This window comes from Anaerocolumna sedimenticola (assembly GCF_009931695.1).
Taxonomy (GTDB): domain Bacteria; phylum Bacillota; class Clostridia; order Lachnospirales; family Lachnospiraceae; genus Anaerocolumna; species Anaerocolumna sedimenticola.
Map to the genome: position 1 here is coordinate 57,672 of NZ_CP048000.1, position 461,373 is coordinate 519,044.

General features: G+C 37.1%; 379 protein-coding genes, 1 other RNA gene, 17 pseudogenes, 1 riboswitch and 3 other annotated features (2 of these 401 running past the window's edge). Of the genes and pseudogenes, 55 read left to right on the plus strand and 342 right to left on the minus strand.

The genetic code is table 11. The features are described 5' to 3' along the window. The 13 genes and pseudogenes from Ana3638_RS00210 to Ana3638_RS00260 form a co-directional block, all read right to left on the minus strand. A protein-coding gene (locus Ana3638_RS00210; RefSeq protein WP_161835978.1) for a glycosylhydrolase-like jelly roll fold domain-containing protein crosses the window boundary here: on the minus strand, nucleotides 1–528 show its 5' portion. 582 nt of this gene lie to the left of the window's left edge; 528 of the gene's 1,110 nt are visible here — the first part of the coding sequence; its start codon is at nucleotides 526–528; the stop codon falls past the left edge of the window. Further along, nucleotides 513–635: a hypothetical protein gene (locus Ana3638_RS25625; RefSeq protein ID WP_281352860.1), complete on the minus strand. Its 123-nt coding sequence runs from the start codon at nucleotides 633–635 to the stop codon at nucleotides 513–515. The genes Ana3638_RS00210 and Ana3638_RS25625 overlap by 16 nt, the downstream gene beginning before the upstream one ends. A gap of 360 nt (nucleotides 636–995) precedes the next feature. Further along, nucleotides 996–1,607 (minus strand): rhamnogalacturonan acetylesterase, encoded by a 612-nt coding sequence (locus Ana3638_RS00215; protein ID WP_246240622.1) that lies wholly within the window; start codon nucleotides 1,605–1,607, stop codon nucleotides 996–998. Between the two features lie 481 nt (nucleotides 1,608–2,088). After that, a complete protein-coding gene (locus Ana3638_RS00220; RefSeq protein WP_161835980.1) occupies nucleotides 2,089–3,078 on the minus strand; it encodes a discoidin domain-containing protein in 990 nt (329 codons plus the stop codon). A 23-nt stretch (nucleotides 3,079–3,101) separates the two neighbouring features. Then, nucleotides 3,102–5,435 (minus strand): glycoside hydrolase family 2 TIM barrel-domain containing protein, encoded by a 2,334-nt coding sequence (locus Ana3638_RS00225; RefSeq protein ID WP_161835982.1) that lies wholly within the window; start codon nucleotides 5,433–5,435, stop codon nucleotides 3,102–3,104. Between the two features lie 47 nt (nucleotides 5,436–5,482). After that, the gene (locus Ana3638_RS00230) at nucleotides 5,483–7,864 is read right to left on the minus strand and encodes an exo-rhamnogalacturonan lyase family protein (protein ID WP_281352861.1); all 2,382 of its coding nucleotides are present in this window, start codon (nucleotides 7,862–7,864) and stop codon (nucleotides 5,483–5,485) included. A gap of 56 nt (nucleotides 7,865–7,920) precedes the next feature. After that, complete coding sequence (locus tag Ana3638_RS25630) at nucleotides 7,921–8,154, minus strand: RIFT barrel domain-containing protein (RefSeq protein ID WP_281352862.1); 234 nt, start codon at nucleotides 8,152–8,154, stop codon at nucleotides 7,921–7,923. Between the two features lie 102 nt (nucleotides 8,155–8,256). Next, nucleotides 8,257–9,858 carry an extracellular solute-binding protein gene (locus Ana3638_RS00235; protein WP_161835984.1) on the minus strand — a complete coding sequence of 534 codons (1,602 nt, stop codon included), beginning with the start codon at nucleotides 9,856–9,858 and terminating at the stop codon, nucleotides 8,257–8,259. Nucleotides 9,859–9,886: 28 nt separating this feature from the next. After that, a complete protein-coding gene (locus Ana3638_RS00240) occupies nucleotides 9,887–10,795 on the minus strand; it encodes a carbohydrate ABC transporter permease (RefSeq protein WP_161835986.1) in 909 nt (302 codons plus the stop codon). A gap of 17 nt (nucleotides 10,796–10,812) precedes the next feature. Further along, nucleotides 10,813–11,775, minus strand: a complete 963-nt coding sequence (locus tag Ana3638_RS00245) for an ABC transporter permease (RefSeq protein WP_161835988.1) — start codon at nucleotides 11,773–11,775, stop codon at nucleotides 10,813–10,815. 250 nt (nucleotides 11,776–12,025) lie between these two features. Next, on the minus strand, nucleotides 12,026–14,233 hold the full coding sequence (locus Ana3638_RS00250) for a helix-turn-helix transcriptional regulator (protein ID WP_161835990.1): 2,208 nt from the start codon (nucleotides 14,231–14,233) through the stop codon (nucleotides 12,026–12,028). Nucleotides 14,234–14,270: 37 nt separating this feature from the next. Beyond that, nucleotides 14,271–14,591, minus strand: coding sequence for a DUF1961 family protein (locus Ana3638_RS00255; protein ID WP_161835992.1), 321 nt, complete (start codon nucleotides 14,589–14,591; stop codon nucleotides 14,271–14,273). A gap of 477 nt (nucleotides 14,592–15,068) precedes the next feature. Further along, nucleotides 15,069–16,465, minus strand: a pseudogene (locus tag Ana3638_RS00260) (family 4 glycosyl hydrolase). A gap of 487 nt (nucleotides 16,466–16,952) precedes the next feature. Here Ana3638_RS00260 and Ana3638_RS00265 point away from each other — a divergent pair. Further along, nucleotides 16,953–17,864 (plus strand): AraC family transcriptional regulator, encoded by a 912-nt coding sequence (locus tag Ana3638_RS00265; protein ID WP_161835994.1) that lies wholly within the window; start codon nucleotides 16,953–16,955, stop codon nucleotides 17,862–17,864. A gap of 78 nt (nucleotides 17,865–17,942) precedes the next feature. On the opposite strand, the gene Ana3638_RS00270 is transcribed toward Ana3638_RS00265, so the two are convergent. The 12 genes and pseudogenes from Ana3638_RS00270 to Ana3638_RS00325 all read right to left on the minus strand — a co-directional run bounded on the left by Ana3638_RS00270 (nucleotide 17,943) and on the right by Ana3638_RS00325 (nucleotide 33,581). After that, on the minus strand, nucleotides 17,943–19,502 hold the full coding sequence (locus tag Ana3638_RS00270) for a glycoside hydrolase family 43 protein (protein WP_161835996.1): 1,560 nt from the start codon (nucleotides 19,500–19,502) through the stop codon (nucleotides 17,943–17,945). A gap of 90 nt (nucleotides 19,503–19,592) precedes the next feature. Beyond that, entirely contained in the window at nucleotides 19,593–20,441 is an 849-nt protein-coding gene (locus tag Ana3638_RS00275; RefSeq protein WP_161835998.1) for a carbohydrate ABC transporter permease, read from the minus strand. A gap of 15 nt (nucleotides 20,442–20,456) precedes the next feature. After that, nucleotides 20,457–21,365 (minus strand): carbohydrate ABC transporter permease, encoded by a 909-nt coding sequence (locus tag Ana3638_RS00280; RefSeq protein WP_161836000.1) that lies wholly within the window; start codon nucleotides 21,363–21,365, stop codon nucleotides 20,457–20,459. A 153-nt stretch (nucleotides 21,366–21,518) separates the two neighbouring features. Continuing rightward, nucleotides 21,519–22,850, minus strand: a complete 1,332-nt coding sequence (locus Ana3638_RS00285) for an ABC transporter substrate-binding protein (RefSeq protein ID WP_161836002.1) — start codon at nucleotides 22,848–22,850, stop codon at nucleotides 21,519–21,521. A gap of 307 nt (nucleotides 22,851–23,157) precedes the next feature. Continuing rightward, nucleotides 23,158–23,796 carry a sialate O-acetylesterase gene (locus Ana3638_RS00290; protein WP_246240625.1) on the minus strand — a complete coding sequence of 213 codons (639 nt, stop codon included), beginning with the start codon at nucleotides 23,794–23,796 and terminating at the stop codon, nucleotides 23,158–23,160. Beyond that, a complete protein-coding gene (locus Ana3638_RS00295) occupies nucleotides 23,730–25,037 on the minus strand; it encodes a sialate O-acetylesterase (protein WP_161836004.1) in 1,308 nt (435 codons plus the stop codon). Before Ana3638_RS00295 ends, Ana3638_RS00290 begins: the two co-directional genes overlap by 67 nt. Before the next feature lie 162 nt (nucleotides 25,038–25,199). Then, entirely contained in the window at nucleotides 25,200–27,287 is a 2,088-nt protein-coding gene (locus Ana3638_RS00300) for a glycosyl hydrolase family 95 catalytic domain-containing protein (RefSeq protein WP_161836006.1), read from the minus strand. A gap of 370 nt (nucleotides 27,288–27,657) precedes the next feature. Next, nucleotides 27,658–28,431, minus strand: coding sequence for an ABC transporter ATP-binding protein (locus Ana3638_RS00305; RefSeq protein ID WP_161836008.1), 774 nt, complete (start codon nucleotides 28,429–28,431; stop codon nucleotides 27,658–27,660). Continuing rightward, nucleotides 28,424–29,307 (minus strand): annotated as a pseudogene (locus Ana3638_RS00310) (ABC transporter permease). The gene Ana3638_RS00305 and the pseudogene Ana3638_RS00310 overlap by 8 nt, the downstream one beginning before the upstream one ends. 200 nt (nucleotides 29,308–29,507) lie before the next feature. Next, nucleotides 29,508–30,503, minus strand: a complete 996-nt coding sequence (locus tag Ana3638_RS00315; RefSeq protein ID WP_161836010.1) for an ABC transporter substrate-binding protein — start codon at nucleotides 30,501–30,503, stop codon at nucleotides 29,508–29,510. Nucleotides 30,504–30,804: 301 nt separating this feature from the next. Next, nucleotides 30,805–31,032, minus strand: a binding site (T-box leader). A 351-nt stretch (nucleotides 31,033–31,383) separates the two neighbouring features. Continuing rightward, a complete protein-coding gene (locus Ana3638_RS00320; protein ID WP_161836012.1) occupies nucleotides 31,384–32,487 on the minus strand; it encodes a phosphodiester glycosidase family protein in 1,104 nt (367 codons plus the stop codon). After that, nucleotides 32,484–33,581, minus strand: coding sequence for a bifunctional glycosyltransferase family 2/GtrA family protein (locus Ana3638_RS00325; RefSeq protein ID WP_161836014.1), 1,098 nt, complete (start codon nucleotides 33,579–33,581; stop codon nucleotides 32,484–32,486). The genes Ana3638_RS00320 and Ana3638_RS00325 overlap by 4 nt, the downstream gene beginning before the upstream one ends. 366 nt (nucleotides 33,582–33,947) lie before the next feature. Here Ana3638_RS00325 and Ana3638_RS00330 point away from each other — a divergent pair, with 366 nt between their 5' ends. From Ana3638_RS00330 to Ana3638_RS24790, 3 genes and pseudogenes are all read left to right on the plus strand, one after another. Next, nucleotides 33,948–34,310, plus strand: coding sequence for a VOC family protein (locus Ana3638_RS00330; RefSeq protein ID WP_161836016.1), 363 nt, complete (start codon nucleotides 33,948–33,950; stop codon nucleotides 34,308–34,310). 499 nt (nucleotides 34,311–34,809) lie between these two features. Continuing rightward, nucleotides 34,810–35,732 (plus strand): annotated as a pseudogene (locus Ana3638_RS24785) (ClC family H(+)/Cl(-) exchange transporter); the annotation flags it as partial. Next, nucleotides 35,724–36,113, plus strand: a complete 390-nt coding sequence (locus tag Ana3638_RS24790) for a TrkA C-terminal domain-containing protein (RefSeq protein WP_246241044.1) — start codon at nucleotides 35,724–35,726, stop codon at nucleotides 36,111–36,113. The pseudogene Ana3638_RS24785 and the gene Ana3638_RS24790, both read left to right, overlap by 9 nt. Nucleotides 36,114–36,174: 61 nt before the next feature. Here Ana3638_RS24790 and Ana3638_RS00340 read toward each other — a convergent pair whose 3' ends face one another. The 5 genes from Ana3638_RS00340 to Ana3638_RS00360 form a co-directional block, all read right to left on the minus strand. Next, on the minus strand, nucleotides 36,175–37,071 hold the full coding sequence (locus Ana3638_RS00340) for an SPL family radical SAM protein (protein WP_161836018.1): 897 nt from the start codon (nucleotides 37,069–37,071) through the stop codon (nucleotides 36,175–36,177). A 146-nt stretch (nucleotides 37,072–37,217) separates the two neighbouring features. After that, on the minus strand, nucleotides 37,218–38,117 hold the full coding sequence (locus tag Ana3638_RS00345; protein WP_161836020.1) for a helix-turn-helix transcriptional regulator: 900 nt from the start codon (nucleotides 38,115–38,117) through the stop codon (nucleotides 37,218–37,220). A 149-nt stretch (nucleotides 38,118–38,266) separates the two neighbouring features. Beyond that, nucleotides 38,267–39,067 carry a metal ABC transporter permease gene (locus Ana3638_RS00350; protein ID WP_161836022.1) on the minus strand — a complete coding sequence of 267 codons (801 nt, stop codon included), beginning with the start codon at nucleotides 39,065–39,067 and terminating at the stop codon, nucleotides 38,267–38,269. A gap of 16 nt (nucleotides 39,068–39,083) precedes the next feature. Then, nucleotides 39,084–39,740 (minus strand): metal ABC transporter ATP-binding protein, encoded by a 657-nt coding sequence (locus Ana3638_RS00355; RefSeq protein ID WP_161836024.1) that lies wholly within the window; start codon nucleotides 39,738–39,740, stop codon nucleotides 39,084–39,086. A gap of 29 nt (nucleotides 39,741–39,769) precedes the next feature. Further along, nucleotides 39,770–40,747, minus strand: coding sequence for a metal ABC transporter substrate-binding protein (locus tag Ana3638_RS00360; protein ID WP_161836026.1), 978 nt, complete (start codon nucleotides 40,745–40,747; stop codon nucleotides 39,770–39,772). Between the two features lie 371 nt (nucleotides 40,748–41,118). Here Ana3638_RS00360 and Ana3638_RS00365 point away from each other — a divergent pair, with 371 nt between their 5' ends. Beyond that, a complete protein-coding gene (locus Ana3638_RS00365; RefSeq protein ID WP_161836027.1) occupies nucleotides 41,119–41,541 on the plus strand; it encodes a Fur family transcriptional regulator in 423 nt (140 codons plus the stop codon). Nucleotides 41,542–41,872: 331 nt separating this feature from the next. On the opposite strand, the gene Ana3638_RS00370 is transcribed toward Ana3638_RS00365, so the two are convergent. From Ana3638_RS00370 to trxA (Ana3638_RS00385), 4 genes are all read right to left on the minus strand, one after another. Next, complete coding sequence (locus tag Ana3638_RS00370; RefSeq protein WP_161836029.1) at nucleotides 41,873–42,133, minus strand: hypothetical protein; 261 nt, start codon at nucleotides 42,131–42,133, stop codon at nucleotides 41,873–41,875. 75 nt (nucleotides 42,134–42,208) lie between these two features. Continuing rightward, nucleotides 42,209–42,841: a cytochrome b5 domain-containing protein gene (locus tag Ana3638_RS00375; RefSeq protein WP_246240629.1), complete on the minus strand. Its 633-nt coding sequence runs from the start codon at nucleotides 42,839–42,841 to the stop codon at nucleotides 42,209–42,211. A 93-nt stretch (nucleotides 42,842–42,934) separates the two neighbouring features. Next, entirely contained in the window at nucleotides 42,935–43,402 is a 468-nt protein-coding gene (locus Ana3638_RS00380) for a hydrogenase maturation protease (RefSeq protein WP_161836031.1), read from the minus strand. A gap of 372 nt (nucleotides 43,403–43,774) precedes the next feature. Next, nucleotides 43,775–44,092 carry a thioredoxin gene (gene trxA, locus Ana3638_RS00385; protein WP_161836033.1) on the minus strand — a complete coding sequence of 106 codons (318 nt, stop codon included), beginning with the start codon at nucleotides 44,090–44,092 and terminating at the stop codon, nucleotides 43,775–43,777. Between the two features lie 232 nt (nucleotides 44,093–44,324). Between trxA (Ana3638_RS00385) and Ana3638_RS00390 the strand changes: the two genes are divergently transcribed. Beyond that, nucleotides 44,325–44,642, plus strand: a complete 318-nt coding sequence (locus tag Ana3638_RS00390; protein WP_161836035.1) for a hypothetical protein — start codon at nucleotides 44,325–44,327, stop codon at nucleotides 44,640–44,642. 17 nt (nucleotides 44,643–44,659) lie between these two features. Then, nucleotides 44,660–45,013, plus strand: coding sequence for a hypothetical protein (locus Ana3638_RS00395; protein WP_161836037.1), 354 nt, complete (start codon nucleotides 44,660–44,662; stop codon nucleotides 45,011–45,013). Nucleotides 45,014–45,162: 149 nt separating this feature from the next. On the opposite strand, the gene Ana3638_RS24795 is transcribed toward Ana3638_RS00395, so the two are convergent. The 3 genes from Ana3638_RS24795 to Ana3638_RS00405 all read right to left on the minus strand — a co-directional run bounded on the left by Ana3638_RS24795 (nucleotide 45,163) and on the right by Ana3638_RS00405 (nucleotide 47,450). Then, the gene (locus tag Ana3638_RS24795) at nucleotides 45,163–45,513 is read right to left on the minus strand and encodes a hypothetical protein (protein ID WP_246240632.1); all 351 of its coding nucleotides are present in this window, start codon (nucleotides 45,511–45,513) and stop codon (nucleotides 45,163–45,165) included. Between the two features lie 17 nt (nucleotides 45,514–45,530). Next, entirely contained in the window at nucleotides 45,531–46,946 is a 1,416-nt protein-coding gene (locus tag Ana3638_RS00400; protein WP_246240635.1) for a methyl-accepting chemotaxis protein, read from the minus strand. 312 nt (nucleotides 46,947–47,258) lie between these two features. After that, complete coding sequence (locus Ana3638_RS00405) at nucleotides 47,259–47,450, minus strand: hypothetical protein (protein WP_161836039.1); 192 nt, start codon at nucleotides 47,448–47,450, stop codon at nucleotides 47,259–47,261. Nucleotides 47,451–47,599: 149 nt separating this feature from the next. Between Ana3638_RS00405 and Ana3638_RS00410 the strand changes: the two genes are divergently transcribed. Continuing rightward, the gene (locus Ana3638_RS00410) at nucleotides 47,600–47,800 is read left to right on the plus strand and encodes a hypothetical protein (RefSeq protein WP_161836041.1); all 201 of its coding nucleotides are present in this window, start codon (nucleotides 47,600–47,602) and stop codon (nucleotides 47,798–47,800) included. A gap of 40 nt (nucleotides 47,801–47,840) precedes the next feature. Next, the gene (locus Ana3638_RS00415; RefSeq protein ID WP_161836043.1) at nucleotides 47,841–48,005 is read left to right on the plus strand and encodes a hypothetical protein; all 165 of its coding nucleotides are present in this window, start codon (nucleotides 47,841–47,843) and stop codon (nucleotides 48,003–48,005) included. A 281-nt stretch (nucleotides 48,006–48,286) separates the two neighbouring features. On the opposite strand, the gene Ana3638_RS00420 is transcribed toward Ana3638_RS00415, so the two are convergent. From Ana3638_RS00420 to Ana3638_RS00450, 7 genes and pseudogenes are all read right to left on the minus strand, one after another. Beyond that, complete coding sequence (locus Ana3638_RS00420; RefSeq protein ID WP_161836045.1) at nucleotides 48,287–49,060, minus strand: response regulator transcription factor; 774 nt, start codon at nucleotides 49,058–49,060, stop codon at nucleotides 48,287–48,289. A gap of 165 nt (nucleotides 49,061–49,225) precedes the next feature. Then, nucleotides 49,226–50,077, minus strand: coding sequence for a carbohydrate ABC transporter permease (locus tag Ana3638_RS00425; protein ID WP_161836047.1), 852 nt, complete (start codon nucleotides 50,075–50,077; stop codon nucleotides 49,226–49,228). A 13-nt stretch (nucleotides 50,078–50,090) separates the two neighbouring features. Further along, complete coding sequence (locus Ana3638_RS00430) at nucleotides 50,091–50,972, minus strand: carbohydrate ABC transporter permease (protein ID WP_161836049.1); 882 nt, start codon at nucleotides 50,970–50,972, stop codon at nucleotides 50,091–50,093. Nucleotides 50,973–51,264: 292 nt separating this feature from the next. After that, nucleotides 51,265–52,644, minus strand: a complete 1,380-nt coding sequence (locus Ana3638_RS00435; RefSeq protein ID WP_161836051.1) for an ABC transporter substrate-binding protein — start codon at nucleotides 52,642–52,644, stop codon at nucleotides 51,265–51,267. A 349-nt stretch (nucleotides 52,645–52,993) separates the two neighbouring features. Next, nucleotides 52,994–54,862 (minus strand): sensor histidine kinase, encoded by a 1,869-nt coding sequence (locus Ana3638_RS00440; RefSeq protein ID WP_161836053.1) that lies wholly within the window; start codon nucleotides 54,860–54,862, stop codon nucleotides 52,994–52,996. 421 nt (nucleotides 54,863–55,283) lie between these two features. Further along, nucleotides 55,284–56,744: a phosphoglucomutase/phosphomannomutase family protein gene (locus tag Ana3638_RS00445; protein WP_161836055.1), complete on the minus strand. Its 1,461-nt coding sequence runs from the start codon at nucleotides 56,742–56,744 to the stop codon at nucleotides 55,284–55,286. 27 nt (nucleotides 56,745–56,771) lie between these two features. Then, nucleotides 56,772–59,161: pseudogene (locus Ana3638_RS00450) on the minus strand (GH36-type glycosyl hydrolase domain-containing protein). A gap of 308 nt (nucleotides 59,162–59,469) precedes the next feature. Here Ana3638_RS00450 and Ana3638_RS00455 point away from each other — a divergent pair. Both Ana3638_RS00455 and Ana3638_RS00460 read left to right on the plus strand, forming a co-directional pair. After that, entirely contained in the window at nucleotides 59,470–59,874 is a 405-nt protein-coding gene (locus Ana3638_RS00455) for a BlaI/MecI/CopY family transcriptional regulator (RefSeq protein WP_281352922.1), read from the plus strand. Between the two features lies 1 nt (nucleotide 59,875). After that, nucleotides 59,876–61,675, plus strand: a complete 1,800-nt coding sequence (locus tag Ana3638_RS00460) for a BlaR1 family beta-lactam sensor/signal transducer (RefSeq protein ID WP_161836059.1) — start codon at nucleotides 59,876–59,878, stop codon at nucleotides 61,673–61,675. Nucleotides 61,676–62,013: 338 nt separating this feature from the next. Here the strand turns inward: Ana3638_RS00460 and Ana3638_RS00465 are convergent, their stop codons facing one another. The 7 genes and pseudogenes from Ana3638_RS00465 to Ana3638_RS00500 all read right to left on the minus strand — a co-directional run bounded on the left by Ana3638_RS00465 (nucleotide 62,014) and on the right by Ana3638_RS00500 (nucleotide 70,863). Next, nucleotides 62,014–62,610: a helix-turn-helix domain-containing protein gene (locus tag Ana3638_RS00465; protein ID WP_161836061.1), complete on the minus strand. Its 597-nt coding sequence runs from the start codon at nucleotides 62,608–62,610 to the stop codon at nucleotides 62,014–62,016. A 195-nt stretch (nucleotides 62,611–62,805) separates the two neighbouring features. Continuing rightward, a complete protein-coding gene (locus Ana3638_RS00470) occupies nucleotides 62,806–64,854 on the minus strand; it encodes an AAA family ATPase (RefSeq protein ID WP_161836063.1) in 2,049 nt (682 codons plus the stop codon). Between the two features lie 2 nt (nucleotides 64,855–64,856). Beyond that, nucleotides 64,857–65,321 carry a DUF6530 family protein gene (locus tag Ana3638_RS00475; protein WP_161836065.1) on the minus strand — a complete coding sequence of 155 codons (465 nt, stop codon included), beginning with the start codon at nucleotides 65,319–65,321 and terminating at the stop codon, nucleotides 64,857–64,859. Beyond that, on the minus strand, nucleotides 65,318–65,662 hold the full coding sequence (locus Ana3638_RS00480) for a GIY-YIG nuclease family protein (RefSeq protein ID WP_161836067.1): 345 nt from the start codon (nucleotides 65,660–65,662) through the stop codon (nucleotides 65,318–65,320). Before Ana3638_RS00480 ends, Ana3638_RS00475 begins: the two co-directional genes overlap by 4 nt. Nucleotides 65,663–65,850: 188 nt before the next feature. Continuing rightward, nucleotides 65,851–68,501, minus strand: a pseudogene (locus Ana3638_RS00490) (penicillin-binding transpeptidase domain-containing protein). After that, on the minus strand, nucleotides 68,471–68,701 hold the full coding sequence (locus Ana3638_RS00495) for a hypothetical protein (RefSeq protein WP_161836069.1): 231 nt from the start codon (nucleotides 68,699–68,701) through the stop codon (nucleotides 68,471–68,473). The pseudogene Ana3638_RS00490 and the gene Ana3638_RS00495 overlap by 31 nt, the downstream one beginning before the upstream one ends. 92 nt (nucleotides 68,702–68,793) lie before the next feature. Continuing rightward, nucleotides 68,794–70,863 carry a penicillin-binding transpeptidase domain-containing protein gene (locus Ana3638_RS00500; protein WP_246240643.1) on the minus strand — a complete coding sequence of 690 codons (2,070 nt, stop codon included), beginning with the start codon at nucleotides 70,861–70,863 and terminating at the stop codon, nucleotides 68,794–68,796. Between the two features lie 537 nt (nucleotides 70,864–71,400). On the opposite strand from Ana3638_RS00500, the gene Ana3638_RS00505 reads away from it, so the two are divergent. After that, nucleotides 71,401–72,033 carry a histidine phosphatase family protein gene (locus Ana3638_RS00505; RefSeq protein WP_161836073.1) on the plus strand — a complete coding sequence of 211 codons (633 nt, stop codon included), beginning with the start codon at nucleotides 71,401–71,403 and terminating at the stop codon, nucleotides 72,031–72,033. A gap of 223 nt (nucleotides 72,034–72,256) precedes the next feature. Here Ana3638_RS00505 and Ana3638_RS00510 read toward each other — a convergent pair whose 3' ends face one another. The 13 genes from Ana3638_RS00510 to Ana3638_RS00565 all read right to left on the minus strand — a co-directional run bounded on the left by Ana3638_RS00510 (nucleotide 72,257) and on the right by Ana3638_RS00565 (nucleotide 85,653). Beyond that, on the minus strand, nucleotides 72,257–73,102 hold the full coding sequence (locus Ana3638_RS00510) for a hypothetical protein (RefSeq protein WP_161836075.1): 846 nt from the start codon (nucleotides 73,100–73,102) through the stop codon (nucleotides 72,257–72,259). A gap of 49 nt (nucleotides 73,103–73,151) precedes the next feature. Then, nucleotides 73,152–73,730: a nitroreductase family protein gene (locus tag Ana3638_RS00515; RefSeq protein ID WP_161836077.1), complete on the minus strand. Its 579-nt coding sequence runs from the start codon at nucleotides 73,728–73,730 to the stop codon at nucleotides 73,152–73,154. 197 nt (nucleotides 73,731–73,927) lie between these two features. Continuing rightward, nucleotides 73,928–74,458, minus strand: a complete 531-nt coding sequence (locus Ana3638_RS00520; protein WP_161836079.1) for a hypothetical protein — start codon at nucleotides 74,456–74,458, stop codon at nucleotides 73,928–73,930. A 48-nt stretch (nucleotides 74,459–74,506) separates the two neighbouring features. After that, a complete protein-coding gene (locus tag Ana3638_RS00525) occupies nucleotides 74,507–75,547 on the minus strand; it encodes a lactonase family protein (protein WP_161836081.1) in 1,041 nt (346 codons plus the stop codon). 561 nt (nucleotides 75,548–76,108) lie between these two features. Then, on the minus strand, nucleotides 76,109–77,194 hold the full coding sequence (ptsP, locus tag Ana3638_RS24800; protein ID WP_330588004.1) for a phosphoenolpyruvate--protein phosphotransferase: 1,086 nt from the start codon (nucleotides 77,192–77,194) through the stop codon (nucleotides 76,109–76,111). After that, the gene (locus Ana3638_RS24805) at nucleotides 77,188–77,796 is read right to left on the minus strand and encodes a phosphoenolpyruvate-utilizing N-terminal domain-containing protein (RefSeq protein ID WP_246240646.1); all 609 of its coding nucleotides are present in this window, start codon (nucleotides 77,794–77,796) and stop codon (nucleotides 77,188–77,190) included. The genes ptsP and Ana3638_RS24805 overlap by 7 nt, the downstream gene beginning before the upstream one ends. 34 nt (nucleotides 77,797–77,830) lie before the next feature. Further along, on the minus strand, nucleotides 77,831–78,094 hold the full coding sequence (locus tag Ana3638_RS00535) for an HPr family phosphocarrier protein (RefSeq protein WP_161836083.1): 264 nt from the start codon (nucleotides 78,092–78,094) through the stop codon (nucleotides 77,831–77,833). Nucleotides 78,095–78,275: 181 nt separating this feature from the next. Beyond that, nucleotides 78,276–79,535: a zinc-binding dehydrogenase gene (locus Ana3638_RS00540; protein ID WP_161836085.1), complete on the minus strand. Its 1,260-nt coding sequence runs from the start codon at nucleotides 79,533–79,535 to the stop codon at nucleotides 78,276–78,278. A 176-nt stretch (nucleotides 79,536–79,711) separates the two neighbouring features. Further along, the gene (pfkB, locus tag Ana3638_RS00545) at nucleotides 79,712–80,641 is read right to left on the minus strand and encodes a 1-phosphofructokinase (protein WP_161836087.1); all 930 of its coding nucleotides are present in this window, start codon (nucleotides 80,639–80,641) and stop codon (nucleotides 79,712–79,714) included. Between the two features lie 4 nt (nucleotides 80,642–80,645). Continuing rightward, nucleotides 80,646–81,071 carry a PTS sugar transporter subunit IIA gene (locus tag Ana3638_RS00550; RefSeq protein ID WP_161836089.1) on the minus strand — a complete coding sequence of 142 codons (426 nt, stop codon included), beginning with the start codon at nucleotides 81,069–81,071 and terminating at the stop codon, nucleotides 80,646–80,648. Between the two features lie 272 nt (nucleotides 81,072–81,343). Continuing rightward, nucleotides 81,344–83,440, minus strand: coding sequence for a BglG family transcription antiterminator (locus Ana3638_RS00555; RefSeq protein ID WP_161836091.1), 2,097 nt, complete (start codon nucleotides 83,438–83,440; stop codon nucleotides 81,344–81,346). Nucleotides 83,441–83,623: 183 nt separating this feature from the next. After that, nucleotides 83,624–85,006 (minus strand): PTS mannitol transporter subunit IICB, encoded by a 1,383-nt coding sequence (locus Ana3638_RS00560; protein ID WP_161836093.1) that lies wholly within the window; start codon nucleotides 85,004–85,006, stop codon nucleotides 83,624–83,626. A gap of 296 nt (nucleotides 85,007–85,302) precedes the next feature. After that, complete coding sequence (locus tag Ana3638_RS00565; protein WP_161836095.1) at nucleotides 85,303–85,653, minus strand: hypothetical protein; 351 nt, start codon at nucleotides 85,651–85,653, stop codon at nucleotides 85,303–85,305. Between the two features lie 642 nt (nucleotides 85,654–86,295). Between Ana3638_RS00565 and crcB (Ana3638_RS00570) the strand changes: the two genes are divergently transcribed. Further along, nucleotides 86,296–86,730 carry a fluoride efflux transporter CrcB gene (gene crcB, locus Ana3638_RS00570; RefSeq protein ID WP_161836097.1) on the plus strand — a complete coding sequence of 145 codons (435 nt, stop codon included), beginning with the start codon at nucleotides 86,296–86,298 and terminating at the stop codon, nucleotides 86,728–86,730. Between the two features lies 1 nt (nucleotide 86,731). Then, the gene (gene crcB / locus Ana3638_RS00575; protein ID WP_161836099.1) at nucleotides 86,732–87,079 is read left to right on the plus strand and encodes a fluoride efflux transporter CrcB; all 348 of its coding nucleotides are present in this window, start codon (nucleotides 86,732–86,734) and stop codon (nucleotides 87,077–87,079) included. 307 nt (nucleotides 87,080–87,386) lie between these two features. On the opposite strand, the gene Ana3638_RS00580 is transcribed toward crcB (Ana3638_RS00575), so the two are convergent. The 7 genes and pseudogenes from Ana3638_RS00580 to Ana3638_RS26685 form a co-directional block, all read right to left on the minus strand. Further along, nucleotides 87,387–87,878, minus strand: a complete 492-nt coding sequence (locus Ana3638_RS00580; RefSeq protein ID WP_161836100.1) for an HD domain-containing protein — start codon at nucleotides 87,876–87,878, stop codon at nucleotides 87,387–87,389. Between the two features lie 72 nt (nucleotides 87,879–87,950). After that, a complete protein-coding gene (locus tag Ana3638_RS00585; protein WP_246240649.1) occupies nucleotides 87,951–88,742 on the minus strand; it encodes a lytic transglycosylase domain-containing protein in 792 nt (263 codons plus the stop codon). Nucleotides 88,743–89,019: 277 nt separating this feature from the next. Continuing rightward, a complete protein-coding gene (locus Ana3638_RS00590) occupies nucleotides 89,020–90,249 on the minus strand; it encodes an MFS transporter (RefSeq protein ID WP_161836102.1) in 1,230 nt (409 codons plus the stop codon). 416 nt (nucleotides 90,250–90,665) lie between these two features. Next, the gene (locus Ana3638_RS00595) at nucleotides 90,666–92,756 is read right to left on the minus strand and encodes a methyl-accepting chemotaxis protein (protein WP_161836103.1); all 2,091 of its coding nucleotides are present in this window, start codon (nucleotides 92,754–92,756) and stop codon (nucleotides 90,666–90,668) included. A 148-nt stretch (nucleotides 92,757–92,904) separates the two neighbouring features. Continuing rightward, a pseudogene (locus Ana3638_RS00600) lies at nucleotides 92,905–94,355 on the minus strand (lactate racemase domain-containing protein). A gap of 85 nt (nucleotides 94,356–94,440) precedes the next feature. Further along, nucleotides 94,441–95,277, minus strand: a complete 837-nt coding sequence (locus Ana3638_RS00605) for a triose-phosphate isomerase family protein (RefSeq protein ID WP_161836104.1) — start codon at nucleotides 95,275–95,277, stop codon at nucleotides 94,441–94,443. 89 nt (nucleotides 95,278–95,366) lie between these two features. Continuing rightward, a pseudogene (locus tag Ana3638_RS26685) lies at nucleotides 95,367–96,547 on the minus strand (diphosphate--fructose-6-phosphate 1-phosphotransferase). Between the two features lie 202 nt (nucleotides 96,548–96,749). On the opposite strand from Ana3638_RS26685, the gene Ana3638_RS00615 reads away from it, so the two are divergent. Together Ana3638_RS00615 and larC are read left to right on the plus strand one after the other, a co-directional pair. Then, on the plus strand, nucleotides 96,750–97,796 hold the full coding sequence (locus Ana3638_RS00615; RefSeq protein WP_161836105.1) for a LacI family DNA-binding transcriptional regulator: 1,047 nt from the start codon (nucleotides 96,750–96,752) through the stop codon (nucleotides 97,794–97,796). A 35-nt stretch (nucleotides 97,797–97,831) separates the two neighbouring features. Continuing rightward, nucleotides 97,832–98,641, plus strand: a complete 810-nt coding sequence (gene larC, locus Ana3638_RS00620; RefSeq protein ID WP_161836106.1) for a nickel pincer cofactor biosynthesis protein LarC — start codon at nucleotides 97,832–97,834, stop codon at nucleotides 98,639–98,641. A gap of 352 nt (nucleotides 98,642–98,993) precedes the next feature. Here the strand turns inward: larC and Ana3638_RS00625 are convergent, their stop codons facing one another. Further along, a complete protein-coding gene (locus Ana3638_RS00625) occupies nucleotides 98,994–99,779 on the minus strand; it encodes a sulfite exporter TauE/SafE family protein (protein WP_161836107.1) in 786 nt (261 codons plus the stop codon). Between the two features lie 291 nt (nucleotides 99,780–100,070). Here Ana3638_RS00625 and Ana3638_RS00630 point away from each other — a divergent pair, with 291 nt between their 5' ends. Beyond that, a complete protein-coding gene (locus tag Ana3638_RS00630) occupies nucleotides 100,071–100,682 on the plus strand; it encodes a carbohydrate-binding family 9-like protein (protein ID WP_161836108.1) in 612 nt (203 codons plus the stop codon). A 266-nt stretch (nucleotides 100,683–100,948) separates the two neighbouring features. Here the strand turns inward: Ana3638_RS00630 and Ana3638_RS00635 are convergent, their stop codons facing one another. The 15 genes from Ana3638_RS00635 to Ana3638_RS00700 all read right to left on the minus strand — a co-directional run bounded on the left by Ana3638_RS00635 (nucleotide 100,949) and on the right by Ana3638_RS00700 (nucleotide 120,464). Further along, entirely contained in the window at nucleotides 100,949–102,295 is a 1,347-nt protein-coding gene (locus Ana3638_RS00635) for an L-fucose/L-arabinose isomerase family protein (RefSeq protein ID WP_161836109.1), read from the minus strand. A 206-nt stretch (nucleotides 102,296–102,501) separates the two neighbouring features. Further along, on the minus strand, nucleotides 102,502–103,356 hold the full coding sequence (locus Ana3638_RS00640; RefSeq protein ID WP_161836110.1) for a class II fructose-bisphosphate aldolase: 855 nt from the start codon (nucleotides 103,354–103,356) through the stop codon (nucleotides 102,502–102,504). Nucleotides 103,357–103,548: 192 nt separating this feature from the next. Then, a complete protein-coding gene (locus Ana3638_RS00645; RefSeq protein WP_161836111.1) occupies nucleotides 103,549–104,388 on the minus strand; it encodes a carbohydrate ABC transporter permease in 840 nt (279 codons plus the stop codon). Between the two features lie 13 nt (nucleotides 104,389–104,401). Further along, complete coding sequence (locus tag Ana3638_RS00650; RefSeq protein ID WP_161836112.1) at nucleotides 104,402–105,352, minus strand: carbohydrate ABC transporter permease; 951 nt, start codon at nucleotides 105,350–105,352, stop codon at nucleotides 104,402–104,404. 134 nt (nucleotides 105,353–105,486) lie between these two features. Next, on the minus strand, nucleotides 105,487–106,875 hold the full coding sequence (locus Ana3638_RS00655) for an ABC transporter substrate-binding protein (protein WP_246240652.1): 1,389 nt from the start codon (nucleotides 106,873–106,875) through the stop codon (nucleotides 105,487–105,489). A 300-nt stretch (nucleotides 106,876–107,175) separates the two neighbouring features. Continuing rightward, nucleotides 107,176–108,195: a LacI family DNA-binding transcriptional regulator gene (locus Ana3638_RS00660; protein ID WP_161836113.1), complete on the minus strand. Its 1,020-nt coding sequence runs from the start codon at nucleotides 108,193–108,195 to the stop codon at nucleotides 107,176–107,178. A 330-nt stretch (nucleotides 108,196–108,525) separates the two neighbouring features. Further along, nucleotides 108,526–108,864, minus strand: a complete 339-nt coding sequence (locus Ana3638_RS00665; RefSeq protein ID WP_161836114.1) for a P-II family nitrogen regulator — start codon at nucleotides 108,862–108,864, stop codon at nucleotides 108,526–108,528. Nucleotides 108,865–108,993: 129 nt separating this feature from the next. Beyond that, the gene (locus Ana3638_RS00670) at nucleotides 108,994–110,565 is read right to left on the minus strand and encodes an ammonium transporter (protein WP_161836115.1); all 1,572 of its coding nucleotides are present in this window, start codon (nucleotides 110,563–110,565) and stop codon (nucleotides 108,994–108,996) included. A gap of 49 nt (nucleotides 110,566–110,614) precedes the next feature. Next, the gene (locus tag Ana3638_RS00675; protein ID WP_161836117.1) at nucleotides 110,615–110,908 is read right to left on the minus strand and encodes a hypothetical protein; all 294 of its coding nucleotides are present in this window, start codon (nucleotides 110,906–110,908) and stop codon (nucleotides 110,615–110,617) included. Between the two features lie 264 nt (nucleotides 110,909–111,172). Next, complete coding sequence (locus tag Ana3638_RS00680) at nucleotides 111,173–112,501, minus strand: glycoside hydrolase family 30 protein (RefSeq protein WP_161836119.1); 1,329 nt, start codon at nucleotides 112,499–112,501, stop codon at nucleotides 111,173–111,175. A 217-nt stretch (nucleotides 112,502–112,718) separates the two neighbouring features. Next, complete coding sequence (locus Ana3638_RS24540; protein WP_202621545.1) at nucleotides 112,719–114,545, minus strand: hypothetical protein; 1,827 nt, start codon at nucleotides 114,543–114,545, stop codon at nucleotides 112,719–112,721. Between the two features lie 11 nt (nucleotides 114,546–114,556). Beyond that, nucleotides 114,557–115,930: a hypothetical protein gene (locus tag Ana3638_RS24545; RefSeq protein WP_202621546.1), complete on the minus strand. Its 1,374-nt coding sequence runs from the start codon at nucleotides 115,928–115,930 to the stop codon at nucleotides 114,557–114,559. A gap of 65 nt (nucleotides 115,931–115,995) precedes the next feature. Next, the gene (locus Ana3638_RS00690) at nucleotides 115,996–116,994 is read right to left on the minus strand and encodes a LacI family DNA-binding transcriptional regulator (RefSeq protein WP_161836121.1); all 999 of its coding nucleotides are present in this window, start codon (nucleotides 116,992–116,994) and stop codon (nucleotides 115,996–115,998) included. Between the two features lie 509 nt (nucleotides 116,995–117,503). Then, entirely contained in the window at nucleotides 117,504–118,952 is a 1,449-nt protein-coding gene (locus Ana3638_RS00695; protein ID WP_202621547.1) for an amidase family protein, read from the minus strand. 288 nt (nucleotides 118,953–119,240) lie between these two features. Beyond that, the gene (locus tag Ana3638_RS00700) at nucleotides 119,241–120,464 is read right to left on the minus strand and encodes an FprA family A-type flavoprotein (RefSeq protein ID WP_161836123.1); all 1,224 of its coding nucleotides are present in this window, start codon (nucleotides 120,462–120,464) and stop codon (nucleotides 119,241–119,243) included. A 300-nt stretch (nucleotides 120,465–120,764) separates the two neighbouring features. Here Ana3638_RS00700 and Ana3638_RS00705 point away from each other — a divergent pair, with 300 nt between their 5' ends. Together Ana3638_RS00705 and trxA (Ana3638_RS00710) are read left to right on the plus strand one after the other, a co-directional pair. Then, nucleotides 120,765–121,025: a glutaredoxin family protein gene (locus Ana3638_RS00705; protein WP_161836125.1), complete on the plus strand. Its 261-nt coding sequence runs from the start codon at nucleotides 120,765–120,767 to the stop codon at nucleotides 121,023–121,025. 72 nt (nucleotides 121,026–121,097) lie between these two features. Beyond that, entirely contained in the window at nucleotides 121,098–121,406 is a 309-nt protein-coding gene (trxA, locus tag Ana3638_RS00710) for a thioredoxin (protein WP_161836127.1), read from the plus strand. 169 nt (nucleotides 121,407–121,575) lie between these two features. Here the strand turns inward: trxA (Ana3638_RS00710) and Ana3638_RS00715 are convergent, their stop codons facing one another. The 4 genes from Ana3638_RS00715 to Ana3638_RS00730 all read right to left on the minus strand — a co-directional run bounded on the left by Ana3638_RS00715 (nucleotide 121,576) and on the right by Ana3638_RS00730 (nucleotide 123,895). Continuing rightward, nucleotides 121,576–122,172 carry a Crp/Fnr family transcriptional regulator gene (locus tag Ana3638_RS00715; protein ID WP_330588006.1) on the minus strand — a complete coding sequence of 199 codons (597 nt, stop codon included), beginning with the start codon at nucleotides 122,170–122,172 and terminating at the stop codon, nucleotides 121,576–121,578. A gap of 274 nt (nucleotides 122,173–122,446) precedes the next feature. Beyond that, nucleotides 122,447–122,986, minus strand: coding sequence for a rubrerythrin (gene rbr, locus Ana3638_RS00720; protein ID WP_161836129.1), 540 nt, complete (start codon nucleotides 122,984–122,986; stop codon nucleotides 122,447–122,449). A gap of 75 nt (nucleotides 122,987–123,061) precedes the next feature. Next, nucleotides 123,062–123,217 carry a rubredoxin gene (gene rd / locus Ana3638_RS00725; protein WP_161836131.1) on the minus strand — a complete coding sequence of 52 codons (156 nt, stop codon included), beginning with the start codon at nucleotides 123,215–123,217 and terminating at the stop codon, nucleotides 123,062–123,064. Between the two features lie 192 nt (nucleotides 123,218–123,409). Beyond that, nucleotides 123,410–123,895 carry a methylglyoxal synthase gene (locus tag Ana3638_RS00730; RefSeq protein WP_161836133.1) on the minus strand — a complete coding sequence of 162 codons (486 nt, stop codon included), beginning with the start codon at nucleotides 123,893–123,895 and terminating at the stop codon, nucleotides 123,410–123,412. Between the two features lie 538 nt (nucleotides 123,896–124,433). Here Ana3638_RS00730 and Ana3638_RS00735 point away from each other — a divergent pair. Then, on the plus strand, nucleotides 124,434–125,798 hold the full coding sequence (locus Ana3638_RS00735) for a citrate/2-methylcitrate synthase (RefSeq protein ID WP_161836135.1): 1,365 nt from the start codon (nucleotides 124,434–124,436) through the stop codon (nucleotides 125,796–125,798). Nucleotides 125,799–126,145: 347 nt separating this feature from the next. Here Ana3638_RS00735 and Ana3638_RS00740 read toward each other — a convergent pair whose 3' ends face one another. The 9 genes from Ana3638_RS00740 to Ana3638_RS00780 form a co-directional block, all read right to left on the minus strand. Next, entirely contained in the window at nucleotides 126,146–127,366 is a 1,221-nt protein-coding gene (locus tag Ana3638_RS00740) for a leucine-rich repeat protein (RefSeq protein ID WP_161836137.1), read from the minus strand. A 340-nt stretch (nucleotides 127,367–127,706) separates the two neighbouring features. Further along, nucleotides 127,707–128,918 carry a leucine-rich repeat protein gene (locus Ana3638_RS00745; protein WP_161836139.1) on the minus strand — a complete coding sequence of 404 codons (1,212 nt, stop codon included), beginning with the start codon at nucleotides 128,916–128,918 and terminating at the stop codon, nucleotides 127,707–127,709. 143 nt (nucleotides 128,919–129,061) lie between these two features. Continuing rightward, nucleotides 129,062–130,126, minus strand: coding sequence for a S8 family serine peptidase (locus tag Ana3638_RS25635; RefSeq protein ID WP_161836141.1), 1,065 nt, complete (start codon nucleotides 130,124–130,126; stop codon nucleotides 129,062–129,064). Beyond that, on the minus strand, nucleotides 130,012–131,154 hold the full coding sequence (locus Ana3638_RS25640; RefSeq protein WP_161836143.1) for a S8 family serine peptidase: 1,143 nt from the start codon (nucleotides 131,152–131,154) through the stop codon (nucleotides 130,012–130,014). The genes Ana3638_RS25635 and Ana3638_RS25640 overlap by 115 nt, the downstream gene beginning before the upstream one ends. 224 nt (nucleotides 131,155–131,378) lie before the next feature. Beyond that, a complete protein-coding gene (locus tag Ana3638_RS26690; protein ID WP_334297123.1) occupies nucleotides 131,379–131,474 on the minus strand; it encodes a cyclic lactone autoinducer peptide in 96 nt (31 codons plus the stop codon). A gap of 216 nt (nucleotides 131,475–131,690) precedes the next feature. Further along, nucleotides 131,691–132,992 carry a sensor histidine kinase gene (locus Ana3638_RS00765; protein ID WP_161836145.1) on the minus strand — a complete coding sequence of 434 codons (1,302 nt, stop codon included), beginning with the start codon at nucleotides 132,990–132,992 and terminating at the stop codon, nucleotides 131,691–131,693. After that, a complete protein-coding gene (locus tag Ana3638_RS00770; RefSeq protein WP_161836147.1) occupies nucleotides 132,973–133,692 on the minus strand; it encodes a LytR/AlgR family response regulator transcription factor in 720 nt (239 codons plus the stop codon). The genes Ana3638_RS00765 and Ana3638_RS00770 overlap by 20 nt, the downstream gene beginning before the upstream one ends. 363 nt (nucleotides 133,693–134,055) lie before the next feature. Then, a complete protein-coding gene (locus Ana3638_RS00775) occupies nucleotides 134,056–135,027 on the minus strand; it encodes an acyltransferase family protein (RefSeq protein ID WP_161836149.1) in 972 nt (323 codons plus the stop codon). Nucleotides 135,028–135,343: 316 nt separating this feature from the next. Then, nucleotides 135,344–136,705, minus strand: a complete 1,362-nt coding sequence (locus Ana3638_RS00780) for an MATE family efflux transporter (RefSeq protein WP_161836151.1) — start codon at nucleotides 136,703–136,705, stop codon at nucleotides 135,344–135,346. 269 nt (nucleotides 136,706–136,974) lie between these two features. Between Ana3638_RS00780 and Ana3638_RS00785 the strand changes: the two genes are divergently transcribed. After that, entirely contained in the window at nucleotides 136,975–138,279 is a 1,305-nt protein-coding gene (locus tag Ana3638_RS00785; protein ID WP_161836153.1) for a YcxB family protein, read from the plus strand. Between the two features lie 126 nt (nucleotides 138,280–138,405). Here the strand turns inward: Ana3638_RS00785 and Ana3638_RS00790 are convergent, their stop codons facing one another. Both Ana3638_RS00790 and Ana3638_RS00795 read right to left on the minus strand, forming a co-directional pair. Next, nucleotides 138,406–139,281, minus strand: a complete 876-nt coding sequence (locus Ana3638_RS00790; protein ID WP_161836155.1) for an aldose 1-epimerase family protein — start codon at nucleotides 139,279–139,281, stop codon at nucleotides 138,406–138,408. A gap of 259 nt (nucleotides 139,282–139,540) precedes the next feature. Next, a pseudogene (locus Ana3638_RS00795) lies at nucleotides 139,541–140,847 on the minus strand (alpha-L-fucosidase). A 188-nt stretch (nucleotides 140,848–141,035) separates the two neighbouring features. Here Ana3638_RS00795 and Ana3638_RS00800 point away from each other — a divergent pair. Next, complete coding sequence (locus Ana3638_RS00800; RefSeq protein WP_161836157.1) at nucleotides 141,036–141,851, plus strand: AraC family transcriptional regulator; 816 nt, start codon at nucleotides 141,036–141,038, stop codon at nucleotides 141,849–141,851. 79 nt (nucleotides 141,852–141,930) lie between these two features. Here Ana3638_RS00800 and Ana3638_RS26975 read toward each other — a convergent pair. The 12 genes and pseudogenes from Ana3638_RS26975 to Ana3638_RS00865 all read right to left on the minus strand — a co-directional run bounded on the left by Ana3638_RS26975 (nucleotide 141,931) and on the right by Ana3638_RS00865 (nucleotide 153,222). Then, a pseudogene (locus Ana3638_RS26975) lies at nucleotides 141,931–143,663 on the minus strand (acetyl-CoA carboxylase carboxyltransferase subunit alpha). Continuing rightward, nucleotides 143,664–145,016: an acetyl-CoA carboxylase biotin carboxylase subunit gene (locus Ana3638_RS00815; RefSeq protein ID WP_161836160.1), complete on the minus strand. Its 1,353-nt coding sequence runs from the start codon at nucleotides 145,014–145,016 to the stop codon at nucleotides 143,664–143,666. Nucleotides 145,017–145,181: 165 nt separating this feature from the next. Then, the gene (gene fabZ / locus Ana3638_RS00820) at nucleotides 145,182–145,604 is read right to left on the minus strand and encodes a 3-hydroxyacyl-ACP dehydratase FabZ (RefSeq protein ID WP_161836162.1); all 423 of its coding nucleotides are present in this window, start codon (nucleotides 145,602–145,604) and stop codon (nucleotides 145,182–145,184) included. Between the two features lie 54 nt (nucleotides 145,605–145,658). Beyond that, a complete protein-coding gene (accB, locus tag Ana3638_RS00825; protein WP_161836164.1) occupies nucleotides 145,659–146,093 on the minus strand; it encodes an acetyl-CoA carboxylase biotin carboxyl carrier protein in 435 nt (144 codons plus the stop codon). A 12-nt stretch (nucleotides 146,094–146,105) separates the two neighbouring features. After that, nucleotides 146,106–147,341 (minus strand): beta-ketoacyl-ACP synthase II, encoded by a 1,236-nt coding sequence (gene fabF, locus Ana3638_RS00830; RefSeq protein ID WP_161836166.1) that lies wholly within the window; start codon nucleotides 147,339–147,341, stop codon nucleotides 146,106–146,108. 95 nt (nucleotides 147,342–147,436) lie between these two features. Next, nucleotides 147,437–148,177, minus strand: coding sequence for a 3-oxoacyl-[acyl-carrier-protein] reductase (fabG, locus tag Ana3638_RS00835; protein ID WP_161836168.1), 741 nt, complete (start codon nucleotides 148,175–148,177; stop codon nucleotides 147,437–147,439). Between the two features lies 1 nt (nucleotide 148,178). Next, nucleotides 148,179–149,096 (minus strand): ACP S-malonyltransferase, encoded by a 918-nt coding sequence (gene fabD / locus Ana3638_RS00840; RefSeq protein ID WP_161836170.1) that lies wholly within the window; start codon nucleotides 149,094–149,096, stop codon nucleotides 148,179–148,181. Nucleotides 149,097–149,118: 22 nt separating this feature from the next. Next, entirely contained in the window at nucleotides 149,119–150,051 is a 933-nt protein-coding gene (fabK, locus tag Ana3638_RS00845) for an enoyl-[acyl-carrier-protein] reductase FabK (RefSeq protein WP_161836172.1), read from the minus strand. A 21-nt stretch (nucleotides 150,052–150,072) separates the two neighbouring features. Beyond that, a complete protein-coding gene (acpP, locus tag Ana3638_RS00850; RefSeq protein WP_161836174.1) occupies nucleotides 150,073–150,303 on the minus strand; it encodes an acyl carrier protein in 231 nt (76 codons plus the stop codon). 164 nt (nucleotides 150,304–150,467) lie between these two features. Then, nucleotides 150,468–150,914, minus strand: a complete 447-nt coding sequence (locus Ana3638_RS00855) for a hypothetical protein (RefSeq protein ID WP_161836176.1) — start codon at nucleotides 150,912–150,914, stop codon at nucleotides 150,468–150,470. Continuing rightward, nucleotides 150,911–151,495, minus strand: a complete 585-nt coding sequence (locus Ana3638_RS00860; RefSeq protein WP_161836178.1) for an RNA polymerase sigma factor — start codon at nucleotides 151,493–151,495, stop codon at nucleotides 150,911–150,913. Before Ana3638_RS00860 ends, Ana3638_RS00855 begins: the two co-directional genes overlap by 4 nt. Before the next feature lie 260 nt (nucleotides 151,496–151,755). Next, nucleotides 151,756–153,222 carry a putative glycoside hydrolase gene (locus Ana3638_RS00865; RefSeq protein WP_161836180.1) on the minus strand — a complete coding sequence of 489 codons (1,467 nt, stop codon included), beginning with the start codon at nucleotides 153,220–153,222 and terminating at the stop codon, nucleotides 151,756–151,758. Nucleotides 153,223–153,470: 248 nt separating this feature from the next. Here Ana3638_RS00865 and Ana3638_RS00870 point away from each other — a divergent pair, with 248 nt between their 5' ends. Continuing rightward, nucleotides 153,471–153,857, plus strand: coding sequence for a helix-turn-helix domain-containing protein (locus Ana3638_RS00870; RefSeq protein ID WP_161836182.1), 387 nt, complete (start codon nucleotides 153,471–153,473; stop codon nucleotides 153,855–153,857). A 289-nt stretch (nucleotides 153,858–154,146) separates the two neighbouring features. Here the strand turns inward: Ana3638_RS00870 and Ana3638_RS00875 are convergent, their stop codons facing one another. The 5 genes from Ana3638_RS00875 to Ana3638_RS00895 all read right to left on the minus strand — a co-directional run bounded on the left by Ana3638_RS00875 (nucleotide 154,147) and on the right by Ana3638_RS00895 (nucleotide 162,943). Next, on the minus strand, nucleotides 154,147–154,653 hold the full coding sequence (locus Ana3638_RS00875; protein WP_202621548.1) for an SEC-C metal-binding domain-containing protein: 507 nt from the start codon (nucleotides 154,651–154,653) through the stop codon (nucleotides 154,147–154,149). A gap of 1,093 nt (nucleotides 154,654–155,746) precedes the next feature. Then, nucleotides 155,747–156,523, minus strand: a complete 777-nt coding sequence (locus Ana3638_RS00880; protein WP_161836186.1) for an InlB B-repeat-containing protein — start codon at nucleotides 156,521–156,523, stop codon at nucleotides 155,747–155,749. A gap of 117 nt (nucleotides 156,524–156,640) precedes the next feature. After that, complete coding sequence (locus Ana3638_RS00885) at nucleotides 156,641–158,014, minus strand: glycine--tRNA ligase (RefSeq protein ID WP_161836188.1); 1,374 nt, start codon at nucleotides 158,012–158,014, stop codon at nucleotides 156,641–156,643. A gap of 243 nt (nucleotides 158,015–158,257) precedes the next feature. After that, nucleotides 158,258–158,502, minus strand: a binding site (T-box leader). Between the two features lie 132 nt (nucleotides 158,503–158,634). Further along, on the minus strand, nucleotides 158,635–160,968 hold the full coding sequence (locus Ana3638_RS00890) for a glycoside hydrolase family 95 protein (protein ID WP_161836190.1): 2,334 nt from the start codon (nucleotides 160,966–160,968) through the stop codon (nucleotides 158,635–158,637). Nucleotides 160,969–161,116: 148 nt separating this feature from the next. Then, nucleotides 161,117–162,943: a glycosyl hydrolase family 28-related protein gene (locus Ana3638_RS00895; RefSeq protein WP_161836192.1), complete on the minus strand. Its 1,827-nt coding sequence runs from the start codon at nucleotides 162,941–162,943 to the stop codon at nucleotides 161,117–161,119. A 205-nt stretch (nucleotides 162,944–163,148) separates the two neighbouring features. Between Ana3638_RS00895 and Ana3638_RS00900 the strand changes: the two genes are divergently transcribed. Then, complete coding sequence (locus Ana3638_RS00900) at nucleotides 163,149–163,367, plus strand: hypothetical protein (RefSeq protein ID WP_161836194.1); 219 nt, start codon at nucleotides 163,149–163,151, stop codon at nucleotides 163,365–163,367. 167 nt (nucleotides 163,368–163,534) lie between these two features. On the opposite strand, the pseudogene Ana3638_RS00905 reads toward Ana3638_RS00900, so the two are convergent. Beyond that, nucleotides 163,535–164,862, minus strand: a pseudogene (locus Ana3638_RS00905) (replication-associated recombination protein A). 192 nt (nucleotides 164,863–165,054) lie between these two features. Here Ana3638_RS00905 and Ana3638_RS00910 point away from each other — a divergent pair. Together Ana3638_RS00910 and Ana3638_RS00915 are read left to right on the plus strand one after the other, a co-directional pair. Beyond that, nucleotides 165,055–165,231, plus strand: a complete 177-nt coding sequence (locus Ana3638_RS00910; RefSeq protein ID WP_161836196.1) for a DUF4250 domain-containing protein — start codon at nucleotides 165,055–165,057, stop codon at nucleotides 165,229–165,231. Nucleotides 165,232–165,241: 10 nt separating this feature from the next. Further along, nucleotides 165,242–165,892 (plus strand): YigZ family protein, encoded by a 651-nt coding sequence (locus tag Ana3638_RS00915; RefSeq protein ID WP_202621549.1) that lies wholly within the window; start codon nucleotides 165,242–165,244, stop codon nucleotides 165,890–165,892. 212 nt (nucleotides 165,893–166,104) lie between these two features. Here the strand turns inward: Ana3638_RS00915 and Ana3638_RS00920 are convergent, their stop codons facing one another. Beyond that, entirely contained in the window at nucleotides 166,105–166,395 is a 291-nt protein-coding gene (locus Ana3638_RS00920; RefSeq protein ID WP_161836200.1) for a DUF6514 family protein, read from the minus strand. 352 nt (nucleotides 166,396–166,747) lie between these two features. Between Ana3638_RS00920 and Ana3638_RS25645 the strand changes: the two genes are divergently transcribed. Further along, on the plus strand, nucleotides 166,748–168,430 hold the full coding sequence (locus Ana3638_RS25645) for a transglycosylase domain-containing protein (protein WP_281352866.1): 1,683 nt from the start codon (nucleotides 166,748–166,750) through the stop codon (nucleotides 168,428–168,430). Continuing rightward, nucleotides 168,412–169,533 (plus strand): penicillin-binding transpeptidase domain-containing protein, encoded by a 1,122-nt coding sequence (locus Ana3638_RS25650; RefSeq protein WP_281352923.1) that lies wholly within the window; start codon nucleotides 168,412–168,414, stop codon nucleotides 169,531–169,533. The genes Ana3638_RS25645 and Ana3638_RS25650 overlap by 19 nt, the downstream gene beginning before the upstream one ends. A 297-nt stretch (nucleotides 169,534–169,830) precedes the next feature. On the opposite strand, the gene Ana3638_RS00930 is transcribed toward Ana3638_RS25650, so the two are convergent. The 17 genes and pseudogenes from Ana3638_RS00930 to Ana3638_RS01005 all read right to left on the minus strand — a co-directional run bounded on the left by Ana3638_RS00930 (nucleotide 169,831) and on the right by Ana3638_RS01005 (nucleotide 188,271). Then, a complete protein-coding gene (locus Ana3638_RS00930; protein ID WP_161836202.1) occupies nucleotides 169,831–170,187 on the minus strand; it encodes a SpoVA/SpoVAEb family sporulation membrane protein in 357 nt (118 codons plus the stop codon). Between the two features lie 49 nt (nucleotides 170,188–170,236). After that, complete coding sequence (spoVAD, locus tag Ana3638_RS00935; RefSeq protein WP_246240655.1) at nucleotides 170,237–171,319, minus strand: stage V sporulation protein AD; 1,083 nt, start codon at nucleotides 171,317–171,319, stop codon at nucleotides 170,237–170,239. Between the two features lie 270 nt (nucleotides 171,320–171,589). Continuing rightward, nucleotides 171,590–172,095 (minus strand): annotated as a pseudogene (spoVAC, locus tag Ana3638_RS26695) (stage V sporulation protein AC). 230 nt (nucleotides 172,096–172,325) lie between these two features. After that, nucleotides 172,326–172,742, minus strand: coding sequence for a stage V sporulation protein AB (locus tag Ana3638_RS00945; protein ID WP_161836204.1), 417 nt, complete (start codon nucleotides 172,740–172,742; stop codon nucleotides 172,326–172,328). Further along, entirely contained in the window at nucleotides 172,732–173,358 is a 627-nt protein-coding gene (locus Ana3638_RS00950; protein WP_161836206.1) for a stage V sporulation protein AA, read from the minus strand. Before Ana3638_RS00950 ends, Ana3638_RS00945 begins: the two co-directional genes overlap by 11 nt. 1 nt (nucleotide 173,359) lies before the next feature. Further along, a complete protein-coding gene (locus tag Ana3638_RS00955; RefSeq protein WP_161836208.1) occupies nucleotides 173,360–173,509 on the minus strand; it encodes a hypothetical protein in 150 nt (49 codons plus the stop codon). Between the two features lie 166 nt (nucleotides 173,510–173,675). Then, the gene (gene sigF / locus Ana3638_RS00960) at nucleotides 173,676–174,389 is read right to left on the minus strand and encodes an RNA polymerase sporulation sigma factor SigF (RefSeq protein WP_161836210.1); all 714 of its coding nucleotides are present in this window, start codon (nucleotides 174,387–174,389) and stop codon (nucleotides 173,676–173,678) included. A gap of 100 nt (nucleotides 174,390–174,489) precedes the next feature. Further along, nucleotides 174,490–174,912 carry an anti-sigma F factor gene (spoIIAB, locus tag Ana3638_RS00965; protein ID WP_161836212.1) on the minus strand — a complete coding sequence of 141 codons (423 nt, stop codon included), beginning with the start codon at nucleotides 174,910–174,912 and terminating at the stop codon, nucleotides 174,490–174,492. 63 nt (nucleotides 174,913–174,975) lie between these two features. Then, a complete protein-coding gene (spoIIAA, locus tag Ana3638_RS00970) occupies nucleotides 174,976–175,377 on the minus strand; it encodes an anti-sigma F factor antagonist (protein ID WP_246240657.1) in 402 nt (133 codons plus the stop codon). Between the two features lie 321 nt (nucleotides 175,378–175,698). Continuing rightward, nucleotides 175,699–177,105 (minus strand): tetratricopeptide repeat protein, encoded by a 1,407-nt coding sequence (locus Ana3638_RS00975; RefSeq protein WP_161836214.1) that lies wholly within the window; start codon nucleotides 177,103–177,105, stop codon nucleotides 175,699–175,701. Between the two features lie 160 nt (nucleotides 177,106–177,265). Further along, nucleotides 177,266–177,454 carry a hypothetical protein gene (locus tag Ana3638_RS24550; RefSeq protein ID WP_202621671.1) on the minus strand — a complete coding sequence of 63 codons (189 nt, stop codon included), beginning with the start codon at nucleotides 177,452–177,454 and terminating at the stop codon, nucleotides 177,266–177,268. Between the two features lie 302 nt (nucleotides 177,455–177,756). Further along, on the minus strand, nucleotides 177,757–177,924 hold the full coding sequence (locus Ana3638_RS00980; protein WP_161836216.1) for a hypothetical protein: 168 nt from the start codon (nucleotides 177,922–177,924) through the stop codon (nucleotides 177,757–177,759). Between the two features lie 45 nt (nucleotides 177,925–177,969). After that, a complete protein-coding gene (locus tag Ana3638_RS00985; protein ID WP_161836218.1) occupies nucleotides 177,970–180,633 on the minus strand; it encodes a valine--tRNA ligase in 2,664 nt (887 codons plus the stop codon). Between the two features lie 93 nt (nucleotides 180,634–180,726). Beyond that, nucleotides 180,727–180,972: a binding site (T-box leader), on the minus strand. A 78-nt stretch (nucleotides 180,973–181,050) separates the two neighbouring features. Then, the gene (locus Ana3638_RS00990) at nucleotides 181,051–182,277 is read right to left on the minus strand and encodes a hypothetical protein (protein WP_161836220.1); all 1,227 of its coding nucleotides are present in this window, start codon (nucleotides 182,275–182,277) and stop codon (nucleotides 181,051–181,053) included. A 17-nt stretch (nucleotides 182,278–182,294) separates the two neighbouring features. Next, complete coding sequence (locus tag Ana3638_RS00995) at nucleotides 182,295–183,131, minus strand: hypothetical protein (RefSeq protein ID WP_161836222.1); 837 nt, start codon at nucleotides 183,129–183,131, stop codon at nucleotides 182,295–182,297. An 18-nt stretch (nucleotides 183,132–183,149) separates the two neighbouring features. Further along, nucleotides 183,150–184,418: a DUF5716 family protein gene (locus Ana3638_RS01000; RefSeq protein ID WP_161836224.1), complete on the minus strand. Its 1,269-nt coding sequence runs from the start codon at nucleotides 184,416–184,418 to the stop codon at nucleotides 183,150–183,152. A 289-nt stretch (nucleotides 184,419–184,707) separates the two neighbouring features. Next, nucleotides 184,708–188,271, minus strand: coding sequence for a DUF5717 family protein (locus tag Ana3638_RS01005; RefSeq protein ID WP_161836226.1), 3,564 nt, complete (start codon nucleotides 188,269–188,271; stop codon nucleotides 184,708–184,710). 411 nt (nucleotides 188,272–188,682) lie between these two features. Between Ana3638_RS01005 and Ana3638_RS01010 the strand changes: the two genes are divergently transcribed. Continuing rightward, nucleotides 188,683–189,780 carry a pyridoxal phosphate-dependent aminotransferase gene (locus Ana3638_RS01010; RefSeq protein WP_161836228.1) on the plus strand — a complete coding sequence of 366 codons (1,098 nt, stop codon included), beginning with the start codon at nucleotides 188,683–188,685 and terminating at the stop codon, nucleotides 189,778–189,780. Nucleotides 189,781–190,034: 254 nt separating this feature from the next. Here Ana3638_RS01010 and Ana3638_RS01015 read toward each other — a convergent pair whose 3' ends face one another. The 46 genes from Ana3638_RS01015 to Ana3638_RS01240 all read right to left on the minus strand — a co-directional run bounded on the left by Ana3638_RS01015 (nucleotide 190,035) and on the right by Ana3638_RS01240 (nucleotide 236,609). Next, on the minus strand, nucleotides 190,035–190,922 hold the full coding sequence (locus tag Ana3638_RS01015; protein ID WP_161836230.1) for an ArsR/SmtB family transcription factor: 888 nt from the start codon (nucleotides 190,920–190,922) through the stop codon (nucleotides 190,035–190,037). Nucleotides 190,923–191,039: 117 nt separating this feature from the next. Then, complete coding sequence (locus tag Ana3638_RS01020; RefSeq protein WP_161836232.1) at nucleotides 191,040–191,876, minus strand: carbohydrate ABC transporter permease; 837 nt, start codon at nucleotides 191,874–191,876, stop codon at nucleotides 191,040–191,042. Between the two features lie 3 nt (nucleotides 191,877–191,879). After that, nucleotides 191,880–192,785: a carbohydrate ABC transporter permease gene (locus Ana3638_RS01025; RefSeq protein WP_246240660.1), complete on the minus strand. Its 906-nt coding sequence runs from the start codon at nucleotides 192,783–192,785 to the stop codon at nucleotides 191,880–191,882. 275 nt (nucleotides 192,786–193,060) lie between these two features. Continuing rightward, nucleotides 193,061–194,515: an ABC transporter substrate-binding protein gene (locus Ana3638_RS01030; protein ID WP_161836234.1), complete on the minus strand. Its 1,455-nt coding sequence runs from the start codon at nucleotides 194,513–194,515 to the stop codon at nucleotides 193,061–193,063. Nucleotides 194,516–194,977: 462 nt separating this feature from the next. Further along, a complete protein-coding gene (locus tag Ana3638_RS01035; RefSeq protein ID WP_161836236.1) occupies nucleotides 194,978–196,294 on the minus strand; it encodes a S41 family peptidase in 1,317 nt (438 codons plus the stop codon). Nucleotides 196,295–196,372: 78 nt separating this feature from the next. Continuing rightward, a complete protein-coding gene (locus tag Ana3638_RS01040) occupies nucleotides 196,373–197,140 on the minus strand; it encodes a GNAT family N-acetyltransferase (protein WP_161836238.1) in 768 nt (255 codons plus the stop codon). 24 nt (nucleotides 197,141–197,164) lie between these two features. Beyond that, on the minus strand, nucleotides 197,165–197,671 hold the full coding sequence (locus tag Ana3638_RS01045; protein WP_161836240.1) for a kinase: 507 nt from the start codon (nucleotides 197,669–197,671) through the stop codon (nucleotides 197,165–197,167). Nucleotides 197,672–197,769: 98 nt separating this feature from the next. After that, nucleotides 197,770–198,198, minus strand: a complete 429-nt coding sequence (locus Ana3638_RS01050) for a helix-turn-helix domain-containing protein (protein ID WP_161836242.1) — start codon at nucleotides 198,196–198,198, stop codon at nucleotides 197,770–197,772. Between the two features lie 119 nt (nucleotides 198,199–198,317). Next, the gene (locus Ana3638_RS01055) at nucleotides 198,318–198,881 is read right to left on the minus strand and encodes a nitroreductase family protein (protein ID WP_161836244.1); all 564 of its coding nucleotides are present in this window, start codon (nucleotides 198,879–198,881) and stop codon (nucleotides 198,318–198,320) included. A gap of 119 nt (nucleotides 198,882–199,000) precedes the next feature. After that, the gene (locus Ana3638_RS01060) at nucleotides 199,001–199,879 is read right to left on the minus strand and encodes a carbon-nitrogen hydrolase family protein (protein ID WP_161836246.1); all 879 of its coding nucleotides are present in this window, start codon (nucleotides 199,877–199,879) and stop codon (nucleotides 199,001–199,003) included. Between the two features lie 59 nt (nucleotides 199,880–199,938). Continuing rightward, nucleotides 199,939–200,745, minus strand: coding sequence for a YdcF family protein (locus Ana3638_RS01065; RefSeq protein WP_161836248.1), 807 nt, complete (start codon nucleotides 200,743–200,745; stop codon nucleotides 199,939–199,941). 18 nt (nucleotides 200,746–200,763) lie between these two features. After that, nucleotides 200,764–201,582: an RIO1 family regulatory kinase/ATPase domain-containing protein gene (locus tag Ana3638_RS01070; RefSeq protein WP_161836250.1), complete on the minus strand. Its 819-nt coding sequence runs from the start codon at nucleotides 201,580–201,582 to the stop codon at nucleotides 200,764–200,766. Between the two features lie 70 nt (nucleotides 201,583–201,652). Then, nucleotides 201,653–202,429 carry an ABC transporter permease gene (locus tag Ana3638_RS01075; protein ID WP_161836252.1) on the minus strand — a complete coding sequence of 259 codons (777 nt, stop codon included), beginning with the start codon at nucleotides 202,427–202,429 and terminating at the stop codon, nucleotides 201,653–201,655. Between the two features lie 220 nt (nucleotides 202,430–202,649). Then, nucleotides 202,650–203,453, minus strand: coding sequence for an ABC transporter permease (locus Ana3638_RS01080; protein WP_161836254.1), 804 nt, complete (start codon nucleotides 203,451–203,453; stop codon nucleotides 202,650–202,652). 64 nt (nucleotides 203,454–203,517) lie between these two features. Continuing rightward, entirely contained in the window at nucleotides 203,518–204,072 is a 555-nt protein-coding gene (locus tag Ana3638_RS01085; RefSeq protein WP_161836256.1) for a GNAT family N-acetyltransferase, read from the minus strand. A 186-nt stretch (nucleotides 204,073–204,258) separates the two neighbouring features. Further along, nucleotides 204,259–205,116, minus strand: a complete 858-nt coding sequence (locus tag Ana3638_RS01090; protein ID WP_161836258.1) for an AAA family ATPase — start codon at nucleotides 205,114–205,116, stop codon at nucleotides 204,259–204,261. A 69-nt stretch (nucleotides 205,117–205,185) separates the two neighbouring features. Continuing rightward, nucleotides 205,186–205,779: an HD domain-containing protein gene (locus tag Ana3638_RS01095; RefSeq protein WP_161836260.1), complete on the minus strand. Its 594-nt coding sequence runs from the start codon at nucleotides 205,777–205,779 to the stop codon at nucleotides 205,186–205,188. Nucleotides 205,780–205,981: 202 nt separating this feature from the next. Next, entirely contained in the window at nucleotides 205,982–206,911 is a 930-nt protein-coding gene (locus Ana3638_RS01100; protein ID WP_161836262.1) for a GNAT family N-acetyltransferase, read from the minus strand. Between the two features lie 327 nt (nucleotides 206,912–207,238). Then, nucleotides 207,239–208,168 (minus strand): hypothetical protein, encoded by a 930-nt coding sequence (locus Ana3638_RS01105; protein ID WP_161836264.1) that lies wholly within the window; start codon nucleotides 208,166–208,168, stop codon nucleotides 207,239–207,241. 28 nt (nucleotides 208,169–208,196) lie between these two features. Continuing rightward, a complete protein-coding gene (locus tag Ana3638_RS01110; protein WP_161836266.1) occupies nucleotides 208,197–208,712 on the minus strand; it encodes a GrpB family protein in 516 nt (171 codons plus the stop codon). Nucleotides 208,713–208,810: 98 nt separating this feature from the next. After that, nucleotides 208,811–209,338: a CHAP domain-containing protein gene (locus Ana3638_RS01115; protein ID WP_161836268.1), complete on the minus strand. Its 528-nt coding sequence runs from the start codon at nucleotides 209,336–209,338 to the stop codon at nucleotides 208,811–208,813. A gap of 119 nt (nucleotides 209,339–209,457) precedes the next feature. Further along, the gene (locus Ana3638_RS01120; RefSeq protein WP_161836270.1) at nucleotides 209,458–210,420 is read right to left on the minus strand and encodes a linear amide C-N hydrolase; all 963 of its coding nucleotides are present in this window, start codon (nucleotides 210,418–210,420) and stop codon (nucleotides 209,458–209,460) included. Between the two features lie 60 nt (nucleotides 210,421–210,480). Next, nucleotides 210,481–211,008, minus strand: coding sequence for a GNAT family N-acetyltransferase (locus Ana3638_RS01125; RefSeq protein WP_161836272.1), 528 nt, complete (start codon nucleotides 211,006–211,008; stop codon nucleotides 210,481–210,483). A gap of 94 nt (nucleotides 211,009–211,102) precedes the next feature. Continuing rightward, nucleotides 211,103–211,660: an NUDIX hydrolase gene (locus Ana3638_RS01130; RefSeq protein WP_161836274.1), complete on the minus strand. Its 558-nt coding sequence runs from the start codon at nucleotides 211,658–211,660 to the stop codon at nucleotides 211,103–211,105. A 170-nt stretch (nucleotides 211,661–211,830) separates the two neighbouring features. Continuing rightward, a complete protein-coding gene (locus Ana3638_RS01135) occupies nucleotides 211,831–212,577 on the minus strand; it encodes an EFR1 family ferrodoxin (protein ID WP_161836276.1) in 747 nt (248 codons plus the stop codon). Between the two features lie 98 nt (nucleotides 212,578–212,675). After that, nucleotides 212,676–213,023: a non-canonical purine NTP pyrophosphatase gene (locus Ana3638_RS01140; RefSeq protein WP_330588007.1), complete on the minus strand. Its 348-nt coding sequence runs from the start codon at nucleotides 213,021–213,023 to the stop codon at nucleotides 212,676–212,678. 6 nt (nucleotides 213,024–213,029) lie between these two features. Further along, a complete protein-coding gene (locus tag Ana3638_RS01145) occupies nucleotides 213,030–213,482 on the minus strand; it encodes a GNAT family N-acetyltransferase (protein ID WP_161840386.1) in 453 nt (150 codons plus the stop codon). 7 nt (nucleotides 213,483–213,489) lie between these two features. Further along, nucleotides 213,490–214,431: a phosphotransferase family protein gene (locus Ana3638_RS01150; protein WP_161836280.1), complete on the minus strand. Its 942-nt coding sequence runs from the start codon at nucleotides 214,429–214,431 to the stop codon at nucleotides 213,490–213,492. A 214-nt stretch (nucleotides 214,432–214,645) separates the two neighbouring features. After that, on the minus strand, nucleotides 214,646–215,092 hold the full coding sequence (locus tag Ana3638_RS01155; protein WP_161836282.1) for a MarR family winged helix-turn-helix transcriptional regulator: 447 nt from the start codon (nucleotides 215,090–215,092) through the stop codon (nucleotides 214,646–214,648). 29 nt (nucleotides 215,093–215,121) lie between these two features. Continuing rightward, a complete protein-coding gene (locus Ana3638_RS01160; protein WP_161836284.1) occupies nucleotides 215,122–216,981 on the minus strand; it encodes an ABC transporter ATP-binding protein in 1,860 nt (619 codons plus the stop codon). After that, nucleotides 216,981–218,741 carry an ABC transporter ATP-binding protein gene (locus tag Ana3638_RS01165; protein WP_161836286.1) on the minus strand — a complete coding sequence of 587 codons (1,761 nt, stop codon included), beginning with the start codon at nucleotides 218,739–218,741 and terminating at the stop codon, nucleotides 216,981–216,983. Before Ana3638_RS01165 ends, Ana3638_RS01160 begins: the two co-directional genes overlap by 1 nt. A 155-nt stretch (nucleotides 218,742–218,896) precedes the next feature. Then, nucleotides 218,897–220,621 (minus strand): DUF4179 domain-containing protein, encoded by a 1,725-nt coding sequence (locus Ana3638_RS01170; RefSeq protein ID WP_161836288.1) that lies wholly within the window; start codon nucleotides 220,619–220,621, stop codon nucleotides 218,897–218,899. Then, a complete protein-coding gene (locus Ana3638_RS01175) occupies nucleotides 220,599–221,129 on the minus strand; it encodes an RNA polymerase sigma factor (protein WP_246240667.1) in 531 nt (176 codons plus the stop codon). The genes Ana3638_RS01170 and Ana3638_RS01175 overlap by 23 nt, the downstream gene beginning before the upstream one ends. A gap of 236 nt (nucleotides 221,130–221,365) precedes the next feature. Continuing rightward, nucleotides 221,366–223,033, minus strand: a complete 1,668-nt coding sequence (locus Ana3638_RS01180; RefSeq protein WP_161836290.1) for a helix-turn-helix transcriptional regulator — start codon at nucleotides 223,031–223,033, stop codon at nucleotides 221,366–221,368. 272 nt (nucleotides 223,034–223,305) lie between these two features. After that, a complete protein-coding gene (gene sstT, locus Ana3638_RS01185) occupies nucleotides 223,306–224,535 on the minus strand; it encodes a serine/threonine transporter SstT (protein ID WP_161836292.1) in 1,230 nt (409 codons plus the stop codon). Between the two features lie 80 nt (nucleotides 224,536–224,615). Continuing rightward, the gene (gene sdaAA / locus Ana3638_RS01190) at nucleotides 224,616–225,488 is read right to left on the minus strand and encodes an L-serine ammonia-lyase, iron-sulfur-dependent, subunit alpha (RefSeq protein WP_161836294.1); all 873 of its coding nucleotides are present in this window, start codon (nucleotides 225,486–225,488) and stop codon (nucleotides 224,616–224,618) included. Nucleotides 225,489–225,522: 34 nt separating this feature from the next. Further along, entirely contained in the window at nucleotides 225,523–226,185 is a 663-nt protein-coding gene (sdaAB, locus tag Ana3638_RS01195) for an L-serine ammonia-lyase, iron-sulfur-dependent subunit beta (RefSeq protein ID WP_161836296.1), read from the minus strand. Nucleotides 226,186–226,511: 326 nt separating this feature from the next. Further along, nucleotides 226,512–227,447: a carbohydrate kinase family protein gene (locus Ana3638_RS01200; protein WP_161836298.1), complete on the minus strand. Its 936-nt coding sequence runs from the start codon at nucleotides 227,445–227,447 to the stop codon at nucleotides 226,512–226,514. A 1-nt stretch (nucleotide 227,448) separates the two neighbouring features. Next, nucleotides 227,449–228,816, minus strand: a complete 1,368-nt coding sequence (locus Ana3638_RS01205; RefSeq protein ID WP_161836300.1) for a family 4 glycosyl hydrolase — start codon at nucleotides 228,814–228,816, stop codon at nucleotides 227,449–227,451. Between the two features lie 68 nt (nucleotides 228,817–228,884). Then, nucleotides 228,885–229,757, minus strand: coding sequence for a carbohydrate ABC transporter permease (locus tag Ana3638_RS01210; protein WP_161836302.1), 873 nt, complete (start codon nucleotides 229,755–229,757; stop codon nucleotides 228,885–228,887). Nucleotides 229,758–229,874: 117 nt separating this feature from the next. Beyond that, on the minus strand, nucleotides 229,875–231,233 hold the full coding sequence (locus Ana3638_RS01215; RefSeq protein ID WP_161836304.1) for an ABC transporter substrate-binding protein: 1,359 nt from the start codon (nucleotides 231,231–231,233) through the stop codon (nucleotides 229,875–229,877). A 55-nt stretch (nucleotides 231,234–231,288) separates the two neighbouring features. Then, on the minus strand, nucleotides 231,289–231,852 hold the full coding sequence (locus tag Ana3638_RS01220) for a carbohydrate ABC transporter permease (protein WP_408609513.1): 564 nt from the start codon (nucleotides 231,850–231,852) through the stop codon (nucleotides 231,289–231,291). Nucleotides 231,853–232,108: 256 nt separating this feature from the next. Further along, nucleotides 232,109–233,119 carry a LacI family DNA-binding transcriptional regulator gene (locus Ana3638_RS01225; protein WP_161836306.1) on the minus strand — a complete coding sequence of 337 codons (1,011 nt, stop codon included), beginning with the start codon at nucleotides 233,117–233,119 and terminating at the stop codon, nucleotides 232,109–232,111. Between the two features lie 419 nt (nucleotides 233,120–233,538). Next, nucleotides 233,539–234,813, minus strand: a complete 1,275-nt coding sequence (locus tag Ana3638_RS01230) for an adenylosuccinate synthase (protein WP_161836308.1) — start codon at nucleotides 234,811–234,813, stop codon at nucleotides 233,539–233,541. 283 nt (nucleotides 234,814–235,096) lie between these two features. Further along, nucleotides 235,097–235,942: a DUF4362 domain-containing protein gene (locus Ana3638_RS01235; RefSeq protein ID WP_161836310.1), complete on the minus strand. Its 846-nt coding sequence runs from the start codon at nucleotides 235,940–235,942 to the stop codon at nucleotides 235,097–235,099. A gap of 250 nt (nucleotides 235,943–236,192) precedes the next feature. Then, complete coding sequence (locus tag Ana3638_RS01240) at nucleotides 236,193–236,609, minus strand: DUF523 domain-containing protein (RefSeq protein WP_161836312.1); 417 nt, start codon at nucleotides 236,607–236,609, stop codon at nucleotides 236,193–236,195. Nucleotides 236,610–236,871: 262 nt separating this feature from the next. Between Ana3638_RS01240 and Ana3638_RS01245 the strand changes: the two genes are divergently transcribed. Continuing rightward, entirely contained in the window at nucleotides 236,872–238,173 is a 1,302-nt protein-coding gene (locus Ana3638_RS01245) for a LysM peptidoglycan-binding domain-containing protein (protein WP_161836314.1), read from the plus strand. Nucleotides 238,174–238,291: 118 nt separating this feature from the next. On the opposite strand, the gene Ana3638_RS01250 is transcribed toward Ana3638_RS01245, so the two are convergent. Beyond that, nucleotides 238,292–240,361: a glycoside hydrolase family 31 protein gene (locus Ana3638_RS01250; RefSeq protein WP_161836316.1), complete on the minus strand. Its 2,070-nt coding sequence runs from the start codon at nucleotides 240,359–240,361 to the stop codon at nucleotides 238,292–238,294. A gap of 55 nt (nucleotides 240,362–240,416) precedes the next feature. Continuing rightward, nucleotides 240,417–242,528: a glycoside hydrolase family 36 protein gene (locus Ana3638_RS01255; RefSeq protein WP_161836318.1), complete on the minus strand. Its 2,112-nt coding sequence runs from the start codon at nucleotides 242,526–242,528 to the stop codon at nucleotides 240,417–240,419. 608 nt (nucleotides 242,529–243,136) lie between these two features. On the opposite strand from Ana3638_RS01255, the gene Ana3638_RS01260 reads away from it, so the two are divergent. Further along, nucleotides 243,137–244,045, plus strand: coding sequence for a helix-turn-helix transcriptional regulator (locus Ana3638_RS01260; protein WP_161836320.1), 909 nt, complete (start codon nucleotides 243,137–243,139; stop codon nucleotides 244,043–244,045). Nucleotides 244,046–244,263: 218 nt separating this feature from the next. On the opposite strand, the gene Ana3638_RS01265 is transcribed toward Ana3638_RS01260, so the two are convergent. Beyond that, nucleotides 244,264–246,276 carry a beta-galactosidase gene (locus Ana3638_RS01265; protein WP_161836322.1) on the minus strand — a complete coding sequence of 671 codons (2,013 nt, stop codon included), beginning with the start codon at nucleotides 246,274–246,276 and terminating at the stop codon, nucleotides 244,264–244,266. Nucleotides 246,277–246,612: 336 nt separating this feature from the next. On the opposite strand from Ana3638_RS01265, the gene Ana3638_RS01270 reads away from it, so the two are divergent. Continuing rightward, nucleotides 246,613–247,422 carry an AraC family transcriptional regulator gene (locus tag Ana3638_RS01270; RefSeq protein ID WP_161836324.1) on the plus strand — a complete coding sequence of 270 codons (810 nt, stop codon included), beginning with the start codon at nucleotides 246,613–246,615 and terminating at the stop codon, nucleotides 247,420–247,422. Nucleotides 247,423–247,510: 88 nt separating this feature from the next. On the opposite strand, the gene Ana3638_RS01275 is transcribed toward Ana3638_RS01270, so the two are convergent. The 23 genes from Ana3638_RS01275 to Ana3638_RS01380 all read right to left on the minus strand — a co-directional run bounded on the left by Ana3638_RS01275 (nucleotide 247,511) and on the right by Ana3638_RS01380 (nucleotide 269,462). Then, nucleotides 247,511–247,663, minus strand: a complete 153-nt coding sequence (locus Ana3638_RS01275; RefSeq protein ID WP_161836326.1) for a hypothetical protein — start codon at nucleotides 247,661–247,663, stop codon at nucleotides 247,511–247,513. A 13-nt stretch (nucleotides 247,664–247,676) separates the two neighbouring features. After that, on the minus strand, nucleotides 247,677–248,108 hold the full coding sequence (locus Ana3638_RS01280) for an OsmC family protein (protein ID WP_161836328.1): 432 nt from the start codon (nucleotides 248,106–248,108) through the stop codon (nucleotides 247,677–247,679). Between the two features lie 22 nt (nucleotides 248,109–248,130). Continuing rightward, entirely contained in the window at nucleotides 248,131–248,676 is a 546-nt protein-coding gene (locus Ana3638_RS01285) for a TetR/AcrR family transcriptional regulator (protein ID WP_161840389.1), read from the minus strand. 683 nt (nucleotides 248,677–249,359) lie between these two features. Continuing rightward, nucleotides 249,360–249,872 carry a dCTP deaminase/dUTPase family protein gene (locus tag Ana3638_RS01290; RefSeq protein ID WP_161836330.1) on the minus strand — a complete coding sequence of 171 codons (513 nt, stop codon included), beginning with the start codon at nucleotides 249,870–249,872 and terminating at the stop codon, nucleotides 249,360–249,362. A 294-nt stretch (nucleotides 249,873–250,166) separates the two neighbouring features. Then, nucleotides 250,167–251,048 (minus strand): LysR family transcriptional regulator, encoded by an 882-nt coding sequence (locus Ana3638_RS01295; protein WP_161836332.1) that lies wholly within the window; start codon nucleotides 251,046–251,048, stop codon nucleotides 250,167–250,169. A gap of 3 nt (nucleotides 251,049–251,051) precedes the next feature. Further along, the gene (locus Ana3638_RS01300) at nucleotides 251,052–251,393 is read right to left on the minus strand and encodes an arsenate reductase family protein (RefSeq protein WP_161836334.1); all 342 of its coding nucleotides are present in this window, start codon (nucleotides 251,391–251,393) and stop codon (nucleotides 251,052–251,054) included. 34 nt (nucleotides 251,394–251,427) lie between these two features. Further along, nucleotides 251,428–251,718, minus strand: coding sequence for a GNAT family N-acetyltransferase (locus Ana3638_RS01305; RefSeq protein WP_246240676.1), 291 nt, complete (start codon nucleotides 251,716–251,718; stop codon nucleotides 251,428–251,430). A 176-nt stretch (nucleotides 251,719–251,894) separates the two neighbouring features. Then, a complete protein-coding gene (locus Ana3638_RS01310; protein ID WP_161836336.1) occupies nucleotides 251,895–253,331 on the minus strand; it encodes an aldehyde dehydrogenase in 1,437 nt (478 codons plus the stop codon). 369 nt (nucleotides 253,332–253,700) lie between these two features. Continuing rightward, nucleotides 253,701–254,543, minus strand: coding sequence for an SAM hydrolase/SAM-dependent halogenase family protein (locus Ana3638_RS01315; protein WP_161836338.1), 843 nt, complete (start codon nucleotides 254,541–254,543; stop codon nucleotides 253,701–253,703). Between the two features lie 88 nt (nucleotides 254,544–254,631). Further along, nucleotides 254,632–256,053: a Sapep family Mn(2+)-dependent dipeptidase gene (locus Ana3638_RS01320; protein WP_161836340.1), complete on the minus strand. Its 1,422-nt coding sequence runs from the start codon at nucleotides 256,051–256,053 to the stop codon at nucleotides 254,632–254,634. Between the two features lie 55 nt (nucleotides 256,054–256,108). Continuing rightward, on the minus strand, nucleotides 256,109–256,963 hold the full coding sequence (locus Ana3638_RS01325; protein WP_161836342.1) for an energy-coupling factor transporter transmembrane component T family protein: 855 nt from the start codon (nucleotides 256,961–256,963) through the stop codon (nucleotides 256,109–256,111). Continuing rightward, a complete protein-coding gene (locus Ana3638_RS01330; RefSeq protein WP_330587789.1) occupies nucleotides 256,941–258,104 on the minus strand; it encodes an ABC transporter ATP-binding protein in 1,164 nt (387 codons plus the stop codon). Before Ana3638_RS01330 ends, Ana3638_RS01325 begins: the two co-directional genes overlap by 23 nt. After that, nucleotides 258,101–258,661, minus strand: a complete 561-nt coding sequence (locus Ana3638_RS25945; RefSeq protein ID WP_330587791.1) for an ABC transporter ATP-binding protein — start codon at nucleotides 258,659–258,661, stop codon at nucleotides 258,101–258,103. Before Ana3638_RS25945 ends, Ana3638_RS01330 begins: the two co-directional genes overlap by 4 nt. A 9-nt stretch (nucleotides 258,662–258,670) precedes the next feature. Next, complete coding sequence (locus Ana3638_RS01335; RefSeq protein WP_161836344.1) at nucleotides 258,671–259,258, minus strand: ECF-type riboflavin transporter substrate-binding protein; 588 nt, start codon at nucleotides 259,256–259,258, stop codon at nucleotides 258,671–258,673. Nucleotides 259,259–259,592: 334 nt separating this feature from the next. Beyond that, nucleotides 259,593–261,638 carry a hypothetical protein gene (locus tag Ana3638_RS01340; RefSeq protein WP_161836346.1) on the minus strand — a complete coding sequence of 682 codons (2,046 nt, stop codon included), beginning with the start codon at nucleotides 261,636–261,638 and terminating at the stop codon, nucleotides 259,593–259,595. A 104-nt stretch (nucleotides 261,639–261,742) separates the two neighbouring features. Next, nucleotides 261,743–263,794 (minus strand): family 10 glycosylhydrolase, encoded by a 2,052-nt coding sequence (locus tag Ana3638_RS01345; RefSeq protein ID WP_161836348.1) that lies wholly within the window; start codon nucleotides 263,792–263,794, stop codon nucleotides 261,743–261,745. Between the two features lie 237 nt (nucleotides 263,795–264,031). Beyond that, the gene (locus Ana3638_RS01350) at nucleotides 264,032–264,889 is read right to left on the minus strand and encodes a carbohydrate ABC transporter permease (protein WP_161836350.1); all 858 of its coding nucleotides are present in this window, start codon (nucleotides 264,887–264,889) and stop codon (nucleotides 264,032–264,034) included. Beyond that, nucleotides 264,873–265,757, minus strand: coding sequence for a carbohydrate ABC transporter permease (locus tag Ana3638_RS01355; protein ID WP_161836352.1), 885 nt, complete (start codon nucleotides 265,755–265,757; stop codon nucleotides 264,873–264,875). Before Ana3638_RS01355 ends, Ana3638_RS01350 begins: the two co-directional genes overlap by 17 nt. Before the next feature lie 82 nt (nucleotides 265,758–265,839). Beyond that, a complete protein-coding gene (locus tag Ana3638_RS01360; RefSeq protein ID WP_161836354.1) occupies nucleotides 265,840–267,231 on the minus strand; it encodes an ABC transporter substrate-binding protein in 1,392 nt (463 codons plus the stop codon). 177 nt (nucleotides 267,232–267,408) lie between these two features. Continuing rightward, on the minus strand, nucleotides 267,409–267,582 hold the full coding sequence (locus Ana3638_RS26980; protein ID WP_330587793.1) for an NAD(P)-dependent oxidoreductase: 174 nt from the start codon (nucleotides 267,580–267,582) through the stop codon (nucleotides 267,409–267,411). Between the two features lie 14 nt (nucleotides 267,583–267,596). Further along, on the minus strand, nucleotides 267,597–267,758 hold the full coding sequence (locus Ana3638_RS26985; RefSeq protein WP_330587795.1) for a hypothetical protein: 162 nt from the start codon (nucleotides 267,756–267,758) through the stop codon (nucleotides 267,597–267,599). A gap of 296 nt (nucleotides 267,759–268,054) precedes the next feature. Beyond that, on the minus strand, nucleotides 268,055–269,191 hold the full coding sequence (locus Ana3638_RS01375; protein ID WP_161836356.1) for a CdaR family transcriptional regulator: 1,137 nt from the start codon (nucleotides 269,189–269,191) through the stop codon (nucleotides 268,055–268,057). 52 nt (nucleotides 269,192–269,243) lie between these two features. Then, nucleotides 269,244–269,462 carry a helix-turn-helix transcriptional regulator gene (locus Ana3638_RS01380; RefSeq protein WP_161836358.1) on the minus strand — a complete coding sequence of 73 codons (219 nt, stop codon included), beginning with the start codon at nucleotides 269,460–269,462 and terminating at the stop codon, nucleotides 269,244–269,246. Nucleotides 269,463–269,698: 236 nt separating this feature from the next. Between Ana3638_RS01380 and Ana3638_RS01385 the strand changes: the two genes are divergently transcribed. Further along, entirely contained in the window at nucleotides 269,699–270,136 is a 438-nt protein-coding gene (locus Ana3638_RS01385) for a helix-turn-helix domain-containing protein (protein ID WP_161836360.1), read from the plus strand. A gap of 290 nt (nucleotides 270,137–270,426) precedes the next feature. Here the strand turns inward: Ana3638_RS01385 and Ana3638_RS01390 are convergent, their stop codons facing one another. The 11 genes from Ana3638_RS01390 to Ana3638_RS01440 form a co-directional block, all read right to left on the minus strand. After that, nucleotides 270,427–270,636 (minus strand): VOC family protein, encoded by a 210-nt coding sequence (locus tag Ana3638_RS01390; RefSeq protein ID WP_161836362.1) that lies wholly within the window; start codon nucleotides 270,634–270,636, stop codon nucleotides 270,427–270,429. A gap of 166 nt (nucleotides 270,637–270,802) precedes the next feature. Continuing rightward, entirely contained in the window at nucleotides 270,803–271,645 is an 843-nt protein-coding gene (locus tag Ana3638_RS01395) for an SAM hydrolase/SAM-dependent halogenase family protein (RefSeq protein ID WP_161836364.1), read from the minus strand. Nucleotides 271,646–271,943: 298 nt separating this feature from the next. Next, nucleotides 271,944–272,867: a glycoside hydrolase family 43 protein gene (locus tag Ana3638_RS01400; RefSeq protein ID WP_161836366.1), complete on the minus strand. Its 924-nt coding sequence runs from the start codon at nucleotides 272,865–272,867 to the stop codon at nucleotides 271,944–271,946. Between the two features lie 225 nt (nucleotides 272,868–273,092). Next, entirely contained in the window at nucleotides 273,093–274,031 is a 939-nt protein-coding gene (locus Ana3638_RS01405; RefSeq protein ID WP_161836368.1) for an ArsR/SmtB family transcription factor, read from the minus strand. Between the two features lie 222 nt (nucleotides 274,032–274,253). Continuing rightward, on the minus strand, nucleotides 274,254–276,143 hold the full coding sequence (locus tag Ana3638_RS01410; RefSeq protein WP_161836370.1) for a glycoside hydrolase family 2 protein: 1,890 nt from the start codon (nucleotides 276,141–276,143) through the stop codon (nucleotides 274,254–274,256). 78 nt (nucleotides 276,144–276,221) lie between these two features. Then, nucleotides 276,222–278,993 carry a glycoside hydrolase family 2 protein gene (locus Ana3638_RS01415; RefSeq protein WP_161836372.1) on the minus strand — a complete coding sequence of 924 codons (2,772 nt, stop codon included), beginning with the start codon at nucleotides 278,991–278,993 and terminating at the stop codon, nucleotides 276,222–276,224. 2 nt (nucleotides 278,994–278,995) lie between these two features. Then, nucleotides 278,996–279,385: a hypothetical protein gene (locus Ana3638_RS01420; RefSeq protein ID WP_161836374.1), complete on the minus strand. Its 390-nt coding sequence runs from the start codon at nucleotides 279,383–279,385 to the stop codon at nucleotides 278,996–278,998. 185 nt (nucleotides 279,386–279,570) lie between these two features. Then, the gene (locus tag Ana3638_RS01425) at nucleotides 279,571–280,398 is read right to left on the minus strand and encodes a carbohydrate ABC transporter permease (RefSeq protein ID WP_161836376.1); all 828 of its coding nucleotides are present in this window, start codon (nucleotides 280,396–280,398) and stop codon (nucleotides 279,571–279,573) included. Then, nucleotides 280,391–281,323, minus strand: coding sequence for a carbohydrate ABC transporter permease (locus Ana3638_RS01430; RefSeq protein ID WP_161836378.1), 933 nt, complete (start codon nucleotides 281,321–281,323; stop codon nucleotides 280,391–280,393). Before Ana3638_RS01430 ends, Ana3638_RS01425 begins: the two co-directional genes overlap by 8 nt. A gap of 116 nt (nucleotides 281,324–281,439) precedes the next feature. After that, entirely contained in the window at nucleotides 281,440–282,813 is a 1,374-nt protein-coding gene (locus Ana3638_RS01435) for an ABC transporter substrate-binding protein (RefSeq protein WP_161836380.1), read from the minus strand. A gap of 299 nt (nucleotides 282,814–283,112) precedes the next feature. Next, complete coding sequence (locus tag Ana3638_RS01440) at nucleotides 283,113–284,042, minus strand: AraC family transcriptional regulator (protein WP_246240678.1); 930 nt, start codon at nucleotides 284,040–284,042, stop codon at nucleotides 283,113–283,115. A 270-nt stretch (nucleotides 284,043–284,312) separates the two neighbouring features. Here Ana3638_RS01440 and Ana3638_RS01445 point away from each other — a divergent pair, with 270 nt between their 5' ends. Further along, a complete protein-coding gene (locus tag Ana3638_RS01445; RefSeq protein WP_202621551.1) occupies nucleotides 284,313–287,582 on the plus strand; it encodes a DUF5107 domain-containing protein in 3,270 nt (1,089 codons plus the stop codon). 160 nt (nucleotides 287,583–287,742) lie between these two features. Here Ana3638_RS01445 and Ana3638_RS01450 read toward each other — a convergent pair whose 3' ends face one another. From Ana3638_RS01450 to Ana3638_RS01505, 13 genes and pseudogenes are all read right to left on the minus strand, one after another. Next, entirely contained in the window at nucleotides 287,743–288,819 is a 1,077-nt protein-coding gene (locus Ana3638_RS01450; protein WP_161836382.1) for a Gfo/Idh/MocA family protein, read from the minus strand. A 261-nt stretch (nucleotides 288,820–289,080) separates the two neighbouring features. Continuing rightward, a complete protein-coding gene (locus Ana3638_RS25960; RefSeq protein ID WP_456298144.1) occupies nucleotides 289,081–289,686 on the minus strand; it encodes a hypothetical protein in 606 nt (201 codons plus the stop codon). A gap of 93 nt (nucleotides 289,687–289,779) precedes the next feature. Further along, nucleotides 289,780–290,348 (minus strand): annotated as a pseudogene (locus tag Ana3638_RS25965) (lactate racemase domain-containing protein); the annotation flags it as partial. Nucleotides 290,349–290,397: 49 nt separating this feature from the next. Further along, nucleotides 290,398–291,783 carry an FAD-dependent oxidoreductase gene (locus tag Ana3638_RS01460; RefSeq protein ID WP_246240681.1) on the minus strand — a complete coding sequence of 462 codons (1,386 nt, stop codon included), beginning with the start codon at nucleotides 291,781–291,783 and terminating at the stop codon, nucleotides 290,398–290,400. A gap of 354 nt (nucleotides 291,784–292,137) precedes the next feature. Further along, a complete protein-coding gene (locus tag Ana3638_RS01465) occupies nucleotides 292,138–293,511 on the minus strand; it encodes an FAD-dependent oxidoreductase (RefSeq protein WP_161836384.1) in 1,374 nt (457 codons plus the stop codon). Nucleotides 293,512–293,752: 241 nt separating this feature from the next. Then, nucleotides 293,753–296,323 (minus strand): hypothetical protein, encoded by a 2,571-nt coding sequence (locus tag Ana3638_RS01470; protein ID WP_161836386.1) that lies wholly within the window; start codon nucleotides 296,321–296,323, stop codon nucleotides 293,753–293,755. Between the two features lie 60 nt (nucleotides 296,324–296,383). Then, a complete protein-coding gene (locus Ana3638_RS01475; RefSeq protein ID WP_161836388.1) occupies nucleotides 296,384–297,220 on the minus strand; it encodes a carbohydrate ABC transporter permease in 837 nt (278 codons plus the stop codon). A gap of 38 nt (nucleotides 297,221–297,258) precedes the next feature. Further along, nucleotides 297,259–298,140, minus strand: coding sequence for a carbohydrate ABC transporter permease (locus tag Ana3638_RS01480; RefSeq protein ID WP_161836390.1), 882 nt, complete (start codon nucleotides 298,138–298,140; stop codon nucleotides 297,259–297,261). 144 nt (nucleotides 298,141–298,284) lie between these two features. After that, nucleotides 298,285–299,733: an ABC transporter substrate-binding protein gene (locus Ana3638_RS01485; protein WP_161836392.1), complete on the minus strand. Its 1,449-nt coding sequence runs from the start codon at nucleotides 299,731–299,733 to the stop codon at nucleotides 298,285–298,287. 143 nt (nucleotides 299,734–299,876) lie between these two features. After that, nucleotides 299,877–301,121 carry a glycerate kinase type-2 family protein gene (locus Ana3638_RS01490; protein WP_246240684.1) on the minus strand — a complete coding sequence of 415 codons (1,245 nt, stop codon included), beginning with the start codon at nucleotides 301,119–301,121 and terminating at the stop codon, nucleotides 299,877–299,879. 274 nt (nucleotides 301,122–301,395) lie between these two features. Beyond that, entirely contained in the window at nucleotides 301,396–302,547 is a 1,152-nt protein-coding gene (locus tag Ana3638_RS01495) for a CdaR family transcriptional regulator (protein ID WP_161836394.1), read from the minus strand. A 225-nt stretch (nucleotides 302,548–302,772) separates the two neighbouring features. Then, nucleotides 302,773–303,729 carry a D-2-hydroxyacid dehydrogenase gene (locus Ana3638_RS01500; protein ID WP_161836396.1) on the minus strand — a complete coding sequence of 319 codons (957 nt, stop codon included), beginning with the start codon at nucleotides 303,727–303,729 and terminating at the stop codon, nucleotides 302,773–302,775. A gap of 64 nt (nucleotides 303,730–303,793) precedes the next feature. Next, entirely contained in the window at nucleotides 303,794–304,696 is a 903-nt protein-coding gene (locus Ana3638_RS01505) for a sugar phosphate isomerase/epimerase family protein (RefSeq protein ID WP_161836398.1), read from the minus strand. A gap of 227 nt (nucleotides 304,697–304,923) precedes the next feature. Here Ana3638_RS01505 and Ana3638_RS01510 point away from each other — a divergent pair, with 227 nt between their 5' ends. The 3 genes from Ana3638_RS01510 to Ana3638_RS01520 all read left to right on the plus strand — a co-directional run bounded on the left by Ana3638_RS01510 (nucleotide 304,924) and on the right by Ana3638_RS01520 (nucleotide 308,398). Beyond that, the gene (locus Ana3638_RS01510) at nucleotides 304,924–305,718 is read left to right on the plus strand and encodes an IclR family transcriptional regulator (protein WP_161836400.1); all 795 of its coding nucleotides are present in this window, start codon (nucleotides 304,924–304,926) and stop codon (nucleotides 305,716–305,718) included. Between the two features lie 236 nt (nucleotides 305,719–305,954). Beyond that, nucleotides 305,955–306,122 carry a hypothetical protein gene (locus tag Ana3638_RS01515; RefSeq protein WP_161836401.1) on the plus strand — a complete coding sequence of 56 codons (168 nt, stop codon included), beginning with the start codon at nucleotides 305,955–305,957 and terminating at the stop codon, nucleotides 306,120–306,122. A gap of 596 nt (nucleotides 306,123–306,718) precedes the next feature. After that, nucleotides 306,719–308,398, plus strand: a complete 1,680-nt coding sequence (locus Ana3638_RS01520) for a thiamine pyrophosphate-dependent enzyme (protein WP_161836402.1) — start codon at nucleotides 306,719–306,721, stop codon at nucleotides 308,396–308,398. Between the two features lie 414 nt (nucleotides 308,399–308,812). On the opposite strand, the gene malQ is transcribed toward Ana3638_RS01520, so the two are convergent. From malQ to xylA, 17 genes and pseudogenes are all read right to left on the minus strand, one after another. Beyond that, nucleotides 308,813–312,667, minus strand: coding sequence for a 4-alpha-glucanotransferase (gene malQ / locus Ana3638_RS25970; RefSeq protein ID WP_330587801.1), 3,855 nt, complete (start codon nucleotides 312,665–312,667; stop codon nucleotides 308,813–308,815). Nucleotides 312,668–313,379: 712 nt separating this feature from the next. Next, the gene (locus tag Ana3638_RS24835) at nucleotides 313,380–313,628 is read right to left on the minus strand and encodes a type 1 periplasmic-binding domain-containing protein (RefSeq protein ID WP_246240687.1); all 249 of its coding nucleotides are present in this window, start codon (nucleotides 313,626–313,628) and stop codon (nucleotides 313,380–313,382) included. 125 nt (nucleotides 313,629–313,753) lie between these two features. After that, the gene (locus Ana3638_RS24840) at nucleotides 313,754–314,374 is read right to left on the minus strand and encodes a LacI family DNA-binding transcriptional regulator (protein ID WP_246240690.1); all 621 of its coding nucleotides are present in this window, start codon (nucleotides 314,372–314,374) and stop codon (nucleotides 313,754–313,756) included. Between the two features lie 193 nt (nucleotides 314,375–314,567). After that, entirely contained in the window at nucleotides 314,568–315,074 is a 507-nt protein-coding gene (locus Ana3638_RS01535; RefSeq protein WP_161836403.1) for a hypothetical protein, read from the minus strand. A gap of 48 nt (nucleotides 315,075–315,122) precedes the next feature. Further along, nucleotides 315,123–316,037 carry a helix-turn-helix transcriptional regulator gene (locus Ana3638_RS01540; RefSeq protein ID WP_161836404.1) on the minus strand — a complete coding sequence of 305 codons (915 nt, stop codon included), beginning with the start codon at nucleotides 316,035–316,037 and terminating at the stop codon, nucleotides 315,123–315,125. 361 nt (nucleotides 316,038–316,398) lie between these two features. Further along, a pseudogene (locus Ana3638_RS01545) lies at nucleotides 316,399–316,572 on the minus strand (RpiB/LacA/LacB family sugar-phosphate isomerase); the annotation flags it as partial. A 74-nt stretch (nucleotides 316,573–316,646) separates the two neighbouring features. Next, nucleotides 316,647–318,080: an adenylosuccinate lyase gene (gene purB, locus Ana3638_RS01550; protein ID WP_161836406.1), complete on the minus strand. Its 1,434-nt coding sequence runs from the start codon at nucleotides 318,078–318,080 to the stop codon at nucleotides 316,647–316,649. 358 nt (nucleotides 318,081–318,438) lie between these two features. Further along, entirely contained in the window at nucleotides 318,439–319,881 is a 1,443-nt protein-coding gene (gene purF / locus Ana3638_RS01555) for an amidophosphoribosyltransferase (protein WP_161836407.1), read from the minus strand. Nucleotides 319,882–320,205: 324 nt separating this feature from the next. Beyond that, on the minus strand, nucleotides 320,206–320,916 hold the full coding sequence (gene purC, locus Ana3638_RS01560) for a phosphoribosylaminoimidazolesuccinocarboxamide synthase (RefSeq protein ID WP_161836408.1): 711 nt from the start codon (nucleotides 320,914–320,916) through the stop codon (nucleotides 320,206–320,208). A 318-nt stretch (nucleotides 320,917–321,234) separates the two neighbouring features. Then, complete coding sequence (locus Ana3638_RS01565; RefSeq protein WP_161836410.1) at nucleotides 321,235–322,212, minus strand: methyl-accepting chemotaxis protein; 978 nt, start codon at nucleotides 322,210–322,212, stop codon at nucleotides 321,235–321,237. 14 nt (nucleotides 322,213–322,226) lie between these two features. Next, nucleotides 322,227–323,327 (minus strand): FIST signal transduction protein, encoded by a 1,101-nt coding sequence (locus tag Ana3638_RS01570; protein ID WP_161836412.1) that lies wholly within the window; start codon nucleotides 323,325–323,327, stop codon nucleotides 322,227–322,229. 405 nt (nucleotides 323,328–323,732) lie between these two features. Then, the gene (hslO, locus tag Ana3638_RS01575) at nucleotides 323,733–324,611 is read right to left on the minus strand and encodes an Hsp33 family molecular chaperone HslO (protein WP_161836414.1); all 879 of its coding nucleotides are present in this window, start codon (nucleotides 324,609–324,611) and stop codon (nucleotides 323,733–323,735) included. A gap of 49 nt (nucleotides 324,612–324,660) precedes the next feature. Further along, nucleotides 324,661–325,644 carry a class I SAM-dependent DNA methyltransferase gene (locus Ana3638_RS01580; RefSeq protein WP_161840396.1) on the minus strand — a complete coding sequence of 328 codons (984 nt, stop codon included), beginning with the start codon at nucleotides 325,642–325,644 and terminating at the stop codon, nucleotides 324,661–324,663. After that, nucleotides 325,644–326,447, minus strand: coding sequence for a phosphoribosylformimino-5-aminoimidazole carboxamide ribotide isomerase (gene hisA, locus Ana3638_RS01585; RefSeq protein WP_161836416.1), 804 nt, complete (start codon nucleotides 326,445–326,447; stop codon nucleotides 325,644–325,646). Before hisA ends, Ana3638_RS01580 begins: the two co-directional genes overlap by 1 nt. A gap of 188 nt (nucleotides 326,448–326,635) precedes the next feature. Further along, on the minus strand, nucleotides 326,636–327,391 hold the full coding sequence (locus tag Ana3638_RS01590; RefSeq protein WP_161836418.1) for a hypothetical protein: 756 nt from the start codon (nucleotides 327,389–327,391) through the stop codon (nucleotides 326,636–326,638). A gap of 434 nt (nucleotides 327,392–327,825) precedes the next feature. After that, a complete protein-coding gene (gene xylB, locus Ana3638_RS01595; RefSeq protein WP_161836420.1) occupies nucleotides 327,826–329,298 on the minus strand; it encodes a xylulokinase in 1,473 nt (490 codons plus the stop codon). A gap of 170 nt (nucleotides 329,299–329,468) precedes the next feature. Then, nucleotides 329,469–330,788: a xylose isomerase gene (xylA, locus tag Ana3638_RS01600; RefSeq protein WP_161836422.1), complete on the minus strand. Its 1,320-nt coding sequence runs from the start codon at nucleotides 330,786–330,788 to the stop codon at nucleotides 329,469–329,471. Nucleotides 330,789–331,240: 452 nt separating this feature from the next. Between xylA and Ana3638_RS01605 the strand changes: the two genes are divergently transcribed. Next, complete coding sequence (locus Ana3638_RS01605) at nucleotides 331,241–332,401, plus strand: ROK family transcriptional regulator (protein ID WP_161836424.1); 1,161 nt, start codon at nucleotides 331,241–331,243, stop codon at nucleotides 332,399–332,401. Between the two features lie 146 nt (nucleotides 332,402–332,547). Here Ana3638_RS01605 and Ana3638_RS01610 read toward each other — a convergent pair whose 3' ends face one another. The 12 genes from Ana3638_RS01610 to Ana3638_RS01665 all read right to left on the minus strand — a co-directional run bounded on the left by Ana3638_RS01610 (nucleotide 332,548) and on the right by Ana3638_RS01665 (nucleotide 352,019). After that, a complete protein-coding gene (locus tag Ana3638_RS01610) occupies nucleotides 332,548–333,456 on the minus strand; it encodes a diacylglycerol/lipid kinase family protein (protein WP_246240693.1) in 909 nt (302 codons plus the stop codon). Beyond that, on the minus strand, nucleotides 333,456–333,671 hold the full coding sequence (locus Ana3638_RS01615) for a small, acid-soluble spore protein, alpha/beta type (RefSeq protein ID WP_161836426.1): 216 nt from the start codon (nucleotides 333,669–333,671) through the stop codon (nucleotides 333,456–333,458). The genes Ana3638_RS01610 and Ana3638_RS01615 overlap by 1 nt, the downstream gene beginning before the upstream one ends. A 141-nt stretch (nucleotides 333,672–333,812) precedes the next feature. Further along, the gene (locus Ana3638_RS01620) at nucleotides 333,813–336,044 is read right to left on the minus strand and encodes a methyl-accepting chemotaxis protein (protein WP_161836428.1); all 2,232 of its coding nucleotides are present in this window, start codon (nucleotides 336,042–336,044) and stop codon (nucleotides 333,813–333,815) included. 273 nt (nucleotides 336,045–336,317) lie between these two features. Next, complete coding sequence (gene addA / locus Ana3638_RS01625; protein WP_161836430.1) at nucleotides 336,318–340,055, minus strand: helicase-exonuclease AddAB subunit AddA; 3,738 nt, start codon at nucleotides 340,053–340,055, stop codon at nucleotides 336,318–336,320. After that, nucleotides 340,039–343,509, minus strand: coding sequence for a helicase-exonuclease AddAB subunit AddB (gene addB / locus Ana3638_RS01630; protein WP_161836431.1), 3,471 nt, complete (start codon nucleotides 343,507–343,509; stop codon nucleotides 340,039–340,041). Before addB ends, addA begins: the two co-directional genes overlap by 17 nt. A gap of 487 nt (nucleotides 343,510–343,996) precedes the next feature. Further along, the gene (gene fabG / locus Ana3638_RS01635) at nucleotides 343,997–344,734 is read right to left on the minus strand and encodes a 3-oxoacyl-ACP reductase FabG (RefSeq protein ID WP_161836433.1); all 738 of its coding nucleotides are present in this window, start codon (nucleotides 344,732–344,734) and stop codon (nucleotides 343,997–343,999) included. Between the two features lie 186 nt (nucleotides 344,735–344,920). After that, entirely contained in the window at nucleotides 344,921–346,348 is a 1,428-nt protein-coding gene (locus tag Ana3638_RS01640; protein WP_161836435.1) for a four-carbon acid sugar kinase family protein, read from the minus strand. 132 nt (nucleotides 346,349–346,480) lie between these two features. Then, a complete protein-coding gene (locus Ana3638_RS01645) occupies nucleotides 346,481–347,671 on the minus strand; it encodes a thiolase family protein (protein WP_161836437.1) in 1,191 nt (396 codons plus the stop codon). Nucleotides 347,672–347,794: 123 nt separating this feature from the next. Beyond that, nucleotides 347,795–348,730 carry a BKACE family enzyme gene (locus Ana3638_RS01650; RefSeq protein WP_161836439.1) on the minus strand — a complete coding sequence of 312 codons (936 nt, stop codon included), beginning with the start codon at nucleotides 348,728–348,730 and terminating at the stop codon, nucleotides 347,795–347,797. Nucleotides 348,731–348,936: 206 nt separating this feature from the next. Continuing rightward, nucleotides 348,937–349,737 carry a sugar phosphate isomerase/epimerase family protein gene (locus Ana3638_RS01655; RefSeq protein WP_161836441.1) on the minus strand — a complete coding sequence of 267 codons (801 nt, stop codon included), beginning with the start codon at nucleotides 349,735–349,737 and terminating at the stop codon, nucleotides 348,937–348,939. A gap of 110 nt (nucleotides 349,738–349,847) precedes the next feature. Then, entirely contained in the window at nucleotides 349,848–351,242 is a 1,395-nt protein-coding gene (locus Ana3638_RS01660; protein ID WP_161836443.1) for an ABC transporter substrate-binding protein, read from the minus strand. Nucleotides 351,243–351,320: 78 nt separating this feature from the next. Continuing rightward, nucleotides 351,321–352,019, minus strand: coding sequence for an RraA family protein (locus Ana3638_RS01665; RefSeq protein WP_161836445.1), 699 nt, complete (start codon nucleotides 352,017–352,019; stop codon nucleotides 351,321–351,323). Between the two features lie 630 nt (nucleotides 352,020–352,649). On the opposite strand from Ana3638_RS01665, the gene Ana3638_RS01670 reads away from it, so the two are divergent. Both Ana3638_RS01670 and Ana3638_RS01675 read left to right on the plus strand, forming a co-directional pair. Then, nucleotides 352,650–353,672, plus strand: coding sequence for a LacI family DNA-binding transcriptional regulator (locus Ana3638_RS01670; protein WP_161836447.1), 1,023 nt, complete (start codon nucleotides 352,650–352,652; stop codon nucleotides 353,670–353,672). A gap of 125 nt (nucleotides 353,673–353,797) precedes the next feature. Then, nucleotides 353,798–354,226, plus strand: coding sequence for a PPC domain-containing DNA-binding protein (locus tag Ana3638_RS01675; protein ID WP_161836449.1), 429 nt, complete (start codon nucleotides 353,798–353,800; stop codon nucleotides 354,224–354,226). Between the two features lie 322 nt (nucleotides 354,227–354,548). Here the strand turns inward: Ana3638_RS01675 and Ana3638_RS01680 are convergent, their stop codons facing one another. The 3 genes from Ana3638_RS01680 to Ana3638_RS01690 form a co-directional block, all read right to left on the minus strand. Then, nucleotides 354,549–355,388 (minus strand): carbohydrate ABC transporter permease, encoded by an 840-nt coding sequence (locus tag Ana3638_RS01680; RefSeq protein ID WP_161836451.1) that lies wholly within the window; start codon nucleotides 355,386–355,388, stop codon nucleotides 354,549–354,551. A gap of 17 nt (nucleotides 355,389–355,405) precedes the next feature. After that, on the minus strand, nucleotides 355,406–356,296 hold the full coding sequence (locus Ana3638_RS01685; RefSeq protein ID WP_246241056.1) for a carbohydrate ABC transporter permease: 891 nt from the start codon (nucleotides 356,294–356,296) through the stop codon (nucleotides 355,406–355,408). Nucleotides 356,297–356,467: 171 nt separating this feature from the next. After that, the gene (locus Ana3638_RS01690; RefSeq protein ID WP_161836453.1) at nucleotides 356,468–357,304 is read right to left on the minus strand and encodes a helix-turn-helix domain-containing protein; all 837 of its coding nucleotides are present in this window, start codon (nucleotides 357,302–357,304) and stop codon (nucleotides 356,468–356,470) included. Between the two features lie 431 nt (nucleotides 357,305–357,735). Between Ana3638_RS01690 and Ana3638_RS01695 the strand changes: the two genes are divergently transcribed. Further along, complete coding sequence (locus tag Ana3638_RS01695; RefSeq protein ID WP_161836455.1) at nucleotides 357,736–358,182, plus strand: hypothetical protein; 447 nt, start codon at nucleotides 357,736–357,738, stop codon at nucleotides 358,180–358,182. A gap of 207 nt (nucleotides 358,183–358,389) precedes the next feature. On the opposite strand, the pseudogene Ana3638_RS26990 reads toward Ana3638_RS01695, so the two are convergent. From Ana3638_RS26990 to Ana3638_RS01730, 6 genes and pseudogenes are all read right to left on the minus strand, one after another. After that, nucleotides 358,390–359,261: pseudogene (locus tag Ana3638_RS26990) on the minus strand (DegV family protein). Nucleotides 359,262–359,303: 42 nt separating this feature from the next. Beyond that, a complete protein-coding gene (locus Ana3638_RS01705; protein ID WP_161836457.1) occupies nucleotides 359,304–361,229 on the minus strand; it encodes an NAD(+) synthase in 1,926 nt (641 codons plus the stop codon). A 112-nt stretch (nucleotides 361,230–361,341) separates the two neighbouring features. Beyond that, nucleotides 361,342–361,521: non-coding RNA, 6S RNA (gene ssrS / locus Ana3638_RS01710), on the minus strand. Nucleotides 361,522–361,583: 62 nt separating this feature from the next. Then, nucleotides 361,584–362,668: pseudogene (locus Ana3638_RS01720) on the minus strand (sensor histidine kinase). An 89-nt stretch (nucleotides 362,669–362,757) separates the two neighbouring features. Continuing rightward, nucleotides 362,758–363,069 carry a hypothetical protein gene (locus Ana3638_RS01725; protein ID WP_161836461.1) on the minus strand — a complete coding sequence of 104 codons (312 nt, stop codon included), beginning with the start codon at nucleotides 363,067–363,069 and terminating at the stop codon, nucleotides 362,758–362,760. A gap of 146 nt (nucleotides 363,070–363,215) precedes the next feature. Beyond that, complete coding sequence (locus Ana3638_RS01730) at nucleotides 363,216–363,908, minus strand: response regulator transcription factor (protein ID WP_161836463.1); 693 nt, start codon at nucleotides 363,906–363,908, stop codon at nucleotides 363,216–363,218. Between the two features lie 304 nt (nucleotides 363,909–364,212). On the opposite strand from Ana3638_RS01730, the gene Ana3638_RS01735 reads away from it, so the two are divergent. Beyond that, nucleotides 364,213–364,857, plus strand: coding sequence for an Ig-like domain-containing protein (locus Ana3638_RS01735; protein ID WP_161836465.1), 645 nt, complete (start codon nucleotides 364,213–364,215; stop codon nucleotides 364,855–364,857). A gap of 109 nt (nucleotides 364,858–364,966) precedes the next feature. Here Ana3638_RS01735 and Ana3638_RS01740 read toward each other — a convergent pair whose 3' ends face one another. After that, complete coding sequence (locus Ana3638_RS01740; protein ID WP_161836467.1) at nucleotides 364,967–366,562, minus strand: flotillin family protein; 1,596 nt, start codon at nucleotides 366,560–366,562, stop codon at nucleotides 364,967–364,969. A 38-nt stretch (nucleotides 366,563–366,600) separates the two neighbouring features. Beyond that, nucleotides 366,601–367,158, minus strand: a complete 558-nt coding sequence (locus Ana3638_RS01745) for a hypothetical protein (protein WP_161836469.1) — start codon at nucleotides 367,156–367,158, stop codon at nucleotides 366,601–366,603. A 444-nt stretch (nucleotides 367,159–367,602) separates the two neighbouring features. Here Ana3638_RS01745 and Ana3638_RS01750 point away from each other — a divergent pair, with 444 nt between their 5' ends. Beyond that, complete coding sequence (locus tag Ana3638_RS01750) at nucleotides 367,603–367,803, plus strand: cold-shock protein (protein ID WP_161836471.1); 201 nt, start codon at nucleotides 367,603–367,605, stop codon at nucleotides 367,801–367,803. A 255-nt stretch (nucleotides 367,804–368,058) separates the two neighbouring features. Here the strand turns inward: Ana3638_RS01750 and purH are convergent, their stop codons facing one another. Further along, nucleotides 368,059–369,612, minus strand: a complete 1,554-nt coding sequence (purH, locus tag Ana3638_RS01755; RefSeq protein ID WP_202621552.1) for a bifunctional phosphoribosylaminoimidazolecarboxamide formyltransferase/IMP cyclohydrolase — start codon at nucleotides 369,610–369,612, stop codon at nucleotides 368,059–368,061. A 143-nt stretch (nucleotides 369,613–369,755) separates the two neighbouring features. Next, nucleotides 369,756–369,841: riboswitch (ZMP/ZTP riboswitch) on the minus strand. A gap of 299 nt (nucleotides 369,842–370,140) precedes the next feature. Between purH and Ana3638_RS01760 the strand changes: the two genes are divergently transcribed. Beyond that, nucleotides 370,141–370,812, plus strand: coding sequence for a TIGR01906 family membrane protein (locus tag Ana3638_RS01760; protein WP_161836474.1), 672 nt, complete (start codon nucleotides 370,141–370,143; stop codon nucleotides 370,810–370,812). 197 nt (nucleotides 370,813–371,009) lie between these two features. On the opposite strand, the gene Ana3638_RS01765 is transcribed toward Ana3638_RS01760, so the two are convergent. From Ana3638_RS01765 to Ana3638_RS01795, 7 genes are all read right to left on the minus strand, one after another. After that, nucleotides 371,010–372,758, minus strand: a complete 1,749-nt coding sequence (locus tag Ana3638_RS01765; protein WP_161836476.1) for a HAMP domain-containing sensor histidine kinase — start codon at nucleotides 372,756–372,758, stop codon at nucleotides 371,010–371,012. A 14-nt stretch (nucleotides 372,759–372,772) separates the two neighbouring features. Continuing rightward, nucleotides 372,773–373,471, minus strand: a complete 699-nt coding sequence (locus tag Ana3638_RS01770) for a response regulator transcription factor (RefSeq protein WP_161836478.1) — start codon at nucleotides 373,469–373,471, stop codon at nucleotides 372,773–372,775. Nucleotides 373,472–373,595: 124 nt separating this feature from the next. Beyond that, the gene (gene phoU / locus Ana3638_RS01775; RefSeq protein ID WP_161836480.1) at nucleotides 373,596–374,243 is read right to left on the minus strand and encodes a phosphate signaling complex protein PhoU; all 648 of its coding nucleotides are present in this window, start codon (nucleotides 374,241–374,243) and stop codon (nucleotides 373,596–373,598) included. 176 nt (nucleotides 374,244–374,419) lie between these two features. After that, nucleotides 374,420–375,178 (minus strand): phosphate ABC transporter ATP-binding protein PstB, encoded by a 759-nt coding sequence (gene pstB, locus Ana3638_RS01780; protein ID WP_161836482.1) that lies wholly within the window; start codon nucleotides 375,176–375,178, stop codon nucleotides 374,420–374,422. A 25-nt stretch (nucleotides 375,179–375,203) separates the two neighbouring features. After that, a complete protein-coding gene (pstA, locus tag Ana3638_RS01785) occupies nucleotides 375,204–376,358 on the minus strand; it encodes a phosphate ABC transporter permease PstA (RefSeq protein ID WP_161836484.1) in 1,155 nt (384 codons plus the stop codon). 22 nt (nucleotides 376,359–376,380) lie between these two features. Further along, complete coding sequence (gene pstC, locus Ana3638_RS01790) at nucleotides 376,381–377,301, minus strand: phosphate ABC transporter permease subunit PstC (protein WP_161836486.1); 921 nt, start codon at nucleotides 377,299–377,301, stop codon at nucleotides 376,381–376,383. Further along, on the minus strand, nucleotides 377,301–378,218 hold the full coding sequence (locus Ana3638_RS01795; RefSeq protein WP_246240700.1) for a phosphate ABC transporter substrate-binding protein: 918 nt from the start codon (nucleotides 378,216–378,218) through the stop codon (nucleotides 377,301–377,303). The genes pstC and Ana3638_RS01795 overlap by 1 nt, the downstream gene beginning before the upstream one ends. Nucleotides 378,219–378,503: 285 nt before the next feature. Here Ana3638_RS01795 and Ana3638_RS01800 point away from each other — a divergent pair, with 285 nt between their 5' ends. Beyond that, entirely contained in the window at nucleotides 378,504–378,983 is a 480-nt protein-coding gene (locus Ana3638_RS01800) for a deoxycytidylate deaminase (RefSeq protein WP_161836488.1), read from the plus strand. A 307-nt stretch (nucleotides 378,984–379,290) separates the two neighbouring features. Continuing rightward, nucleotides 379,291–379,935 carry a peptidoglycan recognition protein family protein gene (locus Ana3638_RS01805; protein WP_161840401.1) on the plus strand — a complete coding sequence of 215 codons (645 nt, stop codon included), beginning with the start codon at nucleotides 379,291–379,293 and terminating at the stop codon, nucleotides 379,933–379,935. Between the two features lie 139 nt (nucleotides 379,936–380,074). Here Ana3638_RS01805 and guaB read toward each other — a convergent pair whose 3' ends face one another. The 4 genes from guaB to Ana3638_RS01825 all read right to left on the minus strand — a co-directional run bounded on the left by guaB (nucleotide 380,075) and on the right by Ana3638_RS01825 (nucleotide 384,758). Then, the gene (gene guaB, locus Ana3638_RS01810; protein ID WP_161836490.1) at nucleotides 380,075–381,529 is read right to left on the minus strand and encodes an IMP dehydrogenase; all 1,455 of its coding nucleotides are present in this window, start codon (nucleotides 381,527–381,529) and stop codon (nucleotides 380,075–380,077) included. A 421-nt stretch (nucleotides 381,530–381,950) separates the two neighbouring features. Next, entirely contained in the window at nucleotides 381,951–382,448 is a 498-nt protein-coding gene (locus Ana3638_RS01815; protein ID WP_161836492.1) for a DUF6106 family protein, read from the minus strand. Nucleotides 382,449–382,813: 365 nt separating this feature from the next. Further along, nucleotides 382,814–384,436, minus strand: a complete 1,623-nt coding sequence (gene groL / locus Ana3638_RS01820) for a chaperonin GroEL (protein ID WP_161836494.1) — start codon at nucleotides 384,434–384,436, stop codon at nucleotides 382,814–382,816. A gap of 34 nt (nucleotides 384,437–384,470) precedes the next feature. Then, on the minus strand, nucleotides 384,471–384,758 hold the full coding sequence (locus Ana3638_RS01825; protein WP_161836496.1) for a co-chaperone GroES: 288 nt from the start codon (nucleotides 384,756–384,758) through the stop codon (nucleotides 384,471–384,473). Between the two features lie 589 nt (nucleotides 384,759–385,347). Between Ana3638_RS01825 and Ana3638_RS01830 the strand changes: the two genes are divergently transcribed. Further along, nucleotides 385,348–386,094: a DUF6062 family protein gene (locus tag Ana3638_RS01830; protein WP_161836498.1), complete on the plus strand. Its 747-nt coding sequence runs from the start codon at nucleotides 385,348–385,350 to the stop codon at nucleotides 386,092–386,094. Between the two features lie 178 nt (nucleotides 386,095–386,272). Here the strand turns inward: Ana3638_RS01830 and Ana3638_RS01835 are convergent, their stop codons facing one another. The 5 genes from Ana3638_RS01835 to Ana3638_RS01855 all read right to left on the minus strand — a co-directional run bounded on the left by Ana3638_RS01835 (nucleotide 386,273) and on the right by Ana3638_RS01855 (nucleotide 392,455). Next, nucleotides 386,273–387,121: a DUF2225 domain-containing protein gene (locus Ana3638_RS01835; protein WP_161836500.1), complete on the minus strand. Its 849-nt coding sequence runs from the start codon at nucleotides 387,119–387,121 to the stop codon at nucleotides 386,273–386,275. 13 nt (nucleotides 387,122–387,134) lie between these two features. Beyond that, complete coding sequence (locus Ana3638_RS01840; protein WP_161836502.1) at nucleotides 387,135–388,859, minus strand: glutamine--tRNA ligase/YqeY domain fusion protein; 1,725 nt, start codon at nucleotides 388,857–388,859, stop codon at nucleotides 387,135–387,137. 235 nt (nucleotides 388,860–389,094) lie between these two features. Beyond that, a complete protein-coding gene (locus Ana3638_RS01845) occupies nucleotides 389,095–389,679 on the minus strand; it encodes a cell wall hydrolase (RefSeq protein ID WP_161836504.1) in 585 nt (194 codons plus the stop codon). A 412-nt stretch (nucleotides 389,680–390,091) separates the two neighbouring features. After that, nucleotides 390,092–391,153, minus strand: a complete 1,062-nt coding sequence (hisC, locus tag Ana3638_RS01850; protein ID WP_161836506.1) for a histidinol-phosphate transaminase — start codon at nucleotides 391,151–391,153, stop codon at nucleotides 390,092–390,094. Between the two features lie 111 nt (nucleotides 391,154–391,264). Next, a complete protein-coding gene (locus Ana3638_RS01855; RefSeq protein WP_161836508.1) occupies nucleotides 391,265–392,455 on the minus strand; it encodes a pyridoxal phosphate-dependent aminotransferase in 1,191 nt (396 codons plus the stop codon). A 338-nt stretch (nucleotides 392,456–392,793) separates the two neighbouring features. Between Ana3638_RS01855 and Ana3638_RS01860 the strand changes: the two genes are divergently transcribed. Then, on the plus strand, nucleotides 392,794–393,303 hold the full coding sequence (locus tag Ana3638_RS01860) for a GNAT family N-acetyltransferase (protein ID WP_161836510.1): 510 nt from the start codon (nucleotides 392,794–392,796) through the stop codon (nucleotides 393,301–393,303). 123 nt (nucleotides 393,304–393,426) lie between these two features. On the opposite strand, the gene Ana3638_RS01865 is transcribed toward Ana3638_RS01860, so the two are convergent. The 11 genes and pseudogenes from Ana3638_RS01865 to Ana3638_RS01915 form a co-directional block, all read right to left on the minus strand. After that, entirely contained in the window at nucleotides 393,427–394,050 is a 624-nt protein-coding gene (locus Ana3638_RS01865) for a cytidylate kinase-like family protein (RefSeq protein WP_161836512.1), read from the minus strand. A gap of 53 nt (nucleotides 394,051–394,103) precedes the next feature. Further along, nucleotides 394,104–394,814: an ABC transporter ATP-binding protein gene (locus Ana3638_RS01870; protein ID WP_161836514.1), complete on the minus strand. Its 711-nt coding sequence runs from the start codon at nucleotides 394,812–394,814 to the stop codon at nucleotides 394,104–394,106. Between the two features lie 28 nt (nucleotides 394,815–394,842). After that, complete coding sequence (locus tag Ana3638_RS01875; RefSeq protein WP_161836516.1) at nucleotides 394,843–395,601, minus strand: ABC transporter ATP-binding protein; 759 nt, start codon at nucleotides 395,599–395,601, stop codon at nucleotides 394,843–394,845. Nucleotides 395,602–395,619: 18 nt separating this feature from the next. After that, complete coding sequence (locus Ana3638_RS01880; protein ID WP_161836518.1) at nucleotides 395,620–396,615, minus strand: branched-chain amino acid ABC transporter permease; 996 nt, start codon at nucleotides 396,613–396,615, stop codon at nucleotides 395,620–395,622. Nucleotides 396,616–396,622: 7 nt separating this feature from the next. Further along, a complete protein-coding gene (locus Ana3638_RS01885) occupies nucleotides 396,623–397,501 on the minus strand; it encodes a branched-chain amino acid ABC transporter permease (protein ID WP_161836520.1) in 879 nt (292 codons plus the stop codon). A 355-nt stretch (nucleotides 397,502–397,856) separates the two neighbouring features. Then, entirely contained in the window at nucleotides 397,857–399,005 is a 1,149-nt protein-coding gene (locus tag Ana3638_RS01890) for an ABC transporter substrate-binding protein (RefSeq protein ID WP_246240706.1), read from the minus strand. Between the two features lie 322 nt (nucleotides 399,006–399,327). Beyond that, nucleotides 399,328–399,567 carry a hypothetical protein gene (locus tag Ana3638_RS01895; protein WP_161836522.1) on the minus strand — a complete coding sequence of 80 codons (240 nt, stop codon included), beginning with the start codon at nucleotides 399,565–399,567 and terminating at the stop codon, nucleotides 399,328–399,330. A gap of 60 nt (nucleotides 399,568–399,627) precedes the next feature. Continuing rightward, nucleotides 399,628–400,305, minus strand: coding sequence for a hydrolase (locus Ana3638_RS01900; protein ID WP_161836524.1), 678 nt, complete (start codon nucleotides 400,303–400,305; stop codon nucleotides 399,628–399,630). 327 nt (nucleotides 400,306–400,632) lie between these two features. Continuing rightward, nucleotides 400,633–402,074 (minus strand): annotated as a pseudogene (gene clpX / locus Ana3638_RS01905) (ATP-dependent Clp protease ATP-binding subunit ClpX). 465 nt (nucleotides 402,075–402,539) lie between these two features. Further along, nucleotides 402,540–403,496 carry a S1C family serine protease gene (locus Ana3638_RS01910; protein ID WP_161836526.1) on the minus strand — a complete coding sequence of 319 codons (957 nt, stop codon included), beginning with the start codon at nucleotides 403,494–403,496 and terminating at the stop codon, nucleotides 402,540–402,542. Nucleotides 403,497–403,564: 68 nt separating this feature from the next. Then, nucleotides 403,565–404,137: a hypothetical protein gene (locus Ana3638_RS01915; protein ID WP_161836528.1), complete on the minus strand. Its 573-nt coding sequence runs from the start codon at nucleotides 404,135–404,137 to the stop codon at nucleotides 403,565–403,567. Nucleotides 404,138–404,457: 320 nt separating this feature from the next. On the opposite strand from Ana3638_RS01915, the gene Ana3638_RS01920 reads away from it, so the two are divergent. The 3 genes and pseudogenes from Ana3638_RS01920 to Ana3638_RS27220 form a co-directional block, all read left to right on the plus strand. Further along, on the plus strand, nucleotides 404,458–405,876 hold the full coding sequence (locus tag Ana3638_RS01920; protein WP_161836530.1) for an undecaprenyl-phosphate glucose phosphotransferase: 1,419 nt from the start codon (nucleotides 404,458–404,460) through the stop codon (nucleotides 405,874–405,876). 199 nt (nucleotides 405,877–406,075) lie between these two features. Further along, nucleotides 406,076–407,101, plus strand: a complete 1,026-nt coding sequence (locus Ana3638_RS01925) for an LCP family protein (RefSeq protein ID WP_161836532.1) — start codon at nucleotides 406,076–406,078, stop codon at nucleotides 407,099–407,101. 434 nt (nucleotides 407,102–407,535) lie between these two features. Further along, nucleotides 407,536–407,719 (plus strand): annotated as a pseudogene (locus Ana3638_RS27220) (IS5/IS1182 family transposase); the annotation flags it as partial. A 154-nt stretch (nucleotides 407,720–407,873) separates the two neighbouring features. Here the strand turns inward: Ana3638_RS27220 and Ana3638_RS01930 are convergent. The 18 genes from Ana3638_RS01930 to greA form a co-directional block, all read right to left on the minus strand. After that, on the minus strand, nucleotides 407,874–409,064 hold the full coding sequence (locus Ana3638_RS01930) for a CDP-glycerol glycerophosphotransferase family protein (protein WP_161836534.1): 1,191 nt from the start codon (nucleotides 409,062–409,064) through the stop codon (nucleotides 407,874–407,876). Nucleotides 409,065–409,193: 129 nt separating this feature from the next. Continuing rightward, on the minus strand, nucleotides 409,194–410,363 hold the full coding sequence (locus Ana3638_RS01935) for a glycosyltransferase family protein (protein ID WP_246240709.1): 1,170 nt from the start codon (nucleotides 410,361–410,363) through the stop codon (nucleotides 409,194–409,196). A gap of 33 nt (nucleotides 410,364–410,396) precedes the next feature. Next, nucleotides 410,397–411,653: a CDP-glycerol glycerophosphotransferase family protein gene (locus tag Ana3638_RS01940; protein ID WP_161836536.1), complete on the minus strand. Its 1,257-nt coding sequence runs from the start codon at nucleotides 411,651–411,653 to the stop codon at nucleotides 410,397–410,399. Between the two features lie 15 nt (nucleotides 411,654–411,668). After that, nucleotides 411,669–412,064, minus strand: a complete 396-nt coding sequence (tagD, locus tag Ana3638_RS01945; RefSeq protein WP_161836538.1) for a glycerol-3-phosphate cytidylyltransferase — start codon at nucleotides 412,062–412,064, stop codon at nucleotides 411,669–411,671. 396 nt (nucleotides 412,065–412,460) lie between these two features. After that, complete coding sequence (leuA, locus tag Ana3638_RS01950; protein ID WP_161836540.1) at nucleotides 412,461–414,140, minus strand: 2-isopropylmalate synthase; 1,680 nt, start codon at nucleotides 414,138–414,140, stop codon at nucleotides 412,461–412,463. Nucleotides 414,141–414,396: 256 nt separating this feature from the next. Beyond that, complete coding sequence (locus Ana3638_RS01955; protein WP_161836542.1) at nucleotides 414,397–414,672, minus strand: HPr family phosphocarrier protein; 276 nt, start codon at nucleotides 414,670–414,672, stop codon at nucleotides 414,397–414,399. Nucleotides 414,673–414,741: 69 nt separating this feature from the next. Further along, a complete protein-coding gene (locus Ana3638_RS01960; RefSeq protein ID WP_161836544.1) occupies nucleotides 414,742–415,968 on the minus strand; it encodes a CdaR family protein in 1,227 nt (408 codons plus the stop codon). Then, nucleotides 415,949–416,827, minus strand: coding sequence for a diadenylate cyclase CdaA (cdaA, locus tag Ana3638_RS01965; protein WP_161836546.1), 879 nt, complete (start codon nucleotides 416,825–416,827; stop codon nucleotides 415,949–415,951). The genes Ana3638_RS01960 and cdaA overlap by 20 nt, the downstream gene beginning before the upstream one ends. A 35-nt stretch (nucleotides 416,828–416,862) precedes the next feature. Next, the gene (locus Ana3638_RS01970) at nucleotides 416,863–417,918 is read right to left on the minus strand and encodes a hypothetical protein (protein ID WP_161836548.1); all 1,056 of its coding nucleotides are present in this window, start codon (nucleotides 417,916–417,918) and stop codon (nucleotides 416,863–416,865) included. Nucleotides 417,919–417,934: 16 nt separating this feature from the next. Beyond that, the gene (locus tag Ana3638_RS01975; RefSeq protein ID WP_161836550.1) at nucleotides 417,935–418,336 is read right to left on the minus strand and encodes a hypothetical protein; all 402 of its coding nucleotides are present in this window, start codon (nucleotides 418,334–418,336) and stop codon (nucleotides 417,935–417,937) included. A 372-nt stretch (nucleotides 418,337–418,708) separates the two neighbouring features. Beyond that, nucleotides 418,709–420,721: a right-handed parallel beta-helix repeat-containing protein gene (locus Ana3638_RS01980; RefSeq protein WP_161836552.1), complete on the minus strand. Its 2,013-nt coding sequence runs from the start codon at nucleotides 420,719–420,721 to the stop codon at nucleotides 418,709–418,711. 186 nt (nucleotides 420,722–420,907) lie between these two features. Further along, complete coding sequence (locus Ana3638_RS01985) at nucleotides 420,908–421,795, minus strand: glycoside hydrolase family protein (protein ID WP_161836554.1); 888 nt, start codon at nucleotides 421,793–421,795, stop codon at nucleotides 420,908–420,910. Between the two features lie 118 nt (nucleotides 421,796–421,913). Next, the gene (locus tag Ana3638_RS01990; protein WP_161836555.1) at nucleotides 421,914–423,509 is read right to left on the minus strand and encodes an extracellular solute-binding protein; all 1,596 of its coding nucleotides are present in this window, start codon (nucleotides 423,507–423,509) and stop codon (nucleotides 421,914–421,916) included. Nucleotides 423,510–423,605: 96 nt separating this feature from the next. Further along, nucleotides 423,606–424,475, minus strand: a complete 870-nt coding sequence (locus tag Ana3638_RS01995; RefSeq protein WP_161836556.1) for a carbohydrate ABC transporter permease — start codon at nucleotides 424,473–424,475, stop codon at nucleotides 423,606–423,608. 115 nt (nucleotides 424,476–424,590) lie between these two features. Then, nucleotides 424,591–425,541, minus strand: a complete 951-nt coding sequence (locus tag Ana3638_RS24855) for an ABC transporter permease (RefSeq protein WP_246240713.1) — start codon at nucleotides 425,539–425,541, stop codon at nucleotides 424,591–424,593. Between the two features lie 312 nt (nucleotides 425,542–425,853). Then, complete coding sequence (locus Ana3638_RS02005; RefSeq protein ID WP_161836557.1) at nucleotides 425,854–428,163, minus strand: AraC family transcriptional regulator; 2,310 nt, start codon at nucleotides 428,161–428,163, stop codon at nucleotides 425,854–425,856. Nucleotides 428,164–428,835: 672 nt separating this feature from the next. Continuing rightward, entirely contained in the window at nucleotides 428,836–430,326 is a 1,491-nt protein-coding gene (gene lysS / locus Ana3638_RS02010; RefSeq protein WP_161836558.1) for a lysine--tRNA ligase, read from the minus strand. A gap of 211 nt (nucleotides 430,327–430,537) precedes the next feature. Then, on the minus strand, nucleotides 430,538–431,020 hold the full coding sequence (greA, locus tag Ana3638_RS02015) for a transcription elongation factor GreA (RefSeq protein WP_161836559.1): 483 nt from the start codon (nucleotides 431,018–431,020) through the stop codon (nucleotides 430,538–430,540). Between the two features lie 438 nt (nucleotides 431,021–431,458). Between greA and nifJ the strand changes: the two genes are divergently transcribed. Beyond that, nucleotides 431,459–434,989 (plus strand): pyruvate:ferredoxin (flavodoxin) oxidoreductase, encoded by a 3,531-nt coding sequence (gene nifJ / locus Ana3638_RS02020; RefSeq protein WP_161836560.1) that lies wholly within the window; start codon nucleotides 431,459–431,461, stop codon nucleotides 434,987–434,989. Nucleotides 434,990–435,324: 335 nt separating this feature from the next. On the opposite strand, the gene Ana3638_RS02025 is transcribed toward nifJ, so the two are convergent. Beyond that, nucleotides 435,325–436,248: an AEC family transporter gene (locus Ana3638_RS02025; RefSeq protein WP_161836561.1), complete on the minus strand. Its 924-nt coding sequence runs from the start codon at nucleotides 436,246–436,248 to the stop codon at nucleotides 435,325–435,327. A 55-nt stretch (nucleotides 436,249–436,303) separates the two neighbouring features. Beyond that, nucleotides 436,304–437,533, minus strand: a complete 1,230-nt coding sequence (locus Ana3638_RS02030) for an O-antigen ligase family protein (RefSeq protein ID WP_161836562.1) — start codon at nucleotides 437,531–437,533, stop codon at nucleotides 436,304–436,306. A 289-nt stretch (nucleotides 437,534–437,822) separates the two neighbouring features. Here Ana3638_RS02030 and Ana3638_RS02035 point away from each other — a divergent pair, with 289 nt between their 5' ends. Next, a complete protein-coding gene (locus Ana3638_RS02035; protein ID WP_161836563.1) occupies nucleotides 437,823–438,227 on the plus strand; it encodes a L,D-transpeptidase in 405 nt (134 codons plus the stop codon). Between the two features lie 49 nt (nucleotides 438,228–438,276). Here the strand turns inward: Ana3638_RS02035 and hypE are convergent, their stop codons facing one another. From hypE to Ana3638_RS02110, 15 genes are all read right to left on the minus strand, one after another. Beyond that, nucleotides 438,277–439,254 (minus strand): hydrogenase expression/formation protein HypE, encoded by a 978-nt coding sequence (hypE, locus tag Ana3638_RS02040; RefSeq protein ID WP_161836564.1) that lies wholly within the window; start codon nucleotides 439,252–439,254, stop codon nucleotides 438,277–438,279. Nucleotides 439,255–439,270: 16 nt separating this feature from the next. Continuing rightward, a complete protein-coding gene (gene hypD / locus Ana3638_RS02045) occupies nucleotides 439,271–440,341 on the minus strand; it encodes a hydrogenase formation protein HypD (RefSeq protein WP_161836565.1) in 1,071 nt (356 codons plus the stop codon). Beyond that, complete coding sequence (locus Ana3638_RS02050) at nucleotides 440,313–440,555, minus strand: HypC/HybG/HupF family hydrogenase formation chaperone (protein ID WP_161836566.1); 243 nt, start codon at nucleotides 440,553–440,555, stop codon at nucleotides 440,313–440,315. Before Ana3638_RS02050 ends, hypD begins: the two co-directional genes overlap by 29 nt. Before the next feature lie 224 nt (nucleotides 440,556–440,779). Beyond that, nucleotides 440,780–443,035, minus strand: a complete 2,256-nt coding sequence (gene hypF, locus Ana3638_RS02055; protein ID WP_161836567.1) for a carbamoyltransferase HypF — start codon at nucleotides 443,033–443,035, stop codon at nucleotides 440,780–440,782. Further along, entirely contained in the window at nucleotides 443,014–443,661 is a 648-nt protein-coding gene (gene hypB, locus Ana3638_RS02060) for a hydrogenase nickel incorporation protein HypB (RefSeq protein ID WP_161836568.1), read from the minus strand. The genes hypF and hypB overlap by 22 nt, the downstream gene beginning before the upstream one ends. A 108-nt stretch (nucleotides 443,662–443,769) precedes the next feature. Continuing rightward, entirely contained in the window at nucleotides 443,770–444,108 is a 339-nt protein-coding gene (gene hypA, locus Ana3638_RS02065; protein ID WP_161836569.1) for a hydrogenase maturation nickel metallochaperone HypA, read from the minus strand. After that, the gene (locus Ana3638_RS02070) at nucleotides 444,074–444,439 is read right to left on the minus strand and encodes a 4Fe-4S binding protein (protein ID WP_161836570.1); all 366 of its coding nucleotides are present in this window, start codon (nucleotides 444,437–444,439) and stop codon (nucleotides 444,074–444,076) included. Before Ana3638_RS02070 ends, hypA begins: the two co-directional genes overlap by 35 nt. Nucleotides 444,440–444,456: 17 nt before the next feature. Then, on the minus strand, nucleotides 444,457–445,536 hold the full coding sequence (locus Ana3638_RS02075) for a hydrogenase large subunit (RefSeq protein WP_161836571.1): 1,080 nt from the start codon (nucleotides 445,534–445,536) through the stop codon (nucleotides 444,457–444,459). A gap of 98 nt (nucleotides 445,537–445,634) precedes the next feature. Continuing rightward, entirely contained in the window at nucleotides 445,635–445,985 is a 351-nt protein-coding gene (locus tag Ana3638_RS02080) for an NADH-quinone oxidoreductase subunit C (protein WP_161836572.1), read from the minus strand. Next, complete coding sequence (locus Ana3638_RS02085) at nucleotides 445,969–446,427, minus strand: NADH-quinone oxidoreductase subunit B family protein (RefSeq protein ID WP_161836573.1); 459 nt, start codon at nucleotides 446,425–446,427, stop codon at nucleotides 445,969–445,971. The genes Ana3638_RS02080 and Ana3638_RS02085 overlap by 17 nt, the downstream gene beginning before the upstream one ends. A gap of 39 nt (nucleotides 446,428–446,466) precedes the next feature. Continuing rightward, on the minus strand, nucleotides 446,467–447,330 hold the full coding sequence (locus Ana3638_RS02090; protein ID WP_330587810.1) for a respiratory chain complex I subunit 1 family protein: 864 nt from the start codon (nucleotides 447,328–447,330) through the stop codon (nucleotides 446,467–446,469). Next, nucleotides 447,327–449,237, minus strand: a complete 1,911-nt coding sequence (locus tag Ana3638_RS02095) for an NADH-quinone oxidoreductase subunit 5 family protein (RefSeq protein ID WP_161836574.1) — start codon at nucleotides 449,235–449,237, stop codon at nucleotides 447,327–447,329. Before Ana3638_RS02095 ends, Ana3638_RS02090 begins: the two co-directional genes overlap by 4 nt. A 507-nt stretch (nucleotides 449,238–449,744) precedes the next feature. Next, nucleotides 449,745–450,464 (minus strand): sugar phosphate isomerase/epimerase family protein, encoded by a 720-nt coding sequence (locus Ana3638_RS02100; RefSeq protein ID WP_161836575.1) that lies wholly within the window; start codon nucleotides 450,462–450,464, stop codon nucleotides 449,745–449,747. Between the two features lie 77 nt (nucleotides 450,465–450,541). Next, complete coding sequence (locus Ana3638_RS02105) at nucleotides 450,542–451,507, minus strand: Gfo/Idh/MocA family protein (RefSeq protein ID WP_161836576.1); 966 nt, start codon at nucleotides 451,505–451,507, stop codon at nucleotides 450,542–450,544. A 156-nt stretch (nucleotides 451,508–451,663) separates the two neighbouring features. Next, entirely contained in the window at nucleotides 451,664–452,746 is a 1,083-nt protein-coding gene (locus Ana3638_RS02110) for a Gfo/Idh/MocA family protein (protein ID WP_161836577.1), read from the minus strand. 166 nt (nucleotides 452,747–452,912) lie between these two features. Here Ana3638_RS02110 and Ana3638_RS02115 point away from each other — a divergent pair, with 166 nt between their 5' ends. After that, a complete protein-coding gene (locus Ana3638_RS02115) occupies nucleotides 452,913–453,818 on the plus strand; it encodes an AraC family transcriptional regulator (RefSeq protein WP_161836578.1) in 906 nt (301 codons plus the stop codon). Between the two features lie 473 nt (nucleotides 453,819–454,291). Here Ana3638_RS02115 and Ana3638_RS02120 read toward each other — a convergent pair whose 3' ends face one another. From Ana3638_RS02120 to Ana3638_RS02135, 4 genes are all read right to left on the minus strand, one after another. Next, a complete protein-coding gene (locus tag Ana3638_RS02120; RefSeq protein WP_161836579.1) occupies nucleotides 454,292–455,161 on the minus strand; it encodes a polysaccharide deacetylase family protein in 870 nt (289 codons plus the stop codon). A 226-nt stretch (nucleotides 455,162–455,387) separates the two neighbouring features. Next, on the minus strand, nucleotides 455,388–456,386 hold the full coding sequence (locus tag Ana3638_RS02125; RefSeq protein WP_161836580.1) for a BadF/BadG/BcrA/BcrD ATPase family protein: 999 nt from the start codon (nucleotides 456,384–456,386) through the stop codon (nucleotides 455,388–455,390). Nucleotides 456,387–456,492: 106 nt separating this feature from the next. Next, a complete protein-coding gene (locus tag Ana3638_RS02130; protein ID WP_161836581.1) occupies nucleotides 456,493–457,776 on the minus strand; it encodes a 6-phospho-beta-glucosidase in 1,284 nt (427 codons plus the stop codon). Nucleotides 457,777–458,159: 383 nt separating this feature from the next. Continuing rightward, nucleotides 458,160–459,164: a LacI family DNA-binding transcriptional regulator gene (locus tag Ana3638_RS02135; protein ID WP_161836582.1), complete on the minus strand. Its 1,005-nt coding sequence runs from the start codon at nucleotides 459,162–459,164 to the stop codon at nucleotides 458,160–458,162. Nucleotides 459,165–459,368: 204 nt separating this feature from the next. Here Ana3638_RS02135 and Ana3638_RS02140 point away from each other — a divergent pair, with 204 nt between their 5' ends. Continuing rightward, entirely contained in the window at nucleotides 459,369–460,688 is a 1,320-nt protein-coding gene (locus Ana3638_RS02140) for a glycoside-pentoside-hexuronide (GPH):cation symporter (RefSeq protein ID WP_161836583.1), read from the plus strand. Between the two features lie 142 nt (nucleotides 460,689–460,830). Here Ana3638_RS02140 and Ana3638_RS02145 read toward each other — a convergent pair whose 3' ends face one another. Further along, nucleotides 460,831–461,373, minus strand: partial view of a GH1 family beta-glucosidase gene (locus Ana3638_RS02145; RefSeq protein ID WP_161836584.1) — the 3' portion only. The gene runs 813 nt beyond the window's last position; the window shows 543 of its 1,356 coding nt (coding positions 814–1,356); the start codon falls outside the window, past its right edge; it ends in the stop codon at nucleotides 460,831–460,833.

Here is a 461,373-nt window from a genome sequence, read left to right on the forward strand (position 1 = left end):
GCTCCGGCGGTCTCTCCCAATTCTTCCGGGACCGTCGATGGAATAGAAAAAAGCATGGGGATAAAGCAGATTAACTCCCCTTACAAACAGCCAATCCATATACCATTTCATATCATCCGCAGAAAAGGCCCATTCTACATTGTTTCTTCCGCAGCAGGCAAAACATTCATTTCCATTTCTCCTCTTTCCTCTGTGCCTGGCACTGTCCGCTGTACATTTTGCCATAGTACTGTGCTGCCCCTTAAGAGCCAGCCCATTTTCCGGTGCTACCCATCTCCAGACTATATCCTGGGCGGGTATATGGAAATATTTCAGGAAGCCGATATCATCACTTTCATGGGGATGTCCTGTTAATGATATATTATGCTTACCGCACCATTCATAGACAGGTTTATAGTAGGTTTCTTCCATTCTTTTATTTACAGTTTCCTGGTACCTTTTTCTTATATAGTCTGAGATTTGAAAGGCTTCAAACCATAACAACGGTAAGTCGTTCTCCGTATTCCCCTGCTTTATGTAATATTCCAAAAAGCCCCTGTCCAGGGGATCAGACCTTGCTCAAACCCTCTGCCCATAATATCCGGTTCATCCGTAAAGATACCTGTGACAGTGGTTCCGAAATATTTTTTTAACACTTCATAATACCTTTCATGGATAAGTTTTATAAATTCTTCCACTGCTGATAGGTTTAACAGCCGATGGATTTAAAAATCCGGTTTTTAATGATTCCAACATAATTTTCTCCTATTGCAAGGGCTATTGTCAATCAGGTTCATTCTAACTGACATGTATTTGTAATTTGATTCTATTTTACATCAAAATAAGTATTGTAAAATATACAATTCTTGTCTGTTTTTTGATAATTGAACAAATTTTGTTATTTATATCGACCCATCGGTTTTACAAGCCTGATAACTCTAAAGTTTTATCATACAGCAGCAGTTCTTTATACCTGCCTCCAAGTTTATCAAGCCCACTGGCTATTAAGCCGGCCATTACCACAGCCCCTCATATTTCAGGTGGGTATTATCCGCTAATCCATCCGGATAGTTTTTATATTCTCCCGGTTTTAAATGCATGAACCATTTTTTGCTTGGTTCATCTCCCATCTTTGCCAGCAGATTTTTACTGCTTTCACATAAATCAATACAGGGTACATTAAGTTCATCCGCCAGCTCTTTCATGGCATCGGGATAAGCACCATGTACCTTATCCTGGATCAATCCCCTGCTGTCAAATAAATGCTGGTATAAAGGTGTAAGCAGAACAGGGTAAGCACCGCGTTTTTCGGCGGTTGTAATAAACTGCTTCAAATTCTTCTGATAATCACCGTAGGCATCCGTATGTCTGGTTATATCCTCATTTTCATCATTATGTCCAAACTGTATGAACAGAAAATCCTGTTTTCCTATCTCTGTATCTATTTGATCCAGCCGTCCCTCCTCTATGAAAGTCTTGGTACTGCGGCCATTTTCCGCATAATTATATACTTTAACGTCAGGCTGTAAGTATAGGTACATAACCTGACCGATACCGGTCTGGGGAAAAGTCTCTATGGTATTTTTTTTCACAATAGAGTCCCCTGCCCAAAAAATATTTCTTATCATAAATCTCTTCCTTTCTTTTTATAACTTAATAATAGGATTGGAGTGTCAAAAGCCATCCAAATAGTCTACATTCGTCAATTTGCACATCTACACCTCTACATCATCGGGATGCTGAATATAATTCGATGAGCAACTGTATGAAGTCGTTGGTACTTAGGTCCTGTATTTTAGGACCTTATGTACCACTACGTACTTCATCCAAGCGAGAGCGTGTTGCGAATGAATTATATTCTGTATCACGTGGTCAAGAAATAAAATTGTGCAAATTGACGAACCATAATTTAAAATTGGCTTTTGACACTCGAATCGTAATAGGTAATTGCGAAACTCACATATTGTATCTATATGCCATGCAATTAATACAATTTCAGAGCTGAATCTTGCCCAGAGGGCAACTGAAGCTATGAAATTCGTAACAATTGTGTGGTATATTCAAAAAACTATATAGTTTCGCAATTACTTATATAACTTAATAATTTTATTAATATTCGATTTCCCTGGTGGCACTTTTCTCCTGTGACGGTTCCATATCTTTATCTTCACCGTACGGCACATTTTTCGTTAAATCCCTGATATAATCTAATGGATTTCCCGCAGGAATAAACAGTAATTCTGCTATGGCGGCTGAAGTATCCTCATAATCCAGGGTCTGCAAAAACCATCCTTCCTGTGTTTCAGAATAATCAGCCACTCCTTTGGCAGAAAATCCGTACAGTGCCGTAAAGCGTACTCTTTTTGTGATTACAACTTCAGAGAAAAGTATTTCTTTCGGTTCGTAAGAGGAAACCAGTTCTCCGTCATATACGGTTTTCCATCCGCCGTTTATATAAACCCGGACCCTGCATCCTTTTATATCCCCTTTGTGCTCCCTCTCATTTTGCCTGGGCATGTAAATGAGACCTTTCACGGGTATTTCTTTTTCCGCATCCATTTCCACGGTAAAGGGGTACTTAAGACGCTCCGATGTATAAAAGGTATTGGGGTTTCCATCCAGAATAGAGGAATAATCCTCCGGATTTGCATCCGGGATATCCTTTAAAAGCTTAATTCCAACCTTATAATCTATCATAATTTTTCTGGGGAAAAAGGCATTTATAAGCACTTCTTTGCTTACCTGTACTTTGGGAGAGAACTTCTCTGACGCGGCATAGGTAAATAAGGATTTTTTTAATAACCCTGCGACCGGTCTTTTCTCTAAATCCTGATCCAGGTCAGCCGTAACAATCAGCAGGGAACCCTTTAAAACCTTACATTCTAAAATCATACCCAATCTGTAATTACGGGTATAATCGTCAATGGGCTGGACAATGGGCGTAAGTTCTTCCGGAAATCCTGAGAGATTAAGCCCATAAGCTCCATGAATAATTTCTTCCCATTGCCACTCCTGATAGGCCCTGGTCGGAAACAATGCAAGAGCCGGATGGTTAGCCTCTATCGCTAAACCCATACCCCGGCTGTAAGTCGGACCCATCTGTGAATTCCAGAAAGACGGTCTTATGGAAAGGGCGGTGAATCCAGCCTGTGATGTTCCGCAGGAGGTGAATAAATCACTTTTCCGCCCAAGGTTAAAACCTCTAAGGCTTTTCCCAGGGAGTGGGTATATAAAACTTCCTTGGTATGGAATTCTTTTTCCTCTGTATTATATAACCAGAAAGGCCAGCTGTTCTTTATGGAAGTATTCCTGATTCCGATTACAATTTCATAATCCGCCGGAGCAGTAAGATCTTTTAAATCTGCTTTAAGCCTTCCAATTTCTATATTCTTTTTTAAAGGCAGATCTATGGGCGGAAATTCTCCTGTTTCAACCGCCTCCCCTTTATGATTTAGAATTATCCAGTAAATAATTGCCTTTATCATTTCCTTCCTGCCAAAATGGCAGAATTCCACCGGGCAGTCCAATACTTCATCCGTTGTATATACCCTTTTCTTAATACGCAGTAAAGGTACGGTTTCATTGCAGAAAGCTCTATATTCCTCCGGTTTTACAAACCCCTTTTCTTCCCAGAAAGGATTGAGAAGCCCTACCAACGCAGTTCCCTGTCCAAGGTAATCATGGAGATCCAGCAGTTCAAATCCATATAAATGGGGTGTTCTAAAGTTTGCTTCAATTTCTTCCTTATACAGCTGTACCTTTAATTTACCGGAAAGATAAGCAAACTCTCTGGCTTTCCGTAAAACACCATGTTTTCCGGCACTCTCCCTGAATGTTTTATAATTACCGGGCTTTAAATATCCCTTAAATTTATCAATTACATCATAATCCGGGTAGGAGCACCATTGCCCTAATTCATGGGATATTACCGGATATTGGATTCCCTTAAGGGATAAACGGTAATCCTTTCCATGCCAACCCATATCACCGCGAATCGTTCCGCCGGGTTGTATACCATAACCCGAACGGTGAAAATATACATAATCCGTTCCTTCTATTTGGGCGGGCTCCACCGGATAAGGCCAGCCGGATTGTGCCGTATAAATATGCCTGTTATCAATTTCCCTGCATTTTTTCACCCAGTCCGTAAGCGGCTTATACCATTCCCCTCCCGGTTCGTTACTTGGGGATAACATAACAAAGGACGGATGATTTCCATAGGTTATGAGTATCTTTTTGGTTTCTTCCCATAATATATCATTCATTTCGCAGTTTTCATAAAACTTATTCCACATACCGCATTCTACCTGAAGATAGATACCCTCTTCATCAGCAGCGATAAAAGCAGCTTCCGGCGGACAATAGGAATGAAAACGTATAAAATTAAGCCCCCACGCCTTACAGGTTCCAAGGATTTTCTTCCAGTCGGAAACCTTAACGGAGGGATACCCGGTTAAAGGAAAATCTCCGCCGAAATGGGTCCCGCGAAAATAAACCGGGCGGTTATTTATATAAAATCCTCCTTCTTTTACTTCAATTTTCCGAAAACCAAAAGTAACGGTTTTCTCTTCTGTCCGGTTATGAAAGGTAAGTTCCGCATACACTTTATGCAAACCGTTTGTATATTCATCCCATTCATCAGCCGCCTCAGGATAAGATATCTCAAAGGTAACGGTCTGTAATTCCTCCCTTATATCAACTGACTTTATAATACCATTTACCTGAATCTGGGCTTTCTGATTCACCCCCGTATGATTCCTTATTATAACTGACACGGAGGCTGTTTTGGTTTCCAATTCAGGAAACACAGTGATATTTTCCATATGTACGGCAGGAACTGCTTTAATAAAGACTTTTCCTGCCATACCGTTCCAGGAAGCACCTAAGGCATCCGATACCATATGTCCGTCAGGCCTGTAAGGGTATTGATAATGATTATCCGCACATACCGTGATACTATGTTCTCCTTCCATTAATTCACCAAGACAGTATATGTGTGGTGTACAAAGGCCTGTTACTGTTCCGATAAGCTGTGAATCCAGCCAAAGGGAAGTCTTCCATTTTACACATTCCATCTCAAAATAAAAGATACAGTCCTCCAAACCTTTCGGTATATCAAAAGTCCTTTGATACCAGGCTTTGCCGGTATAATGTTTCGGCGGCTGACTTAAAAAGGGTATATTTATTTCGTCCTCGGCCATTTTGTATTCTTCTCTCTGATACCAGAGCTTATCATGGAGACCGGATACCCATGGTGTAGTTTCCTTTATGTCTTCTCCGTAACCCTGGGCCTGAAGGATACCGGGAATTTTTATCTTATCCTTAAAAACCGTCTCCTCAAATTCCTGTTTATTTCCCACATTTATTTCTTCCGTGTATGTTATCTGCACATCTCTGGTTTGTGTGTCTCCTAATCGGAAATTCCAGATACCATGCAGCGAATACTCCCATACCATTTCTATATCTCCTTCCTGCATTTAAGGCTGCTAATCAGGCATTCCGGTTATGCCTTTCTGAATTCTTCTTTTATCATCACTTCCACGAATTTATCTGTTTCTTTAAGGGTATCCGGAAGATAGTCCCGGACAAATTCAAGTACAACAATTATATTCAAACACCACTGGGCCGTAAAATTAGTGGAGATCCACGGAATTTCCATTAATTCTTCCTGATTCCCCTTATTAACAACCTTAACTGTTTTAAATCCGTCATGGTTTCCCTCATGGATTAATGTATGCAGGAGATGCCGCCACGTATTCTCCGCCAGTCTTTCGTCCTTTAGATACCAGGCTCCATAAGCACCCATAGCAGCTGCCATAAATGGCAGGCTAAATTCCCGCTCTCCTATGATTCCGCCAGATTCTTTAAGCTGCTGCTCCCTCGGCAAAAAATAAAACCTTCCGTAATCAGCCATCATCTTTTTCCACTCTTCATCCTCAATAAGATCCGAAAGCTCCATCCACACTTCCGGTGCGCCCATACAGATCTGAAGATGGGTTCCCCCCGCAGCTCTCTCTCCGATATACCTTAGATGGACACTTACCGGATCAAATTCAAAATCCGGCCCGGAAACCAGCTTAAGCGGTGCTTTTTTGATATCTTCAATACCGGTGATTATCTTATCCCTGTATTTCTTATCATTAAAGCGCTCCCATCCGGTCATCCAGTTTGCGCAAAGAGAAGACCAGTCAGGACCGCTTCTGGCATGGCTTGGATAAACCATTTTCTCTTTCTCATAAAAATCAGCCAGCGGGTCCTTATTCAGGAAAGTCATTTCGTTGTCTTTAAGTTCCTCAAATATATCCTCCATCCTCCGGTCTCCGGTCAGATAGTAATAAAAGCGGTGATGGGCTGCCATTGCAATCCTCGCTTCCTTACACGGGCACCCCCAGTGCCTGACATTATGGCGGGAACCCAGGCCCTTGTACCTGCCCATATGGTAAACATCCACCTCTGAAGTATGTCTTGACAGCTTTTCGGCGAGAATAAAGATATCTTCCCTGCCGGTTCTCATAAATGCATACCATAGCCATAAGGTAGGAACCAGTTCCGTATTGTCCCAGGCATAACCACCCATATCATACCGCCACTGGTGGCGTTCTTTATCATAGGTATGCATAAAATCCCCGTAATTAAACATTCCATACCAGTTTCTCTGCCTGACTTCTGTCGTATAAAATTCCACCGCACGGTCAAGCTGGTCTTCCAGCCAGTTTTCCATCTGGGTTTTACGTTCCGGCAATGACCAGTACCCAAAGGCTTTCAGCTTATGGTAATACTCTGCGGTTCCCGCATATTGTACCGGGCGTTTTACAACCTCCGCAAATTCCCTGATTTCCTCATCTTCCGGTATCATTTTCTCTGAGAGCATTACCGAACATTCACTGGTACAGGCGATTCCATATGGTGTTGCTCCTTTATAATCATACCCCTCATAATAGACCTGATTATAACCCCGATTGGCGTAATGGCGGAAATCCATGGCTTCTGCTTTCGGGGACCACATCCACATCACGGCCTCGGCACATTCTCCGTCCAGATTCCGGAAAGTATAACCGGAGGGATATTTCTCCCAGAAGTCACGGATTGAAAGCAGGACAGATCCGTATTCCGAACCGAACGCAGCGCCTCCCTCCGTCCGGTTTCCATGGAGACAGTCTAAATAACAGCAGTTCTCATCCTTTATTTTCTTCCTGATTGAAAAATGGTTCACACTATCCTGGCATAAATCATATTCACTCCAAAAAGGCATATCCTCTAAAATCCCGTCTATTAGCTCCTTGTCCTCTCTTTTCAAATGAAGCATCTGCCCCCGGATCTGACCCTCATAAATTTCATCCGGTACCCTGGGTCTCCAGGAGAGGAGCTGTGCCATACTTTCATGAAAAACACCGTGATCTCCCATAAATTTTACATGACGGTTATAAATCTTTCCTGTTAATGGTGACCGGAAACTGATTCCAAGCCCTTTTAAGAAATCCCTGTCTTCATCACCATCATAAAGAAACGTGTGGACAAAATCCAGCCGTGGGCTGTTAAGTCCAACTTTCATACGGATAATAAAGGGCATTTTCCGCTCTCCCTCAGCCAGTTCATGATACCCCGTATATTTTATAATTACCTGAAGTTCCCCCTCTTCCTCAATACTGACCTCCGTTATTCCCTGCCGGTATTTTTTTTCAATCCTGACCGGGTTTCCTTCCCATAACGCCGGTTCTTCCAGAAGAAGCACGGATTCCCCATCCGTCAGATAGACTTTTCCGGCATAAGAGACTGAATCAAAGAGCTTTCTGCCCTCTTGTTCTATTTCAATGTCCATGCTGCCGGCATGGATTTTCAGTTTACCTCCATCTCTTCGGATAATAATTTTCTCCCTGTTATCCATGATATTTTCTCCTGGAAAGCCTTTTGATTCCATCCCGGCAGAGTTTTTAATTTCATCTATGGGAGGACTTCTATTTCATCCTTAAGAAGTGCCGCATCTGCCGTATGGGCAGTCCATTTTACGGAACCGTCCGGCCAGAATGCCGTTATCCGTGTCTGTTTAAGCACCTCTCCCCCACTCTTATTTTTTAATATATATTCCGTCTCTTTTGTACACCTTCCCTTTTCCCATATGCAGCCAAAGGTGGTATATCCGGTTTTCTTCCTGTTCCCCAGATTATGCAGTTTCATTCATTTACCTCCGTTATTTTCAGATTGAAAAGATTGTCAAAGGCAGCCCTTGCAAAAGGCTCCAACCGCTTTGACACGTTTGAAGCCCTAATTCCTTATTTCTTATTTTGCTGTGTCATTCGTATAAAGTTCATTGATTTCCTGAACCAGTCTGTCACCGCCGCGCTCCAACCACTGCTTCGCCGCCGCATCAAGACCGGTTTCATCAATTTGTCCGCAGATATACTGGGTCCTTGCGTCTTCAATAATCTGCTCTATATCCGTACCGACTTCCGCATTCACTTCAGAATTTGCCAGATATCCAAGAGCCGGGTTAAAGACAGCTACCTTTTCGTTTACTGCATATGCCGCATCCTGTGCCATCATTGGTTCCGTTTTTACCATTGTGGGTGAAGTGCTGGCCGGATTAGGTATATAACATATCGACTGGTTTAGGCCTGAGGATGGGGTATACTGAGGCTCCAAACCTCCTTTTTGTACGATATTACCATCTGCATTAAGGTCATAAGTAATTCCTTCCAGTCCATAGTCTGCTAATACCAGCATCTCATTATCATTCATCTTATCCAGGAAATGCAGGCAGTTTTTAACATCCTCTTCCGTTTTGGCTCCGGATTTTGTAATCAGGAAATATCCGTTAAAACCACTGGTTGCCAGAGTTGCTCCGTTTATCGGTCCTACCATGGTCATAGAGGCGTTCTCGGAAGGATTTGTTACGGATTTCACATCATTATCTATAAAATACTCCCATATTCTCTTACCGCTGTCCATTACATCAATGAATACTCCGGCCTCTCCCTTTTTACAGCCTTCGCTCCACGTTCCTGAATCAACGGTCGCCCAATCCCTACGTACCAGACCTTCATCATAAATCTTCTTCATCCATTTCAAGGCTTCTTTGTATTCTGCCGTTTGATGAACCGGAACCAGTTTACCGTCCTGTTCCACCCATTCATTGCCGCAGCCAAACCAGGTCTGGATAATATCAATTGGTCCCGTATATTTGGTCATTTCCATCCCATAGGTATCATCTTTTCCATCCCCGTCGGGATCCTCATATGTAAACTTATACAGCATGTTGTAAACATCTTCAATCGTCTTCGGTTCCTCCGTAATACCTACAGCTTGTGCCCAGTCCGTACGGTAGGAAAATCCGTAACGTCCGATTACCCTTGCACGGTAAATGCCGATGATCTGATCATCCACCGTCAGGGCTTTTAATACATTTTCATTTGCCTTGGACAGGTTGGGATAGCTGTTGGAATCTTTCAAATAAGGTGTCAAATCCCAGAAAGCTCCTTTTTTTGCCGCATCTACCACATTAGCCGTTAAATTACCGCTGGCAGTCAGAACCATAGGCATGTTATCCTTATCCATCAGGGTAAGACCCATCTTCTCACTATAGGTATCATTGGATTCCCACTGCCACTCCACATGGGTTCCCGTATATTCCTCATACTTTGCGATTACTTCATCCGAATGTTCATTCTTCAAATCGGTTCCATAAAAAGAAGGGACCATAAAGGTAATTACCGGTTTTTCCCCTGAAGCGGTTTCTTCTCCGGATGCCGCAGAATCAGAGGAGCTTACGGAATTGGATGAATTTCCAGTGGGACTGCTCTGCCCTCCTCCACATGCAGACAATGACAAAATCATTACACCGGTAAGTATTACGGATAAAACTTTTTTACATTTCTTTTTCATATACACATCTCCTTTTTTATATTTATATTTAACCTTTAACAGAGCCAACCATAACTCCCTGGGTAAAATATTTCTGAATATATGGATAAACCAGCAAAATAGGCACCGTAGCCACCACGGTAGTTGCCATCTTAACGGCTTTCTCCGGCGGCATACCAAAGGCTCCCCAATCAAATCCGCTTTCCGTTGCCACGGCAGATGTCAAAAAGATAATCCTGCGCAGCACAATCTGAATAACTTCCTTATTCCTGTCCGAAATATACATCATAGCATTAAAATAAGAATTCCAGTGAGAGACTGCATAAAACAGGGAAACACTGGCCAGAACCGGTTTGGACAATGGAAGGATAATCTTTAAGAAAATCTGTCCGTCGTTACATCCGTCCATTCTGGAGGCCTCTTCCAGCTCCGAGGGTATCCCCTGAAAATAGTTCTTTATAATGATCATATTAAAAGGATTAATAGCCCCCGGGAGCCATAAAGCCCAGAAAGTATCCTTAAGATGGAGTACATTGGCAACCAGCATATAAGACGGTACCATTCCGCCGCTGAACAGCATCGTAATAATGACCATATTGGTAAAAAACGTCCTGCCCCGGAAATAATGCCGTGACAGCGGATAAGCCAGAGTACAGGAAAAAACCATATTGATTACCACTCCAACACTGGTTACAATGACAGAATTCATCAGACCCCTGTAAGTTTCTCCTGTTTTTAGAATGTATTGGTACGCATTCAGTGATATGGTGTGGGGAAACAAAAAGAATGCACGTTCCGTCAATTCCCGTTCCGTTGCAAAGGAACCTGCCACGATGTATACGAATGGCAGCAGTGCAATCAGGGCGAATCCTCCCACAAACAGGTAAATCAGTACCTGAACAAATTGGTCACCAGGGCTTCTTTTTATTTTTGTTGATTTTATCTTAGTCTTAACCATACTACCTTCTCCTTTATTTAATAAAATCCTGACTCACCGAAAGCTTTGGCAAGACGGTTTGCCCCCAGTACCATAATCATACTTACCACAGACTTAAACATACCTGCTGCCGTTGCCAGGGAATAGTTTCCGTTTACAACACCTTTCGTGTAGATATAGGTATCAAATACATCGGAAACCGTGCGGTTCATGGAATTCTGCATCAGGAAAATCTGTTCATAACCCGTATTCAGGATATTTCCGACTTTCAGAATCAGCATAATTACTATGGTAGAGCGGATAGCAGGAAGGGTAATGTGCCACATCTTCTTCCACCGGTTAGCACCATCCACTTCCGCTGCTTCATAGAGCTGGACATCCACTCCGGAGAGAGCTGCTAAAAAGATGATCGTTCCATATCCTGTCTCTTTCCACATACTTTGACCGATTAGCATAGGTACAAACAAATTAGGATCAGACATAATATCCGGTGCATTTTGCCGGCCAAATATCTGTTCAAATATGTGATAGACCAAACCATCTGTGGTGCTAAAAAGCTGCGCGGTCAATGCGGCTACGATTACCATGGATATAAAGTGGGGTATATATACCATGGTCTGGGTAACACGTTTAAAGAGTAAACTTCGGATTTCATTTAAAAAAAGTGCCAGTATAATGGGAGCCGGGAAATAAAAAATCAAACTGGCTATTGATATGGACAACGTATTTTTTAGTATCCTTATAAAATCAGGTCCTGTAAAAAATTTCTTAAATATATCCCCTCCCACAAAAGGGCTATGGATAAAGGCTCCGAGAGCGGAATCTCCATTATATGGGCTGAAATCCTGGAATGCCATAATCAAACCGCCCATTGGCAGGTAATTAAAAATCAGCATGTAAAGTACGCCGGGGATAATCATCAGATAAAGCCACTTATGTCTCATAAAAACAATCTTCCAGCTTTCAGGTCTTGCTTTGGGTCTTATTTGTTCTTTTTCCATATTATGTTTTCTTCTCCTTGCTATAATTTTAAAATATGTTTGTTTGATTTTCTTACAGGACGTCAAGAGTTCGTCATTTTGTCTAACTTTTTAGGTTCCATCTCTGACTTTGTAAGCACATTGTATATTCATCTATTAATATTTGTAAATAATCATTTTCTAACCTGTTTTTTCATAATAAAAACCCCCATATCCCGCTTTATATTGCGGTTTTATGGAGGTCTCGAATTAAACTTATCATTTTATTCCATTATCTGTGGTGCTCTTTGCGAAAAGCTGCAGGGGTAAATCCTACATGATTTTTGAAAAAGCGTATGAAATTTTGTACATTATTATATTGCAGCTTTTCCGAGATTTCCGCCACGGAATGTTCCGTAGTCAAAAGCATATACTTGGCCTGCTTTAATTTTTCTTCGTTTGCCATATCGGTATATGTAATACCTTTTTCACGTTTTAAAACCTTGCTTAAATAATTAGGATGATAACATAACCGGTCTGCACATTCATTCAGGGTGATGTTCCCTTTGCTGTCTTTTAAAAGCTTCATTACCTGTTTTAAAATCTCAGATTTTTCTCCCTCCTGCCTTTTTTCCGACAGCTTACGAATAATTGGGCATATAATTTCCTGTCCGATGGTTTTTACTGCTTCCTGCTTTCCATAGATCTGGGTAATACGGTTCAAAATATTATACTGCTCACTGTCAAATACATCAGAAAGTGCGACTCCTGCCGATCCGGGTATACTTAGCATTGCCGTCAAAAGCCTGGTAAGATAAAAATTACGTTCAATGCCCACCACACTTTTCATCTCCAAACGGTCAATAGTTAATTCCAGAAGACGTCCGGCTTCTTCTTCCTTACAGCTATCTATAGCATGGATTAATTCATTTTCTATAATCATATCGTAAACATTGTCACCTGAATTCATTGCTAAATAATCATCAAACAGGGCCAGCGAGGAACTTTCCATGTCCTCTTTATTTGCCTTATTATAGAGGGCTTGCGCACATTCACAATAAGCTCTTCTTATATGGTGGAGCTTATGGAATGCCTGGCTTATTCCTGAGGCCGTCACCAAAGCGAAGCAATCTTCCATATAATCCTTAATCTCTTTATAAAGAGTTACCGTTTTATTATCCGCCTCCATGTTATTTTCCGCTCCAACCAAGAAAATCAGCTTATCCTCATAATAGACAGGAGTAATGAATATCCGGCTCTTAAGTTCTTCCGAAAGCCCGTTAAAGATTAATCCGTACTTTTCTTTTAATTCATTGTCTCCTCTCTTACAAGCCATGGCAATCATCCGGTATGCCGGGTAAGGTGTAATCCCATACTTTTTATAGTTACTTTCTATCCTTTCGGCATTCAGTTCTCCTTTCAGCAGATTGGATACAAACAATTCTTTGATCTGTGTATTCTGATCATCCACGAATTTCTGCAGCATCAGCAGCGGCTTTGATAATGCCATTGCCGTAAGGCGTATAATTACCAGGAGAAACGCAAAGACGGCGATTACCACAAAGGAAGCCAAAACAAAAGACCAGGCATCTTTTTTTACTTTTGACGTATCATACCCTACCACAAAGGTCAGTCCGGCAGTATCCTGCTTCCTTATATTAATGTTATACTTTTTCCCGCTGTCAAACCTGTATGTTCCGGAACTTTTAACCCGTTCTGACAGATAATTTTCTGTCATCTCTCTATTGGTTTCCAGTAAGACCTTGTCATTTCCAAAAATCGTGACATCATATCCCAGTTTATCGTAACTGTCGGCCATGGTTCTGAGCACTCTTTCATCAATCTGTATCAGTATGATCCAGGATATTCCATTAGCCCCATTTTCTTTTTTCAACACGAAAAGCAAGCCGGAAGTATCAACGGAAGAACTGAGCCGGATATTACCGGCCTTTGGAGTACTTTTGTCCTCCCTGTTCAACCAGTAAACAGAGCGCTGCGTCTTTTTCTGTTCATTCAGAAAATCATCCGCCTCTTCCCGGTTCTCAGTTTCTTCATAGGAAAACAGACCGTAGTCATTAAACACCCAGCCGGAAGTGACATTGATAAATTCATAATTACTTATGTACTTTTCCATAAAATAGTTGCCTTTCAGTAATCTTTGCACCTGTTTCATATTACTGTACTGGGAATATGGAATTTCATTCTGGCGTACCAGCCATTTAAAAGTATCGCCGTTTGTCGCATCAATATAATATTCCTTAAGGGTTGAAAGAATATCTTCATATTCCCTTACTATTTCATCACTATAGGCACTGAGTACAAGGTTTCTCTTTCCTGATTCCGATCTGATATAAATATTGCAGGAGACAATTCCCATAATAATTAAAGGAATCGTAACCAGCATCAATAGTTTTACAAACATCTTTTTTTCATAGGTTAAAGAATCCAGAATCTTCTTAACCATATTCCTGTTTCTCTTCCCTTTCATTTTTATCCCCATACCAAACTTCTTCTCCTTCCCGATATATCAGGTTAACTCATATACCATCAGGTTCCTGTATTCCGCTGCTAATGGAGCCAGCTGCCGCAAAGAACAGGATACAAAGCCCCACATCCGTCACCGGTTTGAATTCCCACGTAATTTTCACGTTCTCCGGAAACACCTCGGGGCACCATAGAACATAATTTGCTTTCTGCCCCATATCGTTATCCAAGGCATTTCTAAGACGCATGCTATTATTTTCAAAGTTAATATCCGCCTGTCCTTCCAAAATAAATCCATCCATATCCGCTGGCTTTTCCAGCCGGTTCTGATATATTAATCTTTCCTGTAACACCGCCGAATCAAATTTTTTCATCTTTTCTCCAATCCTAAGCAAAATTTTCTATACACCTGAAATATATTCTGAAGATTTTGCAGGTACAATTATCCCAAGTGAAAAGAGAAATCATACCAGCTTATAAACTAATTGTATATCCGTTCTCTTTTTTTTGTAAATTATCATTTTCTATCCTGTTCTAATCAGATAAAAGCTCCGCACTATGCAGAATACAATGATTTTACAGAAATATATAATCAAAATTATCATCTTATTCCATCCTAAGCGGCAGCCGGCGGGTTATTTTGATAATATAAAACGGCGAGCAGAATCCGCCCTGATTGTATTTATTTTACAAAACAGACTTTTCTATAAGGATTCAAGGAGTTTGGAAAATTGCCTAAAATAAAAATATGGCTCAAAACATTAACATACACTAACAGTTTTGAACCATACTTTTGCAAAATTATTTAGTTTTACTTTTTATTTATTTTATCATTTACTTATATACAATCATTATTTCGTCCATCCCTCCGGCAGATACGTAATTGTATTATGTATCATATCATCTACAAGTTTCGCAACCTCTTTTTCGGATGCCCTGCCCTTTACTAAAGGATCATTTAAAAAGGCCTTTATCACCAGAGATTTATCACAGGTTAGGGCTGCTTTTAATACTGCCTCATGATTTTCAACATGGGTTTTATCAGATTTAATACAGCTTCCGGCAGAGTCCCTGCAATAATCGGGCGAATAGAATCCCGTTCAAAGACTGCATTTGTCTCTACAATATCATTACTGTTAAGATTTGTTATCTGCTGATCTTTGTTCGGTATGTTTACATTACTGATTACCCGTTCCAAACCGCATAAGGCTTTAATTAAGAGTATTCCCTCTTCACCGGACGGTTTTAATTCCACTTCTTCCCCGTTCACAAGCCTCTGGCTCTTAGCCAGTCGGTTTTGTAAATCCTCTTTTCTCCAAGCCACCGTAGTTAAAGCAAATTTCCATTCCTTTACCGTCCCCGGATCCTTAAGATATTCCTCACCGGGCATAAATTCTGCCAAATGACGGTCACCGGCGGCTGCAATTAAACCATATTTACGGAACAAATCAAATTTAACCCTGTGATAGCAATCAAACATACTGTTTGCCCAATTATTATCATTTTCGTGATAACCTTCTTCAAAATGGCTGTCGATGTAATCACGGTATACGGGAATAAGATCTATTCCCTTATAAGAAGCATGATCAAACCAGGTAAAATGGTTAATACCTAAAACGTTAACATAAATATCTTCCCGTTTAATATCTTTTATTCCCAAAGATTCCTCTGTAATATGTTTCAGTAATTTCTGGGTACCGAATACTTCATGGCAGCATCCAAAGGCTTTAATCTCAGGAAATACATGATATAAAGTCTTTACACACAAGGACATTGGATTGGTATAGTTAATAACCCATGCTTTCGGGGCATACTCTTTGATTGCTTCCGCTATTTTGGTAAACATAGGAATGGTCCTGAGCGCACGGACAATTCCGCCAGGGCCGGCCGTATCACCTACGGACTGATAAATTCCAAGGCGTTCCGGAAGATGAACATCGCTTTCCATTTCATCAAAAGTTCCCGGCAAGATAGAGATAATAATAAAGTCAGCACCTGTCATCGCTTCCTTTAAATCAGATGCTACAGTATATTTCCATTTGCCGCAGACCTCTTTCCGGTTTTGCAAACGGTTTCCGATTATTTCATTATTTTTTGCAGCGTGTTTATCCAAATCATACAGGCAGATTGTTCCGCTTAAAGCCGGTTCTAATGCCAGATCCGTCATGAAAGTCCATGCCCAGCCTCTGGAACCGCCCCCGATATAGGATATTTTTAAATCTTTTACTTTATTATTCTGATATTCCATTTTTGTTCCTCTCCTTTACTCCCTTATGTGCTATAAAAACACTTGTATCAGGAGGTGTGAATCTAGTTACTATTCATCCTTACGGCTTTATAGCAACATTTTATGCACAGAAATTATGCATCAGCATAATTTCTGGCCTGTCAATCTCGGGTTTTCTGTGACTTCCGCTTTACTTCACTCACAAAAAACTCCTCGTGGTGTCTATGGCCGGACTGTAACTAAATCTATCACCAAATTTATGTTTATGCTAGACATTATAATATAATATGGTATAATAATCTTATATAATATTGCTTATTTTTATTGTTTTTTCAACTATATTGACTATATTCAACAATAAAGGTAATCACGAAACATCATCCCTGTACTTATCAAGTATATGATTAATACAATTTCATCGCTAATCTTGCCCTAAAGGCAGCTGGAGCAATGAAATCCGTATTAATTATAAGGTAGATTTAAAAAACTATAACAAGGAGGTATTCACATGAGACGAATTGTTTTTGAAGAAACCATGGACGGAATCTGCATTGACCGTATTATACGTGACTACGAATATAACATGCCTACGAAGCATGTTCACGACGAATATGAAATCTATTATTTATTGGAAGGAGAACGCTATTATTTCATTGAAAATCAAACTTATCTTGTAAAAGAGGGAAGTATTGTTTTTATAAATAAAGGTCAGATACATAAAACCGGTGTCGCCGGTAAGTCTTACCACGACCGTATCTTAATTGAATTAAAAGCAGAACCCTTTCAAACCTTTCTCTTATCCTCCTGCGGTATTTCCTTATCTGACTTTTTTTCATCCAATTATGGGGTAATTAAACTGGACAATAACGGACAGCATTATGTGAAATCCCTGCTTTTGGGCATGGCTGATGAGCTGCATCAAAAACAGCCTCATTACACTGCTATGGCTATGATGAAACTCTGTTCTCTTTTAGTTTATGCATTAAGGAGAACTACGCATGATAATACCGAACAGGTCTCAAATCTTGCCAAAACTGCAAAACATAAGAAAGTCAGTGAAGTAGCATCCTTTATCATGGCTAATTCAACGGAAGTCAAATCCCTGGATGATCTCGCAAAACGTTTCTTTATCAGTAAATGCTATCTCAGCCGAATCTTTAAAGAAGTTACCAGTTTTACGGTCAGTGAGTACATTAATATAAACCGCATCCAGAAAGCACAGCAAATGCTATTGGAAACTGATTTAAGCATTACTGAAATTTCCGCTTCCTTAGGGTATGAAAGTATTACTTATTTTGAAAAGGTGTTTTCAAATTTTACGGAAACTTCACCTTTAAAATATCGTAAGAAATACAAGAAAACAAATCAGCCCATGCGGGATAAAAAAACGGAACCAGAGGGAGTTGCCACTAAATCATAAATTTACTAATCTTGAAGCTTAAGTAGGCTTATAAACTTATAATCCACAAAAATTTTGCTATTTCACCTTTTATGCGTTCTATTCTGTTACCTGCAGATTCTCATATTCAAAATAATCGAAATCTGCAAACACTTCTCCTCCCGTCATATCATGGCAGTACATTCCAAAATGTGCTCCGGTAAAACCACGGCAGTGTTCATCCGTTAAGATATCCGACCGGAAACCCGAACCAGCCTCATTCCAGTTCAAGGAATTTTCGGAATAGAAAAAGTGAGCCATATCCCCGACTTCATTGGTCATGATCTTAAGATATAAGGCACTGTCTGGTTTTAAAGGAATTGGAGTTATCTCATCGGTAATAACACCTGTATCACTTTTAAGAAGGACCAGTACTTCCTGTCCTGACTCGTCCACTGTTTTACCGAATATATAAAAGTTCATAACATCATAAAAATAAGTAAGTCCTGCCAGCTGTTCCGGGTGTGTCGGGTAAAATTCCAAAGAAGTTTCAACACGAACCTGGTATTCACTTTGTTTTAATGCAACCAGTGTAACCCTGTGCAGGGAGTTCATGGATTCCTGTCCATATAGGCGCAGATAACCCTTTCTTTCCATCAGACTTGCCTTATCACCTAAAGGGATTCGGGGTGATACATAAGTTAAATCAAGTTTCTCATTATCAAAATTATCCCTAATTGGTCTTACCGGGAAAGTATATTCTTTCGTATCAGCTGGTTCTTCTACATATTCCGCTGCACGATTACCGCCATGTGACAATCTCAACCACCCGTCCTGACTCCAGTAAACTTTCTGAATAGCCGTTTCTCTTCCTAAAAGGCAGGATGTACTCCCTTTGGGAGGTCTTGCACAAAGATGCACCATATACCATTCGCCGTACGGGGTATCTGTAAAATCCGCATGCCCGCATTTTTTAAGAATTCCTTCTTCTTCTGTTTTAGAAGAAAGCATCGGATTTTCAGGATCCACTTCATATGGCCCCCAGATGTTCCTTGATCTAGCCTGGGTGACGCAGTGGCCGTATCCTGTTCCGCCTTCTGCAACAATCAGATAATACCACTCCCCTATTCGGTATAGGTGGGGTCCCTCCGTAAATCCGGCTTCCGTACCGGGAAAGATATTTTGAATTTCTCCCACCAGTTTGCGGTTCACCGGATCATATTCCTGAACTAAAATTCCCTTAAAACCGTTTCTCATATTAACCAGATATTTCTTCCCGTCCCTGTCATGGAAAAGGGAGGGATCAAACCCGGTACTGTTTAAATAAACCGGCTCGGACCATTCTCCCCTGATATCCTCCGTCTGTATCATGTAATTATGATTATTATAGTAACGGCCTTTTTTCGTTTTAACATCGGTATAAACCAGATAAAAAACACCCTTATCATAACTAAGGCATGGCGCCCAGATACCGCCCGAAGTCGGATCTCCTATCATATTTAACTGGCTCATTCGGTTAAGGGGCGACGGAAGCTGCTCCCAATGCTTTAGGTCTCTGGAATGAAATAATTTAACACCTGGCCACCACTCAAAGGTAGAGGTGGCTATATAATAATCTTCACCTACCCGGATGATGCTTGGGTCCGGACAAAATCCTCTCAAAATGGGGTTATGAATCATAATTACCTCTCGTTCTTCCGCGCTGCGGCATAAAATCTGATAAAATAACTATTTTTTTCTGTTTTTAATAGAAAAAGTTTTTATGTTTCATTATCCTTTTAACCCGCTGGTACTGATACCCTCTGTTAAATAGCGGTTAAAGAATAAAAAGATTAAAAATACCGGAATTAAGGATAGTGTTGACATGGCAAACATGGAACCGTAATCAGTACGGGAAGAGGAATCCGCAAAAAGCTTTAAGGCAATGGATACGGTATAGGACTCAGGTTTGCTTAAGTAAACCAACGGACCTTGGAAATCATCCCACTTCCAGTAAAATTGAATAATAACCGTTGTTATAACCGCAGGTTTTAATAATGGCAAAATTACATAAGAAAAGATACCATATTTACTGCAGCCGTCTACAAAAGCTGCTTCATCCAGTTCTCTTGGTATCCCTGCCATAAACTGCATCATCTGGTAGATAAAAAACGCCTGGCCTAAAAAGTGGGGCAGGATAAGCGGAATAATTGACGGAACCAACCCCATCCTATTGTACATAACATATTGGGGAATTAAGAGCACCTGTCCGGGTAATAATAAGGTCATGATCATAAGGGTAAATAATAACTTTCTTCCCGGATATTTCAGTCTTGAAAAAGAATAGGCAATACAGGCTGAACTAACGACCGTAGCTGCCGTAGCGATTCCGGTTATAATAATTGAATTGGTAAAGAAGGTACGAAAGCTTGTTCCTCCAAATCCTTTCCATCCTCTTGCGAAATTTTCCCATCTCCAGTTCGGAGGAATTATATTGAGGGAACCATTGAGAATTTCCGCATTATTCTTTAAGGATCCGCTGATCATCCATAAAACCGGATAAACCATAATGAATCCTGCTATCAGAACTAAAACATGATATATGTATTGATTAAGTACTTTCTTGGTTTTCAAATTCATTGCAGCATCCTCCTATTAATTTCCTGCTTCACTGAACACCCAGCTCTTAGAGGTCTTGAAAATTACCAGAGTAATTACACTCATGATGATTAACATAACCCAGGACATTGCACTGGCATAACCCATGTCATAATATTTAAAGGCATTATCATACATGTAAAGAGCATAAAAGTTCGTTGCATCGTTGGGACCGCCTTTGGTTATAACAAAAGCCTGTGTAAATGACATAAAAGCGGAAATCGTCTGCATAATCAGATTATAAAGGATTACCGGGGATAACACCGGTATTGTAATATGCAGAAAGGATTTCAATCGGTTAGCGCCGTCAATTTTAGCTGCTTCATAATAAGTAGTGGGGATTTCTTTTAATCCTGCGGCAAATATAATCATACTGGATCCAAATTGCCAGACTGTCATAAGTATTAACGGGATAATCGCCATCTTTTGGTCACCAAACCAGGAAATAGGCTTTATATCCACGATTCCGATCATTTGATTTATTAAACCATTTCTGGAAAATAGCTCTTTCCAAACCAGAGCAACCGCAATACTGCCGCCGATCAGGGATGGAACATAAAATAATGACCTGTAGAACCCGGTCAGTTTTGATTTTCTAATTAAAACAATTGCAACTAATAACGCAAAGCACAATTTAGATGGAACAGAAATTAAAACATATTTCATTGTTACTTTAAGAGACATCCAAAATCTTTCATCCTGAAACAGGCGTCCATAATTGCTTAATCCAATCCAGGATTCTTTTTTTATTAAGTTATAATCAGTAAAAGAATAATACAGAGAAGAAATTATTGGTATAAGCGTAAATCCTAAAAAGCCTATAATAAACGGCAATGCAAATACATACCCTACCGTTTTCTCTTTGTATATAAACTTTCTAAAAGCGCTCTTATTATCTTTATTCATTTAGGAGCCTCCTTATAGTCCTTAAAAGTATCATTTTAGTTAAATCGGAAATACAGGTCCGCTTTGCTACATGCTAAATCAGATAAGTTAATTAGAACTCTTACACTATTAAATTCATAGTAAAGAGTTCTAACTAACAATCATTACATGGATTTATTTAAACTGTGATTTTGCATAGTCATAAAATTCTTTCGCTCCCTTATCCGCTGTTAGTTCACCATAGATAACCTTTTGAATCGTTAAGTTAAAATTATCGGTGATAGCCTGATAAGGTTCCGGGCTGATCGGATTTGATTCACCAACTTCAAAGGTGCCTACTAAATTTACGAAATCATTAGCAGTAACCTGTTCCGGTGTAAAATCAGGAGCCTGTGCTTCTGTTACATTTGAAAATATGGACATACCGCGTTCTCCGGCTAAAACCTTGTTTGCTTCTTCATTCGTCCAGAAGTAATTTAAGAATTTTGCTGCTTCTTCCGGATATTCGGAATCTTTTGAAATACAGAACATCTGTGATGACTGAAGAGCCGCACCCGCAGGACCATCTGCTGTTTTTCTTGGTATAGGAGCAAGTTTTAATTCCCTGCCTGCTGCCTGATACAAGGTCGGGAACTGATTACTTGCTACCCAAGTCATAGCAGCTTCACCTGTTACAAGGTAATCGCCTTCAATATCTTTAATTTCCGCTATAGCACCCGGATCCGGATAAGCGCCTGATTTTGTAAGGTCTGCTCTCATTTGAATATAATCAGTTAATAAATTGTAGTCATCAAAACCAAGTCCATCATTCGTTAAAGCATAGAAGTTTAATTTTATGTCGGACTGAGGAATACCTGATCCGCAGGCTGCTGCGAAATCATCAAACTTAGAACTTCCGTAAATTCCTAGTTTTTCATGAATTGTATTACTTGCTTTAGCATAATCATCCCAAGTCCAGTTTTCGGTAGGTTCAGCAACACCAGCTTCTTTAAACATAGCGGGATCATATGCAATACCATAAGTATTAACACCATTTGAAATACCAATTTGCTTGCCTTCATACTGAGTTGTTTTTAGGAATGCATCGGTAGTCTTGGAGGTATCAATCGTACCTGCTTTAATATAATCATCCAAAGGTACGATTGTACTTAAGTAAGTAGGAAAATTACCGCCTAACTGGAACATATCCCATACCTTATCGGAAGCCACCAACGTATTGAGTTTTGTAAAGTAACCATCAGAATCATAAAATTCATATTCAATATCTACATTCGGATGTTCTTTCTCATACATTTCGATTACTTGAATTGTTTTATCGTGACGAGCCTGTGAGCCCCACCAACCCATACGTAAAACTACCTTATCACCGGAAGTTGTTTCAGCTGCGGAACTGGTGCCGGTCTGATCAGCACTTGCATCTGTGTTGGTATCTTTTCCTTTACAGGCAACTAAAGATACTGTAGTCAAAATAGCTAAAAATAGAACTAATACTCTTTTGAGTTTCATAAAAAATGCCTCCTCATAATTTTTATGTAATATTACAGTAAAAACAATACAACCAAACCCACCTTTAGTCAATATATAACGATTATTTCCATAAAAAATTTTGATTATATTGATTTTTATAACTATATTTACTTTTTTGTATTTCAATTTATTTAGAATTCTTAAATATTTTACTTAAAAATGCCAATCTGGGATTGCTAATTTTTAACAAAAATCAATTTCGAAATTATACTTTTTTGTACAATATATAACAACAAATTTTACATGTACTTTGCTTTCTGTTATAAGTATTTTCTTTCCAAAAATACTAAGTTTCTGTGGAAAACGGTGCTGCGGGCAGGCCATCCAGATTATACAAATTGGCCTCTTCCGGATTGTCGGACCAGGCGTACCTTACATTCACAGGTTTTGTTATCCCTTTACCAGATACAATTACCGTATTCCCCTCAATAGTGGCCTCGGCTTCAGTGTATTTTCCATCTTCACCGCAGATTGTAAATGCTCTCAAGCTGCTGCCTTTGGCCTTAAGACCGCTTTCACCATGGGTAAAATACAGTTTGATTTTATCATTGTCCGTTTCTTTATGATGATACAGCGGACCGCTATATACCACATTCTCCTTATAAACCAGCTTTAAGGCTAGTAATGCAAGTCGGTTTCCTACCGTCCTCTTATCCCGGGGATGAATATCGTTATATTCTCCTGCATCATAAGTAACTGCCATTCCCGTTCCCGGGATTTCCAAAGCTTTTCTTTGTGCTTCCCTGATCTCCGCCCATTTACTCACAGCAGGTTCCATTCTCCACGGACAATAATTAGCTAATTGTACATAAAGGAACGGAAATTCCCCCAGATTCCAGGTGGATCTCCAGTCCTTAATCACTGCCTCAAATAAACCTCTGTAATCCTTCGTATAATCCGTATTGGATTCTCCCTGATACCACAACGTACCCGAATGGCATATTTCCTTAAGGGATAAATCATACTGTTGTATACTCCGGTGGGCATAAACTGAAATGTAGTTGTCGGTGCCAGAGGTTCCATTACAGCTCCAACCTTATATCTCCATATTCCTCCCAGAGGTATCCGCTTGTTAGTAAGTTTCAGAAAATAAGGCATGTCTGTAACAAATGCACCCATATGCCTTGTAATTATGACACGTACAGCCAGTGTGTTTTTACCTTTTTTCAGCAAGCCTTCCGGTATCTCATATCTTCTTCTGGCAAATAAAGAATCGTTACCCCCAATTTTTACACCATTGATATACGTATCGTCACCGTTAATAATCGTACCCAGTACAAGTTTTGCTTGTCCGACCTCTGTTTCTTCAGCTATAACAAATTCCTTGCGAAACCAGACAGAACCTTTTAAATCCTCCAAATCGGTACCCAAAAAGCTTTTCGGAAGAAGCATTTCACTCCAGCCGTGATCATCATAGCCGGTGTTAAACCAGGGGGTTTTCTCAAGCAGTCCCCTGTCCTTCCCGTCCAGCTTTTTATGCCAGTCTTGAATATACCTTTCATCGCTTTCCTTTACACCGTCTACATAATTATCATTCTTGCACAGGGTTAATTTATGTTGAAAACGTTCAAAACCCATTAAAGATTTTTCACTCATCCAGGCTTCGGCCGGTGTTCCGCCGACTGCCGTATGGATTAGACCAATGGGTATCTTACATTTTTCATATAATTTTTTAGCAAAAAAATAACCGGCCGCACTGAAATCAAGTACCGATTTGGGGGTAACTAAAACCCAATTACCGCCGTTTAATTCCTCCTGCGGTTTTTGGAAATTATAAGCTTCCGGTACGGAAAATTTCCGGATAAACGGGTAATCTGCCAGCGCTACTTCATCTTCAAAGATGTCCAGGGCTCTTTCAAAAGGCATCTCCATATTGGACTGCCCTCCCAGTACCCAGACTTCACCTACTAATATATCCTTTACTACTATTTTGTTATCAGTACATTCCACTGTCATTTCATAAGGACCGCCGGTTTTTAAATCATTTATAAGGACTTCCCACTTACCATCTTCGCCTGTAATAGTTGAAAATTGTTTCTCACAAATTGAGAGGAATAGTTGTTCCTTAGGTGCTGCTTCTCCCCAGATCTTTATCCGGCTGTTACGTTGTAATACCATACCATCACTGATAATATATGGTAACCTTATTTCATTTCTATTAATCATTTTTTAATTACTCCTTATATTCGCCCGGCAAAAGCCCTTTAGATTGGGCTTGCCGGATGAGCAGAGCTTCAGTTGCCCTAGGAACAAGATTCAGCTCTGAAATTGTATCATTTACGTGGTATATAGATGCAATAATTGTGTTTGGCAATTATCCAGTATTCTTTAATAAGGGAAAGGAGAGATGGATTCATATTCCACCGTCCATGTTCCATCTTTGGGAAAACCGGGAAACTCCTCCCAACATCCCGGATATCCCGCTATCATGATAGGTATTGCTAGTAAGAGAGACCCATTACCCGGTAGATATAACGGTAAATCCGTACGTAATTTTTGAAAATTATTACCGCTTGTGACATAACAGTTTTTCGGAGTATCCTTAAGTAAAATATTTATCGCCGTATCTGCATCCCCCAAACGTACGGCTGTCATAGCCATCATTGCAAAATCCCAGCCCCACATAGTGGAATAATCCCAACAATCCAGTACTGTCTTTAATGTTTTCTCCATTTTTGCCTTTGATACGCGGTCACTTGGAATTAGACCGTAAGCCCCCAGCATGGAGGGGTGATCCCGGTTGAATTTTTCAAAGGTATCAGGGCAGTTTTCATGTGCAAGATAAAGTTCGTCTTTAGCAGGAAGTTCTGCCATATTAGCAGAAATCTTGGCCCAGTTGGTTCCATCTTTCCCCAACCGTTCTGCCCAACGGGCAGCAATATCTAAAGTAAATCTCCAATATTCTACTTCAAACGCCGGGTTTACTGTTATTCTCGGATCATGCTCTTCCTGTGCCGGAATAATGGGGGACGTCAGATCATATTTCCCTTTTTCAGGATTCCATACGGCATAATCGGCCATAAAATCAGCTGTTTCTTCTACTACTTTCCAATATTCCTCTAAAAAAACCTTATCCTGTTTATTTTGATATGCCAGTTCCAGCATATAGATAATATGAGGCTGCTGCCATATTAACAAAGTAGCGATGGTAGATGGACTATCAATAGCATCATATGCTACCATTTTGGGCCACCTAGCCCCTTTATATCCGTTCCTGCGTGCATTTTCCCTGGCTGCATCCAGATGATTCCGGTACCAGGGCAGACTTCGTTCCAAATAATCTGACCGGTTCCATAAAGGTAAATATGCACAGTGCCACAAATACATTTCCAAATGAAATTTGCCATACCAGCTGTTGCAGGTTAACCCGGTTTCCTGGGGCGGCATGGAACCACAGGATTGTATTGCCAATAAATACTGGGATAATACAATTCTCCTTTCTAATTCCAACGCCCGGGAATCTTTTGATTTATGTAAATCCACCATACCGCCTTTTTCCCAGAAACTTTTCCATCCTGAACGGCTGCTGTTAAATACATCTTTAATCTTTATGACAGATTCACTTACCTGCTTAGTAAATGTTACAGTTAATGCAAGCTGATTTTTAGTTGTGGTAAGAATAAATTGATGTGTGATGTCATTATGGTCATGCAACTCTCCATTACTGTTTACATTTACGTAATAACCGTCCCCATCTAATTTTCTTTCTATAATAGTCGTATGTTCATCCTGTTTCATAATCTTGCTGTTGTGAAGCTCAGGGCAGCCAAAATCCGACGCAGTGATATCCGGAGACCCATAGGGAAATATTAGCGCAATTTGAAGACTTCCATCCGTTAGGGCTTCTGATTCTACGGACACTCCCAGGGTACAGCTGCTGCTATGGCAGACTGTCCGCACAAAACACTTCTTTTCGTGAATTCTGAAACTGCTTTCTATAACCCCCTCATACAGTTTTAATTCCTGATGGATTTCAGATAATTCATCCGCTTTAATTTCCTTTCCCTGATAAAGAAAGCCTAACCTGCCGAGGTTCAGTCTATGGGGATTCTGTCTAAGCCAGTCATATACCTCTTCATTACCTGGCTTTTTCTCAACAGCATAAGAAACTTTACGTCCTGCAAAATCATACTCCGTTTTAATGAGGTCATCCATACTGTAGGAATACCTCTCCTGATCTTTATCCCCGGTCGCAGCTTTGCTGCTTCGACTGACAGGGGTAGTATGCCATCCCCATTGACTCATGGTACACAGAGGAACATGATTTTCTTTGTAATCTTCATATAAAGTCTGTAACCCTGTCACATCAACGGTAAAAGCAAACTCTCCGTTACCAACCGATAGCGGGGAATCCAAGTCAACTTTCTCCAATACCGGATTATGTCTCGTTACTAATTCAAATCGATTTATAGCCATGATATTTTCCCTCTTTTTTAAATAGAATAGCCCCATTGCTCACACTTTGCATGGGGCCTTACTTGTAAGGTTAAATTACCTGTAAATTATAGAGTAAATAATTAGAACCGTCAATAAATATGGTAAACTTCCATAAAATCCGAGTAAAAATAGTGTTTTTTATACTATATTGACTGAGCAATAAGAGGATCGATTAAAATAAAGGCTTGCTTGAATTAGTTAACCGCTGAAACCATATACTTTTATTGAAGTTTAAAAAAGGGGCTGTCGCACTAAAAGGAAGCTGCCGCCTCACGATTTTTCAATCGTTAAAGCGACAGCCCCTTAATAGCTATAATACCATCTAAATATGTCAAATTGACCTGACTAATTAATTACCGCATTCAATACTGATTTCATTAAATTTATCCAATATATTTTCAATCATTAAACTTGCTTTCTCTGCTCCGGATTTATCAATTACAATTTCGCCCCGGTGCATCATGATTAGCCGGTTGCCGTATTCTACCGCATAGCGGAGGTTATGGGTAACCATAATCGTGGTAAGATGTTTTTCCTTAACGATTTTATCCGTTAATTCCATAATTAAATCCGCAGTTTTGGGATCCAACGCCGCAGTATGTTCATCCAGAATTAAAAATTCAATAGGTGTCATGGTGGACATTAATAAAGCCATTGCCTGTCTTTGCCCTCCGGACAAAGAACCAACCGGAATCTGCAGCTTATCTTCCAGTCCCAGATTTAATGTTTTCAGACTTTCACGATAATAGTCAATCCGTTCCTTATTGGTACCCCATTTCAGATTAAAGAATTTTCCTTTATTATCCGCTAAGGACATGTTTTCCAAAATCGTCATATTTGGGCAGGTACCCATGGCAGGATTCTGATAGACACGGCCGATTCGCTTCAGCCGTTTGAATTCCGGTATTCCTGTAATATCCGCACTATTAATGGATATGCTGCCATTATCCACCGGAATACTGCCGCAGATAATATTTAGCATGGAAGTTTTGCCGGAACCGTTGCTTCCTACAACAGAGACAAATTCCTGATCTTTTACGGTAAAGTTAAAGCGGTCAAACAAGCACATTTCATTTACCGTTCCGGGATTATAATATTTATTGATATTTTTTAATTCAAGCATTTGTCTTCACCTTCCTTTTGCGGTCATAACCTAAAATCAATATTAATAAGAACAGGATTGAGGTTATAAGCTTTAAATCAGAGGCGGCCAGTCCAAGTGAGAGTGCAAAAGATACACATGCTTTATAAATTACAGATCCTATAATAACAGCAGTGGTTGCTTTTACTGCAGAAAATCTCTTGAATAAATTAGTACCTATAATAACACTGGCAAGACCGATTACAATGGTACCGGTTCCCAGGGAATTTTCAAAAAAACCGCTCTTCTGCGTATAAATGGATCCTGCCAATGCTACAAATGCATTGGCAATGGCAAGACCGATGATTTTAACCGTACCTTTATCTTTTGCCAGGGAAGTTACCAGTGTATCATTATCACCTACGGAACGGAGCAGATAACCTGATCTGGTTTTTAAATACAAGTCTAATAACAACTTCATAATTACTACTATGATCAATAAGATAATAGTATCTGTAAAGGGCTGAAGTCCTGTGGGTATGGTATTGGTAAGAAACGTATTTTCAAATATTGTTTCCTTTGAAAAAATCGGCAGGTTTGTTTTCCCGGCAATTCGAAGGTTAATGGAATATAATGCCGTCATCATAATGATTCCGGATAATAAATCCCTTACCTTAAATTTAACGTGGATTATTCCTGTTATCATACCTGCAAATCCACCGACGATAAAAGAAATCAATAAGGTTAATAAAGGATTTACCCCTGCTATAATCAGCACTGCCGTTATAGCTCCGCCAAGAGGAAAAGTACCGTCCACGGACAGATCCGGAAAATCCAGAATTTTATAAGTTATATATACACCAAGGCCATAATGGCATAAGCCAAACCCTCAACCAGTACCCCCAACAGAATTGTCATATTCTTAAACCTTCGCCTTTCTATATCAAGTCTTATTAGGTAATTGCGAAACTATATCGTTTTCTGAATATACCATACAATTAATACAAATTTCATAACTTCAGTTGCCTTATGGGCAAGATTCAGCTCTGAAATTGTATTAATTGCATAGTATATAAGTACAATAATCTTGTATCGTAATTACCTATCTAATCTAATCTTTATTTTGCTTCAATTTCTTTGAACATTTCTTTTGCAGAGCTTACCAAATCCTCCGGAAGTGTAATTCCAAGATTATCTGCTACTGCGGTATTGCCGTAAAAAGCTGCTTCCTCAATAACTTCAAAATTCATTTCACTTGCCTTTTTCTCACCTTTTAAAACCTTAGCAGCCATTTTACCGGTTTGCACTCCTAAATCATAATAATCAAGGCCAACCGCAGCCAGGCAGCCAATCTTAACCTGCTCTACTTCACTTCCGAATACGGGGATTTTCTTTGCTGCAGCCTTATTTAATATAACCGGCAGGGAACTTACCACGGTATTATCCGTTAAATTCGTAATACAATCCACTTTTTCCAACAGGTTATCGGCAGCTAACGGAATATCAGCACCTGTGGAAATACCGCTGTCTACAATTTCAAATCCGTAAGTACCGGCTGCTGCTTTATATTCTTTAATTGCAGATACGGAATTTATTTCACTGGTACTATATAAAATACCGATGGTTTTTGCATCCGGTAAAACCTTACGGATCATTTCCAATTGTTTTTCAACCGGAAGTTTATCACTGGTTCCGGTAATATTTCCATTTGGAGATTTATCTGCTTTGGCTAACTCAGCCAGTACCGGATCGGTAACTGCTGTAAAGATAACAGGTATCTTCGTATCCTTTGCCGCACCGTAAGCACTTTGTGCCATAGGTGTTGCAATGGCACAGATTAAATCAACTTTTTTTGATACAAAATCATTTGCAATCTGTGCTGCAGTTCCGCCGTCAGCCTGGGCATTATCAAATGAAACTTTCAGATTCTCACCCTCTTTATAACCCTCTTCCGCCAATCCGGCTAAAAAACCATCCTTACAATTGTCTAAGGATGCATGTTCTGCGAACTGACCGATTCCGATTGTAACCTGACCGTCTTTTTTTCCGCTGCAGCCTGCTAACAAGCTTATTACCAGTGTTAACACAATAAATACCGAAATTTTCTTTTTCATAAATACTCCTTCTTTCCGGGAGATTCTCTCCCTTGACTTGTAAGAGAATATTCTTATTTGCTACAGTTTACTCAGTTGATTAACTGAACCTGAAAAAACTTCCTGACTGCAGAAGAGTTTAGAATATTTCCTCTTATGGATAATTGGTTAAAATAATAAGTTTTATACCGTCCGCTCCATTTAACCACATATCGTTTGCCAAATAAGGAAAGCTCATGTCCATCCTGCCCGGAGTATATTTATTGAAATGGCGAGTTCAGAGACCTTTCCAACTCAATAAAAAAAGTCTCAAGTAATATATACTTGAGACGAATATAATCCGCGGTACCACTCAATTTGACAAAGTCCACTTTTTCATATACTAACATATATGCCATACTAGTAACGGTTATGGTTACCGTCAACGCCTACTATTAATTCGGGTTGCCCTCAAAAGCCCATTCAGCTTAAAACTACATATCGCATTCCACCAACTGCGACTCTCTGTTAAGTCGTATAAAAGCTTACTTTTCTTTCTCAACGGTTTTCTCTTATTAGTAAATCTATCATAATATGAATTTTTTGTTTTGTCAATATGGAAATTTTAAATCTATTTTTCCAAAAGGAATTCAATTGCCAAATTGATACTAGTTTAATTGTTATGTTCTTCCTTATCGTTAAGCCCGTCTGTATATTTTTTTTCCATTTTCTCCGGTCAATAATTATGGTAATAATTGAATTTAGAACAGATAAAATACAAAAAAACCAGAATAATTTCCTGGATACGGAATTATTAATAAAGTTCATGGTCGGATTATAATTATCCAATATTAATAGTGTTATAAAAATACCAGATAAAATGATAATTATATGGGGCAGTATGCTTCTAAGAATGTTCATGTTACTTAACCTCCTTTATCATAATACAGTCGCTTACTTCTCTTCCGCCCTCCGCAGGCCGGTTTACTAATGTGTCATGAAATGACATTTCCGAGGATTTTCCTCCATCCAGATTATAGGCAGTCTTACATCCAAGATTCTCAAATAAATCCGAAAGTTCAGAAAGTGTCATTCCATAGGAATACCCGCTTTGACGCCCGTCTACAACGACAAAGGCATAATGACCGGATTCGTAATAACCAATTGCAGTTCTTGGATTCTCCTCCTTAATATGCCGGCTTGCGGTAAACTCCGTTATGCTTCTGCCTGCCTTATCCAGTAATTCCGGTCCGAAGCACCATGCCTGATATGCTCCGTCTGTTATAGCCCGATTAACATCAAATTCATCTGCCGAGTATGTCTTCATCGTACCGTCATAATATAACACACAAACATCCGAATCACTGCTGGTTTTCCGGTATACTTCTCCGTTGCGGATTACCACTCCATCACCGCCATTGCCATAATAATCGCCGTTGATTGCCAATATGGCATTAAAAGATTCATCCATACTCAGTAAATCCTCAGCATAACCGATTCCATAGGTGTCTTTTGCAAAACCACTGGCCAGACAGGTTATATCCGCTATATAAATATCAGCTACATAATAGGTTACAATATTCCCATCCGAACCCTCCGTATATTTGTTAACTTGGATAGAAATATCCCTGCTGGTATAAGAATTGTCCGTAGACACTACCGTATCAGAAAAATGCTGTGCAAACTTTGTCCGCAGATTCCCTGTGGCAGTCGAATTATCTGTTGTTTTGGGTGGAGTTGTTTCATCTGAAGCAGCCGATTGATTTGCACCAACTGTTTCATCTATAATATTTTCATTTGCAGTATCTGTTTCATTACCCCCGGCTGCAGATTCGACATCGTTGAAATTCATACTACTATTACTTAAACTGTCCTGCCTTTCCTGGTTTGTCTTTACACCGGCACTTTCCAGCTGTCTCGGATTTAAATAATAGGAATAATAGAAACCCAGGATATACACAGCAATGAGTGCCGAGTCAATTAATACCAAAAGCCAGGCCGGCAGAAGTTTTTTATTATGTTTCATACATGCGGTCCTCCTTTTTTTGAAATCTTATTAAAAATAATAAACTTCTGGACTGTAAAACTGATAACAAACAGCATGAATTCTGTCAATAATTTTGCTATGGCTTTATTTAATCCTATATAGTCATACAGAACATATAAAATTGCTGTATTTAAAAATAAAATGATACAAGCTAACATGATATAACTGACTATGGATTTATACCTGTTTTCCTTACAACGGAATATAAATGTACTGTTCAGATAATAATTAAAAGCCCCACTGATTATCCTGGCACTGATATTGGCTGCCACGATGGAAGACTCTTTTGGAAAAGTGAAATTAAACACCTGAGCCAATAAGAAAAAAAGTATATAATCCAACAGGAAACTTATAAATGAAGTGCCGGAAAATGCGAGCAGATTACCATATATCCTCACAGAATCTCTTATTGCGCGAAAATGGGAACAGGAATTATTTTTATCATGGTAAATGGTGGTAATCGGTACTTCCGTTATTTTAATATGCTGCTTTGCGCAGGTTACTAAGACATTCATTTCATACTCATACCGTTCTCCGTTTACCTTAAGAAACATGGAAACCAGATCTTTCGAAAATGCACGCAGCCCTGTCTGGGTATCGGTAACCCATATACCACTGATAATACGAAAAACATATTTCGTCACTGTGTTTCCAAAAAGAGATTTAACAGGTATATCACCCTTAAATTTTCTGACACCAAGTACCAGCCCGGAATCTTTTTGATGAACCGCATCCAGTAAACGCATTGCGTCTTCGGGACGATGCTGTCCGTCCGCATCCAATAAAACGATACCCTGTATTTCGTGAAAATGATTATCTTTATTATAATTTCTTATATACTTTAACGCTGTCTTAATTGCCGAACCTTTTCCTCGGTTTATTTCATGAGAAAGTAATATGACAGAATCTTCAATTGCTCGAAATATATGTGATAAACGTTCATCGCTTCCATCATTTACTACAATAATATTTTCAATTCCTAAGGCCCGTAATTGAGATACCAGTTTCGGCAGCTGCTCATCCGGATTATAAGCAGGAATAATAGCTACATCCATACAATACTTGAGGGGCATTTGAAAAATCCCCTTCTCTCCTTTCTTAATGATTAGTATGATAGGTAATTGCGAAACTCACATATTGTATCTATATACCATGCAATTAATACAATTTCAGAGCTGAATTTTGCCCATAGGGCAACTGAAGCTCTGAAATTCGTATCAATTGTATGGTATAATCAGAAAATTATATAGTTTCGCAATTGCCTATGATTAGTATGAGTAAATATTAAAGGGTCAAGTTTAAATTAACATTAAATAAGATAAGAATTTTTATCTTATTACCAAAGATAGAATGAAACCTTCTTGTACCGGTAAAAATATTGTGATATATTTATTGCATAATACAGGAAAATATTTAATGAAAATCAAGGAGGATTTAAAATGAAATTTAATTGGTGTACCATTCAGGTTAATAACATGGAAGAGTCTGTTAAGTTCTATCGGGATATCGTTGGACTTACGCTAGACCGCAGTTTTCAGGCCGGGCCGGATACAGAAATTACTTTTTTGGGTGAAGGAGAAACAAAGCTTGAATTAATCCATAATAAAAATAATTCATCCGTTAATATAGGTGCTGACATTTCTCTTGGATTTGAAGTTAAGTCCCTGGAGAAAATGACTACATTCCTGAAAGAAAATAATATTTCCATTCATAGCGGTCCTTTTAGCCCTAACCCACATATAAAATTTATCTATGTGCTGGATCCTAACGGGTTAAAGATACAATTTGCAGAAAATATGTAGTTATTAACAATGGGGGTTATCGCAAAATAATATGATCTATTTTTTCTTTAATCATAATTATTATCTTGCGATAACCCCTGCTTTATACTTTAATATAATTTTTATAAGCCGATAAATTTTATTTTAAATTAACTTGAAACCATCTTAATAAAGGTCTATAATTTACACCTGTGTACAAAAAGAGAAGAATTAAGCTTCTATGTGTTATATTACATAAATCATAGGATAACGCAGGTGTTTAAAAATGAAAATTAAAAATAACTACAAATCCGCTATAAACTCAGATGCAAATCGATTACATGTTATAGTAAACAGTGTTCTGGTGGGATTGCTGGCAGGTTTGGCAACCACACTCTACCGGTTAATCCTCGGAAAAGCCGAAGAAATTTGTTTTCATATATATTCCTATTTTAGAATACATCTTTCCTTACTTCCGGTAATGTTTTTATTACTCGCTGTGTCAGGTTATGTTACAGGTCTGCTTGTAAATAAATTCAAAATGATAAGCGGAAGCGGTATTCCCCAGGTAAAGGGTATTATAATGGGGTATTTTAATAATAACTGGATCGGGACTTTAATTGGTAAATTCCTAGGTGGTACCCTATCCATTGCGGCAGGACTTTCTCTGGGACGGGAAGGCCCCTCCATCCAGATTGGAGCCAGTGTTGCGGAAGGACTTGGTAATAAAATAGCTTCTACCAGGCAAGAAAAGAAAATACTAATTGCCAGCGGAGCAAGTGCAGGTCTTGCTGCTGCATTTAATGCCCCATTAGCCGGAGCAATGTTTGCAATGGAAGAAATATTTAAGTATTTTTCTCCTGTTATTTTGTTATCTACCATGATTTCTGCCGTAACAGCAGATTATGTATCCAAGTTAGTTTTTGGAATGAATCCTGTTTTTCATTTTTCCTTAAGTACCAGTATCCCCTTAGACGGATACTGGCTATTAATTCTCCTCGGGGCAGTTCTCGGTGCCGCAGGTGCTTTCTATAACCATATTCTTCTCTTATCACAGAAGTTATATAAAAAATGCAGCTGGCTAAATACCAAAACCAGGATAATAATACCTTTTCTGCTTGCCGGAATATTAGGCTTGGTATTTCCAATTGTTTTAGGAGGCGGTCATGAAATACTAGGTGTAATCAAAATATCCCAGCCGATTATATTTATACTTCTGGTATTGATCGTAAAATTTGTCTTCTCGATGATCAGCTTCGGTTCCGGTGCACCCGGTGGTATATTTTTTCCGCTTCTCATTATGGGGCTTCCATTGGAGCAATCTATGGAAATATTGTTGTTAACTTACTGGGATATAATGAAAATTTGTTTTATAATTTTGTTATTCTATCCATGGTGGGTTTTTTTACTTCCATCGTAAGAGCACCTATTACCGGGGTAATCTTACTGATTGAAATGACAGGTTCCTTTACTCATCTGCTGCCACTTACAATCGTATCCATATTGTCCTATGTGGTTGCTGATTTATTAAAAAGTGAACCCGTCTATGATTCTTTACTGGAAAATCAGTTAAAAGAAAAAGGAATCCATACGGATTCCTTAGATTCTGATAAAAAAATAACTATTGAAACTATTGTTCATCATGGTTCTCTGGCAGAAAATAAACTGGTTAAAGATATTGATCTTCCTGATAACTGCCTGCTTATTGCTCTTAAGCGAAACCAGCACGAGTTTATCCCAAAAGGAAATACAAAAATATTAGCCGGAGATTATCTCATTTTACTTACGGATATTAATTCGGAAGCAACCTTAAGAGTAAGGCTTACCGAAGTGGTGACATCTTAGGTAATTGGGAAACTCTTTCGTTATGCGAATATACCAAACGATTGAAACGAATTCCAGAGTTTCAGTCACCTATAAAGTTAAAGAGGGATAATTGATTATATCCATATCCTGATTTATAACTGGCTATAATGTCTTTCATATGATATAATATATGATTTTTCTCACACTCATGAGCAAACAGCCGATACAATTCCCTTGCATTAGGACTGGTACATTGATATCTGTCACCATAACGGCTGATATATTTGGTTTTTAACCCGGGAAAAGCTTCATCCAGTTTCTCATAAAAATATTCCCTCTGGTTATTTCGAAGTGTCACGCCAAATGCGGGATAGATAAACCTGGCTCCGTTTTCTTTAGCAAGCTGCACCATATTTATAACATTCTCTTTGTTATCATTAATGAATGGAAGAACCGGCATAAACAGTATTCCGGCAAAAATTCCCGCTTCCGACAGTTTGCGGATTGCCTCAAACCTCTTAGAGGAGGAATCTGTATTAGGTTCTATTAATCCGGATACGGCATCATCCGTATTAGTTATTGTTATTTTACAGATAACCGGAGAATGCTCTTTCATTGTCTGCAGAATATCAATATCCCGGGTTATCAAAGAACTTTTTGTTGCAATAGCAATACCAAACTGAAAAGCATCCGCTAATTCCAGGGCATGTCTGGTTAAATTAAGCTCTTTCTCAAAAGGATTATAAGGATCACTCATGGACCCTGTACCAATAACTCCTGTCTTAATCTTACGCCTGAGTTCATCCCGAATAATTTCCAGGGCATTTTCTTTTGCCCTAACCGTATCAAAATGATCTACCCGGTAGCAGTCACTCCTGCTGTCACAATAGATACAGCCATGGCAGCATCCTTTATAGATATTCATATTGTAATCCGTTCCGAACCAGGAAGTATTCTTTGTCTTGGTAACAATCGTTTTTGCAGGAATATATTGCATAAGATACCTCTTCTTACTGCTAAAATCTATTATTTCATTGCGAGACAGGACACAAAAGCCCTTTCCTCTTCACTTATCAATCAAGGCTTTATATGTTCTGCCTTCTAATCATTCTATCATGCCAAACATGACATCAGCGTGTCATATTAATCGTACGAATGTAATGTTTCTTTCAACTTATTTTTTATTATTTCCCTGACCCTGATTGGTTCCAATACTTTGGCATAATTTCCATAAGATAAAATTAGTCCGTATACCCAATCATCCTCCGGATAAGTCATGGTAATAATAAAACCACCGTCCTTTTCTTTTTCTATTTGATCTTCATCAAATTCATCATAAATACGGTAAGCCTGTGAAGAAGAAATTCTAAGTTTGATCGCTTCCTGCGGTATTTGAGGTATATTCTCCTGAATCGATACGATATCCTGAGATAAGTCTCTTGTAAATTGCTCATTCAAGATGCTCAATTCTTTTATTCTATTTAATTTAAAGGTTCTTATATCGTTTTTAGTCCTGCAGTAAGCTTTTAAATACCAGCTTTTATTTTTAAACCATAATTGAAGGGGTTCCACTTCTCTGCTTCCTTTTTCCCCATAGCTGTTATAATATTGAAATTTTAAAATTTTTTTTTGTAAAACCGCTGTTTTAATCAGATTAAATTTATTTTTCTGCGTATTACTCCAGTCGGAATAATCAACTTCTATCCAATTATTTTGTTTGGTTCCAAACAGATTACTTAACTTATTCAGTACCTTATCTAAATCCGGATAATTAGTAGCACTTAATCCCTGGAGTGCAGACAGGATATCTTCCTGCTCCCCTTTTGACAATACGGATTTATTCAGCACAAAATTATCCAGTAATCCGATACCTCCGCCCTTACCCTTACTGGTATAAATAGGAATCCCTGATTGACACAATACATCAATATCCCTATATATGGTTCGTACGGAGACTTCAAAATGTTCAGCCAGTTCTTTGGCCGTTATATAATTTTTATTTAACAGAATATATACTATTTCAAATAATCGATTTACCTGCATATTCATCACCCAAGCTCATTGAAACATTATCCTGTGACAATATGATGTCAAATTTTTTACTATTCTATTTTTTATGGTATTTTTTCTAACGATTATCTTAACTATTTATAAAGTGTTGTTTTCTATAGGTTCAATTATAAAACGTTTAATTATTTTTTCTTACTTTTAAAAGGAAATGTTAATATCAGAAAAACTACCCCCGTCAGTACTATGGTGGCACCCGGTTTTAGTCCTTTGTAAAAGGATAGGGTTAAACCTGTTACGGTAAAGATTACTGCAAATGAGATGGAATATAATAAGGTCTGTTTAAAACTTTTACCGAACTGCATTCCGCAGGTAACAGGTATTACCATTAAAGATGAAATAATAAGTGCTCCTACTGTTCTTGAGGCAACGGATACGGTCAGGGCGGTTAATATGGTAAATACAATATTAATCGTCCGGACAGGTACTCCGGACAATTGGGCAGCCGATTCATCAAATGCCATATAGAGAAGTTCCTTATACAGCATAAGAAAAACAGTAATGACCAATAAACTGATTCCGATAACCAACCACAATTCAAAATCAGTAATAGCAACAATACTGCCAAATAAAAAACTATTAAAATTAGAGGTATTGCTTACAAATCCGGAAAGTACCCCGGCTAAACCTACCCCTGCAGACATTACAACGGCAATAGATATTTCCGAATATTTGGGGAACCTTTTACGTATAAACTCTATGCCAAAGGCAGCAAAGATGCAGGCTATGGAGGCACCTAATACCGGATTCATACCCATAATAAGTCCCAGGGCTACACCCGCTAAGGATGTATGACTTAGGGCATCCCCTGTCATGGATAACCGCCTTAATACTACAATAATACCAATACAGGGTACGATAACAGCAAGAAGAATACCTACTATAAATGCTTTCCGCATAAAATCGTACTGCAATAACATATCCATAATAAAGTTTTCCCCCTTACTGATTACTTTCTGCCTGTATTAAATGTAACTTTTTATCTTTAATTTCATAGATCTTATTCATAGCATTTCTGACATCCTGAATGCTGTGAGTCACCATAATTATGGTGATTCCGTTTTCCCTGTTTAGTTGGTACAGCAATTGGTAAATATTTTTCTCATTTTCCGAATCAATGCCGGCTATCGGTTCATCCAAAATCAATATCTCAGGATTATTAGCCAGGGATTTTGCTATTAAAACCCTTTGCTGCTGCCCTCCGGATAACTTGCTGATTAATCTGTCTTTATATTCTGACATACCGACTATGGCTAAAGCCTTATCTGCCATATCATAATGCTTTTTTTTCGGCCTTTTAAATAAACCGATACTGCTGTATAAATTAAGCATTACAACTTCCATTACCGTTGCAGGAAAATCACCTTTAACCGATAACCCGACCTGGGGAACATAACCTATATTCTTGACAGTTCTGTTTATAGTACCGTTTCTGGTTTGCAGTAATCCTAACATTAATTTAATCAAGGTACTTTTCCCGGTTCCGTTGGAACCTATAATTCCTACATAATCCCCTTTTTCAACTTTTAAATTAATATCATCCAGGATTAATCCATCCTCATAACCAAAACTAAGGTTTTTCATTTCAATACTATACATGGCTGCCTCCTGCCCCTTTGTTTCCTGATTTATTTCAGCGCATTTACTAAAGCTTCCAGATTTCTGTCCATTATAGATAAATAATCTTCACCTGCATTTATCTGTTCCTGAGTCAGGCCCTCCAACGGATTTAAAACATCGGTTTTTGCTCCGATTTCCGATGCGATGGTTTCCGCCACTTTGGGACTTACTAATTCTTCAAAAAAAATGGTTTTGATATTCCTGCTTTTTGCAAAGTCAACAATTTCTGCCATTCTTTTTGCATCCGGTTCGGAATCTGCTGCAAGTCCTTCTATAGCTATCTGATTCAAACCATAATCTGTACATAAATAAGCAAATGCCTGATGGGCAACTACAATATCTTTATTTGCTAAAACCGATAATTCATTTGTAAATTTTGAATCCAAAATATCAAAATCGGCTGCATATTTATTAAAATTCTGTTCATAATAAGCAGCGTTATCCGGATCTGCTTTTACAAATGCATTTTTGATTGTTTCCATTTCCTTTTTTGCATTTTTAATACTTAACCAGACATGGGGATCCGAGGCCGTCTCTTCGCCGCTTTCGCTTTCCCCTTCTTCCTCTTCTCTCTCTAACAAGGTAAGTCCCTGGGATGCTTCCACTAATATGAGGCTGTCATTTTCAAGAGAGGAGGTAACCTGATCAATCCAGTGTTCCATACCGACACCATTATATATCAGTATATCCCCTTTCTCAAGGCTTAAAATATCCGTTGTCGCAGGTTCCCAGTCATGAGGTTCCGTACCTGCCGGAACAAGATTTGTTATATGAACTTTATCACCGCCGACTTTCACAGCAAAGTCATATAAGGGATAAAAACTGGTATATACCTCAAGTTTCTTATCTTTTGAATCATTCTTCTTATCCAGGTTTTCAGTCACTACTTCCGTGCTTTTTATTGAATTTTCCTTTGGCTGCTTACTGCAGGCGGTAAAGGAAAAGATTGCTATCAGAAAAACCAATATCTTTAAATATTTTTTCATTATAAATCACCGTATCTTTCTTTAATAAAATAAAAATTTCTTATAGTTGCGTTCCGGAAACAAACGCAAATGCAAATCATTTGCATTTAATATACTACGATATTTACTTACTGTCAAGGATGAAAATTTATTACATCCTTTTTAACATATTAAATAAGGATATATAGTAAACTGAATAAACTTATTTTCCGGTTTATACTTAATATATTCTTATCAAAAAACGATAAATAATTTCTTCTTCTTGACAATTGCCAAACTCTATTCTATGATTTTAAGAGAATAAACATAGATTACCACCTCAGACTAAGTATCCGTTAATAATTAAAACTTTACACTGAGTACCCTATGTTAGTTTAAAGGAGTGAACTACCTTGGATAATAATACATTAAAATCTGCCGACCTAAAACAAACCAAAAAGCGTATTCTTATATTATCTGTTTTAGAAACTGCAGCTACTGCCCTAACTGCAGAAGAAATCGACGAGCTGACCTCAAAAGATATGAAGATGAGTATATCTACCATATACCGCGCTTTAAATGCTTTAGCGGATAAAAATGTAATTAAGAAGGCGCTTCACCAGGATGGCAAAACTTATTATGAAATAAATAATCATACCCACAGGCATTCCCTTTTATGTACGTTATGCAATGAAAGAATACCCATTGATGCTTGTCCCCTTGAAAGTCTGGAGAATTACCTGGCGTCTGAAACCGGTTATGTTATTACAGGTCATAACTTGGAGTTTTTTGGTATATGTCCGAAATGCGCTGCTAAAAAAGCCAAAACAAAATAAATAACCATAGCAGAAGTTGATTCTGGAAAAATTGCCATAGGATTTTAAGAAGATATAAAATGTATTATACTATTAAAACACTTACCATAATAATAAATAGAAATAATTATGTATAAAACCGGAAGAAACAGACTTTGCGAGTTTCTCCGGTTCGCATGTGCGTTCGAATGATTGCAAGCAAGCTTGCTAATTCACACTTTGCTTTCGCGGAAATTATTTAAGGGAAGTTAAAATTAACTTCCCTTAAAATATGTAATAATCCATTGAATAAGCTACAATCTTTCGCCTATAATTTTAACTTTTTGTGCTGCTATGCCCTTTTCAACTCAATTTATTTTGTAGATTTTTCTCCCTCTATACTTTTTAGTATGGCTACCTGGTCAGGTATATCATCCCGTTCTATTCTGATTTTTGTCCATAAACCAAATAATTTTTTATTTGCATGATGAAGATAGTCGTATAGGTTATCCTCATTTACATGACTAATGGGATTTAAACAGATTAATAAATTATTTACCTTATTGAAATGATTTGTTTTACTTAAAAGTTCTACTTCTTCTGTGATTTTATTTAATAAAATTATATCATGCATTTGTTAATCCTCCATATTTTCGTCTGAAATTCCTTAACACGAACCGGCTTGTCATTCTTTTAAACAATATTAATCCTATACTAATATTCCAACCACCGGAAGCTGTTCTATAACAGCCCTTACTCCCCCATGGCATGCCATAAATTGACCGGATAAATCATTTCCGGAGACTAAACCAAAATGGGTTCCTCCTGCCCAGGGTATTCTCTGGCTCACATCATATACAACTCCATTAACGGCTACATAAGCAGGACGGCCGTTTTCCCCGTTATAATTCTTTAACTCCTCCAATGTAAAAGTCTTTTGTTCCGCAGGTGTCTCCGGCTGTGGTAAATTCTCTGGTGGAACTGTTTCCGGTACGGTCTCTGGTGTTTCGGAAACCGGCGCGGCCTCGGGTGCTTCGGGCAGAGGAAAATCCACTGTTTCCGGCTCCTGCTCCGGTATTTCTAATGGCGGTGGTGCAACAAAAGGAGGCAGCTGCGAAACTGTTTCGGGTACATACTCAGGAAACTGCTGCATTACAGGGTTTCCAGTTTTAGACAAATTGCGTTCCAGCTGTATAATTAATTCTTCCGTGCGCTCTTTTATCAGGTTCTGATGATAATTCTTCTCATAGGGGGTTACCCCAAGTGCTTCCATCTTGCTGTAATAACTGATCTCTTTTGCGAACTGGTTAATCATATCTTTTAATTCGTACTCACCTTTCATCTTATCACCTATTGCATAACACATCAGCAGACAGATGTGTTACAGCCACTAAAAAAGGTTGAAGGAATCTGTATGTGGCATCCTTTCTAATCTTTATTTTCTTTCAACCTGCGCCCTTCTTTCTTCCTGCAATAAATCCAGATAATGCTGAACCTCTTTTATTATATCTTTTTTCTTCTTTTGTAATTCCTGTGTTAAACCAAATCCAAAGGTTATCTCTTTTACTTCTACAGCCAGAATATCACCTTCCAGGTTAGGATAATAAAGCTTTAAAATATCCAACAAATTATAACTATGCTGGGTATATCCACTGTATTCGGAGGTATATTGATTAAGCGGTATCATGGATATTTCACCCGGACTTTTCCCATAACTTGCCGCATCCAGAATTATTACCGTATCAAAATCATTTACCTTGGAAATACAATATCCAAAATCTGTCTCCCCGTATATAACTTCTACTCCTTTTACTTTAAGTTCTTCTTCCATTGCTTTTGCTATAAAGATACCTATGCCGTCATCTTTCATCAGTACGTTTCCCATTGCGATCAATTTTAGCATCCTACTTCTCCTTCAAACAATTGCAAAATTACTTAAAATTTGAACATACCATACAATTTAATACCAATTTTCAACAACTGCAGCGGCCTTTCAAAACAGATAGATTTTTTATAAAATATGTTACTAACGAATCCATACCATCCGGGAAACACCACTGTGCGCATCCAATACAAAAGGAGTTGTTTCCAACCGGCCAGTAGGATATATCTTTATTCATTTATATTAGTACAGGTTGTAGAATAATACTGTTTTCTTTAAAAATAAGATAAAAAACAGACCGGAAGAAACACGCTTTGCGAGTTTCTTCCGGTCTGTATGAAAATACTCTGAATTATAGCTTACTATCAGGGTTATATTATCAAATTCACATCTTTATTCCTCTGTGATTAAAGAAAGGATTGCTTTCTTGGGTTTCACTCCTACTGAACTTTCCACTACTTTACCGTCTTTTACTACTACTAAAGTAGGTATACTCATAATACGGAATGCCTCTGCTAATTCTCCCTCTTCGTCGATATTAATCTTCCCTACTTTTACTACCTCTTTCGTTTCTTCTGCAACTTCATCAATAATAGGAGCTACCATTTTACATGGACCGCACCAGGAAGCCCAAAAATCTAATAATACAGGTTTATCTGAATGTAATACTTCTTTTTCAAAATTATGTTTTGTTATTTTTAATACACCCATAGTTAATTCTCCTTTTTCTTTTTATTGATTCTATAATCTTATTATAACCATATAAAAATTATTATCTGTGATGGAGTCACAGTATGATAATTACTGATAAATAAAAAAAATTATACTATTATGTTTTATTTTGTCACAATAATATATTTAGAGTCATAATATATTGTAGAGTTACCAATACCTTGAAAACAAGGTTAAGGAAACCTTGAGTAATCTTAAAGGAGGATTCAATATGACAAGTGGATTTAGTGGAAATGAATTTTTTATAAATCATATCCGTAAATTTATAGGCGAGACAGTAACAATTTTTACTACCAGTGGCGGTGAATCCGGCTCTGGATTTACCGGAGTTGTATTGGCGGTTAATTGTGATTTCGTTCGTTTGGTTATACAAAGGGGTTCTGCTCCCAGTAACCCGTTAGGAATGAGGAATAATAATGACGAATGCAATAATGGCAGAAAAAAGGATAGGGACTGCTGCAATCGTGTAGGCGCTGTAGTGGATATTCCGATTGATAGGATAGCATCCTTTGTTCATAATGATATTTAAATAAGGAGGATTTAACTATGTCATTTAATAGTGGTTTTAATAATGAAGGCTTTATCAGACACATCTCACGTTTTATTGGAGAAACAGTAATTATATTTACCGCCAGCGGTGGTGAATCCGGTTCCGGCTTCACAGGTGTTATATTAGCAGTTAACTGTGATTTCGTTCGCCTGGTAACCGATCAGGGATCTGCTCCTACCTCTCCGTTTGAACCTTCTGATGAATGCGAAAACGGTAATGGCTTTGAAGGCCAGAATTTTGGTCAGAATTTTGGTCAGAATTTTGAACGTCACCACTGCTGCCATAATGTTGGTTCCGTAACAGATATTCCTATTGATAAAATTGTTGCTTTTGTTCATAATGCCGTATAAGGTAAAGTAATTATATCAAGTTAAAATAACTTATGTTCGCTGCTAAATAAGATCTCCTATATAAAAGCTGGGGCTATGAAAAATAGTCCCAGCTTTATAACTATTAGCCAAAGCGAAGCTTCATAAAAACCTCAATGTTACTTAAAAGGTTAAATCGTAAAACCTGCAATTTCTTTATGCAGTCTCACCGAACTGCCCCGTGTAATATCCACCTGACCGGTTATTTCACTTGACATAGCGGTTATATTTGCCACCTTCTCAGCTATTTCTCCGGTACCGATTGCTCCCTCCGATGCTGCTTTAGCAACTTCATGAATAGAAAGAATAACATTGCCGATAGAAGCTAATAATTCTTCCGATGCGGCACTAAAATCCGTAATAAGAGCATCTACATAAACTGCATCTTCGCTGTAGGCATTTGCAACCTCTAAAAATTTCTCAAAACTTTCCTCTATATCTTTTGAGACAAAATCCAATAGGCTGTTGGAACTATCTGACAAGTTATTCACTGCTAAAATTACTTCACCTGTAACCCCTGAATCTGTTCTACCATATTTTTAGACTGTTCCGCCAAGTTACGAATTTCTTCCGCAACGACTGCAAAACCTCTTCCGGCTTCCCCTGCTCTGGCTGCTTCGATAGCCGCATTTAATGCAAGCAGGTTTGTCTGTGAAGTAATACCCATAATAGCTTCGGATAACACATTAATCTGAGTTACTACCTGGGATTGCTTAAGAGCTTGTTCTAATTTACCCTGAATTTCTTTGCGGACTCTTTTAATTAATTCCTGGGAGTGTTTAACCTCCTGTCTGGTGTTCTCTGCACGTTTGCTGATTTTAACTGCCTGTTCGGCTCCCTCTCCCGCTTTCTCCGCCATATTTCTGGTTGCCTCTTCAATTTCCATGGAAGAGGAGGTCATTTCCTGGGCTGATGCCGCAGTTTCTTCCATACTGGCTGCTAATTCTTCTGTTGTCGCAGAGACATCTTCGATGTTACTGTTTAAATCTTTCATATTTTCATTTACATTACCGACTACATGAATAATTTGATCTGCTTCTATTTTTGTGCTTCCAATTAGACCGGCAACAGAATCTTTCATTATCTCTAAATCTTTCGCTAATATACCAAAATCATCTTTTCTGTTTTTAAAGATATCCGGTATTTCTTCTTTAAAATTACCTTTTGCCAGAATCTCCAGGTATTTTCTAATGGCAGTAAATGAGTTATTTAGATTTCTGGACATGTAAAGTGAAAAAAGTATGGATACTACCATAGATATGAAAAATATCGTTACAAACTGTATAATATCACCATTGGATTTCGTTCTTTCTGCCTTGGTAGTATCTTTCACCTGTTTATCTATGTAATCAATGTAATTACCTGTTCCGATTACCCATTCAAAAGGTTCATAGGCAATACTATAGCTTCTTTTAGGTGATGGTACCGTTTCTCCTTCTTTTGGGAACCAATATTCTGAAAATCCGCCCCCCTCTTTTCTTCCATTAGTTATGATATCCTTCATATACGAATTTCCTTTATTATCAACCGCATCCATACGGTTCGTACCTTCGGTATCTTTCCCCAATAAAACGATATTAACACCCTCATAGGTATCTGCCCAAAAATATCCGCCGTTTCCGTATTTTAATCCTCTTATAAGGTCAGCTGCTATCTTTTTTGCTTCATCCAAAGTATAATCCCCAGCTTCATACTTTGCATAAATACCATCCAATAAGGAAATAACATTTTCTACCTGATTTTTAAGGTTATTGTCATAATCCTGTCTAATCGTTTTATCCAGTGACTGCATATTAATCTGAATTGATTTTTCCTGGTCAATAATTGCGATTGCACCCATTAAAACAGAAACCATTAACAAAAACCCAGCTAAAAATAAAACTTTTGTCCTTACCTTTAAATTGTTTAATCTCATAAAACCTCCTCATTAGTCAATACTACTGTAGAAATTTGTCTATAATTAATCATTATTCATTGCTGTATATAAAAACACTACAATATTCTACACAAAAAGACAATATAATATTTTAATTTTTTGTATAATTTTTAAGACAATTGTTAATTATCGGGTATTCCAACTTCGTGGTGGATGGCTTAATCTTGGAAGAATAAACCACCCACATTATTTCCGCGAAAGCAAAGTGAGAATTAGCAAGCTTGCTTGCAATAATTCCAACGCGCACGCGAACCGAAGAAACTCGCAAAGCGTGTTTCTTCCGGTTAAGTACTAAACATTCCGTTTTTGAAGCTCATTTTTTTCTTTTTTTTCTGTCGCTAAAGCCTCTAGCCCTGCCTCAACGAGAGTACGAATCATGTCAGATTGAGTTCTGTTATAGAAGAAATCCTTTTTGAATCCATCCAACAATGGTTCCATTTCAGGGGTTACAACAAATGTCATTCGTTTGAGTTCGGTTGCCATACTTATCACTCCTTTCTGTTGGGTCTGAACTTATGAACCTGACCATATTATAGTTCATAGGTTCTGAACCTGTCAAGACCTATTTTATATCTTTTTCCTGTTGACAGAACGTATGAACTTGTGCATAATATGAACTGGGGGTGATGAAAATGCCAACAGAGAAGCCAAGATACACTATCATTGTAGACGATGAACTACTAAAAAAGATTGATGACTTTCGCTTCGAAAACCGATATCCAAGTCGTTCGGCTGCTACTTTGGAGTTAATACGTATTGGTATGGAAGCGTTACAAAAGGAACATGATGACGCACAAAAAGATAAACCTAATCAGGACGTGGAGACAAAATAATGAGTGACACACCAATGTCATCCTAAAAAGGTTGAAGTAGGTGTTACTTACTGTCGATAGGAAGATTGAAACTCCTAAGCCAGATTTTACCCGTATGACAATGATGGTTCCTAAATACGGGACATCGTTTGATGGCAGGAACAGGGATTATGGTATTCCATTTGATGCTATTATTCAGGCATCAAAAAGTGGTGTGTATAAGTAACTAACATATCTTATCCACCACTAACTTGGAATAGCCATTTAAGTAGTAATTATCAGATTAAACTACTATATTTTGCATTATTATGGTGCTTTTTCTGTCTAATATTTGCAACATTAATACAAATATACAGTTTTGTATATACTATTTCCGATTTATTACATATAATAACAGAAAAAAACCAGTTAATAAATGATATGAAATCACTTTTTAACCGGTTTTTTGTATTCGTCTCCATTATGCCATATTATGATCTTATGCATATAGATTCATTTTTTTATCATTTATTCCTTAGAAATAACCTTATTTCGGTATTCATTAGCGGAAGTCCCCAGATTTTTCTTAAAAACCCTTGAGAAATGAGCCATATCTACGAATCCCACCATCTCCGCAATATCTCCGATACGCAGAGATGGGTCTTTTAATAATTTTTGTGCTTCCTTTATCCTGATGTGGTTCAGTATTTCTGAAAAATTCTGTCCCATATGGCGGTTAAGTAATTTACTTAAATGCCACTGACTAATATAGGTTTTCTCCGCCACTTCAGAGAGAGTAAGTTTATGGGCATAATTTAATTCTATATATTTAATTGCATTATTTACGATGAAACTGCTCGCAGCATTATTATCTGCTTTCTCTTCTTCCTCCGGTTCTCCCTCCGTAGGTTCCGCTATTATATGTTTTGCCATAAGATTCCTGACCATGGCTTCAATAGCTTCGTTGATTTCATCCATACTGGAGGGTTTTAAAAGGTATCTAGTCACCCCCAGGCGTATTGCACGCTGCGCAAAATCAAAGTCACGGTATCCCGTTAATATACTGATTTCCGTATTAGGAAATTCTGATTTTAGTCCCGCTACCATACTTAATCCATCTAATCCCGGCATCGCGATATCAGAAAACAGAATATTTGGCTTCTGCTCTCTTATTATTTCCGTTCCTTCAATACCGTCATTTGCCGTTGCAACAATCTGACAGCCAAATTTATCCCAGGGTATCATACGGGATATTCCTTCTACTATAATAGGCTCATCATCAATAATAACGACTTTATACATATTTCCCCTTTTCTGAGGTTATTGCAAATTTTAATAATTACTGTACTTAGAATATGGTATCATATTCTCCCATATGTCTATATTATGAATTTGCAACAGCCCCTTAATACATATCCACAATTTAACTAATAACATTCCCCATAATTAAGCATCCTAGGCATAATTCTACCCTTTGATTGCGCCGGCTGTCAATCCTTTAATAATGTTCTTTTGTAAAAATATATAAACAATTAAAACCGGTATAACAATCAGTGTTACCGATGCTGCCATTAGTCCGTAGTCCGTTCCGTATTTGGAACTGATTTCATTTAGCAGGGTACTGATGGGATATTTTGTCCTTTTTCTAATCATGATCAACTGTGTAAATAAATCATTATATGACCACAAAAAGCAAAATATTGCTACGGTCGCCATTGACGGTCTGGATAAAGGTACAATTATCCCGGTAAATACCTTACTGACTCCGGCTCCTTCCATATAAGCTGCTTCCTCCATCTCAAGAGGCAGTCCTCTTAAAAATCCCATCATTACAATGGTTGCAAAACTTAAATTTCCCGCAACCTGGGGCAGTATAACACTTAAGGGTTTATTTAAGAGTTCCATACCCGTCATCATTTTAAACACCGGAATAATGGTTGAGAAGGCCGGAAACATAAGGCTCGATACAATTAAGGAATTAATCAGTGTTTTTCCCTTAAAATTATAACGTGTCATGGCAAAAGCCATCATAGTGGATAATATCATTACGGCGATTGTAACACTGCCGGAAATAATTAAGCTGTTTTCATAAGAAACTAATATATTTTGTTTACCGAAAGCATTGGTATAGTTATCAAAAGTAAATTCCTTAGGAAGTGAAAATGTACTGTTAACAACCTCTCTTGAGGGTTTAAATGAATTATTTAAAACCCATACAAAGGGAAATACCGTTGTAACTGCCCAAAAGATTAGAATGAAATAGATTAACACATGGGCAATGGAAAACTGTTTCTTTCTTTTTGTTTTAACCTGAGACAATTGTTACACCTCCTTACAGATTTGCATCCGGTTTTAATATTTTTGACGTTATCTGTGCAACAACAAGCCCAAATATTACGATTACCAGTGCTATGGTTGAACCATAATCAATATTGCTGATGGTAAAAGTCTGTTCATACATATAGGTACCAAGAAAATGAGTTAACCCCTGAGGAGCACCCTTCGGTACGATAACCCATGGCAAATCAAATACTTTTAAGGCGCCTGTTACGCCTAAAGTGATACAAGTGCAGATAACTCCCCGAAGAAGAGGAATCGTAATATAAAACACCTGTTTAAACTTGGAACAACCGTCAATGGAGGCTGCTTCATATACATCGTCGGAAATATCGCTTAGCCCTGTCAGCATAATTACAAAATAAAAACCTACATAACTCCACAAAGTAGGTATGGAAACCATAATAAAAGCGGTACTGGGAGCCAGCCAGTTAACCGGTTTCATAGCCAGTGCTTTTAGCAATTGGTTTAACATGCCGCCGTTGTAGGCGTAAAATAACTTAAAAATAAGTCCGATTGCCGTTGCGGAAATTACAATTGGAAAAAAATAAACAGTACGGAAAAATTGTTGTCCGCGTTTTATGTTACTTACAAGAACAGCAAGTATAAATGCGATGCCAACCTGGAATATTATGGTCAAACCCATCATTTTAAAGGAATTAATAATTGCTATCCTGATTTTTAGGTCAGTAAACAGTTTTTTAAAATTATCCAGCCCAATGAATTTCCATTCCTGGCCCGGCATCCTTACGAAAGTGGTCATATCATAAAAGCTGTTGATAATATTTTCTATAAAGGGTTCATATAAAAATACCAGCATCAAAATAAATCCAGGCAATAAAAATGCGAGTAGGGGTAATTTCTTCTTATATAGCATTGATAACCTGCCTTTCGTCTACCTATTGCTAACTGGAAGAAACACGCTTTGCGAGTTTCTTCGGTTCCCGTGCACGTTGGAATAATTGCAAGCAAGCTTGCTAATTCTCACTTTGCTTTCGAGGAAATAACAGACAATTGCGAAACTATTTAGTTTTTTTATAACAGTGAGGTTTCGCAATTTCTAATTGTAAAAATCTTAAAAAGTGGCTGCTGCAAAATCCTGATGATACTTACCTGCATATTCACATCCGTAAGTTTATACTCAAAGAATTTTGCAACAGCCGGTTTACTTATTTTTTACTTGCATTTACGGATAGAACTTCATTTAATAAATCAGCAGGATCAACATCTCCTGTGGATACACCTACAATACCGGATATTAAGGTATTATATGCTTCCTGGGAAATTCTTGAATCAGTCGGTGCACTGATACTGGTAGCCGCACTGCTGTAATCCAGACCGGAAATTCCAAGGGAAGTCATGTTAGCAATCGGTTCTACGGCACAAGCTGCCTGGCCATTGCCGCCCCAGTATTTTGTTACGGATTCCTTATTGGTGTGTGCCATTACAAATTTAACAGCAGCATCTTTCTTATCCGGATCTTCCCAAGCTTTTTTGGTAATGTAGAAACCGGAGGAAATACCGCCTACCATAGCACCGGCTGGCGCTTTGCCCCCAGGTATTGTAGGAAATGCTACTACGACGGTCTTATCCTGATCCGGTATACCGCCTGCATACCAGGAACCATCTAACTGCATTGCTGCCTGTTTATTTTTAAATAACTCACCTGCCAAATCATTATCAATGGTGTCGGTATCTTCAGGAAAAGCTCCCATATCTCTTAAAGTTTTAAACATGGAAAGACCTTTTACCCAATCCTCAGGAGCTTCTGTGGGAACCGTAGCATAACCTTCCGGACCAGCTGCTGAAAGCATTAAGAACTCTACCCAATAATGGGGTACATTGTTTAAAGAAACTGCAATGGGAACGATGCCGTTTGCTTTAAAAGTTTCGATCGCTTTTGTCATCTTATCCCAATCAGTCGGAAGTTCAAGACTATATTGATCAAATAAATCTTTGTTGCAGAATAAACCTTCCCAGTAACCGGTAGTCGGCACTGCTCTTTGAACTCCATCCGGATTTGATGCTGCCTGCAGGGCCGTATCCAGAGTGTCTTTTGCATAATCAGGATAAGCTGCTTTAATTTCTTCAATCGTAACAAATTTGTCTGCGGCTAATACGTCACTTGCATTGGCATCCGTGAAATATTGGATAACATCCGGTTCATTGCCTACTGCAAAGTCAGCTGCTATTTTTGTCTTCCAGTCCTGGTCAGATGATTGGGAATCATCTTCTAATGTTATGTAAGAATAGTCTTTCATAAACTGATCGTTAATTGCCTGATAGTTACCTGCATTGGGATCCGTACCGCCGAACATGGACACTGTTGTTAAGGTCACCGGATTTGGTGCAGCTGCTTCTTGTGTAGCAGCCGGTTCTGAACTGGTATCCGCTGCGGCAGTATCTTCAGAAGTGCTTTGGGTTGTTTCCTGCGCCGTTTCCTGCGCCGTTTCTTTTACTGCCGGCTTTTTACCACATGCTGTCATAAGTGAAGCCATTAATACGACTGTCAAAAGAATGGATAGGTATTTTTTAACATTCTTCTTCATAAATATTCCTCCCGATTGAAATATAGTTTCTACAACTATGAGAGTAAACCCTCATTGGTATAACTGTATTATACTAACAATTCCCACAAAATACATTTGTTCATCTTGACATTATTTGTTCATTCTTGCTATATTGAACATAATATGCAAAACTCCTATTTTCATTATAATTTAAGCTCTCAAATCATACTTTTTTCAACATTTTCTGAGTGTGAACGGGAATAAGCGGGATCAAATAATTTAATGATTTACCCGGCAAAATCCTTATACTATATTTAATGTATAAATATATATAAGCTCGTATTCATTCATCAGATAAAATTGGGGTATGGCGAATAAATCATTTACTCTATTTATAATTGGGATTGTTCAGCATATTATTCAGCAATTTTCCCTTTTCCGAATCCAAAGGCATCTCATAAGGTATGGTAATGGTTGAAACCGTATCCGACTCATCAAAGGGAAGTATGGTGAGTCCATATTCTTCTCCGTAAATCAGTTTTATCCTTTCATTCACATTACGTATACCAAGGGAAATATGCTTTCCTTTACTATTTGCAATACTTCCTGCTTTTCCTTCAAGAATCTCTTTCACTCTCCAAACATCTTCTTCGGTCATCCTCTTACCGGAATTAATGACCTGAAGTATCACTTTTCCGTTTTCCGTATATACTTTTAATTTGATCGTTCCAGATTTTACTGCCTCTATTCCGTGTACCACAGCGTTTTCCAAAATAGGCTGAAGAATCAGCTGTGGTATGGGAAGCTGTAAAAGTGTCTGGTCTACTTCTTTCTCGACCCGCAGCCTTTGCCCGAACCGCATGGATATAATATAAAAGTAAGCATCTGCACATCTTAATTCTTCTGCAAGATTTATGAGTCTTTTATTGGTACGGTCCATACTGTAATCCAATAAGGTTCCCAATGCTTCAATCATTTTTGATACGGCGACGTCACCTGCCATTCTTGCCTGCCAATTCATCATTTCCAGGGTATTATTAAGAAAATGGGGGTTTATCTGGGATTGCAGGGCAATAATCTTGGCTTCTTTTCTGGCTAACTTTTCGTTATAAGCATAATCAAATAAATATTTTACTTCACTGGACATTCGGTTAAAGGAATCCGAAAGATACGCAAACTCTGCATTGGGCATGGGTTCTCCTTCAATCTGCATGCCTATTTTACCTTGTTCCATCTCCTTGGAGGCTTCAATCATCCGCCCCATAGGAGCTGTTATATGCCTGGCAATAAAGTATAACATATAGATAAATACCGGGATTATTATGAGAAAAATAAGAATCATGATATAATTTAATGCAATCAGCTCGGAATAAATGGTATTTTTATTGGCAATCAAAACGGCTCCCAGATGGTAATCATCAAACTTCTGCTGATAAATCAAAGCCGTATATATGCTATCATCCACCTTATTAATTCTGCGGTTTTTCAGTACAGAATACTTTGATTTTAATTTATCCAGAATGGGGGTAAAAGATTCAATTTCGGAATTTGCATCATAAAGAACCATGGAATCCGAGTCATTAATAAAAAAGCCAAGTTCATAATCTTTATTTAAAGAAATACCCTCAAATAATTTGCTGGTATTTAACTCCACTACCAATGTACCGAATTTGGTATAATTTGTTGTAGTATAAAGATTCCGGATAATATAGATTTTCCCGTTAATGATTTTTATGTGGGCGTCTGAAGTATCCTCGTCCGTAATTTTATTTGCTTCTTGTTTTACTTCTTCCTTATATGTATTAATGTAACTGGTTGGTTTTCTAGAAGTATAATAGAGACGGTCCGGATGATCGGACAGATAAAAAACGGATATGATAAATCGGGTATCATTATAATATTTGCTTTTTAAATTACCGATAACTTCTTTATAAAAATCTGCATCGGATATATTCCCGGCCTTGTATCGTTTCCAGGCTTTTTCAATGACTAATTCATAGGATGTTTTCTTTGATATGGTAATTGCTTCATCTATTTTCTGAGAATGGAAAGTGGTAAAATTCTTAAGGCTTTCTTCCATCAACGTCTCGGTTTTATCCATAATGCTTTTTCGATAATACAAGCTCATAAATAAAAATATGATTAAAACAGGTACAATCCAACAGATTACTACTAAAAACAGAAGCCTTCTTCTTAAGGATATGGGTTTTCTTAATAAATTACTTCTGTGTAATAGATTCCTTTTACTGATTAACATTGTTAAGTTACCTCCCAAAATCATATAATAGAGTCTCTTGAATTTAATTTTAACTTATGCAACTGTCCCCAACTGATGGGCTTTTACTTTAGAAATATAAGAGATGGGCTATCCAATAGAACAGCCCATCGATACGTCATCATATTATAATTTTAGCAAGCTTCTAATTACTAATTCGCTTTCATTATATCATGAACCAAAAAGCTTGTTCCTGAATCTTGCTGCTCCGCTCCTCACTACGTTTTCATTCTATCACATTTTTGTAAAATATTCCACCCATACAATATCAGCTGATGAAATTGATTCATTCTCTGCTGCAAATGCAGCAGAACTCCTAATAAGACTATTTGGTTGCATCAATTTTACAGTTTTGTATTATTTGGTACAAATAAGTGGGCTACAAAAAATAGCCCATTCATCATTATTTATGATTCAATACCAATTTCTTTTGTTCCAGTGTTTTTTTATTATTCAAACCTAAAAAGTCTTCATAAGTCTCACAAAGTTTAATGGCATCTTCTGCCTCCGGCATCTCGCAAAAGATTCGAAGAAGCGGTTCGGTACCGGAGAACCTGGCGATAATCCATCCGCCGTTTTTAAAGTATACTTTGCAGCCATCCAGATATGAGATTTTATCCACCTCAAAGGGTATATCCGGTAAGCATTTATCCACAAGGAGGGTCATAAAGATTTCTTCTTTTTTCTCCTGAGTAAATTTATAATCTCTTTCTTCCATATAAATAGCCCCGTTTTCCTCTTCGATCTCACGGATAATCTGTGATAAATTCTTTCCCGTAACGGCTATCATCTCGATTAAGAGAGCTGCCGCATAGATACCGTCTTTCCCGTTTATATGGCCTCTGACGGTTAATCCTCCGGAAGATTCCCCGCCGATAATCGCATTGGTCTCCTGCATTTTAGCAGAGATGTATTTAAATCCCACCGGTACCTCATAACATTTCTCTCCAAAGCTTTCAGCTACCTTATCAAGCATGTGGGTTGTTGCAATATTTCTTACTACTGCTCCATGCCAGCCTTTATATTTTACCAGATAATAATATAGTACCACTAAAAGATCATTGGGATGTAAAAATCTCCCCGTGTCATCAATAACTCCAATACGGTCCGCATCCCCATCTGTTGCAATTCCTATATCCATATAATGATCCGCCACATAATTTTTAAGGCTTCTTAAGGTCTGGGCAGATGGGGATGGCAGTTTACCGCCAAATAGAGTATCATGCCTGTCATGAATGGTATTCACTTCACATCTGGCTGTTAACAGTATGGTTTTTAAGGAAGTTTCACTTACTCCGTACATGGGATCTAAAGCAATCCGTAACCCTCTGTTTTTAATCGCCTGCATATCTATGGCGTTAATGATATTGTCAAGATATTCATTCAAAGGATTAATCTCTATAATCAGCTGAGCTTCCACAGCTTTTTCATATTCCATCCCCAGAACTTCTTCCTCTTTCACATCCATGATATAATTTTCGATATCCTGGGTCTGGATTTCGTCCGCATCCCGGCCTCCATAGGTAAATACTTTGATTCCGTTATAAATAGCCGGATTATGGCTGGCTGTAATCATCATTCCATAATGCAATTCGTGTTTCATAACATAATACATGATTAATGGTGTTGGTGAAGAACGGTTAATTAAATAGGCTGTTATTCCTTCCGCGGCAAATATTTCCCCAGCCCATCTCATTGCTTCCTTGGATAGAAATCTTCTGTCATATCCGATGACGATACCATTCTCCGTAACACCTTCATTCATCATTTTTACAGCCAGGGCTTTTGATAATTTTTGTATGTTTGATTTGGTAAAATCTTCTCCTATTATAGCCCTCCAGCCGCCTGTACCAAACTTTACCATCTTAAAGCCTCCTTAGTTTGCAAAATTTTAACCCATTATAACGATAATTTTATTTATTTCCGTGTTATTAATAAATTTAATTTCATTAACTTCTTCTCCGTTTAAGGTGATGGATTTAACTCCTTTCATAACACCCTCCGGATTGAGAATGGTGATATCATAACTTACACCTCTCCATTCCCTGGTTACATGAAACTCTTTCCATTCAGACGGTATGCAGGGATCAATCGTCAGAGTATCAAATCCCGGCTGTATTCCTAATATGTATCTGGTAACTGCAAAATAAGCCCAGCCGCCTGTGCCCGTCATAAAGGGATGTCTTGCTCTGCCAAAACCCGTATGGTCCCTGCCCATAATGAACTGGCAGTAGGAATACGGTTCTGCTTCCCGGATTTCAATCATATCGTTCTGATTATAAGGGCATAGGGCATTATAAAATTTCATCGCCCGGTCTCCCCGTCCTAATATACATTCCGCAGCCCAGGCCCAGGGATTGGGATGACTGAAGATTGCACCGTTTTCTTTTAATCCCGGATATACTCTGGTTACGAAACCAATATCCTCATCCGGAACCGTATAAGAGGGTCCGTTTAACATAATTCCGTAAGGGGTGGCGAGGTATTTATCAATACTGTCCATAGCTTTAATCCCTTTTTCATAAGGTGCAGCACCGGATAATACCGCCCAGGCATTGGATTCCAGATGAATTTTACCCTCTTTGTCTTCACTGGTTCCGATTTTCCTGCCGTTTTTTGTAACGCCCCGGATATACCATTCCTTATCCCATAGTTCCCTGTCACAGACTTCTTTTACTTTCTCTCTCATGGCAGTGTATTTCTTCATATCCTCCGTCTTACCTAAATACTCTGCAACTTCTAAGAAATTACCCAATGCCCAGTAATGTAAAAAGGTTACCAGTGCACTTTCGCCTCCTCCAAGATTCAGGCAGTCATTCCAGTCCGCCCGAAGACCTTTGCAGATGCCTCTTTGTCCCACCTGCTCATAAGAAAAATCCAGGATTTTGGTCATATGCTCATATACAGTGCCACTGCCTATGTCTGCGTATGTTAATTCTTCCATTAAAAAGGAGAATTCCCCGGTTTCTTTCACATATTCTACAATAGAACTGACCAGCCAGAGAGCATCGTCGGAGCAGGCATCTTTTATCCCATGTATGATATCATCTCTATTAGGTGTGGGAATTACCGTAGGAGATTTAAAGGGTTTTACTTCCGTGTCCGGATCAAACCATTCCGGTTGGAATAAATGGAGTCCGTAACCGGTTGATACAAGACCTCTTAAGAGTTCAACCAGCCTCTGACGGCATTTGGATGGATTGGAGTGTGGTATGGTCATGGCATCCTGTGCCGTATCCCTGTAACCTAATCCGGTTCTTCCTCCTACCTCGATAAAGGAAGCGAAGCGGGAAAACATGATATTAATCTCTGATTGATATAGATTCCAGATATTTATTAAGGTATTCATTCCTTCATTTGGAGTCCGTATCTGTAATTTATTTAATTTTCTATTCCAAAATAAAGCTAATTGCTTAAAAGCTTCATCCACATTCCTTATATTCGAATATTTTTCACGTATCCTGTAACCGGCTTCCCTGCCTCCTTCTCCTAACATAAATACAAGCCGCGCCTCTTCCCCTGGCATTAATGAAATCTTTTTATGCAGGGAACCGCAGTGATTATTTCCTTTTTCAAAGCTGCCGCTGCAAATCCCATTTTCCACGGCAATAGGATTACTTTCCGTACGGTATAAACCTATGAATTTATCCCTGAGACAATCAAAACTGTCCGGCTCAAAATTGGACGTAAAATACTGATATCCAAACTCTTCATAAAATAAATCATGTTCAATTACACCATTTTCATAGGAAGAACCGGCAGCATAATTACTCATCTGAAAGTTTCGGTTATCCATATCAATGTGGTGATAGGAAAACTCGCAATAGGAAAATACACTTAAATGCCTGGGTTTTGATTCATTGTTTTTAATCTTTACATCCCAAAGCTCTACCGTATCCTCCATGGGTATAAATAAGGTCTGTTCCGCCTGAATCCCTTTATATTCACAGGAATATCTGGAATAGGATAAACCATGGCGGCATTCATATGTTGCCTCCTCCAGGGATTTGCCTACCGGCTGCCAGGATATGCTGAAATATTCCCCTGTCTCATCATCCCTTACATAAACATAATGCCCAGGCCGGTCCATTGGTATACTGTTGGCGCGAAAACGTGTGATGCGGTGATATTCCGGTGATTTATAAAACAGATATCCCCGGCCGTATGGTTTACAACCGCACACATATCTTTCACACCTAAATAATTGGTCCAGGAAGTGGGTAAATCCACCCGCTCGATTACGTATTCTCTGTTTTCATTATCAAAATATCCATATTTCATAGATAACTAAACCCTCCCATATCATGATAACCTTATTATAATCATTGGATATTTTAAAGGGTATTGCTGAGGGTGCGAATATTTGTATATAATTGTCCAGAATAAAGAGAGATAAACAAAGATAGGTTGGAAGTCTTTTGCTTCTGCATAAAATAGAAGTCAAGTACAAGGTAGACAGAAAGCAGTTATAAAAAAGTAGTATAAGATAAATCATAATCGATTATTTAGAATATTGGTAAATGATAAAACACTCTCATATTGACAATCCATTCCTGTAATATTATAATTAGTTTTATTACAAATGTAAGATTTTTGGAGGGTGTTCTGATGAAAAATTACCGCAAATTTCCGAAGCGGAATATGAAGTTATGAAAATTGTATGGAACTATGCACCGATCAACACAAATGAAGTCACGGATATGCTTGTCAAAACAACGGACTGGAGTCCCAAAACCATACAGACCATGTTAAAACGCCTGGTTCAAAAAGGTGCTCTGACTTATGAGAAAAACAGCCGGGTTTTTGTATATACTCCCCTGGTAAAAAAGGATGAATATCTTGATCAGGAAAACAATTCTTTTTTAAAGCGCTACTATGACGGTAATATAGCCTCCATGCTTACTAATTATCTGGAAAAGGATACTTTATCGGAAGAAGAAATCAAAGATCTGCAGAATATACTTTCCACCCGTAAAAGGAAAGGAGGCAATTAATATGCTGCCTTCTTTTGGGATACATTTTATTATAACCAATATAACGATTTCTCTCCTGATACTTGCAATTATACTCATAAAAAAGGGGCTGAAAAAACATATCTCAATCCGGGTTCATTATAATATCTGGTTCCTTTTTCTGATTATGCTGGTTATTCCCTTGATTCCTGTAAAATCAACGGGGTTATCTCATATTGGTGCTTTGCTTTCCTATTTGGATACTGCAAATAGTCAAGGAAACAGTCCTATTATACCCGAAGGCGTACCAACAGATACCGCTGCGGGTGTAAACTGGTTTCGGGATTTATCTGTTTCCGTAGACCGGACATCTCCATCTTTATTTAATACCTGTCTGATTGTTTTTTGGTTGACTGGCTGCTGTATCATGCTCTTTTTCACCATTCGGTCCAGCCTGCGAATCAGGAAGCTGATTCATTCCTCTCTTCCGGTACAGAATCAGCGGGTAAAATTATTGTTGAGGGAATGTAAAGAGAAAGCGGAAATAAAGAAAGATATTCCTGTTTTAAGCAGTGCATTTTTAAAATCACCTATTTCCATAGGAATATTTCATCCAAAAATTATTTTACCGATCCATCTCATATCGGATTTTAATGAAACAGAGATTCGCTATATTCTATTACATGAACTTCAGCATTACAGGCATAAAGATATTCCCATCAATTATATTATGTGTTTTGCCAGAATTTTTTACTGGTATCAGCCTTTTGTATGGTACGCATTGAAAGAAATGCGGAATGACCGTGAATTAGCCTGTGATACCTCTGTGTTGTATCTGCTGGATGAAGAAAGTTATGTGGATTATGGAACTACCCTGATTCGTTTTGCGGGAAAAGTATCCTGTCCCTCTTTTCCTTTTGCAACAGGCCTTGGCGGTACAAAGAAGCAGATAACAAAACGAATCATAAATATCACATCTTTTAATCCGGAATCCGGATGGCTAAAAGTGAAAAGTATACTGATTTTTGCCATAACATGTTCCATAATATTGGTATGTACTCCAATCCTGTCAATCAATGCAGCCCCTGATACTACCTATGGTTTTTCAGAAACTAATATTGATTATGAAGATCTGAGTTCGTATTTTAAACAGTATAACGGCAGTTTCGTCCTATATAACCTGAATTCGGATAATTGGACAATATATAATGAATCTAAAAGTTTAAAACGTATCTCACCGGATTCCACCTATAAAATATACAGCGCCTTATTCGGCCTGGAAAACGGTACCATCACCCCGGAAGCATCCGTATTACCCTGGGATAAAATAAATTATCCATATGAATCCTGGAATAAGGAGCAGAACCTGGATTCTGCCATAAAGAACTCAGTTAATTGGTACTTTCAGGCTTTGGACCAAAAAACCGGAAAGCAGGCACTTCAAAAGTATATAAACCAAATTAATTATGGTAATGAAAATCTCTCAGGAGGAATATCCCGGTTCTGGTTGGAATCCTCACTAAAAATTTCACCTGTGGAACAAGTAGAATTACTGACGAAATTCTATCAAAATGACTTTCATTTTAAAGACAGCAATATAAAGGCGGTAAAGAACGCACTATTGATTTCCCAAAGTTCGGGTAATGTCCTTTATGGCAAAACAGGTACCGGAAATATTGAGAATAACAATGTAAACGGATGGTTTGTCGGTTTTATTGAAAAAAGCGGTAATACCTATTTCTTTGCAACGAATATACAAGGGGAAGATAATACGGACGGAACCAATGCCCGTAATATAACTCTGGAGATTCTAAAGGCAAAACAGCTTTATCAGACGGAATAGAATATTTTATACCGGAAATCAAAAGTCATCATGGGGCTGTCGCACTAAATGCGGCGCCCTTTTTCATTTCCGCGAAAGCAAAGTGAGAATTAGCAAGCTTGCTTGCAATAATTCGAACGCGCACGCGAACCGAAGAAACTCGCAAAGCGTGTTTCTTCCGGTTAGAGATGTTTATCACATTTTAGGGTATCAAAATAGCGTGTGATTATTATCCAACAGAGACACGCTCTCACTCGGTTGCCGCACATAGCGGTACATAAGGTTTTAAAAGGAAGCTGCCGCCTCACGATTTCTCAATCGTTAAAGCGACAGCCCCATGATTATGGTAATGGAGTTTGTTATTTCAGGAAAGAAGGATACTTTTGCAGCCCATGTTTCGTACAATACAGATACAGAATTCCTCCACCTCTCATAATAGGCAAACGAAAAGCAGGGCTCTGCTCCGGATACAATCTGTTTAGCAGCATAAGATCATCATACACATAGGCCGCAAAAAAGATATAATGATCTTTCCTCATTTCATGGTTCAATGTAATATAGTAATCGGTATCAACTTCTTCTACGTACAATTCATGTCCTACCATTGGTGCAATTGGTGTCAACGGATGTAATCGGCGCCCACAACAGGAAATTGTTGTTTTTCCCGTACTTGTAAGAATATTTCCGCAGGTAGGACATACATAAAATTGTATTCTGTCAATTTTCCCGACATCAGGCCGGTTGGGCTCTAATTCTCCTTGCAGCAATTTGAGAATATCAGCACCCAGTATAGCAGAAAGCTCCTCCCAAAGTGTAACATCCGGACACCCTAAGCCACACTCCCACTTTGAAACAGTCTTATTACTGATATTTAATTGATCCGCAATTTGCTTTTGGGTCAATCCTTTTTCTTTGCGCAATTGTAATATCAACTTGCCGACTTTTGCACAATCCATCTGCTTTCCTCCATTCCAGTTAGTTTCTTATATAGGCAATTGCGAAACACTAAAATTTTCTGAGTATTCAATACAATTAATACGAATTTCATAGCTTCAGGTGCCTTTAGGGCAAAATTCAGCCCTGATATGTATTAATTGCATGTCATATAAATACAATAATCTAGTTTCGCAATTCCCTATAGTTTCTTACACTTACAGATACCTTGCAATTACTTGGACCAATCGCATGGGCAGCTGATTCAAGTCAGTGATATCGATAAAACATTCCTGCCCATAAATATCGCAGATGGTTTCCTTATCCTGTCCGATTGCTGCGGCCAGAAAGAGGATTCCCTTGCGCCTGTACTCGGTGATGACACGCCGCATATCGTCCAAGGCTGCGGTGCCGGTATAATCCGGCATCGCCTTTGGTTGTCCGTCACTCAGGCTGATAAGCAGTTTGGTTGTTTGGGGTGCTTTTACCATTTTTTCGGCTAAAATCCGCAGTGCCATCCCATCCCTGTTATTGCTGATGCTTTGAATTGCCATCAGCGAATATTTGTCATTCAGCTTTGCTTCCTCCCAGTCGATATAGGAGTACAGCGACATCTTTTCCTTGGGGGAACGGTCGGCGGTATCTCCATAAATCATCACCGGGATGCCGCACCTTTCGCAGAATTCATAGACCGCAACGGCCGTTTGTTTTGCCGCTTTAAGCCGGCCAAAGGCGTTCATGGAAGCCGACTGGTCAATTCGCAGGGCAACTGCCAGCGAAGGTTCTTCTTCAGGAGTGCGTTTTTTGGAAAAATACCGAAAGTCAGGAGTCGCTACTTTTTCAGCGTGAAACCTTGTGCCATATACACGGTTTTTGTCATATTCCGCGGAGATTTCAAACTCCAACAGCGGTTGGGTTTTTCGTGCCAGTTCCTGAATGACCGGCATAAGGGCAGAAGCAATTTGCCGGTACTCCTGTTTCTGTTCCGGGGTGGATTCCGGGCGATGAACGATCATACCCACCTTTTCATGTATAGAGCCTTTGACCGCTTCCCTGGCCTCATGGTTCAGATGCTTGCGATAGGAATCCCTTTCTTCCTTCCGATCAGCTTGTTCTTCCGGCTTCAATTCATGATACACCGGTGTACCATTCTCACCGGTGTCCATGCTTTGTGTTTCCGTGGTGGTTTCAGACTGGCTGTCTGTTTGTCCCTCGCTGTCAGGGGATTTCCTCAAGGCAGCCGACGGAGGTGTATCGGAATCGGATATGGACAAATCCACTTCAAAAGATCCATCCGAACGAATCTCTAAAACCTCCCCATTACATTCACCGTGATGGTATCTCACCTCCTCCAGTGCTGTCCGTATATCTTGCCGGGTTAACACCTGTTTTAAGATAGTAATTTCATCCGGATCGGTGGTAATTTTATAGATAACCTTGTGATACATTGCTTCCATTACGTCTGTTCCCTGCAAAACTGCGTCTACCCAAAAAAAGTAGGAACGCATACCGGCCACGCCTTTGATCGCATTAGCCTTGGCGGTTCTATCAAGTAAAATAATGACCTGTGCGAATGTACGCAGTAAATCCTTATCCTGACAACCTGTTTTTGCCGCCGCCCGTTCCATCATCACCTCTACTGGGGGTAAATCCATTTTCTCCGTGTGCTGTACCCGGTCTCGCAGGGCTTCGTTAAGTGGATGGCATCCGTTATATCCCCGGTTGGTAGTGATAACAGCTATAAAATCCGGATGGCGGTGGACAATGCGGGTAGGCAGATTGATACTGCCGTCCGGCTCCAGAGCCGAATTAAGAGCCATCAGTACCGCCGCATCCCTGATTACCGTAGGTTCCTGAATTTCCAGAAGCCAGCCGTTTTCATAGGCACGTAAGATTTCAGACGGGTAATACTGATATGTCACGCCAATATTTTGTCCATCATTTTGTACCCCCTCCTCCGGGAGCACCGGGAGGATAGCTCCCAGCACGTCGGATTTATCCATATCTGCAAAGCAGGTCACTTTTGTATAAGGCAAACCAAAGTCGGCGGAGAGAGCCTTGGCAAGCTGGGTTTTACCGGAACCGGCATCGCCCTCCAATAGGATCGCAGTAATTTTCATTTCGTCCCGTTCCCATCCCCGTTTGACCGCTTCGCAAATACGCCGCTCCGCATCACTTTCAATATGTGAGGAGGGCTTTTTCCAGACGAGTCTTTGTTCTTCTTCTGTCAACCGTCTGGCTGCTGACAAAAACCATTTATTTTCCACTATTAGTAAATCTCCAGTTCTTCAATGATTCGGGTAAGCGTCCGAAGCCGCTCCCCAGTCAGTTCTCCCAAGTCATTTAATGCCTGTGAAAACTCTTTTATGTCACTCTTAATATTCGGGTTTTCTGTACAGACTGCCACAGGCAGGACACCACCTTGAATCCCCACACGTTCCACCGTGGGATTTTCAGGATCATACAGCAGGGGCATTCGGTAAGCCTCTTTAAAATACAGAAGGGTACGGCCCAGAAAAATCATCAGATCAAATACTTGATGAATCGGTAGTTCGGTATGGACTTCCAGTGTTCCATCCTTACTCTCTTTCCAAAGCTGTGCCGCAATCTGCATATTCTTGTTTTCTTTCATAACAGGCTCACCCAAAGTCAACCTCTTGATATCAGAATAATAAGCGTTACGACCATCAATGCGGTCATACTCATCCGCAGTTATTACTATTTTTTCATTCATTTCCAAATCCTCCTTGCCTGCGGGTCATCTGCAAAACATAATTCCCGCAGAGTCTTTAGTTCATCCGTATGATCTTCCTGCGGGTCCTCATATTTTAAGACTTTCAATACAATAAATTCAAACCCTTCCTCACCGTACTGCTGCCAGAGTTCCTGCATTCTTTTGTTCGGATGGTTGCCGGTCAATAACTTAAAGCGGTTGCTGTTATAATCCGATTTTGTATCTTTGGAAATTCCCAAAAAAGATTCGCCGTTTGATTTGCAGCGGAATGAAATCACACCCATCTCCGGGCGGCGGTTTTTCCACTCCTCTATAAGTTCTTTTTTCTTTTTCATATCCATAGTTTTCACCTCGGTTTTTAGTTTACCCTAAAAAGTCTACGGAAACAATCCACGCTCCGTAGACTTTTTTAATTTAATTTTTTCTTGGCAACCAGGCGAATACCGGCAAACCAGACGGCAACAAATACAATTTTATTCCGTACCCAAACACGGTAAACTTATTATGCTGTAAACTCTATTTCAATTCATTAATCCGTTCTCACATTATAGGCTTTAGACGCCTTTCCGTTTACAATATCCTCTTCTTTTTCCAGCCCAAAATAATAATTTAATATATCCTTCCCAACCCCCACCGCATTTCCCGAGGCGTATCCGTTGGCGATTCGGACGGCAATCGTTATCTTAGGATTGTCCGCCGGCGCATAACACACAAATAGTGCATGGTCCGGCCGCACTTTCGATTCCTGCGCAGTTCCCGTTTTTCCCGCAATATCTATCCTCAAATCCTTTAACACCTCATTACTGTCAGCAAATTGCTGCATTCCCTGATTCACTACATTCCAGATATCATCCGAAAGCTTTATATGGTTCTGTATTTCAATTTCTTTTTTTACGACATCGGTAGAATTTGAATTTTTTATTTCCTCGATCAAAGAGAGTTTATAACTGAACCCTTTTGCAGCCAAGGTATTCACGTATCTTGCTAACTGCACGGTAGTATAGTTATGGGTACCCTGTCCGATTGCAGACGGAATTGCATATCTGTCCGAAATAGCGGGTTCACTTTCAGTTATTTCAATACCCGATTTTGTGTCCAGTCCAAATAAGCTTGCATATTCCTTAAGAAAGTCCAGTGCCTGCGGATCGGAAAAATTCATTCTTCCTTTCATTCCTAACCTGTATGATATATCACACAAATAATCATTGCAGGAGTTCTTAATTGCTGCTGCCGGATTTACTATCTCCTGGTGCCCAAAACGTTTCCAGCACCTTAAGGGAGGTATCACTTTGTCGAAGATTCCGTCACAGAAAATTGACGTATATGGGTTATCACCTGCTCTTTCAGACCCGCTATGATGGTAATTGGCTTAAACGTGGACCCCGGAGCCGTAAGCTGCTGCGTTGCACGGTTGTAAAACGGCATGGATAAATCCTTATAAAGCTTATTATAATACCCGGTATCCATCTGATTAGCCAGACGGTTATTATCATAACCCGGATAAGTAACACAGGCTAATACCTTTCCCGTACCTGCCTCTACAACAACAGCCGAACCGGAATAAGGATCCAGAGCAAGCTGGTTTGGTGTTATTTCAAGATTTCTTATTTTCTCTAACAGGAAAGAATAAGCACTGAGGTGATTATTTATCAGCTCATCATAATCCTTATCCTTTTTGGATAGTACGTCCTGTTCATATAAAAGTCTGCAGATATCCTGACCGGATATCACATCCCTTAGCAGTAAGTATTTAATAACTATTTTGTCAAATTCCGTATTCTGTTTTGACTCTTTCTTAATCTCTTCAGCAATCACATGGTATGTTTCTTCCATGGTAAAATACTTGCCGCTTGAAGATAGTTTCTCTGTATCAATCCAGCCTGATTCAAGGGCATGGGCGAAAAACTCTTTCATGGTAATGTCCTTTTTCTCGGCCCAGGATATATAAACGGTATCTTTTTTATCAACAACGGTATCATTTATTATATCAAGTTTGCTTGTGATAAATTTTTCATATTCCTGCAATTCCGGTGATAAATCTTTAAGTGGAAGTTTCCCTTCCGTAAATTCCTTGGTAATAAGATTCATTACCGTTTCTTTTTCTTTAAGCAGTTTTTTATATATATTTTTCTCAAACTCTGTGGCTGTTTTAGAATTTAGGTGCTTTAAATCAATAATCTCATTGTTCACCAGAGCAAAATATACATCATAAATCGGTATTTTAATATCCGAAGCGTCTTTCACGCTCTTTTTATCAAATTCTTTGGCATTAATGATGTTACCGAGTAAGATCCCCGCAATGTGCTGTTCCAGTATTTTATATACAACTGTTTGCAGCTCCATATCAATGCTTAAATAAACATCCTTTCCAGGAACCGGTTTTTCGCTGTCCTCTGCCTTTTTTGTAAACTTTCCCGAATCATTTACGTAACCATTAGAAATCCCGTCTTTCCCCTTTAGAGTATCTTCCATATATTGTTCAATCCCGGTTTTACCTACCACTGACTCCATAGTGTAATCCGAATCTTTATCTTTTAAACGATCCAGTTCCTCCGATGAAATCTTCCCTGTATATCCCAAAATATGCGCAAACGCTTCCCCTCCGTCATAGATACGTAACCACTCCTGGCCAATATCGGCTCCCGGCAGCTCGCTGCTGTTTTCCTTTACATAAACTACTGTTTTTTCAGAAACATCTTTCGAAGCAGTGATCGGTAAATACTTTTGAAAAGTGTTTAGTGATAACATATATCGTAACCCTAAGATTCCCAATGTTTCTTCTTTACTGTAATGTTTTTTTAAACCATATCTACTTAATTCCTCCTGAGTATATTCTATTGCTTTCTCACCATATAGAGAAAATTTGTTATCACTTTCCAGATATTTTATCATATCCTCCGCAGTTGCAGCCTTTTCTGCCTCGGTTAAATCTTCTGTTTTCGCTTTTCCGTATACATCTGCTTTAAACCGGTTTAACCTAACACCCTCCACAGTAAATTCATAGTTTCCATCTGCATTAAGGCTAATTATTAAGTCATTATTCAGTTCCTCTTTGTTTATCTTCAGTATTGTTATAAGCTTATAGGCTACACTATTCAGGGTAAGCTGCCGTATCCGGTTTGTTTTGTAATCACCTGTATCTTTTAAGGTTACCGTATAAGCCAACCGGTTATATGCCAATGGTTTTCCGTTACGGTCATAAATATTTCCTCTGGTGCTTTTTCTATAATCTGCTTTTCGGTTTTCAGGACAGGACTATCCGCATCGTTTGTTCCATTCAGTATTTGCAGCTGATACAATCTCCCGATCAAAATCAGAAACATAACCGCCATAACCCCGGTCACTACACTTAATCTTATTATTCCGATATTATGTTTCACTTAAATAACCATGCCTTTCTCACAACCTGCAAACTTTGAACCGCAGGCGTAAATGTTGCCCACTGCCATTCCTTTTTAGTCCTTTGCAAGAATTATTCTTTATCTGAAAAATACTCTTCAAGTACCGCCGTATCTTTTTTAACCACAAAAGAACTTCCGCCCCGGTTTTTAACGTCTTCCACCATACTCATAAGCAGGATTGGGTTACCTGCCCCCGCATCCTCCGTAAATATGCCAAACCATCCAAGTTCTGTTCCGTTGGTATCTTCCTTGGAGGTTTTAATCTCTGCGGTTCCGGTTTTTCCGGCTAACTTCACATCATTTTGATGAGCGGCATATCCGGTACCATTCGTACTATTGATTACTTTGTCCATAGCATTTTTTACTCTGTTTGCCACTTCCGTTGAAAATACCTGCTTTAGCCAGATTTCCGGTTCCGGATTCTCTTTATATCTTAGATAGGGTTTGATAACATTTCCCTCATTGGCAAAAACCGTATACAAAGCCGCCAGATGGAGAGGATTGATTAAAATCTGTCCCTGTCCGTAACCGCTGTCTGCAAGCTGTATTTCTGTTTCTATCTTTTGACTGTTGGAATAACTGGATTGTGACATGGATATTTCAAACGGCAGCTTCTGATTAAATCCCAGCCGATCCAGTCCCTTTTCCAGATTATCCGCTCCGATCTTTAGCGCGGCTTTTGCAAAGTAGATATTGTCAGAATGGATTAAAGCATTCTCGAAAATAACAGGCGCATAGGTATGAAGCGTGGTTACATAATAACCTCCCCAGCTTTTATCTTTCTGCCAGCTGTCTCCTACGTTGCCATAATCTTCACCCGGGTCAATTGCGCCTGTGGATAACCCGATGGCCCCAATTAAGGGCTTAAAGGTAGAGCCCGGACACCAGGTCTGCCGAAATCGGTTGTATAACGGTTTTTTCTTATTCTTGTTAAGCTGATTCCACTGCTTCGTTGACATTCCCAGAATAAAATCATTATTGTCAAAGGCAGGCGTACTGACCAAAGCCAATACTTCCCCCGTAAAAGGATTTATTGCTACAGAACAGCTTTTGTCCTCTTTAAACCTTTCATACAGGTTTTTCTGTAAATTGCCATCTATGGTAAGGGTAATATCCAAACCATCCTTTTTCGGTTGGGAAACCAGAATCTCCTTTACTTCTCCCCCAGAACCCAGAATATCAATTTCATATCCGTTCTGTCCTTTTAATTCTTTTTCATAAAGACTTTCCACTCCGCTTCTGCCGATCAGACTGTTGCTGTTATAACCTTCCTCCTTATGTTTTTCCAGATCCTCTGCTGTAACTTTCTGAACATAACCGGTTAAATGGGCTGCTGCGTTGGAAAGAGGATAGACTCTAACTTCCGTATCTGTTATCATAACTCCGGGTATTTCCAGTAGTTCATCCTGCAATTCTTTTTTTTCCAAAGTTTCTTTACTTGGATTATTCGTCAGTAATTCTGCCTCATCCAATTTCTCCATTGTATTTATGGGAACCAAAGAATCTTTCTTTACCCATTTTGCACTTAGACTTTTATTGATGCTTTCTTTTGTAATATTCAATAGGGAAGCTAATTTACTAATATCCTTACCGGTATCCTGATTCATCTTACCCGGAACCAATCCAACTAAGGAAGCTGTTCCCGGTCCTGCTAATACTTTTTTATTCCGGTCTAAAATGTTCCCTCTTTTAGCCGGATGTAAAGATACCCTAACCTTATCGTTAGATGTAAGTGCTGGAAAAATCAAACTGTCATCCCAGGAAAGCGCATAATCGGATTCTTTTTCTTTTGTAAATACCGCTTGGTTTTCAAATTCTATTTTACCGGCGATACTGTCTAAACTCATGTGGTAGGATATCATTGTCTCATTATTTTGGTCTTTATTCCTGTCCGTTATTTTTATTTTAATATTTTTTGCTTCAATCCCCTCATATATCTTTTGATTTCTGCTTACAAAGCTTTCAAGGGAATTATTCATTTTACTTTGCTCATTTAACATGGAATACATTTTTTCATACTCTTTTCTTTCAATACAAGATATGTATTGCATAAATAAAGCATCTGGCAGAAGTTGTTTCTCAGTCTTCTGTCCTATCCGAATATTTCCTATTTTCAAATCTGTTGAATTGTACAATATCATGATGATTAAAAACATCCCTCCGGCTGTTATAGCCAATACCAAACTGCAAATAAAATATAATATATATTTTTTATTCTTTTATTTTTTTCTTTCTTTTCATAAAACTGCCTCCTTAATCTTACGCTTGTAGGATTTTAATCCAAAAAAATAATAGCTATCTGCAAATTCATTTCCTTTGTTTAAGATGATTTTTATTATCTTACACCTGTAAGAATTAAAAGTCAAGTATATAAATACAGCTCTTAATTTACTCTTGTAATTGGATTGTCAATCAGTATAATAAATTATATACAATTGAGAAAGAATTTAAGAAATAGTCTCGCTAAGAACATGCGAGCCAAAACCTCGGATACGGGGCTTGAGAAGAATAGCAATAGCAGCTATTCTTCTTGATTTATGCCCAAAGGGCATGGTGTTAGTTGAAAAAAATCAAAAAAATAGAAAGGGTGCCACATAATAACCTTTGAAACATGTTTCACAGGTTATTATGTGGCTGTAATATATCTGCCTGCAGATGTATTATGCGAGGGTTTTAGAATGACAACAGAAATATATTTAGTCAGACATGGTGAGACAGATTGGAACAAAGAAGGAAAATTTCAGGGATGCACCGATATAAATTTATCGAAAGAAGGAACTCAACAGGCTCATCTCTTAAAAGAGGTATTCAACAATAATTTTGATTACATCTATACCAGCCCTTTAAGCAGAGCGGTACAAACGGCTGAAATTCTTTGTGAAAACCATAAGGAGATAAATCCGGTAATCGTACCGGATTTAAGGGAAATTAATTTTGGAGCCTGGGAAGGCCTTACAATCAAACAAATCAGGGAGCAATACCCTGCAGAATATCAGGCATGGAGAACAGATGAAGAATATGCCAATCTGATCGGCGGAGATTTAACTTTACGCAATGCCAGTAACAGAGCGAAAGACGCTATCTTAAAACTGGCGGATAAACATACCGGTAAAAAAACAGTATTTGTTGCCCATGGCGGTATTTTAAAAGCTGCATTAATCGGGATCTTTGACTGGAAAATGACGATGTATCACCGCTTCTTCCTGGGTAATACTTCTGTAACTAAGATTTCTATTGGGAACAGTCAGGTACCTATACTGATTAAATTAAATGATACAAGCCATTTACCTGACGAATATTATCCGGCTTAGCCTATGATGTTTCATATAGTTCATTCGTAACGCGCTCTCGCTTGGATGAAGTACGTAATGGTACATAAGGCTCTAAAATACAGGCCCTAAGTACCAACGACTTCATACATTTACTCATTAAACTATATGAAACATCATGCTAATGAATAGTTATAGATGTACAAATAGACGAAAGTAAATGATTCCTATGGCTTTTGCCGGGCGAATTATATTATTAATTGTTTTAGGCCCACAACAACAGGAATATCCCTGCCAGGAAGCTTAATAGATTTGCAGTAAACGCATATAAAGCCCGTCTGGTCTTACTGTATTCCTTTAAAAGGAGTGAAAAAGCCAGCATTTCAACTAAAAAGATGATTATTTCAACAGGTATAAGAATAAAGTAACCGGATAAATGGCCCTCTTTTTGTATCATCTGCCCCACTGATGCTGTAAGTAAAATCTGGGTTAATACATTAATTATGAGGAACGGCTTTAAATTTTTCCTGAGACTGAAACCAAATAATAAGAGAACAAATCCTTCAATAAGAAGTGTAGGTAAACAGGTTAATAAGAATTCTCTGATATAAGAAAATGTAATTTTCTCTGTAGTTATCTCTCCGGTATTATAATCAAAATATACCTTATAATTAAACATATCTCTATGTATTTCCTGGGAGACCATGGAATGATTATCTGGTGTAATTATTATGATTTTAAAATCATCCGGTACACCCACATAACTGAAAGTATGGATCATGACGTCTGATTCCTTGTCTCCGGTTAATTTACCATGCATAGGGATTCTGGTGCCCTGTGTTAACCCGGGATGCCATCCATCGACATCATAGGATTCCAAAAGGGCAAGCTTATTCTGATCGAAGCTTGCCCTATCCATATCAAGATTATCATAAGAACGTTCCTCTTTAACTAATAAATCCAGATAATATTCCTTATTCGGCGGATTTTTTACAATTACCGTTATCTGTGGTTTAGGTCCCATATCTGCTTTTGCCGTTAATGGGAATACCATAAAGAATAATAAAAAAAACGCTATAAAATAAATGCTTCTACTTTTAAGAACCGCCATACTTATTCCCCCTCAATTGATAAATATGACATAAAAACAGCTGCTTTTATCAACTGATTTCTTCTATAATTACCTGTTCCAGGGTACGTTTAGGAACATGGTGTACCTGGTTTTCATCTCTCCAATACTTTATATCTCCGTTTTCATTAATATCTTCAATCACTACTTCTTCATTCGGATATCCTAAAGCAATGACTAAGGCTATTTCAAAATCTTCGCTTATCTTGAGTAATGTTTTTAACTGCTCCCTTTTAAAATTGCCGATATAGCAGCCTCCAAGTCCCATCTCGGCCGCTCCAAGGAAAATACTCTGAGCAGCAATACCCTCATCCATTGTCAGGGCTTTATTAATAGAATTATCTCTAAGCATTATAATATAACCGGCAGGCCGTTCCGTTTCTTCCGGGCCGTCCCAATCTTTTAAATAACCTGCCCATCCTAAATTTTCATATACTTTTTCATTCATTTCTTTCGAGTTAATTAATATATATTTCAATGGCTGGCGGTTAGCACCGCTGGGAGATAATCTGCCAAGGTCGGCAAGTTCTCTTAACTGTTCCATCGTTATCTCTTTATCACCATAAAAACGTCTGTAAGAACGGCTTCGTTTTACTATATCTTTGAACATAATCTGCTCTCCTTATTATCAAATATTACTTAGGTAATTGCGAAACTATATAGTTTTCTGAATATACCATACAATTATTACGAATTTCATAGCTTCGTTGCCTTTAGGGCAAGATTCAGCTCTGAAATTGTATTAATTGCATGACATATAAATACAATATTCTGGTTTCGCAATTACCTAAAATATTACTATAGAAATTAATTACATAACAATTCACATTCGGCAGCCAATTTCTCATATCTTCCTTTTGTTTCACTGTCCTTAAAGAATACCGGAAACGTCAGATTATAATTTCCCCATACTGTACAGGGAAACCTGGTAAAATAAAAAGAACAAAACAACAATTCGTCCATGGTTATATCCAACAGGAAATCTAACAATTCTGAATTCAACCCAATATAAATCTTATCCGGCCAATTATATTTTTTAAAGATATCTAAATTTTCCTTTGACAGAGCTTTAAGAAAACCGTTTCTTTGTTCTATGGACAGATTAGGATAATAAAAATCTGCATATACCTCTGCCTCACCATTCCGATTTAAGGCTTTATGCATAAATGCCTTAAAACCTTTCCTATCTCCTTTTAAAATAAAATACTCTCTGTTTGCAAATCCCTCTTCTACATTTTTTAGCAATACGGCATTCTTATTCAACAGCTCTTTTTCTGTGATGGAAAGGATTTGTATTCCGGATATAATATTTTTATTGTTGTTGGGTGACATTACCATAAACTTAATCTCCGTTACAAATTTATTTATCTGTTAACGTTATCGTTTTTATAATTCTTCTATGTAAGCCGGTGCATGGAAAGATTGTCTTGCTATTATATCTGACAGCATTCCGTTATATTCATCCACCCTTAGAATAACTACTTCATTGGATTCCTGATTGGCGATGAAAAGCCCGGTATCATCCTTAGTCAGTGCTATATGTCTCGGGCATTTTCCGCCACAGCTGATATCCTGAATTTTATTTAACGTACCGTCTGTATTTATGTCATATACGGCAATGGTATCAGCACCGCGGTTAGCAGCATATAAAAATCTTCCGTCTTTAGAGATATCCAGCCCGGAGCCGGAACTTTCACCGGTAAATCCATCAGGAAGTGTACTAATCTTCTGAAGCATGGTAAGTTTTGGATTACCATTCTCTTTTTCATATAAAAATGTATATATTTCGTTGGAATATTCCGTAATAAGATAGAGATAATTTAGCAAAGGATGAAATTTGATATGCCTTGGACCTATCCCTTTATCCAATTGCACATATTCACAGTTTGTATTTGGTTTTAAGGCACCGTCCACCGTGTCATAAATATAAATCCGGTCTAAGGCTATATTAGTAATAAATACCCGGGAGCCATCCGGTTCCAATACGGAGCAATGGGCTCTTGTAAGCTCCCCTGGTTTTTCCGGCTGTATTTGAAAGAAATTCAGAACTTTAGTAAAATGATAATTGTCTACTTTAATTGCGGCAACATGTCCGGTTTCATAAAATGAAGCATATAAAACCTGGCCCGCCGGTTGATAGGAGATATGGCAAAGGGCTCCGCCCTCTAAATTCAGTACATCCCGCAGTATGTATTTCTCATCCTGTCTTTGGTAGCATAATACGGAGCCGCTGACGCCTTCTTCCCGGATGCCAAAACAAATATCATGATATGTACATAAAAAAGATGGAGCAGTAACGGTATCTTCCCACAATACCTTATTAAATTCCAGCTGGTTAGTCATTTCATATAATGCGATTGATGCTTCCTGTAAATTGCCAGGTCCATATCCAGAGATTAATAATTCTCTTGTCTTATTATCTTTCATCTTGATCCTCCATTCAAAGCTGATATACACATTCACGCTGGTTATTTTTTTAACCTTTCTCTTTTCGCAGCACGCAAAAATTGCCTGCTTAAATAACCGTAAACGATGACTTGTCCCTATAATCACAATATTATAGTTATCTGCTTTCTTTGTTTTATTATCTAGTGTACCGATCCGTTGATGTCTGTATCAATTGACCAAATGATTTTTCAGTCTGCAAGGCGGAGGAGGGAGCTGTAGCGGTGGCTACTTTGACCGGCGACAACGAAGCGGATGAAAATTCAGGCAAGCAATTGGAGTGGATATCAGCTTGCCGGCAACACTACTTTATAATCTCTGATAATTATTTCAGGATAAGTCTCTATTACCTATTTTAACTCTCAATTCCTATATTGGCAATCTTTTACTTCATGAAAATAGAAATATTTCCACCATTTTTATAATAAGGTATCAAGCAAAAGAATTAATTTGTATTAGGGTTCCATAATAATACATTATATGACAAATAAAGCAAAAAAGACTGTTACAAAATTTGCAACAGCCTTTTAATTACTGCACTCATTATGATAAAATACTCAAAACTTCATATACCTCTTTCAAGGTACTTTTTTTACTGACATTCTCAGCCAAAGTAATTGCATTCTCATATGATGAGTTTCTGATTATATATTTTATATTAGGTATTTCTTTCCCTGCCATACTGAATTCATCCAGTCCTAATCCAAGCAATAATAATACTGCTTTTTCATCACTGGCAAACTCCCCGCACATTCCTGCTTTAATGTGGTTATCATGAGCTGCTTTAATAACTTTTTTTATACTTCGGATGACTGATGGGTGAAAGGAATTATACATCCCTGAAATTTTTTTATTCCCTCTGTCAACTGCAAGCATATACTGGGTTAAATCATTCGTCCCAATACTAAAGAAGTCTACTTCTTTTGCAAAATCCTCCGCTAACAATACAGATGCAGGGGTCTCAATCATCATTCCAACTTCTATCTTATGATCCCAGGTTATATTAAGATTATTTAGTTCCTCCTGGCATTCCTTTAATATTTCTTTTGCCATACGCAGTTCTTCTAAGGATATGATCATCGGAAACATAATACGGATATTTCCATACGTACTGGCCCGCAAAATTGCCCGTAACTGAGTCTTAAACATATCTTTTAATTCCAGGGAAATACGAATGGCCCGCCAGCCTAAGAATGGATTATCTTCTTTCTCGAACTGGTAATAAGATAAATTTTTATCTCCGCCGATATCAAGGGTTCTAATGGTCAGTTCTTTACCGCAAAGCAAAGCTGCCTCTTTATATACCAGAAACTGTTCTTCCTCCGTAGGAAAATGTGTATTTTCCATATAAAGAAATTCACTTCGGAATAGACCGACGCCATCTATATGATATTGGACAGCATTTTTAATATCCTGTAAATTACCGGCATTGGCACATAGGATAACACTTTTACCATCTTTCGTTTTTGCAGGAAAGTTACCTTGTTTCGTTAATTCCATCTGCCTTTTCTCATATTCCAAACTAAGATTATGATATTTATTTATGGTATCGGAATCCGGATCGATTATAATAACTCCGTTTCCTGCGTCTAAGATAACCCTATCCCCCGCTTTTACTTCTTTTAATATATCCCCGCTCCCACTAAAGCCGGGATCCCAAGTCCTTTAGCCATTATGGATACATGGCTGGTAACTCCGCCGTCCCTTGTAATAAAACCAAGAATATATTTTAGATTAAGTTTCGCTGTATCAGAGGGAGATAAATCTTCGGCTACTAATATAACCGGTTCATTAATCTTTTCAAATGGATTTGAGATACTTCCCTGAAGGGAACTTAACAGCCGATTTCGTATATCTTTCAGATCGGCAGCCCGCTCGCGCATATATTCATCTTCCAAAGCTTCAAACATCTGAATAAACTCTTCTGCGGCTGTTTCTAAAGCAAACTCTGCGTTATACTTATCTTCTTTGATTTTTGATGTAATACTGTCATAAAGGGTAATATCTTTTACCATTTCCAGATGTGCGCCAAAAATTGGATTGGTTTTGGCTAACGGGATAAGTTCTTCTTTTACCTTGGTAACTGCGGCTTCCAACCGGACTATTTCTTTCTGGACATCTTCCTCCGTAATGGAAGCAGTATTAACCTTAAATTCTTTTTTTTGAACGAGATATACTTTCCCTATGACAATACCTTTCGAAGCAGTTTTATCAACTTTTAAAACTTTCATGTCCGCCCTCCCTTACACCAAAACATTTATTTCCTTACTCTCCCAGTCCGCTGTGTATAGCGTCCAGAATTTTCTTTAAATCCTCTTCCTCCGTTTCACCGTTACATTCTACCGTAATCTCCGTACCGCAGCGGATTGCAGCGGCCATTAACATCAATATGCTTTTGGGATTAACTCTTTTTTCCCCCACCTGAATCACAACATCGGATGAACACTTAGAAGCTACCTGTACCAGCTCACCTGCGGGCCTGGCGTGAATCCCTGATTTATTTGTCACCGTAATTTTCTGACTTACCATACTGTTCTCCTCGCTATAAAACTATATTCCAGATAATTGTGAAAATCTACTATTGTATCTATATACCATACAATGAATACAATTTCAGAGCTGAATCTTGCCCAGAGGGCAACTGAAGCTATGGAATTCGTATATTTGTATAATATATTGAATAAATAAATAGTTTTGCAATTACCTTAAACTACACTCCAAAATGTTCAAATAAAATCTTTTCAGCCTCAATATTCCATAATCCCTTATGGGCTTTGCAGGAATCGGATAACTTCTTATATAGAGGATCCGTTTTTCCTAACTCTTCAAAATCATCCAAAGCAGTTAGAGGCATATTAAACTGAGTATAAGTTAATTTTTTGCCTCCCGGAATTTTAGGAAGGTTCATCGTTGCTTCTGCTATGCTGTCTATACCACCTACGTGGGTAACCATAACCGCCGGTTCAATCAATCCTTTTGATGCCAAATCAATCGCTTCCACCAGATCGTCCGTATTTCCTCCGGTGGTACCCAGTAAATGGGTACTGGTATAATGAGTATTATATAAATTAATTTCAGCCTTAAACTGGTTATCTGTCGGTCCTGCAAAGAAATTCATACAACCGTCAAATGCCAACAGGGCATCTCCCATTTCCGCAACCTCTTTTATGGGTACGTAGACAAATACATCATCATACCCATGGTCCTCAGTTAGTTCCATTAATTCCTCTATGGGATTTTCCATAGCTGCCGTATTGGCATATATTAATTCAATTCCTTTTTCTGCTGCTGTTTCCTCAGAGATGACTTCCCTGGCTCTTTTAATTCTGTCATCACTGATATCTGTTACCACGATACGTTTTGGTTTATTGTCTATATATAAGCCATAACTTACCGCACCAAGCCCCATCGGACCGCAGCCGCCCATAATTAAGATATTTCCGCCTGCTTTGGTTCCCATAGCATGATTATAATTTTGTTTATTGGTGTGGTAATTGGCATGATAGCCACCAATAATACAGCTCATCGGTTCACCTAAGGACGCTTCAAAATAACTTTCCCCGTCATAATTTAACAGACAGCCAAGCTCCATAACCTCCTGGGGTATTATGCAATAGGTACATGCACCGCCGAAAAATTCGTAAGAATATCCCGGGGAAGCCAAACTTCCTTTATAATTAAGCGCCGGCTGAAGGGCGAATTTCTGACCCGGTTTAAACTGGTTCTGCCATTTTGCACCCACCTTTACAATATCACCACCGAATTCATGTCCGATGATAATAGGGTTCGTGTCAATGTTTTGCGGAGCTCTCTTATGCTTCTTTCCCTGTTTTACTAATTTATAGGTAGACATACAGATACTGTCACTGATTACTTTTACTAATATTTCATCCTCTTTAATTTCCGGTAGTTCAAATTCTTCTAATCTTAAATCATCCATTCCATACATTCTGACTGCTTTTGATTTCATATTTTCCTCTCATTCTGCCGTAGGCTGTGGAATAAAATTCTTTCCCTTTCTGATTTTGGGTATAAAAATTAAAGGGTGAGAATTTTACATTTTTTACTCTCGTCCGACTGTTATTTCATATTTACTAATTGAGTTTTAACTTTGACTTTAATCTTACTGTTTTAACAAGCCTAAAATCATAACTCTATTACTTCAACCTTTTTCATTAACTCATCCACTAGTTCTCTTTTCGGTGGTTTAGTGCCTTTGGTTGTTACTGCCCCCGCCGAAGTAGCCAATCCTAATTTGGAACATTCTGCTAAGTCAAGTCCCTGATCTAATCCGTAAGCAAGTGCCGCAACCATGGCATCCCCTGCTCCGACGGTGGAATGGGCTTCCACTTTTAATCCCGGGCATTTTATTACCTTATCAGCTGTTAAAAATAATGCGCCCATCTGTCCAAGGGAAATGGCAGCCATTCGGATACCTTTCTCAATCAACTGCTTTCCCATCTTAACAAGTTCTTTTTCATCAGCACGGTAATCCATATGAAAATACTCTTCCAACTCAGCTCTGTTTGGTTTTATATAATCAGGGCTTGCTTCTAACGAATGTATGAATAGCTCTCCGTCAGCATCTAAAAATACCTTTGCACCTTTTGCTTTCACCTTTTGAATCAGGTCATGGTATACTGTCTTACTGACTCCATTAGGTATGCTTCCTGCCATAATGAACAGGGTATTCTCGTTCGCATAACTGATTAGCTTCTGTGTTAATTGCTCCAATTCCTCTTCACTGACCACAGGACCCGGTTCATTCAACTCCGTAACAAAACCATTTGATTCTAATACTTTCATATTCGTTCTGATTTCATTTTTAATTTCAACAAAATCAAATTTAATTCCCTGTTCTCTTAAGGCTTTTTCGATAAGGCTTCCTCCGCTTCCGCCTATAAAACCGGTTGCTATGGAGTCACCGCCAAGCTCTTTAATGGTTTTGGATACATTGATACCCTTTCCACCCACATCCATAATAACATTTTTCAATCGGTTTAAGCTGCCCCGTTCCAATTGTTCTAACTCAACAGTCTTATCAATCGCCGGATTCATTGTCACCGTTATAATCATGAAATCACTCCTTACCGGTAAATAAATTGTAGATTTCATCTACACTGCTTGTTCTTAAGTTATCTACTGCTTCGGGAGCGGATAATATATCCGCTATGTTAGCTAACACTTCCAGATGTTCATCCCCAACCCCTGCAATACCGATTACTACATATACCATTTCATCTTTCCACATGGTACCTTCCGGAAATATCATAACAGCAATGCCGGATTTTTTAATATCCTTTTTTGCTTCCTCCACACCATGAGGCAATGCGATTCCATTCCCGATATTGGTAGAGAACGATAACTCTCTTTTTAACATGGCATCTATATAATTTTCATCTACATAACCGCTTTCATATAATAAGCGGCCGACTTCACGTATCACATCTTCTTTGGGTTTTGCTTTACAACCTAGTACTATATTTGTTTTTTGTAATAATTCCATTTTATCTATGTCCTTTCTATTAAACCTGTCAACTGGCTGCTATACGGCTGCCCATGGCTGCCGTTAATGGCGCATGTAACTCCGGAGAAATATGATAATAAAACTCCTCTGGCTTTATAATCCTATTTCAAAACTGCTTTGCAGTTTCTTTTTCATACTTCTATTATAATCTTACTTACCTTCAAATTTCAATTTATACAAAAATGAGTTTGACACTATCAGTTAGCGCCATTTCTAAACTTTTTTCCTCCACATTCTGGTATTTCTGTTTTTCAGACCTGATCCAAATACTGATTAAAGTAATTCTTTAGTTCTTTAGTAATGTAATTAAGAATTTTCTCTTTATCACCCAGAAAAATAAATTTTAAGAATTCGCTATCCTCAATTAATTTGCTGCTTAAATAACCCATAATGCTGCTATTTTCACCGGTATGTTCATCATCCGGGATCAGCATGATAATGACAGCGTGGATATTTTGAAAAAACGGATCCTCAAATTTCGTTAATTCTTTGGTCACACAGACAGAAAAACTGGGTTTTACTACACCTTTGGTACGTGTATGGAGCAGTGCAAAGTCATATTCCGGGATAATCTGGGATGCAATTTTTTCTCTCCTTCTTATATCCTCCTGAATGAGAAGCCTTTTATCATTGTACGGAGATAATTTTTCCGTAACTGCAACCAGTAACTCTTCAAAAGTAATAAAACTGCTTACTTTAAAAAGCGAAAAATCCTTCAGTATAGATTTGATCTGAGTAGCTGTGAAATTAACCAGTTCCAGCTGTTTCGAAAAATCTCTATCAGCTGTTACTGTTTTCGGAGTTTTTGCATACAATCTTACTTTTGCTTCAATCTGCTCTAAGTCAGAATCAATTAGCAAAGGACTGACTCTTACAATATCAGCATTGATCTCATCCAATCGAATACTGGATATTAAGAAATCCAATTTATTTATCACCGGCGCCGTTAAGTCTTCCTTGCCATAAGTTACAATTTCAGCTCTATCTTTTAAATGGCGCTTCAATTTTGTATGCATCAGCCTGGAAATACCGATTCCGCTGGCACATACAATTCCTATATCCACCTTTCGCTTACTTTCTTTCTGATTTTCAAGGCGCACTCCGGCAGCACCAAAATGCATGGCTAAAAATCCGATTTCTTCCTCCGGTACTTTATATCCATATCTATTGGTAATTAAACTTCCCACTTTCAGGCATTTTTTAAAAATGTCCGGATAAGTATCTTTTATCTCCTGTAAAAGCGGATTTGATATGGTCATATGGTTTTTAAGCCGTATAAAAGTCGGCTGTAAATGCGCAAGCAACCCGAAAATAAATTCCTCGTCCTGCTTAAGTTCATATGCCATGTTCTCATCATAAACATCGATCATATCATTAATAAAATTTAAGATTTCTTCCCGTTCATTCAGGTTTTCTATCTCTAATCCATCATCAATATATTGCAATTTAGATCCTTTAATATGCAGCAGCATATAAGCAATTTCAATATCAGGAATTTCAATTTGAAACTCCTCTTCTAATGAATTGGCTATATGCAGCGCCAGATCGTAATCTTCGTCCTTACTTAATTTTTCTTCCAGTTCCTTATTAGGTTCTATGATTTCCTTTTGCAGTATCCGGTTAACCGCTATGGTAACATGAAGAATTAATCCAATATAGGAATTCTCCGTTAATCTTAATAATCTCTTATCCCGGATACTGTTAAAACAGGTAATAACCTGCTTTAATACATCATTATTAATAAGATTATAAATGTTTTTTCCTTCTTTATCACGGATTAAGTCCAATATGGACCGTTCATTACCGTCAGAGAGGTTTTTCATAACCTTACTATCCATATTTTCATCAATAAATTTTCTGACCGCCAAACGGTAATTTTTTTCACTGCCTTCTAAGGCAACTCCATATCCTTGCTTTCTGATTATTTTTAAATCAAACTGATGAAACCATGTTTCAATTGCTTCCATATCATTACTTATGGTCGCTTCACTGACTCCGAATATATTTCCGTAGTAATATAACTTTTTGGGAGATCTGTCCTTTAATATTTCTAATATTAATCTTTTTCTTCTCTCTTCTTTATCTCCGGAATCAAGTACGTCCTCTTCCTTTAATAAATTGAGTAAATTCTTTTTATCCGATTCTTCTCCTTCCAGCCAGATACCGGTACCCGTCTTCGTCTGCAGAGATACATGGTATTTTTTTAAGGAACTGCCGATATACTCCAGCTCTCTTTGTACTGTCCTTTTGCTGACTTTTATTTCATCAGCCAGTTTCTTAACTGATACAACCTGATCTTCCTGTAATAAAAGAAGCAATATCTGACGAAGCCGCGGTGAAAAATTCATAACCTTATCCCTCCTTTTTCTAATATTATATTAGGTAATTGCGAAACTCACATATTGTATCTATATACCATGCAATTAATACAATTTCAAAGCTGATTTTGCCCATAGGGCAACTGAAGCTCTGAAAGTAGTGCAAATAGGGGTATTGCCTATAGCAATAACCCCTTTCGCACGACTAATTCTTTATTTTGTCTGCTTTAACTCTTCTACTAAAATGTCATATTCCGGTGCCGAAAGAAAGTTTTTAATTAAAACCAATTTCGCATTTGGATTACTGTGGGCTGCACGTTCTCCCAATTCCGCATGGGTTACTACGATCTCAGCATCCTGCGGTATACTTGACACGGATGCATGAACTACATTAATGTGTCCGAGTCCGGCTGCTGCCAGCTTTTTACGAAGCACTGTTGCACCCATGGCGCTTGATCCCATACCTGCATCACAGGCGAATACGATGCTTTTAATGTTAACAGTATCTAATTGTTTGGGCTCCGCTACAATACCTTTGGAGGCCATTTTCATTTCTTTTACTTTATCTTTTGCTGTATCAATATCTTCATCTTTTCCAAACATTTTTAACAACGGAACTGCAACAACGCAGGAAACCGCAGTTGCAACCAATACCCCTAAGATAACCGGCAGATATCCTGTCTTTGGTGTCATGGCAAGTACTGCTATAATACTTCCCGGAGAAGCTGCTGAAACTAAACCACCGCCTAATATGCTAAGTGTAAAGATACCGCTTGCTCCACCTGCAATAGCTGCAATTATTAAAGTCGGATTCATTAAAACATAAGGGAAATAAATTTCATGGATACCACCTAAAAAGTGAATAATAATTGCACCTGGGGCGGAACTCCTTGCAGAACCTTTACCTGCAATACAGTAGGCAAGCAGGATTCCAAGTCCCGGACCCGGATTGGCTTCTAATAAAAAGAAGATAGATTTACCTAATTCTTTAGACTGTTCCATACCCATTGGTGATAAGATACCATGATTAACTGCGTTATTTAAGAATAATACTTTTGCTGGCTCAATAAATATACTTGCTAAAGGAAGTAATCCATGGTCAACAAAGAAACCAACACCTGCCTGCATAACGGCATTTAATTGTGTAACAACCGGAGCAATACCTTTTAATGCAAGTAATGCAAGTATCGCACCTATGATACCAAGGGAAAAGTTATTTACAAGCATTTCAAAACCTGCTTTTACTTTTCCTTCTATCAATTTATCAAATTTTTTAAGGATCCAGGCACTAAGGGGACCCATAATCATTGCCCCGAGAAACATAGGAACATCCGAACCAACTATAACACCCATCGTTGCTATTGCACCAATAACTCCGCCTCGATGACCAGCAACAGCACTACCTCCGGTGAAAGCAATTAATAAGGTTAGTAAGGTTGATGACATAGGACCTACCAAAACCGCAAGGTTTTCATTTGGTAACCATCCTGTTGGGATAAATAATGCGGTTATAAACCCCCATGCTATAAATGCCCCAATATTCGGCATAACCATACCGCTTAAAAATCTTCCAAACACTTGAACTTTTTCTTTCATCTCTTACCCTCTCTTCTGAAAATTAATGAACAGTTATTATTATTTTCTGAAGAAATGATTGGCCAATCATCTTCTTAAGATAGTTTTATTATAACGGTAGACACTACCTTATTTCAACTTTAACAAACGTCAATTTGTCGCTATTTAATAATGACATGACTAAATACCAAATTTATTTAGGCAATTTACATAAAAAAGCAAGCGATCGTTACGGTCTTATGCTAATCGCATCAGTTTCAGCTCCATTTTCATTAGAAAAAAGCCTTGTCAAAAAATTGAACCAGGCTTTATTTCTTTTAAACCATATAACTAATACCAATTAAAAGTAAGGAGAGAAGTAAATAAGCCAAAGTGAACAGCATGAGTATCCGAAAGATTACAAAGATAACTTTCCACATCCTTTTGCTTACCGTTTCCCCTGTTGAATCAAAGGTATATTTTTTTATGTCTTTTTTAGTTAGTATAGCAGATAAAATCAGTACAATACTCCAAAGGATATAGATACCGACTTCTACGGGTATGGTCATTGCCGCATAGTTAAACGGCAGCATTTCAAAAACAAATAACCAGGGCACTACTACTGCCACCAAATATACAAAGAAATGGATTACACAGGTAGTTAATCTGAATTCCGAACCATCATTCATCTTCTCATCCTCCTTATGACAGAGTTTTTATTCCAATTAGTTTTATCATAAAATATGGATTATATACAGTATTCATATTAATGATTTGAATGTCAAAAGCCATACAAATACTTTACACTCGTAGATTTGCACATCTATAATTCATCATCACGGAATCAGAATGTAAAATGTGCAAATTGACGGAACCATATAAAAAATTGGTTTTTGACGCTCAAATCATATAATTAGTCTATATCCAGCTGATCCAGTATGTTATTCTCCTCTAATTCCTTAAGGGTTCTCTAAGTCTCACCTCTTGCATTAAAATCTTAAGTATGGGTAATCAGTATCTATATAGTTATTATAATAATATTATTATTTGAATTTACTATTTAATCGTCAGTAATTCCTGATATCCCCACTAAATTACAGATTGTCCCAGAAACAGATATAATGGTTACATTAATTAAAGAATGTTTCACAATCTAAAATGCTAAAAATATAATTATGAAATGTAGTTTTTTTTCTGGGTTGGTGATATAATTGAAAACCGGATGACCGTTCATTCATACGGTTCTTACGTACTGTGCATACCTGCACTTTAACACAAATATGCAAATTGCGTATATTTTGGCGTAAATTACTTAAGAAGGAGACCTTAAAATGCGAAAATACATTTTTATTAGTTTAGGTGGTGCCTTTGGTGCTGTTTTAAGGTATGTGATCAGGAGTATACCAACTCCCTGTTATAACGGAAATATTCCTTTAAATACCTTAATTATTAATATTATCGGAAGCTTCATTCTGGCTTTGGTTTTAACTGGTGCAAATGAAGTTTTTAAATTAGAAGCTGACTTAAAGTTAGGAATTACTACCGGTTTTATTGGAGCTTTCACCACCTTTTCAACCCTATGCAAAGAAACGGTATCCTTACTGTCTAATGGGGCTTATTTATCCGCATTCTCTTATTTAACTCTTTCAGCCATATTAGGTATTACTGCTGCTTATCTCGGAGTAGTTTTGGAAAGCGCTGCTGCCAATATCGTTAATAAAAATAAAAAAAATATAAAAAACACCGTAGATGCAAAGGAGGAGTAATATGGATTTGATATTTGTCGGTATAGGTGGTGCCTTGGGCAGTCTGACAAGGTATCAGGCAGGGAAAATGATTTCCAGAAAATCCGGTATCTCTTTCCCCATCGGTACTTTTCTGATAAATATAACCGGTGCAATACTTTTAGGCATTGTAAGCAGCCTGGACACCGGAAAAAATGTCTATCTGTTATTTGGTGATGGATTTTTAGGTGCTTATACAACTTTTTCAACCTTTATGTATGAAGGCTTTCAACTGTTTCAGGATAATAAAAAACTGAATGCATTGATTTATATTCTAAGTTCCCTGGTCTTAGGAATCCTAGGATATACTCTGGCTTATTACCTGATCTAATGTTTTATATATGGATCCGTCAATTTGTACAATTTAAATTATGATAGCATTATGATAAATATAGTTCATTTGTAACAGACTCACGCTTGGATGAAGTTCGTAGTAAATCGACGGTTCTAAATTATTTGTATGGACTTTGGGCTCGAATCATAGAAATTAATAGAATTAATGAAAAAAGAGGGCTATTGCATTTTAATTTACTGACTTACTTTAGAATATGAGGTATCTTAGGCAAGTAACATTTTTATGGAATATGCAAAGCCCCTTATAGGTAATTTTAAATAAAAAGTTAAAATATATATCTGTGCTAAACGCCAAATAAATGATTTAAAAACGATATACCTGTTTTTGTTCGAAAAATATTTTGTTTTACATTACGTATACCATCCCCAGGTGTCTTATCTTCATCTAAATTAACTAAAAAATCAGCCTCCACCAAAATCTGATAATCCAACCCATCAATGTTCGTATAGGTGTGGTGGTGAGCAATCAGATAACATACCCGCTCTATAAATTCCTGTTCATAACCCAGATTTTCTAACATATCTGCGGCAACGGCAGGACCTTCTAGCTGTTGGTAATGGCCTGCACTGCTATGATATTTTTCTTCACTTACCTTAATGCCGATATCATGTACCACTGCCGTAACTTCCAGGATTTCTCTTGTTTTATCATCAAGGTTTTCCATCTCCCCGATAGCTTTACTATAACCATAAACTTTAATAAAATGGTTAATTCTCTTTATGTCTCCTGAATAATACCGTATCATTGCATTAATAACAGAACCTGTATTTTTCATAATAAAACTCCGTTTAATAATTTATTTAACAGGAATCCAAACTTCCTGGACAGAGATATATTGATAAATAAATTAAATTTTTAATTTTAATAAATTCATAACCGGTACATTAAAATTAATCGTGTTTGCCGTATAATTTTTATTATCTTCCTTTGATTTCTTTTCCTCATCATCATTAAAGAAAGTATCAATAAATTTCATATAATCATCGTAATTAAAAACAGACTCTAATTCATCCGCCGCAGAGGTACTTTCTTCAGTTTCATCACGGTTTATAATATTGTTTTTAATTTGAGCAATATCTATGGATGAAAATGTGACAGAATTCCCAGGGGCCAACGAATTGGTGGTAACAACCGCATTATTTGTATCTACACCCTGATTTGCAAACTTAAGTACTTTTTTAACGTAATTCTGGGTTTCTTCAAAAGGAGGTATACCGCCGTATTTCGCTACATTATTACTTCCGGCATTATAAGCTGCCAAAGCTAAACTGGCATTGCCGTCATATTTATCCAGCAGCTGTGAGATATACTTTGCTCCGCCCATTATATTCTGTTCCGCATCAAAAGAATCCGTAACGCCAAGAGAAGCTGCCGTAGCCGGCATAAGCTGCATAATGCCCTGGGCTCCGCATCTTGAAACTGCTCTAGCATCAAAACCAGATTCAGCCTTACCAATTGCTTTTAATAAATTCACCGGTACATTATATTTTTCCGATGCTTCTGTAAAAATGGAATCCAGACTTTTCGTTTCCCCTAAAAAGGAAGAGAAACTGCCTTTACCGGATGTGGATCTTTTATCAGAATTTACTCCATATACATTTTTATTCTCTACATTTGTAATTCTACTTACTTCTGACATTTTTTTCTCCTTAGCAAACACCAACATTCCGAAAAATGTTTTTGTTAATAAAGCAGCTTTAATATCTGTTATAACTCTATCATACTACTGATATATTAGCTTAAAAATAATGTTATCTTTTGTAAGATTTGGTCTAATTGTATTATAACTGAAACTTTACCTTGAAAGCAAGAATAATTTAAAAATATGGGCTTTTTTCCTATTTAACAGTTTTAATTTCTTTAGATAAAATTCAAACAGATATTCTTAAATCCGATGCACTACCTGTAAAGTTAAATTATTCCGCCTGTATTCCCTGCTTGGGTTTGCCGGCTTCCAATAAAACTTTACTGCCGGACATAATCAGCCCTTCGGTAAATAACAGGAGACCGGTACCAATTAAAATCCATTCTATTTTTATTATATCGGATAATGGTCCAAAAAGTAACATACCAAGTGGCAGCATTGCACTGGAAATCATTCCAAACACTCCAAATACTCTTCCTAAGAAGTCCTCTTCTACTTTTTCCTGAAGCATTACCGTAGACGAAGTATTAAAAAATGGCATAACAAATCCGAATACACCCATTAACAATAAATAGAGCCAGAATTCAGTAATAAAACCAAAAGTAAACGTACAAACACCCATAACAACACTGGATAACGTCATGGTATGGATTTTATTTCTAAAACCATTCCAAATTGTCATAATGATACCACCGGCCATCATACCTACGGAAAAAATAATTTCGATAGCAGTGAGCCGCCAAACCTCTTCACCAAAGCTTCGGGTAACCTGTAATGGGGTAAGAAAAGCAACAGGTGTGGCCAGAAAGAAGAAAAATGCACAGAATATAAAGTATTCTTTTACAAAAGGATGATTTTTCACGTAATTGATCCCTTTAAACATATCCTCTTTGTAACTGACTGCCTGTTCCGTCATAGCCTTATTGTGTGCACCTACATGTAAAAAGAACAGTAATATACTTACTCCGATAGCAGCGGTAATAACATCGATAAAAAATACCGCTTCAATTCTGGTGTAAGTCAGCAACGCTCCGCTTAGCATAGGAGATACCAGCATAATCAGGGACTGGATAGTGCCATTTGTCGCATTTATTTTAGTAAGCTTGTCCTCCGGTACCAGTTGAGGAAGAAATGCGTTAATCGCCGGTGACTGTATACCTGCCCCGACTGCACGGATAGCAGATACGATAAATAACATCCAAACGGAGTTATATCCCATTAAAAATAAGATCGCTAATATCAAAGTAGAGACAGCTATAAGAGAATCAGATAACATAATTAAAATTTTACGGTTAAAGCGGTCTGCCCATACACCTGCAAAAGGTGAAAGGAAAAAGGTAGGCAGAAAACCGCAGATAATGGATATGGTCATCATCACACCGGATTTCGTTTCTAAGGTAATATACCAGGTTATTGCATATTGGACCAGGGAGGATCCAAAGAGGGATAAAGTCTGACTGGTTAAAAAGATGATTATATTTCTTTTCCAAGTTTGATTCACAAGTTTTCTCCTGACATATATTATTAGGGGCTGCTGCAGAATAAATTGATATTTTGCAGCAGCCCCGTTATATCAAGGATAAAGTACTATGGACAATTTGTCAACGGTCTATTTTCTTAAATTTTCCTTACTGTTAATCCAGCCCATAGGTAATATAGTTTCGCAATTATCTAAGTCCAGCTCAATTAATGAGGTTTCCTCAAAAGATCCGTCTTTGAGGGATATAAAGTAAGTTTTTATCTCATTTGCATTAAGCTTAACTTCAGATATCTTTACAATAATATATAATATATATCATTTAATGCTATGTCAATCGGGATATGATTTATATTTTGTATAAACTCAGGTATTTTACTGATAAAAGAAAGGAAGAAAGACTTATATATCAGTCCTAACCTTTTGCATTAGAATTTTCGTTATTTCAGTTTTGTATGAAACTTATCTGCTAAAGAATTTAATATTTGTGCCTGCGTCGTCAATTCTTCACTTGCTGCTGAATTTTCCTGGGCTGTTGCAGAATTGCTCTCTATAATTGAAGATATCTGGTACACTGCATTCGTCACTTGCTCCAATGCAGTTGCTTGTTCTTTTGAAGTTTCTGAAATATCTTCAATAATATTCTGCATTTCTTTCGTGGAAGTTATAATCTCATTTAATGAAGCTGCTGTCCTATCTGCTATCCTGGTACCATTTTCAACGGCATCTAATGATTTTTGTATTAGGGAAGCGGTATCTTTTGCAGCTTCAGAGCTCTTGGCTGCCAGTTTACGGACCTCTTCCGCTACAACAGCAAAACCTTTTCCGGCGGTTCCTGCTCTTGCGGCTTCTATTGCTGCATTTAATGAAAGTAAATTTGTTTGCTCCGCAATTTCTTCTATTGTTTTTATAATATTTACAATTTGATTAGAGGAATCATTAATAAGTTCGATTGCTTGCATTAAATGTTTCATTTCCTGATTACTTGTATTAACACATATTCCTACAGACGCTGATTTTTCATTGGCAGCTTGTGTTCCTGCGGCATTATTTTTTACTTTTTCTGTTATATCAGTAATTGTAGCGTTTAATTCTTCGACTGTACTTGCCTGATCTGACGCCCCCTCCGCCAGGTTTTCTGCTGATTTTGCAATCTGTTCCGATCCAATGGCCACCTGTGCGGCATTTTCTTTTATTTGCAGTAAGGATTCATTAAAGGATTCCACGATCTTTTCAATAGAAATACCTAAAGGAATAAAGTCTCCAATATATTCATCCCCTAAAATTATATTTAGATTTCCGGCTGCAAGTTCACCAAGAGAATTTGAAATACTGTGTATAATATCTTTCAGCCTTTCAATTGTTACTTTCATTGAATTAAGAAGCGATGCCGTTTCATCTTGGGCCGTAGGTTCCGGTACCGGTGTGTTCAAGTCTCCATTCGAAAGAAGTTCCAGACGTTTTACTGCTTTTTCTATGGGTAATGAAATTTGAAATGCTATTTTCCTGCCAAATACAACTGCAAAAGAAATAAATATGATCATAAATATTAACGTAATCAGTATGGATATATAAAATCCTGTCATAAACTCATTTCTGTCTGAACATACGCCAACACTCCAACCGTTTGTGTTTTTGACCGGAGAATAACCAATTACTTTAGGAGTAGCTTTTTCCTGATATGTATCAAAACCGGTATTCAGCGAAATCATTTTTTTATGGACCTTTGCAAGACTACGATAAGAAATATTTGACTTAGCTTTTTCTATTGCGCTAAATTTTCCGACTTTAGAAGCTTCCTTATCAGCAATAATGGTACCGGTACTATCCATTAAATATACACTTCCTGTTTTTCCTATTTTTATGGAAGAAATAATATTATTTAAAAATTCAGACGGAGGTGTGATCGTAATAACCCCAACTATTTCACTATCGACAATACCTCCTGCCCATAGAGGTGTGGAAATGATAAAGCCTGGTTCTTTCGATTTTTCATCAATAACAATATCACTGATATAAGTTTTACCTTTCATGGCAGCTTGAAAGTAATCCGTAGCTCCTAAATTTTTATCCTGGGCTAAACTTATACCTTTTGTATCAATTAAATCCATGGAAGTGAATTTATATTGTATTGCTTTGGATTCAAGAAAAAACTTTTTCTGAGCTGCCGGTGTACTCTCCTTAGATAAATTCGACGTTTTTCCCATCTCTTCAGCGATCAGGAAATATTCTTCCAGCTGAGAGTTCACAAGTTCTGCCGATAAGCGGGCTGTCTCTGTCATCGAGGTTTTTAAAACCCCCATAGAACTGGTATAATTCAGCAGAACAGCACTTCCTCCCACAATAATAGTAAGTGCAAGTACAATCAATAGGATGGTATTTGAAATCTTTTTCTGGATAGAACCATCATTTTTGAATAACTTCGAAATAGCAGATAATTTTACCTCTGACTTTGAATTAAAGTCCTTTTTATTTAATAACTTATTTCTTCCTACTCTATTTTTGTTACCTTTTACTTTCTTTTTAATCATTTGTAAATTCACCCTCTCCTTCTTTGGTTTTATTACCCACAAAAAATTATTTGTAATTAATGAAACCTATTTTAGCGGGAGCTAGTCTGCCTTAATTCAATGGATTAAAGCAAAAACAGTCTCCCGCTGTGTTCAAATACTTATTATATTAACCGTTATATACTTCGTCTTTCATCATAAGATGAACAGATGCTAATTTGTAAGTCATAGGCAATGCTAAAATATTAGGATTTGGACCTACAAATTTTTTCTTTGCATCCTCTAGGGCTTCTTCGAATGATGCCCTGGTTTTTAACCCCATACCTCTTGCATATCCTGGCTGTTCTGCCCCAACCAGATAAATCGCAGAAGTATTTTGTTCCGCAATATGGCCGCAGGATATCATTGAAAATCCATGGAATGGATGAAATGCATTTGCATAACGGTATTTCCTTATATATTCTTCATTGGTTGCAAAGTATTCACCAAGACGGTTCATATCAGGCAGTGTATTCATACCGTCTTTTTGGAACATATCATACATTTCTCTTAAATATGGCCATAATTCATCATGAAAATATCCATTACAAGCTGACGAACAGATAATTACACATTTATCACTCATTATTCTCTTAAAACGTATTACCTGAGCGGATAACGCCTGCATAAGCATAATAGGGTTGGTTCCCATACCGTCTCCATAATGGAAGAACTGCGGCATACCAAATACCAATACATCATATTTTTTTTCGGCAAAGGGAACATAGGTCCTTTTGTCTGCTGTTTTCCAGGAAATTGGCTGCATTTCTTTCGCATAACCGCTGTTTATTTCAATTTGTCTTGATTTTGTGTCAAGTACGGCATCACAACAGAAGAATTTCTTACCCATACATTTTTCCATATGCTGTCCTATCTCATCAAACTTAGTCCTCATCATGGAATGACCGCTTACCGGAACAAAATCCTTTCTATGCATTACTTCCGGTACATGGTGGGAAGCAATGGATCTCCAATGGGTAATACCCGTAGCACAATGCTTATATCCGCCTGAATAACCGCCATAAGGATTACCCTGTGTATGTCCGATAAGTATGGCAACGTCACTGTCATATACATATTTATTCATAATAACAGGATCTCCCCGGTCTGTAACACCCAGGTCAACAAGATGATCATAATCTTCACTGTCATGATTTATAATCTGATGAGAATACCAAAATTCATGAAATAACTCGTCTCCTAAAACACCTCTGATTTCTTTCTCGGTATTCTTCCTGTGAAGTCCATTGGAACAGATAAGGAGAATATCTTTCTTTTCAACGCCAACACTATATAATTCTTTTAATATTAATTTTATTGATATTTTACGGTGAGATGTTGCCTGTTCTCCTCCCTTTACCCTATCAGGGAATATAATCGTAACTTTTGAACCTTTTTTGCTAATTTAGTTAAGGGTTCCATCCCAATTGGATTACGAAGAGATTCTAAAGTTTTCTCAACCAATTGATCTTCCGGAATACAGGGAGGATCTTTTACTGTTTCTCCCGTTATAAAAACGTCCGTATCATCCGGCAGATTTGCCTCCATCATACCATGTCCGTATTCAAATGATAATTTCATATTCTTCACCCATTGCTTACCGCAGACAAGTCTGCGTTACAACCTTTTCCTTTCTTCTTTTACTTTAGTTTTCGCAAACGCCTGTTTATTTACCCATATAGGTTTTAATTATTTCCAAATATTCATCCGGATAGAAACCTATTTCACCCTGGAATCTGGTTAATGCAATCAGCCCACCATCAACCTCCGGTATGGATGCCAACATCTTTGCATTATCTACTTTAAGGCCTCCACCGTATGTAACCGGTAATCCATTTGTCTCTGTTTTAATGAATTTAGCAATTTTTTCAATATATTCTCTGTCCGGGGGCGTTTTACCAGGCCCAATGGCCCAAATTGGTTCATATGCAATAGCAATTTTACTCTTGTCCACTCCATCAAGGCCGATAGATAATTGTTTACTCAGAACTTCCTGCCAGTTTTTCTGTTCATCGGCACTTTCACCAATACAATATAATACATGTAAACCTGCTGCAATTGCCGCTTTTATCTCTTTGTTAAGAATACGGTTTACAGCGTCCGTATCAGTAACACCTGCCTCTGATAAAATACCTGCTTTATCTTTTCTCTCTTCGCAGTGGCCAATAATTGTTCCCGTACAACCAATAGCTTTCATAGCATTGCCGGTTCTGTTTGTTGTAAATGCCCCGAAATTACCACCGTTTGCAGTATCTTCGCGGAATACACTCTGACATCCAATCTGAAGTATACTGTTTTCATTTAAAGCACTAATTGCGCCAAGTAAGTGTGCTTCCGGGAAATACATAACAAATTCAATCTCATTTTTATCATATTTATTCAATTGGTCCTTTGTATTTTCTACAATATACTTTCCCCATTCACCAGGGCTGGCTATATTATTTACTCCGCCATATTCTTTTGGAATATCAAATCTTTTTAAATTAAGATATATATGTTTCAATTTTTTCTTCCTTTCATAAACTTGAATTACATAGTCTATTGCAATCCTTTAAATTTTTAATCTCCACACAATTCGTACTTGTTTGAGTTTCAGTTGCCGTTAGGAGCATACCCATCTTTAAAACTAATAAAATCACCTAATTCTTCGCCGATTAACGGTTTACACCACTCTACAAATTCTTTTGTCACATTATTACCGCGTTCGTTGATATACTCTTTAGGAAGCACTCGTTCATGCAACATAACTTTTTCTATGGGAATTAAGGAAGTTTCAATCCTATATTCTTTCCCCGGTATACGGTTAATTCCAACCATAACTCCGGTATGCCCTGAAACTGCTGCTTTCACTGCTTCTCTTCCGACTAAAACCGCTTCATCACGGTCTACCCTTGATTGGAGAGCAATTGAAGTTCTGCCGCTAAGACCGGGTTTTTCACTTCTTGCTTTAATTCCCAATTTTTTGATTATCAGATTGGATAAATGTGAACTGACATCACCATAATATACAGCACGACCACTCTTAAAAATTGGCGGGACGATAGATTCACCATCTTTATTCTTAAGACCTTCGCTTACTACAACAACGACACCCCCAAGTTCATCATACAATTTCTTAACATCTTCTAAAAATTCATCTTCATCAAAGGACCTTTCCGGTAAATAGATGAGATGCGGGCATCTTTATCATTTTTTCTTGCTAAAGCAGAAGCAGCGGTAATCCAGCCTGCATTCCTGCCCATGGCTTCGATAACGCACACATGAATCGGTAATGATTTCACATCTGCGCCGATTTCCGCCGTAGTTGCAGCAATATACCTTGCAGCACTTCCAAAACCGGGTGCATGGTCAATAATGGAAATATCATTATCAATCGTTTTTGGAATACCTACTACATAAATTTCTTCTCCGTCACAAGCTTTTTGTGTTTTTCCGCATGTATCCATAGAACCATTACCGCCATTAAACAGTACGTACTTAATATTGTTTCTTTTAAATACCTCAACCATTTTTTTATAATCTTCTTGTTCCAGTGCAAATCTGGAAGATCCAATAGCAGTTCCCGGTGTTTGAAGTAAAAGTTCAAGCTTTTCTTCACTTGTTTTTCCCAAATCAAGAAAATTTTCTTTTAAGATTGCTTCCGTTCCACCAATTGCACCAAAAATTTTATCTATTTTGTCATTTTTCTTTGCCTCTGTGATTACACCATAAAGGGAAGAATTAATAACTGCAGTAGGTCCACCGCCATGTACAACTAAGAGATTACCTTTCATATCTGATACCACCTTTCTCTTCCTTCCAAAATGATATTATCATATTTAAATATAGAATCCTACGGATTTTTGACCTTTTTTACACAAACGTTTGCATAACTAGTAATCGTAATATTATAATATAATTTGTATAATAATCTTATTCTTATGCTTTATGATTCCCCATATACGAATAAGAAAATAAAATAAATGGGAGGATGCTATGACATTAAAAGAGATTGCTAAAATGGCGGGAGTTTCTATTTCTACTGTCTCACGTGTAATTAATCAGAGTAATTCAAAAGTCGCCAGTAAGGAAGTTCAGGATACCATTTGGAGAATTGTGAGAGAAACCAATTATATGCCTAATTCCACTGCCAGGAACTTAAAATTAGGTAATAATTCAGAATACTCGGTCCCCCTGGCGAAAACAATTGGCTGTATCTTTGCCCGTTCAAATATTACTACGAATGATCCTTTTTTCTCTCAAATAGCAAGAGCCATTGAACAGGAAGCTTTCAGGCAAGGATACATTATGAAATATTCTTTCTCCGCTTATGATATCAATGATGCCAATACCTTTCATGTGATTTCCAGTAATCAGGTAAATGGTATTGCAGTGCTTGGACGATTTGATAAGAACTTGCTGACCTTTATTAAAAAACAATATAAACATGTAGTTTATACCGGCCTTAATACGATAGATACCGATTTTGACCAGGTAATATGTGACGGATATCAGGCTTCTGTTGCGGCTGTTAAATATCTTCACAATTTAGGACATACTTCCATTGGTTATGTGGGAGAAAAAAGTAAGGAATTAAGATATCAGGGGTATCTGGATACCATGAATTCACTCTCCTTACCGGTTACCCGTGAAAATATCATTGTTACACCTCTATCCTCAGAAGGAGGTTACAATGGAGTAAAGGAATATTTAAAAAAGGGGCTTAATGTTACAGCTTTATTCTGTGCCAACGATTTGACCGCAATTGGAGCAATGAAAGCAATAAAGGAGTATGGACTTAATATTCCTGCTGATGTGTCAATTATAAGTATTGATGATATCGATACTGCACAATACATGTCTCCCATGCTTACTACGATCCGTGTTCCGATGGAAGAACTGGGTAAAATGACAGCCAAAATATTAATTGACCGTATTGAAAATGGTAAGACTCTTCCTATAAAAGTTGAACTCCCATTTTCCATAATTACCAGAGAAAGCTGTATGGGAATTAAGCCGGTAACGAAAGCCAAAAACAAATAATTATCTAAATACTTATTGGAAAGTTGGAAAAAAACATGAATAAAAAAACATTATACTTAGAGTGCTACTCAGGAATCAGTGGTGATATGACTGTTGCAGCTTTGCTGGACCTGGGCGCCGATCAGGATATATTAATGACCGGCTTAAAAAGCCTGCATGTAGACGGTTATAAAATAAAAATCGGAAGAAGAATGAAAGCCAGTATAGATGCTTGTGATTTTGATGTCATCCTTGATCAGGAAAGCTGTGAATTTACCGACCATAGTCACAACCAAAAGCATAAACCTGCGGATAATCAGGATCATATACATCTTGGCCGGCAGGATCACAGAAATTTATATGTAATCAATTCCATCATAGATCAGTCAAATCTTACGGAAAAAGCAAAAGATATTGCTAAGAAAATATTCTATATTGTAGCAGTTGCAGAATCAAAAGCTCATGGACTGCCTATAGAAGAAGTACATTTTCATGAAATTGGCGCAATTGATTCCATCGTGGATATCGTTGCTACTGCCGTTTGCCTGGATAATCTCGGTATTGAAGAGGTTATTGTATCCGAATTATATGAGGGTACCGGTCATATCAGATGCCGCCACGGAATGCTCCCTGTTCCTGTTCCGGCAGTTGCCAATATTGCAGCAGACTATAATTTACCTCTGCATATAACCTCTATAAAAAATGAATTAGTTACGCCAACCGGAGCTGCAATTGTCGCTGCAATCAAAACGAAAGACTCTTTACCAAAAGAATTTAAAATTGTTAAAATCGGGATCGGTGCAGGAAAACGTGAATATGAGCAAGCCGGGATATTAAGGGCAATGATTATTGAAGAATTCAGCTAAAATTCTTAGCATTCGTATTTATTAAAGCCTTTTTTGATTTGTATTATACAAACCGAAGAACCACGCTTTGTGAGTTTCTTCGGTTAGCGTACCCATTCGAATTATTGCAAGCAAGCTTGCTAATTCTCACTTTGCTTTCGCGGAAATAAAAAGGGCATTGGATTAATTTATAAGCTAATCCAATGCCTCTTTTCTATGTTGTGATACTTTCATAGATTTATTTTTGTATCTCACTCAAATATTCAGTTTTCATTCGTTTTAAAATCTGTTTTCCAACTCAAATGAATTTTCATGGAATAATATAAAATTTATATTTTTTATTTATTTTTAGTTTTTTTATTTTTTTAATTCATTAAATTGAAAACTTTACTGCATTATATATATTAATGAAAATTATGACAACCATTAATGCAATAAATAATTTATTTACCCCTTTAACAGATATGGTTTTATTTACTTTACTTCCGACCATTCCTCCGGACATTCCCCCTATAACCATAAGAATCAATGCGAGTGTATTAAATTCAGGAATAACCCCGCTTATTATTGAGTTAAATAAACTGGTAAATTGTGAAAACATAATTATGTATAAGGAATTAACAGCTGCGCACTTGAGGTCCATTGAAAAAAAATAAGTAAGTACAATTAAATTAATTGGTCCACCGCCAATGCCTAAGAAAGAAGATAAAACACCCAAAAATAAACCAATTAAAACACATACCACTTGATTACTAATTACATAGGTCTTAATTTTATTAGAATAAAGAGTGTATAATAAAGTACCGGTTGTAATAATGATTAAGACAATAGCCTGTATTGCTCCTACTGTTTTCTCCTTCGGGAAAATAACATAAATATAATGAAATGCCTGTTTTCCCAGTATACCACCGATTGCCGCACCTATGGCTAATGCTGTTGCTGTTTTTAAATTAACTACTGATTTATCGCTTTTCAATGATTTGATTACGGATATGGTTGACATGGAAAGTACGGTACAACCTGATAAAAAGCTGATTGAACTTACACTCATAACACCAATCGTGTCAAGTACCGGTTTTATTATAACACCGCCTCCAATTCCGCAAATGCCGCCCACTGCCGATGCCAAAAAGCTTACAAGTAAAAATATAAAATACACATTGTTTTCCTCCAAGTTTGATATTAATTATAGCCACTGAGGTTATATAAGTTAACAAGTTCTAAAAAATAAGTAACGGAAGGAAGATGATTTAAATTCTTTTTTTAACACTGGAATAAATATTAGCATAAACAGCTTTAGAATCCCACAATTCTAAACCAAATTTTATGCAAACGTTTGCCTATTATTGTTACCTTCTCCTGATAAAAATTCTGTATAATCTTAATATACGATACAAGCATTGGAAAGTAAGATTTTGACTGCACATAATGAGAAAGGAATTATGATACTATGATTTACGAAATACATACGATACAAGAAAAATCACAACTTAAAGACTGCCCTATTTTTCATATAGACCAATACAATTGGGGCGGCGATTACAGACCTGCTGCATATGGTACAATGGCCTATATCAAAGAAAAAGGATTTGTTGTTTCAATGAAATGTGAAGAAAAAGATCCCTTGAGAACCTTTATAAATAATGAAGATCCGGTTTTTCAGGACAGTGCGATGGAGGTTTTTATCGACTTTGCACCGGAAACAGAGAAAGGTACTTATGTTAATATCGAAATGAATGCCAACGGAGCAATGCTCAACCGTTTTGGTGAGAAACCACCGGGAAGAAAAGTTTATACCGAATTTACCAATGCCAGATGTTTTTGTATGGCACAAGTCAATAAAGATTCCTGGACGGTAGAGGTTCAAATTCCCTTACAATATGTAAAAGACCTTTTTGGCAAAGAATCTTTCGAACCAGGGGATAAAATACGCTGTAACTTTTACAAATTATGCCACAACGATATTCCTATCGCCCATTATGGCAGTTATACGAAGATTGATCTTCCATCCTGGAACTTTCATCTGCCGGAATATTTCGCAGATGCTGTGATTATGGAATAAAATATTCTTTACGCGGGTTCTCAACATGAAATGAATTTCATTTTTAATTTAAACTTTTACCTCATAAAATTATATGGGTTTTACCTCCTTAGAGCCCTTTAGAGCCAGCTTCGGCAGGAAAACCCGTATTAACTCAATGTTATCTCCGGCAATTACCTGTTTCAATAAAAAAAGAGGTTGGATAATAGTACTGTCCTAAACATTTTGATCTATATTCAAAAGTGTTTGTCTGCATTATTATCCAAACTCTTATTATTCTATTTATCCTACATCTCTATAACTGGTATATTTAATAATTTGCAAATAGCTATCATGGAATCCGCAACGTCTTCCCATACAATACTGTAGTGGTGAGGTATACCCTCTTCTATTATCTGCTCTACAATTTTTCTTACGGGTGTTTCTACCTTAATATTAGCCATAATGCCTTTGGTATAGCGGTCCTTATCAATTGCAGTCCCCCTAAGCAGGAATAATTTATAAGAATCATCAATATTGCAAAATCTCGCTATTGTAACCTTGCCTTCTTTTAGATCACCATAAAATGCTGTTCCCTGTCCGGCTAAAGGATGGTTCTGAATTGTGAAATCATGTTTTGGATTCTTCAAAGATGGTGCTGCATTTCCACAATGCCAGAAAGTCATTACATTATCCTTTTCATCAATATTAATCATATCAGTAATGAAAGTCGGAAGTCCGGTAAGGTAATGCTGTACGATTTGTGCCAGTTCAGCATCAACATCTCCTTCACATCCAATATTCAAACCTTCATCAGCTAATCTACCTAACACAGCACATGGAGTTGTATGCAGATTCCCCATTTCCGGCCAGCATTTAATACTTGCAAAATCATAAGCCTGCCTCTCCATAAGATCTTTTAAAGCCAGATATAACTTGGAGTGATTCTCTAAATGGCCCTCCGGAAGTTTACTTACATCATATGCTTTCGACATCTGATCCATATCTGCCTCATATGCTTCTCTGGGTAACTTTTCCATTTCATCAAATACTACTTTTAAATCTGTTTCTTCCATACGGATACCAAAAGTTTTTCGAATCAACCCTTCATTAAAGCTGGAATTGTAGAAAGCAGTCGGACGATAACCAAATAGTCCCAGTACGGTGCCTTTTAGTTTATTTACAACGTTATAGGATGCAATTAAATTTATAACCTTTGATGCAATATCAGATTCTTCTTTATCTCCATAAACGGCATAACAGGTATAACCTAATCTTTTTAAGGAAGCAGAATTCATAGTTAATGCTACCAATGCATTGGCATATAATCTATCATTCTTATCAAATTCCGGCTCATGAGGTGCCCAGAGAACAATGGGAACATTAAGATTTTCAGCAAGGCATGTTGAAACATCATCTCCTGTAAATGCCCCATATACCATTACAATAATATCTACCGCTTCTTCTTTAAATTGATTTGAGATTTCTTCAACTGCCTGCGGTGAATCACCTAAAGATTTTGCTTTTATCAGATTGATGTCATGTAAATTTGCGTGAAGCCATTCCCCATATTCTTTATTTCTTTTTTCAGGAAGTTCTCTTGGCCATCTTCCTGAAAGAGTTGTTATGAATCCGACGTTAAGTTGTTTTTTCATGAGATTTCCTCTTTTCTTTTATTATTATAAATCGGAGAAACTCTATACTATAAGTTTCTCCGTATCAAGTGCGTATGGAATTTATACCAAACAAGCTGAAATTTTTGCTTTTCTTTCACCCAATTTATGAGCCTATTATACCAAAACAGGTTAATATATGTAATCTCTCTTATTCTGAGACCATCTTAAAATTCATTAAAATAAAATTATGCTTTACCGTCTGAACCTGCTAATCTTATTATATCTTTAATGTCTTCTGTTAACCTGTCATTGGCAAATTGGGATAACTTCCAGGAATGTCCCTGATGATTTAAGTGTTCTAATCCATAGGAATAGTGCTCTACATATTTATAACGTATTTCTGTTCCGAAATTAATCTTGGAAACTCCCAGAGAAATTGCTTCCTTAATAACCTCTTGTGACATTCCGGTACAGCCGTGAAGAACAAGTGGTATATCCGTAAACTCTCTGACCGCTTTTAAGACTTCAAGTTTAATATCCGGTTCACCTTTATAATAGCCATGTGCATTACCAATTCCTATTGCTAAAGAATCCGGATTACATAAAGAAAGAAATTTTCGAACATCTTCAGGATTAGCAATATTTTTGTTCTCCGTAACTGCTCCGTCTTCATCTAATCGAACAAGCTCCCCAATCTCTGCTTCAACCATAACTCCATATTTTTTTGCTTCTGTTATAACTTTATTCGTAATTTCAGCATTTTCTTCTATTGGTCTGGTAGATCCGTCGATCATTACAGAGGTAAATCCCAAGTTTAATGCTTCCTTACAAATCTCATAACTGTCTCCATGATCAAGATGAATGGATACCGGTACTTTTACCTTATTCGCACACCATTTTGATACTTCTACAAACCAATCATTCCCTGAATATGCCCCTGTAGATACATAATGTGCTAAAATAATCGGAGAATTCATTTCTTCTGCAGCACGGCAGATTGCCCATATGATATCATAATTGCCACCCTGTGTATTAATTGCCGGAATTGCATAGCCATTACGGCTGGCATGTTCTATATTTTCTTTATTTGTTACTAGCATATTTATATGTCCTTCTTTCCTATTCGTTATTTGTTCAGTCACTGCGTTTCTTACATACAACCATTAATTCGTTCTTGAAAATATGCAAAAAATACATATTACAATCACGTTTTAACCGCTTTACGAGCTAATTTACTCGAATACTGCGAATTATTTGGAATACTAAATAGTTACAGCAATAGGACTTTTTGTTTATCCTTTTACTGCACCCTGTACCAGTCCTTTTACAAGATGTTTCTGGAAGAAAAAGAACAGCAGTAACATTGGGATAACCCCAATTACTGAAATAGTATTAATTAATGACCAATCGTATGATAATTCACCTAAATATCGAACCGATACCCCGACTGAGAGTGTACGAAGGGAATCTGTTTGAATCAACGTACTTGCATGAAGATAGTCATCCCATGTCATTAATAATGAATAGATACCAACTGCCACAATACCCGGTTTTACTAACGGTATAATAACTGAAAATAAAATCTTAAATCTGCCTGCTCCATCAATAAACGCAGCTTCTTCAAGTGCTTTTGGTATACTGTCAAAGAAACTTGCCATTAACATGGTGGAAAATGGTATCATAGCTGCAGTTAGTGCTAATATTAAACCTTGATGTGTATTTATTAAGTTCATCTTACCCATAAGGCCATATAATGAAATCATACGGCTTACAATCGGAAACATCTGGGCTGAAGTAAATGCTGCTATGATCCACTTATTCCATTTAAAATGAAATCTTGAGAGGGCATAACCGGATATAATCGCCATAAACGTAGTTAAAACAGCACATGCACCGGAAACAATAAAGTTATTTGTATAGTAACGGAAGAAATATTGATCCTCCGTAAATAATTTTACATATGCTTTGGATGTAGGTAATTGCGGGAAAAATGTTGGCGGAAATTTGTATGCTTCCATATTTTCTTTAAATGAAGTTATTAAAACCCAATATAGCGGAAATAGAAGAAATAATAAAATCAATGCAACTACAATATAACGAATGATACTAAAAATCAGTTGTTTCTTTTTCATATGTATTATCCTCCTATTCCATACTGGTATCTTTAAATATAAAATTAAATAATACGACTACAACAATCATTAAAAGCATCCAAATTGTAGTTACGGCTGCACCGGATCCCAGATTGTTTGATACAAATGCTTCTCTATAGCTTAAAATCGCTAACGTATTGGTTGAATTGTTGGGGCCTCCGCCTGTCATTGTCCAAATCAGAGGGAATTGTTTAAAGTTCTCAATAATCGCCATTGAGGTTGTAACTTTAATGATGCTTTTCATATAGGGAATTGTAATATGAAAAAAGCGGTCCACTGCATTTGCTCCGTCAACGGTTGCAGCTTCCATTGTTTCATCCGGTACATTGGCTAACCCGGATACGAGTAAAAGTGCTGCCAGAGGGATCTGTTTCCATAAAGCTGCAATTGCAATTCCAAAAAGCGCCGTGGCAGGATTATTTAACATTGCAAAATCTGTAACATGTCCAAAGCTAAATAGATTAACTATATATTTTAGCAACCCATATTGAGGTTGATATATCCACATCCATATAAGACCAGATATAATTGTTGGTACAATCCAGGGAGCCATCATAATACTTCTTATAAATCTGGCGCCTTTTAAATTCGAATTTAGAACTAACGCCATAGCCATTCCCAAAATAAACTGGGATATAACAACTCCACAAACAAATATAAAGGTAACTTCTATTGAAGGTAATAATTTATTATTTGAAAATAGTTTTGCATAATTATCAAAGTTGTTCCATTCACCAGGTGTTTTGGCAATTATATTCTTAATTTTATAATTCTGAAAACTCTTAATAACTGAGTCAAAAACTGGTATTAATATAAACATTACGGTTACAATGAAACCTGGGGTAAGTAATGCTAGGGCAAATAGTTTATCTTTTGTAATTTTTTTTAGTACTGGTGCACCTTTAGTCTTTTGGGAATCTAGTGATCCGGACTTATTTTGCATTAGAAATTCCCCTTTCTTTTTCATTATTATTTAACATAATTGTCCTCCATGCAAGTATTAAACAATTCTGCACATTTATTAGGTTGTGACTGTTGCAAAAATATTATATTTTGCAACAGTCAGTCCAATCAAAACTAATTTCCTAAAATACTTCCTGCTGAAGTTTTAAAGTCATTTATGGCAGTATCAATATCTTTATCATCTACTGTAACAGCTTGTGCCAGCGCTGTAAGTTCAATATTAAAATCATTGATTGCAGGTACATTAGCGATACCTTTTGCAGTATTAATTGAGCTTAATGCACCTGATAATACTGGTGATTCTGTAATTGCAGGTATTTCGCTTAATGCACTCATTGATGGGTAACCAGGTGCGACATTTTCCAAGTATGGAGCTAATATTTCTTCTGTTAGAATATACTTAATTAATAATTTTGTTGCTTCAACCTGAGCTTCTCCATTATTAGACATCATAAACGTATGTGCCTGAATTAAGCTTTCACCTTTACCGGAACCGCCAGTCAAAGGAGCTGCAGAAGCAATAAAATCTTTTGCATTCGGGTTAATGGAATTTACTCCGTTAAATCCCCAGGATGTATCATAGTACATACCAAGTTGTCCTAAAGCGAATAGATTTCTTAAATCTTTTAATTTACTTACTTGAGGATTATATCCCTTATCATCTAAATCTTTTAAAAATTGAAAAGTTTGCTTAAATCCATCATTATCAACATCTAAATTACCGTCTGCGTCTAATACGGAACCTCCGAACCCATACACTAACGAAGTTAAACAAGACCCGGATACGGATACGGAACCTGTTGTCATACCAAAGGGATAAACCGGATTACCGTCTGCTGTTTTTAATGCCGCAAGTTTCGGTGCTATTTCCATCATCTCATCTACTGTAGTTGGTGGAGTGTTAGGGTCTAAACCAGCTTGTGTAAATAAATCTTTGTTATAAAACATTACAAATGGTGATGCATACATTGGTATTCCATAAGGAACCCCATCTACATCGGTAGCTTCTAACATGGAAGGATAAATCTGTGATAAATAATCTTCAGAAAATAAATCTGTTACCGGAACTGCAAGTCCAGCATCTGCTAATGTCGGAATCCAGGGAATCTCACCCAGAACTAAATCAACTGTTTCTCCGCCGCCTGCCCAGGTAACAACTTGGGTTAACATCTGACCATATTCAGCCGTCATGTATTCAATTTTAATATTAGGGTACTTTTCTTCAAAACCTTGTTTAACATTTTCCCAAAACTTGTCATACCCTGCTTCTAAAACCGCATAATTGGCAAATTTAATAGTTACCGGTTCCGTGAATTCATATTCACCATCTTCTTGTGAAGCTGCTTCATCTGCCGTCCCTGTTGTATCGGCTGTTGCATTTCCTTTTGCAGTGTCTGTAGTGTCTGTTTTAGTATCTTCTTTTTTAGTACTACCACAGGCCCCCAATGATACTGTTAATACAAAGATTAACAATAAAGCTAATACTTTTTTCATCTTACTCATTTTTAACCTCTCCTTTTAAAAAATTTTATTAAGTCACTTATAATGATAACAACTATATTATCTACTCTTTCCCGTTTTGTAATAAGTATAAAAGTAACTAGTTATTTCTTATAAGCTTAACTTTCGTAATTGGGTTGAAAAAAACACTGAATTACCATAAATTTCATATGTACACTCGTATGTACATTGTCGTTTTAAAAAGATTTTATTTCTTTAATAAAATCTACTTTTTATGATGTCATTAAAATATATATATACCTATTGTATACCGATGCTTCATATTAGTTCGTTTCTAATTTATTAATTATAACCAGTACTTTCTCTGCGGATTAAATTTGTTTTAAAAGAAGCTTTCAGGTTTCCATCTTTTCCATCAATTATCATCTGAAGCATATCAATAGTAGCTTTACTAATTTCTTCTCGCTGCATCTCCATAGTCGTTAATTTAGGACTACAAAATCTGCTTATGGAAGAGTTATCAAAGCCAATTACGGAGATATCTTCAGGAACTTTCAAATTTAATTTACTTACAGCGGACAAAGCTACACATGCTAACATATCATTTCTTCCAAAAATCCCGTCAACTTTCAGTCCGTTATTCATCCTTTTAATGATTTCAGCTTCTACCTGATCTTCCGTACAGCATCCGGCAATAATCCGGTCATTGGTAAATTCCAGTCCACTCTCAATCATCTCATCAACAAATCCGCTTAATCTTAAATCATCCATGGTACTCATGGTTCCTTTAGAACTAATTCTGTCTAGATACAAAATATGCTTTCTGTCTTTTGATGCTAAATATTTAACACAATCTCTTGCGCCGCTATATAATCCGGAATCAATAACACCGACATTTCTGGGAATATTATTATATCTCCGATTCATAAAAAGTACTAAAGGAATATTAGCATCTACAAATTGCTTAACATATTCTTCGGGAAAACTTGTAGAACTAATGATGATACCATCATATTGGCGGCTGATTACCTGTGAAACAAATTCTTGGGTATTTCTATTGGCGCATAATGATATTAAATAACCTTTTTCATAAGCGAATTTGTCCATCTCACTAACGATGCGGCTAAAATATTCATTTGTAATTTGATCGGCAATAAAAATAATCTGATTACTTTGCTTCCCTTTTAAAGCTCTTGCTACATTATTGGGACGATAATTCAATACACGAATTGCTTCTTCTACTCGTTCTCTTTTACTTTGATCAACATATCGATTATTATTGATAACATAGGAGACGATAGTTTCACTAACATTTGCATACTTCGCTACATCAGCCCGTGTTACCCTTTTATTATTGTTCATTATGTACAATCCCCTTACATGTAAACTCGTATGTATATAACAAAATTTATTATAACATGATGTTTTAATTTGTCAACCCTATTTATATTGAATAACTTAAATTTTATACATTACTTGAGTTTACTTTGCAAAATCTTTCTATGTACGGTTTTTAGGTACTCAATTATATACACCAAGTAAGATCTTTTACAGAGCGTTTTTCGGAGCAACAGAACAAAATTTTCTATTGCATAAAAAATGCAGGAATCAGATTTACGCATTCCTGCACTTTTATATAATACTTTTAATGTAACATTTATATTCCTATCTAAATTTATACTTTATATATACTTATAATGCTTCTTTGCCACGCTCACCGGTACGGATTCTTACTACATCATCCACATCATAGATAAATATTTTACCGTCGCCATAATTGCCGGTATTAATCTGTTTAACTACTTCATCAACAATTACTTCTGCTACTTCCGTAGGAACAACTGTCTCAACTTTTACTTTAGGCAGTAGATTTACTGTTGTTTCAGTACCTCTATAAATTGTTGTATACCCTTTTTGATTCCCATACCCCATAATATTTGAAATCATTAAACCATTTGCTTTATTATCATTGAGAATTTTCTTTAAATCCTCCAACCTTTCGGGTTTAATAATTATTTCCAGCTTCTTCATACAATAGCCTCCTTTCGGCACACCGGCCGCAATGTTCCTGATCATGACAAGGATATCATCTAAATAACGAAATGCCCCCCGTCTTTATAATATCATTATAATCATGTAATTTTTTATTGTCAAATTATTCTATCTGGTTTTAAACCTTGCCAACTGTTTTATTGCAGCATTATCAGCTGAATCAAAATCTAATTCTGACTTAATCAGCTGCAGATCAGGATAAGCCGCAATACCCATTTCAGGAATATCCAGACCGACAAGTTCTGCTTCCGGAGAAACTCTCAGCCCCCATATTTTATCAAGAACTTTAAAGAAAACAAAGGATACTCCGAAACCCCATACAAATAGTACTATTACTGCAATTAACTGCGCTGCAAACTGGGAAGCATCACCATATAATAAACCTGTAACACCGCCAGCGACACCGTTTAAACCGTCTCCATAGGAACCATCAGCAAATAATCCTAAGGAAAGTACTCCCCATAAACCGTTTACACAATGAACTGAAATAGCGCCAACCGGATCATCCAGTTTTAATTTATTTTCAACAAAAGCTACAGAAACGCAAACCAGTAAACCTGCAATTAATCCTATAATAAAAGCAGATGCAGCATTAACAAATGCACATGGCGCAGTGATTGCAACAAGTCCTGCAAGCGCTCCATTTGCCGTCATGGATGGATCTGGTTTGCCGTATTTAATCCACATATAAAACATAGCTACTAAACCACCGATAGCACCGGCTACCATCGTATTGGTGGCGACAACGGAAAGCCTGAAATCAGATGAGTTTAAAGTGGAACCGGCATTAAAGGAGAACCAGCAGAAGAATAATATAATGGTACCTATTATTGCCATAGGAATATCATGGCCTGGGAAAGCTCTGGTTGTTCCATCCTTTTTGAATTTACCGATTCTGGGTCCGATAACAATAGCACCTGCTAAAGCAAGCATACCGCCCATGGAGTGAACGACTGCAGATCCTGCAAAATCAACTACCCCATGACCTAAACCAAAATTCTTCCCAAGTGTGGAAAGCCATCCGCCGCCCCATACCCAGTTTCCGAATAAAGGATATAAAAACATGGAAATAAAGAAAGAGGTAATAACAACAGCTGAATATTTTACTCTTTCTGCAACTGCTCCGGTTGGAATTGTTACAGTTGTGTCCATAAATACCATTTGGAAGAAAAATAATGCATAAATACCGGGATCATAGATACCGTCACCGGATAATAAAAATCCTTTATAACCCAAAATACCTCCAAGTCCGGGTATGGAAAGCATGGAGTTCAGTGCTCCACCACCGGTTCCCAGTCCAGCCGCACCGCCGGAACCGCCGAATTGGAAGGCAAAGCCACACAGAAAATATCCGATTGCACCAACTAAGAATACCATAAAGTTCATTGTCATAGTATGGGCAGCATTTTTACCGCGGCAGAATCCGGTTTCAACCATGGCAAAACCACATTGGAAAAAGAATACCATAAAACCGGTTATCATAATCCAAGTAAAGTTTGCTCCATAATAAGCTTTGTTTGCAGTGGTAGCAACATCCGTAATCGTTTCCGATCCGGTGGGGAGAACATAAGAAGCACCGGTCGGATCAGCACTGCCTGGTGACGAAAAGGCCAGAGCTAAGGCAATTGCAGCTATACCTAATGCCAGCAGTAAACCAATAATTGTTCCAGATTTTTTCATAATAATACCTCCTTTTATTTAAACAGATAATTCATCTGCTTTATACCTATTAATTTTTATTATTTTTTTTAAAATTTTTCCAGGAAAACTCGTAAGTACTTTTTGATAACTCTTCTTTTAATTTACTTACGGATAAGTAATAGCGAATGCCAAGGTATAAAACCAATAATCCGAAAATCACTCCCGGTATCCGGGAATTTAATACACTGATATTAATGCCATTTATCAAACTAAAGGCAGTAAAAAAAATACCTAAAAAAATAATCATTAAAGTTACCGTATAAAGAATTAAAACAGACACCGCTTTTTGTCTTGCAATAACAATTTGAGTTTGTTTTTTCATAATGATACCTCCTAAACTAAAAAAAAAGAGCCTAAGCCGGTTTCAGCTTAAACTCCATTGTTAAATAATCAATCCATTGAAATTAGTTATATCGTTACAAGTTTCATAAGTATAGGTTCATTCATTTTTCGTTGTCACGTAAAAAAGGAAGTCAAAACAAACGTGTCTTGACTTCCTTGCCTATCAACAATTATTAATATAAAGAGAATATATCACACTATTTTATAATTTGCAACTATAATTTCAAATTTTTTACAAATTTATTCAGCTCATTAAAGCAGTAGCAATCGAATTACCCGGTACAGTAATGTCTGCCGTCTTACCATTCATTCGAAGGGATACCGGCAGCTCTTTCTCCGTCCTGTTTAAAGCAACCATAACAATGGACCCACACGGATTTTTAAGAGCGGTCATTTCCAACCGATCGGTATATTTTGTGAATGCGATACGTTTTGCATCTTTTTCTATGTACCTGCTGAAATGTCCGATATAATCAAGGGAAAGTTTTTCTTCAAAAGTGTCATTTTCAGTATCTATCATAATTGGTGCATCACAATAGTTATTAACGTGGTTCGGCCCGCCTTTTTCATCCAAAAAGATATTCCAGTCAAGAAATCCTGTCATACCGGCATTCATATTACCTATGATATCATGAGCATACATCTGTGCATTCTGCAGCTGGCTTGCGCTGAATCTGCTGTATTCCACACATCCCTCCGTAAACAGAAGCTCTTTTTTCGGATAAGCATCCCTCGTAATACCAATTGCTTCAAAATGATCTCCCGTATACCAATGAAATGCAATTCCATCCACCATTTTATCCGTTTCTCCATCAATGGCAGCCTTGGCGCGTTCGTACAATCTTTCTTTATTGTGATCCCATATATTAACCTTAACATGAGACAGATCATTTTTAATGAATGCCGGATATAAGTAATCTCTTAAAAAAACTTTCTCTTCTTCCCCTGTAAAAATACAGGAATCCCATTTTTGTACCGCTTCCGGTTCATTTTGTACTGTTATTCTGTTTACAGGGAAACCCTTTTTCTCATATTCTTTAATATAACGGCATATATATTCGGCCCAGAATCCCATAAATTCGGCTTTTAATTTACCGCCGTGATTTCTGTCTCCATTTGTTTTCATAAATGCCGGAGGGGACCAGGGTGTTAACATTAAATCAAAGGGTTCTCCTCTTTTTTTCTGACCTGCATTTAGTAAGGGAAGAATGTATTTTTCATCTCTGGCAAGGGTAAAGGATTTCATTTCCACATCTTCCGGATCAGACATCGCTTCATAGTTATTCAAAGAAAAATCACAGCTGTCGATATGGGTACGTATCATATTATATCGATTTCCATCTTTACCAAAATATTTATCTATAACCTTTTCCTGATTTTCCTTGCTTAACTTAGAATATGCATATCCTGCCGCTTCCGTAACCGCTCCGCCAAAACCGTGAAATGTCTGGTATTCTATATCCGGATAAATATTTACCACATTCATGGCGGCTCCTTTATCCTCAATTAATTCAATATCCTGGGATATGGTGTGTTTTTTATTATTTTCATAACGGGTAATAATTAATTTCATGATAAACTCCTTATTATTGTTATTTTAATCATTTATATTATAATTTGTTAATTTTGATCTTGGTACGAAAGTCCATGTAAAGAATATTTTACGAATATTGAGTTATGTATTTTTGTCCAAATTATACGGCATCAACCGGCCAGGGAGTATGCCTATATTTTATTATGGTTTGACTCATAAACATGCAAACAGTTTGGTTAGTAATTACATAAAATCGTCAGACCATATTTACCTTAACTGACTTGATTTCCCCGTTTCGAATTCTTTCTGCAAGATCTCCTTTTAAGACATTCCCCGCAACGATTTCCTTACCGTCGTTTACTTCAATACTATCTATCGTAGCACCATTTTCACCGTAAGTAGATTTACGCCCCGGATTCCAATAAGTCACCGTACAACGAGATAACAGTTTAAAAGAAACTACTCCTTTTTCGTCAAAAAACCAACCCGGGAGTTTGGGATTAAAATTTAATTGCAGTTCACCATCTTTGCAGGTAAATATATTACTGCCTATAAACATATGTATCCACATGGTTAACAACTCCGTAGTGGAACCGCTTAAACGGGCAACATAACCTCTGCCCTGTACCTGACTGTCCGGATTCTCACTGGAAGCAAGGAATGAGGAATTTTCTAAGATACTTCTTCCGTATACTTCCGGAGGTAAAAATACGATCAATGTGTGCTTTATCTCTTCATAATATCTCTCATATAAACCGGCCTTTAACATACCCAGCAGATATTTATATTCCATATGCAGAAAAATACTTTCCCTTTCAAGCCATCCCGGAGTAAATGCTCTGATTCTTCCGTTCTCCATGGAAATATGCCCGATTGGCACAGAGGTTTTATACATTTTCAGCTTCTTATCATAAAGATCACTGTTCTTAATATTTTTGCATAATAAATCAGCAGCTTCTTTGTCCATTGTACCTAACATTCTGGCGGGCCCCTCTAAAAAAGCAGGCAAAGGAATTATTTCAAATTCCCTTACAACAGCCTTTTGCAGTCCGTAATGGCTGATATCCGGCTGCCCATCCCCTGTAATAACAGGAGTAAATCGGCTGGCACGGTAGGTAAAGTAGGTCGGAACTATTCCATCACCATAACCATTGGCTTTTCTGATTCCGGTTTCCACTTTTTCCGCAAAGTCCATAAAAATAGTATGGATTTCACTTGTATCCATCTCCTGCTGCTCTCCGCTTAAATAAAACCGGGTTGTTTCCCGGTACTGCTCCCTTAAGGTACTTACCGCTTCCCAATAATCAAAATCACTCCATTTCTCATTCTTCGCTCTGTTCAGGACTTGGGATACTTTTATAAGAAACCCGTATATTTCCGCTGGAATAAACAGCCTTGGTTTTAACCTAACGGTATCACAGATAAAAGCGATTAACCTTTTTAATTCAAAAGTCTCCGGCATACCGCTTCCAAATAAACCGGGAAGTCCGTTCATAGCATCATTCCAGCCAGGCTTTCCCCCTTCCATCTCAATTCCCATACCATAGGGGTCCAAGGTGGCAAATTTATTCAAAGCCAGGGAAATCAGTTTTACCATCAGCGTGGTTTTGGCAACGGGAGCTGTGGCATAGTCAAACTCTTTCCTGTCTTCCGGTTTGATTTTCAGCCAGTTCGTTCCTTTTTTATTAAACCCTTTATAGCCGTTTTTTATTTCATCTTCTACAATAGCACCATACTGGCGAACTTCGTTTTTATGTATCACATATTTTTCACTTCTTGGAAGTACCCGGGCGGGACTGTCAAAAAATCGGTAACTGTTATCTTCAAACAACAGTTCTTTTATGTTATCAGGATATACCGTAAGATAATTTTCAATAAGGTCCAGATTGTAATCCCAATGGTCACTCCAATATCCCTCGTTAAAACCTGCTTCCGTATTCTGATGGCAGAATCTTAGGATATTGGTAAGAAAGATATCCTCATCTGCCTTTACTGTTATGTGGTTACGGGCTATAGCGTTTGCTATTTCACCGGGAGTAAAGGACTTCTTAAGAATATTATTCAGTTTATCCGTATCACCCACCGCATTTTGCTCTATATATTCATTGATTTCTTTTTTAAACTGTTTCTTAACAGTAAAGGTAGCCGGCCGTACCTCCAGGGATTATAGCCGTCAATCTGTATTAATTGAAAGAAAGTCTTTATGTTATAATCTCCCACTTCTTTATTAAAAAATACATCATTTCTTCTGTTCTGGCTTACGTCGCGGAAATTTCCATTTCCCTGTGAATAATACTCCCCTGCAATGGAGAAGAAATTATAATCTCGTTCCGGATCCCCGTGTTTACGGCTGAACAAATGGACAACCGCTTTATTATCCTCTTTATTAAATACATATGGATATCCGCCTCTTAAGAAATTATCCAGATAACACTGTTCTACATATTCATCAAAGAGAGGGTCAGCCGTGTGAGTTTTCACATCCTCGGTAAGAATATCCGCTGCTTCGTCCGCCTGTTTTTCTTTCCGTATAAAATAACCGTTCCGGCAGAAATCTTTTCTTTTTTCATTAATCTGATCTACAGAACCGGCAAAACCAACGACAGTATTAAATTCATATACTTTATTTGGGGTTAAATGAAATTCTGCCGCAGTGAATCCACATGGAACTTTATTAGCAAAGCATTGATTTTTCCCTATAACAGAATGCAAACCGTTTTCTATGAATCCGATAGGATTTACTAATGAAGTATCATAATCAAAAATAACCTGGGCATCGCAGATAACCGGAAGCACCTTATTCTCCTGAACCGTTAAATAGTAATATCCTCCCTCAACATCAGAAACTTCCGCGGAATCATCGCTGGAAGCACGAAGCGTATAATAGGGGATATTATTCTCCGTATTTTTAATCTCCGACCAGCTCTTTAAAAGATTGGACATTTCTTTATATTCCCCGTTCTTGATTCCATAGGGAATAATCTTTGGCATTCCATCCAATAGGTGAATTTCTTTAACCTCAGTGCCTATGTTCTTTATACGGACGTTTCTGACCAGTCCGCCGATACTGTCATTTGGTATTACATAATATTTTACTGTCGTTTTTATTCCATGACGGGAATTAATCTCTTCTATGGTAAAACTGTTTTTCCGTATGTAAAGATTTCGGACAGCCTCCTTGCCAAAACTAAAAAATGGCTCAAAAAATTCTCCATTACATTGAATAAAAGTACGGAAGCCCTTAATTGCCGTATTCTCATATGCCGTATTAGCCGGATTGAATTCCATAATTGCATTATTTTTATTATGTATCCCAAAACTATTTACCCCCTGTCCACGGTTGGTATAAAAAACCCAGAGGGGAATTCCTTTTATTCCTGCCAACCCGGGCAGAAAGCTGGAAAAAGCGGGTAACTTATCGTAATCTCTAATGACGTACGCATTACCCTCCAAATAATATTGTCCCATATTAACCTCATTTCTATAGAAATATATAAATAATTGCGAAATTGACAGTATTGGGGTGGAGGGGTTTAAATACAGAGTTTACAGGAATCTCTGGTTACCAGACTGGGTGATAACCGGTATATTTTCCCCTCCGCCGGTTGGTCATATTGTAAAAGCCTTAATAATTCCGTTGCACTGACATTACCAAGCTCAGTAACCGGACTATGGATTGTTGTAAGCGGCGGATTATAATAAGGAGCAAGGGTATTATCATCAAATCCCATTATACTGACCTGGTCCGGAACTTTGATTCCTGCTTCGGTTAATGCACGGATACATCCCCAAGCCATTTCATCATTAGCACAAAAAAAAGCATCCGGTAATTGGGTTCCTTTTAAAAGCAATACCCTCATCTCACTATAAGCTACCGCTTCTTCAAAGTAGCCTCTTAAAATTATGGAATCATCAATGGGCAGTGTATATTTCTCCAGTACACCAACATAAGCTTTAAACCTGGCTTCATCATCATAATTCTCGATACCGTGTATATACCCGATTCGTCTATGCCCTTGTTTTATCAGGTATTCAACGGCCAATGCAGCGCCCTCTGAATTGTTTATAATTACACTGGATATATGATCACCTGAATATTCCCGGTCAATAAACACAACAGGCATTTTCTTTTCGGCTATTCTGTCAATATACTCATCAGATAACCGCTCATTGAAAACGATTGCTCCTTCCACACCGGAAGATAAAATCATACCATATATTTCTTCGCTGGTATTTTCATTACTCACATATATATTTAATAGATATCCCCTCATTTTGCACTGCAGATGGATTGCCTGCATGAGCATTTTATAAAAATCACCCTGGATACTGGGTAAGAATAAACCAATCGTATTTTTTTTACATGATTTTAAAAATTTTGCGTTCATGTTAGGAACATACTTTAGTTTTTCCACTGCATCCAGAACTTTCTTACGGGTTTCTGCACTTACCACCTCCACATTATTTAACACATTGGATACTGTTGATATAGCTACTCCGGACTCCTTGGCCACATCCTTTATTGTTACCATTTTGTACACTCCATTCTTCCATACTGTCTACCTATGTCTGCTTAAAATGGATTATATAAAATTACAATACATAAAAACATTTTTATTGGAATTTTACAGGAGATTGGAATATATTTTTTGTATATTAATTATAATTATATAGATTATATATTTTATTTTTTATGCATTAACTCCAATCTATTATTTTTTATATTTTGTTATTTGCAAATGATGGGTTAAAACACTATCATATCTTTACATTATTTGATAAAATCGTTTTTATGTAAAAGTATTTTGTACTTATTCTATATACTTACCAAACCTTTGATATACCTTTTAGTAGTTTTGTCTATTATCACATTAAAAAAGTACCAAACTTGGCGGCCTGGCCCATAAGAGGTCTAATCTATTATATTATGTTTTGCAGTACGCAGGTATTTCAGCCGGGTCCCCCTCTCCGACTGAAACAGGTAACTCTGGGCCTCCCCCCTTACCCTTTTGTAGGCGGGGGACTACTCGTAAGACTAAACTTATAGATCTGGCGGAACCCGGTTTTTGGTATGTTGTTCATAAGTATAAGCCAGTTTCATGAGTTTTGGTTCACTGAATGCTTCAGCATTAAACGTAATACCCATACGTCTTCCATCTTTTAGAGTTCCTGCAGGAACAGTAATAAGGGGATAACCTGCTTTGTTTACCATAGGTGTTGCTTTATCACTTGGAAACAAAAGCGCATCCAGATTATATTCAGCCATAGCTGAATCGATTCCCTCTTTACTTAGGGTCAATTCATTTAATCTTCTTGAGATATACTTTTCTTCTGTTAATGTACCTGTAGTCTGCTCTGCCATTTCAAAATAAATCTGACCATACTTTAACATCTTATCTGCCCGGGTTTTATTATAACTTATTAACTCGGATAAAGAATGTACCGGTAAATGACTATCCAGGTTTGATAAAAAATAGTTGATATTAGTTTTAAATTCATAGATTTCAATTGTCTTGGAATTGAGTTCTTTCGCATGTGATACAACCACATTATCTACCATTACTGCACCAAGCTGTTTCATAATACCCGCAGCATTTTCAATAACAGCAATTTCTTCATCAGACAGGTCATCAAAAAAATATTCACGAGGTATTCCAATTCGGTAACCTTCTATACCACTTTGGTCCAGAAACCGGGTATAATCAGAATACCCATTTTTCTGACTAAGTATGGTAATGGGATCTTCCTCATCGTATCCAGCTATTGCACCAAGAATAATTGCTGCATCTTCTACTGTTCTAGCCATAGGACCTGCGGTATCCTGCAAATGAGAAACCGGTATAATTCCTCTTCGGCTCACTAAACCAATTGTTGGTTTTATTCCTACAATACCAAGACGGCTGGAGGGATCGATTACAGAACCAGTGGTTTCTGTTCCAATGGCAGCACAACAAAAATTGCTCGTTACTGCCACCCCTGATCCGGAACTGGAACAGCCTGTACTTAAATAATCTGTCCCGTAAGGATTTAACACCTGCCCTCCTCTTGAACTGTAACCGGCAGGCATTTGATCAGACATATAATTAGCCCATTCTGTCATATTTGTCTTTCCTAATATGATTGCACCGGCATTTCTTAATTTATGGATAAGAAATGCATCCCGTTTTGAATACCAATCTTTTAAGGCTAAGGAACCTGCACTGGTATGCATTTTATCAGCGGTTTCTATATTATCCTTAACCAGAATGGGTATACCATGAAGCTTACTTCGTGTCCCTTTATGAATTCTTTCATAATCCAAAGCTTTTGCTGTATGAATTGCATCCGGATTTAATTCCAAAATAGAATTTAACATCGGGCCGCCATGATCATATCTGGCTATTCTATTTAAATACTCATAAACCAAATCCTCAGATTGTATGAGTTTTTTCGAAAATGCATTCAGTATTCCTAATATGGTTGTTTCCCTGACATCAAATTTACTGTTCAAAATAATTATCCCTTCTTTTCATTGTGAACCATAAAAACGTATATATAAAGTATGGCTATAATCTATAATATTATGAGTTGTTTATGATTTTGCAAAAAGCAAAAGTCTGGCTTGTCAGACCCGTGCGCCGACGTACTGCCACTTCAGTGACAAGTGTAAGATAAACTCTCCTGTGAAATAAAAAAACTCTTTGTCAAATATAAAGTTAAATCATCTATAACTTTATATTTGACAAAGAGCCAAAATAAATACATATGAAAATAAAATAGATTCTATTTACTATACCGCTTAACCTCTGACTGCATTCTTTACTTCTTCTACCAGTTTTTTAACCTGTTCACCGACGCGCTCCAGATCTTTCGCTCCCGGGTTTCCTGTAAATTCTACCGGTTCTATAAATTCCCATCCCATGTTAAGCCTTGTCATTATTTCATCCAGTTCTTTCTGGGCACCGCCGGACCATCCATAGGAACCGAAACGGAAAGCTTTTCGTCCATTTACTTTTTTCTTACCCAATTCTTCTAATACGGAGGCCATAGGTGGGTACATTTTAAATTCATATGTTGGCATAGCTAATATAATACCTGTTGACGTCCATGCCGAAGCAAGTACGGTACCCCAGGACTCTTTAGGCACCTGATGTACATGCACAAGGATATCTTCTTTTTGAAGCTGCTTAATTACATAGTTAACAGCATTTTCTGTCATACCATACATGGATCCCCAGATCAGGGTTATCTCTTCTCTTGCAGGTCCTTTTTGATAATCTGCATATTTTAAATAAGCATCCATTATTTCTTTTGGATTTCTATAAATAAGTCCATGACCAGGTGCAATCATTTTTACGGGCAAAGCCTGGCATTTAGCTACTGCTTTTTTAACCTGCATGGAGAAATAAGCAAGTACATTGGAATAATAACGTGTTGTCTCTTTTTCGTGTAAGGCAAGGTCTTCTTCCGATAACATATCAGCATAGACGGAAGAGGTAATTTTACCAAAAGAACCAAACGCATCACAGGTAAATAGAGTTCCGGTCAGTGTATCTAATTCTGCAATGGTATCCGGCCAATGTACGTTGGGTATTTCTACGAAGTTTAATAGATGTCCGTTTCCTAAGTCCAGAGTATCATTTTCTCCAACCACTATAATATTTTCCGTTATGCCAAAGAACGAATTTAGTAAATCCTTTGCTTTTTTACTGCAGACGATTTTACAGTCCGGATTTATTTTTTTAAATGCTTCAATCCAACCGGAGTGGTCCGGTTCCATATGATTCACGATAAGATATTCTATCGATTCCGGTGCTATATCTAATTGTTCAATTAAACCAAACAGGGTATCCGGTACGCCATCCCAACCGCAAACACCATCTATAATGGCAGTTTTTAAACCTTTGATAATATATGAATTCAGAGAAACTCCGTTCGGGATTTCCCAGAAACCTTCAAATAATATATTTTCTACATTAATGGAAAGTTGATATATTCCATCCGCAATATTCGTTACCTTCATAGTAAAACCTCCTTGTTATATTATTAACATCATTTTAGCTTTAATTAAATACTTAGTCAACCGGTATTATAAAAATATATAAATTACTTGTCATAATAACTCGATTACTTTTTAAAGTAAACGTGATTAAAAAATCAATTTATCAAGATTACTATATACGTTCTTATCGCTATGTATTTATTATTCCGTTTATTTTGGAATTAAATGAACAATTAAGGAGAGAATAATAAACTATAACATATTTACAGGATAAAAAAAGAATGATATAGTAATAAAAAGACGAAAGAAGGGATGCATTCCATGAAAACTATAACAATGTTTGAGACAAGCTGGTGCCCCCATTGCAAACAAGCCCATAAATTCATGGACGAACTTATGAATGAGAATCCTAGATACAAAAATTTAAAGATTCAGATAATTGATGAGGAACTGGAACCGGAGGTTGCCAACTCTTATGACTATTATTATGTTCCCACCTATTATTTGGATTCAGAAAAAGTGCACGAGGGTGTACCGAATAAAAAAGCAATTGAGCTGCTATTTAATAATGCATTATCTTAGTAACTAAATCACGGAAAATTCCGTAAAACCGTTATATGATACGGCTATCAATAATACAAAGGAGATGACATTATGAGTATACTTACCATAACAAAAGATAATTTTGATTCAGAAGTAATTAATTCCGACAAACCGGTTTTGCTTGATTTCTGGGCTTCCTGGTGCGGACCGTGTAAAATGGTTTCTCCCATTGTGGATGAGATTGCAAATGAAATTTCAGATATAAAAGTGGGTAAAGTTAATGTTGACGAGGAAGGAGAACTTGCCCAGAATTTTAAAATTATGTCCATACCGACTCTATTAGTTATGAAAGACGGAAAAGTTCATAATTCAACCATTGGTGTACAATCCAAGCAAAATATATTGAATTTGTTAAAATAATTGCATAATACCATAATTGCATCTATATACCATGCAATTAATACAATTTTAGCGCAGAATCTTGCCCATAGGGCAACTGAAGCTTTGAAATAATAAAAATATTTCAGGCAAAAAGCGGATAACAGCTGCTGTACCGGCAGTTATTATCCGCTTTTTATAAAAACCCTATTTAAAGAATCAGTTGTTTTAACTTTTTCTTATCAATTACTTTAACTCCGCCCCTTGAAAGTTCCACAATCCCTTCCTGGGCAAAATACTTAAGCATGCGTGATACCACTTCTCTGGCGCTTCCAATATATTTTGCGATCTGTTCGTGGGTAAGTTCGATTGATTCGGATTGATTTCTGGTTATTTCATCCAATAAAAAGATTGCCAAACGTTTATCAAAGCTCATAAATAAAATTTGTTCCATAGCCCACATAACATCGGAAAAAGAATCAATTACAAGTTTATCCGTAAAATTTTCAGCATAAATATTCTGTCTGCACAACTGTTGATAATAATAAGAATCAATAAGCAAGACATCACTGTCAACTTCCGCATCCACATGAACATCAAAAGTGATATTATCCAATATACAGGAGGCTGACAAAATACAGATTTCATTATCTCTTAAACGGTAAAGAGTTACTTCTTTCCCCTCTTCCGATAAAATATAAATTCGCAGCTCACCTTTTTTAATTAGTAAAACACCGATACAGTCATTCTCGCCACTATGAACCCGGCTTCCTTTCTCATAATGAACCGGAGAAATATTATTAATAATAAGATTTTTTGTGAATTACTTAATTTATCCCAAAATGTTAACACCTGAGGTATATATTTCAAATCATACTCCGACAGCATATCATCCCTCCTGACTAACGATTATCATAATTTATTATAACATTATCCTGGCCAATTACAACACCGTATTCTTTTATATTTATACTCGTTACGTTTTTCATGGATTATATGTTCCTTAGTATACCGAAAGAAAAAGCTTCAGACAGGTGTGTTACCATCTCTGAAGCCTTTAAACCAGTTGTTTTAATATATTATTAATAATTTTTTGCTAAAACCCTAAAATAAGCCTGGGGATGATCGCAAACCGGACATTTTTCCGGAGCCTTTTTCCCAATATGTATATGACCGCAGTTACTGCATTGCCAAACGGTATCTCCGTCTTTAGAAAATACCAGTCCTTCTTCAATATTGGATAATAACTTACGGTATCTTTCCTCATGTTCTTTTTCGATCTTGGCAACTGCCTCAAAAAGCCATGCGATACGGTCAAAGCCTTCTTCTCTCGCTTCTTTTGCAAAATCAGCATACATGTCCGTCCATTCATAATGTTCGCCGGCTGCTGCATCCAGTAAATTAGCCTGTGTATCCGGCATCCCGTCGTGAAGCAGTTTAAACCAGATTTTTGCATGTTCTTTTTCATTATTAGCAGTTTCTAAAAATAACTCTGAAATCTGCTCATATCCTTCTTTTTTAGCTTTAGATGCATAATAGGTATATTTATTCCTGGCTTGTGATTCTCCGGCAAAAGCGGCCTTTAAATTCGCTTCCGTTTTAGTTCCTTTTAATTCTTTCATTGTTAGTTCCTTTCTTTCTGGACTTCAGAAAAGAGAGCTTGTACAAATGTACACGCTCTCTGACTATATGTATTATTAGATTTCAGTAAAAGCATCTTTCTCTAAACCGCAAACAGGGCATGTCCAATCATCAGGCAGGTCTTCCCATGCTGTTCCAGGTTCAATTCCGTTTTCAGGATCTCCTACTTCGGGATCATATACATAACCACAAGGACATTCATATTTCTTCATAATAAAAACCTCCATAATTTAATTTCTTTATCATATTTTGGTAAAACATGTTGTAAAGATACTGAAATTATAACATAAAAGGCAGATTATAGCAACTGAATCAATTTATACTAAGAAAATTTAATAAAATATTTATAATTTAAAAACTTCGTTTTATTACGTCCTATCATTGCTTATCAATTTGTCTTAATCTTATTCCGGCTGTGAAAATTTTTCAATTCTTGCAAGCATATTCTTATTGAAGTTTTCTACTTTACGGTCATATTCTTCATCCATATATTTGGATGCAAGTAAAAAATCAGCGGTAGCTTCATTATTGGCGATTGGAATATCATATACGACAGCGATTCGAAGCAGAGCTTTTACATCAGGATCATGAGGCTGTGATTCTAAAGGATCCCAGAAAAATACGACAAAATCAATATTTCCCTCAACGATTCTGGATCCAATCTGCTGGTCACCGCCTAATGGGCCGCTGTTGTATCCCTTAACCGGAAGTCCTGTTTGTTCCGAAATAAGGCGTGCTGTAGTTCCTGTGCCGCATAAAAAGTGATTTTTTAATATATCTTTATTTTTATCTGCCCATTGTACCAGTTCCTGTTTTTTTCCGTCATGGGCTATTAATGCAATACTTTTTTTCTTTCCAATTTTAAAATAAATGTAATCGTCTAATAACATGCTGCCTCCCTTTATCCATAAGTTTTTATGGATTGAAACTTTTTTTAATTATTGCCATATTATTTAATAACTCTTCCTAATATACACTAAGACAATTTCTTAGATAATTCTATCATAATTGCTTTTCTAAAAAAATGCAATCCTTATCTATCATTCAAAAGAAGTATTGTTAAAATATATTGATATTTGCAGGATTTTTCAAATTAAAATAACTGAAACATTTGGGATAAGTAAAGTTTCATATAAGGATACTCTAATTATCGGCATGTTAACACAATGTATTTTTAACAGTTTTTTGTGATTAAATACTACTTTTCAATTTCCAGTTTTTGATATAAAAGTAAATTTTCTTGTTATTGATACATTTTTGTGCTACAATATACTTGTATACAGTAAATCCCAAAATACAACTTTATTCAACCAGTACATGATTCGTCTTACTTAGTGGTATGTAAATAAAACATGATTAGTTGATTATTTGCATATCTGCTTTCCCTATTCGTAAGTTGTACTTTTGGTTAACAAACAGGAGGTAAATATGAACAACAACACTTTTTCAACCATTACACCAGAAATATTAGCTTTATCAAATTTGTGTGCAAAGAATAGTGCGATTGATCCTGCTCTTTATACGAAATATGATGTAAAACGCGGCTTACGTGATGTAAGCGGTAAAGGCGTTTTAACCGGACTTACCGAGATTGCTGAAGTACGCTCCCATATTATTGTCGATTCCGAATATGTTCCCTGTGAAGGTAAATTATTTTATCGTGGTATTGACGTTGAACAGATTGTAGATGGCTTTATTAATGAAAACCGTTATGGTTTTGAAGAGACTACTTATCTTCTTTTATTTGGTGAAATGCCGAATAACGAAGAACTTATGAATTTTAAAAAATTATTAGGAGAGTACCGTTCCTTACCTACATCCTTTGTCCGTGATATCATTATGAAAGCTCCAAGCCGTGATATGATGAATACACTGGCAAGAAGTGTATTAACCTTATATTCTTATGATGATATGGCAGATGACATTACCATTCCCAACGTAATGAGACAGTCTCTGCAGATGATTTCCTTATTTCCGCTTCTGTCCGTATATGGATATCAGGCATACCGCCATTATCATGACGGTCAGAGCTTATTTATCCATACTCCGGATCCAAACCTTTCCACAGCCGAATTAATTCTTCATCTGTTAAGGCCGGACAGTAAATTTACTCCGTTGGAAGCTAAGATATTGGATGTAGCTTTAGTATTACATGCAGAACACGGCGGTGGTAATAACTCCACCTTTACAACTCATGTGGTAACCTCCACGGGTACTGATACTTATTCTTCTGTCGCTGCATCTCTGGGTTCCTTAAAAGGCCCGAAACACGGCGGCGCCAACATTAAAGTTGTTCAGATGTTTGAGGATATGAAAAAGAATCTTAAGAATTGGGACGATGAAGATGAAGTACGTGCTTACCTGGCTGCTCTGCTTCATAAAGAAGCCTTTGATAAGGCGGGCCTTATCTATGGTATGGGGCATGCCGTGTATTCTATCTCCGATCCAAGGGCCAATATCTTCAAGGGTTTTGTTAAAAAGCTTTCCGAAGAAAAGGGCAGAAACGATGAATTTAAATTATATAATTTAGTTGAAAACCTTGCTCCGGAAGTAATAGCCAAAGAACGCCAGATTTATAAAGGAGTCAGCGCAAACGTAGACTTCTACAGCGGTTTTGTTTACAGCATGTTAGATCTTCCACTTGAATTATATACTCCGATTTTTGCAATTGCCAGAATCTCCGGATGGAGTGCCCACCGCATTGAAGAGTTGATTAATGCAGGTAAAATCATACGTCCAGCTTATAAGAGCGTAGCAAAGCATAAGGAATACGTACCGATCCAGGAAAGATAATGCAATATATTATTTACAATATTTACAGCCAAAAGAATAAATATGGTAAAACGAAATGACCTATGGAAAACTGATAAGTAAATTACTCCTTTCTGCAGATATCAAAAAGATTATTTGCCAGGATATCAGTAATAAAAAATATCAATATTCCATAGGTCTTTCTTGCAAACAAAATAAGCAGCTCAATTTTACTTTCCGCTTTTTTCCAAAAAGACATAATATTTGTACAATATTTTATTTTTAATGTCCCTGGCGTCAAAAACATGGCACAAACAAGAGCAGCTTTTTCATTATTAAATAATAGATAATCCCCTTTATCAACATTGATGGAGCTGACGGTAACTTATTTATTTCACCGTGATGACACATTGATAGTTTTTACCGTAAAGAGTTGCCGTAATGGTAGCTTTCCCTTTCTTTTTTGCTGTGATTTGTCCATAGTAATTAACCGATGCAATCGAATTGTTGCTTGACTTCCAGGTACATTTCGCCATACTGTTCAGATTTAATCTATATGTTTCACCCACTGCTAAGATCTTATTCGTTGCAGCTATCGTAATCTTCTTAAATGGTATTTTATTTTTATTGGCATAGGATTGAATATATGATTTATCCTGTCCATAAAATGTTAAATTCGGGCAATTAAAAAATGCTTTATTGCCATAACTTTCAACGCTGGTTACTTTATTTGATATCGTTACATATTTTAAACTTACACAATTCACAAAAGCATATGGGTCTATTTTACTTAGGGAATCAGGAATGGTGATATTGGTTAATTTTTTACAATTATTAAAGGCCATTTCCTCAATCTGCTTAAGTGAATTTGATAATCTTATATTTTTTAATCTTATGCAATTTTCGAATGCTCCTAACCCTATTGATTCCACGGAATTTGACATCTTGACAGTAATCAAATTACTACAATCAACAAATGCTGCAGCTCCTATGCTTTTAACAGAATCAGGAATACTTACTGAGGTTATTTTTTTATTAAACGAAAATGCATTGCCTACAATAGTGTGAACCGTATCCGGTATCACAACATCTCCTTTGCAGTTTTTACCGTTAATTAAGTTACCGTTAATAATGACGAAAGGATTTTCTTCACTCCTTCTATCAAGCCACGGTGTAAGTGCAAAAGCGTGACTTCCTATTGTGGTAACGCCCTCCAGGGAAGATATCTCTGTCAGGTTCGTACAGCCAAAAAATGCCTCACGCCCAATAGATTTAACTGAATCAGACATCTTTACACTTTCCAAATTATCACAGCTGTAAAAAGATAAATTTCCTATTGCAGTAACAGAATCCGGTAAGATTACACTTGTTATTGTTTTATTCATGATATAACTCCGATTAAATGCATTTTGTCCAATAGCCTCAACGCCATCCGGTACAACTACATCTCCACCTTCACCTACATACCTAGTAAGAACACCGTCTTTAATCACAAAATCCTTTTCGTTGGAAGTCTGTTCGGCTGCTTTGACATTTATGCTCGGTAAGATACCTATCATTTGGAAAGTTATTGCTAAAAAAATAATACTTACAATCTTCAATTTATTCATTTCATTCTCCTTGTCTTGTTAAACCCACTTAATTATGCTAATGACCATGAGAGTGCCAAAAAAGACATAATGTAATATAATCTTTTGAGACACCCTCATAATAATTAATCAAAAATACATCAAATAATCAATTGTACGAAATTACTAATAAATATTTATGTCGTCAAAAACAGCTTTATAGGTATTATAATAACTTGAATTAACTTCCTCAGCATATTTAAAATGAAATTAAACTTATGAAGATAAACTTCTTAATGGCACAAACAAGAGCAGCTTTTTCATTAATAAAATAATAGATACTCCCCCTTTATCAACATTGATGGAGCTGACGGTAACTTATTTATTTCACCGTGATGACACATTGATAGTTTTTACCGTAAAGAGTTGCCGTAATGGTAGCTTTCCCTTTCTTTTTTGCTGTGATTTGTCCATAGTAATTAACCGATGCAATCGAATTGTTGCTTGACTTCCAGGTACATTTCGCCATACTGTTCAGATTTAATCTATATGTTTCACCCACTGCTAAGGTCTTATTTGTTGCAGCTATCGTAATCTTCTTAAATGGTATTTTATTTTTATTGGCATAGGATTGAATATATGATTTATCCTGTCCATAAAATGTTAAATTCGGGCACTTAAAAAATGCTTTATTGCCATAACTATCAACGCTGGTTACTTTATTTGATATCGTTACATATTTTAAACTTACACAATTCACAAAAGCATATGGGTCTATTTTACTTAGGGAATCAGGAATGGTGATATTGGTTAATTTTTTACAATTATTAAAGGCCATTTCCTCAATCTGCTTAAGTGAATTTGATAATCTTATATTTTTTAATCTTATGCAATTTTCGAATGCTCCTAACCCTATTGATTCCACGGAATTTGACATCTTGACAGTAATCAAATTACTACAATCAACAAATGCTGCAGCTCCTATGCTTTTAACAGAATCAGGAATACTTACTGAGGTCATTTCCTGATTTCCCTCAAATGTATTACCTACAATAGTGTGAACCGTATCCGGTATCACAACATCTCCTTTGCAGTTTTTACCGTCAATTAAGTTACCGTTAATAATAACGAAAGGATTTTCTTCACTCCTTTTTTTATCAAGCCACGGTGTAAGTGCAAAAGCGTTGCCTTCTATTGTGGTAACGCCCTCCAGGGAAGATATCTCAACTAACTTCTTACAGTTCCAAAATGCATAATACCCAATAGATTTAACTGAATCAGACATCTTTACACTTTCCAGATTATCACAGCTTTGAAAAGAAGAATTTCCTATTGCAGTAACGGAATCCGGTAAGATTACACTTGTTATGTTATCATTAAATTGGAAAACAGAGCTACGAATAGCCTCAACGCCATCCGGTACAACTACATCTCCACCTTCACCTACATACCAAGTAAGAACACCGTCTTTAATCACAAAATCCTCTTCGCTGGCAGTCTGTTCGGCTGCTTTGACATTTATGTTCGGTAAGATACCTATCATTTGGAAAGTTATTGCTAAAAAAATAATACTTACAATCTTGAATTTATTCATTTCATTCTCCTTGTCTTACTAATCCCATTTTTAATTATGCTTATGACCATGAGAGTGTCCAAAAAGACATAATTTAATATAATCTTTTGAGACACCCTCGTATTTTTTAATATTAAATGTATCAATTAATTATTTGTACAATATTACTTATTAATGTTCATGATGTCAAAAACATCTTTATAGGTATTATAATAACTTGAATTAACCTGCTGAGCATATGTACTAAGCCTGCCTAATTTAAATGATGACCAATCATATGGTACGTTTGCAACCGTATAAAAGTCAGATATATCTCCTGATTCAAATCTCTTGATATGGGCTATCAATATCTGTGCCATTACTTCTGCACATTCAAATCTATTTGACACTACCGAGGGGGTATCAGCACCAATAAGTTCACTTACATATTTATGATCTATATAATTGCCATCCTTATCATAAGTACTGTGAGCATACAGATCGGTAACTGAATGCATTGCAATTCCATAGACAAATAATGCTTTATTGGTAGCGTTTACTGTATTCCCAGCGAGTAATGTAGTCCACGTTTTTCCATTGAAACTGGAAGTTGTAAGATAGGTATCTATTCCTGATTTATCATAACTTGATAAACCTGCCGGCGCTGATGGTGTTGTACTATTATATAATCCTACCGCTTTATTAGTCAGATAGATATACGAAGCTATATAATTGGATTGGTAAGTTGGTGTTCCCACCTTTTTAGACATAAATCCATGAAACTGTGGATAAGTGTCAAAACCTGGTAATTCTTTATCACTTATAATTGCCGCTAATTTAACAATTTTTATTCCATTTTCCGATAATGGATTATGGGACTCATAGCTTTCCAGTGCAGGAAATCCATTATGTGCGGTTGAATCCCAGCTTCCTACCACATAATCGACATCATCAAAGGTTATAATCTCACTTGTATTATCTAATAAATCACCATCTTCCTGGGATTCTTCGATTATATCATCCAAAGGTTCATTTTCCGTATATACCGCTTTGAAAGCATCATATTGTTCCAGCGCATATTCTAAATCAATCAGTCCATATCCGTATTCTTCCCTGTCACCATATAGATTGGCACTTAGAGCGAGTAATTTACGTATGAAATCACTGGAACAGGATAAATCTTTCTGCCATAGCAGTGATGCAACCCCGGTAACATGGGGAGCTGCCATACTGGTTCCGGAGGATACCAAAATACCTCCAAAATCACCTGTCGATAAAATCTGTTCTCCGGGGCCATTAGTTCCAAATCTTCACCGGTGGCACTGCCCTTACTGCGTTTACCTTTACTATCGACGGATCCGACTGCAATTACTTCATCATATGCTGCCGGGTATTCTATCGTTCCGTTATTACCTGCAGCCGCAATCAATAAAATTCCTGCATCATATGCATCCTGTATTGCCTGCTCTAACGCTGCAGATTCATGAGTGGTACCAAAACTAATATTGATGATATTTACATCATTATCAATGGCCCAATAAATTGCCTCAACTACCCGACTGACAGGCGCCGTATTATTCCGGTCAAGGACCTTGGCTGAATATAATTCCACATCCGGATTGATTCCTGTAATCCCGATATCATTATCTTTAGCAGCTATGATACCTGATACACTCGTACCATGTCCTAAGCCGTCTTCATATATTATGGACACATCATCCTCCCCCGGTATGAAATTTTTCCTCATATAGACGTCAACATCTTCCGAATAGTCTACCCCGGAATCTATGATGGCTACTTTAACTTTGGAATCTGTTATTGTATTTATTGCGGGGCCGGTTACAACATTGAATGCGGGACCTGTGACTACGGATTCGTCATACAGATCCTCAGCAGTTATATTATCTGCCTTAATTACCTGCATATTCCATTCAACATCCGAATTTTTTGAAGATTTTTTCTTGACTTTTTTTTCATGCTTATCTTTTGAATAAAAATCTTTTAAATTACTGTCATTTTTCTTCCCACTGCCATAAACTAAACCGTCTTCTTCTACTACTAATACATCCCTTTCCTGCTCCATCTTAGCAGCTTCATATGGATTCAAATTAATAGTATCGACTTTACGGCTCGCTCCATCCTCGTATACTACAACATAGGATTTTTCTGTATTCGAATCTTTATTTAATGCATGAGTTTTAAACGGTACTGCGATAAAGCTAAATATTAAACTACCAATTACAACCAATGATATGAAACGCTTCTTTTTTATATTCATTTGTTTTCCTCCTAGTAATATCTTTTCGGTTCAATTAATATACATTATTTTTTAAAAAACAACGTAATAACCAGACAAATAAAACTTGTCTATAATACCAGTTTTATTACCAAAAGTACTGCCTATATCATTACTATAAGTATTCAATTTTATTATTGCATGTTATCACAGTATAGAATATTTTTGTCTTATAAATCTTTCATTTTTCAATTCTAATTGCAGTATTAAAACTCCCTAAGCTTTTTCGCTTTTTGCGGAAGTTTAGACTGATAAACAATAAAGGTGCAGCAACTATTCGCTTCTTTCACTGTAAACATCATAGTCAATTTAGCTTAATTCTTCAATGCTATCCCTCCTTTCATTTGATTTCTTTTGGTAACTGTATACTATCATAGATTTGCTAATTATGCCGTTAGATGTAGTAACTAGTACGATTTTTGTAGTGGATGGTAATTTTTACATGTTTTATGGAAATTTATAAATATTTTTATTCTTATCGAGGGAAGGGAGGGAAATAAAAGAATTTATTATTTGCGCTAAACAAACAGCAGTGCCGTTACATTAAAAGTATTATCGGAATGTTCTATATGAAGTAACCCCTGGTATTTCTCTACTGCGTTTTTTACATTGGAAAGCCCGGCACCATGATTTTTTTTATCATCATTCGTTGTTATAATATTACCTTTCTCATAAAGAATCTCGTTTTCATACTGGTTTTTTATCTCTATAAATAATCTGCTTTTGTCGTAACGTATAGATACCCTTATCTTTCGTTTGTTCTCTGCTATTTTACAGCAGGCTTCAATGGCGTTATCCAGCAGGTTTCCTAAGATTACCGTCATGTCAAAGGATTTAACGGATAACTGTTCCGGTACGCTTACTTCCAGGTTTATCTGTATTCCTTTCCTCTCTGCCTCCTGCAATTTAAAATTCAGAATACTATCTATCACAACATTACCGGAACGGGTATATTCTTCCTTGACTGTCTTTTCTTCCATTAATTCTGATAAATATTCCATTAAATGCTTTCCCTCATTCTTTTCAGATAAGGAGTATAAGATCGATAAATGATTTTCCCAATCATGCCGTAGGGATTTGTTCGCTGCCAATGCAGTATTTATAAGGGCAAACTGGCGCTCATAATAATTGTTTTGCTGCAACAACATCCTATTTGTCATTTCTTCCTCTATTTCCATTGATATAAAATCATATAAATAAAATGTGGCAACATTGACCAGCAGTACCAGTACAATGCATAGAAGCACCTGTATTAATGGAAGTCCGGTAGCCATAAGCAGATTTACTATTATGTATAAAGACGCTGATGGAATTAAAAATATTGCTAACCAGTATATTGTTGGTATGTTATTGCCTTTCCGTATATTTTTATAATTTTGCAGGATCAGTACTACCATATAGGTAAATAATTGAATACTTACTGTTCCTATAACAGACGAATAATCATTTCTTGAAAATATAGGGGAATTAATATGTCCCGTCAGCAATACTATGATACCTTCTGAGCAGAGCAATATCAGACATATAAATGATACCGACAGTACCCTCTGCTTCAGGCCGGCTTTATAATTAAATGACAAGAGCGCAAAAGCGATAAGATTAGCTGCCAGCGTTATCACAGGTATATTAATCAAAAGATATATTCCGGTAATACATAGATAATACAATAAGTACGTCAGACATTCTTTGTTTCTGTTTATAGCCTCCCTGTTAAAGAAAATACCCATTAACCTAAATATTATATAAGTCTGAAACAAGTTCATGGCTATATAAACCACATCATAAAACATATGCTCCACTTTATTTGCCTTCTTTCTCATATTTTATCTGCAATTCTAAAACTTCTCTACGTCTTTGCTGACTGATAGGAAGTATAATGCCATTTGACATGGTTAATTCTTTATGACTAAATCCTATGATATGAGCATAATTTACCAGATAAGATTTATGGATATAAAGAAAATGATATTTCTCTACTTCACGATAAACCTCTTCCAGGCTGCCATAAAAGTTAATTTCCGTTTTGTTTTTAATCATTTTCACCTGCCTGTTTACCGCTTCAAAATATATAATATCTTTAATTTCTATCTTATATATATTATGGCCTTGCTTGTAGGAGAAGATTTTCTTAAGCCGCCCTGCAAGCTCCATGGCTTTTTCTATATCCTTAATTAGTTTTTTCGGTTCAATCGGTTTATGTATAAAATGCATCGGCCTTACCTCAAATAACTCCAGATAATAATTATCTTTTCCCGAAATATATACGATCTGTACAATTTCATTTTTCATTTCCTCCCGAATTATTTTTCCGACTTGTACACCATTCATATTTTTTAATTCAATATCTAAGAATATTAAGTCAAATTCCTCCCCATTTTTCATGAAATGAAACAGTTCTTCCCCTGAAGTAAAAACCTCAATATGAATTTCCTCTAAACTTATTTTACAGTAATCAATTATCACCTGTTCAATTTCTGAGCAAATGATAGTTTCATCGTCACATATAGCAATACGGAACATCTCCTCATCCCTCTTTCTATAAAGAATAATTATTAATTCCCCTAAGTTACCTTGACTAATTTAATTTTAACATATAATTTCCAATTTGTGTAATTCAACTGTAATAAGATACTATTTTTGTAAAAAAATAAAAGAAAAGAAAACCGGAAGAAACACGCTTTGCGAGTTTCTTCGGTTCGCGTGCGCGTTCGAATTATTGCAAAGCAAGCTTGCTAATTCTCACTTTGCTTTCGCGGAAATCAAAATACCTCCTTAACAGGTGCCAGCCCTATTATGGAGGTATTTTCTCATATCAAATTAAATTAAAATGAACTATGTTAGTAATTACCGACCTCAGTAACATTCTCTTACGTTAAATAACTTTTAATACCAGGTAAATAATTTTTCAAATGGTATTGATGATATCTTTCTAATTAAAATATCAAAAGGTTTTAATGACAATATAAAAGTAAGTAAGATTGCAAAAAGTAAAATCAGTAACATTTCAATAACTGTATTTATCGTGTGATATAAATTTGTTTGGTATTGTAAGAATTTATAGATAATACCATGCATTAAATAAATACTCATGGTTCTTTGTCCCAGATAGGTAAACCAGTGCTTTTTTCTGGGTATAACAACGGCAATTAAATAAATTAAAAAGGTTGAACCTATGTAAATCAACGATCGGTACAGCCATCCCCAATGTAATAAATGAGATTTCTCATAGGAGTATTTCATAATCAGAACATCAAAATCAATATGATCACAATTAAAATATACGACCACGAGTATGATTGCCAGTAATATACCGGAACCTATTTTTACGAATTTTTTATCCGCAAATTTTAAAAACTTCTCTTTATTAAACGTATAACCCAATATAAAAAACGGTAAGTATGTAATGGTTCTGCCAATAGCTCCAAATGCACCAATCACGGTAACATAACCGGCTAATACCGCCACTACGTATGAGATTGCAAGAATTCCCTTTATCTTTATTATCTTATCAATTAATAATCTCCAGCAGAATAAAGACAGCATAAACCATAAGGTGAAATAAGGTTCTAACAGTTCTAAATTACTATCCCTGCCGATCACGTATAAAAAGATAAAATAGATTATTTGAAACACAAAATAAGGAATTAATAGTGTCCGTACTAATTTCAATAAATTATTTCTTTTTGAAAAATAAGCAGATATAAATGCAAAAGCAGGCATGTGAAAACCATATATCGTAATAACCAGAAATTCCATTAAATGATTTTTATAAATAAATGCACCGATATAATGCCCGATCACAACAAGCAATATTAAGAAACCCCTGTAATTATCAAAATAACTGTCTCTGTTCATAATTACCTCATGTAAATTAGAATTGTTATTCAAGTCCCAAACAAGCCAAAAAGTATTTTACCCAAAGCAGATAATAAAGTCAATATAAAATCCTCTCATCCTTTATTTCCCACCTCCAGCTTTAATTTCACTAGATTTTCATTCCCCCCAATCCTTCCATCTTTCATAGAAATACTATATCACAAAAAATAACATCGTCCAATATTTTTACTAAATTTTACATTTCATCCGGATAAAAATAGTGTTTCAAAGATAAATTATTAATTACCTATGAAACACCATACAAAGATTACAGGAATACCTCCTAATATCAATACTATATACCCTCCTGATCTAAATATCTTTTCCATTTATTACGCCTAAAACGCAGGAAAAACACAAAACCCCGGCCGCATTCATCCATTGCCATGGCAATCCAGACTCCTTCCAGTCCCCATCCGAACACCTTGCCGAATATGTATGAAAATGTCAATGCAACTGCCCATTGACCGATTACTCCTGCTATCATCGGTGCTTTTACATCCCCTACCGCAATGAGCGCTCTTATTAAACCGATATTAATTGCCCTGCCTATTTCAAGAAAAAATTCGATGAATAGAATTCTTTTCCCCAGCTGTAATACCTCAGGGTCATTGGTAAACATCTGTAATACCAGATCACTTTTCAGATATAGAATTAATGTGAATCCAAGACAGACAGTGAGTGAAACTCTAACCGTATTCCATACTCTTTTCTCTATGGCATCAAAAAGTTTAGCACCAATTAAATAGCCAATCATAATCTGTGTTGCCTGAGACAAGGCGATGGCATAAATAAAAGAAAAGTTGGCTAAAATACTGCAATAGCCTTTTGTCGCTGTAACCATGGTACCAAACGTATTGATAACACCCAGTATACACATCTGTGAAAGATTATAGGAGAAGCTTTCTATACCCGACGGAAAAGCAATTTTACATAATTTATTCATGATATTTACCGGAAATGGTTTCAAATATTTAATCCCTAAGGAAACATCCAATTTCTTCTTAAATAGATAGATGATAATAATTAATCCTATTATTTTACTGATTACGGTTGAAATAGCCGCCCCTTTTATCCCTAATTGGGGGACGCCAAACAATCCATTAATTAATATGGCATTACCGCAAATATTTAAAATATTCATGATAATGGAGATAAACATTACTTCTTTCATTAATGTAAAGGTTCTTAAAATAGCGGCAAAGTTAAGATAGAAACCCTGTACCAGAATAAAGGATGCAATTATCACAAAATAGGTAGATGCTTCATCCAAAATATCAGGACCAATATTCATTATCTTAAATATATTCCGATGAAAAATTATGACAACAATGGTTAAAAATATACTGATACCGGTGATTAAAGTTAAGGACATCATACAGGTTTTTGAAGTGCCCTCTTTATCTCTTGCCCCCAAATATTGTGATAATACCACTGTGGTACCCATGCTAATCATATTTAAAACAATGATAACCAGATTCATGATTTGATTTCCGTTGACAATCGCTGCTACGGATTTTTGTGAATAATGGCTTATCATAATCTGATCCATATTCCCCACCATCAACTGTAACATTAATTCCACAAACAGAGGAATTGACATCTTAAATAAGTTCAGATTTGTATTCATTTTCAGTATTTTCTGCTGTTCATCCATTTTTGTCCTCTTTCAAGCTTTTAATGATAGCTACGAAATATTATACCATTGAAAATTTGTATTTTCCATATGAATTTTTATACACTGGCTCCCATTGCATAACGCATATGCGGGCAATGTTACTGCTGCCAATCAGGGTGTGACTGATATAAAAAATTTAGATTTTCTAAATCCTTTTTTTATACTCACAATGTAAAAGGGATAGAACTTTTTGTAGATTCGTGGTAAGATAATTAAATACAGGTTATTTAAAACAAGGAGATAAGCCTATGAAGAATAAGTTATTTTGCCGGTTTCTTATAACAGTTATTTTGATACTGGCCATTTTTCCGTCATTTCAGGTACAAGCAAAGGTTCAGGATTTTCCTGGAATATATATGGAATTAAATCTGCCGGAAGATACCATCGTACTAACAAAAGATACACCGGACACAGATGAGAAGTGGAAAGAAGCCGGGATTACCGACCCAAAAAGCGAGAAAGATAATTTTAGTAAAATTGGAGTTAGGGCTGTCTTATATGACCCAAATACCCAAACAACTGTAAGGCTGCTGCAAAAATATTCTAATGATACAAGAAAAATATTTAATTTGTCATTACTTTCAAAAGAAGAATTAACTGATTTTCTGAATAACCTTGGTACTTCAAATGATAAGAGCGCAAAGATGGAGGTTACAGAGTATTCCCATAAAGAGGCAACTTTTTTTCGGTATAGTATTGAGATGACCCAAAATGGTGAACCCCTAACCGAAATAATCTATGGAACTATTGTAAACGGATCTACTATTACCTTTGATACTTTTAAGAAAGACAGTATAGATACGGTTGACGAAACATTTGTTAAAGAGCTGGTTGCAGGGACACATTTTACGAAATTTCTGGATAAAGCGGAAGTAGCAAAGCAGGAAAGGGCATCTCAAATTCGTTTCTTTCTTAGTTTTATCATCCTCATTGCAATAATTGTTGTTTTGGTATATCTGAATAAAAAGAAGAGTAAAAAGCAAAAAGCATTAAAAGATAAGAAAACAGAAGCGTTGACCAGCTTTTATATGGAACAAAAGAAAAAAGAAGAACAAAATATAAAAGATACCGTATTGTATGTTAACCGGACAGAGTATTCGGAACAAGTTTTTAAAGATTACTTCCACTATAATGAAATTATCAGGAAATTAAAAACCTGGATTATTATGGCGGTATCTTTCCTTATTATCTTATTGTTTTTATATACCTCCGGACCCGGAATTATTGGTTGTGCCATAGCCCTTATTCTTTTATTTGTGTTTCTATACTACCAGGGAATCCGAATCGAAAAATTAGTTGGTGCTATGAAGAAAATATATGACAAGAATAAAAGTAAGGAGGCCGTATTCACATTTTATGAAGATTACTTTACCTTATCCGGTATCCAATTTATTTCAAAGTATCCTTACACACAAATAACCGAAATAAAGGAATATAAAGATTATATTTATATTTATATAGGTCCGGAAAAGGCATTTTATCTAAAGAAAGACGGATTCGAACATATCGAGGCGGAAATTATTAAATTTATAAAACAACATACTTCAAAGTAATCCTAAATCTATAAGTTTTTTCATTGGGGTCGTCGCAAAATCTTTAAGTTTCATAACAATGTCTGGAATATGCAGTAATATTTCTAGCAATTATACTCTTAGATTTCTGCTGCAACCCCAATTACCTTATAATAGTTCAATACTCCAAGTATTTGTATAAGTCAACCCTTCCTGCAAGCTTATAAGATCTTTCTGTTTGGTTATATCTTCTATAATTCCTTCTCTTGATGGCAGCGATGTCCATGGCTCAATACATACATAATTAACTTTCATTTTAGGCAGGTGCCATAATCCTAAATATCTCATATCAGGATAAAATACGGTTACCCCTTTTCTCCCAATATCCGATTTTAGGGTAGCTGATTTACTCATATTTTTTAAGATAATTGCATCTTTGTCGAAAAGTTCATGTTTAAGATTCAGATATTTATTATCTCTTAATAAAAATGGCTTATCTTCTCCAGTTACAAAATTATTTTCCGAAATTCCAACCCTGTGTACATTTTTCTTTGCCGGCAACTCGATATAATAATCTTCAAATTGGAAATCCTCTTCAATTGGAACACGAAATCCCGGATGTCCGCCAAGACCAAAGTACATCGTTTTGTTATCCCGATTGATAACCTCATACATAATATATAAATTTTTCCCTGCCAAATTGTAATGAACCAGGTAAGTAAACATAAAAGGATACATTTTCATTGTTTCTGTGTCGCTGTTTAATAGGAATATTATATTTTCTTTTGTATGATAAATCACTTTCATATCGCTGCCTGGCACAAAACCATGAATCGGCATTTCGTAAAACCTGCCATTATAATAATACTTCCCCTCTGTTAGCCTTGCAACATATGGAAATATATTAGGAGCCCTGTCTTTCCACGAATTTTCATCGCCCTGCCATAAATATTCCGTACCGTCTCTTTCCAGTATTGATTGCAGTTCAGCCCCCTTAGTCGAAACAGTAATTTTTAAAATATCATTTTCAATACTATAATTCATGCCGCATTCCTTTCCTATACTCTACATTGTTTTATTTACAACGATATATGCATGTTGCTGTATCAAGAAAATGTAACAATTAATCTTTTTATTAACATATTCTATTTTATATAAGTCGATACCAACCTGCTGATGTTTTTAATTTAATTTGGGGTAAGGGATCATTCATGCAATCTGGATTTATTCCCATACGGTTAAGTTCCGCGGAATAAAAGGCAGAACCGAAACCCAAATGTTTTTCGGTTCTGCCTTTTAAATTTTATATAAGCTCTAATTCCAAAACGGTATCTCTTTCATCATAAAGCCCCGCTATATCAAGTTCTACATAGGCATCTAAGGGATAATCTTCTCCATTCCAGGGGCGTGTCAGTTTAAGCTCTGCTCCATCTTCTAATATGCGGACTTTCTTTAATTTTCCTTCCAGTCCTTCCAAACGGAACCCACCTACCCGTCTGTCATAGATATGGGCATAGAGCATTTTTCCATTCTGTGTAAAACGCCCCCATTCCGGCTTAGGAAAATCACTTTTACCGCAGCCATAGATGCTGTCACCATTCACCCTCATCCAATCTCCAATCTCTTTTAAGATTCTCACACTGTCTTTCGGGAATTCTCCTTTCGCATTCGGACCTACATTAATGAGCATATTGCCATTTTTGCTAACACATTCCACCAGCATATGCAGGACATTTTCGGTAGTTTTATAATCCCAGGGTTTATTTTTTGCATAACCCCAGTTCTCATTTAAAGTAAGACATAATTCCCAGGGTACCGGACGTCCGAGAACATCTAATTCACCTGTCGCAGGCATCATACATTCCGGTGAAACAAAATCCCCGGAATGCAGGTCCGGTTCTTCTTTTCTGGCATCCCCGCCCAGACGGTTATCAATAATAATATCCGGCTGAAGAGAGCGGATCATTTTAACCAATTCTGATGCCCTCCAGGTTTCCCCTGACATATGTTCAAATTCCGTACCGGAAAGTCTGACATTATCATAAGAAAAATCAAACCAGATAACATCAATTTTTCCATAGTTTGTTAACAGTTCCCTGACTTGATTATGGAAATAACGAATATAGTTCTCCAGGTTATGTTTTACATCTTTAAATTCCTCATTATCTCTCATAGGATGCTGCCTGTCACCATAATGAGGATAATCCGGATGATGCCAGTCTAACAGAGAATAGTAGAAACCGACTTTAATTCCTTCCTCTCTGAAAGCATCTACATATTCCTTTACCAGATCTCTGCCGCATTGCGTATTGGTGCTTTTAAAATCCGTATACTGGGAATCAAACAGACAAAATCCATCGTGATGTTTCGTGGTCAGTACCGCATATTTCATACCTGCTTCTTTGGCACATTTTGCCCATTCCTTAGGATTATACCGAACCGGGTTAAATTCTTCAAAATACTGATTATATTCTTCGGTACTGATTTTTTCCGTACTTTTTACCCATTCCCCCGGGCAGGTATAGCATACAATCCCCAGTGTATAAACATACCAAAACGTGCCTCACGGAACCACTCCGTTCTTTTTTCTCTTTCCTGATATCCTGTCATAATATCCTTCTCCTCTCTCTTCTCTGTATTTCAGGCAGGTAATTGCAAAACCAGATTATTGTATTAACCAGAACGCTTTATAAACTCCATTGACAAGGATAGTTTAACATCGATATAATAAATATGTAATACAAAATTCAAACATAAAGTTGAAAAAAATTAACCTTATTTTCTTAAAGGAGCTGCCAATGGATATTAACTATTCTAAGTATTTTTCCAGTCTCTATATTGATTATTATTATGGCAGTTATACTAACTGCGGTCCTAACTGGAGGGAGAACAATATCCTGTGTCCTTTTTGTAAAATATATTATATTACGGACGGAGAATGTGAAATAAAGATAGAGGGTACTGTTTATCAGGGGTTTAAAGGAAGAATGTTCTTTATTCCTTCCCAGACAAAACATTCCTTTTATCATGTGAATGAAAATTATATTACCAAGTATTGGTTACACTTTGAGATAAAGGCTTGGGATGACCAGTTATTTAAGAACCTGGGTTTACCTTACTATATAGATGTAAAAGAGGATGAACAAATTATATCTCATTTTGCGGATATTTTTAAGGAGGCAAAAGAAAATACTCTTGCTTCTGCGTTTCGTTTAAAAGCGGGGATACTGTCCCTTTTATCGGATTATATCGCCTTAGCCGACCAGAAAAATATCTCCATAAGAGAAGAAACTCATTCGGAGTTTTATTCCGTAATATCCTATATCAATGATAATTTACAGAATAAACTTTCCCTGGATGGTTTATCAGAAAGGATGCATATGCATCCAAATTATTTTATCCGTTTATTTAAAAACAGGATGGGTACAACACCTCTTAATTATATTAATAAACTCAGAATGGAACGTGCCAAATCATTGTTGGAAAATACCAGTCTGCCTATATCGGAAATTATGATTCAGGTTGGTTTTGAAGATTTAAGCTCTTTTTCTAATTTTTTTAAGCATTATTCCGGTTATAATCCAAAGATATTCCGGAAAACATTTGGGAAATAAAAGATATGATATATACTACCAGAGGGGCTGCTGCAACAGCCCCATATAGCATACACAACAGACTTATAAAAATACATTATTACATATTTCGGAATCTTTCATAACGTTCTGCTACGATTTCTTCCTTAGTTTTTTCCCGAAACCGGCTGATAAAATCAACAATTCCGGCTCGTATCTGACAGGCAACCGTATCCATGTTGTCAACAGACAGCGGTTCTTCTTCCTGAATCACCTGTTCCACTATTTTAAGTTCCTGTAAATCTGCAGCAGTAATTTTCATAACCTCAGCAGCTTCATTGGCTCTTTTACTGTCTTTCCAAAGGATGGAAGCAAATCCTTCCGGTGATAAAACAGAATAAGTGGAATTCTCTAACATCCACACTTCATTAGCTACTCCAAGGGCCAAGGCTCCGCCGCTGCCCCCTTCCCCAATTACAATGGACAATATGGGCACCTTGATTCCGGACATCTCATATAGATTTCTTGCAATAGCTTCTCCCTGGCCTCTCTCTTCTGCTTCTATACCGCAATATGCACCGGGAGTATCTATAAAGCAGATAATAGGCCGGTTAAATTTCTCAGCCTGCTTCATTAAACGCAGGGCTTTCCGATAACCATCCGGATTGGGCATTCCATAATTTCTTTTCATATTTTGTTTGATACTTCGGCCTTTTTGCTGACCGATAACGGTTACCGTTATCTCATCGATGGTTGCAAGTCCCGCAACTATCGCCCCATCATCACGGCAAACACGGTCTCCATGCAATTCCATGAATTTATTAAATATAGAACTAATGAAATCCAGGGTTGTAGGTCTCTCCGTACTTCTGGCTAATTGTACCCGGTCCCACGCAGTTAAATCTGCTGACATAATTTCATCTCCCAACCTAAACTTTTTGTTTTCACGTGACAATTCAGTCACCTGCTGTTCTAATAATCAACACACGCACTCTTCACAAGCATTGATAATGTTTGCTTCAATTTGTTACGTTTTACTATTTTATCAACAAATCCGTGTTCAAGTAAAAATTCTGCTCTTTGAAATCCCTCCGGCAAACGCTGGCCGATGGTTTGTTCGATTACTCTGGGACCTGCAAATCCGATTAAAGCTCCGGGTTCTGCTAATATTACATCTCCCAGCATAGCAAAACTAGCCATAACACCTCCGGTGGTAGGGTCAGTTAATACGGAGACATATAATAGTCCGGCCTCATCATGTTTTTTAATTGCCTGGGAAGTTTTAGCCATCTGCATCAAAGATATAATTCCCTCCTGCATTCTGGCACCACCGGAACAGCAGAACAGGATGACCGGAAGCTTTTGTTCTGTGGCTCTCTCAATCATTCTGGTAATTTTTTCACCAACCACTTCACCCATACTTCCCATTAGGAAATTGGATGCCATTACTCCAATGGCAACTCTTGTTTCATCAATTTTGCCTTCCCCTGTGATTACTGCTTCGTCCAAATTGGTTACAACCTTCATCAGTTCCAGTTTACTCTTATATCCCGGGAAATTAAGGGGATCACTTATGGGAAGTTCCATATCCCATTCTTCAAAAGTACCTTTATCTACAATCATACTGATTCTGGTTCGGGGGCTGACACGGAAATAATTCCCGCAATTCGGGCAAATATAATAATTAGCAACTACATCTTCCGTATATATAATTTCATTACACTTTTCGCATTTTTCAAATAAACCGTCAGGAATTTGGGCCTCATCCAATGAGTCTTTTATCTTCTCGCCAAGTTGAACATGTTTAAGTCCTGCTCCATTACTTGGATTCTTTTTAAACATTTCCTTTAGCATTTAGGCCTCCTTTTCGGATAACATTCTTTCGACGAATCCGGTATCTGTTTTTCCTTTTATATAATCCTCATGATTTATAATCTGATACTGAAAATCGATATTGGTATCTATTCCTTCAATCACTAATTCACCAAGAACACCGCGCATCTTCTGAATTGCCAGTTCACGGGTTGCATCATGGACCATAAGCTTAACAATTAAAGAATCGTAAGCTGCCGGTATACGGTAACCGGTATAAAGGGCTGAGTCAATACGTACCCCGTTGCCACCCGGCATATGAAGACTGGATACAACTCCGGGAGAGGGCATAAAGTTTTTACTTGGATTTTCCGCATTAATCCTGCATTCAATGGAATGTCCTTTAATCTCAATATCTTCCTGTGTGAAAGAAAGTTTTTCTCCACCGGCAATTTTAATCTGTTCACGTATTAAATCAATCCCTGTAACCATTTCCGTTACACCATGCTCTACCTGGATTCTTGTATTCATTTCAATAAAATAGAAATTATTATCCTGATCTAATATAAATTCTATGGTTCCTGCGTTACAATAACCTGCTGCTTTTGCAGCTTTTATGGCAGTTTCCCCCATAGTCTTTCTCAATTCTTCATTTATAACAAAAGATGGAGCTTCTTCAATCATTTTTTGGTGTCTTCTTTGGATTGAACAATCTCTTTCTCCTAAATGTACTACATTTCCGTAATTATCGGCCAATATTTGAAATTCAATATGTCTTGCTTTTGGAATATACTTTTCGATGTACATGGTGTCGTCACCAAAAGAATTTTTTGCTTCCTGACTGGCAGTTTCAAAATGATGTAAAAATTCCTCTTCTGTCTGGACGATACGCATTCCCTTGCCGCCACCGCCTGCAGAAGCCTTTATCATCACCGGATAACCCATCTCATCAGCAATTTTTTTCCCATCTTCCGCTGTAAAAATGGGCTCTTTTGTACCAGGTACAACCGGCACACCGGCTTCCATCATGGTTTTTCTGGCTTCGGATTTATTTCCCATACGGTCAATTACTTCCGCTGATGGTCCGATAAAAGTAATATTACATTTACTGCATAGGTCGGCAAATTTGCTGTTTTCCGATAAAAATCCAAAACCGGGGTGGATTGCGTCTGCTCCGGTTGCAAGAGTAGCACTTAAGATTCGATCCATACGCAAATAACTGTCTTTGGAAGGCATTGGCCCTATACATACGGTTTCATCAGCAAGTTGGGCATGCAGTGCGTCCTTATCTATATCTGAGCATATGGCAACCGTATTGATACCCATTTCTCTGCATGCCCGGATAATACGGACTGCAATTTCTCCACGGTTGGCTATTAAAACTTTTTTAATCATAGTTTACACCCATTGCATAACACATCTGCTGGCAGATGTGTTACCGCCACAAATGAAAATGGTTGAAAGAATCAACACGTGGCAGCCTTTCTGTTTCATATTTTCTTTCAACTTATCCCGTCATGATACCGTTTATACGGCATCTCCAATAACAGAGGAAGAAGCTTAACCGATAGCAAAGGTTAATTCCGCCTCTGCAAAAATTTTGTCTCCGTCATATGCTTTGGCATTAGCTACCCCAACATTGCCTTTCTTTTTTATTAATTCAACTTCTAAAGTTAAAACATCTCCTGGTACAATTTTATTACGGAATCTTGCTTTATTAATTCCACCAAAATATGAATTCTTACCCTTATTTTCTTCAACGGATAAACATACTACAGCTCCAACCTGAGCAAGTGCTTCGATTACCAATACGCCTGGCATTACAGGTTCATCCGGAAAATGACCAATAAAAAATGGTTCATTATAACTAACACATTTACGTCCGACGGCACGTTTACCTGGTTCCAGTTCATCGATACGGTCAATTAATAAAAATGGGCTTCTTTGGGGTATTATTTTCTTTATTTCATTAATATTTAACATTTTCCTGCTCCTAACATTATGAGAATCTGTTGTTTCCTCTTCGGGTAGTTATTTTTATAAAGGTCTTATAGTTACTAATGCCTGACCATATTCAATCATATCTTTATTCTTAACGAGTATTGCTTCCACGATGCCGTCATAAGCTGACTCAATTTCATTCATCAATTTCATAGCTTCAACAATTCCGATAATCTGACCCTTTTTAATCACATCACCAACTGTAATATAGGGATCACTGCCTTCGGATTTCGCTGCATAAAAAGTACCTACCATCGGTGAAGTAATCGTGAGTTTATTGGAATCTGCTTTATCTGTTTCTGTTTTCGTTCCGTTAATCACCGGAGTTACCGAAATTTCAGGTGCCTGGGAGTAAACTACATTGCGGTTAATTTCCAGTGACAGACTGCTGTCTCCTTCCGTGTATTTAAAGGAAGTTAAAGAAGACTCCGATACTGTCTGAATAAGCTTAATAATGTTTTCCATTTCCATAGCTATTTTCTCCTAACCTACGAATTTCTTTACTAATAAACTGCCGTTATGACCACCGAAGCCCATGGAGTTACTGATTGCATAGTTTACGGTTTTATCGGTCACAGGTTCTTTCGTATAATTCAGATCTAATTCTTCATCCGGTACTTGATAACCCGCAGTTGCATGGATATAATTCTCCATGACAGACTTTACGCAGGTAATAAACTCTACCGCACCGGCTGCGCCTAACATGTGACCGGTCATGGATTTCGTAGAATTTACATTTAACTTATATGCATGGTCTCCAAATGCCTTTTTAATGGATCTGGTTTCAAATAAATCATTGTGGTGGGTACTGGTTCCATGTGCATTAACATAATCCACTTCTTCCGGTTTGATACCTGCTTCCTTTACGGCTAATAACATAGCCCTTGCAGCTCCTTCTCCGTCTTCGCTTGGAGAAGTGATATGGAAAGCATCGCAAGTTGCACCATAACCAACAATTTCAGCTAAGATATTGGCACCTCTGGCAACTGCGTGTTCATAGGACTCTAATATAACAACCCCTGCACCTTCACCCATTACAAACCCGCTTCTTTCTTTATCAAACGGTATGGATGCCCTTAGAGGATCCGTTTCCGTCGTCATGGCAGTTAATGCAGAGAAGCCGGCAACACCAATTGGTGAAATTGCAGCTTCCGTTCCACCTGCAACCATAACATCCGCTTCATTACACTGAATGTAACGGCAGGCATCACCTATGGAGTGGGTACCCGTGGCACATGCTGTTACGATATTGGTGCACTTTCCTTTTAATCCAAAATTAATTGCCACATTTCCGGCTGCCATATTTGAAATCATTAGCGGGACCAATAAAGGAGCAATTCTCTTCGGTCCTTTCTCCAATAATTTCTGATGTTCTCTTTCAATCGCCTGAAGACTTCCAATACCGGAACCAACCGACACACCAATTCTGGTTAAATCCTCTTTCTCTAAATCAAGTCCTGCATTTTCAATTGCCTGTGCTGATGCAGCCACAGCAAACTGGCAGAAAGTTTCCATTCTCTTTGCAGCCTTAGGATCCATATAATTCTCCGGATGAAAATCCTCTACCTCGGCTGCTAATTTAACTTTATAATCCGTTGTATCAAAATACGTAATCGGCTTAAATACATTCTTCTTTTCTTTCAGACTATTCCAAAATGTATCAATATCATTTCCGATAGGGGAAATAATACCCATACCAGTAACTACTACTCTCTTCATATTCGTAATCCTCCTAATAAACAAAGTTACTTCCATATAATAATCTTCCGTAACTATCAAAAAGGTACCCTTACATCAGCTTAACCTGTACAAGGTTAAATTCCCAAGCCCCCGTCAACCTGTATGGTCTGCCCGGTTATATACGCTGCTTTATCAGAAGCTAAAAATGCTGCCGTCTCAGCGATGTCTTCTACTTCACCTAATCTTCTCAGGGGTATTAATTCCGTAACCTTTGCCTTTAAATCATCACTTAAAACCGCTGTCATATCCGTATTTATATAACCAGGTGCTATAGCATTAACCGTTATTCCTCTGGAGCCTAACTCTTTGGCTAACGATTTGGTCATACCGATAACCCCTGCTTTTGCTGCACTATAATTCACCTGTCCGGCATTACCGATTACACCGGATATGGAGGAAATATTAATAATTCTTCCGCTTTTCTGTTTTAACATAAGACGGGATGCCTGTTTCAAACAATTAAAAACGCCCTTTAAATTAGTGTCAATTACTGCGTCAAATTCCTGTTCCGTCATCTTTAAAATCAGATTATCTCTGGTGATACCTGCATTATTTACTAATATATCTATTTTTCCGAATTGTTTTGTAACATCGGAAAACATGGTCTGTACAGCATCAAAATCTGATACATCTGCCTGATAAGTTACGGCATTGCCGCCATTACTTTTAATAATATCCACTACTTCATCCGCTTTTTCTTTGGATCCACAGTAGTTCACTACCACTGCAGCGCCATAGTGTGCAAGAGTAACGGCTATAGCTCTTCCGATTCCTCTGCTGGCACCGGTAACAATTGCAACTTTATTCTCTAGCATCCTATACCTCCTGTAACTTATCCAAATCTTCTACTTTTTCTATATTTATCACTTTACATGATTTATCAATCTTTTTCACAAAAGCAGAAAGCGTTTTACCGGGTCCGATTTCTATGAAAGTATCCACTCCTGCTGTTATCATTGCTTCCACACTTTGCTGCCATTTAACGGAGGAATAAACCTGTTTTGCTAACAGAGTGCGGATATCATCATTTTTATGAATTAATTCTGCATTCACATTAGCAGCGTATGGTACCACCGGATCCTTAATCTCTGCTTCGCCTAATACCTCATATAATTTTTCTCCCGCTGCTTTTAACATAGGAGAATGGAAAGGACCGCTTACATTCAGAGGTATCACTCTTTTCGCTCCGTTTTTCATAAGTTCCTCACCGGCTGATTCCACTGCTTTCTTTTCTCCGGAAATAACTACCTGACCGGGACAGTTATAATTGGCAATGATAACAATACCCTCGGTAGTTTCACATACCTTTTCAATGATTGCGGTATCCATACCTAAAACAGCTGCCATAGCACCTGCTCCCGGTTCTACCGCCTCCTGCATTAAGATTCCTCTTTGGCGAACCACTCTAATGCCCTCTTCAAAACTCAAAACTCCACTAGCCATTAAAGCGGGATATTCTCCTAAGCTTAATCCTGCGCAGATATCCGGTTTTATACTGTATTTCTTAACCTGTTCTAATATTGCCATACAAGTTGTAACCATAGCAATCTGCGTAAATTCGGTAATATTGATTTTATCATTTTCCGCAAAGCAAAGTTTCGCCATATCTATACCAAGTATCTGGGCTGCTTTATCATAAATATCTTTGGAATCCTCATATTTATCATAAAAATCCTTACCCATCCCAATATACTGAGCACCCTGCCCCGGGAATATAAATGCTGTTTTTCCCATGCTTTATTATCCTCTATATTTTCTAAAAATGAAAATTTTTAATTAATTCTTCAGCTTCGCTAACAACTTCCTTTATGATATCCTTACAGGACTGTTCTTTTGATATAAGACCTGCTATTTGTCCTGCCATAACGGAACCATTTATAATATCACCATCAACAACAGCTTTTTTTAGGGAACCCAGCGTCAGCAGTTCTAATTCTTCAAAGCTTTTACCTTCCTGTTCCAACTTCTGGTAATTTCTGGTCATATTGTTACGGATAGAACGCACCGGGTGTCCCGTAGAACGGCCGGTTACTGCAGAATCAATATCCTTGGAGGAAATAATTCGTTTTTTATAATTATCATGTACAATAGATTCATGGGATACTACAAATCTGGTTCCAATCTGTCCGGCTTCCGCTCCCAGCATAAATACGGCTGCTAATCCTCTTCCGTCGCCAATTCCACCGGCTGCAATAACAGGTATTTCTACCGCATCTACGATCTGGGGTATTAAAGCCATAGTAGTTAATTCGCCGATATGTCCGCCTGCTTCACAGCCTTCTGCTACTACTGCATCGGCTCCGTACTTTTCCATTCTTTTTGCCAGTGCTACCGAAGCAACAACAGGTATTACAACAATTCCGGCTTCTTTCCACATTGGTATGTAGCTTTCCGGATTACCAGCTCCCGTAGTAACAACTGAAACTTTTTCTTCCACGACAACCTCAGCAACCTCCGCTGCATGGGGGCTTAATAACATAATATTAACGCCAAATGGTTTATTCGTTAAAGCTTTTGCCTTCCTGATTTCATCACGTACTACATCAGCCGGTGCATTACCGGCAGCAATAATACCCAATCCCCCTGCTTCAGAAACAGCTGCTGCCAGATGATGCTCAGCAACCCAAGCCATTCCTCCCTGAACAATTGGGTATTCTATCTTTAATAAATCACATATCCTCGTCTTCATGAATATATCCTCGATTTCTATTTATTCAACACCTTTTTCTTTTAAATAATTCATAACATCTTCAACGGTCACTATGTTGTTTAAGTCTTCGGAAGGTATTTCAACGTCAAATTTCTCTTCTAATGCCATAACAAGTTCAAATAAATCTAAGGAATCCGCACCTAAATCGTCTTTAAAAGATGCACTTTCTGTAATTTCACTTTCATCTACATTTAACTGTTCTGCAATAATTTCCTTTAAATTTTCTAACATAATCATTGTCTCCTTTAATCTTTACGTAATTGGATTCCCATGGAATCAGAATATATTATAACTAATATTAACTATTTTATTAATTGTAACTCATTAGTCACATGTTCTAACGAACAACACCTGTATTCGTTTATGCATATAAAATATGCAAACAGATACCTATTCTAATATATTATCTGTATCTTTTCACGGTGCAATTTAATACCGCTTTTATGACGTTTTAAAATTATTACGATTATACTAACTATTACAATGGCGGTAGCAGCAATTCCTGATATTATCTTAAACAGATTGCGGAATTTTTTCTCAAATATTCCGATATGGAATCCCCATTCATTTTCCTCTGTTAAATTCTCATTCTCTTCTGCAACCTCTGCGCTTTTTATGTCTTCTGCCGCTTCTAATTCGTAATTACCCGGAAATGTATTGACAATTCCCTCCGAAATAGGATTCTCCACAGGGAACTCGTCAGGACATTTTGAGGTTTTCTTAAATGAAAATAATAATTTAAAAAATGATTTACCTCGTTTCATATCCTTTTCCATATAATCATCTTGAAGCAATTCCGGATTCAGCTCACTCATCATATCAATTAATAATAGTTCGTTCATAACTTGCTCCCTTCTGTGTTTAAAGGTATTTCCTTATCAAAATCCTGTTTCATTTTATTTCTTAATCTGGATAACCTGCTGTCAACGGCAGTAACCGTCATTTTCATTGCTGCTGCTATGTCTTTAGAGGATTGTAAGTAAAAATATCTTCGTATCACTAATTCATGGTCCTTTTTATTCAATCGGCCAATTATTTCATTTAACAACGTTATATTTTCTTTACGAAACACCTGCCCTTCAACACTTTGCTTATGATCAATGTAATATCTTGCTATTTCAGATATATCCTCAGGAAGCTCACGTTCTTCTCTTTTACTTAAATCACGTAATTTATTTATTGCCGTATTTCTAACGATAACTTTCAGATAGGTTTTTAATGATGCCTTTTCCATGTCATACCGTTCAATATGATTCCAAAGCTTTAAGTAAGTATCATTGACACATTCCTCTATATCCCTGGAACGGCTGCCTAAGATTCCGGCAGCTATATGGAAAAGCAGCTTTTCATACTTATCAGCTAATTTCAATAAACCCAATTCATTTTTCTCATATATCAGGTTTATGATTGCCTCATCTTTCAAGTTATAAGCCTCCTTCCTATATGCTCGATTACTAATACACCAGAAAATCTAGAATCTTGCAAAACAAAATTATTTTTTTAATATTTATTATTATTACCCTATTTATAAGTCCAAGTCAAATTAAGTTTTTGTAACAAAACGGACAAGGGCGCGTTCGAATTATTGCAAGCAAGCTTTCATATTCTCACTTTGCTTTCGCGGAAAAAAAAACAGCCTGTCCCGGATATGTCCGGATTTAGTCGGTACAGGCTGTTTATCTTTTATTCTTTTTTTAATCCGCCTTTGGTATAATCATTATTACCATTCCATAAAATCCACTCTTCATAACCGGCATCATACACAGCCTGAATCTGATCGCGTATTTCTTCGGGCCCATAGGATTTGTGATTAGTTAGCCAGGTTGCGGTAAAATCCTGTAACCAGGATCTCACAATTGCTTTATCATCTGTATTTACACCTTTTAGGGCTGTTTGAGATTTTTCTAATGCTTTTTTTATGAGATCATAAGGCTTCAAATCCGGATGTAAAATTCCATAAGATCCGTCCTGGTAATGGGAGGGATAAATCATCGGACAGATATAATCCAGGTATTTAGCCATTTCTTTGTAATCCTGTCCCACTATTTTTGCATCCACTTTACTATCAATTATCGTTCCGAAGACATCAGCTGAAACATATACCCCTAAGGGTTTAAGGTTCTCACAGGCATATTTAGTAAATTCCGTTATAATATCCATCTTACTTTTAGTCTTTGCTTCTTTTCCAAAGGCAACATCCTTTATTCCCTTATCCGTGGAGAAACGGATGTAGTCAAATTGTATCTCATCAAAGCCAACCTTAGCTGCCTCTTTTGCAATGGATAATAAATAATCCCAAACTTCTTTTTTGTAGGGATTTACCCAACAAAGCCCGTTTTTATCCCGGAATACACTGCCGTCTTTTTTCTTTAAACATAAATCTGCTCTGTTCTCTGCAAGGATAGGATCTTTAAAAGCTACAATTCGTGCAATAAGATAAATATCTTTTTCTTTTAATTGATTAACTAACTCCTTGATATCACCAATATAGTTTACATCTGCATGGACAGCCTTGACCTCCGGCAAGTCCATCTTGTATGTTATTTCACCGTTATCATTTTTTATATCAATTACCATAGTATTTAATTCCGTCGTATCAACTAAGCCGATCAATTCTTTCATATAACTTTCTTTCCCTGCTCTGGGTCCGGTAACATAGATTCCTTTCACTTTCCTTGGTTTCCTTCTGACTTCAGTACCAGGCAAGAATGTTTCTTTTACTTCTTCCGTATTATTTTCAGTGGTATCTGCAGTATCTATAATATCTGCGAAATTCGCTTCTGTCTTCATTATATCTTCCTGTGTTTTTCCATCTACTGCCGTATCATCCACGGTAACTATATCATCTTTTGCATTTCCTGATAAGTTAGTATCAGTCTCTATTGTATCTTCCGATTTATTTACCTCACCGGAGGCAGCCTTTTTTATATCTGCAGCCTTATTGCTCAATTGACTCTGAGTTTTGTGGGTTTTATCCTGGCTTTTCAACCTTTCCCGGGTTAGAAAAAAAGAGCCCAAACCCAAGGCAAATGCGACCAATATAATTACAGCAGCCATCCCGCCGTGGCTTCCTCCTTTATTTCTTCTTTGTTTCTTAAGTCTTTTATACGTATCCTTTTTATCTATATACATGTCCTTTTTTTTGCTCATCCTATGCTCCTTTTCCTACCCTTTTGCATTTTTTAACGTTCTATTAATATGGTATTTCTGATTACAAAATTTGTCAAGTTCAATATAACTTTATTACAATTAAGAATATTATTTGTTCATATTTTACAAATAATTCCTAATAAACAGTTCCAAAATATACTTTTTTGTTGACACTATATTTAAAGCTGTTATATAATTATTTCGTAATTTCTCGTTGGTATGTAAAGTGAACTATAGGAGGATTATTCATGGATTTTAGCATTCGGTTAAAGCATTTAAGACAAAAATATAAATTAACCCAAGGCGAATTGGCGGCCGTTATTGGATTAAAGTCAACTGCTATTTCTAACTATGAATCCAAACGCAATGAGCCATCTTTTGAAAAACTAATATCATTATCTGACTATTTTAATGTTTCATGCGATTATATGCTAGGCGTTACCGATAATACATTACGCATTGGAAGTGAAGATTTGGATAATGACACCGCTGATTTCTTCATATTATACAGGCGATTAAATAAAGTAAATACCACTGAAATTAAAAACTACGCGAAATACCTGCTTTATAAACAGGAAAAATTATCTGAGAGTTTAAAAGATAGTACATATGAGATTCAAAAAAATAGAATATAGGACTAATAATGAAATGAATATTATGATAAACAAAGCGGATAAGTCTGCTTCGTTTATCATAATCCCTCATAAGTGAGGGACTTGACCATTTTATACACCGAATGCAGCCAGACCTGTGACATCTACCCAAAGGATACTTAACCTTTTGCATTCGTGTGCATCTTGCCCGGATGACTTTATTTCATAGGGAGTTGGGATAACTTTACTATGAGATAAAAAAACTGCCTCCATGTTATTATATAATATCTACATAAAGCATGAGGCAGTATCCTTCTATACTACAATTATATTATTGATTTGCTCCACAGCATTTTTTATATTTTTTACCGCTTCCACAAGGACAAGGATCGTTTCTTCCTATTTTCTTTTCTTTAACTATTGTACCTGATTTCTTTTGTTCCCAGAATAATTCTTTTCTTCTTTCCTCTGATAAGAGATTATCCCAAACCGGCAACTGATAAAGCCAGTCTGCTTTTGCTTCTACCATATTATAGTATAACTTTTCTTTATCAAAACCAAGATTTACAACTGTTTTTTCATCCATTTCTTCAATAGGATTAGGATTTTTCAAACTGTCATTTATCCCGTCCAGGAATCCTACCATAATAGATAAACTGGTACCATATCTGGATGCTAAATCTTCTACCGTGCCTTCTACTACAGTATCAGGTTCTTCAAGAATTCTCTCATATATTCCTTTTTCAATATTAAAATAGTTTGCCCAAAATAGTTGTCCTTCTTTTTGATTTGTGTCAAGAGAGTAAGCATGATCTCTCCATTCTTGTAATAAACTCATGATATTCATCCTTTCTGTTGTTTAGTATTTACAAAAAAATCCCTAAACTTACGTAAAAAAATTTTTTAAATTTATGTATAATACACCCAAATCCGTATCATACTATAGTTAATCTAATTTAATAAACAATGCCGTCTGCAAAATACAGGCGACTTGTGATAACAATAGAACACACGAAGGTGAACAATCTATTGCAATATTAATTAGATTGCACAATGAGCGTAATCTTATGCAGACGTTGGATCCCCCTCCAACAATAGGATACACGCTTTGCGCACTAACAATGCGCAGCCAACACCAAAGAAAAGTTAAATACTTATCCTCCCCTTTTTAGCAAACAACTCACTGCAAAGGCGTAGTGGGTTGTTTGCTTTTTAATATTAAGTGACTTGTTTTCCCCCATGGCAAAGGTTTCATGTTGGAAATATTTTTATGAAAGCCTTATAAATCAAGGGTTCTCAAAGTTCTGAAGACGAATGGCACAAAGATTATTCTATCATAAATTTTCTTTATACGCAACTTATAAGCAAGTTTTTATTTTTTTAGAGATTGGAACGAGCACTATTTAAATTATCTTGTTACCATACCTTGATAAATGAGTTATAGTACTTTATATCATAGTTGACAAAATCTCAAGTATAATATACCTCATTATCCAAATACCTCATGGTCATACGCTTGCGTTATTAAGTAATTTCTGCAAATACCCTTTTTTTGCTGCTCGCTTCCTAGTTGATCGAATTTTATCTTATCTTTGTTATTTTCACTAATAGCAATACAATAAAACAACCATATTTTTTTACACAATCCTGTGGTGGTTCCCATACTAAAACAAGTTTGCAATCTTCTTCATTTTCTCAACCACAAAAATATCCTCTGTATTGATTTACCAAATAGGTAAGCAGCGCAATGATCATAAGTACAAAAGTAAATAAATCACAATCTAATTACAATATTAAGTCCTCACATACGCAATTTTAATATCAAAAGACGGTACCAGATGGATTTGAAATACCCATAAATTCCCTCTTGGGTCACTATATAGCACAGGATGAAGTAAATACTAAAACATACTAAGGCATCAGCAATTTTATTAATACCATCTTGCAAACAATTTCAAAGAATCCCATTCATTTACTATATCACTGTCCATAACTGGTTCACCATCGGCTTTCGTATAGTTATCCCAGTTATACCATCCTGCGAATTTGTATCCATTCCGTTTCGGTGCTGGTAATTTCCCATATTTTTTACCGCAGGTAACTTCCTTCTCATACTGTTCCCCATTGTAGGCAATAAAAGTTATTTCTAATTTCTTTTCTACCCAGTGGGCATATAATTTCTTCTTTGAATTTTCATCGTAGACAGTTTCGGAAGTTATTTTATTCCCGCCTGTTTTTGCTGTATACCAGCCGTCAAATACATAATTTGCTCTTGCAGGTTCAGGTAATTGACTACTGTACTTTGTACCATAATAAACGGAAACAGTCTCCTTATTAACTTTACCTCCGTTTGCATCCAGAGAAATACTATATTTCTTCCCGCTCCAATGGGCATATAAGGTGTGGGGACCATGTATTTTTACAGCACTGTCTTTTGTTATTTTAATTCCTCCATAAGCGTAAGTATACCAGCCTAAGAAAGTATAATGATCTCTGGTTACTGTCGGCAGACTGCCATAGGTATCCCCGTAAGTAACTTCCATTGAATTTAAAGAAGCAGTTCCGCCCCTCGGATTAAATGTTACGGTATAAGTTTTATCTCCACCGTTATTTATTGCGGCTGCTGCAATAATCTTTTTCGGTGCTGATAATGTTATTAAAAGTATACATAGGACAAACCAAAATAATATTTTGTTATTCATTTTCATATCAAATACTCCATCCCAACATTATAATATAATAATTTATCGGCTGTTTCTCCATTTTTCCTGAAGTAAATTTCAAAGTTCCAACTATTTAGGCATTAGACCTTTTTAATTTTAATCTTATTTAAACTCTAATACATTTTCCACATAATCTGTTAATTCATGGATATTAATTGTAATCTGTTCCATGGTATCCCTGTCCCGCAATGTGACCGTATTCTTTAAAAGGGTATTATCGTCAACCGTAACTGCGAAGGGGGTTCCGATTACATCTCCTCTTCGGTAGCGTTTACCGATATTTCCGGCATCATCATAGGAAACCATAAAGTGTTTCTGCAAATCTTTATAAATTTCAAATGCTTTTTCACTATGGCGTTTTTTAATTAATGGTAATACATTTATCTTAACCGGAGCAAGTGTTGGATTAATTTTTAAAACCTGCCTGGTTTCTTTGGCATCAAGTTCCTCCTCTACCAGAGCTTCGAATAAAACAGCTAAAACAATACGATCCAATCCGTAAGTAGATTCCACAATGTAGGGAATATATCTTTCATTCGTTTGGTCATCAAAATATTCCATACTCTTTCCGGAATATTTCTGATGCCTGGATAAATCAAAGTCAGTCCTGTTGTGAGTACCGTTTATCTCACCCCAGCCAAAAGGAAATAAATATTCGATATCACAGGCTGCCTTTGCATAATGTGCTAACTTTTCGTGGTTATGAAACCTTAAATGTTCTTTGGAAAGACCTAAAAATTCAAAAAATGAGATACCATAATCTTTAAAATACTCGTACTGTTCTTCATCCGTTCCGTTTTTACAGAATGTCTGAAATTCCATCTGCTCAAATTCTATGGTTCGGAATGTAAAATTACCGGGGGTTATTTCATTTCGGAATGCTTTTCCTATCTGACCTATACTAAAAGGCAATTTAGTTCTCATGGTTCTTAGGACATTAAGGAAATTAACATACTCTCCCTGCGCATTTTCCGGCCTTAAATAAATCATACTGGCACTGTTCCGGGTCACTCCCCGCTGTGTTGCAAACATCAGATTAAATTGTCTGATATCCGTAAAATTTGATTTTCCGCATTTCGGACAGGGCACCTTATTTTCTAAGATATACCGAAACATTTCTTCCTGGGTCATGGCATCTGCATTTGCTTCCAAACTATAATCATTGATCAGATTGTCCGCACGGTGCCTGGTTTTACATTCTTTGCAGTCCAATAACGGATCTGTAAAGCTTGATAAATGCCCGCTGGCTTCCCAGACCGTAGGATTCATCAGTATATCCGAATCAATTTCATAACTGTTGTCTCTTTTTTGGATAAAGTAATACCTCCAGGCATCTTTTATATTATTTTTTAACCTTGTTCCCAAAGGACCATAATCCCAGGTATTCGCCAGTCCTCCGTATATTTCACTTCCTTGAAAAATAAAACCGTACTGATTACAAAATGCCGTTAATTCTTCCATTGTTAGTTTTTTCATAGCTAATACCTCCTAAAATTTATATGTAAAGCGGACAATCCCACTTTAGCTTTCTTTCCCGGTAAAGGCAAAATGTAGGAATTTCCAACTGGAAGAAACACGCTTTGCGAGTTTCTTCGGTTCGCGTGCGCGTTGGAATTATTGCAAGCAAGCTTGCTAATTCTCACTTTGCTTTCGCGGAAATAAAAAAGTCCGCCCTAAGCTAATTGCTTAGGGCGAACTTATATGCACTAACTTTTTTTAATAAAAGTCTAGATTCAGTCCGTGGTGCCACCTAAATTCAGGATATCCTGCACTCTAATTACAGCACTTTTTAATCATGCCGCTTCCTTATGATAACGGTGGAATTCCGTTGGTATCTACTCGGATCTTATCCTTTCAACCCACAGCTCTAAGGCGCCTTCTATGTCAATATCATAAAGATTCGCACCGGCCATCTTCTCTCTGAAATCCAATTAACATGTACTATTCCTTTTCACAGCTTTTAAAATTTTTTCTAATTTTATCATTACATAATTACATTGTCAAGGTAACAGACTAATTATTTTTGACAGGTAGCAGACTAATTATTTTTTATAACTGCGGATCTGTTTAACTTAAGCCCTTTACCCTATTTTATATTATTTGGAAAAGCATATTTTTACGGGAGTATTGGAATCTAATCTTACCGTCTGCTTTTTCTTCTGTAGCATTACATCCACTGTCTGTTCCTGTTCTGAACTTAACAGGGCATACTCCAGTTCATGATTTTTAAACCAGATATCTATTGTAATATTACCGCGGCACTTTAATCCCTTTATGTAACCGTCGCTAAATTCCGCCGGCAGCGCAGGTAAAAGACTTATACTGCCCGGTTCGCTCTGCACGAACATCTCTGCTATTCCTGCTGCGGCACCGAAATTACCGTCGATCTGAAAAGGCGGATGGGCATCAAACATATTTTTATAAATTCCGGAACCATCTGAAAAATTATAATCGGAAGTACCCGCAGGACGCATAATCATTTTTAACATGGTAAGACATCTGTCACCCTCTAATAATCTAGCCCAAAGACATATTTTCCATGCCTGTCCCCAGCCGGTGCCCACAGAACCGCGATTAATGAGGGATACCCTGCAGGCTTTAGCAAGCTCAGGAGTCTTAACAGGGGATATTTCCTGAGAAGGATACAGGCAATATAAATGGGAGGAATGACGGTGGTCTACTTCCACTTCTTCATACTCTCTACTGTATTCCAAAAGCTGTCCGCCGGAACCAATCCGGTAATACGCCAATTTATCCAGGGCTTCACTTATCTCATCTGCTATGTTATTTTTTAATTCTGCTCTTTTAACTGCCTGTAAGGTAGTCGTAAACAGTTCTCTTAAAATTCCGATATCCATTGCCGGCATTTTATCCAGATGATATACATTACCGTCTTTTTTATAAGAATTTTCCGGTGAGATGGATAATCCCGTTACAAGGTGTCCGTCCGCATCTTCCGTAAGAAAATCAAGGTAGAAACGGCAGGCTTTTAACAGAATGGGCAGGGCTGTCTCTTTCAGGAAGCTTATATCACCGGTAAACAGATAATGTTCCCAAAGGTGCCGGCACAGCCATCCCGAAGACATAGGCCAATAAGAGTAACCCGTGCAATCCGCTTCTTCCGGGGTTCTTGGTCCGACGGGTGCCGTATGAGCCCAGATATCCGAATTATGATGGGAAACCCATCCGCTGCAGTTATGATGTAGTTTTGCTGTCTTTTCACCGTTTTCGGACAGATGTTTAATGAAATCAATTAACGGTTCCGTACATTCGGACAGATTACAGGTTTCCGACAGCCAGTAATTCATCTGGGTGTTGATATTAATGGTATAATTACTGCTCCAGGGAGCACGAAGCTCCTGATTCCAGATTCCCTGTAGGTTCGCTGCCTGCGTTCCCGGACGTGAACCTGCTATTAACAGATACCGGTTAAACTGGAAAAATAATTCGTATAAGCCTTTATCTAAGGTTCCTTTACTGAACTCCAGAATTCGTTTATCCGTTGGAATATCATCCCTGCCCTCTCCCAGGTTAAGTTCCATTCTGTTAAATAAGGAATTGTAATCCTTTCTATGGTCTGTAAGCAATTCCTGATAAGTTTTTCCTTCCAGCTTCTTTAGGTATTCCCTATTCTTTTCTGCCGGATTCCCATCCGGTATCTGATTATAAGAGGTAAAACTGGTTGCTAAAGATACCAGTACAACAGCTTCCGCGGCATTTTTTATAGAAAGCTTCCGATCAATCAGGCTTATCTGGCCATCTGTATATTGTATATGAATACATCCCTCGAAAGTTTCCGTACAGGATTCATCATCGTAAAGAATAGGATCCTCCACCTGATAATAGCTGGGCATACAGTCAAAGGGTGCTTTACCTGAAAGAATCAGGTTATAATCTTTATCATGTACCAAATGTTTCAGCAGGCTGTCAGCCGAAATAGTGACATTCAATTGATTTTTAACAGATGCTGCAAGATGAATTACCATTACCTCAGCCGGTTTGCTTACAAAAACCTCCCGTTTATAAACAGTTTCTCCGCAGCAAAATTGTGTTGCCGCCAAAGCCGATTTTAAATCTAATTCCCTGCGGTATTGCAGAACTTCACCCGGGAGTTCAAAATCCAGATACAGATTACCAAAAGGTAGATAAGATTCGGTCCAATGACCCAGCATATGCCGGTCGGTTAATTCCTGTGCTTTGTCAATATCTCCCTCCATTACAGCTTTACGGGCCTGCTCCATATATTTAAAAGCCTCCGGATTGTTTTTATCCTTGGGGCAGCCGGACCAGAGGGTATCTTCGTTCAGCTTAATGATTTCATGAGCAGTTCCTCCATAAACCATTCCGCCTATGCGGCCATTACCAATTGGTAGTGCATCTTCCCAAATTTCGGAAGGCTTGTCATACCATAATTTCAAATGTTCTGCCATTGATATTCTCCTTTTCGGTAATTGAAACGATTGAACCGGAAGAAACACGCTTTGCGAGTTTCTCCGGTTCGCGTGCGCGTTCGAACTATTGCAAGCAAGCTTTCATATTCTCACTTTGCTTTCGCGTAAATTTGATTAATTACTTAATCTATTCTTTATTATCCGGTAAATATACCGTATTGCAATCATATTCATTATTATAAACCTTTACCTTTTTACAGTCTATTAGTGAAAGTAACGATAATTTATGCTTTTGTGCCTTTTTTATTATTTCACCCTTTTCATTTGTTCGTATAATTTTATTATTATAAAAAAGCAAATTCTCTACATTTTTTGCTGTCAGTACCTTATCATTCTGTATATAGAATAGATTATGATGAATCCGTATATTTTTGTGAATAGGAAAATCTTCTCCGGGAAGCTTCCCGCCTTTTACAACCGGATCGATGCTAATAGCCGTATTTCCATCCGGTTCAGTTCCATATGGGTTCCATATGAAAAAGATGTTATTTCTGATTTCCATATCTCTGACAGGACCGGATTCATACCAGTTTTCACTGTCATTGGATATAAAAACAGACGGCATACTCATACCATGGAATTCATTTTCTTCTATTATTACTTTCTTCCTGCTGGTACATAAGATACCTCTGGTTGGAATGGTTTCAAAATAACATTTTTTAATAATAACGGATGGGGTATAAGTAACATTTTCAGCCACGTATTTTCCTTCTGTACCGATTTTATCCTTAAAAAAATCCGGCAGTTCTTCCATAAAAGTGACCTGCATGACTCTTCCGCTATCGGACATAACCGTTCCTCTATTATCCACCGTATATTCTTTCTCTCCGTTAACTCCCTGAAGGGTGTCTCTTGCATAGAAAATAACTTTATCTCCCGGGTGGTACTGCGGGAACCCTCCCTGTTGGTTATGTACGTATTCCAACAGCAGCGTATGATTATCCATCATTTCTTTTACTCTGGTAAAAGTTCCGTGTATATTAATGGAATCGTCGTGGGCATTGCCAAACCGGCATTCTTCGATTCGGATTTCACCCCCGGCACCGGACACATGTATCAGATCCGCAAACCCGGTAGCCCTTCTGCCGGTATTTTCCCTTGGAATAAACCTGCATTTTACAAACGATACGTCATTGCACATCTGTGTCAGCCATCCGAAACTATGAAGATAATGTACCGTCACATCTTCAATCCGTACCTTTTTACTTTCCCAGATAAAAGCTCCGGCAGTTTCCCGGTAAGCATTCCGGCAGATTTCAAAACACATCCCTGCCTTATAACAGTCCGTATCTTTATTCGTATAAGTAACCTGTAATCTGTGGTCCTCCAGCTCAGTAACATCCTTAACATGGGATAACGGCCACATTTCCTCCCTGCATCTGATAGCAGTTTTATCCCACGGCTGATATAATACTAATGCTTCCATAAACTCCTGGTTTTTAAAATTCCAGTAAGTATCGCCTGTCAGGGGGCTCTTTTCATACCACAAAACATCGGAATCTTTCACTTCATAAGTCTGGGAAAAAGGTACCTTATAGGTTACCTGGTTTTTAAATACGCTTTCAACTTCCATTTCCGATACTGTGGCACAGGGAAAATCCCAGGAAAAATGATTTAGTTTAATTTGATTACTGTTTACTATTGCCAAAGCCATCATATTTCCATGAAATATAAATAAAGAACCGTCACCGTCTATCCATAGGTCTTCCTGATCTTCGATCAAAAAACCAATCTCTTTAACGGGATACTCCAGGCTGTTGGTATTAGAAGTATGATAAAACCTTTTTAAAGCATATTCTTTATGAAAATGATACTCTCCATTCGGAAAGAAAAGGGTTGCCGGTTCCTTTCTTTCCTTAATTTCTTCCATCGCTTTTTGTACCGGTACGGTACAGTCTGTTCCGGCACCGGCTTTTGCACCGTAATCTAAAATATTAACAATTCTTCGTTCCATTTTTTACCTCTGTTCTTTTATAATGTCTCGTGTAGTGCCGATATTTCGTTGCTTAACCATAAGGAGAAATCGCTCCGCCTGTTCCTGATATGATATTAATAATCGGCATTAAATCTGCTACGATAGGATATGGGAGTATTCTGTTGATTTAAATAAATATATCTATTATAATAATCTTGTACGAATATTACGAAAGGAGTCCCATATGAAAAAAATCAAGCGTATTTTAGCTATTATTGTTGTGATTTTTCTGGTTTCCTTATATGGATTGACATTATATGCCGCTCTTACAGCTTCACCTAATTCACATGCTTTATTTCAAGCCAGTCTATATTCTACAGTAGTAATTCCGATTATGATATATGCTTATATATTAGTTTACAAGTTATTAAAAAAATGGTCACAGGATAAATATAATAATTAACCGGAAACCGGAAGAAACACGCTTTGCGAGTTTCTCCGGTTCGCTTTCGCGTTCGAATTATTGCATGCAAGCTTGCTAATTCTTACTTTGCTTTCTCGGAAATAAAAGCTGTTGCAAGATTATATAATTTTGCAGCAGCTTAATCATTTATTCCAACCAAACATCTACTATTCTTCAGCCTCATCCCTGATTCTTTTAAGATGTTCTTTTATTACTTTTTCATACCCTTGTTCCGCAGGTTCATAAAATACCCTGCCCTTTAATTCATCAGGCAGATACTGCTGATTGACATAATGGTTTTTATAATTATGGGCGTATTTATAACCCAGACCATGTCCCAATTCTGCCGCCCCTTATAATGGGAATCCATTAGATAAGAGGGAATTGTTGCTGTTTTCTCATTTTGCACGGCTCCAGAAGCAGCGTCTATAGCCATGACGGAAGAATTGCTTTTCGGTGCACAGGCAACATATGCCGCAGCCTGTGCTAAAACAATTCTGGCTTCCGGCATACCAAGACGTTCGACTGCCTGCGCTGCAGCAGTAGCTACCACCAGAGCATTGGGATCTGCATTGGATACATCTTCCGAAGCACAAATCATAATTCTTCGCGCTATAAAAGTAATACTTTCTCCCGCATATAACATACGGGCAAGATAATAAACCGCCGCATCGGGATCTGATCCTCTCATGCTTTTAATAAAAGCTGATATGGTATCATAGTGGTTATCGCCGGTTTTATCATAACGGACTACCCGTTTCTGAATACATTCTCCGGCTACCGGCAAAGTAATGTGTATCTTTCCGTCTTCCGATCTTTCCGTAGTCAAAATACCTAACTCAATGGCATTTAATGCGGCTCTTGCATCTCCGTTAGCAATATCGGATAGAAAGTCCAGCGCATCTTCATCAATAACGGCATTATAACCTCCCATACCCCTTTCTTCATCATAAACAGCCCGGTTCAGAAGTTTTTTTATGTCTTCTTTTTCCAAGGGTTTTAATTCGAATATAATAGATCGGGATAATAAAGCGCTGTTTACTTCAAAATATGGATTTTCCGTGGTGGCTCCAATTAAAATAATAGTGCCGTCTTCCACGAAAGGTAACAGATAATCCTGCTGTCCTTTATTAAACCGATGAATTTCATCTATAAATAATATGGTTTTTTTACCGTACATACCTGCATTATCTTTCGCCTGCCCGATTACCTCTTCCATATCTTTTTTACCGGCAGAAGTAGCATTTATCTGAGTGAAAGCAGAACTGGTTGTCCCTGCAATTACTTTTGCCAAGGTTGTTTTACCGGTTCCTGGCGGACCGTAAAATATAATGGAACTGATTTTATCGGCCTTTATAGCCCGGTATAGCAGTTTATCTTTCCCGATTATATGACTTTGCCCCACCACTTCATCCAGGGTTTTCGGGCGTAATCGCGAAGCCAGAGGAGAATCTTTCTCCATTTTATTACTCCTCATGTATTCAAATAAATCCATGTTACTGCCTCCTTACCCATTAATCTTTACAAGCATTTCCTACATTGTATAGAAAAAAACAATCACAGTCAACCTTTCTTTCTACTTCCTCATTATAAGTCATTATAAATAACTAATCCAATAAATTGTAACACTTGATTTCTTATCAATCTATGATACAATAAAAAAATCAAATGCTTTCAGGAGGTTTCTATGCCAATTCCCCAAGATCCCATTATCTTATTAAGTTACATTAATACACAGTTAAGAGATTATTATAATAATTTAACAGAATTATGTCTGAATTTAAATATAGAGGAATCACAGATAGTAGAAAAATTAAAATCCATTCAATATGAATATGATCCCACATTGAATCAATTTAAATAGGTGAAAAATGATGAACAAACCTTTTCGTACTGTATATACAGGCGGTACCGGTGAAATAACAGAAAAAAAATCCAGATTCATAGCCAATGTCGCTCCGGTTCTAACGGAAGATGATGCCTTGGAATTTATAGAACAATTAAAGAAAAAATACTGGGATGCAAGACATAACTGTTATGCCTATGTAATCGGGCCAAAGGATGAAATCCAAAGATGCAGTGATGACGGAGAGCCTTCTAAAACTGCCGGAAGACCTATACTGGACGTATTGCTGGGTGAAGAAATCCATAATACCGTAATTGTGGTAACCAGGTACTTTGGAGGCACACTGCTCGGGACCGGAGGACTGGTACGTGCTTATCAGAGTGCTGCTAAGGAAGGACTTTCCTGCAGTACTATCGTTGAGAAATTAAAAGGGCAGAGAATTACGGTAACAACAGATTACAATGGGATTGGTAAAATTCAATATCTCATCTCACAATTAGGCATTACTATTTTAGATACCGAATATACCGATATTGTAAAAATATTAATTTTAATACCTGATGATATCTATACTGAATTTATTAAGAAAACTACTGAGGCTACTAACGGGAAAGCTCAGGTAACAGAAGATGGTGAGGTTTATTTTGCAACTATTTCCGGACAAGTTGAAATATTCTAATTCTGCTCTTATTTATTTTTAACCGGAAGAAACACGCTTTGCGGGTTTCTTCCGGTCGCATGCGCGTTGGAATTATTACATGCAAGCTTGCTAATTCTCACTTTGCTTTCGCACACCAAAAAAGAAGTCTCTTAAAACTTGAGAGACTTCTTTTTGTAATATTTCTTCCATTTTTATAACCTACTATGTAATAAATATGCTTTGTTTTAAGCTTATATATAATCGCTAACTAAATCGTCAACTATTTCAAGCATTGTTACTAAAGTAACCCCATTATACCATAGTTTATGTACCATTTCTTTTACGATATCCCTTGAATAGGAAATGGGATCCGTATATTCTGTTTCCAGACAATCATCCAAGTGCTTCACTATTTTTATTCCATACAAACTTATATCTTGTCCACGACTTTTATAATCTTCTACCAGATAATAATCTAATTGTACCTCCTTACTATCTTCCATTATCATCGTTTTAGTACCCTCTAAATAAAGTTTTTTCATTGCCCCTCCCTATAATCCATACAATTTAAAGCATCTTTTCTTACAGTAGGTTTAAATCTAATTACATTATATATTTGTTATTATACGATTAAAAGCAGAATAACTCGGCATAATGTTCTACTTTTCGACATAGAACGTATTTTTCTCACGATATGTAAAAAATAGTGTGAATTTTCCCATTTTAATCTTCGTAAATGTGAATATTATGACAATTACCTACATTTTTACCTAGCAACATTTTGTTGCCTAATATAAAACTGCTTATGCAATTAGCCATAAATGCTTCCTATATAAAATTTTCTTTATTTTGTAGTAACAATTTGATATAATGTTAGGATAAAGGAGGTTTATTATGGACTTTAGCAAAAAAGGAACTGCAAAAAAACAACAGCAGATAAAATCTACTTCCAGAAAAATTGCCTCTAAAGCCGGGGTATCTATTTTTAGAATTTTTTTGATTGGGATTGTATTTGTGGCTGTTATCGGATCATTTGCCGGGTTTGGAGTTTTAAAAGGACTTGCTGACAGTGCACCAAGTATAGATCAGATAAATGTTATTCCTACAGGTTACACTACCAATATATATGACAAAGACGGTAATTTAATCGAAACTTTAGCCGGTGCGGAAGCCAACCGTGTATATGTTACTATAGATGAAATACCGAAAGTTCTTCAAAACTGTGTTATCAGTATTGAAGATGAACGTTTTTATGAACACAATGGTATCGATATAAGAGGTATCTTCAGAGCTTTCTTTGTTGGCGTAAGCAAAGGAAATTTTGATGAGGGTGCCAGTACACTCACTCAGCAGCTGATTAAAAATCAGGTTTTCAACGGCGGTGCGGAGGATAACTTTACCGATCGTTTTATCCGTAAAGTTCAAGAGTGGTATTTGGCTGTTCAATTAGAAGACCGCCTGGATAAAAAATCCATACTGGAATACTATCTGAATAATATAAATTTAGGCGCCGGAACCTATGGTGTGCAGACAGCATCGCAAAGATATTTTAATAAAGACGTAGGTGAATTAACTTTATCTGAAGCAGCAGTTATAGCCGCAATTGCACAATCACCGACCAATATGAATCCAATTACCCATCCGGATAATAATTCCGATAGGCGGGCAAAGGTTCTTGAGAATATGAAAAATCAAGGGCTATGTACGGAAGAAGAATATCAGGAAGCAGTTAATGATGATGTGTATTCCAGGATTCAAAATATAAATGAAGAACAAGATACAACATCTTACTATAGTTATTTTGTTGATGAATTAATCGAACAGGTGATTGAAGATTTACAGCAGGAAAAAGGTTACACTTATACTCAGGCCAGCAATGCTCTTTATACCGGCGGTTTAAGTATATATACAACCTTGGATTCCAAGATACAGGGTATTGTGGATGATGTCTATTCCAACAAAGATTACTTCCCTGAAGTTGGAAAAGATTCTTTTTGGGAACTGACTTATGCTTTATCCATTCAAAAGAAAGACGGGACCACGATCCACTATCATACGAATGATTTAGTAGATTATTTTAAAGAAAATTCTTCTTTCTCAACCTATTTCACCAGTAAAAAAGAAGCCCAAAAACGGGTAAAAGAATTTAAAGATGCTATGGTGGAAGACGGAGATATTATTCTGGGCGAAAACACAAGTTTGATTATTCAGCCCCAGTCATCCATGGTTATCATGGATCAGGACAACGGACAAGTCGTAGCTTTAGTTGGAGGAAGAGGTGAAAAAACCGGTAACAGGACCTTAAACAGAGCAACCAATACAATGAGACAGCCAGGTTCCACTTTCAAGGTATTATCTACTTACCTGCCCGCTTTAGACTCCGCGGGAATGACCTTAGCTTCTGTTATTGATGACGCACCGTTTAAATATCCGGATTCAGATAAGTATGTAAGTAACTGGAACGGAGAAACTTACGAGGGTTTCACTACCTTAAGGCAGGCAATTACCAACTCCATGAATATTGTTACGGTAAAAACATTAGCACAGGTAACCCCCAGATTGGTTTTGATTATTTAACTAAGTTAGGTTTTACCACCTTAGTTGACAGCAGGACATCGGATAGCGGAAAAGTATATTCCGATATTAACTTATCTATGGCACTTGGCGGTATTACAGATGGTGTAAGTAATCTGGAACTCACCGCAGCTTTTGCAGCTATTGCAAACAGTGGCTATTATACAAAACCAAGCTTTTATACCAAAATTTTGGATCATGATAATAAGGTATTATTGAAAAACAAACCTACCGGCCGTCAGGTTATGAAGGAATCAACATCTTTTCTTTTAACCAGCGCAATGGAGGATGTTGTTAAAAAAGGTACCGGTTCTTCCGTTAATTTTAATGAAATCAGCATGCCGATAGCCGGTAAAACAGGTACCACATCCGATGATAATGACCTCTGGTTTGCCGGATATACTCCATATTATACAGCAGCCATATGGTCCGGTTATGATAATAACAAAACTCAAACCAATAAGAGTTATCAAAAAATTATTTGGCGTGATGTCATGCAGCGGATTCATGAAGAATATAAGTTGGAATCCAAACCTTTTACCAAACCGGATTCCATTGTAGCAGCAGATATCTGTACTAAGAGCGGAAAACTGGCAGTGGATGGTTTATGCGATAAATATATCGGAGGGTCCACTGTTAAAACAGAATATTTCGCAAGAGGTACGGTTCCTACTGAAAAATGCGATATTCATGTTAAAGTTACTATATGTAAGGATTCCAAACAACTTGCAGGAGAGTATTGTCCTGAATCATCTTTGGAAGAAAAAGTTTATCTGATTAAAGAAGAAAAAAGTCCGACAAAAGATACACCATATATTTTGCCGACCAAAACATGTACCAAACATAATTCCAAAACAAAAAATACACCTACTAATACTCCATTTCCACCGAGTAATAATAATACCGGCGATATTGCTCCAACCACTCCGCCATATGACAACGGAGCAAATAACGGTAATAATAATGGCAGCAACGGCAATAACGGTAATAATGGTAATGGTAATAACGGTAGTGGTAATAATGGCGGAACGGATACCATCACAGGTGATGGTACTGAGACCAATGATGAAACAGATATAGAATTCTATTATGATTACAGTCAATAAGAAAGAGTCTGACTTGTCAGACTCTGGCGCTGACGTGCAAGCTTGCCAATTCTCACTTTGCTTTCGCGGAAATTAAGAAAAGCCGGTTTCAAAACCATAAGTTATTGTCTAACTTATAGTTTGGGAACCGGCTTTTCCTGGTGTTTCATCTATATTAAAAGCATTTATATACCTTGTGCTTTTGGTTTAATCAGAAAATTATTAATGTTAACATCCTAATTGTTATTAGAAATTTATCATTTAAATTAAAAATCAAATTAAGGTATATAAGATGCTTGAAATATAACTAAGTTAAAATTAGTCCTTTAACTTCGGGTTAAATATCCAAGAAGCCATATAGGAAAAAATTAATGCTGCTGAAATTCCTACTGCCGAAGCGGTAAAACCTCCTTTAAACAAACCGATGAACCCTTCTTCCGTTAACGATTTTTTGATACCTTTAAATAGTAAATTGCCAAAACCGCTAAGAGGTACACTGGCTCCTGCTCCTGCCCATTTTGCAAATGGTTCATATACGCCGATGGCTCCTAACGCTGCCCCCAGACATACCAGTATAACCATGATTCTGCCTGGCATAAGTTTGGTGCTATCCATAAAAATCTGTACAACGGCGCAGATTGCACCTCCAACTAAAAATGCTTTTAAATAATCCATATGCTTCTCCTATCCGGCTTTATTACATAGAATAGTAATAAATATCCAATTAACTTACCTCTATAACAACTCCATGAGCAATTCCGGGTACGGAATTTCCTTCATTAAAACTAACCTGTGATAATAATGCTCCTGTTGGAACAAATAAAACTCTTGTCCACTCGTGACGTCTCAGTTTTTGAAAAATATATCCTGTTAATGTTATGGCACTGCAGGCACAGCCGCTTCCACCGGCGTGTGTATCCTGTATATCCTTATTAAAAATTTCAATCCCACAATCCATATGATTTGCACTTATATCAAATCCATCCTGCTTTAATAAATCAATTAAAATATCTTTACCTACATAACCTAAATCACCGGTAATGATTTTATCATAATAGTTGGGTAGTATATTAAAATCTTTTAAATTCTGTGAAATCGTATTATAAGCCGCAGGAGCCATACAGGCACCCATATTCATAGAGTCCTTTAAGCCGTAATCTACTATTTTACCAACTGTTATTCCTTTGATTCTGATTGACCCGTTATCTGCGCTATTTTGTTTTGCTTTAGCAGCCGGTTTCTCCGAGCCTATAACTACCGCTCCGCTGCCCGTTACTGTCCAGGAGGCTGATAACGGTCTTTGATTGCCATAGGCTAAAGGAAAACGGAATTGCTTTTCTGCACCGGCAAAATGACTGGAAGTCAAAGCTACCACTTTATCCGCATAACCTCCGTCAATAATCATTGCTCCCAGTGCCATGGATTCACCCATGGTGGAGCAGGCCCCATAAATACCAAAGATAGGTATATTTAAATCTACAATACCAAATGAAGTGGCTATTAATTGGCCTAACAGGTCACCTCCGACTAAGAACCTGATATCCTCACTCTTTAATCCTGCTTTTTCAATAGCAAGCTCCGCAGCCCTCTTCATGAAACGGCTTTCTGCATCCTCCCAGGTAGTTCCACCGCACATAGGGTCTTCTTCAATTTGATCAAAAAAGCTTCCTAGCGGCCCATCTCCCTCTTTTTTACCTGCAATGGATGATCCGGAAAGGATATAAGGTGCATTAGCAAATAAGATACTTTGTTTACCTACTATTTTAGTTACTTTATTATCATTTTGTTCTGCCATATTTATACCCATTGCATAACATATCTGCTTACAGATATGTTACTGCCACAAATAAAAAGTGTGAAAGAACTATATGTGGCATTCCTTTCTTTTATTATATTTTCTTAAGTAATTGCGAAACTCCAATATTGTATTTATATACCATGCAATTAATACAATTTTAGAGCTGAATCTTGCCCGGAGGGCAACTGAAGCTATAAAATTCGTATCAATTGTATGGTATATTCTAAAAACTACATAGTTTCGCAATTACCTAATTATATTTTCTTTCACACTAACCTCCTAAACTACACCTAATTCCATTAGAATATAATAAATTACACCAAGTACCCAGGAGGAAAAAATGCCGTATAAGATAACCGGTCCCGCAATTGTAAATATTTTACATCCAATACCAAATACCTGGCCTTCTTTCTTATATTCCACAGCCGGCGCCGCAACGGAATTCGCAAATCCGGTTATTGGCACTACACTTCCCGCACCGGCATATTTTGCCAGTTTAGGATAAATATTCAGCCCTGTAAGTAAAACCGCAACAAATACCAATGTTAACGAAGTATAAGAAGCCGCTAATTCTTCTCCTGCCCCCATGACTTATATAAATTGGTTAATCCCTGACCGATTGTACATATGATACCTCCCACAAGAAAAGCTTTGCATATATTTGCAAATATATTATGTTTTGGTGTCATATCTTTTACATATTTATTGTACATCTGTTCTTTCTTATTTTTGTCTCTTTCAATAACCACGTCTGATGCGGTTACCTTTTTCTTATCATTTGGCATATTCACTCAACTCCTTATTTTTTTATATTAATACCCATTGCATAACATATCTGCTTACAGATGTGTTACTGCTACAAAAAAGTGTAAAAGAATCAATATGTGGCATTCCTTTCAGTTATTATATTTTTCTTTCGCACTTGCTGCCCATGCTCTTTGGGCATAAATCGTGAAGAATACCGTCTTTTGCTATTCTTTTAATAGCTCGCATGTTCCCTGCGAGACTATTCGTACTAATCACTAAAAAACAGTTGATAAAACGAACCGAGTCCTTTTCCAATTGCTAAACTTAAAACTATAATAGGAATTCCAAATTTTAATTTGATTCGGTAAGTCAATACCGGGAACACTTGGAGCACTTCCTCTAAAGCCACAGCAAGGCATCCCACAAAACCCCCTGAAAACAGTCCAAACATAATTAATCCGACCATACCGAAAGGAATATTAATTTTAAATAATAATACAACATTGCCAATTCCTGCTCCTAATACAACAAGATCCTCATATAGATTGATTCGATTCGCCGTATTTGTCCGAACAGCTAATCTTGTTAAAACACCGATAAGAGTTATAAATGTAAAAATACCTGCTGCAACGATGATACCTGCTGTAACTCCAATAAAAATCAATAGACCATACTTATAAAACATCTATGGTTTTGCCCTCCCTGTTAGCATTTTCGATTAAAGTCGTATCCAGATTTTCTTCATATAATCGCATTTGGACCTGCATGGGAGTAGGATCATTACCTAATTTTAATTTGGAGAAATGATTAAAAAATACAATAATCCCCAATGGAAGACCAACTGCATAGGAGATTTCCAGTATTCCGCCGCCTTTTTCGCTTCCTGTTACTAATTTGTATATCGCAGCAAATACTTCCTTAACATTTGCATCTTCATTAAATGTCATTATGGTAAAAGCTGCTCCGAAAAACACCATAAGTGATACCATAAATACTTTTAAATAATCAAATATTTTGGGCAACTTTTTCGGCGGATCGTAATGAATTATAAAATCAGATTCACCCAGGTTTATTATTTGCACATCCGGATATATTTTATTAATTAATTCAATTAATTTTAAGATAGAGAATATATAGTTCGTTTTCTTCGTAGCCTGGGTTTCAAAAACTATTTGACTTTTTAAATCATTTACCATCTTACTATCGTGACTGTAAAGTTTGGCAATGTCTTTTAAGTAAATGGTTTTATTAGTAACCATAGTGTTTTTATCTATTTTTATATACAAGCAACTATCATTCATATCAGATAACCGCCTCCCAGGTGTAACCTCTCACCAGAGTCCCTTTAAAGTCATCCGTTTGATCTTTTTGAGCTATAAATGCAAACATCACCGTTGCAAAAAATACTGCTAAAACAATAGCAACTATATACAGACGCCGCTTATAAATCATACTATCACCTCTTTTTCTATAAGATAAGAAAAGCATCAGTATAATAATATACCGATGCTTTTCTTAATTTTTCTTATTACTATTTTTTTAATTTACTATACATTACTAAATTACTTTTCTTTGTCTAATATTATTTGAATCTATAGCTTTTATATACTGGGAATATTTACATCATCTTTTCCCGCATTTTTAATAAAATTTTCTTTTCAAGACGGGAAACTTGTACCTGTGATATTCCTAATTCCTTAGCTATATCTGTCTGGGTTCTATTCATAAAGTATCGAAGCCTGATTAATTCCTGATCTTTTTCATCTAAAGATGCTATGGTTTCTCTTAGAGCAAGCTTGTCAATCATATTTTCATTTTCATCATTTGTTTGTTCCAGTTTATCGATTAAATAAATTGCGTTACCGTCACCCTGATAAATGGTTTTATATAAAGATTCTACTTCAGCTCCTGATTCCAGAGCCATTACTACTTCTTCTTTGGCAAGATTCAACTCGGCGCTGATTTCTTCCAAGGTTGGTTCCCTGCCGTATAAATTGCTTAATTTTTCTCTCGTAATACGAATTTTACCCGCTGTTTCTTTCATAGACCGGCTTACTTTAATTACACCGTCATCCCTTAAGAATCGCTTTATTTCTCCCATGATCATTGGAACAGCATAGGTGGAGAATTTTACATCGTAAGACATATCAAATTTATCAATCGCTTTAATCAGACCAATACTGCCAATTTGAAATAAATCTTCCGGCTCATGTCCGCGGCACATAAATCTGCGGACAATACTCCATACTAATCCTATATTATCTGTTATAACTTTATCTCTTGCTTCTTTATCTCCCTGCTGTGACCGTCGAATCAATTCTATAGTATCCACTGTTTCACTCCCTTCTTAGATGATTTGAGATATCAGGATAAGTTTTATCCAACCTTTCATCGGTTCCTTATCCTGTAGGAGCATTCAATTTAAATAAAATTTAATGAATAAGCTTTTTCATCTTAACTACGGTGCCTTCACCTAATTTTGATTCTACTTCCAGATCATCCATAAATGCTTCCATAAATGAAAATCCCATGCCGGAGCGCTCCAATTCCGGTCTGGTTGTATACAAGGGCTCCATAGCCTTTTCAATGTCTTCAATTCCTTTTCCAAAATCATGTACTTCAATTAAGACTTCATGATTACATATCTTGCAGTAAATTTTGACTCTGCCGTCGCCATTATTGTAACCATGAATAATTGCATTGGTTACTGCTTCTGAAACTGCGGTTTTAATATCCGCAATTTCTTCAATGGTCGGGTCCAATTGCGCCACAAATCCTGCCACTACCATTCTTGCGAAACTTTCATTTCTTGATTGACTATCAATCTCCAATAACATTTCGTTAGTATAATCCATACTTATCCTCCTGCTCAGAACGTCCTCCCAATAAGACTTTAAGTCTATCGCGTTCATTTAATCTTAATTATGGTTAAATTTATTTACCGCATCTTCTATTGTTTCGAATTTATGAATGATTTTATATAATCCGGATAAACGAAAGATTCTGTCTACACTCTGATTTACTCCTGTTACCGCTACTTTTCCCCCTGTAAATATAATCTTTTTATAACGGCCCATTATAACTCCAATGCCTGAACTATCCATAAATTCTGATCCGGTAAAATCAAATATGATATCCTTTATATTTTTGCCTGTAATCAGCTTGTCCGATTGTTCCCGTATGGAAATCGCATTATGATGATCTAATTCTTCTAGTAACTTTATAACCAGGCAATTGTTAATTACCTCAAAATCTGCCTTCACCCCCTCCCGCAGCTGCATAACCGTAGTATTCATTGATTTCTTTTCCTGCTTGTCCATATATACCTCTTTCCTGAATATCCAATCTTTGATTGGATATTCGTTAATCCGTAGTTGAAAAAACAGTCTTTCGGTTTTTCAACATATACCTCTTTCCTGAATATCCAATCTTTGATTGGATATTCGTTAATCCGCAGTTGAAAAAACAGTCTTTCGGTTTTTCAACATATACACCAAACCTTGTTTCTCAAATTTTCATGTTTTTACATTATATTACATATTTTATCATATATTTACTGTTCACTCTATAAAAAAAGACATCTCTAATGAAATATCACTAGAATTGTCTTTCTTTACTGTCATTTTATCGTTTGTATCGTTTTATTCAATATCCGCTAATTTCCCCTGTGCTTCTGCCGCACGTCCGGAATCCGGGAATTGATCCAGTATTATGTTATAATATTTCTTTGCATTATCGTAATCGCTTAATTGATGATAAGAACGACCTATAAAATAAACAGCATCCACATTATTGGGATCAAATTCATAAGCTCTTATAAGGGTTTCAAGCGCTTCATCATATTTTCTATTGGAATATTGATCATCGTGACCTTTATCATACAGTTCTTTGGAAGCTTCTACATAAGTAGCATCTTTTATCTCGTTATATAAATCTTTTGCTTCCTGTTTTTCTAATTTATCCGGTTTAACTTTAACTAATGTATTGGCAATTTTTACATAATCTACATCACCTGGACTGCCGTCAGATAAGTCATCCATAAATAATTTAGCTGCTTTAAATAAATCATTATATATGGTATCATCATATTCAACTACTTCAAAACCATCAATTTGTGCCTGTAAATCTTTTACTTGCTGCTGTAAATCAGCATTTTTATTTTCCAGGGAAGACACACTCTGGGAATTTTTATTTAATTCTGCACTAAATTCTACTTCCTGATTTTTCAGTTTGTTTTTATAGCTATTTTCCACTGTTGGTACGATTAAAAAGAAAACACCTAAAATACCGATTGCAATACCTAAAATTAAATTTACGAATACCCAAACATTGGGTTTATCTTCTTTATAAGTAGACTGGGGGAATACAGCCGGTTCTTGAATTTTACGGACATTTTCTTTCTCCGCGGTTTTACCATCATCCCTGATGGTCGCTGACATCTCACCTAATTCATGTAAATATCTTAATGTTGTTGTATTGGATACATCAATTTTATTTGCTTTAATCAGACATTTTACTGCTTTGTCCGTTTCCCCGTTTTTCATATAAAGAAGTGCCAATAACTGCAATGCTTTTACAAAATGGGGATTTAAACTCGTTACCTTTTTTAATTGAATAATTGCAAGATCATCGCTCCCTTGTTTTGCTGATGATAATGCCGAATTATACCTCTTGATTGTTTGATTTAAGGTATCCAGTTTCGTTGGGTTGGACTGAAGGGATTCCATGTATTCATCTGCATCATTATCCTTGGGTTGGAAATGCTTGCTGATAACCCATTCACTAAGCGCAGAAACGGTCTCTCCAACCTCATAATATATCAATCCCAATAAATTCCTGGCGTTCGTATTTCTTTTATTTAACTCTAAGCTCTTTTTTAAAACTAATATGGCACCGGATAAGTCCCTGACTTTTGCTTTCTCCAGACCTTCATTATAATATTTATTGGATAACAAGTATATTTTTCTATATATTGTTAAATCCTCACCGCATCTTTCACAGCGATTTCTTTTCGCTGCTACATCGCTGCCACACACCGGACAAATCATATTCATCTCCACCTAACCGTTTTTTCTATGCTCACACTAACACCAATGCTTCCCAGCATAAATTGTGAAGAATAACAGCTTTTGCTATTCTTTTCCAGCCTCGTATTAAAGGCTTTTGGCCCGCAAGTTTTTCACGAGGCAATCTCAACGATAATCCCTATTATTTATCCTTTAAATCTTTAAGCATGGTTTTTATAATATCAGTAATATCTGATAAATCATTATTATTAATAACATCTTCTGCCTGATCTACTTCAAGGCTTGGTTGAAATTTAGCTATTTCTTCATCGAAATTAATCATATTAACCTCTTTTCTAACATTAAGATGAAAGAATGTACCCTGGCACATACTCGCGTCTGCGCGGCCGGTAATTACGATAATCTTACTCTACTATAGGTATACTATTTCTCTGGACATATACATCATAACCAGTTTAGGAATAAAAATCAAGTTAATATTTACCCTGTATTCATAAAAACAATAATGCCCTAGAGATCAGGAATCTAAAACTAAAGTTTCCGGCTAATGTTAAGCAAGGGGCAAAAGCCCCTTGTGAGTTAAAAACCATAGAATTACTACTTCCATTATAATATTACTAATTTTTTATGCAAGAAAAACAGTTCGATTCCCTTCGACACAGTACCCTATTATTACCAATTTTTATAATTTTTACAACTCTTACAGATTGCTTTCCAGCCGACAATTTTGCGATATTTACTGTGCAGGACCGGTTTTTCTTTCGTGGTCTTTATAGCTTCTTTTCTTACAGCAAGACATTCGTTCTCATCAATGTCTTCTCTGATAATAGGGCATTCCATGTTTATTACATCTCCTTTAACAATATAGTTTCGCAATACCTAAACTTATTTGCTAAGATGTTGTAAACGTTCCATTACCTGAGCCATCATATTGGTATATTTCTCTAATTTATCCTTTTCTTCTGTGATTTTTGCTTCCGGAGCCTTACTTACGAATTTCTCGTTACTCAGCATACCCTTTACTCTCTGTAATTCGCCTTCTAATCTGACTTTTTCTTTGGTAAGCCGTTCGATTTCTTTCTCCACATCTACCAGGTCTGCAAACGGCATGTAAATGGATGCTTCCGGAATAACCGCAGCTACGGAATCTGCCGGGATACCAGTTTTATCTTTCTGAATTGTCACTTCGGCTGCATAACCTAACGTAGCAAAAAATACTTTACTGTTATCAAATATAATTCTGACTCTTTCATTTTCAGATACAACAATGACAGAAGCTTTCCTGCTTGGCGGAACATTCATGTCGGTACGTACATTTCTTATTCCCTTTACCGCAGCTTTAATGATTTCAACAGCTTCCTCTTCTGTCTGGTAAGCAAATTCTTCCTCATAAACAGGCCATTCCGAAATCATAATGGATTCGTCGTCTGCATTTTTTCCTTCCATTTCTTTTAAGGTACAGAAGATTTCCTCCGTTATAAAAGGCATATATGGATGCAGAAGTTTTAAGGAAATGGTTAATACCTGTTTCAAAGTCCAGATTGCACTTCCTTTGGTTTCATCCGTATCACTGTATAATCTTGGTTTTACCATTTCAATATACCAGTCACAGAATTCTTCCCATACAAAATCATAGATTTTCTGAACGGCTATACCTAATTCAAAATTATCCATATTATCCGTAACATCTTTAACCAGGGTATTGGCTTTGGACAGTATCCATTTATCCGCATCGGTTAAGGTTTTAGGATCAATCGAATCACCCGTCTGAGCTTTCTCCAGGTTCATCATGATAAATCTGGAGGCATTCCATACTTTATTGGCAAAATTACGGCTTGCTTCTACTCTTTCCCAGTAAAAACGCATATCGTTACCGGGAGCATTCCCTGTAATTAATGTTAATCTTAAGGCGTCTGCACCGTATTTATCAATGATTTCCAACGGATCAATACCATTACCAAGGGATTTACTCATCTTACGACCCTGGGAGTCTCTTACCAGACCATGAATTAAAACTTTACTAAACGGAGCTTTGCCGGTATATTCGAAACCGGAAAATACCATACGGATAACCCAGAAGAAAATAATATCATATCCGGTTACCAATACGTCAGTAGGATAGAAATATTTTAAATCTTCCGTTTCTTCCGGCCATCCAAGAGTGGAAAACGGCCAAAGGGCTGAACTGAACCAGGTATCCAAAGTATCCTCATCCTGTTTCAAATGTGTGTGGCCGCATTTCGGGCATTTATCCGGAGTATCTTTCGATACAACTACTTCACCGCACTTCTCGCAGTAATAAGCAGGAATCCGGTGGCCCCACCATAACTGCCTGGATATACACCAATCTCTGATATTATCCGTCCAATTAAAATAAATCTTGTCAAAACGTTCCGGTACGAACTGCACGTCACCCTTTTTAACAGCTTCAACTGCCGGTTTAATCAACTCGTCCATCTTAACGAACCACTGCTGTTTAATAAGAGGCTCAACCGTAGTCTTACATCTGTCATGGGTACCAACGTTATGGACATGATCTTCCACTTTCACTAATAATCCCATTTCCTCCAGCTCTTTAACCATAAGCTTTCTGGCTTCATAACGGTCCATTCCCTCATATTTACCGCCGTTCTGATTAATGGTTGCATCATCATTCATAACATTGATTTCAGGAAGGTTATGTCGTTTTCCTACTTCAAAGTCATTGGGGTCATGAGCGGGTGTAATTTTAACAACACCGGTACCAAACTCTTTATCTACGTAAGCATCTGCTATAATAGGAATTTCTTTATTAACTAACGGAAGTTTTACCATTTTACCGATTAAATCCTTATATCTTTCATCATCGGGATGAACGGCAACAGCTGAGTCTCCCAGCATGGTCTCCGGTCTGGTCGTTGCAACTTCTACAAATTTATCGCTGCCGACGATAGGATACTTTATATGCCAAAAATGTCCGGCCTGTTCCTCATGTTCAACTTCCGCATCGGAAATACTTGTCTGACATACCGGACACCAATTGATGATTCTGGAACCTTTATAAATATATCCTTTTTCATACAAACGGATAAAAACTTCGGTTACGGCCTTAGAACAGCCCTCATCCATGGTAAATCGTTCTCTGTCCCAGTCACAGGAAGAGCCTAATTTCTTTAACTGACTGATAATTCTGCCGCCGTATTCGTCTTTCCATTCCCAGGCCCTTTTAAGGAACCCTTCCCTGCCAAGGGTTTCTTTATCGATGCCTTCTTTCTTTAACTGTTCGATAATCTTTACTTCTGTCGCAATACTTGCATGGTCTGTTCCCGGCTGCCATAAGGCATTATATCCCTGCATTCTCTTAAATCGTATGAGAATATCCTGCATGGTATTATCCAAAGCATGTCCCATGTGTAACTGTCCGGTAATATTCGGCGGGGGAATTACTATTGTAAATGGTTTTTTCTTTTTATCTGCTTCGGCATGAAAATATTTCTTATTCAGCCATTTTGCATATAATCTTCCCTCAATCTCCTGGGGATTATAATTTTTTGCTAATTCTTTCTCCATTGTATTTCTCCTTTATTCTTTGATTGATAACCGGAAACTTTTTATCTTACCGATAGGAAGCAATTACCTAAAAAATAAAAAAAGTCCTTCGTCTTAAAGGACGAAGAACCGCGGTACCACCTTTATTTACGGCTATTCAGTTCAATAAAAGCCGCCTTAAGTGCCGGGGCTAAAACCTGGCACGGGTCTATAACGGGACCTCCCGTTATTTCCTACTTACTTTCAGAAATACTGTTCCGGAGCTACCTTCAATAAATTCTCTTTAAGATAACCTTTCAGCCTTTGAGTTATCCTCTCTGGTAAGATTATTTATCTAATCCTCTCCATCCTTACATTTTCCATTCTATTTAACTGTAAGTTTTACATAACTATAATAATAAGAAATGAATACGCATCTGTCAAGTAGTTTTTAGTCTATTATAGATAGATACCATAATCCTTTAGTTTCCTTGTAACTTCTTCCCGGTTTTCCGGTCTTTGATTTATAAATTCCGTGATATCTTCAATACTTTTTTCTTTTAATATATTATTATATTCAATTCTCTCTCTTAGCTTTTGCCTCCGTACATTCAGACGGTGGCGAACCTCTACCATTTCTTTGCTGTCAAGGACAGCTGCTGCCTGGTATACCCAGATGTCCGGATCTTTTAAATCATAACTTCTTAATTCCTTTACCAGCTCTCTGTTATAAAACTCCAACTGTTTGGTATTTTTCTCGTATGCTTTTTCTTCTTCCTTTGCCTTCAGATACTGTTCCCACAAAAACCAAAGCTCCGCATAACTGTTAACCATGTATTTCTGGTAAGAGTACTCCAGTTCGTTGGTATTGTTAATAAATTTAATTTTTACCTTATTTAACAGGTTTATTGCTTTATTCAACTTACGCTCCGTTAATTTCATGTCATTTCTGTTTATACCGGAGTTGATAAAGATGTAAACCGCTGAAACAAGTGCCATAATTATAGTCATAAGAAATGGAATCTGCATATTTGCCTTGGTAACGTTCTGCAGGATGATAAAGAGTAAAAACAGGGAAATCACCAGTATACAGGTAACTGCAGCTATATTTTTCAAATACGTATGCTTACTTAATATTTCTTCTTTCTGGTATTGCAGAGCACCTTTTTCCCCCTCCAGATATTTCATATCTGTTTTGATGGTATTGTTATATGCTTCATTGTTTTTCATCTTTATCAATTCTTTGGGTAGAACATCCTCATATTTGGCAATATGCTTAAATTGAGTATCGGTTATTTTTCTTGTATTGTTCTGATATTTAGCCCTTTCTCTCGTGAATGTGATTATTTTCCTGGCCGTATCATTTAAGTATTCCCGTTCATCAGGCGGAATTTGCTCCAGCTTCTGGATATCGGTCAGATAGGACGTTACCGCCTGGTATTCTACCTTTAACTCTTCTAATTGCTTCGAGCTCTCGATAATCTGATCACAGTTATCAGCGATAAAATCACCACTGTCTGTATTCGGTTTAAATTCAGTTTCTTTGTTTTCTGATTTATCCGTACTTTTATTAATTTCATCTTCCATTGTATTAATAAAACCGTCAGATTCCTGCTTTTTGTTTTGTTTTACAGGCGATTCCTTTTTTTTATTTTTTACGGTAAATAATCTTTTTATAATGCCCATTTAAATTTCTCTCCTGTTTATGAGTTTTCCCTCCGGAATTCCTGTTTCCACCCATTAATTAATTCACCGGCTATTTGATAAAAAGGAACAATCTGCCCGGCATTCTTATGTTCAAAAAGGCTTTCTATTACTTCATAACCACTGGAGGACTCTGCTTCCTGATAATACTCATCCAGCTCATTTTTGATCTTCTCCAGGTATTCCTCACCGACTCCATAATTCAGGACTTCCTGATTCAGTTTTTCTTCCTGCTTACTCAATATTAAAGTACAAAGGTACTGTTTAAGGGATTCTTTATTATGGTTACGCTCATAAGCCTGCTTAAACACTTCAGCTGCCGCAGCCAAACCAATGGTGTAAATCTGTGCCAATGCCAAATTATGTATCAGATCTCCATACTGCAAACTATCAAGGGAAGCTGCTTCAGGACTGTTCAAAATCATTTCATACTCCATAACGGCTTCCGTATATTGCCTGTATTTAATGTAATTATCTGCTTTTTTCTTTCTTCGTTCTATGGGTGTTAAATTTCCCCATTCATCCATAATAACCAACAGCTGTTTAATCTCTGTCTCCGTATAATAATCAGCACTGCATAAAACACATACCACATAATCCTTTAGTCCAGCCTTGGACTCCAGTAACTTCGATAGCTTGTCTGCCCCCTGAACAAGCTTTAGTACCATACGAATCCAATTAATTAAAGTATCATTGAAGAAGTCCTCCGTAATAACTTCAATGTTATTATATATGTAATAACATAATTCCTCAATGGAATAGAGATATGTATCCGTAAGTTTAACATGATAAGGCTGCTCTGCCAGTTTACCGTTACATAAAATCAATTTTCCCATAAACCCCTCCTGAAACTCTTAATATACGATTTCTTTTTCCCATATCCGGTTAGTAGATGGATAGAGACTTCCAAACCCCTTATCTTTTATTGAAATAACTGCAGTATTCTTACTTAAAAATTTTATTCTAACCTCTACTCTGGTAGTTTTATTCGGTCGGTTCGGCAGCCCGTCCAAAGATATGGTATAAGGTATCGTTTCGTGTTTTAAGATGTCTTTCCGGTAAATGGTAATCTCGTGTAAGTCATCCAGAATCAAATCCATTTTTTCTTCCACTTCACACCAAAGGGTACCTGCTTTCGCTAATACTGCTTCCGCCTGTTTTGTATCATAATACCCTAACAGATAAAAGGTACTGGAAATCATATCGTCCCCTAAAAGTAAAATATTATCTAATTTATGTTCTCCCGATAATTCCTTTGCAGCAAAGCATGCACCTTTAACATAGAGATTCTGCCCTTTAAATACTCTTCTGCCGATACACAGTTCTTTCAGGACTTTATCTGCCCAGTTTCCCTCAAACCCTTTACCGGTGATATAAATAGTAGATACAATTTGCTTATGAAGTGCCTGGTTTGCCAGATTACGAAACAGATATTCCAGTTTTTCTTTATCCGTAATATCTGCTGCAACCTGATTATTTAAAATATCCCGATAATTCTTTTCTTCCATATCCACCAGATAGGGCAGCGATTTTCTCTCTATCAGCAGCTGCTGATAGAGCAGGCCATTTTCATCAAAATCAAATAATCCAACATCATTCATCCATAATTCTTTATTTTGATAGAGGGCATAATATTGATAGCTTTGGGAATGACTTTGAACGAATGCCCGGTCTTTTCCGATACCCATACTGTTAAGGGCTTTATATATCCCGTCTTTTAGTGTTTCGGATGGTTCTTTAACTGTAACGACTATTTTTTGTATACTATTTAAGGGATAATAAATTTTTAACAGCTGAAGACATTTACGTAAATACTTCTCCAGTAAAGCAACAGGACTAAAGGGCACTCCATATATATCCGTATCTTCCTGATTTATAACTTTCGTTATTAACCGATCGATCAATACTCCTGCCCCGGATTCCTGACAGTAAAATGATTCCTCTCCGTATACCCATTCTTTGGTTCTCTGCTTTACACCAAGTGCGGTAGGTATCAAATATTTGGTTTTATCGGAAGTCGCACATATGGATTCCGGTTCCAGCGTTTTGGGATTATAACAGCAGATCTGTGAATCCTGTTCACAAAGATCAAATCCCACAATAAGACTTCTTTGTTCACTCATATTTTACCTCCCATTGTTATTTATGATTAGGATTGGAGTGCCAAACTCCAAGTTAATTATGGTTCCGTCAATCTGCACCATTTATTTCTTGATTTTGTGATGTGCAAATTGAAAGCTTTTGACGCCCAATCTAAATAGATGATTGCGAAACTATGTAGTTTTTCGTATATACCATACAATTGATACGAATTTTAGAGCTTCAATTGCCCTCTGGGCAAAATTCAGCTCTAAAATTGTATTAATTGCATGGTATATAGATACAATATTTTGGAGTTTCGCAATTACCAAATTATAATAGTTTAAATACTTTTGAGATTACATAATGTTTCTTATAATAATTATCCAGGCTTTCCATTAGCGTTTTATCGTCCTGTACTTCCATAGCAGTCAGCATGAAATTGATATGATTATATCTGGTGTCTTCTTCTAACTTCATGGAGTTATCCAGTTTTACATTTACACTTTCCGTAATGGAAACCTGTCCGGCTTCATCTTCTTCGGTGATGTAATATTGAATACTTTCATTGTAAAACAGTATAAATTCTTTCACATGAATACCCAGATAGATATCTTTCATTTCTTCACTGATGAACTCATCACTGCTGTTTTTTCCTTCCAGCCGATAGTGAATTGTTACTTTATGGATAGGGTTAGTTATATATTCCACAAATATTTTATCGTTTATCCTTGCGGGTAATGGTATAATACCCTGGAATTTTTTATAGAATGGCAGTATAAGGCCTTTTCTAATCAGTTTATGAAGGTGATAATCGATGAATCCTATTTCATCCTTCTCGAAATTATCTTCCTGGGATAATTTTTTTAATAAAGCCAGTGTACAAACCTCATTATCCTCATAAACCAACTCCCGTTTCATAATATGAAATAATTCCGGCTGAATAATGCGGTCCATAATAAGGTACTTGTAAGCGTTATAGGATAAAAATGCTTTAATCAGCTTACGGTTTGAGCCACGTTTATAATACCGGATAAATACCCCTAATGAATTGGTAATATAACTTTCTGCAAATAACATCTGTCCAAGCAGCCGTTCTTCAAGGGCCGCCGTTTCCATCTCAAAACCTACCGCTGCCTGCCATAGCTCATACATTTCTCCTGTTGTTCCAAAGAAGTATTTTACCAGATATTTTAATATTCCCTCATTATATTTACCCGCTTTAAAAATGTGGTAAGCAAGACTGAGAATAAAGTCATTTTTAGGTTCTTCTTCGTTTCGATTCTCCAGCAGGTTGGAACATAATTTGATTAACCGCTTTATGGCAATTCCCTCAAAACCGAATTCCGTTAGAGCATCCAGTGCCTTGTCATACAAATCACGGATAATGAAAAATTCTATTACCTTATCCCTGTCCACTTTGGATAGGCCGTGAAGATTAATTTTACTTAAGTAGGATTCCAGTAATTCACCCTCAAAATTTTCATAATAATAATGAATCAGATCCAGGTTGGTTTTATTGTAATAAACTTCATTTAATCCCTGTATTGAAAGAATATCTTTGCGGATTGCAATGGACCTGTCATCATATTTCAGATAAGTCTGAACTTTCTCCGACAGATTTAAAAGAATCATAGGGTGATCCACTTTCATCTCATAACAGGTATCAATGTAATACTCCCAGTGCATTAATTTATTCAGAGTATATTCTGCTGTTGCCGTGAACCGGTTTTCATACTGGTCTATGAGAAAAATCTCCGCATCTTCCGTATAAATATCCACCATTGCAGTTCCATCAATTAAAGGTGTATAAACCTCCTCATTCATTTCCTTATGAATAACAGATACCCCTTTCATGTTAGGGTTATGGCAGACTATTTCATGTTTAAACATAACATAAGGTAACTGGGAGGCTGTCTCTGCGGTCAACCCCTGCTGTGAAATGAATTCCTCATAAAGCAGGGAAAGATTTCCATTAATATTATGTGCCTCTAATTGCTTTAAGACAAACTGTTCAACACGTTTCCAATAAGATCGGTAAATTTCAGGCAGCTTTTCTTTATTCTTAACAATATAAGCATAAAGGTATGATTTTTTGCGGTCATTTAGGCTGCTGTTATAGATAAAATACAATAATACCTGCTGAGGCAAAACCGTATCTGTATTCTCCGTCAGGGAATACATGTAATATTCGTATAATTCGGTAATTCTTAACTGCTCATTCACTCCTGCCTGAAACCACCGGAAATAGAGATTACTTCTTTGATGTCCTTTAATCAGGTGACTGCAGATGGTTGTTAAAATTTCCTTGTTCGGATATTTATCATATAATCTGATCAGGGCGTAATGAACAGACCGGCTGAAATACTTTCTTTTTCCTGCCAGATAGGTATATTGCATTGCAGCTTCTTCCGAGATAAAATCATTTTTAATATCCCAATTTAGTACCTGTAATTCAAAGTCCTGTAATTCATGAAGCAGAGAGGGTTCTTCATTAAAAATATAAGCTGCTTCAAAATATAAAATGGGACTTCTGCATCCGTTCTTATAAAGTTCTTTGATTTCCGCAAGCTTAATAACCTTATTGATATCATATTTTTTATCGGTATATAATAAAAACCAGAACAATTTCCAATCATTATAACTTCCGTCATAAAATCCACGAATTTTTTGCAGTGCATTCTGAATAGAGGTTTCATCCTTACGAAGCAAGGCAAGCAAATACAAATATCCGCAATAAAGCAATACCTCTGTTTCTTTTACTTTTTCTACGATTTCCCCGAATTCCTTAAGCAGTTGCTCTGCTTTCGTTTCATTTCCGGATATAATTAATACATGAATCTGCATCAGCAGATACAGGTGCTGATTTTTGCTATCCTGATTCAGTAATCGTTCCAACAGTACATTTGCTTCACTTACATACTCATGGGCAGACAAATGGTTTGTACGAAAATTTAAATAGTTTTTTGTCAGTTTTATTCGATACCCGTTACTCTTTCTATGGCTGTTATGTATTGGCAAGCCCAATTTATTACAATGGCAGGTCACTTCTATCGCGGTCGTTTCATGGGCTGTAGTAATGAAAATTTTACCATAGTTATTTCCGGAATGCATGAATGCCGGGTCTACAACAAATTCTAACGGATAGGAATTCCCAATAAAATTTTCAGTCCAGATTATTTTATGTTCCGGTATCAGGAAAGGAACATCCGTACTTACCCTGATTTCTGCATATCCCCAGTTATCCTTTGTTAGAATGACTTTATCCATGATACTTTCTTTATCCAGGTCAAATGTAAGAACCTTTTTATCCACACTTATATTTATTTGTAATTTTTTACGGATTGCAATTAAGAATTCTTCCAAAGCTTGACTGCCTGACCTGCTTTTGATTATATTTTGATACAATAAAAGGTATTTCGTATCATGATATAATAAGATTTGTTTAAATTCCTGAGATTTAAATAGTTTGAGTGCTTCTGCTGTGTCTTCCTTGGCAAGATTGGCAAAATTAAATAAATCCTTAATTTTTCCCATGGAAGACTCTAGATAAGGCACTTCTATGTTCACAGTGAAAGGCATTAGAATCTCTCCGCAGTCACTTACGATACAGATTTCACCTTTTACAGTCTCCAAAGGATTCATATGATCCCCGTAAAAGCGGTAGTGTATCTCATTCTCCCTGTCCATAAAACTATTTTGTTCCAGGCGGAACAGTTCACTGGAAGAATAAAGAATACCTTTCATCGGTGTATTTTTATTATTTTTAATGGTAAAACTGCCTGAATAAATTTTACCTGCATCTACTGTTATATTTATTTCCTCTTCTGACAGCAGAATACCAGGAGTTTCATATTCAAAAACTCCTTTCGCTAACCGTTCCACTTTTTCTTTCAATTATTCCACCCCAAGCTTTGGTTTTTTTATTCCTGTATTGCATTTTTTATGAATTAAATTATAATAATTATAACACTAATCGACAACTTTTAGCAATAAAAATTGGATAGTCAAATGTACACAAATTCTTCAGAAAAAAGATACCGATAAATAGTATGGTTAAATATTAGCGGATTTCGGTTTTGCTATTAATAGTGACTTGCGTATCAAAAAGTCCATTAGTGTATGGAATGAATACAGAAGTATATATATTCATAAAATATACTTTGAATGACCTTATTCCCACAAGTCATATAGTTTGATTCACTCAATATTCAATTGATTTAAAAGCTTTAAAATATTTTAAGAAACAACTTACTAAATATATTATATTTAAATTTTTATACATAAAATAATAGGAAGGAAACTGCCATGCTGACACCAAAAGAACATTTCCACGGAAGTGATTTAGAAAAAATTGAAGCTATTTACGGAATTAAAAAAGAGGAAATCACCAGTTTTTCAGCTAATGTAAATCCTCTTGGAATATCACCTAAATTAAAGGCTGAACTTGCAAACAAAATTGATGCAATTACCGGTTATCCGGACCGGGAGTATACATCTTTAAGAAAATGTATTGCGGCTTATGTACATGCAGATATGGAACACGTTGTAGTAGGTAATGGCTCTACGGAGTTGATTTCCTTGTTTATTCAAATTACCCATCCAAAAAAGGCATTGATTATCGGGCCGACCTATTCGGAATATGAAAGGGAAATATCTTTAGGCGGCGGAAGTTCCCAGTATTACCGCTTGGAGGAAACCGATGATTTTCACCTTAATGTAGAAGATCTGAAAAAAGAATTAACTTCCGAGTTTGATTTACTGGTTATCTGCAATCCCAATAATCCTACTTCCTCCGCCATTCCTTTATCGGATATGAGAAAAATACTGGATATCTGTAAACTTCGGGGTATCTTATGTATGGTTGATGAGACCTATGTAGAGTTTGCGGAAGATATGGAACAAATCACTGCTATTTCCTTAGCAAGTTACTATAACAATATCATCATATTACGGGGTATTTCAAAATTCTTTGCTGCTCCGGGGCTGCGTTTAGGATATGCTGTCTGCGGTAATATGGATATGTTAAAGTTATTGAATCAGCGCAAAAACCCCTGGACCATTAATACCTTGGCCGCCATTGCAGGGGAAATTATGTTTACGGATGAAGAATATATCAGCCAGACAAAAGCTCTGATCAAACAGGAAAGGGACAGAATATATGAAATGCTGTCATCCTGTTATAATGTGAGGGTTTATCCTCCTGTTGCCAATTTTGTTCTGGTTAAGATTTTAAAGGAAAATATCACTGCTTCCGATTTGTTTGATGCGGCCATCCGTAAGGGGCTTATGATTCGTGACTGCTCAACTTTTCCTTTTCTGGATCAGAAGTTTATCCGTTTCTGTTTTATGTCACCGGAGAAAAATACGGAATTAATGAATCTGTTGTTGGAGTTGTTGAAATAAGCTATGAGCAGCTGTCTGTCTGATTGAACTAGAATATAATTGTTAGACTCCCAAACGACCAATGAATGCCCAATGGACCGGCTAAGTCTGGGGGCAGTTCGTAGAGAAATGGGGCGGGATTCAGATAATCCCCCAAGACATGACAAAGAGCAAAAGATTATCCTGAACTTAAGTTTAGGATAATCTTATTGGTATGCCAATTTTTTAACAAACACCATAACGGGTGGTTATGATTAAAATCAATCTATTAGCCCTTAATCATACCTGACACAGACATAAATATCCTGTGCGTAATCCCCGAATTTTTCACCAAAAATTGTTAGACCACCTGCTTTTCTATATTTATCGCATACTTCGAAACGTAATGTCCAGCTCTGTCTTTCCAATTTGTAATCTTCTAATGTCTTTTCAGATTTTAGTACCTTATCTAAATAAACTCCTTTTTCATTAATTTCATATCTCTTTAAAATTCCATATTGACCGGACCTCCACCAGTTGGGAGTATAACGTCCTCGCCTGTCTCCAAAATCTCCCGGAGAAGTCCATAAACAAAGTTCCTCGTCGTTTAAATATAAAATAATATCAGATTGACCGGCATTGTCAATATGCGAATACTCCGATGACATTTCCACGCATATTTCTATACTTGTTGCCCTGCAATTTTGCGGAATATAGTTTGGAATGCGGTATTCTACAAATCCTTTAGAAAACCATAGTAGTTGTGTTTCATCTCTTCTTGAATCAAAAAAGTATTTTGGTTCATCAAAACTTCCAATAACACTTTCTTCCGTAGCAATTCCACAGGTTGGTTCCACACAAGCTTCCGTATATTGACCCAGCTTTAAATTTAAATCATAGTAATTCATTGGAACGTGTATAACCGGAAACACTAAATTATATGTTTTTTCAATAAGTTTGCACACTTTCCCGAATGCTTTGCTTTTACGTGATTCTACCAATCCTGCTTCTTCCATTTTACGAATATGTGTAGTCATAATTGCACTGCTTACACCTATTTCATCCGCAAGTTCTTTGATATTCATATTTTTTTTTGATAAACATTTAATTATCTTAATTCTGACAGGACTGGCAAGTGCCTCAAAAAATATAAGATTTTCCTCTGATGAAATATCAAGATTCATACTAAGACCATCCTTTGTTTTCTTATAATGATAGCACTTATTTTTATTATTATCTATTACATTTTCAGAATCTTATTACATTTCAGAAACATTTTTTTATATTAGTAAAAATCCATTCTAACCCTTTATTCCACCTGCAGTCATTCCGTCTATAAAATAAGTTTGAAAGCATACAAATAAAATTAAAATCGGTATAATTGCAAAACATGATCCGGCAATTAAAATATCATAATTATTGCCATAAGGAGTTAGTAAACTGGATAATCCCACCGGTAGTGTATTTTTCTCTGCTGTTCTCATAACAATCATAGGCCACAATAAATTATTCCAACTCTGCATTCCCTGGTAAATACCCATAGCTGCAAAAGAAGGTTTCATAAGCGGCACCATTATTCTTGTAAATATTCCATATTCGGTACATCCATCTACACGTGCCGCATCCAAAAAATCTTTTGGTATTCCGCTTAAGTACTGATAAAAGAAGAATATCAGCATAGGAATAACCATATACGGCAAGATTACACCCCATATAGTATCTATTATTTTCATGGATACGACCATTCTATATAATGGCAATAATATAATCTCTGTTGGTATCATCATAATCAAAAGAACGCCGCCAAAAATAAGTGCCTTTCCCTTAAATTTATACATTGCCAATCCATATGCCACACAGGAGCTTAAAAACAGTGCTAAAATTACCTGTACTATTGTAATTACAAGGCTGTTGCGATACCAAAAGAAATAGGAGTTATTTCCTGAAAATAATAAAGCATAATTCCTGAAAGAGGCAGTACTAAAATCAATATTAAAATTTAATCCGTTCCTCATCAAATCATTTCCGGGTCGAAGTGAGGCCACTGCTAACAAAATTAACGGCAATAAAGTAATACCTGCCACAATGGTAAAAAATATAATTAACGATACAGGCTTAATCTGTATTTTATTTTTCATACACTACTTCTCCTTTCCCGAAAATACTCCGTTAATTTTCAACTGAACAAGATTTATAACCATAACAATTGCTAATAATACACAACCTATGGCACTTGCTAAACCAATGCTGTTTTGCTCCCAACCTGTTCTGTACAGATATCCAACAATCGTAGTACCTACATTGTTAGGTGATTTATTACCATTAAACAAAACATATGATTCAGTAAACATAGCCATACCTCCATAAATAGAAATAGTCAGTACATATGTAGTAGTATTTTTTAACAGAGGCAGTGTAATTTGCCTGAATTTTTGCAAAGCGCTGGCACCATCAATTGAAGCAGATTCATACAGTTCTTCCGGTATTTGCTGTAATCCTGACAGATAATACATCATATTAACACCGGTCCATCTCCAGAGGCAGATACAAAACAACGCAATCCATACAGTAATCGACTTTCGAAGCCATACAATAGGTCCATACTCAAATATTCCCAATATTTGATTTACAAAAGAACCTGGCAGTTCCCCAAACATTAGCCTGAATACGGTACCTGCGACTACAACGGAGGTTAAAGCAGGTATAAACAAGGAACTTCTAAAAATCACTTTTCCTTTCATACTTTTACTATTTAATAAAATAGCCAGGAGCATAGGAATTGGTATCATTAATAACAAACTTCCAATTGTATAGAAAATACTATTTTTGAACGCTTTAAAAAAAATTGGATTCATTAATGTCGTATAATTTTTAGTTCCTACAAAACTTGTGTTAGAACCCGCCACTTTTTGAAAACTCATCACAATGGCACTTACCACCGGATATGCAAAAAACATTAAGAATGTTATGATAAATGGTAATACGAAGACATAAGGTGCTGCTTTTTGTGAGTATAAAAAACTTCTTAATATATTTTTTCTTCTCAATTTATTTCCTCCGGTAATTAAATTTATTATTACTAAAGGGGCTGTTGCAAAATTCAAAATATAACTTACTTGTGAGAGAATATGATTAATATTTCGCAGATATTTTGTTGAAAGTATGTGCGAATGGCTCCAAGAAAGAGAATGGAGCCGTTTATTCGCGCGACTTGAAACAAAATTCAAGAAATAAAAATCATATTCTAGGCACAAGTTTAGTAAATTGACTATTTTGCAACAGCCCCTACTTACATTAATTACTGTCATGAATATAACAGTGCTTATTTCTCGTAAAGAATCGTTTCCTGCTCATTCTTTAAAAGTTCTGACGCATCCTGATCATAAGCACTTTCAAATGCATTTGCATATGTAGTTGTAACTAAGACGCTATATGTTTGTGCGTAGCCGCCTGCAATATTAGGAGCTACTAAATCCAGTCCGTAAGTATCTTTAATACTATTTAATACATCGAATGGGTTGGTTGCAAAGTAGCTGATAAATTTGTTATCTTGATTCTTTGTAAGGGATTCATCAGACCAAAGTGAAACTCTGATGGGGTCAAAACCTAAGTTTTCCCATTCGTATTTATTACCGTCTTCAGAAAGTTTGGCAAATGCTAAGAATTCCTTTGCTAAATCAGAATTCTTTGACTGGGTTGTTACACCGGTTCCGGTTCCGCCCTGTAATACGCATGGAGTATCTCCCTCTTTCCATACAGGTAGTTTATAAATACCAATCTTTCCTTTTAAATCAGGACAGTAATCTGTAAATCTTCCCATATACCATAAAGGCATTGATATGGATGCAACTTCCCCGCTATTTAAATGTCCATACCATTCTTCTGCATGATAAAACCCGCCTGGTGTAACCTCGCAGATTCCTGCATCGATCATTTTTCTTATAAAATTAATTACTTCTGCATGTTCTTTTGTATTAATATTCGGGGTTCCATCCTCGGTTACATATTGAACACCTTTTTCTTCAAGCATAAGCTGCGGGAGGAATAAGTCTGTTACCTCTACTGCTGTCATAGGTTTGCCGGTAACCTCTAAAACTTTAAGTCCGGCATTGTAATAATCATCCCAGGTTTTTATTTCTGCCGGGTCAACTCCTGCTTCTTTCATAAGATCCATATTGTAATAAGAAACACTTGCACCTAAATGAAAATCAATTCCATAGTAATTTCCATCTTTATCCCCGTACATTGAGATTCGTGACATAACGACTTCATCTTTATATGGTTCTACTACGTCGTTTAAGGGCAGCAGATAATTACTCCCTAAAAATGTTGCATAATGTCCGATTTCAATATCTGCAATATCAGGCGCTCCTGTTCCTGACTGTAATGCAACTAGCAATTTGGTGTGCATGGAAGAAGAATCAGCAACATTTACGGTTAAATTAATTGCTTTATCAGGATTTGCTTCGTTCCATTTATCTGCCATACCTGTATAAAATCCAACATGTTGATCAACGAATGTCCAAAGAGAAAGATCTGTAGCGCCTTCAATAAATGTATTTTTTCCTTCTGTTCCTTCATTACCTGATGCATCACTCGCCGGCGTATCACTTTCATTTTTGTCGGATGTATCGCTTGATTCTGCACCAGACACTTCTTTCGCTGTTTCATTTGTTTGATCGTTCGTACCGGATGTTTTTTCCGAACTTCTACATCCGGTCAAAACAGATGCTGCCAGAACTGCACAAAGTAAAATACTTAATAACTTCTTTTTCATTTTAATTTCCTCCTATTTACAAACTTTCTATATTACCAATACACGTGTATAACTTACTTGTAAGTACTACTTAAGTTTGTTTTTACATCCTTGTAAGTACCACTTAAGTCTTGTATTTACCTTTAAGTTAATTTCATTATATTTACTTTTCTATATTATGTCAATATATTATAAATTATTTTTATATTATTGTGCATTATATACATGTTTTTGCGACATTTTTAGCAGGATATATTTTATGAATTAATGTTATTGTTAATTCTTGTGTTCGGCGTCCAATTTTGAATTAACTTTTATACAAATTGCAATTTCGAAGTATCTTATCTTCATCATCCCCCATCTACCAAAAGGAAATTAGAAGAGTATTCTATACAAAAAACAGAACCGAAAGAATAGTTAAATGGGTCTATACTTTCGCTCTGTTTTTCACATTCTCTGCCTTTTAAGCAGTTCTATTTATAGTCAGTCAGCTAATACATAATCCAGCACAGCATCTCTTCCATTCTTATATTCATCAATTGTAGGCTGAATCGATATGTCGGGCTGAAATGTTCCAACTCCGCCATTCTTATAACTGAATTCCTTACTGAATTCAAAATATTTGGTGCTGTAACTTATCGGAATCTGAGAATTCGGAAGATTCATCGTCCTAACTTCTCCGTAGCAGTCCAACGCACCGCCTGTTGGCTCTCCTACGGCAATAGCTTCCGGTGCCGCTTCTTTTACCCTATATATTGCAAACATACCTGATGAAAATGTGTTACGTCCTATAAGCAGGTAAACTTTGACGTTATCATTTTCCATAATATAACTCTTTAAAGACTCCGTAAATGGGTTAAGTATTTCGGAATTCCCGCCGGTATTATTTCTTAAATTGATAATAATTTTATCTATATCGTTTTTCTCGATAACACCAAACATCTCCTTATTGAAATCTGCGAATTTCTGGTTATCCATATCAGCACAAACATTATATTCAAAATAGAGAGCCTTTTGATTTGACAAATATTCATAATCATAATACTTATCATAAGTTCCAATAATAACATCCTTAGTCTTTTTGTTGACGAAATTGGCGTCTTTACCGTACTCAAGTGCAGAGACGGTAAAATCTTGTACTTCATTATCCTTTTGTACTGTAAATACGGCTTTATTCTCATTTTGTATTATTCCAAGGCCATACATATAGACAGGTGACTCCAGGTAGCTTGGAAGCATTGCCAAGACCCAGCTCTCATTTTCATGGGATATAAGTGATTTAAGTTGTTTCAGTACAATATCAATATCAATGCCATCTATCTTTACTATTTTTGAAAACATCATCTCTTTGAGGTTGTTGTCTGCATTTACAACATAGACATTTCCGTTAAATAACCAGAATTGCAGTGGATAATGGTATCCGTCCCAGATATTTACGCCAGTATGGGCATCCCCAATTGAAGCTGCAATCTTATTGAGCTCAACAAAAACCTGTTTATTATTTAGCTTATCTATATTAGAAATCAATTGGTCTGTCTTATTGTTAAACTCTTCTTTGGATATCATACTGAACAGATTCTTATGATACTTGGGAAGCTCTTGTTTGAAAAACATAATATCCTCTTTCAGAAGAAGGTTACGTTTTTCATTCGTATTATCATTTTTTAAAATAATTTCTCGGTTTGTTAGCTTATCCTTGGCAATCCCCTCACTGGCCGAGCATATGGTAACAGTGATTAATAGAGTAACACATATTAATAAAGCAGTGCTAATCAGTAAAACAAAACGTTTTGTCCTCATAATTTATACTCCTTATAATTATTATTATTTATAGATAATTGCGAAACTCCGATGTTGTTAAGTCATTTCTAAGCCTTCTTACTTATTCATATCTGTAATATATTCATTACTTTTTACCGTAACCTGAACCCAAGCCGGTCTAAATCCGCTTTTAATTGCATTTCGAACTGATTTTATGTTAGACCATGCGCAACAATAGAAAGGAACTATATTCCTTTTTAAAACTTCTACAGCAAGTTTGCTTGTAAGACTGGACGCAATTCCTCGTTTTCTATATTCAGTGAGTACGTCGACCCCTATTTGCCACATCGTTTCGCAATCGGCAGAGCAGCCTGCAAGGCCGATAAGTTTCCCATTATCAAAGGCACCAACAGCTAATTTATCTAATTGCTTGCGGTTTTTGCTTAACGCATTTTGCCATTCCGGTACATAACAATCTGAAAACTGTTCCGGTCCCATAACTCTGGTTTCATACTTGCATTCAAGCGGATTTATATAATTCAAATCCGGCAAAAAGTATTCCGCCATAAAACAAACGTTTAAATTAAAAGGCTTAAGTTTTTCCATTAACATATGTAGGTTAGGTGTCTCAAAACAATGTTCAATAGGATATTTACCAATATATTCACTAACTGTTTCTAGTAGTTCTTCAGAGACAGAAGCGACAATATTATTGCCATATGAGGTTAAATCACAGTAAAACGGTAACTCCAGATATTTTCTGGCATTCGGATTTTTACCGGAGATTACTATTTTATTTTCCGTCTTCATAAAGTCTTCAAAGCAGCAATGACTGTCAACAGCAGATTGTTGCATAGCAATCTTAATAATTTCGTCATTTTTCATAATTTGCCAATTCCTCCTAGATTTTTAATCACTTATCACATCTTCAAAAATCATATCCACTGTTCTATCCAGACTAAAATCTGCAGCTATTGTTTTTTCCGGGATTATGCCGATATAATCTTTTTCATTCCACCAATGTTTCATTTCTTCTTCTCCAAAATCATCACAATTTGGCTTCGTCTGATGACGTATCAGAGTTTCTTCAAATGGTATTTCGTAATAATACGCATAAATCCATGGATCGAATTCCAGTTTGATTTGCTCAAATAATTCCTTATACCAGTTCGAATTTAATATTCCTTCCAGAATAACAATATCACAATTTTCCTTTCCATACTTTATGAGCCCTAAAAGTAAAGGGACTGCTTGAGTTCCCATTCCATCTTTTACCCATAACATTTCTCTTCTAATCACATCTTGTGATATCAATAAAGTACCGTGTCCAAATCTATTCTGCAAAGATTTTGCTACTGTTGTTTTACCACTTCCCGAGTTACCCCTAAGAATGATTATTTTTGACTTCTTATTCATTTTAACTGCTGCCTTTATATATTTTGATTTTTCTCACCGTTTATTAGTAACTATAAAAAATATAGTGCAGGTTCCAATTTTTCTTTTTATCTTAGCTGCTATTCCTGTCCAATAATCTCTGATTCAGTTGTCACAGTCGTTTGTTTATCCATTTTTAAAGTATTATATGATATAAATCCAATTATAGCTAAAATGATATTCACCGCGATTATCACACCAATAATGATAATAAACATTTTCCATATACGATGCCAACGGTGATTTCTAATAGCCAGCTGCTCATTGATTCTTGACAATTGTTCAGCAATAATATTTATATTATTTTCATTATCAATTTTTGCTCCTAAAATCTCGCTGACTGATACTTCAAAAACTTCTGCTATTCGAATAAGCATATCAGCATCAGGTACTGATAACCCCTTTTCCCATTTAGAAATTGTCTGACGGACTACATTCAGACGAACCGCCAGTTCTTCTTGTGAAAGTCCCTTAGTTTTTCTAAGTGCTTTTAAATTTTCACTAAACATATGCAATCACTCCTTTCAAGGCTTTATTATAGTGTTTATTCAGCCATTGCCGCAAGCAACGCATATTAACATGACAGATAAATCGCAACTAAACTTATTTATGCATTTATGCCGTTACTTCAATAATGTCCCTTTACCGGTTTATCCTTTGTCCTATGCTTCCTGTCTGGGTCATACTTCTGCCAATAGACCGCTTTTTCATTATATCTGCATCTTCCCGCCTCCTGATATGCACCATGTCCAAAATACACCATTCCCAAAGGTTTCACATGCTCCGGTAAATCAATTAGTTTTTGTATTGTCTCTATTTTTGACTTGATAGGATAAATACCTATCCATACACTTGCAAGGCCTATATCTGTTGCCGCAAGAAGCATATTTTGAATCGCCGCACTGCAATCACATATCCATAAATCTTTGTCCTGGCTTTTAAATGCATATTTCATATTTCCACATACAACAATTCCAAGCGGAGCATTATATCTGGCAAAAAGCAGTTTGTCTCTGATTTTACCTAATATTTCTTTTTCACTAATAACTACAAATTCCCAGGGTTGTGTATTTGCAGCCGTCGGTGCCGAGAAAGCCGCTTTTAATAAAATATTGATTTCACTATCCGTAACTTCCTCCTCCGTATAATTTCTTATGCTTCTACGGTTAAATATAGCCTCTAAGGTTTCCATGAAGTAACCTCCTTTCATAATAATCTTATTTTAGGTAATTGCGAAACTAATAAACTATCTGAATTTGTGATACACTTTATACAAATTCCTCCGCTATAACGCTCTTTCCGCTCGTTGTACTACTTTCTATAATTATTTCTTATAAATGGTTCTTCAATTTTCTCTGAAACAAGCAAACTATATTTCTGTGGATGGCGATATGCATTGCCATGTACTTCATTGTTTCTATACTCTCTGATTTCATTCATATTAAAGTCAGCCATATAAATCCCCTCTTGTTCACCGGCTTCAATAATAAGCGTATCTCTTGAGCCGGGTTCCCCCGGCCTGTATGCAATACCATCAAACGCAGAAGAATGACCGTTGCAGTCAGGCTTACCTTTTGGATAATTCACGGTTGCAATGCCTACCATATTTTCATATGCTCTTGCACGAAGCTGAGAAAGACGGTTTATCTCCATAGGACAAGCATTTGGCACTAAAATAATTTCGGAACCTTTTAGCATAAGAATTCTTGCACTTTCAGGAAATTCTCTGTCATAACATATCATTGCACCGATTTTTACATTACCTTGTGCCGTATTTAATTCAGTTACATAAAAATCGTCACCGGCTGTTAATCTGCATTCCTCACCAAAATCACAAGTATGCACCTTGGCATATGTAAGTACATTTCTGCCAAAGCGATCGAAAATACAGAGTGTGTTTCTGGGTAATGGTTCGCACTTCTCAAGTAAAGTTATTCCGATCGCCATGTTTAGATCATTTGCCAGTTTAGAAAATGAATCAACAAATGCACTACTCACAGATACAGCAATTGCTTTCAATTCATCCATATCTTCTGGAATGTTATAGCCAACACTCCACATTTCGGGGAATAATGCAATGTCCGCACCCATGTCTTTTGCTTTTTTGCAATATTCCAATCCTTTTCGCAGGTTACCCTCTAACGTTTCTTCTGGTAAAAGCTGCAACAAAGCTACTTTTAGATTTTTCATAATTATCATTCCTTTTAATTTAAAATGTTGTTTATATGTAATCTAGATTTTCTATAAATCTAACTGATATCGGTCTGGTTTGAAGCATAAATCGGATTCGCTTTTCGTACAATATCTCCATAATTTTCTATAAGCGTATCGAAAGCATTACGAACTTCTTTCGGGATTTCTACATGGACAATATAATTCTTACCTTTTGGCCCGTAGCCATTAGCGTCATCCGATAATCTGGAAATCTCGCCTGTTAACAGAGCTATATAACGTTCCATATCCCACATTCCCCAAGGAACATCAGCGTAGGCCAGCTTATCGTCCCTTACAACTACATCAACGCGATATGTTGCATAGTTAATAATCGTAACATCCGGTAAATATTTTCGTAATCCGGCAGCCATACGTAGCTGCATCGTTGCATCCTGGCATAAAAGGATGGAATTGTAAACGATATGATGCTCTTTTAGCAAATCAAGCAGGTAAGTAATATTATTTCCACAGTTTGTTGAATTACATTCCAAATAATCTGGTTCAAGGTTATATTTCAATTTCAAATAATTGGCAAATACTTTAGCTTCCGGTAAATCGGCTGTTACGGCTTCCGGAAATTGTTCGTGCATTTGGAAACGCAATGTTTCTGTGGTATGACCGGCTCCACCAACAATGATGTACTTTTTGGCAATGTTATTTTGCATGGCATTTGCCAGAACATCACCTCCACATGGAATACTTCCGCCAAATAAAACCATAATGTCTGCTTGTTCAAAACCATATTTTCTTCTTAATTCCAACGGTGTCAGTGTTGGTAGATCCCGTCGGCCGCAAAATGCTCCGAGCGTGTTAATGCACTGCGTTATAAACTCTAGATTCATAATTTCGCCTCCACTGTTTTATCCTAAAGTACGGTATTCTAATTCACGATTTACATAATCTATAATTGGTTTAAATTTTTGATATTCCTCAACAAATGTATCATAATTATTTCCGGCAAATATTGCTGCTACAGATAATCGGAATATAACAGCTCTTAATATCATTTCTATATTATTTTTAGAACAGCAGATTAATCCTATTTCCGAGATTGGACTTCCCTGCCATGCAATACAATCACATACTAAAATGGCTTCTGCATATTTCACTGGTGCTATTGTGGGGGAAAAATCGATAATCAGAGGATTTAGAGCTTTATCAAAAAGTATATTGCCTGATAAATCAGCGTGAATAATTTGCAACTTATAATTTTCTTTTAATTTAATCTTGGAAATTAATTCATCCAAGATTTTAGATGCCTCTTTCGATAGATTTGAGGGCAGGTTTTCCTTTTGCCATGCAATACGTTGAGATATAGACCATGGGTCATTGGCTTTAGGAATGTTAACAAAGTCTACCTCTGCCAAATCAGAATGAAAAAGTCTTGATACCTCTAACTTCTGTTTTACATTACCATCCCTATGTTCACCAGGTTCATAACGTGTACAACACCAACCTTTATACACAAATGTATTATTATTACTTATTATAGGTTTTGACAATCTGTATTCATGTGGATTTATTTCATTCAGAATAGTTAATGCCCATTCATAGATTTGCTCATTTTCTCCAACCGGTTTTAACACGGCATCTTTAACTCTTACTGATGTATTTTGCCCTCCATGTAATGAATTTATCTCCCCATTAAGATTGAAGGCAGACAGAATCTCGTTTTGCATTTCATTTTTTCCTCCATTAATTAATTCGTCTTATAATATGATCTCTCATACTAATGGAATGTGCATTATCTCATGAACCGGTTGATTTATACCTGCTTAAGCCAAATCGGAAACATGCAAAACAGGGGATTAAAAATAGCAATGCTATCACCGGCAAAAACATATAAAACATGTTCCGTTCTTTATCCAGTAAATATAATAGAGGGTAATACTGAAACAAAGCCAGCGGAATTACAAAAGTAAGAAATTTTAAAACACCATTTCCATATACTGAAAACGGGTATCGGCCAAACTGACGTGCGCCATAGGTAAAAATGTTGAGAAATTCCAAGCCCTCGATTGTAAAGAAAGTACATGCCGCGTTGATAAGGAATAATCCAAAAAACAACGCGCTTCCGCAAAGTATCATCAGGAAAAGTGTCAGAATTTTATCCCAGGTCCACTCAATCCCGCTGATAGGGATAGCATAGCATAATACGATTGCGGCTTGTACTAGTAAACCCAGACGTGTGAAATCCATATTAGGCATCAGGATTTGTAATATGATGTTTCTCGGCCTGACGAGAGCGCGGTCAAACTCGCCATTTCCAAGCATGCGTGGGAAAACGGTCAATCCGCCCCCTATCATTTCCCCCAGGGAAAAAGCCATCATAATAACCGCAAAGCAAAGAAATACCTGTTCGTATGTAAAGTCATCTACGGCGTTAATTCGTGAAAATATAAAATATAAGCCGAAGAATGCCGTAAATGCTGTTATAAACTGCCCCAATGTGGTTAAAAAGAAAGATATTCTATACTGCATCTGGCTTTTCAAATTCATAGCTATAAAATTCAAGTACAGCTTCATATTATCCCCCCTGCACAATTACTCTTTTTAGTTCTTTTTTCATTTTATCATTTTGTAAACAAAGCGTAAACCTTTAAAATAGAATCTCAAACTATTTACCCGATCATTATCTTTTTCTCAACTGTATTTGCCTTACAAATTCGCTCCATGATGCGTCACTAACCGGAAGAAACACGCTTTGTAATAGTGGGTAATATTGAAACAAAGCGCTTCCGCAAAGTTATCCCCCCTGCACAATTACTCTTTTTAAAGAGTGCTGCATGGTAAGCTGTCCGATAATAAATAGTGTTGCAAGCCAAAATAATTGAAAAACGATACCCTTTAAGGCTTCCACACCTGCTATATTCCCGCTATATATAAGAAGCGGCATATTTTGCATCGCCGCAAACGGAAGCAGCCTGACAACGGCAAGAACCGGTGCGGGAAAAAACGGCAAAGGTATCACACCACCTGACAAAAACGTTGTCAAAGCAGTTACTATGACTCTTACACCCCTGTGAGACAGCGTATAAAATAGCGAAATATACATCAGCATAGCAAACGCCACTACTACGCACAATGCAAGCACCACCGACAGCAAAAACAGGAAAAACTGTCCCATGCCAAGCGGCAGGGACATTCTGTACGGCTTCGGTATGATAAGTGCCACAAGCAGCGCAGGCAGGCAGTTTAACATTGTAAATGCCACGCGGTTGGCAGCGGACTGACAAAACCAACGGCCATATAAGTTCATTGGGCGGACGAGCTCATAGGCAATGGAACCGCTTCCAATAGCTGAATAGATTTCTCCGTCCGAAAATACTACCGAAAACAGCACGATTAACGTCTGCTGCATCCATATGTAAGAAACTGTTTGTGATAATTCCATTGGGAAAACGGCATTGCTTGCACGGTAAAGCATTGCGTACGCCAAGATCTCCATAAACCCCCACGCAAACCTTGTAATAATCGCTCCAAGGGCGACGGCACGGTATTGCAGGTTATTAATAAACCGTATTCGGAACACGGATAGATACATTTTCATATTTGATACTCCTTATGTAGGGCGGTGCCCTAAATCTGCCTCAGTTCTTCCATATAATTCATTGCTAAACTCCCTGATATATATTAGATGATTCCCTATTTTCAATTTCAAGGACATACATCAACTCTTCTCTATCTTCATCAGAACATTTATTCTTACGTCCATTTGTTCTGTCCGATAATGTCATACCTAATTTCTCCATCACCCTGTATGAATTAGTATTCTCACTATCACAATGTGCAATGAATTTTCTAATATTTAATTCTTGAATTGCATAGTTAATAACCTCTCTTGCCGCTTCCGCCGCATATCCATGTCCCCAGTATTTCTTACTTATTATCCAGCCAAGTTCGCCCTCCGAATTATCCTCACTGATATAAATACTAACCGCACCAATATGCAGGTGGTTAAGAAGAATTGCAAATTCATAAAATTCCGGGGTAGATTTTTGCCACTCAGCCTGTGCCCTATCTAAAAATTCCTTGGTTTCATTGATATCAACATTGGGTAAATTCACCATATATTTTGTGTTTTCTAAATCACTTGCATATTCATGCGTAGATTTCAGATATTGTGGCCCTTGCGGTACTAATAATAACCTTTCCGTTTGTATATTCATCTGTTCGCTCCTCTTATCCAAATTTTATTTACCGATTCTAACTGGTACACCGTAATGTTAAAAAATTTATAATAAACAGAATGGGAAGTACGATTCTATTCGCAAACCAGAAATGACTAGAAATATCACTATCTCATTTGGAAGCTAAGTGAAGAGAAATATCCCCTCCGCATTTTATGATCAATATTACAGAAATTCATTTTCATGGTTTTTAAAAAAATCATAATAGTTCCTAACGTTTTCCAATTCCGTCCAACGGCGAATCGTAACCGGATTTTCATCAAGGTTATAAATCCTTGCTCCAGACATGGCAAGCAGGAACGGTGAATGCGTTGATATGATAAACTGGCATCCAAAAAATCGTGCCGACTCTTCAAGAAAGTTCATTAATTCCAATTGGCGTTTAGGAGAAAGGCTGTTTTCCGGCTCATCTAATAAATAAAGCCCATCTTCACTGATTTTTTCTGTAAAATAGAGAAAAGCACTTTCACCATTAGAATATTCACGTACATTGTCCATCAATTCACTTCTAATAAAACGTGACTGCGTTTTACGCCTGGAGTTATTTACTTTTTTTAGCTGCTCGTAATCTGCCATTGATTTCATTTGAAATTGAGAGTATTTAGCATCCAGGTATTCATCAAATAATTCTTCCCGTTTCAAATCGATTCCTTCATTTAAATTACGGATATTCAACATATAATCAAACACGTCATCACTGGTGATAATTCTGCTGTTGTCCGGAATGTCTTCTTCCAAGTTCATACTGCATAGTTTGACATAGTCAGGAAAAAAATTAGATTTATTATAGATAGAATCCCTACGGATGCCTGTTTTTTCAGCAATTACATTGAGTGCTGTAGATTTTCCCGAACCATTACCACCGTATAATATTGTAACCGGCTGAAAATCAAACCTGTCAAGATCATGATTTGATAGTATCTTAAATGGATAAAACGAGTCATAACAGGTTCTTTTAATGCTCAGAATAAAGTCAAATTCCATATCCGCACTGGGGAATGTAAAGCTGCTTAAATAAATCATTGTATTCTCCTAATCTTACCAAATAAGTTATTTATACACATCGACCTCTTTTGATTACTAATAATATTTCTATTTAAATGATTCTTTAATTTCCGGCAATATTTCATATAAAGAACAACCTATTTTCGATTCAAAGTATTTCTTGAGTTCATAGGTAGCTGTCCATCGTAAGACTGTAAATGGCCATACGCCATATCTTATTGTGGTATCAACAAATCTTTGTTCCAAGATACATAATCTATCCGGTAATGCAAGAGCGTCACACAGAATAATAAGCTTATCGTAATCATTATAATTATAATTTTGAATAAATTGATCCATTTCTTCTTGATCAGACAGCGTAATATCCATCTTTCCTATATCATGGTATATGCTTTTTGTAGGGTATGAATGTGTCAAACATATAACTGCAACCTCATCCCAACTTTTTGATAACATATAGCGATATCCATCTATTGTGTGTTTTACGGCAGAAGGTCCATTTCTTCTCCCAATATCATGAAGCAGCCCAAATATATACGCTTTATCTCCATCCAGCTTACAAAACCTCGATATTATTTCCGCGGCTCTTGCAACATTTTTACTATGATTAATCCAAGGCCCCGGGTTTAGTTCACTTGCCAATTGCAATTCTAATTCTGCTGCTTCTCTTGTTGGAATCATCACAAAATCTCCTTTTCTTTATGATATTTAAATAGGTAATTGCGAAACTATATAGTTTTCCGAATATGCCATACAATTGATACAATTTCATAGCTTCAGTTGCCCTTTGGGACAGATTTGGCTCTAAAATTGTATTAATTGCATGGCATATAGATGCAATAATGGTGTTTCGCAATTACCTAATAATATTTAAAGAACCTTTTCAAAATGTCTTCTGATAGTATCGTGCATATTCAAATCGTTCAAATCCAATTTTTATATAATAATTATATGGTTCCTCATCTGGATCCACAAATGCTCTCTTACATCCGCACTTCTGTAAGATTCTTAATGAATTGATAACTGCTGCTTTCCCCAGTCCCATATTACGGTACTTTTCAAGTGTTACCATCGGTTCCAGATAAGCTGTCTGCGTCATTTCATCATACCAAAATCCACAAAAGGAGGCATATTCTCCGTTCTTGTCCAATACCACACTACAGATATCCCTATTATAATTTAACCAAGCATGTTTGATAGATAGTTTCACTTCGTCATTGATTTTAGGAATATCACCTTCATAATGAAATCCTAACCAAATAAGTTTGCTTAATTGATCAAAATCAAATACTTCTGAAAGCGGATGAATACTAAATCCATTCCCAAGTGTGACTTGATTTATTTCTTTCTGAAGATTATATTGAAGAGTTCCCGTAGTAAGAGAAAGCTTTTCATACCCCGCATTTTGCAGAAGTTGGTTGAAAACCTCTTCTTGATTAAGGACAACTAGAAATATGTAATTCTGATTTTCCTGCTTAATAGATAGATTATCTTCGACATATCGGATGATATCATATAAAGTTTTTTCCGTTGAACATCGGTTGTCAATCACCACCTCACCTAACCATGGACTCATTGGGCGAGCAACACAAACAACTTGTTCATTTTCTTTCCACATCTTGAATTTATCAAGATGAAACTCTTCAAGACAAGGTGCATTACGTATAAATTCCCAGATTACTCTTGAATGATTGTTCCTGTTGTCACGATTCATTTTTACATAGAAATTGCATAGTTCTTTTTCTTCTGGATAGTGACACTTGGTACCAATCCACTTTTCAACAATTTCATTATCTAATTTATGATCATTCAAGTCATTCACTCCATTTCCATATGGTATAAAATATAATCAACTATAGACAAATAAATTACTATGTTTTATTTTATTATCTGTTTTAAAAAACTACCAACTTAATTTCTAAGCTAATAGTCTGATAAATTTTAATTTATATAGACATCAGCTTATCCCTTATTCCGAAATAGTTTCAAAATTATTTTAGGAAAAAGCTCACTCCTCACCATTTTACGATACTGCATATCTTCTGAAGTACGGCCACTAATTAAGGATAGTACATTATTGGTTATTAAATGTTAGTTAAATATACGAATACATGATTTCTAACAAATATTAATAATAATGTTAAGCTTTTAGTGGGTTACCGAAACCTTGCAAATAGAGGATATTTGATATAATTCCATTGGACTTCCACCAATTTTTACTGATATCCCATTCATTGGGATAATCGTTCCACCCCCATGGAATGTTCCACGAACCATCAGGAAGCTGGGTTTTGATAATATACTCCCACTCATATTCTGCAATATCTTTATTTTCTGAATAAAAAATACTATTCCTGTTGTTGAAAAACTGTGACGGCTTACAAATATATGATGTTTCCCATTCAGCAGTGTTATGGTTTATACTGCCATTTACTTGTACAAGCAATTTAGCCTTTAGTATAGGCAAATCAATTATATCCTTCTCTCCTGATTCTTCTATGTATTGCATGAGCCTGATAAAGCAGGCTGTTGTGTGCATATCATATTGTCTTTCTGCAGATTTTAATTGTTCAAATGCTTCCGTAGCTATACGACAACCAAGTTTATAAAGACTGCCGTCTCTATTTGCAAAACGAATAATAAATCCTGCAATACAAGCGGTGGGATTATAATCATTATGGCAGGCGCTTTCACTTTCAGTATGCCACCACTCTGCATGGGGATAATCATTGTTACTTTTTATGGTATTATACCAATACTTACCGTCAAAATCTTTGCCACTTTCAAGGTAATTCATAATCCCTTTGATAACCGGGTGTGTGCTATTGGTATAATCAATCTCACGCAGTATTTCAGTTGCTACCCAAGTTTGAATCGGCGAAGAATTGGGATTCCATGCATCAGGTTCTAATGCATGGCCAAATCCACCATCCTGGTTTTGATAATATGCCAAAGCATTTAGCACAGCATCTTTGCTTCCATTCTCGAAATGATATTGCCAACGTGCCAAATCTAGTGGTCTGGCATTACGATATATAAATTCTCTTGCTTTTAAATATACAGTGTTCATTCTTTCATCCTCCACCAAATTTAATAATTTATATTTTATATAAGCCACATCTTCGAAGTATTTCAGCACCACACGGTTTTTTAGCTTTCATATAACTGTCTATATCTTCTGGATAATACTTAGCAGCCAGTAGTTTTACTTCTCCATACCAATCCCGATCTTTTTGATTCATTCTCAAATAATCACGAAAAGCAATATGCCGTTTTAATTCCTCGGAATACTCAGGACAGACATATAAATGGTGTTTCATTAAGTTAGGTTTATACTCATATTTAAATACTTGTCTATCTTTTATACCCAAATCTCCCTCATAAAAATAATCTATACTGTCAAGCTTTGATTTAATTAATTCAAAGGAATTATAATCTTTAATAATTATATCAATGTCTATAATAGGTTTTGCAGCAAGTCCCTCAACTGAAGTACTTCCAACATGTTCAATTGATATGATATGACCATTAAGTACATATAATAATTCTTCTTTAATTTTTTCAAATTCAGTCTTCCATGATTTATCATATGGGACTACAATAACTTTCTTCATCGTGTATGTACTCCTCTTTTAATAAATAAGTATATTCCTATCTTCAAACGCTAACGAATTTCATTGTCTTGCCCGTAAAACAAATCTTTGGCTAGGATCTATTTTCCAAAATAGTTAAAGTTATTTGGTATACGAATATAGGCACGTATATGCTCATCTTTGCTCCTTGTCAGCACTCGCGAAATATTATCATTGAAAGTATTGCCTTCGGCAGCAATAATGGAATCAGGTTTATTCTCCAATAGAATACCAATATGATCATGTTCAGCGTTAATAAAAACCCGATCATACACTACAATATCTCCTGCTTCAGGAGTAAAATTATCGTCACTTCCAGGGTGATACTCTAATCGTTTATCATGTAGAGCAAAGTCTTCCCAGCCACCACATCCAGCCAAACTACATGATATGCACTCATCGGGGCTATAGGGAATCTTAAAACCGGCTTCTATACAACAATAATAAACAAATGCTGCACACCAATTTTTATCGGCTTTTTCGACATTCCATTTTGGAAACAAAGCTACAATTGGTTGGATATTAGGTTCTTTATCTTGTAAAATACCGTAGAAAGGTTTTTGTGCCGCCGCCTTAGCAATTTCTGCAAGTTTAATTCTTGAACACATAATGAGTTCCTTTCATTCTTGATTTTTATCTCTTTTTCTCTAATAATCACTTGAATCATTCATATAGCAACAATGCGATTCTGCTCGCTGTTAATAAATAATAGTAACCAAAAAACTATTCATAATTCGTAGCAGTACACAAGATTATATTCTCTTGAAAAGGTAACCATGACTCTTCTTTTTGTTAGATTATACACCGCTGACCATTGCTCATCTCCCGGTATAACATTTTTCTTTAGCAATTCTAACGCATCCTTATCCGTAATGATACCCTGACGCTTTTCTAACTCACTTTCAATATTTTCGTACCTATCTTTACCAAATCCATTATGGGTTGGGTTATTGTATAAAGTAAAATTAGTTACCACTTGATAATTATTATTTTTCCTTATAGTAACCATTTTACCATCTACAAACTCAATTACAGCAGCATCTCCTGTTGCATCTGCTACCATGTAATGTAATGGAGCTACATCGTAAAACAGATTGTAATTCTTCATATATTTTATCGCTTCGTCAACTGATTTAGCTTTATTTAGTAATAATCTCAGCAATGTAAAATCAAATAGTGTAACTTTATTACTCCTATTAGGATAGATAGCACTAGCATCCGTCATAAATGCAACCGCTAGTCCATGTTCATTTATTCCGTCATAAGGACTATATGGGGCCGCTAATGTTAACTTTGCATCTGTTTCCAATGTTTCATATGTATTTTCATCCCAATCTAAATCAGCCATACTTGCTAAAGCCAATGATTTATAATCATTATCTTCACTTAATCGAATCATCATTGGAATTGCATATTCACAATCCATATTTCTTGCAAATATAATATCTCCATCCGTATTTTGTGCAACAAATGCTCCGCACCCAAAATTTTCTTTGCTTATTTTCTTCTCACTATTAAATATAAGGTTTTCATTAATAAAAGTACAAAATTCCTCCAAGTTACAAGTACCTTTTAACAGATATTCATCATAACAATAATTTCCAGAATAATTCATATAGTAAAAAGGGCGATTACTGATTTTTTCTATTTCAACTCTAATTTTCTTTGTAGTATTCTGTATTATTTTCATTTTCTTTCCTCACATCTATAAAAAACATAATGGGAACACCATATTAACTTCTGAATTTTCTTATAATTCTAATAAGTTCAATTCATAGGATGGATGATATAACCCCGTAGGTTCATAGAAATTATCACCTATATATTGAAATCCCAATCGGGTTAGCAGTTTTCTGGAGTTAATGTTTTCCGGATGATGACCCGCATAAAGTTTAACTGCATTTAATTCTGAAAATGCATACTGTATCACTCCTTTTGCAGCTTCGAAAGCGTATCCCTGTCCCCAAAATACTCTGCGAAGATGAAAACCTATTTCATAGGAGTGTTGTTCTGACTTAAACGGACGCAGGCCACAACATCCAATTAACTCTCCTGTTTTCAAATCAAATATGGGCCAATACTGTACATGATATTTCTTATCATTGCTAACTTCCAGGAGTAATCTGTCCAAGACGTTTTGTTGTGTGAATTCACCTGTTGCACAGATGTATCGTGTAACATCCTTTTCTCCCCACAACCAACTTGCCACCTCCAAATCAGTCTCTGTCCAGTGTGAGAAGCCAATGCGTTCTGTTTTCATAAAATATTCTTGTTTCATTATCACCATTCCGTTTTTATTATTTTACTTGCTTTTCCAATTTGAAATAAGATTGATTTTTGGTAAAAAAGTTGTTACAACTTCTTATTGATTATCAACAGTTATTGTTTATGTAATTATCAAGACAATCAAATAACATACGAAAACCTTCTTCATGTATCCAAAAGTTTTTGTCTTTATTTATAACCGCTTGTTTAAACTCATTGTATCCAACAAATTTGACTTCAGAAACTTCATCTTCTTGAAGTATTAAAGAAGCCGGATCTAAATCCATTTTTAAAAGATAAACATCATAAAATTCATTATCTATAAACCGTCCATTGTTTAGAACTGCAATTTCTTTAAAAGTATACAGGTATTTGACTTTATCTATTTTACTTGAGATATCCAGTCCCAATTCTTCAGAAAACTCTCTTATGATAGTTTGTTTGTTGTCTTCCTTACTTTCGATGTGTCCTCCAAGAGAAACATACCACATGTTAGGACACGAATCTTTATTTGCACTCCTCTTTTGTAGCAGCAATTCGTTTTTAGAATTTATTACCCATACTTGAATCACCCGATGGCAAATTCCTTTTCTATGTGCTTCCTTTCTTTCAATCACCTCGCCGGTTTTATTGCCCCACTCATCTAAAACATCAAAAAACTCCATAAATAACCTCCTCAAATTTAAATAATCTCTAGTTCATTCAGTAACTCTTTTAAAAACATAGTAATCAGGTTTCATACCTTTTGTCCAAATGCTATCCCCTGTTTCGATACTATATTCTCCTACTGCCGTTCCGTCATTTATACATAAGATATCAGGTAGGGAAGTAGTTACTAGAGAAGTTCCTGAGAGCCAGACTCATAGGTATATTGCAAACGATTCCGAGTGGAATCACCGTAGTTGATTGCTTTAACCGGGCAATGATGAAGACAACATAAGCAATTATCACATTTTGGAAGTATCCAAAACGGTTTGTTTTCCTTCATTTCTATTGCCTGAACCGGACAGTTCTTCTCACACAGTTTACAACTAATACAAGATGGATTCACAGTAAATGGTGATGTGCTTCGAGCTTTTTCATATCGCGAGTGAACCCAGGGGGTTAATCGTCTTATGAGCCAGTTGCTATGATAGGATTTTTGTGTGCCTTGAATGATCTTATTAAGGACTTTTTCTGCACGAATCAATTTCTTTTTCTGAGTCTCTAACACCGGTACATCATGTAATATAGAATAGTTTGTGACCATGACGAGTGAGTAGACGGTTGGTTTAGGAAGCCCTTTCTCTGAAAATAATTTTTCTATTGAAGCGTCTCCTCCGCCTAGATATCCACCGCATGTGATAACAACAATTATTTTACTAACATTGTTAAATTCACTTTTTTGAATGAATGTCTCCACCCGGTTTGAGATTCCCCAAAAACAATTAAATGTTACCAGAAATAGAGTCTCATCATCTTCTAAGTAAAATGTGGCGGGCTTATTAAATTTACCGACATCTATCAGGTCCCCTTTAAATGTTTCATGTAATTTCAAAGCAACATGCTTGGAATTACCGGTTGAGCTATAGTATATTACCATCTCTGTATTACCTCCCCTATGTTTCTCTTTTTATGATAAATTGTCTTCATATGCATTACCTTTCTTCCCTATTCAAATCATTAGCATTACATTTTAATCTATCTGGTTTCGTACCATAGACCAAATTTTTTCATGCATGAATCTTCCTTTATTCCGTTGTAAATTTCAAAATCATCCTTATCAAATTCCGCTAATGTCTTGCTGAATTTATCAGGAATAAATATGTACCATAAATCAGACCATTTATCTTGATTATCCCGCCCTTTGATCTTTTCAGAAAGTTTTCCCGGCGATTTACTCTCAAAAAACTGCATAATACTGCCATCATAATAAGCTAAACATGATTTAAACTCACAGTACCGATTATTCACTCCGTTCATTAATTTAAGAATTCCTTTTATTCCTATCGTAACTAAGGCATGATTTACATAAGCCCTGGGATTTATTTTCTTTCATTTTTTTGTTTCCTTATCTAAGTTTTCTTCACGTACGGCTGCTAACATAACTGTATCACGAAATTCCTTACCAAACGGATACTTTTTCAATACTCCCTCCTCAACAAAACCCACTTTTTTTAATACCTTTAAGGAGGAGGTATTATCCGGCATAACCGTAGCCTGTATCCTATGTAATTTCAATTCCTCAAATCCAAAGCGGGTAATCTCTTGCACTGCTTCCGTTGCTAATCCCAAGCCCCAATATTCGGGCGAAAAATAGTAGGCTGTCTCCGCCATTGTTTGTTTTATAAAACCACCCAAATCAATCCGCCCTATAACCCTTTTTTCATTCTTATATACGATGCACCAAGTAAACACAGTTTTTGATTTAAGAAGCCTGCCATTTATATTGTTAAGCCAATTCGATATATGCGGCTCTTCATTAAAAAGGTTTACCCCACCTCCTATTTCATTTTTAGTCTCTTTTCATAATCTTAATGAACCTATCTTTATTCTCAGTGTACCACTTGGGTATAATTAACTTGAAATTATCATAGTCACGAAAAGCATTATGACAGATACGTGTCATATTGGCGATATCTTTTTCTCCGAATCTAACTGCCCACTCTATCGAGAACAATGCACTGTGTGCAACATAAACCGCTTGAATTTTCCAGAAATCTAAAGTTGGTTCACCATCAAAATATCCATGTAATTGCCCGATTGAAAATGCGATGCTCAGATCAACATCAAAACTTTGAAGCTTATAAAATTCCTCGTACCTATCGCCGCATTCCCACCGGTTGAAATCGATAACCCCAACATCTTTTTCATTAGTATAAACCAGATTTCCAATATGAAAATCTCCATGTTCATATACAGGTTCAGACTGACACATTAGATTGATATTCTCTTTAACATAAGATATCGCCTTTTCATCATTGGGGACTCTATATTTTGAATTTTCATATTGCTGCAGTTGTATTAATTTTTTGCCTGTTTTCTTTACCTTTGGCAAATGAGCAGGTTCTACCGCAAGACTATGAATTGCTTTAAGAATTTTCCCTGATTTTAATCCCAATAGGTATTGTTCCTGCTCACTCAAGGTTTTAATGACATCTTCCATTGATTGACCCTCAACCCAACTTAATAGCATATATATGTTCTTCCCACTATTACATACTCCCAGCTCTATTGCCTGTGACATTTTAAAATTGAGTTGATTGTATTTTTGTATTATGTAAAACTCTTTTTTCTTATCTTCTAATTTTTCAATATTACTGATACGCAACAAGAATTTAGAACCTTTGAAGTCTTCAATATAAAATTTTATATCTTCCGACCATCCGTAATTAATTTTTTCAATCTTTGTCCATGATTTATATTGCGGAATATCAGTTAATAATGGAGCTTCCATCTTACTCCCCCGTTTTATGAAAATATTATTGTTAGTTTTACTTGCCCTTTGAAATATTGTACTATTTCTAAATTTTTCCTTGTTGTTATTATAATACATTATTATCCATAAATCTACTTTTTCTGAATTTTATTTATTTTTAAAACAAACAGCCGTTATATGCACCTCTATGCATATAACGGCCGTTTATATTTATATCGCACTAGGAACCAGCCTAAAGCTGGTTCTCCTGCGGGATGTTTTCTTCGAGATTCTCACATATATTAATCAGTATACGCCGGAAGACTTCCATATCTTCCTCCGAGATATCCTTTTTTATAGTACTTTCAAACTGAATAAACATTTCACAGATATTTAATGCTTTCTCCCTGCCTTTTTCCGTCAGGCAGATGATTACGGAGCGCCTGCTTTCCGGGTTCATTTCCCGTTTTAACAGTCCCATTTTTTCCAGGTTATCAATGTTTCGCGACATAGTTGTGGTATCCATATGACAGCGGCAGGAAAGCTCTTTCTGATTTAAACGGTCTTCCTTTAAAAGAGTATTTAAGATTCCCGCCTGGCCTTGTCCGGGTGTCAGTCCAATGGCTGACAGCACTGGTGAAAGCAGCTGTTTTCTTGCCCTTTCTGCACGGATAAAAAGTTCCCTTATACTACTCTTCATTGTGATTACTCCTTTTCTTTGTAAACCATTTAATCCAATTCAAATTGTCCTGTGTAAAGTTTATAGTAAAGACCCTTTTGTGTCAACAGTTCTTCGTGATCACCACGCTCAATTACTTTTCCTTTTTCCAAAACCAGAATTGCTTTGGAGTTACGGACAGTGGAAAGCCTGTGAGCAATGACAAATACCGTGCGGTTTTCCATTAAAGTATCCAAACCCTTTTCAATTAATTTCTCCGTCCTGGTATCAATAGAACTTGTAGCTTCATCCATGACCAGCACGGGAGGTTCTGAAATAGCTGCCCTTGCAATTGCTAAGAGCTGACGCTGTCCCTGGGATAAATTAGCCCCGTCACTTTCTAAAAGAGTATCATAACCATTTGGCAGCCTTTTTATAAAGGAATGGGCATTGGCTAATTTGGCGGCTTTCACAATATCTTCTTTACTAGCGTGAAGCCTTCCGTAACGGATATTATCGGCTATGGTTCCGGTAAATAAATGGGTATCCTGAATGATAAGGGAAATGGAGCGCCTTAAATCTGCTTTTTTAATATCTCTGATATCAATTCCGTCGTAAGTGATCTGACCTTCCGTTATTTCATAAAAACGGTTAATCAGATTGATTATGGTCGTTTTTCCTGCACCGGTGGATCCTACGAATGCAATCTTCTGACCCGGTTTTGCAAACAAATTGATCCCATTTAAAATCATATGTTCTTTCGTGTATCCAAATACAACATTATTAAAACGCACATCTCCTCTTAAAGGAACATAAATAACGCCATCTTTTTCATTTGGGATTTTCCAGGCAAAATCTCCTGTATAAATATCACTTTCAGAAAGGGTACCATCTGCTTCTTCTCTTACTTTACTTAAAGTGATTTTACCCTCGTCAATTTCATGTTTCTCCTCCATCATTGCAAATATCTTCTCCGCACTGGCTAAAGCCACCATTAAGAAATTAATCTGTATGGTAAACTGATTCATGGGCATTGCACTTTGTCTTACATAAACCAGATAAGATGCAAGAGTTCCGATATCCGTCAGGCCTGCCAGAGCAAATAACCCTCCGACACAGGCAGAAAGTGCGTAATTAATATAGGATAAGGCTACAATGGTGGGAACGGTTTTTCCGGTATAAGTAAAAGCTTTGGTGGAGGCTTCCCTTAATTTTTCATTGAGCTCACAGAATTTCTTATAATCCTGTGCTTCATGATTAAAGATTTTTTCCACTTTCTGCCCTGCAACCATCTCTTCCACATAACCATTAATGGCACCAAGATTTTTTTGCTGGGCAGAGAAGTACTTTTTACTCATCTTTCCGTTATGACGGATATACAAAAGCATAAGGACCAGGAAAATAATAACGATTATGGATAACTGCCAGCTTAAAATTAACAGCATAACAACCGTTCCCACAGAGGTTATAAAGCTTTGTATTACCAGGGTAAAACTGTTATTTAAGGCCTCCGATATGGTGTCCACATCGTTTGTAAAATGGCTCATTAACTCACCATGGGTATGTGTATCAAAGTAGTTTAACGGAAGCTTCTCCGTATGTTTGAACAAATCGCGTCTGATCTCCGATACTACCTGCTGTGAAGTATGGACCATGATTTTATTGTAGAAAAAACATGCTATAACCCCTGCAGCATAAAGAATACCCATAATAAAAATCATTTTAATCAGTCCCGGTATATCTTTCGGAATTATGTAATCATTTACTACTGTTTTCAAAAAATAGGTTCCGATAATTCCGGAAGCAGCACTAATACATACAAATACGGAAATAAAAAATAAGGAGATTTTATGGTGTCCTAAATACTGAAGTAGTTGCAGCAAGGTCCTTTTTGCATTTTTTGGCTTTGCGTTTGATCCTGTTCTTGCCATTATAAATTACCTCCTTGCTTCTGGGAATAATAGATATCCTGATAGATTTCATTCTCGTTAAGCAGGGTTTTATGGGTGCCGATGGCATTTATTTTACCGTCATCCAGAATTAGTATCTGATCCGCATCCATTATAGAGGTAATCCTCTGGGCAACAATGATTTTAGTCATACCCGGCAGTTCTTTGGCAAGCCCCTCCTTAATCTTTGCTTCCGTTGCCGTATCCACGGCACTGGTGGAATCATCAAGAATTAATACTTTGGGTGCTTTTAAGATAGCTCTGGCAATACAAAGGCGCTGCTTCTGTCCGCCGGATACGTTAACTCCTCCCTGACCCAGTTCCGTATCATAACCGTTATCCAGCCGGTCTATAAATTCATTGACACAGGCAATCCGGCAGGCACGCTGGATTTCTTCCATAGTGGCATCTTCTTTACCCCACAAGAGATTATCCCTTACCGTACCGGAGAAAAGGGTATTCTTCTGAAGTACCATAGCAATGGAATCTCTTAAATGCTTTTGGGTAAATTCATAGATGGGGTGTCCGTCAATAGTGATATTTCCGGAAGTGACTTCGTAAAGTCTCGGTATTAACTGAACCAAGGTGCTTTTGGCGGAACCGGTGGGCCCGATAATACCAATCGTCTGCCCGGACTTAATCGTAAAGGAAATATCGGATAATACATACTCTTCGGCAGTTTCTTTGTATTTAAAGTATACATGTTCAAAAGAGATGCTTCCGCTTTTTACTTCTAGTTCGTTTGTGTGACTACTATCAATGGCCTTATGATCCATTATGGCCCGGTCATCCGTGATCGCCGGCTCCTCCTTAAGAACTTCCGTGATTCGCTTCCAGGACGTTAAGGAACGTGTAAACAACAGGAATACATTAGAAAACATCATAAGGGAATTCAATACCTGCAGAACATAACTTAAGAAACTGGTAAGGCTCCCGACTTTCATATCGCCGATTACCACAAGGTGCCCGCCAAACCAGAGAATACTTAAAATCGTCCCATACATTACAAATTGAAATGCCGGCATGTTAAGTACCGCAAGGGAAAAAGCTCTTTCTGAGGTATTTTTCAGATTTTGGTTTACTTCTTCAAATTTGGTTATTTCATAGTCCTCCCTGACGTAGGCCTTTACCACCCGGATCGCAGCCAGGTTCTCCTGAATAATGCGGTTTACATAATCAACCGCATTCTGCATCTTTGCATACAACGGACGGACATTTTTTACAATGAAGAATAAAACGATTCCAAGAATCGGTGCTGCGATTAAAAAAACCACCGCAAGAGCCGCATTGATCCGAAAGGATAAGAAAACTGCAATAAATAGCATCACCGGTGAACGGAATCCCGGTCTCATACCGTTCGTAATGGAATTCTGAATGGTTGTTACATCACTGGTAAGTCTGGTAACAAGGGATGGGGTGCTGAATTTGTCTGTATTGGAAAAAGAATAAGTCTGCATTTTCTGAAACTCTGCTGCCCGGATTGAGGCCCCTATTCCATTCCCGCAGGCGGCGGTAAATCTGGCATATAAATTTCCTAAAAATAATGAGATAATCGCACAGACTGCCATTTGAAAACCTTTTAACAGAATATAGGGTCTATCCTGATTTGCAATACCAACATCAATGATATCAGCCATAATCATAGGAATGATCAGTTCGAATGCGGTCTCTGCTTCAATACAAATAATGGCCAGTATCAATTCTTTTTTGTAGTCTCTGGCATAGGATAAAAAATTTTTCATATTGAGTTCTCCTAATAGTTGCTTTTACAATTGTTGCATATGCATTAATTGTAACTGCAACTATTATAATCCAGTCAATAAGGGAAGTCAAGGGAAGAAAGAGAGATGATAAACCTTTAACCTTAACTGAGACTAACCGTAGAGGAGGTGGACCTTCAACGGACCAATTTTATCCTTGTTTTATTAATTTCTATTGCTGCAACCTGATCTAAATCGATAACCACCGGCAGAACAGAATTAAGAGTATCCTTATCAGATGACAGGTTATCAAGTATTACTTCCGTATTATTTTTCATAATGATTTTAATCATATTGGGGGCGGCGGCAGCTGGGTTATTGATTCGAAACAGGTTATCCTTACTCACATCGGTACTTCCGGCATTGGTTAAAGTCTTAAATTGCAGCTGCAATGATATCGGAGAGATCATAATCCTCTCCAGTTTTCTGTTTTCTCCATTAAACTTAACATTATGAGAGACTGTATATTCTCTGGTTGTATCTGAATAATCCAGATTGAAATCCAATTTCCAATCACCTTCATATAGTGTATTCTCACCATAAGCCCCAAATGTAAAATAATAATCCTTTAGCATATCCTTATCTGATATTCCGCTGAATTGGGCACCACAGGATATAATTTTACCGTCCACCATATCTGCCTGGCTGTTATCATCACCATTAACCGGCTGACTAGCATCTATCATTCCTGTAATAATGCTGCCGTTCTTTTTATTGACTATGATAATCCCCGAATCACTGAAACTATCAAAATTCATAGAATCATTCAATTCAAATTTAACACATAGCTGATTATTAAGGATACCTATATTACTGACTGCTAATTTTGGATACTTAGAACTAAATGTTGTTTGATTTTCTGTTCTTCTAATACAGTATTTGGGAGTAATACCACTCCGTCCGATAATAGCTTCTTCCATATAGGCATCTCTTTTCCCCCAGTAGGAATCATAATCAATACTATTTTTTACACCTTTCTTTTTTAGTTCCTTAAGAAACTTATCCTCTGTTTTATGATACCATAACCTGTCATCTTCACTGGAATATCTTGCGCCCATAAAATTGAAATCATCCTCAGATGCTTCTCCGATCTCGTTCATAATATCAAATAAACTTTTCCAGGAGCCTATATCAACCAGATTGCCCGTATTTTTTTCTGTCAGATTCGTAAAGGTAAGGCTGACATGATTGATATATTCTTTCATAACAAGGGAATTTTGAAGTACAAAGGTTGCCTTGCCTGTTTCCGATCCATCATCTACTCTTGTTACATAACAATACTGACCGAGTGCATTATCATTCGTCTTCAACCATACTTTACTGAAAGATAAATCCTTTACATCATTTTGCTGATTCTTACTGAAAGCACTTCCATCGATTGTTTCTACATCAACTGCAATATAGATTGTGTGTCTATCACCAACGACTCCTCTGGCGGTAAGCTTCAACCCGTTAGCAGTAACTGATGAGCTTATGATCGCACTTGCTTCTTCGATAAATTTATTATCCTCTTTCATAGGAACCGTAGTTATTGTGCCGGAACCCTGGTTATTCTTAAGATTATTCGTATCATTGATATCCTGCTTTACCGTTTCCCTGAAATAGCCTTTAAATAAATCAACAATACTCAACTTTGTTGCAACTGCAATACCTGTGGTGGATAGAAGGATTATAAAAAGGATGGCTGCTACCTTATAAATAATTCTACTTTTTACCGTTTTCTTTAATTTATTCTCTACTCTATTTTTATTATTATCAGAAATATGATTATCTTCTGCTTGGAGCATTGTGATGGTTTCCTGCATGAACTGATCTGATAGCTCAATTTTTTGTATTGCTTTAATATAGTCTTCCTTCTTCATATATACCTTCTCCTTCCATATTCATCTTTAACTTCTTTTTTGCCCTTCTAAGCCAGGAACTTACGGTATTTGCATTCGACGTTAGTAGCTTTGCAATCTCAGGTACCGTATATTCTTCGATATAATATAGATAAATAACATTCCGGTATTTGGGAGGAAGCTTTTTCAGTTCTTCAAAAACCTGCTTATCCCCTGAATCAAGGTAATTGTCCGTATAATAATCAGATGAAAGGTTTTCCTCCGTAAAAGCAATATTTTTTCTAAACCTGAAAGATTTAAAATAATCCTTGCACTGGTTAATCGTAACACGAATAAGCCATGCTTTGATATGCTCATCATCGTCATTACTTAATCCATTGATGTTACTAATTAATTTTAAGAATACTTCCTGCGTAATATCTTCAGCTTCAGACATATCAGCAGTATTCTGATAGGCAATTTGCAATACCATTCTTCCATAATTTGTAAATATTTGTTTAATAAATTCATTTTCTTCTGAGGATTCCAAAATGCTGTCTCCTTTCTGTATTTTTCCGCTACAGTGATCGGAAAGTAATCTTACTAAGACTAATTCGTAATTACTGTAACATTCGTAATATCACTTTCAATAACAATACGATTCAGCTTCCGGAAAACGTGCATAAAAATTAAATTTATTATTTTCTGTCTAAAAAAAGTCTCAAGGATACTACTAACCATTCAAAAAATCATCATTTATGTAATAACTATAAAAGAACTTGGTACTTACTTCACTCTCTCTATTTTAACTATAAACTGCTTCTTATACGGCACTTCTTTCATAATATTCGTATTACGGAATATAGAAAGCATAATACCCAGAACAATAAAATTAATCAGCAGACTGGCTCCCCCATAGGAAACAAACGGCAGATTCACCTGAGAGACAATCCGGATACCGAGATTAGAAAGTATATAAATACTGCCTTGTGATGCAAATGCCAGGCTGCATCCTAATCCCACAAACATCCCTAACGAATTTTTCTGTTTCAGTGAAATAAGTATCATATATATTATTAATGCCGTAAAGAAGATAATACTAATCACCCCGGCAGTTATTCCCCACTTACCAAAAATATAGGTCAGTATATAATCATTATTATAACCAGACAGATATCCCATTGAAATATCAGGGTTAAACCCAAATATTCTTGAATTCCCAATAATTTTCCTTACCACATTCATCTGGTATCCCTTTTCATACAGCTCTGGGCGAATCATCGTATCAATTTTATTACGAATACCCTCAACCTGATATTGACTGAAAGATAATATTCGTATCAAACCTGCTATTGGTATCCATCCCCATATTATTGCCATCGCTTTCCCCTTGGACGCACCAAACCAGTTCTTCTTTACGGCAGCTGACAGCATAATGAGGTTTGAAAATATCAAACCCAGATATACAGATCGGGGCATAATAAATTTTGATATTACCGCACAAGCAAATATACTAAACAGCAGACATTTCATAATACCAACATAACCTTTTTTACGGTAAGCAAACAAAATTCCGCCATACACCGGAATAAATAAGAAACTGTAAGCATTAAGATAAGCCATTTGACCATTCACCCAATTACCAAAAGGTGCATAAATCAAAATACTTATTATTAAAAAAAGCCATAGTACTTTCGGATATTTTCCGATAATGGAATAATCCAGGAAATAGCTCGCCATCATTAATAGTAAGCCTGTAATTAAAAAAATAATTTGCTTTTTGATATTCATTACTATGATTGGATTTATAGCACTCAGGGATTTATTAATATGAATCTGAACCAAAATACCAGCAAAACACAAAACCAAAACAGCCAGCAATACTTTCCACTCCAACCGGGGCTTATGTATTTTATCCATTTGACTGCCTACTTCTATCGGATCCCCCATCTGTTTTAATGCTGTTATCAAGGCCGTATCTTTGTCAAATCCCTCGTTTATATATGACTCTTTCTGGTCATCAATATGTTGGCTTATTTCCTCAGCAATCATATTCCTCGCTTTTTTACAGCGTATCTGACTGGTCATAAGTTCCAGGTAATCCTCTTTCTTATTTAAATCAGTCAAAGGTAACACCCCTATAACTCCTTTTACAGCCTGGGCATATTCCTGCCATTCTTCACTGATGGCTTTCAAATGCTTACGGCCTTTACCCGTTATACGGTAATACTTTCTTGGTTTGGCACTTTCAAGATCCTCATAAGACTCCAGATAATCTTTTTCTTCTAAAGAATGCAATAATGGGTACAAGGTACCTGCTTTTAAATCAAACACATGATTGGAACGCTTACGTAACGTGTCAATCATCTCGTATCCATACATATCCTTTTCAGACAATAAGCTTAACAGCAGCATGGATGTACTACCGGATAATAAACTTTTATTTTCTATCATATTAACTCCTTTCATATATAGATAATCTATATATAGTATATGTAGATTATCTATATATGTCAATAGAAATTAACTGCCCTCAAACCGGTTAAAGTAATAATATGGACTTAAAAAAATATAAAAATATACATAAAAAATGATTATCCCCCAACTGTCCAAAGTAGCGGATAATCATTTTTTATTCCAATCCAAGGGCAAACATAAGTTTTACTTATGTTTCCTGTTACCTATATTATAGCCTCTCTCCATTAATTGTAAAGAGACTCTTATTTCTAAAAAGGTAAAGCCTTTCCGTTTTTCCTCCATAATCTAAATTCTGCTGCGGCTGTAAACAATGCGTCTGTAGAAGAATTTAATGCAGTTTCACAAGAATCTTGAATAACACCGATTATAAATCCAATACCAACAACCTGCATAGCAATATCATTAGAAATTCCAAATAAGCTGCAAGCCAGAGGAATCAGCATCAGAGAGCCGCCTGCAACACCGGAAGTACCTGCTGCCGCTACGCTTGCTAATATACTCAATATTAACATGGTCGGTAAATCAACGGAAATACCAAGGGTGTGTACCGCTGCCAGAGACATGGTTGTAATCGTAATAGCTGCACCTGCCATATTGACAGTAGCTCCAAGAGGAATACTTACGGAATAAGTATCTTCGTCTAATCCAAGAGATTTACACAGTTCCATATTAACAGGAATATTCGCTGCCGAACTTCTGGTGAAAAATGCTGTAATCGCACTTTCTCTCAGACATTTGAAAACCAATGGATAAGGATTCTGTTTAATAGTAAAGAATACAATCAGAGGATTTAAAATAAGTGCCACACCAAGCATACAACTTACCAGTACAATCAATAATTTTCCATATGTTGCAAATCCTGAAATACCTGTTTCAGAGACCGTTGTAAATACCAGACCAAGGATACCAAACGGTGCACAGTTAATAACCCACTTTACAACCTGAGATGTTGCATCTGCAATATCGGATAATATCTTCTTGGTACCTTCCGAAGTATTTTTAATTGCAATACCAAAAATAATAGCCCAGGAAAGTATACCAATATAGTTAGCATTATAAAGTGCTGATACCGGATTGGTAACTAAATTCATTACAAGTGTTTTTAACACTTCTGCAATATTCGTCGTAACTTCCGTTCCTGTTATTTCTAAATCCGAACTCAAAGCTATGCTGACAGGGAAAAAATTGTTTACAGCAACTGCTATTAAAGCAGATGCCAATGTTCCAATTCCATAAAGCAGAATGACGCTTTTCATATTACTGCCGGTACCGGATTTTGCTGAAGCCAGGGAAGACATTACCAGGACGAAAACCAGTATTGGTGCAATCGCTTTTAAGGCTCCTACAAATATATTACCCAGAATACCAATAGCAGTAAACTGTGGTACTGTGAGTCCTAATATAAGACCAATCACCATACCAATTAAAATTCTCTGAATCAAACCTAATTTCATCCATGCTTTAAATATTGAATTCATTTTTCCTCCATTCTATCATCCGTTGGTTAACTTTTTTACCAACTGTTAAAAAGTTACTTAATATTACTGCACTAATTTCTTCATCCAAAAATTTGTTTCATATATTTCTTTGCTGTCGGTGTTGCTGCAAGGCCTCCGTCAGCTGTCTCCTTAAGTGCCGGAACAATACAATCTCCTACCGACTTCATTGCCTGAATGACCTCATCCACCGGGATTTTGCTTTCAATTCCTGCCAATGCTAATTCCGCTGCAACAAAGGCATTCGCAGCTCCCATAGCATTACGTTTAATACAAGGAATCTCCACTAAGCCTGCCACAGGATCGCATACCAGTCCAAGTACACTTTTTAATGAAATAGCACATGCATGTTCCACCATCGCAGGAGTACCTCCACATAGTTCAACCAATGCTGCCGCGGCCATGGCACTGGCTGATCCACATTCTGCCTGGCATCCTCCCTCTGCTCCCGAGATACTGGCCCTGTTAGCGATAACCATACCAACAGCTGATGCTGTAAACAAAGCCATAACCAATTGTTCGTCATCAAGCTTTCTTTCCTCGGCAATTGTTATAAGCACTGCAGGAATAATACCACAGCTTCCGGCAGTCGGTGCTGCGACAATCTTACCCATACATGCATTATTTTCAGATGTAGAAAGTGCTTTGGTAAGTGCTTTACCAATAATCGGTCCACTGATAGTTTGTCCCGCCTTAACTCTCTGCTCCATCTTATATGCATCACCACCAGACAATCCGCTGTTTGACCGTTTTTCGGGATTTATACCCTCATTCGTGCTTTTTTTTATTACTTCAAGCATAGTTTTCATCGTATGTTTTAAATCCTCTTCGGTCTTTTCCATCAGAGCTGCCTGATCCTGTAATACAAACTCTGAAATCCTTACATTTTTCTCTTCTGCTTTCCGGCATATATCTGATATCGAATCGTATTTCATTTATCCCTCCAATCCAGCGCTTTTACTTGTCTCCTTAAATAGCATTTAAAATACTAACAGATTTGATATTGGGAATATCTTGAATTATTCGCCTAATAGATGGTTCGATTCCTCCATCGATTTCTATCGTCATAATTGCTATTCCCCCTTTTTCCTCTCTGCTCAACGAAAATTTATTGATATTGATACCCTTGTTGCCCAGAATATTGCTCACCTTTGCAACCATTCCAGGCATATCCAGATGTGTAATAATAAGTGCTGCCGATTTACCGGAAATTAACACATCAGCCCCGTTAATCTTATTAATTAATATATTACCGCCGCCTACGGAAGAGCCTCTGACATTAACCCTCCTTCCGCTCTCTCCCTCCAGATCAATGTCCACAGTATTAGGATGTACTCCATCTAACTCCAATGTTTCAAAGGTATAATTAAGCCTTTCCTCATTCGCAATTTCTAAACTGTTACAAATTCTATTATCATCCGTATCCATACCAAGAATGCCAGCAATAATCGCTTTATCTGTTCCATGTCCCCGATAAGTCTTGGCAAAAGAACCGGAAAATCCAATCCTGGCCCTGACTGGCCTTTCACCTAATACCAGGTAGGTATACTTCCCTATGCGAACGGCTCCCGCTGTATGGGAACTGGACGGACCAATCATGATTGGTCCAATAATGTCAAAAACACCTAGCATAAACCGACTCCTTCTAAACTCATATGGTTATCATTGTTAAATCATAGAAATTTCATCATTCCCATCTTTGTAATATTGCATCAATGTTTTTTTCAGTGACATTGTTTATTATACATAATTAACAATTATAAATCAAATGGATATTGCTGTTAACAAAAATAATACATATATATGTCAATTAATTACAGGCTTTTTTTGTAAACATTCTACAATAACATAAGTTATTATCGGTCTTTGCAACTTAAAAAAGCACTATAAGAATATGGAATTCTCATAGTGCTGTAGGTACTGGGGCTATTGATTATATGTATAAAAAATAAATAAAATTAGTAGTATTTATCGGTTCCTGCTCGATTGATTTGAGGTCTCATCGTTTCAGCAATCTCCAGTAATTTCTTTTCCTCCAGGTAACTTGTCAGGCAGCCAACCCCCTGTACGCAGCTGCCACCTGTTATATTGCCAAACAATACAGCATCACTTAAAGGATAATTATGATATAGTCCATAAATAAAACCGCTTAAGAATGCATCTCCTGCCCCGGTAGAATCAATTGCTTTAATGCCTTTTAACGGTGGAACAATATATGTGTTATCTTCTTCCACATACATACATCCCTCTTTATCAAGTTTGATAATTACTTTATTAAAATACTTCTTTAATTTATCTGCTGCTTCCTTTAGATTGCTTGATTCTGTAATCTTTAAGGCTTCTTTCTGATTTGGAGTAAAATAATCTGCCAATTCCAGGTATTCGGAATATTTATCAAGGCTTAAGCTGTCTTCCCAACCCACATCAAAAATCAGGGTTGTTCCTTCCGCTTTTAACCGTTTATAAACATTTAAGTACCCTTTAGTCATTTCCACAATTTTTGAGCCTTTCAGATAAGCATATATCTCATCTTCCAAAACTTTTGTAATCTGTACAGGATCGCTGTATGATATAAAAGTGCGGTCTTTTTTTGTGGAAATGATGGAAGTAATGGTAAGTGGCATACCATTTCCCTGATAAAGGTTTTTATAACTGGTTTGATAAAAATCCAACTGATCTTTTGCATAATTTGAAAACATGTTATTTCCTAGAAAAGTACAAAATTTTGAGGGCACTCCTAATCTTGTCAAGTTAATCATTGTAGCCGGAACACCACCGCCAAGCTGGATATCAAAACCCTTAGAATATACTTCTTCCCCTTCGCTTGGTATATTTTCGATTCCAGAATACAAGATATCAATATTTATATTTCCCACTCCTGAAACAAAGTCCATCTTAATTCCACCCCTCAATATATTCTGCATTCGTACTTATATACTGATTGACCAGCAAGTTAGCCATGGAATATGAATTAATGAGAGGATGTACCATCAAACAATCAATTGCTTCCACTCTGCTATGATTTCGAATAGCCGCTGATGCAAGTCTTTCATATATTTTTACCCTTCGGATTAGTTCCATCGTAAGTTCATTTATCTTTTCAATCTTATGAGTAAAGTAACCATCCTTCGTAATGGTACAACTGATTTCTACCACATCTGTATCCTTTAATCCCGCAATTGCTCCATTATTTGGCACACATAAAATCATATCCCTGGGTTCGCCAGTTATTTCAGCTTCCATATATTTTAAAGCCACTCCGGCATAACCGCCATTATCTTTCTCATAGATATCAAATCGGAATGGTGATTTGTTACTCTTAACACCAGTCTCATTTGCCATGTAGGCACCTTCCCGTTTGCCATACCATTTCTCATATATGCTTAAGCAGTTATCAAAGTCACCTTCAATATCCATATGAGAAAGTTCTTCTGTCATATGGATATTAATGTCACGAATCACTTCTCCCCTGGTTACACCAGCAGAAAGTATATTGGAAACCGCTTCTTCCCGATAATAGAAATAGTACAGATATTCATTTAAAATACAGCCAACATGCTGTGCTAATTTCTTATCAAAAAAACGCATATCCGTCTCTATATAAACTCTATCATCCTGGAGCAGATCCGGCATGATTTCTTTATTATTCAATTTTATACTGTTAAAAAAGGACAGATGGTTTAATCCATAACATTCCCCCGTGATTTCATTTTCCCCAACTCCATATAGCTTCGCAAAGGAATGTAATAATCCGCTTGGTGCATCACATATTCCAAAGGTGAAGTCAAATCCCATATCTCTTAAAGTCTGTGATACTACTCCTGCAGGATTAGTAAAATTAAATACTTTTACATCTTTCCTTCCATATTTCCGAATCATTTCACAATACTTTGCCAATACCGGGACAGATCGCATTGCAAACGAGAACCCGGCTGCTCCCGTAGTCTCCTGTCCTAAAATATTATGGGATAATGCGATTCTTTCATCCTTTATGCGCATATCATCCTCACCAACTCGAATAGTAGTTATAATATAATTTGCATCCTGAATTGCCTTAAGCGGATCTATTGTTAGTTCGAAGTGAACGGTACTGTCTATTCTTTTCGCCACTTCCTTTGCCATTTTTCCATATATATCCAGCTTCTTCTTATTATTGTCCATAAAAACAATATGAGAGATACCCAATCGTTTTGCATTTTGAACTAAACTTTTTGCAAGAAACATTGAGCGGACACCGCCACCGCCAATCACTGAAATCTTCATTTAAATCCTCCTTAACTTGTTCACGACAAGTGAATTGGCACTCCAATTCATCTTTTTGTACCCATGAATTAATAGTCCGCATCATTCATACGGAATATTTTATTGATGCAATATACCACGATAACTCCCAAAACAATTAATAAAACTCCCATCATATTGGCATAACCGTAATTATTATCAATCAACGATGTTTTATATAAATATAATGGCAGATTAAGCGTTATTGTTCCCGGCCCGCCGTTTGTCGTCAGAAATATTAATTCAAACTCTCTTAACATACTGGTAGAAGATAAGATTAGGCAGGTTCCCATAACAGTCCGTATCATAGGTAATTTAACTTTAAAGTCAATCTGTAATTTAGTTGCACCGTCAATTTTTGCTGCTTCTGTAATTTCATTCGGTATGGAGGACAAACCCGCAAGTACTAATATCATGATCAATCCCGCATATAACAGCCAACTCCAGGTAACTGTAATGAAAGCTGAATCATTATCAAAAAACCAATTTTTGTTGAAATCTTTGCCGGTTACCATGCTCACAAAGGAATTTATCAAACCATATTTCGCATTAAAAACATTTAAAAATATAATACCTAAAGCCGATGCTGAAACAACATTTGGAATCATATAAATAGTTCTAAGAACTTTCCATCCTCTCCGCTTTCGGGAAAGTATGATGGCTGTCACTGTACCAATTCCTACATGTATAGTGGATTGCAGCAATGCCCATATTCCGGTGTTTGCCAATGCTTTATGAAGTCTCTTATCATATACAACCGCTTCTATGTAATTTTCTAACCCAATAAAGCGAAATACTCCTCCTGACTTATATTCAAATAAAGAAGTAAAAAATACAATGATAATCGGAACTAGATAAACAAAAACAAATAGCAGCAAACACGGTAGCAAAAAGCAAACTATAGCCCGCTTTTTTACTCGCATGTCCTGTCACCTCCTTGTCTTTCTTTTGTCTTTTTCTTTTCCCCCTGCCTGCAACTTAAGATTAGAAGACAGGGGAAAGTAAACCACCAAGTTGATAAATACGTTTCGTTATTATCTTTATTTATTTTTCGCAGCGGCATCTGTTAATGCAGTTGCAAATTCTTCCGGAGTAATTTCTCCCTGTGCCAGCATCGGATACTGAACACTTATTTCATCAACGACATTTGCATACCATAAGCTTTGATAGTCATTAATATTACGGGTCGCAATATTACCGTTTGCCATTACATCAATAATGATCGGATGGATTTCACTAGAGGTTACACTGACTTTGGCGGGAATATCACCAGTAACTTCAAGTAATTTCTTCTGGCTTTCATCCGATGTCAGGAACTTTACAAATTCCACAGAAGCTTTGGTTTGTTCTTCCGTCTTAGATGCAATGTTAAAACCAATTTTTCCGCTGTTATACATTACGCCGCCGGGGAACATTGCTGTCTCAACCTTATTTGCAAAACCGTCTTCTACCATGGATGTATCATAGAAATCACTTGCCATCCATGGACCGTTGGCAATCATCGCTGTCTGTTCCATGTAGAAATTACTTGCACCATTTTCATATTTTCCTCCAATAGCATCTGAGGTAGTATAATTCTGGAACATTTTCTGAATTGCGGCAGCAGCATTAATGAAATCCGCAGTATTATAATTATCAGGCTGTAACGTGTTCATAAACTTTTCCCCTTCGTCCGTCTGGGCAATCAAAGCACCTAAAAACAAAGAAGTGAGCCAGCCCGAATCTGCGGTATCCATAGAGATCGGCGTAATACCTGCCTCTTTTAATTTATCACATTGGGCAAAGAATTCGTCCCATGTTTCTGCCGGTTTTTCGATTCCAGCCTTTGCAAATAAATCATTATTATAAAAATATCCAATGACCTGTCTTGAATAAGGCATTCCATATATTTTCCCATCCCTTGAGTTAACATCCCAGCAGACTTTACTAATGGAATCATACCATTCATTATCGATATAGCTTGTAAGGTCTACAAATTGATCTTTCATGGAGTCAATTAAATTATAGCCGCCTGTGCATATTACATCCGGCAAGGAATTGGAAGAATATAGAACTTTCATTTTGTCTACATAAGCCTGGTCTCCAGCGATTTCTTCCACATTCACTTTAATCTTGTCACCATACTGTTCGTTAAATGCTTTTAAACGATCTTTGAACCATTCGGTGTTGGCACTTACACCTACCCAGGAGGTAGCGAAATTAATCTCAACCACTCCTGTTGATTCTGTGTCTGCCGTTTCCTTGCTGCCGGTACTTTCTGTTTCTCCACCGGAACCATTGGTACCACTTGTTTTAGTAACACCGCCTTTGGTACCGGAAGAACATCCTGCCATTAAACCTAAAGCCATGGTGCAAATTAACATTGCTCCTATCAGCCTTTTTAAAAATGCTTTTTTCATGATAAATCCCCTTTCTTTTTTATAAATTAAGACACTTTTGTGTCATCGTACCATATCATCCTTTAATTGACCCTGCGACCATACTATCTGTAATCTGTTCCTGCAGTAAAGTATAAATTAGTATACTGGGGACAATTACCATGGTAAGAGCAGCGAACATGGCCGTATAATTGAATGAAAATTGAGAAGTAAAATAGCTTAATGCCAGCGGAAGTGTTCTTGCAGATTCACTTTTTGTTAATATTAAAGCAAACATAAATTCATTCCATGATGTTAAGAATTGTAATATGGCTGCCGTAGCAAGCCCTGATTTTGCCAAAGGAAATATAATAGTAAAATATGTTCTGACAAAACCGGCTCCATCAAGATATGCTGCTTCTTCTAATTCTGTCGGTATACCCTGAAAATAGCTTTTTATTATAAATAGTGATGTCGGCAGTCCTAATGCTGCATATACGAAAACAAGTCCTGTTTTTGTATCAAATAAGCCAATCTTTGTGGTTATTGTATAAATAGGCATTAGTAAAGCCGCAGTTGGAATTAAAAGGGAAGATGCTAATAATAGAGTCAGTAAAGTTTTTCCTTTAAACTGGCACCTTGCCAATATGTAAGCAGCCATTGATATCACAAGAACATTTAACAAAGTGCTTCCTACCGCAACAATCAGGCTGTTGCCATAGAACTTAAATATTGGTGAAAGGTCAAGGGCTGCTTTATAAGCTTTAAAGCTAATGCTAACCGGTAATGCAAATGCATTGGATAAAATCTCCTTATTGGATTTAAAAGATGACATTATAATCCATACTAAAGGGCCTACGGACGCGATAACTAAAAATGCTAAATAAATACGCATAATACCCATACCAAGCATATGACTAATTTTTCTTTTTATCATAAATATTAATCCTCCTGTTCACCGCACAAGTACCACGCTGAATAATATGATATGGCAGCGTTATCTCCAGATTGCTATGATTTGTGTCAGATTGAAATGCATTCAAGGTTTTACTTACCATTCCTTTGATTGGCTGATGTATTGTCGTTAATCTGGGTATAACCCTGCCGGCTATTGCTATATCATCAAATCCCAGCACTGAAACATCGTTTGGTACAGCGATACCGACATCGTGTAAAGCGGATATTGCACCCACCGCCATCTCATCACTGAAAGCAAAGACTGCTGTAAATTCAGTATGTTTATCTAATAATAATTTTGTCAGGCGATAACCTGATTCAAAGGATAATGGTCCGCACATAAGCATCTCTTTCTCATCCAAATGAGCCCCTATTTCCTCCAAAGCACGCTTACAGCCGGTAACCCGTTGAAAGCTGGAGTCTATGTTTCGTAAATAATCCGACAAAAATATAATCTTTTCGTGTCCCAAACCAATTAAGTATTTCGTTCCTTCATAAGCTGCAGCCATATCATTGATATGGATCATATCAGAACGAAACTCGATAGAGGCACCTGCACACAAAACGGTTTTTATATTTTTAGATGCGATATAATTAATAATGTTTCTGTCAATGGATTCATCAAGATAGATTACTCCTATAATAGACATTTCCTTAAAAAATATTTTATAATTTTCGCTGCCCTCCACAGTAGGTATAATGACCATACGGTAATTATACTTAGGAATTTGCTCAATCAGTTCCTTTAAAACTTCGGCGTAAAACCCTAATTTTAAATCTGGTATCAATACTGCTATAACACCATTGTCTCTTCGTTTCCTGTTCTTCGGGTTATAACCTAATTCGTTTGCTGCTTTTTCTATCTTTCTGGCAGTTTCTGTACTGACAATATTACTTCCGGAATAATATCTTGAAACAGTAGCAGAAGAGACCCCTGCAGTTTTTGCAACGTTACGTACCGTTACCGTCATAATTTCACTCCTTTCATAAGTATCTCCCAGTTATATTTCATAAAATTATTAATAATTTGTTATATTTGACTAGTATTGACCTTATATTTATAAGATATATTATTAAATTTAACATGTCAATAAGTTACATTTGTTTCACAAGCGTTACATTTATTTCACGTTTATTTCATCGTTGTTTCATAAGTTTTCATGCAAACATTATAGAAACGATATGATCCGGTTAAATAGGGAACTTTTGATGTTTGGACCGAGAGGCAGGTAGACATGGATTATAAAAAAAGTGAAGACGTAATTTCCTATGAGATAAAAAAACAGAACCGAAAGAATAGATAAACGGATCTATTCTCTGGTTCTGTCTCCAGATTTTTCTGCCATTTTAAGCAGTTCCATATACAATATATTTTGCGAAGCGAAGTTTATTAACGTTTAATGATTTCATCCCTGCCCGGTCCATTGGATACCATGGTAATAGGAACTTCAAGTTCTTTTTCAATGAATTCGATATATTTTCTGCAGTTTTCCGGAAGATCTTCGTATTTGGTAATACCGCGGATTTCCTGTTTCCAGCCTGGTAATACTTCGTAAACCGGTTTTGCCTTAGCTAATTTAACAGTGGTCGGGAAGTCTTTTGTAACAACTCCGTCTATTTCGTAACCAACACATACCGGAAGCTCATCCAGGTAACCTAACACATCAAGTACGGTTAAAGCAACTTCCGTTGCTCCCTGCATTCTGCAGCCATATCTTGTTGCTACCGCATCAAACCAACCCATACGTCTTGGTCGGCCAGTAGTGGCACCATATTCACCGCCGTCACCGCCGCGTCTTCTCAGTTCATCTGCCTCGTCACCGAATATTTCACTGACAAATTCTCCCGCACCAACCGCACTGGAGTAAGCCTTAGCCACTGCTATGATATTTTTAATTTCATAAGCCGGGATACCTGCTCCGATGGCACCATAAGAAGCCAGTGTTGATGAGGAGGTAACCATAGGGTAGATACCAAAATCAGGGTCTTTTAATGCTCCCAATTGGCCTTCTAATAAGATATTCTTACCCTCTTTCATTGCCTGGTGTAAATAAGCCGCCACATCACAAACATATGGTTCAACCACTTTCTTATAATCTAATAATAAGTTAAATAATTCATCCGGGTTAATCAATGGTTTATGATACATATGCTCTAAAATGATATTTTTCATTTCGCATACACGGTCTACTTTTTCTCTCAAAGCTTCTTCCTCAAACAGTTCTGATACCTGGAAGCCGATCTTGGCATATTTATCCGAATAAAAAGGTGCAATACCGGATTTGGTTGAACCAAAGGATTTACCGCCAAGTCTTTCCTCTTCATATTGATCAAAAAGAATGTGGTATGGCATCATTATCTGTGCACGGTCGGACACTAAAATCTTAGGCATCGGAACTCCTCGGTCTACGATGGATTGAACCTCTTTAAACAAATAAGGAATATTCAGTGCCACACCATTGCCTATAATACTTGTTGTATGATCATAAAATACACCGGAAGGAAGCAGATGTAATGCAAATTTACCATACTTATTAATAATTGTATGTCCCGCATTACTTCCACCCTGGAATCTTACGATTATATCTGCTTCCTGTCCTAACATGTCGGTAATCTTACCTTTTCCTTCATCGCCCCAGTTAGCGCCAACAATTGCTTTTACCATACCAAATTCCTCCTATTTCTTTCATTCGTTAGAATATTACATACAAAGTATTTTCGCTTACCAGCTGCAATATTCTTTTTTCTCAGAAAAAATGGCATTGTAACAAGATTGCCACAATGCCTTATTACTTTCTTATTATAGGCTTAATTAGTATATAAGTAAAATCAATATTATTTATACAGTTCATAATTTCTACTTATATCTATCCAACCTATTGAATAATAGAGATAGATTGGACTTATTACCTAAATATTTGTTACAAAAAGATACTTCCTATTACTGATTAATAAGAAATTGCATAAGTATCAATCATATCTTTAGAATTACTGCTTGTTATACTTTTTTCATATTCCTCATTGGTGATATCATTCCTGTCCGCCAGGTAAAAGACTTTATAGCTCTCTTTCTCGTAGGTGTTGATATAAGTGTATATTTTTTTATAAAGCTTATCCCCGCTTCCGGCAAAAGCATCTCTTGACATATCTTCAAAAACATAATACTTGTTTCCATCATAAATAAAATCAGTTATAACAGGGTCTCCTTCCGTGGTATACATCACTCTTCTTAAATATCCCACCATACCGTTTATAGTGTTATCCACAAATGAATTCATCCGGTCTTCTGATTCCGTTTTATCATTACCAACCACAAAACAGTTATCCGCCACCGCTTCTTCAAAAGAATACTCTTGTGGTATCGAACTTGTTGCAGGCCAGTTATCCTGAACTTTTTCAACTATATTAATTGTGTCTGCCCATATTTGGCTGGGATAGGATTCTGCTATTCTGCCGTCAAAGCTTATCTTTATAATATCTCCCATACCAATATTTAAAGAAGATGCATCCGCATAATGGACCGACACCGGGTCAAACGGTTGGAATCCACCGCTTATATCCTGGACAGCAATCATAACACCGGAATCATCTTTCGATATGATAATTCCGTTTAAGATTACCTCTTCCTGTCCGTTATCTGCAGCTCCGTTATCGGATGTATTACTTCCATCAGAATTATTATCATCTGATGTTTCTTTCGTTGTATTTCCGGTATCGGAATCAGGAGCTTCCTTGATGAGACTGCAGCCGGTGCAGAATAACAAAACTGCCATTATACAGAATAATTTCTTCATAGTAACCTCTTTCCCTGAATAATAAAACTTCGATTCGATCTTCGTTTGTACGCAGTTTAAAAATTAACTATAAAATAGATACCATGCTGCAAACGGTTTATAATCTTTTCCCCATCAACTATAGTATTGTTCCTATTCTCCTAAAATCATACCTAATATTTTATGATTTTCACTGCAAATTAAATCTTAAATTCTTCACTATTCATCATCTTGGTTAACCTTTTCGCTGCCGTATCTACAATACATTTTTCTATATATCTTTTTCCGTAATTACCTTAATACCATTTTCCGCAAGCAATGCAGCCGTTTTACCGTTTCCATCAATAAGATTACCGCTAAATGTCCCATCATATATTTTCCCGTAACCGCAGGATGGACTGCAGCTTTTCAGCACAGCCATCTTACAATCAAGCAGCTTGGCTATCTTTAATGTTTCCCTGGCTCCTTTTTCAAATTTATCCGTAAAATCGTTCTGATTCTGATCCACTGCCTGTCCGTTAACCAGCTCCACCGGATTACGGGGTGTGGTTAATCCTCCTAACTGTTCGGGGCAAACCGGGATTAAATTATATTGACCTTTTAATTGATAAACTGCCTCGTTAAATAAACCGGTACCGCAATATCTGCAATCTACCCCTAACAAGCAGGCACTTACTAAAATATTCATATTCATTCCTTATATTATAATAAACAATATATTTTCCTTTCCAATATTTTATAAGATGATTCATTTACTAAAACTGCCCATGCTATAAATATAATCTTATTCCATTAATAACCCCCTGCCAATCTGCAGTGCTCCCGTTATCCCCTCTCTTGCCTTATATTAATATAAATTCTTCAAACTATCAATAAAAGCTTCTGCCGATCTTTATAAAATTGAAGAAACCATAATATAATATAACAAAGTAACAAATTAAGAGGTTATTGTGTACATACATATCATTCAACCAACAGATAATATAGATTCTATTGCTAAGTATTATGGTGTATCCGTTACCAGTCTAATACAAAATAACGGACTAATCAATCCTTATGATTTAGTTCCCGGGCAAACAATTGTAATCGTATATCCAGAACAGACACATATGGTAAGGGATGGGGATTCCTTAGCAGAAATTGCAGCTGCTTATGGAGTCCCGTTGATACAATTGCTAAGGAATAATCCATATTTATCAGAGAGAGAGTACATTTATCCCGGAGAAATAATTGTAATCAACTATAATACCGATAAAAAAATAGCCACGAATGCATTTGCCTATCCATATATTAATATTGATACCCTGAAAAAAACCTTACCGTATCTGACATATATCTCCGTTTATAACTTCAGGGCAACCGGACAGGGTGGCATTATCAGTTATTATGATGATTCAGAAATAATTAAAATGGCTAAAGATTATGGCACCATACCTCTTATGCTGTTAACTACTTTGACAACACAAGGTGAACCTAATATTAAAATAGCATTTGATATACTTACCAACGAGGAATATCAGGAACGTTTTATACAGGATATGCTTTCTATTATTAAAACAAAGGGGTATTATGGAATCAATTTATTCTATAATTATATGACTAATGCAAACAGAGAAATATATGAGAGATTTTCAGCTAAGTTAGCCGATAGTTTGAGTAAGGAAGGTTATTTGCTGTTTGTTACAGTCAATCCTAATATTAAATTAGGAGAAACGGAAATAAAGAGCGAGATTGTTAATTATTCTGTAATCAGTCAACCGGTAAATAATATTACATTTCTTAACTTAATATGGGGAACGAATGACGGACCGCCCGTACCGGTTATTTCCGTTAATACCGCAAAACAATTTTTAGATTTTATCATACCCGGTGTTTCACAGGACAGGATCGATATCGGTCTTCCAATTATCGGTTACGACTGGACTCTCCCTTATATAGCCGGTCAAACGGAGGCGAATGCTCTTACGATAAATGCGGCAATAACTCTCGCCGATGATACCGGAGCCGTAATTCAATATGATGATACTTCTGAAACGCCTTTCTTTTTGTATAATCAATATAATAACGACCTGCAAACCATGCATATTACAAGATTTATTGACGCCAGAACTATTAATTCTTTATTAGACTTGATAACGGCATATGGACTGAATGGTATCGGAGTCTGGAATATCATGATATTTTATGATCAATTATGGTTAATGATAAATACCCAATATGAAATTGAGAAACTCATACCGGATAATTTATAAAAACCAAGGCTGCTGCAAATTCAAACTCGAGCTTACTTGGGAGTAAATAACCAAGTTCGGCAGTTTTTTATTTTGCAGCAGCCCACTAAATGATTCAGAATATTATCCTGATATTTGTTTATTTATAAATATCATAAGTTTTATTTTCCCTGATCATAACCGGAATAATATCCAAAGGAGCAGGAACAACTACCGTCTGTCCGCCTTCGTATACTTTCTTCGTGTTGGCATCCGTCCATTTAACTCCTGCCGGCAGATAAACACAACGCTTTGTTACACCTTCTTCCATAACCGGAGCAACAATGAGATCTGGTCCGAACATATACTGATCTTCTTTCTCCCAGCAGTTCATATCTTCCGGGAAATCGTAAAACATCGGCCTCATAACCGGAGCCCCGGATTCACTGGTTTCTTTCATACAATCCCTGATATAAGGACGCAGTGCTTCACGGATAAATAAGAACTTCTTGAGAATTTTATAATTATCCTCTCCAAAACTCCATACTTCATTATCCTGTCCGGAAGTCAGCTGTCTGACACCATTAATAAATTCCTGTTCTCTCTCATACCAGGGTGAACGCTCACCATGCATCCGGAATACCGGACAGAAAGCCCCCCAGGCGAACCACCTGAGTAATAACTCCTGAAATTTTGTGTTCGTAATATCTCCGCCTAAAAAACCGCCGATATCCGAGGTCCACCAGGGAATTCCGGCCATACCCATATTAAGGCCTGCCTGTAATTGTTCTCTCATGGATCGGAACGAGGAATAAATATCACCGGACCAGGTTAAAACCCCGTATTTCTGGCTGCCGGCCCATGCACAGCGCACTAAACTTAAGATATCTTTTTCTCCTTCTGCTTTCAATCCTTCATAAAATCCTTTTGCATACCCTACAGGATAAGTATTGGTGCATTGAAGAGCTGTACCCGCATAATACCGGTAATTGTCAAAATCATAAGGACCGTATTCCGGTTCTGCTTCGTCCAGCCAAAAACAACGGATTCCCAGTTTATAATAATTTTCTTTGCAGCGTTCCCAGACAAACTTCTGTGCCCCCGGATGAGTCGCATCAAAGAATACGGTATTTCCCATCCAGGTCATATGATTCTGGTTACCACGGTCAGCATTTACCAGGTATCCAAGCTCTGCCATCTTGCCATAATTTTCACTCTGCTCATCAATCGTTGGCCATACGGATACAACGGTTTCAATACCCAATTCTTTTAATTCTTTCACCATGTTCTCAGGGTCAGGCCAATCCCGGGGTTCAAACTTGAAATCCCCTTGTCTTGTCCAGTGGAAAAAGTCAATGACGATGGCATCCATGGGAAGTCCACGCCTTTTATGCTCTCTTGCAACGTTAAGTAATTCCTCCTGGGTGCGATAACGAAGCTTACACTGCCAATATCCCATACCGTACTCAGGCATCATAGGAGAACGTCCCGTGACCTGACTATATTGTCTTTCTATATCGGCCGGTGTATCTCCTGCCGTAATAAAGTAATCCAGCTTTTTCGTACTGATTGCATGCCATTCTGTTTTATTAGCACCAAAAGCAGCGGTTCCGATTGCCGGATTGTTCCATAAAAATCCGTAACCTCTGTTAGATACCATAAATGGTATACTCGCCTGACTGTTACGATGTGCTAACTCTAATAGGGCACCTTTCTTATTCAGATTTTTTTCCTGATATTGACCCATACCAAAAATCTTTTCATTATCAAAAGCCTCAAAACGGGCTGTTAGAGTATAATCCGAGCTTCCCTGGATTGGTTTTAGCTCTCTGGCATCGATACGAAGCGGCACACAGTAGCGGTTAATACGGTTGCGGTTTCTCCAGTATTCTTCCGTTAACAGTTCCCCTTTCTGATTATAGAAACTAATCCATCCCTCATGATTTACCTTAGCTGTAATCCTGCCGTTAGTAATAGCTGCCTGGGTTCCGTTCTGATGATACCTGGCATATTCTTCTGACTTGTACCAAGGATCCGTTACATCAATTTCCGTAAAAACAATTTCCGCTTTACAATCGGGTACTTTTTCCGTTAAAGCCCAGTTGTTTTCATCCATTTTTGCTTCTGCTGTCATACGGACACGCAAGGAATTTTCACCCCAGGGCTCAATCCATACCTGTGACTTACCATCCGCTATGATTAACCTGTTTTCTTCTTTATAAAGTAACATCCTTAATCCTCCTGTTTACTGTCTGGCTGAATTAAGCCCTTTGACATACAAATAATTATTTTATACTAAGTTTAAATAATCTGGCCATATACTCCCCATTCATAGTCACTTCAAACTCACCGGGTTGGGAATCCCATTTGCAAGGAACTTTTGAGTAGGACGGATAAAGGCATTTAACTTCTACATCTTTACCATTAAAGGACGGTATCGGCAATGTATGGGTATGGTGATTTCCTTCTCTTCTCCATACAGCCAGATAAAGTGTTTCTTTGCACTGTAATCCAAAACTTACCCATTCGTCGGAATAATCCGATAATCCGAGGGGCCATACCGGTAACCCTGTCTTTAGCTCCTGACGGATGGATTTATAGATATCAAGTGCTTCCTTAACCAATTCTTTCCGCGACCTGCTTAAATTGGCCAGATGACCGCTCTGATGGATACGAAGAAGCATTGCATTTACCATGTTAAAAACCACCTCTTCCTTATCTCCTTCTGTAAGCGGATAGGACCAAATAGCGCTTTGTTCCGGTGTCAGTCCGCTTGGTGAATTGGCTGCAATGGTGCAGTAATAACGGTAATTATCCTGATCACTGGTCGATTGGATACTGTAACGGGAAAGCATAGCATAATCAATACGCAGACCACCGGAGGAACAGTTTTCAATAATAAGCTCCGGATATTTTGCAAATACACCGTCCAGCCAGTTCAGATATGCCCTTTCATGTCCCAGCATACCGTCACCTACACTGTCCGCGTTTCTTTCCGTCCCGATACCCGGTTCAATATTATAATCCATTTTTATATATCCAACACCGTACTCTTTCACCAGACGGTCAATGACTCCATTGGCATAAGCGGTAACTTCAGGATTACGGTAATCTAACTGATAACGGCTTCTGTCATAGACACGCTTGCCATGCCTTGTAAAAAACCAGTCATCCGGAACTTTTTTAGCCATATTACAGTTTATTCCCATAACTTCAAGTTCCAGCCATACGCCGGGAATCATACCCTTCGAACGGATATAATCTGTTATTTCACGAAGCCCGTTGGGAAAACGCTTCCTGCTCTCCTGCCATTCTCCGACTTCATCCCACCAGTCTCCGTCGGCATACCAGCCGGCATCAATACAGAAGTATTCACATCCCACTTCCGCCGCCGCATCTACCAGAGGAAATTCCTGTTCTGCAGTGGGTTTTCCCCAAAGACAGTTCATATAATCATTAAAAATAATTCTTAAGTTCTCATTATCCGCATTCGGCCTGCGGATTCTGCGGCGGTAATCGGTAAGAGTACCTACGGCATCTTCAAATCCAATCTCTGTTACACCAACTGCAACAGGAACTGTAGTAAAAGAATCTCCAGGATTCAGGTTTTTAAACCAATGGGAGTATGTTTCATTCGGTCCGCTTACCGCCAGATAAAGGTGCCCATTCTGGTCTCCTATCTCCCAATGCCAGGAACCGTTGTGTTCAATCTGCCAGATTAAACCGGTTTTTGTCTCGGAGTTCTCCAGATATGCCATCGGTAAATGTTCCTTGGCAGACCAGTTACCTGTATTGGAAAATTGAATCATATTGGAGGAACGCTGTTCCTTAGCCGGCTGTACTAATTCCATACCTAGCTCCGGAAGAGTATACTTCTTCCAGTTCATTTCACGCTGCCAGCTGTTATGAGGTACCCACACACTCATTTTCTCATCTCTGGAAAGTTTTCCTTCCTTTTCTATCCCCTCATAGTTAAACGAAGAGATATAATCAAGAGTCTGAACATCATCACCGCAGTTTTTAACTTCATTCCATAAGCGGATAACAGAAAGCTCCTTATAGAACTGGATATGGGAATAAACATAAACTTTTGTGATTTCATCCATTAAAGTAAATACTAATTTACGTCCGATATCATTTTGCTCGTCCGTATGGGACTCATACCGCATATGATAACCCGGAGCAGTTACAATATATTTGTTTCCATGGCGCTCATAAGGACGGTCAAATCCTGCTAAATTTATCTCAACAAAACGGAAACCATAATCTGTTGACCTTGCTATAATATCCTCTTCTCTAAATGGTTTTGCTGAAAAATGCAATAATTTAAAACACTTATCATCCCCAATCTCAAACACCATGTAAATTCCATTTTCATAAATATTAATTCGTTCCATCTTTTTCTCCTCTTAAACAAACATTTGATAACTGCGAAACTCCAATACTATATCTATATACCATGCAATTAATACAATTTTAGTGCCAAATCTGCCCCCGAGGGTTACTGAAGCTATAAAATCCGTATCAATTGTGTGGCATAATCGAAAAACTACATAGCTTCGAATTTACCTATTAAGATTTAGGGATCAAAAAGGTCATTTTATTTTTAGGAAATGAATACGATCGTATATATATATTAATTTTAGCTGCCTTTCCCTCTTCGAGTGACCTTTTGACACCCAAATCCTATTAATAATTATAGTATCCGTTAATATAAAACAGCTTACACAAAATTATTCCATATTTTCTATACCGGTTGGAATGTATTTTACGATACTATTCATATTATCATCAGTCTACCAAGTTCCTGCAATTAGTAAATATATGATGGCGACAAAATCTTATCTGTTAGCTACCATTGTAATTTGATGAAATCATGTTATGATAGGAATAGTAGTAATCGTCTTGCAAAAAACGCATGAGGCGTGTAAAGAAAAGCAAAACAGCTATTTGATACGATGCAGGCAATGAGTGTCTGTTTTATAAATTTACCGGGAGGTTTTATATGCCTTTTTATCTGTCAACAGAAAATTTTCCAAAGTCATCTTTTATGAATCGTAATAGTTTCCCCGAAGACTGGATGCATTTTCCCAGGATTCCAAACGAATATCTGTTATTTATGATTAATGACGGTATTTTATATATCAGTGAAGACAACACTAAATATGAATTACATACCGGAGATATGTTATTATTGGAGCCAGGGCATTTTCACGTGGGATATAAAAAATCATTTGTGGATTACTATTTTATCCATATGCCTTCGGATACTTTTCAACCTATAAATCTCGAAACTAGCAATGAAATAATGAACCATTTCCAACAAAACAAACATAACTATTATAAGTCAGACCCTTTTAGTTATGAACTATATGATTCCCTAAAACCTCTGATCCCCAAAACGATGCATATTGAAACCTCTGCTTTTTCCCATATACGAAGTAAAATGGAAGAAGTGACCCTCTCCCTTGCTTCCAGGGATGAATATTACAAATTGGTCTGCTCAAAAACCATACTGGATATACTGATCTGTCTTTCCAGGTGTTATGTAAACAATATAACTTCAGAAGCTTCCACTAAAGAGGTCTCGGTAAAAAGAGATACCAGGGTGGAAAATGTGTTATCGTTTCTGCAGAGTTTTTACCAAACCAGAATAACAGGTAAAGCTGTCGAAGTACAGCTTCATATGAATTTTGATTATCTGAACAGACTGTTTAAAACACAAATCGGAATGACCATATTTGAGTACCTGAGGATCTTGCGGATTAACAAAGCAAAAGAATTTTTAGTTAACAGCAATATGAAAATCTCTGAAATAGCTGCTTTAACCGGTTTTCTAAATGAATATCATTTTAATCGTGTCTTTACCAATGTGGTTGGTATTTCACCCGGAAAATACAGAAATATAATATAACTATTCTTATCTTATTCCAAAGCAGGAAAGCTGCCGGTTTAAATGAACGGCAGACTTTCATATTGATTACCGGTAGATGCCAGCAGGCAAAAGCCATTCTTATTCCAATTAAGGAAGGAGAATACCTTGAAAGGACATCACATACTCTCTAGGAGAACATGATGTCCTTTCCTGTCATCAGAATGAAGATATATAAATATGTAGATGGAATATACTTTCTATTTCTTCTCCTCACACACCAAAGCTACATCATATGGTGCAAAGGTAGTTTGTGATGTTAATACATTTCCGGTTAGTATATCCTCTTTTCCCGTAAAAATATGCGGTATTGAAAGAGTCTCCCCTGTCAGGTTTATAATAAAGTAGTAACACTGATTCGATATTGTACGGCAGGTGATCTCCAGTTTTGTCGTCTCATCAATTACCGGTTTGACATCTGCGGAAGCCATAACCAGATTAAGAACTTTCCCAAGTGCATTTTGCTCCAGCTGCGTTCCCACATAGTAAACTGTTCCCTGTCCAAATGAATTTTTAGTCACCGCCGGTGAAGCTGCATAAAAATTGCTTGTGTAATCAGCTATACTGACTGCACCCTCCAGATGAATGATATCGCAGAGTAACCGGCAGACACCTTCCGTTCCATCGGTAAAACGAAGGGTATTGCTCTGCTCTGGTGCCAGTGCATCAATTTCCTCCACCCAGATACCGGCAAGTTCACGTAAGGGACCCGGATATCCGCCAAGATGGACATTATCTGACTGATCCACAATACCGCTCATAAATCCGGTAACCAGTGTACCACCGTTTTTTACATAATCCTCCAAAGCCTGCTGCATCCCATCCTTCATCATATAGAGAACAGGAGCAATTACCGCCTTATATTTGGAAAAATCCGCGTCTGCGGGAATCATATCCACCGGTATATTCTTTTCATAAAAATAACGGTAATATTGATGTATCTGATCCACATATTTTAGATCCTTATTGGGACCGCTGGTGTATTCCAATGACCAGTAGTTATCCCAATCAAAGAGAATTCCTACCTGCGCCGGATTTTCTGCTCCAAGAAGCCTGTCACCAAGGGTTTTAAGTTCCTCGCCCAGTCTGCTTACTTCTCGGAAAACACGTGTGTTTTCCGTTCCGGCATGTTCTATTACGGCACCATGGAATTTTTCACAGGCTCCAGCCGAACGGCGCAGCTGGAAAAATTGAATGGTATCTGCACCGTGAGCCATGGTCTGATAGCTCTGTGCCCGCATTTGGCCGGGCTTTTTCAGCGAGTTATAGGGCTGCCAGTTTTGCTGGCTTGGAGTTTGTTCCATCAGCATAAAAGGCTGTCCTTTTAGCCCGCGCATCAAGTCATGGCGCATAGCCACCATACTCCAGGGTGTATCGTAGGCGGGGTAGCTGTCCCAGGATACGATATCCATCTCTTTTGCCCATTTGAAGTAATCCAGATTCTTGTAAGTTCCCATAAGGTTTGTTGTGATGGGTGTATGGGGATCGAAACTGCGGATAGCATCACGCTCCATTTTAAAATTATTAAGCATACTGTCCGAATTAAATCGGCGGTAATCAATGGACATTCCCGCAAAGGCGGTTCTCTCATAATCGATTCCCTCACTTAAGGCATTGGGCAGGACAATTTCATCCCAGTCATAAACCGTATGTCCCCAAAATTCAAGATTCCATGCCTGATTCAGCGCTTCAATGGTTTTGTATTTATCCTTTAACCACACACGGAATGCCTTCTCACAGTTCTCGCAGAAACATTCTCCGCCGTATTCATTATTAACATGCCAGCAGGTGACATGTTCATTGCTGCCATAACGTTCCGCCAGCTTTTCTGCAAGACGTCCGGCAAATTTTTGATAGATCGGGCTGTTGGGACATGCGTTATGCCTCTGTCCGAATTTGTGGTGATGTCCGTCAAAATCGGTCCGGGCAACTTCCGGATATTTCTTGAACATCCATGCAGGCAATGCTGCTGTGGAAGTCGCCAATACAATATCATAGTTTTCACGGCTGAGCATCTCTATTATTTCATCCAGCTCGTCAAAATAATATTCATTTTCCGAAGGCTGTATTTTTGCCCACGAAAACACATTGATGGTCGCACTGTTAATTCCGGCCTTGCGGAAAAGTCGAATATCCTCATTCCAGACTTCTCTGGGCCATTGATTAGGGTTGTAGTCCCCGCCATATAAAATTCTTTTAAATGTTTTTTTCATACTTACCTCCCATATTATATTGCAGACGGTACTGCCACAAATAGCAGCTTTCGAACGAGATTTTTCTTTCTCCTTTCTACCATTTGTTTGATTTAGGTAATTGCGAAACTCACATATTGTATCTATATACCATGCAATTAATACAATTTCAGAGCTGAATTTTGCCCATAGGGCAACTGAAGCTCTGAAATTCGTATCAATTGTATGGTATATTCAGAAAACTATATAGTTTCGCAATTGCTTAAATCGTTTGATTATATTATAAATGCTGCTATCAAAAAAATGTATAATATGTTAGACTAAATAATATAACATTTTGAAACAGGGAGATAGAATATGCCAATTTACTTTGACCTATCCTCTCAGGAACTTCCTCTCACCGTTGACAGCATAGGTAACCGCTGGAATCAGGAAAGTATAAAACGCCCCAATGGTTTTCCCCATTATCATTGGCTGCAGACGGAACAGGGAGCCGGGGAAGCCATCATCGATGAGAATCATCTGCACCTGACCAAAGGGACAGGTCTTTTGATTGCGCCCTTTGTTCCCCATTCCTACCATGCAAATGAGGCGGTATGGAAAACTTCCTTTGTAACCTTTTCAGGAAAGCTGGAGGCTGATATAAGTAAAATAGTGGGAAATGAGCGTTATATTCCGGTAGCGGACAACACCGCGTTTTCATCCCAGGGTTGGATTGACAATATCATATCCTTGCACGAAACGGGACAGATAAATCCAGTTCAGCTGTCCATTGATTGCTATGCTTTCCTCATGAATATTAACTGTTTTCGGGATTATCTGGAATACCTGGACCAACCCCTTTACATACGATATGTTGCGCCGGTAATAAAAGAAATTGAAACAAAATATAATCAGGATATCACGATTCAAAAACTCGCTAATACGGTTTATGTATCGCCGCAATACCTTTCCCGGCTATTTAAACGTTTTCTTGGCTGCGGGACATACCTGTATTTGACAAATTACCGAATGAGCAAAGCAAAGGAGCTTCTGGCAAACCGCACGGATCTGGCAATCAGTCAAATAAGCTTTTTTGTGGGTTATCATGATACAAGCCATTTTATCGCAATGTTCAAAAATATAACCGGTTGTACTCCATTGGAGTTTCGTCAGCTGCACCATTGATTGGGATGAATTATTGTTGACGTACAATAGCGAAAACTAACACGGTGGCACTCTCCTTGTACCGCCGTCTGCCGAAAAAAGGGTGCAATTAATACACCCTCCGTAATCTATTTTTATAGAAAACGGTGCCCTGCTCGGCAGTCGTCACCTCATATTTGCCATACTCATATGGCTGATGATAAGCAATATGCTTTGGGTTCATTTTATTTTTATTGGAAATAAATGCTTTCTCTAAGGCCATGATGCCGCCACCTTTATCCTATAATCGAAAACTTTGTTTCTACAAGGACATTGCCTTTTATCATAGCCCAAACTGGACATAATTTGTTTTCCAAAGCCACAAGCGTTTTTTCCACATCCGTTTCCTGTGTATCCGACGATTCAATAAACAATTCAAGTTCAATTTTTGATAAGGCCTTTGGATGTTCTTCCTTGACATATCCTTTTGCTTTTGCGTGTAAAGATGATATATTTCTCTGCATTTGGTTTCTCAGGATAATTGCCATGGTTGAGCAGACACAGGATGAAAAGCTAAACAGTAAGAGTTCAAGTGACGTATATCCTTCTCCTGTACCAAATGGCGGGAAATAATCAATTACCACTTCCGGGTTAGAACGTGATGTAGCGGAAAATTTCACCTTGTTGTCTATGGATTTCAAATTAATCTCCAAAAAATCATTACTCATTTTACGTGGTTCCTTTCAAATATTATTTTTTTTGAGATGCAACTTCAAGAATCATAGAGATTTCTTCCCGTATTTCTTCATCTGTGGGATTTTCGTCAAGTAACAAAATACGCTGAATCATATTGGTTATGGAGCGGGTAATAAATTTGATCCACAACATAGAGGATGTTATCTCAGCATATTCCACTCTGTTTTGATGATACCGTTCTTGTTCCCAAAGAAGCAGTTTCTGACGTGACATTTCGCATCCTTCGAAGCCAAGCCAAGTCTTTATCGCTAAACGATATACAAGTCTGTCATTCTCCGAAAGGATTTTCTTTTGCTTAATCCTATAAACACATGCCTCTTCAAACGATAAATCCTTTGGGATTTCATTTCCAAGCCGCTCAATCAATTCCTCAAATTGAACACGAACGACTTTATCAAACAAATCCTCTTTGTTTTCAAAGTAATAATAAATTGTCGGCATTTTACAGCCTGCCGCCGTATAAATATCCCTTAAAGTAGCACCGTGAAATCCATGCTGGTCAAAGAGCCGGAGCGCATGGTATGTTATTTTGTCTTTTATAGAATTTCACCTCCTATATATCTATCGATATATAGAATTATACTTCAACCAATTTAACTTGTCAATAAAAAAAGTTGGAAGCATTGCCACCTCTTACAATCCAACCCACATTGACATAATTAACAATACTACTTTATTGGATTAAGAAAATGTTCCTTTTGCAATATCCGCAACAGTCATATGATAAATAAAGGGGTTGCCTTCAAGCGTAATGGATTTTGCATTAAGACCTAATTTGTTAAGATGATTATTCAAAATATCATCTTTTAGCTTTTTTCAGTTTCAGAAGAAAGTATTCTTAAAACGGGCATTTCATTCGGAAAATCCATCTTCATTACTTCACGAATATTATCATTAAATTTATATGTTTGTTCATTATTCATATCGTTTATATCGTGATCTGGAACGGAACGAACAGGAAATGGTATTAGAGGGAGATTTGTCGGAGTTATTGCAACATGAATAGGACAGGAGCAATAAGGTATATGAAAAAGATTGGCATTGTAGGTGCCAAAAAGCATTCGTTGGAAATACACTGCGAAGAAACCCTGAAATATGCGTGTGCTCAATAAAGAAAAAGGCCTTCCAATGGCAGTTATGCGATTAGAGGGCCTTTCATGCGCCAAAATGCTTTATATCTGTTAAGTGAGGGGCCGCCACCTAACCGTGACGGTCATCCGTCTTTATTTTGTAGTACTTCCGAATCCTCCGTTTCTTTTCTCTTCCACTTCATCATCAACGGTTATACCGTATTCTACAAAGATTCCCTGCATAAATCCGGTACCTGCCTGAAGCTCTATCGTTTTACCTTCATTCGAATCATTTGTAATCTTTGCAAATATATGCCCCTCATTATCCGAATTAAAATAATCGCTGTCAATAATGCCAACCGTATTATTCATCTGGAGACGGAATTTAAATCCAAGGCCGCTTCTGGGATAACACTTTAATACCCAGTTTTCCTCCATTTCTACCCGGATTCCGGTGGGTATCTTAATTGTCTCTCCTGGTGCTAAGTTAAAAGATAAGGGAGTGTAAAAATCATAACCTGCAGACCCTGTTGTCGCACGTTTGGGTAATTTTATTTCTTCATAGATCTTTTTCATTGATTCCTCATCCGTATTAGAAAAAGTATCCAACCAATCTTTAATAAATTGTTCTAAACTCACTTTATGAAATTTTGCTATTCGTTTCATCTTAATACCCATGCATAATAAATCTGTTCTGCATTCCTTTCTCTATTCGTAGTTTTAATAGTGCCTTTTTCATTACTAAAATTCAGTATGAATTCAAAACAGAATTTTTATAGCAATCTATAATCACAGCTCTATATTAAATTCTTTAAATCTGAAGATGCCGCTGCCCTGCTTTAATAATCCCTGTTTGTAAATGCGTATAAAGTTTCTGCTCTGTTGTAAACCATTCGCTCATATTACCCCCCTCTTGCATTTCGCAAGTATACTTGCGTAACTTTCTAACCCTTTATACTATTATTTCATCATATCCAGCAATTCTCTGGCTGCGGTTGAAACAGGGTTTTTGTCACTGGTAATAATACAAAAATTTCTCGCCGGTATTTGTCTTTTAAACTTTAATTCAAAAAGCTCTCCGCTTCTTATGAATTTTTCTGCAAAATCTCTGACCACGGAACCAATCCCAAGATTTCTTAAAGTAAATTGTACTATCATATCACTGGTTGCCAATTCAAATTCTGGTTGCAATATTACTCCGTTGTTTTTTAGTATTTCATCAATGTACCTTCTGGTACTTGTATTTCGCTCCAGGCAAATAATCGGCAATTTTTCCAAATCTGCATATTCAAGGGTCTTATCTCTCAGGTTTTTAAATCTGCTGCCTGCAACAAATATATCCCGTATTTCTTTCACTTCCCTGGCATTGATTTCTGCTTTTGCCTGAAACGGTGCACTGACAACTCCAAAATCTATCTTGCCTTCATACAAATATTCCAATGTTTCAGGTGTCGGTGCATTGGTAACCGTTACTTTAATTCCCGGATACTTCATATGAAAGGCTTCCAGAAAAGAAAGCAGATAAAATTGAAGTGTCATATCACTGGCACCAATACGGATTTCACCATTTTCCAAATCGATCATCTTTTTAAATTTCGTTTCGCCAAGAAGTATTGTTTCATAACCTCTCGCTATGTAGGAGTATAAAACTTCACCTTCCGGTGTAAGTTTAACTCCTTTCTGGGTACGGATAAAGAGATTACTGCCTAAATTAGTTTCTAACAACTTAATGCCCTGGCTTACAGCGGGCTGAGATATACATAACTCTTCTGCTGCCCCTGTAAAACTTCCGAATTTAGCAACGTAATAGAATATTTTATAATACTCAAGATTCATATTCATGTATTAAACCCAATCTTTCCAGATTTCCGGCCTATATCCAACTGTTGCCAGCTTTCCGTTCCTTACAATGGGAGTCTGAAACATTCGGGGATGTTCTAAAAGTTTCTCTTCTTTATCCGTTTCATCCGACAAATATTTCACAAAGTTTTCTTCATATTCTTTGGAGGTTTCATCCATCAGCTTACTTAATCCGCCGATAGCTGCTTTAACACTTTTATATTCCCCCAGGCTCATACCGTATTTCCCCAGATCAATAAGCTGATATTTAATCCTTCTTTCTTTAAAATAACGTTCTGCCTTTTTTGTATCAAAGCATTTTGATTTACCAAATATTTGTATATTCATCACCGCTCCTAATTCACCAGTTCTAAAAAGTTGTTTAGTAATCCTTACTTAATAGCAAATCTCTGTACTGTATATTTTTTTCAAACCATTTTACGGCATAGGAACAGGTAAGATTTGCTTTCTTATTTTCTTCTTTTAACTGTTTTACTACTTCCTCCATTAATTTTCCTGCAATTCCCTGACCTCTTAATGAATCATCCACATAAGTATGGTCAATGTTCACCGCATTTTCTGAAATAGCCGGAAAGGTTACTTCTGCAATCATATTGCCATTCTCATCGTTAAGATATATTCGGTTACTTTCATGTTTCATTTCTAATTCCATAATTACTCCTTTCGCTTGATACCTGATTTAGATAAAACAATATAATTTTCTGTATAAACCATCAATTATACTTGTTTCCAGCTATCAATTTCAGCTTTGAAATGGATAATGTGATACGCCTGCATAATTAATATATAGATTTTTGATAAAAACATACATCTGACTCGCTAAATCCTTTACTTTAAAAAATATCGGATTAATTTCTCATTTTTTTTGGTATAAGGGTGATAACGCATAGGAAGATCAATCCAGTTTGCCTTTTTTATTATACTTTTCATATGGCTGAATGTTTCAAAACTGTATTTACCATGATAACTTCCCATCCCGCTTTCACCTACTCCGCCAAATCCCATATACGGGGTCGCCAGATGTATTATGGTATCATTAATACATCCGCCTCCAAATGGGACATTTTTTAAAATATATTGCTCCGCTTTTTTATCCGTGGTAAACAGATATAAAGCTAATGGTTTTGGTTTACTGTTTACATAACCTGTTACTTCTTTTATATTCCTAAAAGTCATAACCGGAAGAACGGGACCGAATATTTCTTCCTGCATTATTTTAGATTCCGGATTAATTCCATCCAATATAGTCGGAGCAATCTGATACACTTTACCCACTCTATCGGTTGTATCAGAATAATCCGTATCTTCAGAATTTTTGTTATCTTGGGAATTCTTTATAATACCATAACCGCCGGTAAGAATGTTTTCACCCTCCATTAATCCAATAATTCTGTTATAGTGCTTTTCATTTATGATTTTGGGGTAATCAGGGTTATCCAAAGGATTTTCACCAAAAAATTCCCTTATATATTTTTTAAGGTATTTTACAAGCTTTTCTTTTATATCTTCTTGTACATACAAATAATCCGGGGCCACACAGGTCTGCCCGGAGTTAATAAATTTACCAAAAGCAATTCTTTTTGCGGCTAAATCCAGATTCGCTGATTTGTCAACGATACAGGGACTTTTTCCGCCAAGTTCCAGGCTGATAGGCGTTAAATGTTTCGCTGCTTTCTCCATAACCAGTTTTCCGACCTCTACTCCTCCGGTAAAGAAAATGTAATCGAATTTCTGGTCTAATAACTCAGTATTTTCTTTTCTGCCTCCCTGTATTACCGTAACGTATTTAGACGGAAAACATCCGGTAAGAAGATCTGCCATAACCTGGGATACATTCGGAGCATAAGCCGACGGTTTAAGAACAACGCAATTTCCTGCTGCTATAGCCCCTATGAGAGGAGCAATACTAAGCTGGAACGGATAATTCCAGGGGGACATTATTAAAACAACGCCATAAGGCTCAGGTAAAATAAAACTTCTGCCGTAAAATTGAGCCATAGGAGTTTTAACATGCCTGGCAGCTGCCCATTTTGACAGATGGTTTATAAATGTTTTGATTTCATCTAAAACAATTCCGATTTCCGTCATATAACTTTCGAATCCGGATTTGTTTAAATCTTTCTTAAGTGCCTCTGCAATTTGGTTCTCGTTATTAATGATTGCCATCCTTAGTTTTTTCAGTGCATTCTTTCGAAAAGAAACCGATTTGGTTGAACCGGTATTAAAATATTCTCTTTGCCTTATTAGAATTTCCTGAACCGTCATTGCTTATAAAACCTCCATGCTGCCGATACCCGCGAATTTGGGCGTCAGCATTAAATTTGCCGTGTGAAAAATTTATTTTTCACACTAACGCCCATGCTCTTTGGGCAAAAATCGTGAAGAATAGCGTCTTTTGCTATTCTTTTAATGGCTCGCATGTTGTTGGCGAGACTATTCACACTAACCGCCATGTTATTTCCAACGCGCCTCATGTTTGGGCCGAGGATTTCGCAGGCACAAACATGTGTGTGAATTATACCTTTCAATAATTCACACTACCTCCTATTTCTTTATTTTAAGATGTCTGAATTATAAATGCAAGGTAATATTGAGATTATCCTTAAGAAAATTATGTACACCAAAATCCTCTGTTTATTTTTCTATTTTTAATGTCCAATCCTGCCCGAAATCTACCTGGTAAGTTTCACGGAAGTTGCCCATGCTGATTGCAACAGCCACTTTCATCAGCTCATTGGTATAAACAACGGCTTCACCAGGTTTCACAAACCCAAAGGATTTAGCAAAAGGAACTTTTTCCTGATAAACCAGTTTATCCACATGATATATTGTTACATTTAACAGATCACCGTACTTAAAACCATTATTTAAAAATTCCTCCACGGGGATATTACTCCACAGGTTACCAAAATTCGGATCACAGATTTCAAATATACCCTCAGCCTTTTCCCTTTCTAACTTCGGTTCATGAATTTTGTGGATCACAATTTCCTCCACCGGATAAGACGGCCCGACCTCTTCATAAGTAATAATACCGCTGGCCAATCTGGCAGCACAATATCCGAATAAGTCTCGGCCGTGAAAAATACTGGTTCCAACTGTTGATTGCAATCTGTTAACTGATTCATCAATTTCCCTTACTTCTTCTATCCCTACGTATTTTTTTAAATGAGTTAAAGCTCCGTTATCAGGGGTTACAACAACATACCCGTCAGCAGTTTTTGCAGCACAGGCTTTTCTTGCCGTTCCTACTCCCGGGTCAACTACGGAAACAAATATGGTTCCTTTTGGCCAAAAACGCATAGATTGGTATAGACGGTAAGAAGCACTCCAGGTATCAAAATGAGGTATTTCATGGGTTCCATCAAATATTTCCAAAGAGCGGTCAACAGATTTCACCACGCCGTACATGGAACAAACAGCTCCCTCCTTATAAGTAAAATCTGTCTGAAATACTAATATAGGTTTTTCATTCATTTTAACTAATCCTTTCTAAATCAAATTATCTTACGCCGGCTAATCACATTATATCCAAAAATCTGGTTATATTTTATATAGCTTTTCTCTAGCTTTCCTGCAAATTGGATAGGCGATACATAGCTTCGGTATATACCATAAATAATTGTTTTATTTTATTTATTTCGATTTTCTCATCCGCCTGATGTGCTAATAACAGCTCGTCTTCTTTCATAGGCCCAAACGCAACGCAATTCCTGATTGCCTTACTGTAAGTCACCCCGCTGCTTACCATAGGTTCTGCATTCGTATCTCCTGTTATTCTCCGGTAGGTAGTTAAAAGTGTTTGCACATAGGGAGATGAAATATCCGTTATTGTAGGTTTATCATCATATTTAAGTTCAACGGAAAAAGGTTCTAATGCTTCTTTTAACTTTTGCGTCAAATAAAATGAATCAGTCCCATAGGGATAACGGCAGTCTATATCAGCTGTTACGGTATGGTTTTCTATTATTAAAATCCCTAGATTTAATGTTAATTTACCCATGGATTCCATATCATAATAAATACCCGCACCTGTACCATAGGGATCCGAAAAACAATGATAAAGCATAACCGCCAGAGAATCCTGGCTCACTCTCTGAATTAAATCCAGTAATTGAACCGTTGCGTTACAGCCGTCCGATGGCCTTCCGGCATGTGCAGCCCTCCCATGAACAGTAATCTTAAGTAGTTCCCCTTCGATACTAATTTCACCACGATATCCGGAATTAAGCAGTTCTTTCCGGTAGTTTTCTACTTTTTCACTCCCATCTAAAAAAGCAACGGCGGAAGGACTGACTACATTACACTGGACCCCTCCGGCAAGTTTTACGATACAGGTATCCATACTGGCTTGTATATGCCACATAAGTGCACCCTTTTCACCGTAAGATAAAGGGAATTTACCATCGGGAGTAAATGCAAAATCCGGTTCGCCTGCCTTTGTTATATAATACCGCATATCACCCATGGTTCGTTCTTCGTCGCTGCCAATTACAATACGTATCTCATTTTTACCTTGCAGGTTATGATCTTTTATGTATTTTAAGGCATAATAGGTTACCATAAGCGGGCCCTTCATATCCTGGGTTCCTCTTCCATAGATGTATCCGTTTTGGATATCACCCTTAAAAGGATTATGGTTCCATCCTTCTCCCGGTTCCACTACATCCACATGGGATACCACATCAATACGTTTTCCGGAACTGGTGCCTTTTATTCTGATTGCCAAAACATGTCCGTCAAATTCTAAAATCTCAAAACCATCTTTTAATGCTGTTTTTTTTATCCACTCCAAACCTTCAGATACCTTTTTTCCATAAGGTTCGGATGGCGATATGGCAGTTTCATCATATAATGTTGGAATTTTAACCAGTTCGGAAATTCCCTTAATCATGATTTGAAAGTATGGAGAAATCTCCATACTTTCAAAAATATCTTTATGTTGTTCCAGGTTCCGGGACTTATCAGTTTGAAATACATTTTGCATATTAAATTTTTCTATCTGTTTCCCCTCCTTACAGCTTTTATTATCAAATACCGTTTTATGAAAAGGGATACCACATCTTATATGGCTGCGGCATAATATTCTGTGTAATAATCCAATAGATACAGAAAACCAGCAGAAAGTAATAGATTATTTTCATAAACTTATCTGCTTTCTCTTCTTCTCTTTCGCTGTAATAGGTCCTGGTTTTCCCCTTACCATAACCTCTTAAGTCCATGGCATTCGCAATGTTACCGACCCTGTCAAAGGAGGTAATAATAAGGGGTACGAGAATAAGCACATTTTGCTTAAGCCTGGTCATAACGGAAGCTTTTTTCGGATCCAGCTCAACTCCCCTTACCTGCATGGATACTTTGATGTTTTCAAAATCCCTCCCGATATCCGGAATATAACGAAATGCAATGGAGAATATGGTGCAGATTTTATAAGGAACCTTGACAGAATACAAACCTGCTGCCAGTTCGGAGGGAGTAATGGATAATATAAAAGCCATGGACACTACTAAGGATGTCATCATCTTAAAAAACCGTATGGATAAATACCAGATACTTTCGGCTGAAATATAATATCTCTGTGTAAACTGCACGAGGACGGTATTGCTGCCACCGCACCAGTCACTGCCGCAATATGGTTTTACCAGCCAATATAATATAATATTTATGGAATTCATGATAAAAGCTATGATAAAAAAATATTTTAGAGTTTTCCATTTCGGTTTCAAAGATGTCAGTCCGATCAGGCTGATAATAAATAAAGGCAGTAAAAGGCGTATATCAAAGGACATGATAATATAGACCAGAAGAATGATAAAAGTGCGCACTTTGGTTTTTCCGGTCAATTTATGCAGCCAGGTATCACCGGGTATGAGATTAATCAGGAGTTGATTGTTCATGCTCTTTTTTCATCCTTTCATATGCAATAAAATGCTCAATATATTCTTCCGGATTAAAACCCAGACGTTTGGCTAAAGTATACAGGGAAGTCTGTTTTAAATTTGCCTTTTCAATTACTAAATTATCCGAGAGTACTTTATAAACCGAATCATCTGCAATCAGCTCCCCTTCAGCAAATACTACTGCCCGGTCCGTGTATTGAATGGCCAGATGCATATCATGGGTAATGAACAGGACCGTAATACCATATTTCTCGTTTAATTCATCAAGAAAATTCATGATCTCCGTATAATGAAAATAATCCTGTCCGGCTGTCGGTTCATCCAAAATAATTACTTCCGGCTGTAATACCAGAATAGAAGCAATGGTAATTCTCTTTCTTTGCCCATAGCTGACTGCGGATACCGGCCAATTTCTCATACCGTAAAGTCCGCACATTTTCAGTGTTTTCTTAACCGTCTCATCAATCTCTTCCTTGCTTTTCCCCCGGAGGGTTAAAGCCAGTTCCACTTCCTCTTTAATTATATTTTTAACCAGCATTTGATTAGGGTTTTGCATTACATATCCGATTTTTTTACCGATTTCCTTAATAGATAACTTTAGATAATCCTGGTTTTTAATAAATATCTTCCCTTTCGACGGCCTTATAATTCCGCAGATTAATTTTGCCATAGTACTTTTCCCGGCGCCGTTCTTTCCTACGAAAGCAAGCTTTTCTCCTTTTTTAACGGAAAATGAAATATCTTTTAATACCTCCTGATTTCCATAAGAATAAGAAACCTCCTGTACCTTAAGTATTTCATCTCCAAGCTCCGGCACATAGTTCTTCCATTCCAGTTTCTGCTGTTGGACCAGCTTCTCCCTGAAAGGTTCCAAATCCATCCTATAAATGTCAGACAGGTTCTGCTCTTCCAATAAATCACATCCTGCGTATTTCATAGCCATAATGTATAGCGGGTCACGGATTCCATACTGCGGCAATAAGCCGGAAGCTAATAAATGGTCCGGTTCTCCGTTAAATACGATCCTGCCGTCATTCATAAGGACTATCCTGTCCACGTGCCGGTAAAGCACATCCTCCAGCCGGTGTTCGATGATAAGAATTGTTTTACCCTGTTCTTTATGGATTCGGTCAATCAAATCAACTGCATACATCCCATTCTGGGATCAAGAGCTGCTAACGGTTCATCAAAAATAAGCAGGTCCACATCATCGTGAATGACCCCTGCAAGGGCTACCTTCTGCTTCTGCCCTCCTGATAATTCATAAGGTACATGTAGGAGAAAGTCCTCCATACCCACTATTTCACTTGCCTTTTGTACTTTAGGTAACATCTCATTACGTGGTACGCTGTCATTTTCCAAAGCAAATGCAATATCTTCACCGACCGTCAATCCTACAAATTGTGCATCGGAATCCTGCAGTACGGTTCCTACCATTTTGCTTAATGCAAAAATGCTGGCATTTTTTGATTCAATGCCAGCAATTTTACATGAGCCAGTAATAGTTCCTTCGTACGAAAAAGGATTTAATCCATTAATACAATTTACCAAGGTTGATTTTCCGCTTCCGCTGGGTCCTAAAAGTAATACTTTTTCCCCCTGGAAGATGGTAAGATTAATATTATGCAGTGTAGCTCCTGTCTGTGATTTGTATTGAAATCCAAAATCTTTAAATTCAACTATTGGTTTTTTCATTTTATGTATCTACTCTTTCTCTTCCAGGGTTAAGTTCGTATTGCGGGCATTACGTTTTGCAAATGCAATCAGAATGGGAATACCGATAATAGTCAGTACCAGGGTATTAGCAATCCCTCCTGTTAAGGACTGTACGAAGGTCACTTCCAGCTCGCCGCCGTAAAATAATGTGGTAAATAACGGCGTTATGACACCAAAAGCAAACGCATTGCCGATCACGCAGGTTATAACGTAAATAACCGCATGATGTATTTTAAAAATACCATCATTAATTTTAGCTCCGTAAAGAGGCAGCAGACCGACTATAAAACCTAAAACACCGTTACCAATGGACCAGTCAAACCAATATCCCCACCCGCCGATTAAATCTGCAATGGTATTGCCTGCTAAACATGCTACAAATGCCGGTACCGGACCAAACATGGCACCTACGATAACCGGAATGATCATGGCCGTTGTTAATTTGGTGTTAGTAAAGATTGTAATTCCGCCAAAATTCATTAACACGCCAAATAATGCGGCACCAATGGCAATAACCACGACTGTCTTGGTATTCCATACACCAAGAATTGTTTTTAAAACACTTTTCTCTCTCATTTGTTCTTCCTCCGTATTTAATTTTTTTACCCTGTATCCTTATATGACATAATCTCTCAGAAACCTGGCTTTATTATCTGAGGCATGACGGCTTCTTTACAATTTTTTATGATATTTTGGCCTATATCCTATTATTCATATATAAATACAAGATTTAAATTATTGGTATTATATTCCATAGCAAAAGCATTGTCAATACAATAAATGGGTAATTTGCTGAATTTCCTATTACAAAAGAAAGAACCATTGAAATTCAGTTTCAATAGTTCTTTTTTTACAGGAAATCAATTAGTATTAAATTTTTTATTAATACATCAACTTTTTCCAGTTAATCTTAATCTTCCAGTGCAAGCAATACATCCAATTCCGTTTGGATATCAAACCGCTGTACATCCACATAACCGCACAACCGGGTAAGTACCTGAGGTACATACATTTCCCCGGATTTGGCAGAATATTTCTTCCAGTATTCGCTTGCCGCACTTAGTATCGAAGACGCTTCCTCCTGTAAGGTTTTTTGGCCTGTTAAACGGTACATACATAAAGAAACTGCAGCTTTAATTTTCAGGGAATAATAGAATCCCAAATAACTAAGGGCTTCCATATCATCCAGGGTAAATTTAAGCTCCCGGTTGGCTCCTCTGCTTTTTTCAAGCTTCTTTAACCCTTTCATGGTTTTGTCCGCATGATTCCATATGGAATCAGCCATTGAAAGCGGATCGATTCCTACTATACTTTCATTATTAATCGCTGCCCTGCAGTAATCGGACACGGAAGCATATTCTCCACCCGGAACACTTATGCAGGATACAAATTCATTAATATCAGCAAATACCAGCTTATCTGTTTCCGGCTCATACATACAGCAGCCTTCCGGATACCATTGGAAGTCAAAATCATGCCAATGGGTACAATTTACTTCCGGAATAATATCGGAAGCATGTTTCCAGGTTTCAAATAAAAGATTATCCTCATCTGATTTAAAATGCAGTTTTAATTCATCTTTAAAAAAAGCCTCCTGCAAATTGATATTATAGGATAATTGTCCCCAAATAAAATACATATACCACATTTTATCCACAAATAACGGATGGGATAAGTCCCTCTTATCCATATAGTCCCTGCCCCAGGTAAAGCCATCTGCTCCCATATAATAGCCGGTCATAGTATCTACCGGCATCTGGCTTAAGTACTCACGGGCAAAATCAGGGTTACCCCAGCGGTACATATAAAAATCGTCATTGCGCACAGTCAGCCAGATTTTAATCTCTGGTTTCTTTTCTAACAGGAAATCCCTTATAAAGACAGGTTTGGCATTGGAATACATATGGGCTTGGGAATATTTAAAACTTATTTCAAAGGGACACGGAAAATCTTCAAATTCCGACATAATGCTGTCATAACGGGTCATCTGCATTCTGTGGATGAAACAGAATTCCCTGCCCTTTTGTTCTTCTAATACATCTTTAACTCCTCTGCCATAGGTTTCTGCCAAAAAAGGAACATCCGTATCATCTCCAAACATATGCTCCCCTGCAGTTACCCCAATGCCCGCCAGTAACGGATAAGTCTTTAATAAAGCCTTGGTGCCGCAGTATACATAATCTTTTGTAACCGGATTATCCTGCTCGCTGGTAATGCCATAAGGACTTTTCTCTGTCCCGTAAGTAAATAGGTTCCAGGTGAATATATAAATTTTAATACAACGGTTTTTCGCATATTCCATAACGGACTGCCAGTAAGATATCTTTTCATCCATGGTGATTCTTTTAACGGTTACAAGGCTCTTTTCAAAATCCTCAGCATAAATACCCCATCCGCTTAAACTTGCTTTAAAGGGTCTGGCAGCCCTTTTTACATCCTCCAGGGCAGTCAACGGATATTCCGGAATCCGTACCAGAGATGGAAATGGGGATAAAGTCCATAAAGACAGTACATTATATTTATTTAATGCCATCCGGTCCAGAAATTCCGTCCAAAAACTAAAATCCCACATATCTTTTATATTATAAGAAGCGGAATCCGCAGCATCGGAATAACTTGGCGTCCTGGCATCCAAGGGAATGTTAAACTTTATTCCCCTGTTCTTTAAGTAAGGAGTTACTTCTGTTAAAGTAATACCCTCCGTGCTCTTTTCATGGCTGATATGTTTCGCAAGATCCAATATACCATACATAACTCCGGCTTCATCTCCGCCGGATATTGTTATTACATTATCGGTGCGGTTTAACCGGTATCCCTGAGAGGCAACCGTTTTATCCATCTCAAGTTCCAGTATGGCTGCCGGCTTCCCTTTTAAACAGCCATCTGATTTATGTAGTTCCTCTAAAGCGAACTTAATTGCCTCGGTTAATTTAATTTTACTCTTTTCCTGTATCATACTAACACTATACCCTCCTGATATATATCCTGAAGAAAGCTATTCTGCTATTTTTCCCAAATCTCTTATTCTAGGTTTTTGCCTGCATATTTTTGCGAGACAATTCATACTAAATCAATGGAAAACATATCCCAAACTTCCAGTTTGTCAGCCGATACTTCCACTCTTTTGCCAGCTGCCCTGAAAGATACGCTTTCTTCTCCGATAACGGAACGAACATTTTTCACCATTTGAAATTCCTCCAGTTCTACACTAAAAGACAATCCATGGAAAGGTACGTTTTCCATTAAGGGTCTCTGTCCAATTTCATTTACAAAGTGGACTAAAATCTGCTTTTCTTTCTTATACATGGTAACTTGTACGGCAGACGGTACACTTACTTCCAGTTCTCTTCTTCTGCCCAACATAAAATCAAAGGCATTGGAAATCATTCGGTAATGATCCGGCATCTTAAATTCGGTAATCAGCATATTTAAGGAAAATGGAAGAAACAGGACTTTTCCTTTTCCATAAGTATTTAGAATACACAACGGAATATCCGTATAGGGCGTTGGGATAGAAGAACGTTCCGGGGGAGCACCCACCACTTCCAAAGGTGCAAATGGAGGTATTAAAGTTGCCAGGGTTTTTGCTCCATCCTTTGGGGTACAATAACTTACGGCTCCGCGAAATGCAACCTTGTCCGTATCCATACCTGCTTTCAGCGCTACTCCGTCTTCCTCAAAACGTAAATAGCTGGCGTAAAGGTATTCCCCTACATTAATATCTTCTTTTACACCGAATAGATCACTGTTATTTACAATGCTGCTATAATCCGTATTTTCTGCAATTAAACTTCCTCCATCCGATACATATTCCTTTAACATATCCGATACACCCTCGTATGCCATAAAACCTTCCGGTGCAATCACTACCGGATATTTTTTCATAAGGTCTTTATTCATCCGGTACTCAAACATAAAATCAAACTGGATATGAGCTTTGACAAGTGCCTCAGCCCATCCCCTTGTAGCAGCTGTTCCATTGCTTAACAGTAATACTTCAGCCTTACTGACAGCGCCTTTCATAACTTTCTCTGTCTTTTGAATCATCTTATTTACTTTAGTTACCGCTTTTATAATACGCTTGTCGGTAATGGTATCATTATAACCGGTAAGAGAATGCCAGATAACCCCGCGTGAGGCCGGAACCTGACACATCCAGGGAAGATATTCCGCTTCCGGAAGTCCTACATGTCTCCAATCCATGCCGGGACAGGAATGGATGATACCAAAGGGAATTAAACTGCTGTCTTCTGTCTGCCCTGACTTCATGGCAACGATCGGGTGTATGGTATCCGGAATTCCATTGACCCCATTGGATAAAACATTCTGGGATTCCGTACAGATTAGGTCGGCTGTTTCATATCTGTCATAAATACTGTCTCTGTCAAACCGCCCAAAGGATTTTGATATGGTGGAATTCGGGTTGTAATATAAAATCATTGGAACATCTGCTCTTCTTGCTTTGATAGCCTTGTAAATCACTGCAATATTATCTTTGGTGCACTGGGATAACCAGTCGTCTTCAAATTCTGCCTCACTGTCGGGCATTGGTTTACCGTATTTCTTTATATACCTTTCCTGGCATCTTTCGCAGAAACAGGCAGAAGCAAAAGGTGCATTAAAGAAAATACCATCGATATCATAATTATCAAGGACTTCATTTATAACCGGAACAGCAACTTCCTCATTGCGATACCCTCCGGTTGCACAGGTATTTAAGAACAAAGACCAGTTTCCCATACGTTTCTCCCCCCGGTAATAAGGGGACTTATCCTTATGCCTTGCAAACCACTGGGGTTTTTCCAGATAAGTAGTATCATCGGTGATACTGAAATCAAAACGTGCAACAAATTTAATATTCCTTTTATGGAATTCTAAAATTAAATCCTTTAACAAATCCTTGTCTTTAGGCAGGTATTCATTTATGTGGTGGTATTTCACCTTACTTTCATACCAGGCATAAATCCCGCCTACATTCATAACTACTACATTGGAAGCCATCTCTTCTGTTTCTTTTGCTATTTGGGCAGGATTCATTCCTGGTGTATCTTTTACCAGCAGATTAAACTGTATCACGCGTTTTGGTTCTTTCCACCATAATTCTTCATTCATTTTACCCACCTAGTACCGCAAACCGGTTTGCGGTACTGCCACATTAAAACAGGTTGAAAGAATCTCTATATGGCATCCTTTCATTTTTTATATTTTCTTTCAACCTTACAAACAAGCCGATGCGGCATGCCTCCCATGTCGTTCTTGCCTTTCGGAACATACAATTGGGACTTTGAGTCCGGACATATCTCAAATCCACGATAAGTAAAGCTAACCCGCGTTGCTTATCGCCTGAGTTTATCCCTTCACCGCTCCGGCAGCAACACCTTTTATAATATTTTTCTGCATGACAAAATAGAGAATAAGTATAGGGAGAATAGTAAGCAGATATGCTGCAAATGCAAGTTCCCACTTATTGCCGTACTCACCGGTAAAGTAGAATTGGGAAAGGGCTATGGTACGCAGATTTGTTTTGGTTAACATAAGACGCGGAAATAAAAAGTCGTTCCATATATGTAATGCATCTAATATTATAATTGTCGTTGTTATCGGTTTTAATATAGGGAATAAAACCCTCCAATAAAGTTTCCAAATATTTGCGCCGTCAATTTTGCCGGCTTCTAAAATTTCCCCGGATACTCCGCGGATAAAACCTACATATAAAAATACCGCCATAGGTATATTTCTGCCGGAGTAATAAAGAATCATACCAAAAATAGAATTTGTCATTTTTATATCCGACATTAATTTAACTAAGGGGACTAACGCAGTATAAAAGGGTATCATGATCCCTAATAAGAAAAATACATACATAATATTATAAAATTTCTTATGTTTGGACCATGCAATAATATAGCCTGCAAGACCTGATATTATTACAATTCCCAATAAACTAAAAGCTGTAATTAAGAATGTATTAGCAAATACCCTGTCATAATTCATGATTTCCCAGGCTTTGGGGAAGTTTTCAAAATGAAATTCAGAAGGAAATGAATTGGGGTTTAAAAGTGCTTCTTTCGTAGACTTTAATGAAACAAAAATCATAATCAAAAACGGATATAAAATGATACAGGCCACCAGAATCATAATCAATTCCATAATCAAAGCTTTTATTTTACGACGGCTTAAATTTTTCGTTTTAGTAGTTGATGTCATTTTCACGCCTCCGTAATACGAACATTTGAAATAGAGTAATTGCCAGGATAATTAAAAATAAAACCACTCCTAACGCAGAACCGTATCCCGCTCGTTTATTAGTAAAGGATTCCCCATAAATAGTCAGTGAAATCAATTCACTGGACCCACCGGGACCTCCTCCTGTTAATGCGAACATAAGGTCATATTCCTTAAATGCCCTTTCCACTGAAAGAATCATATTAATCGTAAAAGCCGGGGCAATTAATGGAAAAGTGACATAACGGAACTTTTTCCAGCCGGTAGTACCATCAATATCTGCTGCTTCGTATAAGGACTGGTCAATATTCTGAAGACCTGCAATGTATATTACCATATACCAGCCGGCCATTTTCCAGGCACCTACCAAAACACCCATATATAAAGAAAATTGTTTACTTCCCAGTAAATTATTTGCCATGACCTCAATTCCTAAGGATTTACCAAGTGATGATATCGGTTCTGAAAAAATGAAGCTGAAGATATAACCAACCACCAGGGAACTTAATACCGCAGGAATAAAAAACAGAGCACGGAATACATTCTTTCCTTTGGCAAGACGGTCTAGGCCAACCGCCAGTGCCAGTCCCAGAACATTTAATAAAATCATGGATAGAAATGCATATATAAATGTATTCGTTAAAGGCCTGATAACATACTTATCACCGGCTAAAGTAAAATAATTCTTCAACCCGATAAGCTTAAAGGTTGCGTCAACACCATTCCAGTCAGTAAAACTGTAATATATTCCCCCGAATAGCGGATAAATTACAAATACCAAATAAAAAATAAGTGCCGGCAAGACAATCAGGAACTCTAAATATGTATTTTTTAATCTATGTGGTTTCATTATCTTCCTCCAAATATGTTCAGGTTGTGTGAAACCCGTTCTCACAACCCGAAACCTATTTCTATAGAATTATCCGCTATTCTTACTTATCTATATAATTATCCAGGAACTTTTTCACCCATTCCGGATCGGCCTGTACCAGACGGTCATGTTCATCCTGAATTTTATCTGCTACTGATTTTGCATCCGCACCAGCAAACCAATCCTGCTGTCCGCCTTTTACTATTTCTTTGATTCCAGGAATCCATTCACGGGAAAGAATAGGACTGTTCGGTAGTTTATTGTTGTCAAGAATATCATAAATCAAGTCATAAGCTGGGTCCAGTTCCACATCATTTTCCTTGACAGTTGGTAAATATCTGGTAGTACCATTAAAAATGGTAGCACCCTGTCTTGAGGTTATGAAATCTAAAAAGTCAAAGCAAAGATCTTTATTTTTTGCATCCTTTGTAATGCTGACACCGGAATCAAATCCTGAAATAATTGTCTGATCTTTCGGATCATCCGTAAAACAGGATGGAAGTACCATGATATCAAGATCCGGATCTAATTCTTTTAAATTACCCACCTCCTGGGCAACCTGAAATATAAATGGTGTCTCACCGGTAATAAAACTCTTTCTCATACCATCGACATCATTTCCCAGCGCATTATCAGGAATAAAGGGACGCATTTGTTCATATTTATCAAACATACTTAAATATAAATCGTCATTCCAGGCTGCTTTACCTCTTAAAATATCTGCATACCAGTTTGGATTTTTACCGTAGATACTCTGATATACATATTGGAAAGTCCACGCTGTTACACTTGATGTATCTTTTCCTGCAGTAGCTACAGGTTTTTTAATCCCTGCTGCTACACATTTATTTAATAGATTCAGGAATTCCGGCCAGCTCTTAGGATAATTATCATTATTAAGATCAACACCTGCTTTTGTTAATGCACCATTATTTACAATTATGGCTGAAACGGATAAAGCCATAGGTATAGCATATAAATTTCCATTATATTTAAATAAGTCTAAATCCCCGTCTACTAATCTGTCCTGAAAGCCGGTATCTGTTAAAGGCAGTAAATATCCGCTTTTTGCATAACCCTGTTCTGTAGCACCGCCCTGTGCAATATACATATCCGGCAAGGATTCGGATGCGATCCAGCTTGTCATCATTGTTTCAAAGTCTGTTACTGTCTGGCAAACAACAGTATCTAATTGTACATCCGGATTTGTTTTCTGATATTCGGCTATCACTTTGTTAAGTGTCTCTGCCTCAATAGGGCCGCAGGCAATGGTAATTGTTCCGGAGTAAGGAGCTTTTCCAGTTGAACCTGTTGCCCCGGAACTTGTTTCGGAACTGCTGCCGGATTCAAGAGTCATTTTATCCGAAGTTGTTTCTTCTTTTTTACCGCCTGAGCATGCTGTTAAACTTATTACCATAACAATTGTAAGGATTAAAGATAAAATTTTCTTCATTATACAGTTTCCTTCTTTCTTAGTTTAAATTTAGGTAATAGTGAAACTTCAATATTGTATCTATATAGTTTAGCAATTACCTATAGGTTAAATTTTGTGAACGAGTTCCAATACGATCAAGTACTTATGTATCCCCCATTGTGTACTCACTTTTGCACGACCTAAGGATTTACCTCATTAATTGGTTTTCCAGCTATCTTTCTCTACGACCAGAGGCTCTCTGCTTGTATTTATAATAATTACACCTCCTTTCATCTTAGCTATGTTCTCATTGCTAATAATACCCAGCGTAGATGGTAATAATGGACAATGAAGTGAAATAACATCGGATTCTTTTAAGCGTCTGTCCAAAGGAACATATTCCCCTATTCTTCTGCCCTCCTCACTCTGAATTCATCATAAGCCATTACTTTCATACTGAATGGTTTATCAGCATTTAAGAACCCATCTTCTTTTAAGACACGGAAGAATTCCAATAACTCCGGGGTATCATTGGCACTATTGGGGAAGCCAAATCTTCTTCGCAAATCATATTCTTCTCCCGTTTTTTATCTGTAGCTTTTTATTGAGTATTGTTTATTTATGGATTTCATTATAATTAAATTGTTAATATCCTAGTACCCTGCCACGAACGAATCTTTGGCCTATTTTTGTTACAACGGCACAAAGAAGAAAGTTTAATAAAATAATAACTTCTGGGTGATTCCACAGAAGCCTAGTCAGATAAATAAAAATATCTAGTACTATGTGATATTAAAAGTAATTTAAGTTCTTGATATTTTATGGAGTATTAAGCAGTGAAGTAAAAGAGAATTAAAGATGTTTATTTTTTCGTTTTTACCAAATAATCATTAAAATTAGTGAAAAATATTCTTTCCTGATGACTAAATAATGGGTTCATCCCTAAGGCTATCCGCAGCTTATCCAGCCGGTAACTCATTGTATTTTTGTGAATATGAATATGCTTGCTTCCTTCCGCCAGATTATAATCCGTAGGTGCCAGAGCACTTATTACCTCTATATAATTATCTATGAATTTATCATCGAACTGTATCTTAAATATCTCAAAAATGCCATTCAATTCAGTTAAAGGTAAAAGGGACTTAAGATATTCCTCTAAATAGTCGTAAAAAAAATAACTGTTATTATCTGTTTTTATATTTTCAAATAACCATTTGCAATGTAGGTAACTAATACGATATTGAGTAAAGTTATTTTGAAAGGATCCTGTATATAACGTATAATCAATATTGATTGTTTTTAAGTATTGCAGTATCTGACTAATACTTTCACCGACAAATATTTTATAGGTCTGCATTAAATCCAGCAACTTTCCATCAAAATGCTTAAAAATAATAATGCAATTATTTCTGGTAACGCTTATAATATCCTGGGGAGAAGTAAGATGTTTCTCTCTTATACCTGATAATATCCGCTCTGCCAAATCCGATTTTTCTTTAAACCGGATCAGAATAGGTATGCGAATCAATTCTCCTTTCAAATTTAAACGATCCGCATACTCTCCCAGTTCTTCTTCCGTTACATTTTCCCCATACAGGATACGGTTCAGAAATTGCTCTTTTATATTCCGCCTCTGAAATCGTTCTTCCTTGTAAATTTCATATTCCAGCATGGTTTCCATGGACATACGGATAATTAAAGAAATAGGCCGTATCTCTGAAGGTTCACCGGTAATGCCGATTACCCCCATTTTTTTATTTTTATAAAAAAATGCTACATTAATCCCTGCTTTCACCCCAACAAATTGATTGTTTTTGTCAACAATAATCTCGTCCTCTTCACCATGGACGATACGATATGCAATCTCGTGAAAAGTACCTATTCTGCTTTCCGTCCTGCTGGCAATAATGATACCTTTTTCATCCATTATATTAATATTATAGTCTGTATACTTCTTGATTTTTTCAATAAATCGCTGTGCAAAAACTGAATCCAACATATAACCTCCCCATCCCATCACAGGCTTTTAGGCTTTCCTTTACCAGTTTTATCTACCATTTTTTTTGCTCATCAAATATGTAAAAATCCAGTCCAAGAAATGATACGATGGCGGGAATATATTTTTTACCTGATCGCTCACCATAAAGAATCAGATGGATGTATTTTGGAGATACTCCGATTTTCTTGGCAAGTTCTTTCTGGGTCATCTGCTTGTCTATAAGACACTTTTTAATCTCAGCACCCAGGGGTGTCAGTTTTCTTCTTTTCATCAGCCATACTCCTTTCCGGACATTATATTAAGCAGAATATACCGCTTTATTTAAATACCTGACGAATCAAAATTTACTTGTTGTTGCTGTCTAAAAATCACTTGCTTTATTTCATTTTTATTAGTAATGTGCTATGATAATTGTATGTATTGGCTTTCATAATTTCAGTATAGTACTGTTATCAGAACATGTCAATAGATATAGTATCATTATTAGAACTTTTTTAGGAGGTAATTATGCAGACAATAGGCGAACGGATTCGCTATGAAAGAATGACACATAAAATGTCTATGCAGGCACTTGCTAATGTATTGGGCAAATCAAAAGGGAATATAAGCGAATATGAGAAAGGAAAATATGAGCCGTCGGCGCAGACCGTTATTGCTCTTTCCCGTATATTTAATGTATCTGCAGATTGGCTTCTGACCGGAGAAGAATATTTAAATAATTCTGAAGACAGCACTCCCCTGTTAAACCTCTCAGATATGGAAACCGACCTGATTTCCATGTTCCGTCTCTTAGATGAACGTGATCAGGAAGATGCTTACGATAATATTTATTACAAATATAAACGGGTCTATAAAGATTCTTCTCTTTACCAGCGCTATGCATTAGACCGGGTTGCGGAAGAAACTGCTGTAGATTATAAAAGCTCCCAAAATAAGAATGATTGAATTTTTTGTTCTAATTGATAGATTTTTCTATCAATTAGAACCGGAACGGAAATTATACTATAATCCTCAGAAATATTAAAAAGCCGGCATTAACACCGGCTCTTTTTTAACTATTTAAAGTATCTGACAAAACTCAATTTTCTCTTTATTAGGGCCTGCAATAATGAAAAACCGGATACCATTTGCCCAGAACGGTAATTCCCTGATTCCCGGTTCAACGATTTCAAAACCCTCTTTGACTGCATTTTCATAAGTCGCATCAATATCATTACAGTTTACCGCGAAATGATTTACCGCCCGTCCCTGGGTGAAATATCCGCCGACTCATAAACTTCTAATTCCAGGCTTTCGAATTTTAAGAATCCAACTTTATTTCCCTCATTAACAGTATGGTAAGTCAGGTCAAATCCAATTTTTTCATAAAAATCTATTGTCTCTTCATAGCGATCGGTGGGAATACCTATATGCTGTATTCCGTCACAAAATTCCATAAGCCTCATATATACCCTCCTATATTTACCAATATAATAATTAAAGATTTATATTCATGATAACATAAAGAACGGGTTATGAAAAGTGAAATCCATACATACCAACAATCGCTTACTATTGATGTTAACAATCGTATTATGAACCCACATGCCTTATCACATTCCCCTTATTTGTTTATTTTTCCAGTTTTACTGTCCAATCCTGCCCATAATTGATATGGTAAGTTTCGCAGAAATCACCCAAACAAACTGCCATTGACACCTTTAATAGTTCGTTGGTATAAATAACTGCTTCTCCCTGTTTCACAAATCCGAAAGCTTTGGCAAAAGGAACTTTTTTTTGAAAAACAATTTCGTTCCCATGGCGGATTGTCACATTGATAAGGTCACCATATTGGAATCCGTTTCTTAAAAATTCTTCGACAGGAATATTACTCCAAAGATTGCCAAAGTTAGGATCACCGATTTCAAATATTCCCTCGGCTTTTTCATATTCTATTTTCGGTTCTTGAATTTCATGGACTACGATTTTCTCCGTCGGATATGCCGGCCCAACTTCTTCATAAGATATAATGCCGCTTGCCAGTCTTGCGGCACAGTATCCAAATAAATCACGTCCATGGAAAATACTGGTCCCCAGAGTTGCTTGCAGCCGGTTAACCTTTTCATCGATTTCCCTTATTTCCGCTATACCCACGTATTTTTTAACATGGGTTAAGGCTCCGTTGTCGGGCGTTACAACAAAATATCCGTCGGCAGTCCGTGCAACACATGCCCTTCTTGCAGTACCTACTCCCGGGTCAACCACTGAGACAAATATGGTTCCTTTTGGCCAGAACTGCATGGATTGATATAAACGATAGGAAGCACTCCAGGTATCAAACCTTGGAATTTCATGTGTTCCATCAAATATTTCCAAAGAGCGGTCGACGGATTTAACCACTCCATACATGGAGCAAATGGCTCCCTCTTTATAAGTAAAATCTGTCTGGAATACTAATATTGGTTTTTCGTTCATATCATAGTTATCCTTTCTCATGAATTAAACTTAATGGCTTTGCGTCTTAAAGGGGGTTATGCATAATTATACCAAAATTCTGTAGTGTTAACAATTATCTTATTTTAATTTATTTATCCTAATAAGAAAAAAACCTTTACAATTACTTACTGCAACTGTAAAGGCCTGTATTCCGAATATGCATTACCCATTGAAATATTTATCCCACTGGTACACTTTTATTTCACTGTATATCTTTTATTTCACTGTATATCTTTTATTCCGCTGAATATCTTTTACTCCACCAGGAAACCTTTTATTACTGCTCTGTATCTAATCTGGGATGTTCCATGTATATTTTTCCACTTTGGAACATAAGAGGCGTTATATATACCTGGCGGTCGCCGCTCGGATTATCATAGTAAGTATGAGCATGATAAATGCAATAATACTTGCCGTCTAAAGCTTTTACCACACTATTATGTCCCGGACCTGAAATTATATCCGTGGTTGATAAAATAGGATTATTCTCATATTTCTTAAAAGGTCCCATTGGATTATCCGATACGGCGCATCCAATACCATAGTGTTTTGAAGCATAAAAATTAGCAGAATACATCATATGATAACGGCCTTCCTCTTTCATGACAAACGGCCCTTCATTCCAAAATTGTTTTTCGCCATCATAGATACGTTCCCAGTCCTGTTCCGGCCTCAGAATTAAATTTCCCTCACCTTTGACAGAGATGAAATCTTCTCCTAACTCCACAGCATATATCTCGGATTCTTTCGCTCCGTTCACATAATGATCGGCGCCGGCTCTCGAATAATAGAAATAATTGTGTTCTCCGTCCTTTAATATGTGAGCATCTAAAACACCATACCCAAAATCAAACATTGGCTGTTCATTCAATACATCCTCAAAAGGACCCTCCGGTTTATCAGAAACAGCTACACCGATCCGTAATGCCTCTTCCTTATAAATCTTCCATTGAGCAGTATAATACATATAAAACTTACCATTAAAAAAATATACTTCCGGTGCCCAAAAGCAGGAATTTCCAAAACTTTTATCCGTAGCTTCATAGCATACCACCGGTTCTTTCCAGTCGTTCATATTTTCTGAAATCCAGCAATAATATCCGTTAAAATGACAGGTTGCATACAAATAATATTTTCCTTCAAAGTACAAAATATATGGATCCCCTATATTATCTATGGGAATTGGGTTTTTTATGTTCATGAATGTTTTCTCTCCTTTTATTTTTTATAGTAGGATTCCAGTGTCAAAAGCCAATTTCCTAGGACTAATAAACGTGGCTGACTTATGATGCCGTAAATCAGGCATAAATTTGGTATATACTTTACATTCTCCATAAAAAACTTTCAACATTTTTCATTCATATTGTATGTCATTTTAACATCTCTACAATTTCTTTAAAGTAATTCACAATCCACACAGACAGATCTAATTATATTGCACTTCAACCCGGATATCCTGAGCATAGTTCCCAAACTTTCCGCCAAATAGGTTCAGTCCGCCCGGACACTCACTATCCTTATCTACACCTATTTCAAAGGTAAAATAGTAATTCTCACTTACCTTGAGACTTTTTATATTTCTTTTAGAAATAAGTTTTCCATTAAAAAATGTTCCGGATTTTGTAATGGAAAGCATTTTAAGTTCACCATACTGGGTATTGGAATCGGACCACCAGTCAGGATTGTTGATACCCCTTATACCTCCATAATCACCGCTGACCCGAAAGGTATGCAGCAAAACATCATTTATTTTCAAGTAAATATCAGATGGCCAGGTATTATTATATCCTGGGGCTTCCGCACAAACCTCGAAGCTTATATTTAAACTTTTAACCTCTTTAACTGCCAGATATTTATTGGATATATGGTATTTCAGATATCCGGACGTAAACCAGATTAATTGTGCGTCTATATGTGCCGGATCATAAAAGCCATACCGGGTATCTTCAATATCAACATAATCCTCAATACTTACAAGCCCGCAAGGGTCGTTAACCTCTGCCTCTGAATAGTTTCCCACTGAGATATTCATAACCTTTGCAGACCTTTTGGTTACACTGCCTGAAACTCCAAATAAATCAAATACAACTTTATCTGCTTTTATACCGCAAACTTTCTGCGCACCATGTTTTCCCGGTTTTGGTGTTATTGTTATCAATTCCGCATCCTGCAAAACTTTTGTATGCATACTGACAGAGGATACAGAAACATAAAGAATCTGTGCCAATTCACCCATTGTCATAGATTTATCTATCAGTAATTTTAGAATTTCCAAACGAATCGGCGATGATAAGGCTTTTGCCATTTGACAAGTTTGTTCGATATTGTCAAGATTATAATTAAAAGATTGCTTCCCGCTCCCCATAACTTCCTCCTCTTCACTGCTTCTCTTTCAACTATTCTATCACAGTCACCCGATATTTCTACAATTGATTTTATAAAACAACAGGAATATTAGGAAATTGGCAAAATTTATATACAAAAAAAGAACCATTGGAGTTCACATCCTAATGGTTCTTCTTTTTAATCTTCTATTGGAAGCAAAACATTCAAATCCATTTGTATAGCAAGCAGCCTTTTCCTTTATTTAATAAATACCCGTCCGGTCCCCGTTTGGGCGGTATATGGCTATTTTATTTCCTGATTCCACTGTTATTTTCCATACTTTCCCTGGTTTCAAATCCGGAATTTTTACACTTGTCAGGACAACTCCTGCTTCATTCAGAATTTCCCCGTAATATCCTTTAATTTCATAACAGGGCAGGTCTTTCCGGCAGGTTATCATCAGCCTGTTTTCTTCCCATTCCGCAATAAACGGTGCACATTCTCTCTGTACTGCCCAATAGGAAGGTTTTGGCTCACCACATAATTCAGTGGAACCATGGATTCTTTTCTTAAGCTTCCCTTCTCCGTCCTCTCCCATCTGGGTACGGTAATCGTTCAGGCAGAAATATATGGTTCCCGCAATTCCCGGAAAATGGCGGTATGCTTCCATTTTCTCCAAGAAAATCTGCATCCGGCGCTCATCACCGCCTTTCCAGCGAGGCTCACAAAGTCCAAACTCAGAGGGGACCATGGGTTTGTCCGGATTGGCTTTCAGTATTTTTTCCAGCTCTTTGAACTGGTCCAGTTCTCCTGACCAGGTACCGATGTAATCGTTAACCATCATAATATCACCATCCGTAGTGCCATCCAGACCGGCATCCTGAAAAATACTGTTGCTGACATAATTGGCCGGGCGGCTGGAATCCAGACTATGGGTATATGCCACGGCATCCTTTATGTATTGTATGGTGTCCTGCGCTTGGGCATCCAACTCATTACCGACACCCCATGCAATAATCGACGGATGATTATAATGTGCTTCAACCATTTCTTCTATCTGTGCTTTGAAGATTTTCCACTGTTGTCCTCCTGCTGTCTTAGGATCCTTTCCCCAGAAAGGTACCTCTTCCTGAACCAGCATGCCATGGCGGTCGCACCAGTCATATACCATATCGTCCTGCTGCCAGTGAAAGCGGGTAAATACACAGTTACTTTCCTTTAAGCAGACAAGCATCTTCTCCAGCTGCTCCTTAGGTTCTGCCATTCCATAAAAAGGATCCGAACCAGGCATCCATTCCGTTCCGCAGATTCTAACTTTCTCTCCATTTAGGCGGAAAGAATTACCCTGAACATGGAAGTTCCGGAACCCGAAGACTGTCTCGACGCTGTCCTCTGTCACATTTCCATCTCTCAGGTTCAGTTTCACAGTATATAAGTTCGGATAATCAAAATGCCAGTAACGAATATTTTCGAGTATCCGGGCAGAAACCCTTCCAATACCTTTATCACATCTTTCACTTCCCTCACAAAGCTTTTCTGTCTGTCCGTCGCAGCTCTGATATAACTCCCAGTCTAATACGAGTCCGTCTGTCTCTGCTCCGTCCACTTTCGTATCCACCCCGAAAACGGCATACCCGGTATCCTGGCGGCTATCCTTTGTTAAAATAACCGGTTCGGCAGTTACTCTGTGGGATTTTATCAGATGTTTTCCCGAAATTAATAATTCCACATTCCTGATAATCCCTCCGTCACAGGCCCAGTCAAAGCTTCTGTTACAGGGCAGCATTGTATCTGTAAATTCGTTATTCACTTTTACGGTCAGTTTATTTTCCTCTCCATACTCTAAGGCTTCTGTGAGTTCAACTGTAAAAGGCGTAAACCCGGAGTTCTCATGTCTTCCTATTTCTTTACCGTTTAAATATATGGCAGCATCATGATATACTGCTTTAAATAGTACCCTCACTCTTTTGTCTTTCCAGGACTCCGGCACCTTTAAAGTATGTTCATACCATCCGTTTCCCCAGGTATCTTCCGTATTATCTTCAATATTCCAGGTATGGGGCACGGTCACTTCACGTCCCTTTTTAAGACATTCTGCCGTATCTCCCAGATTGAATTTCCATCGCTCTAATAATATAGTTTCCCTCTTCATAATAAATTTCTCCTTATGGTAATAAATCACATGAATAAATCACTCAAACAAATCATACAAAGAAATCATAGTTATAAATCAGATGCCGAAGAACTTCAGTTCCGCTATTGCATATGGCTGATTCTTATAAACGGTCTCGGCAGAGATATATACTTCGTTTTTCTTATCCTTTTTTAAAAGAATTTTTATTCCTTGCATCTCAGTCTGTTTAAAATAAATTTTGTTTTCTTTTCCTTCGGTAAGAAAACTTCTATATATCACATGAACAGGTTTCCAGGTATCTCCATCCAGATATTCTACTTCAATAAGCTCCGGTAAATCAAAACCTGACTTGTCATCATGAGAACTTTCGGTGACCAGGTTTATCTGCACCATATCCACGTAATGTGTCCTTTCAAACAAAATACCGTAGAACTTTTCATCCTCTGTCCTGCTTCCGGTTGTATCCCAGTAGGCTGCTCCCGGCTTATTTTCCTGCTTCTTAATAGGTGCATACATCTTATGGTCATTAATACTTGCAAACGGTTTGTCCTCATAATCCAAAACCAATTCTTTATGATTTGGAAACATTAGACAAAACTTCTGAAATGATACTTCTTGCACAGGATTCATATCTCCCGATTTCACATAATTTAACATACAATGAAGCATCCAAACCGCTTCCGGCTGCTCCAGATTAGGAAGGATATTCAGACTGCTGATTAACAGGCTGCCATTCCCGCATTTAACCTCAAATAAGAGTCCCATACTGTGATTCCTGTGTATATTATCTACCATCCTGATTATCGGTTGAATACCCGTATCATCCAGAATCACAGAACGGCTGTTCTTAAGCATATGCCACCAGGGATAGTTTGTATACTCATCCACCTGCATCTTTTCAAACAGCTTATGTTCTGTTTCTATAAGCATTCCCATGGTGCCGTGCTGATCCCTTTTCTTAAACATAATCCAACACCAGAAATCGCTCATAAATGAGCTTTTTACACTGACAGGAAGGCTTGACTGTGTCAGTTTTGGAAGTAAAATAAGCCTCTCGCCTTTTTCCAGCCTTTCCCTTACACTTTCATCAAACGCTGTAACAATACATGATCTGTCTAACTCTTTTTTATCCACTTCCGGATATATCCAAAGCTCATATTCGTTGATATAATCCGTTCCTTCAACCTGGATTTTAATTTTAAGTTTATAAGAGGCGTCTGTATCCAGGCCAGGAATAAAGTTAAGGGTTCCAATACATTCCACTTTCCCCTGCTCTACAGAACAGCTGCTTATCACTTCTTTATAAACCGCACGCCCTGCAGCGTCTGTTACACAAATGGAAACCGGCTTTTTAAGTCCGCTTTCTCCATAATTGGCAATGACAACCTCTGCCTGTATTTTTTCTTTCTGCCTGAAAGTACGTTTCCCAATTTTTAAAAGGGGTACAATACAATTGAAAAACTGCCTGAATACGGCAGGATTGGAAAATTTCTTCGATTCACCAAACGCATCTATCATACCCACCAGGGCTGTACCCTGGCCTGAGAAATCCTGGATTCCCAGCAGGGAGATACCCGCCAGTTTATCCGACCGGAGCGCTGCCTCAATCTCTTCTCTGTAACAAAGCCTGGACAGCTGACCCGTCGCTTCCTGAAATTTGGAATCATAACCAGCCATACCATGACGATCTAAATCCTCCTTAAAAGTACGAAGATTTTCCGGCTGCAGATTCCCGGTATATTTTTTAATTTCATTATAATCAGGGTAGACCTGAAACTGTCCCACTTCAAAACTGATTACAGGGATGGGAATATCTTTTAACACTTCATTGTAATCTGACAGAGTATTCGGAGGAGCATCGTTGATAAACCCATGATTTCCTGCATAAGCGCCACGCCATTTATCCTTATAATTGGCTTGTGCCATTACAAAATCACACTCAGGGTTGACTCCTTTTTCACCGTACCATACGTTGGAGCCTTCTGCATACAGCCTGTCAGGAGCAATCTGCCTCATATAACGGCATAATTCACTCATCCGCTCTCTTTTATGGCTTCTCAGTTCATTTCCCCAGGTCAAAGCCACATAGGAGGGATGATTTCCATATGCCTTATCTATACTTTTTGCCTCTCTGGTATAATACCGATAATCTTCATCCGTATCAAAGGTTTCAAATGTCCACTCGCACAGCTCCGGCTGCATATATATTCCCAGCCTGTCTGCTACACGAAATGCGGCATCCGGAGGACACCAGGAATGAAATCTCACATAGTTGATGCCATAACTCTTGTAAGTAGTGAATAACTTTTCCCATTCTTCCTCTTCCATTGGAGCATACCCCGTTTTGGGAAAAACGGCACAGTTTGCCTCACTTCTAACAAATATCACTTTGCCATTTATCATAAAATGCCTGGAATCAGGGGATACCTGGAATTTCCGCATGCCGAAATCCACTTTTCTCTCCTGGCTTCCAAACTTCGTACGAAGTGATAAATTAAGTTCATACCTATCCGGTTTAAATTCATCCCAGGTAAGATATTCATTTCCCAACTCATATTCAAGTAGAACTTTTGTTTTTCCCGGAGGAATTACCCTATGTACTTCCTTTTTAACACCTCCGGTAACGGATATCTCCCAGCAAACCGACTGCAGAATACCGGTATTCTGCAGCATATCTGCATAAATAAGAATACCTTTCTTATCAAAATCCGGATAAATCCGAATTGTATCCATTGCAATCACCGGAAGAACCCGAATGCCTATCATTCCAACAATACCATTCCAATTGGTCTGGGTATGAGCTGTTGCCATATGGGAACCAATAACAGGCTGGGCAGGCATATGTTCAAAGCAGTTTTCTACTTCCACCGTTATTCTGTTGTTCCTTGTTTCACTGTCTGTGTTATATCGAATATCTGGGGTGCCGTCAATCTGTCATCCTGGCCAACGAACCTGTGATTCACCCAGACTTTTGCAGCTCTTGTTCTTTCCATGGAAAACAGCACGGTTTCGCCTTCTTGATAGTCTATTTCAAAGTCGCGCTCATATACCGCATATCCCTCATAGTGATATTCCGGTGTCAGATACATGGTTTCTCCTGGTTTACTTTTTTCTACTCCTTCGATATCTTTTCCCTGTTCATCCAGTGAGCCGGGAAGCTGTACCCTTTGATTCATCACGGCTTCTTCCTTTTTCCCAAGTCCCAGGTTCCACGAGCCTTCCAGATTAATGTAACGTTCCTGATACAATGTTTCTGACAATTTCTTTTCCTCCATATTCTTATAATTGGTCAATGACTATCTAACAGTCGGTCAATGACCTTTACGGCTTCCCTTAAAAGGTCAGCGCCCATTCGAATACTTTTATATTAACCTTACAAGTAAGTCTCTCCCTTACAAAGCAAGTAGCACAGCGGACCTAAAAATATCCGCTTTGACTCATAATATCATCCTTTCACAGCTCCTGCTGCAATACCCTTGATAAAAGTTTTGGAACATAAACTGAATATTACAATCATAGGGAGTACGGACAGCCCCAGTGCGCACATGATTGCTCCATAATCACTTCGGAACTGATTGGACAGGTTGGATACCATAAGGGGAATGGTAAACATCTCCTGTTTATTAACGAGAATTAATGGCAGTATGTAGTTATTCCAGGACCATAAGAATACCAGGGTAGCCAGTGTCAGAAATCCGGGTTTAATACAGGGTACCACAATCTTAAAGAAGAGGCCGGCCTCCGAACAACCGTCCAGACGTCCGGATTCCAGTAACTCCGTTGGCACAGAGTCTTTAATAAACTGTGTCATGAGAAAAGCTCCCAGAGGATGAGCGGTCCATGTAAAAATCAGCGGAAACAGAGTATTATTAAGTCCTAACGTCCTCATTTCCAGCATATAGCCAATCATGGCAATCTGGCCGGGAATCATCATAATAGCCAATATAAACGTAAAAATTGCATTTCTCCCCCTGAAACGGTATTTGGCAAGTGCAAATCCAATCATGGAGGAAACGAAAACACTTAAAATAACAGATACCACGGACACAAAAATAGAATTAAAATAAGCTCTGAAGTAGTGATTTGCAAACACTGTTTTCAGATTTTCCATGAGGTAATCTCCAGGCAGAATAGGCAGGCCTTTGAAAATATCCTCACTGTAGTATGTACCCATGATAAATACAATGTACAAAGGAAAGAACATAACCAAAGTCATCAGTATCAAAAGCACCTGTTTTAATACGCCGTAAAACACTCTTTTACTCTTATTCATCGTCACTGCCCCTTCCTTTTGTAATTTTAAATCCAATAATTGAGAATAAAATAATGAATACAAAGAGGGAATATGCGATTGCAGAACCATATCCCAGCCTGGAATCCATGTTGAATGCATCATTATAGAATTTCCACACCGTAGTTAATACGGTGTTTCCGGGACCGCCGGTCTGACCATTTCCGATAGTTGCCCATCCGCTGAATAAAAGTTTGGGTTCTTCAAACATCTGCAAACCACCGATTATTGAAGTAACAATAAGAAATATGGTAGTGTTCTTCAGCATTGGAACTGTAATCCTGGTAAACATGTTAAATCTGGTGGCACCGTCCACTGCCGCAGCTTCATACACTTCCGGGGACATGGAAGTCATAGCTGCCAGATAAATAGTCATATAATATCCCAGGTAACGCCATACTACCATAATTACCACAATAACCTTGGATGCGACTTCGCTTTGAAGCCAGTAAAATGGTTCATTTAAAACCCCCGCACCTACCAAAATCTTGTTGATATAACCGGATTGCCAGTCAAATAAGTACGAGAAAATAAAGCCGATTGCAACGGGTGTTGTAATATACGGAAAGAAGTTAACTGTCTGATAAAAACGTTTTCCCCTGCCGGTATCAAACAACAGATATGCCACCATCATTCCCAAAAATACCGTAATGGGAGTAGAAAATGCCATTAGGATAACCGTATTCACTAGAGACTTAAGAAACAAAGGGTCTTTGGTAAATAGGGTAATGTAATTCTGTAATCCCACAAACATCTTGGTTTTCACGCCATTCCAGTCAAAGAAACTTAGTTGGAAAGAATATAACATAGGAAATAAATTGAATAAGAAATATGCCCCCAAAAATGGCAGGCAGAAGATATAGGGCCATTGATTGCCTTTTTGCATCCTTTTATTTTTACCGTTCATGTTTGAATTCCTCCTGTTCTTATTTTATCTACAGGAAGTATGATACCACTTCCTGTAAATGGAAAGAAAGATGGCTGCCACACCCCTCATCGGCAGCCTTTTATGTTTACTCCATGCTATTTCAGAGTTGCAGAAGGAATCAGAGTCTGTGTCTCTGTTTTCAGTAATTCTAATGCTTCGTCCACACTCATAGACGGATTACTTGCCATCTGTGATGTAACGGAAGTCATTGCCGATTTTACGAAAGATTCATTTTTAGTCTGAACTTGTCCTACCGTATTGATTGCAATATCGTTGATGAAGTAATCTGCCAGATTCTGTCCGCCAAAGAAATCATCATACTGACCCTTTTCCGTAAAGAAATCATCATACTGACCCTTTTCCGTAAAGAAATAAGAATTTTTATCTTCATAAGGTGCTTTGAAACCTGTCATAAAACCAAACTGCCGAAATGCTTCCTTTACACCTTCGCCGTCACAATAAACATCCTTTACATAATCCCATGCTGCTTCTTTATGCTTACTTCCTGAATAAATACTTACAGAGGTACCTCCACAGGTAAATCCGTCTCCGGGAGCTTTTGTCAGACCCCAGTTACCGGAACCATCCGGATCATTCGTTGCAATACTCCATTTACAACTCCACGGTGCACATGGATAGAATATAAATTTGCCTTCCGCAAATCCGGAATTCAGTGCAGGAGTACTTCTTTCCTGATTTCCTAAAACACCTGCCTGATTAAACTTAGCAGCAATCTCCAGTACATCTTTGTAACGTCCGGTTAAATCAATATTATCACCGTCAATATAATCTTTTACATTCTGTCCTAATAAAATATCGATCAGCAGTACGGAAATACCCGGTAATGCAGTTACACTGCCGCCGCTTTTTTCTTTTACCTGTTTGCTGACGGTAAGCATTTTATCCCAATCTGAAATCATTTCGGCAAGTTCGTCAGGGTCATCTGTCCCAAGATATTCCTTTGCCAGGTCACGTCGGTATGCAAATCCGCTTGGGCAGATCTGCTGTTCCACACCGTATAATTCTCCATTCGGACCAGACTCCAGTTTTGCGGCAAAATCAAACATATCATCCGGATTCACATTATAAGGGGCCTGTGATAAATCTTCTGTAATACCAAGATCAAATACTTTTCCTCGGTATCCCATCTCTCCTAATATAATGTCCGGAACTCCGCTTCCGGATGCCAGGGCACTCTGCAGTTTCTGCATATAGTCCGGTGTCCCCACTACCAGGGTATCAAATTTAATATTAGGATGTTTCTCATGATACCATTCTGTCATATGTGACAGGTGGGCTTCATCCCAATCCCAGATAGTCAGAGTAATTTCCTCATCGCCGGTCTTTTCTGAAACTGCATCAGATGCACTATTTTCTACTGCGGTTGAATTACCCTTACTGCTGCAGGCACTTAGAGAAGGCACAACCATTATAATTACTAAAAGCATAGCTATAATTTTTTGTTTCATAAAATTTCTCCTTTCAATTTATCAAACTTTAATTTTTCATTTTTTGATTATTAGAAAACCAAGGGCTTTGTTTTCTTCACTGGTAAATATCCGTGCAATTTCTAACCAGTAACTGAAAAAATAAAATACTGTATGTACATTGTAGCATATATGCACATAAGTAAAATGTTTGATTCTTTAAATTGATGGACTATTTTACTATTTTTTTAATTACCTTTGCCATTTTATTGTACTTTTTATATAAGAAAGTAAAAAAAATAAACCGCCTGTTGGAATAAAAACTCCAGCAGGCGGTATGCTTATTCTTTATAATAAAAATAATCACTGTTTTTATATTCTCTTGGGGAAATCCCCACCACTTTTTTAAATATACGGGAAAAGTAATATTGGTCATTATATCCAAGCTTCTGCGCCACTTCATAGATATACATATCTGTTGATCGAAACAGCTTGCAGGCTTCCTTCATTTTCAGATTGATGAAAAAGTCCATAGGAGCATGTTGGGTATATCTCTGAAAGATTGCATTCAGGTAACTTTTTGACAATTCAAACTCCGCTGAAATCTGCTCTAATGTTAGATTTTCCTGTAAATGCTTATACATATACCTTACAATAATTGTCACATATTTATTCTGTTCCAGGGTGGTATTATGTTTTTCCCTGTCATATGCCTCGGCTAATATCAGAGCCAGTACCTGGGATATGTAGATGAAATTCCCCAGATTATAATTTCTTTCCAATACACTGAATAATAGCTCAAACAAAAACAGCATACGGTTGGTTGAATTTTTGGAAATAAACTGTACAACGTGAGATTCTTCCAATGGAAAATATATGGTGTCCTCTCCTTTGATATGTACCCATAGAATACTCCATGGATTATCTTCACAGGCATAATAACTGTGCTTCTGGAATCTGGGGATACAAAAAGCTTCATTTTCATGAATTATATATTGTTTTTTGTTAACGTTAATAATGCCGCTTCCTTCTGTACAGTATATAAATATGTACTCCTCAATCCCATCCTTTCTTTCCCTGTAATGATGTTTTGCACACGGGAAAAATCCAACATCCGTTAAATACAGCCTCCTTACCTGAGGATGCTTCACATAATCCTGAAACACTTCGGTAGGCAGGACAATCATCCTCTCTCCCTTAAATCCATCCATTTTTTTATCATCAAATATACTCATAATCGTAATATAGCATATTAATGTAATATTGTCCATTAATAATCACGATATGTCATTTTATACAGCTCTTCATCTGTGCTAGAATAAATTTAAATATCCGTGTACCTTGCAATAACTTATTACAAAATTTGTAATCGCGAAACAATATAATTTTTCGAATATCCATAGAATTGATACTTGTTTCTAGCTTCAGTTACCCTCTGGGCAAGATTCAGCGCAAAATTCGTATCAATTGCATGGTATAAATACATTCGTTGAGTTTCACAATTGCTTATATTACAAAATATGAAAAAGGAGATTGTACATATGGAAATAACAGCACAGGTTAAAATATGGGAAGAACCACTAATGATTCCAACCTACAAAGTATATCCACCTGAAAAAAGTCCATTATTTATTGAAAAAAGAGCTTATCAGGGCAGCACCGGAAAGGTATACCCTTATCCGATCACAGAAAAAATTTCCGATATCAAAGAGGATGTGGTATATCAGGCGGTCTTTCTTGAAAATGAATATCTGAAAGTCATGATTTTACCGGAACTGGGAGGTCGGATCCAGCGGGCTTATGACAAAACCAATGGGTACGATTTTGTCTATTATAATCATGTCATTAAACCTGCACTGGTCGGCCTTGTCGGACCATGGATTTCAGGAGGTATTGAATTCAACTGGCCTCAGCATCACCGTCCGTCTACCTATTCTCCAATAGACTATTCCCTTTCCGAGAACCCGGATGGTTCCTGCACAGTCTATCTGAGTGAAATCGATAAAATGTACGGTACAAAAGGTATGGCTTCCATCAGCCTGTATCCCGGTAAAGCTTACATTGAAATCAAAGGGCAGCTTTACAACAACACAGACCTGCCGCAAACATTTCTGTGGTGGGCAAATCCAGCGGTACCCGTAAATGATAATACCTACTCCGTATTCCCTCCGGATGTAAATGCAGTAATGGACCATGGAAAACGGGCAGTCTCTACTTTTCCCATTGCTACAGGAGAATATTATAAATGTGACTATTCCGCAGGAGTAGATATTTCCCGTTATAAAAATGTTAAAGTACCTACTTCTTATATGGCAGCTCACTCTGATTATGATTTCATCGGAAATTATGATGAAAAAGTAGAAGCAGGACTTCTCCATGTAGCAGATCACCATATATCTCCCGGTAAGAAACAGTGGACCTGGGGGAATGGTGATTTCGGCCGTACCTGGGACCGAAACCTGACAGACACAGACGGACCATACATAGAATTAATGACCGGAGTCTATACAGATAACCAGCCTGATTTTTCATGGTTGAAACCACATGAGGAGAAGACCTTTATACAGTACTTTATGCCATACAAAGGTGTTGGCAGGGTAGGAAATGCTACAAAGGATGCCATGCTTGGTATCTCAGCAGATGAAAAGGGCAACACTGTTCTGAAAGTTTATGCCACCGGTGTCTTTACGGGGGTTGCCATCCGTGTGCTGGAAAATGATTCTATTCTTTATGAAAGGAAAACTGATTTATCACCGGAAAATTATTTTGAGGCCGTTTTGCCTGCTCCTATACACTTAACTGATTGCAAAGTAATCGTTTCCTGGAAGGAAAAAATACTGGTGGAATATTCTGTTTATAAAGAAGAATTGAAACCGATACCGGAGCCGGCTGAAGTGATGAAAGCACCGCAGGATATCAAATCACTGGAAGAATTATATCTGGCGGCCACACACCTGGAACAATACCGGCATGCCACATATGAACCGGCGGACTACTATCTGGAAGGCCTTAAAAGGGATGCTTCGGATATCCGTCTAAACAATGGTTACGGCCTGCTTCTCTTCAGAAGAGGGTGTATAAAAGAAAGTATTCCTTATTTCCAGGCGGCTGTTAACAAACAGATCTGGAAAAATCCGAATCCCTATTCCGGTGAATGTTATTTTAACCTGGGGCTTGCACTGGAAGCGAACGGCCAGGATGACAAAGCTTACGATTCATTTTACAAATCCACCTGGAGTGCGGAGACACAGAGCAGCGGATTCTACTGGCTTTCCTGCCTCGCTTCCCGGAAAGGTGAATATGAAAAAGCCCTGGAATTTGCCGATAAATCCATGATTCGCAACTGGCACAATATGAAAGCCCGTACTATAAAAACTGCTCTATTGCGTAAGCTGGGACGGACAGATACCAAAGTTCTGGACGAAAGCCTCGCCATAGACCCGCTGTACATGGGCTGCCTGTACGAGAAAGCTGTATTAAGCAATAATCTGAAACCCTGGCTAGATAAAATGCGTGCAAATGCTCACAACTTTCTGGAATTGTCATTGGATTATATGAAAGCCGGACTATATAAAGATGCACTGAATATTCTGCAAAGCTGTACCGACACCAATCCGTTATGCCAGTATTATCAGGGGTTTATTTATCATCTGGCCGGTGACGAAACTGCCGCTGTAAAATGCTGTCAGATTGCAGAAACCTGCCCGCCCGATTATTGTTTTCCAAATAAAGTGGAGGAAATCCGAATATTGGAGTATGCCATCTGTGTACTGGAACATGCACCTATGGCCCATTATTATCTGGGCAATCTGCTTTATGATAAAAAACAATATGAGAAAGCTACCAGTCATTGGGAAATCTCCGTTTTGCAAAAAGAAAATCTGGCTGTGGCATACAGAAATCTTTCCGTTTCTTATTGCAATAAACAAAGCAATTTAGAGAAAGCTATGGAATCCATGAAAAAGGCCTGTGAACTGGATGATGCCAATCCACGTTTCTGGCTGGAATACGATCAGCTGTCCGCCAAAATGAATGTTTCCAGTGAAGAACGCCTCCATGTGATGGAATCCCATAGGAAAAGTTTAGAAGCCCGCGATGACCTGTACCTGCGTTATATTACACTCTTAAACTGTACAGGACGCTTCGAAGAAGCTTACTTTGCCCTTCGCTCCCACCAGTTCCACCCGTGGGAAGGCGGCGAGGGCAAAGTAAGTGCCCAGTATAGGTATACTTTGATTCATATGGCTATCCTGAAGCTGGATAAGGGTAAACCGGAAGAAGCATTACCGCTGCTTACAGATACTCTCACATATCCTATAAATCTGGGAGAAGGCAAGCTTCCCAATGTACCGGATAATGAAACACATTACTATATCGGATTAGCTTACCGTATGATGGGAAATAATGAAAAGGCTAAACAATATTTTGAACTGGCCACCACCGGCTCAAATGAACCCGGAAGCGTACTTTATTACAATGATCAGCCTTCTGACTATATTTACTACCAGGGATTGGCCTATAAAGAACTGGGACATCAAGAAGCTGCTTTAAAATCTTTCCATCAGCTGATTATCTATGGAGAAAAGCATTTATTTGACCATGTGCAATATGATTTTTTCGCTGTTTCACTGCCGGAGATTGAAATATATCAGGATGATATTGGTCTTCGGAATACCCAGTACTGCAATTATCTGCGGGCGTTAGGCAACCTGGGACTTGGCAGGAAAGAAAAAGCATCCCGGCTTCTTAAGGATATTCTTGCCAGACAGGCAGATTATCAGGGAGCTATTTCCCATATGAGGATGGTATAATAAATATCCACGCAGAATATTTACTTTTTAGTATCCAAGAAGATAAGAACTCTCCCATCCAAATGGTTGATTTCAACTATTCGGGGCCGGGATAACTAATACAAGACCCAGTTTGAATAATTCCAAACTGGGTCTAAACCTTGTACATTATGAGTTATTTTTAATCAAAATAAACTGTTTTTCCGGTTTTTGCGGATTCATAGATAGCTTCCAATATCTTCGTAACTATCATAGCCTGTTCCGGTTTAACAACCAAATCGGTTCCTTTTGTGACAGCGTTGTAGAATACGCGTTGTTCCACATCGGAATCTTTTTCTCCCTCTCCGTCAAAAAAGGCAACACCGCCGGCGGATAACTCAGGTGATTCCACACATTGTTTATTATATTTTACTTTATTGATGCGAAGACCGTTTTTCATATCTGCACCTGCTTTTGTACCGCATAAACTTGTTTTTGCTTCGTCCACATCCAGGGTATTTAATGCCCAGGAAGCTTCCAGATGAATGGTTGCGCCATTTTTCATTTTAATAAAACCAAATGCAGAATCCTCTACGGTAAATTTAGAAGGATCCCATTCACCAAAAGCATTGCCGGTTTCCGTCTGATCTGCAAGCTTACGGTATACCGAGCCGGTAACGGATTCCGGTTCATAATTGTTCATCATCCATAAAGTTAAATCCAAAGCGTGAGTACCGATATCAATTAACGGTCCTCCTCCCTGTTCTTCTTCATTTAAAAATACACCCCAGGTTGGTACAGCTCTTCTTCTTACGGCATGAGCTTTGGCATAATAAATTTCACCTAATTCGTCATTGTCACAGGCTCTCTTTAAGTATGTAGAGTCTGCACGGTAACGGTTCTGATATCCAATTGTTAAGATTTTACCGGTTTCTTTTGCAGTTTCAACCATTTGTTTGGCCTCTGCATATGTTTTTGCCATTGGTTTTTCACACATAACGTTTTTACCGGCTTTCATAGCTGCGATAGAAATTCCGGCATGAGATTTATTTGGTGTTAAGACATATACTGCAACTAAATCTTCTTTTAATAGTTCCTTATAATCTGTAAAAACTTTTGATTCAGGAGTTCCGTATTTTTCTTTCGCTTCCTCGGCACGTTCCTTTATAATATCACAAAAAGCTACTATTTCATAATTACCGTTTCTCTTTATGGCCGGAAGATGTTTACCATTTGCTATACCACCGCAGCCAACAATACCAATTTTGATCTTTTCCATGTCATTTCCTCCTAAAAAGTCATTCTTAATTTACGAAATCCGAATTGCCTTACCTATTTATAGTATAATTTTAGCGGTTAAAATTCTATGATTATCGTGCTAATAGTACATATAATCTTGCTATTTTAAGTTTACCCTTTACTGTTTTGTTAAGTACTTAATTAGTTTGGAGAAAAATAAAAAAAATCGCGATTTGGTAATTATCATAATATTGAGATTTTACTTTTTTTGTTCCGTCCCTCCATGTTAATTATGATCCCTTTATTCAATAATACTAGTAATACCCTCCGGTATAAAAGTCACTTTTGCCATTTTTTTACACAGGATTTCATCAGCCTTATTTAAGGCTTCCGGAAAAGATTTTGCCGGAATCATATGCATTTCTTTGATAATTTTTTCATCAATGCCGCTTATAAATATCACAGGATGTTCCGATAATATCCTGGCGAATATCTGAGACTGCCATTGGTCTTCAACCGTTTTATCTTTTGGTACAGAGGAAATATCCTCCAATATCTGTCTTGCAGATTGAGAATTTAAAAACGTCCGGTAAAAGGCATCTCCTCCATGGCCGTCTTTACATTCCGCAGCTATAATGATAACACCATTTTTTTTGCAGGTTGCTTCTGCTGTTGCCATTCCTTTTACCGTCTGATAAATATTTTGATCAATCGGATAGCCATTATTAGAAGTAACCACAATATCAGCAGGTATGGATGGTGTTTTACAAAGCCCCTCCAGAAAACCCACCCCTGCAAGGTGTGCACGTTGGAGATCTCCTGCAAAGGCACCGATTACCTTATGTCTGGAGTTAATAACTACATTTACTATATATTGTAACCTTGCCGCTTTCCCAGCGAATATCATGTCTTCATGGATTGGATTTCCCTTTAGGATGCCATAACGTGCTTTTTCATGATTAATAAATTCTGCACAATGGTTCCAGTATACCGTTTTTCTTGAAGCTATTCCTGGTAATATACTCTTTCTGCCCCCGGAATATCCTGCAAAAAATGTGGTTCAATGAAACCTTCCGCTATCAATAGATCAGCTTCTGCTGCAATCCTGTTAATGTAAAGTTCCCCGCCGGAGGGCAGGATTCCCAGATAGCTCAAATCCTTTGCATCACAATCATGAATCACTATTTTTTCCTGTTCTACAATGCCTGCACCGAATTTTTCCACTAATTCTTCCCTTTTCGTCCCTCGATGGCACCCTGTCGCAATCAGAATCGTTATATCCGCATTGGGATTACCTTTACGGATTTCGTGCAGCATACCTGGCAGAATCAGCTTACTTGGAACAGGACGTGTATGGTCACTGGCAATAATGACAATTTTATTACATCCTTTAGCCAACTGGTATAATCTTTTCGTTCCAATCGGATTATCCATTGCCCGGTTAATTAAATCCTGTTCTTCCATATCAGGCAGATAATTATCCAGTTCGCTTTGTATAATTCCAGCAACCCTTTCATCAGGTATATCTGCCCGCATAAATCCGTTTCCATAAGGTATTTGAATAAGCATGTAATCACTCCTCCGGCATATATTATTTTTGTGATTATTCAGTCACTAGTTATCCTAAAAATACATTCTGTTCCCGAAGTACTTGTTGTAGGCTCTTAACATCCAGTTCCCGGGGCAGTATGCCTTCTTTGGCGCAAATGGCAGCGGCGGTCCCGACTGCCTGGCCCTGTGCCATACAGGATACGGTATTACGGGTAGACATATGTGCTTCCCATTCACTGGTTATCAACCGGCCGGCAACTAAGAGTCCGTCTATCTTTTTCGGTAATAAAGCACGGTACGGAATTCCATAATATCCACCATTTTTTATCATAATCCTGGGTGCACAGTCATGAAATCCGTATAACATAACTTCATCGTCAAAACGCTTTCCTTCCACAATTTCTTCTAACGACATATCATGTTCGCATTCTACCACTCGGGTATATCGCACTCCGATGCTTGCCGGTGTCCAATTGACATAAGCTTTCTCAAAACCGGGAATATGCTCTTTTAACATTTTTGCAAATGTCATTACCTGATGACGGAGCGTAATCGCGGCATTTGACAAAATTTCCGTGTCCGTCGCATCTATATTACGCAAAGTAGCGGAATTAATATGGGCGTAATTTCCTTCATGGATAGAAAATCCAAGCGGTCCCCACATACCGTTTTTATCCATAAATTCTTTGAAAACCGGAATTTTTTTCAAATCAAAACCTAAGCGCACAATATTATCTGTCTCACTGTCCTTGTCTGCGCGGACAAGCTGGGTAATCATATCCCGTTCTTCTAAAAATTTAACAAGCCGTGGCAGATCCACGTTAAGCATTCCAAAAGGCATTCCTACCGAAGTTGTGTCATGCTTCTTTTTAAAACCGGCACCTGCAAAAGCCGCAACATCTCCATCTCCCGTAGTATCAATTACTGTTTTCGCCAAAACAGCCTCACGGCCGGATTTTCCTTCTATAATTACACCCTTTACAACATTACCTTCTTTAACTACATCCGATACCATGGTATGTAATAAAATCTTTACCTTACATTCTTCCAACATCTGAAAAGCGACATCTTTAAATATTTCCCAGTCAATCAGGGTAATTACAGAATCATAATTTCCGCCCTTATCCATATCCAAATGTCCCGGGGAACCGCCGCTGGCTTTCATACGTTCTATGATCTCACTTGGAATTCCCCGTACTACCTGAAGTTTTTCCACACCTTCAAATGCTTTATACAAATTAAAAAAACTATGTAAAGGACCTGCCCCGTTAATCAGAGTTCCTCCTAAAAAGCCATACCGGTCAATCAGAATCGTCCTGGCACCATTCCTCGCAGCAGCAATTGCTGCAACAATACCTGCCGTACCTCCACCAGCAACAACTGTATCGCATTCATAACGGATGGGGGTTTTTAAATTTTCAGTAATATATTTTTCACTCATTAAAATAACCATGCCTTTCTCACAACCTGCAAACTTTGAGCCGCAGGCACAAATTTGCGTGTGAAAAATTCATTTTCACACTAACCGCCCATGCTCTTTGGGCAAAAATCGTGAAGAATAGCGTCTTTTGCTATTCTTTTAATGGCTCGCATGTTGTTGGCGAGACTATTCACACTACCTGCCATTCAACTTTAATAACATGGTACGGAAAAGGAATATCCGGACGGTAAATACCCGGAAACATGGTACAGTAACCGGATCCCTACTGTACAGTAATATACAGCATAAGATCCCATTGTACCGTTATATAATCCGCAGGAATCACCGCTTGATATTCCTCTCCGTTCCTATAAGCTATCTACGTATTTATCCAAGAAATACTTTCTGTTCCCGAAGTACCTGTTGTAGGCTCTTAACATCCAATTCACGGGGCAGTATACCTTCTTTGGCGCAAATAGCAGCGGCGGTCCCGACTGCCTGGCCCTGTGCCATACAGGATACGGTATTACGGGTAGACATATGTGCCTCCCATTCACTGGTGATCAACCGTCCGGCAACCAAAAGTCCATCTATTTTTTTCGGTAATAAAGCTCGGTACGGAATTCCATAATATCCGCCGTTTTTTATCATAATTCTGGGTGCACAGTCATGAAAACCATATAACATAACTTCATCGTCAAAACGTTTTCCTTCCACGATTTCCTCTAAAGACATATCATGTTCGCATTCTACCACACGGGTATATCGAACCCCAATGCTTGCCGGTGTCCAATTGACATAAGCTTTCTCAAAACCGGGAATATGCTCTTTTAACATTTTTGCAAATGTCATTACCTGATGGCGGAGCGTAATCGCGGCATTTGACAGGATCTCCGTATCCGTAGCATCTATATTACGTAAAGTAGCTGAATTAATATAAGTGAAATTTCCTTCATACATGGAAAATCCAAGCGGTCCCCACATACCGGTTTTATCCATAAATTCTTTGAAAACCGGAATTCTCTTCAAATCAAAACCTAAACGCAAAATATTATCTGTTTCGCTGCCCTTATCTGCGCGGATAAGCTGGGTAATCATGTCCCTTTCTTCTAAAAATTTAACAAGTCTGGGCATATCCACATTAAGCATTCCAAAAGGCATTCCAACCGAAGTCGTGTCATGTTTCTTTTTAAAGCCGGCACCTGCAAGAGCTGCTACGTCTCCATCTCCTGTAGTATCGATTACTGTTTTTGCCAGAACAGCCTCACGACCGGATTTTCCTTCTATAATTACGCCCTTTACAACATTACCTTCTTTAACTACATCCGATACCATCGTATGTAACAAAACCTTTACCTTACATTCTTCCAACATCTGAAAAGCGACATCTTTAAATATTTCCCAGTCAATCAGGGTAATAACAGAATCATAATTCCCGCCTTTATCCTGATCCAGATGTCCAGGGGAACCGCCGCTGGCTTTCATACGTTCTATGATCTCACTCGGAATTCCCCGTACTACCTGAAGTTTTTCCACACCTTCAAATGCCTTATACAAATTAAAAAAACTGTGTAAAGGACCTGCCCCGTTAACCAGCGTTCCTCCTAAAAAGCCATATCGGTCAATTAAAATCGTCCTGGCGCCATTTCTCGCTGCGGCAATTGCTGCAACAATACCTGCCGTACCTCCGCCGGCAACAACCGTATCACATTCATAACGGATGGGGGTTTTTAAATTTTCTGTAATATATTTTTCACTCATTAAAATAACCAACCTTTCTCACAACCTGCAAGCTTAAAGCCGCAGGTACAAATTTGTGTGTGAAGAACAGCATCTTTTGCTATTCTGTTCAAGCCTTGTATCCGAGGCATTAGGCCCGCATTTTTTTGCGAGACTATTCACACTAACCGCCATGTTATTTCCAACGCGCCTCATGTTTGGGCCGAGGATTTCGCAGGCACAAACATGTGTGTGAATTATGCCTTTCAATAATTCACACTACCTACCTTTCAACTTCAATAACATGGTACGGAAAAGGAAAATCCGGATGGTAAATACCCGGAAACATAGTACAGGAACCGGAAGCCTCCTGTACGGTAATATACAGCATAAGATCCCACTCCGTCGTTATATAATCCGCAGGAATTACCGCAGAATATCCCTCTCCGTCAGGATACATATTCAGTGTATGAAACAGTCCTTCCGTCTGATCGACATGTCGGTAATGCAGAACAGGAAGTGTCTTAAAATCAATAATGCCGACAGACTGAACTTTTATCTTTAAACTCTGTCCTTGGATAACTTTATCAGGAAATACGGCCTTCATTTTTAATTCTTCTGCCGGCAAATATGTATATTTTATAGAATCATTCTTTTCAATCCGATTCTCCTTAAGTAACTTTTCTAAAGTATTCTGATCAGCCTCTAATTCACAGGTCAGATTATCCCAGGTTCCGCGGCGGGTCTTAGAACCTGCCGAACTAAAATTTAAATCTTCATGATAAGCTTTAAGTCCCATCTCAGCCAAAGACTTCCAATGATTAACCGCCTCTTCCAGAAACAGGCTGCTATCAGACAGATATTCAGATTCTCTTAATATCCTCCAGTAAGCAAGCGCTAAAGCTGACTTTATTTTACCGGCATGATAACGAGCAAATTCTACCAGCATTTTAAGATCCGTAAGCATTGCCAGATATTCTGCATTATCCTGGTTCCCGCCAAGTTCTTCTACCTTAGCTACCTCATCCTCTACTTTGTCTGCTAGATCATTAAGCCATTTTGCATACTGAAGCGGTGAATATTTTCCGGAAAGCTTACCATTATGAGAAGCAGCCGCATATTCATCTATCCCATAGAACAACCCATGATCGCTTGGTTCGGTAGACCCGTAGGTTATATCAATTTGGTAATCATAAGCTTCGGTCTTATTTAAATTATTTTCAGAAAATAATGCCCAGCCTGTATTCATCTCAGTCCAGTACCGAAGAGACGGATGAACGGGCATATGCACCGTAGTGACTAAGGGTACAATTTTACTGGCTGCTGCCAGAGCCTGTTCCAAAACCGGACCGGATTTATCTCCAAAATGGGAGATAAACTCCTCCGACCAAACTTCTGAATCCGTATCGGAACGGTAACCCAGACGTCCGAAGACGATATACCACATCCAAAATCTTTCGTCTTCCCATTTACCGGAACGTAAAACCGGATCTTTAAATGTATTCCAAGCCTCTTTATGGGATAATTCATGACCGTATTTTAAAGATAACGGCGCATTTACCTGATAGCCTGTGGAACCGGATAAGCTGCAGCTTTTGGAAAAACGTCTTGCATAATCCGCATCGCCCCATAAGAACAGATTGGTCGAACCATAATTCCATAACCGGTAAATTACATTATAATATTTGGGTTTTTTTAACATATCCGCATAAGAATAACGCCTTGAATGGTTATAATTATCCAGTTTCGCAAGCTCTTCGCTGCGCATAACCGATAGATGATAAGGTAAGGCAGCATGCTCACACCAGAATTTTGTAGGCACTTCCACTTTTAGATCTCTTGAAAATGCATGGGCTATCATAGAATCCGTCAGCCCTTTCGCACGCAGATCCAAAGTCATAACTTTTCCTATGTCCAAAGCCGCATCCGCAACGGCATCCGTACAATGATTCCAAAAGTCCTCTGCCGAAATCTGTGTACCCACACCCGATTCATGATTAACCCGGAACTGGATAATATCAATATCCGGCACAGCCTTTAATAAGGCTTTCAGTCCCTCATAACAATAATCGCTAAGCTCTGCTTCTCCTTCCGGAAGCCCCGTAACCAATCGGTCCTGATCCGTTGTCCAGGGCCTCTGCTGCCAGGTCGCCAGTACAAATTTCATTCCGAATTTATGGCATAGTGCTACTATGTTACGTAATGCCTCCAAATTTCTGTTCATGTCCCCGTTGTTAAATGCCGTAACCTTTATATGCTCATATCCCTTTACCTGTAAAAAGAAAGGATACGGAGGTGACATATATGCCGTATCAAATCCGATAATCAGACAAAACCGGTTAAACCTTGCCCGTGCCAGACGTGAGAAGTAATAGTTCCAGAAATCTTCCGACAAAAACCATTCATTATCAAGATGCCCCAATAAATAACGGTCCATACACCGCACCTGATTCTCCGGTGTCTCCGTAAAATTTTCCACTTCACTCAGTGCGGATAAACCTTTTATGCGTATTTTACGCGCCATTTCAAGAAGCAGATACATTAAACCCACATCATCCGAACCGGCAAGCAACAGAGCTTTTCCTTTTTGTGTATCACACCATCTGCAGATTAGACTTTCCGGTTCACGGGGTATGGGTATTTCATTACTTTCGAGCATAACCTGGATTCGTTGATCTAAGATAGTACCAACAACCAATATATAATCTTCTTTATTGTCCCATTGGATCCAATGATTCAACATATGTAATTTTATTTCTTGATCGGAAAGAGCAGCTTCAAACTCTTTTTTCCCGAATAATGCACTGTTTTTTACATCGAAATAACATATTGACAGATTTATATCCTTATTCATGTTCATTCCTCCTTTAATTATGTATAACATACCCTTCTTATAATCCATCCGTTATGTAATTTACTCTTTCATACCGGTAGTTGCAATTCCCGCAACAAATTGTTTTTGGAAAATTAGAAAAACCGTGAAAATTGGTATCAGGGAACAGACAGAAGCCGCCATTATTGCTCCATAACTGGTAGAATTCTCATCTTTAAAGAAATTAAGTCCCAACGGAATAGTCGCTAAATTCTTATCACGGATATATACCAGGGCAGATTCATATTCATTCCAGGATGAAACAAATTGGAAAATAATAAGTGCACTAAAAGCCGGTATGGCAAGAGGTATCATAATCTTCAGGAAAATAACAAAGTGATTTGCTCCGTCCACCTTAGCGGATTCACACAATTCTTCCGGAATCGACATAAAAAACTGACGCAGCAGGAATGTACCGAAAGCAGTAAACATTCCAGGTAAAATCAACGCCAGGTGAGTATTATAAATTCCTATTTCACGAAAAACTACAAAACGCGGAATTAACATCATCTGATTGGGAAAAGCCAGGGTAGACAGATAAATCAGAAAAATAACCTCGCGGCCTTTAAATTTAATTTTTGCAAAGGCGTAAGCTGCAAGAGCACTGGTAAATAATTCCCCAATAACCGAAAGGGAAGTCACTTTTACTGAATTCATAAAAAATGTTGTAAATGGAACACTGGAATTCCAAACACGGTTATAATTGGCAAAAGTGATTTTTTTAGGGATCCAGGCAATCGGGAAATTAAAAATCTCGTTATCCGGTTTAAAAGATGCAGAAAGCATCCATGCAAAAGGAATGACCATGCATATAGCAATAACACCCATCAGAATAGTAAAAACTATTTTAACTATTTTCTTTTTGTTGCTGTAACTCATCACAAACCACCTCTTTCTATTTGTTCATATGTCTTCTCTTATTCTTTTGTTTTATTTGATATGATTAATCTGCCTGCACAAAAAATAAATACCAATAAGAATAATACCCAGGACATGGCACTTGCGTATCCTATATCACTATATTGAAACGCAGTTTTATAAATATAGTATACAAGAACAGAGGTTGAATTTCCCGGACCGCCTTGTGTCATTACCTGAACAGGTGTAAATACCTGAAAAGAACTAATAAAAGATAACATAGTTATCAGGAACATCGTATTAGAAAGAGAGGGAATTGTAATATAAAAGAATTTCTGAATCCCATTCGCTCCGTCAATTTCAGCCGATTCATACAAAGACTTTGATATTCCCTGTAAACCTGCTAAAAATATAATTATGTTATATCCGATTCTCTGCCAAATACCTACAATAATAATAGAAAATAAGGAAGTACTGCTGGCGTTGAGCCATCTGGGCGGATTCGCAATCCCAATTGCATTTAAGAACTGATTTATCGGTCCATAGGAAGGCAAAAATAATATCATCCACACAACGGAAACTGCAACCATCGAAGAAATGTTAGGTAGATAAAACGCCAAACGAAGTAATCCCTTTCCAAAAACATGTTCATTTAAAATTACTGCAAACAACAAGGATAAGATAATAGCAATGGGTACCATAATGACACCATAAATTACCGTATTAATCAGCGAAGTAATAAACACTTCATCTGAAAAAAACTTAATATAATTTGATAATCCAGCAAATTTTATATTCTTAAGTCCGGAAACGAAATTCCAGTCCGAAAAGCTTAGACCCAATGCAAATAAAAGAGGGATCAATTTAAAAGCAAGATACCCCATAAAATTTAAGAAAATAAAAGAGTAACCGGCAATATTTTCTTTTCTTTGCAGATTCATTGTTTTAACTTTTTGAGTTCTTATTTTTGCCAAAGTAGAAATAATAATCACAACCTTTCATACAGACTGCAGAATGCAGCAATTGCTTCCGCAGCCTGTTCTTGTTTATTCAAATATGCCAAGGGTGCTAATACTGAGATAAAACTATTTCATACTAGCCAAATCTTCTTTAATCGCCGCATCTACCTTTGTCTTAAGTTCAGCCAATCCTTCGTCCGGACTCATTTCACCGTTAAATACTAATGTCATAACCGCATCCATAACCTCGGTGATTTTTGCCTGGCCTTGAATCAGGGTATTATCTTTGCTGACTAAAGTACGTGGTTCTGACATGGTTTTCATTGCCATATCATAATCAAGGCCCGGTCTGTTTCCATGATCAAAGATAAGTTCATTAAATGATTTTATTTCTTCTTCTGTTTTATATTCAACAGCAGAATTCATTCCTTTAGGTCCTGCGAATAATTCCGGATGATCGATAGTGATAAATTTTAACAAAGCCCATGCAGCTTCCGGATTTTCTACATTGGATGGAATACTGGCTGTTGAGGTATAACAGGTAGTAATTGTCTGGCCTCCGTCAAGGGTCGGCATATTTACCATACCAATGTCCGTTCCTTCCGGAACCGCACCATAACTGTCTTTTAAGTACAGATTTCCATAAACCGGTTCAATCCACATTGCAAATTTTCCATTATAAAGGCCTTGCATAGCAGTTATTTCATCCGTATATTTTAATGCATTAATTTCATCAAGTGGTACAATACTCTTATCCTTTAAAGCCATATCCACAAAAAATTGAAGACTTTCTTTCATCTCAGGAGAATCAAACGTTGAAGCTGTCTTGTCTTCGTTATAATAGGCAAAATTGCCAAGTTTCTGTCTGGCAATAAGATCCCAGTAATAATCGCCGCCTGGTGTAGCTGCGTCAATCATAGCACCATACACTTTATTAGCACCTTCACCGCTTGTAAGCTTAGCTGCAGTATCCCTAAAATCCTGCCAAGTCCAGCCCGTTTTAGGATATTCAACACCGGCTGCGTCAAACATCTTCTTATTAAAATATACCATGTTTATATTATTACAATATGGTATGGCATAATAATCCCCATTAATGTTCTGGGTTTCCTCGATAGCATCTCCTAAAGTATCAGCATAATCCCAGCCTTCCTTGTCAAAAAACTGTTTCAGTCCCATATAAGCTCCGCCGTCTGAACGCTGGCGTTGATCAAATCCACTGGACTGTGTCATTACATCGATTTTTTCTCCGGATGCCAAGGCAGTGTTGATGGTCAATGTCTTTGCATCTGCCAATTTTTCATACACAAATTGATATTTTCCTGCATATTCCTTATTAAATGCTTCTTCTAACGGTTTAACATTGTCCGGGTTGGTCCAGGCATAAAAATGAACCTGATAAACATCCTCTGAAGCTTTGTTGTTCTGTTCTGTGGTTGCCTCTGTGGTTGCCTCTGTGGTTCCCTCTGTGGTTCCAACTGCGGAACTTTCTGAAGTTTTATTACCGCTGCATCCTGCAAGAGTAATCATCATTAACGTAAGTGTAACTGCTAACATTCTCTTAAAATTTCTCATAATTTTCATCCTCTCTCTTCTAACTTTTTTTGGTAATTCCGAAACAATTTCGTTAAGTAAACCCACAATTTTTTTACTGCACTCATATGTTGTTTTACATTTTTTATTTTCCTCCTCTTTTTATTTAAAGTTATAATTATCTATTATTTGCACAGAACAACTGTCACATCATTTACGTTTGTTCCAGTTGATCCGGTAATAACCAATCCCTCTACTTTTTCCAGAGCATGAAAGGAATCATTCTCCTTTAATGTTTTTTCGTAATCAATACCGCAGTGTTCTAACAAATTCATCGTGTTCCCATCTACAATTCCACCATCTGCATCAGTTGGACCATCCGTACCATCTGAACTAATAGAAAATATCACCACATTGTCCAAATCCTTAATTCCAATAGCTGCGCTTAATGCAAGTTCCTGGTTTCTTCCCCCCAGACCTTTACCCTTTACCGTAACCACAGTTTCTCCTCCTGCAATAATGGCACAGGGCGGTTTTAATATATAACTGCCTCCTTCTTTCACCGTCCTGGCAATGGACGCCATAAATTTACCTGCTTCCCTTGCTTCACAGTCTAATGTGACAGATATTGTGTAAGGTTCATAACCAAGTCGTTTTGCATGTTTGGCCACTGCCGTACAAAAATCTCTTACACTTCCCGTTACATGGGTTTCCACATTGTTTATTTTCTTCGGCGTTTCTTTGTTAAGGATTTCTAGGATATGTTTATCTAAAACAAGGTCATATTTTTTAATAATATGAAATACATCCCTGCAGGTTGAAGTATCCTGGTAAGCCGGTCCTGACGCAATCATGTCCAATTTTCCATTTACTACGTCTGATAATACAATGGATAAGACCTTGGCCGGTGCACAATGCCCGGCAAATTTTCCGCCTTTTACATCGGATAGCCGTTTTCTTATTGTATTGATCTCAGTGATATCAGCACCGCATTTTAAAAGCTTTCCGGTCACTTCCTGTATGTCTGCCAGAGTAACTCCCGATACCGGTTTTTCAAATAGAGAAGAACCGCCTCCGGATAATAAGAATATCACTTCATCCTCTTCACCTAATTTCCGTACTATATCAACAGCTTTTTGTGTTCCGGCTAATGAATTTACATCCGGTACCGGATGGCCGGCTTCTACAATTTCAAATCCTTCTATCTCACCTTTTGCGTGTCCATACTTGGTAATAATCAGTCCTTTTTTTATTCGGCTTCCCAATAAATCTTTTACTGTTTTCGCCATTACCCAGGCTGCCTTACCAACAGCAATTACATACACATTTTTGGTGAATTTTCTGTTCAAAAGTACAGTGGCAACTGCTTTATCCGGCAAAACATCTTCTATGGAACTTTTAATAATCATACTTGCATCATCGCGGATCATATTCTGCTCCTATATGTTATATTTTTTGAAATATATTACTTTATGGTTTATATTATAATTAAATTCGTACCATTCCGATACAATGCTACGAACGAATTTTCGATTCCTTTTTTGTTTCGACAAAACAAAAAAAGTCTACTTCAGATATAACTACCAGATTATCTGCTGCCAAATTAATTTGCAGGAAACCTGATATTATGCAATAGCCTTTTCTTATTGATTTTCTAATGATTTACATATTTGAGCGCCGAATATTCGGCACTCAAATATGTTATTATTTTAATTTTTTTGTTTTGGTCAGATATTCATAAAAACTCGTAAAAAATACTCTCTCCTGATACTTTATTAATGGATTCATGCCCAAGACTTTCCTCGCCTTATCCAGGCGGTAAATCATTGTATTTTTATGTATATGGATTAATTTACTGCTTTCAGGCAAATTATAATCCGTGGCTGCCAGTACACTGATTATTTCAACATAGTTATCAATAAATTTTTCATCAAATTGAGTCTCAAAAACTTTATAGATTCCTTTCAATTCATTTAAAGGTATAAAAGCATGGAAATATTCATCCAAATTGTCGTAAAAAAAGTTACTGCTTTTTTCCGTTTTTATATTTTCAAACATCCATCTGCAATGCAAATAACTGTTACGGTAATACACAAATTTATTTTGAAAGGATCCAATATATAGTTTAAATTCAATGTTGTTAAATCTTAAGTATTGCAGAATCGGACTGATACTTTCCCCTATATAAATCTTATAAGTCTGCATCAATTCCAATAATTCTACTTTAAAATGTTTGAAGATAATAATACAATTTTCTCTGGTCACACTCATAATATCCTGAGTGGTAATAAAATGCTGTTCTCTTATCCCTGCTAAAATCTTTTGCGCCAAATCAGATTTGTTTTTAAAACTGATTAAAATCGGAATACGAATTAATTCTTCCTGCAAATTCAAACGGTCTGCATACTCTTTCAGTTCTTCTTTCGTCACATTTTCCCCATATAAAATACGGTTTAAAAACTGATCCTTAATACTTAGTCTTTTTTGCCGCTCCTCTTTATAAATTTCATATTCCAGCGTACTTTCCACTGACATGCGGATAATTAAGGCAATAGGCCTTATCTCAGAAGGATTACCCGTGATACCGATTACCCCCATTTTTTTATTTCTATAAAAAAATGCTATGTTTACCCCTTCTTTAACGCCCTCAAACTGGTGATTCTTATCAACTATAACCTCATCCTCGTTTCCATGGATAATACGATAAGCAATTTCATGAAATGCACCGATTCTACTTTCCGTTCTGCTGGCAATAATAATACCTTTTTCATCCATTATATTGATATTATAGTTTGTATATTTACTGATCTTTTCAATAAACTGTTTTGCAAAAATAGGATCTAGCATATCACCCATTCCCTTCCCTATCTGTAATTTTATGAAAAATATCTGCAATGGAATTTATCTTATCATGGAGTTCAATATCCGTCAGCCGCTATTACTATCGTATCCTTTTTACATGACCGTACCAATGAAGAAAGTACAGAAAACTCCTGCATACGAAATCATGTTGCAGTAAAATTTCAGAGAATACAGGAGTTGCTTCCTACGTTTACTAGGTCGGGAAATGGTTCAGTTAGGTCAGAAATTCACTCTGTTTTCAGGTGCACCGCATAGGAAAGCTTTTACATTTGAGACTGCGATATCCATCAGTCTTTGGCGGCTTTCCTTCGGGGCCCATGCGATATGTGGCGTGATAATGCTATGATAGCAGCCGAGCAGTGGATTATCGGGTCTTATGGGCTCAGTCGACACTACATCACAAGCAGCATATGCAACCTTTTTGTTGTTTAGCGCATCCGCTAGATCCTGCTCCACAATCAGCGGACCACGACTGGTATTGATCAGGATCACGCCATCTTTCATCTTGGCAATCGACTTTTTATTAATCATGCCCTCTGTAGAAGGAAAGAGCGGACAGTGCAGTGAAATCACATCGGACTCAGCATATAACTGATCGAGTGAAACATAGGTACCATACAACTTCCCGGTTTCATTAGGATATTCATCATAGGCAAGTATCTTCATTCCGAAAGCGGCAGCCAGTTTTGCGGTTGCCTGACCGATTCGCCCGAAGCCAATGATACCCATCGTTTTGCCGGCAAGTTCCATTAAGGGATAGTTCCAGTAACAAAAATCAGCGCAGGCGCTCCAATCTCCATTCTTTACGGAAGCCGAATGAGCTGCGACATGATGACAAATCTCAAGAAGCAAAGCCATCACAAATTGTGCAACGGCTGTGGTGCCATAGGTCGGAATGTTGCAAACAGGAATGTTGCGCTCTTTTGCTGCCGCAATGTCGATGACATTGTAACCGGTCGCTAATACACCGATGTATTTTACATTTGGACAATGCAAAAGGATGTCGGCTGTAATGGCAGTCTTATTTGTGATGACAAGTTCTGCATCCCCAATTCTCATTTGTGTCAGTTCAGCGGGGGTACGATCATAAACGGTCAATTCACCGAGCTTTTTCATCTCATCCCAGCTAATATCACCGGGGTTCTCTGTATAACCATCTAATACTACAATTTTCATATTGCTCCTTTCATATACTGCTAATCCGCAGTCTTCAAATCAAGTGGAATTGAGTTGTAATAGCTCAATCCTCAAGCATTGCCCAGGCGCGATTGATGACACGCTTTGAATTTACTAAAATCAAGTCACCATCTTCGTTCGCCCATGGTTTCACTTCGAAAGAAAGCACATAGGGATTTTCAGCATTTAGGAAACCTTCCTCTTTTAACACGCGGAAGAAATCCAAAAGCTCCGGTGTGTCATTGGCACTATTCGGGAATCCAAATCTCGGATGCTGGTCACCATATGCAGGACAGCCCTTTTTCACTACCGCATTTCCGATATGGAAATGAGTGATATAGGGGCGGAGGGTCTGAACGACAAACTTCGATGTTTCGTATGTAGTTGGAAAGTGAGATAGGTCTACCAGTAAACCAAAATTATTACAATAGGTCCTGACATCTGCTGCAAAACGTGCGGCATAAGGAGCTGGTCCAATGAGGGCAGCCTTATCCATATCAAAGTCGAACACTTCCAGATTTACAGACATTCCTTTTGTGGCAGCGTAGTCGCAGACATTGCGAGTTGTTTTCAAGAGCTGAGCATATGCCTGTTCTTTTGTCTCTTCCTGCCACTTACCTGCCAAAAATGCAATCGCTTTTGCTCCAAGAAATTCTGCTTCATCAACTGCTTCAAGCAGAGTTTTTTCTGCTTTTATGCGCTCATTTTCATTGATGTTGTTTGGATTAAGTCCAGTTCCAAGCAGTCTAGGCTGCGCACCATAGCAAACTTTCATATGTGCCTGTTCCAACATCTGCTTTGCTGCCAGACGTTCTTCATCAGACTTAAACTGCGTAACTTCCAGTACGTCAAAGAAATCATCGCAACAGATCGTTTTGATGGAATCTAAGACTGGGTATTGATTTGGTGGGTGACTCATCCATTGAATCGTTCCGATTTGAAAATACTTATGAATTGAATCTTTCATTTCTTCACCTCGACAATTTCATTTAATAAAATTACATTTTATTATATTATTAAGATAACATAATTTGGGGGAAATAGCAATCCCATTTTGTTAATAAATTTACAAAATCGTTCCGAAATATAAGATTTATCTGCATTGACAAATCTAGTTTCTCTTTGATATAATCACAACGTATATTTAAATTTAATTTCAAAGGTCAAAATCCATGGGATTTGAAAGGAGCACTTATGGAAACAAAAAATAGCTCTGGAACAAAAGCCAACCAATCATCTGAGAAAATGCTGGTAATCCTAGAATATCTGGCTAATCAGAGAGAACCTGTACGCCTTTTGGATATTTCGAAAGAACTAGGAGTAAACGTAAGCACCGTACTGCGTTTTGTAACTGCTTTAGTTAATAAAGGATATGCTGCGCAAGATGAGGAAACATCTAGGTATTATCTAACTTATAAGATATGTGCTCTTGCTAATAGAGTAAGCGTCAAAATTGATATTCGAACAATTGCCAAACCTTATATGGAAGAACTATCGAAAATCTTCGGTGAATCTGTATGTCTTGCGGTTGAAGATAATGAGATGGTTGTATACATAGAAGTAGTGGAAGGCAGTGGCCAAATACTTCGAATCACACAGCGAATTGGAAATGTTGCACCGATGCATTGTACTGGGATTGGTAAACTTCTATTAATGAATTATTCAGAAGCCGAGCTGGATCATCTTATTCAGGTAAAAGGCCTGACACGTTTTACAGACCATACCTTAACAAGCAAATGGCAGCTCAAGGAAGAAATCGAATCCATTCGTCAAAGAGGCTATGCATATGACGATGAAGAGTGTGAGAGGGGTGCACGTTGTGTTGCCGCTCCTGTTTATGATACTTCTGGAAAAGTAATAGCCGGTATCAGTATTACAGGTCCAGCTAATCGTCTCACTGATACCTTTATTAAACCTCGGATTCCTAGTCTTCTACAAATGGTGGAAAGTATTTCAAGAAAAATGGGATATAAGGTATTTGAGTCTTAATGTGATTAAGAAAACATGCTTCTCTGAAATCAGATGATCTTGTATTAATCGGTATATCATAACAATTGCGTATAAAACGAAGTGGAACTATTCCGTTAAGATAATTCAGGAATAGTTCCACTTCGTTTATTCTATATTCACTGCACAATTACATGCATTCCTACTGCACGAATCCCTCAGCATACATACATCTGATAGAATCTCTTTACCTTTCTCCATTTGAAAGGGGGTTCATTATGTTCAAATATATGCTAAAGGGTATCTTTATGATGCTTCCAGTTATCCTGAGTATTACATTCTTAGTATTTCTTATTCTCTCTATATCACCTGGGGATCCAGCATTGATGAACTTAGTAGGGCAAGCTACTGCAGCTGAAATTGCTGAAAAGCAGATGGAGAAGTGACTGGATAAACTTGTCATCGTACATTATGTCAAATATATGGTACGAACTGCTTAATTGTAATAGAACAATTAAAATACTATGGATGATATCAAGAAAAGCAAGCGCTTTTTGATAATTAAAACATTTTACAAAAACATAAAAAATGATTGACAATCTATGTATTATAGTGGTAATTTAATTAAAGAGTTTAAAATATAATTTCAAATAGTGACATCACAAAGAGTATTGTACCAAAAGTCAATGTATTTGGAAAAGCTGGTCGTCTTATTTCGATTCTGTTGGAAACAATCACTAGTGCCAAATTGTGTAGATTCTCTGTCATGTATATGGAAATGTATAGCTGTGAGTTTTTTCTTACAGTGCATAATAAAAAGAATTATGTTTTACCGTTCTTACAAGATGGTTAATATGCGGTGGAGGTGATAGGTTGTGAGTTACCTGGTTTGTAAAAGTAATGGAAAGGGGGGATAAATATGAAGATAGAACAAGTAGGTAGATTCAAAAAAAGAATAACTATTTGTAGTGTGTGCCTAATAATATAATGGGAGGGGTACGCAGGCGAAAGGAAAAAAATCATATCAAAAAGGAGAAAAAATATGAATTTATCACAAGCAATAATCGAAATTTGTTTAAAAGAAGGAATTACGGATGCATTCGGGATTCCCGGTGCGGGATGCAATGCATTTTATGATGCACTAAAAGATGTGGAAAGTAAAATTCATCATATTACGATGCGTCATGAAGAGTGTTGTGTGCATGCAGCAGACGGGTACTACAGATCAAGTGGAAGAATGGCACTTGCCATTAGCACATCAGGTCCTGGTGCTACCAACTTTGTAACGGGTATCTATACGGCAAATATTGATAGCATTCCGCTGATTGCCATTACTGGTCAGGCAGTTCGGGCTCAACTTGGAAAAGATGCATTTCAGTGTGTCGATGAGGCGGACATTGTTCGTCCTGTAGCAAAGCATGCCGTTTGCATTACGAATCCTAAGACAGCAGTAGATGAAGTTATTGAAGCATTTCGCCTTGCAAAAAATGGGAAACCAGGACCTGTCGTTTTAGATATTCCTTTAGATATGCAAAAGGCCGAAGTAGATTTTAACCCGGATACTTACGAGCCAGTAAAGGTAATAAATCCGAAAGCATCCCCTGCTGCTATTAACGCAGCGATGGACATGCTACTTGCAGCTAAAAATCCTGTTATCCTGATGGGTGGTGGTGTTGTTTTGGCCAATGCAGAAAAAGAACTGATTCAATTTGCGGAAATTATGAACATCCCGGTTGTCATCACCTATATGGCCAAAGGTGCAATTCCGACATCTCATCCGTTATATGCAGGTATGCCTGGAATCCAGTGCGGTAATCCTGTTGGAAATAAAACATTCTTAGAGTCTGATGTTGTACTTGCAATCGGAAACAGATTTACCGACAGACATACTGGTAGTATTGACGTTTACAAAGGTGATCGCAAGTTTATCCATATCAATGTGGAAGCGAGTGAAATTGGAAAAATATTTGCGCCAGATCTCGGAATTACCGCAGACGCAAAAGATGCGATTGACCAGTTACTAGAATTTGCAAAGAAACTTGGCCAGCAAAAAGGTTCCGAACGTGTTGCCAATATTCCTTCTGAGAGAGAAAGCATGAAGCGAAAGACTGATCATGATAGTGTTCCGATTAATCCACACCGTGTATTTGGAGAATTAAATAAAGCATTTGATGAAAATACAATGTTTACAACCGGATGTGGTATTACACAGATTTGGTCTGGACAAATGCAGGAGATTAATGCCTCCAGACGGTACTTCCCTTCAGGCGGAGCAGGGTGCCTGGGTTGGGATATTCCGGGAGCAATCGGAGCAATGGTAGGTGACACGAAAAAAAATAAATGTGTCTGTGTCATGGGGGATTTTGGTTTTACCTTCCATGTACAGGAACTTGCTACAGCAGCAACGAACAAGGTGCCTTTGATTGTATGTATCGTAAATAATGCATACCTTGGTCTCATCAGACAGAACCAGAAATTTGCTTACAACTATGAGTATGCTGTTGCAATGCCAGAGAATCAGGGCGAAGTCGATTATGTGACCGTAGCCAAGGGCTTCAACTGCGATGCGGAGCGTGTGTTCAAGCCAGAAGACATTGCGAAGGCATTTGAACGTGCAAAATCTTCTGATAAGCCTTATGTTATTGATATTGTTTGTAATCCACAGGCTCATTGTTCGATGGGAAATGACATTGCACATGTCAGAGAGTTTAATGCAGAGTAAAATGCTTCAGAAGCAAATATGACATATCGCTAATACATACGTAGCTTAGTGCATTATCAATTCATTTGGGCTTGACTAACTGTACTTGTTATTTTTTCAATAGTGAATCTATCAGCGAGAGGCTGTTTTCATCCTTTTTGAAGACAGTCTCTTTATTATCAGCAGTGAAAGGTAAAATTCTATACTTCCAACCGACTTATCTTTTATCTTATCAAAAAAACTAGATCCAACATAATAATTTTTTCCAAGCCATACCTGTTATTTTATTATCATGAAGTACAATACTTTCCATAAATTAATTATAATATAGCGGAATCCAAACATATACTTGAATATCTACAAAATTGTCCGTAGTTTTTGTATCTTAAATACAAAAACTACGGACAATTTTATTATCTTTCGCTCCAAAAATTATTATATTTCCTCATTCAGCTTCCATATATCCTGATTGTATTGGGCGATGGTGCTGTCAGAAGAAAAATATCCTGCCTTGCTGATATTAACCAACATTTTATAAGCCCAGTTTAACCGGTCTTCATAATCATTATAGGCCATTTCCCTTACCCTTACGTATTCTTTAAAATCAAGCAGGGCCATAAACCAATCCTTATTCAGAATTTCTTTATAAAGTCTTACAAGATTTTCTTCCTTGCCAATGGATAACATCTGGTCACTGATAATAAAGTCCAAAGCATTTTTGATATCTTTATCTTTTTGATAATATTTTTTTGAAATATAATCTGCATTTTCATAATGTTCGATAACCTGATCACTGGTTTCTCCAAACAGATAAATGTTATCCTCTCCGACTAATTCACTGATTTCAACATTAGCACCGTCAAGCGTTCCCAGAGTCACGGCTCCGTTTAACATAAATTTCATATTACCGGTACCGCTGGCTTCCTTGGAAGCTAAGGAAATCTGCTCCGAAATATCACAAGCCGGTATCAGCACTTCCGCTTTCGATACATTATAATCTTCCACCATTACAACCCTAAGATAAGGACTCACCTCCGTATCATTGTTGATTAACTCCTGCAGGCAGAGAATCAGGTGAATGATGTCTTTTGCAATAATATAGGCCGGCGCAGCTTTCGCCCCGAAAATAACCGTAATCGGCCTAACCGGCAGTTTTCCCTGCTTAATTTCATGATATTTATAAATGACATATAAGGCATTCATCTGCTGGCGTTTATATTCGTGAAGACGTTTGATTTGAATATCAAAAATAGAATTTTCATCTATCACAACTCCCTGATTTTTATATAGCCAGTCTTTTAATTTTAATTTATTAATATATTTAATATCCAAAAGCTTATGAAGAACTGGTTCCTCTTCACTAAAATCCATCAGTTTTTCTAATTCCATAGCATCCGTATGGAATCCATTCCCGATCAGACTTTCAATATAGGAAGTAAGGTCACGGTTGCAGTGTAACAGCCAACGCCTGAATGTAATACCATTGGTCTTATTATTAAATTTCTCAGGATAAATTTCATAAAACTGGTTTAATTCCGAGGATTTTAAGATCTCCGTATGCAGCGCGGCCACTCCGTTTACGCTGAAACCGTAATGAATATCCATAGAAGCCATATGCACCCTATCCTGGTTATCGATAATAACCACATCTTCCTCTCCGAATTTTCTCCTTACCCTGTTATCCAGTACTTCGATAATTGGCACCAGCTGTGGAACCACTTTCTTTAAATAATCAATCGGCCATTTTTCCAGGGCTTCGGCAAGAATGGTATGGTTTGTATAGGCGCAGGTTTTTGATACAATTTCAATTGCTTCGTCCAAACTGATTCCCTGTTTCATCAGTAAACGGATGAGTTCCGGAATCACCATACTGGGATGGGTATCATTTATCTGTATTACCGCATATTCATACAAATCGTGAAGATTGCTTCCCCTTCTTTTGGATTCTTCCAAAATATACTGTGCTCCGCAGCTTACCATAAAATACTGCTGGTAAATACGCAGCTGCTGCCCGGCTTCATCACTGTCGTCCGGATATAAAAACAGAGTAAGATTTCGTTTAATATCCTCTTTATCAAAATCAATCCCCTCCTCTACCAGGCTTTCATCCACCAGTTCCGTATCAAATAAATGAAGTTTATTGGTTCGATTCTGATACCCTATAACATCAATATCATATAGGATGGATTTTACTTTAAACCCGCCGAATTCTACTTCATAGGTATGATTCTTTTTCGTCAGCCAGCTGGTTTTCTCAATCCACGGATTTTTCTCCTCTTTTTGAAGATTATCCTCAAACTGCTGTTTGAATAACCCAAAATGATAATTAAGTCCGATTCCGTCGCCTGCCAGACCAAGGCTTGCTATGGAATCCAGGAAACAGGCTGCCAAACGTCCAAGGCCTCCATTACCCAAAGACGGTTCCGGTTCCGCTTCTTCTATTTCCGATAAACTCTGCCCGTGGGAAGCCAGTAATTCCTTAATATCTTCGTATATTCCTAAATTAATCAGGTTATTGGATAACAGCTTACCAATTAAAAATTCCGCTGATATATAATAAAGTTTGCGTTTATCTCCTGTTACCTCCCTGCCTACCGCAAGCCTCTTCACCATTCCCAGCAATCCGTAGAGTAATTGCTTCTTAGTACACTGCTCTATGGTTTTACCATATTGCTGTTCCAGAAGTTTGTTTAGAATTCTTGCAGGATCCTTGGTTCTTGTACTAACTTTACTGCTTTCACCGGTCCGGCTGCTCTTAACTACTGCTTCTTTAAGAAATTCCACCTGTCTGTTTAATCTATCCAGACTGTCTAATTTCCAAACCCAGTTAGGGCCTCCTAAGGTACCGGGAGTATTAAGGCGTCCTTCATTACCTAATTCCAGGATATCCTGAACAGGTATGATTGCTATATCGGCGATGTTATCCAAAGTATACCGGATAAATCTGTGGGAAATGGAACCGTTATCATATCCTAAGGAATACAATTCCAGATCTGTCTCATTCTGTACCTGCCCGGGTTGGTTTTCGAACCATCCCAGTATGGTTTCATTGTCATGGGTTCCGGTATAAACTATCATGTTTTCCCTATCCACGAAGTTGTTATTACCCTCCAACGGATCAAAGGTAAATTGTATAATTTTCATTCCCTTCAAACCATAACAATCCCTTAATTTATATACTTCCGGTCTCATATCCCCTAAGTCTTCCGCTACGATATTAATATCCGGAAAGGTTTCATAGAGCAAATCAAATAATTCATAACCGGGAGCTTCCACCCATTCTCCTTCCATTGCAGTATCACAGGTAACAGGTATCTTCCAGTAAGTATCAAAAGCCCGGAAATGATCAATACGGATAATGTCAAACAGTTTGGCATTATAACCGATACGGTTTAGCCAAAAACGAAATCCGTTTTCTTTCATGTACTCCCAGTTGTAGATAGGATTTCCCCATCTCTGGCCGGTACGGCTGAAATAATCCGGCGGTACTCCTGCAATAAAGATCGGGTGTCCATCCTTGTCTAATAGGAAATCTTCCTGATCTCCCCACACATCCAATGAATCGATTCCAACATAAAAAGGAATATCGCCCATAATCTTAATTCCCAAATCATTGGCATATTGCTTTAATGCAATCCACTGACGGTAAAATTCATACTGAATAAACATTTCATAACGGATATCTTCTTCATAGATACTTTCGTCAAAAAGTCGATCCGTTATCCAGTTTTTATGTTCTTCCTGCCATTCATTCCAGCATTTCATTTGATTTTTTTTCTTAAAGGTAAGATAAACCGCATATAAGTAAACCCATTCCTGGCATGCAAATTCTTCATATTCCTGATCCGGAACAAAGTTTAAAAACGCAGCCTTTAAATATTTTTCTTTATAACTTCTTACTTCCTGATAGCTGATTTTTATACTTCCTTTTCGGAAAGACGGCGGTATCTCTTCTAAAAGCCCTTCTTCATATAACCTGACTAAATCAATGTATAATTCATCCCCTGCAAAGGAAGAATAGGGCTGATAAGGCGATTCCCCGTAACCCAATGGATTTAAAGGCAGAATCTGCCATATTCTCATATTACTTTTTTTCAAAATATCAACAAACTGATAGCTGTACTTTCCAAAATCCCCTACTCCATAATCGGAAGGAAGGGAAGCTACCGGCATTAGTACTCCTGCTTCTCTCATATTAATAACCATACCTTTCTCACAACCTGCAAACTTTGAATCGCAGGCACATATTATCTCTTTCCGGATTATCACACCATAATTATATATTTCCATAAATATGCTGTTTAAATAAATTTTTTACCCTGCCTCCTATAGCATAAACCCTGCCTGAAGTTCCGGTAATGCCATAGTCAAAGGGGAAATTCTTATATCTGCTGCACAACTTGCTAATAACCTTAATATCTGCTACCCAGGTATTTCAGTCGGAATATGAATTCCGAATATAAAGCTAAGTCCAGTCCCCGCCTCTTACGCTGTGCTGTGAAATGGGGACTTACTTGTAAGGTTAAAATACGTATGCTACGGTTTCTCACATAAACAGAATATATTACCTGGTTTCTTAAGTTAATATCCGTATTTTCAGCCATATTATTCCTTGTATGATGTATTTGTAATTAAATACATCGATACTCTCCTTTCATTTCAACTTTGTTATTAAGCAATTGCGAAACTCTACTATTGTATCTATATACCATGCAATTAATACAATTTCAGAGCTGAATCTTGCCCAGAGGGCAACTGAAGCTATGAAGTTCGTTTTATTGTATGGTATATTCGAAAAACTATATAGTTTCGCAATTACCTACAACTTTGTTATAACCAATAGTAACACTGTGGACTTTTTATTTTATTCTATAGCTTTGACTATTTAACTAATGATTACAGCGGATTACAAATATTACTGAAACATGTTTTCTTCCATCGGCAATAAACGGAGGGAAACCGGTTTCCTTAATGAGAGAAAAAATTATATGAATACCTATCCTTATTTCTGAATGATATCCATATAATTTATTTTGCACACCTCATAAGGCATCTCAATATGCTGCCCTGTTCCTCCATCCAATAGTTTTTTTAGCTCATCAAAAGCCTGTTTTGACTTTTTAAAAAAGTCCTGTTTTACTGTGTTCATTGCCATTTTCGTATATCCCATAAGAGGTATACCGTCAAAGCCGCATACCGGCCTGAAAATATCCATCTCCGTAAGGGCGAATACTGCTCCTATTGCCATCATATCCGAAGCACATACAATAATATCAACCTTTTTTGCCCATCCAAAAATAATTTCCCTGGCTTTATACTCATTAAAATCACCATATTTTATGATTAGCTCAAAGGGAATCTCCTGGTTAAGTTTCTTTATAGCCTCCAGTCTTTGATTGGTAATGTAACTTCCTCTGCCCCTGCAATGTATAATACTTTTCGTTTGAACTCATTTTCTTCGATGGTCTTTTTCGCCACATCATACTGTGCTGCAAAATGATCTATGGATACGGAGGATGTTTTTTCATTCACTATGGGGGAATCCACTAAAACACAATAAAACTCCTGTTTTTCTATTAATTTAACTAAGTTCTGATTCTCTATGGATAAATTATAAATAATCAGACAATTTATCCTTTGGGATTTTAAATACGAGCTCACCTGTTTTGTTGTCATACCGTCAAACTGGGAACTAAAAAAAGTAACTACATCAATCTGATATTCTTTTGACTTTTCAAATGCACCGGTTAAATACTGCATATCTATTTCATCAATAAACTGACTGTTATGCCGGATATCAACGATAAGGCCAATCCTGTTAAATTCCTTTTTGGAAAGTGAAACTGCTACGGAATTCGGTACATAACCCAGTTCCAACACTGCCGCCTCGACCTTAGCTTTGGTCTTCTCACTCACTAATTGATAATTATTTAAAACTTTTGATACCGTCGATTTAGCTACTCCGGCTTTTTTCGCCACGTCATTTATGGATGCCATATTATTTACTCCCTTACAGAAACCGGTTTCTATATTCTTATCATATTACCATTATTTCTCATTGTCAATGATTTTTTTTAATGTTCCTTGCAATACTCATAAGCGTATTCTCTGGCAGTTTTTCCATTGCTATCAACATGAATATATTTCGGTCTTATTTGTTCTATAAGCCCTATGTTTGCTATATATTACATTATTTATTTTTTCTTGATGCAAATAATTCTCCCTGCACTTTCCATGTAGTTCCATCCTGTGTTCTTATGTTCCGCCAATGAAAAGAGCTTTCAGTAATCTCTGAAAATATCCATTTCATTTTCTTTGTGGATATTTCAGTTAAAACAATTGTTTCTCCGTCTTCTCTTGCTTCAAGGCGAGTCGCCTCACCTGAACATCCATAAAAAATATCCCATGCATGGCTATCAGGGTTATATATCCTAATCGTCGTACCGTATTCCGCATCCGGCTGATTACTATTTATCCGCTCCTCGCGGGAAGGACAAATAAAGATATCCTGAACAGCCGTTCCTTCTAATACCCATGAAAAAATCCATTCACCTTTTATATGCCTTTCTTTCTCTGTCCCGTGATTGTCTATCCATTCAAAATCCCACTCACCTATCAATGGTCCGAAGAAGTTGTAAGCGTCCGGTATACTATTACTTTTTGATTTACAGATTAAAGCTTCAGCAAATTCTCTCATTAATCTGACCTCCTGTTTTTCTTTATCATACCATATGTTTTATGACAGCTATATGTCGTAGTTTGATAAAAATTTTGAGGCAGTTTCAATTAATTTTTGTCTATAATATTCCGGCTCAATAATTTTAACTTTATCTCCCATGCTAAGCAGCAATGCCTGCCACAATCGTTCATTAGGCGGAACATGTAAATTCATTATATAATGACCCTCTTCAAATGCCACTCTTTCTTCTTGCGGAAAATATTCTTCGAGAATACTAATACTGTCTTTATGACACCAAACTTTAATATTTTCACAAGTTTGCATATATTCGTTATCATTCAGTCGCAAGAGTTCTTCTATATCGGCATCATTGCAAAATTTTGTATCCGTTGCTTCCAGATTCTGCATTCTGGCTATTTTGAAAGAACGATAATCCCTTTTACTTAAATCAAAGCCAAATAAATACCACCCATACCATTGAAATCTTAGTGCCAAGGGTTGGACATTTCTATGTGACAATATACCACTTACATTCTTATAGTCAAAATTGATCTGAGTCATATCATTTATTGAATGTTCTATCAATTTATTATTTTCCTGAACCTTGTTGTCTTCCCTGGAGACACTATAATCTAAAAATACATTTTGTGCATATCCGCCGTTTAAAGCCAGGTATTTATCTATAATGTGCTCCAATTGCCTGCTCCCATAACCTGTATTAAGGCTTTTCAGTGCCATAATAATTATCTTGTAATCATCTCTTTTTATAAACTGGTTCTCTAATTTATAGCTGGATAAAATCGAATACCCTCCACTGCTGCCGGTATTAGAAACAATAGGGACTCCCGCCATTGAAATACTTTCCATATCTCTTTGAATTGTTCTGATCGATACTTCAAACTTTTCAGCAAGTTGTTTTGCCGTCAATGTTTCTTTATTTAATAAGCTTATGATTATCCCTAATAATCTATCAATTTTCATATTTTGCTTACCTCTTCAAAATCCTCTGCAAGGGTATATCTTCTACATCAAAGCTGCCAAGATATGTTATCATTCAAAAATTTTCAAATAATAAAGATATACTCTTATTATACCAAAAATCAGCGGAATTTGTAAGGATAAATCGTCTGCAAACATTACATCTCCTGTTACAAAGCGGCATCTTCCTTTACTATTATGTGCGCTTATTTGATTGAATTAATTTTCATATAAAAAAAGTCAAAAGTATGATAAATACTTAGAAGACCCGGAAGATACCGGGAATAAACCGTAAGAAACACGCTTTGCGGGTTTCTTCGGTTCCCGTGCACGTTCGAATTATTGCATGCAGGCTTACTAATTCTCACTTTGCTTTCATCATGATTCCTCTTTTGGCTTTCCCCTCTAATATATTCTGGCATACCAGTTTTGAAATACCGGGAAAATCTACCGGTTCATTGCTGTAACAACCAAAATCAGCAACTTTAAAACCAAGTTTATCAGGATCCTCCAGCAATTTTAACTTTAATTCATAACCTGCATGATCACTGCATGGCTGCTACTGCGGCAACAAATGGCGTGTGAAAAAGAAACTGCAGAGCAGTTTCTTTTTCACACCTTAATATCTGCCTTTAAACCTAACAATTCTTTGTTCTCATCGAGAATCGGCTTAATTACTTCACCGATAAACTCTTCCACCTGCTCTTTGGAACGACCGGTATATTTAGCCGGATCCATGGTTTTCTTTAATTCTTCCAAAGACATATTAAAAGATGGATCCGCTGCAATTAACTCTAATAAGTTATTATCCAGGCCGTTTTCTTTTACATTTCTTCCGGCTTCCATGGATAAGGTTCTGATTTTTTCATGGAGTTCCTGTCTGTCTCCGCCAAGTTTTACCGCATCCATCATGATATTTTCCGTAGCCATAAAAGGAAGCTCTGCCATAAGATGTTTTTCAATAACCTTTGGATATACAACCAGGCCGTCAACAACATTCAAATATAAATCCAGAATTCCGTCCACAGCAAGAAAAGCTTCCGGAATACTGATACGTTTATTTGCAGAATCATCCAAGGTTCTTTCAAACCACTGGGTGGCGGAAGTAATGGCAGGATTCATTACATCCGTTAACACATAATTAGAAAGGGATGCAATTCTTTCACTTCTCATAGGATTACGCTTATATGCCATTGCAGAGGAACCAATCTGATTTTTCTCAAATGGTTCTTCGATTTCTTTTAAATGCTGGAGTAGACGGATATCATTGGAAAATTTATGGGCACTGGCAGCAATTCCGGCAAGTACATTTACAACTCTCATATCCACTTTACGGGAATAGGTCTGACCGGATACCGGGAAACATCCTGTGTAACCCATTTTTTCCGCTATCATTTCATCCAGTTTTTTAATTCTTTCGTGATCCCCGTCAAATAATTCCAAGAAGCTTGCCTGCGTTCCTGTAGTTCCCTTGGAACCCAATAGACGCATGCTGTCAATTAGATATACTAAATCATCATAATCCAGCTTTAACTCCATTAACCATAAAGCAGCTCTTTTCCCCACCGTTGTGGGCTGGGCAGGCTGAAAGTGAGTAAATGCAAGGGTGGGAAGTCCCTTATATTCCATTGCAAATTTAGAAAGTTCATCCATTACATTAATAAGTTTCTTTTTAATTAGCTTCAGAGCCTCGGTCATTACAATAATGTCAGTATTATCACCTACATAACAGGAAGTTGCTCCTAAATGGATGATTCCTTTTGCCTTAGGGCATTGCACACCATAAGCATAAACGTGGGACATAACATCGTGACGTACCAATGCTTCCCTTTCCTTTGCCACCTCATAGTTTATATCATCTTTAAACTTCTTTAATTCTTCTATCTGTTCCTCGGTAATATTTAAACCCAGCTCTTTTTCCGATTCCGCTAAAGCAATCCATAACTTTCTCCAGGTCCTGAATTTCATATCCGGTGAAAAGATGTACTGCATATCCTTACTGGCATAACGTTCGGATAAAGGACTGACATATTTATCGTAACTCATAATTTCCTCCTGATTTCCCTAATATTCCCATTCAATATCTAATTAATGTAATCTTCCTATCGGTTTATAAATATTGCTATTTTAACTAAATTAATCTTAACAATCTGGAATTTATAATTTCCTTTTGATACTGAACGTCAACTAATTCATATATTTCATTCTACCAGTATAGAGCATACAAGCTCAGTAAACAAGAGGTTTATTTTATCTGGCATAAATTTTTATTATAACTTGTATTGTAGCTTTCTTATGATTAATAAATCTATTATGATTATTTTTCTATATTGTTTCTGATTTGTTTCCTGATATTTTAATTCCATTGTCTCAAACAGGTTGCTTACCAATTCATTAGCCCGGACTATCTCTCATACTCTCCGCGGATATCGTCTTTTGGTGGTTCAATGGGATAATTACCGCTAAAGCATGCGTCACAGTAACCGGTATCACCTTTAATTAGTTCGCTTAAACGGTCTACAGACAAGTAACCCAGAGAATCGGCTCCTATCATATCCCGTATCTGTTCCACCGTATTATTATGGGCAATTAACTGGTCGTCGGAGGGCACATCGGTTCCAAAATAACAAGGATATAAAAACGGCGGTGAACTGATCCGTACATGTACTTCGGTGGCACCTGCATTTTTTAACATCCTTACAATTCTCTCACAGGTTGTTCCCCGGACTATGGAATCATCAATCATAATAACACGTTTTCCTTTAACAACATCCTTTAAAACATTGAGCTTAATACGGACGCTGGATTCCCTCATGGATTGTTTCGGTTTTATGAAAGTTCTGCCCACATAACTGTTTTTAACAAAAGCGGTAGCATACTGGATACCGGATTCAAAGGAATAACCCATGGCTGCGGCATTGCCCGAATCAGGCACTCCGACAACCAGATCCGCTTCCACCGGATAGGTCTGGGCTAAAATTCTGCCTGCCATAATTCTTGAATTGTATACACTTACCGTATCCAGACAGCTGTCCGGTCTTGCAAAATAAATATATTCAAATATACATTTGGAGATTTTAGGCTGAGCCATGGACATATCGGAGTGGATTCCATCTTTATTAATCATAACAACTTCGCCCGGCAAAACATCACGGACAAATTCCGCATCCACCGCGTCCAAGGCAGAGCTTTCGGATGCCAATACATAGGTATTGTCCCTTTTGCCGATGCATAAAGGGCGGAAGCCAAAAGGGTCACGGGCTCCGATTAATTTTCTGGGGCTCATGATTACCAGGGAATACGCACCTTTCAATTTTAACATAGCTTTTCCGACTGCTTCCTCTACACTACCTGTCTGTAACCGTTCTCTCGCAATCAGGTAAGCAATAACTTCCGAGTCAATGGTAGTCTGGAAAATAGCTCCGGTATAAGCTAACTGGTCTTTTAATTCCAAGACATTGATTAAATTGCCGTTATGGGCAAGACCTAACGTTCCTTTTACATAATTTAAAACCAGCGGCTGGGTATTTTCTCTGTTACTTGCCCCTGCAGTAGAGTAACGAACATGCCCCACACCAATATTTCCTTTTAATTCCTCTAAACTCTCCGGGGTAAAAACTTCATTTACCAAACCCATACCTTTACAGGACTTCACACTTCCTTTGGGACCATTGGTATCACTTACCGCTATACCACAGCTTTCCTGACCTCTGTGCTGCAGTGCAAATAAACCGTAATATATAGAAGAAGCCACATCATTGCCGTCTAAATCATAGATACCAAAGACACCGCACTCTTCATGTATTTCATCTGAAATATAGTTATCTACATTATTACTATTATTCATCGTTAATTCCTTTCTATTAATACTTCCTTAAGGTAATTGCGACACTCACATATTGTATCTATATGCCATGCAATTAATACAATTTCAGAGCTGAATCTTGCCAGGAGAGCAACTGAAGCTAGAAACAAGTATCAATTGTATGGTATAATCAAAAAACTTCATAGTTTCGCAATTGCCTAAATACTTCCTTAATTAGAATTGTCACTCTAATAGTTAAAAATGTATCAATTACCTTTTATGGTTGAAAAATGGACAATAAGTTAACTATTGTCCATTTCCTGTAAATCGAAACCGTCTGAGCTGGACAGGCGGTGTAATTTATTATTATTTAGAAAGACCAAGGCGTTTTAATACTTCTTTATAAGCATCTTCTACATTACCCATATCTCTTCTGAAGCGGTCTTTGTCTAATTTTTCATGTGTTTTGATATCCCAGAGCCTGCAGGTATCCGGAGAGATTTCATCTGCTAATATAACTTCTCCTTTATATCTGCCAAATTCGATTTTAAAATCGATTAATTCAATTCCGCATTCTGCAAAATATTTACAAAGTACTTCATTTACTTTAAACGTAAGTTCCGTAATACGGTCGATTTCTTCTCTGGTAGCTGCTCCAATGGCAATGGCATAATAATCATTGATCATGGGATCCCCTAGGTCATCATTTTTATAACTGAATTCCAATGTCGGGCATAATAATTTAACGCCTTCCTCCATACCAAGCTTTTTGGCAAAACTTCCCGCGGAAACATTACGCACAATTACTTCTAGAGGAACAATTTCAACTTTCTTTACTGCGGTTTCCCTGTCACTTAATTCTTCAATAAAATGCGTGGGTACTCCTTCTTTCTCAAGCAACTGGAATATGTGGTTGGACATCCGGTTATTAATAACACCTTTTCCTACGATGGTTCCCTTTTTTAAGCCGTTAAAAGCTGTTGCATCATCCTTATAATCAACAATATATATGTCATCATTATCTGTTTTGAATACCTTTTTGGCTTTTCCTTCATAAAGCATGTCTAATTTTTTCATGTTTGGCTCCTATCTGCGTGTATGTCACGCCACATTCAATCCCCTTTGATTTCTTTGCTTGAAAAGTAAATCAAATATTGTTACTTTGAAGTAGTGTAATTCGTCTGTAACTTACACTTCTATTATAGCGAACCTGGAAAGTTTGGCAATATGTTTTTATTAGATAATGAGGAATCACCATTATTTTCTCCTAATCATTTTAATAAGCACCGCTTATAAATTCCCTTTTTGTATTATTAATTGCAATAAATAAAGGTTTTTTGGAATTATAAAATGTGTTTCACCTGAACTTATTTTTTAGCTAAGGAAATCGGGTTTCTAGATATTTTTATTGTTTCTATTTTTTAAAGATTCTTTAACCATATTTTCCAGCTGCTGCAGAAAATCTATGATTTCACAGATAATTATGGATTTCTTGCTCATCTTAATATTTAGATCCGACAGCTTACTACCAAATGAATGAACAAGATCTGATATGGAATTAACGCCTTTAGCAGCTCCATTAATTTCCTTACTTGTATTTTCGATACCTGAAATAATCTGTTTGCTGAAGTCTTTGACCTCATCCGTACACTGTGTTACCTGAATAAAGTTCTCCTGTACATTTTTGGCTGATTGCAGATTATTAAGTATAGCTGCTTTGGAAATCTCAATTTCCTCCCTTAAAACATCAATACTTTGGTGCAGCAGTTTAACACTTTCATCAATCCCTTTTACCATATTCGTTGTAGATGCAGACAATTCCCTGATTCGGTCGGCAACTACGGAAAATCCCCTGCCTGCTTCTCCGGCTCTGGCAGCTTCAATGGAAGCATTTAATGCCAGCAGATTGGTACTGGTAGCAATTCCTGTAATACCTTTGGACATTTCCTCAATATTACCAAAATCCTTTTCTAAGGTTGTAAAGGCTTCCGTTATGGAATTTAGTTTACCGCAGGTTCCCTCTATCTGGTCTGCCAATTTATCCATTTTGCTGTCAGCTTCTTTTACCGCCTGGTCGGAGCGAATCATAATACCGCCGATTTGATTGGCATATTCACTGAAAGCGTTAAAATCCTGGTTTAAGTGATCAATCATTTCATTGATATGGCTGATCTCCGAAAAAGTATCATTAATATAACTAAAACTTTGGGATACGGAAGCTTCTTCATCCATAAATTCTTCCACTTTATTTTCTATATGTAAAATACCGTAATTAATATACTTATCAAAATTATAGTCTTCCTGTACGGGCAGCTCTTTCTCCTCCATATCAGTTAACGGCTCCACGCCATTCTTTTTCTTAAATAACTTCATCCTGGCACCTCCTGTTATTCCAATACTGCTATAACCATAGTCTGATTAAAATGCTGCTGATTTAACTGTTCCCCATATCCGGCAAATCCTATGTAATTTCCGATAGAATTACCCATCTGTTTAGCAAAGTCATTTAAATAACCATCTTTCTCAAATAAAATAGAGCGTGCGAGACAATTTACCATGATAGAAAGGGACGGCTTTGGTACTTCTGCTTTTATTTGCTTTGCTGTTTGTTTAATTACTTCTTTATAATCATCCGGTTCCAGTAAAACCATCTTTGAATTATTGTAAACTCTGGCATGATAAGCCATACCGTTCTGATTAGTTACCATTTGGTTCGCGGTAATATACATATCGCTGCCGATAATCCTGCCTAAGGGATAACTGTCAAGATATTTATCCAGATGGGAGACATCCGTATTTAATGCCTTTGCCATAACTTCTGCCGCAGGTTTATAATCATATTCATATACAATGCGGTTCCTTACATCCACCTTCGTTGAGGTAAAATAATGTTCTGTCGGTTTATAGATATTTTCCCTGTAAAACCTGATTCCGCCCTGAAGATTTTTTATTATTACAAAGGCGCAGGCTTTATCCATTACGACTCCGTTAAAGGATATCATTGTCTTCTCCGCCATACCCCTGTCTCCCGCCGAACCGCCGAATAACGGGATTTTTTTCTTCATAAGCACTGAATTCAAGGTGGACAATATTAACTCTTCACTGCTGATTAAAGCAGTGGAAAATTCCAGACAAACCATATTAGCATAATTACTGAATTTATTTACACAAGTTTCTACCCTGTCAACATATTTCAACGGATACTTATCCACTTCTTCCAACACATCTCCATAACACTCGATTCCGTCTTCAATCCCCAATACCATCAGAGTCTCTTTATAAGCTCCCTCCTTACAAAATCCCGCAAAAGTGGTCGCTCCCATAATAATACTATCCGGAAAGGTAAGCTTCAGCTCCCTGGTATAGTCTTCAAATCCATCCACTCCGGAAAAAAACAAGACTAGTTTAGGATTTATTAAACCTGCTGCTGCTTCCGATACAGCCTGCCTGGAATCCTTTTGTGAGCTTTTTCCTATTTTGTAATCCATACATTCACCTTTGTACAATACCTTTCTTTGAGTTTATATTATATTAGTATAATTAATGAAAAAAGAGTATTTCCAGCCTAACGGAAATGCTCCCCTGATTTATTCTATAAAATCATCTTTACTGTCATCCCTCAACAGTATATAAAATTAACTGCAGCAAAAACATTGTTACAATTTTAACATGGTCAGGAATATTTTACAAGTAAAATTACTATAAAATTTATATTATATAAATTTTACATATTAGACTAATTTAAAGTATAAACTAGCCAGAAGTAAGTCTGTTTTAGTTAATGGAAAAAATGGAATATGGAGTAAATCAGAAAATAATTAAAAAGGTTTTAGAGTATACGAAACAGACAGTCTAAATTGAGTAAAATTAGACTGCCTGTTTTAAGTGTCTGATTATTTGCTTTTCTTAAGAATCATCTCCAGTTCATTTATGGAAAAATGATATTTTGTATTACAAAAATGACAATTCACTTCAATTGGTTCATTATCTTCTATCATTTCCTGGATATCTTTCTTACCAATGCTGATAATCGCTTTTTCTACTCTTTCCTTGGAACAGTTGCAGGTAAAAGCTGTCGGCATGGTATCCAATATTTCCAGGTTAAATTCACCTAAAATATGTTCCAGAATCATCTCCGGAGTTAAATCGTCGTCTAACAGATTCGTAATAGATGAAATTTCATTAATCTTTTGCTCCAGTTTATCAATGATTTCGTCCTCAGCAAAAGGCATAAGCTGTATAATAAAACCTCCGGACCGTTTCACCGTATTATCTTTATTCATTAAAACTCCCAGCGCAACGGAAGAGGGTATCTGTTCTGAAGTTGCATAATAATAAGTAATGTCTTCCGCAATCTCTCCTGATACCAGCTCAGTCTGGCCTACATACGGATCTTTTAGCGCCATATCCTTAATCACACTAAGGACACCGGCTCCCAATGCACCTCCCACATCCAGTTTACCGATTGGACTTGGCGGCAGCATAACCGTCGGATCATAAACATAACCCTTTACATTGGCATTGGCATCTGCTGTTACGGTTAAACCCTGAATAGGGCCGTTACATTTAATCTGCAGGGTAAGCAGGTCATTGGAACCTTTCATCATACTTCCCATCATTGCCCCGGCTGTTAATAACCTTCCCAATGCTGCTGTTGCAACCGGACTTGTATTATGAACACTTCTGGCATATTCGGCTAAATCTCTGGTAGTCGCCGCAAACGCACGAATCTGGTTGTTTGCCGCAGTTGCTCTAACTATATAATCAGACATCTTAAAGCTCCTTTCATTATTCATTGATTTTAGGTTATTGCGAAACTACCTATTCACTGATATATTTCTTATTTTCCTGATATTTTTCTCTTGCTATAAAATAAACACGCTCACTCTTATCGGTCGGTTTATTCTTTGTAAATGCGTCGTAAACCGTAATGAATTCCAAACCTGCCCGGTTTATTAATTCTTTCACTTTATCGATAGAATAAGCTTTTTGATAATGGGTTTCCTGAAAACGCTCAAATAGCTGGGCAGCATTATATTCTTCTATTACTTCATCTTCCTCTGTCTCGTCTTCTACTGCTTCGTCTTCAATTTCTTCATCATCCTCTATGAGTGTATTGTACTCATTTTTAACAAATATGGTCATGTTGTATTCATTTATTTTATTTTCTTCATGAAAATAATTTTCCCATATAAAGCTGCAATTATCCCTGTTTTCTGCAATCGTGTTGTCTGCAAGAATAGTTTTATATTTATATTCCGTATTCATATCAAATATAAAAATACCGCCTGGGTCCAGATAATTATTCACCAGCTTGAAAACTTTTAGCAGATCCTCTTCTGAAGTAATATAATTCATACTGTCACAAATACTCACCACGGCCCCAACGGTTCCATATAATTCAAATTCCCGCATATCCTGCTGTAAATACAGAATAGGATTTTTAACCGTCTGGAATGACTCAGATTTATAGTCAGAATTATCGGTATTAACCACTAATTCATCCGCGATATTTTCTATATTAACATTCTGAGAAATAATACCATCCATTTCATAAAAATCCTCGTATTCTTTCTCTCTTGCAATTTCTAACATTTCATCAGAGATATCAACACCTATCATATCATATCCTTTTGCAGAAAGGCGCCTTGTAATATTACCTGTACCGCAGCCAAGCTCCAAAACCAGTCCGTTTTCCACACCATATTCATATAACAGACTTGTCAGATAATCCGTCCATTCGTCATAAGGTACATTGTCCATAAATATATCATATACCTGTGCAAATCCGCTGTATGCCTGCATCATTCACTCACTTTCCGAGAGCCGCTCTCCTGATCCGTACAGCTCACAACTTCAGAATATTTGATAGAACCGCCAAATAAGTCCAGGGCACTTCCTATGGTTACATCCAGCTTGTCCTTTCCTAATTCCTTTAGTAAATTTAAATCTTCCAAACTACTCACTCCGCCTGCATATGTTATAGGAATTTTATTCCATCTCCCAAGAAGCTCCACTAATTCTGTTTCAATCCCCGAAGCTTTTCCTTCCACATCCACCGCATGAACTAAAAACTCATCACAGAATTCGGATAAGGTATCCAGGGTATCCTGATTCACGACAACATCGGTAAACTTCTGCCAACGGTCTGTTACTATATAATATTCCCCGTTTCTTTTCCTGCAGCTTAAATCCAGGACCAGTTTCTCTTTACCAACCGTACTCACCAGTTTATTTAAATTATCAAAGTTTATCTTCCCGCCTTTAAATACATAAGAAGTTACGATAACATGAGAAGCCCCCTGCTCTATAAAGGATACGGCATTTTCCTCCGTAATTCCTCCTCCGATCTGCATTCCTTGCGGGAATTCCTTTAATGCCTTTTTTGCCTGGTTACAATCCTGTATATAATAATCTGTTCCAATGGGATTCAATAGAATTATATGGCCGCCTGATAAATTATCTTTTTTATATAGAGCTGCATAAAAACCCGCATCCTGTTCTGACACGAAATTTTCTACCGCTTTGCTGTTCTGATCGGATAAACTTCCTCCAACAATCTGTTTTACTTTGCCATTATGAATATCGATGCATGGTCTGAATTTCATACCTTTTCCCTGCCTTATGCCAAAATTAGGATTATATCTTAACATACTTAACCCAGATGTGCAAGGTGTTCCAAGCTTACTGTTTAAATCATGAAAAATGTTGTACTGTATTTATATAGTAAAAAAACAACCAACTAGTATTCGGTTGGTTGTTAATATGATTATACTTATTTTATTTTCTAATATTTCTATTCACCCTTTGCAACATTCTGAATAGATTCTTCTAACTTCAGTTTAAATTCGTATAATACACTATCTTTAGCTGCTGCTTTTTCATATTTCATATTAACACTATTAATTAATTTCATTACGTCTTCTGATTCTTGTGTTTCATTAATATAATTTTCAGTATTCTTATCGATTTCTCCAAAATAAATATATGGTTTTCCCTTATCATTTGTTTTGACATAAAATCTATCCAAACCAGGTGCGAGGGTTTCAATATTATTAAATTTTACTTCTTGGTATGCATACACTATAAATGTGCCTTCTTCTAATGCTTTCTTAGTGTAGCAAGCTAAGTTTTTATAATCATCTATATATTTAGTTCTTCTAGAATTATCTTCCATGTCAATTAAGTTAGAATCATTTACTAAAGGTTTAAAATTATCTATGTCATTCTTAAGCTTAGCAACATAATATTTACCAATTAATTTATTAATCTCATTATAAGCATCTTTTTCTAATACATTTGTGGCCACTGCTTCAGATATAATATCGACTTCTGGAGTTACTGATGGCGTTACAGTTGGTAAATATTTTGACTGTACATCATTTTCTTCAGATATTTTAGCTGCTTCTGAAATATTCTTAACACTGGTTTGGGATTTTGCAAAGTCTGTTGGTAAACCATTTGGTTTATAATTGATAGAGAATGTAACCATTCCAATACCCATTGTACTCATACTAACTATTATAATCATTTTTTTATATTTTAGTTTCATAAATATCTCCTTTTTTGTACATATGACTATTGTAAAAATTATGTAATTAATTATAACAAACTAAAATTAAAAAAACAATAATTTAATTTTTATTGTATCTATGACGCAATGTTAATTGGTTAATAAAAAACAATTCAGTAGATTTATTAACTAAAAATAGACCTTACTAGATTATCTGTATAAAACAATTTTGGATGGGAACAGATTATAATATATTAAATAATGCTTGCTTTGCTTATTCTATAATTGCTATGTTTTGCTCAACTTTAAGTTTTGAATAAAAACATAAAAAGACCTGATATTTGACAAATCAGATCAGCGTTTTGTACGCTTGCCTAATTCACTAAATATCAGGTCCATATATAAATCTAACAGAAAATTAATTTCTATGTAGATTTGTTTTATTAAGAAATACTAATTTATAAATCAGTTTTTTATTCTGCAATCTTATCGAACATATCCTTTAAGGTTGGATATAATTCTTTAAATACATCGTATTTTTTATTATATAATTTAACAACTTCTTTATCCTGTTCCGTAGTTTCAATTACTTTGATAAGCTTACCGGCTGCTTCTTCCACCGTAGCATATTTACCGCAGCCAACTGCTGCTAAAATTGCTGCTCCAAATGCCGGGCCTTCTTCGCTGTTGATTTTATCTACTTTTACATCCAGGACATTTGCTATTATTTTACACCATAAAGGACTCTTAGCTCCGCCGCCGTTAATTCTGATACGTTCTATGGAAACACCTAACTTTTTGGTGATTTCAAAGGAATCACGAAGGGCAAATGCTACCCCTTCCAATACAGCCTGAGTCATGTCGGCACGGCTTGTATCCATTGTCATACCGATAAAGGTACCTCTGGCATTGGGGTTATTATGAGGTGTTCTCTCACCCATAAGGTAAGGCAGGAAGTAAACGTTATTTTCACCGAGTTTCTTAATGTCGGCCTGTTCTTTGCCGTATTCTTTCGTAGCAATGATATCATCCATCCACCATTTATTCGAAGCCGCTGCTGACAGCATAACTCCCATAAAGTGGTACTTGCCGTCTGCATGGGCAAATACATGCAGGGCATTCTTTTCTACATCCGCATACTCTTTACTTGCGATAAATACAACGCCGGAGGTTCCAAGGGATACGTTACACATACCATGTCCAACAGTTCCGGTACCTACTGCAGCCACTGCCTGGTCTCCGCCGCCTGCGATTACTTTTACTGTCTCAGGAAGACCTAATTCCTCTGCAACTTCTTTCTTCATTGTACCAACCACTTGATAGCTTTCAAATATTTGGGCTAATTGTTCTTCTTTTAAGCCGATAATTTCAAGCATTTCCTTGGACCAGCATTTGTGCTTAACATCTAATAATAACATACCGGAAGCATCGGAAACATCCGTACAATGAACACCGGATAAACGATATGCGGCATAATCTTTTGGAAGCATAACTTTTTTAATCCTAGCGAAGTTATCCGGTTCATGTTTTTTCACCCATAAAAGTTTCGGTGCGGTAAAACCGGTGAGAGCCATATTACCGGTATATGCTGAAATCTTTTCTACTCCGATTTCATTATTCAGGTAATCACATTCAGCCTGGGTACGTCCGTCATTCCAAAGAATAGCAGGACGAATTACCTTATCCTTTTCATCTAAGATAACCATACCATGCATCTGTCCGCTGAAGCTGATACCGTCAACAGTTGACTTATCACAGTCCTTCGTTAATTCCTTAATACCATCCATTAACGCAGAATACCAATCTTCCGGATTCTGTTCTGACCAGCCCGTTTGCGGGTAAAATATCGGATATTCTCTGGTTACAATACTTTTAATATCTCCGTTTTCATCCATTAATAATAATTTAACGGAAGTTGTTCCTAAATCAACGCCAATGTATAACATAAATACCTCTTTCCCGGATATTCCCTCGTGAATTTCCGTATACTTGAAGTTGAAAAATTAATATTTCAACTTATCTCTCCTGATTTTTAATGATATCTGTAATTTGATTTCTTATTTATTCTTATTCGGGTATCAAAAACCGCTTAAACAGAATTTGATACCCGGATCTTTTATTTCGTTTCCAGAATGTATTGGTTTAATATTGATTCCAGTAATTCCTGCCTTCCGGATACATTAGGTGTAATGCCGTTTTTCATGGCATATGCTTCTAATTCCTTAAAACCAACTTTACCCTCCACAATATCTTTACCAATGCCTTCCTTATAACTTGCGTAACGGTTGCTGATAAAGTTTTCGAATACTTTATCTTCGATTAACTTAGCTGCAACTTTTAATCCTCTTGCGAAAGCGTCCATTCCTGCTATATATGCATAGAACAAATCGATTTCTTCAAAGGATGCCCGTCTGACCTTGGAGTCAAAGTTAAGACCTCCTTTTGTGAATCCGCCGGCTAAAAGAATTTCATACATGGCTAAAGTCGTATCATAAATATTGGTTGGGAATTGATCGGTATCCCATCCAAGATTTAAGTCACCCTGGTTGGCATCAACACTTCCAAGTACACCGTTAATGCGGCTCTGATTTAATTCATGCTGGAACGTATGCATAGCCAGTGTTGCGTGATTTGCTTCTATATTTAATTTAAATTTATCGATTAAATTATATTTTCTAAGGAAAGAAAGTACCGTAGCTGCGTCCGTATCATATTGATGTTTGGTTGGTTCCTTGGGTTTTGGTTCGATTAAAAACTGTCCGGTAAAGCCGATTTCTTCTGCGTAGTCACATGCCATTTTAAGTAATCTGGCCAGATTATCAAGTTCAAGTCCTGTATCGGTATTCAATAAGGTTTCGTATCCTTCTCTTCCGCCCCAGAATACGTAATTTTCACCGCCCAGTTCCTTTGTAACTTCCATTGCTTTTTTAATCTGTGCCGCAGCATAAGCAAATACGGTTGCATTGCAGGATGTTCCGGCACCATGAACAAAGCGTGGATTACTGAAAGCATTGGTAGTACCCCATAAGCATTTGATTCCGGTACGGGCCATTTCTTCTTTAATCACTGCCACGATTTCATCCAGCCTAGCATTTGTTTCTGCCAGGTCTTTTCCTTCGGGAGCAATATCTCTGTCATGGAAACAGAAAAAAGGAATCTGTGCTTTTTCCATAAATTCAAATGCAGCATGTACTCTTGCTTTAGCAACTTCCATAGGGCATTCCGCATTATCCCATGGTCTGAACATAGTACCTACTCCAAATGGGTCATTCCCCATGTAAGTAAATGTATGCCAATAGGACATTGCAAATCTTAATTGATCTTTCATGGTTTTACCCATAACAATTTCATCAGGATTGTAATACTTAAAGGCTAACGGATTTTTGCTTTCCGGTCCTTCGTAATTGATTTTTCCTACTCCTTCAAAATAAGCCATATGATTCAACCTCCTATATATAGTTTTTTGACTGAACTAATGTTGATAATTACAATATAACAACATTTTTTCCCTTTGTCAAGGGATAATATCAACAGATATTATCCCAGAACCGAAGGCAGTGAGTGCAGATAAACGCTGTGAAGCTGCGCATACCATGGGCGCTTGCGGACAAGGAACATTGTTCTTCCCCAGACCCCTTTTCAACCAATTATTTTTATGTTATGATTGAATTAAAATTTTCACTAGTACATCCTTGCATAAGTTTCACTTAAATTCAGTGCCGGATATTTACACTGGAGCAAGGCAGAGGAATGAAGCGTAGCGGTTCCTACGCCGACTGACGGCAAAGCAGCTCCAATGTAAATAGCGAATGGTGATTTAAGCAAAATCTATGCAAGGCTGTGCTAATTATGACAAAATCATTGCTGTCATAGATAAGGATGGATAACATGATTACAGGAAGCAAGGAACTTATTCGTGACATAAACAGTACTTTAGTATTAGAGACTATCATTAACACAAAGCCAATCTCAAGAGCTGCCATATCCAAAAAACTCGGGCTTACAAAAGCTACTATTTCAACGATTGTACAGGATCTGATTAATAAAGACCTGGTAATTGAAATAGGCAGCGATGATACGGATCTTGGGAGGAAACCCATTTTGCTTAGCTTTAATAAGAAAGCCGGTTATGTCATCAGCATCGATATCGGTGTTGAAACGATTTCTGCATTACTTACGGATCTGGAAGGAGAAGATTGCAGCTTAAAACAAATCAAAACACCAAAAGCCAATGAGAATATTGTGCAGGTACTAAGCAGTCTGATAGAATCCATGAAACCGGCGGGTATGGATACAACTTATGGTTTGGTAGGTATCTCGCTTGGAATTCATGGTGTTGTATATCATAATAAAGTATCCTTTACTCCTTATTATGATCTTGCCGGGATTGATTTAGCGGATGAATTGGAACAACATTTTCATACACCTATATTTTTACAAAATGAAGCAAATCTATCCGTATTGGGTGAAAAAACTTTTATGTTTGATTATCCCAATATAGCCAATATCAGCGTTCATTCCGGTATTGGTTTAGGATTATTAATAAATAACTCTCTGTATACCGGTTATAACGGCCGCGCCGGCGAGTTCGGCCACACCATTGTTGAAGTTGACGGAAAAGAATGTCCCTGCGGTAATCACGGGTGTCTGGAACAATATGTTTCCGAACGTGCATTATTAAGGGAATTTGCAAAGCGAAAAGGGTTAGCCGATGTTGATTTTGAGATTTTATCTTCCATGTATCAGACAGGGGATAAAGATGCCATTTATATTATTGATAAATTTATAAAATATATGTCTGTGTGTATCAACAATGTACTTAATGCCTATAACCCGGATATTGTAATTATCAACAGTTCCTTTACCAACTTCTTTCCGGGGTTAACGAAATTAATCGAGCAATCCTTAAGCAGCAGGATGAACAGTGTAACCCATATCGTGCCCTCCGCCTTACAGGACTCTTCCATTCTCCTGGGCGGAATCAGTGTTGTAATTAAAAATTTTCTTGCTATCGGTACATTAAAATTACAGAATAATGAACTTTTTTAACAGGTTATAAATTTTGAATATACGGAAGAAAATCTAAAAACAAAGAAAGTCATTGACAGAGCAACCTCTGGTATCAAACATTGATACCGGTATTCGGGATTCTGCCATGACTTTCTTTAATATTTATCATTTCTTTGATTTTAAAATTATAATATTTCTTCTTTGTTTCGTATTATCTTAATTGCCTGCTGTAAATTAGCAATATTCACCGTCTGGAATTCTCCCCCGTATTCACCGTCAATGGACCAGGGCACCATTTCTTCCGATGTCAATAATATTTCTTTTACCGGAAATGAGAATATGTGGTCACTGTTTAAGTTTCCTTTCAGCAGGTCATTTATAATACTTTGAAAATCCATTACATTTTGCGGCATTTTAATAAATATTCCTTCAAACTGGCCGTCATCCAACTGCACATCTTTACCGGTAAGCCCTTTAATCCCGCCGACAGATATGGAATTAGCCACCATACCATAGATGAAATTATCATTAATTACCCGGTCACCACAGGTTATTTCCATATGATAGGACTTCCAATTGGGTAAACGCTTTACACCCTCCAGAATATATGCCAATTTACCAAGCATATTCTTAGTAGTCTGCGGTGTTTCATAAGAAGCATCCGTAAAGAGGCCAAACGCCGCAGTATATGTAAAGTATTCCCCATTAATGATACCAACATCACAAGGAAATTCTTCTCCGGTTAATACTACTTTAGCCGCTTTGGGCAGGTTTTTGGGCAGCTTTAGATTATACGCAAAATCATTAGTAGTTCCTGATGGTATATAACCAATGCATATATTCTGCTCACTGTGCATGATTCCACCAATTACTTCATTTAAGGTTCCATCACCACCGGAGCATACAACCAGGTCGTATGTCTCACGGCTTAAGCAATCCATTACAATATTCTTAGCATCCTTCCTGCCGGTTGTAGCATAGATAACTACCTCATAATCACCTTTCACAAAATATTCGATGATACTCGACAACCAGTTTTTTATTTTACTCTTTCCGGCAAGTGGATTATAGATAAACAAAAGTTTCTTTTTCATTATTGTTTATTTATCCCCTCCATCTGCATTTGCTTTTTTCTCTTTGTCATAATACCGCCAATCCGCCCGGTTTCCTTAGCGGAAAGGGATTTCCAGCCATCACTTATTACTTTATCTAAAAGTCCAAGCTCTGTTGCTATTTCATATTTTAATTTTTCATCCGGATTTAAATCACTTAAATTTATATTGTTAGTTTCTGATTTCTTTTTACTCATATTATTATACACCCTTTCTAGATTTTAACAAGGGACTGCTTTCATTACAATTTATCTCTCGTAGTGAAACAGTCCCTTTGTTTAATATTCTATATAAAGTGTAGCCTTACTATATTTATTTCATACCTTTACCATAAAATTTTACTGAATTTTAAATAATTGAATTGCCTGCTCTAACTTCTTCGCATCATTAGCAAGTTCTAATGCGGACTGACTTAAGTTTTCAACAGAATTAATCTGAACATTTGCCGTTGCGCTAACCTCTTCCGAAGCTGCTGCTGTCTGCTGCGCTACTGCAGATATGTTACGGATAGCATCCATACTGTCTTCTTTGGCAGTTTCAATACCTTTAATTCCAATTGAAATATTATCCAGGTTCGTAACAAGGCTTCCAACATGTTTATTAATATCTTCAAATACCCTGATTGTTTTATTTAAAGATTCTGTCTGGGATTCTACTATGTTCTCAGCTTGTTTTGCAGATACTACCGTACCCTGTGTTTTATTCTGAATTTCTGTTACGATTCCTTGAATCTGACTAGCAGCCTGCATGGACTGATCAGCCAGTTTACGTATTTCATCTGCTACAACTGCAAATCCACGTCCTGCATCACCTGCTCTGGCCGCTTCAATAGAAGCATTCAGGGAAAGTAAATTGGTCTGGGATGCAATCTCATTAATAATACCCACAAAGTTACCGATATTATGTGATTGTTCCACTAACGCCTCAATATCCTTAATTACTACCTGTGTAACATCCGTTGTTGCTTTGGATTTATCATTTAATTCATCGATAATAACCAGACCTTCGCCAACAATGCCTTTCGTATTATTAGCTATTTTTTCAATTTCATAGGTGCTGCTGTATACCTGATTGATTTTTTCAGAAAGATTGGACATCTGACCAAGACAATGTTCTGTGTCCTCAGCCTGCTGTACCACTCCTTTTTCAATCTCATCAATGGTAAAGGAAATATCTTTGGTAGCACCTAAGATTTTCTCTGATGTAGTTGAGAGTAAATCTGCCGACTCCGTAACCTTAAGACCGACACCCGCGACTTCACCGATCAAATTGCTCATACCCGCCGTCATATCTGACAGACCATTCGCCAATATACGGAATTCATCTTTACGTTTTGTATTAAACTTAGCTGTTAAATCACCTTGTGCTGCCAATGATATGGATTTAACAAGTTTTGTAATCGCACTGCCGATACCACCTGCAATAATTGTTCCTACCAATATTGCAAATATACATGCAAATGTAATAAAGATAATGCTTAAGTTCTTAATGGCACTGGGCTGCTTTAAAATTTCTGTCTTAGGTATCAGTGCACATACCATAGCACCGGTTTCACCAACTTTACTGTATATGTACAGATAGCTTTCACCCTTGTAGGTTTGATAAGAGAATCCGCTATTATCTTCACCTGCTTCCGCAGCCTTATAATAATCCGTTTCAGGAAAAACGTTCTTTAAATCCGGATTCGTCAAAGTTTCTCTTCCGTCTCCGGTTACAAAACCAATAATACTGCCTTTACTGGTATTGATATCATTCAGTACATTCATGATTTCTTTCATGGATACATCCATAAATATTAATCCGTTACTGAATGATAACTTTGTAATCATTGACAGTACATAATCTGAATCTTTAATTTCCAACAGTTTATCAAGGGTCTCATGTTTTCCTACCCAAACATTTCTGGAGGTATCTTCCAATACTTTCTTGGCGTCATCCGAAGCGGTATACTGTGCATAAATATCTCTCGGAGGTGTAGACAAGGTAGAAATCGGAGTACCTACATTAGCCATAATATGAATGGAATTAATAAAGGAATTCGTTTCTCTGATAACGATAACTTCCTGTTGAAGCTGTCTTAACGCTGTTACATTCTCAAGCGTATCCTTTTCGTTCACTCTTCTATAGTATTCTTCCACAGACTTACTGAGTGAAAATTCAATTGCTTTATCGGATACGGAAGTTAACCCCAATTCCAGGTATTTACTTACTGCATTTAAAGTATCAGTTGTACTTTTTTCATAATTTGTTATAATTGCATCCGCTGATTTCTGATAGGATACCACACCAAAAACCCCTAACAATATTACAGGAATAAAAAATCCAACTAATATTTTTGCTCTTATGCCTCTAAACTGGTTCAAGATATTTTTCTTTTCTTTTACTTCTGCTTTTAATTTCTGTTTCTTTTCTTTTACATTTTGCGTTTTTTCTTCCAGTTTCTTCTTTTCCTTTTCAAGCTTCGCTTTCGCTTTCGCCTCCATAGCCTCTTTCTTTTTCTCGGCTTTCATAAAATCCTTCAGCTTTTTCTTACTTTCATTCCCCGTTATTGAATCATTGTTCATTTTCATCTTTTGATTCCTCCTGCATCCCCTTTGTAGGTCATGACTTTTAACTTTTGTAAATTTTACATAATATTTTACGAGAGTACAATATAATGCAGAATTAAAACAATATATACAAAAATATATACTCCCTTTTATGTATTTTGTCTAACATGTATATAATTATACCACATAAACTATTAAAATAAAATGTTTTTCTACAAATTATCTCATTTTTGTCAAATACTACATCCATTTCAAGATAATACATCAATCTGCATTAATCTGCATTATAATACATTATTCTTGTTTAACATGTATTTCCTTTCCTAAACCAAAAGAGTAAAGGATTCTTTCTTTCACTTTTTTCCCAGTTAATTGTTCCAGCGCTTTTTGATAATAATCCAGCTGTACCCGGTATCGTCTGATTAACTGTTCTTCTCCGTCCGTTCCGTTTACCACATCTGTTTTATAATCCAGTAATATCCATTTACCGTCTTCTTCAAAATATACATCAATGACACCCTGCACTAAAACTGTTTCTTCACTTTTTAAACTGCTGTTAATTTCACAGGCCTTTAACCCCATGACAAACTGCCGTTCTTTATAAAGTTTTCCGGCTTCCGCTGCTTTTCTCATTCTCTCCGCAACGGAACTGAACGTAAAGGAATATAACTTATCTATATCCAGTACCAATTTATCTGTTTCTCTTATTTTTCCTTTGTGTACCAGGTCCAAAAGTATCTCCTCAATATCCATTCTGCACTTAATCTGAGTCAAATCCAAAGCTTCCAATACGGTATGATAGAGTGTACCAAGATCAGCACCACGGGTTATGTCCGTATCTTTACTGAATTCAGGAACCGGAAATTCCTTTCCTGTTCCGGCCGTACCTTTTACAGGCACTCCAAAATCTTCTGCTTCATACTGGCTTAATCTCTTAAGTTCCGATACGGTAAGTTTCGTATGAATATTGGTTTCCGTCTGATAAGGATATTTATATTCCATATAGGTGTTTATTGCTTTTCGTACCTCCTCATTAAATATCCGCTCTGTGTTCCAACGTTTAAAATCATCCTGATTCACCTTATTATAAAGCTGTGTCATATATTCATATTCGGCTGCCTGTTCGTAGGAATATTGTTTTATTACTATCCTGGTGTCTGCATTATATAAGGAATTACTTAAATCCTGCCTGATACCGTTTTCTTTTAGAATTTCTTCAAATCCCCGGTATCGCATAAGGGATGGTATCACGAAGTCCAGATAGGAGGCTGCATTACTTAATTGATAATAAAGAAGCTGTTTCTCTTTCTGTCTGCAGGTATTGCTCCATTTAACCAGTAATTTTACCGGATCTTTAATGCCTCCGGTTAGAATTAACTTTTCCTTAGCCCTGGTCATAGCTACGTAAAGCACCCTCAGCTCTTCTCCCAGATTCTCTAATACTAATTCTTTCTGAATCACTTTTTTAACTAAGGTTGGAGCCTTTATTCTCAAATTATGGTCGACGTAATCAATACCGATACCTAAATCCGGATGGATTAAAAGATTGCTTCTGGAATCCTGGTTATTAAAATTCTTTCCCATACCTGCCACAAATACAATAGGAAATTCCAAACCTTTGCTCTTATGAATACTCATAATTTTCACGGTATTATCATTTTCACCTGCTATTTTTGCTTCACCGAAATCAACATCATATTTATGAAGTTTTTCAATATAACGTACAAAATGAAACAATCCGCTGTAACTGCTGCCCTCGAAACGGATTGCTCGCTGAACTAACATATCAATATTTGCCCGTCTCTTCTCACCGGCCGGCATGGCTGCTACGTAATTATAGTAACCGGTATCTTCTAAAACTTTTAATATCAATTCATGAATGGAGTAATGAACCACCATGTCACGGTACTGATCTAATTTAACCATAAATTTTTCTAATTTACCGGATAGTTCATCCGACATTTCCTTACTATATTCCTGTACCGCTTCGTACATGGAAATACGTCTTCTGAGTATTCGGATTAAGGCCAGATCATTACTGGTTAAATCTACAATAGGTGAGCGGAGAATCGCGGTAAAAGGAATGTCCTGTCTCGGATTATCTATGATTTTTAATAAGTTTAATACGGTACGGATTTCTAGCGTGGAAAAATAACCGGACTGGGTTTCCGTATGGGAAGTGATTCCTTCCGCAGCAAAGGTATCAGCAAATATTTCCGCCCAGTTACTCATGGTCCTTAACAGAATCACAATATCACCATATCTTGCCCTCCGGTAAATCTTATCCTTTTTATCAAATACCATAAGTCCTTTTTCCGGATCAGTTAATTCTTTCATTCGTTTCGCTATAGCGCGGGCTTCTATCTCTTTGGCTGTATATTCATTCTCTTCCGTATCATTCTCCGCCCCTGATTCATTCTCTGGTAGAATTTCCCCATCCCTTTCCTTTTGGGCGGGTTCAACAGAGACTAAGATAACCTCCGTATCCACAGAAACTCCCTCTGTCTGCTCTCCAAAGTCGGCTCCGGGATATAACGCGGCCTTTTCATCATATAAAATATTCCCCAGTTTTTTCGTCATGATCTGTTCAAAAATGAAGTTAATACTGTCTAATACCACAGCTCTGCTCCTGAAGTTTTTATGAAGATCTATTCTTTGGTGCTTACTGTCTTCCAAATCATAGGTATCATATTTTTCCATGAAAATCTCAGGTCTCGCTAATCGGAACCGGTAAATACTCTGCTTCACGTCCCCTACCATAAATAAATTCGGATTGCCATACCTCTCTCTGCAGATACTGTTTAATATGGTCTCCTGCACCAGGTTGCTGTCCTGATATTCATCTATCATAATTTCCGCATAATGTTCACAGAGTTCATCCGCGGCAGGAGTAGGTACCATTTCCCCGTCTATTTTCTGTACCAGTATATTCAGGGCAAAATGTTCCAGATCATGAAAATCCACTATATTTTTTTCTGATTTACGTTTTGCAAAGACAGCTGAAAAATCCTTACATAGATTGATTAATACTGAAACCGGACCTCCCATGGCTTTAATATCGTTTAACATTTCTTCCGTGGACTGGAAGAAATAATTCTTGCATAAATCTCCGATGGCTTTCTTTAATTCATCCCGAATCGCTTTTACCTGATTTTTCTTTTCATCACTTACACCCTCTTCTTTCTTACCGGATAGTCTTGCGAAAGAAAAACTATTTAAAACGGCTGAATAATCGTCATAATCATTTAGTTCCAGCAAGGATAGCAGCAAAGTTTCATCACTTTTTAATGCCGGGATATAAGCACCCGGTCCGTCTGCTTCCTCACAAATCCGTATTGCATCCTGGCATCGTATAACAAGATCTTTTGTTACTGTTTTCAGGTATTTAAGCAAAGCACCCATCCAATCGGAGGATTTCATTTCTTCCCGCGTACCTATGGTAAAATTTTCCTTTTTCTCCTCCAGCCATTCTTCCGGCCAGGGATAACTCATGGAGAAGTTAAAAATCCGTAAAATCAGCTCTTCTATCGCTCCATCGGATTTTCCGGAAGAAAAGCTTTCAATGAAATCCAGAAATTCTTCCCTTCCCTCTTCATAATAAGTTTCTAAAAGATCACTGATTACATCGGATTTCATTAAAGTCAGTTCCGCTTCGTCTGCTATACGGAAGGAAGGGTCTAAATCAATGGTATTAAAATGATTTCGTATAACGCTTAAACAAAAACTGTGTATGGTCGTTATCTGCGCACTGTGAACTAAAGTCACCTGTTTCTGCAGATGGATGTTATCCGGCATATCCGCAATCTTTTTCTCTATGGCCTCACCGATTCTCTCCCGCATTTCCGCTGCGGCCGCATTGGTAAAGGTAACTATAAGCAGACGGTCAATATCAATGGGATTATCCCCCTCCGTAATCATGGAAATGATCCGTTCTACCAAAACAGCAGTCTTACCGGAACCGGCTGCAGCCGATACCAGGATATTTCTGTTTCTTAAGTCTATTACTTTCTGCTGCTCACTGGTCCAAAACATCCTTATCCACTCCTTCCTTAACCGTTTTCTGCTGTTTCATTATTTTATCCCAGACCTCTTCTGCAGACAAAGAGGCCAGATTGCGATAAGAGTATCCGTTTAGTTTGCTGTCAAAACCACAGATACTATTGTAAATACAATAATCGCAGGCACTTCGTTTGCCCATCTGATAGGGTTTTATATCTGTTTTTCCGGCTAATATATCATTGCCATAATGGTAAACCGTATCTTTTACATATTTTTCAACCGCCTTTAGCTTATGCCGGTCTGCTATACTGGAACGTTTCGTCGGATATCCGTCTTTATTTGTTTCAACAGGAATCACATCGGATTTCACCGAGGGCCTTAATTCCTCTCCTTCACTTAAAAAGCTGTTATCCATATGTTTAATGACTTCACCGCTGCTATTTACAATCCCATTCATCTTAAGTTCCTTAAGAATACTGTCTTCCACATGGCTGCTTTTTACTACTAAGGGATCATCGATGTTATAATACAGGATTCCAGCCGGTATGATGTCTTTACCCGGGTGTTCCCGCTCCATTAATTCCATAGCCGCATTCATATAAACTGCTAACTGTATCTGTAAACCATAATAAACGGAAAGAAGATCAAAGGAAGTATTACCGGATTTATAATCTATAACTTTCACCAAAAGTTTATCCTCGTCCTCATAAGTATCCAGTCGGTCAATACGGCCTAACAGGCGGATGCCCTCATTTTCCGACAAATCGATCTTAAGGCTGTTAAGTTCATTCTCACCGGAGAAAAATACTTCAAACCCAATCGGTTCGAAATCACCTCTCTTTATCTGTTCGCACAATGCCCATAAGGTTCTTTTTGTAATCCGCTCAACACGTTTTACGATATACTGATACCGTTTAGAACTTCCAAATATGGAATTCCCATAACCGTCAGCTGCTTCCCTCACGCACTGGCTTCCCCATTCCTCTCTTAAATTATCCGGGATGGTATGCCAGTTATATTCGCTGCCTGCCATTTTTCTGGAGAATAGCTCAATGGCATTATGAAACAGATTACCTATGTCAGGGATAGCTAACCGGTATTCCTGCCGTTCCATTAACTCCAATCCATAACTGATATAATGGGCAAACGCACAAGCTGCATACTGTTCGAATCTGGTTACACTTCCGGTCAGGGAACTTCCGTATAATTCTTTTGCTATCTGCTTTGATAATCCTCTTTCTTTGTTTACATAAAAGACAGCCTGAATCAGATTTTGTATCAGCTCTTTATTTTCCTCATTGGAATAATAATAGCTGAATAACTCATTCCATAGATCCGTTGTATCCTCATAAGGATATTTCCGAAGTCCATCAATGAGATAATCCATTCCGCCGTTATTACCCAGGATATGGGAAATATCCTCTTTTTCCATATCTTCATCGAGAATTTTTAATTTAGGAAATAACTTTCGTATCGTTTCAATAATATAGGAGGGTCTTACACTTTTACCATCCCCGTCTAACTTACTGAAAGTAATATACAGCCTGTCCTGGGGTTTGGTCATATTCAGATAAAGGTAGAATTTTTCCGTAAAGCCGGCCTGCCTTATGGTAGGAGCCATTTCGATCTTATGATCCAGGAATACCTGTCTCTCCATATCCGTTAAAATACCGCCGTTTCCATTACTTTTCGGAATGATTCCATCGTTAACTCCAACGAAAAACAGAGCTTTTATGTCTTTTAGTCTTGTTCTTTCAATATCACCTACCGTAATCTGGTCAAGTCCCGGTGGGATAAGTCCAACTTTCGCTTCTGTAAGACCGGCCTTAAGGACTTCGATGTATTCCTTTAAGGATATCACTTCATCTCCTAAAAGTTCAGCTAATTTATCAAACAACTCCATCACAATACCGTATATCTGCTCATATTCCTTTGCCGCACCCAGCTGGTTTTTTTCATTAAAAGTCAGGGAGAATGCTTCTAATTTTTCGGCTGCTTCCATTTTTACTCCAAAATCATATAAGGCTAATGTATAATCCTTAACTGTTTTTTCCCTGTCGGAGAGCACTTCATATAAAGGGTTGATTTCATCATAAAAGGCTTGTCTGATTTCATTGATCCTTGTAAGTTCACCTTGCTGCTGTCCCCGGTAGACGCGAGTCCAATTATTCTGCCATTTCATATATCCTCTGATACCTAAGGCTATGACGTAATTCTCCAGTATATCTACATCCGCTGTTTCTATATTGGCAAGGCCGCAACGCAGGTAACGGAACACACTCTCATAATCAAAATTGTTCTGTACAATGTCTAATGCAGAGCGAATCATTTCCACAAATGGATTGGATAATACTTCTCTCTTAATATCTATAAAACAGGGTATCCCTGCTTTCTCAAATTCCCTTCTGAGCTCTCTGCCATAAGAAGCGATATCCCCTGTTACAACTGCAATATCCTGATAACGGTACCCCTTTTCACGAACCAGCTTATTAATTTCCTGTATGACAAAAATAATTTCCTGTCTTATATCCCTGGCAGTATGGATACTGATATTTTCCTGTTCCTCCTCAAAGCTTTTTGACGGATAGCGGAATAAATTAGCTTCCAGGGCAGCCAGGGCAGGACTGTTACGGTAACGGTAAGGTATCGTTACAGGAGAACTCTCATCCGCAAACAGCGGGGGATCCAGTTCCATATCCTCCTCTTCTGCTATATCCGTAAGTTTTTTTATCGTTTTTTTACTTAAATGAAAAAGCTGGTATTCCTCATCCGGAATTTCCAGTTCTTTTTTATCAATGGTGATAGTGATTAATACTTTTTTAGCCTTTTTGATTAGTAACGTTAATAATTTATATTGGGCGGGAGTAAAACCGGTAAAGCCATCCAGGCATATAATACTCTTCTCAATCAGCTTTGACTGATCAATTACCTCACAAAGAACATCCAGGATTTCTTCGGCGGTAATATATTTTTTATCCAGATATTCCTTAAAGGCTTTATAAATAATAATAATATCATGGAGTTTTCCGTGAAGAAGCGGCTTATTTGCCATAGCCATTTTCATTTCCTCAAGCACAGGAATACTGATACTATACTGGTAAATTTCAGAAATCAGTGATTTCAATTCATCAATAAATCCCTGCTTTTGAACATCATGATTAAATAACTCCAATTCTTTTTTCTTTAAAGCCACAATTTTACGCAAAACCATACTTTTGCCGGTATCTTCCAGAACCGGTTTATCATTGCCGCCGACTTCGTCAAAAATACGATAAGCAAGACGTTTAAAACTTAATATGTCAATATTCATGGTCCCCCGGTTAGGATGTTGGGAAACAATATCTTTCTGTGTCTGCAGGGTAAATTGCTCCGGTACAATAACAAGATAATTGGTATCCTCGTTCTGTATTGATTTTGCTATGATCTCTTTATATAATTGATACGATTTTCCCGAACCGGATCTTCCTATCACAAACTGTAACGACATATGCTTCCTCCCTGGTAAGGTGTATAGGTAATTGCGAAACTATGCGAGCAAGCTCGCAGTTCCTCATTCCGCTTTCATTATACCATGAACAGATGCGGTTCATGGTCTTGTTGCTCCAATCGTAACTTGCGAGCAAGCTCGCAGTTCCTCATTCCGCTTTCATTATATCATAATTCTACATTATTTACGAATAGGTTTCGGTATAAAAAAGGAACTGTTTCTTTTAGACTGAATTGTTCCCTGGGAAATAAACAGAAAAAATTCAAAGTCTTCTAAAACAGTTCCTCAATTTATTATTTATTTAAGTGCGTAGTGTTATATAAGGTCCTAAAATCAGGACCTAAGTACCAATGACTTTATACAATTGCTCATCGAACTATATGAAACATCACGGTAATATGGCGGTAGATGTGCAAAATAGACGAGTGTAGATTATTTGTATGTCGTTTGACCCTCGAATCTTAATAGTAAAATAACTTAATCAATATTACATATAAGATCCACCGGATACTACGATACATTCACCGGTAACAAAACTGGAATCATCGCTGCTTAAAAATGCTGCAACTGCTGCTAATTCTTCCGGTTCACCCAGGCGGTTCATCGGTATGGCAGCTAAAAATTTCTGCATGACATTTTCCGGTACTGCCTGGAGCATTTCGGTATTAACATAACTTGGTGCGATACAGTTTACCGTACAGTTATTCCGTGCAATTTCCTTGGCAAGGCATTTTGTAAAACCGATAACACCGCCTTTTGAAGCACCGTAATTGGTCTGTCCGATATTACCAAAGGCAGATACCGAGGCAAGATTAACAATTTTGCCGTATTTTCTGTCCCTCATACCCGGAACAACCGCTTTACAGCAATTAAAGATTCCTTTTAAATTTACATCGATTACGGCATCCCACTGTTCTTCTTCCATCTTATGTAACATGGCATCTCTGGTTATTCCGGCATTATTTATAAGAATATCTATTTTTCCGAATTTAGCTTCAATTTCACCAAATACCTGATTAACCTGATCTTTATCTGCTACATTACATATATGTGCAAAGGCTTTTTCACCTGTACGGTCAATTTCACCTGCAACAGCTTTTAACTTATCCTCACTCATATCAAGTAAAACAACAACGGCTCCCTCTGTATATAAACGTTTTGCAATCGCCGCACCGATTCCCTGGGCTGCACCTGTTACTACTGCAACTTTATTATTAAAACGCATTGTATTTTCTCCTTTCATTAAAAAAGTATCCTAAGTAATTGCGAAACTAAAGTTTTCTGAATTTACCATACAATTAATACGAATTTCATAACCTCAAATTCCTTTAGGACAAAATTCAGCTCTGAAATTGTAAGGTTCGAAAAGTTTTATTTTCTACCTGCTTCCGGGAGTACTTAATGGAACTAGCTACATTAACTTATTTACCGCATCAAAAAGTGCAGTATCACTGCCTACATTACCGGGAAAAATTACGTAAGGCATATCCGGAAATTTACTTTCGCCTCCGGTCAGCCAAACTGGAATACCGGGTAAAATCTGTCCTAATACCAAGGCTTTTTTTACAGATAGTCCTTTCGTTCCTACATCACTGGAGGTAATACCTCCCTTTGCTATGATGAAATTAGGGCGTATGGTAAGAGAGGTTATAATACTGGTAACCGCATCCGATATTTTAACCGATAACTTAAGGTCATCTTCCCGATTGCCGGTATTTAAATCAAATCTTTCTCTTCTGGTATAAACCGTAACGGTAGTTCCTTCTGCTATAGATTCTTCCGCTTCTTTAATAACTCTTTGCTGTTCATCTCGAAATTTATTGTCATCCACTACCAAATGTACATTAAATTCAATAAATTTAATTTTTTTATTGCTTTTTAACTGTTCCAACTGTCTGGTAGTCTTATTTACATGGGAACCGACAATGATAATTCCGCCGTTGCGGTTTTCGGTATTTTTAAGTTCCTCACTTGTCAAAACTTCTTTATCCGATACACCGCCCAATACTTTCGTTAAAGCTGCTGCGGTACGGAACATGAAATTTTTCCCCTGATTCATGGAACGTATTAAGGAAACTACAAATACCTTAATATCTTCATAAGAAATGGCATTTACAACTACTTTCTGAAAGCCCTTTGTTTGATTCAGTTTTGAAACGGTGGTGTTGTAATCCAGAGTTCTTAATTCCTCCAGGGAAATTGAAATAACATCTTCCCTCCTAAATTCACCCTTACTCTTTTCCTCCACCCATTCCGCTAAATTGGAACTTGCATAACCAAAGGTCCGATCCTTGGCAAATTCCGTATTACCCGCCGGTACCAGCATTTCTCCCTCGGCAACATAATGGACATCATTTAAGGTATAACGTCCCCCCTCTTGAAAGAAAGGGCAGATTATTTCACCGTCAACTTTTATCTGAGAGTTTTCTTCTAAAGTTTCTTTTAAAACTTTCGTCTCTAAGGGATAATGTCCTCTTAGTGTGGAATCTCCCCGGCTCACTAATATAAATTCTTGGTTTAATTCCTTAGATACGGCACAAACATTTTCCGCAATCTCTTTATGAAGCTTACCGGTTTCTTCTTCAGTCAGCCCTCTGGAATTCGTCAATATGAAAAACATTTTGTTTTCATCCAGAAAACCGGAGCGGATGCTGTCCTTATCCCAATTTGTATATACGTAGATATCATGTACCGTCTGCACTCCGGTGGGATCATCATCCAACACAATAATCTTTTTATTTAACTGCTTGATTTCTTTTAAATAAGTTTCATTTACAAGCTTAACATCATACTCCCGATATTCGGAAAGTACATTGATTGTTAGATTTTTTTCATTCATATTCACACCCATCCTATATCACTCTTCCCGCCATGGTGCATAAGTGTTGCAATATACAATAAGGAAGAGCTTATTTATCACTGAAGATTGCATCTTAACTTACCGCCGCTGATAAAAAGAGCGAAACCTTAATTACAGACATTCAAATAATACGCTTAAGCCCTGACCGCCTCCAATGCAAAGGGTGGAAATACCATATTTCACACCTCTTCGCTTCATTTCAAAAAGCAGTTTTACGGATATGACGGCACCGGTAGCACCAATCGGATGCCCTAAGGCAATTCCGCTTCCGTTAACATTCACAATATCCGGATTTAAGTTTAATCCTTTGATACAAGCGATAGCCTGGGTTGCAAATGCTTCGTTTAATTCCACCAAACCAATTTCGGATAAAGGTAGATTAACTTTTTTCAAAAGCTTCTTCGTAGAAGCCACCGGTCCCATACCCATGTAATCCGGATCAACACCTGCAACTGCATAATCTATTATTTTAGCTATAGGCTGGCAGCCCATTTCTTTTGCTTTTGCTCCTGTTGTAATTACCATGGCAGCTGCCGCATCATTTATTCCGGAAGCATTTCCTGCGGTTACTACACCGTCTTTTTTCACAATGGTACGAAGTTTTGCCAAACTTTCCTTACTGGTTTCCCTTGGATGCTCATCCGTATCAAAAAGCCGTACCTGTTTCTTTTCTTTTACTTCAACCGGTACAATTTCATCTTTAAATTTGCCTGCTTGTATGGCTGCTTTTGCCTTATTCTGGCCTGCAAGTGCATAAGTATCTGCCTCTTCCCTGGTGATGCCATATTTTGCCGCAATATTTTCAGCTGTAATCGCAATATGGATATCTGTTCCCTCCATACCTGCTACCGGTTCGCTAAGAGCCATAGTTAAATCATCCACTAAAACAGCATTTCCCATTCTGGCACCCCAGCGGTTCGTATAGGAACTGTAAGGAAAACTGCTCATATTTTCCGCGCCGCCTGCTACACAGACCGCCGCATCACCATGGTCAACGGTCATTGCTGCGGTTACAATAGCCTGAAGTCCGGAAGCACACAACCGGTTCACGGTCTGCCCTGAGCTTTCAACCGAACACCCCGCCTTTAATCCTACCAATCTGGCAAGAAAAGGATTTAATCCATATTGTCCTACACAGCCAATCACGATCTCCTCAACCTCTTTGGAATCTATTCCTGCCCTTGCTATTGCTTCTTTAACGGCAATTACACCTAAATCTATGGTACTGATGTCTTTCAGGGATCCGCCGAAACTGCCTACGGGGGTTCTCACTGCCGACAATACTACTATATCCTCAAACATTCCCACATCTCCTTTTTTACGCTCCTGATTCGGCCTGCGAAATATTAATTTTCTGTTTATTCATGCAATTATTCGTATTCAAAAACTTCCTTAACCTTTTGATTCCCTCAGTTTGAAATCGTATTAGAACTCAACTTTATCGATTCCCTTTAAATGAAGCATTTCTCTTGCTTCAGCTGTATTTGCAATTTCATAATCCAAAGCTTCCAGAATATTTTTAATCTTAGTAACCTGGGCTGCATTATCTACTGCCAGTTCACCATTTGGTTTGATGTAAAGTCCATCTTCCAGACCAACTCGAACATTACCTCCGTTTAAAGCACAGAAAGTTTCGGTTCTGAACATTCTTCTTCCGGCACCAACGCTGCAGAATTGAATATCGTTGCCCAATGTTTTCTTAGCCTGATCAATCATAAACATTAATCCTTCCATGCTGATAGGCATTCCCCCCATGATACCGGGTACGAATTGAATATAAATTGGCTGAGTGATTACTCCTTTTTTCTTAAAGTAAGCGAGATTGCTCAGCTGACCGTAATCAAATACTTCATATTCCGGCATGGTATTACACTTGTTCATCATATTGATACAGTATTCCATATCTTTAAAGGTATTTTTAAATACATTATCATAGGTTCTTGATATAAAAGGAATTTCCCAGTCATATTCCGGATTAGGCATGGTATCTGCAAGTTTGCTGAAACAGAAATTAATGGATCCGCCGTTAGCGGAAGCCATCTCCGGTTTAAAACGTTCGATAACCGCAAACCTTTCTTCCACCGTCATACCCTGTGCACCGCCGGTTGTAATACCGATAACCACATCACATTCTTTTTTAATGCTGGATAATATATATTCAAAGGTTTTATGATCTGCAGTTGGTTCTCCGTTATCTTTTCTTGCATGAAGATGTACGACAGCTGCTCCGGCTTTGTATGCATCCACTGCATTTTTTATAATTTCATCCGGAGTTTTCGGTAAATACTGTGACATGGTTGGGGTATGTACTCCACCGGTAATCGCTGCCGAAATAACTACTTTCTTAATTTTTCTTTCCATAATATTATCTCCTTACTTTATAGTAGATTTATAACTAATTGCGAAACTATATAGTTTTCCGAATATCCATACAATTGATACTTGTTTCTAGCTTCAATTGCCCTCCTGGCAAGATTTGGCTCTAAAATTGTATTAATTGTATGGGATATAGATGCAATAATGGCATTTAACAATTACCTATAGTAGATTTAAGGTAATTACGAAAACTACTTAGCTTCCCAATTACTTATAATAGATTTTTTTATTATATCAAAAGACTTTTGTGCCATTGCCTGATGAACCGGCAAATCTACTTCCACGCTGATTGCGCCTTTATATTCCAAGTTATATAATTTACTTATTCTTTTTTGGTGGATCATTGCTTTTTCTTCTTTTAAGAAGTACCGTCTGTTCGGTGCCCCATCGTCATCCGAGATATGTGTATGGGCAATATAAGGGATGTAATCCGTTAAGTCCTCATCTGCTTCCCCAATATGCTCCATATTATAAAAATCAAGGACGATTCTGATATTTTCCCAATTAATTTTTTTTACTACATTCACCGCTTCCTGCACTGTATTTATAAAATTGCAATAACAAGGAGCAAGTGCCTCAAGACAAACTGTAATATTAAATTTACCAAACTCTTCTGCTGTTACTTTTAAAAACTCTGATAACTGCAGAAGCGCAATCTCTCTTGGAAAGCCCTCCGGCAGATTCCTAGAGTTAGGAGAACCTATGCCGATACACTTAGCACCTGCCTCCTTAGCTCTTTTTGCACACTTTTTTGCATATTGATAAGCATTCTCTATGTCAAAACCCGGTCCTGCGATTACTATTTCCTTAGGACAATATGCATTGATTCCCTGACAAAGTATTTGATAATTGTCTAGTTTTTGTACCAGTTTCCCGTATTCCATATCCGATAAGGAAACTAAATACTTTCCCATAAGCTCTATATAGTCGTAACCTATTTCCTTTGCCAATGAAATATCTTCTTCCGACAAAAGTGCACATCCGACCTGCAATACACTCCCTCCTCTGAAGTAAACGTTTTCTCATATGTTTTAAAACTTCCCCCGCCATATGTGACAGGGGAAGCAAAAAGCTTACTGGTACCATATGATACCTTAATTTATTAGTTGCTGCTGTCTAATACTGTCTGTGCAGCTTCCATAAACTGTTTAGCCGCATCTGCAGGAGATACTTCATCAAATTGTACTCCGGCTGCTGCATCACTGAAAGCTGTATTAATTTCAGTAGCTCCGACCGGTGCATAAGTTCCTTCTCCGGCAACCGGAATCGTTGCATTAACATAATCAATTTCTTTTGTCATAGTTTCATCAAGTAAAGTTTTGATGTATTCTGCCATATCACTGTTAGCAGGAACACCTTGTTCCATCTTAAATAATTCCATGGATTCTTGTGTATTAACAAAGAAGTTAATTAATTTAGCTGCTGCTTCTTTTTTAGCATCATCGGAAGCACTGGAGATTGCAAAGTGTGCACCCTCTAAGTATTCCCCTCTTGCTCCGTCATTGCCGACAGGATTCCTTGCAAGAGTTAATTTAAAATCAGGCATCTGCTGCTGATATAAATGTAACTGGTTTGCAGGTGTACAGGTAAATGCTACAGCGCCTTTTGTAAAGAATTTCTGCTCAACCGGTGCGGTTGCATCTTCTGTTGAAGAAGAGGCATCCGGAATTAATCCCTCATCTCTTAAAGTTTTCCAGTAAGTAAACCATTGCTCAACTGTTTCCTGTGTAAAGTTAAGTTTACCATCCGCTGTATATAAGTCACCGCCGGCTTGTCTTGCCATATAACGGAACATGGTAAATTGTGTTGACATATCAGAGGAAAGGTAAGCCTCTTCACCGGCATCTTTAGCCTTTGATACAAGCTGTTCACCTAAAGCTTTGAATTCATCCCAGGTTTGATCCGTATCATACTTCGGAACTTCAATTCCATACTTTTCTAATAACGTAGCGTTAACTAACTGATTAGTAAAGGTAACACCCTGTGGAATCATGTAAAGCTTATCTCCAAATTTACCACTGTTAACAACAGCTTCTGACATTTTGCTTGTATCAATAATTCCATTATCAACATAGGATTGAATTTCAGCTAAGGCACCTCTTCCGGCATAGTCAGATACATATTGAACATGCATACCAAATACGTCCGGTGCATTGTTGCCTGCAGCCTGAGTTGCCAGCTTATCAAAATAATCATTCCAGGAACTTGGTTCACGTACTACTTTGATACCAGGATTTGCTTCTTCAAATCTGTCACAAATAGCATTGTAAACATCATTTCTTGCCGTATCACCCCACCAGGCGAAACGAATTTCTATGGTATCACCAGATGCAGTCTGCTCAGCTCCGGTACTGTTCTCAGCGGTATTTTCTACTGTTGCTGCAGTATTTTGTTCATTGGTAGATGCTGTATCCGTATTCGATTTAGAACCGCATCCACTGAAAGTAAAGATTGTTAATACTAATACTAATATTAAACTTATAATTTTTCTACTCATAACAATTTTTCTCCTCCTAATTTTTAATTGACAGCTTGTAAACGATTACCAGGTACCTAAAAAATAATTCTCTTTTTATTAGTCATTAATTACTGTATTATCCAATTCCCAGCCAAGTTGTTCATATTTTTTTCTTCTGGCATTCTTATCATTAAATAGTTCGCGGTGAGCATATTTCGCAACATCTTTTGCTATGGCTCTTGGCACTACGATAACACCGTCACCGTCAGCCACAATTACATCACCAGGATGTACTGTTACACCCCCTATGGCTACCGGTACATCTTTTGCATCAAATCTAGCCCTGACCTGGTCCATTTTCTGTGATACAAAATAGCTCCATACAGGAATTTCCTGCATAATTACTTCGTCCGTATCTCTGATTCCGCCGCCGTTGGTTACGAAACCTTTTGCACCCTTCATTTTGGCTCCTAGTCCGTTTTCAGAACCCATTAAACCAACATCGATGCCAGACATATCAAGTGCAATAAAATCTCCTTCTTCAATTTCCTCAAACCAAGGGTAAGTACAAACATTGCCATAATACCAATTAGACCACTGGGTATATTCATCGCCGATAACCTTTGGGTCCGGTCCTTCATAAGGTAAGTATCTTGCAGTTCTTGCAATACCTACTGCTTTTGTCCTGTATAACGGTCTGATCTTATAATCCATGGAACCGTAATGATGATATCCCATCCAGTCCATACCGTCACGAACATCAGCTACTCGTAATGGCTCAAAAAGTTTTAATAATTCTTCGTTTTCTTTATTCATTCTCCGTGCCTCCTAAGAAAGTTATTTTAGATTCTCTGCTAGCCGCATTGATTCTGCGCTATATTAGTAATTATAGATAAATTATAGTTTTATTCTACTCATTTTTTAACCAAAATACATTATATTTTGTCGGGTAATCGTTTTCTTCGGCTAGTATGAATAAAAATTTCAATATTTATTAATTTTTCACTACTTTTTATACACAAATCCTGGATTTGAGGATAAAATACACATATAAAATTGTTTTTGATAAACTGTTTTCTTTATAAGAAATATATGTTATACTTTATTTGTCTGAATTACAAAGATAACTCCCTGCTATTTTAACTATTTTGTAAAATTTTTAATATTTTTTTTAAAAAATAGTGTTAATAACATGTTTTTTCAATGATAAAACCATAGAAAAATAGTTCTTTTAATAATAAAACGTTTACCTGGCTTTATCATAACCTTAATTAAATCAATTAATGCCATATATGTCAACCTATGTTTGACATAATGAAGATTTTACCTGAATAAAAAACTTAATACGTTGTGAAGAGTTTTAACCACAGACGTACCTATCTATAAATTCTATTTTTTTAAGCGTTATTACTAAATAATTTATTTTCGAAATAGGAGGGGCATTCAATGCCAGGACAAAAAATAACCATCAAAGATGTGGCAGAACGAAGTGGAGTATCGGTAGCTACAGTATCCCGCGTCCTTAATGACAATTACTTTGTAACATCTGATATTAAACAGAAAGTTCTTAAAGCCGTGGATGAACTTGGATATATCCCCAATTCTATAGCAAGAAGCCTGAAGATGAACACAAGCGGTATCATCGGCTATATTACTTCCGATATTTCTAACGGATACCACATCATGATTGCAAAAGCAATAGAAGATATAATAAAACCTAATAATTATAATCTTATAGTCTGCAGTACGGGTAATGATAAAGATGTAGAAGAACGGTATTTGAAATTATTATTAGGGAAAAGTATAGATGCATTAGTTCTTAATACATGCGGTAAAAACGATTCCTTTATTCTACATATTAATAAAACTCTTCCAATGGTACTAGTTAACCGTCGTTTGAACACCCCCGGTTTTCACGGAGATTTTGCAGATTGTAATAATGACCTAGGTATGTATTTATTAACAAAGGAGTTAACTGATAAGGGCCATAGAAAAATTTTATTAATGGAAGGGCCTCCTAACTTAAGTAATACCAAGGAACGTTTTAACGGATTTCAAAAAGCAATGGAGGAAATAGGCATAGATGTTACAAAAAACTATCCCTTCCGTTATGAGGGTGACTATTCCTTAAAATCCGGATATGAGGGAATTAAATTTATGCAAAACCTGCCCCTTGAACCTACTGCTGTCTTAGCCACAAATAATGCTATGACTTTAGGTGCATTAAAAGCCTTAAAGGAATTCCAAATACCTGTCCCTGACCAGATTTCCATTGCCGGATTCAACGGAATTGATAATCTGGAATTAATGACGACACGTCCTACCGTAGCAGATTATGATCCTTATAAAATCGGATTGGCTGCAGGTAAAGCTATCCTGGAGAGAATTGAAGATAATACGATTGATAACCGGGAATATATTTTCAGCCCTACCATGATACATGGCAACGCAATTATACGAATATCCTGATTTTAAGGTTACCCACTTGAATTGTAGCTGAATTTTTGGTATACTAAATAAGTAAACGATTACTCTTAATAATGGATGATGTCTGACAGCGGCATATCTTATTTATTATAAAAGGAGTAATTATTATGAAAACTTTCACTACTACTAATTATGGCAGAACCGTGATTATGCATCTGGGAAAAGGTGAATGTATCCTGGAAAGTGTTCAAAAAGAAATAAACCGCTTAGGTATAAAAAACGGAGTACTCTTATCTGCTATCGGTTCTTTAAGAAAAGCTTCTTTGCATGTTATCACAAATACGGAAGAATTGTCCGTTAACGAATATATTACCATTGAAAAGCCTATTGAATTAGGCTCAGCACAAGGTATTATCATTAACGGTGAACCCCATTTTCATCTTACGATTTCAGAACCCGATAAAATGTATGCAGGTCATATGGAACCGGGTTGTGAGGTTCAATATCTTGCAGAATTAGCAATTCTTGAACTGAAAGATTTTAACTTAACCAGAAAACTTGATGAGTTTGGAATATCCTACATTGATACCATCTAAACCATTGAAGTTAACCCACATCTTACTTAAGGTTCCACCCATATGAAAAGGAGCTGCGGTAAATTCTCAGAACTGTGTTATGTGAAAGAATTTAGCTGCGGCTCCTTTTTATTTGTATGGTTTTATACTCCAATATTTTTCATAATTTGCATCATGTAATTAGATATCCACCAAGCAAAAAGCCTGTCTCAAAACATATACCTATTATCTGATACTCAAATAATAATCCGGAATAAGTTTTAAGACAGGCTTTTTGCCTGAAATCTATTTAAAATGGGGGAGGTTGGTGTGCTGTTTGACTAAAGATGAATGTAACAGCGCACTAGCCTTTTACACTGCCTGCTGTAATACCCTCTACCAAATAGTTTTGGAATATTACAAACATCATAAATAACGGAACCAGCGACAGTATGGACATTGCAAATAAACCGCCCCAGGAACTGTTACCCATAGTGTCAATAAATTGTCTTAGTGCTAATGATACCGTGTATTTCTTAACATCACTAATGTAAATCATCTGACCGAAGAAATCATTCCAGGTCCATAAAAATGTAAAGATAGAAGTTGTAATAATCGCAGGTATGGACAAAGGAACTACAATTCTTGCAAATAACTTAAAGGTACCGCAGCCATCTACAATCGCTGCTTCATCAATTTCTCTTGGCAAGGCTCTGATAAACTGAGTCATCAAAAAGATGAAGAAACCGTCGGTGGCTAAGTATTTCGGAACGATTAAGGGCAAATATGTATTAACCCAGCCGAAAGAGTTATACATAATATATTGAGGAATTAATTTAACATGCATAGGAAGCATTAATGTGACTAACATGATGGAAAACCAGAAACCTTTCAGAGGGAATTTTAATTTTCCAAATGCATAAGCAGCTAAGATACAGGAACATACATTACCGATAACTGCACAAATTACCAGGAAGAAAGAATTTAAAAAGAACTTGGCATAAGTTACTCCGGAGATTCCTTTCCAACCCTCTATATAATTATCGATAATCCATTGCTGCGGTAATAAGGATAAACCTTTAAAAATTTCAGTATTTGGCTTAAAGGAACTAAACAGCATCCAAATCAGCGGGTATAACATACCTACACCAAATACAATTAGAAATATATGATATGATATTTCTCTAATGTGACTTTTCTTCATAATATGCTATTCCTTTCTTATTCATCATAGAAAACCCATTTTTTCGCACTTAGGAATAATAATCCTGTAAATGCTCCAATAATAACAAGTAATACCCAGGCCATGGCTGCGGCATATCCCATGTTAAACTGACCAAATGCTTTCATATACAAGTACAGAGAATAAAACAAGGTAGAATTAAGTGGTGCACCTGTTCCTCCGCTTATAACATACGCTGAAGTAAAGCTTTGGAATGCGTTGATAAACGCCATTACAATATTGAAAAATACCATTGGTGTTAAGATTGGTAATGTAACACCAAAAAATTGTCTGATCTTACCTGCTCCGTCAATTCTGGCAGCTTCATAATAATCTTCCGGAATCTGTTTTAGGGCCGCTAAAAATATAACCATGGAAGCACCGAATTGCCAGATTGCTAATACAATTAAAGTATTCAGCGCAGTCCTGGGGGTTGCTATCCAGTTAATTCCATCTATGCCGAAAATACCTATTAACTTATTAAATAAGCCTTCTTTGTTGAAAAGTTCTTTCCATAAAATTGAAACAGCAACACTGCCGCCAAATAAAGACGGTAAATAAAAAATAGCCCTGTATACTCTTATCCCCTTACGATTTCTTTTTAAGAGCAAGGCAATAAACAAGGCAAACGCCAATTGCAGCGGTACACTGATAAATACGAATTTTACCGTTACCTCTAAACTCTTAATCAGCTTTGGATCAGAAAAAAGATTTAAGTAATTACTAATCCCAATAAATTTCGGCTTTGTAAGCATATCATATCTACAAAGCGAAAAATAAAATGACATCACCATGGGAAAGGCTGTCAAACCAAATAACCCAATCAGCCATGGTGCTAAATATAAATACCCCACAAAAGATTTACCACCCAAACCACGTTTCTTTTTCACTTTCAAAATTATCCTCCTTCCAAGTCCAATAATGTAATCGTTTACTTATACACTCAAGCTATAGAAAGTACTTCTTTAAAATTATTTCCCTTTTAAGAAGTAATGTAATTATTTCTATATGCGCTACATGCTTACAATAGTAATTATATACAATTTTACAATTATATCATCTCACTTTTTATCCAATATATCATGATTTTTGTCATGTAAACGTTTTCTGTACTCAGAGGGACTTACATCACATAGACTTTTAAATACACGATTAAAGGATTGTATACTTGTAAATCCGGTCATATAGGCTATTTCCGTGACAGAAGTATCCGTTGTTCTCAAAATTTCTTCCGCCCTTAATATTCTGGCATTATTTAAATACTCCAGGAAATTCATATTCGTCTTTTTCTTTATATACTTTGAACAATAACTTTCACTAAATCCCAAATGTGTTGCTATTTCAGTCAGCGTTATTTTTTCATTCAGATGTTCATTCAGATAGCTTAACATTCTCTCCATGATTTCCGAGTCATTGTTTGATTTAGAAATCACCCGGTTTTTTACCAGATCAGGATATTCTGATAAATTAACCGTTATATCTATTATCTTGGAAACTAATATACTCTCCTGTATTATACTATTTTTACGGCCGATAATCCCTTGTAAGACATGAAAAATGTCCTGCATAACCTGATCTTTTTTGATTAATAAAACGTCTTTATAGAATTTCACAAAATATTCTTTTGTTTCTTTGGAAAAACCAGAAGTAAAATCCAAGGGCAATTTAACAATGCAGACTTTACTCTTACCTTCCGGTTCAATATAATAGTGAACGGTACCCCTGCTGATAATGAAAGTTTCCCCTTCCTTTATTTCATACAGGATATCGTCAATATTAATAAAAAGAGAACCAGAAATAACAAATACAAATTCAAGTTCATTATGCCAATGCTTCTTGGATATATATTCATCTCTAACGATTATACTCCAGTTCCTTCCTTCTTTATCTTCACCCACAGCATTCTCTCCTTCAATTCATAATATAATTGGTTATTCTTCCCCCAAATATATCGCCATTCTATTAATTAAATTCAACCTATCAGATACAATAATTTTACTATTTTACATAAATTAATGCAAGAAGCATAACAGGCAATACAATATTTTTGTAAAATAATGACTTTTTATATGAAGTGTTAAAACATATTTTTCTTCTTCCTAAAAGAATTAAAACAAAAAGTTTATTTTTTATTTGGACTTTTATTTATTAAATAATCATAAAATTAAAAAATCCATAATAAGATATATAAAGTATTCTTATGGAGGCTAATGTGTGAATTTCCTTACCACACATGTTGAACTGAAATTGGTACCGTTCACGGAAAGTTAATATATGTTTTATACTTTGAAAAAAGTGAACATCTACCAGGAAAGGCATGGTGCAAAATATGTCAAAAACAAAAATTGTTGTTATTCACTTAAAAGAAATTATATATACGGCACTATTTGCAGGCCTGGGTATACTGCTGATTATCCTTTTAGTAATTATGTTTTTGAACAAAAAAGAAGATACTACAGCAACTATGTCAGGAACCCAATATACACCCGGAGTATATAATTCAACATTGGTTCTGAATGACGCCGCGTTGAATTTGGAAGTAGTTTTGGATAAAGACCATATTAATTCTGTTCGTATCGTTAACATCGACGACTCCATTACTACAATGTTTCCATTAGTTGAACCATCATTAAATGATATTTCAGAACAATTAGTAGACGGAGTTGATATAAACTCAATCGAAGTTTCTGAGGACAGTAAATACACTCAGACTTTATTACTGGATGCGATTAAAGCTGCTCTGGCAAAAGCTTCACCTGATTTAAAGGATAAGTAACTACATTGATTTATACCGGCCAGTATCTAAGATCATATCATATTCGTAATACTTACATAAAACAATAGCCTCCCTAACATAGTTTATTTCAAGATATGGGGAGGCTAATTTTCTATGTATTATACAACTTATCAGAGACAGATTTCAAGCCTTTGATAAAATACAGTGCTTTTCCGCAATTCATCTGTTATAGGAATTTTTATTTTTTTAAATTAAATATGGTGATTTTTCACTTAAAAAGATTATTCCGATTATCCCGGGGCCGGTATGCGCTCCAATTGCACAACCTACATAACTCTCTAAAAAAGTTCTGCAGCCGTATTTTTCAATCAGCATATTTTTTACCATATTCATTGTTTCTATATCGTCACCATGAACAAGTCCTATGGTCTGACTCGTAAGATCCACACCCCGTTCTCCTACAATATCAACTAACCTTTTAAGGGAGCGTATACGCCCTCTTACCTTTTCTATAGCAACTAATGCTCCGTTATTATCTACTTCTATAATAGGCTTAATATCAAGAAGTCCGCCCGCTATAGCTGAAGTTCTGCTCAACCTTCCGCCTTTATAGAGGTAATCCAGCGTTTCAACCGTAAAAATATGCTCCATATTATCGCAATAAAAACGGATTGCTTCAATAATTACCTTTTTAGGAACCCCCGTTGCACCATCTGTAATGCTTTTTCCACTACAATTCCAAATCCAAGGGAAGCACATTTGGAGTCTATAATAGTAAGATCAAAATCAGGGTATTCTTCCAAAAGTTCTGTTTTAGCCAAATTAGCAGCATTAAAAGTTCCTGCTATACCGGTAGAAAAACAGATATAAATTACCTCATCCTTATTTATGGCATAAGGTTCAAAATTTTTATGGAACATAAAAGAATTGATATGGTAAGTCTTTACCTCAGTCCCTGCCCGCAGAATATCATAAAATTCTTCCGGCATAATGGTTTCCCCGTCAAAGTAATCTTTTTCATTAATTACAACCGGCGTGGGTATAACATGAAGTTTATATTTCTCCACTAACCATTTCGGTACATCAGAAGCAGAATCTGTAATAATTCTTAAAGCCATTTTTATCCCCCTGTATTTTTCTTATTTAGTTAGTAAAATAATTTACTTTATATTGTTAAGGTCCTCAAGCCACAAAGCAGCACTGGCATCACTTGGCATTCGAAGATCTCCTCTGGGAGATACTGCAACGGATCCGACCTTAGGTCCATCCGGCAGACAGGATCTCTTAAACTGCTGTGAAAAGAAACGACGGTAAAATACTTTCAGCCATTTTAAAATTACTTCCTTATCATAAATCCCATCAAATGCTATAACGGCTAAGCGGTATATTTTGGATGGTGTGAAACCGAATCTTAAGATATAATACATGTAAAAATCATGTAATTCATAAGGCCCTACAATATCTTCCGTCTTTTGTGATATTAAGCCTTCTACCGGTGGTAATAGTTCCGGGCTGACAGGAGTATCCAAAATATCAAACAGAACGTCTTTTAAACTCTCCTCTTCTGCTGTTTCTGCAAAATAAGAAACTAAATAACGCACTAATGTCTTTGGCACGGAAGAATTCACACCATACATGGACATATGGTCTCCGTTATAGGTAGCCCAGCCAAGTGCAAGCTCTGACATATCTCCTGTTCCAATTACAAAACCGTTATATTTATTGGCTAAATCCATTATTATCTGTGTTCTTTCCCTGGCCTGGGAATTCTCATAAGTAATATCGTGCTTATCCTTGTCCTGACCAATGTCTTTAAAATGAAGTAATACTGCTTCCTGTATTGGTATCTCCATTAAGGTAGTTCCAAGATGCTCTGCTAAGGAAAGAGCATTTTGATAAGTGCGGTCTGTTGTTCCAAAACAAGGCATGGTTACCGTAATAATTCCTTTTCTGTCTAACTGCAGCAGATCAAAGGCCTTACAGGTAACTAACAGTGCAAGTGTAGAATCCAAGCCGCCGGATATAGCGATTACAGCATTTTTAGCGCAGGTATGCTCTAATCTTTTCTTTAAACCGTAAGCCTGTATATGAATAATTTCCTCACATCTTCTGTCCCGGTCTTCTTTTACACCAGGTACAAAAGGTGCTCTATCAATAAATCGTGTTAATTTTGTTTCCGGTAAAGGATCACTTAACCGGTACCTAAATTCTATAATTTCATATTCCTGAAAGGATGTGTGCGTAAAAGTAGTCATTCTTCTTCTTTCATTCATTAACTTCTGTACATCCAGCTCAGAAAAAATAAATTCATTCTCAAACCGTTTCGATTGTTTTAATATATTTCCATTCTCCGCAATCAGGTTATGCCCGGCAAATACTAAATCCGTTGTAGATTCCCCTTCTCCGGCATCAGCATATATATAACCGCAGACTAATCTGGCGGATTGCATTTTAATCAAATCAAACCGGTATCTATCTTTACCGGTCGTTTCATCACTGGCGGAAAGATTCAAAATAACCGTTGCTCCTGCCATGGCATGTCTGACACTTGGAGGTTCCGGAACCCATAAATCCTCGCAAATTTCAATACCAATGGTTAAGGATGGTAAATTAGCACAGCGAAACAGTAAATTAGTACCCATAGGTACCTTTTTTCCATTAACCAAAATAACTTCGGTTTTCTCATGGCCTGGATTAAAATATCTTGCTTCATAAAATTCAGAATAATTCGGCAGATTTTTCTTTGGAACCAGTCCCAATAACTGCCCATTCTGTATCATTGCAGCCGTATTATATAATTTTCCTTCCGTACATACAGGTACTCCAAGAGTAACCAAAACATCCTTTCCAAGAGTAAATTCTACTATCCTGCCAAGTTGTTCCAATGCACTATTTAATAAAGTATCCTGTAAAAACAACTCACCGCAAGTATATCCGGTAAGGCATAATTCAGGAAATACCAGCACTTTCACTTGATTATTTTCTGCTTTCTCAATGATCTCAATTATTCTGTCTGCATTGTATTTGCACCCCGCAACCTGTATCTTAGGCGTTGCGGCTGCAACTTTAACAAATCCGTGATTCATGTAAACTCCCATCTGCGCTTTTTACAACACTTTATTAAGGATATTAATAATACTTGTAGGTCATTCACCTCATGTAAAAAAAGGCAGCTAAAGCTGCCCTTCATCTTTTGTTCATGTACCCGAAACGCCGTTTCCTGTATTTTGACTCCTAGCCCAAGCTAGGTGGGTTTCCGCACATAAGCCTCTGTCTTCCACTGCAAATGGTGGCCTGACATAATCTTACGGATGTAGGAATCCCTTATTATATCATGTAGGTTCAAAATAACAGGAGTGTCGTACATCCCAGGAACTTCTTGTGACTTTATTATACATTACCATAACGAATTTTTCAAGTTTTTTGTGACATAATTAGTCCTAAATGTTTAACTCTTCTACATATTCTTCCAAGCATTGGAAAGTAAAAACAAATTCCGTGCCGATACCCAAGGTACTGGAAACTTCTATATTGCCACCGTGTTTTGTTGCTATTTGTCTGGCTATTGCAAGTCCAAGGCCGGAACCTTGTTCATTTGTTTTAATTTTGATTTGTAAAATTTGTCGAATATACTTGGTAAATCTTCTTTCGAAATTCCAATGCCCTCATCTCTTATTGATATTTTTAGTTTGTCCAACTTAGATAATTTTATGTGTATGGTAGAATTTTCATTTGAAAACTTAATGGCATTATCTAAAATGATAAGAAACATCTGTCTTAGACGGTCATAATCACCCATCATCATATAAAACGGTTGATCCTTAACAATTTCTGTTTGAATATTTTTTTCTTCACTGATGGCGTGTATGCTTCGAATTAGTTCATCGAAAACCTGTAGTATGTTAACAGGTTCTTTTTCAACAACAAAATCAGGATTTTGCATTTTAGATAATAACAGCAGATCTCCAACTAACCGCTCCATACCTTTACATTCAGACAGCATTCTTAAATAGTATTGCTTTACCTTTTCCTCATCCGTAATAACCCCGTCCACCAGGGTTTCCGTATAAGCCCTGATAACGGTTATAGGGGTTCTGAGTTCATGGGATACATTGGCAAAGAAATCGATTCGGGCCTGTTCCCTGTTCTGGCGCTCAATTTCATTTTCTTTTAATTCCTCAGCCAGAATATCAATGGTTCTGGCTAAATCTCCGATTTCATCTTTCCGTTTAATATTTGTCTTGCTGTCATATTTACCGTCTGCTAATTCTAGTGCCGTATTTCTCATTTTAGATATGGGGGTTGAGAGGCCTTTTGCAAAAACAATCGCAATGATAAAGGATATAAAAAGAGCAACTCCAACACTTAAGAAAATCAAATACATACTGCTTCGTATAATTTCTTCCTGATCCTTTATCTCAGAGCGGAGGAAGATAGCCCCAACAATTTCTCCATTAATAGTAACCGGCATACCAAGTATGGCAGATTCACCGCCTAACTCTTCATAATATCCGTTGGCATACATGACCTGATTATGGAATGCGGATTCTATGACATCGATACAATCCTGTGATAGTTTTACATCATCTAAATCTACATTTTCAAGGTTTTTGTTCAGGGGTGAACCGCATTGGGATTGGATATTGTCCAGATATCCGGAGTATCCGGATCCAATTTTCCTAATGTATCCAAATCTTCTATATAATTATCCTCTTCGCCATTTATAATAAATTCAGATAATTGTCCTGCTATGCTGGTAGCCTGGTTTTGCAGCTTGTATTTATAATTATCCATGGTTTTCGTCTTATATAAATTCATAAATATAAGACCAACCAACACGGCTAATACCGTTAACATAATTGCATAATTTATGTACACTTTTAAAAAGAGCCGGCTTCTTGACCTGACCTTATTCTTCTTATCCATTTTACACCTATGACATTCCACAACACTTGATGTGATATTCTGTATCCAAAATAAAAAGGGGGGGTATGCAAAATCTTGTGTATGATAACAATACACAGATTTTGTGCTGTTTTACAGCAATCCCAAACTCCCTTTCTGATTATTATTTACTCAGCAATCTCGAATTTATAGCCAACACCCCAGATTGTCTTAATATTCCAGTCAGGATGTTCCACTGCATCTAATTTTGCCCTGAGGCGTTTAATATGTGAATCTACTGTACGGCTGTCACCAAAATAATCAAAACCCCACAAACTGTCTAATAAATTATCCCTGGTAAAAACTTTGTTCGGATTTTTTGCTAAAGTCCACATGGTCTCAATCTCTTTTTTGGTTAATGACATTTTTTTACCGTTTATATGTAAGGTATATTCATCTAAATTAATTATCATATCACATAAGCTTATTATATTACCGGACTTTAAATCTTTTTCTGTCCGGGTCATTCTCCTGAGAACCGCCCTGATACGGGCCATTACTTCACTTGGACTGAATGGTTTTACAATATAATCGTCTGCTCCTATATCCAGTCCCATAATTCGCTCAAAATCTTCTCCCCTGGCTGTAATTAAAATAACCGGCACATTTGATTTTGCCCGAATCTTACGGCATACCTCGTAACCATCTTCTTTTGGCATCATAACATCAAGTAACACGGCAGCCGGATTATAATGTTCGAATAAACGAAATGCTTCTTCCCCGTCATAAGCAATGATTGGCTCTAATCCTTCTTTTTTGGAATAGGTAGATAATACATCAGTGATATCATGATTGTCATCGGCAATTAAAATATATTGCATGGTGTTTTCCTCCGATTAATTTAAAACATTTTAAATATTTATAATATTACAATTAAGTTTTGTATATTTTTGTATTCTTAAATATTATAGCCTATAAGTCTGGTTAAAAACAAGAGTAAATGGAACAATATATATTAAAATTCTCCTTTAATTCTTAAGTTTTTTTTAAGATTTTGCCACGTTTCTGACAAAAACTAGTATTATAGTAATTTTATGATAGGTGAGTGTGAAAAATTCTTTTTTTACTATTATGTTTGCATTTGCAAACAACCTGGGGAAGAATGAAATTTTGGAGGACAAAGCCATGAAACAATTTTTATTTAAAAAGTGTCTGTTGGCACTGGGCTTGTATTTATTCTTCACTGTAATCATACCAGTTCCTATTGCCGGTAATAGTATAATTGCGAAAGCATCCACGGTTGATGAGGATCAAAATGCAATTAAGCTCAATGTAAGCAGTAAATCAATTGTAAAAGATACCACATATGCTCTGAAAATATATAATATTTTGGACAGCCATAAGGTATCATACAAATCCGATTCTGCTTCCATCGCTACTGTAGATGATAAGGGTACTATTACTGCTGTAGATTTCGGAAAGGCAATCATTACCGTAACTGTCAAGGACGGCCTAAAAACTATTGCTACATTAGAATGTGAAGTAACGGTAGGTCCTCCGGCAATCAGCGTTATATTGACCAAATCTGAAGTTACCATGACAGTTGGAAGTAAAACTTCCTTAACTGCAATTTTAAAACCAAATAATACTGTGGAAGAAGCAAAATTCTCAAGCAATAACCCGGAAGTAGCCAGTGTTAGTGCTGGAGGCAGAATTACAGCTAAAAAAGCTGGTTCCACGTATATATTTGCTTCAATCGGTAACGGTAAATATGATATGTGTAAAGTAACAGTAGTAGAAGAAGATGTTGATACAGGTATTGCAAATTAATCAGGGATTTATAAAGACTGCCAAATAATATTCTGGTAGTCTTTATAATTTTTTCAGTTCCTTGAATTTCTTCTCTTATTATACTTTTCCTCTTATCCTTTTATAGCTTTTAACTTTCGATTTCGAATCCGGCAAAACCGATACTACCTTTTGTCCCTGTTATATCCTCTTGTTTATTTTCTTGTGTATCTTCTTGTATAGTATTTTCCTGTATATTTTCCTGCACGTTTTCTAATATATCCACATTTGCACTCTCTAAAGCTCCCTTAAGAACAATACCTCCTGTATCGCTTTCATCCCCGTAAGCCGGCTGTTTCATGTATTTTGATTTAATTGCATCCATGAAATTAAATCCGGTCAGTGCTTCGATGGTTTCCGGAAGTTTACCGACAATATCCGTTACATATCCGGAAACTTTAGCCGCACCTTTTAAGGAACCGTCCGTCCCTCCCCCATTATCAATAATTACTATCTTTTCTGTCTTTGATAATGGTTCTGCAATAGCTGTAGCGATTTCCGGCAGTTTTTCGATTATCATCTGAGTTACGGCTGCATTATTATACTGTTTGTATGCTTCCGCCTTTTTCTCCATGGTTTCCGCTTCCGCACTACCCTTTGCAAGAATTGCTTTCGCTTCCGCTTCACCTTTAATTCGTATTGCCTCCGCTTCTGCTTCCGCTTTTACTTTAATTGCCATACTGTAAGCTTCGGCCTCTTTTAATTCGGAATATTTCCGGGCATCTGCCTGCTTGCTTATTTTATACATATCCGCATCTGCCTGCTTATTTACCGTTGCAAGGAGTTCTTTTTCCCGTCTGTATGCCTCTTTTTCCTGAATCTCCGTTTCTTTTTCCTTTTTCGTTAATTCTACCAGCATAGCAGTTTCCGTAACTTCTTTTGTAACTTTATTTTTCTCTATTTCATAAGCGGCGTCTGCTCTAGCCTTAGCTGTTTCCTGCTCTTCACGGTAGGCCTGGATTTTTAATTCTTTTTCTTTATTCGCTTCCGCAACATGGGTTCCTGCCACGATTTTAGCTTCTTCACCAAGTCTTTCTGCTTCGGATACCTTAATTTTTGTTTCTCTTAAAGCTTCGGCTTCTGCAATCGCCGCATTCTTTTTTACCTCTGCAATTCTAGGCACACCCAAAGCTTCCAAATACCCGTTTTTATCGGATATGTCTCGAATCGTGAAAGCTTTTAATTCCAGACCCATACTTGCTAACCCTACTGCTGCTACCTCCTGTACCTGGGATGCAAATTTCTCACGGTCTTTATATATCTCTTCCACAGTCATTTTGGATATAATCTCTCGTAATTTACCCTCTAAGACGTCTTTTGCAGTATCTTTAATAATTTCAATCGTCTGCTGCTCTTTACCCGTATTAAACTGCTCTACGGCACTTAAAATACTCTCCTTATCGCTTTTTACCTTAATAACAGCAACACCGTCGGCTCGGATATCAACACCCTGTTCCGTCCTTGCTCCCTCGGTCCTTATCTCAATCTTCATGTTTTCTAATGAGATCTTATCCGAACGCTCCAATAACGGTATTACAAAACCACCGCCGCCGGATATGACTCTCTTCTTAAGACCGGTTACCACAACAGCTTTATCCTGGGGAACCCTTTTCCACATTGCCGTAATCAGCAATAATATTAAGATGATTCCTCCGGCGATAAAACCGGCAATAAATATTGCTTCCATAATACTTCCTCCTAAAATTTATTTATATCCTACGAGATTTAAATCTGCGTACCGATATCATCCAAACTGGCTACGTAAAATACATAGTCTTCTATCCAACAGATTGCAACATCTTTTCCTGCTTTAATCTGACCTCCGTTGGTTGATTTAGCAGGTGAGGTAAAACTGTTTCCATTAATAACATATCTTATTTCACCAAATCCATCGGAATAAATGGATTCTGTCACAGTTGCTTTTAATCCCACTAAATCTTCTATGTTAGGAGCACTGGTATTTTGTGCTTTTTTTAACGGTGCAAGCACTAATTTATGCACCGAAAGACTTACAAATATACCGGCAATACATGATAACAAGAGAATAACGAATTTGGGGAAATTTAAATTAATATCTAGCAATATCCACCCAATCCCGCCAAAAACCAAAAAAAAGGCTTCCAGTAATATTGGGCTGGCCGGTATTAACAAGGTATTCCCAAATAAATGAAAGTCCAGATCGAATCCATCCAAACCGATAATATCAAAAATACTTCCCAGCAAAAAGGAAATAATAATTAAACCAATACTTGTAAAGAAACATACCTGAAAAGCTAACAACATTACGTTCTCTCCTTTCATTTCTTTCTTACTTATAGGCAATTGCGAAACTATATAGTTTTTTGAATATACCGTACAATTGATACGAATTTCAGAGCTTCAGCTGCCCTATGGGCAAAATTCAGCTCTGAAATTGTATTAATTGCATGGTATATAGATACAATATGTGAGTTTCGCAATTACCTATTTTCTTACTTATATCTATCATATGTCTCCCAGATTAAACCAGCCTTACATGCAAATTAAAATTTCATTAAAAATAAGATCCTGATATGGAACTATTTGTTATGAAATAAGACATTTATACCAAAAAATATCAGTAAATTTGGGCATTTGTATTTGCTCCAAAGATTGACATTTAATACCTTTTGTGGTAAATTAAGTCTATCATTACTAATAATGGTATTTAACATAATTCAATTTTTTAAAAGCACTAGGAGGCAATTTATGAAGAAGGGTACAGTAAAATGGTTTAATGCTAAAAAGGGGTTTGGTTTCCTATCAGACGAAGAGGGCAACGATGTATTCGTGCATTTCTCAGCACTCAATATGGATGGCTTCAAAGTTCTGGAAGAAGGACAGGAAGTTCAATTCGAAGTTGTTAACGGAGAAAAAGGACCTCAGGCTGCTAATGTAACAAAGCTTTAATTAAGCTTAAGAAGTAAGTTATAATCAAGAGCTATACGTAATAAATAATAAACATGTTAATGAATTTAAATTAATTAATCATATATATGGATTTATACGTAAAGGTTATAACGAAAAGAGGATGTCTTAAGGCATATGCCAGACATCCTCTTTTTTGTCTTTTTATTCTTGGTAAATGCGCATGACAATCTAAAGTAATTAGTCACTGCAACGGCTCAGAGCCAGAGTCCGGTAAGCCAGACTCTTTTTGTATCATTAATGTTTAAAATGTCTCATTCCGGTGAATACCATTGCAATGCCGTATTCGTTACATTTTTTAATGGAATCCTCATCACGGATGGAGCCGCCGGGTTGGATAATGGCTGTGATGCCAGCCTGGTGTGCTGCTTCCACACTGTCATCAAAAGGAAAATATGCATCCGATGCCAATACTGCACCTTTCGTTGCATCTTCATTAATTAATTCTGCAGCATGCTCAATACACTGTTTTGTAGACCATACACGGTTAACCTGACCCGGCCCGATTCCCACTGTTTGCTTATCTTTTGCAAGGGCAATACCGTTAGATTTTACAAATTTAACCACTCTCCAGGCAAATAACATATCTTCCATTTCTTTATCGGTTGGTTTACGGTCGGTTACTACTTTTAATTCCTCTTCTATTAATAATTTACTGTCAATCGTCTGAACGATTAAACCTCCGTTAACTTTCTTTAAATCATAGGCATGTTCCTCCTGCGGAACATCAATATCTCGTAATTCCAGTACTCTGACGTTTTTCTTAGTCTGTAATAATTCAAGGGCAGCTTTGTCATAAGCGGGAGCCACAATTACTTCCAGAAAGACTTTTTTCATTTCTTCGGCTAACTCTAAGGTAACCTCTCTGTTAATTACCACGATACCGCCATAGATGGATACTTTATCTGCTTCAAAGGCTTTCGTCCAGGCATCTAATATATTATCCGCACTGCCGACACCGCAGGGATTACCATGCTTGCAGGCAACTACCGTAGGTTCTGTGAATTCTTTCAATAATTCCAGAGCACCATTGGTATCATTAATATTATTAAAAGACAATTCTTTCCCATTTAATTGTACTGCGTCCGTGATAGAACCTTTTTTCTTACCGATTTCCCTGTAAAATGCAGCTTTTTGATGAGGATTTTCACCATACCTCATATCCTGCACTTTTTCATAGGTTAAGGTCAGGGTATCAGGAAGTTCATGGTCATTTCTTTGATTTTTTAAATAATCAGCAATCATGGTATCATAATTAGATGTATGCATAAATACTTTCTGCATCAGATAAAATTTGGTGTCCAGGGAGACTTCTCCTTTTACTTTTAACTGCTCTAATACTTCTTTATAATCATCCGGATCAACAATGACCGTAACATCCTGATAGTTTTTTGCTGCGGAGCGAAGCATGGTAGGACCGCCGATATCAATATTTTCAACCGCTTCTTCTCTGGTTACATTTTCTTTTAATATAGTTGCCTTAAAGGGATATAAATTAACCACAACCATATCAATGGTTTCTATATTTAAATCTTTTAATTGTTTCATATGGTCCGGTTTACTTCTCATGGCAAGCAGACCTGCGTGAACAATTGGGTGCAGGGTTTTTACCCTTCCATCAAGACATTCGGGGAAACCGGTTAATTCGGATATTTCTATGGCAGCTACTCCGGCTTCCTTTAACTTGTTATAAGTGCCTCCTGTGGAAATGATTTCGATACCAAGTAATACCAATTCCTTTGCAAATTCAACGATTCCAGTTTTGTCCGATACACTAATTAATGCTCTCATGTTAACCTCCTTATAAATCATGGGTTTCTTCTGAGAATGGGTTTTCTGATATGGTTTAAATTATTCCGATTCTCAAAATAAGTTAAAAAAAACGCCCGGGTAACCCAGCTGATCCCATATATATCTAAATATATAAGGTTACTTTAGGCTGCCCAGGCGGTCGGCTGTTTTTATTATTTTGTACTCCCCGTGGGTTAATTCCCACTTTCCGCCAGTCATACAAATTCTAATGATAGTTTACTATATATTATTTTAAATTACAATCCCCTTTACGCTTCTAATTCTTCATTTATGTTAATAAAAACCCATAAATCCAGCTTATAATTTAAGCCAATGGATATATTGGATGACTCCAAATGTCCGGTATATTTAATGTTACAGTTCAGCTTGAGGAACTGTTACTATTTAATCAACCTTGAAAAATCATGAATTGAATAAATATGTGTTATGATATATAATGATTATTATAATTATTGGTTACACTAGTGTAATATGGCAACTAACAGTACTTAAAATAAGGAGTCTTTTATGAAAAGGTTTAAATTTACAGATATTCTAATAGGATTAGTATTTACTTTACTGTTCATATCCATCGGAGTTATAGCTGCCGTTAATTTCAGGTTTATTTATTATATGGATATATCCAATTTAAATATTGAAGCATCATCCGGGATCAGCAGAGATGTTATTCTTGAAAACTATGATGCTCTTATTGATTATAATTCTCCTTTCTATAAAGGAGACCTTAAGTTTCCAACCCTGCCTGCATCTCCCTCCGGGCTTAAACATTTTTCTGAAGTTAAAAATATCTTTGTATCCTTCTATTACATTGGTATCGTAACTTTAATTGCAGCGCTCATTATTATCGTTTATAAAAGAAAGAAAAAGGATTTCAGTTACCTGATGGTATCTTCCATCACGGTTCTTGTTATTCCTGCCATAGTGGCAATAGGTTGTGCAATTAATTTTGATCAGGCTTTTATTATATTCCATAAAATATTCTTCCGAAATAACTATTGGTTATTTGATCCTGCTACGGATCCGATTATAACCATATTGCCGGATACTTTTTTCTTACATGCGCTGATTGTAATTATAGCTTTTGTAGTACTGGGCAGTCTGATTCTGTTTCTGTTCTCCAGAAGAAAAAGAAGAGGCCGCTTTAGTTATGATTTCACGAATAATAATAGGTATTATTAAAATTAGGTAATCGCAAAACTATATTGATTTCTATACCATACAATTCCTACGAATTCAGAGCTTCAGTTGCCTATAGGGCAAGATTCAGCTCTGAAATTGTAGGAATTAAAACGTTATATAAAAAATAGCAATTTTATCTTGCAATTACCTGAATGCCATATTTCCTAGATAGTTAATTTATGAATTATGCAGCAACCTTATTTCATATTGCCATTATAAGGTAAACTTATCTTAAATTCCGTACCCTCTCCCGGTTTACTATCCACCTGAATATTCCCGCTATAAAGTTCTACTATATGCTTAACGATAGACAAGCCCAGACCGGTCCCTCCCTGCTTCCGGGAACGGCCTTTATCCACGCGGTAAAACCGTTCAAATATACGGGACAAATGTTCTTTTCCGATACCGATTCCCGTGTCTTTAATCTGTAAAATTAATTTATTGTCTTCTTCCTTACAGCTTATGGTAATACTGCCTTCCTCCGTATATTTCATTGCATTGTCCAGCAGGTTAATTAATAATTGCTTCATACGGTCAGGGTTGCAGAGAAAAGGTTTTAAATAAGGTTCGGGTTCAAAAATAACCTTCACCTTATCCGATACTTTCGATTCTAAAAGTTCTATTACGGAATTAATACATTCATTCATATCTAAGGGTATGGTTTCGTATTCTCTTTTCGATTCAATTTCTGATAAAAGAAGAATATCTTGAATTAAACTGAATAAACGTTCTGCTTCTATATCAATAATATCAAGAAAACGGTTTGCAACAGCTTCCTCTTTAATTGCCCCGCCTTTTAAAGTATCGATAAACCCGCGTATAGAGGTAAGGGGCGTTTTTAATTCGTGAGTTACGTTGGATACAAAATCACTACGTATACTTTCCAGTTTCTTAATCTTAGTAATGTCTTCAATAATTAATAAGACACCGAAATATTTAGCACCATCCAAACCTAGGGGAGTAGCGGTCACACGGATATTCCTTAGATTTTCCCTTGCCAGGGTACCCTCTTCCTCCACGCTTATATTTTTTTCACGGACCTCATCAATTGCATCAAATACGGCTGCATTTCTTAATATATTATAAAGGGAATGACCCAGGATTTCCTGATTCGTCGGATTTACAATTTCTAAAAATGCTTTATTAAAGAATAATATTTCATTGGAATCATCAATTGCCACGACCCCGGCAGTCATACTGCTTAACATCGCTTCTAATTCCGCGTTACGCTGTGTCAGATTCTCTATGGTACCTTTTAGGTTTTTAGACATAATATTAAAAGATTCCGCTAATTTGCCTACCACAGATTTATCCCTTGTATAAATTTTAATATTATAATCACCGTTTGATATACGCTCGGCTGCATTTGCAACTTCATGAATCGGTTTTGCTAAAATCCCGGTAAAAAGAATTGCAGCAACTACAGCAATGATAAAGCAAATTAGAATGGCATATATAATGGAATAAAACATATGTCCGTTTAAGGCATTGAGCTCTGATAACGGCAAAGATACTCTTAGTACTCCATCCAGATCATCGGTTTTAACCGGCACTGCGCTGTAGGAATACTGCTGTCCCATCGTCTTTGAATAACGGTTTACTGTTACACTCTCTCCATTTAACGCCTTTTTTACTTCTTCGCGGTTTTTGTGGTTCTCTAACGGCTGGCTTGTATCGGAATCAGCATAAACCTCGCCATTCCGATCAATTATAGTAATTCTCACCTTATATTTATCTGCATATTTGTTTACAAAGGTCTCATAATCCTGAATATTTTTAAAATCTTCATCCGAAAAGATATCTGCCATTAATTTAGCCTGAGTTAAATAATAGTTCTGACTCTGCGTATAGATAAACCGATAACCTTTGCTCCAGAAAATACCTGTGGAGATACCGATGGCAAGTAAGATTATTGTCAAATAACTTATGATTAACTTTTTATGCATAGTAAAAACCTCCCTTATGCAAATTTATACCCCATTCCTCTTACCGTTTTAATATAGATGGGATGACTTTCATCCTGTTCTATTTTTTTTCTCAGATTACTAACATGAACATCTACGGTTCTGGTTTCTCCAATGTAATCATATCCCCATACTTTTTCCAAAAGATTATCCCTGGTAAAAACGATACCCCGGTTTTTAGCAAGCAGATACAATAATTCAAATTCTTTAAAGGATAACTCCACCGGTACACCTTTCACGGTGACGGTTCTTCTGGCACGGTTTATTTCCAGGTAATCAATGACTATCTTCTCTTCTTTTTCTGCTTCTTCTATGTCAAAATTACTTTCGCTTCTTCTTAATACGGCTTTAATTCTTGCTAATAGTTCATGAACTCCAAAGGGTTTCACCAAATAATCATCCGATCCGACCTCAAGTCCTACCACCTTACTGATTTCATCTCCTTTTGCGGTCAGGAAAATAACCGGTAAGGTACGAAGTACCTTATTGGCTCTGATTCTTCTTAATACTTCTATACCGTCAATTCCGGGAAGCATCCAATCTAACAAAACAATATCAACTTTTTCTTTCTCCAATATATCCAGTGCATCTTCTCCGGTTTCTGCTTTTATTACATGATATCCATCACGCTCCAGATTATAGGCAAGTAGTTCCAGAATGTGTTCTTCATCATCAACCGCCAATATTGATTTCATAATAACCTCTTTTCTGAATATCAAATACAAAATCATGATATTCGTTAATACTTGTTGAAATTTTATTTCAACTAAACTTGGCCAGCATTCCTTGAATCAACGCTTAAGCTATTATTAAATATGTTTAACCCAAAGCCAAATCACCTGTAATGATGAACGTTATCCATTCAGAAATATTGGTTGCATGGTCTGCCATTCTTTCCAAATATTTTATAATCATAAGATAGCAAATACATTGAGGAACTGATTTGGGATCATTTTGCATCATTTCAGATAATTCTTCCGTTATTTTAAGGAAATACTTATCCACCTCATCATCTGCCGGAATTACCCTGGAGGCTTTCTCCAAATCTGCTTCTACAAAGCTGTCTATCGTATCACTCACCATTTTTTTCATAGCACTGATCATCTCTGTCAAATATTCCGGTGCGTTTATTTTCGGCAATTTACTCAGTTTGATAATATATTCCGAAATGTCGGAGCATTGGTCAGCAATTCTTTCAATATCCGTGATAATTTTCATAATTGAAGTGATTTTTCTAAGATCGGTGGCAAGGGGCTGCTGTTTTGCTATAATGTTAATACATTCCCTTTCTATATGTTGTTCCAGCAAATCAATTTCATCATCACGGGTTATAATCTTTTTTGCTATGTCCACATCGGTATTATTAAGTGCAAGAATCATTTCATTCGTTGATAATTCTAATATACTTCCCATTTTAATTACATTATTATTTAATTCTTCAAGTTGTGCAATAAAACTTTGTCTCATCACTGGCTCCTATCTGCCTGTTATCACAGGCCCGCTTAACTTAAAAGACTATTGACTTTACTGAATAAAAAACAATTTTGAAACTTCTTATTCGGTTCTATTACTGATGATCTAATGTGTAAAATAATTTATACAATTTCATATTAAGTATTTTTTGATTATTTTTCAAGTAGTAATTAACCAAATCTTCCGGTAATGTAATCTTCTGTCTTTTTATTCCTGGGTTTATTAAATATCTGTTCTGTTTCACCGTATTCTATCACTTCTCCTGTTAGAAAGAATGCGGTTTTATCCGAAATTCTGCCTGCCTGCTGCATATTATGGGTAACAATTATTATGGTATAAAACTTTTTTAATTCCGTAGCGAGATCTTCTATTTTTAAAGTAGATATTGGGTCCAGGGCTGAAGTCGGTTCATCCATTAAAATAACTTCCGGTTCGATGGCTAAAGTCCTGGCAATACAGATTCTCTGCTGCTGACCGCCGGAAACCGCCAGAGCACTTTTCTTTAATTTATCTTTTACTTCATCCCAGATAGCTGCCTGTCTGAGAGATTTTTCCACTATTTCATCCAGTGCATTTTTCTTACGGATTCCATGTATTCTGGGACCATAAGCAACATTATCATAAATACTCATTGGAAATGGATTTGGCTGTTGGAATACCATTCCAACTCTGGTTCTTAATTGGATTGCATCCATATCCTTATAAATGTCCACACCATCCATGGTAATATTACCGGTTATTTTTACCCCTTCAATTAAATCATTCATTCGGTTAATTGTTTTAAGAAAGGTAGATTTTCCACACCCGGAAGGTCCGATAAAAGCAGTAATTTTTCCTTTTGCTATATCCATATTTATATTTTTTAAGGCTTGGAAATTACCGTAAAATAAGTTTAAATCCGACACCGAAAATTTTGTTATATCATTCACCTTTTTTCCTCCTGTTAATTCCAATTTAATTCGTTCCTCTTTTCTTTAAGAAGACCCTGGTAATCATTTTGGAAGCAATATTCAATGCAATTATTAAAGCCAGTAATACAACTGCTATGGAACTGGCGGTGGACAAATCTGCCGTTTCTTTTATTAGCCAGTACATTTTGGTTGTGAGGGTTGCCGCACTGGCCTCACCACCCACAAGAGCCCCCGGAATCTGTGCAACTGTACCTGCCGTCCAGATTAATGCAGCCGATTCCCCCACAATTCTTCCTATACTTAAAATAATAGCAACCAGAATACCCGGCAGAGCACCCGGCAATATAATTCTGCTTATGGTTTGCAGTTTTGTGGCACCAAGCCCGAAAGAGGATTCCCGGTATGCCTTTGGTATTTCTTTTAACGCTTCTTCCGTAGTTGAAATAATTGTTGGCAGTAATAAAATACTTAATGTTAATGCACCTGCCAATACGGAATACTCCATTTTCGCTATTTGAACAAATAACAGCATACCGAACAAACCGTATATAATAGAAGGGATACCTGCCAGATTCTGAATGGCAAATCGGATCAAACTAAGAATTCTTCCCCGTTTCGCATATTCATTTAGGTATATGGCAGAACTGATTCCAATCGGTGCTGCGATAACTAATGACAACAGAATAATATATATGGTGGAAACCAGCATGGGAACGATACCCCCGCCCGGCCTTATAACTTTGATACGAACCGTTCCGGTTCCGTCTTTCATAGCCGTTGCTGCTTTCTCTGCCGTCATTTTTTCAATTTTTACATCGCTGTATTTTGTTATTATATCTTTTTCTTTTAAAGCATAAGCCTGTTTTTTCATGTTTACGGCTGATTTTACCGGTGAATTGCTGTCTATCCTTGCAATAATGATATTTTCTCCATCCTGGGCTAATGTAATACCAAGGGAGGGAACATATGCAGCATTATTATTCGTATTTGAACCTGTTTTTTGAGCCACATTCACAAAGGTTGTTTTGTCATCCCATTGCCTGGTCAGGAAACGTACATTAATACCCGGAAGACCTTTATATAGAATAAAACCGATTATTACAGCCAGAATCATAACGGTTAATAAGGTAGATAAATAGATTAACCCCTGTAAAATTCCATCTTTCAGTTTTCTGTCATTCCAATTTCTTTTTTCCATTTATTTTGCTCCTATTTCAGAATTAATTTCTTGATCCCTGTTCTCCCAGTTTACCGGTTAGTTTAATCAGGGTAATATTAATTACCATAATGAACAGGAAGAGAATTACTCCGGTTGCAAATAACATATCCTGATGTCTTCCCGACGCATAACCCATCTCCATTGCTATGTTAGTGGTTAACGGCCTGATTTTTGACCAGATACTGGTAGGAAGACCACCGATATTGTTACCTGCAATCATCATAACTGCCATGGTTTCGCCGATTGCCCTGCCGATACCTAAAACCGTTGCAGTAAGTATGCCGGAGCGGGCTGCCGGAACGACGGATTTAAATATGGTCTGTATTTTTGAAGCACCTAAACCATAGGACGCTTCCCGGTATGATTTTGGAACTGCCCTGATACTGGCTTCACTAAGTGAAATGATGGTGGGTAATACCATGATCGTTAATACACAGATAACGGCAAGCAAGGACTCTCCTTGTCCTGTCGGTGATACTTTGTTAATTAAGGGTACAATGATACCCAAACCGAAAGCTCCATAAATAACGGACGGAATACCAGCCAACAATTCGATAGCCGGTTTAATAAGTGCCACTAATCTTTTTGGGGCTAATTCAGCAATGAACACAGCTGTTAATAAACCAATGGGAACCCCGAGCACAATTGCACCCAGGGTTGCTAATACTGATCCGACTATCATATAAAATACACCATATATATCATGGCCGGGATCCCATTTTATTCCGGTTATAAACTTAAGGAAGCTGTATGCATCATCTCCAAAGAATGGTTTTAATCCTTTGGAGAACACAAAGACGATAATGGCGATAACGCTGAGTACACTTACTAAGGCACTTAAGAGAAATATTCCGTGGAAGACCTTCTCAGGGTATTCTTTTCGTTTGCTTATCTGATTTTCTTTGTATGCATTTTTTTTCATTAATCTACTCTTATGCCTCCGTGTTCTTCAACAAATCCCTGTCCTTCATCACTTAATGCAAAATCAAGGAAAGCCTGAATTGTTGGAGTTGCTTTATCTTCCATGTATATGAAGAGGAATGGTCTGGATAAAGGATATTCACCTGATTTTGCATTTTCCTCTGTGCCTTCCACACCGTTTACGTTAAGTCCTTTTACCGTTTGATCGATAAAGGAGAAAGAAACATAACCAATTGCATTTTCATTGCCGGCTACTGCGGTCTGTACGTTACCATTACCTTCAACAACTGTTGCATCTTCTACTAAACCGCCTGCATCTTCCAATTTAATTAATTCTTCAAATGCGGATCTTGTTCCTGAGGCACCTTCTCTGGATACAACAATGATATCTGCATCGTTACCGCCTACCTCTTTCCAGTTAGTTATCTGACCACTGTAAATTTTCGCTAAATCTTCGGTGGAGATATCTGTAATAGGATTTGCAGGATTTACTGCTACTGCAATACCGTCATGAGCAAAGGTTACTTCTTTTAAGCCATCAACTTCTTCTTCCGGTTTTAAGCTTCTTGAGGAAGCTCCGATGTCGTTAGCACCTGCTAAAGTATCAGATATTCCGGCAGAAGAACCGGTTCCGGTATAATTAATTGTTACATCCGGATTAAGAGCTGTAAATTCATCTATCATTGCAGTTAAGGGTTTTTCCACTGATGTAGAACCTGTAATGGTGATCGTTCCGGATAAGTCTTCAGCTGCTGGTGTTTCCGTAGATTCTGCTGTGTCTGTGGCTTCCGGTGTTGCTGTCACGTCTGATTCGTTCGTTGTCTCATTTGCAGGTTCCGTTGTATCTGTTGTTGCTCCGCCCTGTTTACTGCAACCGCTTAAAGCAGCTATCATAGCAATTGTTAAAACTGCAACCAATATTTTTTTATCTTTTTCATTCTCTTTCCTCCTGATATTTGGGTATCCCCCTAAGAATTTTTTGTTTTTTATTTATCTTACAAGATGTATTTTATACTCCGATTGTTATACATGTATTTTTATATTGTAAAGTCTTTGTAAACTTATCCTCTAACAAGATTATTCTGCCCTTTTAAATAATTTACATTCTAATTGTTATATGATAAAATATTAAAATAAGTTTTACTTGTAAATACAATAAAAACACGGTATCGGATTATATAGGAACAGGAGCGGAGTTAACAGATGAAAAGACAGGATTATTTAAAATGGGATGAATATTTTATGGGTATTGCAATTCTGTCTGCGGAACGCAGCAAAGACCCAAATACAAGCGTCGGTGCTTGTATTGTGAGCGAAGATAATAAAATTCTTTCCGTTGGATATAACGGAATGCCCATTGGTTGTTCTGATGATGAATTTCCTTGGGAAAGAGAAGGATCAACCTTAGAAACAAAATATGTTTATGTATGCCATGCAGAAATGAATGCAATCCTGAATTATACCGGAACTCATATGAAAGGTGCCAAATTGTATGTAACACTTTTCCCATGTAATGAATGTACGAAAGCACTGATTCAGAAAGGTATTTCAGAAATAATCTATTTATCTGATAAATATGCGGAGACAGACATTGTAAAAGCCTCTAAACGTATGTTAAATGCTGCAGGTATATCCTATCGAAGCTATACCCCTATTAACCGGGATGTGGTAATTTCTTTATAATCATATTGATATTTACATTCCCATGCAGGAATAGCTTTTACTTTATTGCTGCATGGGAATATGTATGTGTAAAGGTATATTTTATTTTTACTTCCTTAAGATTTCCAAATTCTTAAAATCACTTCATATTTAATTAAGATATTCGAAATGAAGATTAATTCTTTTCTCCTTGAAAATAGTCTCCATATATGAAAAAATAATAAAGTAATACAATATACAAATTTCATATGCTTAAGATAGAAAGGCAGGATCTGACTTGCTTACCAAAAAACAATATAACCGAAAAAAACGCAGAAAAAAATACCTAATGTTAATTACAGTAACTACAATGGCTATGGCAATTATCCTTACAGTAGTAATGATGTTGGTTACAGTTTTAAAAAATGCCAATATTAACCCAGCCACTGCATTAGGCTTCTCCCAGCCATCCAAAGTAATTAACAAACCGGAAATATCTGAGATGCTTCTAACACCCAATGAGTATTCCAGGCCGCAGACACCGTTAAATAAAGTAAACAGCATTGTTATACATTATACTGCTAACCCGGGTACCGGAGCTGAATCAAATCGTAATTATTTTGAGAACTTAAGAGTAAACAAAACTACTTCTGCCAGCAGCCATTTTGTTATTGGCCTGGAGGGAGAAATTATCCAATGTATTCCCTTAAATGAAATCTCCTTTGCCTCCAATGACCGTAATAATGATACGATTTCGATTGAATGCTGCCATCCGGATGAAACTGGTAAATTCAATGATAAGACTTATCAGTCCTTAATCGCCCTGGTTTCTTGGTTATGCTGTGAGTATAGTTTGGATAAGGATGATATTATCAGGCACTATGACGTATCCGGTAAATTATGTCCTTTATATTATGTAGAGCATGAAGATGCCTGGGAAGTACTAAAAAATGATATAATGGCTTATATTGATAAAAATGCGGTAGAAAATTAAAATACTTTTCTCACTTTACCGTTATAGAAAAAAGATGCATCCAAAACTTTCGATTGGATACATCTTTTTTATTTACTTCTTCTATTCTTCTACACTATAGTTCGGAGGCTTCTAAAAGAAGCTCCGATATTTACTTCTTCTATTCTTCTACACTATAGTTCGGAGCTTCTTTGGTTATATGAATGTCATGAGGATGACTTTCTTTAAGGGAAGCAGCTGATATTTTAACAAATTGACCGTTCTCTTTTAATGCTTCTACAGTAGCAGTTCCACAGTAACCCATACCGGATCTGAGTCCGCCGATTAACTGGAATACCGTATCTTCAACCGTACCTTTATATGCTACACGGCCTTCTACACCTTCCGGAACCAGTTTCTTTGCATTTGTCTGGAAATATCTGTCCTTACTTCCATTTTCCATTGCTGCAATAGAACCCATACCGCGGTATACTTTATATTTTCTTCCCTGGAATAGTTCAAATTCTCCGGGACTTTCATCACAACCTGCAAATATACTTCCCATCATACATACATTTGCTCCTGCTGCAATCGCCTTAGTCATATCTCCGGAATATTTAATTCCACCGTCAGCGATAATCGGGATACCATATTTTTTAGCTGCCTCATAAGAATTCATAATAGCTGTAACCTGTGGTACACCAATACCGGCAACTACTCTTGTAGTACAAATGGATCCAGGGCCAATACCGACTTTAACCGCACTGACACCGGCTTTAATCAAAGCTTCCGTAGCTTCACCGGTTGCTACATTACCGGCTATTATCTGTAGTTCTGGATAGGTTTCATGAACCATCTGAACTACTTTTAAAACATTGGCAGAATGTCCGTGGGCAGTGTCTACTACAATAGCATCTACTTTTGCATTTACTAATGCTTCTACACGTTCCAATATATTTGACGTTACACCAACCGCAGCAGCACATCTTAAACGTCCCTGAGAGTCTTTTGCAGAAAGGGGATATTTAATCTGCTTTTCGATATCTTTTATTGTTATAAGACCTTTTAAGTTACCCTTTTTATCAACAATGGGCAGCTTTTCTTTTCTAGCGGAAGCTAATATTTTTTTTGCCTCATCTAAGGTTATACCTTCCTCAGCAGTTATTAAACCTTCCGATGTCATACAGTCTTTAATTTTCCTAGAGAAATCTGTTTCAAACTTTAAGTCACGATTTGTAATAATACCAACCAGTTTTTTGCCTTCGGTAATAGGAACTCCTGAAATTCTGTATTTTGCCATTAATTCATTGGCATCATATAATGTATGTTCCGGTGATAAATAAAATGGATCTGTAATAACTCCATTCTCTGAACGTTTTACTTTATCTACCTCTTCTGCCTGTTTTGTTATAGGCATATTCTTGTGAATAACACCGATTCCACCTTGTCTGGCCATTGCAATTGCCATTCTGTGTTCAGTAACGGTATCCATACCTGCACTCATCATTGGAATATTCAACTTGATAGTTTTCGTTAAATAGGTAGATACATCAACTTCATTCGGTATTACTTCTGAATAAGCCGGTACCAGTAAGACGTCGTCAAAGGTAATTCCTTCACCGATAATAGTTCCCATCTTAAATATCCTCACTTTCTTTTATATTTTGCTTGTTTTCGAGTTTTTCGTTTATATATTAATAATTTTGTTGATTTTTAAAAGTATACCCAATTAAGGAAAGCTTGTCAATAACAAAAGTGTATTATCTTGTCTTTTCTTTAAATACACTTTTATGGGCAAGTCCGTCTCACGAGTACGTTTGTCTTTATTAATATTGCTGTTACCAAAACAACAGAAAGGCATTACTTTTTTTTAGGGCTGTTTAAAAATAGGAGAATGAAATGTATCTTTGCTAAACCGGTAAATAGACCGCGATCGAAACGATCAATCGTTCCTATTTTGCACAGTTCTTTGAAAAAATACTATTTCATTCTCCATATATGGATATTTATTATTTTTAATTTAAGATATCCCTTACACTTATGGTATAATTTATACTTTAGTATTGGGCAACTTTTCTTGGGCTTTTCAGCTTAATACAGTTAATCATTTTTTCATTAGGCTCAAATAGAATCTTGGTTGCCGTATCACCTTCCCTTAAAACAATGACATAAGGTTTTGACTCTTTACTTCTGGAACTGAAATCTTTTACTACGGTTTTTACATGTGTGTAACCGTCTAAAGCATGAGAACCTTCCGGAGCCATAATTTCTACCTGATCAAAATCAATCTTTAAAGCAGTCTTACGCTTTGCATTACCCATGATTTTATCGAAATCTAATTGTCCGTCACAAAATACATATTCGTATTCCACGCTAAGTCTTGGGAATATATAAATAATTGCTACAATTAATATTGCTGATACAAAAAGCAGTATGGAATTCTGAAACGTTAAGAAGAAAGCAATAACTGCAACAATAATTAATAAAAATCGCAATGCGTAACTTCCTGCAGTCTCTTTACGTTTTACCCCTGCTTCAGCATATAATTCATTCATTATCTTACCTCCTGCTATTTCATATAATAAAGACCCAATAAACTTATCCGTTCTAATGAGAACTTGTCTCTCTACGAAATATTATACTAAAAATTCCACTAAATATAAAGCCTTATACTTAAAATAATTCTAATATTTTTCTAAATTTTAATTTAGCGAAGCAAAAAACCTATCAACCTTATATTGATAGTTGATAGGTATGTAACTTTTTCATATTTTAGTTCGCTTGTTTATATAAATACTTATTAATTTACTTTCCTAAAAAACAGCAGAAATAGAAAAAGTTCCAAGAATTATCTTCTATTTCTTGGAACTTTTTCTACTTTATAATTAAATTGTTCTTTATCCTGGTTTTAATAACGGGATTACATCATTCCCATTCCGCCTGCTCCAGCCGGCATGGCAGGTTCATTGGATTTAATATTAGCTACAACAGATTCTGTTGTTAATAATGTAGATGCAACACTGGTTGCATTTTGAAGTGCACTTCTGGTAACTTTAGCAGGATCAAGAATACCGGAAGCAACCATATCAACATATTCTTCTTTTAATGCATCAAATCCGATTCCGGCTTTTTGTTCTTTTACTTTGCTGGTTACAACAGATCCCTCTAAACCTGCATTTGCAACGATGCAGTATAAAGGAGATTCTAACGCTTTTAGTATAATATTAGCACCTGTTTTTTCATCGCCTTCTAATTCAGCTGCTAATTTGGCAACTTCTTTGGAAGCATGAATGTAAGCAGATCCACCACCTGCAACAATACCTTCTTCAACAGCTGCTCTGGTAGCTGCAAGAGCGTCTTCCATACGAAGTTTCTTTTCTTTCATTTCTGTCTCTGTAGCAGCACCAACACGGATAACAGCTACGCCGCCAGCAAGTTTAGCAAGTCTTTCCTGTAATTTCTCTTTATCAAATTCAGAAGTAGTTTCTTCGATCTGAGCTCTGATCTGTGCAATTCTTGCATTAATTTCTTTTTTCTCACCTTCACCGTCCACGATGATAGTGTTTTCTTTCTGAACTTTAACGGATTTTGCACGTCCTAACTGATCCATAGTAACTTCTTTTAAATCTAATCCTAATTCATCAGAAATTACGGTACCGCCTGTTAAGATAGCGATATCCTGAAGCATAGCTTTTCTTCTGTCACCATAACCAGGAGCTTTAACAGCTACTACTGTAAATGTTCCTTTTAATTTATTTATAATTAATGTAGTTAAAGCTTCCCCTTCTACATCTTCTGCAATGATTAATAATCTTGCACCAGTCTGTACGATCTGCTCTAATACAGGAAGGATTTCCTGGATATTGGAGATTTTCTTATCTGTTATTAGGATGTAAGGATTGTCTAAGTTAGCTTCCATCTTATCCATATCAGTTGCCATGTATGCAGATACATATCCTCTGTCAAATTGCATACCTTCTACTAAATCCAATTCTGTTTTCATAGTTTTAGATTCTTCGATTGTAATAACACCGTCATTAGATACTTTTTCCATAGCATCGGCTACCATTTCACCAACAGCATCGTCTCCGGCAGAGATTGCTGCTACTCTTGCGATCTGTGCTTTACCGGTTAAAGTAGAACTCATTTTGCTGATAGCTTCAACTGCACAATCAGTTGCTTTTTGCATACCTTTTCTTAAGATGATAGGGTTAGCACCGGCAGCTAAATTCTTCATACCTTCATTAATCATAGCCTGAGCTAAAACGGTAGCCGTAGTTGTTCCATCACCTGCTACATCATTAGTTTTTGTAGCAACTTCTTTTACTAACTGTGCACCCATATTTTCAAATGCATCTTCCAATTCAATTTCTTTCGCAATGGTAACACCGTCATTAGTAATTAACGGAGCTCCAAAAGATTTATCTAATACAACATTTCTTCCTTTTGGTCCTAATGTAACTTTTACTGTATTTGCTAACTGATTAACACCAGACTCTAACGCTGCTCTGGCTTCTGCACCGTATTTTAATTCCTTTGCCATAATAATTGCCTCCTATAATGATATTTTTAGATCCTTAGTCTTCCACAACAGCTACAATATCGTTTTGTTTTACAACAATAAATTCTTCATCGCCTAATTTTACTTCTGTTCCGGCATATTTGGAATAAATGACTTTATCCCCTGCTTTCACATGCATAGTAACTTCTTTACCATCTACAACACCGCCAGGGCCAACTGCAATTACTTCAGCCTGCTGAGGTTTTTCCTTCGCCTGACCTGGTAAAACGATACCAGATTTTGTTGTTTCTTCAGCTACTAATTGCTTTAAAACTACTTTGTCTCCTAATGGTACTAACTTCATATCATTTTCCTCCTTATAAATAAATTATTTAAGATTAAAAGGCTTATGTTTAAAGACATCCCTAAGGGTAAGTCCCTTACTTATTATTAGCACTCGTCTAAGTTGAGTGCTAACTGATAAACTATATATTAGTAAATTTGCTTTTATTATGCAAATTTACTTCTGTTTAAAAAATAAGAGAAACAGCCTTTAATTTTAATTTTCCTAATTTATAGTCTCTTTATCTCTTTTTTTCTAACTTTTTTATTAAAAAAGCTAATATATTAATAACTAATTAAAACATACCCATAATTTATGGAATCATACTTGATTTAATGTAATTTTTTATTAATTTTCATACCTTAAATTTCATATGTTTAATGCCCTGAACCGCTTTCCTTAAGCCATTATTTTATTTACATTTCAACTTTAACTTCGTTCGTTTTGTTTTCCATTTCAGCTTTGCTCCATAACCAATTCCCGATCCGAAACCCCAAAAAGCAAGTACCTTCCAAACCATTGCTAAGCAGGAAATCCTATGCTATAATAAATGAAAAAAATAAAGGCGGAAAAACTGATAAAATCAGTAATTCTTGCAATGGGTGTTAAAATGAAGGAAAAGTTATATACCATACCAGTAAATGACGCATTTCAATCAGACAGTGAGTGCCCTATCTGTCTTATGAAAAAAACATTAGAAAATAATGCGATCGATTTTGTGATGGGGCCAAGTTATATGGAAGATGATGTCAGAGCAGAAACAGATAAAATCGGTTTCTGCAGTTTTCATATTGAAAAATTGTACGAAAACCAAAACCGGCTGGGTCTGGCTCTTATGCTTAAAACACATATGGATAAAACCATTAAAGATATAGAAAAATCTGTATCCGGAAGCAGTAAATTATCTTCTTCTTCCTTATTTAAAAGGAAAGTGGAAATATCCGGCGTTAAAACATATATTGATAACTTAGATAACTCCTGTTATATCTGTAATAAAATCAATAATACTTTTTTACGCTATATCGATACCATATTCTCACTCTATCAAAATGATGACCAATTCCGTAATAAATTTAAGGAATCCAAAGGTTTTTGTACTTCGCATTACGGACTTCTATACCAGGAAGCTCCAAATCACTTTAATGCCGATAAAACAGAGGAATTCAGGAAAACGCTAAATACAGTATATTTAGATAATATAAAACGTGTCCGGGATGATTTAGAATGGTTTATCGACAAATTTGACTATCGATATGTAAATGAACCTTGGAAAAATTCAAAAGATGCACTCCAAAGATCTATGGTTAAAACAAACAGCATAATACACGATAGCCTATTGGCCAAACAAAAGGAATAAAGAAAGAGCCAGCCCTTTGAATGAATAAATTATCCTATTTCATAAAGGGTCAGGCTCTGATTTCTGTGTAAGCAATGAGAGCAGTCCTCGGGTCTGGCTTGAAAGATTGTACCCGCGCCCGTAAAGTCGGAAAACCCGCGAAGACTGTTTCTTCCGGTTTTTAACTTATCAAATCAGATTAATTCTGTTTTAACAGTTCTTTTAATTCTCTTGCTTTTGTTTTTATTCTTTCATTGGCATCTCTGGCTGTAAGTACTTTAGATATCCATCTGCTGGACTCTTCGTATTTTCCTACTCTTCTGGCTAATTCTGCAACTAAATAAGTCATTGTATTTTCATCCATTCCACACATTGGGAACATTTCTTTTGAAAAAGCCTCCAGGAAGCCATCATAAGCATTGGTCAAAAACTCAAGCTCTTCTTTCTGAAGTTGTTCAACCTGTGCTTTCACCTCTGTTTTGTTACTTTCTGCCTGCATACTCTCTGCTTTCCCGCGCAGCAGCCAAGCTGTTTTTAAACAGGTATAAGCACGTTCGCTTAACTTACTTTTTTTAACAATCGTATTAACAAGAGCAAGTTTATGTCTTGCAATGGCATCATCATAAGATAGCACTTCTCCCTCGGTATTTATTCCTTTAAAAGAAGCAGAAATCTGTTCCTTTATCAGTTTTGCCTGGGCAGATGTCATATAATTAAAAAATCGGTTTAATGCAGAATATCCGCAATGCGGGCATACAATTGCATCATATTTAAGGGAATCCACAAGCTGATACTTCGGTCTTAGATCCGTATCGGCTGAGATAAGTTTCACTTTACCGGTTTTTACTGTTTTAGCTTTAAACTCTTTGTCGCATACCGGACAAGTGTAACTTTTATCAAATATTAAGTCTGCTTCCACTATTTTCTTTTCTTCTGCTTCCGCTCCGTCACCGGGCTTTTTATTACTTTTATCATCTGCTCCATATACTTCCAAATTAGACATCTTACCAAGTCCAAAGGCTTCCAGTCCTGAAAATAAATTAGCCATTCTTCTTCCTCCTTTATTCGGGTTTGTAGGAACTCTTAAGTGATACAATCCTGTTAAATACCAATTGCCCCGGTTTTGAATCTTTCGAATCAACACAGAAGTAACCATGTCTTAAAAATTGATAACTGTCATAAGCTTTTGCACCTTCAACACTTGGTTCTATATAACACTCTTTTAAAACAGTAATGGAATTTGGATTCAAATTAAGGCTGCCGTCTTCATTGTAAACACCTTTTTCTTCATCCACTATATTTTCATATAAACGAACTTCCGCTTTTACTGCAGCCTGCGCAGATACCCAATGAATTGTACCTTTTACTTTACGTCCTGTAAAACCGCTTCCGCTTTTCGTTTCAGGATCATAGGTACAGTGGATTTCGGTGACCTTACCGTTTTCATCCGTAATATAATCCGTACAGGTAACAAAATAAGCATGCATTAAACGGACTTCATTTCCCGGATATAAACGGAAATATTTCTTTGGCGGTTCAATCATAAAGTCCTGTCTGTCAATATACAATTCACGGCCAAATGGTACTTTTCTAAGTCCCATATCGTCATTTTCCTGATTGTTTGGTACATCTGCATATTCTATCTGATTTTCCGGATAGTTGGTTATTACTAATTTAACCGGGTCTAATACTGCCATTACCCTGGATTTTTTTAATTTGAGATCTTCTCTGATACAATACTCAAGCATAGAGTAGTCAACAGAACTTTGGCTTTTGGATACACCGCATAATTCCATAAACGTCTTTATGGATTCCGGGGTAAAACCTCTTCTGCGTAAGGCACTGATGGAAACTAATCTGGGATCATCCCAGCCGTCTACGATTCCCTCTTCCACTAATTTCTTAATATATCTTTTACCGGTAATTACATTGGTTAAATACATTTTAGCGAATTCAATCTGCTTGGGAGGATTCACATATTCCAATTCTTTTACTACCCAATCATATAACGGCCTGTGGTCTTCAAATTCCAAAGTACAAATGGAATGGGTTATTCCCTCTATGGCATCTTCTATCGGATGCGCAAAGTCATACATGGGGTAAATGCACCATTTATCACCGGTATTGTGGTGTGTCATCCTTGCAATACGGTAAATGATGGGATCTCTCATATTAATATTCGGAGAAGCCATATCAATTTTAGCACGTAATACCTTAGATCCATCCGGATATTCCCCATTTTTCATTCCCTCAAATAATACCAGGTTTTCTTCCATGGTTCTATCCCTGTAAGGGCTGTTTTTACCGGGTTCTGTTAAAGTACCACGGTACTCTCGGATTTCATCCGGGGTAAGCTCGCACACATAAGCTTTTCCCTTTTTTATCAGCTTGATTGCACCCTCATACATCTGTTCAAAATAATCAGATGCGAAAAACAATCTGTCTTCAAAATCACCGCCGATCCATTTAACATCGGCAATAATAGATTCTACAAACTCTGTTTTCTCTTTGGTTGGATTGGTATCATCAAATCTTAAATTAAATTTACCGCCATATTTTTTCGCTAATCCGTAATTAAGTAAAATAGATTTAGCATGTCCAATATGAAGATATCCGTTAGGCTCCGGTGGGAATCTGGTCATAACAGTGGTGCAATTCCCCTCTTTTAAGTCCTTTTCAATCATTTGCTCTATAAAATTTTTAGAAGTGGATTCTTTATCCGACTGCAAATCCGTATCATTCTTTGTATTTGAATTAATATCTAGCCCAATGCCTTCCTTATCCATGGCAGTTCCTCCTTAAAGCAGTATATTTTCATAAACTATATAATACCACAATTGTATTTATTAGTCAAAGTAAGTAAACAATATATTGTTAATATGAAATATAATACAAAATGCAGCCTGTTATACATTTCTATCTGTTAATTCTATCCCGTGGGGCAAAAATACTATGAAATATTGATAAAAAAACAGAAGAAATGCCCTTTCAGATTATTTTTGGAAAGGCAATGAAATTTAATTAATTATTATAAAAAATATGTTCGCCCAGAATAATATGATCAGGGTATTTTTCTTCCAGGCGGCTGCTGTCACCACTGAAATACAAGTAATCCCCAATATTATTTTCACCCTCTAAAGCAGCTTTTGCTGCTTTAATAGACTCTTCCATATTATTCTTCTCGGACTCATTTTGATATTTCTTTGAATCGTATAAATCTAAAGCTTTACCTAAGGGGCTTGTTCCTTTATCATCTTTTATGATCACACTGAACTGTACTCCCCATTTTGAATCGTAGATTACTTCTTTCACTGTGTTTGCATGGGAGAATATATCACTTTTCACACGGTTTAAAACTACATTAGCCACTGCTAATTTACCTTTATATGACTGGTAACCTGCTTCCGAATAAATAAGACAGGATAATAAACGTAACTCTGAGTCAGTATATTTTTTTTCTTTTTTTACCTGTGTTTTTACCTTTTTAGCCGCTTTTAAATCATCTTTAGCAGCAACGGTTTCTGCTGCATAAGTTTTTATAGAAGTTGCTCCGATGCTGAAAATGATTAATGTCAGCATACACAATACTAATTTGCTTATTTTCATACCAACACCCCTGCATATCACAAGTCTGCCTGCGATACTGCCCAAATAAAATGTAAAATGTCCTTTATTTCAGACGTTACCGTCTTTAACCACTTATTAAACTTTGTTAAGATTTGATATCGTGTGGTAACAAACTATTAACAATTACTTAATAAGTATAACATAATTTCTGGTAAATTCAAAGCGTTTTGTCATATGTCATAGTTGTACTGCTTTTCTTATTTTACATTTTACTCCTTTTTTGAGGGTTTTATTAAGCATTTTTTACATTATACTATTCATATTTTAGTGTATTTTATACAAGCAAATTATTGATTCATTTATTACTTGATTCAATCTGTTAATATTTATATAAAAAATCTGTTAACTTTTACCTGAAAATAAATAGTAGCATATATTACTATACTTTCATCTATATTCGGTTTATTATTTGCTCCAGAGCTTTTAATAATTGTTTCATTTCTTCATCGGTACCTATGGTGATACGGAGATAATTATTTATTCCTGGTTTGTTAAAGTACCTGACAAAAATATTTTCCTCCCTTAGTGCGTTAAATATTTCTGCTGCAGGAATGAATTTATGGGAAGCAAAGATAAAATTGGTTTTAGAATCGGGGAAAGAAAATTCTAATTTCTTCAGTTCTTCTTTCACCCACTCCCTGGTTGTAATTATTTTTTCCAGAGTTTCCTTAAAATATGTTTCATCTTTGACCGCTTCCACACCATAATATAATGAAGTCTGATTCATGGTATAAGAATTATAGGAATATTTTACATCATTAATCGCTTTGATCAGCGCCGGATTCCCCATTGCATAACCGATTCTCATCCCTGCCATGGAACGGGATTTGGAGAAAGTCTGAACGACTAAAAGGTTATCAAATTCTTTAATCAATTCCAGGGAACTTTTACCGCCAAAGTCAATATATGCTTCATCTACGATAACGATGGATTCCTGGTTATGTTCTACTATATCACGTATAAAATTCACGTCTTCATATATAGAAGTCGGAGCGTTGGGATTGGCTATAACGATTCCGCCGTTTTCTCTATAATAATCTTCTTTTTTAATTCTAAAATCAACATCCAGAGCCGGCCGCACATATGGAATACGGAATAAATCCGCCCAGACATCATAAAAAGAATATGTTATATCGGGAAACAAAATGGGTTTATCCGAATTAAAAAATGTCATAAATGCCATAGCTAATACATCATCCGAACCCACACCTACAAAAACCTGGTTTTCTTCCAGTTTATAATAATCAGCAAGCGCCTTTACCAAGAGATTGGAAGTTGGATCCGGATATAACTTTAAACGCTCCATTTGGAATTCCCTTATTGCTTTTTGTACACCCAGAGCCGGAGGATATGGATTTTCATTCGTATTCAGTTTTATCATATTTGGCGAATCAGGTTGTTCTCCCGGTGTATACGGGACAATCTTCCTGATATTATTTTCCCAAGCTTTCATAATATTCTCCATTCATGTATTTGTTTTTACGGCTCACTTGTATTACTCAGCATATCTTAAAATATACGCTTATAAACCACCGGCCCAAACTTGTGATTGTAATAAATCTGTTTATTTATTTAAATACTCTTCTGCTAACTTCTTAAATCCACTTAAGGATCCTTCAATTGTTTTATAATCCACACAATAAGCGATACGGCAATAACCGGGGCATCCAAAGGAGGATCCGGGAACAATGAGAATATTATGTTTTTTCGCTGCTGCGGCAAACGCTTTATCATCCTCTTCCAAAGCTTTTACAAACAGATAAAATGCTCCCTCCGGTTTTACACAGGTATAACCGTAATCAATTAAACTGTTATATAATAACTCCCGGTTGCGGTTATAGACGGATATGTCTACTTCCGAATCCAGACATTTCGCTACGACACGCTGTATAAGAGAAGGTGCGTTTACAAATCCTAAAATCCTGGTCGCTACATTGGCTGCAGCAGTAATATCTGAAAAATCATCCACTTCCCCAGGAATCACCAGATAACCGATTCTCTCGCCGGGCAGGGATAAAGATTTACTGTAAGAATAACCGACAATCGTATTCTTATAATAGTTTGTAAGATAAGGAACTTCTATACCGTCGTAAACCAATTCCCTGTATGGTTCATCGGAAATCAGATAGATTGAGGTATTTAATTCGGTCTGCTTTTTATTTAAGATATCCGCTAAAGCGGTTATGGTTTCTTCCGAATATACTACTCCTGTAGGATTATTAGGTGTATTGATAATAACTGCTTTTGTTTTTGCGGTTATTTTCTTTTCAAATTCAGACAGATTTGGCTGGAAATTAACCGTATTCGGGCTGACAATTACCAGTTCTCCGTCAAAGTTGCTTACGTAATTACGGTATTCACCGAAAAAGGGGGCAAAGGTAATTACTTCGTCCCCAGGGTTAAGTAACGTTTTTAGGATTACATTAAGACCGCCGGCAGCACCGACCGTCATAATTATATTTTCTTCCCCCAATGAGGTATTGAATTTCTTATTAATCGATTGGGCAATTGCTCTTCTGACATCTTCGTAACCGGAATTATTCATATAGCCGTGGACTAAATTAGCACTTTCCTCACTGATCGTCTCTATAACCGCATTTTTTACTGCCTTAGGAGGTTCCACGCTGGGATTTCCCAGACTGAAATCATATACATTTTCAGCACCGTAAATAGAAGCAAGTCTTTTTCCTTCTTCAAACATAGCCCGGATAACCGAACTGTTTTGTACTAATCCAATCATCTTATTTGATATCATAACAGCATCCTCTTTTCTTATTTGTATCATCTAATTTTGATTAGTATAGCACAGTAACGTACTAAATTGCAAGACTTCTCTGAATTTTATTGGGGTATTTGTAAAGGGGGAGGTGGGTGCCGTAGAATATTTACACAACCGCCATACGTTCACAGACAATTTTAGGCTAAGTATTGCTAGATTAGCATAGTATATAATCAGTTTGCAAATTATGGTGGTTTTATTATTTTTTTATAGTATAATTTTAATGAATTGATTGAATAATAAAAATTTTGATTTGTATCGTATATAGAAACTGGTCTTCAACTATGAATTAAATAATTACTAAGGATGTTATAATGAATCATACTATTTATAGGAAATCAACCATACAAGATCTTGAAAAGGTCAGCCATCAAATCCAAGTCAGCTATAAAGCCGCTTATAACGGACTTATGGATGAACAGTATCTTTCCTCCTTGCAAAAAGATTACTGGGTTCCAATATTACAAGAGGCTGTCTCCGCAGGAAGTGTTTGTATAGTTGCACAAAACCAAGATGAAATTATAGGCAGTGTTGTTTTTGGCAGAACGACAACGGAACCGGACACAGACACAGCCGAATTGTTTTCTATTTATTTATTGCCGGAGTATGTTGGATGCGGTATCGGTCAAAAACTGTATTCCGAGGCAGAAAAAAGGATGGTTGAGCAAGGGTTTAAGATTTGTTTTCTGGAGGTGCTGTCTGAGAACACACGGGCCATCAGGTTTTATCTAACGCATGGTTTCAAGGAAATAAAAAAATTTACTGTGACAGAAAACGGAATGATATTGAATTGTTTAGCCATGAAAAAAGACCTGCAAATATAAATCTGATAAAATTTAAACTTTAAGGCTAATAAAAAGTTACCGAGTTCTATCAGATAAGCTGAGGTATGTAATGTATATACATTATATACCTCAGCTTATCTGATAGAACCCATAGTATTCTGATTATTTCTGAAACCGGATGTCCAGATAATTCTTAACAATCTGAACCCCTTTATCAAACCCTAATTGCTGGCTGTTTAAACATAGATCATAATTTTTGGCGTCTTCCCAATTACGTCCGGTATAATATTTATAATATTCCGCACGGCGTTTATCCGTTGCCACTACTTTCTTCTCTAATTCCTTCCCAGGCAGGCTGAACATATCGGTAAGCCTTTTCACGCAATCTTCCAAAGAAGCATGAACGAAAATCTTTACTACATTATTCATATCTTTTAGGATATAATCCGCACATCTTCCCACAATAACACAGGATTCCTGTTCTGCAAGCTGCCTTATCACCTTAGCCTGGTAATTAAACAGGTTATCATTTGAAACAAAATCTTCACGGTCAGGGGGAATTAATTGGCCTTTATATTCTTTTCTTGCGATACGGTATAAAAGACTTTGTTTTAACTGTTCATCCGCTCTTCCAAACAGTTCTTCATTAATCCCGCTTTCATCCGATGCAAGACGTAACAGTTCCCTGTCATAAAAATGAATTCCCAATTCCTCCGCAAGCATTTTACCCATCGTTTTACCGCCGCTGCCGTAACCTCTTGCGATTGTAATTACATAGTGCTCCATTGTAACCCTCCTTAACTCATATCTGTGTGTGTTAACACACATAAAATTCAGGATTATTCACCCAAATAAGCTTTCTTAACAGAATCATTGTTCATAAGTTCTTTTGCATCACCCTCTAAAACAATTTTTCCGGTCTCTAAAACATATGCACGATTGGCAATGGATAATGCTTTTTTTGCATTTTGTTCAACAAGTAAAACAGTAGTACCGCTTTCACTGATTTCTTTTATAATATCAAAAATTTCAGAAACAAAGAGCGGTGATAATCCCATTGAGGGTTCATCCATTAAAATAATTCTGGGATGGGACATTAAAGCACGTCCCATAGCAAGCATCTGCTGTTCACCGCCGCTTAAGGTACCTGCAATTTGATTCTTACGTTCATTTAAACGTGGAAAACGTTTATATACTTTTTCAATTGTATCTTCAATTTCCTTTTTATCTTTTCTTGTATAAGCGCCCATTTTTAAATTCTCAAGTACGGTTAATTCCGCAAATATTCTTCTTCCTTCCGGTACATGGGCCATACCTAAAGAAACAATACTATGAGCAGGAATTTTAGTTAAATCATTACCTTCAAACTGTATACTTCCGGATTTGGCGGCTATCAGACCGGTTATGGTATGAAGAATCGTAGTTTTACCCGCACCATTTGCACCGATTAGGGCAATTACTTCTCCTTCCTTAACTTCAAAAGAGATTCCTTTAATCGCCTGTATAATTCCATAATAGACCTCAAGGTCTTTAATTGTTAACATTGCCATGGAAAATCCTCCATTTCTTTCCCTATTATTATTCGCCAAGATATGCTGTGATTACCTCAGGATTATTCAAAACTTCTTCCGGAGTCCCTGCTGCAAGCTCCGTACCAAAATTTAAAACCAGTAATTTTTCACAAATTCCTGTTACCAATTTCATATCATGTTCAATTAATAAAATGGTTATTTGATAGTGGTCTCTGACCAAGCGGATGGTTTCCATTAATTCTGCCGTTTCATTGGGATTCATACCGGCGGCCGGTTCATCTAATAATAATAGTTTGGGATTGGTTGCCAACCCTCTGGCTATCTCTAATTTTCTCTGTTTACCATATGGTAAGTTACTTGCCAGGTAATCTGCCTGGCCATCCAAATCGAATACCTTTAAGATTTCCATAGCTTTTTCATTCATCTCTTTTTCTGCCTTAAAATAACCGGGCAGTCTGATAAAGCTGGTTACAAGGGGATATTTCATCTGATTATGAAGAGCTGTTTTAACATTATCCAAAACACTCATTTTTTTAAATAAACGGATATTTTGAAACGTTCTTGCAATTCCAGCCTGACATATTTCAGACGGGGATTTACCAACAATATTAACTCCATCAATTTTAATGGTTCCATCCGTCGGGCGGTATACACCGGTCAAAAGATTAAAGATTGTGGTTTTACCTGCCCCATTGGGTCCTATTAATCCATAAAGCTGACCCTTATCTATATTAAGATTTACATTATCAACTGCTCTAAGGCCTCCAAAGGAGATTCCTAAATTCTTAACTTCCAATAAAGCCATATTATCCACCCTCTTTTCTTATTTCCCTTTACTGGCAAGTAAAGGAATCTTTGGCAATTTACCGCTCTCTTCCAATCTGGCACGAAAACCGGAGGAATTAAACAGCATCATTGCAATTAATACGACAGCATATAATAACATTCTAAAATCATCGGCTGCACGAAGCATTTCAGGTAATATGGTTAATATTACTGCTGCAATAACAGAACCACGGATACTTCCCATTCCGCCAAGTACAACAATAACAAGAATTTCTATCGATTTATTATAATCAAAATCACCGGGTTTTACGATACTTAGATGATGGCCGTACAATACTCCAGCCACACCGGCAAAAAATGCTGCAATAACAAAAGCCATAATTTTATAACGGCTTACTTTAATACCGATGGATTCTGCAGCGATATAATTATCACGTATGGCTTTGATCGCTCTTCCATATCTGGAATTAACCAGGTTAGTAATACATAACAGAGTTATTATCATAATTACATAGGCCCAGGTATAATTAGAATACCGGGGAATCTGCTTTAAACCCATAGCACCCCCCGTTATTCCCATAAAATTAACGAGAGAACGTATAATTTCACCAAATCCAAGAGTTACGATTGCTAGGTAATCCCCTTTTAGTCGTAATACCGGTACACCGATAAGAACACCAAAAATAGCAGCCACCACACCGCCTAAGATAATTCCGATTAAAAATTCTACTGCTTCCGGCATATTAGCATGAAGAGTAAAAATAGCTCCGGTATAAGCTCCGATTGCCATAAACCCGGCATGACCCAAGGAAAGTTCTCCTAAGAAACCTGTTGTTAAGTTTAAGGAAACCGCTAATATAATGTTAATACCCATAGGAACCAATAAGGACTTAGCCTGACGGTTTAAAATACCGCCATCCACTAAAATAACGCAAGCGATATATACTGCTATAATAACCGCTAATGTAATTATGTTTTTCTTATTTATTAGATTATTTCTATTTCGAATATTTCCCTTAATTCCTTTATTCATATTCCACCTACACTTTCTCAATTCGGTTCTTTCCCAGAAGACCGGATGGTTTTACTAAAAGAACCAGAACTAATACACCAAATACAATTGCGTCGGCAAGTTCGGTGGAAATATATGCTTTGGATACACTTTCAATGATTCCAAGTAACATACCGCCAAGCATAGCACCAGGTACGCTTCCGATACCACCCAAAACAGCAGCGACAAAGGCTTTGATTCCCGGCAAAGCTCCCAAAGTAGGTTTGATGGATTGATATTGACACACAAACATAATTCCGGCAACTGCCGCCAGCGCAGAACCTATTGCAAAGGTCATGGATATGGTTTTATTTACATTAACACCCATTAATTCTGCTGCTGCCCTGTCTTCCGATACAGCCCGCATGGCACTGCCCGCTTTTGTTTTCGTTATAAATAGGGTTAAGGCAACCATACAAATTAAGGTTACAGCTAAGGTCACTATGGTTACACCGGAAATAGTAACCCCACCTATTTTAACAGATTTTAACTTAATAATAGATTCAAATGTTATGGGATTTGCATTAAATATTAATAATGCAATACTTTGCAATAAAAAGCTCATACCGATAGCAGTAATTAATACGGCAAGAGCCGGAGCTTTTCTAAGCGGCTTATATGCCACCTTTTCTATTATAATTCCCAGTACTGCACAAACTACTATTGTTAACAGGACTGCCGGTATTACCGGTATATTTAATCCTGCTGTTGCTACGTATAATGTATATGCCCCCACCATAATGATATCTCCATGGGCAAAATTAATCATTTTAGCAATACCGTATACCATGGTATACCCTAAAGCAATTAATGCATATATACTTCCGGAACGTAATCCGTTTATTAATTGTTCTATTATGCTTTCCATTAAATATCACCTCTTTCTTCTTTTTCATCTAAGATTCTTCGCTAAACTCAGAACATCCTCTTCCCAGTACACATTATTTGCTCTGCGCCAAGCGAAGAAGCTCAGATTTTATACATGTAAAACCTGTATGAATCACAAGAACAAAAGGAAGTCTTGGTGATAACAGTATAAAATATACATTATCCATCATAAAATTTCCTTTTGTTCTTTTGCAAATTCTGGATTTCCAGTAAAATAGATTTATTGAATTTAAATTAACTAAGAAGTTTAAAGGCAAACTTCCGATCAGTAATATTATTAGTAAATTTTCTTCATTTGTCAACTAATTATTCAAATTTCAATTCGTAGATAACTGTTATTTTGTTAATGAAGTATATTCACCATTTACGATTTTAACGAATTTAACACCTTTATTTGGTTCACCGTCGGCAGTGAATGTAACATCACCGGTAAGTCCGCTTACCTGGATTTCTGTCATGGCTTTAATTAAATCTTCGCTCTTTGTAGAACCTGCTTTTTCCAGAGCTGCTTTAATTACATATACAGAGTCATAACCGTCTGCTGCAAACTGGTCCGGAACAGCATCGTATTTTTCTTTATATGCAGTAGTAAAAGCCTGAATCTTAGGATCCGTATCTGTTGCGTAGAAAGGACTTAAGAAAGTAGCTCCCTCTAATACCTTAGGATCTACAACTTTAGCTAATACACCATCCCAACCGTCTGATCCGATAAAAGGAAGATTCATACCAAGTTCTGCTGCCTGGGTTGTAATATATGCAGCATCCTGATAATAAGCAGGAACAAAGATAATCTGAGCATCGGTTCCCTTAATTGTGGTTAACTGAGTTGTAAAATCTACCGCATCCTTTTCGAAAGCTTCACTGGCAACAATTTCGCCTCCGTCTTTCGCTACCTGATCTGCAAATGCCTTCATAACACCGGTACTGTATTCATCCGAATTATTATAAATAACTGCTATTTTAGTTAACCCTAAATCTTTAACCGCATAGTCAGCCATGGTAACACCCTGAACCGGATCGGTAAAACATAAACGGTATGCATTGTCATAAGCTGTTAAATCCTGGGCAGAACCGGATGGAGTAATCTGGAAGATACCATCGGCGTTCGTCTGTTCCGCTATAGCAAGACCTGCGCCGCTGGTAACGGTACCAAGTAATGCCTGGATACCTTTATCCATTAAACTGTTATAAGCTGACATTGCAGTATCACCTGAAGCTTCATCATCAGCAAAATCAAGTTTTAACTGTAAACTGGAATCTCCAACTTTAACCCCTCCTGCCTTATTAATTTCTTCAATCGCCACTTCGGCACCCTGTTTAACTGATACACCATAAGATGCCGCCTGTCCGGTTAACGGTCCAAGCCCACCGATAAGAAATTCTGTGGAACTTCCTGTTTCTTTCTTTCCGCAGCCTGCTAAAGAACCTACGGCCATAGCACTGATAAGGCCTAAACATAAAACTTTTTTCATCGTTTTTTTCATAAAGTTTCCTCCCTTTAATATATTATTAGATAATGATTTCATTTACATCGTTCACCGCTTTGAACTTATCTCTTAGTAATGCGTTAAAGTATCAGGGTACAGAACCATGTCAATTCTTTCATTAACTAAAGAATCGTGTTTAGATAGAAAAGAAGGCGTTCCAATAGAGTATTAGTGAACGCCTTTATTCTGCATATATATTACTATTGTAACAGATATTTGTCAACTGCTAATTTAGCAGTAAATTAATGGGTATCACGGGTTTATTAACCGAATATCCATATCTTTCATGCAGATCTCCCGAGGGGTATCCCTCCCTCGTTTAATTGTCGTGGTTTATTAGTTCGCCTCCGCATTTATCACAAAAATCCAGTCCGACCAGGGTAATTCCTCCGCAGTCGGGACATATCATCTTTTCAGGTAATATTTCCTTCTCTACGATTTCATACTCCTGCTCTTCCTTAACCTTTTCCGGTTCCGGATTACTTGTCTCTTCCCTAACCGTATTGTTTTGGCTTCCCTTTTCCGGTGATTTCCTTTTCCATTTTTTAAATAGGAACATAACAATCCTCACATTTTTCTTCCGGGTAATAAGTATTTTATATATAAGTACATAAAGAAACTAAATTATGTTATCCTCACTTCGGTATTTGTTCATTAGTTTTTTAAATATTTCTCCATTGGAGGGTGGTGTATAGGTTATTGCATTCGCACCTGCCTCTATAGTATTAACAATACTATCCTCTGTAGGTCCTCCGGTAGCTATGATAGGTACTTTAGGATATTCCTTTCTGATTTGCCTTACGATATCGATTGTTTTAGCTGCTCCAGACACATTAATAATATCTGCACCAGCTTCCAATCTGCTTTTTATATCTGTTTTTTCAGATACAACAGTTATCACAATGGGAATATCTATTTTCTGCTTTAAATATGCAATGGTCTCGTTTGGTGTGGGTGCATTTAACACAACTCCAACTGCACCCTGAAATTCAGCATCTTCAGCCAGATTAAGAACCCGTACGCCGGTTGTCGTACCGCCTCCCACACCGCAGAATACCGGTACATCGGAAACATTGATGATGGAATGGGTGATAATGGGCTGGGGTGTAAACGGATATACGGCTATCACGGCATTGGCATTACAGTTACGAATAATAGCAATATCTGTTGTAAATACCAGGGACTTAATTAATTTGCCAAAAATTCGGATACCGCTTGCCTGATCGATTACCTGGGGTACCCGGACCATATGTTTCCTAAGATTTCCGTCTATCTCCGGCAAATGTTTATCTTCCATACATGCTTCCTCCCATTCGAATTATTTAAGGACCCTGCAAAGTTTTATATTGAAATTTCATTGGTTTGCAATAATATCCTCATTTTATACCCATGCATTTCGCAAGTTTACTTTCAAAACTGACAAAATAGAACGTGAAAATTGATTAATTTTTCACATTATACCTCTTAAGTATACAGAATAACCCATGACAAAACAAGCAAATTTTGTCGTTAATTTATGAATTTTTTGTTACTTTTTTACAGATTATTTATTAATTATCTTTAAAAGATAACCTGCCCTAACTTTAAATATAATTGAAGTTCAGGACAGGTTTACCGGTTATCTTTAATTATTCTGTTCTAACACGGGAATAAATGTTTTCGTTCTGGTCCCTCTCATTTCAATATACGGAACTCCCTTTTTCTCAATGTAATCCCCTGTTATGACCACTTTACCGATATTATCATCCTTAGGTATCTCATACATAATATCCAGCATAAACTCTTCTATTATAGCACGCAGCGCTCTTGCCCCTGTCTTTTTTTCCAAGGCTTTCCGGGCAATCGCTTCCAATGCTCCGTCGTCAAATTCCAGTAAAACCTCATCTAAGAGAAGAAGTTTCTGATATTGCTTTAAAATTGCATTTTTAGGTTCTTTTAAAACCTTTACTAACATATCCTGGGTCAGCCCTTCTAACGTAAATATAATAGGAAGGCGCCCGATAAATTCCGGTATCATACCGAATTCCCTGAGGTCATCTACGATAACTTTCTGTAAGATATTTGGGTCACTGTCATACTTATCTTTTAAATCAGCGGAAAAACCTATGGAGGACTGCTTATTCAATCTTGTTTTAATAATATTCTCAAGTTCAGGAAATGCACCCCCGCAGATAAATAATATATTTCTGGTATTCACTGTCGTCATAGGTACCATGGCATTTTTACTGGAAGCACCCACAGGCACTTCTATTTCGCTGCCCTCTAACAGTTTTAACATCCCCTGCTGAACTGATTCCCCGCTGACATCCCTGTTATTGGTATTTTTCTTCTTAGCAATTTTATCAATCTCATCAATGAAAATGATTCCCCGTTCAGCTTTTTCCACATCATTACCAGCCGCTGCAAGCAATTTTGATACTACACTTTCCACATCATCGCCGATATAACCGGCCTCAGTAAGGGAAGTCGCATCTGTAATGGCTAAAGGAACATTAAGAAGCCTTGCAAGAGTTTTTACCAAAAATGTTTTACCGCTTCCGGTAGGTCCAATCATTAACATATTGGATTTCTCTATTTCAATCTCATCCATTGTATTGGTAGCAACCCGTTTATAATGGTTGTAAACGGCAACGGAAATCACCTTTTTCGCATACTCCTGTCCAACAATATATTCATCCAATTGTCCTTTTATAATATGTGGTGACGGTATATTCTTGATATCCAGAATATTTTCTTCCTCTGCCTTATCCTCCGCCGGTTTTTTCTTCTTGATTTTCTGGCTTTTGGGAATCTCATTCTGAATATTATTAAGATTCATCATATTTGGGGGAATCCCATCATTTCCATATAAGGTGTCCCGCTGTTATTTATCGTATCAAATGTTTTCTGCATGCAATCTGAGCAAATACATATATTATTCGGTATACGGATCATTTTACCGACTTTACTTTCCGGCCTTCTGCAAATATAACAGACAGCTTCATAATCATCCTTATCTTTTGTTTCTTTCCCCTCAGAACTACTGTTTTTATTATCTATATCATCACGGAAAAAATCATCTGCCATTTATCTACCTCTCCTTTATCCTGTGCAAAACCTGTTAATAGTACAATTCTATATCCGAAGTGTTATAAATCCCCGGACATAGATATCATTATATCGTACACCGAACAGGTGTACAATAGCAGAATATTTAAATTTTTATAAACAATTATAATAGAAAATATAAAATATTTTAAATCATAGTAATTCATTTTAACACAAATAAAGTCATATTTCACTATAAAATGTAAATTTTTTGAAACACTTCTTTACTTTGGTGAAAATAAAATATGACCGGGGAATGCTATTTCCGTAAAGCATCATAATTTCTCTACGTTAAAGCAATCCCCGGTTATTTTAACCTCGCTGGCTAATTTATTCATTAACCGGAAGAAACATGCTTTGCGAGTTTCTCCGGTTCGCGTGCGCGTGCGAATTATTGCAAGCAAGCTTGCTAATTCTCACTTTGCTTTCGCGTAAATAAAAGAATTAATTGTCTTTCGATTCCGGATTTTTCCCAAGATTCACTGTAATCTGCTTTTCTTCAAATTTGCCATTGGTACTTCTCATAACCGTAACTTTTATATCCGTACCCACTCTATAGGAAGTAACTTTCTCTCTTAATTGGGTACCCGCTGTTATCTCCGTGTCATTAACTTTCGTGATAATATCTCCGGCAATAATACCTGCTTTTTCAGCACTTCCGCCTTCTACAGTAGATTTTACATATACGCCTACCGGCCAGTTGTACGTTTTAGCAATGTCTTCTGTTACATCTTCGATATATACACCAAGATATCCTTTTTCAGCATCTTTTAATATTTCACGGTTCATTAATTCATTTATAATAGGTAATGCTCTTGAAATCGGAATGGCAAATCCCATACCCTCTACTTCATTGGATGCATATTTAACTGTGTTTATACCAATTACTTCACCATTAAGGTTTAAGAGAGCACCGCCGCTGTTACCTGGATTTATCGCCGCATCTGTCTGCAATAATACCATAGTCTTGTCTTCTAATTCTACTTTACGGTCTTTCGCACTGATATATCCTACAGTTGTAGATTGTCCGTATCCTAATGCATTACCGATTGCTATCGCCATTTCACCTACTTTGGCGGATTTTGAATCACCTAATTTAGCTACTTTAATGGCAGAAAGAGTGGCATCCTTAATTGTACTAAGATCTATAGAGATAACTGCAAGGTCTGCTACCGCATCAGTCCCCTTTATAATCGCAGTTGCTTCGGATCCGTCGATAAATTTTACTTTAATCGGATCCGCTCCTTCCACGACATGATTATTTGTTGCTATTAATAATTCCTTGTCATTTTTACCAACGATAATGCCGGAACCTCCGCCCTCGTTTTGCTGGTCAAACTGTTGACCAAACCAGTCATAGGATTCTGTGTAGGTAGTGGTAATCGTTACAATGGATGGCATTGTGGCATCTACTACATCAGTAACATCGGTTTTTTGCTGGATTCCTTCCTGGGATACCGTAGTTGCTGCTATTTTTTATGTTCTGAATCTGATAAATTTAATTGAAAACCACCGAAAGCTCCCTTATCCCCGTCAACCCGAATAGAAATAGGAGCCGCATTCGGATTCATTCCATAATAAGCCAGATTAAAACCAATAAAGCTAGCTCCTGCAACAACACCAAAAACCGCTGCTCCTAACACAAATTTAACTGCCTTCTTAAATACATTAGGTTTTTTTGTTTTATTTTTGTTTATATTCTCATCCGGCATATCAAATACATGACTTTGTTCATTATTGTTATAAGAATATGAAAATTGTTCCTTTTGATCTGCTGAACCTGATTGATTTAGGTTCGATGCAGCAATCTGTTCTGCCCAGAAACTATAAGGTGCAGAGGTATTATTTTGACTTTCTGTACTTGTAGACTTTTCAGTAAGATCACTGGTACCATTTTGGTTTAAGTCACCAGTATTGCTTTGATTTAAGCTGCTTGTACTGTTAACAGAACCATCATATCCTGAGTCGGTTTGACTTATTTGATCACTCTGAGTATCGGGATTGTATGGATTATTTTGGTTATTTAAAAAATCATCTGACATATAAAAACTCCTTCCTTTCTTAAGGTACCCGTACGAGCCGTTACTTCTATTAATAGTACCTAATTTCATATATCAAGAAATAAATTTAATTTCTAATTTTATGGTTTTATTTTATCAGTACTTTGTGTAAAGATTGTGAAAATACATGAAAAAATTTGTGTTTTCTATTTCTAATTCTTAAGATTCCTACATCAAATATTAAGAATTTTATATATTGTGGATTGACTTTGAATCATGTATTATATTAGTGATGCTTTGTGACAATACTCTAAAATATACACAGATTTAAGAATGCCTTTCTATCGGCTATGGTGAGAATTATGATAAAAGATAATCAAAAGACATTTAATAGAATTCATGTAGTAATCGATGGCTGTTTGCTGGCGTTATCCTACGTCGTGTCCTATTACCTTAGATTTTACAGCCCGCTGCGTTCACTGATTAAATGGGATCCGAATGCCTGGTTTTATACTCTTCCGGAATACTCCAGAATATTATTCTTTTTGATACCGGGTTATTTAATTATTTATTATTTATGTAATTTGTATACACCAAAACGCGTACAAAGTAAACGGGTCAGTTTATGGAATATTATTAAAGCTAATTTTTTGGGTACCTTTTACTTCACCTTTATTCTTTATTTAGTAAAAGAAAGTAATTACTCCCGTTACATGATATTTATATTCTTCATTGTAAATATCATATTTGATACAGGTTTTCGTGCCATATTAGCCTATTTCCTGAAGGCAGCCCGCAAAAAGGGCTATAATTTAAAACATATTGTTTTAGTAGGTTACAGCCGTGCAGCAGAAGAATACATTGACCGTATTCTGGTAAATCCCCAATGGGGATATTACATTCATGGTATTCTGGATGATAATATGGAACGTGGAACCTTATATAAGAATATTAAAGTCATTGGATCCATTGACAATCTGATGGAAATACTTCCCCAGAACAAACTGGATGAAATAGCCATTACCCTTAGCATAGATGAATACTCAAAATTGGGACGTATCGTAGGTATCTGCGAAAAATCCGGTGTACACACCAAATTTATTCCGGATTATCAGAACTTTTTCCCCACGGTACCCTATACGGAGGACCTTGACGGTCTGCCGGTTATCAATATTCGTAATGTACCTTTAAGCAATACCTTTAACCGCGTTATCAAGCGGGCGGTTGATTTATTTGGTTGTATCTGTGCATTAATTATATTTGCCATACCAATGATTACAGTAGCTATTATAATCAAAGCGACTTCCCCTGGCCCGGTTATATTCTGCCAGGTACGGATTGGGCGGCACAATAAGGAATTTAAAATGTACAAGTTCCGTTCCATGGAAGTGCAGACGGAATCCAAAGAGAAAAAAGCCTGGACAACCTTTAACGATCCCCGTGTTACAAAGATAGGTAAACTGATTAGAAAGACCAGCATTGATGAATTACCGCAGCTGTTTAATGTTCTAAGAGGTGAAATGAGTTTGGTAGGTCCCCGTCCGGAACGACCGTTTTTCGTAGATAAGTTTAAGGAAGAAATCCCCCGTTATATGATAAAACATCAGGTGCAGCCGGGAATGACAGGCTGGGCGCAGATTAAAGGCTTCCGTGGTGATACTTCCATCCGTAAGCGAATTGAATGTGACTTATATTATATTGAAAATTGGACTTTTGCATTAGATTTCAAAATTTTGTTTCTTACTGTGTTTAATGGATTTATTAATAAAAATGCATATTAAAAACCCGGAAGAAAAATGCTTAGCGCGTTTCTTCGGTTGGCGTGCGCGTTGGAATTATTGCAAGCAAGCTTGCTAATTCTCATTTTGCTTTCGCAGAAATAATAGGGCTTGCTGCAAGAATGGGTGACAATTTTGATATAATTGTCATTATACCCTTTTGCAGCAGCCCATTCAAAATTAGAAGGGTCAGGCTAGCTTTATGAACAGGAAAAAAAAGAAAAGAAGATTAAAGAGAAAAGTACTTCTATTTATTGACTTAATGCTGCTATTAATTGTGATTGGATTTGGTTATTTCATATATATTACAGGTAAGACACAGCTGGATACCAGCGGCGATGAATCTATTGTAACTAATAGCATAGATAGTGAGGAAATCGGCGGTTACCGTAATATAGCCATTTTTGGTGTTGATTCCAGAGATAATGCTTTGGAAAAGAGTACTCACAGTGATACCATCGTAATTGCCAGTATAAACCGTAAAACAAAAGACATCAAATTAGCATCAATCTACCGTGATACTTATGCTGATATACCGGGAGAAGGTTTTGATAAAATCAATGCCGCATATTTTAAAGGCGGGTATCCTATGGCATTAAATACTATAAATACGAACTTTGACCTGGATGTAAAAGAATATCTTACCGTAAATTTTAATGCAGTCTGTAAAGTAATTGATTTATTAGGCGGAATTACTCTGGATATAACGGATGAAGAATTAAAATATGTCAACGGTTATACAAAAGAATTAAATAAGATAAACGGTACTAATGTTGGCAAGCTGGAATCAGCCGGCACCCAATTGGTTAACGGCACCCATGCAACGGCCTATGCAAGAATCCGATACACTGCCGGAGGCGATTTTAAGCGTGCCGAACGTCAAAGACTTGTTATTCAGAAAATTTTTGAAAAGGCAAAAAAGGCTGATATAATAACCATTAATTCCATTGTAAATGAAATATTTCCTCAGATTTATACCAATTTGGATTCCATGGATATGTTAGGCCTTGCTAAGGATATTCTTTCTTATAATATCGTAGATGAAACCGGTTTTCCGTTTGAGAATGTTGCAGAGTATTACAACAAAATTTCTTATGTTTTTCCGGTAGATTTAGCAGCTAATGTAACCAAACTCCACCAGTTCTTATTTGAAGACGAGGCTTACGTACCATCAAATAAAGTCCAGGAAACCAGTGCAAAGATTCTTGAAATAACCGGTAAGAAATAGTAAAAATAGTAATTAATTAGTTAGATAATAACCTATCTGTTGTAAATAATAAAAGCTCTAGATATTAAGATAATCATACGTAATAACTCCTGTAAAAGAGGGGCTGTCGCATTAAATGCGGCGCCCTTTTTCATTAGAGATGTTTATCACATTTTAGGATATCAAAATAGCGTGTGATTATTATCCAACAAAAGACACGTTCTCACTCGGTTGCCGCACATAGCGGTACATAAGGTCGTGGCAGATAAGTGATTCTGCCACAACCTAAGAACCGATGGCGGCAAACGGTCTCTTAATGGATTAATAATCACACGCTAGTCTTTTACAAATCTATGTGATAAACATTCAAGATTTCTGAGGCGCCGTCCTACTTTTTCGACAACAAAATAAATCCCTAACTTCGAAAAGTAAGGGATTTATGGTAAAATATTTGTATGCGATTACAAAATAATTTACCTAAAAATTATACTTCATTTTCAGAGCGGATATCAATTAAAACTTCCGCTAAATCTTGAATGTGTAATCTCAGAAGATGATTCCGTTCGATTACTAAGTCAGTTTGTGGAGGATATAAATTTAACTGACTTAAGGTACTTTATTTTTAACAAACACAATTCAACTCAAGATGAAATGAAAAAAAGTATTTTTAGACAAAAAGGAAGCTGCCGCCTCACGATTTTTCAATCGTTAAAGCGACAGCCCCTTTTGAAATTCATAATAGAATTATATTATATAAGATAATGTAAGCGAATAAGAATTAATATAAAAATTACTAGTTTCTAACGGTCTTGATAATCCTTTCCACTACTTTTTTCGATGCATTACCCTTCTCATATATTGTTAATTTATTAAAAAATGATTCAATGTTTTCTTTATAATTGTTATAATCAAAATTATAGATATTTGTGATCAATTCCTCTTTTGTTCTGGCTTTCAGATACGGAAGGGATTGATAATCAAAATAAAATCCTCTTTCTTTCTCATACTCCTCTACATCTGATGCATATAAAATAACGGGTTTTTTCATAAATGAAAATTCATACATAATATTAGAATAATCCGTTATTAACAGGTCACTAACTGCCATAAGTTCATAGACATCCCTGTAATGGGATGCATTAATAATTTTGCTATTGTATTTTATAAACCCGCTCTGCCCGGAAACTAAAGGATGTAGCCTAACTGCAATAATCCATTTGCCTCCGAATTTATCTTCCAAAGCTTTTAATAATGTATCAAAATCCAATTCATAAGGCTCGGTATTATTATCCCCCTCCCTATAAGTAGGGGCATAAACGGCTATTTTGGCCTCTGTGCTTACTCCAAGCCGTGTTCTGATTTCAGACAGCGATTGATTGGAAGGATTCAGCAGAATATCATTTCTTGGACTGCCGCATTCTAATATCTCACCAGTATACCAGAAGCTGTTTCGGTACATGTTAGTACAGAAACTGCTATTGGATATATAGAGATCCGTCATTGCAGAATCTCTTTTCGCGTTGGTTATATACTTAGTTCCCAGCTTATCTTCATAATCTTTTTCTATTTTTTTCAGGGCAATGCCTCCATGCCAGGTTTGAATATAATATTGCCCTCTTCTTTTTCGTATGTAATTTTCTTTCCGATTATTGTCAACCCAAGTCCTTGCTGTAGCCAGAACAAAAATTGCTTTTATGGAATTGGTCTTTAATACTGTTATCCCTTTGGGAGCGTAAGCTGTATCAGGATGATTTGCTATGAAATATATTTCAAGGCCGCTAACCCTATCCTTTTGTTTTACCAATTCCTCTGCAACATACTTAGCATTATCACCAAATCCCCATACATTACAGATTACAACCCGCTTCCTACTAATTGGAAAGAGATGGAAAATATGGAATAATACTACGATCCAGAGATATCTTATATGCTTTAATATTTCTAACACCCATTTGGGTAACATTTGTTTTATTTGGTTTCTCATATTACACCCCATGCTTTTCGCAGGTTGAAAGAAGTATCACGTGGCATCTCTTCCTATATCATATTTTCCTTCGACCTAAGCCACAACTACTTGCTCTGTCTGCTCATAATTCAAGACAATATCCCAAACTCACAGCAATCCGTTTAAAATATCACTAAATTCCTTTGCGGATTTCTGCCAGCTCAATGATTTCAGGTAATTATCCGAAGTCTCATGCATTTCTTCTAATAACTGTGGTTTCTTAATCACTTCTTTCATTTTAAGATATAAGTCTTTATAGGAAAGTGAAGTTAAGATAGCGCTGTTATCAGGGAAGAAATAAGGAAAAGTTCCATCTTCAAACTCAATTAAAGGAAGACCGGTCGCTAACATCTCATAAGGTACCAGAGATATATTACTCATGGAAGCTACCATACCAAAGTCTGATCTTTTATACAATGCGAGTAATTCCTTTTTGGATAACATACCTAAATTTTCGCCCGCATCACACCGGAAGCTTTTATCCTCGCCAAAATACAGAATGTTCAGCGTTATACCATCCTTTTTAAACTCCTCTTTCACTTGTCTTAATAAATATTGAGTTATGCAGGGCAGCCTTTTACCGTAATACTTTAAATAAACTGCAATGGTAAACTTACGTTTCTTTGCATAGGAAGCATAGTCCCTGTTACAGGACGGATATTCACGGCTTTCATAAGGAAATTCGATATAATCCACAGGAGAGATAATGTTACAGTTTTTCTCCACCATTTCTTTATTCCATGGACCTAAACTAACCATATGAAGTCCTTGCTCATATGTTTTTTTAGCCATTAAAAACAGTTCTCCAAAGGAATAAAAATATGGTTCATAATCCTGTAGAAAGTACATTTTATAACCTTTCATTTTTTTTGCAAAGGCTACCGTATCCCAGGAACTGGCAATCACAATATCAGAATTTAACTTGTCCAAATACTTATTTGTGTACATTTCCCCCTGGTAATTACTCAGGTTACAGCTTGCACACTCCTGCATATCTGCTTTTGTCTGTGTCTTGTAAACTATATATCCTACCTGATACCCTAATTTAGATAATTCGGTTCCCAATCTTAAAATAGAGGTCTGACCCCCATTATATTTTGCCATACGTTCAATTACAAAAGTGATTTTTTGAATTTGAGCCGGTTTATCATTGCTAATAATTACAGGATCATAATTAGCAAGCCTGGAATTAACCTGTCTTTTTTCCACTGTTGCCTGAAGACTGTGGTAAATACCTTTCGCTTTGATTTTTAATATGCTTTTCCATTTATTGATCATATCAGTATTACCTTTCTTGAATTTGTCTTACTCTCAGGACTTTGCATAAATATCCTGTATCAGTTTCACCACTTTTTCAGAGGTTTTACCGTTATCGGCGTGATTATATTTATTATGAAAAGCTTCGTATTTTATTGCATAATCTTCTGATTGATAATTTAATATTGAATTAATTAACTCTTTTGTAGTTCGGGTTATCGGCCCAGGTGCTTCAGCCAGGAAATCAAAATAAAAACCTCTTAGGTTATTTTTATATTCCTCTAGATCATAAGCAAAGAAAAACATTGGTCTCTTTAAAATACTGTAATCAAACATAACGGAGGAATAATCGGTTATAAGCATATCAGAAACCAGATACAGTTCCGCAATATCTTCACACATATCAAACTTATAAATAAAGTCCTTATATTTAGACCAATCTAAGTTTTCTTTTACGAGATAATGATATTTTACGATACATATATAATCTTTTCCCAACTTTTCTCTGAATAAGTCAAAATCCAAAACCTGGTTAAATTTATAAGCACCTTTGTCATAATACTCATTATCTCTCCAAGTAGGCGCATACAAAATAACTTTTTTATCAAGGGGCAGCCCCATTTTTTTCTTTAATTGAATGATATTTTCTTTATTATTACCATAAAATAATATATCATTTCTTGGATAGCCAATTTCCAGCATTGTCTTATCAAAGGCGAAAGCTCTCTTGAATATTTCCGTAGAATACCTGTTTTGTGATATTAAATAATCCCAGGTTCTAGTATTTTTACAGAAGTTTTCATGGTATTTTTCAATATCTGTTTCTCCGGCCATATTGACGGAATCCATATCAAGTGCTAATTTTTTTAATGGTGTTCCATGCCAGGTCTGTATAAAATGAACACCTTTCCGCTTAATTATATAATTAGGCTGTCTGCAGTCACTCACCCAGATTCCAGCAACACCCATAATAAAGAAATATCTCGTCCTTGTTCTCTTTATTTTTTTAGCATTACCAGGAATATCCGTATTTATATCATCTAACATAAAATAACAACGATATTTTTTGTCTAATCCCTTACGTACCATTTCTTCATAGATACTTTTCGGATTACCGGTATAATTTCGTCCCATATTACTTTCAAAAACAATCATATTTTTTTGAACTGGAATTATCTTGGTTTCTATTTTATATGCTTGGATTACAATTTTTTTAGCTGCTCTTTTTACTATCTTAAAGGCTTTTTTCAATTTTTTCTTAACTGTCTTAATAACCTTCTTTTTTATTTGTCCCGGTGATGGAATGTCCATGTAAGTTTCTCCTACTTATTTTTTGCCTAAGTGAAGGTCATTTTTAATTTTTGTAGTTGAGATTCCCTCTGTTCTAGGCAGATAGACAACCTCGCAGTAGTCTTTAAGGAAATCAAATTCGCCTTTCCAATCATCTCCCATAACGAAAACATCAACATTGTTATCAACAACATCCTTTATTTTTTGTTCCCAGGTATATTCCGGAAGAACTTCATCTACATATTTAATCGCTTCCAGAATAACCTTTCTATCTTCATATGAGTGATAAGCGGTTTTGTGCTTTATCGCGTTAAACTCATCAGAAGATAAAACAACAATTAAATAATCTCCTAATTCTTTAGCCCTTCTTAATAAATTAATATGTCCAACATGAATCAAATCATAAGTTCCATAAGTAATAACTTTTTTCATAATTTGCATTACCTTTCTTCTTGTATTTATTTTAGGTAATTGCGAAACTATATAGTTTTTTGAATATACCACAATTAATACGAACTTCATAGCTTCAGTTGCCCTCTGGGCAAGATTCAGCTCTAAAATTGTATTAATTGCATGGTATATAGATACAATAGTGGAGTTTCGCAATTGCTTATATATTTATTTTTAAATTTTATAGATATATAAGTTTTGTCTAATTGTATAAAATATATATTTTGCATTTTATTTGACCAATATCAAATATAATTTATATAATATTAAAAAATGTCCAAACAACAGAAAACAGAGGACACAACAAGTTCGTATACTTGCTCGTGTTGTATCCTCCATTTGCTAAGCCTCATTCTTAAATCTATAATCTTGAAGTTTTTATTTTTTTAATCTGTTAACAGAACTAAACACTGCCCTGATCGAAGCTCTGGTTATATTGGAACTTACGCCAACACCAAAAACTGCTTTGCCGGTTTCTATATCCAATATATGAACATAAGCAGCTGCTTGTGCATTAGAACCTTCACCAAGGGCATGCTCGGAATAATCCAAAACTTTAATTTGTATTCCCAATTCTTTCTGAAGACCTCTCTGTACCGCATCAATAGGACCATTACCGGTTGCTTCATATGTTTTTTCCACACCATGATCTGTATAGGTGACAACGGCTAATGTATCAAAGGATTCATCTCCTGAAGAGTCTTTATCGGATAAATCTTCGATTTTACACTTTTTAAAATGAAGAGGTTCTTTCATATCCAGATAATTCTTCTTGAATTCCTGCATAATCTGCTCAGGTGCAACCTCGCCGCTTTTTTCGGAAATTGATTGGATTACATTGGCAAACTCTTTATGCATTCCTTTCGGCAGTTTAAATCCATAATTGGTTTCCATGATAAAGGCTACTCCACCCTTACCGGACTGGCTGTTAATACGGACAATCGGTTCATATTTTCTGCCAATGTCGGATGGATCAATCGGAAGATAAGGTACTGACCATATCTTGCTCTTTCTTTCATTCATTGCCTTAACGCCTTTATTAATAGCATCCTGATGAGAACCTGAAAATGCTGTAAAGACTAACTTGCCTGCGTAAGGGTGCCGTACGTGTACCGGTATCTTGCAGCAGCGCTCATATATTTCTATAATTTCATTAATATTATCTAAATCTAATTGAGGATTAATACCTTGTGAAAACATATTATAGGCTATGGTTAATATGTCTACATTACCGGTTCTTTCACCGTTACCGAATAAAGTTCCCTCTATACGGTCAGCACCTGCAAGTAAGGCTAATTCACTGCCGGCCACACCGGTTCCTCTGTCATTGTGAGGATGTACACTTAATATAATGCTGTCTCTATTTTTAAAATGAGTATTCATCCATTCAATCTGGTCTGCATATACATTGGGAGTATTCATCTCTACTGTCGCAGGCAGATTAATAATAATCTTATTTTCAGGGGTTGGTTCCCATACATCAGAAACGGCGGTACATATATCCAATGCAAAGTCAAGTTCCGTTCCCGTAAAACTTTCCGGTGAATATTCTAAAATGATTTTCCCTGGAAAATCTTTGGCATATTCTTTCACCAGCTTAGTTCCCTCTACTGCAATCTTTTTAATTTCTTCTCTATCCATTCCAAATACAACATCTCTCTGAAGAGTGGAAGTGGAATTGTAGATATGAACGATTGCGGTTTTAACGCCTTTTAAAGCTTCAAATGTTCTTTTTAATAAATGTTCACGGCACTGTACTAATACCTGTACAACCACATCATCAGGAATTAATTTTCTGTCCACTAACTGTCTTAAAAAGTCATATTCAATCTGAGATGCAGAAGGAAAACCAACTTCGATTTCCTTAAAACCTAATTTAACCAGCATATTAAAAAATTCAACCTTTTCTTCCACTACCATAGGTTCAATTAATGCCTGATTACCATCTCTTAAATCTACACTGCACCAGATTGGTGCTTTTTCTATCTGCTTATTCGGCCATTTTCTTTGCGGGAAATTTACTACGGGTACTCTTTGATATCTACTAAAATTTAACATGATATGTCCTCCTTGTGTTTAAACTGGTTGGTTGCAACATATAAATGACATCTGCCTGTTTAAACAGACATCTGTACTTACCAATTGGTATTGTTTATATGCTACGGAGTCGATATATCACGCTGTATTTTTTTACAATAAATAACTTGGCATTGTCTATTCTAGCCCCATCCTTATCATTCCTTTGCTATTTTTAATTATGTGTTTTTCATTATATCATTGAAAATCTAATATTACAACACTTATTTTCTATTACTCAGTCTGTGATTTCCTCTCCCAGACCGGATTCAACGGCTTTTATAAGGGTAGACAAGGCTTCCTTTTCATCCTCACCTTCACAGATAAGCTCAATTTCATCTCCGGTTTTAATGCATGCACCTAATACTCCTAAGACACTTTTAGCATTGGCAGTCGTATCTTTGAATTTGATATTTATCCTGGAATGAAACTCTATGGCTGTTTTGCATAGTATTCCAGCCGGCCGTAAATGTAATCCGGTAGGATTTTTTATAACAACCTTACCACTTACCATTCTTCTACCTCCTATAAACCGCCTTTGGTTATTTGTATGTATTCAATCCACTAAACCGTCTTCTATTTACTAACCGGCTGCTTCAGTTATAGTTACTCTGACGCTGGTATTCGAAATAGTTAAACCGCTGTCCGGCGGACTGAACTCTAAATTGAATAGCTTCGTTCCAATTTCCGTATCTGCTAAATCAATATATGGTTTTAGATTATATTTATTAATATTGGAAAGTATATCTTCTTCGCCCATAACCTCTACCTGTATGGCATTAGTTTCATTTAAAACCGCCGCCAGACCAACAGGTAAATTCCTAAATTCTATTTCATTACTATTATAACTGATATCTATGCTTTTTAACTTTTCAACTTTTACATTAATAACGGCTGTCTTATTTTCATCTATTAAAATTACATCATTTTTAATAAAATCTGCAATATTTACTTCATCTTCAATATCTGTCCTTTGATTATCGATATTGTATTCACCCATTATATACTGTACTTTATCCAGTTCACTCTGTTCCCCTGCTATCACTACCTGCCTGGGTTCAAAATCAGGTTTTCCGTATTTATATCCCGGGTATGGAGTTCCTTTTAAATCAATAAACAGATTGACCGTTTTCGTTTTAAGAAGATCAACCGATACATCCACTGCCTCATAACTTAATTTCATTTTACCAGAGTCCATCAAGGTCCCGTTTTTATCATAAACTTTAGGAACTACTCCTGTTTTCTTAAAGGATTCTCTGGCACTTCCTACATTTACTTCCACAACCACATCTTTAATCTTGTTAATTACAGATTCCGCTCCGGAAACCTGTATAATGTTAGGACTGGCAGTTTTCTCTTTGATATAATATCCTTCTGAAACATCACCGGTTGTAACGACATCAATTCTGAATTGTTTCGTTTCAAGATTTTCCAGACTGACCTGCATGGTATAATTTTCTTTTATGATCTCTACACTGTCGCCGTATTTTGGTATGGTAACATCAATAGGAACAGCATTCACTATTGATAATTCCGAGAGGTCTGCAACCGCCTGAAAATCAGATTCTTTTAAAGATTCAATAATGGATCGTTTTCCTTTCACCTTAACATCTACGGTATCACCGGAAATCACATCATATACTTTATCTTTTTGGGCTAAAGCATTTTCATTAATCTTCGTTACGGGTATATCATAAAAGGAGTCTGTGGTAACCGGATCATCAACATTTAAGATAACAACCCAAACCAGGAATGCCATAAGCAGGGATAGAATTTTAAGACCTAAGTTTCTAGTTAATCTTTTTTTCATTCTTAACTCTTCCCTTCCATAGTTTAATTTTCTTAACATCGGTTACTTTATTCTGCAGGGAATTAATTTTATTACGTAAATAATCTCCATCTACGTTTCGGATTAAAGTACCGCCGGTGGCTATGGATACCTTACCGGTTTCCTCCGAAACGATTATGGTTAAACTGTCACTTACTTCACTGACGCCAATACCGGCCCTGTGCCTTGTTCCTAAATCCTTACTTAAATGCATATTATCAGATAGAGGCAAATAGCAGGTAGCCGCCACAATACGATTTCCCCTGATGATCACTGCACCGTCATGCAAAGGAGTATTATGTTCAAAAATATTAATTAATAATTGACTGCTTACCAGGGAATCAATTGCAATTCCTGTTTTTTCAAACTCAATTAATGGAATATCCTTTTCAATTACAATTAAGGCACCTGTTTTCGTTTTAGCCAGTTCAAATGAAGCTTTTACGATACCTGCCACTGTCTGATCAGAGAATCTCTCACTTCTGTCTTTTGAATCATTGAAGTTAAACAGAGGTGTTACTAAATTATTCTGTCCTAACTGTTCCAATGCTTTTCTAAATTCCGGCTGAAAAACGATAATAACAGCAATAATACCAACATTAATACTTTTAAAAAAGATCCATAGAATTACATTTAGGTCAAGTACGGAGGCAATAAGCCATAAAATCAGTAACACAATCAGGCCTTTCACTAAAATCCAAGCCCTCGTCTGTTTTACCCAGGTAATTACATTATATATTGCAAAAGCAATAATAAGAATTTCAAAAATATCAGTGATTCCTATTCTGGGAAGTGACAACCACGCTACATAATCTTGAAAAAAACTTATAATCGTCTCCATAATAACCCACCTGCTTTACAAATTATTAGTAACTATTATTTTGTATCGTCCTTACTGCTGGTTCCAAGTTTGTACTCCTCATAATCCTCTTCGTAATCATCTTCCTCTTCTGTTAACACTTCATTGTTTAATTTACCGGATAATCTTTGATTTAAACCAACATTCTTTTGTGTATTAAAGCGTTTCACATTTATCTGCGGTTCTGTTACATTAATCTTAGGTACGGCTTTTACATAATAATAGTAATCTTCATCTTCAAACTGTACATGTTCCACACCTGTATAATCCAGCGTGAGACGGAAAAACTGTATTATTAATGCCAGAATGGCTGAAGCAAGCGAACCTAATATCATGATACCAATCTGTTCCGATACATCCAGTCTTAAATCACTGAATAAAAATCCCAGAATGCAGGTTAATGTACCGGCAGCCACAGCGATTTCACGGGCATAGTCAAATTTCTTACGTCTAATAAAATATGTTACAAGAATAATTAAAGAAAAAATTATTATAGTCATAAATAGTTGTTTATTTTCCAATAAATTGTCAACAACATAAGTATATAATTGCAGTGTATCTTCCACACTGACATTAATCTGCATGGTGGCTGCTTCCTGTATAACCTGGAATAAGTAAAATAATATTACTCCGCAGGCAGTAGGTACGATGGAGATAGGTGTCGCAAACAATCCTAAAACGATTGGCACAACATACGGTATTTTTAAAAAATATAAAATAGGAACCGCAATAACCGCATAACCCAGTTTAGGCGTAAAGCGTATAAACAAGAAATACATGATTAATATAATAAGGATAACTATCACGGATAATATTTTTGACAAATAATATACATGACCTATGGATACCAGTGCAGCCAGTAATACCAAAATAGCGGATGGCGTAAATGCACTCAGTAACGATAATACAAGGACTATGGAAATCTGTTTAATACGAGGGTCGTAGCCTATTGAACTATTAATTACCTGGAATACCGCAAATGCTATTATAAACTTTACTACCGTCTCAATATATATTTCATACTTTTGATACAGACTTCGCAGCCTTGATCTAAGTACTAAAAATGTCATCATTATTTTTGCCTCCCAACTATCCGTTCACTTTCTCTTCTTGATAGAAACTGCTTAATTTCTTCAAAGACTTATAATATTTTGATAGACTTTTTCTGGAATTATCATATTTTAATGAATATCCAATGATTGAGCCGGTTATAAATACTGCCATTGTCATGATATAAAATCCTAAAAGGTATTGTCCGATGCGGACAAAATTAAAAGTAACTAATTTACTGATTATATATTCAGCCTTATACATGCCTATCATAAGCAGGATAAGAAGATAAGCGATTGTGACGCACACTACCGTTTTTAATACCTGAAGCCTTACATAATCTGTTTTATAGTATTTCCCCAGCTTAATATCTTCTTTACCTTCGTTTTGTTCGTATAAGGCAAGTTTTGTCATAATTCTGATTTTTTTATTATTTAACATCTTATTACCTCCGCTTTATAACTATAACCCTGCCCCTTCCTATAAATTGTAATAATTATAATTGTATTTTTCACAGTATTATCATACATTATAACATATTGGCCAATTATTTTCGAGCCTTATTTTTAAAGAAAAAGGATTTTTTCTTTAATTTGGGTTTTTACCACTGAAATAACAAGAAGCTGCCTAGGAAAGAGTTCAGTGAAACAGGTGTTTCACCAAGCTCCCTTATAGACAGCATTCTATATATGATATTTATTCAATTATTTTATTTTAAATCCAGATTCTGTTCATATTGTTCTCTATAAGTCATATTCTCTCCACTCTTTGACCCGTTGCCCTTTTGCCGGACCCACCTGACTAATAGTACCCCTATACAGGTACTACATTTACATTCATCTCTTTCGTAATCTCAAAAGGTCCGCTCACTGGATGGATGCCTCTGTGCTTTCCCTGATAATCTTCGTTAAATGTAATTGGTGAGCCATCAGGATGTTCAAACTTTTCTTCCGGTTCAAAGGCTTCTCCTAATATCTCCGTTGTGATAACTTCGTTTGTGGAATCCGGCAGATACTGGAACAAATTTGTTTTGAGAAAAATACCATCTTTCTCTTCCACCAACTGCAATTCGATTTGATGCAAGTCATCCTTTACATAGTCTTTTTCCCCATCATAAGGCTCCGCCCCATTAAAGTAAATATTTCCTCCTGCATATACCGGAAGGTGATCATAATATTTATCTCGTTCTTCACGAATCTTATAATTATCTTCCCGGAATTTTGCAAAATAAGTCTCTGCATCCGGATATCCATCGTATGGTTTGGTTCCCGTGATATAATTCATCTGATCTAAGGAATCTAAGTGCCTCTCTCTTGCATAATCCACCAGAAGCTGCCTTACCGGCTGTTGAACAAAAACATTGTTGTAGAATCTTGCATCACCATGGAGGATGGTCATAAATCCTTCCACCTCTGTTCTATGGGGAACATGGTAAGGTGTATAACGTGGAGATGGGAATTTCTTGCCGCCATTGTCCACTCCACTTCCGACACCAACAAAAGAACCTGCAATCAGGTTATGTACCAGGGCAATTCCCTGGGTACAGAAACGTCCTGCAACATCGGATAACATGATATTGTTATCCACTAAGGACGGACCATGGGATACTTCAATAAAGAGGTCCTCCGCTACGGATAAATGCTCTGACATAACAGTTCCATCCGGCGGTGTATTGGCGTAGAACAGGTTCTGTGTCACTCGCGTTCCCTGCGCCTGCCAATCGAGCCATAATCCACGGGTGCAGTGATGGAAACGGTTTCGCCTGATGATGACATCAATGGCCGCATGCATCTTGATTCCACCAATTTCTGCACCGGCAAGGTCCTGCTTGTTATTGATATGATGGATATCATTATCTTCTATAACTGAAAATACGCCGCCAAGATGTCCTACAATACCGGTCTGTCCACAATCGTGGATATTACAACGGCGTATGATATGAGAACCGATTTTTTCTTTTGTCCAGCCTTCCCGCTGTGCCTGACAGATCGCATCACGTTCTGTCTGCGTTCCTGTTTTGGTATGTTTTATAGCCCATTTATTATCATTATTCGGCTGCAGATATTTACCAAGTGAGATACCGCTGCATTTGGAATGGGAAATCTCACAATCTTCGATAATCCAACCTTTCGACCAGTGGGGTCCTACCATACCTTCCTGATAGGCAGTTGGCGGTGCCCACTGCGTAGCTGCCTTGGTAACTGCGAACCCGGCAAGTGTGATATAACCTATGCCTTCTTTGGACGGATAGAAGCAGTTTCTTCTTACATTGATTTCAACATTTTCTGTGTTGGGGTCAAAGTCATGAAAATTTGCATATAGGACGGTGTGATTTCCATCCTGTTTGGTATACCACTTGTATAAAGAGCCCGGCTGATCCCAGGAACCGCTGCACGAAGTGGGATTTAGTACCTCCTCCAGTGTGTCCGTCTCATATAAAGATTTATCATTGAGGTACACTTCTCCGGTGTGTACCGGCTTTATAGCATCGTACCAGTCACCAAAGATTTCAACGGTATAAGGATTATAGGTTCCAAAAATACCATTCGGAACTCTGGCTGTCCACACGGTGCCTTGATACCGTATCCAGGTCCGGACCCGTTCTGCACCTGAGATTACGGCACCATTTTTTACTTCTGACCGGTAAATGATTCTCTGTTCTTCGGTTCCTGCAAACGCCGGATCCACATATTCCCTATAAATACCAGGTGCTACAATAACCTCGTCCCCCGGACGTGCAAAACGTGCCGCCTGAGCAATGGAGTTCATCGGATATTCTTTTGTCCCGTCTCCGCCTCTTGCTTTACTTGATACATAAATTTTCATTCCAATCCCTCCTCGTATTCATTCTTAATGGTAGGTAATTGCGAAACTCCACTATTGTATGTATATACCATGCAATTGATACAATTTCAGAGCTGAATTTTGCCCATAGGGCAACTGAAGCTCTGAAATTCATATCAATTGTATGGTATATTCGGAAAACTATATAGTTTCGCAATTACCTAATTCTTAATGGCTTTTATTTTCTTTCAGCATCTTCCAATGGATTCCGTCTTGGGAAGATAACAATCCAAATGTTGTATGATTGTTTTTATCCTCACCCATAAGAATCATCATAAAACATTCTTCTTCCTTCCAGACATAAGGTGCTCCATATCTTACTGTAATCCAGTTCTGTGCCTCAATGTCGATTTTACCTTTAAACTCCCACTGTATTAGATCTGGGGAAACCGCATATGCAAGATGCTGTTCAAACAATCCTTCACTATAAATCATGACCCATTCATCCTGTTTCCGGTAAACAGTGACATTTTCCGCTCCATCCGGTGCTGCCTTGCTTGCGCCGATCAATGGACTCTCTGCAGTTGTAATGACCCATTTCTTAAGCTCCGGGTCATCCGTGTACGCATGTCCCACCAGATTTGTTGCTCTTTCATAATGCATACGGTCGGTACCCACAAAGAAGCAATGCAGTCGGTCCCCATCCACTACAAATGTAGGGTCTATCACACGCTCTGCCTGATTCCAGGGCAGATTTCTTGCTTCTTCTAAAAAGAATACCGGTTCTGACCAGTATTTTAAATCTTCTGACACACTATAGCAAAGCATGGTTGGTGTCTCGGGATAGGATTGGTAGGGAAGAATATATTTTCCATTCCATAGTATCAGATCACCCGGTGATGCAAATCCTTTTGCTGATATGTCACGATCCTTTTCATAATGTACAAAATCCTTTGTAAATGTATAACCAATGGCCCAGTTCTCTGGTCTGCTCCAGTCTTTATTGGAATAACGGGAATAAAATAAATGATACCCCTCTTCCGTTTTGTATATAGATGGATCCCGCAAATTGTCAGATCTCTCCCATACAGGGTTCCTAAGTTGTTTGAAATCCAAGATTGTTTCCTCCTTCAATCTATGATGTTTACTATTCAAATGCACCAGGACATACTTACTTTGAACGGCTCATCCGCTTTGCTGACACAAAACATCTGAGCCGCTCTATTGCCCTTTTTTACTGAATATAACGGTCGTAAGCAGCCTGCTCTGCTACGAGAACATCATCAATTTTCATGTTTTCAAGTTTTGATACAAAAGAATCAAAATTGTCGAGAGATTCTTTACCCATGATGAATTTGTTGATCATTTCATCCTTATAGGTCTGAATTTCCGGATAAGTACTGTTGATGACATCTCTTTCCTCTTCTGTGAAAGAAAGCGCCGGAATGGTCGGACGGATATACTGTTCCATTTCATTTCTGTATTTGACATACTCAGGATTAAGTAAGGAATCTTCATATCCAATATCCTGCTGATATGCCCATTCTCTATGTCCGTAAATATTCAGCATAGAAAGAATTGATCTTCCTTCCGAATCATGTGCAATCGCATCTGTATAAGTAGGTTTGCCATTTTCCATATTATAGGTTTCGCCTTCGATACCGAAGTTCATTAACCTGCTTCCTTCCTCACTATAGAAATAATCGAACAACTGCACAATTTCTTTGATATATTTCGAATCTGCACTGATTGCAGTGTAACCTCTGATTGGCTGCATCTGACTGGTAGTCATCTGTGTTCCATCCGGACCCTTTGGAGGTGCTACTACTACAAAATGTGCGTCTTTAGAGCCTGCTGCCTGTACCTGTGTTCCTAAAGAATAAGCACGTGCGGTGGTATCCTGGCATGCACCGGAAACTTCATTTGTGATGCGGGAGAGCCATACATTGGTATCGTTCGTAGCATATTCCGGGTCAATTAAACCTTCCTTGTATAATTTATTGATAAAGGTTAATGCTTCCTTGCAGCGTGGATCTGTATATGCATATTTCACTTTACCGTCTTCGATAAAGAACTGCTCGTTTGCTTCAAAACCACTGATTCCGAATGCTTCCATGAAAGCAAGAATACCAGCCTGTGTATTTCTCGTGGTATATGGAATCTCATCTGCTTCTCCATTACCGTTTGGATCCTGTTCCTTGAAAGCTTTTAATACATGATACCAGTCATCCAAAGTCTCTGGTACCTCCAGGCCTAATTTCTCCAACCAGTCACCACGTAACATCCATACCTTGAAGGTTCTTACGGCACCGATAAATGGAAGAAAATAAATCTGTCCATCGGTAGATTTTAAATCCCTGATATATTCCGGATGCTCGTCTAAGATTTTCTTTAAGTTCGGTGCATGCTGGTCAATATATTCATCTAACGGAGCAAAAGTTCCCTGCTCTGCAACTTTCATCATATCATCGCGGTAAGTGCTGACCATAACATCCGGTATCTCACCAGAGGCAACGGTAACATTAAACTTTTCGCGGAACTGATCCTCCGTATTAGGCGCTGCTATGAAATTAAAATTCACACCTGTCCTCTTAGTGATTTCCTGAATGATCGGTAAGTCTGTGCTAATTGCCTGGTCTGCAGAGTCCTGCAGGAACAGACTGATCGTAATATCCTCTTTTTTTTCATCGTTTGTGCCGGCAGCTTGGTCCTCTGTTTTCTTTGCACCATTTTCTACATTACTTCCATTTGTAGATGCTGTGGAACCGCATCCGACTAGTGTGGACATTGTTATAATAAATGACAACGCCAATGCAATTACTCGTTTCATAAATACTTCCTCCTTTTTTTCATTCCTGATAGTTTTTACTGTAATTCCTGTTTCCCCTGACTACAGCCCCCTTTCTTCTATATCACATCATGTTTATCAGCCTTTCACAGAGCCAACCATAATTCCTTTTACAAAATATTTCTGGATAAATGGATATACCATCATAATCGGAATTGTGGCAACCATGATTGTTGCATATTTAACGGATTCACTGATCTGGTCGGAACCATTGACCAGGTCGATGGATAACTCATTCGTCTGATTCTGAATAACAATATCTCTCAGAATAATCTGCATAGGCACTAAAGCTCTGTCTCGCAGATATAACATTGCCGGGAAATAGCTGTTCCACTGGGCTATTGCGTAAAACAATCCAACCGTAACCAGTCCCGACATGGAAAGCGGAAAGATGATCCGAAACAGAATCATCATCTGGCTGCAGCCATCCAGCGAGGCAGACTCCTCCAGCTCATAGGGTATCTGCTGAAAGAAATTCTTCAGAAGTACCACATTAAAAGAAGACATTGCAGTAGGTAATAAAATGGACCATACCGTATTATATATGTGCAGCTTTGTGACCACCAGAAAAGTTGGTATCATTCCGGCGCTGAATAACATTGCTACCACGACTACACTTGACATAAATTTCTGTCCAGGAAATGGCCTTCTCGACAGCGGATATGCAGCCAGTGCCGATAACAGCATACTGATGAAAGTACCGGCAATCGTATAAAAAAATGTATTTAAATATGCCCGGCCCAACATGGGGTAGGACAATATTCTTTTGTATGCATCCAGGGTAAAACCCATTGGAACAATTCCTACTTTGCCCTGTGCAAGGAATTCAAAGCTGCTTAAGGATGCTGCCAGAACATATAGTACCGGGTATAAGGCAACAGCCATCAAAAGAAACAGAAAACTATAATTTATACATTGAAAAATAATCCTGCTTTTACTATCTTTCATTTTTATTCCCATTGCATATCGCAAGCTCACTTGCGATACTGCCACAAATAAACAGGTTGAAAGAATCGAGTCGTGGCATCCTTTCCGTTTTTATATTTTCTTTCAACATTCCTTCTTACCAAAGACTTGCCTCTGAATATTTCTTTGCAATTTTATTTGCAAATACAACGAGCAACAGACCTATGACGGATTGAAAAAATCCTACTGCTGAAGAAAAGCTATACTCTCCATTCAGGATACCTCGCCGGTATACATAGGTTCCAATAACATCGGCTGTGGAGTAAGTACTTGGATTGTACATAAGTACGATAGTTTCATAACCTACATCCAGAATTCCTCCAATTTTCATTAAGAACATCAGAATAATGGTGGAGGATATTCCAGGAAGTGTTACATACCATAACTGCTTCCATCTTCCTGCGCCGTCGATCCTGGCCGCTTCATACATATCCGAGCTGATTCCCGTTAGCGATGCCAGATAAATAATAGCGCTGTAGCCTGCCATCTGCCATATTGTCATCAATGTATAGATAATCCAGAAATAACCTGGTTCTGTCAGGAAATTCACCCGTTCCATTCCAAAGGCCGCCAGAATGTTATTGACCAGACCCGTGCTTGGTGATAAGAACGTAACCACCATACCGACTACTACTACGCTTGATATAAAGTTTGGAAGATAGGTAACAGTCTGTACTGCTTTCTTATATCGTGTTCTTCCAACTTCGTTTAACAGAAGAGCCAGGATGATCGGAGCAACAAATCCTATCGTAAGCTGTAAAAAATTGATTCCTAACGTGTTTCGGATCAATCTCAAGAAAAACGGTGAACTGATAAATTGACGGTAATATTCCAGACCAATAAATTTACTATGCAGAATTCCTTTCGCTGGCTTATACTTTTCTACTGAAATGATAAAAGCAAAAATCAAAGGTACATATCGAAATACAACATAATATATCAGTACCGGAAGGAACATAATATAGAATGGCACATATTTCCTTATGGCTAACTTGTGTCCTTTTTTCCCTCGATCACCAGTGGCCTTCTTTCTCCACATATTTCCCATGCATCACACCTCACTATTTTTATTAAGCATTTCGCTATACTCCTTGCTTGTGACCAAGATTAGCATAGAGCACCCTTTCTGTAAATCTTCCGTTTTTTAGGATTTGTGGAAAATCTTATGATTGCAGGTGTCCATTTTTTAGATTTTGTGCAGGGCAGTTTCCCGTAGATTTCAAGTATTTCTGCAGATTTATAGTTGTAATAAAAAGAGCCGTCACTTCCGCTGATTATCATGAAATCAGTGGTGTAACAGCCCCTTTATATTTCTAAATGGCATGTGCTTCACAAATAATACCGTCTTTGTTTTTCCCTGTTATAGTTTCCGGAATTGCCCTGGTGAGATACCGACATATTTTTTGAAAACTTTACTAAAGCTGTTGGCACTGTTATAGCCAACTTTTTCCGCAATCTGTGAGATATTAAATGTAGTCTCCCGCAGAAGTATTTTAGCCTTTTCAATACGGAATTCATTAACATAATCTACAAAGTTCTTTCCTGATATCTCTTTAAAAATAAAGCTTAAGTAGGAAGTAGAGAGATTGACCACTTCCGCCACTGTGTCCAATGAGATATCTTCGCTATAATTTTCCTCCAGATACTGGTGAATATTTTCCAGAACATGACTCTGTTGGCTATGTTTGTTCTCTTCCGCAAATCTGGTAATCATCTCAAATACATAGGAGATATATGTTTCTTTCTCTTCAAGACCTTTTTTATTATCTATTTCGGTATAAATATCCTCTTTCTTCTCAAAAATTCTATCACTGGTCAGCCGCATCTCAAATATGGTTCTGATCGCTGTCCCTGTCAGCGCATGGAACAGATTATCCACCTGCTCAGGAGAAACATTTTTCTCTTTAAAGTTGTCCTGATATACTTTCTGAAGAATATTAAAAACTGCTGCCCTGTTGCCCGATTTGGCTACAGTCATCAATTGCATTTCTTCCTCAATGGGATATAAAATCACAGCATTGGAAATATTATTGACTTCATCGATATAAATGACGGTGTTCTGTCCTTTCACACCCTTATATTTTAACGTCTCTAATGCATCAATGAAAGAAAGATAGCAATTTCCGATATTCTCATAACTCTGGCCCACTCCTATTGTATAAGGTGCATCGGAGCTTTCCTCCAGATACTTCTGAATCTTACCTAGATAATTATTGATTCCGCTTAATTCGTAAAATGACTTTTCTGCGTTTAATACGGATACGATAGTCTGACCATCCTTTTCCAGAAAATAACACTTGCACTGTTCTCCCAGTGAGTCTTCCGCAATTTTATTCATCTCTTCCACATATTCTTTGCTGGACTTCCCGTATTTTTTTAACTCCATAGAGGCCCTGTCACCGATTTCGTAAACGACAACCTGATAATATGGAAACGGAAATACAATCCCTACATCGGCACCGGAATCTATAAAGCTATCTTTTCGGATCTGCCCGTTAATAATATCATAGATATATTTATCCTGGAGCATGGGTTTATTCTTTTCAAAACTATCCTGCAGGGATTGATTTTCTTTATAGACGTAATCAATGATTCCATTGATTAAGGTAAATTCGTTATTATTCTTCCCATGTCCCATCACAGATTTCTTACTGCCAATGATATTGATATAATTCATGATCTTATTCATCGGCTGATAGAGCCTTGCAACGATGTAATAGGTAAGAATTACTGCCAGGAAAAAACTGATGACAGATATCAGCATAGTAAACTCTTTAATCTGGTTTACACTTTTGGTGATATATTCCGTAGGTATCACAGAAATATACAGCCAGTCAAATACACTTGATTTCACATACTGTATCGTAAAGGGTTTTCCTTCAATGGACAGTTCCACGGTATCCTGAAGTTTTTCCATCTCTGCGGATCTGCTCCCAACGGCTTCCCGTATCAGTCTCAGATCCTCAAAATCAGGATAGGACTGCTCATTGGTGTATATCACGTTTCCATCTGCATCAATAACATAATCGAATACGATTTTCTCATCATTGGAATTGGCCATTTCTTTTTTAAACAGCGATTCACTGAGATTGACAACAATCATCCCTTTAGGGTTCTTATTGATAAAAGGTAATGATTCTGAAAAAACCAGAACTGGAACATCAAACATTCCATGGTGAACAGATTGTTTTCCCAAAACCCGGAAGCCGCCCTGGCTAAATATTTCATCCCAGTCCATGTCACCTGCATATTCGCAGACATCCGTAAAAAAAAGGGATTTTTGATACTTCCCTCCTGTTCCCAATACAATATCCGCCTTTTTCTGGTAATACCATATATCTGTAATATAATTACTATTGGATTTTAGAGCACTTAAATATGCAATAGAATCCTGAATCAGTTCCGTCTCCTGGTAGCTTTGCTCCAACGACAAATAAAGCACTTTATTCAGGTTTCGTGCCAAAGCCATCTGCATCAGATCTGACTGCAGTGCATTTATTTCCTGGTCTATACCTTTTTGTGCCTGTGCAAGAATCAGCATATTATTGACTTGCACTTCTTTGATCAGCGTATCCGAGGATTTCCGATAAGAAAAAAAAGATACCAGTCCAACCGAGCCAAGGACCAGTATAATAATATACAAAAAAATTCTGACAAATACACTATTCATCCGAAATTCCTTAATACTACGTGAAAAATTATTCATGTACACCCGACCATTCCCCAATTATGTATTTCTGTCTGTACTATATTTATTAACATAACGTATTTTCTTTTTCTTGTAAAGTATTTTCTGTGAATTAATATAAACCTATATGCAAGTTGTTTGTTCCTATTACCATTGTACCGTTCACAACTATGATTACAATTAATCCGAATAATCTTTCTTATGCAAAAAGCTGCAACCAGAATCTCTCTAAGCTGCAGCCTTTTCATTTATCGTTATTGATACTCATTTGTAATTTTTCTTCAGAATTTAGTGTATTACTCAATAAAATACTAGCTATTATCTCTAACTTCATTTGACCTCCTTCCATGTTATATTTTTCAAATAATATTTATATTAAAATGGTTCTTTTTAATATACTTTAAATATCGTTTAATTGCCATCCACTTACTGATTCATTTCCTCTTTATTAGTGAAACCCAAGAAATACCACTGCAACGCAAAAAAGGACACCTTTCAAAAAGTCTATTTTTGAAAAGCGTCCTTCAAGCGCAAATATCTTAAATTGAATTTTATAAGGATGTTTGAAATTATCACTAATTTTTCAAACTATGGACCGTCAATTAACTGTCCTCCAATAGTTCGACATACTTCAAATCCTTGATTTTACTGGATTTATTTTTCCATTGATTTCATCGTCGGGAATAATAAAACATCCCTTATAGCAGAGGAATCGGTTAATAACATTACAAAACGGTCAATACCGATACCAATACCACCTGTGGGCGGCATACCATATTCCAAGGCGTTTAAGAAATCTTCATCCATGCTATTCGCTTCATCGTCACCTGCAGCACGAAGTGCTTCCTGTGCTTCAAAACGGCCTCTTTGATCAATCGGATCGTTTAATTCGGAAAATGCATTAGCCATTTCCCTCCTGGTAATAAATAATTCAAAACGTTCCGTAAAATTAGGATCACTAGGTTTTCTTTTAGCCAAAGGAGATATTTCTACCGGATGATCTGTAATAAAGGTAGGCTGAACCAGATTTTCTTCAACGAACTCTTCAAAGAATAAATTAATAATGTCGCCTTTTTTATGCCTGTCTTCATATTTAATGTGATGTTTATCAGCAAGAGCTTTGGCTTCTTCCTCTGTCTTAATATCATTAAAATCAACACCGGCATATTTCTTAACCGCATCTACCATTGTCATTCTTGCAAAAGGTTTTGATAAATCTATTTCAACACCATCATAGGAAATCGTAGTTGTTCCAAGTACTTTATTTGCAACTGTTCTGAATAACTCTTCCGCTAAATCCATCATACCGAAATAATCGGTATAAGCCTGATATAATTCCAGAAGTGTAAATTCCGGATTATGTCTTACCGATAGTCCCTCATTACGGAATACACGTCCAATCTCATAGACTCTTTCCAAACCGCCTACAATTAGTCTCTTTAAATAGAGTTCAAGGGATATTCTTAAATGAATATCTTCATCCAAAGCATTATGATGGGTCATAAAAGGCCTTGCAGCCGCACCGCCGGCATTGGGTACCAATACAGGTGTTTCTACCTCGATAAAGCTTCTGCTGTCCAGATAATTACGAATTTCTCTGATAATAAGGGAACGTTTAATAAAAGTATCCTTTACTTCAGGATTCACAATCAAATCAACATATCTCTGTCTGTAACGGGTATCCGTATCTTTTAAACCATGGAATTTTTCAGGAAGAACCTGCAGACTCTTTGACAATAGCACCACCTGACTTGCCTTAACCGAAACTTCTTCTGTATGGGTTTTAAATATTTCACCGGTAATGCCTACAATATCACCAATATCAAATTTTTTAAAGTCAGCATAAGCTTCTTCACCAACAACATCTTTTTTGACGTAGGATTGTATACTGCCTTTCACATCTTGTATATTACAGAAAGAAGCCTTACCCATAACCCTTTTAGACATAATACGTCCTGCGATGGATACGGTTTTTCCTTCTAAATTATTAAAATCTGCACTAATATCGGCAGAATGATGTGTTACATCAAATTTCATGATTTGAAATGGATCTTTGGCATTTTCTTTTAATTCGGCTAATTTCGCTCTCTTAACTTTTAAAAGTTCATTCAAATCCTGTTCTGCTTGTATCTTTTCTTCAGCCACAATCGTTCTTCCTTTCTTATATACGTTCGCTTATATACATTCGCTTAAATATTTGCGAAACCAGATTATTGTAATTATGTACCATGCAACTAATACATTTTCAGCGCTGAACCTTGCTTAATAAGGTAACTGAAACAATGAAATTCGCACTAATTGTATGGTATATTCAGAAAACTATAGAGTTTCACAATTATTTAATGACATTCATTTCTTAATTGGATTTCTGTATCTCCAATATTTTATATTGAAGCACACCGGAATGAGTCTCAACATTAACAATATCCCCAACACGTGCACCAATCAGAGCCTTACCGACAGGTGATTCATTGGAGATTTTTCCTTTGAGACTATTCGCTTCCGTAGAACCTACGATTTTATATTCCATCTCATCATTATACTCTAAATCAAGTATTCTAACTTTGCAGCCTATGTTAATGACGTCAACTTCGACTTCATCTTCCACTACAACCTCTGCATTTTTAAGGATTTTATCTATTTCTTCAATTCTGGCTTCAATCTCTCTTTGTTCATCTTTTGCAGCATCGTATTCGGCATTTTCTGATAAATCGCCCTGTTCTCTGGCTTCCTTTATTTTTTGTGCTACTTCTTTACGCCTGTTAACTTTTAAATCCTGAAGTTCTTCCTCTAAAAGTCTTAATCCCTCATAGGTCAATATGTTCTTTTTATCTGCCATATTTAAACACCCTTCCTCCGTTTTAATCGATATTACGATACATTCAAAGTATTATAACGTATCACATGTTCCTTGTCAACATCTTAAGGCTTTATTTCCTACTACTTACTCATAGTTTTACAACATTTTTTATATAATTTTAATCATGTCTTGTGGCTATTCTATATCTTATCTTGTCGCCTATGAAATTATTCCATAAAAACTAGATTCTTATAATCCATTTTATAAAAATTTTGGCATTTTTTATTTTTTTTATTAAATTTTAGAATTAGTACGAATAAACTCTTTACACTTGTGTCGAATAGTGCTATTCTCTAGTATAGGTATTTTTCTAAATACATAATTCATAGTAACCAGGGCGCTATGAGGTGGCCTTTTTCTTGCTGTCTTCCAGCATAAAAACCCTGATTGCTGCATTCATAAGGAGGATAATATAATATGGCTAGAAAAATGAAAACCATGGATGGAAATAATGCTGCGGCTCACGTGTCTTATGCATTTACCGATGTTGCGGCTATCTATCCAATCACACCATCTTCAGTAATGGCTGAAGTTACCGATGCTTGGTCTACTCAAGGTAGAAAAAACATCTTCGGACACGAAGTACAGGTTACAGAAATGCAATCAGAGGCTGGTGCAGCTGGTACTGTTCACGGTTCCTTGGCCGCCGGTGCATTAACAACTACCTTTACTGCTTCACAAGGTTTATTGTTAATGATTCCTAATATGTATAAAATAGCTGGTGAATTATTACCATGCGTTATCGATGTATCCGCTCGTGCATTAGCAAGCCACGCTTTATCAATCTTTGGTGATCATTCAGACGTATATGCATGCCGTCAGACCGGTTTCGCAATGCTTTGCTCCAGTAATGTACAGGAAGTTATGGATTTAGGTGCAGTAGCTCACCTTTCCACAATTAAAGGACGTGTTCCGTTCCTGCATTTCTTCGATGGTTTCAGAACTTCTCACGAAATTCAAAAAATTGAAACCTGGGATTATGATGATTTAAAAGAACTTACCGATATGGATGCGGTTACTGCATTCCGTAAACATGCTTTAAATCCGCAACATCCGGTAACCCGCGGTACAGCACAGAATCCTGATATTTTCTTCCAGGCAAGAGAAGCAAGTAATACATACTATAATGCAATACCTGGCATTGTAGAAGAATACATGAATAAAATCAATGCTAAAATCGGTACTGATTATAAATTATTTAACTATTACGGAGCTGCTGATGCAGAACATGTAATTATTGCAATGGGTTCCGTTTGTGATACGATTGATGAGACAATTGATTACTTATTAGCTTCCGGTGCAAAAGTCGGTGTTATTAAAGTAAGACTTTACAGACCTTTCTCTGTAAAACATTTATTAGATGTTATTCCTGATACCGTTAAACAAATCAGCGTATTAGACAGAACGAAAGAACCGGGTGCTCTTGGCGAACCTTTATATCTTGATGTTGTAGCTGCATTAAAAGATACTAAATTTGATAAAGTTCCTGTATTTACAGGCCGTTACGGTTTAGGTTCCAAAGATACTACTCCTGCTCAGATTATTTCCGTGTTTAATAATACAGAAAAGAAGCAATTTACAATTGGTATCGTAGATGACGTAACTAAGTTATCCCTTGAAATTAAAGATAATCCTAACACAACTCCGGAAAGCACTATCAGTTGTAAATTCTGGGGACTTGGTGCTGACGGTACAGTTGGTGCTAACAAAAACTCTATCAAAATTATCGGTGACCATACAGACATGTATGCACAGGCTTATTTTGATTATGACTCAAAGAAATCCGGTGGTGTTACTATCTCCCACTTACGTTTCGGTAAGGATCCTATCAAAGCAACTTACTTAATCAGCAAAGCTAACTTTGTAGCTTGCCACAATCCTTCCTATGTAAGAAAATACAACATGGTTCAGGATTTAAAAGACGGCGGATCTTTCTTACTTAACTGCGGATGGACAATGGAAGAAATTGAACATCACTTACCTGGACAGGTTAAGAGATATATCGCAAAACACAATATTAAATTCTATACAATTGATGGTATCAGTATTGGTAAAGAAATCGGTCTTGGCGGACGTATCAATACGGTTCTTCAGGCTGCATTCTTTAAATTAGCTAACATCATTCCTGTTGAAGATGCTGTTAAATACATGAAAGACGCTGCAACAAGATCCTATAGCAAAAAAGGTGATGCAGTAGTTAAGATGAACCATGATGCTATTGACCGTGGTATTACAGATGTTAAAGAAATTAAAGTTCCTGCTTCCTGGGCTGATGCAGCTGATGAAGATTTAGCTGTAAAAGTATCCGGTAACAGAGGCGATATTGTAGACTATGTTAATAATATTCAAAGCCGTGTTAACGGACAAGACGGTAACAACCTTCCTGTTTCTGCTTTCGTAGATTATGTTGACGGTACCGCACCTAACGGTTCCTCCGCATTTGAAAAACGTGGTATCGCAGTTGATGTTCCTGTATGGAATCCGGCTAACTGTATTCAATGTAACTTCTGTTCTTATGTCTGTCCACACGCAGTTATCCGTCCTGTTGCTATGACAGAAGAACAGGCAGCTAAAGCTCCTGCCGGTTCCTTAAGCATGGATTTAACCGGTATGCCAGGCTATAAATTTGCTATGTCCGTTTCCGTACTTGACTGTACCGGATGTGGTTCTTGTGCTAATGTATGCCCAGGTAAGAAGGGTGAAAAAGCATTAACAATGCAGAACTTAGAAACTCAATTAGAAGCACAGAAATTATTTGATTACGGAGTTGAAATCGGATATCCGGATGCAGTTGTAGAGAAATTCAAAGAAACTACTGTAAAGGGAAGTCAGTTCAAGAAACCTTTACTTGAGTTCTCCGGTGCTTGTGCAGGTTGTGGTGAAACTCCATATGCAAAACTTGCTACACAGTTATTCGGCGACAGAATGTACATCGCTAATGCTACAGGTTGTTCTTCTATCTGGGGTGGTTCCGCACCTTCCACACCATATACGGTAAACAAAGACGGACATGGTCCTGCATGGGCTAACTCTTTATTTGAAGATAATGCCGAATATGGTTATGGTATGGCACTTGCGCAGAAAGCATTAAGAGGACGTTTAATTTCCTCCGTTGAAGCTCTCTCATCCGTAGTTGATAACGCTGATGTAAAAGCAGCTTGTGAACAATATTTAGCAACAAAAGATTCCAGCGCATTAAATGCTCCTGCAGCAAAAGAATTAGTTGAAGCTTTGGAAGCTTGCGGCTGTGATAATGAAGATAAAGCAAACATCTTAGCTAACAAAGATTTCTTATCCAAGAAGTCCCAATGGATCTTCGGTGGTGACGGCTGGGCTTATGATATCGGTTTCGGTGGTTTAGACCATGTAATCGCCAGCGGCGAAGATGTTAACATTTTAGTATTCGATACTGAAGTTTATTCCAATACAGGCGGTCAGTCTTCTAAATCTACTCCTACCGGTGCTATTGCTCAGTTCGCAGCAGCTGGTAAAGAAGTTAAGAAGAAAGACTTGGCAGCAATCGCTATGAGTTATGGTTATGTATATGTTGCACAAATCGCACAGGGTGCTGACTATAACCAATGCGTTAAAGCATTTGTAGAAGCTGAAAGCTACCATGGTCCATCCATTATCATCGCTTATGCTCCATGTATTAACCATGGTATTAAAGGTGGTATGAAGGGTGCTCAAACTGAAGAAAAACGCGCTGTTCAGGCTGGATACTGGCACTTATTCCGCTTCGATCCTCGTCTTGAAGAAGAAGGAAAGAATCCATTCCAGTTAGACTCCAAAGAGCCTACTGCTGATTATCAGGAATTCTTAACAAGCGAAGTTCGTTACAGCTCTCTTGCACGTTCCAATCCGGAAAGAGCAAAAGAATTATTTGCTAAGGCTGAAAAGAATGCAAAAGCAAAATATGCTAAGTTAGTTAAATTAGCCCAGAACTAATGTAAACTCCATATAGAAGCATGATTTTTGTTACTATATTATAACAAAGTTATTGGCAATCAAAAAAAAGAAAGTTCACAATTGTGAGCTTTCTTTTTTATTGGTATGGCAATATTTTAATAAACCACCCGTTATACATCAACGGATGGTTATGATTACTTTAAATTAATAGCTGTGATTTTTTTTAATTCCAAAATGCTATTTTAAATTTTGGCCGATAAAGAAAAGTAACATTTCCCTATAATATATTTATCGCAAAAATATCACGATTACCTTACTTTATATTTTGAAACAACTTCAGCAGAATTTGGTAATTACATTTTATAAATATCAATTTACTTTAAAAAATCCATAAATGCCATGATAATTGGAATGGTTATCAGAGAAGCTAAGGTAGTCATGGCGAATATTTCCGATGAATACAATGCATTTTTTTTATAACGAATGGCAAATAATGTACACGTTGCGCCTGTGGGGCAGGCAGCACCAAGAACTGCAGCTGCCAGCACCGGAACAGCCATGGTAAATCTGCTGTAAATAAGTAATAAAATAACCGGAATGAATATTAACTTTAAAAATAATACAAGATAAATTCGAAGTTTTAGAAAGATTTTCAGTATATTGGTCTGGGCAATGGTTACACCCGCTATAATCATGGCTAACGGAGTATTCATATCTGCAACATATTGCAGGGAATTAAACACTATTTGCGGAAGATGTACCTGTGTTATAAAAAACAGGAATCCCAGTATAATGGAAATCAGGGTAGGTGAAATCAGGGTTTTTACCATTGTTTTTTTATCCTGGGTTCCATTCATCATGATAAGCCCCTGCGTCCATACAAATACATTAAATATGGTTATATAGGCAGTAATATAGAATACTCCTTCACTTCCGTAAATACCATTTATTATGGGTATGCCAAAAAAACCGCTGTTTGAGTATATGGTAGAAAACCTTTCAATCACAACATCCGGATTTTTTTTACCTCTTAAAAAGACGTAGGCTGTTAAGATTCCGAATAAATGTGTTAAAATAGCCAAGCCTAATGAAATTAATAAACCAACCAGTAAATCATCGCTGAATTCTCTTTGATAGGAATTAAATATTAACAGTGGTGATACCAATAACAGCAATAGATCGGACAGCTTTTTATTCATTTCCTGGTCAATTACCTTAAACCTGTAACAGCTATAACCGATTAAAATTAAAATAAACATGATCAGGATTTGGTTTAAAACAATATTAGCTAAAGGCATATGTTTTCTCCAATCGTGTATTCCTATTTAATATATGTGAAAATAATTGTAAAATTTATTCCGAATAACGCTGTCTGATAAGGAGATTAAATAATCGTTTCTCTTCACGATTTTCAAATGTACCAATTCCTGATAATATAAATATAAATAGCGGCAATGTCTGTATCCAAAATAAAGTTAAATCCGTGACACCATGAACGAAAGCTGCCGCAGTTACTGCCAGTATAAGCGATGTAATCACAGTCTGCTTATCCTTAAAACAGATCGTTAATATGGAATACAAATATTTTACAAAGGATACCAGGATTATTACAGTTCCGATAATTCCGTAATTAATTAAGGAATCCAGATAAATACTGTGACTGTGAGGTATTAATTTGTGATTTTTAGAACTTAAGAAAGCACAGGACATAGATCCATGACCGATTAACGGACTCTTTTTAATTTCATGTACAACAAAGTTCCATATCTTAAAACGAAGTCTTAAAGTTTCCTCCGCGTCGGAAAGCCGGGGTATTAGATCAATATTTAACGCAAATATAATAAAAACACCTGTAAAAGCTACAAAAACCCAGGCAGAAAATAACCGCCACTTCTTAAGTATAATTAGTAACACGGATATACCTACAAACACCTCTACCCATGCAAACATACTCTCACATAAATAAATACTTACGACATTTAATATTCCTATAACGTAATAAAGCCACTTAAGTCCTTGATTAGTGAATATTTTATACGCACAGATTATTATTACAGTTGCCGTAATGGTGCCGAAATAATTGGGATGCAAGAACATTGCCGATATGCGGTCATAATTATAAAAATCATCCAACAGGGAAATTACAAACTTTTGGCTGATTGCACAACTTGAGCTTGTTATGCTTAAAAGACAAACAAGTGTTAATACTCTCTCATATAATTCTCTGGTCATAAAACTTCGTTGGAATAATCCAATAAACATGGCAAGTATCAATCCAAAACCTGCACCAACACCGAACCAGTTACCATACAGCAGAGCTACTATAAGATAAAAAGCCAAAAACAAAAATATGTATTTGGAATATCTTTGAGCAAAAATGATTTTACGGGTTTGCTTATTAAGCACCAGATATATCCCTAAACCAACCAGTAATATTCCGGCAAATATATATGGTAAAAATATGGAAGTAACTGTCATTATTATTATATTTGTATAGGTTAAAGAATCGTCTATCTGACGTCTAATTGCTGCTTTTTTTTCTATAATAATTCCTCTTTTCAAAAGTGAATAAATTGTTAACATCGAATTTGTTTTATTCACCTTACTCATAACATAAACCGAAATTCATATTAATATCATTTCCGGCATTATAGACTATTTCACAAAGAATTATATTAGCATATAAACTATAAATTATCAACCGTTTTCACTTTTCTTTCACAATTTTGTTCATTATAAATTAACAATTTATTCATAAATTAACAAAAAAAGAATAAAACCGTACATTTTCACCGCTTTTTAGAATTTTTGGAAAATTATTTTTGATAAATCATATAATAATATAAAAATTAAGAACTAAAAAGTTGAAAACATGTATACTCCCTATCCTGAATACTTTAATAATCTATCTGCAGAAGTACAATATACTCAACACAACCTTGCATATTCCATCACTATCAGTGTAGAAAATCACACACTCACTCTCTATAAAAATGGAAAAGTCAGTAAAATTTACCCTGTTGCCGTTGGTAAAGCTTCAACACCTACACCAAAGGGTACTTTTAAAATAATTAACAGAGCTATCAATCCTGGCGGACCATTCGGTGTACGATGGCTTGGTCTTAATGCACCAAATGGGGACTATGGTATACACGGAACAAATAATCCCTCCTCAATAGGGAAAAATGTGTCAAACGGATGTATCCGTATGTTCAACCACGATGTACTCGAACTAAGTAATTTAGTTCCAATAGGTACAGCAGTAAAAATAGTTTAAAGAAAAGCTGATAAATGCCTATTTTACCATAGGTTTATCAGCTTTTTTCTTAACAGATTCGAGGAAGGCCCTCCCCGTATAAGATATCAATGATTCTGCTGCCTTTTAAAGCAGTAGTCATGATTACACCACTGCCCTCCACAATCTTACCGATGATTGCTGCATTTGACCCATACCTGCTTTTTTGCATAATGGCCAAAGCTTTCTTTGCCTGGCTTTTCGGAATTACTGCAATCATCTTTCCTTCATTGGCCATGTAAAGAGGGTCAAGACCTAATATATCACAGAATCCTCTTACCTGGACACTGACAGGCAGTGAATCCTCATATATTTCCACTCCGCAGGAGGAACTTTTCGATACTTCATTTAAAACGGTAGCCAGTCCTCCTCTTGTTACATCCCGCATACAGTGTACCTTAATATTATTATCCAGCAAGTTTTTCACCATAGACCGAAGCGGAGCACAATCACTTTGTATTGTATTTTCTATTCCCATTCTATGGGACATGATAGCGGCATGGTGTTCTCCAAGATTACCGGACAGCAGGATAACATCCCCTTTACGGCAGTTTGAAATGCTTATTCCGTTTGTCTTAATCTCACCGATACCGGAAGTATTGATATAGACTCCGCCTTTTCCTTCAATTACTTTCGTATCTCCGGCAACTATTTTTACTTTCGCTTCTCTAGCCGCCTGGGACATGGATTGTGCAATTTGGTCTATAGTTTCCATATCCGCGCCTTCTTCAATAATAAAACCTGCTGTAAGGTACTTGGGAATAGCTCCCATCATCAGTAAATCATTAACTGTTCCGCAGACTGCCACCTTACCGATATCCCCTCCGCGAAAAAAAATGGGAGTAACAACGAAGGAGTCCGTTGTGTATGCGATCTTCCCATTTACCTTAAGAACAGCCGAATCTTCCATTTTAGCTAATACAGCGTTATCAAAGTTTTTTAAAAAAATATCATTAATTAAATTACTTGTTTGCTTTCCTCCGCTGCCGTAAGCCATATCTATCTTCATTGTTTACACCCTCTTCCTATTGCAGGTTAACCCGCGATACTGTCACCCTGTTTTTATACCATATCCCGCATGCGCCTTCTGTCGATACCATACAAGGACCCACGGCATTTAATGGGGTACACACGGTTTTAAATAAAGGACAGTCAACCGGATTAATCCTTCCCAGTATTACTTCCCTGCATTTACAGCCTTGCGGAGTTTTTTCCGTATAATCGTTAATCGTACTGCCGGCATCGTATTCCTGATAGTTCTTTCTTAATTTAAGACCGGAATTCTTAATAATTCCAATTCCTCGCCAATACGCATCCGTGCTTTCAAAATATTTATCCGTAAGGGCAGCTGCTTTTTGATTCCCTGATTCCGTTACGGTACTGGTATACATATTCTTCATGGAATACTGCTCTTTTTGTATCTGATGCAATATCTCATCTACGGCCGCTAGTATATGTTCCCCTTCAAATCCTGAAACAACAAACGGTTTATGATATTTTTCAGCCAGATCCTTATATATGGAACAACCGGTAATTACGCTGACGTGGCCGGGACATAAAAATGCATCAATATTCTCCTCGTTTTCGCATATATAAGATAAAGCCGGAAGTATGGTTTTTATGGATGTCATAAACTTTAGATTCTTTATATTATTACTAATAATTTCATCTAACATTAACGCATAAATCGGTGTAGTGGTTTCAAAACCAACGGCCGCAAATATATAGGTGGTATTTTTATCCTCCATCGCCATTTTCACCGCAGAGAGCGGGGAATATAGAATTTTTACATTTGCTCCCATAGCCTTTGCTTCTGTTAAGGAATATTGATTTCCTTTCACTTTCATCATATCTCCAAAGGTTAATATGCAGGTATTTTCTGACAGGGCATATTCCACTAATTTATCCACATAAGCAGATGCTGTAACACAAACCGGGCAGCCCGGACCGGAAATCAATTGAATACAGGGAGATAACAGACTCCGGATACCATTTTTGAAAATACTGGAGGTATGCGTTCCGCAGACTTCCATAATTTTTATTTTCCTGCCGGAATAATTTTTTAATTCATCCTTTACCTGTTCGAGGGTTTTCATACTCTTCCTCCTCAAGTTCTTCAAATATATTTATTAATTCCTCTGCCGCGTCCCTTTTCATAACTTCAAGAGCAAAACCGGCATGAATTAAGATATAGTCACCGATTTTAGCGTCAACCAGCTTAATATTCGCTTCACACACATTATTCATGATATCAACTTTGGCAGTATCACCATGAATTTCAATTATTTTACCAGGTACTGCAACACACATGGACTAACCCCCCTTTTCTATATTGATTTGGTGGTATAAACTCAATAGATATACGTTAAGTGAATTTATGACACCAAATTCATATTAGGCAACCACAAAGCATTTTTAATTTTCTGAATATCAAGGCTATTATGGATTTCATAACTTCAATGGCCTTTAGTGCCAGATTAGGTTTATGAATTGTATTCGCTGTATGGTAATGGTACAATAGTAATGTTTCGCAATCATCCATTTTTTCTTAGGCCGATATAGGTCTGTCCCAGACTTATACATCCGTCATTAGGCGGAACAGCCATATTGACATATACCAAAAATCCTTTCTCTCTTAATAGCTTTAAAACCCGCTCGGAAAGGACCGTATTTTGAAATACTCCGCCGCTAAGGGCAACCGTATTTACACTCTGTTTATTTCTAATTAACTCACAGACCATTAAAATAACATCAGCAACTCCATAATGAAATCCCAGGGCTAAAGAACCTTTATCCGCTGAATTTCTTAATTCACATAAAGTTTTAAGCGTTGGTTTTGGATCTATTTCTATTATACCGTTATTTTCTTTTAAAGCAAAGGTAACCTTTTCCGGTTTTATTCCTTTTCTTAATGCCAGTACGGCTTCCTTTTCCAGCATAGCCGCACATTCTCCCTCATAACGGTTTTCATGGCAAATAGAGAGGATTGAACTTACCGCATCAAATAACCTGCCCATACTGGAGCTTAAGACCGTATTAATGTTATTTTCTACTGCTCCCTTAATAATTGGAACGCGGTCGTCTTGGATTTCCGGTAGAAGTCCTGCCTTTAGGAGAAAACAGGTCGCAGTTTTCTTCGCATCAGCCATGGAAGTATCTCCGCCTAACATAGGAGTATATTGTAAATGAGCAACCCGCTTAAATTCACTTTTTTCACAGATTAAAAATTCACCGCCCCATATATTGCCGTCGCTTCCGTAACCGGTACCATCAAAGGCCACACCAATTACCGGTCCCTCTAAATCAAACTCAGCCATAACAGATGCTATATGGGCATGATGATGTTGTACCGTAATCAGCGGAATTCCTAAGTTTTTTGCATACCCTGCGGAATGATAATTAGGGTGTAAGTCACATATGGCTAAATCAGGGGTAATTTGTAATAGAGATGATAAATCCCTAAAGGATGATTTATATTCCTCCAAAACCGATAGTTCTTCTAAATCACCAAAATATTGGGATACAACTGCACTGCCCTTTTTATACAGGCAAAATGCCGCCTTTAAATCACTTCCTGCCGCAAATATTTCCAAATCCGTATTTTCTTTATTCCACTTAGGGAGAAATACTGGGTATGGAACGTAACCCCTGCTTCTTCGTATCAGTTGTGGCTTATGATCTATTACTTTAGCCACGGAGTCATCAACGGAGCGGACGATACGCCTTTTATGATATAAAACCCCATTTAAATATGGGGACTTTAAGTTAAGAATTATATCATCATCTTTAATAATAGGCTTACCCGAAAGATTGGCACTGGTCATAATAAGTGGTCCAAGGTTTCTGGTTAAAAGTATTTGTAAGGGGGTATATGGCAAAAAAGCACCGCAGTAGATTCCACCCTTACCCGTAGCTTCAGCCATACTTTTTCCCTTCGTATATAACAGTACGATAGGCCTTGCTTTTGATTCTAATATATCTTTCTCTTCTTTTGAAACTATGCAATATTCTTCTATTGATTTTATATTCTCAAACATAACGGCAAAAGGTTTCTCCTCCCTGCCTTTTAGTTTGCGTAAATTCAAAACTGTTTCTTCTATCATAGGAGAACATACAAAATGGTAGCCGCCAATCCCTTTGACAGCAAGAATACCTCCTGAATTCAGGATATTTACGGCTTCTTTTACAGCGTCCTTATCTTTTAGTTCATTCATTATGGCATAAGGGCCGCAATCATAACAGGATATGGTCTGTGCATGAAATCTCCTGCTGTGCGCATCCGTATATTCCTTATTACAGGATTGGCACATAACAAAATCCTCCATACTGGTATGATCCCTGTCATATGGAAGTTTCTCTATAATAGTATATCTTGGTCCGCAGGCGGTACAGCTGATAAATGGATTCTGGTATCTCCGGTTTTCCATAGCGTCCATTTCATTTTGACACTTTTTACAAACTGGTAAATCCGGAGGTATAATGGATACCTCATGATCCGAGCTGCTTTTAATTATTTTAAACTCCGTTAATATGTTTTCATTAATTTCTTCCACCAGTATATGGACAATTTCGTATTCATCTCCGGAATTACTCCTTAAATCATATAAAAAGCTGCTTAAATTGTCCTCTGCAGCCTGGGCTATGATTTCAACAATGCCGCCGATATTTCTTACGGTACCATGTATTTCATATTTCTCTGCAAGGCGAAATACAAGGGGTCTGAAACCAACCCCTTGTATCATGCCAAAAACTTTTATTCTTTTCGTTATTACATTTTGTTCTTTATCCATTCTACCGCTTCCTCAAAACCTTCTTCTGTTTTGCAGGAGACTTTAATGACCGGTGCTGTTTTATTAAGAGCTCTGACACCTTTCATAAAGAAATCCTCGTCAAAATTTACATAGGGAATGAGATCACATTTATTTAAGATAATGATGTCTGCTTTCTCAAATGCAAGAGGATATTTATAAGGCTTATCACTGCCTTCCGTAACAGTTGAGATAAGCATTTTAACATGTTCACCAATCTGAAATTCAGCAGGGCATACTAAATTACCTATATTTTCAATAAACAGTATACCATCCTTTAAGGAAAGGTCTTCTGCTGCCTTACCGATTAACGGGGAATCCAGATGGCAGGCTCCGCCGGTATTAATCTGAATTGCTTTTACTCCTAAAGACTGTAATAATTTCGTATCAAAATCTGCTTCAATGTCACCCTCTATTACATAGGATGTAGTATCCTTTAGCCGTTTGATCAATTGAATCAAAGTAGAAGTTTTTCCTGCTCCGGGTGCACCCATAACATTGACAGCAAATATTCCGTTCCTGGTAAAAGATGAATTAATCTCGGAAGCGACCTCATCATTTTTATCGTAAACGGACTGCATTATTTCTATTTCTTTATTCTCTGACATGATACCTCTCCTTTATTTTCTAAAACGTATCATTTACCAATAAGACTCGAGTGTTAAAAACCAATTAAGGTCCATAATTTTGAAAGAAACTGCAGCGCAGTTTCTTTTTTATACTTCAATCGATTTGATATAAAACTCCTGCCCTATCTCTGTAGGAACCCCCTCTCCTTTACAGTATGGGCATTCAAAGGAGAAAGGTTTCCTGACAAATAATTCACCGCAGGAGCTGCATTTTAATTTGGGTATAATTCGTTCTATATTAAGTTTTGCTTTATGGCATAAACTGCCTTCTGCAATTATTTCAAAATATAACTCAATGGAACTTGCGACATAACCGGAATAATCACCAACTACCAGGTTGATCTGTTTTACTTCGGCAGCTTCATTTTTCTTGGCATATTCCTCTGCTATTTCAATTATTCTCTGTGTTATCGGATACTCGTGCATTCGTATATTCATCCCTTACATTTCCGAAAGAAGGTGCGGTATATTCATTGTTCATCTTCAGACACTTCTTCGGACAAACTTCCCCGCAATAATTACATTGGATACACTGAAGTCTTTCTATGCTCCAGGAAGCCTTCGCCTTATCCACAGAAATTGCTCCGGTAGGGCAGCGTCTTTGACATAATCCGCAGAAAATACAGTCTGAAACAGTAATTTCTATTCTGCCTCTGGTTCTATCGTAGTTTTCTTTCTTATTTATAGGATATTGTACCGTATATGGTCCATGTATTAAACTCTTAAAGAGTGTTTTGCTCATACTTAAGATTGACATCGTTCACTCTCCTTGTCTTATCGTTCGGTGCAGCTAATGCATGGGTCAATAGTAAGAATTAAAATAGGTACATCCGCCAGTGCGCAGCCCTTTAAGGTTTCTAATAAAGCAGGTACATTGGCAAAGGTTGGCGTGCGTACTCTTAAACGGTCTAAAAATTTAGATCCGTTGGCCTTAGCATAATAGATTACTTCGCCTCTGGGTTGTTCTACTCTCGTGAAATATTCACCATTAGGAGTACCGGTTACCTTAACTTTGATCTCACCCTCCGGGATCATAGCAATCGCCTGTTTAATTAAGTCCATGGATTGGAAGATTTCTTTAATACGAACGGAGGTCCTAGCATAGGAATCCCCATCGATTTCAATAATCGGTTCAAAATTTAATTTACCGTAAGCCGCATATCCCTGAGTCCTTAAATCTATACTGATTCCACTGGCTTTTGCCATTGGGCCTACCGCACCTAAATCATAGGCTGCCTGTTTTGATAAAACACCAACACCTTTTGTACGGTATTTTACGGAAGAATCATTTAAGAATACCTGGGTAATCTCTGTTAATTCCTTTTCCATATTGGTAATAATACCGGATATTTTCTCCAGGGTTTCAGGACTTATATCCTTTCTAACACCACCGATATCACAGACTGAAAATATAACCCGTCCGCCTGTAGTCTCTTCAAATATATCAAGCACTTGTTCTCTAAGTCTCCAGGAATGCATAAACAGACTTTCAAAACCGAAAGCGTCTGCTAAAAGTCCCAGCCATAACAGATGGCTGTGCATACGGGATAATTCTGCCCAAATTGTCCTTAAAAATTCTGCTCTTTCCGGAATCTTAATATCCATTATACTTTCTATCGACATACAATATCCCATGCCATGCATAAAAGAACAAATTCCGCAGATTCTTTCCGCAACAAAGGTATACTGCTGAAAATCCTTTTTTTCGACCAGCTTCTCAAGACCTCTATGAATATAACCGATTCTTGGTATCGCTTCCACTACTTTTTCATCCTCAAGCACTAAATCCAGATGGATTGGTTCCGGAAGTACAGGATGCTGAGGACCAAATGGAATCACAGTTCTCTTTCCCATTATTCTCTCCATTCCTGCGCATGTTTTATGCGCATCACAAATTTTGTGCCGAGGATTACGCAGGCACAAATTTTATAGGTTGAAAGTGAATTTCTCTTTCAACCTTTCTCCTCCTTATTTGCATTAAATGGAGTCTTGACCGGTATTTTATATAAATTATTATTAAAATCTACAATAATATCTTTCATATTAGCTCCAAATAATTCTTTTATTTCATTCTCATATAAAAATGCATAAGAATAGATACTGCTTATGCTCTCTACTTCAATTTCCGAATCAACAGCAAGTCTTAAATTGATAAAATCATATTCTTTATCAAAGGAATATGTGATTTCCAATCCGTCTTTGCTCGTACAGGTAATTGCAACCAGGCGATAACCATCATTTTTAAGACGGAGGGTTTCTGCTAAAAGTTCACTTGGCTGAATGATTTTAATTTGCTGTTCCATATCGACCACTTTCTTTCTTTCGCATTTCTTTTTGTTTCTGCTCTAATATACCTAATCCCTTAACAACGCCGTCAATAATTGCTTCCGGACGAGCCGCACAACCGGGCACATATACGTCTACCGGTAATACTTTATCGACTCCGCCCACTACATTGTAACATTCGGCAAAAATCCCTCCGGATGTTGCACAGATTCCGATTGCCACTACTACCTTAGGTTCAGCCATCTGCTCGTATAGCTGCTTTACAACCGGTATATTCTGCTCATTTACACTGCCTGTAATTAATAAAATATCTGCATGTTTTGGATTACCTGTATTTATAATGCCAAAACGCTCAACATCATATAAAGGTGTGAGGCAGGCCAGTACTTCAATATCACAGCCATTACAGCTGGAACCGTCATAATGTAAAATCCATGGTGATTTTTTTATATAGTTCATATTAACTCCATTCCTGCGTTTGTTTTCAGACTTTTCGTCTTACTTAAAAAAGGAAATAATGATAAGATTTAGTGTTCCCAGAACTCCTGTAACAATCCAGCTTGAATTTAATGCAAACTGCCATTTTGTTCTGGCAAAAGCGTTATCAATGATAATTTCTAAGAAATATGCCAGGAAACATGCTATCACTGCAAACACATAACTGATTGGATTTTTATAAGCAAAAAATATAAATACCAAGGTTAAGGCGATTATTGTCTCATACCAGTGTGTTACTTCTATAACCGCAAGATCTTTTCCCGAATATTCTGTTGTTATCCCCTGTACAACTTCCTGGTGGCCATGATGTCCCATACTAAAGTCAAAAGGTGATTTTCTCAGCTTAAATGTTAATATAAATAACAGACCCAAAAACATACCCGGCAGAGATAAAATAGACGGTGTAGATGCCGTTATTATGTCTTTAATAAAAAAGCTCTTATCTACATAATATAATCCGATACCGGTAAGAAGTACCATTGGTTCATAAGCCATCATCTGCAGAAGCTCTCTCTCTGACCCAATTAAACTATAAGGTGAATTTGAAGCATACCCACCTAATACGAAAAATATAGAGCCCAGAGTGAGTGCAAATATTGCAAGTAAGATGTCTCCTCCCGTCAGCATAATAACGGTAGTAAATACGACAAATATTAATGCGATATATACAAAGAAACGATGCATTAAATTTACTTCTATCGATTCTTTTTGTAATAGTTTTAATACATCATAAAACGGCTGTAATATGGGAGGACCCTGCCTGCCTTGCATTCTGGCAGTTATGACACGGTCAAAACCCGTTAATAATCCACCAGCCAATGGTGTTAAAATAATAATTGCGATTATACTTAATATAAACATCATTTTGCAAATCCTCCAATCAGAAGTACTACTCCAGCACATAAAACACAGATGGATATTATGTTGCACCAAAATGATAATTTCTGAGTTCCAAAATAACTTTCCAGATACCAGTTACGTAATTCCACCTTACGTTTTTCCCCGTTTCCTCCGTAAAATGACTCATTATCCCCGGTATTTTCACCTGCCATGTAAATCGGTACTATTCTACGCTTATCCTGTTTATAGATTGGTATAAAGCTGATCGGTATAATTAATAACATAGCAAGCATGATAATCATAATCTTAACATCGCTGGTGCCAATCGGTATCACAGCGTTTGTTCCATATAAATTGGTAAGATACGGAATAAGCGCAAATTTTGATATAAGTGGAAAAGTAAAACAGGATACCACTACTAAAACTGCCTGTATGAAAATCGGAATTTCCTCTTCCGCAAAAAAAGTATGTTTGTTGACTTTTTTAGCATTTGCATTGGATACCAGTTTGCCCATCCATTTTGTCCAGTAAAAAAGAGTTGCCGCACTGCCGTAAGCTATTACAATTACTGTAAATATATGATTGGAATCAATAAAAGCTTTCATAGCAACCCATTTTGATATAAGCATACCAAATGGTGCAAGGAACATACCAGCGATTCCTATAATCATATATAAGGAAAGCTTTCGGGATACATGGAGTAAGATATCCATATCTTCAACATTTCTGCTTCCCAACTGATGTTCAATAGATCCAACGGATAAGAACAGCAGGGACTTGGAAACAGCGTGGAATATAACTAATAAAATAGCCGCCCAGATGGATTCCTGGGTTCCGACACTGGCACAGATTACGATGAGTCCTAAATTTGCTATCGTTGAATATGCCAAAATCTTCTTCGCATCGCTTTGGGAAATTGCAATTAAAGAGCAGATCAGGAAAGTGATACAACCCATAGTTGTTACTATAATACCTACTGAAGTAAGTCCTAATAACGGCGCTAACCTGATAATAAGGTAAACCCCTGCTTTAACCATCGTAGCTGAATGTAACAAAGCGGAAGACGGTGTGGGTGCCACCATGGCGCCAAGGAGCCATGAAGAAAAAGGCAGTCCCGCCGATTTCGTAAGTGCGGCAACGGAGAGTAAGAATACCGGAATCATAACCATTGCCTCTGGTTGCATTGCTATTAATGCGGATAACTCTAAGGTCTTAAAATTAATACCGATAAATACGATTGCAGCCGCAAACGCAAGACCCCCTCCTAAATTAATTGCCAGAGCACGGAAAGAATTGTTTTTAGCCTCTTCCGTTTTGGTATAACCAATAAGTAAATAAGAACATAACGTAGTCAATTCCCAGCAGAAGTACAACCAGGTTAAGTTATTACTCAAAACTAATCCAAACATTGCTGAAAGAAATAAGAATAATATTGCTAAGAAAAAATGTTTTCTTTCTGTATATTCCTTATGATGAGTATGGTACCATTTCATATATCCTACGGCATATAAACATATAAGACTTCCTATAATTCCTATGATTAATACCATGATTGCAGTAAGCTTATCAAAGATTATACCTGTCTCAATTTCAATACCTTGTTTCCTGGTCAATTCAAACCAAAGTATTAACGGTGTTTGAATTGCTGCAAATACCGATACAATATACTTTTTGTTTTTTAAGCCTGCAATTATAATATAAGCTGCAACCAGGGTTTCAACTGCCATGATTAAGATATCGATGGCCTCCTCATTTGCGGGAGTAAAGGATATTCCACTATTAAAATATCGTATCGAAACAATTAAAGTCAGTATTAAAACTATGAAAGAACCGGCTTTAACAACGGCATTTCTTATTCCGTCGTTTCTAACAAAAAAGGTTATAATGGATACTACCAATGGGAATAAAATTAATGCATAAATTACATTCATAATCGTCACCTTATCCAAATAATATACAAATTTCACAACGACTTATTATAGCACAGTGCTTTTTCTTTTACAATGTCGAACTTCGTTATTGTATTGACAATGAATCAGCTAAATCAAATGAATATTTTATAAATTTAAAAAACAATTTATAAATTAATAGGTTAATCTACAAATTTTCCTTGACATTTGGTGACTTTTGCAAGGAATATTTAAGGTAAGATTCTTTTTTGACTCTGATAAATATTTCACTAATTAAGCTTTTCAGTAGTAATATCAGCATTATAGCTAATTTTACAATAGATATTCGATATAAAAACAAAATTTTCTACAAACCAAACATTATATATTTCCATATAAATACACATATGGAAAATTAATTAACAAACTTATGATTGCTATGCTTATGTTTATATACAACAAAATAGAACTGCTGCAAAATCCTCTGAAAGCTTGTTTAAGAAACAAAGATTCTGCAGCAGTTCTATTTAATAAAAATCAGTACAATACTTATTTTATTTTGTTTAAATAATCAAAATCATTATTAATACTATCCCATACCGGCTTATCATATTCCTCATGTTCAAGTACAAAATATTTGGCATAAGCGGAAGCTTCTTTCACATTCTTCATATCGATGATGCCGTCACCCATATCCACATTTGCCTTGAGAGTATCTATCTGTTTCATATGGATTAGTTCAACTTTCTTTCCCCATTTCTTAATATATTCCACAGGGTCAATACCGGCATAGGCTACCCAGAAAACATCCAGTTCCAGAATAACATTGTCACTTGTGTTCTCCGCAATCATATCTAACGGAAATTTACCGTCAATTTTAACAAACTCATGTGCATGGTTATGATATCCTATTTTAATATTCTCTTTGGCAGCTTTTTCCGCAGCAGTATTCAAAAGTTTTACTAAATGATCTACTTTTTCTTTTGTGTCTACTTCCGCATAAGGACATATGATGTACTTTGAACCGATAACCTTATTAAGTTCCAGTTCCTCCTCAAAGGAATTTTCAAATACCTGAAGTCCGGTATGGGTACCAACAGAATATAAATTATTCTCTTCTAAGAGAGCTTTTAATTCCTCAGCATTTAAACCACCATATCCGGCAAATTCAACGCCTTTAAAGCCGATTTTTGAAACTTGTTCCACCGCTTTTTTAAAATCTTTATTTGTTTCTTCTTTGATTGAATATAATTGTAATGAAACTTCCATCTATAGATACCTCGTTTATGTTTTTATAAATGCTAAGTCAAAGGGATATTCTTAGGTCCACTTGACTGCTTGCAAGGTTAAACAGTTTCTTTTTTTCCGCTATGATAGGATTTATAAGCTGCTTCCATCATTCTGGTTAACATAATCGCGTCATCAATTCCAAAAGTTACTCCGTCTTTATTAAATTCACCTTTTGCCCACTGTACTACCGGGGATGGCAGTGCTTCCGGCAGACTTTCAGCTTCTACCCATTTACCGTCTGTACTTTCCGTTGCATAAAATACACCGTTACGAATGAGTAGACATCCTTTCGTACCGCTAATCTCAAGGGTAGCAGGATTATATACGGATACAAAGCCGGTTTCTGATACGCCGATTGTTCCCTTCTCAAATTCCAGAAGGGATACCGCGTTATCTTCCACGCCTCTTCCGGTTACATCGGTAAAGGTGGATTGAACCGTCTTAGGTTCTCCCAAAAGCCAATTTAATAAGTACATAGGGTGTGCGCCTAAATCAATCATAGCACCGCCGCCGCACAGTTCTTTACTGTAAAAGTGCTCCGGCAGCCAATTACCAATACTTCCGTTATGAACATTACGCATTCTTGCATACGTAATCTGGCCTAGGGCACCGCTTGTAACCATCTGTTTAGCAAACAGAAACTCTTTGTCACATTTCTTAACCAAAGATAGTGTAATATCCGTATTATTTTTTACAAGTGCTTCTTTCATTTCCAAACAATCAGCAGTAGTTAAACCTAATACTTTTTCACTAAATACTTTTTTACCTGCATTTACTGCTTTAATAATTAACTCTTTATGCATAGAGGTTGGAGAAGTAATAATTAAACCCTCAATACTTTTATCGGATAACAATTCATCATAATCCTCATAGAACTTTGCATTAAATTGTTCCGCATATTTCTTGCCGCGTTCTGCTTCTTCATCCCAAACAGCAGTTATTTTGCTGCCTGCCTTTTCTATTACTTCCCTCGAATACCCTTCTGCATGCACATGCCAGTAACTGATAACAGCAATATTCATATTTACCTCTCGTTCTGCCGCGCGGGCGGCATCTAAAATAATTGGGGAAGGAGTTTAAAATGAGCACTGTTCGTGCTCATTTTAACTGTCTTACCAAGTGAATGATATGTATCTTATTTATTGAAGATATTTTACTTGAAACTTTCTGTATTTTAATTAGTCAAAATAAACCGGCTGTCCTGATTTAGCTGATTTATAAATTGCTTCCAGAATTTCGGATACAACACAAGCCTGTTCTGGTTTTACAACAACTTCAGTATCATTCTTTACCGCATCAATCCAACGTCTTGCTTCTACTTCTGCAGGATTACTGGAAACTCCTTCATAGAAAGCAACACCGCCGCTTGCCATATCAGGTTTTACTTCAATCAAACGGTTAAACTCACCTTTATTAATTGTTACGCCGTTTTTAATCTGCGCACCTGCATCAGTTCCGCAAAGCATTGTGCTTCCTTCCGGAATTGGTTCACTGGTATTAAGTGCCCAGCTTGCTTCTAAGATAATGGTAGCACCGTTTTTCATAACGATAAAACCAAAAGCAGAATCTTCCATGGTATGCTGGTCTTTATCCCAGCCGCCCCAAGGGTTGCCGCATTCGGCATTATTTACTTTTTTATAGGTTGTTCCAACAACCATCTTAGGTTCATAGTTATTCATAAGGTATAAAGTTACATCTAAGGAATGGGTTCCTATATCAATTAACGGACCTCCGCCTTGTTCATATTCATTTAAGAAAACACCCCAGTTAGGAGTTCCTCTTCTTCTTACTGCATATGCTTTAGCAAAATAAATTTCTCCTAAATCACCGCGTTCAATAACACTCTTTAAGTAAATGGATTCCGGTTTATGTCTGTGCTGATATCCGATGGTCAGTTTCTTACCGGTTTCTTTTGCAGCCTGAACCATCTTTCTTGCATCTTCAGCAGTTTTTGCCATAGGTTTTTCACACATAACATGTTTTCCTGCATGAAGGGAATCAATTGAGATAGGTGCATGAGAACGGTTTGGTGTACATACATGAACTACTTCAATTTCAGGATCCTTTAATAATTCTTGATAATCGGTATAAACCTTAGCATCCGGTGTACCGTATTTTTCTTTTGCTTTTTGTGCCCTTTCTTCTACGATATCACAAAAAGCTACCATTTCCACATCAGACAGTTTACTTAAAGAAGGCATATGCTTTCCGTTTGCAATTCCTCCACAGCCAATAATGCCAACTTTTACTTTCTTCTCCATAGTGTTTATCTCCTTTAATAATATTTTTGGCAGGTTTGATTAACATCGATACCCTTATAACCAAACCATTTATATTACTTTACTAAAATATAGCATAATGCCTCTTTTTATGATATAATAATTTTAGGATAAAATATCAATTTTTTGTCATTGGGGGATGTTAGTTTTGGAGTATACTTATTACGTAGAGAAAAAAGATATGATAGGTGACCTACCTCTGCCATTTAGCGTACATAATCAGGTATCTAACGGTGCCGTTACCATGGCGTATGCCCATATCCATGATTATATAGAAATACTTTATGCTCTGTCAGGTGAATACCGGATTTTATTAAATAACAAAGATTATTATTTTAGCACCGGAGATATGGTACTGATTAATTCCAATGAAATACACAATATTATTTCCTTGTCTGAAGGTTATAATAATTATATTGTAATTAAGTTTGAGCCGGAAATACTTTATACCACGACTCAGTCCGTTTTTGAAATGAAATATGTTATGCCTTTTATTTTAAATGAATCCACTCACCAGAAAGTATTTAAAAAAGAAGAAATAGAATGTTCCGTAATTCCTGAGATTATAAAAGGGATTTCAAAAGAATATGCGGAGAAGAAATACGGCTATGAGCTAGCCATAAGAGCCGATATTTTTAATCTGTTTTTATTCATTCTGCGTCGTTGGAATGCACAGAATATTGATTTGAATATAAATCAGAATATGAATAAGGATATGGTAAGGCGTATGCAGGTAGTGTTTGACTATGTGGAAAATAACTATCAAAATGACATAACATCCCTGGATATGGCTGATATCTGCAGTCTGAGTTACAGCTATTTTTCCAGGGCATTTAAAAAAATTATAAAAAAGAATTTTAAAGAATATTTAAATTATGTACGGATATCCAAAGCAGAAAAACTGTTAAGCACTTCTGATTTAAATATCACAGAAATTGCCCTGGCAGTAGGCTTCTCTACTTCCAGCTACTTTATTTCCCAATTTAAGCAATTTAAGGGTATCACACCAAAACAGTTCCAGAATAAGTATATGCGTTCTGAATTGGTTAAATAAATTATTAGGATTCGAGCGTCAAAAGCCAAATTTATACTATGGTTCCGTCAATTTGCACAATTTATATTTTGATTACATGATGCAGAATATAGTTCAATCGTAACACGCTCTCGCTTGGATGAAGTACGTAGTGGTACATAAGGTCCTAAAATACAGGACCCAAGTACCAACGACTTCATACAGTTACTCATCGAACTATATTCATCATCACGCTAATGTAGAGTTATAGATGTGCAAATCGACGAATGTAAAATATTTGTATGGCTTTTGACGCTCGAATCTTATAAGGCAATTGAGAAAATATATAGTTTTTTGAATATACCACACAATTAATACAAATTTCAGAGCTTCAATTGCCCTATGGGACAGATTTGGCTCTGAGATTGTATTAATTGCATGGCATATAGATACAATATATGAGTTTCGCAATAACTTAAATAAATTAAATAAAAGAGGAAGTGCACTATCCTTAGTTACTTTCGAAATTCTTTTATATCCCTGTAGGTTATCATTTTAATACCGGCGTCTTTTAAAGCATATTTATAATCCTCATCACCCATTAAACGGTATTCACGTACACGCCTCTGCCAGGTAGGATTGATAAATTTAATCTCTTCTGTCTCTTTGGAAGGATGAATATAAGTTTCCGTTATGCCCTCCGGTAAATGATACATTCTGGTAATCATCATATTTTTAAAACTTTCATAGGTTTCTTCCGGTTCGGGAGCATATGGATGAGTCAGTAAATAGTCCGGTGTTAATATTCCCATGCTGTCAGCCAGGCTGCTGATCTGTTTAAAGAAGACCAGGTTCTCAGGCGATTCCAATGGCCTAAGCAAAGAATCATCTTTATAGTAATTTCTAAAAAAACGAAATGGAAGTTTTCCGTTTTTAGAGCAAAGTTCAAATACAATGGGAAGATAGCATTCTCCATAGATGCCATATAAACTACCCATGTGGTTATCCACATGAGACAGGTTTAATCCCCAGTTGATACATTTCTCAAACTGCGCTTCGATTTCTTTTCTTACTTCTTCTTCCTTTGCATGTCTGGCAAACTCTTCACAGCTTGGATAAAGATAACCGTCTTTATCTTCGATTGAAGTGCCATGAGTCAGGCTTTTCGATTTCATATTAACCCATTCACTGGTAAAAGTAAGATGCAAGCCGACGTTTAATACTTCGTTGCGGATACACCAGGAAGCTGCTTCATTAAACCCTGGTGTACAAGGCATAATCGTTGCGGATGAAACCAGTTGTTCTTCCAACAATTCAAATATAGCTTCATTAACCGATGTACATTGGCCGAAATCATCCGTATTCATAATAAGATAACGTTCCATTGATTACCCTCCTGATTTAAATACTATTATGATTCGCCCGTCAAAAGCCAGTTTTAATTATGGTTCCGTCAATTTGCACATTTTATATTTTGATAGCATGATGTATCACACTAATATGAGTTGTAGTTGTGCAAATCGACAAATGTAAATTATTTGTATGGCTTTGGTCAGGCGAATCATTATATTACTGACATACTATAATCCTTAGAGAAAATGCCCACCAGATTTATAAATTTTTCAGTACTTTATTATTGATTATAAGAGTACGTTGTTCCTTGGTTGCCGGGTGGGTCTGCGCCAATTCCAGTGCCCACAAAACCGCGCCTGCTGCTGGGATTACTTTAAGCGGGAAGGGTTCAAGTTTTTTACCGGTATAATAATAGATACATTCTTTAAAATGAGATAATAAAAGCGGACATTTTGACTTAGTCCATACGGAACCAGCCAAAACGATCTCCGGTGAGCCCTTAAAATCCAGCCCCAGGATACAGCCGGAAACCGATTTTGCCAGCTGATTGGCTAACTCTTTGACAATATCTACGGCAACGGCATCCGATTCATTTGCTGCGTCAAATAAATAAGTTACTATTGTTTTATCCATTTCACGGTTACTATAGAATTTATCACTTATCGCATTCAATAATTCTATGGGATCCTGTATCTCAAAGAATTTCATGATCTTTTCCGTTAAAATGGTTCGGGAACCGCAGCGGAAATAATAATCATATACCGCTCTAACAGCTAATGAAGCGATATAATGCCCGCCGGCACTGTCACCTGTCGCCATACCTATCCCACCGACCTGAAGTATATCACCACTTTCGTTAATTCCGGCAGCAACCGTTCCGGTTCCGTTAATGGAGCAGATTCCAACACCGGAGGGACAGCCTGCTTTAATACCAAGTAAGGAATCGTTTGAAACTACATAATTTAAGCCTGTTTTATTTAAAATCCCCTTAATTTTACTAAGCTGCGCCGGTGTATCAATACCAGCCAGACCAAAAGCTGCTGCACTTACTTCAGATATATTTATGGAATTCTTCGTTAACAAATACTTAATATCCTCTAATATTTTTTCCTCAACTTCAGTAAAACCACCCTCTAAAACTTCATGGCTTCGGCTTCCTACCCGCAGGTTATCAACACATTCCCCGGCTGTAGTAAAGATTAAATAATCAGTCTTGGTTCCGCCGCCATCTACTCCAATAATATATTTCTTTTCCATGGATTTCTCCTTTATTCTTCTTCCCTATTTATACATGTAACCCTGCGGGTATTCACAATCCGCTTCGCTTCTTGCTCATACATTAATTGCTCCGCAATTAATGCAATTAATTTTTAAACTGTGGAAGGTATATTTTATGGGCCTCTTTCATTTCATTAAAGCACGCTCTGGCTTTGTTATAATCGCCAACCAACGGGTGTATTAACAGAGCTTGCATCGCTTCTGCTTCGTCTCCATGAATTGCTGCTTCCACAGTATGACGCTCATATGCTTTTACAGTCTGCATAAGCTCCATAATATGCTTATTCTTAAATCCCCGGATCGGAATTGGAGTAACACCGTTCTTTCCGATAACCGCTGAAATTTCTACAGAATCGTCCTCTGCCATAAATTCCAGGGCTCCCTGATTTAATGTGTTAACTACATGTACTTCCTGTTTATCATTATATATTGCATCTACTAAAGAAATTGCAGCTTCTGAATAACGTGCACCGCCACGGTTCTCAAGTTCTTTAGGTTTTACGGACAGATTCTCATCCTTGTATAATGTTAAAAGGCGTTCTTCTATATCCATGCAGACCTCACCACGGCATTTTTCTTCTTCCATTAAATGTTTTAATTTATCATCACGATAATAGAAGTATTCTAAATAAGAAGAGGGTATGGCACCAATCGTCTGAATTAATTCACTGCTAAAGCCCTGCAAGGGGATATTTTTCATACCCTGCCCGTTTACTCCCTGTAATAGGGCATCGCTAAGCAGGTCTTTGCCCTCCTTTTTTACTCCTGTAATGTAACTTAAATGATTAAGACCTACATATTCAATATCCAGATTAGTTTCACCCAGTGCCTTTTCCACTCCGGCTATCATATTAATCGGTACGTTGCATAAACCAATAGTTTTGATTTTAGTATAATTCTGTAATGCCTGTGCTAAAATTCCGGAAGGATTGGAGAAATTAATCAACCATGCATCCGGACAGATCATTTCCATTTGTTTTGTTATATTAAGTAACGCAGGAATGGTACGAAGTGCTTTGAAGAATCCGCCGATACCCGTTGTTTCCTGTCCGATGAAACCGTATTTTAAAGGTATTTTTTCATCCAGAATTCTGCAGGCTAATTTCCCTACACGGATTTGGCTAAGGACAAAGTCAGCTCTCTCTAAAGCTTCATTAAGGTCCATGGTTAATTTAACTTCTGTCTTTAGTCCTGCGTTTTCAATCATACGTTTACAGAGCCCGCCAACAATATCAAGTTTCCTTTGATCTATATCCATAAGTGCTATCTCCGTAACCGGCAGGTTGGCAGAACGTTCTATAACGCCTTCGATTAATTCCGGTGTATATGTGCTTCCTGCACCTATGATTGTAATCTTTAAGTTTGACATAATGTTTCTCCTCTCAATTTGTTATTATTTATAGGTAATTGCGAAACTCACATATTGTATCTATATACCATGCAATTAATACAATTTCAGAGCTGAATTTTGCCCATAGGGCAACTGAAGCTCTGAAATTCGTATCAATTGTATGGTATATTCAGAAAGCTATATAGTTTCGCAATTGCTTATGTTATTATTTAAGCAATTACTAAACTCCACTATTGTATCTAGATACCATGCAATTAACACAATTTCTGAACGAAATCTCGCCCAGAGGATAACAAAATCAGAACCAAGTATCAATTGTATCGTACATTCGTAAAACTATATCGTTTCGCAGTTACCTATGTTATTATAAAAAAGGTTATTGTGAAACAAGGTTATTGTATTTATATAACATTCTCCTTGTACGCAACTGTTGACTCTTTCACTGTTAATTTGGGTGCAAGTTTCATGGCATAATATCCCTTATCCTGATTGTTAATAAAGGATAGCAATTGATTTACCGCATTTTGTGCCATTTCTTCTGCGGGTTGTCTGACTGATGTAATCTTTGGTGTATAATGATTCGCCAGAGGGCTGTCATCATATCCAACAACGGACAGATCCATGGGAACATTTAATCCCAGATCTTTTGCTGCATTGATAGCCCCAAGAGCAATATGGTCATCAAAGGCAAAAACCGCTGTCGGCATTTTATTCTCTCTGTTCCATTTCATAATGGTGCCATATCCGGTTAACTGGTCATAATCACCGTATTCCACAGCCGCCGGTTGTAGAGATAGTTCAGTAAGTGCTTTGATTGCTCCCATCTGCCTCTCCAGTGTTGACAAACTATAGGGGGCAGCCCCGATTAAACCGATCTGCGTGTGGCCTAAGTCCAGCAGATGCTTAACGGCTAAATACCCGCCGGTTACATTATCTGCAAGCACTGAGGTTATATTTTCATTTATTGTCTGATTATCTACAACCACAAAGGGTACTTTCTGGTTCTTTAAAATATCAATGTAATACTTTTCTTTATTAGGAACCAATAAGATAATCCCATCCACCCTGTGCTGGTTTAAAAAAGCCATGTCCAGACGGTCATCATCTTCGTCACAGATTGAAACAGCTAACAAATACCCCTGTTTTAAAAGCTGCGCATTTACTTCTTTAATAATGCTTCCAAAAAAGTCGTCTGTGATATCAGCGATAAACATTGCAATTACATTGGTTTTACCGGTAGCAAGAGTCCTTGCGGCTGCATTTGGTACATAACCCAATTCTTCTATTGCTTCCATTACCTTTTTACGGTTTGCTTCCCGGACATTAGGTGCATTGCTGATCACTCTGGAAACTGTCACATAGGATAATCCGGATTTTTTTACTACATCTTCTATGGTAACCTTCATGGAATCCTCCAAAAATATATGCGTATATAATTAAGTGTAAAATTATCATACACCCATTCCAGTATACTTGTCAAGTGAAGTTTATTTCAATTGAATTTTATAAAAAAACACTTGATTATTATAATATTATAATTTAATATAAAAATAGAGTGAATTATTGGTATTTAAAACTATATACGTATTAACTTTTTGGAGGAGGTTTTTATGAATAAAACTGTTTCTGAACAAGTTACGAAAGGTGAGCGTTATTCTTATGCCGGTTACTTCTTTGGGCAAAATATTTTTTATACCCTGATCAGTCAATTCTTAATGCTTTACTATACCGATGCTCTTGGTATAACAACAGTGGCAGTCGGAACACTTTTCTTTATTGCCCGTATCTGGGATGCAATTAATGACCCCATAATGGGGGTACTGGTGGATAAAGCAAAACTTAAAGGCGGTAAATTTAAGCCATGGGTAAATATAGGAATTTTCAGTATGCCTATATCCACTGCTCTGATTTTTATTCAAATAGACGGCTCCCTGTCTGTTAAGATATTTTATGCATATATAACCTATATACTCTGGGATATGTTATATACTATGAGTGATGTACCAATTTACGCTCTTTCCACCGTTATGACTAAGGATGTACATGAACGGGTTAAGATTATTTCAACCGGCAGGGTACTGGCTTTTCTTGGAACCTTAATTGCTTCCGTCGCTACGATTCCAGTGGTGCAAAGAATGGGGTGGACTCGGGGCGTGATTTTATTATGTTTTATAGGAATGCTTACCATGCTTCCGGTAAAATACAAGACACACGAAAGAGTGAAAGATTATTCCGTTTCATCACCCTCCATAATTTCGCTGTTTCAATTTTTATTTTCAAATAAATATCTATTAATATTTAATGCGGCACTCATTATATGCAGCGTAACCAATACTTTAATGCCGTCCCTAAACTATTTTGTAAAATATAATCTGGGTAAGGAAAGCCTTATTCCAATCGTTACTTTGGCAGCCATGCTCCCAAGTTTATTGGTTCCCATCTTTTTACCCGCCCTGGTAAAAAGATTCGGAAAAAAGTCAATCTTACTCACCAGTGTTGTTTTATTTATAATTGCAAGCATTCTCTCCTTTTATGTTGGTTATGAAAATTTTGTCTTAGTACTTATTTTAACCGGAATCAGAGGTATCGGTTACAGCGTTCCTATTATCTTAACCGGAATGTTTACTGTAGATTGCGTGGAATACGGAGCTTACAAGTCCGGCCACCGCCTGGAAGGTATTACTTTTTCTGCCCAGACCTTTACAGCTAAACTAACCAGCGCCATATCCGGTGCAACCAGCAGTTTTTTATTGGCTTATTATGGTTATAAAGCAAACGAGATGCAGTCAGAGAAAGCCCTTAACGGTATTTTTAAAATGTTTACCCTATTCCCGGTAGCCGGTTATATTTTAATGTTTATTATTATTTTTTTCTTTTATCAATTAAAAGAATCCGATGTAGAAAAAATGATGAGCAAAACGGTTAAATAAAAATAAAAATTTGAAAAACCCTGTAATAACTTACAGCGCTTATGCTTTGTAGTTACATACAGGGTTTTGTATATAAACTTTTGAGGATTCTCCGACAACAGAATTTATAAGATTCTATTTTGCCAGGTGAATCATTCTAATTTTATAGTATTGCTCCGCCGGATTTAATCACTTCTTTAAGCCAAAAGGCGGAATCTTTCCAGGTTCGTTCCTGTGTTTCATAATCCACATGTACAATTCCGAAGCGTTCCGTATATCCTTTCGCCCATTCAAAATTGTCCATGAGAGACCATACAAAATATCCTTTCACATCCACACCGTCTTCTATGGCTTTTCCCAACGACAATAAATACCTATGAAGAAAATCAATTCTTTCCGTATCATGTATTTTACCATCCAGACAAACAGAATCAGTACAGGAAATACCATTTTCCGTAATGTAGATTGGTTTCTTATATCTCTCATATAAAAATTTCGGCCCCCAATATAAACACTCAGGTACAACAGGCCAGCCGCAGGCAGTTCTTGCAAATCCCGGTTTTCTCGGTAATCTGCGGTAACTTCCTTGTCCATCGTCTTCAACGGAGTAACCATTATAAATGTTCTGACCGTAGAAATCAATGGGTTCTGTTATCAGCTTAAAATCATCCGGTTTAAAATCGGGTAAATCTTTTTCAAATACCTT

Coding starts and splice junctions, on each gene's coding strand:
- Ana3638_RS00215 (WP_246240622.1), bottom strand. CDS start 1,607: ATGATAAGAAATATTTTTTGGGCAGGGGACTCTATTGTGAAAAAAAAT.
- Ana3638_RS00220 (WP_161835980.1), bottom strand. CDS start 3,078: ATGGGTCCGACTTACAGCCGGGGTATGGGTTTAGCGATAGAGGCTAAC.
- Ana3638_RS00225 (WP_161835982.1), bottom strand. CDS start 5,435: ATGGTATGGGAGTATTCGCTGCATGGTATCTGGAATTTCCGATTAGGA.
- Ana3638_RS00230 (WP_281352861.1), bottom strand. CDS start 7,864: ATGGATAACAGGGAGAAAATTATTATCCGAAGAGATGGAGGTAAACTG.
- Ana3638_RS25630 (WP_281352862.1), bottom strand. CDS start 8,154: ATGAAACTGCATAATCTGGGGAACAGGAAGAAAACCGGATATACCACC.
- Ana3638_RS00235 (WP_161835984.1), bottom strand. CDS start 9,858: ATGAAAAAGAAATGTAAAAAAGTTTTATCCGTAATACTTACCGGTGTA.
- Ana3638_RS00240 (WP_161835986.1), bottom strand. CDS start 10,795: ATGGTTAAGACTAAGATAAAATCAACAAAAATAAAAAGAAGCCCTGGT.
- Ana3638_RS00245 (WP_161835988.1), bottom strand. CDS start 11,775: ATGGAAAAAGAACAAATAAGACCCAAAGCAAGACCTGAAAGCTGGAAG.
- Ana3638_RS00250 (WP_161835990.1), bottom strand. CDS start 14,233: ATGGGGATAAAAATGAAAGGGAAGAGAAACAGGAATATGGTTAAGAAG.
- Ana3638_RS00255 (WP_161835992.1), bottom strand. CDS start 14,591: ATGAAAAAATTTGATTCGGCGGTGTTACAGGAAAGATTAATATATCAG.
- Ana3638_RS00265 (WP_161835994.1), top strand. CDS start 16,953: ATGAGACGAATTGTTTTTGAAGAAACCATGGACGGAATCTGCATTGAC.
- Ana3638_RS00270 (WP_161835996.1), bottom strand. CDS start 19,502: ATGATTCATAACCCCATTTTGAGAGGATTTTGTCCGGACCCAAGCATC.
- Ana3638_RS00275 (WP_161835998.1), bottom strand. CDS start 20,441: ATGAATTTGAAAACCAAGAAAGTACTTAATCAATACATATATCATGTT.
- Ana3638_RS00280 (WP_161836000.1), bottom strand. CDS start 21,365: ATGAATAAAGATAATAAGAGCGCTTTTAGAAAGTTTATATACAAAGAG.
- Ana3638_RS00285 (WP_161836002.1), bottom strand. CDS start 22,850: ATGAAACTCAAAAGAGTATTAGTTCTATTTTTAGCTATTTTGACTACA.
- Ana3638_RS00295 (WP_161836004.1), bottom strand. CDS start 25,037: ATGATTAATAGAAATGAAATAAGGTTACCATATATTATCAGTGATGGT.
- Ana3638_RS00300 (WP_161836006.1), bottom strand. CDS start 27,287: ATGGCTATAAATCGATTTGAATTAGTAACGAGACATAATCCGGTATTG.
- Ana3638_RS00305 (WP_161836008.1), bottom strand. CDS start 28,431: ATGCTTGAATTAAAAAATATCAATAAATATTATAATCCCGGAACGGTA.
- Ana3638_RS00315 (WP_161836010.1), bottom strand. CDS start 30,503: ATGAAAAAGAAAATTTCGGTATTTATTGTGTTAACACTGGTAATAAGC.
- Ana3638_RS00320 (WP_161836012.1), bottom strand. CDS start 32,487: ATGAAACATAATAAAAAACTTCTGCCGGCCTGGCTTTTGGTATTAATT.
- Ana3638_RS00325 (WP_161836014.1), bottom strand. CDS start 33,581: ATGCCCCTCAAGTATTGTATGGATGTAGCTATTATTCCTGCTTATAAT.
- Ana3638_RS00330 (WP_161836016.1), top strand. CDS start 33,948: ATGAAATTTAATTGGTGTACCATTCAGGTTAATAACATGGAAGAGTCT.
- Ana3638_RS24790 (WP_246241044.1), top strand. CDS start 35,724: ATGACAGGTTCCTTTACTCATCTGCTGCCACTTACAATCGTATCCATA.
- Ana3638_RS00340 (WP_161836018.1), bottom strand. CDS start 37,071: ATGCAATATATTCCTGCAAAAACGATTGTTACCAAGACAAAGAATACT.
- Ana3638_RS00345 (WP_161836020.1), bottom strand. CDS start 38,117: ATGCAGGTAAATCGATTATTTGAAATAGTATATATTCTGTTAAATAAA.
- Ana3638_RS00350 (WP_161836022.1), bottom strand. CDS start 39,067: ATGGATATGTTATTGCAGTACGATTTTATGCGGAAAGCATTTATAGTA.
- Ana3638_RS00355 (WP_161836024.1), bottom strand. CDS start 39,740: ATGTATAGTATTGAAATGAAAAACCTTAGTTTTGGTTATGAGGATGGA.
- Ana3638_RS00360 (WP_161836026.1), bottom strand. CDS start 40,747: ATGAAAAAATATTTAAAGATATTGGTTTTTCTGATAGCAATCTTTTCC.
- Ana3638_RS00370 (WP_161836029.1), bottom strand. CDS start 42,133: ATGCATGATATAATTTTATTAAATAAAATCACAGAAGAAGTAGAACTT.
- Ana3638_RS00375 (WP_246240629.1), bottom strand. CDS start 42,841: ATGAAAGGTGAGTACGAATTAAAAGATATGATTAACCAGTTCGCAAAA.
- Ana3638_RS00380 (WP_161836031.1), bottom strand. CDS start 43,402: ATGCTAAAATTGATCGCAATGGGAAACGTACTGATGAAAGATGACGGC.
- trxA (WP_161836033.1), bottom strand. CDS start 44,092: ATGGGTGTATTAAAAATAACAAAACATAATTTTGAAAAAGAAGTATTA.
- Ana3638_RS00390 (WP_161836035.1), top strand. CDS start 44,325: ATGACAAGTGGATTTAGTGGAAATGAATTTTTTATAAATCATATCCGT.
- Ana3638_RS00395 (WP_161836037.1), top strand. CDS start 44,660: ATGTCATTTAATAGTGGTTTTAATAATGAAGGCTTTATCAGACACATC.
- Ana3638_RS00400 (WP_246240635.1), bottom strand. CDS start 46,946: ATGAGATTAAACAATTTAAAGGTAAGGACAAAAGTTTTATTTTTAGCT.
- Ana3638_RS00405 (WP_161836039.1), bottom strand. CDS start 47,450: ATGGCAACCGAACTCAAACGAATGACATTTGTTGTAACCCCTGAAATG.
- Ana3638_RS00410 (WP_161836041.1), top strand. CDS start 47,600: ATGCCAACAGAGAAGCCAAGATACACTATCATTGTAGACGATGAACTA.
- Ana3638_RS00420 (WP_161836045.1), bottom strand. CDS start 49,060: ATGTATAAAGTCGTTATTATTGATGATGAGCCTATTATAGTAGAAGGA.
- Ana3638_RS00430 (WP_161836049.1), bottom strand. CDS start 50,972: ATGCTATATAAGAAGAAATTACCCCTACTCGCATTTTTATTGCCTGGA.
- Ana3638_RS00435 (WP_161836051.1), bottom strand. CDS start 52,644: ATGAAGAAGAATGTTAAAAAATACCTATCCATTCTTTTGACAGTCGTA.
- Ana3638_RS00440 (WP_161836053.1), bottom strand. CDS start 54,862: ATGTTAATCAGTAAAAGGAATCTATTACACAGAAGTAATTTATTAAGA.
- Ana3638_RS00445 (WP_161836055.1), bottom strand. CDS start 56,744: ATGGTAAAGTTTGGTACAGGCGGCTGGAGGGCTATAATAGGAGAAGAT.
- Ana3638_RS00460 (WP_161836059.1), top strand. CDS start 59,876: ATGCTGCCTTCTTTTGGGATACATTTTATTATAACCAATATAACGATT.
- Ana3638_RS00465 (WP_161836061.1), bottom strand. CDS start 62,610: ATGGATTGTGCAAAAGTCGGCAAGTTGATATTACAATTGCGCAAAGAA.
- Ana3638_RS00475 (WP_161836065.1), bottom strand. CDS start 65,321: ATGAATGAAAAAATAGTAATAACTGCGGATGAGTATGACCGCATTGAT.
- Ana3638_RS00480 (WP_161836067.1), bottom strand. CDS start 65,662: ATGGATATGAAAAAGAAAAAAGAACTTATAGAGGAGTGGAAAAACCGC.
- Ana3638_RS00500 (WP_246240643.1), bottom strand. CDS start 70,863: ATGATATTGTACAATTCAACAGATTTGAAAATAGGAAATATTCGGATA.
- Ana3638_RS00505 (WP_161836073.1), top strand. CDS start 71,401: ATGACAACAGAAATATATTTAGTCAGACATGGTGAGACAGATTGGAAC.
- Ana3638_RS00510 (WP_161836075.1), bottom strand. CDS start 73,102: ATGGCGGTTCTTAAAAGTAGAAGCATTTATTTTATAGCGTTTTTTTTA.
- Ana3638_RS00515 (WP_161836077.1), bottom strand. CDS start 73,730: ATGTTCAAAGATATAGTAAAACGAAGCCGTTCTTACAGACGTTTTTAT.
- Ana3638_RS00520 (WP_161836079.1), bottom strand. CDS start 74,458: ATGGTAATGTCACCCAACAACAATAAAAATATTATATCCGGAATACAA.
- Ana3638_RS00525 (WP_161836081.1), bottom strand. CDS start 75,547: ATGAAAGATAATAAGACAAGAGAATTATTAATCTCTGGATATGGACCT.
- Ana3638_RS24805 (WP_246240646.1), bottom strand. CDS start 77,796: ATGAAAGTTTTAAAAGTTGATAAAACTGCTTCGAAAGGTATTGTCATA.
- Ana3638_RS00535 (WP_161836083.1), bottom strand. CDS start 78,094: ATGGTAAGTCAGAAAATTACGGTGACAAATAAATCAGGGATTCACGCC.
- Ana3638_RS00540 (WP_161836085.1), bottom strand. CDS start 79,535: ATGAAATCAAAAGCAGTCAGAATGTATGGAATGGATGATTTAAGATTA.
- pfkB (WP_161836087.1), bottom strand. CDS start 80,641: ATGATTATAACGGTGACAATGAATCCGGCGATTGATAAGACTGTTGAG.
- Ana3638_RS00550 (WP_161836089.1), bottom strand. CDS start 81,071: ATGGAATTATTACAAAAAACAAATATAGTACTAGGTTGTAAAGCAAAA.
- Ana3638_RS00555 (WP_161836091.1), bottom strand. CDS start 83,440: ATGAATTTTTCACCGCGGCTTCGTCAGATATTGCTTCTTTTATTACAG.
- Ana3638_RS00560 (WP_161836093.1), bottom strand. CDS start 85,006: ATGAAAGAAAAAGTTCAAGTGTTTGGAAGATTTTTAAGCGGTATGGTT.
- Ana3638_RS00565 (WP_161836095.1), bottom strand. CDS start 85,653: ATGAATGATGGTTCGGAATTCAGATTAACTACCTGTGTAATCCATTTC.
- crcB (WP_161836097.1), top strand. CDS start 86,296: ATGCGAAAATACATTTTTATTAGTTTAGGTGGTGCCTTTGGTGCTGTT.
- crcB (WP_161836099.1), top strand. CDS start 86,732: ATGGATTTGATATTTGTCGGTATAGGTGGTGCCTTGGGCAGTCTGACA.
- Ana3638_RS00580 (WP_161836100.1), bottom strand. CDS start 87,878: ATGAAAAATACAGGTTCTGTTATTAATGCAATGATACGGTATTATTCA.
- Ana3638_RS00585 (WP_246240649.1), bottom strand. CDS start 88,742: ATGTCAGAAGTAAGTAGAATTACAAATGTAGAGAATAAAAATGTATAT.
- Ana3638_RS00595 (WP_161836103.1), bottom strand. CDS start 92,756: ATGATTAAAAAGAAAGTAAAAGGTAACAAAAATAGAGTAGGAAGAAAT.
- Ana3638_RS00615 (WP_161836105.1), top strand. CDS start 96,750: ATGACATTAAAAGAGATTGCTAAAATGGCGGGAGTTTCTATTTCTACT.
- larC (WP_161836106.1), top strand. CDS start 97,832: ATGAATAAAAAAACATTATACTTAGAGTGCTACTCAGGAATCAGTGGT.
- Ana3638_RS00630 (WP_161836108.1), top strand. CDS start 100,071: ATGATTTACGAAATACATACGATACAAGAAAAATCACAACTTAAAGAC.
- Ana3638_RS00635 (WP_161836109.1), bottom strand. CDS start 102,295: ATGAAAAAACAACTTAACGTCGGATTCATAACAACTCTTTCAGGAAGA.
- Ana3638_RS00640 (WP_161836110.1), bottom strand. CDS start 103,356: ATGCTAGTAACAAATAAAGAAAATATAGAACATGCCAGCCGTAATGGC.
- Ana3638_RS00645 (WP_161836111.1), bottom strand. CDS start 104,388: ATGAAAAAGAAACAACTGATTTTTAGTATCATTCGTTATATTGTAGTT.
- Ana3638_RS00650 (WP_161836112.1), bottom strand. CDS start 105,352: ATGCAAAATAAGTCCGGATCACTAGATTCCCAAAAGACTAAAGGTGCA.
- Ana3638_RS00655 (WP_246240652.1), bottom strand. CDS start 106,875: ATGAGTAAGATGAAAAAAGTATTAGCTTTATTGTTAATCTTTGTATTA.
- Ana3638_RS00660 (WP_161836113.1), bottom strand. CDS start 108,195: ATGAACAATAATAAAAGGGTAACACGGGCTGATGTAGCGAAGTATGCA.
- Ana3638_RS00665 (WP_161836114.1), bottom strand. CDS start 108,864: ATGAAGAAGCTGGAAATAATTATTAAACCCGAAAGGTTGGAGGATTTA.
- Ana3638_RS00670 (WP_161836115.1), bottom strand. CDS start 110,565: ATGAAAAAATCTGGAACAATTATTGGTTTACTGCTGGCATTAGGTATA.
- Ana3638_RS00675 (WP_161836117.1), bottom strand. CDS start 110,908: ATGAAAAAACAAACTCAAATTGTTATTGCAAGACAAAAAGCGGTGTCT.
- Ana3638_RS00680 (WP_161836119.1), bottom strand. CDS start 112,501: ATGAAATTAATTATTACCCGTTATGAAAATAATAAAAAACACACCATA.
- Ana3638_RS24545 (WP_202621546.1), bottom strand. CDS start 115,930: ATGGGACAATATTATTTGGAGGGTAATGCGTACGTCATTAGAGATTAC.
- Ana3638_RS00690 (WP_161836121.1), bottom strand. CDS start 116,994: ATGGTAACAATAAAGGATGTGGCCAAGGAGTCCGGAGTAGCTATATCA.
- Ana3638_RS00700 (WP_161836123.1), bottom strand. CDS start 120,464: ATGAAGGTAACGAATATTGCGGATGGAATATATCAACTTTCCATTAAT.
- Ana3638_RS00705 (WP_161836125.1), top strand. CDS start 120,765: ATGAAAACTATAACAATGTTTGAGACAAGCTGGTGCCCCCATTGCAAA.
- trxA (WP_161836127.1), top strand. CDS start 121,098: ATGAGTATACTTACCATAACAAAAGATAATTTTGATTCAGAAGTAATT.
- rbr (WP_161836129.1), bottom strand. CDS start 122,986: ATGAAAGAATTAAAAGGAACTAAAACGGAAGCGAATTTAAAGGCCGCT.
- rd (WP_161836131.1), bottom strand. CDS start 123,217: ATGAAGAAATATGAATGTCCTTGTGGTTATGTATATGATCCCGAAGTA.
- Ana3638_RS00730 (WP_161836133.1), bottom strand. CDS start 123,895: ATGTTATTAGACGATTACATTTATTTTAAAATTGGAAAGAAAAAAAGT.
- Ana3638_RS00735 (WP_161836135.1), top strand. CDS start 124,434: ATGAACAACAACACTTTTTCAACCATTACACCAGAAATATTAGCTTTA.
- Ana3638_RS00740 (WP_161836137.1), bottom strand. CDS start 127,366: ATGAATAAATTGAAGATTGTAAGTATTATTTTTTTAGCAATAACTTTC.
- Ana3638_RS00745 (WP_161836139.1), bottom strand. CDS start 128,918: ATGAATAAATTCAAGATTGTAAGTATTATTTTTTTAGCAATAACTTTC.
- Ana3638_RS25640 (WP_161836143.1), bottom strand. CDS start 131,154: ATGAATATAAAAAAGAAGCGTTTCATATCATTGGTTGTAATTGGTAGT.
- Ana3638_RS26690 (WP_334297123.1), bottom strand. CDS start 131,474: ATGATGTTTACAGTGAAAGAAGCGAATAGTTGCTGCACCTTTATTGTT.
- Ana3638_RS00765 (WP_161836145.1), bottom strand. CDS start 132,992: ATGAGAAAGAAGGCAAATAAAGTGGAGCATATGTTTTATGATGTGGTT.
- Ana3638_RS00770 (WP_161836147.1), bottom strand. CDS start 133,692: ATGTTCCGTATTGCTATATGTGACGATGAAACTATCATTTGCTCAGAA.
- Ana3638_RS00775 (WP_161836149.1), bottom strand. CDS start 135,027: ATGAACAGAGACAGTTATTTTGATAATTACAGGGGTTTCTTAATATTG.
- Ana3638_RS00780 (WP_161836151.1), bottom strand. CDS start 136,705: ATGGATGAACAGCAGAAAATACTGAAAATGAATACAAATCTGAACTTA.
- Ana3638_RS00785 (WP_161836153.1), top strand. CDS start 136,975: ATGAAGAATAAGTTATTTTGCCGGTTTCTTATAACAGTTATTTTGATA.
- Ana3638_RS00790 (WP_161836155.1), bottom strand. CDS start 139,281: ATGAATTATAGTATTGAAAATGATATTTTAAAAATTACTGTTTCGACT.
- Ana3638_RS00800 (WP_161836157.1), top strand. CDS start 141,036: ATGGATATTAACTATTCTAAGTATTTTTCCAGTCTCTATATTGATTAT.
- Ana3638_RS00815 (WP_161836160.1), bottom strand. CDS start 145,016: ATGATTAAAAAAGTTTTAATAGCCAACCGTGGAGAAATTGCAGTCCGT.
- fabZ (WP_161836162.1), bottom strand. CDS start 145,604: ATGTTAAATATTAATGAAATAAAGAAAATAATACCCCAAAGAAGCCCA.
- accB (WP_161836164.1), bottom strand. CDS start 146,093: ATGGAAATGGAAAACATTATTAAGCTTATTCAGACAGTATCGGAGTCT.
- fabF (WP_161836166.1), bottom strand. CDS start 147,341: ATGAAGAGAGTAGTAGTTACTGGTATGGGTATTATTTCCCCTATCGGA.
- fabG (WP_161836168.1), bottom strand. CDS start 148,177: ATGCTAGAGAATAAAGTTGCAATTGTTACCGGTGCCAGCAGAGGAATC.
- fabD (WP_161836170.1), bottom strand. CDS start 149,096: ATGGGAAAAACAGCATTTATATTCCCGGGGCAGGGTGCTCAGTATATT.
- fabK (WP_161836172.1), bottom strand. CDS start 150,051: ATGAAGACGAGGATATGTGATTTATTAAAGATAGAATACCCAATTGTT.
- acpP (WP_161836174.1), bottom strand. CDS start 150,303: ATGTTAGAAAATTTAAAGGAAATTATTGCAGAACAGTTAAATGTAGAT.
- Ana3638_RS00855 (WP_161836176.1), bottom strand. CDS start 150,914: ATGAACGAACTATTATTAATTGATATGATGAGTGAGCTGAATCCGGAA.
- Ana3638_RS00865 (WP_161836180.1), bottom strand. CDS start 153,222: ATGAGCAAAAAAAAGGACATGTATATAGATAAAAAGGATACGTATAAA.
- Ana3638_RS00870 (WP_161836182.1), top strand. CDS start 153,471: ATGGATTTTAGCATTCGGTTAAAGCATTTAAGACAAAAATATAAATTA.
- Ana3638_RS00875 (WP_202621548.1), bottom strand. CDS start 154,653: ATGAGTTTATTACAAGAATGGAGAGATCATGCTTACTCTCTTGACACA.
- Ana3638_RS00880 (WP_161836186.1), bottom strand. CDS start 156,523: ATGAAAATGAATAACAAAATATTATTTTGGTTTGTCCTATGTATACTT.
- Ana3638_RS00885 (WP_161836188.1), bottom strand. CDS start 158,014: ATGAAAAAACTAACAATGGAAGAATTAACGGCATTTTGTAATCAGTAC.
- Ana3638_RS00890 (WP_161836190.1), bottom strand. CDS start 160,968: ATGGCAGAACATTTGAAATTATGGTATGACAAGCCTTCCGAAATTTGG.
- Ana3638_RS00895 (WP_161836192.1), bottom strand. CDS start 162,943: ATGGAACGAAGAATTGTTAATATTTTAGATTACGGTGCAAAAGCCGGT.
- Ana3638_RS00900 (WP_161836194.1), top strand. CDS start 163,149: ATGAAAAAAATCAAGCGTATTTTAGCTATTATTGTTGTGATTTTTCTG.
- Ana3638_RS00910 (WP_161836196.1), top strand. CDS start 165,055: ATGCCAATTCCCCAAGATCCCATTATCTTATTAAGTTACATTAATACA.
- Ana3638_RS00915 (WP_202621549.1), top strand. CDS start 165,242: ATGAACAAACCTTTTCGTACTGTATATACAGGCGGTACCGGTGAAATA.
- Ana3638_RS00920 (WP_161836200.1), bottom strand. CDS start 166,395: ATGAAAAAACTTTATTTAGAGGGTACTAAAACGATGATAATGGAAGAT.
- Ana3638_RS25645 (WP_281352866.1), top strand. CDS start 166,748: ATGGACTTTAGCAAAAAAGGAACTGCAAAAAAACAACAGCAGATAAAA.
- Ana3638_RS00930 (WP_161836202.1), bottom strand. CDS start 170,187: ATGGATTATTTAAAAGCATTTTTAGTTGGAGGTGCAATCTGCGCCGTT.
- spoVAD (WP_246240655.1), bottom strand. CDS start 171,319: ATGGGTATAAATATGGCAGAACAAAATGATAATAAAGTAACTAAAATA.
- Ana3638_RS00945 (WP_161836204.1), bottom strand. CDS start 172,742: ATGTTTTATAAGTATGGTCTATTGATTTTTATTGGAGTTACAGCAGGT.
- Ana3638_RS00950 (WP_161836206.1), bottom strand. CDS start 173,358: ATGAATGATAGTTGCTTGTATATAAAAATAGATAAAAACACTATGGTT.
- Ana3638_RS00955 (WP_161836208.1), bottom strand. CDS start 173,509: ATGATTTATAAGCGGCGTCTGTATATAGTTGCTATTGTTTTAGCAGTA.
- spoIIAB (WP_161836212.1), bottom strand. CDS start 174,912: ATGGATTATACTAACGAAATGTTATTGGAGATTGATAGTCAATCAAGA.
- spoIIAA (WP_246240657.1), bottom strand. CDS start 175,377: ATGGACAAGCAGGAAAAGAAATCAATGAATACTACGGTTATGCAGCTG.
- Ana3638_RS00975 (WP_161836214.1), bottom strand. CDS start 177,105: ATGATTTGTCCGGTGTGTGGCAGCGATGTAGCAGCGAAAAGAAATCGC.
- Ana3638_RS24550 (WP_202621671.1), bottom strand. CDS start 177,454: ATGTGCCAGGGTACATTCTTTCATCTTAATGTTAGAAAAGAGGTTAAT.
- Ana3638_RS00980 (WP_161836216.1), bottom strand. CDS start 177,924: ATGGAATGCCCTATTATCAGAGAAGACATTGATGAGAACGAATGTCTT.
- Ana3638_RS00985 (WP_161836218.1), bottom strand. CDS start 180,633: ATGGAGAAAGAATTAGCAAAAAATTATAATCCCCAGGAGATTGAGGGA.
- Ana3638_RS00990 (WP_161836220.1), bottom strand. CDS start 182,277: ATGGGCATTATAAAAAGATTATTTACCGTAAAAAATAAAAAAAAGGAA.
- Ana3638_RS00995 (WP_161836222.1), bottom strand. CDS start 183,131: ATGGGAAAATTGATTTTATGTAACGGTAAACTGGCAGAGCAGCCTTAT.
- Ana3638_RS01000 (WP_161836224.1), bottom strand. CDS start 184,418: ATGAGTGAACAAAGAAGTCTTATTGTGGGATTTGATCTTTGTGAACAG.
- Ana3638_RS01010 (WP_161836228.1), top strand. CDS start 188,683: ATGCTGACACCAAAAGAACATTTCCACGGAAGTGATTTAGAAAAAATT.
- Ana3638_RS01015 (WP_161836230.1), bottom strand. CDS start 190,922: ATGAATCTTGATATTTCATCAGAGGAAAATCTTATATTTTTTGAGGCA.
- Ana3638_RS01020 (WP_161836232.1), bottom strand. CDS start 191,876: ATGAAAAATAAAATACAGATTAAGCCTGTATCGTTAATTATATTTTTT.
- Ana3638_RS01030 (WP_161836234.1), bottom strand. CDS start 194,515: ATGAAAAAGAAGTTATTAAGTATTTTACTTTGTGCAGTTCTGGCAGCA.
- Ana3638_RS01035 (WP_161836236.1), bottom strand. CDS start 196,294: ATGAGGACAAAACGTTTTGTTTTACTGATTAGCACTGCTTTATTAATA.
- Ana3638_RS01040 (WP_161836238.1), bottom strand. CDS start 197,140: ATGAAAAATGACGAAATTATTAAGATTGCTATGCAACAATCTGCTGTT.
- Ana3638_RS01045 (WP_161836240.1), bottom strand. CDS start 197,671: ATGAATAAGAAGTCAAAAATAATCATTCTTAGGGGTAACTCGGGAAGT.
- Ana3638_RS01050 (WP_161836242.1), bottom strand. CDS start 198,198: ATGTTTAGTGAAAATTTAAAAGCACTTAGAAAAACTAAGGGACTTTCA.
- Ana3638_RS01055 (WP_161836244.1), bottom strand. CDS start 198,881: ATGGAAACCTTAGAGGCTATATTTAACCGTAGAAGCATAAGAAATTAT.
- Ana3638_RS01060 (WP_161836246.1), bottom strand. CDS start 199,879: ATGAAAAATCTAAAAGTAGCTTTGTTGCAGCTTTTACCAGAAGAAACG.
- Ana3638_RS01065 (WP_161836248.1), bottom strand. CDS start 200,745: ATGAATCTAGAGTTTATAACGCAGTGCATTAACACGCTCGGAGCATTT.
- Ana3638_RS01070 (WP_161836250.1), bottom strand. CDS start 201,582: ATGCAAAACGAGATTCTGTCTGCCTTCAATCTTAATGGGGAGATAAAT.
- Ana3638_RS01075 (WP_161836252.1), bottom strand. CDS start 202,429: ATGAAGCTGTACTTGAATTTTATAGCTATGAATTTGAAAAGCCAGATG.
- Ana3638_RS01080 (WP_161836254.1), bottom strand. CDS start 203,453: ATGAAAATGTATCTATCCGTGTTCCGAATACGGTTTATTAATAACCTG.
- Ana3638_RS01085 (WP_161836256.1), bottom strand. CDS start 204,072: ATGAATATACAAACGGAAAGGTTATTATTAGTACCGCAAGGGCCACAA.
- Ana3638_RS01090 (WP_161836258.1), bottom strand. CDS start 205,116: ATGATTTATTTAAGCAGCTTTACATTCCCCAGTGCGGATATGGAATTT.
- Ana3638_RS01095 (WP_161836260.1), bottom strand. CDS start 205,779: ATGATTCCAACAAGAGAAGCAGCAGAATTAGAATTGCAATTGGCAAGT.
- Ana3638_RS01105 (WP_161836264.1), bottom strand. CDS start 208,168: ATGAACACTGTATATTTAAAAGCAAGAGAATTTATATATCGTAATGCC.
- Ana3638_RS01110 (WP_161836266.1), bottom strand. CDS start 208,712: ATGAAGAAAGTTATTGTAGTCCCATATGATAAATCATGGAAGACTGAA.
- Ana3638_RS01115 (WP_161836268.1), bottom strand. CDS start 209,338: ATGTGTTCAAGAATTAAACTTGCAGAAATTGCTAAGGCGGCGGCACAA.
- Ana3638_RS01120 (WP_161836270.1), bottom strand. CDS start 210,420: ATGAAAATAATACAGAATACTACAAAGAAAATTAGAGTTGAAATAGAA.
- Ana3638_RS01125 (WP_161836272.1), bottom strand. CDS start 211,008: ATGAAACAAGAATATTTTATGAAAACAGAACGCATTGGCTTCTCACAC.
- Ana3638_RS01130 (WP_161836274.1), bottom strand. CDS start 211,660: ATGGAGTTTTTTGATGTTTTAGATGAGTGGGGCAATAAAACCGGCGAG.
- Ana3638_RS01135 (WP_161836276.1), bottom strand. CDS start 212,577: ATGGTAATATACTATAGCTCAACCGGTAATTCCAAGCATGTTGCTTTG.
- Ana3638_RS01150 (WP_161836280.1), bottom strand. CDS start 214,431: ATGGAAGCTCCATTATTAACTGATATTCCGCAATATAAATCATGGACA.
- Ana3638_RS01155 (WP_161836282.1), bottom strand. CDS start 215,092: ATGAAGAGTAGTATAAGGGAACTTTTTATCCGTGCAGAAAGGGCAAGA.
- Ana3638_RS01160 (WP_161836284.1), bottom strand. CDS start 216,981: ATGGCAAGAACAGGATCAAACGCAAAGCCAAAAAATGCAAAAAGGACC.
- Ana3638_RS01165 (WP_161836286.1), bottom strand. CDS start 218,741: ATGAAAAATTTTTTATCCTATGCCAGAGACTACAAAAAAGAATTGATA.
- Ana3638_RS01170 (WP_161836288.1), bottom strand. CDS start 220,621: ATGAAGAAGGAAGACTATATTAAAGCAATACAAAAAATTGAGCTATCA.
- Ana3638_RS01180 (WP_161836290.1), bottom strand. CDS start 223,033: ATGATAGAAAATAAAAGTTTATTATCCGGTAGTACATCCATGCTGCTG.
- sstT (WP_161836292.1), bottom strand. CDS start 224,535: ATGAATTCAATATTTAAAGCATGGATGAAATTAGGTTTGATTCAGAGA.
- sdaAA (WP_161836294.1), bottom strand. CDS start 225,488: ATGAAATACGATTCGATATCAGATATATGCCGGAAAGCAGAAGAGAAA.
- sdaAB (WP_161836296.1), bottom strand. CDS start 226,185: ATGCTAGGTGTTTTTGACATTATTGGACCAATCATGATTGGTCCGTCC.
- Ana3638_RS01200 (WP_161836298.1), bottom strand. CDS start 227,447: ATGGACTTTGTTTCAGGAGTGGGAAATATAAATATTGATATCTTGTAT.
- Ana3638_RS01205 (WP_161836300.1), bottom strand. CDS start 228,816: ATGAAGATTTCAGTGATTGGCGGTGGCGGTGTCCGCTCAATGTTTCTT.
- Ana3638_RS01210 (WP_161836302.1), bottom strand. CDS start 229,757: ATGCGAGTAAAAAAGCGGGCTATAGTTTGCTTTTTGCTACCGTGTTTG.
- Ana3638_RS01215 (WP_161836304.1), bottom strand. CDS start 231,233: ATGAAAAAAGCATTTTTAAAAAGGCTGATAGGAGCAATGTTAATTTGC.
- Ana3638_RS01220 (WP_408609513.1), bottom strand. CDS start 231,852: ATGGCTGCTTACATATTGGCAAGGTGCCAGTTTAAAGGAAAAACTTTA.
- Ana3638_RS01225 (WP_161836306.1), bottom strand. CDS start 233,119: ATGACGGTAACGGTACGTAACGTTGCAAAAACTGCAGGGGTCTCTTCT.
- Ana3638_RS01230 (WP_161836308.1), bottom strand. CDS start 234,813: ATGGTAAAAGCAATTGTTGGCGCTAACTGGGGCGATGAAGGAAAAGGT.
- Ana3638_RS01235 (WP_161836310.1), bottom strand. CDS start 235,942: ATGAAGAAATTATTCTGTATAATGGCAGTTTTGTTATTCTGCACCGGC.
- Ana3638_RS01240 (WP_161836312.1), bottom strand. CDS start 236,609: ATGAATATTTTAGTAAGTGCCTGCTTGTTAGGGGTAGATTGCAGATAT.
- Ana3638_RS01250 (WP_161836316.1), bottom strand. CDS start 240,361: ATGTTACTTTATAAAGAAGAAAACAGGTTAATCATAGCGGATGGTAAG.
- Ana3638_RS01255 (WP_161836318.1), bottom strand. CDS start 242,528: ATGGAACGAATTAATATTTATGAAAATGGAATTTACATGGTGTTTGAG.
- Ana3638_RS01260 (WP_161836320.1), top strand. CDS start 243,137: ATGCCTTTTTATCTGTCAACAGAAAATTTTCCAAAGTCATCTTTTATG.
- Ana3638_RS01265 (WP_161836322.1), bottom strand. CDS start 246,276: ATGAAAAAAACATTTAAAAGAATTTTATATGGCGGGGACTACAACCCT.
- Ana3638_RS01270 (WP_161836324.1), top strand. CDS start 246,613: ATGCCAATTTACTTTGACCTATCCTCTCAGGAACTTCCTCTCACCGTT.
- Ana3638_RS01275 (WP_161836326.1), bottom strand. CDS start 247,663: ATGGCCTTAGAGAAAGCATTTATTTCCAATAAAAATAAAATGAACCCA.
- Ana3638_RS01280 (WP_161836328.1), bottom strand. CDS start 248,108: ATGAGTAATGATTTTTTGGAGATTAATTTGAAATCCATAGACAACAAG.
- Ana3638_RS01290 (WP_161836330.1), bottom strand. CDS start 249,872: ATGAAACGAATAGCAAAATTTCATAAAGTGAGTTTAGAACAATTTATT.
- Ana3638_RS01295 (WP_161836332.1), bottom strand. CDS start 251,048: ATGAATATGAATCTTGAGTATTATAAAATATTCTATTACGTTGCTAAA.
- Ana3638_RS01300 (WP_161836334.1), bottom strand. CDS start 251,393: ATGAATATACAAATATTTGGTAAATCAAAATGCTTTGATACAAAAAAG.
- Ana3638_RS01305 (WP_246240676.1), bottom strand. CDS start 251,718: ATGGAATTAGAAATGAAACATGAAAGTAACCGAATATATCTTAACGAT.
- Ana3638_RS01310 (WP_161836336.1), bottom strand. CDS start 253,331: ATGACGGTTCAGGAAATTCTAATAAGGCAAAGAGAATATTTTAATACC.
- Ana3638_RS01315 (WP_161836338.1), bottom strand. CDS start 254,543: ATGAATGAAAAACCTATATTAGTATTTCAGACAGATTTTACTTATAAG.
- Ana3638_RS01320 (WP_161836340.1), bottom strand. CDS start 256,053: ATGCAAAATGTATTTCAAACTGATAAGTCCCGGAACCTGGAACAACAT.
- Ana3638_RS01325 (WP_161836342.1), bottom strand. CDS start 256,963: ATGAACAATCAACTCCTGATTAATCTCATACCCGGTGATACCTGGCTG.
- Ana3638_RS25945 (WP_330587791.1), bottom strand. CDS start 258,661: ATGAAAAAACCAATAGTTGAATTTAAAGATTTTGGATTTCAATACAAA.
- Ana3638_RS01335 (WP_161836344.1), bottom strand. CDS start 259,258: ATGAGAGAGAAAAGTGTTTTAAAAACAATTCTTGGTGTATGGAATACC.
- Ana3638_RS01340 (WP_161836346.1), bottom strand. CDS start 261,638: ATGATACAGGAAAAGAGTAAAATTAAATTAACCGAGGCAATTAAGTTC.
- Ana3638_RS01345 (WP_161836348.1), bottom strand. CDS start 263,794: ATGAATGAAGAATTATGGTGGAAAGAACCAAAACGCGTGATACAGTTT.
- Ana3638_RS01350 (WP_161836350.1), bottom strand. CDS start 264,889: ATGACATCAACTACTAAAACGAAAAATTTAAGCCGTCGTAAAATAAAA.
- Ana3638_RS01355 (WP_161836352.1), bottom strand. CDS start 265,757: ATGAAACCACATAGATTAAAAAATACATATTTAGAGTTCCTGATTGTC.
- Ana3638_RS01360 (WP_161836354.1), bottom strand. CDS start 267,231: ATGAAGAAAATTTTATCTTTAATCCTTACAATTGTTATGGTAATAAGT.
- Ana3638_RS01375 (WP_161836356.1), bottom strand. CDS start 269,191: ATGTTGGATTCAGTTTTTGCACAGCGATTTATTGAAAAAATCAAGAAG.
- Ana3638_RS01380 (WP_161836358.1), bottom strand. CDS start 269,462: ATGAAAAGAAGAAAACTGACACCCCTGGGTGCTGAGATTAAAAAGTGT.
- Ana3638_RS01385 (WP_161836360.1), top strand. CDS start 269,699: ATGCAGACAATAGGCGAACGGATTCGCTATGAAAGAATGACACATAAA.
- Ana3638_RS01390 (WP_161836362.1), bottom strand. CDS start 270,636: ATGAGGCTTATGGAATTTTGTGACGGAATACAGCATATAGGTATTCCC.
- Ana3638_RS01395 (WP_161836364.1), bottom strand. CDS start 271,645: ATGAACGAAAAACCAATATTAGTATTCCAGACAGATTTTACTTATAAA.
- Ana3638_RS01400 (WP_161836366.1), bottom strand. CDS start 272,867: ATGAACATAAAAAACCCAATTCCCATAGATAATATAGGGGATCCATAT.
- Ana3638_RS01405 (WP_161836368.1), bottom strand. CDS start 274,031: ATGGGGAGCGGGAAGCAATCTTTTAATTATAATCTTGACAATATCGAA.
- Ana3638_RS01410 (WP_161836370.1), bottom strand. CDS start 276,143: ATGAAGAGGGAAACTATATTATTAGAGCGATGGAAATTCAATCTGGGA.
- Ana3638_RS01425 (WP_161836376.1), bottom strand. CDS start 280,398: ATGAATAAGAGTAAAAGAGTGTTTTACGGCGTATTAAAACAGGTGCTT.
- Ana3638_RS01430 (WP_161836378.1), bottom strand. CDS start 281,323: ATGAACGGTAAAAATAAAAGGATGCAAAAAGGCAATCAATGGCCCTAT.
- Ana3638_RS01435 (WP_161836380.1), bottom strand. CDS start 282,813: ATGAAACAAAAAATTATAGCTATGCTTTTAGTAATTATAATGGTTGTG.
- Ana3638_RS01440 (WP_246240678.1), bottom strand. CDS start 284,042: ATGGACAATATTACATTAATATGCTATATTACGATTATGAGTATATTT.
- Ana3638_RS01445 (WP_202621551.1), top strand. CDS start 284,313: ATGGAAATAACAGCACAGGTTAAAATATGGGAAGAACCACTAATGATT.
- Ana3638_RS01450 (WP_161836382.1), bottom strand. CDS start 288,819: ATGGAAAAGATCAAAATTGGTATTGTTGGCTGCGGTGGTATAGCAAAT.
- Ana3638_RS25960 (WP_456298144.1), bottom strand. CDS start 289,686: ATGATATTCGCTGGGAAAGCGGCAAGGTTACAATATATAGTAAATGTA.
- Ana3638_RS01460 (WP_246240681.1), bottom strand. CDS start 291,783: ATGGTTATTTTAATGAGTGAAAAATATATTACTGAAAATTTAAAAACC.
- Ana3638_RS01465 (WP_161836384.1), bottom strand. CDS start 293,511: ATGAGTGAAAAATATATTACAGAAAATTTAAAAACCCCCATCCGTTAT.
- Ana3638_RS01470 (WP_161836386.1), bottom strand. CDS start 296,323: ATGAATAAGGATATAAATCTGTCAATATGTTATTTCGATGTAAAAAAC.
- Ana3638_RS01475 (WP_161836388.1), bottom strand. CDS start 297,220: ATGAGTTACAGCAACAAAAAGAAAATAGTTAAAATAGTTTTTACTATT.
- Ana3638_RS01480 (WP_161836390.1), bottom strand. CDS start 298,140: ATGAATCTGCAAAGAAAAGAAAATATTGCCGGTTACTCTTTTATTTTC.
- Ana3638_RS01485 (WP_161836392.1), bottom strand. CDS start 299,733: ATGAGAAATTTTAAGAGAATGTTAGCAGTTACACTTACGTTAATGATG.
- Ana3638_RS01490 (WP_246240684.1), bottom strand. CDS start 301,121: ATGATCCGCGATGATGCAAGTATGATTATTAAAAGTTCCATAGAAGAT.
- Ana3638_RS01495 (WP_161836394.1), bottom strand. CDS start 302,547: ATGGGTGATATGCTAGATCCTATTTTTGCAAAACAGTTTATTGAAAAG.
- Ana3638_RS01500 (WP_161836396.1), bottom strand. CDS start 303,729: ATGAAAATTGTAGTATTAGATGGTTATACAGAGAACCCCGGTGATATT.
- Ana3638_RS01505 (WP_161836398.1), bottom strand. CDS start 304,696: ATGAAAGATTCAATTCATAAGTATTTTCAAATCGGAACGATTCAATGG.
- Ana3638_RS01510 (WP_161836400.1), top strand. CDS start 304,924: ATGGAAACAAAAAATAGCTCTGGAACAAAAGCCAACCAATCATCTGAG.
- Ana3638_RS01515 (WP_161836401.1), top strand. CDS start 305,955: ATGTTCAAATATATGCTAAAGGGTATCTTTATGATGCTTCCAGTTATC.
- Ana3638_RS01520 (WP_161836402.1), top strand. CDS start 306,719: ATGAATTTATCACAAGCAATAATCGAAATTTGTTTAAAAGAAGGAATT.
- malQ (WP_330587801.1), bottom strand. CDS start 312,667: ATGGAAATATATAATTATGGTGTGATAATCCGGAAAGAGATAATATGT.
- Ana3638_RS24835 (WP_246240687.1), bottom strand. CDS start 313,628: ATGATGGCAATAGGAGCAGTATTCGCCCTTACGGAGATGGATATTTTC.
- Ana3638_RS24840 (WP_246240690.1), bottom strand. CDS start 314,374: ATGGCATCCATAAATGACGTGGCGAAAAAAGCCGGAGTAGCTAAATCG.
- Ana3638_RS01535 (WP_161836403.1), bottom strand. CDS start 315,074: ATGAGAGAATTTGCTGAAGCTTTAATCTGTAAATCAAAAAGTAATAGT.
- Ana3638_RS01540 (WP_161836404.1), bottom strand. CDS start 316,037: ATGAAAATTGATAGATTATTAGGGATAATCATAAGCTTATTAAATAAA.
- purB (WP_161836406.1), bottom strand. CDS start 318,080: ATGAGTTACGATAAATATGTCAGTCCTTTATCCGAACGTTATGCCAGT.
- purF (WP_161836407.1), bottom strand. CDS start 319,881: ATGAATAATAGTAATAATGTAGATAACTATATTTCAGATGAAATACAT.
- purC (WP_161836408.1), bottom strand. CDS start 320,916: ATGAAAAAATTAGACATGCTTTATGAAGGAAAAGCCAAAAAGGTATTC.
- Ana3638_RS01565 (WP_161836410.1), bottom strand. CDS start 322,212: ATGAAGTTATTTAAGAAAAAGAATGGCGTGGAGCCGTTAACTGATATG.
- Ana3638_RS01570 (WP_161836412.1), bottom strand. CDS start 323,327: ATGGATTACAAAATAGGAAAAAGCTCACAAAAGGATTCCAGGCAGGCT.
- hslO (WP_161836414.1), bottom strand. CDS start 324,611: ATGTCTGATTATATAGTTAGAGCAACTGCGGCAAACAACCAGATTCGT.
- Ana3638_RS01580 (WP_161840396.1), bottom strand. CDS start 325,644: ATGCAGGCATACAGCGGATTTGCACAGGTATATGATATATTTATGGAC.
- hisA (WP_161836416.1), bottom strand. CDS start 326,447: ATGAAATTCAGACCATGCATCGATATTCATAATGGCAAAGTAAAACAG.
- Ana3638_RS01590 (WP_161836418.1), bottom strand. CDS start 327,391: ATGAAACTAAAATATAAAAAAATGATTATAATAGTTAGTATGAGTACA.
- xylB (WP_161836420.1), bottom strand. CDS start 329,298: ATGTTATACATTGGCGTTGATTTAGGAACAACTTCCGTTAAATTATTA.
- xylA (WP_161836422.1), bottom strand. CDS start 330,788: ATGGCTTATTTTGAAGGAGTAGGAAAAATCAATTACGAAGGACCGGAA.
- Ana3638_RS01605 (WP_161836424.1), top strand. CDS start 331,241: ATGATTACAGGAAGCAAGGAACTTATTCGTGACATAAACAGTACTTTA.
- Ana3638_RS01610 (WP_246240693.1), bottom strand. CDS start 333,456: ATGAAAAAGAAACTTTTGTTTATCTATAATCCACTTGCCGGAAAGAGT.
- Ana3638_RS01615 (WP_161836426.1), bottom strand. CDS start 333,671: ATGAGTAAAAAGAAATCAGAAACTAACAATATAAATTTAAGTGATTTA.
- Ana3638_RS01620 (WP_161836428.1), bottom strand. CDS start 336,044: ATGAAAATGAACAATGATTCAATAACGGGGAATGAAAGTAAGAAAAAG.
- addA (WP_161836430.1), bottom strand. CDS start 340,055: ATGTTTTGGACCAGTGAGCAGCAGAAAGTAATAGACTTAAGAAACAGA.
- addB (WP_161836431.1), bottom strand. CDS start 343,509: ATGTCGTTACAGTTTGTGATAGGAAGATCCGGTTCGGGAAAATCGTAT.
- fabG (WP_161836433.1), bottom strand. CDS start 344,734: ATGCGTTTTAATAATAAAGTTGCAGTAGTAACAGGTGCAGCCCAGGGA.
- Ana3638_RS01640 (WP_161836435.1), bottom strand. CDS start 346,348: ATGAATGAAAAAAATCTAACAATCAATGTACTTTCCGAATATCGGGAG.
- Ana3638_RS01645 (WP_161836437.1), bottom strand. CDS start 347,671: ATGTTTGAGGATATAGTAGTATTGTCGGCAGTGAGAACCCCCGTAGGC.
- Ana3638_RS01650 (WP_161836439.1), bottom strand. CDS start 348,730: ATGGAAAGAAAAATTAAGAAAGTAGTTATTTCGGCAGCGATTACCGGT.
- Ana3638_RS01660 (WP_161836443.1), bottom strand. CDS start 351,242: ATGAGTAGAAAAATTATAAGTTTAATATTAGTATTAGTATTAACAATC.
- Ana3638_RS01665 (WP_161836445.1), bottom strand. CDS start 352,019: ATGAATAAAGAAAACGAAGAATTATTAAAACTTTTTGAGCCATTACGA.
- Ana3638_RS01670 (WP_161836447.1), top strand. CDS start 352,650: ATGCCAGGACAAAAAATAACCATCAAAGATGTGGCAGAACGAAGTGGA.
- Ana3638_RS01675 (WP_161836449.1), top strand. CDS start 353,798: ATGAAAACTTTCACTACTACTAATTATGGCAGAACCGTGATTATGCAT.
- Ana3638_RS01680 (WP_161836451.1), bottom strand. CDS start 355,388: ATGAAGAAAAGTCACATTAGAGAAATATCATATCATATATTTCTAATT.
- Ana3638_RS01695 (WP_161836455.1), top strand. CDS start 357,736: ATGTCAAAAACAAAAATTGTTGTTATTCACTTAAAAGAAATTATATAT.
- Ana3638_RS01705 (WP_161836457.1), bottom strand. CDS start 361,229: ATGAATCACGGATTTGTTAAAGTTGCAGCCGCAACGCCTAAGATACAG.
- Ana3638_RS01725 (WP_161836461.1), bottom strand. CDS start 363,069: ATGGATAAGAAGAATAAGGTCAGGTCAAGAAGCCGGCTCTTTTTAAAA.
- Ana3638_RS01730 (WP_161836463.1), bottom strand. CDS start 363,908: ATGCAATATATTTTAATTGCCGATGACAATCATGATATCACTGATGTA.
- Ana3638_RS01735 (WP_161836465.1), top strand. CDS start 364,213: ATGAAACAATTTTTATTTAAAAAGTGTCTGTTGGCACTGGGCTTGTAT.
- Ana3638_RS01740 (WP_161836467.1), bottom strand. CDS start 366,562: ATGGAAGCAATATTTATTGCCGGTTTTATCGCCGGAGGAATCATCTTA.
- Ana3638_RS01745 (WP_161836469.1), bottom strand. CDS start 367,158: ATGTTGTTAGCTTTTCAGGTATGTTTCTTTACAAGTATTGGTTTAATT.
- Ana3638_RS01750 (WP_161836471.1), top strand. CDS start 367,603: ATGAAGAAGGGTACAGTAAAATGGTTTAATGCTAAAAAGGGGTTTGGT.
- purH (WP_202621552.1), bottom strand. CDS start 369,612: ATGAGAGCATTAATTAGTGTATCGGACAAAACTGGAATCGTTGAATTT.
- Ana3638_RS01760 (WP_161836474.1), top strand. CDS start 370,141: ATGAAAAGGTTTAAATTTACAGATATTCTAATAGGATTAGTATTTACT.
- Ana3638_RS01765 (WP_161836476.1), bottom strand. CDS start 372,758: ATGCATAAAAAGTTAATCATAAGTTATTTGACAATAATCTTACTTGCC.
- Ana3638_RS01770 (WP_161836478.1), bottom strand. CDS start 373,471: ATGAAATCAATATTGGCGGTTGATGATGAAGAACACATTCTGGAACTA.
- phoU (WP_161836480.1), bottom strand. CDS start 374,243: ATGAGACAAAGTTTTATTGCACAACTTGAAGAATTAAATAATAATGTA.
- pstA (WP_161836484.1), bottom strand. CDS start 376,358: ATGGAAAAAAGAAATTGGAATGACAGAAAACTGAAAGATGGAATTTTA.
- pstC (WP_161836486.1), bottom strand. CDS start 377,301: ATGAAAAAAAATGCATACAAAGAAAATCAGATAAGCAAACGAAAAGAA.
- Ana3638_RS01800 (WP_161836488.1), top strand. CDS start 378,504: ATGAAAAGACAGGATTATTTAAAATGGGATGAATATTTTATGGGTATT.
- Ana3638_RS01805 (WP_161840401.1), top strand. CDS start 379,291: ATGTTAATTACAGTAACTACAATGGCTATGGCAATTATCCTTACAGTA.
- guaB (WP_161836490.1), bottom strand. CDS start 381,529: ATGGGAACTATTATCGGTGAAGGAATTACCTTTGACGACGTCTTACTG.
- Ana3638_RS01815 (WP_161836492.1), bottom strand. CDS start 382,448: ATGAATGAATTATATGCTGAAGCAGGGGTAAAACGTAAAGAGACTGCA.
- groL (WP_161836494.1), bottom strand. CDS start 384,436: ATGGCAAAGGAATTAAAATACGGTGCAGAAGCCAGAGCAGCGTTAGAG.
- Ana3638_RS01825 (WP_161836496.1), bottom strand. CDS start 384,758: ATGAAGTTAGTACCATTAGGAGACAAAGTAGTTTTAAAGCAATTAGTA.
- Ana3638_RS01830 (WP_161836498.1), top strand. CDS start 385,348: ATGAAGGAAAAGTTATATACCATACCAGTAAATGACGCATTTCAATCA.
- Ana3638_RS01835 (WP_161836500.1), bottom strand. CDS start 387,121: ATGGCTAATTTATTTTCAGGACTGGAAGCCTTTGGACTTGGTAAGATG.
- Ana3638_RS01840 (WP_161836502.1), bottom strand. CDS start 388,859: ATGGATAAGGAAGGCATTGGGCTAGATATTAATTCAAATACAAAGAAT.
- Ana3638_RS01845 (WP_161836504.1), bottom strand. CDS start 389,679: ATGAAAATAAGCAAATTAGTATTGTGTATGCTGACATTAATCATTTTC.
- hisC (WP_161836506.1), bottom strand. CDS start 391,153: ATGAAAGCTTGGGAAAATAATATCAGGAAGATTGTCCCGTATACACCG.
- Ana3638_RS01855 (WP_161836508.1), bottom strand. CDS start 392,455: ATGATATCAAATAAGATGATTGGATTAGTACAAAACAGTTCGGTTATC.
- Ana3638_RS01860 (WP_161836510.1), top strand. CDS start 392,794: ATGAATCATACTATTTATAGGAAATCAACCATACAAGATCTTGAAAAG.
- Ana3638_RS01865 (WP_161836512.1), bottom strand. CDS start 394,050: ATGGAGCACTATGTAATTACAATCGCAAGAGGTTACGGCAGCGGCGGT.
- Ana3638_RS01870 (WP_161836514.1), bottom strand. CDS start 394,814: ATGGCAATGTTAACAATTAAAGACCTTGAGGTCTATTATGGAATTATA.
- Ana3638_RS01875 (WP_161836516.1), bottom strand. CDS start 395,601: ATGGCTTTATTGGAAGTTAAGAATTTAGGAATCTCCTTTGGAGGCCTT.
- Ana3638_RS01880 (WP_161836518.1), bottom strand. CDS start 396,615: ATGAATAAAGGAATTAAGGGAAATATTCGAAATAGAAATAATCTAATA.
- Ana3638_RS01885 (WP_161836520.1), bottom strand. CDS start 397,501: ATGGAAAGCATAATAGAACAATTAATAAACGGATTACGTTCCGGAAGT.
- Ana3638_RS01890 (WP_246240706.1), bottom strand. CDS start 399,005: ATGAAAAAAACGATGAAAAAAGTTTTATGTTTAGGCCTTATCAGTGCT.
- Ana3638_RS01895 (WP_161836522.1), bottom strand. CDS start 399,567: ATGTTCCTATTTAAAAAATGGAAAAGGAAATCACCGGAAAAGGGAAGC.
- Ana3638_RS01900 (WP_161836524.1), bottom strand. CDS start 400,305: ATGGAAGATAAACATTTGCCGGAGATAGACGGAAATCTTAGGAAACAT.
- Ana3638_RS01910 (WP_161836526.1), bottom strand. CDS start 403,496: ATGCCATCCATTGTAACGATTACCACTACCTACACAGAATCCTATGAC.
- Ana3638_RS01915 (WP_161836528.1), bottom strand. CDS start 404,137: ATGTCAGATGATTTTTTAAATAACCAAAATAATCCATACAATCCCGAT.
- Ana3638_RS01920 (WP_161836530.1), top strand. CDS start 404,458: ATGATAAAAGATAATCAAAAGACATTTAATAGAATTCATGTAGTAATC.
- Ana3638_RS01925 (WP_161836532.1), top strand. CDS start 406,076: ATGAACAGGAAAAAAAAGAAAAGAAGATTAAAGAGAAAAGTACTTCTA.
- Ana3638_RS01930 (WP_161836534.1), bottom strand. CDS start 409,064: ATGAGAAACCAAATAAAACAAATGTTACCCAAATGGGTGTTAGAAATA.
- Ana3638_RS01935 (WP_246240709.1), bottom strand. CDS start 410,363: ATGATCAATAAATGGAAAAGCATATTAAAAATCAAAGCGAAAGGTATT.
- Ana3638_RS01940 (WP_161836536.1), bottom strand. CDS start 411,653: ATGGACATTCCATCACCGGGACAAATAAAAAAGAAGGTTATTAAGACA.
- tagD (WP_161836538.1), bottom strand. CDS start 412,064: ATGAAAAAAGTTATTACTTATGGAACTTATGATTTGATTCATGTTGGA.
- leuA (WP_161836540.1), bottom strand. CDS start 414,140: ATGTTAAATTTTAGTAGATATCAAAGAGTACCCGTAGTAAATTTCCCG.
- Ana3638_RS01955 (WP_161836542.1), bottom strand. CDS start 414,672: ATGGTAAGTGGTAAGGTTGTTATAAAAAATCCTACCGGATTACATTTA.
- Ana3638_RS01960 (WP_161836544.1), bottom strand. CDS start 415,968: ATGAAAAAAAGATTAACTAGAAACTTAGGTCTTAAAATTCTATCCCTG.
- cdaA (WP_161836546.1), bottom strand. CDS start 416,827: ATGGAGACGATTATAAGTTTTTTTCAAGATTATGTAGCGTGGTTGTCA.
- Ana3638_RS01970 (WP_161836548.1), bottom strand. CDS start 417,918: ATGATGACATTTTTAGTACTTAGATCAAGGCTGCGAAGTCTGTATCAA.
- Ana3638_RS01975 (WP_161836550.1), bottom strand. CDS start 418,336: ATGTTAAATAATAAAAAAATCAGAATTATGACAAAACTTGCCTTATAC.
- Ana3638_RS01980 (WP_161836552.1), bottom strand. CDS start 420,721: ATGAAAATTTATGTATCAAGTAAAGCAAGAGGCGGAGACGGGACAAAA.
- Ana3638_RS01990 (WP_161836555.1), bottom strand. CDS start 423,509: ATGAAACGAGTAATTGCATTGGCGTTGTCATTTATTATAACAATGTCC.
- Ana3638_RS01995 (WP_161836556.1), bottom strand. CDS start 424,475: ATGAAAGATAGTAAAAGCAGGATTATTTTTCAATGTATAAATTATAGT.
- Ana3638_RS24855 (WP_246240713.1), bottom strand. CDS start 425,541: ATGGGAAATATGTGGAGAAAGAAGGCCACTGGTGATCGAGGGAAAAAA.
- Ana3638_RS02005 (WP_161836557.1), bottom strand. CDS start 428,163: ATGAATAGTGTATTTGTCAGAATTTTTTTGTATATTATTATACTGGTC.
- greA (WP_161836559.1), bottom strand. CDS start 431,020: ATGGCAGATAAAAAGAACATATTGACCTATGAGGGATTAAGACTTTTA.
- nifJ (WP_161836560.1), top strand. CDS start 431,459: ATGGCTAGAAAAATGAAAACCATGGATGGAAATAATGCTGCGGCTCAC.
- Ana3638_RS02025 (WP_161836561.1), bottom strand. CDS start 436,248: ATGCCTTTAGCTAATATTGTTTTAAACCAAATCCTGATCATGTTTATT.
- Ana3638_RS02030 (WP_161836562.1), bottom strand. CDS start 437,533: ATGTTAACAATTTATTCACTTTTGAAAAGAGGAATTATTATAGAAAAA.
- Ana3638_RS02035 (WP_161836563.1), top strand. CDS start 437,823: ATGTATACTCCCTATCCTGAATACTTTAATAATCTATCTGCAGAAGTA.
- hypE (WP_161836564.1), bottom strand. CDS start 439,254: ATGAAGATAGATATGGCTTACGGCAGCGGAGGAAAGCAAACAAGTAAT.
- hypD (WP_161836565.1), bottom strand. CDS start 440,341: ATGAAAACCCTCGAACAGGTAAAGGATGAATTAAAAAATTATTCCGGC.
- Ana3638_RS02050 (WP_161836566.1), bottom strand. CDS start 440,555: ATGTGTGTTGCAGTACCTGGTAAAATAATTGAAATTCATGGTGATACT.
- hypF (WP_161836567.1), bottom strand. CDS start 443,035: ATGGATAAAGAACAAAATGTAATAACGAAAAGAATAAAAGTTTTTGGC.
- hypB (WP_161836568.1), bottom strand. CDS start 443,661: ATGTCAGAGAATAAAGAAATAGAAATAATGCAGTCCGTTTACGATAAA.
- hypA (WP_161836569.1), bottom strand. CDS start 444,108: ATGCACGAGTATCCGATAACACAGAGAATAATTGAAATAGCAGAGGAA.
- Ana3638_RS02070 (WP_161836570.1), bottom strand. CDS start 444,439: ATGTCAATCTTAAGTATGAGCAAAACACTCTTTAAGAGTTTAATACAT.
- Ana3638_RS02075 (WP_161836571.1), bottom strand. CDS start 445,536: ATGGGAAAGAGAACTGTGATTCCATTTGGTCCTCAGCATCCTGTACTT.
- Ana3638_RS02080 (WP_161836572.1), bottom strand. CDS start 445,985: ATGGAACAGCAAATTAAAATCATTCAGCCAAGTGAACTTTTAGCAGAA.
- Ana3638_RS02085 (WP_161836573.1), bottom strand. CDS start 446,427: ATGAACTATATAAAAAAATCACCATGGATTTTACATTATGACGGTTCC.
- Ana3638_RS02090 (WP_330587810.1), bottom strand. CDS start 447,330: ATGATGTTTATATTAAGTATAATCGCAATTATTATTTTAACACCATTG.
- Ana3638_RS02095 (WP_161836574.1), bottom strand. CDS start 449,237: ATGAATGTAATTTATGCATTAATTTTATTCCCATTGGTAGTATCCATT.
- Ana3638_RS02100 (WP_161836575.1), bottom strand. CDS start 450,464: ATGGAAGTTTCATTACAATTATATTCAATCAAAGAAGAAACAAATAAA.
- Ana3638_RS02105 (WP_161836576.1), bottom strand. CDS start 451,507: ATGAATATTGCTGTTATCAGTTACTGGCATGTGCATGCAGAAGGGTAT.
- Ana3638_RS02110 (WP_161836577.1), bottom strand. CDS start 452,746: ATGGAGAAGAAAGTAAAAGTTGGCATTATTGGCTGTGGAGGAATTGCA.
- Ana3638_RS02120 (WP_161836579.1), bottom strand. CDS start 455,161: ATGGAACGTTATCTTATTATGAATACGGATGATTTCGGCCAATGTACA.
- Ana3638_RS02125 (WP_161836580.1), bottom strand. CDS start 456,386: ATGGAAAAGAAATATATTATTGGAGTAGATGGCGGCGGAACCAAGACT.
- Ana3638_RS02130 (WP_161836581.1), bottom strand. CDS start 457,776: ATGTCAAACTTAAAGATTACAATCATAGGTGCAGGAAGCACATATACA.
- Ana3638_RS02135 (WP_161836582.1), bottom strand. CDS start 459,164: ATGAAGGTTACCATAGAAGATGTAGTAAAAAAATCCGGATTATCCTAT.
- Ana3638_RS02140 (WP_161836583.1), top strand. CDS start 459,369: ATGAATAAAACTGTTTCTGAACAAGTTACGAAAGGTGAGCGTTATTCT.